Here is a 453,633-nt window from a genome sequence, read left to right as displayed (position 1 = left end):
TGACATCTGACCAGGCTTGCGGTCGAGCAGATGATCGATCTTGAGCACCGTCGCCATCTCGCGGACATCGCGCGAAATCCCGGCCCGGATCTCCTTCTGGCCCGGCAGGGCCGAGCCGACCAGCGGCAGGCGCTGTGTCCGGCTCAACCGCTTCATGGCCAGCGGAACGGCAATGTTCTGGCCGGCCGTCAGATGCGGATAGAGCGCGTAGGACTGGAACACCATGGCGATGTTGCGATCGGCCGCGGCGACCGCCGACATGTCCTTGCCGCCAACGAAGATCTCGCCGCTGTCGGCATGATCGAGCCCAGCAAGGATGCGCAGCAAGGTGCTCTTGCCGCAGCCCGAGGGGCCGACGAGAGCGATGAACTCGCCCGCTTCGGCATCGAGGCTGACGCCGTTCAGGACGGCGTTGCCGCCAAAGGCCTTGTTCAGGCCGCGAAGCGAGAGCGCGCTCATGACGCGACCTTCCCGCGGACCTTGTGCGCCTCGTGCGGGTAGACCTCCTCGACCACGTCATCGAGGACATGGACGGTCATGCCGGGAATTGCGACGATCTCGCTGGTGACCGTGTCGCCGAACTCAAGCACGACGGCGCCGAGCAACCGCTCGCCCGGCATGTCGCGCTCCATGTCCCCGACGACGAAGGCAGCCGACGGACCCCATATCAGCGAAGTGTTTTGGTATTTGCCTTGCCATGCCCGGTGCAAGTGCCCGCTGGCGAACAGCGCGACATCATGGGCGGCGATCAGATCGTAGAGACGCTGCCGCTGTGCCGGGCGGATGCTCCAGTAACCGGTGTCGCCCTCGCCCGGCTCATCGATGAACAAGGGCTTGTGGGCGAAGAGCGCGGCGCGCCGGCCGCCTCGGCTTTCCAGCGCCGCGCGCAGCCATTCGAACTGGTTCTCTTCGTCGGCATCATCAAAGCCCATCAGCAAGCTGTCGAGGCCGATGAGCCGCCAGTTTCCGGCGTCCTCCACCCAGTAGTCAGGCCCAACCAGCCGGCGCCAGTGCTCGAGACGTTCCGCATTGACCGGCTGCAAGGAGCCGGGCAGATGGCCGACATCGTGATTGCCGGGCACAAGCAGCATCGGGACTGAGATTTCCCGCATCAGGTCCATGCAGAAGCTGATGTCGGCATCCTTGTCTGCGCCATCGACGCTGAGATCGCCGGTATGGATGACGAGGTTCGCAGCGCTCTGCTCGATCCAGGCGGCGAGCGGCTGCCAATTGCCGTTGAAATGCGGCTTGGTCGGGCTGAAATGGGTATCGGTGATCTGGACGATTTTCATGCCGGCTCCATTGCGAGAGCCGGCTGCCGGAAAACCACCGAGCGACCTCGCGTGTGGCTTCCTTAGTGCCGTTACATGTCACTTCCTTAACAGCGTGGGGACAAATGTGCGCGGCGCGCCGATAGGCCGGCTAGCCGCCGGCGCGGTTCAGCGCTCGATAGAACTACCGAACCGCTCTAACTCTTTGTTTTTGCGTAATTTCAGATGGAAGGCCGCTATGCGCGTTTCCCGGAACGGCTCTAGCTTTTCACCTCGAATTGCGGATCGACTGGAATCTGCATCGCCGTAACCAGATGATTGGTCTGGCCGGCGAGCCCGATGATCGACACCAGCTCGCCGTGCTGCGCGTCGGTCATGCCCTTGGCGCGCGCCGCCGCCGTGTGCGAGTGGACGCAGTAGGAGCAGCCATTGGCCGTCGACACCGCGATGTAGATCATTTCCTTGGTCAGCGGATCGATGGCGCTGTCCGCCACCATCACAGCCTTCAACTGTTCCCAGATCCGCTTCAGCGCCGCCGGATCATTGGCCAGCCCACGCCAGAAATTGTTGACGAAATCCGATTTGCGCGTCGCCCTGATGTCGTCGAACACCGCCTTCACCGCCGGGATTTTCTCGACCTCGGCATCGCTGAGGAGCTTTGTGGTGGCCATGATCGGGTCCTTTCGTTTGGATGAATAAGGTCGTTGAAACAAGTTTCGAGCAAATGCGGCGGCTAACCAACTTTTTTGACTCGGTTTTTGGCGCTCAATGGCGTGGCGCCTTGAAGGTTGGCCGAAGCACTTAAACTTCGTCATCCCTGGGCGAAGCAGGCGCGAAGCGCCGTCGCGGAGACCCTGGGATCCATGCCGCGACTTTCACCGTAGAGTGCAGCGGAGCCAAATCCTGCACCATAGCAGCGCTTCTGAGTCTCGGCATGGATCCTCGGGTCTGCGCCGCGTCGCTACGCTCCTTGCTCCGCCCGTGGATGACGAAATGACGGATGCCTCGACTAGCCTCCGGTGTTCGATCCAATGGTGCGATCATCCACCTTGTCTCGCCACCTAATGCACCGCCGCGTACATGATCCTCTCCTCCGTCGCCTCCGCCGGTGAAAACTCCTCGACGATGCGCCCTTGCCGGCAAACCAAAATGCGATCCGACAGGTTCATGATCTCAGGCAGGTAGGACGAGATGACGACCACCGCCAGCCCCTCATCCACCAGCCGGTTGATGATCTGGTGGATCTCGGCGATCGCGCCGACGTCGACGCCGCGCGTCGGTTCGTCGAAGATGACGATGCGCGGCTTCTGCACCAGCCCCTTGCCGATCACCACCTTCTGCTGGTTGCCGCCGGACAGTTCGACGACGCGCGCATTGTCGTTGATCGCCTTGATGTTCAGCGTCTTGGTCCATTCCGCCGAAAGCTGCCGCAACTCCTGCTGGTTGATCACCCAGGCCTGTTCGCGGCCCGCCGCCAGCAGCCCGCCGAACAGGTTCTCGGCGATGCCCATCGTCTCGAAGATGCCTTCGCTCTTGCGGTCCTCGGTGACATAGACAATGCCGTCGGCCACCGCTTGGCTCGGCACGAGATAGCGCACCGGCCTGTCGTCCAGTTCGATCGCACCGCCGCGCAAAAAATCGCGCTTGTAGATGCCCGACACGATCTTGAACGTCTCGGTGCGGCCCGAGCCGATCAGGCCGAACACGCCGGTGATCTGGCCCTCGAAGATCGAGAAGGAATTGTTGCGCACGACGTTGCTCATCGAAATGTCCTGCACCGACAGCACTTTCTTGCCGGCCTTGCGCAGCCTGGCCTCATCGCGCTGGCGGTAGATCTGGCCCGACAGCGTGCGCCCGACCATGGCGGCGACGATCTTGTCGCGGTCGAAGGCCGACGTGTCGTCGGTGATGACCAGCTCGCCGTCGCGCAGGATGGTGATGCGGTCGGCAATCATCAATGCCTCTTCCAGCGCGTGGCTGATGAAGACGATCGAGACACCGTTCGCCTTCAGCCGCCGGATCAGTGCGAAGAAATGCCGCTTCTCCTCCGGCGTCAGCGTCGCTGTCGGTTCGTCGAAGATGATGATCTCGGCATTGTGGTGCACGGCGCGCGCGATCTCGACCATCTGCCGCTTGGCGGCGCCCAGCGTCGCCACCATGGCGTTCGGATCGACCGGAAAATTCAGCGACTGCAGGAACTGCTGTGCTGAAATATACGTGCCGCGCAGCCGGTTGAGGAATTTTTCAGTACCGAGATAGAGGTTCTGCGCCACCGTCATCGACGGCACCAGGCTGGTCTCCTGGAACACCATGGCAATGCCCGCTTCGAGCGCGGCATGCGGTGAGGCGTAGGCGATCTCCTGGCCCTTATGGAACATCTTGCCCGAGGTGGCATCGACCACTCCGGCGATGATCTTGGTCAGCGTCGACTTGCCGGCACCGTTCTCGCCGAGCAGCGCATGGATTTCGCCCTTGCGTAGCTCGAAGGTGACGTTCTTCACCGCGGGCACGCCGCGGTAATTCTTGGTGACGTTCTCGAGGCGAACTATCGGTTGCATCAGAAACCTCCCGAGGCAAGGTCGACGGCCAGCACGCAGTCGCCGCCCTTCGAGGCGATCAACAGCCCGCCGTCCCTTTCCGCCACGCTGCAGATGCCGTGGCGCGTGCCGTTGGCGCGGCTGTGCAGGCTGAACTGCGGCTGCATGTTTTGATCGAGCCTGACCACCAGCCCGTAGGAGCGGCTCGGCGACCACGGCTTGTGGATGCCCATGGTTCGGATGCCGCCGCATTGCAGCGGCTCGAGGAAGCTGCGGTTTGAGGCCAACGCCGGCGCGATCCAGTAGGCCGGCGGCACCTGTCCGATCATGTCCTGGCGATAGTGCGTTTCCTGCAGCACGAATTCGATCAGCCGGTTGCGCGGCGCGAACAGGGCCAGCCACGCGCCACCATCGCCGGCCGGCGACAGCCGCGCGGGATAACCGGGCAGATGCGTCAGCACGGTCGAGCGATCGCCGGTCGTGCCATCGAAACGGACGAGCTGGTGGCGCCAGCTCTCGCTCACCAGCACGTCCCTACCGAGGGGATGGAGCCCGTAAGGGAACGCAATGTCGCCGGCCAGCTTGCTGAACTCACCGCCTGCCGCATCCCGCTTCCAAAGCGAACCGGAGGCGCCCTTCTTCATCAGATCGGCGGCCCATTGCGACGGCGTGTGCTCGGCCGACCCATTAGCCAGCCAAAGCCCGCCGTCCTCGGCATAGGCAAGAGCGGTGATGCAACGGATTCCGGCTGGCAGCGACACCTCCCTGGCCGCGATGAACAGCTTGCCGCTCTCCAGCGCTACCGTGAGTTCGCCTGAAGGCGACAGCGACAGCGCCGTGACAGGAGACGGAAAGGTCTCGACCACGGCGGGTTCCACACCGACAGCAATCCCAAGGACGGCGTTGCCGCTTGAGGCGAGCAGCCGGCCACCGGCAACCAGCAGATTGTCGGGCTCGGTCAGTTCGGCGAAAGCCGACGCATCATCGAGCCGCGTGTTCGGCCGGAAGGCGCCGTCGAGCGGCGGGATGGTCACTGCCTTGCCGCGAAACATATCCAGGATCGGATCGAGGATCATGGTTGCGCCCCCCAATAGGAAGCGGGGCTGGTCCAGTTCGGGTCGGCACCCCTGATCTTGTAGCGGCCGATGCGGTTGTTGAGGATGCCGCCGACGAACAGATATCCCTTGTGCTCGCGCATCGAGGTGACCATCGGGTGCGCGCCGCCCGTCAAGTCGCCCATCGCCTCGACGATGCCGCCCTTCTCGTTGAATTTCACCACGCCGCCGGTGTTGATGTTGGGAAACAGCCATTCGTCCTGCGGCAGCCGGCGCGTCATGCGCTTGCGCATGTCGGGATGGCGCAGCGAGAGGTCGAAGCTCGGCGTGCGCATACCCAGCCACGCCATCCAGTAATTGCCGTCCGAGGCCCGGTTGATGTTGTCAGGATACCCCGGCATGTCGCGGATGACACATTCGGCGGTGCCCGCCTTCGGCCCTTCCAGCCAGTAGCGATGCACGCGGCAGGCCCAGCTTTCGGCGAAGAACAGCGACTTGCCGTCATGCGCCATGCACACACCATTGGTGTAGCGATAGCCGTCGAGCAGCGTCCTGGTCGACCCGTCCCTGGGGTCGTAGACCAGCAGCCGTCCGGTGGCGCGGTTCTCGATCGAGTCCAGCGCCCAGTCATGGGCGTCGTAGCGCTTGGTCGAGTCCGTAAAATAGATGCGCCCGTCCGGAGCGATGTCGCAATCATTGGGATCGCGCAGCCGTGCATCGTCGACGATCGAGGTCCAGGAACGCGACGTCTCGGCCGACAGACGCTTCACCTCGCGCTCAGGCGACACGGAATAGAGTCCCATCGCGCCAACGCAGCTGATGAGATTGCCTGATTTGTCGAAGGCGAGCCCCAGCGGAAAGCCGCCAATATGGGCGAACACTTCCGACCTGACATAATCGGGCGCGAAGAAGCGGACGATCTCGCCATGGCGGGTGCCGCAATAGAGATTGTCGTCGCGGTCGAGGATGACGTCTTCAGGCCCCTCCAGTTCGCCAAGCCCGATATGGTCGGCTGAAGACAACCGGTTGTCGAGCGCGTAAGGCGTGCCGGAGCCCGGCACCGCGGACTGTGTTTCGCCCATCTTGAGATAGACCGGCGCGACATAGACCTCGTTCAGCACCTTGTGGCGGTTCTTCAGCCAGCGGATGTCGATGGTCACAGCCACCGCAAGCATGATGCCCAGAACCATCTGGTTGGTGCCGGTGCCGTAGCCGAGCCGGATCAGCCCGTTGGTCATGGTGAGCACAATGATGGCGCCCATCAGGCCCTTGATCACCGAACCGCGCCCGCCGCCGAGGCTGACGCCGCCGACCACCGCAGCGGTCAGCGCCATGATCTCCAGGTTGAGGCCGGTGCCCGGCCCCGCCCCGCTCAACCGGCAGGCGATGAGAAAGCCGCCGATCGAGGCGCAGAAGCCGGAAAAGACATAGGTCATGAACACGGTGCGGCGCACCCGGATGCCGGCATTGTGCGCCGAGCGGCGGGAACCGCCGACCGCCAGCACATGCCAGCCGGGCCGCGAGCGCGTCAGCGCGATATGGGTGACGATGGCGAGGATGATTGCCAGCCACACCGAGACCGAGAGCCCCCAGAAGGCGCTGTCGCCTATGAAATCGAGCACGTCAGACGTAGCGGTCGAAAGCTGCACATCGGCGGCATAGGTGGTGACCAGAATGTCGAACAGCGCCCGCCCGAAGATGAAGGTCACCAGCGTGGTGAGGAAGGCGCGCAGCCGGAGATAGCCGACGAGGTAGCCGTTTATCGCGCCGAACACGAGGCCGGTGGCGAGCGAGGCGGCCAGCGCCAGCCAGATCGACTGTTCCAGGATGAAGAAGACATAGACGGCGGAGAAACAGGACAGCGCGAAGATCGAACCGACCGAGAGATCGATGCCGCCGCCCAGCATCACCACGGTCATGCCGGTGACGACCATCGAGAACTCGCCGAGCTGGCGGGTCGATTCCTGCAGCGAGGAGAGCTTGAAGAAGCCCGGAATGATCGAGCCGAAGGTCGCCAATGTCACCACCAGCGCCAGGAAAGGAATGGCGTTGTCGGTCCAGCGCTTGGTCAGGATCTCGCCGACCAGATGGTCGGGCACGAGATTGTAGCGCCAGGACTGAAGGCGTTCGCGAAAGGTCATCGGCTGCTGCTATTCCATGAGAAAAAGGGCCGGGTTGTTCCCGAGGCATGGCTTCGGGTAATTCTCGATCTCGCCGCTGCCCTCATCCGCCTGCCGGCACCTTCTCCCCGTATAGAGACGGGGAGAAGGGAAGCGCACCAACGTCGGCGTCCCCCTCTCCCCGTTCTTCACGGGGAGAGGGTAAGGGTGAGGGCAGCGCAAACCGCTAGCGATTAGAGATGGCCCAAGCCACCTCGCTGACATTAACCGCGCGACACTATTTCGCCGCCGCCTCGGCCTGCAGCGCCTTCAGGTCCCAGCAGCTGTCGGGCTTGAGGTCGGCCTTGGTCGTCGCCTTCTCCAGCGTGTAGATGTAGGTGTGCGAGGTGCCGGCCGGCTGGCCGCTCTGCAGCAGGAATTTTATGATGGCGTTCATGTCGCCCGACTGGCGTGCAAGATCGGTCATCACCACGGCGCCATAGGTGCCGTCATTCAGCTTGTCGCAATCGGCCGCCTTTTCGCCGCCGCCGGTGGTGACCAAAAACACCTTGCCGTCGAGCTTGGCGTCGCGGATCGCGGCGGATGCACCGGTCGCGTCACCATCCCAGAAATCGATGATCGAGCAGATGTCGGGGTTCTGCTGCAGCATGGTCGTGGTGACGTTGCGCGAGGTCGTGGCATCCCAGTTGGAGTCGGGCTTTGCCACGACCTTGAAGTCGGGATGCTTGTCCAGCACCTTCATGATGCCGGCATACTGGTAAAGGCTGGAAGAATTGGCCTGGTCGCCCTGCACCAATCCGATTTTCTTGGACGAGTTCTCGCCGCAACCCTTGATCGCCGCTTCAGCCTCGAGCTGGCCGAGCCGGTCCCAGTCGCTGCCGACAAAGGCGTCGGCGGGAAAATTCGCCGGATTGTCGACCAGGATTACATAGGTGCCGGCCGCCTGCGCCTTCTTCATCAGCTTGGAATAGGAGTTGAGGTCCGGTGCATGGATGATCAGCACATCTGGCCTTGTGTCCGAAGAGATCGCATCGGTGATCGCCTGCGCGCCGGCATCGACCACCCAGTTCGGATCGCGCGTCTCGAACGTGCCGCCCCAGGCCTCGACCTCCTTCTTCAGGTAATGCGCCCAGCCCTGCGCCAGGTCGAAGCCCATCGCCAGCGGCACCAGCATGACACGCTTGCCTTTCAGCGCTTGTGCATAGGCAGCAGGGCCTGGATCGTCAGCGGCGAAGGTCGGCGCCACGAAGGCGGTGACGGCAAGGGCCGTGGCAGCCGCCATGAGTGTTCTGATCAGTTTCATGTGTCATCCTCTGGTTCGGTTTTCATTGCCGGCCGATCGTTCCGATCGCACCGGGTACCCCGAGCAAGATGGGCTAGCCCATCTGCCCTAAATATCGCCCTGCTGCGCGGTCTGTTCGTCGCGCGGATTGATGATGCCGTCGACGATGATGGCGCCGAGCAGGATCGCCGCCTTGATCAGGTTCTGGTAGAGCAGCGGAATGTCGATGATGGTCATGGCGTTGAGCAGGATGCCGATCAGTGCTGCGCCGACCAGCACGTTGCGCACGCCGCCTCGCCCGCCCGACAATCCGATGCCGCCGATCACCGCCACCAGCACGATGTCGTAGAGCAGCGTCGAGTTGACGACCCGCGTGTTGATCGAGTGCAGGCTGGCCGCCGTCAAAAGGCCTGCGATCAGCGCCACGAAAGCGGACAGCACATAGCGCAGCACCAGCATCGGCCGCACAGGAATGCCGATGTTGCGCGCCGCCACCGGATTGTCGCCGGCGAAATAGATGTAGCGGCCCCATTTGGTGTAGCGCAGGAACAGGAAGAACAGGAAGGCGAGCCCGGCGAAGACGAACACCTCGATCGGAACGTCGAGAAAGCGCAGGCCGCCGAGCAGTTCCACCCAATGGCCCTGAGGCACCGGCACCGCGTCCTGCGTGATCAATTGCGAACGCACATAGCCGAAGACGAAGGAGCCGGTCGCCAGCGTGACGAAGATCGCCGGCACATCGGCATAGGCGACGAGAAAGCCGTTGAGCAGGCCGATGGCGAGCACGCCGGCCAGCACATAGGCGAAGGCCAGCCCGTCCGGCGTTCCGGTGTTGAGCAATTGCAGGTACCAGGCGACCGACATCGCCATGATCGCCACCGCCGACAGGTCGATGCCGCGGCCGATGATGACGACGGCCATGCCGAGCGCCAGTATGCCCAGCACCGACACCGAGCGGACGATGGCGACGAGATTGTTGGGATCTATGAAACCCGGCAGGCCAATTGCGGCGGCGACGAACAGCACCACCGCTATGGCAAAGACAATGCCTTCCTGATTCAGGCTCCTGAAGTTCAGCCAGCCGGCCATGTTCATTGTCTGCTTTCACCCCGATGGCAGCGCTGCCACCCCTGGGTCGAAAACTAATCGGCTCAGCGTCGCTTCGTCAAATGAATCCGCGTTCAAAACGTGGGCTTGCGATGAGATTCGCAAAGTGGACGCATTGATTGCCGAATCTGGCGCAATGCCCGGAAACTTAAACGCTTTTGGCAATTGTTTGCACCATCTGGGCGCATTGCGAAAGCGTCACACCAAGGCGAAAGGCGAAGACGGAATTTAACCCCGCGATGGTCGGGAAAATTCGATTTCAGTTCCCGGCAACATGGCCCGAGACCTCGGCGCCGGCGGTCCTCGGCAACATCAGGAAACGAAACGACGTCACCAGCCCGATGACGCCGATCACCAGGAAGGCTGCTCGAAAATCCACGAGATCGAGCGCCGGCCGGCCTCTCGCGATCTGCGACAGGTTGAGGATCGCCGCCGCCACGGCAACGCCGAACAGCATCGCCACCTGCTGCAGCATCGAAGACAAGGTCGCTGCGGAACTCCGCTGCCCGGCGGCGATATCGGCGAAGGCCAGCGTGTTGAGCGCGGTGAACTGCATCGAGCGCGACAGGCCGGCAATCAGCATCAGCGCCACCACCAGCGCCTGCGGCGTCTGCGGCGAGATCGCCGCGCAAGCCATGATCGATGCCGACGCGATGATGCCGTTGACGACCATCACCGAGCGAAAGCCGAAGCGACGCAGCATCGGCGTCGTCACCGTCTTCATGCCGAGATTGCCAAGGAAATAGGCCAGGATCATCATGCCGGCGTCGACGGGCGAGAGGCCGAAGCCGACCTGGAACAACAGCGGCAATAGAAACGGCGTGGCGTTGATCGCAACCCGGAAGATGGTGCCGGCGGCAAGCGTCGAGATGGCGAAGGTCTGCACCTTGAACGACGACAGGTCGAGCAGCGGATGCGGCGCGCGATGGAGATGACGCACCGCCAGCCATCCGACGACGATCCCCGCCGCGATCAGCCCCACCGTCGGCAAGGCGCCATCCTCCGGATGCGCGATGCGCTCCAGGCCATAGAGCAGGCAGGCGAGCCCCAGCGACGTCAGGAAGAAACCCGGCCAATCGAGCGGCTTGGGATCGGCTTCACGGTCACCGGGGATGAAGCGGGCGACCAGCGCCAGCCCGATCATCCCGAGCGGAATGTTGATGAAGAAATTCCAGTGCCAGGACAGATAGGTGGTGATGAAGCCACCGAGCACCGGCCCGACGACAGGCGCGAAGAGCGCCGGCCAGGTGATCAGAGCCGTGGCGTTGAGCAATTCGGATTTCGACGCGTTGCGCAGCACCAGGATGCGGCCGACCGGCGTCATCAGCGCGCTGCCCAGGCCCTGCACGGCACGGGCAATGACGAATCCGGTCAGGTTCTGCGAAAAGCCGCAGGCAAGCGAAGCCAGTGTGAACAGCGCGATGGCGACGAGGAAGATGTTACGCGCGCCAAAGCGGTCGGCGAGCCAGCCCGACAGCGGCACGAACACCGCCATGGTCAGCATGTAGACGGTGATGCCGATGCTCATCGCCACCGCCGGCACGCCGAACGATTCCCCCATCTGCGGCAGCGAGGTCGAGATGATTGTCGAATCCAGCAATTGCATGAAAAAGGCGATGGCGACGATCAGCGCCACACGCCGCGAATTCCCGGCTCGGTCGGCTGAAGCTTCGGTCTCGGAAATGGCAGTCATGACGGACCGCTTGAACAGCATTTGGCCGACGGCGTCCAGACAAGAGCCAACAAACTTTCGTGTCGCGTCGCGGCCTGTTATGGATGAGCGGGGTGGCCGAGGAACGCAGACGCATGAAGCCTATCTATATCGACTACCTCAATGCCCTCGACATCGAAGCCCTTGCCATGACCGATGCCGAGATCATCGGCGCGGTCGAGGCCGGGCTCATCGCACAAGGCAAGGGCCAGACGGTGATCGAGCCGCGTGTCCACCTCGAACCCGACCCGTCCTTCCACGGCCATTTCAATGTCCTGCGTGGCTACGTCGCGCCGCTCGACACGGCGGGCGTGAAGATCGTCGGCGACTATGTCGACAACTACCTTCACGGCCTGCCTTCGGAATTCGGCATCCTGAACTTATTCGATCCGCGCACCGGCACGCCGCGCGCCATCCTCGACGCCACCGTCATCACCGACATGCGCACAGGCGCCGTCACCGCCATCGGCGCCAAACATCTGGCGCGCAAGAACTCGAAGGTGCTCGCCCATATCGGCGCGCGCGGCACCGCCTACTGGAACGTGCGCCTGCTCGACCATCTCTTCGATTTCGACGAAATCCGCGTCCATTCGCGCCGGCCGGAAAGCCGCGACGGCTTTGCCGCAAAACTCGCCTCCGACCTTGGCAAGCCGGTCACAGCGGTCGCCGACTGGGAGAGCTGCGTCAAGGGCGCCGACATTGTCGTCGAGGCATCCCGCCTGCCCGAGCCGCAACCACTGCTGAAGACAGAATGGATCAAGCCCGGCGCGCTGGTCGTGCCCTATGGCACGATGAGCGCGGTGGAGCTGTCGCTGACCGACATCATGCAGAAGATGGTCGTCGACGATTGGGGCCAGTGCAAGGGTGGCAAGTTCGGCTCGCTGCGCGCCCATGTCGAGACCGGGCGGCTGAGCGAGACGACGCTGCATGCCGAACTCGGCCAGATCGCCGCCGGCCTGAGGCCGGGACGGCAGAGCGACGACGAAACCATCCTGTTCTGGCATCGTGGCCTGTCGCTGTCCGACATCGCGCTTGGCAAAGCGATGCTGGCGAAGGCGCAGGCGCAAGGCATTGGCCAGAGGCTGCGCTTCGCATGAGCGCGCTCGTCCTCACCGGAGCCGGCGTCAGCGTCGGCGATGTCGCCGCCGTCGCCCGCGAGGCCCGCAAGGTGGAAATCGGAGCCGATGTCATCGGCGGGCTGGAGAAGGCGCGAAAGGTGCTCGACCAGGCCGCGGCCTCGGGCCAGCAGATCTACGGCCTGAACACCGGTCTCGGCGCCAATCTCGGCACCTCGGTCGAGGGTGACGCCAGCGCCTTCCAGCGCCAGTTGCTCGAAGGCCGCAGCGGCGCCGTTGGCGAGGCCCTGCCGGTCGAAACCGTGCGGGCAACCATGCTCGCCCGCCTGACAATGCTGTCGGCGGGCGGCTCCGGCCTGTCGCCCGCCGTGTTCGTTGCCCTGGTCGATGTCCTCAACGCCGGCGTCCATCCGGTGATGCCGTCGCTCGGCTCCATCGGCGCCGGCGACCTCGTGCTGATGACCGCGATCGCCCGCCTGCTGGTCGGCGAAGGCGAAGCCGATTATCAGGGAAGGCGCATGCCGGCGGTCAAGGCGCTGATGATGGCCCGCCTCGGCCCCATCGGCCTGGCGCCCAAGGATGGGCTGTCGCTGATCAACGCTTCCGCTGTCTCCGCTGGCGGTGGCGCGCTTGTGGTCACGGACGCGCTTTCGGCTCTTGCCCAGCAACAGCAGGCCGGCGCGCTGACCATGGAAGGGTTTGGCGCCAACCGCACCATCCTCGACCCGCGCCTGCACATGGCGCGGCCGGCGGCCGGCCAGCAGGAAGCCGCCAAGGCGCTGCATGATCTTCTCGCCCGCGACGAAGCGCCGGCGCCCACCACCCTACAGGACCCGCTGTCGATCCGCTGCATGCCCTCGATCCATGGCGCACTGATCGAGGCGATCGGCCAGGCAGAACGCGCCGTCGAGGTCGAACTCAATGCCGCCGCCGACAACCCGCTGGTTCTGAGCGACGACGGGCTGGTGCTGTCGACCGGCAACTTCCACACCGCTTCGCTGGCGCTGGCCTTCGAGGCGCTCAGCCTGGCAATCGCTCAATGCGCGGCCGCCAGTGCAGCCCGCTTCATCCAACTCACCGGCTCGGGCCGCAACGGGCTGCCGAAATATCTGTCGCCGGTCGGCGGCGCCTCGGCCGGTTTCGTGCCGTTGCAGAAGACGGTGACGTCGATCCTGGCCGCCATCCGCCACAAGGCCAATCCGGTGATGCTCGATTTCCTGCCCGTCTCGGAAGGCGTCGAGGATCACGCCACGCAGACGCCGCTGGCGGTTTCGAAATGCGCTGACATGATCGCGCTGTGGCGCCGGTTGATCGCTTTCGAACTGATGGCGGCCGCCCAGGCCGCCGACCTGCGTGAAGGGTTGACGCTGGCACCACGCACGTCAGCCGTCCACACGGCGATACGCGCGCTGGTCCCTTCCCTGAAGGAGGACCGGCCGCTCAGCGTCGATGCGGAAGCACTCCACGCCGCGCTGGCCGGCAATGCGTGGCGGCCGGCCCTAGCTCCGGCCGACCTTGTCGAGGAACAGGCGTAGCTCGGCCGGGTCCATGTGCACGATGTGCCTGTCCTCGGGATAGGCGCCGCTGTTGACGTCGGCGACATATTCGGAAAATGCCGCCACCCGTTCCGCCTGCAGCCGGTCATACTCGGCTGCGAAGTTGCGATAGACCTTGGAGTGGCGCGGCATGTGGCCTCTGTTCTGGCCAAGGATGTCGTCGGCGAACAAATATTGCGCGTCGCAACCGGTGCCCGCGCCCATCGACAGCATGATCAGCGACGTCCGCTCCGCGATCGCCTTCGCCACTTCGACCGGCACAACTTCTATTTCGGCGCCGATGGCGCCCACTGCCTCCAGCTGCTTCACCGCCTCAAACACCTGCATCGCCGTGTCGGCGGATTTGCCGACAGCCTTGAAGCCGCCTGTCCAGGTCGCGCGCGATGGAATGAGGCCGACATGGCCGATGACCGGAATGGCATCGTCCGCCATCCGCTTGATGGTGGCGTAGCCGGCGCTGCAATAGACCGCGTCGGCGCCGGCCTTGTAGAGCCGGAAGGCCCAGCGCAGAAAATCGTCCGACGTGCCGATCTCGTAGAAATTGTCGCCCGGCATGGTGAACAGGCTGGGCGCCGCATCGCGGTATTGCGGATTGAGCACCAGTTCGGGCGGGACCGAGACGATGTCGACCCCTGCCCGCTCGGCGGCTTCCGCCTCGTCCAGGGTCAGCACGCGCAGCATGGTCAGCTGCCGCTTGCCCTTCATGGCGCGCAGATCGGCGACGGTCGGTCTCTTTCGGCTCATTGAATTCTTGTCCCTGTTTGTGATGGCGGCTCGTCAGCCGATCTCGATCATCACCTTGCCAGCTTCGATCCGGACTGGATAGGTCTTGAGGTTGACGCAGACCGGCGCGCCCTTGGCCTGGCCGGTCTTGTAGTTGAAGCGGCCATTGTGCTTGGGACATTCGATGATGTCGTCCATGACAAGCCCGTCGGCCAGATGCGCCTTTTCATGCGTGCAAAAACCGTCGGTGGCGAAGAATTCGTCGTCCGGCGAGCGGTAGATCGCGAAGGTCCGCCCGCCATGATCGAAGCGGATGACATCCTCTTCCTCGACATCATCCACGGCGCACGCTTCAACCCAATCGGCCATCTCAATCTCCTGCGGACATTGCCGATCGCTATTCGGCCGCCGCCGACATATCGACCTCGTGGAATTCGCCGCGATAGGGCCTGGCCGTCGGCGGCAGTTCGCGCTTGAGGTAATAATCCTCGTATTTCAGCTGCCTCAGCAGCACCGGCCAAACCTCGCGGTAGGCATGCCACATCGACGGGTTCGGCTCAGGCAGATCATGCTTGATCAGTTCGTGCAGCCTGGGCAGTGCGTGATAGGGCACCATCGGGAACATGTGGTGCTCCACATGGTAGTTCATGTTCCAGTAGATGAACCGGCTGATCGGGTTCATGTAGACGGTGCGCGTGTTGAGCCGGTGGTCGACGACATTGTCGGCAAGCCCGATGTGCTGCAGCAGGCCGGTCGTCACCATGTGCCAGGTGCCGTAGAGGCGCGGCAGCCCGATCAGCACCAGCGGGATCCACGACCTCAGCCCGATGGCAAGCGCGATCGTCCCGACATAGATGGCGACGTGCCAGCGGGCGGCGACGACCGCCTTATGCTGCTCCATCTCGGGGATATAGCTCTTCTCTTCATCCGACAGCGTGCCGAAGGCCTGGCGCAACAGCGTCGGCAGCGAATAGCGGAAATCGAGAATGCCGGTGAACGCCAGCCCCGCCTTCAACAGGTCCGGCGGCCGCATGACGGCGATCTCGGCGTCGCGGCCGACGATGATGGTGTCGGTGTGGTGACGGGCATGGCTCCAGCGCCATTGCACGGGATTGCGCATCAGCATGAACGAGGCGATGTGATAGACGACATCGTTCATCCAGCGCGTGCGGAACGCCGTGCCATGGCCGCATTCGTGCCAGCGCGAGTCGCTCGACGAGCCGTAGAGCACGCCATAGACGAACAGGAACGGCACCACCCACCACGAACCCCAGAACCAGACGATGCCGGCGGCCGAGCCCACGATGACAGCGAGCCAGATGATGGTGTCGCGGATCGCCGGGCCGTCGGAACGCTGCATAAGCTCCTTCATCGCCTTGCGCGGCACGTCGGTGTGGTACCACTCGGCCGAGGCGAGCCCGGTCTCGATCGCGGCCCGGGTGCTTTCGCCGACCAGGCTGTAGTCGCGCTTCTTTGCCATCGTCGTCACACTGACCTCCAATCGTCGCGCACCGCTGGCAATCCGGTCCGCCGGCCGGAGGGCTTGCTTTGGATGAATGTCGCGCTCATGTCCTGCCGGCCAGTCTTGGAAAGTTTCCGGAAGGCTCAGGATAATCCTGCTCGGGCTGTCGGGCGATAGCCGCGATCCTGGCTTCGGCCGCCGCGATCTCACCGGCGCCGTCGAGAACCCGGAACACCGCGTCGTAGGCCCGGCTTTCGCCATGCTCCAGCCAGATCATCTCGCCGCGCTCGCGGGCGGCGAGATCGCCCAGCACATGGTGGGTCGAAGGCTCCATCCCCAGCGCGTACTGCCCGGCCTGGAAATTCTGCCACTGGTAGGCACACGGCAACTGGTCCTTGCGCGTCACCAGTTCGAGACCGAGCCCGATGCGGTCGTTGACGACGGCCACCGGCACCTCGCCATTGGCATCGGCAGCCATCTCATGCTGCCAGACCTGTTCGCTGAAGCCCGGTTGCGGCGCAGGCGCCGTGCGATAGCCGACCTTCTGCGCCGCGTAGCGCTCGCCGGCATGGCCGGCCCAGACGACGTCGCGGATCGGCGCCAGATAACGCGAGCCCTCATCCAGCAAGGGATGGCTGATATTGACATGATAGAAATACATATGCGGCGTGCGGTTGAAGCCGTGATTGACGACATGGTCGGAAAGCCGGATCTCGTTGCCGCCGACATCGGCCTCGATGCGGCGGATGAGATGGAGGTCCTCGCCGAATACCGCCGATTGCTGGACGATGCCTTCGGCCCACAGCACGCAACGGTCGCCGTCCCAACGCTCGCCATAGCCGGTCAGCCGCGCCGGGATGGTGCCGACACGGCCATGCAGCGAATGGAGCACCGTCTTCCTGCCGGGGTAGTTGTAGCTGTCGGCGGGTACGGTCTCACGGCCCAGAACATGGTCGAGGCCGCAGGTGACGAGCAGGCCGGAGAACGAGCGCGCCCAGGCCAGCCCCCCTTCCCCTTCATACTCGTGCAGGCCCGGATGGCGAAAGCCGCTCGGTGAATGCCAGCCGATCGCCTGGCCCTTGAAGTCGCAATCGGCGATGTCGAGCGCCCGGTCGACCAGCGCGGTGAAGCGCAGGCCCGAGCCGGTGCGGAATTCGAGCATACGGATGCCGCGCTCCACACCGTCGCCGAGCGTCATCAGCCGCACGCCGGCGAATTGCGACAGCATGCCGGATCGCTCGGCCACTTGCCGGCGTGACAGCGTCTTGCCGTATAGCTCTACCATGCGACGCCCTTCACTTTGCCCTCGCCTCCTTGAGCAAGGCCGACATGTCGGCGCCGGTGATGATGCTTTCCACGGTCAAGAGGTCGGTGTCGGCGACCGTCTGTTCGGCGACGATCTCACCGCGCCGCATCACGACGATGCGGTCGGCGACCTGGAAGACATGGTGGATGTTGTGGGTGATCAGCAGCACCGAATGGCCGGCGTCGCGCACCTCCTTGACGAAACGCAGCACGCCATGGGTCTCCTCGACGCCGAGATTGTTGGTCGGCTCGTCGAGGATGATGACCTTGGCGGCAAACTGCATGGCGCGCGAGATCGCGATCGACTGACGTTCGCCGCCAGAAAGTGTGCTGACCAGCGCGTCGGCGTCGAGCTTTTTCGAGATGCCGACGCGCTTGAGCAGTTCGGAGGCGGCCTTGCGCAGCTTGGCGAGGTCGAGCGGCGCGAACACGCCGAGCCAACCGAAATTGACCGGCTCCCGGCCGAGGAAAAGATTGCGCGCGATGCTGAGGTCCGGCGCCAGCGACGTGTCCTGGTGGATGGTCTCGATGCCGAGGTCCATCGCATCCCTGGTCGAACGGATCGAGACCTTCTCGCCGCGCACATAGATGTCGCCGCGATCGACCGGAAACACACCCGAGATCGCCTTGATCAGCGTCGATTTGCCGGCGCCATTGTCGCCGAGCAGCGCCACCACCTCGCCTTCCCGCAGTGTCAGCGAGGCGTTCTTCAGCGCCCGCACGCTGCCGAAGGACTTTTGCAGGTTCTGCAGCCGAAGTACTTCTTGCGTCATCGTCAGCCCCTTGCGGCGTTCTTCTGCAGCAAAGCGTGCAGGATGAGCATGGCGAGGATGATCAGGCCGACAAAGATGTTGTAGGCGAGCCCCGGCACGCCGATCAGCACGATGCCGTTTCGGATGGCGCGCAGCATCAGCGCGCCGACGATGGTGCCGAGGATCGTACCGCGTCCGCCGGTCAGCGCCGTGCCGCCGACGACCACCATGGCGATCACCTCCAACTCGTAGCCGGTGCCGGCCACCGGCGAGGCGGCGGAGATGCGGAAGGCGCTGATCATGCCGGCAAGGCCGGCAAGCACGGAGGTCGCGACGAACAGCCAGATCTTGACGCTGTCGGCGGGCACACCACGCGCCACCGCCGCGTTGCGGTTGGAACCGATGGCGCTGATCCAGTTGCCGAGCTTGGCGTAGCGCAGGATGTAGATGGCAAACAGCGAAAGGCCGATGAACCACCACAGCGAGGTGTAGAAGCGGAATGAACCGATGTTGAAACTGCCCGCGAGCAGTGTCACGAAGAAGCCGGGCTGGTCCCAGGATTTCAGCGGAAAGCCCTGCGTGATGTAAAGCGCCGCGCCACGCACGACGAGCAGCATCGACAGTGTCACCAGGAAGGACGAGATGCCGATCTTGGTGACGATCAGCCCGTTGATCGCGCCGATCGCGATGCACAGCACAAGTCCTGCCAGCAGCGCGACCCCGATATCGACGCCGCCATTCTGCACCAGCAGCATCACCACCACAGGCGCCAGCCCGAACACGGCGCCGACGGAAAGGTCGAATTCGCCTGCCGTCAAAAGCAGTGTCATGCCGAGCGCGATGATGCCGAGCTCGGGCAGGAACGCCATCATGTTGGAGATGTTGAGCGGCGACAGGAAATTGGCGTCGGCGACAGCGAACACCGCCAGCAGCACGATGAGGATGATGAAGGAGGAGAATTGCGGCGAGCGCAGCAGGCTGGACCTGCCTTTCGCCCTCGGCGCGTCGTCTTCTGCGGCAATTGTCATGACTGCTTGGACCATGCTTGGAAAAACGCCCGCCGCTTTAGGCGGGCGCCGGCTTCTCATTTCTTGTCGTAGAGCTTCAGGATCGGCTCGACGCTGGCGGCGTCGTAGAGACCGAAAGTATGGATGTCGTAGCCGATCGGTTCGCCCGAGGCAGCGAGCCCGAGCAGCGCCACCGGCATGAAGCCCTGCGCGGACGGGTACTGCCAGGCGGCGGCGTTGACGAAGCCATCCTTGACGGCCTGCGCCGTCTCCTTGGAATTGCCCCAGCCGACGACGGGGATTTTGCCCGCCGGCACACCGGCGCCATCGAACACGCGCTTGACGCTGGCCGCCACGGAATCGCCGAGCGCGATGATCGCCGGCGGATTGTTGGCGACCATGTAGTCGGTCATCTTGGCGATGATGCCGGCCGGGTCGGTGCCGCAATCGACCACGTCATATTTGATCCCCAACGGATCGAAAACGCTGGCAATGCCCTCAGTCTCGAGCTGCTGATAGCTGGCGCCGGGAACCTCGACCGGCAGGAACACCTTGTCGCCCTGCTTCACCATCTTGTGGTCGACGAGGTATTTGGCCCAGGTGACGCCCGCTTCCTTGAGATCCGCGCCGACATAGGCCTGCCGTCCGGTGGCCGGATCGTCGGTGTTGAAGAACACGATCGGGATGCCGGCCGCCTTTGCCGCTTTCACCTCTTCGGTCCACAGGCCCGGCTGCGCCGAAGTCGTGGCGATGCCGTCGGGCTTGGCGGCGAGCGCCGAGTTGAAGGCTTCCTTCTGTGCCGCCATGTCGCCGCCGCTGAAGGAGATCTTGCAGGTCACCTTGAGCTGGTCGCAGGCCCTGGTCGCGCCGGCGTTCCAGTCGATCCAGAACGCGTCCGACGGGCCGCCATGCGACAAGAGATAGAAGGTCTTCTGGCCGTCCTGCGCCCGCGCCGTCGTGCCAAGGGCGACGCCGGCGAGCACTGTCGCGGCGGCAGCCAGTTTCCAAGCGAATTTCAACATTCTTTCCTCCCTTGTTTGAAGCCGCGCCGCCATGCACCGGGCGGCGCGGCTAGCCGTTACAGGCCGTTGGCGCGGAACTTCCCGTCGAGGAACGTCTTGGCGCGCGGCACGTCGTCCTCCGACAGATGCTCGATGATCACAGGGATGTTCGGATGCTTTTCAGCCAGCCGCTGGAGATAGAGGTCGTAGTTCAGCGAACCGAGGCCGGGCGCCGGCAGTTCGATTTCACCAACCCCACGGAAGGTGTGGCTTTCCATCGCGTCGGCGTCACCGATGTCGGCATGCTTCTCCGACTTGTCGTCGCCCGAGCGCTTGACGTCCTTGGCATGCGCGATCTTGATCTTGTCGGTCAGCGTGTCGAACACCTGGTTCAGGATCTGGTCCATCCGGTCGATGTTGTGGGTCTCGAAATAATTGGTCGGATCCATCAGCAGGCCGAGACCGGGATGATCGACCTGCGCGAACATCCTGACCGTCTCCTCGACCGAGCCGACGACGTTGTTGACATAGGTTTCGAGCAGGAACACCGCGCCGTGGTCATAGGCCGTCTGGGCGAGGTCGGCGATCACCTTGCGGCATTCCTCGAACCCTTCCTCGGTCTTGTTCTTGGGATGATGCACCCAGTCGGACTCGGTGTTGTAGGTGCCGGTTTCCGAGATCACGTAAGGCGAGCCGAAATGACGGGCGTTACGGATGATCTCCTTGAGATAGCCGACGCGCTTGTCACGCTCGGCTTTGTCAGGATGAATGATGTTGGTGTAGCCCGACACGCAGCAGACCGGCAGATTGTTGTCGCGGAAGACGTCGCGCACCTTCTTGGCCTTGTCCTTGGTGATCTGGCCGGCCGACAGGTCGACATCCCTGAAATGCAGGTCGAGCTGCACCGTATTGAAACCGAGCCCGCGGATCTTCTTCGCCGTCTCTTCAAGGCCGTACGGGAAATAGCCCGTGAAAATACCTGCCTGCATCATGATGTGAATTCCTCCCTGTAAGCGATTCAGTTGCCAGTGATTTCAGCTGCCAGTGATTTCAGCTGCCAGTGATTTTCAGTTGATCGAGTTTGTCGAGATTTCGGAAAGCTTGACGGTGCGGCCCAACGCGATGGAGCGGTAGCCCGCCTCCACCAGCGCCATGGTCTTGACGTTGTCGGCAACAGTGAGCGCCGGCGGCGTGCCGGTCTTCACCGCATGCTGCAACTGCTCCATCACCCCGATGAAGGCATGCGGGAACCACATCGTCTCCCAGCTCGGGCTGACCCACTCGCCCCCGGTCGTCTCCGCCGAGGCGTAAGTCAGTGTCGAGGCGGCACCCGTCGGCCAGCCGATCGTGCCCTTGGCGACGCCCTTGGTGCCGTCGACGCGCCAGTTGATGTGCTGGTCGTCGCGATAGCCCTCCTGGCGCGGACCGGACCAGACGTCCTCCAGCGACACGGCGAGCACGCCTGTGGGGAAACGCAGCGTCGAGACGGTGATGCCGTCGGAATGGTCGAACTGCGTGCGCGGATCCTTACGCGTCAGCGTCGTGATCTCGTCGGGATCGCCGAACAGGAAGCGCAGCACGTCGAGGTGATGCACGCTCATATTGGCGAGCGTCAGCCGGTCGTAACCTTGAAGGAAAGTCTGCCAATGCGGGATGGCATGCATGTCGATCTGCGCGAAGACGATATCGCCCAGCGCGCCGCTGTCGATGATCTGCTTCAACACGCGCATCGACTGGTCGTAACGCATGTTCTGATTGACCGAGAGGATCTTGCCGGCCTTCGCCGCCTCGTCGCGCAGCTTGACGGCTTCCTCGACCGACAGCGCCAGGGGCTTCTGCGCCAGGATCCCCTTGATATGCTTCTGCTTCAGCGCATGGCGGATCAGCGCCGGCTGCTGGTCGGGCGGAAAGGCAAGGTCGATGATCTCGATATTTGCGTCCTCGATCAGTTGTTCAGGCGTGTCGTGGACGGTCGGGATGCTCCAACGGTCAGCGACCTTTTGCGCATTCGCTTTTGTGCGCGAAGCGATCGCCACCACCGGGAACCCCGCCTCCTTGTAAGCGGCCAGGTGGCACTCGGCCATGATCATGCCGGCGCCGACGCAGCCGATCCTGTATTCCTTCGTGCGGACCTTCACATCCGGCTCGAAGCCCTTGCCTGTCATGCCTTCCTCCCGAAATTCTGTCCTTGCGGCCGCATTCATCTTGCCAACGCGCCTCCGCCCTGTCCGAAATAATGCACGCGTGCCGGCTCGCAGGATATCGCCACCATCGCATCGGGCCTGATATCGGGCTGGCCGCGCAGCAGTGCCTTCAGCCGCGCCTGCCCGGCGGCGAGCGTCACCACGGTGTAGCCGCCAAGCGGCTCGACCTCGAACACCCGCGCCGGGCGGCCCTGGCCCGCCTTCCCGTTGTCGCTCCAGGGGCTGACCTTGATGTCTTCCGGCCTCAGTCCGATCTCGACTGCGTCGGCCGGAGCCGCGCGGTCGGCGATGCTGAGCGCGCCTTCGGCCGCTTCGACGCCGCTCTCGCCGCGAACGGATTTGAGGATGTTCATGACAGGCGAACCGAGCAGCCGCGCCACATAGGTGCTGACCGGGCGGTCATAGATCTCGGCCGGCGCGCCGATCTGCCTGATCCTGCCATAGTCCAGTATGGCGATGCGGTCGGCGATCGACATCGCCTCTTCCTGGTCATGGGTGACATAGATCAGCGTCTTGCCGAGGTCGCGCTGGATGCGCTTCAACTCAACGCGCGTTTCCTCGCGCAGCCGCGCATCAAGCGCCGAGATCGGATCGTCCATCAGGTAGGCATTGGGATCGCGCACCAGCGCCCGTGCGATCGCCACGCGCTGCCGCTCGCCGCCCGAAAGCTGCGCCGGCGGCTTGTGCAGGATATGACCGATATGCAGCTTGGCCGCGACATCGGCGACGCGCCGCTTGATATCGACGTCGGCGACCTTCCGCTCAACCAGCGGAAAGCGGACATTGTCGAGCGCGCTCATATGCGGGAACAACGCCAGGTTCTGGAACACCATCGCCACGTTGCGCTCGGCCGGCGACACGGTGTTGACCTGCTTGCCACCGATGAGGATTTCGCCGGCATCCGGCGTCTCCAGCCCGAGCACCAGCCGCAGGATGGTCGACTTGCCCGACAGCGGCGGCCCGAAGAAGCAGAAGAACTCGTTGTCGTTGACGGTGAACGAGGCATCGTCGACGGCAAGTGTGCCGCCATAGCGTTTCGTGACATTGCGGAAGACGATATCGGCCATGGCTCAGCCCGCCCTCATCGCAAGGCCGCTGACGGCGTCGAAGATGCGCACCGATGGCGCCGCGGGTGCGACAACGGCGGTTTGCCCGATCGACAACCCGACATCATTGTCGAACACCGCTTTCACGGCGCCCTCGCCCCGTCCGAGATGAACGATGGTACGTGCACCGATGCGTTCGACGAAGGTGACAGGCATGGCAAGCCCGCGCCCGTCTTGGGCCAAGGCCACCTGTTCCGGCCGGAAGCCGTAAAGCACCTCGCCGCGTGCGCCGCGCACACTGGCCGCCAGCTCATCCGGCAATGGCGGCGTGATGCCCAGCGGGCCGAGATCGACGACCAGACCCGGGTCGCTCTCCGCCGGCCTGCCCTTGAGCAGGTTCATGCCCGGCGCGCCGATGAAGCGGGCGACGAAGACATTGGCCGGATTGTTATAGACCTCCAGCGGCGTGCCGACCTGCTGCAGCACGCCATGGTCCATGACCGCGATGCGGTCGGCCATGGTCATCGCTTCCAACTGGTCGTGGGTGACGTAGACCATGGTCTGCTTGAACTGGCGCTGCAGCTGTTTCAGCTCGGTGCGCATGACCGCGCGGAAGGCCGCGTCGACATTGGACAGCGGCTCATCGAGCAGAAAGATCGCCGGCTCCATGATCGCCGAGCGGCCGATCGCCACGCGCTGCAGGATGTTGACCGAAAGCCTGTCGGCCTTGCGGTCGAGCAGCGGCGTCAGTTGCAACAGCTCTGCGATGGCGCCGACGCGCCGGTCGATCTCGGCTTTCGCGGCACCGCGCATCCTCGGCCCGTAGGCAAGGTTCTGGCGCACCGTCATATGGGTGAAGATGGCATAGTTCTGGAAGACGAAGCCGACGCCGCGCCGGCCCATCGGCACCCCGGCCATGTCGCGCTCGCCGAACAGGATCTTGCCGCTGCTCGGCTCTTCCATGCCGGCGATCATGTTCATCGTCGTCGACTTGCCGCAGCCGGACGGCCCGAGCAGCGCCATGAACTCGCCGTCGGCGATTTCGAGGTCCATGGTCTTCAGCGCCGTGAAGTCGCCGAACGTCTTGGTGAGGTGCTTGAGCTGGATCGCGCTCATGCCGGCACCTGTCTCGCCCGCGCCATGCGCTTCATGGCGAACACGGCGACGATGGAGAGCACGACCAGGATGGCCAGCGCGATCGCCGCGACATAGCCCCAGATCAGGTCCTGCGTGGTGACCTTGTAGATGTAGACGGAGATCGTCTCGGTGGCGACGCCCGGGCCGCCGCCGGTCATGATGTAGAGCGTATCGAAGATCTTGAAGTTCTCGATCACCCGGATCGCCAGCGCGATGATGATGATCGTCTTCATCTTCGGCAGCACGATGGTGGTAAAGCGCTGCCAGGGATTGGCGCCGAGCAGCGTCGCTGCCTTGATCTGGTCCTCCGGCACGCCGACGAGGCCCGCGAGCAGGATCAAGAACATCAGCGGCGTCCACTGCCAGATATCGGCGATCATCACCGCGATCAGCGCCAGCGTCGGGTCCGACAGCCAGGCAATGGTGACTTGCGTGCCGGTGACTGCCGACAGGATGTCGTTCACCGGGCCGCCCGACTGGAACAGCATGAAGAACATGTAGCCGGCCACCGCCGGCACCACCATCATCGGCATCAAGAGGATCGAATAGAAGATGCGCTTGCCGGGAAAATCGTCGGCGAACAGCGTCGCAAGTGCCAGGCCGAGCAGGAACTCGGCTGGCACGCAGACGATCATGACGATGGCAGTGCGCTTCAGCGCGCTCCAGAAGCGCGCGTCGGCGGCGAGGTCGGTGTAGTTGGCGAAGCTGTCCCACATCTCCCAGGCGTTCCACCAGCCGAGGCCCGAGAGCGGCGACCAGTCGGTGACGCTGATGTAGAGCTGCATCAACAGCGGAAAGGCCGAGATAAACAGCACCAGGATCTGCGCCGGCAAGGTCAGGCGAAAGCCCAGCCGCGTGCCTTCGTCGCGCAGGACTGGCTTGCCGCGCACGGCGCCCATCTCGTCCTCCGAAATCGTTGCGGTCACGGCGCTCATTGCTTGAGCGCCCCGAAAGTCAGCCCGCGCACCAGATGGCGCTGGATGGCGATGCCCATGATGACCGGTGGCACGGCGGCGATCAGCCCGAGTGCTGCCTTGGCGCCATAGAGCTGGCCGGTCATCGAGGATGACAGCGAGGCCATGTAGACCGGGATCGTCACCCATTCGCGCGTCGTCAGAAGCAACGCGATCAGATAATCCGACCAGTTGAGGATGAAGACGAAGAGGGCAGCGCTAGCCAGCGGCGCGCGCATCATCGGCAACGTGATGCGGGTGAAGACGCGCAGCCGCGAGCAGCCTTCGACCAAGGCGGCTTCCTCGATCTCGCGCGGCATGTCGTCGAAGAAGGTCTTCATCAGCCAGAAGGCGAACGGCAGCGTGACGATGCCGTAGATCAGCGCCAGCCCCCACCAGCTGTCGGTGAAATTGAGAAACGCCCACATGATCATCACGGGGATCATGACGGCCATCGGCGGAAACAGCCTGAGCTGGATCAGCGCCAGCGGCAGGTTCTGGCCGGAGCCGAAGCGCGACAGGCCGTAGGCGGCGGCCGTGCCGGCCGACATGGCGATCGCGGTGCCGAACACCGCCGACAGCAGTGACGACAGGATCGGCTTCAGCGCGGTGCGGTCGAGCGCGACGATCAGGTTGTTGGTGGATTCGCCGAACACGAACTGGAAATTGCTGAGCGTCGGGTTCTTCGGCCACCATGTGAGATCCGCGCCCGTCGCCGACCATTCGGCGATCGGCTTGAAGGCCATCGACACCATCCACAGGATCGGCACCAGCGTCACGGCCATCGCCGCGAGGATCGCGGCGTAGCGGAATATCTCGAAGGGGACGGAACGATTCATCTGGCTGCTTTTGCTGGTGGCGTCGGTTGCGGAGGGGAAGAGCTTTCGCCCCTCCCCCTCCGGATCTGATCCAGGGAGACGGATCAGCTGATCGGATCGAGAACGGTCGGCCAGGCCTCCTTGTTGGTCCTGATGGCTTCGAGCAATTTGTCCTCGCCGATGCGCCGGGCGATCTTCTTCCACTCGGCTTCGGTGTCGGCCATCGCCTGCTCCGGTGTCTTGGCCTTGGTCAGCGAGGCCATGAGGTTTTCGTCGAGCGCGTTGTGGAAGGCGGTGGCGCCGGGATAGTTGATGGTCGGCACCGTGCGGGCGACCGTCTCGCGCACCACGTCCATGTGGTAGGCATGATAGGTCTGGCGCACCAGCGGATCGGAGAAATCCGAAAGCCGGAACGGGTCGAGATAGCCGCCGGGATTGGCGCTCATCCAGGCGTAGATGCGCGCCGAGCCCAGCCATTGCAGCAGGAGATAGGCGGCCTCCTGGTTCTTCGACTGCGACGAGACCATGCCGGTCAGCGAGAACCAGAGCACCGAGCGGCTGATCAGCTTGCCGTCGATCTCGCGGCCGGGTGGCAGCATGGTGCCGATCTTGCCGGTGACCTTGGAGTCCTTGTTGCCGGCATTGTCGAGGAATTTCGGCAGGTTGGAGAAGGCGCAGGTCATCGCCGCGCCGCCCTTGGCGAAATTGCCGTACTGCTCCGGCCAGCCCCACGAGATCGCATCCGGCGAATGGTGGGCGAGCGATTCGACATACTCGTTCGTGGCCGCGATGCCGTGTTCGGAATTGATCAGCGGCTTGCCGTCATCGCCAAACAGGAACTGGTTGGGCGAGGCCATCGACACATAGCGCTGGTACCAGTTGGTATAGCCCCAACCCTGGTTGCGCAGGTCGGTGGAGCCAAACAGGCCCTTGTCCGGACGCTGGAAGAAGGCCGCGATATCGCCGTGCTGCTTCCAGGTTTTCGGCGGCGCCAGATCGTAGCCGTATTTGTCCTTGAATGCCTTCTTCTCAGCTTCGTCGCCGAACAGGTCGGTGCGGTAGACCCAGGTCTGGAAGTCGCCGTCCAGCGACACGCCGTAGTTCGAGCCGCGATATTTGTTGAGCAGCGATACACCCTTGGCGCCGTCGACATAGCCGGTCTTGGGATCGTCCCATTCGGGCTTGTACTGGGCGACGAAGTCGTCGAGCTTGGCGATGCCGCCGGTCTCCGCCAGATCACCAAGGCGGTTCCACTCGGTCGAGTAGATGTCGTAGGCCCCACCCTTGGTGGAGATGTCCTGCATGGTCTTGGTGAATTCCTGACCGTTCGGCAGACCGACGATCTCGATCGGGATGCCGGTCTCCTTTTCCCAGAGCTCCTTGATCGACGGCGCGCCGGCCGGGAAAGGCTGAGTGAGCTGGCCGATCGAGCCGTCCGAGAGGCCAAGCACGATCTTGGCCGGCGCCTTGCCGGCCCCCTTCAACGCCTTGGCGGCCTCGACGGCGCGGCCTTCCGGCGTGTCGGGGCCGTATTGATAACGCTCGGCGCCGTCGAAGCCGGTCGGCCCGCCGATCATGCCGGGCGCCAATGCGTCGGCTGCAAAAGCGCGGCCGGGACGAATGAATTGTGGCGCGATACCTGTCGCGGCGACGAACACCGCGGCCTTTCCTCCGGACGCCAATAACCGGCGCCGCGAGATGCGGATCAGATCAGACATTGGAATTCCTCCCTCAGGGCCAACGTTTCCTCCACCAGCCCATGAGGGATATTGACGGCAGTATCGGAAGGCTGTCAACATCATAAGTGATCAAAACACCTCACAACATCGCAATGGGACGGGGAAATGCGTCATACCGGGGTTCATACGCCTCTCCAGATGCCTCGATCTGATGGGAAATGTGTTTTCCCTTTCCGGCACGATCGTCCCGGGCGACTTGATTTAGCCTGGCGGCTTGCGCATCGGCCAAGGCCGGATACATCATTTCCCATCAGAATCGCGGATAGCGAGGCGTTGGCGTCATCAGGCCGGCAGCGGGCATTGCGTGATCCTGATGCATTGAGGAGATGAAGACGGTGCGTTCCACCCTGACTGACATAGCCCGGGAAGCCGGCGTCTCCGCCGCCACCGTCGACCGCGTGCTCAACAATCGACCCGGTGTACGGCCGCGCACGCGCGAGGTCGTGCTCGAAATGGCGCAGCGCCTCGGCTACATCGCCGAGAGCCCGAACGGCGCGCCGCCCAGGCCCCTGCCCGGCGAGATCATCCGGCTCGACTTCGCCCTGCCGGCGGGCACGAATTCCTTCATCAAGATGCTGCACCGCCATATCGAGGCGCAGGCCTTGGCCCGCCCCGATCTCGACGTTCACATCGCCACCACAGAGGGCTTCAATCCCGACCGGCTCGCCCGCCTGCTGCAGGATCTGCGCGGCCAGACGCAAGGCGTCGGCGTCATCGCGCTCGACCATCCGACGGTGCGCGAAGCGATCCGCTCGCTGTCGGCCAACGACGTCAAGGTGGTGACCATCGCCTCCGACATCCTGCATGTACCCAGGGTCGCCTATATCGGCATCGACAACCGCGCCGCCGGGCGGCTGGCCGGCTATCTGCTCAACCGTTTCATGGGGTCGGGGCGCCCCGGCAAGGTGGCGCTGTTCGCCGGTTCGCTCTCTTATCGCGGCCATGAGGAACGCGAGATGGGATTCCGGCACATATTGACGGAAGAGTCACCCAACCTGCAGATCGTCGAGATGCGCGAAATGCTCGACGACCGCGAAAAGGCCTATTCGGAGGCGTCGGCGCTTCTGGAACGGCACCCCGACCTTGCCGCGATCTACAATGTCGGCGCCGGCAACACCGGCATCGCGCGGGCGCTCAAGGAGCGCGGTCGCGCGCGATCCATGGTTTTCCTCGGCCATGAGGCGACGGACGGCACCAAGGAATTGCTGCTCGACGGCACGCTCGACGCGGTCATCGACCAGAACCCGCGCGTCGAAGCCCGCGAGGCGCTCAACATCCTGACCCATTCCGTCCGGGGGCTGCCCTATGAATTGCACCAGCCGAGGCTGCAGGTGATCTTCAAGGAGAACATCCCGGAGATTTGACCGATCCAGACGAGCGGGCCTGCTTTTAGGGGTGCCGCCCGGCTTGACGCTCGGCCTACTGAACGGCGGCGACTTCCGCCGCCGCGGCGTCGACAAAGCTTTTGTCGATCCATTTGCCGTAATCGATCGAGCCTTTCAAAAGCCCGGCGCTCGCCATGAATTTTTCCTCGCCCTTCAGGGCCTCGATCGCATCGTCGGTGAGTTTCGGGTCCTGGTGGAACGCGCCGCCGGCATAGGTCTTGCGCACGGATTTTTCCGACGAGTTGGTCGCCTCGACGAAGGTCTTGATCGTCTCGTCGGGATGGGCATCCGCCCAGCGCGAAATCTCGATATCGACCTTCAGCAGGCGCTTGACCAGGTCGGGATATTTCGCCGCGAAGGCGCCGTTGACCGAGATGACATTGGGCACGTTCCATTCCGGATGGGTGCCGGTGTCGAAGAGGATGCGGGCCTCGCCGGTATCGACCAGCTTGGCCGCCGTCGAATCCGTCTCGACGATGGCGTCGATGTCGCCGCGCAGCAGTGCCGGGCCGGATGCCTCGAAAGGCAGGTTCAGACCCTCGACATCATTCGTCGTCAGGCCGACGCTGTTCAACGCCTTGCTGAAATTCGAATGCCGCACCGTTCCGGTGAGATAGGCGACCTTCTTGCCCTTGAGGTCCTGCAGCGTCTTCAGCGGAGAATCCGCCTTGACGACGATGTAGGAGCCGCCCGCCCTGACATAGCTCGACAGGCCGATCAGCTTGACGTCGGCGCCGGAGGCGGCGACACGCAGCGCCGGGTTGTTGCCGGTATAGGTGAATTCGATCGCGCCGGTGGCCAGGGCCGTCGTTGCCTCCGAGCCGCCATTGAAGGTGATCAGTTCGACCTTGATGCCGTCCTTGGCGAATTCCTTTTCCCACCAGCCGTCCTTCTGGGCGAGGATGAATTTGAGATGTCCGGGCGCGGTGCTGCCGATGCGGATGACATCGGGCTTGTCCTGCGCGAAGGCCGGCATGCCGCCAAGGCCGATGACGACGGCGATGGCGCCCTTGAGGAGCAGCCGGCGAAATCCATCGAATGCGATGCTGGTCATGGAAAAATCCTTCCTGATTGGTGTGAATGAACGGCTTAAATGAGCGAAGACTCGGACTGCCCCTTCCAGGCCGTGGCCCAGCGCTCGAACCAGACGAGCAGGTAGTTGACGGTCAGCCCGATGACAGTGAGCGTCAAAATGCCGGCATACATGTCGGCCGTTTCCATCATCAGCTGCGAGTTCTGGATGAGGAAACCGAGACCGGATTTGGCCGCCAGCATCTCGGCGCCGATCACCGCGAACAGCGAGGATTTGACCGCCAGCCGCGCGCCGGCGACGATCGAGGGAATGCTCGCCGGCAGGATGACTTTTCGAAACAGGTCGAAGTCGGACGTACCCATCGAGCGTGCCGCCTTGATAAGCAGCGGATCGACCGACTTGACCCCGCTGATAGTGTTGACGAGGAGAAAGAACACCGAGGAGTAGAAGGTGATCGCCACCTTCGATTCCTCGCCAATGCCGAGCAACAGGATGAACACCGGCAGCAGCGCGAATTGCGAGGTGTTGCGCAGCGTCTGCACCAGAAGATCGCTGACCTTCTCGAACAGCGCATAGCGGCCCATCAAGAGGCCGAGCGGTATGGCCACCACCACACCGAGCGCAAAGCCGATCGCGGCGCGCTGCAAGCTGATGCCGATATGTTCGACCAGCACGCCCGAGGCGAGCAACGCCCACCAGGCGATCAGCACCTCGCTCAATGGCGGGAAGAAGATGCGGTTCAGCCAGCCGAGCCGCGGCGCGATCTCCCAGGAGAGAAAGAACAGGCCAAGCAGCGGCAAGCCATAAAGGAAGGTGCCGGCATGCGCTCCCTTCCCGCGGACCTTGGCACCCGCGGCGACACCGCGCGTCTTGATCGCCGGGACTTTCGTCGAAACCGCGGCCTCGCCGGCAGCGCTGCGAAAGCCGATAGCGGGGCCGAGCTTTTCGGTCAGATAGGCCATGGGTCTAGCTCCTCAATGGCTGAAGGCCGGCGACAGCGTCCAGTCCTTCTGCGCCTTGTTGACCTCGTCGCGCAGCACGTCCCAGACGCGGGCGCGATACAGGTTGAATTCGGTGCTGGCGCGGATGTCGCCGTCGCGCGGCCTTGGCAGGTCGATATCGATGATCTCCTTCACCGCGCCGGGCCGCGCCGTCATCACCACCACGCGGTCGGCCAGGAAGATCGCCTCGTCGATCGAGTGGGTGACGAAAATGACGGTCGTCTTGATCTTGCCCCAGATCCGCAACAGCTCGCCTTGCAGCAGCTCGCGCGTCTGCTGGTCGAGCGCGGCGAAGGGCTCGTCCATCAACAGCACTTCCGGATTGCTGGCCAGCGCACGCGCGATCGCCACGCGCTGCTGCATGCCGCCGGAAAGCTGGTTGGGAAAACGGTCCTCGAAGCCGGCAAGGCCGAACAGCGACAACAAATGCCGGGCCGTCGCCGTCCGCTCGGCTTTGGCGACGCCGCGCACTTCCAGCGCATATTCGATGTTTGCCAGCGCCGTGCGCCAGGGGAACAGCGCATATTGCTGGAAGACATAGCCGGTCTTTGGATCAGGCTTTGTAATCCGCCTGCCGTCGAGCTGGACCTCGCCACCCGTCGCCTGCGTCAGCCCGCCGATGATGTCGAGCAGCACCGACTTGCCCGAACCACTCGGACCGACCAGCGTGATGAACTCGCCCTTGCGGATAGCAAGATCGACGCCGTCGAGGACGGTGACGCGGTCGGTCGCCTGGCCGTCGACAGTGACGAACTGCCCCGGCTTGAGCTGGAAGGTCTTGCTGATGTCGTTGACGACGATGCGGTCCATGGTCCCTCGCCTCCTATTGCGCCACGCGGATGCGGTGCGTCGGGTCGAACTCGGAGCCGCCGGCCTTGCCGCGCGCCCAGCCGAGCGCGCGGGCATAGGAGCCGAACAGAAGGCGCTCCTCGACCTCCGCCTCACTGATGCCAGTTGGCCCTTCGGCGAACTCGGCAACGTAAAGCGCGTCGGTCGGGCAATAGATTTCACAGAGGAAGCAGGTCTGGCAGTCGTCTTGGCGTGCGATGACGGGGGCACCATGCTCGGTCGCGTCGAAGACATTGGTCGGGCATACCTTGACGCAGATGTCGCATTCCACGCAGCGCGTGGCCGAGACGATCTCGATCATGATGCCAACTCCGCCGGCCGCTCGGGCGTCCCTTCGATGCGGAACGCGTCGACACCGGTGATGATAAGGCGGCGCGCCAAGGCTGGGCTCTTACCCGGCAGATCGGTGCGGCGGTGCATGCCGCGGCTCTCGGTGCGGTGCAATGCCGAGGCCACGGACCAGCGCCCGGCAGCGGCGATCGATGCCGCCTCGCGTGCGCGGACCTTGTCCGCGCCCTCGCCCCGCAGATGGTCGCGCACATCGCGCCAGACGCCCTCCAGCCGCTCGCTGCTTTTCTCCAGGCCTGCGCCGCTGCGGAAGAAGTTCTTGTCGAGTGGCGTCACTTCGTTACGCACCGCCTCGATGACCTCGCCCGCCGCGATATCGGCGCGCGGCGTTGCCGCAGGACGCAGCCCGGCCTGACCGAGCGGTTGCACGGTGCCCCGAAACGCTTTGCCGGCGCGGCGCTTGGCATGGGTCGATGCGCCCTTGCCTGCCCACCAGCCGCTGGCTAGCGCCCAGGAGGAATTCACGGCGCCACCACCCGACACCGCCCCGGTCATGATCTCGCGGCTTGCGGCGTCACCGGCGACATAGAGGCCAGGCACGCCTGTGGCGCAGTCGTCGGAGACAATGTCGATGCCGCCGGTGCCACGCACCGTGCCTTCGGCGCGCAGCGTGATGCGAAACAGGTCGATGAACGGATCGATGCCGGCCCGGTCATAGGGCACGAAGCAGTTCGGCTGACCCTGACGCAGCCAGCCCTGCAACGCCGGTTCGGCCTGGTCGAGCCGCGCATAGACTGGACCGTCGATCAGTGCGCGCGCCACCTCGTCCTCGCGGTCGCCGATGCCGTTCCGCAACGGCTCGCCCGTGGGTCCGAGGATCGGCGAGCCATCCTCGCGATGGAACGAGGCCCAGCGGAACGGCAACCCCTTGTTCAGCGAGGAACCGTACGGCGCCAGCGTGTACTTGCCGGTGAATTCCATGCCGGAAAGGCTGGCGCCCGCTTCCGCCGCCATCAGATAGCCGTCCCCGGTCAGCCCGGTGCCACCGAGGATGCGCTCGCGGAACGCACAGCCGCCGGTCGCCAGCACCACGGCCTTGGCGTCGACGCGCCAGTCATGGCCCGCCTGCCGGGCGACACCGCCTGCGCCGACGATGGCATCGCCGTCGGACAAGAGTTCGAGCGCGGGATGATGGTCGAGCACGGTTACGCCGGCCAGCAGCACGCGGCGGCGCATGAAGCGCATGTAGTCCGGCCCGCGCAGATTGGCGATGTAGAGCCGCCCGTCATCCTCGCTTGGGAAGGGATAACCCCACTCCGAAAGCCTGAGCAGATTGCGGTAGGCGGTGTCGACGCAACGCAGCATCCACCGCTGGTCGGCGAGTTCGCCGGTTCGCTGCCAGCGCCGCTCCACCACGGCATGCCTGTTATCGCCCGGCGGCACGCACCAGGTGCCGGTGTTCGACGGCGCCGTGGCGCCGCTGGTACCGAGATAGCCCTTGTCGGCCAGCGCCACCCTGGCGCCGCTTTCGGCCGCCGCCACCGCCGCCCAGGCCGCCGACGGACCGCCGCCCAGCACCAGCACATCGGCCTGGAGATGCAAGCTGTCGGAAGCTGATTTTTGCGATTTGGGCATGGATGCTCGGCGAAGGAGTGCGAGGTGGCCGGGCGCTATGCGGCGCGGGCCGCACCGGAGAACCACACCGGCTCATTGCCGGCGCTCCATTTGATGTTGCAGCCGATCGACGGCACTTGGCTTGCGGCGGGCCTGCAGCCCTCCAGCACCGTGTCGACAGCCGCGCGCAGATCGGCACCCGTCACCGGCTTGCCATTGCCCGGCCGCGCATCGTCGAACTGGCCGTGATAGGCGAGCCGGCGATCGGCGCCAAACAGGAAGAAGTCGGGCGTGCAGGCCGCGCCATAGGCTTTCGCCACCTGCTGCGAGGCGTCCTTCAAATAGGGGAAGGAATAACCGACCTTCTCAGACTCCTCGCCGATCCGCGCCAGTGTCTCCTCGGGATGCTCCAGATGGTCGTTGGCGTTGATCGCCACCACCTGCAGCCCTTTGGCCGCATAGTCTCTTGCGAATGCGGCGAGCTGTTCGCGGATCAGCACGACAAAGGGGCAACGGTTCGAAATGAAGGCAACGAGCAAGGCCGGCCTGACATCGAAATCGGCCAGCCGGTGCAGCACGCCATGCGCGTCGGGCAACAGGAAGTCGGCAGCCCTGGTGCCAAGCTCGATCGGATTGGATTCTGTCTTCGGCATCGATGCTCTCCCTTCAGCCTGGCTTTCACAAGAGCAAGCTGCAAGCGCCTAGGCGCCCGCAGTTAGTCTATGAATTTAATAGAATTATACGCCGCAGAGCACGTCCACGGTCAACCGCGCAGCTTAGAATATCGTGCCAATGTTCGGCGCCGCGCCGGCAGGTTTGTTCGAGAGAAGGCGGCCTTGGAAGAAATGAGACTTGGGAAGCAGCGGCGGCTTCCATCCGCGATGTCAGCGCCGAGCTTGATTAGGAGCTCATGTTCCTAGACCTTGCGAACGACCGCCGCGCCATCCCCACCAACACCGATGAAAATCCGATCACTGGACCCAATGCCGGAAATATCGCACACCACAAGCGGCATTCGAATGTCGTAGAGAAACTCGGCGACGATAGCGCCCACCGCCAGGATCGGGTCCGGCCGCTCCAGAAGAATACCCACTGGCGCCGTGCCCCTGCGGATCGCTTCGGCCAGCACCGAGGACGAGGATGACGATCCCCGGCCGCTCGGCATGACGAGGATCCTGCCGGCGACATTCTGGCCAAGGCCTGGATGCGAATGATCAGTTATGTCGCCGGTCTCGGCGTCGATGCCGCCCCAGAAGCTGAGCGGCTGCGAGAACACCAAGGCCTGCCCTTCGGCGGCCCCGGCCAGTTGGAAAGTGCCCAGCCGTTCTGCCGCGCCGGTTTCAATCCGGCGCGTCACGACACACCCCGCACGACGTGGCCAGCCGCGGCGGAGCGGATGCAGTCCCTCATCTCGGCGAAGGCGACGGTCACGCCGATATTGCCCGGCGCGTAATGCGCCCATTTGCCGGAATTGGTCATCACCACGCCGTCGAGACGTTCGAGGATCGAGGTGACATAGGTGCAGGTATCGGCAACCGGGATCAGGCCGAATGCCTCCATGCCGTCGAGCGCCCCCTCCTCCTGCAATCGTGTCAGCGTCGCGCGTCCGGTGTTGACGTAGATCGGGATCCCCTTGCCTGGTGCTGCCTCGCGCAGCAGCGGCAGCAGGCGCATCCATTCCTCATGCGAGAAATGCGGCGTGCCCAGCGACACGGCGCGGAGCGGCGCACCGTCAGGCACCATCGACAGCTTGGCCAATGCATGGTCGATGTCGGCACTGCTGATACGGACGATCTCCTCGGGCACCATGCCTTGAAACGCCTCCTCGGCGGTTCCGGCCTCCGGCGTGATGCCAACCGCATGGAACAGCGCCACCGCGCCTGTCGTTGCCGCCGCGGCACCAAGCGCTTTCAACTGGTCCTCGTCACGCGGCTTGGGCAGACCCGCGATCACCGGAACGCGATCGCCGCTGGCCTGCCCGATGATCAGCCCGACGCCGACGAACAGGCTGTCAGTCGGTTCCAGGTCCGCCAGGTCCAGCTCGAACAGGATGCGGCCGCGCCGGTTTTCGCTGAGATGCAGGCCCCAGGCCGGTGCGCGCCCGGTCATGGCGCAGCACAGATCGATGAAATCGCCGTAGCGGTTGGTGCGCGCGCCGATCACCGAATTGGCGAAGACAATGGCATTGGATTCCCCCCAGGCGATCTGCTGGCCGAATTTGGGCCGGAACCGCGTTTGGTAGGGTGCGCAGGTGAATGTCGCCTGACAGCCAAGTTCGAGATGCGCCTTCATCAACCGCCGCGCCGGTGCTTCCTCCGCCGCCGGGATCTTCACCATCCCGGGATGGATGAGGTCGAACGAGCCGACATTGAGCGTCGTCGGCACTTGAACACGGCCGCCGCCTTCGACCAGCCGTTCGACGAAATCGAGCCCTGCCTTGCCGTGATAGAGGCAACCGTCGATATGGGCGCCGGTGATGTCGAGCAGGCTGTTTGCTCCGATCGCCTTGGAAAAAGCGGCCAGGATTTTCATGGCTGCCGCAGCGGACGGACCGTGCTCGCCGTCGAGCATGGATTGATCGTGGGCATCCAGTTCAAGCGTCATCGATGTGCTCCTAGGCCTACCCGACCGTATGGCGGGACAGCGCCCCCCTCTGCCCTACCGGGCATCTCGCCCACGAGGGGGGAGATCGGCGGCTTCAGCCTTGGCGCTCGTTTTTTGCGACGTGAGAGATTTGCGAAACCGGCGATGACAGTCAATCTCCCCCCTCGTGGGGGAGATGTCCGGTAGGGCAGAGGGGGGCGCCAAGGAACACCAACCATCCCAATCGTCGACTGCATCCTAACCGCCAATCAACACCGTGCTCTCCGGCGACCATCGCAGCACCACATCCTGCCCCTCCGCCAGCCTGTCGGCACCGGTATTTTGCACGATGACCTTCAGCGTCTGTCCGGCGCGCTCGACGAAATAGGTGCTGTTATTGCCGGCGAAGATGGACTTCGACACCTGCCCCTCGAGCATGTTGACATTGGCGGCATCCACGGGCCCGGCATCGGCGGCAATGCGGATGCGCTCGGGCCGCACGGCCCAGCCTGCCCCTGGCCAGCGCGACATGGCCGAGCAGGATGGCGAACAGGCCGCGCCCGACGCCGAAGAAGAAGATCAGCATCGCCGTGCCGGTGATCAGCCAAGGAATGGCGATCGGCGGAAACAGCAGCGCCTGCAGGAATTTCTTGCCACGAAACTCATGACGAAAGAGCGCCAGCGACGCCGCCGAGCCGAGCACGGTTGAAATGATCGTGGTGATGACCGCGATCTCGATGCTGTTCCAGGTCGCCGCGATCAGCTGGTCGTTCTGCCACAGCGAGGCGTACCACTCGGTCGTCCATTCGAACGGCAGCTGATAGAAGGGCGAGACGTTGAACGACATCAGCGCCATGATGATAGGCAAATAAAGGAAGGCGAGCAGCAGCCCGACATAGAGGCGACCCAGCCATTCGAGGATGCGCGTCGTCGCCATCACGCCACCCTCCGCAGCAGCGGCGAAGCCACCGCCAGGATGACCAGCACGACGGCGAGCAGGAAGAAGGACAGTGCTTCCCCGAGCGGCCAGTGAACACGGCGACGAACTGGTCCTCGATGACCGTGCCAAGCCAATTCTGTCAACCACCAGCGCAGGGACGCTTCATCGCAATTCGCCCGGAGCCGCCCTTCGAGGAACCGCTTTGACGAAAAAAGGCCCGCTCCGGGAAGCCGGAGCGGGCCTTGGGGAGGATGAAGGGGTGGACCCTCTCCTCTTGTTTTACGGGAGGTGTGGACCGCGATCACCATACCTGAACCCCGCGAAATGCCTGATGCATCACAATCCGGTGCTCGGCAACGTAAGCGCGGTCACGCGATCGCGATTGCTCCCGTGATCGAACTGCTAAATGCGGCCCAGGACGACAAGAATGATGATGATGATCAGCACAAGTCCGAGACCACCGCCACCATAATAACCGGTTCCGTAGAACGGACCACCACCGATACCGCTGAAGCCGCCAAGCAGCGCGAGGATTAGAATGATGATAAGTATTGTTCCGAGACCCATGACTTTCCCAGCTCCTAAATGCGCGCTTTCGCGCCGTTTCAACATCGCGCTATTTCAGATGTTGTAAGGTATGAACGTTTTAGGGGAGCTGGCGTTCCCCCGGGCCATCCCGGCTACGGAGCATCCAGCCCGCAAAGCAGAAAGCCCGCCTGGACGGCGGCTTTCCGACCGGTCGGAGGCCAGGAGAGTGCGGTCAAAGCCTCAGGGCTGGTTCCGCAGCCTCCTTCAACCTCAGCGGCGTGCGATCAGCAGGCAGAGCTGGCGCAGGTCGCGGTCATAAGTCCCCTCGCTGCCGAGAACGTCGACGCAGCGCTTCTTCATGCGCCTCAGCTGGGAGCTCGACACCTGGGCCACGGCACGCGGAACGTTGAGCTGGCTAGGGTTGGGCGATATGCCCACGTTCGACGGGTTGCTGGGATTGGTTACGTTGCCGATGCCCACGCCGACGCCGACACCACTAGTACCGCCAACATTGGCGCCAAGCCCCGCGTTGATACCGCCTGTTCCACCAGCATTGGCACCGAGCCCGGCGTTGATGCCGCCCGAATCTCCGATATTGGCGCCGGCCACGGCATTCGCGCCGTTGCTGCCGCCGACCGAAGCGCCGAGCTACAGCGCCCTCGCCTAGGGAGCAGCTCCGACCACTGGACGCTGAGGAGCCTGTTGGCCAACCCTCACAGCCTGGCCTTCAGAATAACCGGTAGAACAGCCGATAGTGTACATGTTCCATGTAAGCGCGATACTCCGGCCCGGCGGCCAGCAAGGCCTCCTCGCGCAGGATTCGATACAGCTGCATGTAGGTGATGACCGCATAGACAGCGAGATTGTGGAAGGAAAAGGCCGACAGGAGGTAGAGCACATGGCCGGCGAGGTAGCCGGCATAGATCGGATGCCGCACCAGCCGATAGGCACCGCCCGTCATCACACCGCGATTGGCCGGCAGGATCGCAAAAGAGCGCCCCAGCGAGATCTTGCCCCAGATAACGAACAACAATGCGATGATCTGTAACGGCGCGGCGACGTAGAGAGGAATCAGCGCAATGCCTGGCTTGAGACTGATCAACGCAACGCCAAAACTGGCTGTCACCGAAACGATGACGGTAAGCAGATTCCAGTCACGCGTGACCGGACGCCGCGACAGAAGCAGCCAGGTGAAGGTGAGTATCTCGGAAATCGCCACCAGCGCGGTGTTGAGCCGGGTCGGATCCTCGAGAAGCTGATAGACGCCGCGATAGACGAACAGCCCCGCGCACAGCAGCGCACAGGCGCGAAAGAAGCCTTCGCGCAAGTCGAGCATGATCTCGTGCTTGCGCGCCGCCGACAAAAGCCTTTTGTCTGGCGCACGCGAAAGCGCTTCACTTTTTGACATGAGCAAGGCAAGCATCCCGATGATCCCTCGGGGGCGACTTTTGCACGTAACCATTGCCGTGCCGTTAACCGAGAAGATCAGATCGGCATCAAACCGGGTCGAAGGTGAAGGCCGTAGCCGCGGTTTTGTCGGGCTGCGACCTAGCGACATCCTCGCCTCCAGCATCGGACGATACGACCTTTTCGCAGTCTCAGCGTCGGCACCTATCTGAGGTACCCATTGCTGAAATATCCCACGAAATCCGGACGTTGCGCGACAACCTTGCCATCGGCATCATGCAGGATACCCGCGGCGAGGAGGTGGGAGCCGATCGCTTCCATCTTGGCGGGATCCATGATGCCGATGGTGCCGTCTTGCCCGCGCAGATAGTGCCCGTCGATCAGTGCCTTCAGCGAAGTCTGGATCAACGCCGGATTGGTGAGGGCATCCTTGTTGGCGGCGATCAGCAGCGTCGCGGCTTCCTCTGGATGATCCACCGCGAACTGATAGCCGCGCCGCGTTGCCTGGATGAAGGACGACGCCAGTTGGGGATTTGACTGGAGAAACGCTTCGCTCGAAGAGATGAGCGTCGTGTGCTCGTCGGGAACGCCATAGTCGGCATAGACGAAGCTGCGTTGCTTGACGCCCTTGAGCTCGGCTTCGACGCCCTCCCAGGTCGACACTTCGAGGGTGAAGTCGACCGAACCGTTGGCGAGCGCCTCATAGGCGGAAGTGCCGAGCGTCACCGTCTCGAAATCGCCCTTGCCGCCATCATGCCGGATGATGGTCGAGATCAGTGCGTTTTCCCAGGCGCTGCCGAAACCGCCATAGGTCAGGCCATCCAGATCCTTCGGGCTCTTGATCTCGCTGCGCGCCGCATTGAACACCAGCCGACCAGTTTCGGACTGCACGACGGCATAGACGGCCTTCAAGTCGGCGCCGGCGGTCTTCTGGGTGAACAGGCTGATGGTGCCGTTGATGCCGAAATCGGCGACGCGGTTGGCGACAAGCGTGCCGGCGCCGGTGTCGCTGTAAGGCACGATATCGACCTCCAGACCGGCCTCGCGATAAAAACCCTTTTCGCGCGCGACGAACAGCCCGATGTGGTTGGTGTTGACCGTCCAGTCCAGCGCGACAGTGACTTTTTGCGTTGCCGCGAAGGAGCGGCTCGATCCGGTGGCCAGCGGTACGCTAGCGGCAAGGGTGAGCAGCAGAGCCTGCCTGCGCGTCAAATCAGTCATGGTCATGTCCTTTGGTTGGCTGGAGGTTGAGCAGAATGTCGAGGATCTCGGCCTCGAGTGCCCCGGCCTGCCGTGTGGCGGCGCTGGTCGGATCGCGCGGGCGCGGCAGTGGCACCTGGATCTCGCGCACGACACGGGCAGGCCGGGCCGACAGCACATAGATGCGGTCTGACAGGAACACGGCTTCGCGCACGTCATGGGTGATCAGCAACGCCGTCCATCGATGGTGCCGCCACATCTGTTCGAGCCAGCGCTGCATGGCCGCGCGCGTCAGTGCATCGAGCGCGCCGAACGGCTCGTCGAGCAGCAACATGTCGCGTTCCTGCACGACAGTACGCAGCAGCGCCGCGCGCTGCCGCATGCCGCCTGAAAGCTGCGCCGGAAAATGCCGCTCGAAGCCGGCAAGCCCAAACTCGGCAAACAGCGGCGCGACACGCGTCCGCGCCGCCTTGCGGCCGAGGCCCTGCACCTCGAGCCCGAGCGTCGTGTTATCGAGGATGCGCCGCCACGGCATCAGCGCGTCCCGCTGCGGCATGAAGGCGAAATGCCTGCCATGATCGTCGAGCGGCGCGCCGTCGAAAAACATCTCACCCTCGCCATGCTCGGCGCCGGTCAGAAGCTGGAACAGCGTCGACTTGCCGGCACCCGAAGGCCCAAGGATCGAGACGAATTCGCCGGCATCCACGCGCAGCGAAATGTCGGCGAGCACTTCGAGCCCGCCAAAGGCCTTGCGCATATGCCGCAATTCGAGCCGGCTCATGCTTGCGGGCCTTTTCGGGCGGCTTGCCTGCCAGCGGCTCTTTCCCAAGGCATGGCAAGTCGTTGCAGCACCACCGTCAGCCCGAACAGGACGAGGGTAAGGGCGGCGCTGACGCCGACGGCGGCGAGCACCAGGTCGGGACGGAAATTGTTTTTGGCGTTGAGCATGTAGATGCCCAGCCCTTTGGCCGCGCCCGCATATTCGGCGAAGATGGCGCCGACGACGGCATAGGTGATGGAGATCCTGAGGCCAGCGAAGAAATAAGGCAGCGCCGAAGGCAACCGTGCCAGGATGAAGACCCGCCAGCGCCCTGCTCCCATGGCGCGCAGCATCTGCCCGATCTCGACCTCGGTAGCCTCGTAGCCCTGCACCAGGGCCACCAGCATCGGGAAGAAGGTGACCAGTGCCACCAGCATGATCTTGGGCGTCAGCCCGAAACCGAACCACAGCACCACCAATGGCGCGATGGCGACCAGCGGCAAGGTCTGGCTGACTATGAAGACAGGAAACAGCGCGCGCCGCAAAGGCTGGAAGAAGTCGACCAGCATCGACAGCGCGAAGGCGGCGCTGAGCGAGCAGGCAAAACCGATCAGCGTGGCGCGGATGGTGGGAATGGCGTTGTCGAGCAGCGCGTCACGATTGAGCATCGCCTGTTCGAAGACGCGCGAGGGTGCCGGCAGAACCGTCGGCTTGATGCCGGAATGGTTTGCGTAGAGTTCCCACGCCACGAGCACCAGGCCGATCGATATCACGGCCGGTGCCGCCTGGGCGAGGAAGCCCGCGAGTTGACGCGGGTTGAACGACGATGAAGCCACGAGAGGATGACCTTGACGGCGCGCGTCGGCGCGAACGGTTCAAACGGCAGTGGGACTGTTGGCCGAAACCGTGACGTCGAGGGTTACGTGGCCGGCGCCTGGTCCGAAGCGGCAGAAGGCTTCGTCGAGCGCCGAGAAGATCGCGCCGGCATCGCCGCGCAGCTTGGTGCAGAAATTCTTGGAGCGATCATAGACGCCAGACTGCTTCAGGAAATCGATGCAGCCATAGATCTCGTCCATATGGTCGTCCGTGCCCATCACATAGAGCGAGAACTGCGCCGCCGCTGGCTGCCCAGTGGCGGGCGCGCCGCGGACGGCGGAAATGGCGGCTTGCTTGCGCGGGCCGAGTGGCCCGGCAGGTCCGCCAAACGTGTCGGAGCGGCAGATCGGATCGTCCGGCTCACCTGGGCAACCACGCGAAATGGTCGCCGACAGCACGCAATGCTTACCGCTGCCAGACGCAGCCACGAAAAGGTCGCGCAGCGCCGGGAATAGCACCTCGGGGGGCCCGACCAGCAAGGTCGAGATGTCGTCGGTCTCGATCCTGAGCTTGTCGCGATACGAATCGAGCGCGCCAAGCGCGCCCAGGATGACGCCGACAAAATCGTCGGCCATGGGATATAGGGAAACCTGTGCGCCTGAAAACATCGCCCGCCTCGCTCCGCTGGTATTACCCAGATCAGCTTCTAGGGTCTGTGGGCTTGCCGCCCCCGTCTCAGCCCCGACCGTACGGAGCACCCCTGTGGATGGCGGCGTTAAAGCACCATTCGATCGGTTGGGGAAGCTGTTTTTTCAGCAAGCTGCGCCAAAGCATTGCGCCAGCGCAGGCACAACCGGGTGCCGGCGCCCGGGAATTTGGCTCGATCCGGGTGCAACCAACAGCCCGACCATCACGCCGGGCGACATGAATTCCAACGCGGACCAGAATTGCCCGACCAGCGCGCAGACGGATGCCAATGGCAGGGCGACCGCGCCGACCGTGGCCGACAAGAACTGCGGTAAGTAGTTTTCGCAGCAGGGAAAGCGCGGACGCAAGTTCCGCGCTTTCCATGCTCGTTGGTCTCACTATACGCCACGACCGGCTGGCGGTACCTCTGGCACCGATTCGCTGGCCACTTTGCCAAACACTCTTATTTCGGGGCACGGTTTTCCGGCTTTTGGCCGTGCGAATGCGGTGTGCATTTTCATCAGCCGTTTGAGCAGGCGGCCATAGGTGAGGTATCGAACTCGGCCATTGGCAAGATCGAACTCCACCCTCCCCCATCGCCTGACCGGACCTTTTCCAGTTGGCGGACCCAGTCGCGCGATCTGAAAGGCCAACCGAACTTCGCGGCCGGCAACGTCCAGATAGATACCGGGATTGCCGCCCAGGACGTGCCACAATCGGGCAACGTGCTCGATCGACATGTCGGATGAAATCGCCATGTGGTTCCGCTCAAGTCGCGCCCAGACGAAATCACCGGTTGGCTGCCGCGTCCCGGACACCAAATCCTTGCAATAGGCTGGCGCCACCTCGCGCACCAACGCGCGCATCGCGGTCGCCACGCTGTCGGCCACATCCCGCCGCGTTGCCCAGTGCTTCGCAGAACGGCACCTGTCCGAGGATGTCGCCGTCATCGAAATTGGCGGACATCTTGTGCAATGTCACGCCGCCATGGACGGCATGCTGGCCGTCCGCGACCAGGCGATGGAGAGGGTGCGGCCCCCGGTAGTTGGGCAGCAGCGCCGGATGAAAATTAAGCCCGCCCTTGGGAAAGAGGCCGAGCAGTTGTTGTGGGATCAAGGTCGGGAAAGCGTAGCAGATCAGTACATCCGCGGCGATGTCAGGCAATTGCCGGCCAAGCTCATCCCAGTCGTAAGGCCGGCCGAATTCGATCAACTTTACCGGCGTGTTGCCGAGATAGCGCCTGAGCAGAAGCTGGCGCCTCAGCCGGCGTCGAAAATTGCCAATGCTGAAGCCTCTGGATGGGCGCTGAAAGCCAGGCACGATGATCGCGCCAATACGGTTTCCCGCCTCGATCCAGCCGGAAAGCAGAGGCCCGGTGTAAGCAGAAACATCCAGGATGAAAACTGCATTGAGCTGCCGGGCGCCGGCCACAGGCTCGAAAGAAATCATCTTTTCAAATCCGGCGGGGCAAGACATCGCCCGGCAATCCGAGCACCGTCACGGACCCGTCCGGTCAGGACCAAAAGGCCGGCCGAGCCGTCAGCCTGGTTTGGGAGAAAGCGGTCCTGCCGCGGCGACACTTGAGAGCCTTTCCCGCTTCACCAACACAGGTTTTTCGTAGAGTTTCCTCATGCTCCCCCTGAAATCAATCAACCCGCGCAGTTGGTCAGCAGTGCCGCGGACTGTCAACCGCCGGGCGGGGCTGACAGCCGCTATTGATATGGCCTCGCGGCAATCGGCGGGCGCTTAAACCCACTGCCGCAAAGACTGATCCGCGAGCCTTATGAAACGGCCTTTTCACGAACCGGCAGTTTCCAACCTGGCCTGACGAAATGGCAGGTGTAGCCGTTCGGATACTTCTCCAGATAATCCTGGTGCTCGGGCTCGGCCTCCCAGAACACTCCGGCTGGAGCGAGCTCGGTGACAACCTTGCCGGGCCACAGGCCAGAGGCATCGACATCGGCGATGGTGTCCTCCGCCACACGCTTCTGCTCCTCACTAGTGTAGTAGATTGCCGAGCGATAGCTCATGCCGACATCGTTGCCCTGGCGGTTGCGCGTCGTCGGATCGTGGATCTGGAAGAAGAATTCCAGAAGCTGGCGGAAGCTGATTTTCGCCGGATCGAAGCTGATCTCGATGGCTTCGGCATGCGTGCCATGATTGCGATAGGTGGCATTCGGCACGTCGCCGCCGCTGTAGCCGACACGCGTGGCGAGGACGCCCGGCATGCGCCGGATCAGATCCTGCATGCCCCAGAAACAGCCGCCGGCAAGCACTGCACGTTCGCTCGAAGTCGCCATGTAACGTCTCCTCAAAAGGCAATTCCGGGAAACCTGTAGCGGCGTTCCCCGGGGAATTGCGCGACAACAAATTTGGATAGTCCCATAAATGGGCATTGTCGCCTGCTTCGTCCAGTCGGACGAGCGGCCATTCGGCTATACCGGTGAAATTCGCCCCCTAAGGAACTGGGGGCACCTCAGTTGCGCGGATGCCGTGTCCGGCTACTGGCGGCGACCGGCAGATATCGGATACCAGGTGGAATGGCCGCAAAACTGATCGCCACAGGCGGTGCCTCGCGCGACCAGTTGAAAAGAACGGTCTTGACCGGAATGTTGTCCAACCATGCCCGCAGCCGCGACGGCACTTGACGACCCGGCCAAACCATCAGCATGCCATGGTCGCGCAACCGCTGCCTCGTGATCCAGGGTGCGAACCGCATATCGAGATCGGTGAAGATCGACGGCTTGTCATAGGCGTTGAGGCCCGCCAGCATGGCAAGATTGGTGTCGCCACCGACGATGTCGAGCCGGCCCGGCACCGCCGCGTGCCAGATTGCCTCGGCCTCGTCCGAGATCGGCCGCGCCGGCCAGCAGACGGCGTCCATCCGCCCGCGCACATTGCAATCCGTCCAGCGGATGGCCGCATAGGCCCCCGACATGGCCACGATGCAGATGAAGGCGCAGATCGCCAACCTTCGCATCTCGGGGGCACCGAGCCGGTGACCGAGAAAGGCGAGCGCGACGACGCCGACGAGATTGTACATCGGCGCGCCCCAGGCCTCGCCGGTGCCGGTGAACAAAGAGGCGACCATGATCAGCGTCGCCGGCCCAAGTCCCATCCAGGTGAGATAGACCAGCTTACCGCGCTCGACGGGGTCCTGCGGAGCCGACGTGCGCCGCAGCAGCCCTGATATCGCCAGCACCAGGAGGAAGCCGGAAAACCCGGCTAGCTGGACACCGATATAGTAGAGGCGCGCACGGTGCTCGGTTACCCAGGCATCGCGGCCGGCGAAATAGGTCAACGGCAGGAAATCGATGCGGTAGAGTGCGATGGCCAACGGCGCGGCGACCGCGAGACAAACGGCCAGGCCAAGCCACGGCCAGGGCGTCGCCAGCCGACTGCGCGCGCGCGCGTCGGACAGCAGCCAGAGAGCGCCGAAGGCAAGCAGCAGGCCGGTGGAAAACTTGGCATAAAGCCCGACGCCCGACACCAGTCCGAGCGCCAGCCACCAGCCTGGCCCGCCACCGCGGCCGGCGCGCCACAGCAGCCAGCAGACCGCGGCCCAGAACGGCATCTGCGCATAGTCGTGATTGAATTGCGGCGTCGGCCAGCCGAAGAAATAGACCGATGGCATCAAAAGCACGGCGGCCAGCGCGCGGCGTTGTCCGAGCATGTCGCGGGCCAGCAGATAGACCAGGACGAACGTGGCCGAGATCGTCAGTTGGGCCAGCAGATATTGCGGCCAGCGGAACGATCCGGTCAGGAGATGGCTGGCCTCGAGCAGCCAGCCGGGGAGCTGCGGGTGCTTGTAGGTCAAAAGCACCCATTCGCGGCCCCACATGAAGCCTTCCACGACATCGCCGGGCGGTGCGGGATCGATGAGTGTTGGCACCACGGTCCAGCACAGCGTCTGCACCAGACACAAAAGTGCCAGCAAACCCCAGGGGTGCCGAAGCAGGGCGGACCAGAACGACGACGAGTCCAGCGCCACGGCAGGCAGCCCTGCCGGCACCCAACGATCGATGGAGTCGTCAATTCCCGCCATGCGCGGCTTAAACCACATTGCCCGGTTTGCCGAACAGCCCCAACGTCAAAGCTTACAAAAAAGTATACTTGCAGGTCATTGCAAGACCAAGATTGAGCGGGAACTTCGGCGTCCCGTTGCCCTTACCGGGCTGAACAGCCCGCACACCTGACCCCACTAGAAAATCCCGGATATTCGATGCGTCACCCGCATGCCGTCATCCACCACCGCGCGCTCGACTTCTGGCTGGCGCGCGCGGCGGTCCTCGTCATCATCTGCCTGCAGCTTCTGGTCATCAACGATCTTTCATTCGGTCCCCGCTGGCTGGCGCCGGCGCTGGAGGCCGCCCTGCTCGCGCCGCTGTCCGTGGCCACCGCCTGGACGCAGGCCGCCACCCAGAAAGCGGTCGAGGAGGAGCACTGGTATCTGGTCGGACGGTTTCGCGTCATGATCCGCCGGACGGCCCTGGTGATGACCGGCGTCGTCAGCGTCATGAATTGCGGTTCGCTGGTGCTCCTGGTGCGTGCCTTGCTGGCTGGCCATGCCGGCTCCAGCGGCCAGACGCTGCTGGTCGACGCGCTCAACATCTGGGTCACCAACGTGATCGTCTTTGCCTTGTGGTTCTGGAGCACCGATCGGGGCGGGCCGCCGACCTGCGGCCTGGTCAAACGCGCCCATGCCGATTTCCTGTTTCCGCAAATGACCCTGAATGACCGCGAGATCCGCGACTGGCTGCCCGGCTTCGTCGACTATTTCTTCCTCGCCTTCACCAATGCGACGGCGTTTTCACCAACCGACACATTGCCGCTTTCCCGGCGCGCCAAGCTTTTGATGATGGCGGAGGCGATGATCTCGCTGCTGACGATCGCGCTGGTCGCGGCCCGCGCCGTCAACATCCTGGCCTAAGGCAGGTCTACCGAAGTAACCCGGCTTTGGAGCACGCCATGCATGAAAAATCCGAAGATGCGCGTTAGGCCCAGAAACACCAATAGCCCGCCCCGGCGAACCGGAGCGGGCTATTGGTTGTGTGCGATGGCTGTCGCTAGTCCAATGGCATTGCAACACATGCGGGCAATCCGCCATCGTCAATCGGCGCCGAGATCCCGTTCAAAGACCACCTGGTCGCACAACGGAATGCCGTTCACGAGCAGGCCTTCGGGATAACCGGTCGATGGCCCGAACGCATCCCGAACGATGCTGTACATCCGAAAGCCCTGCCGCTGGTAAAATCGCAGGTTGCCGATATCGGCGCTCGCCGTCGAAACGATCAGGCGTCGGCCGCCGCACTCGCGGCAGCGGATGATTGCCGCCGCGACAAGGGCACGCCCCAACCCCTCGCTCTGTCTTGCCGGACGCACGGCAAGGCTCTTGAGTTCGAAGACACCGCCGTCGCCTGTCTCGATGATCTGCGCATGGCCGACGATCCTCCCGCCATCCCGCGCGACGAACACCTCGCCCTGACCGATATAGCTGGAGATCTGCATGGATGAATCGTCGGCAAGGGCAAACAGCGGCCGCAACGCGTCGCGGTCCCCGTCATATCGTTCAATGTGCATCCGCAAACCCAAGCTGAATCAACGCCGCCGCGAACGCGGCAGCCTTGCGTCGGGATATAGCAGTGGCCGGTCGGGAGCCACAAATGCAAAAAGCCCGCCTCGGCGCGAACCGAAGCGGGCTTTGGCTCGATAGAACCGACAGGTGCAGATTTTCGACGCCGAGCAAAGTCTCGGGCTATTCCTCCGCCGCGCGCCTGAACCTCCGCAGGGTCACCTCGAACAGAATATCCGAGAGGCGGCGACGATCGCCGCGCGTTCCCCGGGCGAATAGTGCGCGGCATCGTCGATGGTCATGAAGGTGACGTGACGGGACATGAGGGCCGTCCTTGGAAAGCTTGGTTTCCTCGCCCCGCGCGAAGCGGGGGGAGAGGTGGCTCGGCGAAGCCGAGACGGAGAGGGGCATGGCGCCGACCTGGTTAAGCGGGCGCCCTACGAAGCCCCTCTCCGACCGCTGCGCGGCCACCTCTCCCGCGCTTTGCGGGGGCGAGGAACCCAAGTCCTGAGCGGACCCGGCCGGGTCCCCGCTGCTCTGCAGCGTCCCGGCGTTCGCCGGCCTTTCATCGTGCCACCGGCACGATGAATTCGCTTACGCGAACCGGCTGCTCACCCCATCCTCTCCACCTCCCCCGCCGACAGGAACAGCAGCACCACATCGCTCATCCCCAGCAGCGGCGTGAAGGTGACGATGGTGATGCCGCCGGTGGCGTTGGTGCGGGTCAGGCCTTCGGAATAGATGTCGAGCGGCGGTTCCTCGTCGAACCAGACGCCGTGCAGCGTCTCGCCTTGCCATTTTTCACGACCTTTTTCAAAACTCTTGAACGACAGCACGCTCTCGCCGGCCTGTACGTCGCCGCCGCCGCCATGGCGCACCACGACGCTGTCGAGCGCACCGGGCGCGCCGCGTCCCATGATGGTGTCGGCGATCGCATCCGCCGGGATCATGCCGGTGCCCCATGCCGCCTGCTGCTGCGGCGGGCCGACCAGCACGCGCTGCGGGTTGTCGCGCGTGCCCTCGCCGGTGACGCCGGCGGCCCATAGCCGCACCGGCGTGTCGAAAACCTTGCCTTGCCACCACTGGGGATAGCGGCCGGTGAGGTGCATCGCCCATTCGGCGCCGCCTGCTCTGGTCTTGCCGAGCTGGTTGCCGGCCATGAACAGCCGCTCGCGATTGGTCGCGCCGGCCGCGTGAAACTCGGCCTGGCGCTGATACGGTTTGTACGCCGCCAACTGGTTGGCGCGGCGCCGGCGGTCAAGTTCCGCCAGCAGCGCCAGATATTCCGCGCTCGCCGGCATCAGCGGGGCCGGGATCGGCAGGGCCGGGATCGCAGGGTTCGTCGAGGAACGGCCGGAGGACGGCTTCGAGGGCGCGGATGCGGCTGCGGATTTCCTCATCGCTCAGCGTGTCCAGTTGGTTGATGGCGACATCGATGTCCTTGGGCAGCACCGAAAGCACGATCTTCAGATACTGGTCGGGCTTGTCGGCCCGCACCTCGGCCAAGACGCCGGCGCCATGCGCCCGGAAATCGGCCCGCACGGCGGCGAGAAAATCGTCGCCCAGCGTCTTCTTCGTCCGCTTCGGGCGGGGCGCCTTCGCGGCTGCCGGGCTGGCGGCGGCTTTGCGCCTCGCCGGCCTTGCCTTGCGGCGCTTCGGCGCGACGTCGGTTTCGTCAGCCATCGGCCTACCCCAAGGCATCGCCGGTCGCCGCTTTGGGCGGCTCCGATCTGCTTCGCCGGACCGCCTTCTTCGAGCGCACGGTCTTCTTCCCGGCCCGCTTGCCACGCTTCGGCCTTGCGGCGGGTTTTGCCGCCCCGGCCTGGGCCTTGAGCTTCGCCATGGCGAGGCCGACAGCGCGGCTGTCGATGCCGGCCCGCGGAAAACAAAACCCACCGCTGGCGTCTCGCACCATCCCGATCAGCACGCCGGGCGCGACCGCTTCGACACGGCCGAGCCGCGCCTGCGGCGCCACGCCCTCGAATTCGCCGATGGCGCTGACGACCTCAAGGCCGTCATCGCCGGTGATGATGGTGGCATAGCGGGGCATGGGATTTCTCGCATCTCGCGGAGGTAGCGCTCTACGGCGCCCCCCTCTGTCCTGCCGGACATCTCCCCCACGAGGGGGGAGATTAAGCACTCGCCGGCTTTCGCCAATTTCCAACGTCTGATGGAGTGGCGGAGCGCCAAAGCTGCCGATCTCCCTCCATGTGGGGGAGATGTCCGGCACGACAGAGGGGGGCGCTGTCCCGCCAGCATTCAGATTTGCAATCGCAGCGGCGTTCCTGGCATGGCGCCAAAAAACAAAACCCGCCTCGGCGGCGGGTCGTTGGCGCAAATCAGCACCATGGACAAATATGTAGCATGGCTGCCCTCACCCGGTCAACGAGCTTCTAGGAAAAAATTCATATTTAACTGGAAGGGGCATGACCGCGGCCTGACATTCATCAGGCTTTTCAACAGCCGGCTCCTGTGAAATCATCAGCGGCAGCTCATGGAATGATTCCCGTCGCACGGCCTTTTAGGAGAGGACGATGGACAGACCAGCCATGGCATCCGTCTTCAGGATGCGGCACGCTCCGGCCACGGTTTCCGGCGTGCGCAGCACTGGCCAGGGCCAGGCGGATCCGATCATCCGGGTGCATTCGCTTGGCGAAGCGATCCGCTTCGTCGCCCACGCTTACCCCAACTACGACATCAGCACCGTCGCCATAGACTGCGGCGACCCTCGATCCCGCGCCTCGGCAGCCTCGAGGTCAAGGCGGTGTGGCGCGAATATGGCGAGCGCCTGACGCAGGAATAGACGCGTCCGGCCGGCCAGCGTCCTGGGATCGGAAACGCCGCTGACGCGTTTCCACTGCGATCAATGGAGGGAGCAGTCCATGAACGTCGCCAACCTGCAACTCGAAGGCCTGCTGATGGCCGTCGCCTCGATCAACCACGTCCTGGTCAAGAAGGGCGTGCTGACAGCGGAGGAGATCGACATTGCCCTTCGCAAGGCCGAGGCCTCCGAAACCGGCGAGGAGCGATCAGGAGGCATGTCGGCGTCGAGCCGCGACGCCGTCAACTTCCCGATCCGGCTGCTGGAACTCGCCAACCAGTGCCAGCCGGAGGCGGACATGCCGTCCTTCTCGAAGCTGGCCCGCATGGTCGGCCAGATGAAGGAGCCCTACAACGACCAGATGTAAGGTCCTCTTCGCGCCTTGCCGGGCGGGCTCTCACGCCCTGCCCGGCGGGCTACTTAAGCCCTGCCCCGGGCGGGCTTTCAAGCCCTGCCCGGCCATCCCAGGTTCAGCGCCAGAATCCTTCCTGGTCCATGGACCGCCGCGAACAGCAGCCCGGCCAGGAATGAAAAATGGTCGACGAAGAAGCCGAATTCGGCCTGGTTGCCTGACCAGTGGCTGGGTCCGTGGAAGGCAAATGCCAGGAACAGCACATAGGCGGCGGCGACCAGGGCGGCCTGCGTGAAGAAGGCGCCGCTCAGCAGACACAGCACCAGCGCAACCTCCAGAATCGCCGCGCACCAGGCGAGGAAGAGCGGGAACGGGAAACCGGCGGCCGCGATATAGCCCGCCGTGGCCTCCATGCCCATGAACTTGAAGGTCACCGCCATCAGGAAGACGGCGGCGAAGATCAGCCGGGCAACGAGGAGGGCCGCGGTCTGCCACGGCGATTGTGCGATTTGCGACGACATGGTTGTTCTCCAGCTTCATCAGCCCCAAGGACGCGCCGCCACGCGCGGATCCGACATGGGCCAGCGATTTTTCATGAGTCGGCGATTTTTTTCTCCGATTTCGGAGCACGCGCAGGGCGCCGGTCGTCAGCCCCCACAACATGCGCCGGGCATTCATGAACAATTAACGATCCTGAAACTTGTCCGTAACCGGCAACGTGATATTGTTAGCTGGGGCTAATGTACGGCGTGTCCTGTGCAGTGATTTTGGGGTGGGTCGAGTTTTGGGCGCAAGCGTCAGGTTGGGGACGAAGTCCTATCTGGTCGAGTCAGCGGTGTTGGAGTGCGATGGCTGCGGCGGCACCGGGCAGGTTTTCCAGTGCCCGCGCTGGACGAGTTCAAACGGCCTTTGCTGTCCCGCCGGCACGCATTACCGCGGCTGCCCCGGCGCCAGCGCGCCCTGCGCCGAATGCGGCGCGACTGACGGCCATGGCGCCGACCCGGCCTTTCCATCGGCCTGAACCGGGGCCGGCGGCAAGCGCCCGGCGGTCGCCGCCATCCGCCATGGAACCAGCATGACCGATCCGTGTTATGTCTGACCGCGACATCTAGACGTCCGCGCAACCATGCGGCTTACAGAAAGTGAGGCCAGCCATGCCCGACGACAAATCGAAGACCAAGCAGGACCGCAAGCTGGTCTCGAGCGAGGAGACCTATGAGGTCGCCGCCTTCGCGCGCAAATACGGCATTCCGCAGGGCGAGGCGCAGACCATCATCAAGCGCTATGGCCCCTCGCGCAAGAAGCTCGACAACCACATGGCCGCGCGCGGATAGAAGAACGCGGCCCGCAAGGCGGCAACCATTTCGCCTGGATGGCGTTGAAGATTGCTGCGGGCCGCGTCAACCGGGCCCGGCGGTACGGTGAACAGGATGTCTTTTTCCCGGTTTCTCATCCTGGCCAACGAAATGGCAGACGAGCATCTGTCCCGCCCGGCCCGTGGCATGCCAAACTGACGAAGCATCGGCTGCACAGCCGTATGGCTGACAGCCAGGGTGGCGAAAACGGAGGGCCGCAACCATGTCCGAGACAACACGCAGGACCGGTAGCTGCCTGTGCGGCGGCGTGCATTTCGTCGTCACCGGCCAGCCGTCGCGGGTTGGCCTTTGCCACTGCAAGGACTGCCGCAAGGCGAGCGGTTCGGTCTATTCCGCCTTTGCCATCTGGCCGCGCGATGCCTTCGAGACATCGGGCGAAGTGGCAAGCTACGGCACACGCAGCTTTTGCCCGACCTGCGGCAGCCGCGTCGCCTGGGTCGACGACAACGAGGCCGAGGTGATGCTCGGCAGTCTCGACGTCGCGCCGACGGACCTTGAACCGCAATATGAATTGTGGACCGGCCGGCGCGAAACCTGGCTGCATGCCTTGCCCGACGCCGAGCAGTTCGAGCATGACCGGCCGCTGGCAGAGGGCGCGGATCTGCCAGCGCCGAGAGCCTTGTCGGACGCCGTCGCGAGCGATTGAGCGCAAGCTTGAAAATTGATCGTCCGGACCTGGAACCCTGCCCTGTCGGCCACGTTATCCGGCGCTTCCTCTGTGCATGTCGGTTCGCCCCCGGTTTTGACCGCCATGCGATTCATGGAGACGACCGTTGAACGACAAGATGTTTCCCCGACCGATCCGCCTGAAATTCACCCCCGAACGGGAGCGCGTGGTGCGCAGCGCCTGGGAAGGTCTGGAATGCCTTGGTGACTGGCCGGCCGGCCGGGGCCGGCGGTACCGGGCGGCACTGCGCAGCTGCCGCGATGCCCTGGATGGCTGGACGCCGCCGGAAAAGGCGATGCGGGCGATGATCGACGCCGCGCGTGAAGCGCGCATCCTCCAATAGCGGGAAAACCAATGGCCGATTTGATGCTGTCGACACCGCTGCGGGTCAAGCCGCATGGATCGGACACGATCCGTGAGGTGGCCACGCTCCAGGACGCCAGTGAAGTCCTCATCGACTGGCCGCATGCCAAGCGCGGCCCTTTCTACCAGGCCGCGCGCGAGAAGATCGAGGCGGCGCTAACCAACAATGAAGGCGCGGCACAGGCACAGGAGGCCTTTACCGCGCTGTGCGATCACGCCGGCCTTCTGGTCCGATAGGCCAAGGCAATGCCCAAACAAAAAGCAGGCGAACTCGCCTGCTTTTTTGGACCCATTTTCGATCATTGGGTGGGCAGATCGCGGTTGACGATCGGGTGGGAACTCTCGAAGCCGAAGCTCTTCGGCGCCATCAGCATCAGGACGATCACAACAGCAATAGAGGCAAGCAACGTGGCGGTGCCGGCAATATCTCTCACGATCCCATCCTTCCAAGGTCCGTCTTGTCATAGAAACGTTTCCTGGTCAGCGAGGTTCCTCTGCAGGCACTGCAATGTCGTCTAACCAGCTCTACTGCTTCGGCGGCTGGGGCGGCACTTCGCCAGGCTTGATTACCGGTGTGTTGCCTTCATCGGGCGCCGGCGCGGCCATGCCTTGGTCGCCGGTAGCCGGCGGCTTCAACACGCCGCCGCAATCACTGAGCTTTTCGCTCAGGTCGCCGCTGCCGGACTGCTGCTTGCCGCCTTGATCCGTCTGCACCCGGCATTTGTCGCCCTGCTGGTTCGGTATCTGCTGAGCCGTCTGTGCCGCGGCCGGCATCGCCACGGCCAGCATCGTGGCGCATGATGCTATGGCGAGAGCTTTCATCTCGGCCTCCTTCGTTGAACAGCCGCCCGCGGCGGCCTTCCCTTCACTGGGACAACGCCCGTCGGCCCGAAAGGTTGGCCCAATGGGTTGGCGAAGAGGGCCTGCCTCTGGGGCCGGAGCGGCTGTCTGTCGCCCTCACTCCAAGGCCGGCCCTGGGTTCGAGGTGGTGCAGCAGCCCTGCCACGATCAGCACGATCAGCATGGCGAACCCGGCCAGAGGCCAAGGCCGCGGGCGACGCCGATCGCGCCGGCGAGCCACCTTCGCGGCGCAAAGAGCCGGCGCTTGCACAAAAGGCGCTGCAACCAACTCCATTCTCCAGCCGTTGCCTGTGCCGGAGGCCAGCCATGTTCGAGCATTTCCAGCCTATCGACGTCGACATCGGGGACGTCAGCATCTTCGTGCGCCGCTCCGGTGGCGGACCGGCGGTGCTTTTGCTGCACGGCTTTCCGCAGACCCATCTGATGTGGCGCGACGTTGCGCCGGCGCTCGCCGAACGTTTCACCGTCATCTGCGCCGACCTGCGCGGCTATGGCCGCAGCGCCTGCCCGGCATCGAGCGCCGATCACGCGCCCTATGCCAAGCGGGCCATGGCATCCGACATGGTGGCGATGATGGCGGAACTCGGCTTTACCAGCTTCATGGTCGCCGGCCATGATCGCGGCGGGCGTGTCGCCTACCGCCTGGCGCTCGACCATCCCGGCCCTATCAAAAAACTCGCCGTGCTCGACATCGTGCCCACGGCCGATGCCTGGGACCGGGCCGATGCCCGGCTGGCGCTCGGCTACTGGCCGTGGTCCCTGCTGGCGCAGCCCGCGCCCTTGCCGGAAAAGATCCTGGCGGGCGCCCCAGACGCCATCGTCGACAATGCGCTGGGCGGCTGGGGTTCATCGCCCGATGTCTTTCCAGCCGGCATCCGCCGGGCCTATGTCGATGCCTTGCGCGACCCCGCCCACATCCACGCGATCTGCGAGGAATACCGGGCGGCGGCAACGCTCGACCGCGAACACGACCGGGCGGACAAAGCCGCCGGCCGGCGCATCGCCTGCCCGGTGCTGGCACTGTGGAGCGGGCAAGGCGCGCTGGCCCAATGGTATGCCGGCGAAGGCGGACCGCTGGCGCTATGGCGGAACTGGGCTGATGACGTGCGTGGCCGCGCTATGTCAGGCGGGCACTTCTTCCCCGAGGAAATGCCCGGGCAAACGGCTGGCGCGCTGATCGATTTCTTCGGCGAGGTCAAGGCCGGTGCCGGTTAGCCACCGCCCCGGTTAGCCACTGCCAGTCACCTCGGATCAGCCGACTGATTGCTCCGCTGTATCGTCGCCGTCGTGTTCACCAGGCCGGAAAGGATCGGATCTTCGCGGACACTCCTCGAAACGATGGTCGCGGCCGCCGCAGAAGGAACAGCACATCGCCTCACGGCCCTCGTTTCCGGGCCACCATTGCGGTGTCTCGTAGGGTTTCCTGCCGTCCATGCCCAGCAATGCGCGACGCCCGATTTGGTTGCGCGGAACCCAACAGACACGAAAGCGGTTGTGTGCGACAATGCAAGCGGCCATTCCAGCGCCAATCCGGACCGGCCGCATGTGCAATTCAGTCAAACCAAAGAGAACCCTAATGTCCGCTCGCGTTCTGACCTTGTTGATGGCCATCGGCGCCGTGCTCGCGACGACCGGCCTGGCCGATGCCCGTCCCGACAGCCGCTCCATGAGTTGCGGCGAGATTCGCGCCATGATCCAGAGCCATCGCGCCGTGGTGCTGACCACCGGCCGCAACACCTATGACCGCTATGTCAGGCAGTTCGGCAACGAGTGCGACTGGCCTGACGTCCCGATGTCGGCCTATATCCCGTCCCGCGACGGTACCTGCCCGGTCCATCGCTGCCAGGACCCGGGCGTCGATTTCCCGAATTGACGGCCGGTGGTCCGAATTGACGGCAAGCCGCAAGGACGCCATAACGTCCCGCCTTTCCCGCTTCGTCTAATGGTAGGACAGCGCCCTTTGAAGGCGTGAATCGTGGTTCGAGCCCATGAGCGGGAACCAAACAAAACCAATGACTTAGATGCAATTTTTGACGTATCGTCGAATATGCATCGATCCCCCGAAGGCCGCCACAGATGGCCTTTTGGGAACTTCCTCGACACGACGACGTTGCGCCTTTTTCGAACGAAGGAGGTTGTCATGGACTGGAATCGCGTCGAGGGAAACTGGAAGCAAGTGAAGGGCAAGGTCAAAGAACAGTGGGGAAAACTCACCGACGATGATCTCGATCGCATCGCCGGCAAACGCGATCAGCTCGAAGGCAAGATCCAGGAGCGCTACGGCATCGAAAAGGATCGCGCCCGTCGGGATATCGATGACTGGTATAGCAGGCAGGGCTGGTAGGAAAGGCACCGTGAATCCAGCCTTCGTCTTCGGCATGCACAGGACTCGCGCAATTTTCCCCGGCCTCCGAAAGCGATGGCCCGCGCCACCCAACTCTGACGCGGGCCGACCAAAGGTCTTGGAGGGACGTTGGTCAGCAGTCGACCCCGGCTGCCGATGATTCAATCAGCGCGCGCTAAAATAGTTCCAACTTTCGAGGCTCCATACTCATGCAACAAAGCCTGGTAAACCAGGTCGTCACCATCTGGAGACTAAGCCGCGGCCAGCCGGCCGACCAACGCGATTTGCGTCAGCTCTTCTGGCTCGAAAAGCCAAGCCACGAGCCGTTGGCCAGCGTTATTGAATTGCCGTGCCTTAAATGAAAGGCCCGCCGCGTGGCCCCCCGCGACGGGCCCTGGGCGTGGCTACATCCTAAAGAATCGACCACGATATCATTAACGCCCGCCTCCAAAGAACGTTCCAGGCATGAAAAAGCCCGCCGGGCGAAACCGGCGGGAAGAGACAGAAGTGCTAGGGATCTACCCAGCATAGGGTCAACAGGTGGCGGCAGGGTTGGTTGCGGACGGGAAATGACGTGGCCAATGTCGCGCAAGGACACCTCCTTTCGGATGACTTCGTTCTTATTGGAAGGCGGGGCATAGTCGGCGCAGCCCGGCAGGACCCCGTGGCCCCCCACAGGTACCGGCCGGCTAGGCTCGGCGCTCCCCTCCAAACTCCGGCGCCGAGCCGCCGCATTCCCGGCCCCCCGATCATACGAACCGCGAAGCGTAAAACTGTAGCCCGCCAGCGGAGCACTCGGCCAAGACCGCCAGTCAGTCTTTGCTACTGTTCCTCCGCCGATCGATCGCGCCATAATCAGGGATGCAGGTGAAGAACACCGGCCGCTGACCCCTGCCTGCACGCTTGCACAGATCGCACCGGAACACTTTCACCAAGTCGTTATGCATGGCGCCGTGGTCGAGACCCAGGCGGGCGCCCAGCGCTTGCAAGTCGATCTGGAGGGAATGATTGCACATCGGATGCCCGCAGGTGACGTAGAACGTCTCGCGGTTGCGAATGGCATCGGCAATGGTTTTGGACATGGTGCGGCCTCAGATTGCAGAAATCGCCGCGCGAGGAATATATTCCTATCGATTGACTTGGCAAGGGCGGAGCCGGTGGCCATCAACAACGTTCTGACGCATGCTCAAGAAAATCGCTTTGCCTCGGCCTTCATGTCGCCGCCTCCTCGGCTGACGCAAACATTCCTCCGTGGATCAACCGCCACGCAAGCCTCCGGCTCATGGGCCAATCAGGGAACAACTTCCATCCCGCGCGAGTTGTTGAGCCGGGAGGACGCGGATCATGATAAGGTGGCCATTGTCATGCAACACATCGATGACACCAAAAAGCTGGTTGACCGCTTGGATGAAACGGAGCGTCGCATCAAGGAAACTCAGGAAGTCATCGAGGGGAACCGTAGGCTTATAGAGCGATCCCGTGAAATTCTTTCCAATGTAGCGAGCGCTGCAGCGCTTCGCGGCTTAGGCTAGTATCTGGACCTGAGAGAGAGTCCGCGCTGAGGCGGGGATAATCCAGCACACGGCATTTGTGCTGAGCATCGTAAGCCGCCGGGAGGAACTCCAGCTTGGCCCGGCTGCCCGTAGTCCCTAAAACCCCCGTGACGACGTGCGATCGGGGATGTGGTTCGGGTCCATGAACGGGAACCAGGCAGAAAACCGCAAGCGAACTCTCTGAACGGAGTCAGGCCGGATCGCTTCAGATCCGCTACCGATCGGCCAATCGGGATACAGGTAGGATATCGGCCGGTGCCCTGCCTGCTAGGACCGCTCGCACCGGAAAATCCAAGTCATCGTTCCTCCGTAGTCCAGCCCCAGGCGGGCGCCTGGGGCCTTGGATGAACAATTCAGAATGGCAGGAGGACGGCGACTTCCGCCCTGGACCCCGTCGCGATTGACGGCCAGTTAACGTTACGTTAACTTTAATTTAGATTACACTAAAATAGGTGGCTCTAATGAAAATGGCCCTCGTTTGCCTGGCGCTTGTCCTCGCCGGTTCAAGTGTCGCTGCGGCGCACGAAAAGAAGGCAAAAGTCACTGCTGCGAACACATGCGCTGGTCTATCGATCAAGGCGGCAGTGGCGGCAAAATTGGATTGCACCGCAACCGGAACAGCAACGTCGACCCAGACCGACGCAGCGAATACCAAGCCGCGCCTCGGGTACCAGAACGCTTGGACGATATCCTCGTTTGGCCTTTGATGTTCCGGCGTTTGGTCTACCCAAAGGCGCGGACCGGGGCCGGGCCTTTAAGCGCGGTCGCTTCCCTGGCCAAGCAGTTTCGATTGCAGGCGTCGAATACCTGCGGAAGAAGCGCAGCCGAATGCCCACGGGGCGGTGCTCGATCCCCGGCATGAAACCTTGCGTCCCGTTGCACGTTGTCGGCCAACAGGAGAGTTTCATGGATCCGGCAACCGCGGCGGTGATGATCATGCTTTCATGCAACGCATCGCTCTGCCGGCCCATGGAGTCGCAGCCCGTCGCCTATTCCTCGCTGGAGGAATGCCAAGCGGCCCTTGCAGTCAGATTGGCACCGTGGCCGGGCGGCGAAATGGTCGGCCGATGCAAGCAGGTCGACCGGACGGCGACCGGCTCGATTCCCCCGGAAGGCTATGCCACGGTTCAAGTCACGCGTGGGATGGGCCGCGATGCGGTCACCACCAACTACTTCGTTCCGAGAGCCAACTAGAAGCCTGGAAGCCGTCGGACCGCCCGTTGGCCGCCAGGCGGACATCGGGCAGGTCACTCGGTTTGCCCCGGCCCTCCTGAAACCATTTCACGGACCCCGCGTTGACGACCGGGCACCGCCAGCCACAGGAGACATTCCATGACCGTCAATTGCCGCATATCCATCGACAACCGGCCGGACGCCACCAACGCCACCTTCCAGGCCGTGCCGCGCATTGGAGAGAGTGTTTCCCTGTCGGTCGACGGAAGCCCGCAGGATTTGCGGGTCTCGCGTGTCGTGCATGTGCCCAACGGCGGCCTGGAAGGCGCCGCGATCATCGTCGAGGTGACGACCAACATCCTCTAGGCCTTGTTTTGCCGGGAGATGCCGGGCCGAGCCTCACGCGACAGTGATCGGCTGATATGAAACCTCGCGCGGCCACGCGCGTTCCATGCGCAACATGGTCGAGGTTCCAATGCAAACCGCGTGGTTCTCCAAGCCCGTCGTGGTTTCGGTCGGCGTCACCGGAGCCACCCGCAACCTGTCCAACACACAACAGGCCATCGAACTCCTCACGACACATTGGCGCGATGCCGGCAGCCTGAAACATCAGTCGGCGCTACGCGCCTGCCGTCGCGCCACGAGTGGCGACGTTTCCCCGGATATCGCGAGGGAGGCCTTTGTCGAGGCCGCGCGCGAGGCGCACGTCCTGGTCGAATAGGCTCCAGGCCCCGCAACCCGGCCTGATTTCGCGTCCTGCCGCCGCTCACGCTCGTTACCACCGTTCACAATTCCGTGATTGACGGAACCTCCTGAAACCACAGGCGTTTTTCTTCCGGCGTTTGTTCAGGCAACATCAGGAGGCGTTTATGCGCATCATGAACCTCGTCACCCTCGCCCTTATCATCCTTGGTGGTCTCAACTGGCTGGCCATGGGCGTAACGGGCTATGACGTGATCGGCACGGCCCTTGGAGGAGCCACCTTGGCCCGCCTCGCCTATACGGTCATCGGTCTTGCCGCCATATGGCAGCTCATGCCGGGCTTCCAGAGCTTCACGGTTGGCGAAGTCGATGCCGAAAGGCATATCCATCATCATCCGTGACCGGTAAAACGGGCGGCGGGGTCCCCCGCCGCCCCACCATGACGGCTATTTCTACGCGCACCTGCCCGGCGGCAACCAAGCTTCCTCGTTCAGGATCGAACGGACAACCTATTGAAATCTCGAATCTAAATACCCAAACCCGCCGCATCGGCGATGGGCTCGGTACCGGCTTGCGCCACGATGATGGAGGCCAGGGGCGCGCTCAGTCGCCATTTCAAATGGCCGGGCGACCGTTCCAGAACGGCTGAGCCACCCAGCGACTGCGGCGCCACACGCTGCAGCACGACGGTGCCGAACCCCTTGCGCGTGGTCTCGTCGCGCCGGTCGCCGGGACGAGGCTTCGATGTCTCCTCCCAGGTCAACTGGAATTCACGCTCGCCCAAGGCGCTAGAGCCTATCGTCCAGGTGATCTCGACCCGGCCGGCATCACTGGACAGGGCGCCATATTTGGACGAGTTCGTGCCGAGCTCGTGGAAAGCCATGCCGAGGTTCTGCACCGCGTTCGACTGCAGCGTCAGGACCGGCCCGGAAAGCAGGATCTGCTCCTCGCGGCCGAAGGGCTTCAGATGCTCCTGGATCAGGTCGAAGAGGCTCGCTCCCGCCCACTCCGAGGTGACGAGCAGATCATGCGAGCGCGACAGCGCCATGATGCGGGCGCGTATCAGTTCCTCGAACTCTTGCGGGTCGCTCGAGCGCTTGCTCGTCTCCCTGACCATCGACAGGATGACCGCGAACTGGTTCTTGACGCGATGGTTGACCTCGCGCATCAACAGCCTGATGCGGCGCTCGCTCTCCTTGGCGGCGGAGATGTCGCGGGCGATCTGCGAAGCGCCGATGATCTCGCCTACGCCGTTCCTGACTGGCGAAACCGTCAGCGAAACGGCAATGAGCGAGCCATCCTTGCGCCTTCTGGTCGTCTCATAGCTCGCCACGCGATCGCCGCTGCGAACCCGGCTGATGATCTCCGTCTCTTCGCCCTTGAGGTGGTCGGGTATCAGCATGAGGATGGACTGCCCCACCGCTTCCTCGGGGCTGTAGCCGAACATGCGTTCAGCAGCGAGGTTCCAGCTTGTGATGACGCTGGTCAGATCCTTGCTGATGATCGCATCGAAAGAGGAATCGACAATCGCCGCCAGCCGCGCATCGGCGCTCGCGCCCAATCGTCCCTTGTCTTCAACATCACTCATCGCCGCCAGGAATTCCGTCATGGCCACCTAACTAGCCCGCAAACCAATCGAGGCAATCGCCCCCCTGACGGAATTAAGGAATCCGCAGCTCCCGGCTTACTCAGCCGTCCCGCCGTTTGGCCTTCTGCCATCGACCTCGGGCGCCAGCACGCCGAATTCCTGCGATTTGGTCCCTTGCCCGGCGGCGAGGAAGCCATCGGAGGCCAGACCCCGGCGCAACAGCTCCCTCACCGCGGCGGAGCGGCTCGGCATGCGCTTTTCGAAGCGCCAGTTTTCCAGGGCCATCAATTCGTCAACGGTGAGCATGATCTGCAGCCGTTCCGGACGTTCCAGGTCAGCCATCTAAGCTTCCTCGCTGGAGCTGAGAATGTGTCGAGTTAGTATCTACCTCGTTCAGCTAATAAATAGGGTTTGCCTGATAATGCGTCAAGTGCCGCCAGTGGGGGAACGGCGCATCTAACCCATGATGAGAATAAGACGTCGGACCCCCACTTGCATTACTATGCTAACTTATTGATTTTATTCAAATATTTTTGAGAATTCGCTTGTCATCCGCGTCCACCTGGCGCATGCTGCGACATGGATAGAAACAAGCCCTCCAAGGGAGGTTTAAATGCGGTACGAATACTCTTCGCGGTTGCTGGACGACGTCAATTCGGCGGTCCAGAGGGCCTTTGAGATGGCAGGCATCGTCAACATCAGCGCGGTGGCGGAACAGATCAGGGTGCGAAACCTGGCCGAGAATGTCGCCCTCGAGGATGTCGAATACCTTGTCCTGCACGCTGCCCAATTGCTTGGCGCGGCAATCGAATTCGACGCTCTGGGCAACGGCTTGGCTGCGAGTGGGAACGGGCTCGTCGACAATGGCGAGGAGAGTGCGGTCATGCCGTTCGATCTTCCTCGGTCAGCCTCGATGCAATAGTCAAAAAAGCCTGCGGACCGCCACGGCTCCAAGCGCAGTGGAACAAGTCCGGTCTCTGGAGGTTACTGCATCGCCCGACGGAGGAGAATGTTGTGAAGACCCTGCGCAGTCTGCTTGCCGAACTGTCTTCCAACTGGCTCCGGCGCCGCAAGGTTCAGGCACCGGTCGCTGGAAATCCGGTCAAACCTGTTTCCCGCCTTCCCCACCAGACCGCGAAGATGCGGCCAGCCCACAAGCCCAAGCCGCCCTCCTCCCGCGACGTTGCTTCAAATATGTAAACGACCGCGAAACCCCTACACACTTTTCCGGGAATTGCCCTAGCTCGCAGCGGTGGCCGAGGCCTTTCTCGGGGTGGCCCGCTGACGCCGCATGCGGCGTTTGGCAACGAGCTTCAGGGCGACCGGCGGCTCGTTCGACAGTGCGCCCACCACTGCATCCATCATGCCATGCGCCACGAAATCCGCGTTGATGTCCTGGGCCAGTTTGACGGCTGCGTCCTTGTCCTCATTTCCGGTCTCCGACCAGAACACGATTCCCACCCGCAGCGCTGCCTTCGTACGCTTTAGCCGGCGAACCAGAAACCGGGCGTGCTTGATGGAATCCGCGTTCAGGAAGCCAACCACGACCGTGTCGACGGTGTCGAGTTCGAGGCGGCGAATACCTCCCGGTTCCATGTCTGCAAAGCCTGCCTTCGAGACCGTCGTGCCCTGGACTTCCAGGACCTGGGCCAGCATGGCTGCTGCGGCGTCGTCAAGCTCGCCACGCCCGCCAGCGCAAAGCACCGACATATCCGTGCCGTCGGGCAGATCGGCCTCCTCCTCGCCGGCGGTCTCACCGTCGTCGCTCGCCTCCGCGGCCACGAGCGTGCCATCCTCCTCATCCGCTTCCTCCTGCGCACTTTCGTCGAGGTTTGCCACCAGCGCCTGCGCACTGGCCGCCAACTGCCGCCTTTGCTGATCGCCCATGACACCGCGCGCACGGTCCTGCTCGCCCAGCAGAAGTGCGGGAATAGCCACCTTGTCGTAGAAATCGACCAGATATTTCTCTTCCAGCATCTCTTCGGCGTGGTCCGTGGCCTCGTCCGGATCACCGGCGAGCAGACGCTGGTAGAGGCGCGCATGGGGTTCGAGCACGGGCTCGTTGCCGAAGAGCACGTCGAGGAACTCGAACTGCGGCACGTGCCTGCCCAGCACCACCAGGCACACGGTGAGCGGTGTTGACAGGACCAGCCCAAGCGGCCCCCAGAGCCACGTCCAGAAGATGGCCGCTACGATGATGGCGAGGGATGACAGCCCGGTTCGCGAACCATAAAGCCAGGGTTCGACGACATTGCCGGTAACCAGTTCCATCACCACGAACAGGGCGGCTGTCCACAGCACGAGCGACCAGCCTGGCGCCACGGCCAGCGCCAGGAACAGCGGCAGCAGCATGCCTATGGCAGGCCCGATGTAAGGAACAAACCGCAGGGCTAGCGCGAGCAATCCCCATAGCAAGGCATTCGGAATGCCGAGGATCCACAACCCGATCGCTATCGGTATCGCGTACAAAATGTTGACGACCAGTTGCATCAGCAGGTACCGGCCAACACGCTTGCCGGCATCCTGAAGCGCCTCGGTGGTGCGGTGAAGGTCGCCATAACCGACAAGCCGGATGAAGCGGTCGCGCAAGTCCTCTCGCTCGAGCAGCATGAAGATGACGACCACGATGATCAGCCCGGCCGATCCGAGCGGGCTGATCAGCGGCCCGACTATGTTCTGCAGGACCTCCAGCGGCCTTTCGCGCGAGACGATCTCGACCGGCACCGGCTCACGCGGCGGCTTTTCCGGGGTGGCGGCCGGCGGCGACGTCTCCTGCCTGTCGATTTCCTGGCCGACACGTTCGACAACCTTGCCCAACCTGGCAATGATCCCTCCGCCGACTCCGGTCTCCTTGAGCGAGCGGATCTTGGTCAGGATGTTGGTCTGGTAGACCGGGATGTTCTGCGCCAGTTCGCTGACCTGCGTGGCGACAATGAAGCTGAACAGGGCAAGGGCGGCGAACGCCCCCAAAACGCTGACGATGACGGCGGCAATCCGGGGAATACCGGCCCGTTTGAGCGCGGACACAAGAGGGGCGAGCGCGAAAGTCAGCAACAGCGCGATTGCTATCGGCAGGAAAACCTCACGCCCGAAATAGAGCGCCGCCACCGTGGTGACGATGGTGGCCACATTGGGCAATGACGTTCGAGGGTGTGGGGCGGCGGGCGAAAGAATTTCCTCCAATCCATGAGGCGGCGATGCCATCCCGTTTCGACGATTGGCCGCCATTCCATGTCCCTCCTGCCGGCTCCATGATCCGGCATATAGAGCCGGCGTACAACATTAGCCAGAGGTGAAACACACGTCGTTCAAGGCGCAGTTTATCCGGCGTGGCGACCGCGCTGAAAGGGCGCACCGGCCTTCCGACGGGCTGCCTGCCCGGCCCGGATCAGCGTGCGCCGTGCCGCGCCAGCGCGTGCTCGATCAGCGCGTCGATGACCTCCGCGTAGCCGATGCCGATCGCCGCCAGCGCCTTGGCGTACATCGAGATGTCGGTGAAGCCGGGCAGCGTGTTGACCTCGTTGACCAACAGGGAGCCGTCGGCGCGCAGGAAGAAGTCGACGCGCGCCATGGCCTCGCAGCCCAACGCCTTGAAGGCTTGCCCAGCCATTTCCCTCGCTCTGTCGGCGGTCGCGGCGGGGACGTCGGCGGGCACTTTGACCACCGCGCCGTCGGCATCGAGATATTTGGCCTCATAGGTGTAGAAGCCATGCTTGCCGGCCGGGATGATCTCGCCCGGCAGCGAAACCGTGAGCGAGCCGCCTGCCCGTTGCAACACCGAGCACTCGATCTCGCGGCCTTCGACGAACTCCTCGATCAGCACCTTGCCGTCGTAGCGGAAAGCCGTTTCGACGGCCGCTTCAAAGCCATCCCCGTCGTTCACCTTGCTCACCCCGAAGGACGAGCCCTGGCGTGCCGGCTTGGCGAAGAAAGGCAGCCCAAGCGCCCCGGCGATCTCCTGGAACGAACCGACATCGCCTCTGTGCACGGTGACCGAGCGGGCGACGGCAAGGCCGGCCTCGCGCATGAGCCGCTTGGCGACGTCCTTGTCCATGGCGGCGGCGGAAGCCAGAATGCCGCAGCCGACATAGGCGACATCGGCGACTTCCGCATAGCCCTGCACCGAGCCGTCCTCGCCGAAGGGACCGTGCAGCACGGGAAAGACGACATCGACAGGCGTAAGGTCAGCCCGTATTCCCTCGTGCGACGCCGAGATCAACCGGCCCTTGCCGCCGGGCAGCAGAGCGACCTCCACGCCGTCCTCCGACACCGGAGCCCCTGCCCCATCGCCGCCAGCCTCGGACGAGGATTGCAGCAGCCACCTGCCCTCCCGGGAAATGGCGATCGGCACCACCTCGTAGCGCGTCCGGTCGATCGCCTTCAGCACGTTGGCCGCCGACAGCCGCGACACGTCGTGCTCGGCCGAGCGCCCGCCATAAAGGATGGCAACCCTGATCTTTCCGGTCATCGAAATCCCTCAACTGTCGAAAATCAAATGGTGACGGCAATGCCGCGATTGGCGAAGAAACGATCGAAATCGCCTGGCGCCAACACTGCGTTTGCCTGTGTGGCGCTGGTATGGCCGGATGGGTTGTGAAAGCGAAAACCCTCATCCGACGCGGCGGTGACCAGAACCAGGTGTCCGCCCTTCGATGGCGGCTCGCGCTCGGGCCAGCGGATCGAACTGCTGACCGAAGCGATGAAGAAGCGCGACCGGGCGAGGATCGCTGGAATGTCCGCCGTCGCGACATTGGTCATCACCTCGGCCTCGAGGCCGAATTCCTGTTTCACGAAGGCAACGAAAGGCGCGTAGATCAGCCCCTTGATCGAGCCTTCATTGACGACATAGCCGCCATATCCGGTGCACCGTCTTGCCAGTTCGATCGTCGGCACGATCTGGCCACGCGTCGCCAGGATCATCTTGAGACACGCCATGCCGCAGACATTGGCGGCCCAGACCGCGTATTCGTCGCGCGTGGCGGCACCCGATCCCTGCCATAGCGGATCCCGCCGCAACGCGGCCTCGGCGCCATCGGCGAGCACCGCCAGCGTCATGTCGGGCGTCTCCCACTGACTGAAAAACGGCACGGCTTCAGGCAGTGGACTCATGCGGATTCCTCGGGTAGCCAATCAATCTCGTATACGAGAATACGAGATGGATGAAAAGCCGCTCGGACCCCGTCGAATTTGCTCGGGGGCGTCGCGGGGCGCCGTCTAATCAACCTTCGTCCAGCCGAAGACCAGCCAGGCGTATTTCGATTTTTCGTCGGGTTCGGCGGTGTAGGTCATCTGGATGTCGCCGCCCTTGGCGTAGATATCGAGCCTGGGCGCCGTGTCCAGCTCGAGCCATAGCGAACTCTTGCTGAAGGACCAGGTTCCGCACCAGACGCAGGAACCCGATGTCGGGTCGCCGGGCTGATGGAAATTGTAGCGGCCATCCGCCGTGATCTCCAGATAATCGAACGCGCCGTAAAACGCGGTCACCGTCTGCTGGAACTCATTTGCGGCGGCTTCCTGTTCCGGCGTGGGCGCATCCTTCATGTCGCGCGGCGGCCGGGTGGTGGCGCCGCTGAGTTGCCATTTGCCGACAAAGTCCTTCTGGGTCGGAAGATATTCCTCCTGAGCCTGCGCCGAAGATATATGAGTCATTGGTAATATGAATGGTGCGACCATGCCCAAAATCGCAAGCAACGGCGCGGCGACCCGGATCGCCTTGGTTGATTTTTGCATGAAAATTGTTTCTCCACGGTGGGCAAGAGATGTTCTGTTCGGGATGTTGTTGAGAAAGGCGGCGCGCATTGCTTCAACGCCGATTCCCGTCCGCCTTTTTCGGTTAGCACCGCAGCCACCGATCTGGCAACGCAAGGCAGCGATCGGTAGTGGGCCGGTTTGGTTCTACGACTACAAAAGATTCGTAAAGCCGCCGCCGCGGGTGTAGTGTGCCTTGTCGTCCGCACCAACCCAGGCAAACGGACGCTTGAAAGTCAACTCAGGTGCTTTCGCCCGACGAGGGAGGAGAGCGCCATGGCTTTCTCAAAATTCACCAGCATGTTCACGTCCGACGATCTGGACCTTCTCCAGAAGGTGTTCGACCAGCTGTGCCGAGAGCGCCGTCTGGCCCTCAAGGACAAGGATCAGAGAGACCAGCTGGCGCGCGAAATACGCGGCGCCACCGCCGTCTCGGTGGCAAGCGGCTGCAGGATATCCGCCGCGCGAGCCGATGTCGCAACGATCAGCGACGCGAGGCAGATGGAAAAGCGATGCATTTGGAGCCCTCGAATACGAATTTCCGACGCTGCGCCAGCGGCGAAAGATAAGCACTGTTCAGAATTTGTAGGCGATGCCGAGCCGGATATCGTTCGTCTTCAGGTCGATCTCATCGTGCAAGGGGACCCCGCTGGGAACCGCGATGCGTGTCGAGGGGTGGCGGCCGAAATCGGCAAAGCGGTATTCGCCCCGAACCAGCCAATTGTCGGTGACGGCGTATTCGGCACCCGCGCCCAGCGTGTAACCGCTGACGGTGTCCTCGACATCGGCATAAGCGGCTCCGCCTGGAAGGGCGACCGTAGTGTGCTTGTACTTCGCCATCGCCAGGCCGCCGGTGACGAAGGGAAGCCAGCGATCCATCGCATAGCCGGCCCGCAGGCGAACCGATCCGACTGCCTCCAGTTCGAGCACGCCGCCGAAGCCGGGATCGTCTACGCCAGCCGCCCGATAGAGTGTGGTGTCCTTGACGCTGGCAAAGCTGTAGTCGCCCTCGATGCCGAGGACCAGGCCGCCGTCGAACTGCTTGTCATAGCCGGCATAGAGACCGCCGAAACCGCCGGACGGGCCGTAGCCCCAGCCATAATCGTCGAAGGCCCCTGGCGCGAAAGTCTGCCCGACCCTGGCGTTCCCCCAGGCATATCCGGCCTGCGCGCCGACATAGCCGCCGGACCAGCTGTAGCTGGCAGCCACGGGCAAGGTTTGAGTGGCGTCGGCGGCGAACGCCATGCCGGCTGGCACCGTTGCAAGGATCGTTGCCAGAAGGATCGTCTTCACTGTTTGCCGCCCCCAAAAAGATGCCGTGTCCCGCCGGACTTTCCGGCGGCGTAACCGACGTCGGCGCCGGCATAAAGCCCGGACCAGTCGTAACCGGCCGGCGCGGTTTCGCCGATGTCCGCCGCACATGCCGCGCCGACCGGCGCGAGAAGGATGGCGGTTGCAAGAAGAAGAGTATTCATTGTGTTGTCTGCTGCCCTAATTGTCGTTCTCCGCCGCGTTGATGCCCGCGGAGATCCAGCTGTTGTCGAGAACCCGGTTTTGCATTGTCCACCGGCCGCGTCTTGGGCTGGGCCGCACCCGAATTGTCGGGGAAAGCGCGGCTGTGCTTTCCCCGTCCGTGTGGCCATTCGGCCTCACTCGATCGATGTGTCGGGTATCCCACGGGGGATCGCTGTCGGAGACGCTACCTGGCGCTACTTGGCGTCGAGCCGAAGCGGCGGCGGAAACAGCGATTGAAATAGGAGACGTCGGAAAAGCCGCTCAACAGCGCGATCTCGCTGACCCGCATGCGGTCGTTGCGCCGGTCGCGCAGCATGCGATGGGCTCTCTGCAGGCGCAGTTCGAGAATATGCTCGGCGAAACTGGAGCCCGTCTCCTGCAAGAGATCATGCACGTAGCGCGCGGAAAGCCGTAACTGCTGGGCGATGTGCTGGGCCGAGATGCCGGGATCGGCGAAGTTGTCCCGCATCTTCTGCAGGATGGCCTGCAGCCTTGCCGCGCGCAAGCCGCGCACGCCCGCCAGCTCGGCGATCTCGCCCTTGGCGCCTGTCGCCAGCCCGATCAGGTCGACGATCGTCTCGGTGGCGTGGGCGACGAGATCGGGCGAGACCAACGCCGGTCCCGCTTCCAGGAAGCCGCAATAGCGCTTGAGCATGTCGAGCGCTTCATTGTCGGCGCCGATGGTCAGCGCCAGGCGATCCTCGACATGGGCGAAGGCATTTTCCAGGATTTCGCGGGGAACCACGACATTGGTCCAGACATTGTGGTCGCCGCCGGTCATTTCCAGCGCTTCCGAAGCCGAGACCAGCGCGCCTTCGCCCCTGCCGATGCTGTAGTCGCGGCCGGTCTGCACGCCGCTCAGCCTGGTGTCGCCATCGTTGACCAGCAGCAGATAGCCGTCGCGACCGTCATCGGCGATGTTGCGTGTCTTGCGGCTGGCATGCCTGATCGTTCCGGCCATCCGCCCGAGCACCAGCGGCCCGATGGCGGTGGCTTCGATATCCGCCTGGAAAGGCACGTTCGCGGAGATGGCGTATTCGACCGACCATATCTCCGCGACGTGGATGTCCTGCCAGAGCGCGAAGCGCGCGCGGTCGTCGAGATGCGGCGGCAGGTCGACCGACGAGAAGACATTCTTTTTCAACGAGCAACCGGCCTTTCCCGCGCACGCGTCCTCCCTGAAGCCGCACCGTATGGGACCGATTTGCCTCCTGTCCAGAGGCGGCGCTATCCATACCCTGCAGGACAATTTCAGTGCGGCACAGGTCAAGAATCGGAGCGGATTCGCCAGCGCGGGGCTCGAATTTCCAAATACCCGGAAAAATGCGGCGCGGAATCACCCGCATCGCTCGGCGCTGTGGCCGGCCGAGTGCCCTTACCTAGAATGTGATCTTCACGGAAGCCGCACTGCGGTTGGCCGGGCCGTGGTGGACGGCCTCGATGTTGTTGCCGTCGGGGTCGAGCACGAAGGCGGCATAGTAGCCGGGATGATAGGGCCGCTCGCCCGGCGCGCCATTGTCCGTGCCGCCGGCCGCCAGCCCGGCTTTGTGGAAGGCATCGACCATGGCGTGATCCCTGGCCTGGAAGGCCAGGTGATGACGGCCGGTCAGCTTTCCCTGTGCGGCCCGGCTGTCGGCGCTGGAGATGAACAATTCGTCGGCCCAGAAATAATCCTCGCCGGTGCCGCCGATCGGGACACCGAGCACCCGGAAGACCGCTTCGTAGAAGCGCCGGCTGGCGGGGAGATCCCGCACCACGAGCTGGAGGTGGTCGATGAGCCGGCCGCGATGCAATTCCTGGGTTTCCATGAAAGCTCCTCCTCGCAAGGTCTCGAATTTAGGTCCGGGCGGCAGGGCGTCAACGCGCGGCACGTGCATCTGCTGACAACCAGCGACAAATCTTCGGGCGCGATGGAACCATTCGGCTGACGGCGAGTTTGGGGGCGCGGCGGGAGGACTTGCGATTGGATTGTTTTCAGAAGCTTGAAGCGCTGATCGACAGCGCCGATGCCGACGGCATCGAGGAAGCGAACGCATTGCTGCGCCGGTTCAAGGATAGGTCCGAACAGACGACGCGGGCCATCGATGAGTTCATGCTGGACTTCAAGACGTTGGTCTTCGTCGTCGAGACCGGCGTAGAGGGTTTCCAAAAGCCGATCCGCAAGCTCGCCCGCGCCAGGCTCGCGAAGCTCAAATATCTGGTGAACGTGCCGGCGTAGGCGCCGGGCGCGGGCCTAGCTCTTGAGCAGCGCCGCCAGCCGTGGAATGCCCTCGGTCACGGCGCGGCGATTGGCCAGCGTGAACGACAGCCGCAGCGTGTTGCGCCCGGTGCCGTCGGCGTAAAAGGCATTGCCGGGCACGAAGGCGACCCGCGCCTCCTTCACCGACCGCGCAAGGAGTTCGGTGGCGTCGGCGCCTTCCGGCAGCGTCACCCAGACGAACATGCCGCCTTCCGGGCGGCTCCAGGTCACGCCCTCCGGCATGTTGGCTTCCAGCGCGCCGAGCAGCCCGTCGCGGCGCTCGCGATAGGCGCCGATCAGCTTGTCCACCTGGCCGTCGAACACGGATTCGGCGACGCGGTGCATGACCATCTGGTTGACCGACGGGCTGTGCAGGTCGGAGGCCTGCTTCATCAGCACCAGCTTCTCGATCACGTGGCGCGGCGCGCAGACCCAGCCGACGCGCATGCCCGGCGACAGGATCTTCGAGAACGAGCCGCAATAGAGCGTGCGTGCCTTGTCGATGCCGCCGGAGCGCGCGCAGTCCAGTGCCAGGATCGGCGGCACGCCTTCGCCGTCATAACGCAGCGCCCGGTAGGCGGCGTCCTCGATGACGGCGATGTCGAGCTCGCCGGCAAGGTCGAGCACGGCCTCGCGCTGCTTTCGGTCCAGCGTGTTGCCGGTCGGATTGGCGAAGTCGGGCACCAGATAGGCGAACTTCACACGCCCGCCATTGGCGGCGGCAGCGGCGCGATAGGCCGCCGGCGTCATGTTGCCGCCTTCGGGGCGCAGCCGGTCGTAGCGTGGCTCATAGGCGTTGAAGGCCTGCAGCGCACCGAGATAGGTCGGCCATGTCACCAGCGCCGTATCGCCCGGCGACAGGAACAGCTTGCCGAGATAATCCAGCGCCTGCTGCGAGCCGGAGGTGATGAAGATGTTGGCCTCGTCGCAGGCGATGCCGAGCTTGCCCATCTGTCCGGCAAGCCACTTCCGCAGCGGCAGATAGCCTTCCGAGACCTGGTATTGCAGCGCCGCCCCGGCTTCCGCCCCGCCCAGCACATCGGCATAGGCGTCGCGGATGGCATCGGCCGGAAACAGCGAGGGATCGGGAATGCCGCCGGCGAACGAGATGATGTCGGGCTGGTCGAGCAGCTTCAGCAGCTCGCGGATTTCCGACGCCTTCATGCGCGACGAACGCGACGCCAACAGGTTCAAAAGGGTCAAGACACGCCTCCCGGACGTATTTACAATAGGTCAACCTGACTGACCTATATCCGCTTTGTCAGCCGATTTGAATAGTGCCTGAAAGGCTTCCGCTATACGCCAGTCGCCGTCGGCGTCCGTGTCTAAAGGCTCTTCTTGTAACCAATATGGCTGGCGGTGAAGCCGAGCCCTTCATAGAAGCGGTGCGCATCCGCCCGGCCCTTGTCGGTCGTGAGCTGGACAAGGCCGCAGCCGCGCGCCCGGCATTGCCCGATCGCCCATTCGAACATCTTCTTGCCGATGCCGCCGGAGCGCCTGCCGCCGGCAACGCGAACCGCCTCGATCTGCCCGCGCCACGCGCCCTTGCGCGAGAGCCCGGCAAGGAAGGTAATCTGCAAGGTACCGATCACCGCCGCGCCGTCCACGGCCACCGCCAGCAGCTGGTTTGGATCGGCGTCGATGGCGTTGAAGGCATCGACATAGCCTTGCGCCAGCGGCAACGAGGCATCTTCGCGGCTCGCTCCCAGCGGATCATCGGCGAGCATGGCGACGATGGCCGGCAGGTCGGAGGCTTGCGCCTTGCGGAATTGGATGTTGGTCATGGCGGATGAGATACGGCTAGCCGTCACCGGCGGCAAGGTTCGGCTCCCCTTCCCCTTTCGTGGGGGTGTTCCGGCTTGGCAACATGCTTCTCACGACAATGGGCTAGTGGCAGGCTGACATCAGATGTTAGGATGGTGAGGCACCTTCGAAGGTTAGCCTAAGCTATCCCATCTTCGTCATCCTAGGGCGAAGCAGGAGCGCAGCTCCGTCGCGGAGACCCTAGGATCCATGCCGGGACGCCTGCAACGACCAAAGCGGGGCAGGACACAACGCTACCACCCAGTGCCGCGGAACAACTCGAACCATTCCGGATTTGCTTTTTCGATCAGTTCGATCTTCCATTGTCGCGACCAGCGTTTTAGCGATTTCTCGCGCTGAATGGCATCGGTGATGTCGAAATATTCTTCATACCAGACCAGTCGCTGCACACCATATCGACTTGTGAAATACGAGCCTTTGCCGGACTTGTGCTCGGGCATGCGGCGACCGAGATCGTTCGTGACGCCAATATAGATGGTGCCACCCTTCTGGCTCGCGGTCATGTAGACATAGCCGGTCATAAGTTAAGGCTATCGGGTAACGCGTCGGGAGAACATCCTGGTTCCGCTGTGTTCCTCGGCGAACGTCACGGCATGGATCCTAGGGTCTGCGCTGCGTCGCTTCGCTCCTTGCTCCGCCCTAGGATGACGACGGTACGGATGCTCAGCCCAATTGTAGCTGCCACAGCCGCCGCACAGTATCACCAATCAATCCCCATCGGCAGGCTTGGCCTTACCGCACTGCGCCAGCACCTTGCCGATGGCCGCGCTCGACCCCTTCAGGGGAAAGCTGATATCGCCATATTTCTCAGCGCTGACCGACACATCTCCCTTCGAGCGCAGCAGGTCGAGCAGCGGGTCGGCTTTCGCCAGATCGACCACGAAATAATTGTACATGGCCTCCAGCTGCAGCGTCTTGGTCACCGTCTTGCCATCGGCCTTGAAGTCGAACTCGCCGCTGATGCCCGGTTCCAGTTGCTGGCCGCTGTCACCCAGATCGTAGCTCAGCACCGGATTGTCGAAACAGGCCAGCATCAGATGGGCATCGCCCTTCGGCCCGCCGCAGACGGAGGCCGTCAGCACGCTGCCGCCCTCGTCTTCCTCCATCTTGGCGCTCCAGCCGCAGGACGCGGCAAGAACCGGCTGCGCGCCGAGCAATGCCGCCAAGGCGCCGGCGGCAACGAGATATCTTCTCATGACTTCCCCCTCCGGGCATTTGCAGCACCCGCCGGCAGCATATAGGAAAAGCCGTTGAATGGCATTGCCGTCCGGCAAAGGCCGCGCGTCTTGGAGAGAGCGGTGTCGAGAGCCTGTGTTCGCCTGTGTCTTCTGACCGCCGCCCTGGTGGCCTTGCCGCTCGCCGCCCATGCCGAATGGAAGCCGGTCGAGAAGGTCGAGACCTATGCCATTTCAGGCCAGTCCGGACCGGAGCTCTACCGGTCGATCGGCGAGAATGGGCCGAATGTCGGCGTCGGCCGCGCTATCGCCCACACCAATTTCAAGCTGACCTGGACCAGGGACTATCAGCCGCGTGCCGGAGCCTGCGTGCTGGTCTCGGCCAAGCCCAGGCTCATCATCACCTACACCTTGCCCAGCCCCTCCTCGCCGCTGCCGTCCGCCATCCAGAAGAACTGGGAGGTTTTCCTCGCCGGGGTCAGCGCCCACGAAAAGGTGCATGGCGCGACCATTGTCGACATGGTGCGCAAGATCGAGGCGGCGACAGTCGGGCTGACCGTCGCGGATGACCCCAAATGCAGCAAGATCCGGGCCGAGATGACCAGACGCCTGGCCGCGCTCTCGCAGGCGCAGCGCCAGGCAAGCCGCGATTTCGACCGCGTCGAACTCGGCCAGGGCGGCAATCTGCAGAAGCTCATTCTTGCCCTGGTGAATGGCGGCTGAGAACGGCCACCGGCGGCATGACCGCGGTCCGCTCTACCGGCTCAGGTCCAGCGCCGCGCTCAGATCCCCCATCGGCGGTTCGCCATTGGCGGCCAGCGCCTTGTCGCGGGCGACGATGCCGGTCAGCACCGGCAGGTCGTAGCGCGCGGTGATGAAGCGCAGGATCGACGTCGTGTCGTACTGGGTGTGGTCTACCGTGCCCATCCTCGCATAGGGCGAGACGATGAAGGCCGGGATGCGGTTGCCCGGGCCCCAGCGGTCGGCCTTGGGCGGCGCGACGTGATCCCAGAAGCCGCCATTCTCGTCATAGGTGACGACCACCAGCATGTGGCCCCATTGCGGGCTCTTCTCCAGATGCGCGACGACGTCGGCCAGATGCTGGTCGCCGCTCGCCACGTCGGCATAGCCGCCATGTTCATTGAGATTGCCTTGCGGCTTGTAGAAACTCACCGAGGGCAGCTTGCCGTCGTCGATCGCCATGATGAACTCGGCGCCATCCAGGCCACCGTCCCGCAGATGCTCGGCCCGCGCGGCGGTGCCGGGTGCGTAAGCGGCGAAATAGTTGAAGGGCTGGTGGTGGAACTGGAAGTTCGGCACCGGCGTCGCGTTCTTGCCGTCCAGCGTTGCCTGCCAGGCGCCGGCGTACCAGGCCCAGTCGACGCCCTTCAGCGACAGGAGATCGCCGATGGTGATGTCGTGCTGCGGCGGCAGCGTGGTCGGCGCGGCCGGGTCGGCCAGCGCCTTGTCGCCGCCCTCGGCCGGTTTGTTGGCGCTCGGCTGATAAGGCGGCTGCATGGTGTTGACGGCATGGAAATCGGGTGTGATGGCGCCGTCATTGACGAATTTCGGCACGCCGCCGAGCGCCGATGCCGGCGAATTGTCGGCGACCTTCAAGGACGTGCCGTCGGCATCGACCACGGCGATCTGGCCCTTGATCGGACTGGTGTCGGCGTGCGGGTAGACCGGCGTACAGGCGCAGGCGAGCTGGAAATGGTTGAGGAAGGAGCCGCCGAAGGCGCCCTGGAAGAAATTGTCGGCCAGCACGTATTTCTTCGCCACCTGCCACATCGGCAGGCTCGAGCCGTCATAGTGGCCCATGACGAGGCCGCCGGAATCGGCCCAGGCGACGAATTTGTCGTTCTTCCCGCCGTCGATCTGCATCTGCTCCTGGTAGAAGCGGTGCCACAAGTCGTGGGTGATGACGTTGGTTCCCTCATGGAAGCCCTTGGGATCGTCAATGGCGAAGGCGGCGTTGGCGAGATGCGCGGTCTCGGACTCCGTCACCACGGGCGTGACGCCCTTGCCGGTCAGCCCGCCCCAGGCCGGCGGCAATTCGGTCAGCGGCTTGCCGTCGCGGTCGAGCTGGCGCGCCTGGTCGGCCGAGACATTGGCCAGGCCATTGGCGCCGGGGAAGCCGCCATAGAGATTATCGAAGCTGCGGTTTTCGGCATAGATGACGACGACGGTGTCGATCTTGTCGAAGCCGGGAGGGGCGGCATGGGCCGCCGCCGGGGGAAGCAGGGCCGAACCGGCCAGACCGAAGGAAGTGAGGAGCTTGAGCCTCGTCATGGGAAGACCTCGTGGCTTGACTGTGGCTGGAGGGCGCGGGGAACCATAGGGGCAGCTAACGTGGCTGCCTTGTCACCTTTGTGACAGCCGCCGCCACGGCGAACACGGTTTCGTGAGCACTGGAGCCGGTCATCAATCCGTTGCACTGCGTTCCTATTTCCGGACCAAAGCGGACCATGCCCATGACGACCAGACGATGGAAAAGCCTGATGATCGCCATTGCCGCGATCTCGACCTTTGGCCTTGCCGCGCCCGCGAATTCGGCGGGGCCGGATGGCTTCCATCCCGGCCCACTGTCGCGCGCCGAAGCCTTCGCGCGCGCCAAGGCGCTGACCGCCTTGGGGCGAAAAATGTTCTTCGACCCCTCGCTCTCGGCCTCGGGCAAGCAGGCCTGCTCGTCCTGTCATGATCCTAGCCATGCTTTCGGGCCGGCCTCGGCCACGCCGGTCGAAATGGGCGGGCCAAACCTCGACCAGCCCGGCGTGCGCGCCGTGCCATCGCTGCGTTATCTCCAGGCCGCGCCCGCCTTCACCGAGCATTTCCATGATTCCGAGGACGAGGGCGACGAAAGCGTCGACAACGGTCCGACCGGCGGCTTGACCTGGGACGGCCGCGCCGACCACGGCAAGGACCAGGCGAAAATCCCCCTGCTCTCGCCCTTCGAGATGGCCAACAAGGGTGCCGGGGCGGTCACCGCCGCCTTGCGCAAGTCGGCCTATGCCGGCGAGTTCAAGACGGTGTTCGGGCAGGATGTCTTCAACCATCCCAACGATGCCTTCGACGCCGCCGCCGAGGCGCTCGGCACGTTCGAGCAGAGCGCCGCCGTTTTCTATCCCTATTCCAGCCGCTATGATGCCTTCCTCGCCGGCAAGGCGACATTGTCGGCGCAGGAGCTGCATGGCCGCCAACTGTTCGAGGACGAGGCGAAAGGCAATTGCGCCAGTTGCCACCTCAGCGAACCCGCCAATGACGGCGAGCCGCCGCAATTCACCGATTTCGGCCTGATCGCCATCGCCGTACCGCGCAACCCGGCAATCACGGCCAACACCGACCCAGCCTATGCCGATCTCGGCCTGTGCGGCCCGCTGCGCACTGATTTTCGCGGCCGCACCGACTATTGCGGCCTGTTCAAGACGCCGACGCTGCGCAACGTCGCGCTGCGCAAGAGCTTCTTCCACAATGGCGAGTTCCACACGCTGCGCGACGCCGTCGCCTTCTACGCCAGCCGCGACACCGACCCCGGCCACTGGTATCCCCGCAACGCCGACGGCACGGTGAGGAAATATGATGACCTGCCAAAGGCTTACTGGCCGAACTTGAATCAGGACCCGCCCTTCGAAGGCAGGAGACCTGGCGGCAAGCCGGCGCTGACGGATGCCGAGATAGACGACATTGTCGCGTTCCTGCAGACGCTGACGGATGCAGACCAGGTGGCAGCGAAATAACCTGAGACGCGGCGGGACAGCGCCCCCCTCTGTCCTGCCGGACATCTCCCCCACGAGGGGGGAGATCAGCTTTGATTGCGGCTCTCGCCCATTGGTTCAACGTTCCAAAAAGGCGCGGGGCGCCAACACTGCAATCTCCCCCCTTGTGGGGGAGATGTCCGGCAGGACAGAGGGGGGCGCGAAGGAACACGACGCCCCTTAATATGTCACAGCGCCCGGATAACGCCCCCATCCACGCGGATACTCTGCCCCGTAATATAGCCCGCCCCTTCCGACGCCAGGAAAGCGATGGTCGCGGCGACCTCCTCCGATGTGCCATAGCGCTGCATCGGCACGTTGTCGCGGCGCTCTTCCGTGGCCGGCAGGCTGTCGATCCAGCCGGGCAGCACATTGTTCATGCGCACATTGTCGGCCGCATAGGTGTTGGAGAAGATCTTGGTGTAGGCGGCAAGGCCGGCGCGGAACACGGCCGAGGTCGGGAACATCGCGTTCGGCTCGGCCACCCAGGCGGTCGAGATGTTGATGATGGCGCCGCCCTTCTGCTTGACCATGTGCGGCGCCACGATGCGCACCGGCCGGATGACGTTCATCAGATAGACGTCCATGCCGGTGTGCCACTGCTCGTCGCTGATCTCGAGGATCGGCGCGCGCGGCCCGTGGCCGCCGCTGTTAACCAGCACGTCGATGCGCCCAAAGCGCTCCAGCGTCAGGTCGGCGAGCCGCTGCAGGTCGTCATTCGACTGGTTTGAGCCGGTGACGCCGAGCCCTCCCAGGTCCTTGGCCAGCGCCTCGCCCTTGCCCGACGAGGACAGTATGGCGACCTTGAACCCGTCCGCCGCCAGCCGCTTGGCCGCCGCCGCCCCCATGCCGCTGCCGCCGGCAACGATGACGGCTGTCTTTTCTGAGCTCATGGATTTTCCTTTTTGGGTTGGCGGGAGTCGCGGTTTCAGCGGTCCTATAGCCGGTTTCGCCAGGCAGTTCGAACCAGAAAGACTGAATCGATCTGCAAAAAACTTGGGCGGGTGGCGCTGCCCTCATTGCCCTGCCGGGCATTTCTCCCCGTATAGTGACGGGGGGAAAGAAGCCGGTCGCAACGCCGGCGCCCTTACTTGCGACGTTGGGGATTGGCGAAATCATCCGCCACAGCCCCCCTCTCCCCGTCACTTTACGGGGAGAGGATGCCGGCAGGCAGGTGAGGGGCAGCGCCGACATCAGCCGATTGCAACCGACGCGGCCAATCGCCCCCTACCCCTCCACCGTCTCCAGCACGGAAAGCAGCGTCCCTTCCATGTCGGGCTCGTCGCCGGAGCAGACGCACAGCATCTCTGCGTCGCCCTCGCCCACCGACAGGTAGGCGTGGCCCATGGTGGAATCGATGTAGACGCTCTCGCCCACTTTCAGCCGCACCGGCGCGTACTGGTCGGTGTGCAGTTCGATCTCGCCCTTGAGCACGATCAGGAATTCCTCCCCAGCATGCCTGGTCAGCGGGCCGAATTCCTGCGGCGTGCGGGCGCGCGCATAGGCGTGGATGGGCACCATGCGCTTGCGCACCAGATCGGTGGCCAGATACCGGTAGTCGTAGTTGCGGGTCAGCTGGCGCAGCGTGTTGGACTGCGAGGTCACCGAGCGGCGGGTGCGTGCCGCGGGCTGCTTGCGGTCGCCGCTGAGCAGCTCCGTCACATGGATGCCGAGCCCCTCGCAGATCTGCAGCAGCTTGTCGTAGCTCAGCGACATCTGGTCGTTCTCGACCTTGGACAGCGTCGACACCGCGACGCCGGTGAGAGTGCTGACCTCCTGCAAGGTCCACCCATGTCTCTTTCTCAGGGCACGCAGACAATCACCGAGGTTCGGTTGCTCCGACATTGTCAGCTCCATGGCGCGGCAGCCGGGCCGCTTGTCCGCCCTAGGTAGTCGAACTCCCGACCGCCATCAACAACACCAACAATTTTCTTATACGCTAAATATTGACTGGATACGAAATTATTTTTACGACTGGAGGATGCGGTCGAACTCCCCCGGAAAGATCATCGTCATCGGTGGCGGCATTGCCGGCCTCTCGCTTGCCGCCGAGATGGCGGACTGGGCCGAAGTCACCGTCATCGAGCGCGAACCGCATCTCGGCTACCATGCCAGCGGCCGCTCCGCCGCCCTGTTCAGCGAGACCTATGGCAACCGCCTGGTGCGCGCGCTGACGCTGGCCAGCCGGCAGGCAATAGCCGACGGCGGCTTCGCCGCCCATCGGCGCGGCGCATTGCATGTCGGCTGGACGGGTGACGACGCTGCCATCGACCGGCTGGCCGGCGAATTGCAGGCGCTGGTGCCCAGCGTGCGCCGCCTGTCGGCGGCCGAGCTTCACGCGCTGGTCCCGGTCATAGCCAGGGAAGCCACCTGCGGCGGCGTTTACGAGCCGGACGCGGTGGATGTCGACACGGGCAAGATGCTGGCGGCAAGCGCCTCGGCGCTGAAAGCCGGCGGCGGCATCATCCGCACCGGCGAGGAAGTCCGCGCCATCTCGCCCGACGGCCGCGGCCTGCGGGTGGAAACGAGCGCCGGGGTCTACTCGGCAGACATCGTCGTCAACGCCGCCGGCGCCTGGGTCGATGTCGTCGCCGGCCTGGCCGGTCTTTCCGGCCTCGGCTTCCAGCCGAAACGGCGCACCGCCTTCCTGTTCGATGCGCCCGCCGGGGCGGACATATCCAACTGGCCGCTGGTGGTCGACCTGCACGAACAGTTCTATTTCAAGCCGGATGCCGGCAGGCTGATCGGTTCGCTTGCCGACGAAACCGATTCAGAGCCTTGCGACGCCTGGCCGGAAGACATCGACGTCGCCATCGCGGTCGACCGCATCGAGCAGGCAACGTCGATGCGCATCGGCCGTCCGTCGACGCCATGGGCGGGCCTGCGCACCTTCGCGCCCGACCGCACGCCTGTCGCCGGCTTCGACCCGCGCCTGCCCGGCTTCTTCTGGCTCGGCGGCCAGGGCGGCTACGGTTTTCAGGTGTCGCTGACACTGGCCAGGATGAGCGCGGCGCTGATACGCGGCGAGCCCCTGCCCGCGGATGCCGCGGCGGCGCTCGGCGTCACCGCCGCGGCGCTGGCGCCCGACCGCTTCCTTGCCCCGGCAGCGGCGCCATGAAATTCAGGCCCTTCCCTCAACCCGTAAAGTGTCATCAGGAGCGTTTGCGATGAAATCCACCGTTCTGCGCACAGTGCTTGCCCCGTCCCTTCTGGTTTCGTCCCTTCTGGCCTGGTCCGTCCTTCTCGGCGGGCAGGCCTATGCCAAGACCCTGGTCTATTGCTCGGAAGCCAATCCCGAGACCTTCAACCCGGCGATCGGCATCGCCGATTCCACCATGGACGCAGCCGCCAAGACGATCTTCAACCGGCTGGTCGAGTTCAAGGCGGGCACGACGGAGGTGGGACCGGCGTTGGCCGAAAGCTGGGATGTTTCGCCCGATGGCAAGACCTACACCTTCCATCTCAGGCACGGCGTGAAATTCCAGTCGAACGAGCATTTCACGCCCTCGCGCGACTTCAACGCGGACGACGTGCTCTACACCTTCAACCGCCAGCGCGACGCCGACAATCCCTACCACAAGCTCGGCGGCGGCGCTTACGAGTACTTCAACGCACTGGGCATGGGCACGCTGATCGACAAGATAGACAAGGTCGACGACCACACGGTGCGCTTCACGCTGACGGCTCCCAACGTCACCTTCCTGGCCGGGCTGGCGCTCGACTATCTCTCCATCCTGTCGCTGGAGCAGACGCAAAAGATGGTCGCGGCCGGCACACCCGAACTGATCGACAGCATGCCTGTCGGCACCGGCCCGTTCGTGCTTCAGGCCTATGTTCCCGACAGCCAGGTCCGCTACGCCGCCAACAAGGATTACTGGCGCGGCGCGCCGAAGATCGACACGCTGGTCTTCGCCGTCACGCCCGAGCCGACCACCCGCGTCGAGCGCATCAAGGCCAATGAATGCCAGGTCGCCGCGCCGCCGCCGCCAAGCGCGGTCGCCGATCTGCGCGGCGACCCCGACATCACGGTGCTCGATCTCAAGGGCCAGAACATCGGCATCCTCGGCTTCAACGTCGACCACCAGCCGCTGGGCGACGTGCGCGTGCGCATGGCCTTGGCAAAGGCCATCGACCGCAAGGCGATCGTCGAAGCGGTCTATGCCGGCGCCGGCACCGTAGCCGGCAGCGTCGTGCCGCCGGCACAGCTCGGAGCCGTCACCGATGCCGGCATCGACTATGATCCCGATGGCGCCAAGAAGCTGCTGAAGGAGGCCGGCCACGAAAGCGGCCTCAAGATCAGCCTGTGGGCGATGCCGGTGTCGCGCCCCTACAACCCCAACGCCAAGCGCATGGCCGAGATGATCCAGGCCGACTGGGCAAAGGTCGGCGTGCACTCGGAGATCGTCAGCTTCGAATGGGGCGAATATCTCAAGCGCACCGCGGCGGGCGAACAGGACACGTTCCTGCTCGGCGGCAGCAGCGACAATGGCGACCCCGACAACATGCTGAGCTATCTCCTGTCCTGCGACGGCGTGAAGGGCGGCTCCAACCGCTCGCGCTGGTGCGACAAGGATTTCGAAAAACTGCTGGACGAAGGCCGCGTCGCCGCCGACCCGAAAGAACGCGCCGCGATCTACGGCAAGGCGCAGGCGATCCTGAAGGCCGAGGTGCCGGTGGCGCCGATCGCCCATTCGATGGTGGCGATCCCGATCCGCAAGAGCGTGCTGAATTATGTGCTCGACCCCTTCGGCCGGCAGAATTTCGCTGCGGTCGATATGGCGGAATAGAGCGGAGCGCCGCCCTTCCCTTCTCCCCTTGTGGGAGAAGGTGGCCTCGCGAAGCGAGGTCGGATGAGGGGTGTTCCAGGGAACGCCAACGCCTCACTCCGTCACGCACCCCTCATCCGTCTCGGCGCTGCGCGCCGATCCACCTTCTCCCACAAGGGGAGAAGGAAAAAAGGAAAGCGAGACATCCATGACAAAGAACCTGAACGCCCTACTCGACACCTACCTCGCCGACGGCGCTGTCGGTGCTTCGCTCGCCTATGCCAAGGGTGGCTCAACACCAACGGCCCTTACCGCCGGCCTCGCCGACCGCGCGCATGGCACCCCTGTCAATTCAGACCAGCTGTTCAAGATCGGCAGTTGCACCAAGACCTTCGTCGCCGCCGCCCTGGTCAAGCTCACCGAGACCGGCAAGCTCGACCTTGGCGCGCCGATCTCCTCCTGGTTCGCGGACCTGCCCGGCGCCAAAGACATTTCGGTGCGGCAGCTGATCAACCATCGCAGCGGCCTGCCGGAATTCGAATATTACATTCCGATGGACCCGGGCCGGCAATGGACGCCGCGACAGCTGGTCGACATCGCCTTCGCCTCCGACAAGCAGAAGGCGCCGGGCGGACCCGCCGTCTACAACAACACCGGCTATGTCCTGGCCGGCATGGTGATCGAGGCCGTCACCGGCCAGCCGCTGGGCGCCTATGTCAGAAGCGCGATCCTTGACCCGCTTGGCCTGAAGAACACCTGGTCGCCGGCGACCGAACCCTTCCCGGAAACATCGATGGTGCGCGGCTATTACCACCGGCCGCCGCCGGCGCCGAACGCGCCCACCGACATCGCCTCGGGCGGCGAGATGTGGCGCATGGACGGCGTGCTGCCCTATTCCGACGAGCTGCAGGACTCTTCGGATTCCTTCCCGTTCGGCGCCGCCTATGGCTGCGGCGACATGGTGTCGACGCCATCCGACATGGTGGGCTTCATGCGGGGCCTGTTCTGCGGCAAGCTGTTGTATCAGCCCTTCTTCGCCGAGATGTTCGAACACCGCGTGCCGGCGAGTTTTCCAGGCACGCGCATGCGCGAGACGGGTGCCGGCATGTTCCAGAGCACCTATGCCGACCGTGCCTTCTATGGGCATCAGGGCAGCATTCCAGGCTATGTCGCCGTCATGCTGCACGATCCCGAGACGGACCTCACCATCGCCATGACCAGCAATGTCGGCTCCGGCAATCGCCTCTCCTTCCAGGCCAGCGGCCTGCATCCGGTCGTCGATCAGGCGATCCGCATCATTCTCGACTGACCGCGTTCAGCCGCCCTGCCCGGACGATGGATCGGGCAGGCCCGGCAGCATCTGGCTCAGCACCCGGTCGCGAAGGAAGACGTGATGGAAGATGGCGGCGGCCGCGTGCAGGCCGGCGAGCCACATCATGATATCGCCGAGCGTGCCGTGGATCTCGGTCAGCGGAGCGCCCCAGGTGCCGGAAAACGGACCGATCGCTCCCAGCCCATAGACAGTGACCGGATGGCCGCCGAACAAGGCGCCGGCCATGGCTGTCGCCGGCACCGCGAACAGCAGCGCATAGAGCGCCCAATGCGTTGCCTTGGAGGCGACCTCCATCCAGGCCGGCATGACCGGAGCATCGGGAATGCGATCGAAGCGGCGCCAGATCAGGCGAACGGCCAGCAAGCAGAAAACGGCGAAGCCGAGCGACTCGTGCAGCAACAGCGTCGATGCCCTGGCCGCTGAATAGACCCGCTCCGGAGGGCCACCCGCGGAGACCAGGAAGGCAATGAGCACCAGCAGTGCCGTCAGCCAATGAAATGCCTGAGCGAGGCGTCCGTAGCGGGTTGTCGTACCGGATAGCGACATGCGAGAGCTCCAAAGCTGTTTGACATCTCCATCGCCCTCGAATGTGGCCTTATTTCATCTGTCCTCAAATGACATGGGTTGCCGCGCGGCTGGCGGCGCTGTGTTCGCCGGCGGCTGGCAAGGTCCTAGCCTTGCTCCGTCCAGATGAGGCGCAGCAGGCGAAGCAGCGTTGCCCGCTCCTTGGCTGTCAGCCGATGCAGGAAGCGGTCTTCGTGCCGGCGAACCTGTTGCCGCCATCCGGGCATGGCCTTGCGTGCGGCCGGTGTCAGGGTCAGCACCTGTACCCGCTTGTCGTCGGCATGGTCGTCGCGTTCGACCAGCCCCCGCCCCTCGAGTTCGGCGAGCAGCGGCGCCATGTTGGCGCTCTTCATGCCGAGCTGGCGGCAAAGTTCCGCGGCACGGATGCCGGGTTGTTCGTCGATCAGCGCCAGCATGCCGTAGGTCACCGGGCGCAGCGCCGCATCGGCCAGTTCGACCGCGAAATCACTCAAGGCCAAGGTCGAGGCACGCCTGAGATTGTAGCCGATCTGCGCGTCGAGCGCGTCTTCGGCCATCGCCCCCGGCTCACCGGGATCGGGGCGCGCACTGGGACCGGTGTGAATCTCTTCCATGTTGAACCGATCGCCGCGATCAAAGTCCTTGTCAAGCAGAAAAGACTATGCGACATAGCAAATATATAGCTATGCATCATAGCAATTTCCGTGCATGTGAAATCCAAGGGAGGACACTGACCATGACCGAAGAGCCCGTTGCCTTCGATGTCGAGAATGGCATCGCCTGGGTGCGATTCAACCGGCCGGACAAGCGCAATTGCATGAACCCGCCGCTCAACCGGCGCATGATGGAGGTTCTGGACGCGCTCGAATTCCGCGACGATGTCGGCGTGCTGGTGCTATCGGGCGAAGGCAGCGCCTGGTCGGCGGGCATGGATCTCAAGGAGTATTTCCGCGAGACCGAAGCCAAGGGCCTCGGCGCCATCCGCAAGGCGCAGTCCGAAGCCTATGGCTGGTGGCGGCGCCTGCGCTGGTATGGCAAGCCGACCATCGCCATGGTCAATGGCTGGTGTTTCGGCGGCGGCTATGGTCCGCTCTTTGCCTGCGATCTCGCCTTTGCCGCCGACGAGGCGCAATTCGCCTTGTCCGAGATCAATTGGGGCATCCTGCCCGGCGGCGGCGCCACCAAGGTGGTGGTCGATCTCCTGTCGATGCGCGACGCCATGTACCACGCGCTGACCGGCGAGCTCATCGACGGCAGGAAAGCCGCCGCCTGGAAGCTGGTCAATGAAAGCCTGCCGCTGGCCGATCTGAAGACGCGTGTCACCGAGGTCGCGAACGTTCTTTTGAAGAAGAACCCGATTGCCCTGAAGGCGACCAAGGATGCCATCCGCCGTGTCGCCGAGATGACCTACGACAATGCCGAGGACTATCTCGTGCGGGCGCAGGAAGCGGCCAACTTCCATGACAATGACGGCCGCAAGGAAGGCATCCGCCAGTTCATCGACGAGAAGAGCTACAAACCGGGTCTTGGCGCCTACGACAAGGCCAGATGACGCAATAAACCATCGACGCAATCTGGGAGGAGATGCGAATGCCGGCCTGGACGACATCGGATCCCGTGGCCCTGCACGCCGGGACGCAGCCGGATCGTCTTGCCTGCGTCGACCTGGCATCCGGCCGGCGCTGGACTTATGCGGCGCTCGACCGGGCCATCCAGCGCGCCGTCGGCGTCCTCGAAACCGCCTGGGGCCTCGAACAGGGGCAGCGGATCGCCACGCTTGCCCGCAACAGCGCCGACCTGCTTATCCTGCAGCAGGCCGCGATGCGGCTCGGCGCCGTCTTCGTGCCGCTCAACTGGCGCCTCGCCGGCGCCGAACGGCAGGCGATCCTGGCCGATTGCGGCCCGGTGTTGCTGCTGCATGACGCGCCACTCGAAATAGCGTTGCCGGTAGGCTGCCTGTCGGTCGAAGTCGCGGCCTTCGCAAGGGCGGTCGAGGCCCAGGCACCTGCGCCGCGCCGTCCCTTGCCGGACAGCGATGCACCGTCGATCATCCTCTACACGTCGGGCACCTCGGGCCGCCCGAAAGGCGTCGTCGTCACGGAGCGCAACGCCTTGGCCACGGCGGTCAATTTCGGTGTGCTCGGGCGCGTCGGCAATGCCAGCGTCTTCCTCTGCGATGCCCCGATGTTCCACGTCATCGGTCTCGTCACCAGCCTGCGCCCGCCGCTGCTGCAGGGCGGCACGGTGATGATCTCGCCCGGTTTCGATGCCGCTGCCACCAACCGCCGCCTGGCCGACCCCACGCTTGGCGTCACCCATTATTTCTGCGTGCCGCAGATGGCCAGGATGCTGCGGGAACACCCCGACTTCGCGCCGGCGCGCTGGACGTCCCTCACGGCCATCTTCACCGGCGGCGCGCCGAACCCGGCCATCGATATCAACTGGTGGCTGGCGCAAGGCGTCCGCATGGTCGATGGCTTCGGCATGACGGAAGCCGGCACCGTGCTTGGCATGCCGGTCGAGGCCGAACGGATCGCCCGCAAGGCCGGCTCGGCCGGCCTGCCGGCGCCGACGATCGGCCTGCGCATTGTCGACGACGACGGCCAGGACGTCGCCGCCGGTGAACCGGGCGAGATATGGCTGTCCGGCCCCTCGATCACGCCGGGCTACTGGAACCGGCCGGAAGAGACGGCGCGCGCCTTCACCAGCGATGGCTGGTTCCGCACCGGCGACATCGCGCGGCGCGACGACGAAGGCTTCGTCGCCCTCGTGGACCGCCGCAAGGACATGTTCATCTCCGGTGGTGAGAACGTCTATCCCATGGAAATCGAGATGGTGCTGCTCGACCATCCCGATATCGCCGAAGCCGCCGTGATCGGCGTCGCCGACGAGCGCTGGGGCGAAGTCGGCCGCGCCTTCGTCGTGGTCAAATCCGGTCGGGTCCTGGATTCGGCCGCTCTGGCAAGTCACTGCGCCGCCCACATCGCCCGTTACAAGGTGCCGAAGGAGTTCTTGCCCGCCGAGGCGCTGCCGCGCACCGCGTCCGGCAAGATCCAGAAACACGTTTTGCGTGCGTGGACTGCACCAGACGGCCAGCAAGTCTGAGGCGGGCCGCGGTTCAGCTTAACTCGTGGAGCGGAAGATTGCGGCGGCCGCGGCCACGATCTGCGCATTGTCCTTCGCCACCGTTCCGTCGGTCAGCGTCTTGCCGTCCTCCAGCCCGACCCGTGTCGACCAGCGCTTTTGCCGCGCAAGCTCCACGAACGGCCAGGCAGTGCCGTCGACGCCGTGCAGCAGGATCGGCCGCCGCACGCCGGCGCGCTCGAGCACGGCGGCGATGCCGTGCGCCTCATCGAGGGCCGTGGGCAGGTCCGGTATGTCGATCTCGATCAGGATGCGCAGCACGCGGCCATGATCGGCCAACGCCACGAAGCGCTCGGCATCTTCCGTGGTGGCAAGCCCCGCCTCGATGCCGACGCCCTGCCCGCGCAACAACTCCATCACATCGGGTGCGTCGGCCTCCGAGAGATTGACCGAGGCGTAGTCGGGCAGTTCGCGCCAGGCCGCGATCGCCGCGCGGGTCCGCGCCACATCGTTCTCGATCCAGGCGCCGGTCGACACGCCTATCAATGTGCCCGGACAGGCCTGGCGCACGGCAAGGACCGTCATATCCACCGCCGCCAGGCTTTCGCGCCCGTCGGCGCCCCGCGGATGGATGTGCAGTTCGGCCGCACCCGCGGCAACGCAGGCCGCCGCGTCGCCGGCCATCGCTTGCGCCGTCAGCGGCAGGCTGGGATGGAAATCGCGCGGACGCGCGCCGTTGATGCAGGCTTGGACGATCATCGATTTCACCTCGGACAAAAGAGCGCAGTCTAGCCGCGCCGCCACACCGCGCAAAGCCGCGGCGCCGCCACTCCTGACACGGCGGCGCCATCGCCGCGCGGCATTTGCCAGCATTTGAATTAAAAGCGCCTGTGGATATTTACCCCACCTTGCGCCAGGCCGGCCAAAATACATTAGGGCGGGATCATGGAGGGACCATTGACCAGCGATTTTTCAGCCGCCCGGCTCCATCTCGAACGCGCCTACCACTATCTGCGCGGCAATGACGAGACGAGCCGTTCGACATGCGAGGCCCTCGACCTGTTGATCGAGACAGTGGCGGAAGCACAGCACAGGAAGCCGGAACCGGGGGTACTGGAATTTTCGCGAGTGGCGGCGCGCCGGCTCGGCTGAACAGAACGCGTCGCGCTGAACGGATTCAGTCTGCGCATCAAGTCTTCGTCTTCACGCATGTCGCTATCCAGGTCGCTTTTGGAGCGACATGCGTTTTGTCCATCAGGACGCCATGCGTCTCGATGCGCCGCCGGCCATTCGCGCCGCCCGCGCCACGATCCGCTCCAGCGGTTCGGGCCGGTGCAGCAGAAATCCCTGGCCGAACTCGACGCCCATGTCATCCAGCATGGCCACCGTGTCCTGCCGCTCGATCTTCTCGGCGACGACTGCGCAACCGAGGCTGCGGGCAATGCTGGTGATGGCCAGCACGATCTCGCGGTCGAAGCGGCTTTCCGTGACGTGCTCGATGAAGGAGCCGTCGATCTTGATGGCATCGACCGGAAAGCGCCTGAGATATTCGAACGAGCTCATGCCGGCGCCGAAATCGTCGAGGCTGACCCTGCAGTGCCGCTCGCGCGCCTTGCGCACGAAGGTTTCGGCGGCATCGAAATTGGTAACGGCGGCGGTTTCGGTGATTTCGAAGCCGATGCCCGAATGCGGCGCCCCGGTTTCCTCGATGATGCTGTCGACGAAGTCCCATAGTCCCGGATCGCTCAGCGTCTGCGCCGACAGGTTGAAGCCGAGCGTGATCGCGCCGGATTTCATCGCCGCGCCGTGCCGCGACAGCGCGGTGCGGATGATCCAGCGATCGAGCCGCGCGGCAATGCCGAAGCGCTCCGCCGCCGGTATGAACTCGCCGGGCGGGATCAGCCGACCGTCCTTTCCGGCAAGCCGCGCCAGCACCTCGACATGGCGGGTCTCTTCCCAGGGCCTGCCCAGCCGGTGGATCTCCTGGCCGAACAGCTTCAGCCTGCCGTCCTCCATGGCGTCCACCGTGTCGGCGGCGAGCCGTGCCGCGTTGAGGCCGCCCGAGCCGGAGACGGCATCGGTCGAAAACAGCGCGAAGCGATCGCGCCCGGCGGCCTTGGCCGCGTAGCAGGCATCGTCGGCGCAGGCCAGCGCGTCGGCAACCGTGGTGACGCGGTCGCGGACGATGGCAATGCCGATGCTGGCAGCCAGCCGGCGTGAGGTCGCGGCAACGCCGAGATCGGCGTCGCGCACGGCCGCCAGGATGGCGCCCGCCAGCCGCTCGGCCTGCACGGCGTCGCAATCGGGCACCATCAGCGCGAACTCGTCGCCGCCGAGCCGCGCCGCATGCGCCGATGGCGGCAGGCAGCGGCCAATGCCCGCTGCGACGCTCTTCAGCGCCAGATCGCCGGCGGCATGGCCGGCGAAATCGTTGAGCGCCTTGAAGTAGTCGAGGTCGATGTAGAACACCGCGAGCGGCACGCCCGTGGCGATATGGTCGGCGAGCAGCCTGTCGAAGGCGGCGCGGTTCCACAAGCCGGTCAGCGCGTCATGGCGGGCGGCGAAGGCAAGCTCCTGTTCGCGCAGCTTGTCCTCGGTGATGTCGCGCACCGTGCCGAGAACCAGGCCGGCCGCGCCCGCCGCGGCAACGAAGCGCACCAGCGACTCGACATGGCGGATGGCGCCGTCGCGCCTGATGATGCGGTATTGCGAGGCGGTAACCTTGTCCGAGCCGGGCGTCGGCAAATGCGCCTGCTCGGTGGCTTCCTTGTCGTCGGGATGCAGATAGGTATGCCAGAGGCCGCCCGACACTTCGTCGGTGTCGGCAACGAGGCCGAATATGTCCCGCGTGCGGGCGTCCCAATAGCTCTTGTTGGTGGCCATGTCATAGTGCCAGATACCGGTGCCGCTGGCGGCGAGCGCCAGGCGGAAGCGCACATTGACCTGTTCGAGCGCGGCCTCGGCCGCCTTCTGCTTCGAGATGTCGGTCTGCACGCCCATCAGCCTGAGCGGCTTGCCGTCGGCGTCGCGCTCGACGATGCCGCCGCGGTCGAGCACCCATATCCAATGGCCCTGTTTGTGCTTGAGCCTGAGTTCGGTTTCGATGGCGTCGGTCAGCCCGGCAATGTGGCGGTCGCCGCTGGCCAGCGCCCGCTCGCGGTCGTCGGGATGGGTCAGTTGCAGCCACAGGTCGCTGGTGTTGGCGAGTTCATCCTCGCCGTAACCCAGCATTCGCGCCCAGGTCGCCGAATAGAAGCTGTCGCCGGTGCGAAGATTCCAGTCCCAGACGCCAAGATGGGCGCTCTCCAGGGCCTTGGCCCAGAACGCTCCGTTGCGATTTTTCCTGCCCTGCCGCGCCATCGTCCGTTTCGCCTGCCCCATCCCGCGGGGCAATCTGCGGCAAAACCAGAGAAGAAAGCGTTACTGTCGCGCAAGGCGGCGGAGGTGCGCCGCCATGACCGGCCGTTGCTGCTCTGAGCCTTTCGATTGGCCGGCAAGATCCGGAGTTTTGCGCGCGTCCGATTGTCCTAGGGATGGCTGGGGATCATCGACACAGGTGATCTCCAAACCAGACAAGAAGAGGACCTCCCTATGACCAAGCAGGAAGACAACAAGGCCGTCGTCGTCAGATGGTTCACCGACTTCTGGGGTGAAACCTGCGACCTCTCAGTCGTCGACGCCGTCGCCGCGCCCGACATGCTGCTGAAATATTCACTGCACGAGCCGCGCCGCGGTCGCGACGACATCAAGGCCTTCATGACCGATTTCCGTGCCGCCTTCCCGGATCTCAATTTCTGGGCCACCGCCGATCTCATCGCCGAGGGCGATTATGTCGTCGGCCAGTGGGAGGGCGGCGGCACGCATACCGGCCCGGCCTTCAGCGATTTCCTCACCGGTTCGCTGCCCGCCGCCACCGGCCGCACCATGCGGTTCACCGGCACCACGGTGCTGAAGGTGATCGACGGCAGGATCGTCGAGGAAATCGGCCTCGACGACGGCGTCGCCGCCCTCACCCAGCTCGGCCTGATCAAGGCCGCCTGAGAGCCTCATGCAATTCGAGAGTTCGGCCAGGCGGCGTTGGCGCCGCCTGGCCATGCCGGTTACTGGCTCGGTGCCATCACGTGCTCGCATGACACTTTCGGGTTCATGTCGGCGAACGTGCCGGTCGGGTTGCCTTTCCAGGCCCAGACATGCAGTTCGTAGAATTCACCCAGGCCATAGCGGTTGGGCGCGCTGTTGAAGTTGAACAGCTGTCCCTCGAGCGACACCGGCCCCTTCGAGGTGATGTATTCGACCGCCACCAGCTTCAGCGTGCCGTCGGCCATCGGCTCGTACATCACCGCTTCGGGACGGGCGATGTCGACCTTGTCGTCCTTCAGATACCCGCCATTGACATAGTGGATGCCCATGGCGCCGCCGGTGATGCCGCTGGCGCAGGGAATGGGCGCATAGCCTTCCGCCGTCGCGGCGTTGACGTCGAGAAACCGGCTGTTGGCTGCCCGCACCTTTTCGGCCAGCGGATTGGCGTCCGGCGCGCCCGCCGCCTCCTGATGCGCCTGTGCGAAGGTCGTGCAGACAGCCAGCACGGCCCCCGCCATGAGAAGCCCGCTGCGAAAGTTTGACTTCATATCCATTCCATTCCTGTTGAAAAAGCACGGCTGGCCGGCCGCCGGCAATACGGCGGCGCGACAGGCAAGCGCCGTGGCTGTTGTTGCGTGGAGATCCCGAAAACGCGGCGAATGCCGGTCATCCCTTCGGCAGGTACGGGATCGTTCCGGCCAGATCGGTGTCGTCGATCAGCTGGAAACGGCTGTCGCTGCCGTCCTGGCGGGCCGAAACGAAAGGCGCATAGGCCGGATCGCTGGTGAAGGCGCGCGCCGCGGCTTCCGACGGGAACGCCATCAGGGCGATCAGCGTCGTGTCGAGCGGCATGCCTTCGAGCGTCGTCACATTGCCGCTTCGCGACAGATATTTGCCGCCGTGCTTGTGGACGAGGTCGTGCACCGAGGCGGCGTAGGCGGGGACCCATTTCGGGTCCTTCATCTTGATGTCCGCGATAACGTAAGCAGTCATTGTGGTCTCCTGGTTGCGGCGCACAGGGGCATCCCGTGAACCGGCCGAAGGGTTCGCATGGCAGGGCCAGCGCCAGCCAGTCCGCGATCTGTACTGGGCCGGTACAGTTTCTGTACTCGCCGCTTCAATCACGAAGGACTAATGTTGGCCGCAAGTTCGAGGGAGAGGCACAGTCATGACCCAGCACGGATACAAACAGTTCTGCCCGCTATCGATGGCCGCCGAAGTGCTGTGCACCCGCTGGACGATGGTGCTGATGCGCGAGCTCGTGGCGGGATCGACCCGCTTCAACGACCTGCGCCGCGGCGTGCCGAAAATGTCGCCGACCCTTCTGTCGCAACGGCTGAAGGAGCTAGAGTTGGCGGGGATCGTCGAGCGCAAGGAGGTCCAGGGAGAGAAAGGGATCTTCGACTACCGGCTGACCGAGGCCGGCCGCGATCTGCGTCCGGTCGTCGAGGCGATGGGGTTCTGGGGCCAGAAATGGGTCGAGTCCCGGCTGTCGCTGAAGAATCTCGATCCGTCGCTGCTGATGTGGGACATGCGGCGCAATTTGAACCCCTCGCCCCTGCCGGAAGGACGCACGGTGATACAATTTCTGTATCAGGAACTCCCCGCCTCCAAACGCTCCTGGTGGCTGATCGTCGAAAAGCACGGCGAGGTCGACCTGTGCTGGTACGATCCGGGCTTCGACGTCGACCTCTATGTCTCGACGGACCTGCACACGATGACGGCGATCTGGATGGGATTGCTCACCGTCGAGAAGGCCGGTGCGAAGGTCGTCCTGACCGGCGACCAGGCCATCGGCAGGCAGATGCAGACATGGCTCGGCCTCAGCCCCTTCGCGGTGGAGCCCAAGCGCGCGGCGTAGGACAGGCCGGGGGGTCGTCGGACGCGATCTGCGCCGTTCGGCAGGAAACGGGTGGCGAGGCGGCCTTTTGGCGGCTTCTATGCGCTTATGTTCATCACCCTGACCAAACATCTGCAACCCGCGCCGCTGCCGGTGGACGACGATCCGCGCTGGGCGCGCATCGTGGCGCGCGACAAGTCGGCCGATGGCGCATTCTGGTATTCGGTGGCCACGACCGGCGTCTATTGCCGGCCGTCCTGTCCGTCCCGGCGCGCCAACCCCGCCAATGTCCAGTTGCACGACAGTTTACAACAGGCGAAGGCGACAGGCTTTCGCCCATGCCGGCGCTGCAATCCGGATGGCCCTTCGCACGAGACCGCCAACGCCGCGATGGTCGCCGATGCCTGCCGCAGGATCGAGGCGAGCGAGGGCGAACCCTCGCTCGCCGAACTGGCTGATGCCGCCGGCCGCAGCCCCGGCTATTTCCACCGCGTTTTCAAGGCGGTCACCGGGCTGACGCCGAAAGATTATGCAGCGGCCCGGCGTGCCGCCCGGGTCCGCCAGGGGCTGGAAGACGGCGTCAGCGTGACATCGGCGATCTACGATGCCGGCTTCAATTCGAGCGGGCGTTTCTACGAAAAATCGACCGGCATGCTCGGCATGACGCCGACGCGCTATCGCGCCGGCGGCGCAAACGAAGAGATCCGCTTCGCCGTCGGCGAAACTTCGCTCGGCACCATCCTGGTCGCCTCGAGCCGCAAGGGCGTCGCCTCCATCCTGCTCGGCCAGGATCCCGACGCATTGGTGCGCGACCTGCAGGACCGTTTCCCCAAGGCGCGGCTGGTCGGCGGCGACGGCGACTACGAGGCGCTGGTCGCCCGCGTCGTCGGCTTCGTCGAGGCGCCGGCGCTCGGCCTCGACCTGCCGCTCGACGTGCGCGGCACCGCGTTCCAGCAGCGCGTCTGGCAGGCCTTGCGGGACATCCCGGCCGGCCACACCGTTTCCTATGCCGAGATCGCGCGGCGTATCGGCGCGCCGAAGGCGACCCGCGCCATCGCCGCCGCCTGCGCGGCCAACGCCCTTGCGGTCGCTATTCCCTGCCACCGCGTGATCAGGAAGGACGGCGCCCTGTCGGGCTATGCCTGGGGCGCGGAGCGCAAACGCGCGCTGCTCGACCGCGAGGCCGGCGGGACGGCGACGACCTACCGGTCCTCGCGGGCCTGACGAGGATTCGGCAATGCGCGCGATGGCCAGGTCTCCCACCACCGGTGCCAACAGCCAGATCGCCAACGGCGCTGCCGTCAGAGAGGACGCGAAGGCGCTGGTCATGGCCGCCATCGGCGAACTGGTCCACGGAGGCAAGGCTGAGTGGAACCGCACCGCCACCGGCGAGATCGAGCTGCGGCTGTTATCAGGCGAGGTGTTCTTGCTCGGCAAGGCCTGCGTCACGCGTGTCGCCTAGTACACCTCAGCACTCTACGGCGCCCCCCTCTGTCCTGCCGGACATCTCCCCCACAAGGGGGGAGATCGGCAGTTTTGGCGCCCCGCTCATTCTTGCAACGTTGGAAATTGGCGAAGGCGATGATGACATCCAATCTCCCCCCTCGTGGGGGAGATGTCCGGCAGGACAGAGGGGGGCGCCGTAGAGCACCTGCCTCCGCGTCCTCAGGCGCCCGAGATTTGAATTTGAAAGCAAGCATCGGAGTGAGGAACATCCGGCCCGTCGCTAGGGTTCAGGCACACAGAAGGAGTGAAGGCAATGAACCACATGCAAACCCATATGCCGGCGACGGCCGCCGGCGCGGCCCTGGACACCATCGCCTATGCCATCGGTCAGTCCGCGCTTGGACGCATCCTCGTGGCGCGCAGTCCTATCGGCATCTGCGCCATCCTGATCGGTTCCGACGCCAATACGCTGGAACAGGACCTCGCCAACCGCTTCCCCGGCAGGGTGCTGCTCGAAGACGAGGCCGGCTTGCGCGACGATTTCGCGGCCATCGCGCGCTTCATCGAAATGCCCGGCGCCGGCCTCGACCTGCCGCTCGACATACGCCACGGCACGCCCTTCCAGCAGCGCGTGTGGGAGGCGCTGCGCACCATTCCGTGCGGCGCCAAGGTCACCTACACCGCCCTTGCCCGGCGCCTCGGCATGCCGGACGGCGCCCGCGCCGTGGCGACGGCCTGTGCCGCCAACGCCATCGCGCTCGGCATTCCCTGCCACCGCGTGCTGCGCGCCGACGGCTCGCTGTCCGGCTATCGCTGGGGGACCGAACGCAAGCGCGCCTTGCTGGAGCGGGAGGCGGCGATATGAATGCCGACGCCAGGGTTGCCCCATCGCTGATCGAAGCCGCCGAGACACGCATCGCCGCCTACGACTGGCCGGCGCTCACCGCCGAGCTCGACGGCTTCGGCTGCGCGGTGATGGAAAAGCTGCTCTCACCCGAAGAGTGCCGGCAGCTCGCCGGCCTCTACCCCCAGGAGCAGCATTTCCGCAGCCACATCCACATGGCGAGGCACGGCTTCGGCAAGGGCGAATACCGCTATTTCCGCTATCCCCTGCCCGACCTGATCGGCGGCCTGCGCGGCGCGCTCTATCCCAGGCTGGCCGAGGTCGCCAACCGCTGGAACGAACGCATGGGGATCGCCATGCGCTACCCCGACAGGCATGCCGCGTTCCTCGAACAGTGCCATGCCGCCGGCCAGGTCAGGCCGACGCCGCTTTTGCTGCAATATGTGCCCGGCGACTTCAACTGCCTGCACCAGGATCTCTATGGCGACCTCGCCTTCCCGCTGCAGGTGGCGATCCTGCTTTCGGATCCCGGCGAGGATTTCACCGGCGGCGAATTCGCGCTGACCGAACAGCGGCCGCGCATGCAGAGCCGGGTCGAGGTGGTGCCCCTGCGCCAGGGCGATGCGGTGGCCTTCGCCGTCCACAACCGGCCGGTGCAGGGCACGAAAGGCAATTACCGCGTCAATCTGCGCCACGGCGTCAGCCGGCTGCGCTCAGGCATGCGCCACACGGTCGGCATTATCTTCCACGATGCCAGGTGAATGCCGGCCTCATGCTTCCCAGTAGGGCGGGTCGCCAAACACATCGCGCAGCCATGCGGTGAGCGCGCGCAGTTTGGCCGATCCGCGCCGGTCCTCGGGAAAGGCCATGTAGATGCTGGCTCCTTCCGGCTCGGCGCCGACATCGACGCTCACCAGCCGCCCGTCGGCGATTTCCGCCTGGATGAAATAGGCGGGAAGCAGAGCCAGGCCGAGGCCGGCAAGCGCGGCATCGCGCATCAGGATCCCGTTGTTGACGCGCAACGTGGTCTGAGGGCGGACAGTCATCAGCCGCCGTGAAACCTTGAACCGCCAGTCGGCGGCGCCCCGGATCGAATAGATGATGCCCTTGTGGCGTTTCAGGTCCTCGACGGTCCCGGGCCGCCCGAATGTCTCGAGATAGTCCGGCGCGGCCACCAGGAAGCGCCGGCTGGAAGCCAGCTTCCTGACGATGACGGGGCCGTCGTCGACCACTGGCCCGTGACGCAAAATGGCGTCGTAGCCGTCGGCCACTATGCTGACGAAGCGGTCGTCGAGATCGAGCGTCATCTCAATCCCCGGATGCTTGGCCAGGAAGCCATACAGCGCCGGGCCGAGATGCAGGATGCCGAAACTGGTCGGCGCCGCTATTCTGAGCGGCCCGGCGAGTTCACCGCGGCGCTCTGCGATCTCGGCGCTGGCATCGGCCACCTCCTGCATAATGCGCTTGGCGCGTTCATAGAAACTTCGTCCTGTCTCGGTGATGGAAAGCTTGCGCGTCGTGCGGTCCAGCAGCTTCGTGCCGAGGCCGCGTTCGAGTTCCGACAGCCGCTCGCTGATGACGGATTTCGACAGCGCCATGCGCCGGGCCGCTTCGGTGATCGAACCGGATTCCGCCACGGCGACAAAGGCGGCGGCGGCTTCGAGCTTCAGCATTGTTCGGCTTTCCCGAATTCACAATCAGGCGACCGTCGCCTAACGAAATCAAGGGCATGGTGTCATAGTTCACAAAACCGCGATACCGCGGTGATAGAACAAACCTCCAGGAGTGCTTACATGTTTCGTCCTTTGGTCATCGTGCTCGGCTTGTTGGCAATGAGCGTTCCGGCCTCGGCCCGCGTGGTCGCCTTTCCTGCCAGCTTCAAGACGCAGACGATCAAGACCAACGGCACCAGCCTGCACGTCCGCGTCGGCGGAAAAGGCCCGGCGGTCGTGCTGCTGCATGGCTTCGCCGATACCGGCGACATGTGGGCGCCGGCAGCGATTGCGTTGATGAAGGATCACACGGTGATCGTGCCGGACCTGCGCGGCATGGGCCTTTCGGCGCATCCTGACGACGGCTACACCAAGAAGAACCAGGCGGTCGACATCGCCGGCGTGATGGATGCGCTGAAGATCGACAAGGCCGAGCTGGTAACGCACGACATCGGCAACATGGTCGGCTATGCGCTGGCCGCGCAATATCCGAAGCGCATCACCAAATGGGTCGTCATCGACGCGCCGCTGCCGGGCATAGGCGACTGGGACAAGATCAAGCAGAGCCCGCTGCTGTGGCACTTCAACTTCCGAGGCCCCGACATGGAGCGGCTGGTCGCGGGTCGCGAGCGCATCTACCTCGATCGCTTCTACAACGAACTGTCGGCCGACCCGAAGAAGATCGACGAGGCGACGCGCGTCCACTACGCAAAACTCTATGCACGGCCGCATGCCATGCATGACGCCTTCGAGCAGTTCAAGGCATTCGACCAGGACGCCATCGACAACCAGGCAATGCTGGCCGGCAGCGGCAAGCTGTCCATGCCGGTGCTCGCCGCGGGTGCGGAAAAATCGGCCGGCACCAGCCAGGCCGACATCCTGCGCCTCGTCGCCAGTGACGTGACCGGAGCTGTCGTGCCCGCTTCGGGTCATTGGATCATGGAGGAAAACCCGGATGCCACCGTCAAGCTGATCACGGATTTCCTCTCCAGGTAACGGCCTATCGGGTCACTCCGTCGGCGGCGATCATGTCCAGTATCCACGGGCAGGCATAATAGTCTGCGATGCTTTTGATGACGCCGCCATCGGCATGGATGCGCACCAGATAGGCCGGCCGCCAGGCCTCGCCATATTGCCTGTCGACGACCAGCATGATCTCCCCTTCGATCGTGCCTGGCCGCATGCGCCAGGGCAGTTCACTGCGCTCATATTCGACGAAGTAGGGCGAGCGGGAGAGCAGGCCGTTATAGCAGTCCGAGACCCGCAGCCGCGCGTCGGCGCTGGTCAGCGCCCGCACCCCATCCCAGTCCCTGGCATTGAAGAGCGCGACATAGCGGCCAAGCAGCCGCTCCAGTTCAGGATCATGCGGCGGCACCGCGACCGGTTGCGCGGGCAAGGCGGCGAGCTTGGCGCGGCCGCGATTGAGCGCCGACTTGACGCCGCCCGATGTCGAACCGACCAGGTCGGCGATCTCGTCCAGCGAATGGTCGAAGACGTCCTTGAGCAGCACGCAGGCGCGCTCCTTCGGCGGCAGGTGCACCACCAGCCGCTCGATGGCGCGGCCGGCGCCCGGACCGGCCGGCTCGACCGGCAACACGATGTCGTCGCCGGCATAGAAGGCTTCGGCCGCGTGCCGCGTGCGGCGATTGCGGATGAAGTCGATGCACCTGTTATGCGCGATGCGAAACAGCCACGGCCGCAGCGCCTGCGCATCGTCGAGCAGCTCGATCTTGCGATAGGCCTCGAACAGCGCCTCCTGCATGATGTCCTCGCCATCCAGCGCCGAGCCGGTCATGCGCGCGCAATAGCGATGCAACCTGGCGCGCAGATGCGAAACCGTCTCCAGGAACGCGGCATAGCGCAGGTCGAACACGCGGTCGGGCTCAGGCCAGGCCCGCATGGCTTGCGTCGTCTCGGGGGTTTTGCGGATCTGCTGGTTCATCGCGGCACGTAGGTCAGGGTCACCACGCCGTTGGCGAAACGATGCGTGCCGACAAGATCGAGATCGACCGGTCCGACATCGTCGAAGGCGCGCTTGCCGTGCCCGACCCATGTCGGCACGATCGACAGATGATACTCGTCCACCAGCCCCGCGCCAAGCAAGGTGCGGTCGAGCTGCGACACCCCATATTTCAGGATGTCGCCGCCCGGTTGCCGCTTGATCGCGGCGAGCGCTTGCACAACGTCACCATCAAGCAAGGTGGCATTCCACGACACCGTCTTCAGCGTCGTCGAGGCGACCAGCTTCTTCAGGCCGTTGATGCGGTCCATGTAGGGGCTATCCCTGATGTCTGGCCAGCGTGCGAAGAACATCTCGTAGGTGACGCGGCCAAGCAGGAAGAACTCGACGTTCGAAAGCGCCTGCAAGGCATGGTCCACATTCTCCCCGACGAAGAACGGCGAGGCCCATGTCATGGGTCCCTCGATGACGCCATCCAGCGAGACGAAACTCGACACGATCAGGCGCTGCATGCTCACGCCGCCCTTTCGCTGGTCTTCCCACCGGCTGCCGGCAGCCCCAGTCTCGGCCGTACCCAGGTAGCGAAGCGGGCAATGGCATCATCGGCTTCCGGCGCCCGCCCGGCCATCATCTGGAAGGAGTGCAGCATGCCGTCGAAGACGTCGAGCCGGGTCTCGACGCCTGCCTGTCTCGCCCGCTCGGCGAACATGCGGCTTTCGTCGACAAGCGTCTCGTCGGCGCCGGCCTGCAGGAAGACGGGTGGAAAGCCGGAGAGATCGGCGTAGAGCGCGCTGACCTCGGGATCGCGCCGATCGGCATCGCCGATGAAGTTGGCCGCCAGCCAGTCGACGCCAGCCTTGGCGAAGGCCGGATCTTTTTCGCGGTTGGTCTCGTAGCTGGCGGCGGTCATCGCCATGTCGAACCAGCCGGAGATGATCAGCGTGGCGACGGGCAGCGGCCGCCCCTGCGCGCGCAGCCGCTGCAGGACGCCATAGGTCAGCACCGCGCCGCAGGAGTCGCCGGCGATCACGATCCGCCGGGGGTCGAAGCCTTGGTCGACAAGCCAGTTCCAGGCTGCCATCGCCGCCTCGAGCTGGGCCGGATGCTTGGCCTGATGCGCCAGCGGATAATCGTAGACCAGCGCCCGGCAGCCGACGGCCTTGGCGAGATGGCCGACCAGCTTGCGGTGGGTGTAGATCGAGCCGCCGATGAAGCCGCCGCCATGCGCATAAAACAGCACCCGCTGCTCGTCGGCGCCCTTGGGCACAACCCACATCGCCGGCACGCCGCCAGCATCGACCTCGATATAGTCGACGCCGCGCGGCTCGCCGGTCAGCGCCGTCCAATGGACATCGTTGTGGTCGATGATCGCTTGCGGGCTGGTCAGCTTGCCCGCATTGGCCGCGATCGCGGCGTAATGGATCCTGTTTGCCTCGCTCTCGATGCTCGCCATGATATTCTCCTGGGGTTGCGGATCGCGGAAGGCGCGACCTTCGAAGGCAGAGACGTACGGGCAGGCAAAAAGGATACGTGGCGGCCGGCGCTTTTTTTGCGGACGCGCTCAGCCGCCAAACATCGCGGCATGCCGCCGGGCGAATTCGACGAACGGCGTCGGCCGCACGCCGAACATCTCATGCGTGGCCAGATGCACCCGCGATTTCGGCCGCCGCCGCCGCTCCGCCAGTTGCTCGTCGAGCGCATCGGCGAAGTCGGCAGGGACGCCGGCGGCCAGCAGATTGCGCCGGCGCTCCCGCGGGCTAATATCGACATAGCGGACCGGCTTGCCGATCCCTTGCGAAATCCGCGCCGCGATGTCGCTCATGGTCAGCGCCTCGGGTCCGGTCAAGTCGAGGCTCTCGCCTTCGTGGCCGCCATCGCGCAGCAGCCGGACGGCGACCTTGGCGATGTCCTCGACATCGACCGGCGACAGTTCGGTATCGCCGAGCGCGAGATAAAAAGCGCCTTCCCTGGCGATGGTCGGCGCGTCGCGCAGATAGACCTGCATGAACTGGCTGGGGCGCAGGTGGGTCCACGCCATGCCGGCTCCCTCCAGATAGCGCTCGACTTCCTCATGCATGCGCGTGAAGCGGAACTTGGTCGCGTCATAGCCGATGTTGGATTCGGCACCGGAAAACTTCACCACATGCGTGACGCCGGCCTGCTTGCAGGCGTCGATGAAACGACACTGCGTCTCGACCATGTCTTGCGCGGCGGTCGAAATCATCAGCACGCGATCGATGCCGTCCAGTGCCGCGCCAAGCGTCTCCGCCCGGCGCATATCGCCCTCGATCAGGTCGACGCCCGCAAGTCCGCCGAGCCCTGCCGCGGATGCCCGGTCCAAATCGCGAACCAGCGCCCGCACTTGATACTTCCGCCGTGCGAACTCGCGTACGATTGCCTTGCCGTTCAGGCCGGTGGCGCCTGTCACCAGGATCATGGTCTGTCTCTCCATTCAGCATTGATGCGGCCGCCCTTTCGGCGACCGCATCTTGAAGACGAAGAGAAGCGGGCAAAGGATTCCGGCCAAACGTCTTTTTTTCGGCGCGAGGCCGTACGCCGCCGGATCAGCCCGCCGGCGCGTAGCGGCTGACCACCATGCCGCAGGCATAGGCCTTCGAGCCGAGCAGCCGCAGGTTTCGGAACCCGCCCTCGTCGAAGATACGGCGGCCGGCGCCCAGCACGGCAGGATTGACGAACAGCTGGAACTCGTCGACCAGCCCGGCCGCGATCAGCGCCGACGCAAAGCCGACGCCGCCGAAGACGGCCATATCGCCGCCCTCGCCCGCCTTCAGCGCGTTGACCTCGCGCGGCAGGTCGCCGCTCACCACCGTCGTGCGCTCCCACCGCGAGCCCTCGAGCCTGTCGCTCGGCACCACCTTGCGCGCTTCGACGATGCGCCGGGCAAAAGCATAGAACGGATCGGCCGGATATTTCCTCGCCGCATTGCCCCAATGGGTGAGATAGCCCTCCTCGGCCATCTTGCGGCTGAGCACAATCGTGTCGATGCCGGCGAACACGGCGTTGAAATCCTGTTTCAGCTTGGCGTCCCAGCCATTGTCGTCGCCCCACTCCCAGAGTTGCCACGGGTGATCGGCGTCGGCGCCGACGAAACCGTCGACCGACATCTGCATCTGCAGGATGAGCTTTTTCATCGGGTGTCCTCATCAGATTTGCCTAAGGATGGTTTACTTTCGGAACCATTTGACCTGTCGGGAAAAATGATGTCAATAGTAAAGTGATTTAAAATTGGAACCATAGGGATGTCGACGCGCGAACGATCCGCTTGCCCGATCAACCTGTCGCTGGAACTGCTCGGCGATCGCTGGACGCTGCTCATCATCCGCGACCTGGTCTTCGCCGGCAAAAAGCATTTTCGCGAGTTCCTGCAATCCGATGAAGGCATTTCCTCGCGCACATTGGCCGAGCGGCTGCAGACCCTGCAGGACGAAGGCATCCTCACCCGCAGCAACGACCCGAGCCACGGGCTGAAGGCGATCTACCGGCTGACCGAGGCCGGCATCGACTTGCTTCCGGTGCTGGCCACGCTCGGCGCCTGGGGCAGCAAGCATCGCAAGGCCGATGACAAGCTGGCCCGTATCGCCGAGGAACTGGCTGCCGGCGGCGAGCCGGCGCTGGAACGGATGAAGGTGGCACTGCGGGCAGAGCATGTTGTAGGCGCTTCCTTCTCCGTTCGAGGAGCATCCAACGGCCCGCATTGACAACGATCCCTTTTTGTTCTCTATATGTTCCGGTCTATCAGCAATCGCGGATGAGCGGAACAGGATGGAAACGACGGCCACCATCCTGCATGCCGATCTCGACGCCTTCTATGCCTCGGTCGAGCAATTGCTCGACCCGACGCTGCGCGGCAAGCCGATCGCGGTCGGCGGCGGCGTGGTGCTCGCCGCCTCCTATGAGGCGCGTGCCTTCGGCGTGCGCGGCGGCATGCCGGGGCGCAAGGCGCGCGAGCTTTGCCCGCAATTGATCTTCGTCGGCGGCAATTTCAGCCACTACCAACGGCTGGGCGACGCGGCGATCAAGGTGCTCGACGATTTCACGCCGGTGGTCGAGCGCATCTCCATCGACGAGGCCTTTGCCGATGTCGCCGGCTGCACGCATCTGTTCGGCTCGCCGCGAGAGATCGCCATGGCGATCCGCCGCCGTGTGCGGGCAGAACTCGGCCTGCCGATCTCGATCGGCGTGGCGCGCACCAAGCACTTGGCCAAGATCGCCTCGCAGGTCGCCAAGCCCGACGGGCTGGTGGTGGTCGACCCCGGTACCGAGCTTGCCTTCCTGCACGATTTGCCGGTCTCGCTGATGTGGGGCGTCGGGCCGGCAACCAGGGCGCGGCTGGCCGAGATCGGCGTCGAGACCATCGGCGAACTGGCCCGCACCCACAGCGGCGCGCTGACGCGGCTGCTCGGCCCCGCCGCCGGCGACAAGCTCGCGGCCCTGGCGTGGAACCGCGACCCGCGCAAGCTGGAGACGAAGCGCCGGGCGCATTCGGCCGGCGCGCAATCGGCGCTTGGGCAAAAGCCGGCCGTGGCGCGGGTGATCGTGCCGACACTGCTGCATCTGGCCGACCGCGTCGCCAGCCGGCTGCGCGCCAAGAACCGTCCCGGCCGCACGGTGACGGTGCGCGTGCGCTTCGCCGATCTCAGCGCCTTCACCCGCTCGATCACGCTGGACCAGCCGATTTCGGCGACCGTGATGCTGGCCGAGATCGCAACGGACCTGGTGCGCGGCGTGCTCGCTGACCATCCACGGGAGAAGACCATCTCGCTGCTGGCGATCTCGGTCTCGCATCTGGAAGAGAGCGCCGAGCTGCAGCTCGACCTGCCGCTCGGCCTTGCCGACGAGAAGCGCAGCCCCGGCAGCCGAAAGGGCCTCGCCCGTTTCGGCGCCGACCGCGCCGTCGACAAGATCCGCGAGCGCTTCGGCAAACAGGCGGTCGGCTACGGCACGGTGGCGCTGGAGGCGGCGCGATCAGTGCCGGACGAATTCAGGAAGTTGGCGGAAAAGGAACTGTGAGCGGAGAAGCCCTCCCGTCGCTCACGCCTTGCGGATCAACGTGCCGAACCAGGCGGCGCCGCGGTCACGGCCGACAGCAGCTCGCGCTTCACCAGCACCGGCTTTTGATAGGTCTTCCTCACGGCAATTCCCCCACACCCAGGCGTCTGGCGGCAACTAGCATCCGGCAGGCACCGCTTGTCAAGAAGAGGCGAAATTGGCTAGCGGGGCAGTTTGCAGATCGCGAAAATGGTTGCAATGATCGAAGCGAAGGGAGCGGCGGCGCCGTCTGTCGAGATCTAATAAAAGAGGGTTGCCGTGTGACCATCCTTGACAGGGCAAAGCAATGGGCAAGGGCCATCAAGCGCGATGTGATCGCCTTGTGGCTGGCCGCCCGCGATCCCCGCGTTCCCTGGTACGCCAAGGTTGCCGCCGGCGCGGTCGCCGCCTACGCGCTCAGTCCTATCGATCTGATACCCGATTTCATTCCCGTCCTCGGATATTTGGACGATCTGATCATCGTACCGCTCGGCATCCTGCTTGCGGTGAAGTTGATCCCCGCCGCCTTGATGGCTGAGTTTCGCGCGGAGGCCATTCGCCGATCCAGGCCGGCCAGCCGCGGCGGTCTCGCATTCATCGTTGGAATTTGGGTTTTGATGGCCGCCGCGCTCATCTGGTTGTTCTGGCCAGATCGCTCGGCCTAGATTTCAGGCCCGGCGTTTCTCATTGCCCCGGCAGCCCCACATCAAAGCCGCGCGGTGCCGAAAATCCGATCCCAGAAAATCGACGTCACGCCGAAATTGGCGTTCTCGTCGACATGGTGGTGCACCGCGTGGCGGCGCTTCAGCATGTAGAGATAGCTCGGATGGGTCGGATGCCAATGATGGATCATGTGGTGGACGCTGATGTACCAGAGGTAGCCCAGCATCAACCCGCAGCTCACCGCGCTGGCGGTCGCGAAATCCGAGACCATCCAGACAGGCAGGAACGCCACCAGCGCATGCACGCCCAGGCTGAGCCAGGTGGGCGTGCCCACCGGGCTGCGCTCCTCGATATGGTGACGGTCGTGCAGGTCCCGGATCCAGGGAACGTGGTGCAGCACGAACCGGTGCAGGACGTATTCGATCAGCGTCCATAGGCCCAGACAGATAAGCACCGTGCCGATCCAGTCCGGCGCGCCTTCCTCTCCGGCCTCGATCAGCCCGGCCACGCCCAATACGGCGATCACCAGCGGATAGACCACGAAGTCGCTATAGTAGCCGATCAGACCCAGCTGCATTCGGACGAATCACCTGACTTTTCGACGCCGCCCCAAAGCGATGCTATCAGATTGCCGGACTCGCGCATGAGGTGCAATCCGGATGCGCCTGACATAGCGTCGCAATTTCCCGGTGCAAGATCGGCAGACTTCGCACCAGTGCCGCAAACGGACATGCAAACATGGCAAAACGCAGCGCCGGCCTGCTGATCTATCGCCGCAGCGGTGGTGACATCGAGGTGCTGCTGGTGCATCCCGGCGGCCCGTTCTGGGCGAAGAAGGACGATGGCGCCTGGTCGATCCCGAAGGGCCTCGTCGACCAGGGCGAGGACGAGTTGGCGGCGGCGCGACGCGAGACCGGGGAAGAGCTCGGCACGAAGGTCGAAGGCCCCTTCGCGCGTCTTGGCGACTACCGGCAACCGGGCGGCAAGATCGTCTCGGCCTGGTCCGTCGAGGCCGACATCGATGCCGCCGTCATCAGCAGCAACACCTTCACAATGGAATGGCCGCCGCGATCCGGATCGATGAAGGAATTCCCGGAGGTCGACAGAGCCGGCTGGTTCACATTGGCCGAGGCCGAGGTGAAGATTTTGCAGGGCCAGCGCCCGATGCTGTCGGATCTGGCGGGGCAACTGGGCGTGGCATGATCGCCGACGGCAAAGCTGCCAATCTCCCCCAAGAGGGGAAGATGGCCGGCAGGCCAGAGGGGGGCGCTGTCCCGCCAACGTCTCGGTCAATCAGGTATGTCCGTCGGAGGCTTGCGTGAAAGAGGATCATACCGATAGGCAGTGATCCTTGGCGCCCCCCTCTGCCCTGCCGGGCATCTCCCCACGAGGGGGAGATTGGCTGTCATCCCCCAAACCGCGCCGCCGTCCACGCCCCGCTGGCCGCGTTCGACTCCACGGCGGCGGCGACGAACTTCACGCCGCGCGCGCCGTCGACCACGTCGGGCACCTGTGCCGCGCGGGCAGGATCGACCACGCCCCCCGAACGGTGGGCGCGGATGATGTCTGCGGCGTCGCGGTAGAAATTGGCGAAGGCCTCGATATAGCCCTCCGGATGCGCCGCCGGCATGCGCGACACGCGCCGGGCTTCCGCCGTCGAGCCGTGGCCGCCGCGCACCAGCGTGCGGGTTTCCTCGCCATGGACGGAAAAGCGCAGTTCCTCCGGCCGCGTGCCCGACCATTCGAGCCCGGCTCTGTCGCCATAGATGCGCACGGAGAGGTCGTTGTAGTGGCCGGGCGACGTCTGGCTGGCCAGGATCGTGCCGCGCGCGCCGTCGGTCCAGCGCACCAGCACATGCGCATTGTCGTCGAGCCGGCGCCCCGGCACGGCGGTGAACAAATCGGCGGATACAGCCTCGGCCTCGCGGCCGGAGATGAAGCTTGCCAGGTTGAAGGCGTGCACGCCGATATCGGCCAGCACCGCCGACTGCCCTGCCCTCGCCGGATCGGTGCGCCATTCCGCCTGCTTCTGGCCGTCGGCATCGATCGGCTTGGTCAGCCAGTCCTGGATATAGGCGCCATGCACAGACACGATCCGGCCGAGTTCGCCCGCCATCACCATCTCGCGCGCCTGGCGCACCATGGCGTAGCCGGTGTTGTTGAGGGTGACGACGAAGCGGCGCTTTTTCGCGCGCGCCAGCGCCACCAGCGCTCGCGCGTCATCAAGCGTCGTCGACAGCGGCTTGTCGCAGATCACGTCGATGCCGGCTTCGAGAAAGGCGGTGGCGATCGGCGCGTGCAGATGGTTGGGCGTGACGATGACGACCGCCTCGATGCCATCCGGCCGCGCGGCCTCCGCCTTGGCCATGGCGCGATAATCGGCATAGCTGCGATCCGGCGCGATGCCGATTTCGGCGGCCGAGGCGGCGGCATTGTCCGGATCGGACGACAGCGCGCCGGCGACCAGCGCGATCTGGTCGTCAAGCCGCATGGCCAGCCGATGCACCGCGCCGATGAAGGCGTTGCGGCCGCCGCCGACCATGCCCACCCTCAAGCGCGTGCCCGCCGACCCGTCCGATGTTGCGTAGACCATGTTTCCTCCTCCACCTATCACTTCGTCATCCTGGGGCGGAAGCAAGGAGCGCAGCGACGCGGCGCAGACCCCAGGATCCATGCCGTGGCTTCAAGGCGTTGCGACGGTGCAGAATCTTCTGATTCCGCCGCGTTCCTCGGCAACTGTCACGGCATGGATCCCTTGGGCTGCGGAGCAGCTCCAGGGGTCTCCGCGACGGAGCTTCGCTCCTGCTTCGCCCTGGGATGACGACGTTGGAAGGACTTACCGAGCCCCCCTACCACCCTCGAACAGGATTTCCAATTTCCATATTGTAAAACGATCGTATCGCGCTAGCCTGAATTCATGAGCGGGGCGAGAAAACCATCCGGACGATCCAGTGCCGACGAGGCGGCGACGCGCAAGCGCGGGCGTTCGCTGGCGGCCCTTGGCTATATACAGCCGCAGACCTATGAAGAGCTGCGCGCGGTGCTGTCCTCCGGCACGGTGCATTTTCCGAAGCGCCTGCGCCAGGTGGCGATCTTCCTGTGGCAGCATCCGAGCGAGGTCGCGCTCGGCACCATCGCCCAAGTGGCGGCACAGGCCGGCGTGCAGCCCTCGACGCTGGTGCGCTTCGCGCAGATCTTCGGATATTCGGGCTTTTCCGATTTCCAGGGCCTGTTCAAGGACCACGTCAAGGGATCCTGGCCGGAAGGCCGTGGCGAGCAGCGCGCCGAGGCCGAGCCTAACGCCGCCATGCATTTCCTGCGCGGCATGGTCGGCGCCTCGCAGGCCTCGCTCGGCCGCATCGAAAGCGGCTTCGATGTCGAAAGCTTCGAGAAGATGTTGGCGACGCTGGCCGACGCCGACCTGATCTACGTCATCGGCTCCAAGCGCGCCTTCCCCGTCACCACCTATCTGTCGCTGACGCTTTCGCAGCAAGGCGTGCGCAACGTGCTGGTCGACAATGTCGGCTCGACCGCGCTCGACCAGGTCGGCTGCATCGGCAGGCAGGATGCGGTGCTGGCGGTGTCCTTCAGCCCCTACAATTCGATCACGCCCGACCTCGTCGCGGTGGCGCACGAACGCGGCGCCCACATCGTTACCGTCACCGACAGCACCTTCTCGCCGCTGATCCGGCTCTCGGACAGCTGGCTGGAGGTGGTGGAATCCGACTTCGCCGGTTTCCGCTCGCTGGCCGCGTCGCTCGCCGTCGGCATGGCGCTGGTCCAAGGCGTCGCGGCAAAGCGCGGCAAGTGAATATTGGAGGTTTTGATGGAGAGTTTCGACTTGTGGCGGCGACCATAAATTATCGACGCCCGCGCCGCCCCTCATCGCCCTGCCGGGCACTTCTCCCCGTATAGTGACGGGGAGAAGGGGCTGGCCTCAGCGCTGGCACCCCCTTTGCAACATTGGTGATTGGCGAAATCGGTGACGACAGCGCCCCTCTCCCCGTCACTATACGGGGAGAGGATGCCGGCAGGCAGGTGAGGGGCGGCGCAGACTTTAGGATGTCATCTGATGAACCGCCACTGGCACAATTGACTACCGGGAATTATCGTTCCATATTTTGAAAAATAGAAACTTTGTTCCGGGAGGAGGAATGGAGATCAGGCTCGAAGGCAAGGTGATATTGGTCACCGGGTCGACGCAAGGCATCGGCCGTGCCATCGCCGAGACCCTGGCGCGCTCCGGCGCGGCCGGGCTGCTGGTCACCGGCCGCGAGAAGACGCGTGGCGATGCGGTCGCGGCGGAGCTTTCGCGGCTGGGCACGCCGACACTCTTCGTCGCCGCGGACCTCGGAGACCCGGAAACTCCGGCCCTTTTGGCGCAGGCCTGCATCGAGCGCTTCGGCCGCATCGACGGCCTGGTCAACGCCGCCGGCCTCACCGACCGCGCGTCCTTCCTCGACGCCAGCCCCGAAGACTGGGCGGCGCTGTTCGCCGTCAATGCGCGCGCGCCGTTCTTCCTGATGCAGGCGGCGATTGCCGACATGCGGAAACGCGGCCAGGGGGGCGCGATCGTCAACATCCTGTCGATCAACGCCCATTGCGGCTCGCCGGAACTCGCCGTCTATTCCGCCACCAAGGGCGCGCTGGCGACGCTGACCAAGAACGCCGCCAACGCCCATCGCTTCGACCGCATCCGCGTCAACGGCATCAATGTCGGCTGGACCGACACGCCGGCCGAGCGGGTGATGCAGGCGCAGACGCTCGGTCATGGCCCGGGCTGGCTTGACGCCGCCAACGCCGCCCAGCCCTTTGGCCGGCTGCTCAGGCCGGACGATATCGCCAACCTCGCCGTCTTCCTGCTTTCCGACGCGGCCGGGCCGATGACCGGGGCGGTGATCGACCAGGAGCAGTCGGTGATCGGGGCGAACCGGTGAACGCCATCGAAACGCTTGGGCCTGGCCTGCTGGAGCGGCTTCCCGCCGCCGTGCAAAAGCCGACCTACAACCGCGCATCGCTGTCACCCGGCATGGCCCATCTCGGCGTCGGTGCCTTCCACCGCTGCCACCAGGCCGAATACACCGACGACCTGCTCTCGCTGAAGTTCGACCGCTGGGGCATTGTCGGCATCAATATCCGCCCGCCCGCGCTCGCCGACACCCTTGGCCGGCAAGGCGGCCTCTACACAAGGCTGATCCGCGAGAACGACCATGTCGAGGCGCGCATCATCGGCAGCATCGTGAAGGTGGTCGACAGCCGGGACAGCGCCGCACCGGCGCTCGCGGTGCTCGCCTCGCCCGACATCGAACTGGTGACGATGACGGTGACGGAAAAAGGCTATTGCCATATCCCGTCGACCGGCGCGCTCGATCTCGGCCATCCCGACATCGTCCATGATCTCGCCAATCCGGAAGCGCCGCGCAGCCTGCCCGGCATCCTGGCGCTGGCGCTGGAGCAGCGCAGGGCCACGCATGGCCGCAAGCTGACACTGCTCTCCTGCGACAACATTCCGACCAACGGCGTCATCCTGGAAAATGTCGTGCGGAGCTTTGCCGAACGGCGTGGCAATGGGCTTGCCGACTGGATTGCGGCCAATGCCGCCTTCCCCTCCGCCATGGTCGACCGCATCGCGCCGGCTGTGTCGCCGGATGATCTCGACAGCGTCGAACAATGGTTCGGCTATCGCGATGGGGCCGTTGCGGTGGGCGAGCCGTTCCGGCAGTGGGTGATCGAGCAGAAATTCGCCGGCCGCATGCCGCGCTGGGACCTGGCCGGCGCGACCTTCGTCGACGATGTCACGCCGTTCGAGCATCTCAAGATGCGGGTGCTGAACGGGGCGCAAACGACGCTCGCCACGCTCGGCGTGCTGGCGGGGCTCGAACACACATTCGATGCCATCGCCGACCCGCTGCTGTCGGTCTTCGTCAGGAGCATGCTGGTCGAGGAGACGCTTCCGACACTGACGCCGGTGCCCGGCATGGAGCCGTTGGCTTATGTCGAGCAGAGCCTTGGCCGGCTGAAGAACACAGCGATCCGCCATCGCAACCACCAGATCGCCACCGATGGATCGCAAAAGATCGTCCAGCGCCTGCTCAACCCGATCCGCGACCGGCTGAGCCAAGGCGCCGGCATCGGCCTGCTGTCGGTGCCGGTCGCCGGCTGGATGGCCTATCTCATCCTGGCCTCGGCGCGCTTCGGCAAACGCTGGCCGGTGTCGGATCCCTATGCCGGCAGGATCGCAGCGATCGCCGACGAAACCGGACGCGACGCGCCGGCGCTGGCTTCGGCCATCCTGGCCATCGACACGATTTTCGACCCCGGCCTTGCCGCCGACGAGGCGTTTCGCAAGACGGTGACTTCAGCGCTGGGCGAACTGCTTTCGGACGATCCGATGGCGGCCGTTCGACACAGTCTGGAGCAAGACGGGGTCGCGAGGTTGAAACGATCCAAACTATCGGCATTATAAACATCGATCGCGGGTTCGCGGTCAGGGGAGGCATGATGAAACTTGGACTGCTCACCGCACCATTCGCGGAGACTCCGCTCGGCGAGGTCGCCGGCTGGGCAAGCTCCGTCGGCTTCGAGGCCTTGGAAATCGCCTGCTGGCCGAAAACCTCCGGCGCCACCCGCCGCTATGCTGGCACCAGCCATATCGACGCCGCCGGCACCTCGGCCTCGCAGGCGAAAGAGATTGCCGCTTCGCTGGCGGAAAAGAACATGTCCATCTCCGGCCTCGGCTACTACCCCAACCCGCTGCATCCCGATCCCGCCCACCGCGAGGCGGTCATCGGCCATCTGAAGAAGGTGATCGTGCTGGCCGCCAATATGGGCGTGCCGGTCGTCAACACCTTCTGCGGCGGCGATGCCTCCAAAACCGTCGATGTCAACTGGCAGGATGCGCTGAAAGTCTGGCCCGGGATCGTCCCCCATGCACGCGACCACGGGGTGAAGCTTGCCTTCGAGAACTGCCCGATGATCTTCAGCTATGACGAATGGCCGGGCGGGCACAACATCGCCTATTCGCCGCAAGTCTGGCGCCGCATCCTGGAGAGCTGGGGCGGCGATGTCGGCATGAATTTCGACCCCTCGCACCTGGTCTGGCAGATGATCGACCAGGCCCGCTTCATCAGGGAATTCGGCCCCTACATGCTGCATGTCCACGCCAAGGACCTGATGATTGATCATGATGGATTGTACGAGCGCGGAATCCTTTCGGCCGGGATAGGCTGGCAGGTGCCTCGCATGCCGGGGCTGGGCGATGTCGACTGGAGCGGCTTCTTCTCCGGCCTCTACCGCGCCGGCTATGACGGCTCGGTCATCATCGAGCACGAGGACAGGCGATTTGAAGGCAGCGACGATCAGGTGAAACGGGGTTTTCTGCTCGCCCGCGACGTGCTGCGTCCCTTCGTCAAATGACGGCAAGGCGAGCCACTTGACTCTGTTTGTGAGTGGCACGGCTTAACGGGTTGGAAGTGAACTGAAAAACAATGTGGAGGAAGACTGAAATGAAGACATATCTGACCATGGTTCCGCTGCTTGCCAGCGCCGCCCTGCTCGCCTCGGTGGGCATCTCGTCGGCGGCCGGCAAATACACGATCGGCATTTCCAACACAGTGCAGGGCAATGGCTGGCGCGAGGAGATGGTCTGCGCCATGAAGGCGCAGGCGCTCGCCTCCGGCGAAGTGACCAAGCTCAACATCGCCCACCGCAACACCGATGCCGCCGGGCAGCTCGAGGACATCCGCAACCTGATCAGCGCCAAGGTCGACGCCATCGTCGTCAACCCCGCCGATCCGGCCGGCATCAAGGCGGGCCTCGAAGAGGCGACCAAGGCCGGCATCGTCGTCGTCGCCGTCGACCAGGCGGTCACCGAGCCTTCAGCCTACATCATCTCCAACAACCAGGAGCAGTACGCCTATCTCGGCGCCAAATGGCTGTTCGGCCAGATGGGCGGCAAGGGCGAGGTGTTTTACATGCGCGGTGCCGCCGGCGCTTCGGCCGACTCCGATCGCGACAAAGGCTTCAAGAAGGCGCTGGCCGAATTCCCCGACGTCAAGGTCGCGCAGGAAGTCTTCACCGGCTGGCAGCAGGACCAGGCCAAGCAGCAGATGCTGTCGTTCCTGGCCACCGGCACGCCGTTCAATGGCGTGTGGACCTCCGGCATCGACAACGTCATCGTCGACGCGCTGGTCGAATCGCAGGCGCCGCTGGTGCCGGTGGTCGGCGCCGACAATGCCGGCTTCGTCGGCCAGCTGAGCTCGGTCAAGGGCCTTGTGGGTGCCGCCGTCACCAACCCCGGCTCGATCGGCGGCGCGGGCGTTACATTGGCGCTGCAGATCCTCGACGGCAAGAAGCCGGCCCAGCAGACCGTGCTGGTCGACCCGCAGCTCTGGGACAACGCCACCGACGAAGGCAAGGCCAAGCTGAAGGCCGCCGCCGATCCGTCGCTGAGCCCCGAATGGCCGGTCTCGATCTCGATCCCGGACTGGACGACCTACACCAAGGAGCAGATCGTGGCCTGCAAGGGGCCGGGGGAGTAAGGCTGAGGTTTGCCAACGGACCATCCGTCGGCGCTGCCCCTCACTGTCCTGCCGGACATCTCTCCCCGTAAACGGGGAGAGAGAAGCTGGCCGCAATGCCGGCGACAAGCACCCCTCTCCCCGTCTCTATACGGGGAGAGGATGCCGGCAGGCAGGTGAGGGGCGGCGCCGACATTTCTAATTATTCGACCTCATAAATAGAGACCCAAACAGTTTGACCACCAGCCCCCTCCTCGACGCCACGGGCGTCGCCAAGAACTACGGCGCGGTTGCGGCCCTGCGCAATGCGTCGCTGTCCGTCCTGCCGGGCGAGGTGCATGCGTTGATGGGGGCCAACGGCGCCGGCAAGTCGACGCTGGTGAAGATCCTGACCGGCGCGATTTCGGCCAATGCCGGGCGCATCCTGATCCGTGGCGAGGCGCGCGACATACGCTCGCCGGCGGCCGCGCGCCGCGCCGGGCTGTTGCCGGTCTACCAGGAGCCGTCGCTGATCCCCGATCTCGACGTGCTGTCCAATCTGCGGCTCACCGGAACGCCGGTCGAGCCGTTCCGCGCCTGGGTGCGCGAACTCGGCATCGCCGACCTCGACCTGCGCGACAGCGCGCGCGACATTCCATTGGCCGTGCTGCGCGTGCTTGATCTGGCCCGGGCGCTCGCCGTTGAACCCGACGTGCTGCTGCTCGACGAGATGACCGCGGCGCTGCCCGCCAACCTTGCCGAAAAGGTGCTGGAAGTGGTGCGCCGCCAGGGCGACGCCGGCCGCGCGGTGATCTTCATCTCCCATCGCTTCGTCGAAATCGCAGCCCTTTGCGACCGCGCCACCGTGCTGCGCGACGGCGAGACCGTCGGCGTCCTCGACATCGTGCCGGGCGTCGAGGAAAAGATCGTCGAGCTGATGCTGGGCACCCGCATCGAAAAGGCCAAGGTCGCCGCCCGAAGCGTCAGCGAGAAGGCGGCATCCGCCCCTGCCCGACCGCGCATCACCGTGAAAAACCTGCGCGTCGGCATCAAGCTCGGCGATGTCTCCTTCGATCTCGCCGATGGCGAAGTGGCCGGCGTCGTCGCGCTCGAAGGCCAGGGCCAGGACGAGCTGTTCGCCGCCCTTGCCGGCTCGATCGGGCCGTCCGGCGGCACGATCGAGGTCGACGGCCAGGCAGTAAAATTCTCACACCCGATCGACGCCATCCGCGCCGGCATTGCCAATGTGCCCGGCGACCGTTCCGAGGCGCTCGCCATGCAGCGCTCGGTGCGTGAGAACATTGCACTCCCTTTCAGCGCCGCCCTGCGCAACTGGGGGCCTATTCATATGCGTAAGGAGCGCGCCACGGTGCAGAGCGCCATCCAGCGCCTGCAGATCGACACCCGCGCCCAGGGCGAGGTGCAGCGCCTGTCCGGCGGCAACCAGCAGAAGGTGACCATCGCGCGCTGGATCGCGGCGGACGCCCGCACCATCCTGTGCTTCGATCCGACACGCGGCATCGATGTCGGCACCAAGCAGGAGATCTATAAATTGCTGCGCGAACTCGCCGGCCACGGCAAGTCGGTGCTGTTCTACACCTCGGAACTCGAAGAGGTGCAGCGCGTCTGCGACCGCGTCATCGTCATCTTCGGCGGCCGTCTCGTTGACATCTTTCGGGTCGAGGAAGCGGACGAACCGGCGTTGATGCGGGCCGCCTACGGCCTGCCGCGCGGCGCCAAGGCCGATGTCGGCATCCTGGCCGATCCCCAGTCCCCGTCTTCGGGGACGATATCATGAACCATTTCCTGCGCCGCCAGGGCTGGGTGTCAGGCCTGTTCGCCTTGCTGATCATTCTGTTCATCGTCACAAAACTGATCCAGCCCGGTTATGGCAGTGGCGATTTCGGCTCGCTGGCGCGGGCGGTGCTGCCTTACGCCTTTGCCGTCGCGGCGCAGACCGTCGTCGTCATCGCCGGCGGCATCGACCTCTCGGTCGCCGCCATGATGGCGCTGACCAGCGTCACCGCCGCCTCGATGATGGCGGGGGCCTCCGAGGAATACGCGCTGTTCGTGGTGCCTTTCGTGCTCGCCATGGGTTTTGTGCTGGGTGCCCTCAACGGCCTGCTCATCGTCGTCACCCGCGTGCCCGACATCGTCGTTACGCTCGCCATGCTGTTCGTGCTGCAAGGGGCGGCCCTGCTGGTGCTCGGCGCGCCGGGCGGCGCCGCGGCAGAATGGCTGAAGGCGATGATCTCGGGCACCGTGCCGATACCGGGCCTGCCCGACGCCATCGACGCCTGGCTGCCCAAGGCGCTGCTGGTGCTGATCGTCTGCCTCTGCGTCATCTGGGTCCCGCTCCGGCGCTCGCGCCTCGGCCTTTCCATCTACGCCATCGGCTCGAGCGAGCTGGCGGCGTTCCGCAGCGGCGTGCCTGTCGCCCGCACGCGCATCATCGCCTACGCGCTGTCCGGGCTGTTCGCGGCCATGGGCGGGCTGGCGCTGACCATGAGCACCGGCATCGGCGCTCCCATTCCCGGCCCCTATCTGCTCGCTAGCGTCGCCGCCGTGGTGCTGGGCGGCGTCGCGCTCGGCGGCGGCAAGGGCGGCCTGCTCGGCCCCATCGTCGCCGTCTTCGTGCTGCGCCTGGTGCGCACGGACCTGACGCTGCTCGCCATCGACCCCAACGTCACCGCCATCATCGAAGGCGCCATCATGGTGGCGGTTGTGATGTTCGGGGCGTTTATTACCATGCGGGGGCGGCAATGATGGGAGAGAGAAATATAGAGCGTAGCGCTCTACGGCGCCCCCCTCTGGCCTGCCGGCCATCTCCCCCACTTGTGGGGAGATTGGCTGTTGTTGCGGCTTTCGCCAATCTTCAACGTTGCAGAAAAGAGTGGGGCGCCAAAGCGGCCAATCTCCCCCCTTGTGGGGGAGATGTCCGGCAGGACAGAGGGGGGCGCCGTAGAGCGCTACCCTCCCAGAACATCGGACCCACCCCATGAGCACATCAGCGATCACCCCCGTCCCCTTCGGCCGCCGCCTGAAGCGCTTCATGGCCGACCGGCCGCTCATCCCGCTGATCATCCTGCTGGTCATCCTGGTGGTGATCCTGCAGATCCTGCGTCCCGGCATCGTCAACGAGCGCTGGATCGCCAACACCATCAAATTCGCCATTCCGCTGGCGATCCTTGCCGGCTGCCAGACCATGACCATGCTGACCGGCGGCATCGACCTGTCGGTCGGCACGGTGGCGACGATGAGCGCCTTCATCATGGCGACGCAGATCGTCAACCAGGACCCGGCCGTGGCGTTCCTGCTGGCGATGATGCCGGCGGTGCTGATCGGCCTCGTCAACGGCATCGGCGTCGGCGTCTTCCGCGTCCACCCGCTGATCATGACGCTGGGCACCAGCCTGATCGGCACCGGTTGCCTGCAGGTCTACCAGCGCACGGTGATCGCGTCGGGCGCCAAGATCCCCGACTTCCTCGCTTGGCTGGGCACCGGCGTCACCTACGGCTTTCCCAACGCGCTGCTGCTCTTCGTGCCGCTGGCGGCGCTGATCGTCTTCACGCTCGCCCGCACCGGCTTCGGCCGCCTGCTCTACGCCGTCGGCGACAATGAGCGCGCGACGCGTCTGTCGGGCGTGCAATACTGGCAGGTCATAACGGCGCTCTACGTCACCTCAAGCGTGCTCGCCGGCATCACCGGCCTGCTCTATATCGGCCTGATCAAGGCCCCTTCCCTGTCGCTCGCCGAACCGCTGGTGCTGCCTTCGGTGGCCGCCGCCGTCATCGGCGGCACCTCCATCTTCGGCGGCCGCGGCGGCTACACCGGCACCATCATCGGCGCGCTGATCCTCACCGTGCTGACGACGCTCCTGACCATCCTGCAGATGCCGGAGGGGGCTAGAAGGATCTTGTTCGGGTTGATCGTGCTGTTCGTCACGGCGGCCTATTTGCGGATCGTCGAGGAGCGGTGAAAGGATCCCGCGAAGGCCACCGTTTTGGATCATCAAGCAATCCAGTGCCTGCGCACAAGAGATAAGCGGCGAAAGGATCGATTTTGAGAAACTCGCCGCTTCCGTATTTTTGCCAACTATATTAGTCCTTGTTGAAGTGTATTGGCGTGATGCCATTGGATACCACTATTTGTTTTCGGCCAGCGTTCACTTTGAACCATTGATTAACCGCCTATGCTTCATTCTGTGAATCGCATGCACAAGGCATGTGAAACACGAGAGCTTGCTCGATGCGGATCATGCCGGATTTCACCGTTACGATACAGAAGCTGATGTCGGCCAAGAGCGGCTTTGCAGGCGCCAACCAGCCCGCGTTCGCGAAAGCAGGCACGGCGCTGCGGACCGAGCCTCCTGTCATTCGTCCGGGTGCAACAGCTGATGAGGACGACGCCGAATACGATCCGTTCGGCAGCTTTCGCCAGGCCGCTGAGGCGCAGGCGTCTTCACCCATCAGTGCAACGTCCACCACGACGGCACAAGACCGTTATTTGCGCGCGGGCGAAGCCAACTTTGACGAACTCCAAGCGGAGTATACACGCTTCATCGGCTCGATGGTCGAGGCAGACCGCCGACACGAAGATTCCACCGTTGCGCGCAACTTCATCCCCACGGGCGAGACACCGGAAACGGTGATGGCGATGGGAGAACATGACTATATGTGGGCCGTCCAGGACGAAATGGAGGCCGCTGCCGACCGCAGCCCGCAGGCGCAGGCCAACAAGGCGATCAGCAACCAGAGCCTGACCTACGGTGATGCCGGCAGGATGACTTCCGATGCCCTGTTCAGCCTGCAGAAGGCATTGCCAGCTTTGAACAGCGCCTTGGCGAGTGTCACCCCCGAGGCCATTGAAAAGCGCCTGCAAGGCATCGGCGACGACTCGAAACGCCAGCTTCTCGCGCAGCAACTGGCCAGGAACGATATGCTCTTTGCCAAGAGCAATCTGCGCTACGTCGCCAGGATAGTCAAAGGCATCGAGGGTGGCCCCAACAAGGTGACTGGCGACATCCTGCTCAAGAACGACCAAGGCCAGTACCAGCTGGGCGATTTCTCGATTTCGTTCAAGGGGGAGGTGTTGCTGACCTCCAAGGACAAGTTCAAGGCATTCACCGGCTGAGCTTGTCCGAGGCGCCGGCCGTCTTGACGGCAACCAACTGATCGCTGGAACTATGGCCTAACGCCGGAACAATGTCGAAAGAAGTGGAGCTGCCTTCCAACTGCCCGATGGTGGCGCTCGGCGGCCCGATAGCCAAGTTTATCCTCGATATCTAGGACTTGATTGCGACCACGCATGGGGCCTCCTGCAGATCGAGTATCCCGCCGTCCATGACGCGTGCTGCGTCGTGGCGCGCGCCACCCCGAGCGCTTGGAGGGACCGCTTCACTCCGTCCACATCGCCCACCACCGGCTCATCACCCATCGGAATGGCGAGCGGTCGACGGTGTTATCACCGTCCAGTAAGGGCGGCGTCGTTGCGCACGCAGGCCTCACCAGAAGCCGATGAACGACCTCAATATCGCCGCGGGACCGATCGCCTGCCTGCAGGTCATGCGAAATCCGGCCCGGCCCGTTGCCTCAAGCACGTCGTCGTCGATGTCGCGCAGGATTCTGTGCGCATTGCGCCAGCCGATCCTGGCCAACGCGGCTGCCAGATCCGCCCGCGAGGGGTTAAACAGGCTCTCGTTGGCGGCCGGGTCCCCGGACCGGTCGATGTCATTGCTCGAGACAAGCGCGTGGCGTGGAATTGTCACGTCGGTGCTGGCTTCGAACGGCGTGGACAGATCGAGGAAACGGGAAATGGAACTCAGGCAAAGGGCCGGGGTCGCGACGAGTTGCTCATAGCATACGAAATGCACGGGCGTGCCGGTGCGGCGCAGCGCCTCCATAGCAAAGTAGAACTGGTTCCAGTAGTCGGCTGGTGCGCGGAACCTGTATTCCATCTGCGGCCGCGTGAAATCCTGCCTGATTTCGAAAGGCTGGTTCAGGAACGAACCGAAATGTTTGGCCGGCCTCAAAATGCTGTTGTGCCTGGTGAAACGGAACCAGGACAGGAGCTGAGTGATCGGGTCCTTGCTCATGACAATGATGGGCAAGTCGCCATATTGCAGCGCGCGCCCGTTCATCAGGGCCGGAAAGATCCCATGCTTCCAAAAACCCTGGTCAAAGACGACGGGCACGCCGAGATAGGCCTCGACCAGATGTTTTGCGAGATTCGTGCCCGATTTCGGCGTCCCCATGATGCGGATCCGGGCGACAGTGCCGCCGGCCTGCGTCCGCGATCCACCGGGACCTGGGCTAGTCATCGGCCCTCACAGCGCCAGGCTGCCCTGCTCCGCCGCCTCGGCGTTGGGGTCGCCCGGCGCGGTGGCCCAGGCGAGTTCGACCAGCGTCACCGTGCGCTTTCCCGTGCCGTCGAGCTGGCAGACGATGAGGCCCTGCTCCTCGATATAGGTCAGCAGTCGCCGGGCCCGGCGCATGGAGTGCGACCCATAGGCGCGGGCGATCGCGCCATCGCTCGGGCACGGCCAGCCCTCCTTCGCCGCGCGCGCGATCATCATGAACACGCCCTGCATGTCCTCTGGCAGCAGTGAGGCGCGCACCGAAACATCCCGCCACGCGTCATCCTCGGCCATGTCGGACCCCACCCCGGCACGGGCGCGTGTCAGCATGCGGCGAAATTCCTGGAGATCGGGTATGACCGAAGCCAGTCCCTCGATGCGGCAGCGCACGACGAATTCCTGGTAGAGGACGCCGATGACGCGAAATCCCGCATCGGGTTCGGCCAGGATGGCGCGCAGGATGCGGTCCATCCGCTCGCGCCGTTCGGCCAGATCCTCGGCGCTGGGCGCGGGCTCGGCCGGTTCGGGCCGAATGTCGCGCGGCGCCGATTTCGCCGCCATCAGCTGCTCCAGCAGATCCGGCGACGCCACCCGGCGCGGCGCGCGCATCGTCTCGGGCGGCGGGGCGGCCAGGATGATCGCGCGGGCGTCCTCGAGAGCGGATTCCGGCATCGCCATCAGCCTGGGCGTGCCGTTGCGCGGGCTGGTGTCGGTCGGGCCGATGCGCAGGCCGAGCGGGCGGCGCGACAGCGCCGGCCCCAGCGCCATGAACTGTCCGCGCTCCAGGTCGCGAAAGGCCTCCGCTTGCCGCCGCTCCATGCCGAGCAGATCGGCGGCGCGCGCCATGTCGATATCGAGGAAGGTGCGGCCCATGAGGAAGTTGGAGGCTTCCGCCGCGACGTTCTTGGCGAGCTTGGCCAGCCGCTGCGTGGCGATGATGCCGGCAAGCCCGCGCTTGCGGCCACGGCACATCAGATTGGTCATGGCGCCGAGCGAGAGTTTTCGCGCCTCGTCGGAAACCTCGCCGGCCACCGCCGGCGCGAAAAGCTGCGCCTCGTCGACCACCACCAGCATCGGGTACCAATGGTCGCGCGCGACCTCGAACAGCCCGCCGAGGAAAGCGGCGGCGCGCCGCATCTGGTTCTCGGCATCGAGCCCTTCGAGGTTGAGCACGGTCGAGACGCGGTGGATGCGCGCCCGCTCGCCGGCCGCCTGCAGGCCGCGCTCGGTGTGCTCCTCGGCATCGATCACCAGATGGCCGTAACGCTCTCCGAGCGAAACGAAGTCGCCTTCGGGGTCGACGATGGTCTGCTGCACCCAGGGCGCGCTCTGTTCGAGCAGGCGCCGCAACAGATGCGACTTGCCGGAGCCCGAATTGCCTTGCACCAGCAGGCGGGTCGCCAGCAGCTCCTCGAGATCGAGCTTCGCCGGAGCGCCCGCCGTCGTGTGTCCCATCTCGATCGCAACGGTCATGCCAGACTCATCGGCTCCTTCGCAGACGGGCTTATCAACCCGATCGCGGCCCGTCGAGCCGCGCAGGCCAAGCGATTCGCGTTGCGCACAGCCGAGACAACGATGACCTGGCCACGATGGATGGCCGGAAACGGGCGCGCCGCCTGCCGGTTGCTGCCTCGGGCCTGTGGATAGTAACCCTCTGTTCACCATGGGCCGGCGTTCCGATTGCGGGCACCGGGCATCCGCCTAACCTGACCCTGCATCGTGCCCCAACGTGATGCACCCAACGCCCCAAATGGCGGCCGGCGTCTTCAAGTTCCTCTGTGTATGCGCCGGTCGTCAGGTCTGTCCGTCACCTCATCGCTTCCTGCCTCGGCACCGGCGGCAAATGCGGTGCGGCCAGTCCCTTGAAGGGATCACGCCAGGCTTCGACGGCTTCGAGCCGGCGATACCAGCGGGCAAGAGCGGGATAATCACCGAGCGGCAGCCCGGCGACGTCGTTGAACGGCAGGAACGTCGCCATGCGGAAGTCGGCATAGGAGACCGAGTTGCCGACCAGCCATTGCCTGCCGACAAGCGTTGTCTCCAGGATCGCCGCCGTCGCTTGAAAAAGCTTCAGCCCCTCCGCGACCAACTGATGATCGATTGGGCCCAGCCCGTAGCGCTGCTTGGTGCCGCGCTCGAAATGCACCATGTCGCAGGCCCGCGCGAAATTCTCCTTGCCCCAGCTCAGCCAGCGGATCATGTCGGGCTCATCCTCACCGCCGCGCCAGAAATCCGAACCCATGTCGCGCGACAACCGGCAGGCTATGGCGTCGGCCTCCCACAGGCTGCCGCCCGGCCACGCCAGTATTGGAAGGGAAAGATTGGGTTTGAGCGGCCGGAACCGCTCCGCTTGCCCCGGCGCGAACGGCGATGCGAATTCGAAGGTCAGCCTCGCCCCGAGATGACGCGCCACCGCGACCGCCAGGCGCGGATTGGGATTGCGGCTGAAGAACAGTTTTGTTTCCACCCCAGCCGGCATCGCCTCGCCCCTGTCACTCATGAATGCCTCTCCTTGTCCCGGCGACCATCGCCAGATCAAGGACGGATGCGACTGGCGCAATCCGACAAATCATACATCCCACGGGAGCGGGCGGAACGAACAGCCCATCGAAACAGGATGGTCGCGCAAAGTTTGGGTTGACCGTCTCCGATGGCGAGGCGACACTTCATCCCGCAGCAAGGCAGGAGGAAGAACGATGGATGAGCCCGACCGCTGGCGCCACATGTCCAGCGCGCCGAAAGACGGCAGCCGGATCCTCGTTACGGTCCGCCCATCCGAACAGGGGCCAGCGGAAGTCGACCTTGCCTACTGGTCACGCGCTGATCAATTCGGTGAGGAAGGCTGGCGCGCTTCCGATTCCTCGCCTGGCCGCGTCGTCGAATATGCCGAGCCGGAGCTGAAATGCTGGATGCCGATGCCCTCGGCCAATCTCAGCCGGGGCGCCTCGATGCCGGCGCCCTGGGAAGGCGACGACGCCCAGCAGCTGGACGGCTCGGGGATTTAGCGCTCTTCCTCCCCTCTGCGATTGGCGAAATCGCCGAAACCGCCAATCTCCCCCCTCGTGGGGGAGATGTCCGGCAGGACAGAGGGGGGCGCCGTAGAGCGCCAACCTCAATCACAATCGAAACTGCCATGCCTCATACGCCATTGCCGCCGCAGAACCGAGCGAATGCTCGATCGATGCGCAAAGTCATGACCGACGCGGAGTTGAAGCTCTGGAATGAACGTCGCGCGCATCGGCTGATGGGGCTTGGCTTTCGAAGACAATTTCCGATTGCCGGCTATATCGCCGACTTTGCGTGCCCGCAGAAGAAGCTCGTCGTCGAACTCGATGGATCGCAGCATGGTGATGCAGATCTTGCAGTCAACGACACTGTCAGGACGAGGCGTCTGGAGCAGGACGGCTGGTCCGTGCTCCGGTTTTGGAATGACGATGTCATCCGCGACATCGACAATGTCTGCCAGCATATTGTCATCATGGCGGGTTTGGGTGGTATCGAATGAAAGGCTGGCGGGACAGCGCCCCCCTCTGCCTGCCGGGCATCTCCCCCACGAGGGGGGAGATTGGCAGCTTCGACGCCAGCTTTAAAACAAGAACGCCGCCGTCGCCGGGTTCGGACCGCCGCGGCCGTCGGCCGAATCCATGCCCGCGATCGTCTTCAGGTCCTGCGCGTCCAGTTCGAAATCGAAGACGTCGAAATTGGCCGCGATGCGATCCTGGCGGATCGATTTCGGGATGACGATCAGCCCCTGCTGGAGATGCCAGCGGATCATGGTCTGCGCGGCGGATTTCCCATGCTTCTTGGCAATGCCCGCAATGGTCGGGTCGCCGAGCAGCTTGCCGCTGCCCAGCGGGCTCCAGCTTTCCGTATGAATGTCGTGCTTGGCATGGAATTCCCTGAGCGCACGCTGCTGGAAACGCGGATGCAGTTCCACCTGGTTGACGCTTGGCACCACGCCCGTCTCGCCGATGATGCGCTCCAGATGATCAGGATTGAAATTCGAGACGCCGATCGACTTGATGCGGCCGGCCTGCTTCAACTCGACGAGCGTCTTCCAGGCCTCGACATATTTGTCCTGGCTGGCCACCGGCCAATGGATCAGGAACAGGTCGAGCTGCTCGACGCCGAGCTTCTTCATCGTGTCGTCGAAGGCGCGCAGCGCCGTATCGCGCTGGTGGGCGCCGTTGCGCAGCTTCGAGGTGATGAACAGCTCTGCTGCCGGCACGCCGGCGGCGCGGATCGCCTCGCCGACCCCTTCCTCGTTCTTGTAGCCCTCGGCGGTATCGATCAGCCGGTAGCCGGCCTCGATCGCCCAGCCCACCACTTGCGCGGTGATGTCGTGATCGACCTGCCACACGCCAAGGCCAAGCTGGGGAATGGCGGCGCCGTCGTTCAACGTGATCTGTTCGGGCATGGTCTGGTCCTTTTGCGGGGGGATGGTCCAGCCTATCTAGGCTCGACGCCGCGCAACGGCCAGTCGCCGGGGGAAAATTCGCCGGGGGAAAATTCGTGTCCCTTCACCTCGGCCGGCGCACCGCCCTCACCACGCCGGCGTTTCCGCTGCCGCAGAAGAGGCGGTCGCCGCCATCGGATTCCAGTCCCGAGACGCCCATGCCGGCAGGCATGTCGAGCTTCTCCAGAACCTTGCCCGTTTGCGGGTCGACGCGGCGCAGATCGCTCTCGTCGCCCTCCCAGGTGGCGTGCCACAATTCGCCGTCGACCCAGGTCACCCCTGTGACGAAACGGTTGGATTCGATGGTGCGCAGGATTTTTCCGGTCTCGGGATCGATCTGGTGGATCTTGCGCTCCCGGTGCTGCCCCACCCACAGCGTGCCCTCGGCCCAGGTCAGCCCGGAATGGCCGCCATTGCCGGGTGCCGGAATGGTGGAAAGCACCTCGCCGGTATCGGGATCGATCTTCTGGATGCGGTCCTTGGCGAGCTGGAAAAAATGCCGGCCGTCATAGGCGGTGCCGGCATGCGCCGCGACATCGATCGAACGCAACGCCTGTCCGCTCTCCGGATCGAAGGCATTCAGCCTGTCGCCCGAGGCGAACCAGACGTTCTTGCCGTCAAAGCTCACCCCGGCCACCGTCTTGGCGCCGGGAAAAGGTCCGTATTCCCTCAGGATTTCGGCCGCCGAATGCTTCATGTCTTTGTCCTCGATGGTGGTCGTCATCCCGCTGACGTCTGGGATCATGTTCCAAGGTGGGTCGAGAGTCTGAATATCAATGCACCTTAGCCATCTGGCAGCGGCGCGGGGAGTAACAAGGTGGTCGTGAATCCAGCCACCGGCGGCGTCATCCAGCGGCGCGCCCGGCCATGGCCGAAGGACTGCACCTTGCCGGCCTCGGCAAGCGGCTCGAGCGCCCGCTGCACGCTGCGCTGGCCGGTTCCGAGCGCCAGCGCCAGGGCCGAGCTCGACCAGGCCTCGCCGTCGGCGAGCAAGGCAAGCACGGCCGCGTGCCGCTCCTCGATCGGCCGCGCCAGCACCATCACCGCGTGCGCCTGGCGCGGCGCCAGCGTGAAGCCATGTTTGGTGGCGCTGATGCCGGCCAGTGAGCGAAGCTCGGCGCGCAGCCGCCCGATCTCGACGCGCAGGCGCGCGCGATGCGATTCATCGGCATGCCTGCCGCCGAAGGCCCGCGCCACGAGTTCCCCCCGCGACACGTCCCCTGGCCAGGCTTCGGCGAGCGTCCGCGCCAGGGCGAACAGCACAGGCCGGCTCGCCAGCGAGATCGTGACCCCGCCGCCGCGCAGGGCGTAGCGGAAGGCATCGACGATCAGCGCCGGCGATCCCTGCAACGCCTCGACCTCCTCGAGCAGCACCGGCAGCTCCCTGCCCTGCGTGATCAGCCGCGCCGCGGGCGTCTCCAGCGCCTGGCTTGCGCTCTCGACCTCCGCGATGAGGCCGGGAATGCCAGCTATGTGGGCGGCATGGCGCGCCCATTCCAGCGCCGCGCGCGCCGGCCTGGTCCGCAGGCGCCGCATGGCGATGCCGGCGACGGCAAGCTCGTGCGCGGCCCTGGCCGCCGGCGGAAGCGGCGCCGGGTCGAGCCCGGCCAGCACATGCTCGGCCTCGTCGAGGCGGCCGATCAAGAGCAGCCGCCGCACCTTGAGGTGGCCGGCATGCGCCGCGTTCAACCGGTCGCCATGCTTTTCCAGTGCCGCGCGGGCCGCGTCGAGCGCCTTGGCCGGCCAGCCGAGATCACGCGAGACCAGCGCGATCTCGGCCTCGGCGACGACGCAGCGGGCGCGCGCGACGGCCTCTTTCGGGTTGAACGCGCGCGCGGCCCGCCGCAACAACAGCTTAGCGCGATCGAAGTCGCCGAGCTGCGCCATGGCGATGCCGCGCAGCGCCAGCGCCGGCGCATCCTCGCGCAGGGCGACGCGGTCGAGCGCGCCGAGCGCATCGCCCGAAGCCAGCGCCAGCGCCGCCGCGTTGATCAGCGAGTCCATTCAAATCCCGTCACACTTGTAACTCCCACCTCGGCGCGGCGCTGCCCTACCTTAAGTCAGTACCGTCAACCAGCAAGTCGTGCCGGCAATGACGGCACGCAAGGGAGAACCAGAAAATGCCTGCCTCCACCGACCTCGACCTCGCCACGGCGAATGATACGGCCAAGCACGCCGCACGCCACCCCTGCTGCGCCGGGCCGGAACTCGCGGATTTCGCCGCGCCCGCAACGCCCCGACATTCCCAGGCAACACCAAACCGCAACGACGCCACGACTGGCAAAGGAGAAGACCAATGAACATGACGATGAAGATGCCACCGATCGTTTCACGGCAAGACTGGGAAGCCGCTCACAAAGCGATGTTGGTGAAGGAGAAGGCGACGATGCGCGCCAGGGATGCGCTGTCGGCCGAACGCCGCCGCATGCCGTGGACGGAAGTGGACAAGGCCTATGTTTTCGATGGCCCCGACGGCAAGGTCAGCCTGCTCGACCTGTTCGAAGGCCGCCGCCAGTTGATCGTCTACCGCGCCTTCTTCGAGCCCGGCGTCTATGGCTGGCCCGATCACGCTTGCCGCGGCTGCTCGCTCGGCGCCGACCAGGTCGGTCACCTCGCCCATCTCAACGCCCGCAACACCACGCTCGCCTACGCTTCGCGCGCCCCGCAGGCCGACATTGCACGGCTGAAGCAGCGGATGGGCTGGGAGATTCCCTGGTACACCATCACCGACAGCTTCGACAAAGACTTCGGCGTCGACGAATGGCACGGCCACAACGTGTTCATTCATGATGGCGACCGCATCTTCCGCACCTATTTCATCAACAACCGCGGCGACGAGGCGTTGGGTACTGTCTGGAGCTATCTCGACGTCACCCCGCTCGGCCGCCAGGAGACCTGGGAGGACTCGCCCGAAGGCTACCCGCAGACCCCGCTCTACAGCTGGTGGAACTGGCACGACAATTACGAAGCTGGGGCCGACAAGAAATGGGCCGAAGTGTCAGCCGCCGGCGAGGCCGCGTTCCGCGACAAGAGCGAGTAGCAGCGCTTGGCGGGAAAGGGTGGCACGCCCCATCCTGCCTGGTTTCCTCTCCCTCGCGGAGCGGGGGAGAGGAACCCAACTCCTTGCCAACCATCAAGGGAAAAGGCCATGAGCGACATTCATTCCGGCTCCGGAAGCGCGACCCCCGAAAACACCGCCACCCCCGGCATCGCCGACTGGCTGTGCCTCGCCGCGGCGCCGACCTTCGCCCTGATGGCGCTGGTCTCCTGTCTTCAGGGCGGTGGCGCCGCAATGCTGTGCATGGGCGCCTCGCCTCTTACCGGCATGCCGGCAATGTATCTCCTGATGAGCGCCTTCCATCTGACGCCCTGGCTGCGGGTGGTTTCCGGCCGGCGGGCCCGGTAACGGCCGCCGCCCTGTAACCCCACCACAGGCCGGAGAGAGACAGGGCCTCGGACCTGTCAGAGGGTCGGTTCATGCTGGTAAAGCTCATCCATGCTGAGCGACGCCAGGGCCGCGAATGGGGCCTGCTTCTTCACACGGCCGCCGCTCAGGATCACCACGTCATCGCAGAACGAGATGGTGCTGTGGTGATGGCTGATCACGAGGGTCGTGCGGCGGCCGGCTCTCGACTTCAACGTCTCGACGATCGCCGCTTCCGACAGTCCGTCCACGGCATTCGTGGCTTCGTCCAGGATGAGCAGATCAGGATCGCGCACCAGCGCCCTCGCCAAGGCGATCCGCTGCCTTTGTCCCGCTGACAGATTGACACCCCTGTAGCCGACGACGGTGTCGTAGCCCTGGGGCAGATGTTCAATGAACTCATGCGCTTCGGCCAGTCTCGCGGCACGCTCGGCATCGCTGCTCGTGGCGCCATCCTGGCCGTAGGTTATGTTCTCGGAAATGGTGCCGTCCACCAGTTCCAGCTCCTGGCTGGCAAGCGCGACGTGCTTTCGCCACTGGCTGGGGTCGATCCGGTCGAGCGGCGATCCATCGACAAGAATCCCCCCGGAGCTCGGCTCGACAAAGCGGCACAGGAGATTGACGATCGTCGTCTTGCCCGCGCCCGACCGGCCGATGAGCGCCGTCGAGCGGCCGCTTCGGATATCGAAAGTCGCCGAATGCAGCGCCGCCGCGCGTGCGTCCGTGCCGGAATAGGTAAATGCCACGTCGTCGAAGCTGATCCCTTGCCGCAAACCGTGGAATGGCCCGTCGCCTTGCGGAGGCTTGGGCTTGTCCGCCGGATCCAGCATCCAATCGACCTCTTCGAGCGACCCGCTCAAGCCTTGCAGCTGGCTCCACGACATTTGCAAAGCCCGCATATGCGGCTGCAGCCGGTAGAGCAGGATGACGAATGCGACGATCAGCGGGAAGCTCACATTGGCGAACCATGCGCCGATCACCACCGCAAGGAACAGCATCGCATGGAGAACCTCGGTCAGCGGTGGCAACGCCCCCTGCCGGGTAAGCAGGACGAAAGCAGCCCGGCGCACCGCGTCCGATGCCTGGTCGAACACCGCTTGCTCGCGGCTCTCCTGTCCGAAGATACGGATCAGGCGCCCGGCATGGACAAGGTGCAGCATCTGCGATGCGAGATCGCTGTTGCGGGAGGCGACGCTGCGGCTGGGCGCTTTCAGATTGGCCGAGAGAACGGCATGGACGACCTGGATGAGGGCCAGGCCCAATGTGACCAACAGTGTCATCTGCCACGACAGCAGGAGCAGGAACGCCAGCAGGATGATGGCCGCCGATGCGCTGACGATGGCCGACAGCATGATCTGGATCGCATCCGATGCCCGCCAGGATTCGTTCGAGATGATGTTGAGCAGCCGTCCGGGACTTTGCTGCAGGAAGAACGGGTAACCTATCCTGAGGAGCTGCTCCGACAGCGCGCTGCGGATCGAATGGCTTGCCTTGCCGTAAATGAAGGTGGTGAGCAGCGTGTTCGCGAATGCGAACACGTTCTTCAGGATGATCGAGCCGAGGATGGCGACCGAAATGACGATCAGCCGGTCGCGCTCGTCCAGGCCCGATCCGAAATACTGAAAGACGGCGGACAAGCCGGCCATTCCGGCCGCATCCGCGTGTCCCATGATTATGCCCAGCAAGGGGATGATCAAGCCTATGCCGAACCCTTCGAGGGCGGCGCCGACAAGACCAAGAACCACCACGGCCGGAAGCAGTCGCAACTGCTTCGTTCCGAGCGCGCGGCCCAGCATCGGCAAGCTTGGCGGCAAAAATCGCATTATGGCCTGTCACCTCGCCTGGGCATCTGCCTGCCGATCCTGCGGCACTTGCACTTCTTCCGGCCATCTTGCCAGCAAAAGAACCGCAAATCTGGCCGCGCCGGTCAGATTCATGACGACGATCGGCCAATGCGACAGCTGGAGTTCGCGGTCGAACCGCGGACCACCCGCCAACTCCCGCAAAGCCCCTCTCGTGGCCCAATAGAAATGGCGAAGCAGCCAGGGCGCATGGCGGACATGTTTCAGGCAAAGGGCGCCATTGCCGAAGCTGTAGTCGCGGTGGAGCTTTTCGATCGATTTGCGGTCTCGCCGGCCATGATGATGGAAAACTGTCATATCGGGCACATATTCGACCGGGATGCCGAGCAGCATCGCTCGAACAAGGTAATCCGTGTCTTCCGCTGACCGCAGCGGGCCGCCGGCGCCGAACCGTTCGTCGAAATGACCGATACGGGCCGCGACATCGCGGTGCATCACCATGTTGCAGCCAAGCACGAAGCCGCCCGGATGAACATCGGGGGTGAGCCGCTCGCGCACCCGCGAGCGCTTGATCGTGAACGGCAAATCCCTGGGATCGCCGAGTTCGACGCAGCCGCCACGGATGAGCCATTGTTCGCCGGAAGCATAGTGTCGTTCCAGATCGCGGAGGTAATCGCCATCGATCTCGCAATCATCATCGACGAAGACCAGGACGCGGCCGCGCGCGCGCGCCACACCGGCGTTGCGGGCGGCGGCCAATCCGGGGCGCGGCTCGCGCACGGCTGTGAACGGGATATCGGATATTTCGGCGATGCTGGCCAGGCGCTCCGCCGTGCGGTCGACCGAACCATTGTCGACGACCACGAGTTCGGCCGCGAAGCCGGCATGGGCGCGGCACGCGCTTTGGACCGACCTGATGCAAGCCTCGAGCACGGCGACACGGTTGCGCGTGCATATGATGAAGCTGACCGCCGGCGGCGACCGCTCGGGCCGGGGATCGACGGGGACAAGCTCCGTCCGGCGATCGCGCTGCGTGGGTGGGCGGGCTTTGACGGTCATCCCTGCCGCTAGCTCAACTGATGGGACGCCAGGACCGCCGCGGCAGGCGCGGATTTCAGGTACCGCGCCACGGCGTCCGCCTGGCGGCCGGCCGACATCGAGACGAGACTGAACCATGGCGCGTAGGCGGCGGGACGCAACGCGTACTTTTCGCGGCGTCGAATGAAATTCCATTTCGCGGTCCGCGTCAGGAATTCGTGCGTCAGCGGAGGTTGCATTTCGTCGCCTATCAGTTGGTAGAGGAAATAGAACAGGTTCAACGCGCCGGCCGCAAAACTCGGCCGCGTTTCCGTCGGCAGCGCGGAGATCCTTGCCTCGAGTGCAAGAATGAACGCCGCAGCCCGGCGAACCGTGTCGGTCGAAACGGCCTCGCCGATGTCGCGCAGATCGCGCGTATCCTGTGCCAGGCCTTCCCGCTCGAGGTTCTCGGCCACGATCGTCAGATGTGTCCGGCGCATCTCCTTCCTGTGCCTGCTCGTTACGCTCCCGTCATGGATACGGTAGACGATCAGGTTTTCGGGGATCATCGCCGCCGGGTAACGATCGGCGAGCCGCCTGAAGAGGTCGAAATCCTCGGCATGTTTGTATTTCGGGTCGTAGAATAGAACGTCGTCCTTTATGACTTTCCGGTTGTATACAACCGTGGAATGCATGAATATCGTGAAGAACATCGACAATATACGGAGCTGGCCGAACCGGAAGACCGGATCGGGTGTACCCTTGGCGACGCGGTTGCGAAGCAAGGTATCGAAGCCGGCGCCACACAGAGCGAGATCGGGCTGCCGGTCGAACAGCGCCACCTGGCGCGACAGGCGTGACGGATAGGCGATATCGTCCGCGTCCATCCTGGCGATAAGGTCGCCCCGAGCGACAGCCAAACCCTCGTTGAGGGTTGCGATGAGGCCCCGGTTTTCGCGGGAGATGATGGAGATCCGATTGTCGGCCTGCCGGTGCCGCTGCAGGATTTGCAGGGAGTTGTCCGTCGAGCCGTCGTCGATCGCAATGACCTCCAGGCGATCGTGGTCCTGCCGCAGGATGCTGCCGAGCGCGGTGCTGAGATAGGGTCCCGCGTTGTAGACCGGCAGCAGAACGGATACCAGGGGAGCGGCCATGGTCAGCTCCGATCCGTTCGTTGAAGATCGCCTGCCGCCTCGCGGCCATCGGGCAATCCACCGGGATAAGCCCCTGCCGCGCCTCTGGGCCATCCGGCGTCGGTCGTGTCGGCGCGGGCCCGGATGCGCGTGCCAGCTCCTGGCGCGACATAGGGAAAGTAGCGCTTGAAGCTGTTGAGCGGCTTTTCGAAAACCAGCCACGATACCGACGCCAGGATAAGGGTGGCCGTTCCTGCAACCAGGAACCGACCCGCCCCCTGCTCCGAGACGTTGACGGGGATCCACGGCTGGGACTTGACGGCCAACGACAGGAGTATGGGGTGGTACAGATAGACGCCATAGCTGACGCGGCCAAGGGCGGTGAGCGGCGGCAGTTCGAGAAGCCAGCCCCGGTACCCCCGATGACCTCGAGAACAACTCGCGACGATCATCACGAGAGGCCCGAGCGGAAGGATTTGCGACAGCAGCCAGCGGCCCCATTCCTGGACAGTGTCCGGCGGCGCCGGAGCAAACCACTGCAGGGCGAAAAACGCGACCGCGAGCGCCGGCCAGCCAAGCCGTAACCACTGTGGCAAGACGGTGGCCCTGGTTCGGTAGACGGCAAGCCACGCACCCGAGGCGAGCGCGTCCATGGAAGCCGGTGGAAGCAGATCGCGCGCCAGCGCGGGGGTTCCAGTGATCGGCCAGTAAAAGCGATACGACAATGACAGCACGATGACGCCGATGCAGATCGCCTCGAGGCGGCGGCGTGGCGCCAGCAAGACGACCAGCGGCCAGGCGATATAGAACTGCTCCTCGATGCTCAGGCTCCAGAAATGGCAGAGCAGCCAGGGCGACCAGTCGTTGCGCAGCGCGTACCAGAAATTCGACAGGTAAAGCGCATGCCAGATCAGCGATCCCCTGGAATGCTCCAGGTCAACCATCCAGACGACGCCCAGCACGGCGAAATAGGGCGGGAATATTCGCAGTGCCCGCCTGATGTAGAAGGATCTCAGCGCGGGCGCGGCCTCAAATTCAGCCGCCGAACGCGCTTCCAGGAGAAGGCGCGTGATGAGAAAGCCGCTCAGCACGAAGAACAGCCGCACGCCGATGTGGCCCCAGAAAGAAGAGCCTCCCGCCGCGAAGAAATGGGAATACAGCACCAACGTGACGGCGATGGCCCTCAATCCGTCCAGCTGGGTATCGCGAGAGTTTCCCATCAGCCGCTTCCCCCGGCGGAACATCTCTGATGAGGCTGCCGGGGCATCCCCACGAATTCCCGGCTTCGAGAGTCAAAGGGGTTCGCAACGGACGACCCGCATCCTTGCCGGCGCTTATGTTCGCCAAAGCGCCGACAATGCAAAATCCATGCTCCACGAGCCCGCCCGGGACGGGTCCGATATCGGATGTCTGCCAGCGGAAAGCTCAAGTTGGTCAACTTGACGGAATCCTCGCCGCGCGTTTCCATTTGGCCAATGAGTGCTTCCGCGCAATGGTGCGGCGCAACACAAAAGATTTACCGTGCTGAAATAGTTTTGTGAAGCGAGGGCTAAAAACCGACTAAAAACCGCCCTGATTTTGCCGCTAACGCCAAAGAGGCCGTTAATCGTGCGAAGTGCATGAGGTTGTTCGGGTAAAGACGCACATATTCCCGGTTGCATCTCGGGAAAAACATCCAGATTTTTCTACAAATCATCGAAAATTACATTTTCAATATGCGATTATAACAAAATTAGACCCAGAGAATTATACGAAATAATTGGTCTTTTGCGGCGCAGCATAGCCAATCACCGTTCGGAATCGAAGGTCGGGACTTGCGCGCCTAGTGCAGTCCAGGCGCCTCTTCATCCCGCCTTTACAGCCCCGAACCGCAAGCCATCCATCAACAGCTTGACCAGCCGGCGCGAGCGGTCGCGCCATTCAGGGGTGTCGGGTGCCGAGTAGATGCCGCCCAGCGCGTGCAGCACGTCGGAGGCATCGACGTCGCCGCGGATGGTGCCGTCGGCGACCGCCGCATCCACCAGTTCCCGCAGCGCCTGCGACACTCGTCCCGACGTGTCGGAAAACAGCGTCGAATTGGTGGTGAGAAGGATGCGCAGGCTGGTCGCCAGGCCGCGCTTGGTGGCGATATAGTCGACGAAGCGGCGCATCCATTCTTCCAGCGCGACATCCGAGGGATGTTTTGCCGCAAGCTCGCCAGCCGCTGCGCACAACCCCTCCACCTCGCGGCGATAGACCACCTCGACCAGATGCTCGCGCGTAGGGAAATGGCGGTAGAGCGTGCCGATGCCGACGCCGGCGCGCCGGGCGATCTCCTCCAGCGAGGCGTCGATGCCGCGCTCGGCAAAGACCGAAGCCGCCATCTCGACCAGCCGGTCGCGGTTGCGTTGCGCATCCGCGCGCAACGGCTTGTCGGCGGCGGCGGGTTTTTGGTCGACGGTTGTGACGGGCTCAAAAGCCAATTTTTTCTCCACCAGGGATATGGGGGCTTGAACCATGCCTGGCCAGCCCCCACGTAAATAAACGGAGGCGCCTCCGTTTTAGTGGAGCACCTTTATCATATAATCAGGGAGCCCGGTATGTCACGTCTTTCGAAGCCGCAAGCTGTCAGCTTCCTCACCCGCGGTGGATTGGCTGTCGCCTGACCTTGCCCTTCCCTTCCAAAGCGCCAATTCATTCCCTCAGCGTCAAGCAACTGGAGCCAGACGCCCATGACGAAAATCCCCGTCCATCTCGATATCAACGGCCGGCATCACGAGTTGCAGCTCGAACCGCGTGTCACGCTGCTCGATGCCTTGCGTGACAGGCTCGGCCTGACCGGCACCAAGAAGGGCTGCGACCACGGCCAGTGCGGTGCCTGCACCGTCCATGTCGACGGCGAGCGCGTGCTGGCCTGCCTGATGCTGGCAGCCCAGGCCGAGGGCCGCACCATCACCACCATAGAGGGGCTTGCACGGGAGGGCGAACTGCATCCCGTGCAGGCTGCCTTCCTCGAACAGGACGCCTTCCAGTGCGGCTATTGCACATCAGGCCAGATCATGTCGGCGGTGGCCTGCATCCGCGAGGGCCATGCCGGATCGGATGAGGAAATCCGCGAATACATGGCCGGCAATCTCTGCCGCTGCGGCGCTTATCCGCACATCGTCGCCGCCGTGCGCCAGGCAGCGTTGGAGGCCGCGTCATGAGGGATTTTTCCTATCTTCGCGCCACCTCGGCCGACGCCGCGCGCCAGGCGGCCGCGCTCCCCGGCGCCATGCTGCTCGCCGGCGGCACGACGCTGATCGACCTCGCCAAATGCGGCGTCGCCGAACCAGACACGCTGGTCGACATCACCCATCTCGACGGGCTGGACCGGATCGAGATCGACGAGCGCGGCGCCATCATCGGCGCGCTCGCGACGATGAGCCATGTCGCCGACCACGCGGACATCAAGGGCCGCTTCCCCGCCATCTCGGAGGCGCTGTGGCAAGCGGCTTCGGCGCAGATCCGCAACATGGCGACCATTGGCGGCAATCTCATGCAGCGCACGCGCTGCCCCTATTTCCGCGATCCCTCGAATTTTGCCGCCTGCAACAAGCGCGAACCAGGCAGCGGCTGTTCGGCGATCGGCGGTGTCACCAGGGGCCATGCCGTGCTCGGCACCAGCGAGGCCTGCATCGCCATGTATCCCGGCGACCTCGCCACGGCGCTTGTCGCTTTCGATGCAACAGTTCATCTCGGCGATCGGCGCATCCTCGTAGATGACTTTTTCCTGCTGCCCGGCACGACGCCGGACAAGGAACACGCGATCGAGCCGGGCGAGATGATCACCGCCATCGAAATCCCCTCCTCCGCGGCCGTCCGGCGTTCGACCTATCTGAAGGTCCGCGACCGGCAGTCCTACGAGTTCGCCGCCGCAAGTGCCGCCGTCGGCCTCGAACTGGAAGCTGACGGACGCACCATCCGCGACCTGCGCGTCGCGCTCGGTGGCGTCGCCACCAAACCCTGGCGGGCGCGCGCCGTGGAAGACGCCTTGAAAGGCAAGATGCTGGAGCCGGAAGCTGTTCGCGCCGCCAGCCTGCTCGCCGTCGAAGGCGCTGTCGACCATGGCGCCAACCACTACAAGATCGAGCTCGCGCCGCGCGTCGTCGCACGGGCTATCCTCAAGATGGGAGAAACGGCATGACCGTTCACGACATCAGAGTTGGTGAATCGAAACGAGGCGATGCATCCGACGGCGGCGCCGACGCGGTCGGCGGCCGGCTGTCGCGCGTCGACGGCCCGGCCAAGATCACGGGTGCGGCCAAATACGCCGTCGAGCAGCAGCTCGAAGGGCTCGCCTATGCTGTGCTGGTCGAAAGCACCATCGCATCCGGCAAGGTGCGCGCCATCGACAGCAAGGCGGCCGAGGCGGCACCGGGCGTGCTCAAGGTGCTGACGCCAGACACCATCATCAGCCTGAAAACCGCTTCGGACTGGTTCGGCACCCCGCCGCCCGACAGGCCCTATTGTCCGCTGGCGCGCGACATCACCTTCTCGGGCCAGCATGTCGCGGCCGTCGTCGCCGAGACCTTCGAGCAGGCCGTGGCCGCCGCGGCGATGGTCAAGGTCAGCTACGACGAGGCGCCTTCCATCGTCGACCTCAGCGACGGCAAGGCCGGCGACGGCATCCCCGTCGATGCCATGACCAAGGAATGGGGCGACGCCCAGGCCGCCTTCGCCTCGGCCCCGGTGCGGATCTGCGCCGCCTACAACACACCACGTGAATACCAGGCGCCGATGGAGCCGCATGGCCTGATCGCCCGCTGGGAAGGCGACCACCTCACCGTGTGGGAGCCGAGCCAGTGGCTGGACGGCATGGCGCGCACCTATGCCGAATGGTTCGCCGTGCCGTTCGAGAATGTCCGGCTGGTGTCGCCCTATGTCGGCGGCGGCTTCGGTTCCAAGGCGCTGGCGCTCAGCCATGGCGCGATTGCCGCAAGTGCCGCCAAAATGCTTGGCCGGCCGGTGCGGCTGGTGATGACGCGGGCACAGACCTTCACCGGCTATGGTGGCCGCGCCGCGACCCGCCAGACGGTGACGATCGGCGCTGACCATGACGGCCTGATCCAGTCGATCGTGCATCGCGGCGTCAACGAAACGTCGATCGACGGCATGTGGGTCGAGCCGCTGGGCTCGGTCACCTCGATCATGTACGCGACGCCGAACTTCTCCTCCAGGCAGAATGTCGTAAGGGTGAATTCGGTGGTGCCGGGCGCCATGCGCGCGCCGGGCGAAAACCCGTCGGCCTTCGGCATCGAAAGCGCCATCGACGAACTCGCCTACGAGGTCGGCATCGATCCGCTGGAAATCCGGCTGCGCAACTACGCCGAGCAGGATCCGCATGCCAAAAAAGCCTGGTCGACCAGGCAGTTGCGCGAGGCTTTTGCGGCAGGCGCCGAACGCTTCGGCTGGGCCAGGCGCACGCCCGAGCCACGCTCGATGCGCGACGGCAACTATCTGATCGGCTGGGGCGTGGCCGCCGGCACCTATCCGGTGCGGCGCGCCTATGGCGAAGCGGTCGTGCGCATCCTGGCCGACGGCTCGGTCGAGGTCGAAAGCTCCTCGATCGACATGGGCCAGGGCACCTACACCATCCTGGCGCAGACCGCCGCCGAGACGGTCGGCGTGTCCGCCGACGACGTCGTGGTGAAACTGGGGGACTCCCGCTTTGCCCGTGCCGGCGTCTCCGGGGGCTCACGGCTGGCCGGCGTGATGACCGGCGCGGTCTACAAGGCGGCGTCCTCGGCGCTCGACCAGCTGATCGGTCTGGCGATCGGCGATCCGCGCTCGCCCTTCCACGCGCTGCAGGCCAACACTTTGGTCGTCGCCAATGGCCGCATCACCGCGCCACGCGGCGACGGCCCCGATGTCTCGATCGCCGACCTGCTCAAAAGCGTCGGCCGCGACCGCATCGAGGCGACGGGCGACACCATGCCCGCCAATTCGACGGCGGAAGACCGCTACAAGAACTACACCACCATCGCCATGGCGCTGCCGCACACCGAGGGTGACTATTCCCGCCACTCCTGGTGCGCGCATTTCGTCGAGGTGCGCGTCGACGAGGATTTCGGCACGGTGCGCGTGTCGCGCCTGGTTTCGGCGCTGGATTCGGGCCGGCTCTACAATCCGAAGCTGGCCGAAAGCCAATGGAAGGGCGGCATCATCATGGGCATCGGCCAGGCGCTGCTCGAAGAAGGCATCGTCGACCGCCGCCACGGCCGCATCGTCAACAACAACCTCGCCGACTATCTCGTCCCCACCAATGCCGACATCCCCGACATTGAGGTGATCTCGGTCGGCATCCCCGACCTGCATTCCTCGGTACTCGGCGGCAAGGGCGTCGGCGAACTGGCGATCGTCGGCATGGCGCCGGCCATCGCCAATGCGGTGTTCCACGCGACGGGAAAGCGGATCAGGGATCTGCCGATCACGCTGGAGAAGCTGATCTGAGCGCGTAATCTCCCCCCTCGAGGGGGAGATGTCGCCGAAGGCGACAGAGGGGGTCGTCTCGCGTGAAGCGCTAACCTCCGATCGTCGCAAGAAAGTCGCGCCCAGTCGAACCGACCCCCTCTGGCCTGCCGGCCATCTCCCCCTCGAGGGGGGAGATCTGCAGCTTCACCATTCCAATGCGAACGCCAGCTTGCCGAAATGCAGGCCGCCGGCGGCCATGTGGGCGTAGGCTTCGGTCGCTTGATCAGGTGAAAACACCTTGTCGACCACCGGCTCGATCCGGGCCGCGCCGATGGCGCGGGCGGCGTCGAAAAGATCGGACACCGATCCGGTGTTGTTGCCGACCACCTTCAGCGCCTTGATGATGATCGGCAGCAGGTTGATCGTGGCTTCGGCGCCGGTGACGAAGCCGATAGTGAACAGCGTGCCGCCGGGCGCGGTGGCGTTGACGGCGCGGGCGAAGGTGGCGGTGCCGCCGGTCTCGACGACAAGATCGGCGCCGCGGCCATCGGTCAGTTCCAGCACCTTGCCGTCCCAGTCTGATGTCGCGCGGTAGTTGATGAGATGATCGGCGCCGAGTGCCTTTGCCCGCTCCAGCTTTTCGTCCGACGACGAGGTGATGATGACGGTGGCGCCGGCGGCTTTCGCCAGCTGCAGGGTGAAGATCGAGACGCCGCCAGTGCCAAGCAGCACGACGACCGAGCCCGGACCGACGTTGGCGGCGCGGATGGCGTTCCAGCCGGTGGTGCCGGCGATCGGCAGCGTCGAGGCCGCCTCGAAGGACAGATGCGCCGGGACCGGCACCACCGAATTGGCCGGCAGCGCGACATATTCCGCCAGCGATCCGGGCAGCGAAACACCGCGCATCTGCGTCATCTCGTAGGGCCGCGGCGGCCCGCCGATCCAGCGCGGCTTGGCATGCGCGACGACGCGATCGCCGATGGCGAGCCTCGTAACGCCCTCGCCCAGCGCGACGATCTCGCCGGCGGCGTCGGCGACGGGGATGAGCGGGAAGCTCGGCCCGGGATAGTTGCCGCTCGCCACCGCCACATCGACGAAATTGAGGCTCGCCGCACGCTGGCGGATCAGCACCTCACCGCGCTGCGGTTCGGGAGTTGCAACGGTGGCGGCGCGGAAGGCGTCCAACCTGGGCTGGCTGAGTTCGATGGCTTTCATGATTTCACTCCGGTGGAACGATTTGATGGATTGAGTGAACCTATTTGCTGCGCTATCTCTGGATAATCCTTGTTTTCTGCAATTGAGAACTGTGAATAATGCAGCAATCTCACGAACCCGCGGCCCTTGCCGAGATGGCTGCCTTCGCCGCCATCGCCGAGGCGCGTTCCTTCACCAGAGCGGCGGCCCGTGTCGGGCGCGACGCGACCATCCTGTCGCGGCGCCTGCAGTCGCTGGAGGCGCGGCTGGGGGTGAGGCTGCTCTCGCGCACGACGCGCAGCGTGTCGCTGACCGAAGCGGGTGCCGAATTCCTGGTGCGCGTGCGCGCCATCCTCGCATCCGTCGACGAGGCCGAGGCCGTCGCGTCCGCGCATGCCGGGGGCGGCCCGCGCGGCCTGCTCAGGCTGGCGCTGCCCGGCACGTTCGGGCGCATGTGGATCGGGCCGCTGCTGCCTCAATTCCTTGCCGAATTTCCCGATGTCCGCATCGAGGCTGAATTCTCCAACCGCTTCACCGATCTGGTCGCCGAGAATTTCGATGTCGCCGTGCGGCTGGGCAGCCTGGAGGATTCACGCCTGGTGGCGCGCAAGGTGGCGACGCGGCGCCGGCTGCTCTGCGCCGCTCCCTCCTATCTCGCCCGCAGGGGCAGGCCGGAGACGCCGCAAGCGCTGCTCGACCATTCCTGCCTGGGCTTCTCGGGCTTCCAGACCTTTCCGGCCTGGGAGATGACCGACCGTGAGGGCCGGCGCGCGCGCGTCGAGGTTTCGGGGCCGTTGGTCACCGACGATGCCGAGGTGCTGGTCCAGGCCGCCGTGCAAGGCATCGGCCTGATGATGAGCACCGACTGGCTGGTCGGCCGCGAACTCGCCGATGGCCGGCTGGTATCCGTGCTGGAGGAGTGGACGCTGGCGGACGAAGGCGCGGTCTATGTCGTCACGCCCTCGGCCAAGGGAAAAGCCGCCAAGACCCGCGCCTTCGCCGACTGGATCGGCAAGCGCTTCGCGCCGGAGCCGCCCTGGCGGCGGTAAAGCCTCTGACCCGCTGGCGGTAGAGACTACGCGCTCCGCCTTCAGGGTCCGTGAGCCGCCAGCGGCGTGCCGATGTCCGACACGAGTTTGACGAGGTCGGCTTGGCGTCTGGTGCCGGTTTTGGCGAAGATTCGATTGAGGTGGGTCTTCAAGGTGTTCTCACCGATGCCGAGCGACAACGCGCTCTTGGACGCTGACAATCCGCCGCCGATCCGCAGCAGCACCCGCGCCTCCGCGGGTGTGAGGTCGAACAGCGTGGTCAGAACGGCCTCCGGGAGGGGAGAAGCCGATGTCGTCGTCGATATGAACACTGCCGCGCATGCCGGCCGGAAAACCGCGCGCGCCGTTCCTTCAGTCAGCGGCAACACATAGGCAACGGCGGGCGGCTGGCCCTGGGCCGAAACCGGCAGCCCTATGCCGCGCGCGCCAAGCGAAGCATCCGCGCTCGCCGCACTGGCGATCGCGTCCAGCAGGGCGCGGGCCACCACCGGATTCTGTGCCTGGAGCACGCCGTTCCTGGAGAGAATGGGACCCTGCACCGAAAACATCTGTTCGGCGGCCGCATTCGCATGGAGGATTGCTCCGTTGGCGTGGGTAAGCACGACAGGCACAGCCAGATGATCGAGCGCCTGGCGATAAAGATGGGTGGTGACGCGGCCCTGGTCGAGCAGATCTCCGATCAGCGAAGCACGGCGCAGATGCGGCGAGAGCAATGCCAGGAAATGCTGCTCTTCGATCGAAATACCTCCCCTGCTGGCGCGCGTGGTGCAGCCCAAAAGCCCGATTCGGTCCGGCGTATGAACGAATTTGGTGATGCAAGCCTCGCGCAGTCCCTGCGGTTTGGCCCAGTTCTGAAAAAACGGCGTCAGCTGGAGTTCGCTTTCGCTCATGAGCGACAGCGTCGCAACCGGCCGGTCGACATCGCCGACCACCGCTGCCTTCAGTCCGGGAATTCCATCAAAGTCATAGTCCTCCTCTAGCACCCGCATCTGCACGGGATCCCAAGGCGATTGAGCCGCGAAGCGGCCGCTATTATGGGCGGTGCCGGCAAGGGCGATGGTGGTGTAGGCCGCGTCGACGGCTTTCGTGATGCGGGTCATGACTCCGGCCCAGCCTTCCGGGTTCAAGACGCAATCATAGATATCGCCGATAATCGAACTCAGGACTTCGCTGCTCAGCCTTTCCACCACACCTCCAGGCACGCCCCGATCTCGCCTCGGAGGAATTTGTGACGTCATACTTTTGGATGACGCCAGTCGCGGCCGCTCTCGACTATGGGTTCAACTTGATCGCCTGAACGCCGGGCCGCCACTGTTGCCGGTTATTGTCGCAATGGAAAGCATCGCGTTCGATATTTTTTAAGCCGTGGATACTTGTCGAGGTTCCCCATTGTCTCGAAAGACGGTGTTTTCATCGGCGCGGTTGTCACCGCATCTTGACGAACGCGAACGATTTTCCCTGTGGCAAAACATCCATGTCGCGGAAATATTGTCGGTCGAACACGGCAGTCCGGAAAACCTGCCCTTCGAAGCGTCCATCGAGGCCACGGCTGTCGGTTCAGTGGTTCTCGGCCAGATGTCCGGAACCATCGAGCAGGCGACAAGGAAAGCGAGCAACATCGCCAATGACGGTTATCTGTTGCTGATCAACAAGGCCGACACCGTGTTGTCAGGGGTACAGGTCGGCCGCGAATATGCCGTCGGTCAGGGAGAGGCCGTGCTCGTCACTGCATCGGAAGCTCTGAAAATGACCGGTGCCGACAGCAATGTCTGGACGAATGTGGTGATCCCACGCGCGATCCTCCTGCGTGCCTTCCCGCAGATCGATGACAGGCTGGGGTTGAAGATCGGCGCCGACAGCGAAGCCCTCGATCTTCTCAAACGCTATTGCCTGCTTCTTGAAAGCGGCAGCCCGCTTGCCTCGGCGGATCTGATCACGCACGCGACGGACACGATCGTGGATCTGATCGGCCTGGCGACCGGCGCGAAAGGTCGGGCTGCCGAACTGGCCGGGCTTCGAGGCCTGCGCGCTGCCAGGCTGGAGGCCGTCCTGGCAAGGATCGCCGAGGATTTTATCGATCCCGGCATCTCCGCCCAAAGTGTGGCGCAACAACTCGGCCTGTCGGTGCGCTACGTCCACGACCTCCTTCAGGAGACGGGAATGAGCTTCTCCGAACGCGTTCTCGAACTGCGTTTGCAGAGCGCCCACAGGATGCTCTCGCACAAACACAGCGACATGCGGGTCAGTGACATCGCCCTGACAAGCGGATTCAGCGACGTATCGTACTTCAACCGCTGCTTTCGTCGCCGCTTCGGCTATACGCCGACAAGCGCCAGATAAGTTTGCAGCTTTCGGCCCGATATCAGCCCGTGCGAGGCCGAATCCGCAGCGCCTGCGCGACTGATGACGCCGAACTGCCACAGTGCGCGCAAAAGACGCTGCTTTTCGCTCCAGTCCAATTCCAGTGCCGCCCTGCCCAAGACAAGGCCGGGCTCCAATGACATGTCAGCCTTCAGGGTGAAACGACTGTCATGTCAGGGGGTTAAATGCCGCGGAATGCATTTGGAGGCCGCAAGGCTAACGCGTTGAAATGCCTGGCGCTGGCCTCGACTGCGCTGGTCAGCCTTGGCCGACCGATCCCTGCATCGGCAGCCGAGGTCTGGACCGGCGCCACCTCCACGAACTGGTTCGCCGCCGGAAACTGGAACCCCGCCGCTGTCCCGACATCGAGCGACGACGTGATTCTCGATCCGGTGTTTCCGCACCCGGCCGTGGTCGATGCGGCGAGTGCGGCGGCCCACTATCTGTTTGTGGGCACCATTGCGAGTTACTCGGGCTCGCTGACGATTACGAACGGCGGCACCCTCTCCGACACTGCCGGCTATCTCGGCTACGTTTCGAACGCGAGCGGCACCGTGAGCGTCACTGGCCCGGGCTCCGTCTGGAGCAACAGCTCCGATCTTTTCCTTGCCTTGAGCACCGGCAGCACTGGCACCTTGAAGATCTCCAGCGGCGGCGCTGTGAGCGACACCGTGGGTCATGTCGGCTACGGCCTGGGCACCGGCACCGTAACGGTGGACGGCCCGGGCTCGACATGGACCAACAGTGGGGATCTCTACATCGCCGAATTTGGCACCGGCACGCTGGACATCACCAATGGCGGAGCGGTCAGCAATGCCATGGGCACCATCGGTTGGCACGCGGGCTCCAACGGCGCGGTGACGGTCGACGGAGCGGGTTCGATATGGACGAATTCTTCCCACCTGTTCGTCGGCGATCAGGGCACTGGTGCGCTGAACATTTCGAAAGGCGGCAAGGTCAGCAATCTGAGCGGCATTCTGGGCAATTTGGCGGGCTCCATTGGCACGGCAACTGTCGACGGTGTTGGCTCGACCTGGGCGAACGCAGCGCTCGCGGTCGGGAACGCGGGCTTCGGCGCGCTGACGATCACGAATGGCGGCGTGGTCACCAGTTCGGTGGGATATGCCGGCTATGACGTGGGCTCCAAGGGCCTGGTGACGGTCAATGGTGCTGACTCGACCTGGACCAACACTTCCGACCTCTTCATCGGCTTCCAAGGCCAGGGCTCGCTAACGGTCTCGAATGGCGGCGCGGTCAGCAACGCCTTGGGCTATGTCGGCGACTTCGCGGGCTCGACAGGTACCGTCTTCGTCGATGGTCCCGGCTCGACCTGGACCAACAGCGCGGATCTGTATGTCGGCAATCTCGGCGCCGGCAACGTGACGATCACCAATGGCGGCGCCATCAGCAACGACACCGCCTATGTCGGCAACTCGGCAGGCTCGACCGGCATGGTTTTCGTCGACGGTGCCGGTTCGACCTGGACGAACGCAGACCTGTTCGTCGGAAGTGCCGGCACGGGCACACTGGTGATCTCGCATGGCAGCACGGTCAGCAGCGGTACTGGCGTCATTGGCTCGCAGGCGGGCTCGACCGGCACGGTGATTGTCGACAACGCCGGCTCGACCTGGACCAACAGCGCGGATCTGTTTGTCGGCGATTATGGCACCGGCACGCTGGCGATCTCGCATGGCGCGGTCAGCAACGGCTCTGCGATTATTGGCGCGAAGGTGGGCTCGACGGGCATGGCGTTTGTTGATGGCGTCGGCGCGACCTGGACAAACAGTTCTTCCCTCGTTCTCGGCGGTTACGGCGCCGGCACGCTGGCGATTTCAAACGGCGGCATGGTCACCGACGCTGCTGGTTATCTGGGTTTTGATGTCGGATCGACGGGTTCGGCAATGGTCAGCGGCGCGGGCTCAACCTGGACGAGCAGCAGCCTCCTTATTGTCGGTCAGCGCGGGACCGGTTCATTGATCGTCTCGAACGGCGGCACGGTCGCCAATGCCGATGGCTATTTGGGCTTTAATGGCGGATCCATCGGTACCGCCAACGTCAGCGGCTCCGGCTCGACGTGGACCAGTAGCGGTGATCTCAACATTGGAGGTAGTGGCACAGGCTCACTGACGATCGCGAATGGCGGCGTGGTGTCGGCCGGCGGCGTGGTCAACATCGCCCTTCTGGCGGGCTCCGTCGGCACGCTGAATATCGGTGCAGCGAGCGGATCGCCAGCGGCGGCGGCCGGCGCGCTCAATGCGGCGAGCGTTCAGTTCGGACAAGGCGCGGGTGCGATCAACTTCAACCACACCGACACAAGCTACACCTTCGCATCGGCGATCGGCGGCGCGGGCTCGATCGACCAGATTGCCGGCACGACGAACCTGACCGCCAATTCGAGCGGCTTCACCGGTGCAACCAATGTGAACGGCGGACGGCTGGCCGTGAACGGTTCGCTGGCCAGTTCGCTGGTGACGATCACGGGCGGAATGCTAGGTGGCAACGGCACGGTTGGCGGCATCGTCGCACAATCAGGCGGCGTCATCGCACCGGGCAATTCGATCGGCACGCTCAATGTCGCGGGCGACATCGACCAGGCGGCGGGCTCGATCTACCAGGTCGAACTCACCTCGACCGGCCAGTCGGACCTCATCCTGGCGACGGGCACGGCGACGATCGCCGACGGCACGGTCCTCGATGTCGTCAAGACGGACGCCGCGCCTTATGTGCCGGGCACGCATTACACCGTGCTGCAAGCCGATGCGGGCGTCACCGGCACCTACACGCTCAGCGGGGCCGGCCCCTTCATTGGCCTTATCGCCAATTACGACCCCACGCATGTCTATCTCGATGTGGTGCAGGCGAAGTCCTTCGCCTCGGTCGGCCTGACGCCCAACCAGATCGCAACCGGCGGCGGCGCCGAAAGCCTTGGCAGCGGCAATCCGCTCTTTGATGCCATCTTTGCCTTGCCGAGTGAGGCAGCCGCCCAGGACGCCTTCGACCAGCTCTCGGGCGAAATCCACGCCTCGGCCAAGGGAATGTTGCTGGAAGACAGCCGTTTCATCCGCGACGCCGCCACCAAGCGAATCAGCGCAGCCTTCGGCGATGCCGGCGCAGCCGCATTGCCGGTCATGGCCTATGGCGAGGGCGGGCCCGGGATGGTGGCCGCCGACACCGACCGCTTCGCCGTCTGGGGCCAGGCCTTCGGCTCCTGGGGTCAAACCGGCAGCGACGGCAATGCAGCCAACTTCGATCGCTCGACCGGCGGCCTCCTGGTCGGCGCCGACAGCCCGATCGGCGACTGGCGCGTCGGCATCATCGGCGGCTACAGCCATTCGTCCTTCGACGCCGACGACCGCCATTCCAGCGGCGCCAGCGACAACTATCATCTCGGACTCTACGGCGGCACCAATTGGGGCGCCATAGCCTTCCGCACCGGCGCCGCCTACAGCTGGCACAGCATCTCGACAAAACGCTCGGTGGCCTTCAACGGCTTCGCCGACCAATTGTCGGCTGACTATGACGCCGGCACGGCGCAGGTGTTCGGCGAACTCGCTTACAAGGCTGGTGTCGGCCGCTTCAAGTTCGAGCCCTTCGCCAATCTCGCTTATGTCAGTGTGCATGCTGACGGCTTCACCGAGCAAGGTGGCGCCGCCGCGCTGACCAGCGCCAGCTCAACCACCAATGCCACCTTCACCACGCTCGGGCTGCGCGCCTCGACCGACGTCGCGCTCGGCGGCATCAGCGCGACCGCGCGCGGCACGCTCGGATGGCGCCACGCCTTTGGCGACGTCACGCCGACCTCGACCTTCGCCTTCGCCGGCGGCGATGCTTTTGCCATCGCCGGCGTGCCTGTCGCCAGCGACAGCGCGGTGATCGAGGCCGGCTTCGACTTGCAAATGTCGACCAATGCCACGCTCGGCCTGTCCTATGTCGGCCAGTTCGGTGGCCACAATGCCGACAACGGCGCCAAGGCAGATCTCAGCGTCAGGTTCTGACAACGAGGAGGTCAGACAATTTGGCGGCAGCAAGGGCGAAGACGGGGAATCTCCCGCACGAGACCGAGATTGGCAGTTCCGATTCTGGCTCTCCTCTATTTCCCCTGCTTCAGGAACTGGCTGAGCAAATCCACCGGCAGCGGGAACACGACGGTGGACGAGCGCTCACCGGCGATATCGTGCAAGGCCTCGAAATAGCGCAGCTGCATGGCCTGCGGCTCGGCCGCCAGCATGCGGCCCGCCTCGACCAGTTTCGCCGCCGCCTGCTGCTCGCCTTCGGCATTGATCACCTTGGCGCGCCGCAGCCGCTCGGCCTCGGCCTGCTTGGCGATGGCGCGGACCATGTTCTCGTTGAGGTCGACATGCTTGATCTCGACATTGGACACCTTGATGCCCCACGCATCGGTGCGCTGGTCGAGGATCTCCTGGATGTCGCTGTTGAGCCTGTCGCGCTCGGCCAGCATCTCGTCGAGCTCGTGCTTGCCGAGCACCGATCGCAGCGTGGTCTGCGCCAGCTGGTTGGTGGCGGCCATGTAGTCCTCGACCTGGATGACCGCCCGCTCGGCGTCGACGATGCGGAAATAAAGCACGGCGTTGACCTTTACCGAGACATTGTCGCGCGAAATCACGTCCTGCGGCGGCACGTCCTGCACCACCACGCGCAGGTCGACCTTCACCATCTGCTGGACGAAGGGAACGAGGATGATGAGGCCCGGCCCCTTGACCCCGGTGAAGCGGCCGAGCGTGAAGACCACGCCGCGCTGATATTCCCGCAGGATGCGGATCGCCGCGGACAGGAAGATAACCACAAGAACCGCAAGCAGCAGGTAGGCCACATAGCCGATGTTCATTGCCTTGCTCCATTCCTTCCCGCGTCGCGCCGCCGCACGGTCAGCACGAGGTCGCTGATGTCGGTCACCTCGACGCTGTCGCCGGCCGCGACGGGTTCATCGGCCTTCGCCCGCCAGCGCTCGCCCAAGGCCAGCACATGGCCCTCGCCGCCCTGCCAGTCGAGGATCTCGGCCGGCTGGCCGCGCATCGCTTCGCCGCCGACGCGCGGCGGGTTTCGGCGCGCCGCCCAGAGATAGGTGCCGCTCAGCAGCGCCAATCCAAGCGTCAGCGCGGCGGCGGGACCGATGATCGCCCATGACAAGGCAAAGCCCGGCCCCTCGACCCGCAGCAGCATGGCGGCACCGAACAGAAAGGCGGCCACGCCGCCGAGCCCGAGCACGACGGTGGGATTGAAGGCCTCGATGATGAGGAAAACGACGCCGAGCAGCATCAGGGCAAGGCCGGTATAGTTGATCGGCAGGAGATCGAGCGCATAGAGGCCGAGCACGAGGCAGATGGTGCCGACGACGCCGGGCGCCACGGCCCCCGGGCTGGTGAACTCGAAGACGATGCCGTAGACGCCGACCAACATCAGGATGACGGCGGTGTTCGGATCGGTGATGACGGAAAGCAGCTGGATGAACCAGCCCGGCTTCAGCGTCTCGACCGGCAGCCCCTTCGTCGCCAGCACCACTTTCTTGCCGGCCACATCGACGGTGCGCCCATCGGCCAGCAGCAAGAGCTCGGTGGTGTCGCGGGCGACGAAATCGATCACATGTTCCTGCAATGCCGCATTGGCCGACAGGCTCGCCGCCTCGCGCACGGCCTTCTCGCCCCAGTCGCCGTTGCGGCCGCGCAGTTCCGCCAGCGAGCGGATCAGGGCGACCGCGTCATTGGTCACCTTGGCCATCATCGCGTCGCCCGCCGGCCGGCCGTTGGCGTCCTTCTGGTCGCCCTCGCCCTTCTGGTCGCTCTTGTCGCCGCCCGGAAGCGACGGCAGCCCGCCAATCTCCACCGGCGTCGCCGCGCCCAGATTGGTGCCGGGCGCCATGGCAGCGACATGGGTGGCGTAGAGGATATAGGTGCCGGCGCTCGCCGCATGGCCGCCGGCCGGCGCGACATAGCCGATGACAGGCACCGGCGACGCCAGGATATCGGCGATCATCTCGCGCATCGAGGTGACCAGCCCGCCCGGCGTGTCGAGCTGCAGGATGAGGACTGCGGCATCCCGCCTGGCCGCGGCATCGAGCGCTTCCTTGAGCTGCCTGCTGCTTGCCGGCCCGATGGCGCCGTCAATGGCGACGCTTAGGGCCACCCTTTCGCTCCCGGCTGAGGAGAAGGGACAAAGAACAGCCGCGACGACGAAGGCCGCAGCAAGAAGGGCCACCCGCGCGAAGGTCACGCTCAAAGCTCCATGGACTCAATATGGGTTGTATTTTTGCGAAGTCCATGAAGGAGCCGACGTCGCAGATCGGCGACGGCCGAAGAGACGGCCTTCCCTTACTCCGGTGAAGGCACCGGCGGCTTCGAGGTCAGCGCCGTGCCGGCGGCGGCCACGATCACGGCGGCGATGCCGGCAAGTTGCGGCATGGTCAGGCTTTCCCGCAGGAACAGAAACCCGGCGAGCGCGCCGAGCCCCGGCTCCAGGCAGGTCAGCGTGCCGTAGATGCGGGCCGGCATGCGGGTCAGCGCCACCATCTCGAGGAAGAACGGCAGCGCGCTGGAGAACAGGCCGACGAGCACCGCGCTGACCAGGATCGACGGCGCGAGCAGGCCGCTTCCCGCCTCGGCTATGCCGAAGGGCAGCACCAGCACGGCGGCGATGGCCATGCCATAGGCGGTGGTGCGGGTGCCGAGCTCCGCGCCTGCCTTCTGCGCCAGCACGATATAGAGCGCCCAGAAACCGCCGGCGGCCAGCGCCAGCATCACGCCCACCGGGTCAAGCGGCTGCAGCGAGTGGACGAAGGGCGACAAAAGCACGATGCCGGCGACCGCCAGCGCGATCCAGGCAAAGTCGCTGGCACGCCGCGAGGTCAGCGTCGCCACCAGCAGCGGACCGGAAAACTCCAGCGCCACGGCGACGCCGAGCGGGATCCTGGCGAGCGCTGCGTAGAACAGAAGGTTGAGCGCGCAGAGCGTCACGCCATAGGCGACGAGCCACGGCAGCGTGGCGCGCGAGGGCCGCATCTGCCAGGGCCGCAGCACCGCGATCAGCATCAGGGCGCCGATGACGAGCCTGAGCGTCGTCGTGCCTTGCGCGCCGATCACCGGGAACAGCGTCTTGGCGAAGGTGGCGCCGATCTGGATCGACACCATGGCACCCATCAGCGCCGCGACCGGCAAGGGTGCTGCCTCGCGGCTGGCAACCGGCATTGATGTCACTTTGGTTCATCCTCCATGCCGGCAGGCGCGAAGGCCGGCCGCATGGGAGATAGAGCGAACCGGCCCGCCTGTCGTGAGGCAGCGCGGATGCCTCGATGGGGGCACGGCCAGATGGCATGAACCGGCGGGCAACGCGTCGGACGTCACACCCGGTCGCCGCGCGCGTTCGGCAATCTGCTGATCGCCGCCAGTACAATCAGCGCGGCACCGCCCAGAAGCGCCATCGCCCCGAGCGACCAGGCGATGCCGATATTCACCATGGCGACCGACAAGGCAAAAGGCGCGACGGCCGAGACGATCAGCCGGGCCGACATCACCCGGCCCTGCAGGCGGCCGTAGCCATCGCTGCCGAACAATGTGAGCGGCAGCGAGCCGGTGACGATGCTGAAAAGCCCGTTGCCCATGCCGAAGATGACGGCGAACGCCATCGCGCCGGCGATGGAAGGCGCGGTGCCGTCCAGCACGACCACACCGATTGTCATCAGGCTGGCCGAGATGATGGCGAGCATCAATGGCGACAGCTTGCCGCCGAAGACCATGTTGATGAAACGGCTCAAGACTTGCGACGGCCCGAACAGCGTTCCGACGATGGCGGCGGTTGCCCCGAGGCCAAGCCCGGAAAGCAGCGGCACCATGTGCACCAGCACGGCGGCGGCGATCAGGTTCTGCAGCGAGAAGGCGATGACCATCAGCGCAAGGCCGAGCGGCCGCGACGTGGCGGGCAGCGATCCCTTGATATGGCGTGGCTGCGCGCTTGCCGACCGCCTGCCCTTGGCCAGCCCATGCGAGAGCCAGGCGTGCAGCGGCAGGCAGACAAGCAGGTTCAGGCCGGCGAAGACAAGATAGACGCCCTGCCACGGCATATGCGCGTGCAAGGCCGACGTGATCGGCCAGAACACGGTCGATGCGAAGCCGGCAATGAGGGTGAGGTAGGTAATGCTGCGTTGCGCGGCATGCGGCCTGATCTGCACCAGCAGCGCGAAGGCGGCGCCGTACTGCACCAGGTTCGATGCCACTTCGAGGACGATCAGCGCCGCCACGAAGGCCACGGCGGTGGGAGCACTGGCGCAGCCGGCGAGTGCCGCCGCTGCCAGCATCGAGCCGGCGGTCATGATTTTTCCGGCGCCGAAGCGGTCGATCCAGCGCCCCAGCCAGGGCGCGGTCAGGCCACCGATCAGCAAGGCGGCCGAAAGCGCGCCGAAAATCCATTCGGTTGGCCATCCCAAATCCCTGGCCATGTCGGCGGCGAGGATGCTGAAGCTGTAATAGAGCGTGCCGTAGCCGATGATCTGGGTGACCCCAAGGGCGGCAATCGCGGCTATCGGCGCGCGTTCCGAGGCATCGAGCTCGGAAAGGCCCCGATTACTTGATGCCACGGTCACCGGTCACCACCTGGCCATCTTCCTTGGTGAAGTGGGTCACCGGATGGTCAAGCAGGTCGAGCACAAGCTCGGACGGCCGGCACAGCCGCGTCCCCTTTGGCGTCTCGACGATCGGCCGGTTGATCAGGATCGGATGCCTCAGCATGGCATCGAGCAGCTGCTCGTCGCTCCATTTGGGATCAGCCAGGCCAAGCTCGGCATAGGGAGTGCCCTTTTCGCGCAGCAAGGCGCGCAGCGGAATTCCCATGGCGGCGATAAGCTGGCGCAGGCGGTCCCGGCTGGGCGGATGTTCCAGATATTCGATGACCACCGGCTCCTCGCCGCTCGTCCTGATCATGGCAAGCGTGTTGCGCGAGGTGCCGCAGTCGGGATTGTGGTAGACGATGACGGTCATGGCGCGGCCTCGACGGCAAGAGGTTGGATTTCGGATTGCGGCTGCAGCAGCCACGTCATCAGCGCCAGCGCGAAGCCGGCGCCGGCGACCTCGGCGGCGATGAAGCCGGGAAGGCTTGCCGGGCTGATTCCCGAATACGTGTCGGTGAACGCCCTCGCCACCGCGACCGCGGGATTGGCAAAGGACGTCGATGCGGTGAACCAGTAAGCAGCCGTGATATAGAGGCCGACCAGCCAGGGCACGGCCGCGCGTTCGAAGCGCAAGCCGGCCAGGATGACGGCGAGCAGGCCGAAGGTCGCGACGCCCTCCGAAAGCCATTGCGCGGCGCCGGTGCGGCCATGCGTCGACAGCGCCAGCGGCGCCAAGCCGAACATCAGATGCGCGATCACCGTGCCGACAATGCCACCGGTAAGCTGGGCCAGCATATACCAGGGGCAGTCGCCGGCCGACAGCCGGCGCGAAAACGTCAGGGCGAGCGACACGGCCGGATTGAAATGGGCACCGGATATTGGGCCGAGGATTGTGATCAGCACGACGAGGCTCGCACCGGTTGGCAGCGTGTTGCAGAGAAGCGCCAGTGCGCCGTCGGCCGTCAGCGACCGCGCCATGATCCCTGAACCGACAACCGTAGCCACCAGCAGCGCCGTGCCAAGGCTTTCCGCGACCAGACGGCGCGGCAGGTCGAACTGGCGCTCGACTGTCATTGGGCCGCCTCTTGCGCATCGGCCGCACAGCAGCCCGGCGCCAGTGCCGGCGCGCAGATTTCCGGCCTTCCGGAGCAGCAATCCTCCATCAGGAAGCGGATCAGCCCGCTCAGCGCTTCATACTCGGCGCTATAGACCATGGAGCGGGAATCACGGCGCACGCTTACCAGCCCTGCCCGTTCGAGCTCCTTCAGGTGGAAGCTCACATTCGAGGCCGAGACCTCGACCTTCTCGGCGATGGCGCCTGCGGCAATACCATCCGGACCCGCGATCACCAGATGCCGCAGAATGCGCAGTCGTGTTTCTTGCGAAAGGGCTGCGAATGCGGACATAGCTTGACGTTCATCCATATTTCAACAATCCTAGAAATGTTGAAACGAGGATTACCGCACATGCTCACCTCTGACAATCGGGAATTTGAACCCACCCCCGCCATCGCCGGTGATCCCGAGGACATCACCATCGCTGGCCTGCTGGCGTTTCTCGCCAGCCACAAGGACAGGCAGCTGGTGTTTTTCCATGATGGCCGGCCGGTGAAGCCCGGCTACCACGTCACCGAGGTAAAGGCCGGCACATTCGCCGCGCTGGACTGCGGCGCCAATCCCGAATCCTGGGCCGAGATCTTCGTCCAGCTCTGGGACGTCGACGAGGACCGCACGCATATGCCGGCCGGAAAATTCTCGGCGATCATCCGCAAGGTGACGGAGCATGTCGATCTCGACCCTTCCGCCCGGCTGACCTTCGAGGTCAGCGACGGCGTGCGCCCGATCGCCCTGTATCGGGCCGCCCTTCCCCGGCTCGTCGGCGGCGCGGTGCATGTCGACCTTTCGCCCCGGCCGGCAAGCTGCAAGCCGCGCGACCGTTGGCTCGAGGAAGAGAGAAAAGCCAAGGCCTGTTGCGGGCCTTCCGCTTCGGCGCAGCCTTGCTGCCGATAAGTCGCCCACAACCAAGCGAGGAAGGCTTCGTCCCTCAGTTCAGGGACTGGCGGCGTGGCGGCGGTGCCGGGTGTCGCTGCTCGAGTTCGGACGCGGCCGCCGCGCGGCCGGTCCGGCGCAGCCTTTCGAGGTAGCCTGGCAACTCGCCAAGGCAATGGAATGGCCCGCCCTCCCTGATCACCGTCACCAGCGGATCGACATCGCTGTCGCTTCTCCTGGCCATCGTGGTGCGCCAGTCCTCGAGCAGGCGGCTGGCGTGATCGACCACGTCGCCCCGGGTGCTGGAAAGGTCATGCTGCTCGTGCGGATCCTCGCTGAGGTTGAACAGGCTGACGGGCCCAAAGTCCTTGTAGCCGTCATGATAGGTGCGCAGCATCAGCCAGTCGGCGCCGTCGAGCCGGAACCGCACGCCGCGCTGCACGGCCCACGCGCCCTGGCTCAGCACCAGGAAATCGCGGCCACCCTCCTCGCCGGCGGCAAGCGCGGTCGCGAAGGATTGCCCGTCCCACAGCGCCGGCACGCTGCCGCCAAGCCGGTCGATCAGTGTCGCGGCCCAATCGAAATGATAGTGCAGGCCGGCATTGACGCCGCGCATGTCCTTAGCGCCGGGCCAGCGGATGACCAGAGGCACGTTGCAGGTGAACTCGTCCGCCGTCTGGTGGTCGCCCCAGACATTGAGCTCGCCGAGATTCTCGCCATGGTCGGCGCCGATGACGATGATCGTGTCGTCGAACAGGTTCTGCCGCTTCAGCTCCTCGATGATGAGACCTACATGGTGATCGGCATAGAGCACGCCGGTGTCATAGCCGTCGAACCACGCCTTGACCTTGCCCATGTCGTCGATCGGCGACGGCATGCGCGGGTATTTCGATCCGCCCGGTGTTACGTCGAAGCCGGAGGGCTCCTGCGGGCTGTGCGGACCGTAGCCGGCATGGCTCTTCTCGAACACCTCTTTCGTCATCCACTCCGGCAAAGGCTGGTCGGCGAACGGATCGCCGAACGAGTCCGGCGCACGATAGGGCGTGTGCGGATCCCAGACATTGACATGCAGGAACCATTTTTTTGCCGAGCCATTGCGCTTCAGCCAGTCGAGCGCCAGGCCCGACACCTCGTCGGCATTCTCCATGCCGGCCTTGCCCGGATTGATGATCTCGTTGAAGCCGGCATACCAGTGCCAGCAGCCATGCCGCTCGCCAAAACTGCTGATCGTCGTCGTGTGGTAGCCGAGATCGCGCAGCGCCCGCATCCAGCCCTCCTCGTAGAAGGTGCCGGCCCAGGCCCGCCCGGCGCCCTCGCGGAACGGCTCGCAGGCGGTGCCGCCATGGCCGACCACGCCGGTGCGCATGCCGTGGCGGCCGCTCCACAGCGCCGTGCGCGACGGATGACAGGGCACGTCGGAGACATAGACGTTCTCGAAGCGGATGCCGTCGCGGGCGAGGCTGTCGATGACGGGAGAGGTGTTGCGATGATAGCCGTAGCAACCGAGATGGTCGCGCCTCAGGCTGTCGATGTCGATATAGAGAACGTTCATGAAGGACTCGCCGCTTCTATGGATGTCAAAGGCAGGCCCCGGCTGATTACCGGGGCTCGCGGTGTTCAAGAGCCGGCATCAGGCCGAAATATATTGATCGCCGAGATAGTAGTCCTTCGGGTCGAGCGAGGTGTCGAGCTTGCCGAAGGTCTTGAACAGATCGTTCATCGTCGCGAACCAGCCGGTCACGCTGCCGTCCTTGGTGAGCTTGGTGAGCTCGGCCGAGGTCATGAAACGCCCGTAGCCGGCCTCGGTCTTCAATTGTTCGGCCGGAATGCCAAGCAGTTTCGAGGTGATCTCGATCGCCTTGTCCTGGTTGGCGGCGCGGAAATCCTGCGCGTCCTTGATGGCGCGAACCACGTTCCTGACGAGATCGGGATTGCCCTCGACCAGGTCGTTGCGGGCAATGAAGACGCTCGGGAACGTGGTCTGCGGGTAGAAATCGTCGTTCTTGGCCAGTTCCACCAGGTCGGGAACCCGGGTCTTGATGATGCCGACGAACGGATACCAGATGCCGGCCGCGTCGACCTGCTTGGAGGCGAAGGCCGCCACGATGGTGCTCGGGTCCATCTGCACGATGTCGAGGTCGGTCATCGCCATGTTGGCCTTGCGCAGCGCCAGCCGCAGCAGCATGTCGCCTGACGTGCCGGCCGCGATCGCCACCTTCTTGCCCTTGAGCTCGGCGATCGACTTGATGCCGGCCTGGGCGATCACCCGGTCGGAAAAGCCGACATCGTTGACGGCGATGATCTTGGCCTTGCCGGTCGCCGGCAGCCACAGCGCGCCTGGCCCGAGATAGCCGAACTCGAGGCTGTTGGCGCCCAGCGCCTGCACCTGGATCGGCCCGTTGGTGAAGACCTTGATATCGGCGTCGACGCCGTGCTTGGCATAGAAACCTTGATCGGCGGCCACGCCGGAGATGCTCGCGCCCCAGAAGTCGCCATTATAGCCGATGCGCGCCGGCGTCCCCGCTGCCCTGGCCTTGATGCCAGAGGCGGCGAACGCGGCCAGCGCCGCCGAGGATGCCATGAAATTCCGTCTTGTCAGTGTCACGCTACTCTCCTCCTGTTACTGGTGCTAAACGGCTTCGCCGCTACTGGTGGTACACCGCTTGCCAGACGCGGTTGCGGATGGTCATGAATTCGGCCGAAAGCCGGATTTCCTCGGTCCTGGGATAAGGCAGCGGAACGTCGATGATCTCTTTCAGCCGGCCGGGCCGCGCCGCCATGACGATGACGCGGTTGGCAAGGTAGACGGCCTCGTCGACATCATGGGTGATGAACATCACCGTGCGCCGCTCGCGGCTCCAGGTGTCGAGCAACTGGTCCTGAAGCTGCACGCGGGTCAGCGCGTCGAGCGCGCCGAACGGCTCGTCCATCAAAAGAATGGACGGGTCCACCGCATAGGCGCGCGCGATGGCGCAGCGCTGCTTCATGCCGCCGGACAGCGTCTTTGGCAGCGCGTCGGCGAAGTCGCCGAGGCCCACGAGGTCGATGAAACGCTCGGCGATCTGCCTGCGGCGCGAAGCCTCCTCGCCCTTGATGCGCAGCCCGAACTCGACGTTCTGGCGAACGGTCAGCCAGGGAAAGAGCGCGTATTGCTGGAAGATCATGCCGCGCTCCGGCCCCGGCCCTTCGACAGCCTTGCCGTCGACCAGCACGCTGCCCTCGCTCGGCCGCAACAGGCCGGCGGCGATGTTGAGCGCCGTCGACTTGCCGCAGCCGGAGGGGCCGACGACGGTGACGAACTCGCCGTCGGCGATGTCGAGCGACAGCCGGTCGAGCGCGATGAAGCTGTTGTCGCTCAGGTCGAAACGGCGGGTGACCTTGTCGAACACGATCTTTGGAACGATCCTGGAAGCCATCACACGCGCTCCTGCCAGACGGTGAGCCGGCGCTCGATCACCAGGAGGATGCGATCCATGGCAAGGCCGAGCAGGCCGATGGTGATCAGGCTGACGAAGATGGTCGGCAGGTCGTAATAAAGCTGCGCCTGCTGCATACGGAAGCCGAGCCCGGACTGCGCGGCGATCAGTTCGGCGGCGACCAGCGTCGCCCAGGCCGATCCAAGCCCGATGCGTACCCCGACCAGGATGAACGGCGTCGACGCCGGGATGATGACGCGCAGGAAGATCGTCATGTCTTTCGCGCCAAGCACCCGCGCGGCGTTGATCATCGTCTTGTCGACGCTGATGACGCCCTGATAGGTGGCGACGACGCTGGCCAGGAACGATGCCAGGAAGATGACGAAGATTTTTGGCGTCTCGTCGATGCCCATGGTGACGATCGCCAGCGGAATGATGGCGAGCGGCGGGATCATGCGGAAGAACTGCAGATAGGGCTCGATCAGCGAACGGGCGACCTTGTACCAGCCCATGACGAAGCCGACCGGGATCGCGAGGATGACGCCGAGCAGGAAGCCGGTCAGCACCCGCGCCAGGCTGGAGGCGATATCGGTGGCAAGCTGCCCGCTGGCGATGACATCGCCGAACCGCGCCGCCACCTGCGGCGGCGGCGGCAGGCCGACCGCGCCGCCCGCCGTAAGCGCCCACCAGATGGCGACACCGGCGACGACCCCGACGAGATTGAGCGCGAGGGCGGGATAGTCGATGCCTTGCCCTTCCGGCGGCGTACCGCCTGGGCGTGTCGTCTTGGCTGTCTCGCTCATCGCGAAACCCCCGAATAAAAGAAGTGGTCGAGCGCCGCGGCCGACGCGCCGATGGCGCCAGCGCCGGGGCCGAGGCTCGACCGCTCGATGCGCAGCACATCGCGCATCGGCGGCAGCACGCGGGGCGGAACGCCCTCGCGGATATGGTCGATGAAGCTTTCCGGCGCTTCGGCGAGATGGCCGCCAAAAACGATCAGGTCCGGATTGAGCAGGTTGGTCGCGGTCGCGATCGCTGTCGTCAGGTGCCTGAGTGCCGCGTTCCAGGGCTCGGGATATTTCTCCAACTCGGCCAGCAGCCGCTTGGGATGCGGCGCCTCGATATGCGCGTCGCGGGCCAGCGCCCGTTCGGACAGGAACGTCTCCAGGCAGCCTCTGTTGCCGCAGGCGCAGCGCTCGCCATTCTCTACCACCTGGACATGGCCGAGTTCGACGGCCCCATAGCCGCCGGGGCGGAATGGCATGCCGTTGATCACCAGCCCGGCGCCGAGGCCGGTGCGCAGGTAGATGTAGAGCAGCGCGGTGGCGTCGCGGCCGATGCCGTAGCGCGACTCCGCCAGCGCCATGGCGCTGACATTGTGCTCGACCACGGCGGGTATGCCGAGGGCCGTCTCGAGTTCGTCGGCGAAGGGCACGTCCTTCCAGTCGTAATTGACCGACTGCAAATTGCGCCGCCGCTTGGTGTCCACCGGGCCAGGCACGCCGAGCCCGAGGCCGATCAGCCGAGACCGCTCGACGCCTGTCTTGCGGATCAGTTGCTCGACGGTCCGCACCACCATGCCGATCACCGCGGCCGGTTCGCTGGTGGCGGTGTCGAAATACTGCGAGGCCATGGCTTTCGAGGAAGCCTTGAGGTCGGTGATCGTGGCATGGATGGTGCCGGCGCCGATGTGCACGCCAACCACCGACAGGGCATCCGGCACCAGCGCGACGCCGATGGCCGGCCGGCCGACGGGTGCGTCGCCGGCGGCGGCCTGGTTGAGCTCGACGACCGTCCCTTCCCTGAGCAGATGCGCCGTCAGATGGGTCAGTGCGGTCGGCGAGAGCGCGGTCCGCCGCGCCAGTTCGGCACGCGACTGCGGACCGTCGTCGCGCAGGATGCGCAGGATTGCTCCGTGATGGACGCCCATCTTTTCCTCCCTATTATTTTCTAATGTTAATAAATTAATTAAGGCTGTCAAGGACACGGCCACCACCGCGCGAACGGCCGCGCCGCGTCGGCTGATCGTCGTCACGCGATCAAAGCAAATCAGAAGAGCGAGCACCTAGCGCCCTCCCTTGGGAATTGCTTAAAACAAAGGGACAGGGTTCAGCCGGAGAAGGACACGCCCCTGTGGCGCATCCCCGCCTGCACGCCGCGCACGATGAGCCGGGACAGGATTTCCATGTCCAGCGGCATTCCCGGACGCCAGACGTCGAGCAACAGCGCAATGCGCGCCTCGTCGGCGTTGTTCATCACTTCGTGCGGGAAGGTGTCGTCCCACAGCATGCCTTCGCCATCCGTGATCCGCTTCTCCTGATGATTGATCATCATGATGGTCGCGGGGCGGCCATCGGTCTGCCGCGGAATGACCAGGCCGAGATGAAAGCGCATGATGCCGCGAAACGGTCCGCGATGGCTGGGAATGTGCTTGCGCGGCGCCAGGAACGAGATGGCCGCCGATTTGACTTCGGGACACTCGGCGAGTAACTGGCTCAGAACCGGCATCCGCGCCAGGTTTTCGGGAACCCCGATGTCGTAGGCCTTGAGCACGAACATGCGCCAGTCGAGGCCGTCATTGGCCGAGATCTCGGCCTGCTCCGGCATGATGTCGTGGAAGCGCGGCGCCCCGCCCAGCCGCACCGCGAGCGCTTCGTCGCGTATGCCGCGCCAGGCGGCGATGAATTTCGCCGCGTTCGGAAAATCGGTGGCGGCATCGAGGATAGCCGGCGCGTCTATGCGCCTTTCATAGACACGCCGGACCCCATTGGATGCAAGATCGTAGACGCGGGACATCGCATAGCCTCGATGACACCATAAACGGACAGCCGATGGTTCGGGTTGCACATTTTGGTCATCGCGTCGTGAACTACCCGGACAGCCATGGGCCAGGTCCTGTGCCGGCCACCCGGCAATCCGAGGCAATTCGTCAACCGGATCGAACGATCCCAGATGTCCCGCTCATTCCCTGAAGGCGCGGTTGAGCTGATCCTGCAGCGGTTTGACGAGGTAGGAGATCACGGTTCGGTCGGCGGTCTTGATGAAGGATTCGACCGGCATGCCCGGAACCAGCTTGACCTCGCCGAGGCGCGCGATCTCCGAGTTCGTCGTCGCGATGCGGACAGTGTAGTAGCTGATGCCGGTGCGCTGGTCGGTCGTCGTGTCCGGCGAGGTTCGTTCGACCGTCCCGTTGATCTGCGGCGTGGTGCGCTGGTTGAAGGCCGAGAAGCGCAGCGCCGCCGGCTGGCCGACCCACAGCTGGTCGATGTCGCTCGGCGCGATCTTGGCCTCGACCGTCAGGCTGTCGCTGTCGGGCACGATCTGCATGATCGTCTGGCCAGGGGTGATGACGCCGCCGACGGTGTGGGCGATGGATTGCTGCACGATGCCGTCCTGCGGCGCGCGGATGTCGATGCGCCTGAGCTGGTCCTCGGCGGCGATCTTGCGCTCCGTCAGTTCGCCGACCTTGCCGTCGATCTCGCGCAAATCCTTGTTGACGTCGGTGCTGAGTTCGAGGTCGATCTGGAGGATCTGCAAATTGATCTCGGCGATCTTGCCCTGGGCCTGCGCCAGCGCCGCCGTCAACTGGCCGCGCTCGCCATCGAGCCGCGCCGACTCGCGCTCCATGGCGGTCAGGCGGTCGATCGAGATCAGCCGCTTCTTCCACAGCGCGCGTATGCTGGCCAGTTCCTCCTCGACAAGCGCGATTTCTTGCGACTTGGCTTCCGCCTGGGCCGTGTCCCCGCCAATCTCTTTCTGCAGCTGCAGGATGCGCTCCTGCAACTGGCCCTTCCGGCCGGAACGATCCGCACGCCTTGTCTCGAAGACCTGTTCCTCGCCGGCGATGATCTCCGCGATCGCCGCATCACCGCGACGATCGAGAATATCCCTGGGGAAGGCGATGGCATCGGTACCCCGGCGCTCCGCTTCGAGGCGCGCCTCGCGTGCCGACAACTGATCGAGGGCCTTGGTGACGACGGCGAGGTTGGCCGCCGGCACGGTGGGATCGAGGCGCACGAGCAGCGCCCCGCGCTTGACACGGTCGCCGTCACGCGCCGCGATCTCGCCGACGATGCCGCCGGTCGAATGCTGTACGTCCTTGACGTGGGAATCCACGACGAGGACCCCCGACGCGATGACCGCTCCCGAAATGCGGGTCAGCGAGGCCCAGCCGCCGACGCCGCCGACCAGCACCGCGACCGCGACGAGGCCCCAGCGCATGTAGCGTTGAATGGACTGGTGGGAGGAACTCGGCATCATCCCTCCCTTTACTCGCCTGCCACCGCCGCGCCCGGCCGCGGCGCCGGCTCCTCGGTGGCAAGCCTGAGGTGCGGCACGGCGCTCACCGCCGGTTGCGGCCGCGGAAACAGCTTCGCCAAGACATCGTCCTTGAGCCCGAACGCCTGGACGCGGCCCTGGCTCATGGCGAGGATGAAATCGACCGTGCCGAGCGCGCTTGGCCGGTGTGCCACGAGCACGACGATGCCGCCACGTTGCCGCACCGACACAATAGCCTGAAACAGCGCCTGTTCGCCTTCGGCGTCGAGGTTGGAATTCGGTTCGTCGAGCACCACCAGGAACGGATCGCGATAGAGCGCGCGGGCCAGCGCGATGCGCTGGCGCTGACCGGCCGAGACGGCCTCGCCAAGTTCGCCGATCTGCGTCTCGTAGCCATCGCGGAAACCGACGATGAGATCATGCGCGCCGGCGGCCCTGGCGGCGGCGATCACCAATGCGGGATCGGCGTCGGGTTCGAAACGCGCGATGTTCTCGGCGATCGAGCCGGCGAACAACTCGACGTCCTGCGGCAGATAACCGATGAAATGGCCGCGGTCTTCCGGCGACCACTGATCGAGGTCGGCGCCGTCGAGCCGGATCCTGCCGGCGGCCGACGGCCAGGCTCCGACAAGCGCCCTGACCAGCGTCGACTTGCCCGAACCGCTCTGACCGATAATGCCGACGGCGTGTCCCGCTTCCAGTGCGAAGCTGGCGTCCTGCACCAGCAGCCGCTGCACGCCGGGCGCGGCGACGCTGACGTTCTGCATGAAGACGTGGCGGCTCGGCGCGGGCATGACCATCGGCTCGGCATCGGCGGGCAATGCGGCAAGAATCTTGGTCAGCCGCTGCCAGCCCTGCCGCGCGGTCAGGAAACCTTTCCAGTTGGCGATGACCAGATCGACGGGCGCCAGCGCCCGCCCGCTCAGGATCGATGCCGTGATGATGATGCCCGCGGTCGCCTGCTGTTCGATGACCAGCCAGGCGCCGATGCCGAGCATGGCCGATTGCAGGAGCATGCGTAGCACCTTGGACACGGCGCCGAAGCCGCCGGCGATATCGCTGACGCTGCGCTGCTCGGCGAGATAGTCGCGGTTGGCCTCTTCCCATCGCTTCGCCATCCTGCCGCCCATGCCGAGAGCCGCGATGACTTCCGCGTTGCGGTTGCCGGTCGTGGTCAGGCCGTTGCGGATGATGCCGGTCTGGGTGCCTGATGTGACCGGCTTGCGCGTCAGCCGCTCGGCATGGACGGTCAACAGGACGAGCACGATCGCTCCGACCAGGGCGGTTACGCCGAGGAGCACGTGGAACATGAAGATGATGGCTAGATAGAGCGGCAGCCACGGCAGGTCGAACAGCGCGGTCGGGCCGGTGCCCGACAGGAAGGTCCGCACGCTGTCGAGATCGCGCACCGGCTGCATGCTGTCGCCATTGCGCCCGACCTTGAGCGGCAGCTTGAGGACGCTGGAATAGACGCGGGCGCCGAGCGCTTCGTCGAGGGCTCCCCCGATGCGCACCAGGATGCGGCCGCGGATGAAATCGAGCACGCCTTGTCCGGCGTAGAGGATGGCTACGAGCAGGCTGAGGCCGATCAGCGTCGGCACGCTGCGGCTCGGCAGCACGCGATCGTAGACCTCGAGCATATAGATCGAACTGGACAACATCAGGACGTTGAGGACGCCGCTGAACAGTGCGATGGCGATGAAGGCCGAGCGGCAGGATTTGATTGCCGCCGAGAGTTCCGATCCCTGCTGCCGAGGATTGGGCTGCCGGGCACCGGGCCCGGCAGCCTTTCGCGCCGTCGCCGCGACGCCGGGGGCTGCGCCAGGAGCGGTTTCAGCGCGAAAAGGATTGCGTCCCCGAAACAGCAGAAGAGCGCCAAACATCGCGAACGCCAGGCAGAACAGCCAGACGCCTGGCGATGTCGTCAACATGCCACCGAGTGCAGGAAAAAGGGCGCAGGCTATCAAAACCAGACCCAAGGACCTGACCCTGGCCTGCGCCGAATTGAAGATCGCGGAGCCCCTTTCCATGCCAATCCATGTGGGCGGCGCTGCGGCAAGGCACCCGGCCGACGGCCGGAGACCAGCCTCAGGCGATGCCCGTCAGGCCCCCCACTAGATGCAGCGTGAGCCAGAATTGATCGAGCGTGTTGGGATGCTCTTCGACGATGTTGGTCCCGTCGAACCAGGCGACATTGCCGGCCGGTCCCGGTCCGGACGTCACCAGTTGCCCCTGGTTGAACCACATCAGCGCATTCTTGAGGCCCTCGCCATCGGCCTCCTTGCCGCCGTTCCAGTCGGTGATGCCGGAGCTCGGATCGGTGACGTCGACATAGCTTGTCCAGGCAGCCGACGAAGTCTTCACCGCCGCACCCGTAAGCGCCGTGTGAGCCCCATTCTCATCAACGACCCCGTCATTGTTGGTATCGACATTCACGCCGACAGTTGACCACGCTCCTTGCTTGGTCAGCCACATCACCGCCTCGTCGATCAGGTCGTTGGGCTGACCGACATGGTTGTCGATGTTGAGCTGGGTGGCGATCGCCTGTTGCAACATGATGACGCGTGCGTCACCGCCGGTCGAACTCGATTCGATGGACTTGGCCAGAGCGTTCGAAATCAGGAGATCGTGCGCATCGTTGGCAATGCCGTCGCCGTTGCTGTCGCCGAGCAGCAAATAGCCATCCGTACGCGGATTGACGTCGAGGCCGGACAGAACATGGCTGGCGACGGCGCTCTTGGTGGGATTGCCCTCATTGCCGGCAATATTGTCCCATGCATCCGCGTGGCTGCCCCAGAATCCCTGCGTCAGCGCCTTGTTCGAGAAGCCTTCATAGTCGCTGCTGTCGGTGGCGAGCGGCGTACGCGAATGCAAGGCCGTGTCGACGAAGGCATCGGTGGTGGCCGTGGCGGTGTTGACGTAGCTGCCCAGCTGCGCGACGCCGGTCGCCTGGTAGTGCCAGGTCTCGTTTGTATCGAGCAGGCCGTTCTGGTTGATGTCGCCGCTGTTGAAGCCGCCGCTGAGGATAGCGGTTGGATGGAAATCATCGCCGGCGGTGCCGGCGGTGCCGTTGTCGTCGGTCACAACCACATGGGCGAGCGCGACATTGCCGTCGTTTTTGACATCGTAGGTCCAGGTCACCGGCTGGCCCTGGAAGATGTTGAGGCCATGGTCGACGCCGTTGGTCTTCTTGTCGAGCGTGATGTGCGGATCGGCGCCGGTATAGCCGGAGTCGTCGGTGGCCGTGGCGGTGCGTGTGTGATTGGCATCGTCGGTGAAGGAGCCGGAGGCGGTACCGGTGTTGCTGTAAGGGCCAGCCACGGAGGTACCGGTTGCCGAGAACTTCCAGATCTCGCCGGCGTCGAGCATGTTGTTGTCGTTGCTGTCGCCGATATTGGTGACATGGCCGTTGCCAAGCACCGCGACCGGCGTCACGCCGCCGTCGCTGTCGGTGACGGAGATACCCGACAGCGCGACGTTGCCGATATTGGTCACCGTGTATTCCCACGAGATCGGCTCGTTGGTCAGGATCGTCAGAGTGTCGCCCTTGACCCCGTCGTCGACCGTCACCTTGTCGATCTTGATCTCGGGATCGGCGCCGAAATAGCTGGAGCCGTCGCTGTCTGTTACGGTGACCGCCCCGGCCGAGCCGGTCACCGTCCCGATATTGGCATAGTCGCCGATGACGGCCTTGTCGATGCTGGTGCCGATGAAGCTCCAGTGCTCGGTGGTGTCGAGCTTGCCGTCCTGGTTGGTGTCCCCGACGTTGAAACCGCCGCTGAGAACCGCCGTCACGACCACGTCATTGTGGTCGTCGGTGACGACGATGTTCGACAATGCGACATTGCCGGTATTGCTGACCGTGTATTGCCAGGTGATCGTGTCCCCGGAGAGAACCTGCAGATCGTCGCCGATCGCCGAGCCGTCGACCGTTACCTTGTCGATGCCGATTCCAGGCGCATCAGTGCCGGTGCCGGGCGTCGTAAGCGTGCGCCACTCCTCGAAGCCCCCATTGGCCCCTGAGAAGCTCGAAAACAGCGTCACATAGGAGTCGGGAGAGACACCGGCCGCCGTGAAGTCGCTGACCGGCACGAGCACCCGGTAGTCGTCCGTTCCCGAGCCATGATTGGAGTCAATCAAATACTGGGGGTCGTTCAGGTCAAGATGAAAGACGGTGGTGAATCCCGCAAAATCCGCATCGTAGTCGGCAAGCGTTGCTCCGGCGTTTGAAATGTAGATGTCCAGGCCGGTCAGCGTGATGTTGCCGTTTGTCTCATTGTTGCTTTCATTGAGGTCGAGCCGGAATTCGATATAGTCGACGCCGTCGACATTGATCGACTGCATGTTGCCGTATTGCAGGTCGTGGGTGAAGGACGCCTTGTTGTCGACGACGTTGCCGTTCTGGTCGGTGTTGAAGCCCTCCTCGATACCTGTCGCCTGCAGCCTCAGGAAGGAATCGTAACTGCCGGTGCCCGACCCTACCGTCGTTGCCTCGAGAAGGACGCCACTGCCAATATCGATCGCCATGCTACTTCCTCCACATTGTTGTGCGGTCGGCGGTCGGGCCGCCCCCATCTATTCCGGCCTGATCGCAGCGCCGGCGCGCAGCGTCCGAGGGACGCGGCCGGGCAGGCGAGCAATCGTTCGTGACAAAATCGACGACTTTGAAAGGAGAAAGGTTCGGCGCGGAGACTGCCTCCCATTCGCCGGACACAGCTATTGCCGTATGACGGAACTGGCCCGCCGTCGGACTGACCGTTATACCCACACCCAAAGCCCCAACCCCGACAATCCTACGATTGCCTGGACGTTAATATTTCCCAAACCATATTGCGCAGGTTGCAATGCGTCCGTCTATATAACCCCGGTTATATGCAGGAAAGTCGATTTCAGTTCTGAAAAAGTGCTTTTGCAGACAAGAATAATTGCGTTGCTTTGGCTTAGTTATTTCACGAACCGGAGATTCACGGTCGGATCTACAAAAATTTCGTGATAGCGCCGATGAATCATCCAAGATGAAGATCAGCATCGGCACATCGGCGTGGCATCTGCTTTCAGTCCGCCGCCACGCATTTTGCACGGCGCGCCGCTTGAGGATTAACTAAGCAGTTGCTAATGTTTTGCGCAACCACGCTGCTTCTGTCAGCATGGCCTCACGCTTCGCAGGATGAGGGCCGGGTCGCGATGTTCGCTTCCGGCACGATGAAGTCGTTGATGTGTCACAAAGACACGCAAGGGGAGAAGACGCCATGACCGAGCACGGGCGCCGGCGGCCACCGGAAGCCATCGATGGCCGCACCGCGCCATGGAACCCTGGCCGAGAAGTTCGGCAGCCAGCGAACTGAACATGGTCACGGTTTTCGTCGCCGACGACCACCCGCTGCTGTTGCACGGCCTGATCGACATGATTGCCCGCGACCCGAATTTCGCGGTGGTCGGTTCGGCGCGGGACGGCGCGGCCGCCCTGACGGCCATCCAGCGCGACGTGCCTGATGTCGCGGTGCTCGACATCAGCATGCCGGGACTGAACGGCCTCGATGTCGCCGCCGAAATCGGCCGGCAAGGGCTCGCGACGTCTTGCGTGCTTTTGACGGTCGGCGCCTCTCAGGCCCAGCTTTACGACGCTGTCGCGGTTGGCGTTGCCGGCATCGTGTTCAAGGAGGCCGCCGTCGACGCCCTGCTCAAATGCCTGCACCGGGTTGCCGCCGGAGGCCGGTGGCTGCCCGCCGAGATTGTCAGCGAGGCCGTCCAGAACGAGGCGTCGCGCAGGACGAAATGGCGGAGCCTCTCGCAGAGGCTGACGAGCCGCGAAATCGAGATCGCGCGGCAAGTTCTCGCCGAAAAGCCGACCGGGCAGATCGCCTTCGACGTCGGCATCTCGAAAGGTACGCTGAAAATTCATATGAACAACATTTACCGCAAATTGCAGGTCTCCTCGCGGACTGAGCTCTCGCAACTCGCCGCCGGCCAGATCGGACCGAGTGTCGCGCATGCGGCGAATGGCGGCGCCGCGACGGTCGTGAAGGCACTGGCGGCGCCTGATGCCGGCGGAGGCCAGGCGCGCCCTGCGGCCCGGCAAACGCCAGCTCGGCGCCGGGAGTCCAACAAGGGATAGCCGTCAGGCTGGCGATCACATGTCACGCCAAAGTGGCAACCCTGCGGGACGGACGGAACAGCCCGTCTCCATGAAGCCGCTTAGGGCTCCGCCTTCGCCAGCCGCGGCCCGGTCTTGACGTCGACGATCTCGGGCTTGGCGGCATCGACCGCGCCGTCCCAGCCGCCGCCGAGCGCCTTGTTGAGGGCGATGTAGTTGGTCGCCAAAAGGACGCGGCTCTGCAGCAGCGAATCCTCGGCCGAGTAGAGCGAGCGCTGGGCGTCGAGCACGTCGAGAAGGCTGGTCTCGCCCGCCTTGTAGAGCGTGCCTTCCAGCCGCGCCGCATCGCCGTAGGATTTCGCCGACGCGGCAAGCTTGCCGATGCGGATGCGCTCCTGCGCCATCAGCACCAGCGCGTTCTCGACATCCTCGAGCGCGGTCAGCACCGAAGACCGGTAGGCGATGAAATACTGGTCGCGCTGCGCGCGGGCGACGTCGGCGGCCGCCAGCAACTGGCCGGCGTTGAACAGCGGCACGCTGAGCGTCGGCCCGAAGGACCAGCCGATGGACGAATTCTTGCCGAGGTCGCCGAGATTGAGGGCCGCCGTGCTGATGTCTCCCGTCAGGCTGACCGAGGGATAGCGCGCCGCCTCGGCCTGGCCGACCTTGGCGGTGTATTGCGCGTATTGCCGCTCGGCCATCAGCACATCCGGGCGCGACAGCAGGATGTCGGCCGGAATTCCGGTCGGCATCGGCAAGCGTGGCGCCGGGATCGGCTTGCCGCGCTTCAGCCGCTCGTTGAGCGCTGCCGGCGGCCGGCCGGTCAGCACCGACAGGCGATGCACCGCTTCGGCATAGCTTGCTTCCAGCGTCGGCACAGCGGCCTCGGTGCTGGCCGCTTGGCCCATCGCCTTGGCGACATCGGCCGCCGTCGCCGACCCCGCCTGCGCCATGGTGCGGGTGAGTTCGGCGGTCTGCCGCTGCGACACGGCCGAACGCCGGGCGAGCGCGATGCGCGCCTGGTAGCCGCGCGCCTGGGTGTAATAGGACGCGACATCGCCGACCAGGGTCAGAAGGGTCGAGCGCAATTCCTGCTCGGGCGCATCCACCCCAAAGCGCGCGGCCTCGACACCCCTGCGGTTGGCGCCGAACAGGTCGAGTTCCCAGCTGGCGTCGAAGCCGGCCTGGTATTCCGCGTAGATGGAATTGGCGCCCGATGTCGTCTCGGCCGACTTGTTGCGCGTGATCGAGCCGGATCCATCCACCGACGGCAGCAATGTGCCGGCGCTCTGGCGGTAGCTGGCGCGCGCCTCGCGGATCTTGGCCTTCGCGGTCGCGACATCGAGATTGCCGGCGACCGCTTCCGCGACAAGCATGTTGAGCTGCGGGTCGCGCAGGCGCTGCCACCATTGTGAAAGCCGCGCCGGCTGGGCGGACTTGGTCGGCTTCTGGCCGCTCCAGTTTGCCGGCATCGGCAGGATGGGCGTCCGATAGTCCGGACCGACGACGCATCCCGCGAGCAAGGCCGCGCCGAGAATAGGCGCAAGGAGCCGCCTCGCGGCCACCGAGCCACGTTCAAGACCTGTCATGTGAGAACCCCTTATTGCTGGTTGGCCGTCACCGGCGTTTCGCCCGTATCCTGCCCGGGATCTGGTTTAGCCACCCTGCCCTTGAAGATGCGCCGCACCGTGACGAACAGCAGCGGCACCAGGAACACGCCGATCACCGTCGCCGCGATCATGCCGCCCATCACGCCGATGCCGACGGAGTTCTGCGCCCCCGAGCCGGCGCCGCTGGCGATCGCCAGCGGCGTGACGCCGAGGATGAAGGCCAGCGACGTCATCAGGATCGGCCGCAATCGTTGTCGCGCCGCCTCCAGCGTCGCCTCCACCAGCCCCATGCCGGCCGCCTGCCGCTCGATGGCGAACTCGACGATCAGGATGGCGTTCTTGGCGGCCAGCCCGATCGTGGTCAAAAGCCCGACCTTGAAATAGACGTCGTTGGTCTGGCCGAACAGGCTTGCCGCGAGCAGCGCGCCGAAGATGCCGATCGGCACCGACAGCATGACCGCGAACGGGATCGACCAGCTCTCATAGAGCGCGGCCAGGCACAGGAACACGACCAGCGCCGAAATCGCGTAGAGCGACATCGCCTGGTTGCCCGAAAGCCGCTCCTGATGTGAAAGCCCGGTCCATTCATGCGAATAGCCGGCCGGCAATTGCGCGACGAGTTTGTCGATCTCGTCCATCGCCGCGCCCGAGCTGACACCGGCCGCCGCCGCGCCCTGGATTTCGACCGCCGCCGAGCCATTGTAGCGCTCGAGCCTTGGCGAACCGAATGTCCAGTGGCTGGAGGCAAAGGCCGAGAACGGCACCATGGCGCCGCTGGCATTGCGGACCTGCCATTTGTCGAGGTCCTCCGGCTGCATGCGGAAATTCGCGTCCGACTGCATGTAGACCGGCTTCACCCGTCCGCGATCGATGAAGTCGTTGACGTAGTCGCTGCCCCAGGCGCTGGACAGCGTGTTGTTGATGTCGGCGAGGCTGACGCCCAGCGCGCTGGCCTTTTCCTGGTCGATGTCGACCGAGAACTGCGGCTGGTCCTCCTGTCCGTTGGGGCGCGTGTTGGCGAGCAGCTTGCTTTGCGCGGCAAGACCCAGAAGCTGGTTGCGCGTCTGGATCAGCGCGTCATGGCCGGCGCCATTGACGTCCTGCAGGTAGAAGTCGAAGCCGTTGGTGTTGCCGAAACCCTGGATTGCGGGGGGCGCCAGAGCGAAGACCTGCGCATCCCTGATCTTGGAGAACGCGCCCATGGCGCGGCCAGCGATGGCTTGCGCGGCCATTGCGGGCGACTTGCGCTGGCTGAAATCCTTCAGCCGCACGAAGCCGATGCCGACATTCTGCCCGGCGCCGCCGAAGCCGAAGCCCGACGCGGTGAAGACCCCGTCGACAGCGTCCTTTTCGTCGTTGAGATAGTGGTCGGTGACCTGCTTCAGCACGCGCTCGGTGCGGTCCTGCGTGGCACCGACCGGCAATTGCACGCTGGTGATCAGGATGCCCTGGTCCTCTTCCGGCAGGAACGAGCTCGGCAGCCGGGCAAACATCCAGCCCATGGCGACGACAATGGCCAGGAACACGACGAGGAAGCGTTTTCCCCGGTTGATGATGCCATGCGAACCGTCGCGATAGGCCGTCGTGCCGCGATCGAACATCCGGTTGAACCAGCCGAACGGACCCGTCTGCGTGGCATGGTCCTTCGGCCGCCGCAGGATGGTGGCGCACAGCGCCGGCGTCAGCACCAGCGCCACCAGCACGGACAGCACCATGGCCGAGACGATGGTCACCGAGAACTGCCGGTAGATGATGCCGGTCGAGCCGCCGAAGAAGGCCATCGGCACGAACACCGCCGACAGCACGGTGGCGATGCCGATCAGCGCGCCGGTGATCTCGTTCATCGATTTTCGCGTCGCCTCTTTCGGCGGCAGCCCCTCCTCCGCCATGACGCGCTCGACATTCTCGACCACGACGATGGCGTCGTCGACGAGCAGGCCGATGGCGAGCACCATGGCGAACATGGTCAGCGTGTTGACCGAATAGCCGAACAGCGACAGCACGCCGAACGTGCCGAGCAGCACCACCGGCACGGCGATGGTCGGGATGATCGTCGCCCGCAAATTCTGCAGGAAGATGAACATCACCAGGAACACCAGCACGATCGCCTCGGCCAGCGTCTTGACCACCTCCTCGATCGACAGCCGCACGAAGGGCGAGGTGTCGTAGGGGTAGACGACTTCGACCCCTTGCGGGAAGGTCGAGCTCAGCCGGTTGATCGTCGAGCGCACCGCTTCGGCGGTGCTGATGGCGTTGGCGCCGGTCGCCAGGTTGACGGCGACGCCGGCCGCCGGCTTGCCGTTGTAGTTGGCTTGCGTCGTATAGCTCTCGGCGCCGAGTTCGACGGTGGCGACGTCGTTGAGGCGGACCAGCGAACCGTCGGTCTGGCTCTTGAGGATGATGTTGCGGAACTGTTCGGCGGTCTGCAGCCGGCTCTTGGCGGTCACCGTGGCGTTGAGCTGCTGGCCCTTGCGCGCCGGCAGGCCGCCGAGCTGGCCGGCCGAAACCTGCGTGTTCTGCGCCTCGATGGCGCTCGCCACGTCATTCGGCATCAGCGCGTATTTGGCGAGCTTGTCCGGGTCGAGCCAGATGCGCATGGCATAGCCCGACCCGAAGAGCTGCGTCGAACCGACACCCTCGACGCGCTTCAGCGTGTCGTTGACGGTGGCATCGACATAGTCGGCGAGATCGGTGGAGTTCATCTTGCCGTCGCTGGAGACGAAGCCGATGACCATCAGGAAGCCGGTCGAGGACTTTGAAACCGTGATGCCGTTGCTCTGCACCACCTGCGGCAGTTGCGACTGCACCAGTTGCAGCTTGTTCTGCGTCTGCACCTGGGCGGTGTCGGGATCGGCCGTGCTGGTGAAGGTCAGCGTGATCGAGGCCGAACCGGTCGAGGTCGACGTCGCCGTCATGTAGTCGAGATTGTCGATGCCGGTCATGCCTTGCTCGATGACCTTGGTCACCGAATTCTCGACCGTCTGCGCGTCGGCGCCGGGATAGGTGGCGCTGATGTTGACCGTGGTCGGCGCGATCTGCGGATATTGCGAGATCGGCAGCGTGGTGAGCGCGAGCAGGCCGCCCAGCATGATCACGATGGCGATCACCCAGGCGAAGATCGGCCGGTTGATGAAAAATGCTGACATCGTCTCAGTTCCCGGTCGAGGCGGCGGGTTGCTGGCCGGTGCTGGCCATCTTGGATGGGGCCGGCAAGGCCGATGTCTGACCACGGTCCTTGATCTCGCCGGTCGCCTCGTCGATCGTCACTTCGACGCCGGTCGCGTCGCCGCCGGGGCGCACGAGCTGCAGTCCTTCGACGATGACGCGGTCGCCATCGCCGACACCGCTATCGACCAGCCAGTTGTTGCCGACGGTGTTGCGCACGGCGAGCACCCGCGTCTCGACCTTGCCCTGCGCATTGATGACCATGGCCGTCGCCTCGCCCTTTGTGTTGCGGGTGACGCCGCGCTGCGGCACCAGGAAGCTGTTCTGGGCGACCCCCTCCTCGACCAGCGCCCGCACATACATGCCGGGCAGAAGCAGGCGGTCGGGATTGGGAAACTCCGCTCTCAAGGCGAATGTGCCGGTGGTCTGGTCGACATTTGCGCCGGAGAATTCCAGCTTGCCGGTCTGCGCGTAGATGGTGCCGTTCTCGAGCTTCAGCTTGACGCTGACATTGGGGCCGCTGAACTTCAGCCGTCCCTCCGAGATCGCCTGGCGCAGGTTGAGCAGATTGGTGCTCGACTGCGTGACGTCGACATTGATCGGGTCGAGCGAACGGATCGTGGTCAGCACCGTCTCCTGGTTGGCGGTGACCAGCGCGCCCGGCGTCAGCGTCGACTTGTCGATGCGGCCGGCGATCGGCGCGGTGATCGAGGTGCGGTCGAGGCTGATGCGCGCGGTTTCCGCGCTGGCCTTGGCGGAAGCCACATCCGCCTGCGCCTGTGCAAGCGTGGCGGCGGCATCGTCATAATCCTGTTTGGAAACAACGTTCTGCTTCAAGAGGCCGGCATATCTGTCGAACTTGGCTTGCGCGGTGGGCACCGCCGCCGCCGCCTTCTGCTGCGCGGCGATCGCGCTGTCATAGGCCGCCTTGTAGCTCGCCGGGTCGATGAGGTAGAGCGGCTGTCCAGCCGCCACCTCGCTGCCTTCCTTGAACAGGCGCCGCTGGATGATGCCGTCGACCTGCGGTCGCACCTCGGCGATCAGCGACGCCGCCGTGCGCCCCGGCAGTTCGGCCGTTATCGCCACCGATTGCGGATGCAGCGTGACGACGCCGACTTCGGGCTTGCCGACACCGCCCATGCCCGCGGGAGCCTTGCCGCCCTCCTGTGAGCAGGCCGCCAGGAGAAGGGCCGTGGCAAGCGCCGTCCAGGGCGCGAACCGGCGAACCGGCGAAAAGGACTGGCTGGACTGGATAGACATGGGTTGAATGATCTTTCGCTGGAGGAGCGGTTACCGCCTGGGCATCGGATCGCCCAATGGGGGCGAGGCCGAATGCCGGCGGTCGGAGGCGAGGACGGTCGATGTCGTAACGAGGGGCCGCGCGCATCCAAGGGCGGCGTCGAGGGGTGCTTCGAAGCGGCTCATGTCGCGCTCCTGCTTCGCGACTGGCGCGCACTCGAGGATCGAGTGGCTGGCCGCGATGCCCCCGCGTCATTATGCCGATCAGCGCCGACATGCCAAGCGCCTTGCCAGGTCTGACGCGATCTTGCGATCATGATTGCCGTGGCCATTGGCATGCTGCGAGACTGGCAGCGACAGGCGCGAGGCGGCGAAGGCCAGCCGGATGGCGCCCTTCAGCGTGTCGGCCGGCAGCGCCGCATGGCCGGCGCGCCCGGGCAGCGCCGCAAGGCCGGCGCGCCTGGGCAGCGCCACATGGCCGGCGCGCCCGGGCAGCGCCGCATGGCTGGCGCGCCCGGGCAGCGCCGCATGGCTGGCGCGCCCGGGATGGCCGAGCGAAAATTTCGGGCTGGCCGATGCGATCAGCCGCAGCAGCATCAGGGCGTCCCACATTGTCGTGCCTTCAGTCTCATGGGGAGAACCCGGGACGGCGCGATCCGCCGGCCCGGGAAGGAAACCGGCCGGCCCGGGAACGGGTTGGGTACCGGGGCCGGCCGGCGCAGCCGGTCAGGTTATCAGCCATTCCCGGGCTGGGGTGGCGGCATCACCAGGCCATCATTGGGCGGGCCTGCCGGACTGGCTGCATCATCCGGCGGGCCGCCCCAGGGACCGGGGGGTGGTCCGTGCGGGCGTTCCGCCGAAGCGAGGATCTCGAGCTGTTCCGGCGTGAGCTTGGCGCGCAGCTCGGCTATTGCGCCCTTCAGCTTCGCGGCCGAGGCCGCGCGCGCCGTGACGTCGTCGGCCAGCCTTTCCTGGAAGGCGAAGGGATCGGGCTTGCCGACAGACCCCGCATCGGGGCCTTTCGCCTGCGGCCCGCCATCTGGCCCGCCGGTACCGCCCGGACCGCGATCAGGCCGCGGCGGCGACAGCACCGCCTGCAGCGCGCTGGTGTAGTCGCGCCAGGCGTCGAGCTGTTCGCTGCGGATGCCGACGCGGGTTTCGAGCGCGGCCAGCCGGGCGGCCAGCATGAATTCCGGCGGCGGCCCCATGCGGCGGGGGCCAAAACCTTCCGGGCCGAAACCGTGTGGGCCAAAACCCTGTGGACCCCATCCTTGCGGCGGATGCCGAATTGGGCCGTGATCTGGTCCATCCTGCATTGCCATGACCGGCGGCTCGCCGGGCGCCGCGCCCGGACCGGGCTGCGCCGCCAGCGCGGGGTGGATGGCGGCGGCGGAAAACAGGCCGAGCGCAAGAAGTCTGCTTCGCATGACGGTGTTCCTTTCATCCATGCTTTGGACGCCGGGAGGATAGGAAGCGTGTTTGTCTGCTTCGCGTCGGCGTGTTGCCGAAGGTTTCCGCAAAAGGGCAATTTGTTTCCCAATGTTTCCCGCCCCGGGCCAGAAACATTGCGTTGCAATTTTCCATGCCGCTTGCGCGCCGCTCTCCCTATAATCGGCGCCAAGCAAAGGGCACGGCAATGCAGTCACAACCCCACATCCTCGTCGTCGACGACGACCGCGAAATCCGCACGCTGCTCGGGCGCTATCTCGACGGTCAGGGGTTTCGCGTCTCGGTGGCGGCCGACCGGCGCGAATGCGAGCAGAAGCTGGCCTCGGGCCAGTTCGACCTGATCGTGCTCGACGTCATGCTGCCGGATGGTTCCGGGCTCGACATCTGCCGCGCCTTGCGCGACCGCAAGCCGCATATCCCCGTTATCCTGCTGACGGCGCTGAAGGAGGATGTCGACCGCATCATCGGGCTGGAGCTCGGTGCCGACGACTATCTCGGCAAGCCGTTCAACCCGCGCGAGCTCACCGCCCGCATCCGCGCCGTGCTGAGACGCTCGACGCCGGAGGAAGCGGCACCCGCGCCGCCGCCCCGCGCCTACCGCTTCGCCAGCTACAGGCTGGAGCCGGACACGCGCAAGGTGACGGATGCGCAAGGTGCGGCCGTCGACCTCACCGGCGCCGAATTCGACCTGTTGCAGGTGTTCCTCGACCGCCCTGGCCGGCTCTTGTCGCGCGACCAGCTGCTTGATCTCACGCAAGGCCGCGAGCGCGACCCGCTCGAACGCTCGGTCGACGTGCTGATGAGCCGGCTGCGCCGCAAGTTCGCCGACACCGGCGACGGCCCGCTGTTCAAGACCGTGCGCAATGGCGGCTACCAGCTCACCGCGCGCGTCGAGACGGTGGAGGCGCAGGCGTGAACTCGCTGCGCCGCCGCCTCATCCTGTTGCTGGTTGCCTCGATCGTCGGCGTCGTCGGCCTGGCGACCGCCGCCGTCATCAGCGTGCGCGGCGGCGGGCCGCCGCCGGAACTCGTCGTGCCCTGGGTTGCCCAGCAGATGGAGCTCGTGGTGCGGCTGCTGCCGGGACCCATACCCGACGTGCTGCGGGTGCAATTCAGCGACCGGCCGGCCAATGGCAAGGTGGACCGGCAGGAGACGGCAATGCTCAATGATCTGCTGCACCGTCGCGGCTTCGACGCCCTGGCCGTCATCAGCGACAAACCGGATGAACCCGGCCAGCGAGCCTCCATGCGCCTGCCAGACAGCCGTTGGGCGGTCCTGGAAATTGCCCATATCGATCCGCCCAAACGCGAATGGCTGGTGCTAGCCGGCTGGATTTCGCTGATCGTCGCCGGCGCTACCGCCGTCTCCGTCTATTTCACCGCGGTGCTGATCCGGCCGCTCGAAATGCTGGAGGCCACTGTCTCCAAGATCGGTAGCGACGGCGTGCTGGCGCCGGTGCCGGAGGTGGGCTCGGCCGAGGTCAAGGCGACGGCGCACGCGCTGAACCAGCTCTCGTCGCGACTCAAGACCGCCATGGAAAGCCGCATGCGGCTGGTGGCCGCCGCCGGCCATGACCTGCGCACGCCGATGACGCGCATGCGGCTGCGCGCCGAATTCCTCGACGAAGAGCGCGACAAGTGGCTGCACGACCTCGACGAGCTCGACCGCATCGCCGACAGCGCCATCCGCCTGGTGCGCGAGGAGGTCAACCAGGATGCCGTCGAGCCGCTGGATCTGGAAAAGATGGTGCGCGACATATCGGCCGAGATGGCCACGCTCGGCCATTCCGTCTCCATCGGCCATCTCGACAAGGTTTCGGTGCGCGCCGGCGCGCTCGGCCTGCGCCGCGCGCTGCGCAACCTGATCGTCAACGCCGCCACCCACGGCAAGGCCTGCACGGTCGCGCTCGACCTCGCCGACAGGCGCGCCGTGCTCTCCATATCGGATGTCGGCCCGGGCATTCCGCCCGACCTCATCAACAAGGCCTTCGAGCCCTTCTTCCGCGTCGACCCCGGCCGCCAGCAATTCATTCCCGGCGCCGGCCTCGGCCTCGCCATCGCCAAGGAAATCATCGAGCGCTACGGCGGCACCGTGACGCTGGAGAACCGCCAAGGCGGCGGGCTGGCGCAGACGGTGGTGTTCGCGGCGGTGTAATTGCGCGATGCCGCAAGGTGGAAAGCGGCCCAAAGCCTGGATGCAGCCAAGCAATGGGGCCGCGGCCGCGCCTGCGAGGCGCGCTACGACGTGGCGCGCAGAGTCCTGCGGATGGGCCGCCTGCCCGTGGCACGGGCTTTCTTGGCCACCACGGTGGCGATCTCGACCACCTCGCCCTCACGCGATCGGGCGTTGGTGGCCTTGTGGAGCCGCTCGTAGGGCAGCAATTCCTTGATCCGGGCATTGAGCGACGCGATTTCGGCCCGCAGATCCTCGCATTCCTGCCGCTGGACGTCTCGTTGTATGTCCTCCGATGCCTGCTGCAGCGCAAGCTGCGAAAGATTGGCGTTGGCTTTCGAGAGGTTCAGCTTGTCGGTTTCGTTCTCATTGGCGAGCGCGGACAATCTTTCCTCGGCGATCATCTTTTCGGCCACTGCGTCGTCCAGCTCGGTCTTGAGCCTGGCGATCTCGGCGGCAGCCGCGCTGTTCTCGTTCGAGGCCCGCTCCAGCCGCGTTTCCAGGTCTTGTATCTCGGAACGCAATCCGCGCATTTCCGTCTGGCCGCGAGCCCGTTCGGCTTCCCAGTCGCCTTCCATCATGCTGGCCGATTCGGTCTTTTCCGCCAGCTTCGCCTGTGTGGCCTCGAGCGACTTCTGCAGCCGCATCTCCTCTTTCTCGCTCCTTGCGAGCGCGGCCAGCAGTTCGGCGAGCCGCGCCGCTTCGCTGGCGTGGATCGTCGAAAGCTCGTCCAGCCTGTGACGCGCCTGGGTCTCCCGCTTCAACACCTTGTCGAGCTCGGCCGACAGGGTGACGTGTTTTTCCCGCAGCATCTTGCTCTCGCGCAAGCGCCTGTTGGCCTCGACCGTCCTGGCCGTCAGCCGGTTGGCGATGTCGCCGAATTCCGCGTCGCGCTTGGCGCTGGCATTGGCCGCCTCGGCAAGTTCGAGCCTTACAGCTGCAAGCGTTGCGCGAAGCGTCTCCCGGTCCTGGACCAGGCTGGTCTCGCGCTGCTGCAGCAATTCGCACGCGCCGTCACGCTCGCGCAGCTTCGCCGCCGTGTCGTGCAGCTTTTCCGACAGCGCTCTCTGCTCCGCGATCAGGCCGGCATTCGCGAGCTCCAGCTCATTGGCACGAAGAATGTCGGTGTGCAGGATGTTGAGGAATTCGCGCGTCAGATGGTGCGAGGTCGAGATTTCCGACAATTTGCCGTTGATCTCATCCAGATAGTCCCTGGCGTCGTGGAACATCCCTTCGAAGGCATTCAACGCCGCCAGCCGGGTCTGGGCATGGGGCGTCAGTCGCGGCGTGGTTTCGGCGGTGTCGGCGCTGCCCGTCCCATCCGGAACGTCCGCGGCATCCGCAGGCGCCGCGTCGGCCTGGGGTGGCGAGGCATCGGCGGCTGACGCGGCATCGGGGACATCATCGCCCGTTGGCGTCTGGTAGTCGCTGTCGAGGCTGGCATCCAGGGCGTCCGCCAGATCGTCCTGCAACTCCTGGAGTGCGTTATCTACGTCTTCAGCACGCTTGATCAGGTTCTTGAAGTTCATGGCGAACTCCCCTACGCATACTCAATCGCATATTTAACAAATTGCTAATATATATCCTTACTCCCGCTTGTTCCGCAGGGGAAGCCCCTGTTAGCGAACGTGAACTAAGCACATTGGCGATCTGGATGCCGAGCAACCCTGCCCACTTCGGTGGAGGGCTGGTCGGTTGGAGCGGCGCCGACGCCGCCGGACCGGAATTCCTCGCAGCCATGAAATGAGGGGGCCGAAGGACGGGCGAGCCCCGTGGCTCGCCCCGGCAAGGCGGCTCGGGCGGAGCCCGAGACGCAGTGGCATTGAAATGATCAGAGGGAACCCGCCAGCGCCGCGCTCCCCATCTCCGACCGCTTCGCGGCCACCTCTCCCCACTCACGTGGGGGCGAGGAACCAGTCGTGCTAACTCACCCCGCCATGGCCAGCGGCACGGCGCTCTTGTTGGGGATCTGGATGTCGATTTCCAGCGTCGACATGGTCTCGCCGCGGTCCATCGAGACCTGGAGGTAGTCCTGGTCGATCTGCACATGCTTGGCGATCACAGCCATGATCTCCTCGCGCAGGATGGAGACGAGATCGGGCTGGCCACGGCTGCGGCGCTCATAGGCGAGCAGCACCTGCAGCCGCTCGCGCGCCACCGGCGCGCTGGTGCGCCGCTTGAAGAGGTCGAGGATGCTCATGCGGCCCTCCTTCCGAGCAGACGGTCGAGGAAACCCTTGCGTTCGAAGGGCACCACCACCGGCAAATCTTCGCCTTCCAGCCGCCTTGCCGCTTCGAGATAGGCCTTGGCGGCGTTGTTGAGCGGTTCCGACAGCGTCACCGGCGAACCGAGGTTGGAAGCCCTCAGCACGTCCTGGCTTTCCGGGATGATGCCGAGCAGCGGCACCGAGAGGATTTCCAGCACGTCGTCGATCGACAGCATTTCGCCGCGCGCGGCGCGCGCCGCGTCATAGCGGGTGACCAGCACGTGCTTGGCGATCTGCTCGCCCTGTTCGGCGCGCATGGTGCGGGCGTCAAGCAGGCCGATGATGCGGTCGGAATCGCGCACCGACGACACTTCCGGATTGGTGACGATGACCGCCTCGTCGGCAAAGCGCATGGCGAGCTGCGCGCCGCGCTCGATGCCGGCCGGGCTGTCGCAGAAGACATAGTCGAAGACCGAGCGCAGCTTGTCGATCACCTCGCCGACGCCGTCTTCCGTCAGCGCGTCCTTGTCGCGCGTCTGCGAGGCCGGCAGCAGGAACAGCGTGTCGACACGCTTGTCGCGGATCAGCGCCTGCGACAGCTTGGCCGTGCCCTGGATGACGTTGACGAGGTCGAACACGACGCGCCGCTCGGCGCCCATGATCAGGTCGAGATTGCGCAGGCCGACGTCGAAATCGACCAGCGCCACCTTCTTGCCGGTCTTGGCGACCGCGGCACCCAGCGCGGCCGTCGAGGTGGTCTTGCCGACGCCCCCCTTGCCAGATGTGACGACCACTACCTTGCCCATGGAAAAAGCCTCCGTTGCCTGTTGTCGTTTGTTGCGCCGTGCGCCGCACGGCCGTTGTCAGAGCTTGCCATCATGCCATCCGAAACCGGTCCGAAGCTTGCGCGCGGTGCCTCGGCGCCCGTCAGGGCCGGAAGCGTGAAGCCGGGCGTCAGCATCCCTCGGCCCTAGTTCAGCGGCACGACGGCGAGCATGTCGCCTTCGAGGAAGGCCTGCACCGCCTTGCCGCGCGAGACGCCTTCCATCTCTTCGGCCGTCGTGTACCAGCCATCGACCGAGATCAGCTCCGCCTCGTTCCTGCGGCAGAAGATGCGCGCCGACCGATTGCCTTGCGAGCCGGCGATGGCGCGGCCGCGCAGCGTGCCATAGACATGGATCGAGCCCGCCGCGATGATCTCCGAGCCGGACGCCACCGAGCCCAGCACGATGACATCGCCATGCGGATGGAAGATCGACTGCCCCGAGCGGATCGGCGACTTGACCATCAGCGTGCCGGCCTGCACCGCGTCAGTCGCGCCGGCGTCCTGTCCATCCTTCGCCGCCCTGCCCTTGCCAGTCTCGGCCTTGATTTCAGCGGTCTTGCCCTCGTCCGGCTTGCCGGCGTCCTTGCCACGGTCCGAAAACACCGTCTCCAGTCTGCCGGTTTCTTCCACCGTCTCCGCCTTGCCCTTGCGGCCGGAAAGCAGGCCGTCCGAAGTCGCCTCCTTGGCGCCGGAGAGCAGCGGCGGCAGGTCGAGCCCGAGCGAAGCCCCTTCGAGCTCGATCGCATAGACCCGGATGCCGCGCGCGCCGAGCGAAGCGACCAGCAACGCGATGTCGGCGACCTCGGGCTTCAGCACATTGAGATCGAGCACCACCGGCCGCCCGGCAAAATAGCCCGGCGAATTGCCGATCCAATGATCCAGCCCCTCCAGCCAGGCCCCGATCGGCGCCTCCGGGGTGAGCGTGAAGGCCACGAACGAACGGGCGCGGAAGCGAATGGATTTGGTCTCCAGGGGGGCGGCAAAGGTCACGGCTGGCGAATCCTTACTGAGAGGTAAACGCTAGGGGGCTAATGGTTAACGAATGGTTAACGGGAGTGGTTAGAAGGCCATTGGAGGCCCCGCCTTTTTAGCGGATTTTGGCAAGGGCATGCGCTTCAAACCGCTGACCAAACTGCGACGCGACGTTCCGCCACCGCGAAATGGCGCTAAGGGCCAATGAAAAAGGTTCCCCATCGACAGCAATGATTTGGCCGTGAGCGATCCGATTCCTCACCTGATTTAACCTGTTGAGATTCTTCTTGAGCATGGTCGACGTCTGCCCTTGCCAAGACAAGCCATCGAATACGTCGGTAACACCAAGCCGAAGGAATAGCTGAATGATGTTAGTGTCGCTCGGATTTCCCCACCTACTCCAAGTCGCCCGATAAGCTTTCAATTCTGCCTCAGTCATCTTTCTGCCGAACGCTTTCTCAGAACAAGCCTGAAAAACGTCCTCAACAAAAGCCTGAAGGGCAGATGAAAGCATCACGATGCAGGCTGAATTCAAGGCCTTGCCCTCCCGCACTCCGTCTTCAAGCTTGATCGGCGCACCCTTAGTTCCACCGTGCAACGTCTTACGCGCTTGGATGACTTCATCTACTAAGGTCAATGAAAGTTGTACGGGCATATCTCTCTCGAGTCTTAAGATAGCGGATATATGTTCATGGTGGCTCGGCGATCGGCGTGATTCGTCGATCAGTAAATTGCTTCCATTTCGGCCATCGAGATTTCGCATCCCTGGAGCCCTGGGAACAATCTAGCTCCGTCATAGCTTCGACTGCGAAGGAGCCTTAGCAGAGGCTTGGCTTCTGATCTTGGCAAGGTCGCCTTGAAGAATATCGGTGGCAATAACCCATCTGGTTTAGCGCGTCGATTCACCAGACCATCGACCGCGCTGCCCTTTGATTGGCCGAAAAGGGTACTCACAGCATGCACAAGTTCGATCTGTTCGATGGCCGCTCCTAGTTCTTTGATACGTGCGCGTGTTGGCGTCGCGCTCGTGAAAAGGCCCTTCTGTGCTGCTAGGTTTGGATTGCCCGCATAGGGAACTTCCACCACATCAATTTGATACGAGTAGTCAGGCATTTCCATAACCAAAGGCAGGTTATGCGCCTCCAGAATGTCCGGCGATGTGAACCAGACTGCAAGATTGCCTTCTGGCGAAAACTGAAGCGCAGACTTTGCGGCGAAATACGAGGCTACGAGCATGTCTCTCGTCCAATCCAGAAGGCGTGTCGGCACTCCGTAGTGCTGTGCAAGCCCTATCATCGGACGAAGGTCAGGCGGCGGCCATTGCCAATATTGCGCCCCGATAAACGTCAAGAAACTTTTAGGGTTCATGCGAAAAGCAGACTGCATGAGGACGTGATGAAGATGATCTGAAACTGAAGGAAGGGCTATCCCCTGCTGGTTGGCAAACTTATAGAATAGCCTTACCGCCGTGAACTCGGCAGTGATTTGCTTGTGCAGCGATGAAGCAGACCCAAAGTTGGTCGAGACATCCAGGGCGAGTAACCTCTCAAGCCGCTGCATGCCTTCGGGTCTAAAGGAAGAGGGCACTAGGCCCCAATCAGCCAATGCAGAGCCTCGGTAGATCAGCGGTGTCTGCTGTGTTGGAATGGCGTCTTGCAAGTCCAATAGTCCCGACAAAAAGCCACTGGCGTCGGAAAATTGCAACTCTTCGATGATTTTGCGCTCGGGACCGTCCCCACAAGAGCCCTTTCCTTGCAACCTAACTCCCCACAAGTTTCTCGCCGCGCAATTCTCTAGGTTTCGGTATCAGAACTATCAAGACAATTCACCCGTAGCGCTGCCGATTTTGCTCAATCGCTGTCATCAGACCTTGGTTGTTGACCCATAGCCCGAACCTTGACGTGCCTTCATAGAACCGCGATGCAGCTGATTATGCCGAGGTGGCCCGACCGGTGGAAATTTTCTGTTTTATGTCAAGAACTGAGCACAAAGGATCATACCCCTGCTGTCGGCGTCGATAGCTGCTTGCCATCAAGCGCTGGCTGGCTGCATCCAAATACTGCACATCACACTGCCCCTCAATGCCGCTTAAAATACTGCACCTCCCTTTCATGCTTCTCGGCCGCTTCCCGCGAATCGAACGTCCCCAAATTCCGTCGCTTGCCCGTCTTCTCGTCCTTCTTCCTTGAATAAAGCCGGTATTTTCCGTCTTTCAGCTTCCTGGTGCGGGAGCAGTCCAGCGCGGCGCGGCGCCCCAATAGCAGGGGTCAGCGGCGACGCGAAGCCGATCGAATGGCTGCAACCAAATGGGCATCCTCAAAAGGTTTGCTTATCAACGCCACGTCGTGAGGGCGATCCGAGATCTTCTCGGCATCGGCGTAGCCCGTGACGATAAGCGCTGGCCAATCCGCGCGCAGGCTGCGGGCGAAGCGGATGACGTCGATGCCCGAAATGAGCGGCATGGCGAAGTCGGTAACGATGACGTCGAAGCGCTCCGGTTCCCTTTCGATGGCGGCCAGTGCCTGGGCGCCGCCGGAAAACGCCGTCACGTCGAAACCTGATTGCCGCAGCGACATCGCCGTCAACTCACGCAGGGACTGACTGTCGTCGACGAGCAGAACAGTCGGCAACTCTTCCTCGGCCGTCGCCGGGAGACCCGCGCCGGAATTCGTGACGGTACCGGATTCGAAAACAGGCTCATCCCTGGCAGCGACGTCTTGCGTCCCGCGTGAGCGGGGCAACCAAAGCTCCATGGTGGTGCCGTGGCCAACTTCGCTGTCTATCCTGAGCGTGCCACCAGACTGCTTGGCGAAACCATAGACGGTGCTGAGGCCAAGGCCCGTGCCCTTGCCGATCGGTTTTGTCGTGAAGAACGGCTCGATCACTTTGCTGATCAGATCCGCGGCGATACCTGTCCCGGTGTCCTCGACCGCAAGCCTGACATAGTCGCCCGCGCCAAGCCCCTGGCCGGTGTGGCCGATGCTGCGATTGTCGGCCCTGACGGAGATTGTCCCTCCCGAAGGCATCGCGTCGCGGGCATTGAAGACCAGGTTCATCAAGGCAAGCTCGAGCTGTGCCGGATCCGCATGCACCGGCCATATGTCGTCACCGACATGCCAGTCGAAGCGCACCAAACCGCCCAGGATCGGCGCCACCAGGCCGGTCATCGTGTCTCCCAGGCTCGACATGCGCACGGCAACCGGCTTCAATTCCTGGCGCCTCGAAAAGGCGAGCATGCGCTGGATGAGATCCTTGCCCTGGGAAGCGGAGCGGCGCGTCATGTCGAGAACCTGGGCCGCCTTGCCGTCGAGACTCACTTGCCTTTCAAGCAGGCTCAGCCCGGAGAGGATCGCCGCAAGCAGGTTGTTGAAATCGTGGGCAAGTCCGCCGGTCAGCTTGCCGATTGCATCGAGCCGCTGCGATTGCAGCAATTGGCCTTCCAGATGGCGCTGCTCGGTAATGTCCTGCATGGTACCCAGCAGTTCGAGCCCGGCGCCATTCCTGGCGACCACACCCTGGTCGAAGAATATCCGGTATTCCTCATTGGCGCATCGCCAGCGGAACTCGCAAGCATAAGAGCCTGTCTCGTGGGCAGCCGAAAGCGATCTTGTCACCGCGTCCCGATCCGCGGGATGGACCCGGCCGATGCCGAAATCGGAATCCGCGATGAAACGGTCCGGAGAAAATCCCGTTAACCGCTCGACCCCTTTGGAAACATAGCTCGCCGCGTATGGCGCCTGCGCCGCGCGGGCGTGAAAGCAAATCGGCAGCGAAGCGAGGATCGTCTCCTGCCGGGCCTCGGAATGCCGCAGCGCCCGCTCGGCATCGAGTTTGTCGGACGTCGCCTTCAGCGCCCGTTCAAGCAGCAGCTGCTCCCGAGCCGCATTCCGTTCGATTTCTCTCGTCTTTTCATAGAGATCGACGAAAACCATGACCTTGGACCGCAGCATCACCGGGTCGAATGGCTTGAACAGGTAATCCACCGCGCCGGCATCATAGCCGCGCAACATATGCGCTTCTTCCTTGTTGATGGCGGTCAGGAAGATGATCGGTGTGTTGTTCGAACGCTCGCGCCTCCGGATCAGCGAAGCGGTTTCGTAACCGTCGAGACCGGGCATCAGCACATCCAGCAGAATGACGGCGAAGTCTTCCTTGAGCAGAAAGCGCAGTGCTTCTTCGCCCGACTTGGCGCAAATCACTTGCCCCACTCCGTCAAGGACCTCCTCTATGGCAAGGAGATTTCGCTCGTCGTCGTCGACAGCGAGAACGCGAACCGGCAGCGACTTTTCGAATAGTTCGCTGTTATCTGCTTCCATCGCGGCCATGGGCTAAATCTGCCGAGGCGCAATCAGATTGCGCTCACCATCGTCTATCCGGGATGTCCCCGCTCGCGAGCGCGAGCGGCCGACCCAAACCCGCAGCAGGGCCAGGAGCAGGTCGAGATCGACGGGCTTGGCGATGTAGTCGGACGCGCCGGCGTCCAGACATTTCTGGCGATCTCCTTTCATCGCTTTGGCTGTGACGGAAATCAGGGGAATGTGCGCGATCTTCGGCTGTGAGCGAATCCTGCGCATCGTCTCGTACCCATCCATCTCGGGCATCATGATATCGATCAGGGCGACATCGACGTCCGGCGCCTCTTCAAGCATGGCTATGCCGTCCCGCCCCCGCTCGGCATGCTGGACCTCGATACCGTAGGTCTCCAGCACGCTGGTCAGCGAATAGATGTTGCGAATGTCATCGTCGACGATGAGAACCCTGGCCCCACCCAGATCGGCGTTGTCGAGTTGCTCGGACGCAGAGATCTCCTTGTCGGCCCTGTCGCCTGGAAGAGCCGCGGACATCAACAAGCCAAGTTGGGCAAAGTTGTCGGCACGCGGAACGTCGCTAAGGGGCGGATGCAAGGCGACCTGCTGCTGAAAGGCATCTGGATGGGGCGTGAAGAACAGCAGGCGCGGTACAGAATCGCCGAACTGAGACATGATCTCGTCGAGCATCTGGGCGTTGTCCTTGGCCGAACGGCCAAACCCGAACACCACGGCGTCATAGCCGGCGATACCGTTCCCGTCCGCGTTAGCCGCAACCCGGCCGATGGCGGTGACCGACGTGACGCCATCGCGAATGGCTTCGACCAGCGCCAGACGACGCTCGGAATCTGGATCGGCGACCAGCACCTTGCGTTGTATCCTGAGCGTCCTCGACTGAATGTCGTCGAAGACACGCGTAAGCTCGCCAGCGGACACCGGCTTGCTGGAAACGCTTGCGGCGCCACGGCGCGTGAGAAGCTCGATGTCCTCGGCCCCGGAGATAACGTGGATAGGTATGTTCCTGGTCTTCGGATCATGCCGTAAAAGGTCGAAAAGGACCCAGCCATCAATGTCCGAAAGGCCGAGATCGAGGGTGATCGCATCGGGCATGAGCTTGCGTGTAAGAGCCAGCGTTCCCGAGCCCGCCGAGGAAAGCACGCCTTTCAACCCCGCCGATCGCGCAAGACCAAGCAGCAGCCCGCCAAAAGTGGGGTCGTCCTCCACGATCAGCACCACCCTGTCCGACGGGTCGATCGAATCACGATCGTCGGCGAGTTCTGGCGTTCCCGCCGTGCTGGTAGCCGCAATGGACCCGGCAGCCGGCGAAAGCTCGATCTGCGGTGCAAGACTGCTGCTGCGGGGACCATCGAAGGGAATGACAAGCGTGAAGGTCGATCCCGTTCCAGGCTGGCTTTCGACACGCAACTCGCCGCCGAGGAGGCGGGCGATTTCCCGGCTGATCGAGAGGCCGAGGCCGGTGCCGCCATATTTGCGGCTGGTGGTCCCGTCGGCCTGTTGAAACGCCTCGAAGATCAGCTTTTGCTTGTCCTCCGGAATGCCGATGCCCGTGTCGGTGACGGCAATTGCCAGCGCCTTGGGTAGCGCTGTCGAGCCGTTCCCACGGCCGGTCCGCTCGGCATGGATGCTGAGCGTCACGTCGCCTTGGGACGTAAACTTGAACGCGTTGGACAAGAGATTGAGGACGATCTGCTGGAGCCGCTTTTCGTCCGTACGGATCGTTTCGGGCAGAGTCTGATCGATGTTGATCGTAAACCGCAGCCCCTTGTCGGCGGCCAGTTGCCGGAAGGTTCGCTCCATATGCTGACGCAGATGGGCGAGCGGCATGTCGTTGAGCTCGATCGAAACCGTGCCGGACTCGATTTTCGAAAGATCCAGTATGTCATTGATGAGGCTGAGCAAATCCGTGCCCGCCGAGTTGATCGTCCGCGCGAACTCGATCTGCTTGTCGTTCAAATTGCCCTGCTGGTTGGTGGCGAGCAGGTTGGACAGGATCAACAGCGAATTCAGCGGGGTCCTCAGTTCGTGGCTCATATTCGCCAGGAATTCGGACTTGTACTTGGACGTCAGCGCCAGCTGTTCCGCCTTCTCCTCGAGTGCCCGTCTGGCCATTTCGATCTCGAGATTCTTGTTCTCGACCTGTTTTTTCTCATTTTCGAGGAGCTGCGCCTTCTCCTGCAATTCCTCGTTGGTGGCGTGAAGCTCTTCCTGTTTCTTGGTGAGCTCGGTCTGGCGCGACTGCAGTTCGGACGTCAAAAGCTGTGACTGCTTGAGAAGCCCTTCCGTGCGCATGGTCGCGGCGATCGTGTTGAGCACGATACCGACCGACTCCATCAATTGCTCGAGGAACAGGCGATGCGTGTCGCTGAAGCGGCTGAACGAAGCGAGCTCGATAACCGCCTTGACCTCTTCCTCGAACAATGCCGGCAGGACGATAGCGCTGGCCGGCGGTGCTTCGCCAAGGCCCGAGGTGATGCGCAGGAAGCTCGAAGGAACATCGTCGAGCATGATCGCCCGTTTGTCGGCTGCGCTTTGACCGATCAGACCTTCCCGGAAGTCCACACGCTGGCGGATCGCGGCTTTGCCTTCGGCGGCGTATGACGCGGCCAGTTCCAGATAGGATTCTTCCTCGTCGCGATTGGTCACGTAGAAAAGGCCGTACTGCGCGTTCACCAGCGGCGCGAGCTCCGAGATGATCATGCGCGACACCGTGGCCAGATCGCGCTCGCCCTGCAGCATGCGCGAGAACCGCGCGAGGTTGGTTTTCAGCCAATCCTGCTCGGCATTCTTGAGCGTCTGATCCTTCAGGTTGCGGATCATCTCGTTGATGTTGTCCTTGAGCGCCGCGACCTCCCCGGAAGCCTGGACGCTGATGGAACGGGTAAGATCACCCTTGGTGACCGCGGTCGAAACCTCGGCGATGGCCCGCACCTGGGTGGTCAGGTTCGCTGCCAGCTGATTGACGTTGTCGGTCAGGTCGCGCCACAGACCGGCGGCGCCCGGCACCCTGGCCTGGCCGCCGAGCTTGCCCTCGATACCGACCTCGCGTGCGACGTTGGTCACCTGATCGGCGAAGGTCGCAAGCGTTTCGATCATGCCGTTGATGGTGTCCGCCAGGGACGCGATCTCGCCCTTGGCATCCACGGCGAGTTTGCGCTTGAGATTTCCTTGTGCCACTGCGGTCACGACATCAGCGATGCCACGCACCTGGTTGGTCAGGTTGGTCGCCATGAGGTTGACGTTGTCGGTCAGGTCCTTCCATGTGCCGGCCACGCCCTCGACCTGTGCCTGGCCGCCGAGCTTGCCCTCGGTGCCGACCTCGCGCGCCACACGCGTCACCTCGCCGGCAAAGGAGTTGAGCTGGTCGACCATGGTGTTGATGGTGGACTTCAGCTCCAGGATCTCGCCCTTGACGTCGACGGTGATCTTCTTCGACAGATCGCCTCGCGCCACCGCGGTCGTCACATCGGCGATGTTGCGGACCTGGCCGGTAAGATTCTCGGCCATCGAATTGACGTTGTCGGTCAGGTCTTTCCAGGTGCCTGCGACACCGCGCACCTGTGCCTGGCCGCCAAGCTTCCCCTCGGTACCGACTTCGCGCGCGACACGCGTCACTTCCGAGGCGAACGAGTTGAGCTGATCCACCATCGTGTTGATGGTGTCCTTGAGTTCGAGAATTTCGCCGCGAACGTCGACCGTGATCTTCTTCGACAGGTCGCCCAGCGCAACGGCGGTCGTCACTTCCGCGATGTTGCGGACCTGGCCCGTCAGGTTGGCGGCCATGGCGTTGACATTGTCCGTCAGGTCCTTCCACGTGCCGGCGCCACCGCGTACCTGTGCCTGGCCGCCAAGCTTGCCGTCCGACCCCACTTCGCGGGCGACGCGCGTCACCTCGGATGCGAAGGAGTTCAGCTGGTCCACCATCGTGTTGATGACATCCTTGATCTGCAGAATCTCTCCCAATGCATCGACGGTGATTTTCTGGGTGAGATCGCCGGTGGCGATCGCGGTCGCGACCTTGGAGACATCGCGCAACTGCACGGTCAGGTTGCCGGCCATGGCATTGACGTTGTCGGTCAGGTCCTTCCAGGTGCCGCCGACCCCCTCGACATGGGCCTGACCGCCGAGTTTTCCCTCGGAGCCCACTTCGCGGGCGACACGCGTCACTTCGGAGGCGAATGAGTTGAGCTGGTCCACCATCGTGTTGACGGTGTTCTTGAGCTCCAGGATTTCGCCCTTCACGTCGACTGTGATCTTCTTGGAAAGATCCCCGCGCGCAACGGCCGTGGTCACATCGGCAATGTTGCGCACTTGCCCGGTGAGATTGGCCGCCATCAGATTGACGTTGTCGGTCAGGTCCTTCCAGGTGCCTCCGACCCCTCGGACTTCTGCCTGGCCGCCCAGCTTTCCCTCGGTGCCGACTTCGCGCGCGACACGCGTCACCTCCGAGGCGAAGGAATTCAGCTGATCCACCATCGTGTTGATGGTGTTCTTGAGTTCCAGGATCTCGCCCTTCACGTCGACCGTGATCTTCTTCGACAGATCACCCAGAGCCACCGCGGTGGTCACTTCGGCGATGTTGCGCACCTGGCCGGTCAGGTTGGCCGCCATTGAATTGACGTTGTCGGTCAAATCTTTCCAGGTTCCGGCGACACCCCGCACCTGAGCCTGGCCGCCGAGCTTTCCCTCCGTGCCGACCTCGCGCGCAACGCGCGTCACCTCGCCGGCAAACGAGTTGAGCTGGTCGACCATCGTATTGATGGTGGACTTCAGCTCCAAAATCTCGCCCTTCACGTCGACGGTGATCTTCTTCGACAGGTCGCCGAGCGCCACCGCGGTCGTCACATCGGCGATATTGCGGACCTGGCCGGTCAAGTTGGCGGCCATCAGGTTCACGCTGTCCGTCAGGTCCTTCCAGGTGCCACCCACGCCCTCGACGCGGGCTTGGCCGCCGAGTTTCCCCTCGGTGCCGACTTCGCGCGCGACGCGCGTCACCTCGCCGGCAAACGAGTTGAGCTGGTCGACCATGGTATTGATGGTCGACTTCAGCTCCAGGATCTCGCCCTTCACGTCGACGGTGATCTTCTTTGACAAGTCACCCGACGCGACGGCCGTAGTCACCTCCGCGATGTTGCGCACCTGGCTCGTCAGATTGGTCGCCATCGCGTTCACATTGTCGGTCAGATCCTTCCAGGTGCCTGCCACGCCCTTGACCCGCGCCTGTCCACCAAGTTTGCCCTCGGTGCCGACCTCGCGCGCCACTCGTGTCACCTCCGAAGTGAACGAGGCGAGTTGCTCAACCATTGTGTTGACGATTTTGCCGATCCGCAGGAATTCGCCGCGCAGCGGCCTCCCGTCGATCTCCACCATCATGGTCTGGGACAGATCGCCCTTGGCAACGGCGCCGATGACCCGGGCAACCTCGGCGGTCGGCTGCACCATGTCCTCGATCAGGTCGTTGACCGACCGAACACTGGATTCCCAGCTGCCTTTGGCGTTCCTGACATGGCCGCGCTCGCTTATGCGCCCATCTTTGCCGACCACCCGGCTGAGCCGCGCGAATTCACGCGTCACCTGGTCATTGAGTTCGACAATTTGGTTGAACGTATCTGCGATTTCGCCACTCAGCCCGTCATAGACGTTTTCGATGCGGACGGAAAAATCTCCGTTTCGAAATGCCTTGAGAGCGCTGAGTATTTGCCGAGAATCCAGATGTTCCTTTGGTAACCGAGATACGCCCAAAAACCCCTCCCCACGCGGACCCCATGGCCAGACCAAGCCGAAAGCCCAAACGCGCGGAAGCTTGTTTTGTTCCACACGAGTTTCACGCCGCTTGGCGGCGTCGCAACGCTTTGGCCATAGCGCTTCTTGTCCACCGCCAATTGCAGCAACGAGACCGAGGCACGCCTCAGCATCCCTCAATGCCGCTTGAAATACTGCACCTCCTTCTCATGCTTCTCCGCCGCCTCGCGCGTATCAAACGTCCCCAAATTCCGCCGCTTCCCCGTCTTGTCGTCCTTCTTCCTCGAATAAAGCCGGTATTTTCCGTCTTTCAGCTTCCTGATCATCGGTCTCTCCCTTGGAAAAGACGAAGGGCCCGGATGATGCCGAGCCCTTCTCATTGTCAGTCGCGGTGTTCGGGCATTTGTTTCAGCTGGTCCTTGGTCCAACTGGTCACGGCGTGGATGTCGCCGTCCTCGTCGCGCATGAAATCGAGTTCGTTGGCCAGCACGGCCACGGGCTTGGCGCCGATGCCGAGGAAGCCGCCGACATCGATGACGACCTGGCCGGCATGCAGATGGTCGACCGAGCCGATCTTCTCGTCGCCGGGGCCGTAGATGGTGGCGCCTTCGAGCGCATCCGGGGTCAGTTCGGCATTGGTCAGCCTGATGTGGTGGGTGTGGTCCATGGCCTGCATCTCCTGTTGGGGTGGGCAGAAGGAACCTGCGAGACAGCCAAGGGTTCCGACATTGCCGTTGATGACGGGGCAGATGACGAAGGATAGCGCCCTACGGCTTCGCCCGGGTCATGGTTTCGCGCCGCCGGCTCGATGAATCATCTTCTCATCGAACCGCGCCAACGCATTGTTTCGAAAGGCCTTGCGTTCAGCGCCCGCGCTTCGCCTTGAGGCCGCGCGCGGCCTGCTCGATCGCGGCGCGATCGGTGCCGAGCCTGTCGATCAGCGCCTGCGCCTCGTCGCCCGATATGCCGGTACGGGCCGCCAGCGCTTCGACCTGCAGCACGTCCGTGCTGGCGATCTCGCCGGTTTCCGGAAGCGCATCGTCGGCCGTCAGCGGCAGGGCGGCTTCCCTGTCGATCTCCATCTCAGCCTGGTGCCAGTGCCGGTCATGGTCGCCATGGCCGCCGCCTTCGCGCTGCCAGATCTCGTAGGCGCGGTCGCGGATCTTGTCGTCGCGGTCGTCGTTCATGTCAGTTCTCCCTTGTGTGGGGGATGAACGCCGCGCCGGTGCGAACGATCCAAAAAATTTGCGTGATCGTCGGGATCACAAGCCGCGCCGCCATGTTTACCCGGCACCGGCGCTACTCGCACTGGCGCCTGGGTCCGCCGGAATAGGGCTGGTAGCTGTTGTCGTCGGGCCGGTAGGAGCGATAGCGACTGAAGCAGGAATCGACATGGTCGGCGGAAAGCCCCGTCGTGACGGCCGAAGCGACGTCGCCCGCGACATAGCTGACTTCGGCCGTAGGCTGCGCGCTCTGGTCGGCGCCGGCGTCGAGATAGGGTGAGACGCAGGGGCGCAGCCGCCCGCTATAAGACATGTAGGTGTTGTCGTCGGGATGGTAGGAGCGGTAATGGCTGGCGCACCACCTGACATGGGGTCCCGGCAGTTCGGCCGCTTCAGCCGAAGGCGCGATCGAGCCGGTCGCGGTCGGGTCGGGTGCCTGCTCCCTGGCGGCGATGTCGGGTGCCGCGGGCTGGTCGGCCGGCAGGCGTTCGAGGTTCTGCGCCGTCTTGTTCACCGGCCGCGCGTCCCTGGTCCACAGCTCCGCGACGCTGACGGTTCGCCTTGCCTCATGCGGGGATTTGGCGGCGAGCAGCCAGGCGGCAAAGCCCAGCCCGCTGCCGAAGACCGCAAGGGTCAGAACAAAGCCGCCCACCAGTGCCAAAATCGCTTTCACGTCACGCTCCTGGAGCCCCTGCTTATAGAATGCGGAGCATCAAGGGTGGTTCCAGCACAGCGCGTGCGAGCGTGTGTGGGCGCGCGCGGGCTCGGTTCCTGCTCAAACCGGCAGCCGCACCTCCACGGAAAACTGGTTCTCGACCGCCAGCAGCGCCGCCACCATCTCCTTGTCGCGCTGGCGCTGCCTGAGATAGCCGGCCAACAACCAGTCCAGCGAGACCCTGCCGGCGCCGGCGGCGGCCAGCACGAACATGCCGCCTGATATGGCCAGATCCTTTTCGAAATGCAGCAGTTCGTTCTGGCTGGCGAAGTTGGTGTGGAACAGCATGGCCGTGGCTAGGCAGAACAGGCCGAGCCCGATGGCGCCAAGCCGCGTCAGCAGGCCTGTCGCGACGGAAAGCCCCGCCCCCAGTTGCAGCGCCATGGTGGCGATGAACAGCGGCAGGCCGACGCCAAGGGCCGCCATGGCCTTGGCGGCGCCCTCGAAATGGCTGGCGAGCGTGGCGCCCTCATGCAGGAAGATGAGGGACAAAAGCAGGCGGCCGGCGAGCAGTGCCGCGTCCTGCAGATATAGTCTGGCGGCGAGGCCGTGCAGCTTCGCGGCGCGTTCATTCAGGGTCATGGTCGGGCTCCAATTTCTTGACACCGTGCAGGCGCCGTCCGGCGCGTGGGGATCGCGCGCGAAAGTGTGAGGCTCGAAAGGGCCGGAGCCGGCTCGAGGGAGAGGCGCCGGCTCCGGCAATGGGCGCCAGCCACGAGCGCCCGAACTTTGGTGGGTTGGGGGATGGGTTAGCGCCAGGCCCCCTCTCCGTCTCGGCTTCGCCGAGCCACCGCTCCCCCACTTCGCGGGGGCGAGGAAATCCTAGCTGCCGAGGTCGCGGCTTTGGAGAGCTTGGGTTCCTCGCCCCCATGGAATGGGGGAGAGGTGGCCGCGAAGCGGTCGGAGCGGGGGCTGCGCTGGCCTTCGCGAGCAAGGGAACCGCCTTGCCCGCCCTACTTCGTCACCTTGGTGTCGATGGCCTTCTGCAAATCGGCAAGCTCGTCGCAGCCGGCGGGGCACAGCTTCTGCAGCGAGGCCAGTTGCTCCTGAGCCTTGGCCACGTCGCCGGTCTCGACATAGAGCTCGCCCAGATATTCGCGGGCGGCCTTGTGGTCGGGCTTCAGCTCCAGCGCCTTGTTGTAGTAGGTCAGCGCGGTGGTGGTGTCGCCGGTCTTGCGCAGCGTGAAGCCAAGCAGATTGTAGACGTCGGCCTGCTGGTTGTCCTGCGCGAGTTCACGCAAATCCTCCAGCGCGCCCTTGTAGTCCTTGGCGTCGATCTTGGCCTTGACGGCGGTGAGGTCTGGCGCGTCGGCGCCTTCGATGTCGTCGACCGCATAGGCCGGCATGATCGTGGCGACGGGAACGACGGTCAGCACGGCAATGGCGCCGAGCAGGCCGTAGAGGGCGTGCTTGCCCAGATAGGATTGTTTCATTGTCTGTCTCGCTTGTCTGGATTGGGAGCTGACGCTCAAATTTCGACCGGAGTGAAGCCATAGGCATTGCCGTCCTTGACGAAGACGCCGGTGCCCGGGAACGGGAAGTGCGAACCGGAAATGCGGATGTTGTCCGCGATCACCCGGTCGATGATCTTGTGGCGCGTGGTGATTGCGGTGGGCCCATCCTGGTCGTAAGCGCCTTGCCATTCCGGATGCGGCGCCAGCAAAGCCGGCACATACATGGTGTCGGCCGAGATCATCAGCTGCTCCTTGCCGGAGTTGGCGAGATACACCGAGTGGCCGGGCGTGTGGCCGGGTGCGGCGATGATCTGGATGCCGGGCACCACCTCGGCGCCGTCCTCGACCAGCTTCCAGTTCTTCCATTTCGGGAAGTTTTCGGCGATGCGCTTGCCCGCCGGCTTGCGGCCCTCGGGCAGCTTGGCCAGCCGGCTCGGGTCGGTCCACCAGTTGTATTCGGTGGCGTTGACGATCAGCTCGGCATTGGGGAACACCGGCGTGTTGGTACCCTTCTCCATCAGGCCCCAGACATGGTCGGGGTGGAAATGCGAGATCATGATGGTGTCGATCGCCTTGTAGTCGATGCCGGCGGCGGCCATGTTGGCCGGCAGATGCGTGGCGTTGGCCTGCCACTGGCCGACGCCGGAGCCCGCATCCATCATGATCAGCTTGCCGCCCATCTTGAGCACCACGACGGTGAGCGGAATGGGCATGAAGTCGGTGGTCAGACCCGCCTTGGCGAGTGCGGCCTTGGTGTCGTCTACCGAGACATTCTTGATGAAGGCCGGATCGTGCGGCTTCTTCCAGATGCCGTCATAGATGGCGGTGACCTCGATGTCGCCGACCGTGTATTTGTAGAAGCCGATGGTCGGCTCCACCGGCGTCTGCGCGAAAGCGGGGCGGGTGAATTCAAGCTTGCCGGCGAGGCCGAAGGCAGCGGCGGCAGTGGCGGTTCCGAGCAGTGTGCGGCGTGTCATGCTGAACATGGTGGTTCTCCTCTGTTGAGTGGTGGCTAAAGGCACGTCTTGGAATGACGGAGGGCCAAGCCCCTTGGGATGTTCGAGGACCGGAGCGCCCTCAGTTGCCCCAGATGCCCTCGTCATTGTGCCGGTTGATCATGTCCTGCACCGACTCTTGCTTCGGCCCGGTCGTCACCTTGGTGTCGACGCCATGGGTACGTGCCGTGTAAGGGATCGAAGCCGTCGCGTTGGTGTCGACCGGAGCGGCCGGCTGGTTGGAATTGTTGGCGCCATGGTCGCTGCCGGCAAAGGCGGAACTCGAGGCAAGCAACATCGCGGCCACGCTGAGAGCGAGCTTGGTCATTTCGCTAAATCCTTGTTTCGTTTCTTCGCGTCGCGGGCCGATTTGCCCCGCTGATGACAAGACCCGGAAGCGCCGCGCTTTATTCCCGGGCGCCGACAGATTTTTTTCAAAAAGCCGGAAAACAGGCGGTTGCGGGCATGCGCAGGCCCACCCAGACACAATCCAGAAACAAGATTCAACAGTTCAGAAAAACTGGCGAAAAGATCGGATGGCATATCAATCCCTCAACGGCCGGAAATCTGGCCGCCGCACAGGCGCACGGGGTTGGGTACGGGCAATGCAACGAGGTTCGGACGGATCGATGGGTGCCCTTCCCGGCATGTCGCTCGCCGCCGGCAGCGCCCCGGCGACGCCCGGCGTCCATGCTCCCGAACATGTGAAGAGGGAGCGGCCGATTCCGTGATAACCGCGCGGCCAAAGAGGGACCCGGCGGTCAGCGATCGCCGGTCGGAATTCCGGAATCTTCCGTTTTGGAGGCTTCGGTCATTCCACCTCCATCAACAACGATCAAATTGCAGCGGCGGCACAGCCGACAATGCCTGCTCGAGCGGCGGCATGACCGAGATGTGCCCGTGACGGCTTGGCCAGGACGAGAAAGTTTGGAAATGGACCACGGTATCGATATCGCCGAACTGGACAGGGAAGCGGCAAGGTTGGGCGGAGAGCCCGGGACCAGCCGCGACAGCGTCCATGCACCTGCGGAAATTGCCCTCGGAGCGCGCCGCCAGGTCCTGGCAGGCGCCGATTTTGCCCGGGCGGGTCAGTCGGACGAGCGGCTCGACAAGGTCTTCGAGCAACTCGCCGAAACATTTGCCACGCTGCCGGCGGTGATCTCCGAGGGCCGCGCCTGGACCTATCAGGAGCTGGACAGCAGAGCCAACCAGTTCGCCCGCCTGCTGGTCAAGCGCGGCGTGCGGCCGGGCGACCGCGTCGGGCTGATCCTCGACCGGTCCGCGGAAACCTATGTCGCCCTGCTCGCCGTGGTGAAGGCGGGCGCCGCCTTCGTGCCGCTGGCCACCGCCTTTCCGCAGGAGCGCATGGCGCTCATCATCGAGGACGCCAGCGTCAGCCTGGTCGTCACCATCGCCACCTATGCATCGCGGGCCGGCGAGTTGCCGGTTCCGCATCTGTTGATCGACAGCGCCGCCGCCGAAATATCCGCCCAGTCCAGCGCGCCGCTGAAGCCGCACAAGGCATCGGCCGCCACTGCGATCGAAGACACCTGCTACATCCTCTATACGTCGGGCACGACCGGCAGGCCCAAGGGCGTGGCCATCCGCCACCAGAGCTTCGTCAACTTCATCCGCGTCGCCGCAGCGTCCTACGGCTACCGGCCGGGCGATCGCGTCTACCAGGGCATGACCATCGCCTTCGACTTTTCCTCCGAAGAGATCTGGGTGCCGTTCGTCGCCGGCGCGACCGTCGTGCCGGCCCCGGGCCAGATGCCATTGGTGGGCGAAGAGCTCGCCGATTTCCTGCGCCATCACGACATCACCTGCATGGCCTGCAGCCCGACGCTTCTGTCGTCCATGACATCGGATGTGCCCAGCCTGCGCACGCTGCTGGTCGGCGGCGAGGCCTGCCCGCACAATCTGGTGGTGCGCTGGTCGAAGCCCGGCCGGCAGATCCTCAACACCTATGGCCCGACAGAGGCGACCGTCACGGCAACCATGGGTGCGCTGACGCCGGACCGGCCGGTGACCATCGGCGCGCCGCTGCCCACCTATTCGATCGTCATTCTCGACCCTTCGCTGCCGCAACTTGCCGAGCCTGGTGAACTGGGCGAGATCGGCATTGCCGGCATCGGGCTGGCGGTCGGCTATCTCAACAGGCAGGACCTGACCGAACAGAAGTTCATCGCCGATTTCCTCGGCCTGCCGAACAATCCGTCGAAGCGCATCTACCGCACCGGCGACCTTGGCCGGATCAATAACGCCGGCGAGATCGAGTATGCCGGTCGCATCGACACCCAGGTCAAGATCCGCGGCTATCGCATCGAACTCGGCGAGATCGAGGCCGTGCTGCTCGACCAGCCGGAGATCGCGCAGGCCGCCGTCACCACCTGGGAGATCGAGCCCGGCCGCGTCGAGCTCGTTGCCTATTACGCGCCCAAGGCCGGCCAGCCGGCGCTCTCGCGCGCCGACATTGCCCAGACGATGAAGCAGCGGCTGCCGGACTACATGGTGCCCTCCTATCTGGAGGAACTGCCGGCGATCCCGATGACGGTCTCCAACAAGGTCGACCTTCGCCAGCTGCCCAAACCGACCAGCGTCCGGCTTTCGGCCGACCGCGCCATGGTGGCGCCCGGCAATGACGACGAGCGGTTCCTGGCCGACGCGCTATGCACCGTGCTGAAGTTCGAGGAGGTGTCCGTCGAGGACAATTTCTTCGACGATCTCGGCGCCAACTCGCTGCTCATGGCGCATTTCTGCGCTCGCGTGCGCACCCGCAAGGAATGGGCGACGACGTCGATGCGCGACATCTATCTCTATCCGACCGTGGCGCGCCTGGCCAAGCACCTGAGCGCGGCGGAAGAGCTGACGAGCGCCACCAACGAGCCCGTTCTCACCCGCCAGGCGTCCAATCTCGTCTACTGGACCTGCGGCGCCGCGCAGCTGCTGTTTTACGCGCTCTACAGCTACGTGGCGCTGTGGGCGATCAATGACGGCCTGAACTGGGTCTATGACGCGCTCGACGAGCCGCTGCAGCTCTACATCAGGTGCGTGGTGCTCTCGGCCGGTGTGTTCTTCGGTATGTCGGGCTTTGCCGTTGTCGCCAAATGGGTGCTCGTCGGTCGCTGGAAGGCGGAAGCGTTCCCGATCTGGGGCCTGCGCTATTATCGCTTCTGGGTGGTGAAAACCTTGATCCGCACGGCACCCGTCGTGCTGTTCCGCGGCAGCCCGCTCTACAGCCTTTACCTGCAGCTTCTGGGAACCAGGATCGGCAAGAACGTGGTCATCGAATCCCGTGCCGTGCCAGTATGCACGGACCTGATTTCGATCGGCGACCGAACCATCCTGCGCAAGGAATCGCTGATCCTCGGCTATCGCGCCCAGGCCGGCTATATCCACACCGGGCCGCTGGCCATCGGCCGCGATGCCTTCGTCGGCGTCGGCTGCACGCTCGACATCGACACCGCGATCGGCGATGGCGGCCAGCTCGGCCATTCCTCCTCGCTGCAGCGCGGGCAAAGCATCCCGGACGGCGAACACTGGCATGGATCGCCGGCGGTGCCGACCACGGCGGACTATTGCAAGGTGCGCAACGTCAATCCTCCCCGCATCCGTCGCTTCCTCTACGAAGCCGTGCAACTGATAGGGCTGTTTGCCATCATCACCCCGCTGCCGCTTCTGTTCCACAGCTATTGGGAGAATGTCGGCGACGACTATCAGGAGACGATCGGCATTGTGGCGATCGGCACGACGGTCACGCTTTTCGGCTACATCGCCGTCGCCTTCCTCGCCGCCACGCTGGTGCCGCGCCTGTTCAGCCTGATCCTGAAACCCGGCCGCACCTACACGCTTTACGGCTTCCGCTACTGGCTGCAGACGGTTGCCGAGTTCTCGAGCAACTCGCGCGTGCTCGGGCTGCTGTTCGGCGACAGCTCGGCCATCGTCCATTACATGAGCGCCATCGGCTGGAACCTCAACAAGGTGGTGCAGACCGGCTCCAATTTCGGCTCCAACCAGCAGCACGAAAACCCGCTCCTGTGCGAGATCGGCACTCAGACCATGGTGTCGGACGGGCTTTTCATGATCAACATGCACAAGTCCGCTTCCGCGTTCCGGCTCGAGCCGACGCGGATCGGCGAGCGCAACTATCTCGGCAACAACATCTACTATCCGCCGGACGGACGCACGGGCGACAACGTCCTGCTCGGCACCAAGGTGATGGTCCCGATCGACGGGCCTTTGCGCGAGAATGTCGGCCTTCTGGGCTCGCCGCCCTTTGAAATCCCGCGCATGGTGAACCGCGACAAGGAACTCATCGCCGGCATCGACGAGGAAGACCGGCTGAAGCGCATTCCGCTCAAGAACCGTCACAATCTGGTGACGATCCTCCTGTTCATCGCCACGCAGTGGGTCATGCTGTTCGCCACGCTGGCGATCTGGGACCGGGCGCTGAACTACTACACCGAATGGGCGGAGATCGCGCTCTTCGTGGCGGTGCTTTTGACCTCGGCCATCACCATTCCGTTCTACATCTTCGTCGAGCGGGCAAGCCTTGGTTTTCGCAAGCTGAAGCCGCAGATGACGACGATCTACGACGTCACCTTCTGGCGCCATGAGCGCCACTGGAAGCTGGCGGATTCGCCCATCGTGCGCCTGTTCGCCGGCACGCCGTTCCGGCCGATGATCCTGCGCATGCTGGGCGTCAAGGTGGGCAAGCGCGTCTATGACGGCGGCGCCAACCTGACCGAGCGCTCGCTGGTGGAGATCGGCGACGACGTCACGCTCAACGAAGGCTGCGTCATCCAGGCCCATTCGCTGGAGGAAGGCGCGTTCAAGTCCGACTTCATCCGCATCGGCGATGGCTGCACGCTCGGGCCGTCCGCCTTCGTCCACTACGGCGTCGTGATGGGCAAGGGATCGATGGTCGATGCCGATTCCTTCGTGATGAAGGGCGAGGAGCTGGAGCCCAACTCCATCTGGCGCGGCAACCCGGCCAAGCTGCACCGGTTCGTCGAGCCCGTCAGCGAGGGCTCCGGGGCATCTTCTTGACGGACCGCGCGACTGGCACCGTGGACATCCGTATCGTCCCGGTGACCAAGGCCAATCGAGCCATGGTCACGGCCCTGCGACTGGCTCCGGAGCAGGTGGACTTCGTCGCCGGCAATGCGGACTCGCTGCGCGAAGCCCGGTCCGATCGGGACGCGCGGCCGCGCGCAGTGATGGCCAGGGACCAGCTTGTCGGATTCCTGATGTACGAGGCGCCACGCGACGATGACGAGGCCCGCATCTACCGCTTCATGGTCGACCGTGCCTGGCAAGGCCGGGGCTATGGCAAGGCCGCGCTGCGGGCGGTGCTGGAGGAAATCCAAGGGCTCGGCCACGTCAGGCACGTGTCGATCTGCTACGAACCGGAGAACGAGGCGGCGCGGCGGCTCTATCGCAGCGCCGGTTTCGTCGAAGAGGGGATCGACGAGGACGGGGAAATGATCGCCGATCTCGTCCTGGCGCCCGCCGACCGATGACGCCCGAGGAAATCGCCCTGGCTCGCGCCATGGCCGCCATGGCCCCGGCGGGGGTGCGCACCGGTTGCCGGATCATCCGCGAAGGCGACGAGACCCATCTGTTGTCGGCGGAGGCAGGTTCCATCCCCGCCCGCCAGCCCGCCATGCGGCGGGCCAGCGGCGCGGCGCGCTGGATCGCGCACCGGCTGCTGGCGGATGCCGGCTTCGACGGTTTCGCCCTCTTGCGCACGCCCTCCGGTGCGCCCGCCTGGCCGCAGGGGATAACCGGCTCGCTCGCGCATGACGACGACATGGCCGTAGCGGCGGTCGCGCCTGTTGCCGCCATAGGCTCGCTCGGCATCGATGTCGAACCGGCGCTGCCCCTGCCCGACGAGATTTCCGCCCTCGTTGCCATGCCCGCCGATCGGATCGGTGCCGCCGACCGGCAGCTTGCCGGCCGCATTCTCTTCGCCGCCAAGGAAGCGGTCTACAAGGCTGCCTATCCGCTGGATCGCGAGGTGCTGGGCTATGAGGACATCGCCGTGGACCTCGAGACTGGCCACGCGACGACGAGGACCGGCCGCAAGGCGCGGCTCACATACTGCGTTGCCCCGCGCGTGGCCGTGCTGGCGTTTGTCGACGGTGATGGGGTTTAGGGTCAGCCCGACTATTCCTGCTGCGTTACGACATCATGAGTTTCCGGCCGAATGCAGCAATCTTTGGCGTCAGCGCCGCCCCTCACTGTCCTGCCGGACATCTCTCCCCGTATAGTGACGGGGAGAGAGGACCGGCCGCAACGCCGGTGGTTTTCCTGCAACGCTTGAGATTGGCGAAATCGGCGACGGTAGCGCCCCTCTCCCCGTCACTATACGGGGAGAGGATGCCGGCAGGCAGGTGAGGGGCGGCGCAGACGCTGGCCATTATGAACAGTTGCTATGACGCAAGCAGGAGTAACATCCTGGCGTCATGAGCCGGCAGCCGGATTCTTCGAGGGCCGTTCTTCCCGAACGCCCAAAATCTCCCGATAATCCCTCACCTTCCCATCCAGCCCGCGTATGCGCCAGCTTTCCCCGTCCTGTCCCTCGATAGGACAGGGTCCGAGCGGCACCTTCCCTCCCCCTTCCGGCAGGTCGATGACATAGATCGGATTGCAGATGCCCGACAGGCGCGTGCGCAGCGCTTCCACCAGCGCCTGGCCGTGCGCGATCGTGGTGCGCCGGTGCGCCATGCCACGCGCGAGGTCGCCATGGTGCAGGTAATAGGGTTTTATCCCCAGCCGGTACATCAGCTCGCGGCAGAGCTCTTCCAGCGCCTCGACCGTATCGTTGACGCCCTTCAGCAGAACGCTCTGGTTGAGCAGCACGAAACCGGCCTGTCGCAAGGTGCGGCAAGCGGCTTCGGCGGCATCGGTGATCTCGCGCGCGTGGTTGAAGTGGGTGACCACCGTCACCATCAGCCGACCCTGCAGTGCCGCGACCAGCCCTGGCGTGATGCGCGACGGCAGCGCAACCGGCACGCGCGTGTGGATGCGCAACAGCCGCACATGGGCAATAGTCTCGACACGGGCGCGGATTTCGGCAAGTGCCTTATCCGGCAGCGACAGCGGATCGCCGCCGGTCAGGATCACCTCACGGATTTCGGGGTGGTCCGCTATATAGGCCAGCGCCGGTTCCAGCGCCTCGCGCGTATAGCCACGGCCGATCGAGGTCAGCGATTCCTTGCGGAAGCAGAACCGGCAATAGACCGCGCATTGATAGGTCGGGAACAACAGCACCCGGTCGGCATGGCGATGCGTCAATCGCGGCACCGGGCTGAATTCATGATCGGCGATCGGATCGCCGAGCTCGCCCTCGGCCTCCTCCAATTCCCCAGGCGACGGGATCACCTGGGCCCGGATCGGATCGGCCGGATCGTTCCAGTCGATCAGGTCGAGATAGCTTTTTGGCGCGCGCACCTTGTGCAGCGCAGCGGCAGCCTGCGCGGCTTCGCGTTCGGCCGGCGAGAGCGGCAGGGAAGCGAGGTCGCGCACATGGCGCACGCCCTGGCGGACATCATCCTGCCAGGCGGTGTCGGGGGCGCGGGTTGTATCTCTGAGGTTGGGCATTAGCAGGTCTCGGGCTGTTCGCGCGGACCTATCGGCTGGATGGGCTGTTGGGTCAACCGCCGCGCTCTACGGCGCCCCCCTCTGTCCTGCCGGACATCTCCCCCACGAGGGGGGAGATTGGCAGTTCAGACGCCGGGCCTCACTTTATAGCTTTATAGCTTTGGAGATTGGCGAAAGCGGTCGCGACATCCGATCTCCCCCCTCGTGGGGGAGATGTCCGGCAGGACAGAGGGGGGCGCCGGAGAGAGCCGACTTTGCCAAGAACCCTAACCCCTTCACAACCTCCGCCCACCCGCGCCGGCCATCGCCACAAAAGCGCTCTCAATGCTTTCAAACCTCAGCTCCGGGTAAAGCGTCCCCGCTTCCGGAGTGGCCGTCTCGAGCGCGGTCTCGCCACGGATCCAGAATGCGCGCAGTAATCCAAGGCCGGGAACCGCCGCGATCATCGCCTCCAACTCATCGGCGCTCATCTGCTTGACGCGCGGCGAGCGGCCGCTCACCCGGCGCCACAGCTCGATCATCTCGGCTTGCGTGATCTTGTTCTGCGCGATGCGGATCTCGCCGCGAACAGCATCGGGATCCTCCAGTGCGCGCATCGTGACGGCGGCGATATCCTTCTCGCTGACAAATGTCGCCGGCACATTGCCGTCGCCATAGAGCGTCACCTCGTCGGGCGGCAGCGGCGAGGAACCGAAGCGCGTCAGGTCGCCCAGCGTCGCCACCCAGGTCGAGAAGAAGCCGTTGGTGTAGATCACCGTATAGGGCAGATCGGCCTCCCTGACCGCGTCGAAGACGGCCCGCTTGATGTCGAGCGGTTCGATCGAGCCGGGGGCGGCGGCGGCGAAGTCGAGGCCGAAGCCGGCGGACGGCACGTAGCGGGAGACGCCGGCATCCCTGACGGCGCGCACCAGCGTCATCTCGCTGGCCGAGCCGACATGCACCGAACTGATGACGCGATCGACCTTGCCGACGGCGCGCACAAGGCTGTCATAGTCGTCGAGATCGCCGACATGCACCGTGGCGCCGAGCTCCTTCAGCGGGCGCATCCGCTCTCCATTGCCTGATGTTGCCGGCCGGACGAGTACATGCAAGCTGTCGCCATTGCGCGCGCTGGCCTTCGCCATCTCGCTGCCGAGAAGCCCGGTCGCGCCGATGATCAACGTGCTGGTCATATCGCCCTCCCATTGCCGAGAATTGAACCGTCCCAGTCGCGTTCAAGGCCGATGTCATGCAAACGGCGGTCGGAAAGCCGGGAAACCTTGCGCAATGTGCGGCGGCGCTCGAACGCAGCCGCGCTTCGCATGGCAAGGCCGCTCACCGCGGCAGTGATGGGTCCAAGGGTCAGGTTCATGTTCGTCTCCTGTGTTCTAGCGGGCGCGAGAATGCCGATGTCGCCCACCGGGCGAGCATGACGATCGCTCACACTTGTCTGGTCAATTCAGCGCATCGATAAACCGGAAATCCGGTGTGGATGCTTGGTACGCCTGAATATTGGGCGGTTTCGGGCTGGACGACAAACGACTCTTTGTGCAGGATTTGTGAGCAACGCTCACAGGTGGAACCCATGCCGCGCAGATTGCCGCCCCTCACCGCCTTGCCCGCCTTCGACGCGGCCGCCAGGCATTTGAGCTTCTCCAAGGCGGCGCAAGAGCTCAACCTCACCCATGGCGCCGTCAGCCGCGCCATCCGCAACATCGAGGACAGGCTGGGCATCCAGCTCTTCGATCGCGGCACGCGCTCCGTGCGGCTGACCGCTGTCGGCACGGCCTATGCGGCGGAGGTCGGCAAGGCGCTCGACCAGATCGCCGCCGCCACCATCGCGGCCACGCCCGACCGCTCGACGCGCATCCTGAACGTCAGCACGTCGGACGGCTTTGCCGGCCGCTGGCTGGTGCCGAGGCTGCACCGCTTCCATCGCGCCAATCCCGACGTCGACGTGCGGCTGGCGACTTCGGGCGTGCTGGCCGATTTCGTCAGCGACGGCATCGACATATCCATCCGCTACGGCCGCGGCGGCTATACCGGGGTGACGGCGGAATTCCTCGCCGACGAGGAGGTCTTCCCGGTCTGCAGCCCGGAACTGCTGCAAGGCGAGCACCCGCTGCGGCAGCCCGGGGATTTGAGGCATCACAAGCTGATCCACGACGCCTTCCGCATCGACTGGGCGACATGGCTTGAACAGGCCGGCGTCGAAGGCATCGACCCCAAACGCGGCGTGCGCTTCGATTCCGCCACCTTCGCCGTCGAGGCCGCGGTGCATGGCGAAGGCGTGCTGCTCGGCCGCAGCGCGCTGGTCTCGGCCGACCTCGCGGCCGGGCGGCTGGTGCGACCCTTCGACCTCGCGCTGAAATCAGCGGCCAGCTACTACGTCGTCTATCCCGAAGGCGCGCTGCGCCAGAAAAAAGTCAGGGCGTTCCGCGACTGGCTGTTCGCCGAGATCGCGGCCGACTGGGTCGGCGTGCCCAAGAGCCAGGCGCCCGAAGCCAGCTGAGCGCATCCGGTTCCATCGATTGATCAGGCGCCAGCGACGAAAGAAGCGAGACAGGTGGACAACTCGGGGCTGCCCACCTGGCCCCCGCCGCGAATGCATGCCGCCCCAAAGGGGGCATCGGTTTTTCGGGAACCGACATGCATTGAAAGGCCCGCGGACAGAGTGGACGTTGGCGTTCGCGGCGACCAGTCGTCATATGACGGGTATCGCGTTCGAAGGCCTATTCCTCGGCGCGAAAAGCTTCCGGCACGATGAACACCTCGTCGGCGCGGCCATAGCCGCCGTCGGCGACTTCCTCCACCAGCACCATCGTGTAGGGCCGCACGCCCTCGCCGAAGAAGTCGACGAACATGGCTGTCGTGCGATGGATGAGGTCTTCCTTCTGCGCCTTGGAGAGCGCGGCCTGCGGCATCTTGATATTGGCGAATGGCATGGTCTGTTCCTTGTTTCTGGAGGTTGGTTTCAGGGTTCGGGGACGGAGCAGGTCGGCAGACAGCAGCGGCCTGCCTCCTCAGATCACGCCGCCATTGGCGCGGATGATCTGCCCGTTGACCCAGCCACTGTCCGGCCCGGCCAGGAACGACACCACGCCGGCAATGTCGCCGGGCTGGCCGAGCCTGCCGAGCGGGATCATTTTTCCGATGGCCTCGATCTGCGCCGCGCTCTTGCCGTCCGTGAACAGCGCCGTCTCGACCGGTCCGGGCGCCACCGCGTTGACGGTGATGCGGCGCGCGCCAAGCTCCTTGGCCAGGATGTGCGTCATCGCCTCGACCGCCGCCTTGGTGGCGGCATAGACGCCGTAACCCGGCTGGTAGAGGCCGACGACGCTGCTCGAGAAATTGACGATGCGGCCGCCGTCGCGCAGCCGCCGCGCGCCTTCGCGCATGCCGCGGAACACGCCGCCGAGATTGATCGCGATTTGGGTATCGAAGAAGGCGTCATCGGCCTGCGCGATCGGCGAAAGCTTCATGATGCCGGCATTGTTGACCAGGATATCGATGCCGCCGAAGGCCTTCTCGCCGGCGTCGAAAAGGCTGGCGATGCCCGTGGGATCGGCGATGTCGGCTTGCACGGCGATCGCCTTGCCGCCATTGGCTTCGATGGCGCGCACCAGCGCCTCGGCCTCCGCCTGTCCCCGTGCATAGTTGGCGACGACGGCAATGCCGTCGCGGGCAAGCCGCCGCGCGATCGCCGCGCCGATGCCCTTGGAGGCGCCGGTCACGATCGCCGCTTTGGCTTGGCCCGTGCCTGTTTGGTTGCCCGTATTAGTCTGGCCGGATGTCATGGAAGTCTCTCCTTCTCGCTGGTGGGACGGATATAGGCCGCGCCAACTTCCGGATAATCAGCCATCTCTTGACATCACTATTCGGAAACTGCGAACAAAGCCCATGGACCGGCTAGACACGATGCGGCTCTTCGTCCGCGTGCTGGAGCGGCGCAGCTTCACTGCGGCCGCAGCCGATCTCGGCCTGCCGCGCTCGACCGCGACGGAAGCGATCCGGCGGCTGGAAGAGCATCTCGGCGCGCGGCTGCTGGAGCGCACGACGCGCCAGGTGAACGCCACGCAGGACGGCGAGGCCTATTATCGGCGCTGCCTGTCGATCCTGGCCGAGATCGAGGATGCCGAGGCCGCCTTCCGCAATGCCGAGCCGTTCGGCCTGCTGCGCATCGATGCCAGCACGCTGCTCACCCGCACCTTCCTGCTGCCGCGCCTGCCGGAATTCCTCGCCCGCTTTCCCCGCATCGACCTGCAGATCGGCCAGAGCGACCGGCTGGTCGACCTCGTGCGCGAGGGTGTCGACTGCGTCATCCGCGTCGGCGAACCGCCCGACAGCGGCATGATCATGCGCCGCCTTGGCATGATCCGCGAGATGACCTGCGCCAGCCCCGCCTATCTCTCTCGCCACGGCACGCCCGCCTCCCCCGACGCGCTGGACGGCCATCAGGCGATCGGATTCGTCTCCTCGCGCACCGGCGAGGTGCTGCCCTTCGAATTCACCGTCGCCGGCAAGACCCGTGAGGTCAGGTTGCCCGGCCGCGTCGCCGCCAACAATTCCGATACCGCCGCCGACCTGGCGCGGCTCGGCCTCGGCCTCATCCAGGCGCCGCGCTATCGTTTCGAGAAGGATTTGGCCGACGGCAAACTGGTGGAGGTGCTGGCCGAATGCCCGCCATCGCCGACGCCGCTGTCGGCGCTCTATCCGCAGAACCGGCAGCTTTCGCCGCGCATGCGCGTCTTTCTCGACTGGGCGGCGCGCATCTTCGCCGAGGCGAACTTGTAGGGCGAAGGATGCTGGGCTGCATCAATCGTTGCCGATGGGCGCCATCTGATGCCATTGTCGCCGCGACAGCGCGCCATGGGGAGATGGCGCACCGCCAGGGAGGATTTTCATGACCACGACACAAGCCGGCTTGCCGCGCTATGAGGACGCCGTTGCGGGCTTTCGCATCGAGGACGAGATCGCCAGGCTGCAAGGCGATCCGGCGACCGGCATCAACGCCTATGTCGAATGCTGCGGCCGGCACACCGGCCAGAACCGGTTGGCGCTGCGGGCGATCTCCGCCATTGGCGAGCTCAGCGAATTCACCTTCGAGGATCTCGACGACATGTCCGGACGTGTCGGCAATCTGCTGAAGGGACTGGGCGTCGGCCCCGGCGATGTCGTTGCCGGCATGCTGCCGCGCATTCCCGAACTGGTGGCGCTGATCCTCGGCGTCTGGCGCATCGGCGGCGTCTACCAGCCGCTGTTCACCGCCTTCGGCCCGAAGGCCATCGAGCACCGCCTGGAATACAGCGCAGCCAAGGTGGTGGTGACCAATCCCGCCAATCGCGGCAAGCTCGACGAGGTCGCCAACCCTCCGCACATCGCCACCATCCTCGGTGCGGGCGAGGCCCTGCCGCCGGGCGACATCGATTTCCGCGCCGCGCTTTCCGCCGCCTCCCCCGACTGCGAAACGGTGATGCGCCGGGGGGAAGACCTGTTCATGATGATGTCGACTTCCGGAACGACGGGCCTGCCCAAGGGCGTGCCGGTGCCGCTCGGCGCTCTGATGGCCTTCGGCGCCTATATGCGCGATGCGATCGGGCTGCGGCCCGACGATATCTTCTGGAACATCGCCGATCCGGGCTGGGCCTATGGCCTCTATTACGCCATCACGGGTCCCCTGCTGCTCGGCATCGCCACCACCTTCAACGAGGGCGCCTTCACCGCCAAAAGCACCTATGACGTCATCGAGCGGCTTGGCGTCACCAGTCTCGCGGGCTCGCCCACCGCCTTCCGCCTGCTGCTCGCCGAAGGCCCCGACGCCGCCGCGCGTGTGAAAGGCCGGCTGCGCGTGGTGAGCAGCGCCGGCGAGCCGCTCAACCCGGAAGTGATCCGCTGGTTCGACGCCCACCTTGATGCGCCGATCCACGACCATTACGGCCAGACCGAGAACGGCATGATGGTCAACAACCATCATGGCCTCGCGCACCCTGTCCGCGCGGGCTCCGCCGGCTTTGCCATGCCGGGCTACCGCATGGTGGTGCTGGACGAGGCCGGCAACGAGCTCGGCCCCAACCAGCCGGGCATCCTTGCCGTCGACATCGCCAATTCGCCGCTGCGCTGGTTCGGCGGCTACCACCAGGCCGAAACCCCGGCCATTTCGGGCGGCTACTACCGCACCGGCGACACGGTGGAATATGAGCCGGACGGCTCGATCTCCTTCATCGGCCGCGCCGACGACGTCATCACCTCGTCGGGCTACCGCATCGGCCCCTTCGACGTCGAAAGCGCGCTGATCGAACACCCCGCCGTCACCGAGGCCGCGGTCGTCGGCGTGCCCGACCCGCAGCGCACCGAAATCGTCAAGGCCTTCGTCATCCTCGCGCCCGCCTACAAGGGCAGCCCGGAGCTGGCCGAGGAATTGGCGCAGCATGTGAGAAAGCGCCTCTCGGCCCACGCCTATCCCCGCGAGGTGGAGTTCGTGACGGAATTGCCGAAGACGCCGAGCGGCAAGATCCAGCGGTTTCTGCTGAGGAAGGCGGAGGTGGAGAAGAGAAAGGGGTGACGGGGGTTGGATGGGTTGATGGGAAGGAAGAATTGGAGTCCGAATGTTCGCGAATAGCACACGCTTGGTGGGACATGTGAGGTCTTGAAGGTGGCCGATTGCAGACAGGGTCGTCGGATCTTCAGGAGCGGACTTTTAGGTCGGTACAGATCGGCCTGAGGTAACCCAAAGGCGAGTTCGAAATCAGCGTCGATTCAAATAGAGTTGCCGGGGATGAGGTGGGGTGCGAAAATCAGCGCAAGCTTTGGGCCGCGCGGCTCTTGGCAGATACCTTAGGGACCGAATTCGGTGGCCCGCTGAGAGCATGTGAAACGTAAAAATCGATGGCAAACGAAGAAACTGGGAGACCTCAAAGGCGATCAAAAGCGAAAGCCGACGCGGCTGCTGAACCGAGCCCGCCGGTCCGGAGCGCTCAGGCCCGTCCCGACGCTCCTCAGGAAACCAATGTTGAGTCTCCGACCATTTCCGTCGTCGGCATCGGCGCGTCAGCCGGCGGCATCGAGGCGCTTGGCCGCTTTTTCGATGCGATGCCGGCGGACAGCGGTTGCGCCTTCGTGGTCGTCCTGCATCTCGACCCGAAGCACGAAAGCGAGATGGCGCGCGTTCTGGCATCTCACACGACCATGCAGGTGGCGCAAGTCGTGGACGGCATGCGGATCGTTTCCGATCGGGTCTATGTGATCGCTCCCGATACCGACCTCAAGATCAGCGATGGCGGGCTGCACGTGTCCCGACCGGCAGAGGTCCGCGGCAACCGCCATCCCGTCGATGTCCTGTTCCGATCGCTTGCGGCGGACCAGCGGAAACGGGCCATCGCCATCGTTTTGTCGGGAACCGGCAGCAATGGCACCGAGGGCTTGAAGGACATCCGGGCCGAGGGCGGCATGAGCCTCATTCAAGCCCCCGAGACCGCGAAATTCGACGGTATGCCGAGGAGCGCCATAGCGGCAAATTTGGCCGACCATGTCCTTGCACCTGAACAGATGCCGGACGTGATACTTGCTTACACTCGCCATGGTTATGTCGCCGCTCCAATCGAAACCGCACCTGCCGTACTGGGCGGTGGCGAGGCGAAGATCGAGCAGGTTCTCGAAATTCTGCGCGCCCGAAGCGGATATGATTTCAGCAGCTACAAGCGCAGCACCCAGCGGCGGCGCATCCACCGCCGCTTAGGCCTGAAGAACATCGAGACGCTTAACGGGTATCTGGACGAGTTGCGGGCCAATCCCGAGGAAATCACCACGCTTGTCTCGGACCTGATGATCAACGTGACCGGATTCTTCCGCGACGCCGAGGCATGGAAAACGTTATCGGATCTGGTGATCGCTCCACTGGTCGCCGAAAGAGAGTCAGGGGCCACGATACGGATCTGGGTTCCTGCTTGTTCGACGGGCGAGGAAGCCTATTCCATTGCCATGCTGGTAATGGAGCACGCGGCTGCCGCCGGAAAGCGGTTCGATCTCAAGGTGTTTGCCACCGACGCGCAGGAAGACAACCTTCGCAAGGGCCGCGATGGCGTCTATCCGGCGGCGGCAGTGGCCGAGTTCCCGCCGGAGCGCATCCAGCACTTTTTCGAAAGACTCGATGGCAACTATCAGGTCAGCAAGGAACTTCGCGACACGATCGTCTTTGCGCAGCACAATCTGTTGCGCGATCCGCCCTTTTCCCGGCTGGATCTGGTTTCGTGCCGCAATTTCCTGATCTATCTCGAACCCGACGCGCAGCAGCGTGTCATCGCACTTTGTCATTTCGCGCTGCGTCAGGGCGGACATCTGTTCCTTGGTAATGCCGAGACGGTCGGCCACCTCGACGATCTGTTTGAGAGCTGCTCGAAGAAATGGCGGATATACCGCCGCGTCGGACCGACGCGGCATGACCTCATCGACTACCGGGAGCATCGCGGACCCGTGGGACCAGATCAGACTGACAAGCCAGCGTCACCCCCGCCCGACTCGGCAGCATCGGTCGCAGAAGCTGCGCGGCGCGCCTTGCTTGAACGCTATGCTCCGGCATCCGTCCTAATCGACCGCAAGGGCCGCGCGCTCTATTTTCATGGAACGACAAGGGATTATCTGGAGCAGCCGCCCGGCGAACCGACGAGGGATTTGCTGAGCATGGTCCGCGAAGGGCTCGCTCTCAAACTTCGATCCGCAATCCGTGACGCTTCCAGGGAAAACAGAAGCGTCACAGTCAGTGCACGCACCCGGTCCAGCAAGACCGGTGCGGTCACCATGACTGTCATGCCGCTGACTGGTCGGCCTGGAGAGAGCGGCCATCTGCTCGTGAGCTTCACACCGGAGGGGCCTCAGGCCGGCGGTGGCCCGGCAGCTCCGCGGGACGAAACGGCGGAAATTGCCGCTGGTGAACGCGCGCTTCAGGAAGAACTGAAAGCGACGCGCGCCGAGCTGCGGAGCACTGTCGAGCATCTTGAAACCGCCAATGAGGAGCTGAAAGCGTCGAACGAGGAAGCGACCTCGATGAACGAGGAGCTTCAGTCCACGAACGAGGAACTGGAAACCTCCAAGGAAGAACTCCAGTCGTTCAACGAGGAACTGAACACTGTCAATAGCCAGCTTCAGCACAAGATCGGCGAGTTGGAAGCGGCCACCAATGATCTCAACAATCTGTTGGCCGGATCCGAAACCGCGACGCTGTTCCTCGATGAAAAACTGCGCATCAAATGGTTCGCTCCCGCGACCAAGGAACTCTTCGATCTTGTTTCGACCGACATTGGCCGTCCGATCGCCCACTTCGCGCGCAAGTTCGCAGACGATAACCTGATAATTGATGCCGAAACGGTGCTGAAAAAGCTTGCCCCGATCGTTGCAGAGGTGCCAAGCGACGCCGGCCGCTGGTACTCGCGGCGCATGTTGCCCTACCGTACCCGCGACAATCGGATTGCAGGGGTGGTGGTCACTTTCAGCGATATCACCGAGCGCAAGCAGAGCGAAGACGAGACCATGCGAAGCGAAAAGCGCCTTCGCGATCTTATCGAAGCTCTCCCGAACGCGGTCTACACAACCGACGCCTCGGGTCGGCTCACTTTTTACAACCCGGCCGCCGTCGAACTCTGGGGCCGCGAGCCGAAACTTGGTTCGGATCGATGGAACGGCTCCTGGCGACTATATAGGCCGGATGGAGAGTTGCTGCCGCACGATGAATCCCCCTTGGCGATAGCCCTGAAAGAAAAGCGGCAAGTAAAGGGGGGAGCGGAGGCGGTGTGCGAGAGGCCGGATGGTACTCGTGTACCCTACATTTCCTATCCAACCCTGCTTCGCGATGCCACTGGCGAAGTCACCGGCGCGGTAAACATGTTGGTGGACATCACCGAGCGCAAGCGGGCCGAGGCGCTTGCGGAGCGGCTCGCGGCGATCGTTCAATCCTCCGATGACGCCATCATAGGCAAAAACCTCAAGGGTATGATAACGAGCTGGAACAAGGGCGCTGAACGCCTGTTCGGCTACTCGCCTGACGAAATCGTGGGCAAATCCATCATGACCTTGGTCCCCTCCAATCGCCACGGCGAAGAGGCGAATATTCTGGACCGCTTTGGCCGAGGAGAGCACATCGAGCACTTTGAAACCATCCGTCGGCGCAAGGATGACAGCCTGGTCTGGGTATCCTTGACGATTTCACCGCTTGAAGATGATCAAGGCAAGGTCATCGGAGCATCGACGATCGCACGCGACATGACCGAGCGGCGGCGCGCCGACGAACATCGGAAGATCCTGATCGGTGAACTTAATCACCGGGTCAAGAACACGCTGGCGGTCGTCCAGTCCATCGCCTCCCAGACCTTGAGTAATGCCTTAACCATGGAAGAGGCGCGAGAAGCATTCGGGTCCCGGCTGATCAATCTGGCAAAGGCACACGACGTACTCACTCGCGAAAGCTGGACCAGTGCGAAACTGGATGAGATTGTCGCCGATACCGTCAAACCTCATTCCGGGAATGGAACCCGGTTCCGGATTGAAGGTCCGGACATCCAGCTTACACCGAGTGCGGCGCTTGCGATTTCAATGGCGTTGCACGAGTTATCCACCAACGCGGCAAAATACGGCGCGCTTTCTACCCAGGACGGGCATGTCACGATCATCTGGCGCCTTGAAGGAGAAGGTCAGGACCGTCGCTTGACCTTGCGTTGGGAAGAAAGCGGCGGCCCGCCGGCAAGCACGCCGAAGCGAAAGGGCTTCGGCTCGCGCCTGATCGAGAAGGCTCTCGCTGCGGAACTGCACGGTAATGTGAACGTTGCGTATAAGTCCTCCGGCGTTGTTTGCATCATAGATGCGCCCATGCCCGCAGGACGGGAGTTCTTGGGTGGCAATAGTGGCGACGCGTCCAGCAAGCAAGATTCTGATCGTAGAGGATGAGTTCCTTATTGCCTTGCATCTGGCGGATTTGCTGGTGGAAATGGGGTACCGGATTGCAGGTCCGGTCGATAACCTGGACGAGGCGATTGTCTTTGCGCGCGATGAGGAGATCGATTTCGCGATCCTTGATATAAACTTGGCCGGCACGCGATCGTTTCCGGTCGCCGACGTTCTGAAGCAGCGCGGCATTCCGTTCCTGTTTGTGAGTGGATACGGGAGCGATGGTCTAGTGGACGGCTATCGCCACATAACCACTTTGGCCAAGCCTTACGCTCCGCAGGAGTTGGAGCGGGCAATTGCGGCGAGCTTTGCCACGTCTAGCCGCTGATCCGAGACGAGCGCCCCGACATTGCACCGAAGGTTTCCGGCATGAGCCAGTCTTGCTCGACGAGAACGCGAAGCTTGTAGGCCCGATCCAGCGCCTGCTTGCTAGCAGCTTCCCAGAGTCCAGCGGCGTCAGGTTCCTGCAAGCGTGCTTGCTCGGCCATTTCCAGACAAAATTCAGCCCGCTCGTTTAGAATTCTCACTGCGGCCCTCATAACCCGCTCCATCTCGTCGAATTGGGCAGAGGCCAGGACCTCCCCGGTGTAGCTGTGACCGATATGGCAGTCGAACTTGATGATCGTACCATTCTGGGATTTAAGGAGCGCGCCACCGCATTCCGGGCAGGTCAGCGCCAGCGGGCGATCGAATTTTTCGCCGTCGATGGTCGGAGAGTCCCCCTCGGCCTCAGGTTGAGAAGACTTGTTCGGCATAGCCGCTTCCTTTCCTGCCTTTCCGTTGACCAGTTCAACAAGCAATCCGGGCATGCGGGAGAGCGCCACGCGGTAGTCCAGCGCCACGTGAGCGGCAGCACTGCCCGGCATTTCCGGATACGCCGCATCGTCGGGATCCTGGACAATCGCAATGCCGCCGCGGCGCTTTATTTCCCCGAGTCCCAGCGATCCGTCATTCAGATAGCCGGTCAGGACCACGCCGATCGCATTTGGACCATAGGCCTCGGCCACGCTACGAAACAAGGGGTCGATCGCCGGGCGCGCCCAGTTCTCCTTCGGAGTTCTCAACAGACGCAGCTTGCCATGTGAGACTATCATGTGGTGATCGGGCGGCGCGACATAGATTTGGCCGGACGAGATCTGTTCGTAGTTGGTGGCATGTTTTGCCGGCACAGGTCCGGCGGCATTCAATATCGCGGGTAGTTCGCTTCGATGGGCGCCGATATGCAACACGATCAGAACCGAGGCTGGAAACGCTTCCGGCAGCTTGGCAACGAGATCGCGCAACGCATCGACCCCGCCCGCCGAGGCGCCGATCGCGATCACTTTGGAGCGTGCCATGACGATCTTTGAAAATCCGTTCGTCGAACCTAAACGTCCAGGCGAGAGTAAGGTTCTACGCGGCTCAGGATTCAGAGAGAAAATGGCGTTTTCTTTTGCTTAGGGCAAACTCGCCAATTCCCTGAGCATAAGCGATGTCCGCTTCTGGCGTTCGGACGCGAGCGTGGGAACGTCATGCTTGAGGCGCAAAGCAGACGTCTAGCTTGGTCGGCGCAGGCACGGAGAACTCGTTGTGCTCCAGATAGCCCACCCCCTCACCCCACGATCTGCAGCGTCCCCTGGCGCCGCACCTCGGCCTCGATCTCCCGCACCAGCGTCTCCAGTGCCGGATTGCGGGCGTTGCGGGCGCGGCGGATGACGTAGGCTAGATCCGGCGGCTTGGGGAACGTTTTGTCGACAATCTCCATGCCGGGTTGCAGATGCCGCTGGCTGAGCAGCGCGACGCCGAGCCCGGAGGTCACGCCGGCGATGATGCCGGCCGCACTCGAGCATTCGAACACGATCTCGAACAGCGTTCCCTCGTCCTGGCCGAGATCGAGGCCCCAACGGCGATAGAAGCAGTTGTCGTCGAATGACAGGAACGGCACCGGGTCCCCCTTCGCCAGGACCAGCTCCGGCGACTTCACCCAATGCAGGCTCTCGCGGAAGAGCAGGATGTCGGTCGGGCGGACCTCGTGCTGGAACACCTGGATGATGGCCGCGTCGAGCGCCCCCTCGCGCAGCAGCTTCTGCAAGGCCAGGCTCATGCGCACCTGCGTGCGCACGCTCACCTCGGGGTAGAGCCGGCGAAACCGGCCAAGAATGCGCGACAGGTCGGTGCAGGTCGTATCCTCGGTCATCCCCAACGCGATCTTGCCTTGCAGCGTGCTCTTCGACAGGCTGAGGATCGCCTCGTCATGGATGCCCAGGATGCGCCGCGCGTAGCCCAGCAGATCCTGCCCTGAACTGGTGAACATCGGCGCGTTGGCCTTGCGGCTGAGGATTTCGCAGTCGAGGCTCGCTTCCAGCCGCCGGATCTTGTGGCTGACGGCCGACTGCGACAGGCCGAGCATCTCGGCCGCGCGGGTGACGCCGCCATGTTTCTCGATCGCCACCATCGCCCGCAAGGCATCGACATCCAGGCGGCGGCTCATCACTCCAGCCATGACAATCCTCGTTCGAAACGAAAGCAATGCTCCGGTTCCTGAGGCAGAACCGGATCTCAGGCAAAACGATATGCCAGATTTCGTGGCTATTTCATGGATTCATCGAAATTTGTCATGTGCAAAGGCGGATGCGCGCCGCCATAAGTCGGCACCTGGGATTGGCAGTGATCCGCTTGGCGCCCGCCGGCGCCGCCTCGACGAAGAGACCGCATGACGCCTAAACCTCTGTCCCATCGCCTGGCCTGGCCGCTTCTGGCGGCGGCCCTGGTCGTCAGCTGGAGTTCCGGCTTTGTCGGCATCCGCTACGCCAGCGAGAGCGCCGATGTCATGCTGGTCCTGTTCTGGCGGACCTTGATGTCGGGGCTGGTCCTTCTGCCCTTCGCGCTCATGGTCGGGCCGCGCATCGGCGCAGGCGCCCTGATGCGGCAGATGGCGTTTGGCGTGGCGATGATGTTCCTCTATCTCGGCGGCTTCGCGCTTGCCATCGGCCAGCGCGTGCCGACCGGCCTCGTCGCGCTGATCTCGGACCTCGTCCCCCTCGCCATCGCGGCCCTGTCGCAGCCCGTGCTGGGTCATCGGCTGACATCGAGGCAATGGACCGGAACGGCGCTCGGGGTGGCCGGCGTGCTCATCGTCTCGCTGAACAGCCTCAGCCTCGGGACAGCGCCGGCCTGGGCGTACATGGTCACCATCGCTTCCATGATGGTCTTTGCCCTGGCGACCGTGCTGCAGAAGGGGATGGGCACGATCGACATGCCCATCCACCAGAGCCTGTGCATCCAATGCCTGACGGCGGCGATCTTCTTTGCCGCCTGCGCCGAATGGAATGGCGGGCTGATGCCGCCGCTCGATGGCCGTTTCGAGTTCGGCATCGCCTGGCTGGTGCTGTTTTCGACCTTCTTCTGCTACGGCGTCTACTATGCGAGCCTGCGCCTCCATAGCGCCGCGCAGGTCAGCAGCGTCATCTATCTCAGCCCGCCGGTGACGATGCTCTGGGCCTGGCTGCTCTTCGGCGAGCCGCTTTCATTGGCGATGGTCCTCGGCCTTGCGGTGACGTTGTTCGGCGTCTGGCTGACATCCTCGCGCGGCACGGTATCGAAGACAGGTCTGCGCCCGGTCGGGCAGCCCGTCGGGCAATCGGCTGATTGATCGCGATCCGCCCAAACACCAACCATCGACCCCAAGGAGTGAACCCCATGAAGCTGACTGATTTCAAGGCCCTGACCTTCGACTGCTACGGCACCCTCATAGATTGGGAATCCGGCATGATCGAAGCCCTGAAGCCGCTGACCCAGCGGGTTGGCGGCGCCTTGAGCCGCGACGATATCCTGCAGGCGCATGCAAGACACGAATCCAGCCAGCAGAACTGGACACCGCAAAAACGCTACAGCGACCTTCTGGCTGTCGTCTACAAGCGGCTCGCCGAAGAATGGGGCGTCGTGGCCACGCCGGAGGAATGCGTCGCCTATGGCCAGAGCGTGAAGGACTGGCCGGCCTTTGCCGACACCGCCGCCGCCCTGCAATACCTCAAGCAGCACTACAAGCTCGCCATCCTCTCCAACGTCGACAATACGAGCTTCTCCTTCAGCAACAGGAAACTCGGCGTCGATTTCGACGCGGTCTACACGGCGGAGGATATCGGTTCCTACAAGCCGTCGCCCCGGAATTTCGACTATATGCTGGAAAAGCTGGCGACGCTCGGGATCAGCGACAAGGAGATCCTGCACACGGCGGAAAGCCTGTTCCATGACCATGCCGCGACCAATGGCCTGGGCCTTAAATCATGCTGGATCCAGCGCCGGCACGCCGATCAGGGTTTTGGCGCCACCATGCATCCCGGCGACATGCCGAAGGTGGACTTCCGCTTCGACAGCATGGCCGATCTGGTGAAGGCACATAAGGAAGATTTGCGCGCCTGATTGGCCATCCACGGGGAGTAAGAACGCGCCGGGCGTCGTCAGTTCTTTTTATGGGGGATGCCGCCGCGCTCGAGCGACTTCTCGGCCGAGGCGCCGGAACCCCACAAGGCGCGGCCGAGCAAGCCCCTGCGCTTGCGCGGGAGGAGGTCGATATCGCTGACGAGCTTGGCGCCGCCCTTGCGCCGCTCGAGCGTGATCTTGCGGCTGTGAAAAGCCTCCAGCTCGGCGCGGTGCGCCACACTGACGATGGTGACATCGGGCAATTCGCGAATGATGGTTTCCATCATCTTTTCCTGGCTCTTCTCGTCGAGTGCCGCCGTCGCTTCGTCCAGCACGATGATGTCGGGCGCATGCAGGAGGAGCCGTGCGAAGGCCAGCCGCTGCTTCTCGCCGCCCGACAGGGTCTGGTCCCATGGCGCGTCTTCGTCGATCTTGTCGCCGAGATGACCGAGCCCGACCTTGTCGAGGGCGGCCTTGATCTGGGGAACCGTCCAGTCGTCGGCGGCGCCGGGATAGGCCGTCGCCCGGCGCAGCGTGCCCGAGGGAATGTAGGGACGCTGCGGCAGCATGAACATGCGCTTGCCGGGGTGGAAATCGACGCTGCCGCCGCCCCACGGCCACAGGCCCGCTATCGCCCGCACCAGCGTGCTCTTGCCCGAACCGGATTCGCCGGCCACCAGCAGCCGCTCGCCCGGCTGGATCACGACCTCGGTTTCCTTGACCACGGCGGTGCCGTCATCGAGCGACACCGAGAGATTGTTGAGGCTCAGCATCGTGTCATCCTTGGTCTCGCCGCGATTGATGCGTCCGAGCGCGTCGCTCTCTTCCGCGCGTTCGAGCCCGTCGAGCGACATCATCAGCGAGGCGATGCGCCGTGCCGAGGCGTTCCAGTCGGCGAGACGCGGGTAGTTGTCGACCAGCCATCCGAACGCGCCCTGCACGATGGCAAAGGCGGACGCCGCCTGCATGACCTGACCAAGCGACATCGATCCGTCGAGGAATTTTGGCGCACACAAAAGCACCGGCACCACCGGCGCGAACAGGCTCGACCCCTGCGACACCAGCGCCGTGCGCATGTGCTGGCCGGCAAGCATCGCCCACCGCTTCAGCACGCCGGCGAAGGTCCTGTCGATGCCGCTGCGCTCCTCCTCCTCGCCGCCGAGCAAGGCGATGCTCTCGCCGTTTTCACGCACGCGCGTCAGCGTGTAGCGGAATTCCGCTTCCGCCTGGTTCTTCTGCTCGGAGAGCTCGACGAAATGCCGGCCGATGACCACCATCGAGGTGGAGGTGATGGCGGCGTAGATGACCGCGGTGATGACCAGGAAGCCCGGAATGGTGACGGTCGACCCGCCGATCGGCAGCGTCAGCGCGCCGCCGATGGTCCACAGCACGACGATGAAGGTCGAGGCCGCCAGAAAGGCGTTGATGACGCCGGAGATGAAATCCACGGGCGATTCCGTGGCGATCCGCAGATCCTCGGCAATGCGCGCTTCCGGATTCTGGTGATCGCCGCCGACGAGATTGAGCTGGTAGTAGCGGCCGTTGGTGAGCCAGCGGCCGATGACCGATGTGGTGAGCCAGGAGCGCCAGCGGCGCTGGATCGTCATGCGCAGATAAACCTGCGCGACGACGAGGCTGACACTGCCAAGCACCAGCGGCACGAACACGGCGCTCAGGAAATAGACTGTCGGCGCATTGCGCTGCTCGATGGCGTCGAAGATCGAGCGGTTCCAGACATTGATGCCATACTGGAAGCCGACATTGACGCAGATCAGGATCAGGAGCCCGATCGTGCACGGCCAGGCGAGCTTGTCGCCGCGCCGGCTCCAATAGCCGCGCGCGCTGATCCAGAACCGCTTCAGCAGGTATTTCTTGCGCGCCTGCTCGGCCTGTTCGGGGCTCAGTTGCGGATCAGGTTCCACCGCCTCCGGCGGCGGTGCGGCCTCGCCGACGACCTCGGAAGCGGCCTCGACATCGGGTGCCTCCCGCTGGCGGGGCTTCCTGGCACCGTTTGGTTTGGCGCCGCCGACCGGCTTGGGTTTGGATTTGATGTCTGCCACAATCGCCATAACGGCCTGGATATCGGAAGGTTTCATCGTCTTCCTGATATGGCGGTTGCCGGCGGTGCCAAAGCTGTTCCGGGGTCCCCGATATCCGCAGCCACGCCATGACTTCACCGCCGCACAATCGCCACCAAGCCACGCGAAGAGCTTGTAAAAACGGAGGTTCCACGATGCGTCTGGTCTGGACTTTGGTGTTGGCGCTGGCGAGCGGTGCGGCCTATGCGGCGTCGCCGGAGGACGACTACATCGCCGCGCGCGACAAGGCGATATCGGCCATCGCCGCGATGGAAAGCGCCAACGCTCCCGTGGAAACGCTCGATGCGGCCAATGACAAGGCCCGCGCCGATCTCGAACAGCGCCTTTCCACGCTTCTGGGACCTTTCACGGTCAAGGGTTTTCCGGCGGCCGGCACGATCAATATCGAAAGCCTCAGTTCCTCCGATGTCGGCTTCGGCATGCTGGACGGGCTGCGCCACGGCACCGAGGATGGCCCAAGCATCGTGGCCTCGACACGCGGGCTGGTCGAGCGCTGGCTGCAGTCGCGCGCCGCCGAGACCGACGCCGATCTCAAACTGCCCACCGGCTTCGACGCTGCGCTGAAGCTCGATGCCTTCTACACCCAGGCCATCGGCAGCGACGCCGCTTTCACCGGCACGCTCGACTTCAAGCTGAAGACGCCCGACGGCGCCGACATGGCGATCGCCCGCCTCGGCGGCTGGGCACAGGATGTCGGGCCGAACTACGACCAGGAGGTCGTCGTCACGCTCGTCAAGGGCAACAGCGTCATGATCGCCGAGGCGCCGGCGACACCTCCCGTCCCGAAGATCGCGGCCTGCGACGCGGTCTGGACCGCCGCCGATGCCGCCGCCCAGAAGCTGGTCAAGCAGGCCACCGGCGACAGCGACGAAAACACATCCGATGCCGCCGACGCCGCCTGGGCAAAAGGCGACAGCGACTTCCGCGCCTGCATGGGCAAGAGCCTGCCTGACAACCCCGTCTTCCCCGCGCTGCTTGCCCAGGCGCAGGCGCTTGCCGACCATATGGCGGGGAAGTAGGGCGCGGCACCGAAGCTGCCAATCTCCCCCCTTGTGGGGGAGATGGCCGGCAGGCCCGAGGGGGGCGCTGTCCCGCCGACGTCTCAGTGGATCACTTTTGCCTTTGGAGGGGCGCGCACCGCGTAGCCCAGCAAATAAGCAAGGCCGAGTTCCTTCGCGCCCCCCTCTGCCCTGCCGGGCATCTCCCCCACGAGGGGGGAGATTGACTGTTTCGCCGCCGGCGCCGATTCCGCCCCTTGCCGCCGGCGCATCCCATCACAATATTGTCGTCGCGCTGGCCTTGCTGAACTCAGTTGCCAGAGCCGCCAAAAATGGTTGAAAGGAAGTCTCGCTCGCGCTCCGGCGCGGCGGGTGGTTGAACAGTGTGGGAAACTCGCAATGACGACAGGCACGAAAGCGACGGAAACCAAGGCATTCGAGGCGGATGTTTCGCGGCTGCTGCACATGATGGTGCACTCGGTCTATTCCGACAAGGACGTCTTCCTGCGCGAACTGATTTCCAACGCCGCCGACGCCTGCGAGAAGCTGCGCTTCGAGGCGGTCAGTCATCCGGAATTGCTGGCCGATGACCCCAAGCCGCGTATCTCGATCTCAGCCGATCCCGACAGCAAGGAGATCATCGTCGAGGACAACGGCATCGGCATGAGCCGCGACGACATGACGGAGGCGCTGGGTACGATCGCGCGCTCGGGTACACGCGCCTTCATCGAGCGCGTCGGCGCCGGCAATGCCAGCGAAGACACGCAGCTCATCGGCCAGTTCGGCGTCGGCTTCTACTCCGCCTTCATGGTGGCGACCCGCGTCGACGTCATCAGCCGCCTGGCGGGAAGCGACGAGGCCTGGCGCTGGTCGTCCGACGGCAAGGGCTCCTACGAGATCGCGCCCGCCCCGCTCGAAGCCGCTCCCAGGCGCGGCACTCGCGTCGTGCTGCATCTGATGGACGACGCCGTGTCCTACACCGGCTCCTACCGGCTCGAGCAGCTGGCGAAATCGCAGTCGGGCCACGTGCCCGTGCCGATCACGCTCGTCGAGAAACCCGGTGCCGAGGCGCGCGACATTGCCGATGGCACGGCCCTTTGGGTGAGGCCGAAAAGCGAGATCAAGCCCGAGGAATATACCGATTTCTACCGTAGCCTCGCCGGCCAGTATGACGAGCCGGCCGCCACCATCCATTTCCGCGCCGAAGGCAGGCAGGAATACTCAGTGCTCGCCTTCGTGCCCGGCTCGCGTCCCTTCGACCTCTTCGACCAGGACCGCAAGGGCCGCATCAAGCTCTATGTGCGCCGCGTCTTCATCACCGACGATGCCGATTTGTTGCCGCGCTATCTGCGCTTCATGCGCGGGCTGGTCGATTCCGCCGACCTGCCGCTCAATGTCTCGCGCGAGATGATCCAGGAAAGCCCTTTGCTGGCCGCGATCCGCAAGGGCCTGACCAACCGCGTGCTCGGCGATCTTTCGAAGCTGGCCGAGAACGAGCCCGAGGCCTATGCGAAAATCTGGGTGAACTTCGGCGTCGTCCTCAAGGAAGGGCTCTACGAGGACCATGAGCGGCGCGAGCAGCTCTTGAAGCTCGCCCGCTTCCACTCGACGGCCTCGGGCGAAGGCTGGCGCGGCCTTGCCGACTATGTCTCGACAATGAAGGAAGGCCAGAAGGCGATCTTCTTCATGGCCGGCGACGACCGCGCCCGGCTCGAAGCCTCGCCGCAGCTCGAAGGTTTCAAGGCGCGCGGCATCGAGGTGCTGCTGCTCACCGACCCGGTCGACAGTTTTTGGACGTCGATGGCGCCGGAATTCGACGGCAAGCCGTTCAAGTCGGTGACGCAGGGCGTGGCCGAACTTTCCGACATTCCCTTGCTCGACGAGGCAAAGAAGCCGGACACGGCGGCTACGCCCGAAGTCGACGGCTTCCTCGCCTTCGTCAAGGCAGCACTTGGCGACGCCGTGTCGGATGTGAAGCCTTCCGACCGCCTGACCGAAAGCGCGGTCTGCCTGGTAGCGCCCGAACATGGACCGGACCGGCAGTTCGAGCGGCTGCTCAACGCCGCCGGACGCCTCGACAAGACGGCCAAGCCGATCCTCGAGATCAACCCCCGCCACGAGCGCGTCCGGGCGCTCGCCAGCCTCGGCGACGACGAGCAGGCCTTCAAGGACGATGCCGCCCACCTGCTCTACGACGAGGCGCGCGTGCTCGACGGCGACAAGCCGGCCGACGCCAGGGCATTTTCCGAGCGCCTTGCCCGCCTGATCGCGCGCGGTATCTCGAAGGGCTGAGGCGCGCTGGCCACCTGTTCTCGACGTGTTTATCGCTCGAAGGTGCAAGACGGGGTTGCGCAGCGACCCCGTCCGCCGAAAATTGGCGTCTATCCCAGCAGGGAACGGGCTGAAATCCACTGGCTCAATCGCCCACTGTAGACATCGCGCTTGCAATCACCCAATCTTGGCGCCGGGAACAAAATAAGCGCTTCCAAGAAGGCGCGAACGTCCGGGTGCTCATGAAACGACGATGGACATTGTATGATCCACGGCTGGCCTGGATGCTCGTCGCGCCGGTGCTCCTGCTGCTGATCTTTTTCCTGGTCCTGCCGATCGCCGTGATGGCCGGCTATACCTTCTTCACCTTCGTCACCGCCGGCGTGGAAACGAGCGCGTTGACGACCGCGAACTGGCACGAATTCCTCACAGACAGCTATTATTCCGGCTTCCTTGTGAAGACGCTGCGGGTCGGCGCGATCACGGCGCTGCTTTGCGGGGTGCTCGGCTATTTCCCCGCCTATTTCATCTGGGCCACGACCTTCAGGCACAAATGGTTGCTCTTGCTACTGCTGATCGTGCCGTTCTGGATCAGCTTCACCATCCGCACCTTCTCCTGGATCAACATCCTGGGCGAACAGGGCGTCATCAACGTCGCGCTGCTGAAATTGGGCATCATCAACGAGCCGCTGCCGATGCTCTACAATGAAGGCGCGGTCATCCTGGGCATGCTGCACTTCCTGCTGCCCTACATGATCCTCAACGTCTATGTCAGCCTGGAGAGCATTGATCGCACATTGATTTCGGCGGCCCGCTCGATGGGTTGCACGAGCGCGCAGGCGTTCCGCGAGGTCACGCTGCCGCTGTCGCTGCCCGGCCTCGCGGCGGGCCTGCTGCTCTGCTTCGTGCTGGCCGCCGGCAGCTATGTGACGCCGCAGCTTCTCGGCTCGGGCCGCGACGCGCTGTTCGGCAACCTGATCTACGACACCATCATGGGCGAGCTGAACTGGCCGATGGGCGCCACGCTTTCGATCGTGCTGTTCGTCGTGCTCGGCTTCTTCGCCGCCGTCTACACGCGCTACATGGGCATGTCGCAGATCGTCAAAGGACTGGGTGGATGACGGGGCTTGGCGGATGAGCGGGACCCGGCGCAAGCAGGAAGGCAGATGGGCCTGGCGGCTGACCGGCTTCGTCACGGTCTGCGTCTACATCTTCATGTTCGCGCCGATCGTGGCGACAGTGATCCTGTCGTTCAACGCCTCGATGTTCGGCGGCTTCCCGATGACCGGCTTCAGCCTGCAATGGTACGGCAAGCTGATGGCCAACGACGCGGTGCTGGCCGCCTTCCGCACGTCCTTGTGGATCGCCTTGGTCACCGCCATCGTCACCACCGCCATCGGCGTCACCACGGCGTTTGCCCTGGTGCGCTTCGAATTTCGCGGCAAGCAGGCGCTGAGCACGCTGGTGATCCTGCCGGCGCTGGTGCCCGAAACAATCCTCGGCGTCGGCCTGCTGGTGCTGATCAAGGCCGTCGACCAGCCCAGAACCATGCTGCTCCTGGTGCTCGGCCATATCCTGCTTGCCGTGCCCTATGTCGTGCTGATCGCCCAGGCGCGCATGATCGGCATCCGGCGCGTCTATGAGGAGGCGGCACTGTCGCTTGGCGCCTCGCGCTTCTCGTCCTTCCGCGAGATCACGCTGCCGCTGCTCATCCCGGCCGTGGTCGGCGGCGCGCTGCTCGCCTTCACCATCTCGTTCGACAACACTTCGGCCAGCCTGTTCTGGCGGCCGGCAGGCGTCGAAACCATGCCCACCCAGATCCTTTCCATGCTCAAGATCTCGATCAGTCCGGAAATCAACGCGCTCGGCACCGTGATGATCCTGGTGACCGTCGGCATCCCGCTGATCGGCGGCCTGATCCTGCAAAGCCTGACAAAACTGAGACGACGTGGCGAACCAAAGGAGGAAACACAATGAAACTGACCACCACAAAGCGGTTGGAACGACTGCACGACCGATATGCCAATGGCGATTTGAGCCGCCGCACCTTCCTGACGCTGACCGCCGCCGCGGCAGCCTCGGCGGGCCTTTCCATGCCCTGGATGGGCCGGGCGCTCGCCGCGGTCCAGGAGGTCCGCTTCGACGGTTGGGGCGGCACGGTGCAGGACGCGATCGACAAGTTCGCCTTCCAGCCCTACACGACCAAGACCAAGATCAAGGTGGTCCAGGGCACGTTCGGCGACGAGGACGAGATCATCACCAAGATCAAGACCGCCAAGCCCGGCGACTACCAGGTCATCCATTCCTCGGGCGTCAACTATTACATCAAATATGTGAACGCCGGCCTGACCTCGGAGATCAACGAGGCCAACATTCCCAACATGGCCAACGTGCTGCAGCCGATGATCGAGCCGTTCCGCAAGCTGACGCCGAAGCTTTCGGCCGTGCCCTATGACTATGGCACGACGGGTATCGCCTACAACACCAAGGTGATCTCGCCGGAGGAAGCCAAGGAAAAGGGCGCGGCACTGCTGCTCGACAAGAAATACGCCGGCAAGGTCGGCGGCTATTCCGACATGACGACGCGGGTCTGGTACGCGGCGCTCGCCACCGGGCAGGATCCCAACAATCTCAAGGACATGGACGCCATCTGGGCCAAGGTGCGCGAGACGCGCGACCTCGCCAAGAAGTTCTGGAGCTCCGGCGCGGAGCTGATGGATCTGCTTTCCAAGGGCGAGATCGTGGTGACCGATGCCTGGTCGGGCCGCGTCGCCGCGCTGCAGGACCAGGGCCACCCGATCGGCTATCTCGATCCGGCCGGCTCCTATGCCTGGATGGAGGACATGCTGATCCTGAAGGGCTCGCCGATGGCCGAGTGCGAGGAGCTCATCAACTTCATGCTCGACCCGGCGACCTCGATCGCGGTGGCAGAGGGCCAGAGCTATCCGCCGTCGCTCGACCCCAACAAGGTCAAGCTGACCGAGAAGATCGAGAAGCTGCCGGCGTTCGACAAGACGGGCACGATGAAGTCGCTGACCTTCGCCGATCCGACCTACTGGGCGACCAACGAGGACGCCTGGACCAAGCAGTGGAACAGGATCTCCAAAGGTGCATGACAGCCAGGACATGACATTCCATCCCCGGCCTGTCCTGGCCGGGGCAGCCGGCGCGAGCGCGGCCGCCGAGGCAGACAGCCCGGCGGTCGAGTTCCGCGACATCGACATCGCCTACGGCAAGTTCGTCGCGGTGCGCGATTTCTCGCTCTCGATCCGCAAGGGCAGCTTCGTCACCCTGCTCGGGCCCTCGGGCTGCGGCAAGACCACGATCCTGCGCTCCATCGCCGGCCTGGTCGACATTTCGGGCGGCCAGATCATGATCGATGGGCGGCGGGTCGATGATATCCCGATCTACAAGCGCAACATCGGGCTGGTCTTCCAGAGCTACGCGCTGTTCCCGCACAAGAACGTGTTCGACAACGTCGCCTTCGGCCTGAAATACCGCAACGTGCCGAAGCCCGAGATCGCCCGCAAGGTCGGCAAGGCGCTCGAGATGGTGCGGCTGCCGGGCAGCGAGAAGAAGCTGCCCTCGCAGCTGTCGGGCGGGCAGCAGCAGCGCATCGCGCTTGCCCGCGCCATCGTCTTCGAGCCGCAGGTCTTGCTGCTGGACGAGCCGCTGTCGGCGCTGGACGCCAACATGCGCGAGGAGATGCGCGTCGAGATCAAGAAGATCCAGAAGGAAACCGGCATCACCGCCATCTTCGTCACGCACGACCAGGAGGAAGCGCTCTCCATGTCGGATCGCATCGTGGTGATGAACGCGGGCGCGGTGGAGCAGATCGGCACTCCGGAGCAGGTCTATGAGACGCCGGCCACCGCCTTTGTCGCCGACTTCCTCGGCAAGGCCAACATGCTTGCCGGAACCGTGAGCAGGTCCGGCCAGGCGGTGGTGCTTGGCACCGGCCAGACGATCAGCGTGGCTTGTCCAAGGCCGCTTGCCGACGGCAGCAAGGTCACTGTCGTGGTGCGGCCGCAGAAATTTTCGCTCGGCGCTGGGACGAGCGGCAACCGGCTCACTGGCCGCGTCGTCTCGGCCTCGTATCTGGGCGGCAGCGCAATCTACGAGATCGACATCGGCGGCAAGACCAGCCTCCGCGCCAACACGCCGATCACTGGCCGCGTGCTTCGCGAAGGCGAGGCGATCGACCTCGGATTCGACCCGGAGGGCTGCGTCCTGCTCGACGACAGCGGGCGGCGGATTTCCTAGACCCCGCACGTCACGTTGCGGACTTCATTGTATCATGGCTCCGCCCGGCATGCGGTTTGGATGCCTGAGATGCGTTGGCGTGATGCCGGTCTGCTGGCGGAACACGCGGCTGAAATGGCCGGCATTGGTGAAGCCGCAGCGGTAGGCGATGTCGCCGATCTGCAGGTCGCTGCCTTCCAGCAGCGACTTCGCATGATGCACCCTGAGCGCCAGATAGGCGGCCATTGGGCCGATGCCCAGTTCCGATCCGAAGAGCCGTTCGAGCTGGCGCCGCGAGCAGTTCAGGCGGCTTGCGATCTCGGCGACCGACAGCGTCTCCTGGAGGTTGCTCTCCATCAACAGCAAAGCGCGTTTCACCGCCCGGCTCGACGCACCAGGAAACAAGTCGCCCACGGGCTGCACGTCCCTGCTGCTTCTGATCCGGTCGAGGACGAGGATCTTGGCGGCCTTTTCAGCCGCCTTCTGGCCGATGAACTGGGACACGAAGTGGCCGGCAAGGTCGGCGGCGCCGGTGCCACCGGCGCATGTCGAGCGGCCTCGGTCGACGGTAAACAGGCTGTCGGCATGAGCGTTCACCTCCGGGAACCGGCTGCGGAAATCCTTGATGTGGAACCAGCTGACGGCGGCGCTATAGCCATCGAGCAGGCCGTAGCGCGCGAGCACGAAGCTGCCCGTGCAGAGCGCCGTCAGCGGCACCCCCTTGCCGGAGGCGCGCAACAGGAACGCCTCCTTCTCGGAACTCAGGCTGCGGTTGGTGTCGAGCAGCCCGCCGACCACGACGACATTGTCGAAGTCCTCCGGATTGCCGATCCCCCCGGTCGGCAGCAATTCGACGCCGCAACTCGCCCGGATCGGCAGGCCGCGTTCGCCGACGATCTCCCAGTCGAACTCTATCCTGCGGCTGCGATCACCCTCATCGCCCGCCAGCCGCAGCGTGTCGATGAACAGCGACAGCGGCGACAGGGTGAAGTCGCGAACCAAGAGAAACGCAAACCGCCTGGCCATTGTTGTTCGAAACCGCCTTGTCTCAAGCTTATTCAGCCAGCACATTATCCTGGAACAGCGGACGATGTGTTTGCCAAAAGCGGCACCGGATTTCTTGCTTATCGCTGGCCGCGCAGTCCAGGGCGCCCTCCCTCAACACACCGCCTCAAGTTAATAGGATCGCCCGCCGACTCGGACCAAGTGCATTCCAAGGGTCGATCGGGCGTCGATGGGACGAGGAGAAGTGTGATCAGCGCCTCGGGAATGCGCATGGCCAGGGAACTGATTGAGCCTGATTTCGGTTGTCTGTTGTGCGAATGATCGTTCCACGGCAGGCATCTGATGAGCGAAAATGAGACATGAAAACCGCAGCCAAGCAGCGCGGCCCCCTGCGGAACATCCTGAGCGGCATCGCGGCGGCAATCGCGAAGAACGCTGGTCGCGCATCCGAGCAAGGCACGGGTACCGCGTCAATGGTCGCCGAATGGCCGCTCCCGCCGTCGGCGACACTGGGGTCCTCCATGCGCTTGAAGGGGATCGAACGCGAGGTTCGGGCCAGGCTGCCTTGGACGGTGAGGAAATTCGCCAAGGCCGAGACAGGCCGCATCGTGTTGCGCATGGTGCAGACCGACGCGGATGCGTTTCGGGCCGCCTCGGCAACCATTGCCAGGACACTGGAAGGGATCGAAGCGCTGGCCGTGCTGCCGCGCGAGGCCGAGGACATTCTCACCATTTCCTCACGCGAGCGCCACAAATGGCTCAGGGATGGTCGCCTGAAAAGCATCGGCACGCGCACCGTGAAGATGCGCGGGCGATCCAAGGCCGTGACCTTCCACGTCTTCGATCCACGGCACATCGAGGACGTTCTCGACCGTGACCTGGCGACCGCCTGGCGGGAGGAAGATGCGAAGGAAGCGTCCGAGAACAGACGGCGCGCGGCCGGCAAGGCCGCACTGACGCGAGCCGGCAAGCGGTCGGGCAACGCCCGCAAGACCAGAAATTCGGGCTCTGACGATGCGCCAAAGCTCGAAGGCTGGGACACGTTCGAGGCGGAAGGACTGCTGCGCTAGCGCAGGAAAACGTAACGATTTTCCGTCGAGGATCGTATCCGCACTCGTTCCCGGTTATGGATATTTCGCCTTGTCTGGGCCGGCAGGCCCCAGGTCGCCCTGCAATTCCTGCGGCAGCGGCAGGCTCGAACATTGCAGATGCACGTCGCGGGCGAGCCGCTTTCGCTGCTTCTGCTCCTGCTCCTTGGTGGCCGCTATGATTCCCAATCCATAGGGGCCAAGAGCGACGAATTCCCAGCCCGGATGCGTTTTTTCGCGGACCGCGTAGTCCGAAGCCGCCGCCCGGGCTTGCTGGCATTGCGGCGTCGCCCATTTCTGGTCCTGCTGCGAAAGCGAGGCTCCATAGTCGACCGGAGAGGTCGCGCATCCAGCCATCGTCGCGGCCAACGCGGACATTGCAAGCCCCATCGCAATTCTCATCCCGAAGCCTTTCCCAACCTTTGTGGACAGCACACGGAACTCCCACCCCACAAGGACATGGCCCGATGGGCAGGTCGCCGGCCAACACCGCCATTCGCCCTTTACGAAAATCGACCGCTGTGTGTCGATAGCGAAAATGTGTTCGGACACGATGTCTGGTTCGCGCCAGAAACGGTCATCCGTCGTCAGTCATCCAAAAGCCGCGATTGGATCGAAACGAAAAGTTGTGCTTGGAACCAAAGCCGGGGCAAGACTGTTCTGCTAAGACTTTGATATGCGTCGTACCAGGCCGATGGATAAGCGGCGATCTTTGAGGAGCTCTCGTCATGAAAATTTCATCCGGATTTCGTTCAATCGCCGTTGCCGCCATCGCCACCGTGGGCGTCAGCTTGGCCAGCGCCGCGCATGCCGACAGCGGCACGATCCGTTTCTCCGTCTACAAGGCGGCGTTCTTCGTCGGCGGCTCCGGTGGCGAAGGGACGTTCACCTTCCATGGTAAAAGCTATCCCATCTCGATCGGCGGCGTCTCGGGCGGCCTCGCCTTCGGCGTCTCCAAGACCTATTTCCGCGGCACCGTGCGCCACATCAGGCGCGCGCGGGACGTGACCGGCGTCTACGGCGCGGCCGGCGGCGGCGGCACGCTCGGCAAAGGCGCCCAGGTGATCGTTATGACAAACGACAAGGGCGCCCAGCTCCAACTCACGGGCAAACAGGTGGGCCTGCAGGTCAACGCCGACCTGAGCGGGCTGGCCATCTCGCTGAGATAGGAGCGTCCTTTCCCGTCCGGAATTGCGTCGAGCTGTTCACCGTTTTGTGAAACAGCGAACCGGCGGTTCAGGGGAGAGCAAGACGATGATCGCCGAAACCGAGGTCGCGAAATTCTTCGCGGCCTATGCGGAATTCTACAATGACGCGCTGTTGCCCGAAGCCGATTTGAAGGATGTCGCCGACATCTATTCGTCCGCCTTCATCTCCGTCACCCCTGGCGCGGTCATGGCCGGCGAAAACGGCAAGCAACTGATCGAAATCATGAAGAAGGGCTTCGAGGGCTACAGGACAATCGGCGCCAGGAAGATGACGTGCAAGGACGTGTCCGTGACGCCGATCGATCGAGACCACTGCGTGGCAAAGGTGCAATGGGCCGGAGAGTACCAGAACAAGAAGGCGGCGCTCATTACCATTGATTTCGAGGTCAGTTATCTCCTGGAAAGGCGTGACGGCAAGCTCAAGGTGTTCGGCTGGATCAGCGGGGACGAGCAGGCCGAATTCAGGAAACACGGACTGCTTTAGGCCCCGTTTCGGAGAACGGCGCCCGCCCCAACCCGCTCAGCTCCGCAGGCCCGGCGCTTCCTGTCCGGTGCGCTCGACATATTCGGTGTAGCCGCCGCCATAGGTGTGGATGCCTTCGGGCGTCAGCTCCAGCACGCGGTTCGACAGGGCGGCCAAGAAGTGCCGGTCGTGCGAGACGAACAGCATCGTACCTTCATACTGCGACAGCGCCTCGATCAGCATCTGCTTGGTGGTGATGTCGAGGTGGTTGGTCGGCTCGTCCAGCACCAGCAGGTTGGGCGGGTCGAACAGCATCAGCGCCATCACCAGCCGCGCCTTCTCGCCGCCCGACAGCACCCGGCATTTCTTCTCGATCTCGTCGCCGGAAAAGCCGAAACAGCCGGCAAGTGCCCGTAGCGGCGCCTGACCGGCCTGCGGAAAATTGTCTTCCAGCGTCTGGAACACGGTGCGCTCGCCTTCGAGCAACTCCATGGCGTGCTGGGCGAAATAGCCCATTTTCACGCTCGGCCCCCGCGCCACCGTGCCGGTGTCGGGGTCGGAGGCGCCGGCCACCAGCTTCAACAGCGTCGATTTCCCCGCGCCGTTGACCCCCATGATGCACCAGCGTTCGCGGCGGCGGACCTGAAAATCGAGCCCTTCATAGATGGTGCGGCTGCCATAGGCCTTGTGCACGTTCTTCAAGGTCACGACATCCTCGCCGCAGCGCGGCGCCGGCTGGAACTCGAAATTCACCACCTGGCGGCGCTTGGGCGGCTCGACGCGGTCGATCTTGTCGAGCTTCTTCACCCGGCTCTGCACCTGCGCGGCATGGGAAGCGCGCGCCTTGAAGCGCTCGATGAAGGCGATCTCCTTGGCCAGCATGGCCTGCTGTCGCTCGAACTGCGCCTGCTGCTGCTTGTCGGCGATCGCCCGCTGCTGCTGGTAGAATTCGTAATTGCCGGAATAGGCGGTGAGCGAGCCGGCATCGATCTCGACGATCTTGTTGACGATGCGGTTCATGAACTCGCGGTCGTGCGAGGTCATCAGCAGCGCGCCGTCATAGCCCTTCAAAAACTGCTCAAGCCAGATCAGGCTTTCCAGGTCGAGATGGTTCGACGGCTCGTCGAGCAGCATGACGTCGGGCCGCATCAAAAGGATGCGGGCCAGCGCCACGCGCATCTTCCAGCCGCCCGACAGCTTGCCGACATCGCCGTCCATCATCTCCTGGGAAAAGCCGAGACCGTCGAGCACTTCGCGCGCGCGTCCGTCGAGCGCATAGCCGTCGAGCTCCTCGAAGCGGTGCTGCGCCTCGCCATATTTTTCGATGATCTCGTCCATCCGGTCGGCCTGGTCGGGATCGGCCATCGCGGCCTCGAGCTCCGCCATCTCGGCCGCCACCTCGCTCACCGGTCCGGCGCCGTTCATCACCTCGGCCACCGCGCTGTGGCCCGCCATGTCGCCGACATCCTGGCTGAAATAGCCGATGGTGACGCCGCGATCGACCTGCACCTGGCCCTCGTCGGGCTGCTCCTGGCCGGTGATCATGCGAAACAAAGTCGTCTTGCCGGCGCCGTTGGGCCCGACAAGGCCGATCTTCTCGCCCTTCTGCAGCGAGGCCGACGCCTCGATGAAGACAAGCTGACGGCCATTCTGCTTGCCGATGTTTTCAAGTCTGATCATGATAGTTCCGGGAGGCTCAAGCCGAATGGAAGGGATTTGCCCGCGCCCTTACGCGAATGACAGTGCCGGGGGAAGAGGCAGAAGCGCCGCAGCGGGTATGCGCGAACGGGGGCGCGCCGATAGGCCGCCCAAGGTCGGCTTTCCAGCCGCGCAGTCAAAAATCATTCGCTTGTCGAAATCCACCTTCGTCGAACGACTTTGGCGCGGCGGCCCGCACGGCCCGACCAGCAACGCCAACAGGACAGGACCATGGCAATGGCCAAGATGCTCGTGATCTACAAAACCCCGGCCGATCCGGCCGCCTTCGACCGGCACTATTTCGACGTTCATATACCGCTGGCCAAAAAGCTTCCCGGCCTGCGGCGCTACGATGTCAGCAGGCGGCCGATCGTCAAGCTTTCGGCGGGCGAGATGCCGTATCTGGTGGGGACATTGTATTTCGACAGTCTCGACGACATCCGTGCCGCGTTCGCCAGCGAAGTCGGCGTTGCCTGTGCCGCCGACCGGCGGATATTGGCCCCAGGCGACGACGATCTGACGATGCTGCTGTTCGACGCCGACGAAGTGTGAACCCGGCCTCCAGACACACTTCAGAAACAAGATTCAACATCCGGGAAAAACTGGCGAAAAGATCGTCTGCGATAACCATCCCGTGGCGGCCGGGCTGCGGCCGCCAGACAACGCAACGGGATCTCGCCTGCAATGCAACGACGTTCGGCCGGATGGATGGGTGCCCTGACGGGCATGTCGCTTGCCATGCTTGCCGTCGCGCAGTCGGGCGCGGAGGCGGCGGTCACCCGCAGCGAATATTGCAGCCGGCTCGGTCTTCAGCTCGACGGCGCCATCCGGACCAAGGCCGAACCCGGCGCCAGTGCGAGCCAGATCGCGCAGGCGACGGCACTGCAGGACAGGGCGAACCGGTTCTGTGCCGAGAGCAAGCAGGCGCAAGGCATCCGGACTTACGCCAACGCCCTGAAGCTGCTTGGTGTGACACCGGTCGACCTCAACCAGTGACGGCAACCATCATCCCAGAAAACCAGTCTTAAAAAAGGGCGGCTTTTCTTGCGCGCAATGCCGCGAGCGGTCCGCCCTTCTCATGCCGACAGCCTATTTCTCGCCCAGATACTGGAAGACGGCCTGTTTCCACCAGTCGCTTTCCAAGGTTTGCAGCAGGGCGATATCGAGCGGCTTGCGCAGCCGGCTGCCGAGCGGCAGTGCGATGGCATATTGCTGCTGGTCGAACGTCGCGTCGAGGACCTGCAGGCTCGCGCCATAGTTCTGTCCGACCAGCCAGCCAAGCAGCGGCTTGTCGTGGACCAGCGCATCGATCTTGCCGGCGCGCAGCGTGTCCAGGCCCTGCTGGACGGTGGCAAAGTCCTGATGCCGGATATGGGTCGAATCCAGATAGGACGCGGTCGAGGAATTCCGCACGGCGCCGACCCTGACCGTGCCGAGGTCGCTTTCGCCCTGCACCATGCCTTCCATCTGCGTCACGGTCAGCACCGATGTGACGCCCGCGGTGAACACCGCGATGGCGATGATCGATCCCATCATCCAGAGCGCGGCGAGCACGCGTCCCGGCACGGTTCGCGGACCGAAATCGCCTGTGCTGGCCTGGGTCGCGGCGATCGTCGACCACCACATGCTGGAAAACAGGCCCTTGGCAACGCCGCCGCCGAAATCGTCATTGTGGCGGCGTTCGAACATCCAGATCAGCACGCCGACCACGACCGAGATGACGATCAGCGCCAGCACCGCCTGCAGGAAGCCGAACGAGGTCAGCGCGCGCAAAATCGGCCGCCACGACGGCTGGCTGTTGAGCGGTGTGGCGATGCCGAGCCCGGTCGTGAAAAAGGGCTGCGTGAAGTCGACAGTCTTTTCGCGGTCGGCCGTGACCGTGATCGCGGCCATCGCCACATCGAACTTGCCGCCGACAACGCCATCGATCTGGTCCTGCACGCTAGGCACTTCGACATAGTGGAAGCGCAGGTTGAGCCGCCCGGCTATTTTCTGCCAGAGGTCGATGCTCAATCCGGACCAGGTGCCGTCCTGCAGCTTGAAGGCGAAGGGCGGCGCGACCTTCATTCCGACCGATATGTCCTTCGATGCCACGTCCGACGGCAAAGGCAGGTCGGCGGGCGTTTGTGTCTGGGCGACGGCGGCGCCCGCCCCGACACACGCGGCCACGGCCATGATGATCAGCGCCATCAGCCACGAAGCAACACTTCTCAACAGCACAACTCCCGGCGACCAGTTGCGCCGCGCGATCTGATCGCGGGCTCGAAAAGGTAGCCGCCATGCCGCCCTTCGTCCACCCGCCATGTCAGCGGGAGACGATGCGCCATCGGACCCGGCTACCCCGTCCATCCCTACGGCATCGACCCGCATTCCGGCGCCTAGGCCCTGTACTTCCAGCCCCCGGGATAGCGCCGTTGCGCCTATCACGCCAACAAGCCGCGTTGGGACGACAACGGCTGAACCCTCCCACCAGAACCTGTCTGTTTACACCATGGCAGAATAGGGATATTTGATATCCTTAATAGAGTTGGTCGCCATCGACCCGGAACCCGTGGATGATCCTGAAAAGCCAAGTCGAATGGGCACTGCACTGCTGCGCCATTCTCGCCGGTCTGCCCGAGGGACGCTATCTCTCCACAAAGGCGCTTGCCGAATTCCACGGCCTTCCCAAGGAATATCTTTCCAAGGCGTTGCAAAGCCTGTCGCAGGCAGGCCTCGTTCATACCACGCTCGGCCCTTCGGGTGGATACCGGCTGGCACGGACACCGGGCGAACTGACCTTCCTGGACATCGTGGAGGCGGTGGAGGGCAAGGCGCGTACGTTTGTGTGCAGCAACATCCGTGCAAACAACCCGTGCCGCCCTCAGGGCTATTGTGAAAGCGGCCCTTGCGCGGTGTCGCGCATCATGTGGGAAGCTGACGAAGCCTGGCGGGCAAAATTGCGCGGTGTCAGGCTTTCCGACCTCACCGAAGCGCTGGCGCAGGAGATTCCGGCGGAGCTCTGGAAAAACAGCTTCGAATGGGTGCTGGAGCGCGCCGGGTGAGCATTAACGCATGATCCGCGCCAGCGGCTGGCCTGCCGTCGCCGGCAGCATGATGGCGTAGCTTTGGGGCGACATCGCAAGCGACAGGCCGTTCGCCTCGCAATGACGATGGACAAGGTCGATCACCTCGTTCCTCGCAAGCAACCGGTCGCCCGGACCGGCGACGCAAAAAAGCAGGTCCATCCCGATGGCCGCCGCGTCGATCTCCTTGAGCGCGACAAGCGGTGCCGGCTCCTTGACGATCCGTTGGCAGTTCCGCAGAGCCGCATGCATGGCCTCCTCGATGACGTGCGGCGCGTGCGTGGCCGCAAGCCGCACGGCCAGGGTCAATTGCTGCCTCTCGTCGGGACGGCTGAGATTGGTCAGGCTCAGCTTCGCCAACACGCTGTTTGGCAGGACGACGATATTGTTCGCACCCGTAAGCAGATGCGTGGAACGCCAAGTTGTCTCGACGACACGTCCTTCCGTGCCGTCGCTCAGCATGATCCAGTCGCCGAGCGTGAAGGGTCGGCCCAGCGTCAGCGCAATACCGGAGAAGACGTCGCCAAGCGTATTCTGCAGCGCAAGCCCGACAATGATCGCAACCACGCCCGACGTTGCCGCCAGCGTTCCGATGGGAGCGCCAAAGACGAAGCCTGTTATCGACAGCGCCACGCCGAGATAGATGGCGGCGACGACAAGGTCCTGGAGCAGGCGCGCCTCTTGCGGCCGGTGCTCCAGAACGATGTAAAGGCGCACAAAGCCGACAAGCGTCCAGGCAAGATGCGTCCACCAGAGGACGCGCGCCGACTTCGCCAGATATGCGCCGGAGCCTTGTAGATCCGCCTCGCCCATCCAATGCGGCAGGATATCGCTGAAGCCGAGCACCGCCGTCATGCCGGCGAAGAACAGAATCTGGACGATCAGGCGCGCCATGGGCCGCCCACGGCCCTGGAAATACCACACGGCAATGCCGACGAGCCCCAGAAGGTTGATCAGGACCAGAGCCAGATGATCGCCGAACATGGGGCCTCCGACAGGATTGAATTTGCTGGCAGGGCCGGCCGCCAGGAATGGCGTCCGGCCGCTTGCGCCTACTTCTTGACCGGATAGGTCAGTTCCTTCTGCGCGGTATCGACCACGAAGACAGCCAGCAGCTTTGCGGGTTTCGTCTTGCTGCCGTTCTCGCTCACGCTGTGGCGATCGCCCGGCATCTCCGAAAAGCTCTCGCCGGCCTTGTAGACCTTGGCCGGGTCGTCATTGACCTGGCTGCGGATCGAGCCTTCCAGAACCGTCGCATAGATGAAGGCCGAACTCGGATGGGTATGCGCCGGCGAGTAACCGCCGGGACCATATTCGACGAGGATGCCCTTGATGCTCTTGCCCGCAACATTCGGCAGTTCATGCTCATAGACAAGGGCGACCTTGGCCGCCTTCTCGCCAGTGCGAGGGGCTTGCGTGGCGCCGGCCGGGCCGGCCAGGGCTGCCGTCACGACGAGGGCGGCGACGATTGACTTGATCATTTGAAAACTCCTTTTTCCATTGAGCGGTATCCCGGGCCTAGGCCGCCGCGTTTGCCGGCGGTGATTTCCGCGCCGAGGCGGCGAACCACTGCTCGAACGTGATGTGGCCAAGGCGCGGATTGTCGTCGGAGACCAGCGAAGTGTCGTTCAGCCTCGCGCCGAAGTAGAGCGCCTCCGGATCGGCCACGACCTCGCGAGGATCGCCGACAGCCTTGAGGTAGCGGGCGACGAGTTCGCTCATCCGCACACGGTCGGGCCCCGAGATCTCGATCATGCCGTTGATCGGCGCGGCGAGCGCGACCCCGGCCATCACATCGGCGACGTCGTCGGACGCGATGGGCTGTACATAGGCCGGCGACAGGTGCACGGCCTCGCCGACCGTGCCCGACTTGGCGATGCCGGCCAGGAACTCCATGAATTGTGTCGAATGAACGATGGTGTAGGGAATGCCGGACGCCTTGATCAGATTTTCCTGGACGAGCTTGGCGCGGAAATAGCCGCAGTCCTGCAGGCGTTCGGTGCCGACAACCGAGAGCGCGATATGGTGCCTGACGCCCGCAGCCTTGCCGGCGGCGAGCAGGTTGCGGCCTGACGTGGTGAAGAAGTCCATCGATGCCTTGTCCTCGAAGGAAGGGGAGTTGGCGAGGTCGATCACCACTTCGGCGCCTTCGAGTGCCTCCTGCAGGCCTTCGCCGGTGATGGTGTTGACGCCGGTGTTCGGCGCGGCGGCGATCACCTCGCTGCCCTGCTTGCGCAAGCGTTCAGTGGTCTTGGAACCGATGAGGCCGGTGCCTCCGATGATGACGATTTTCATGATGGTCTCCGTTTGCGGCCGCGATCTCGCGCCGCGTCGATTGATGGTCAGCCGAAAGGAAGGGTTTTAGTTCAGGCCAGCCTTGTCGAGGCCGTAGAGCTTGTCCGCGGAGCCTGGCACGGTTTTGAAGGCGACGCTGACACGGTTCCAGGCGTTGATGGCCATGACCGAGAAGGTCAGGTCGGAGATCTCCTTTTCCGAAAGCTGCCCGCGCACGCGCTCATAGAGTTCGTCCGGGATACCGCCTTCGGCGAGGTTGGTGACGGCTTCGGTCCAGGCAAGTGCGGCCCGCTCACGAGGAACGAAAAGGGGCGATTCCCGCCAGACGGCGAGATGATGGAGGCGCAACTCGCTCTCGCCGTGGATCGTGGCTTCCTTCACATGCATGTCGAGGCAGAAGGCGCAGCCATTGATCTGGGATGCCCTGATGTGGACGAGGTCGCGGGTCTTCTCCTCGATGGCGCTGTGTGCCTCGGCCATGCTGAAATCGAGGAGCTTCTTGAACAGTTCAGGCGATTGCTGGGCGGCGTTGAGGCGCTGTGTCATGGTCTCTCCTTTTTTGAGGATATCTTATGTCCTTAAGGATAATAAATATCCGTAATATCTGGACAGTAAAGCGCCATCCGCCTAGGATGCGGACATAAGGCTTATGTCGAAAAGTATGAGGGCGAGGATGGACGTCGTATCGGCGTTGAGAACGTTCCTGCGGGTGGCGCAGACAAAATCCTTCTCGGCGGCTGCGCTCGACCTCGATCTGACGCAGCCGGCAGTGTCGCGGCAGGTCTCGGCGCTGGAAGCGCATCTCAAGACGCGCCTTCTGCACCGCACGACGAGCGCGCTCGCCTTGACGGCGGAGGGTGAACAGATGTTGCCTATGGCGCTGCGCGTCCTCGAAGCGGTCGAGGCACTCGGCCAGGCCAGCGGCGCCGAAACGGCAACAGTCTCCGGAAAAGTGCGGCTGAGCCTGCCCACGCCGCTCGGCCTGTTCATCGGCGACCGCCTCGCGGGGCTGCTGGAGAGCCATCCGGCGCTGGATGTCGAGCTGATCTTTCGGGACGAGCCTTCGGACCTCATCGCCAACGCGATCGATCTCGAGGTGCGCCTCGGGCCGGCCGGCGACAGCAGCCTGGTGTGCCGCCGGATCGGCTGGACGACAGCCTTTCTGGTGGCCTCGCCAAGCTATCTCAAGGGACGTGACTCACCGCGAACGCCGCAAGACATCAAGGATCACGCCTGCATTTGCTACAGCCGTGCCGGCGACGGCCGTTCGTGGTCGTTCTCAGGCGGAGCGGACGACGTTGTCCTGCGCATCGAGCCGCGTCTTGTCGCCAACAATTCGATGGCCGTTCATCGCGCGACACTGGGAGGAGCCGGGCTTGCGGTGCTCTCCCACATTCTGGTCGGGGCGGACATCGAAGCAGGCAGGCTGGTCAAGCTGATGCCGGATTTTTCGCCGACGCGCCTGCCGATCAACGTCGTCTACCCATCCCGCCGGAATATACCGTTGCGTGTGACGACAGTCCTCGACTTTCTTGTCCAGGCCGTCCGCGGCGATATCTTCATGGCATCGTCGGCACCCTTGCCGCCCGAGCCATCGACCCGCATTCCCGCGCCCGAGGACCCCTATTTCTTGCCTTGCGGATAGATCGTCTCGCCGCGCTTCAGCATCGCCACGAAGGTCTCGATCTTCTTCTTGCGGCCAGCCTCGGTCTTCATGTTGTGGGTGCGGAAGGCAAGCGAGAAGCGGTTCTGCGCGGTGAGTTTTTCCAGCATCGCCTTCGCCGCCGGCTCGGCGTCGATCGCCGCTTGCAGATCGTCGGGGATTTTCATCTCCTTGCCGCTGCCATAGGCGCGCGCCCAGCGCCCGTCGGCCTTGGCCGCCTCGACCTCCCTCAGCCCATGCGCGGTCATGCGGCCCTCCTCGACCAGCCGCGCCACATTGTCGACGTTGATCTTGCTCCAGATGCTCTTTTTGCCGCGCGGTGTGTAGCGCTGCAGGAAACTGTTCTCGTCCAATCCCTTGCGCACCGCGTCGATCCAGCCGAAGCACAGCACGACGTCGATCGCTTCCTTCGGCGTGATCGATTTCAGTCCCGACCCCACCTTGTGCACCTTGATCCACACTTCGGTTTCCGTGGCATGGTGCTGGCCGAGCCAGGCGTAAAAACTGTCCGCGTCGGGGAATTCCCTGACCTTGTCGGGATCGACGTTGACCGGCGGCATCAGCGGGTCTGCCCGTTTAGAATTGTTGTCGCCTGCATCAACATCATGTTGCCTCCGTCATCGTACGATTCCCGGCATTATCGCATGGCCCACTGTCAGCTTTCGTCAGCAATGGAGCACGCAGCCAGGAAGCAGCGGAACGTGCCATCCAATGCCGCGTTGCGGCAAGAGTGCACCGTCCGATGGAGGTTTCCTGATGGCAATCGAAACCATTTTCGCCCATGTCAGCTGCTCCGACCTCGAAGCCAGCATCGGCTGGTACGAAAAACTCTTCGGCAAGCCGCCGCTGCGCCGGCCGATGCCGGGGCTGGCCGAATGGCAATTCACCGACAGTGCCGAAGTACAGTTGTTCGAGGACAAGCAGAAAGCCGGCACCTCGACGCTGACGCTCGGCGTGCTGCCTCTGGCGCCGGAGCGACAGAGACTGGTGGATAATGGGCTTGAGCCCGGCCCAATCGAGGAGGCCGACCATTTCTGGATCATGCGCATGCGCGATCCCGACGGGAATCTCGTGGTGCTCGCGAGTGCCGAGCGGGAATAGAGCCGGCGCGGCCCCAGGAGCTACGCTCGTGCTCTACGCCGGTGTCGGTGCCGCCGGCGTCAGCCCGTGGCGACGCATGATCTCCATCATCTTGGCCTTGTCCGGGGGGCCACCAGCGGCGGCATTGAGCAGGCCGAAGGCTTCGCGAAAATAGTCCGGACCAATCGCCGCCGGCGTGATGACGCACAACGCCTTCGCATCCTTGGTGCCGTTGTTGTCGAAGCGGTGGACGGCGCCGCGTGGGATGCACAGCGCCTCCCCCGGCCCAACCTCGATCGGCCTGCCGTCCACGGTCCACGTCAGCACCCCGTCAATGCCATAGATCGTCTCTTCGTAGTGATCATGGCTGTGCGCCGGCGCGGGCAGGCGCTGTGCGCCAGGCACCATCAGCTCGAAGGCGGCGACGCTGCCGTTAGAACTCTCGCCGGACACGAGGAAGCGGACCGACAATCCCTTGGTGCCGATGATTTCGTCGGCTGGGTTGACCTGAAGATTCATGGCTGACATTGCGCAAGCCCCTCCGGTAAATTACATTTACTAGATATGAGTAAACTCAATTTACCGGATCGTCAATGACCACCTCCACCGGAGTCCTGCAGACCAAGACCGAGGACCTTTTGATCGGCGCCCTGCTGCGCGTGCCTGCCCAGGCGATCCAACGCCGGCTGATCAAGGAGCTCAACGCCGCCGGTTTCGAGGAATTGCGCTTGCCGCATATGGCGGTGCTGCAGTTTCCCGGCCCGGACGGCGCGCGGCCCGGCACGATCGCCGAGCGCGCCGGCATGAGCAAGCAGGCCATCAACCAGTTGCTCAGCAGTCTGGAAGGCTATGGCTATCTCCTTCGCTCCGACGGCGAAGGCAGCGCGCGCGTGGTGCGGTCCACCGAGCGCGGCCACGCCGCTTTCTGGAAAATGGTCGACATATTGCGCGACATCGAAGAGGAGTGGCGTACCGAACTTGGGCCGGAGCGCTTTGCCCAACTGAAAGCACTGCTGTTCGTCGTCTGGGACAGCCCGCTGGCGCGTTGAACGAGACGGTGCTCGTGCGCGGCGCGCATCATCGGCGCCTCCGATGGCACCATCGGTTTCTTCCGTTTCCGCTTTCCGCATCGACCTGCCAATCCCCTGCCCTTGTCCCAATCCAGCAAAGGCAGAGCGAAATGCAGCTTTCGAACCAGAAAATCCTGATCGCCGGCGGCGGCTCCGGCATGGGCCTGGCCCTCGCCAGCCGTTGCATCGAGGCTGGCGCTGAAGTCATCATCGCCGGGCGCCGCGAGGACAGGTTGCGGCAGGCCCGCGAGGCGCTGGGCAATCCCGCAGGCCTCCACATTGCCGCTGTCGACATCACGCGAGAAGACCAGGTCGCGGCGTTGTTTGCCGGGATCGGCGGCCTCGACCATATCGTCAGCACCGCCGCCGACATCGAAGGCGCCTATAGGCTACTGCCGGGGCTTGACCTGAACGCTGCGCAACGCGTGGTCGACAGCAAGCTCTTCGGCCCGCTGCTGCTCGCCAAGCATGGTGCGCCGGGGCTTGCGGTGAGCGGCTCGATGAGCTTCGTTTCCGGCATCGCCGCCTACCGGCCGGCCCCGCGCGGCTCGGTCGTCGCCGCCGTCAATGCCGCGCTCGAAGGGCTGGTGCGGGCGCTGGCGATCGAACTCGCGCCGATCCGCGTCAACGCCGTCTCGCCCGGCTGGGTCGACACCGAGATCCTGGGGGCAAGTTGCGGGCGACAGGAAGGCAGAGACGCTTGCGGCGATGGCCGAGCGGCTGCCGGTCGGCAGGATCGGCCATCCCGACGATATCGCCGACGCGATTTTCTTCCTGATGGGCAATGGTTTTACGACGGGAACGACACTGCATGTCGAGGGCGGACATCGCCTTGCCTAGACGGAAGCGCCGCCTCTTCAGGAATTGTTTGGAAACAAGACCTTGGGGCGGTTCTCCGATTCAAGACCTGAATCAGCCCGGGAGCGTTCGGGCACCAGCGTTTCGCGCGCGGCGGCGAGCAATTGCCGGAGTGCCGGCGTCTGGACGCGCCGGCGCCGCCAGATCATCGTCAGCGGCGCTGTCCGCATCTCACCGGGCCATGTCAGTTCGGTGAGATCACCACGCGCCAGCGCGTCGCTGACCGCGAGACGTGGAACGAGGCCCAGCCCCGAGCCGGCAGCCACCAGCCGCGCAATGGCGCCGATGCTGCCGACTTCGGCGGCGAGTTCCGGCGCGCCGATGCCTGCTTCGGCAAAGGCGGTGTCGAACATGTGCCGATAGATGCATCCAGGCTCCGTTGCCACGAAACGCTTGGCTGCAAGAGCAGCCAGGTCGCGCGGAACCGCGCTCTGCCCCGGCGCGGCGACAAGCGCCAGCGGTTCGGCCGCTATCGTGCGCCTGGCGAAGCGTTGATCGGCGCCGCCGTTCGAAAGGTCGCGGCGATCGAAACAGAAGGCGACATCGATGTCGCCCTCCTCCAGCTGGCGCAGCAGCGTGCCGCTGTCGGCCACCTTCATCCGCACGGTGATATCGGGATGACTGGCCTGGAATCCCGGCAGCCAGGGCGCCAGCCGGGCCGAGGCGATCGTCTCGAGCGCGCCGATGGTCAGTGCGCCGCTGGTCTGCCCCGCCGCCGCAAGCACTGCCGCCCGCGCCTCGCCGTCGAGCCGCAGCAGTTCTTCGGCGATGGGCTTCAGCGCCAGCCCCGCCGGCGTCAGTTCCAGGCCTGATTTCGAGCGCGTGAACAAGGCAGTGCCAAGTTCGGCCTCCAGCGACTGGATCTGGTCGCTGACACTCGATTGGGCGAGATGAACCGCCTCGGCGGCGCGTGTGATGTTGCGGCTGCGCGCCACCGCGAGGAAGGTCCTGAGCAGTCTTGGATGCATCGTCTGGTCGAAATCGTCCGATCTACTGCAGCTGCGGCTTCTTCAGGAAACTGCCGCGATCGGCGGACTTGACGCGCAGCCAGGTTTCGCGGCCGTCACGCACCACCCGCATCGGGATTTCGGCGCCCGCCGAGCCGCTGTCCCACAGCTTGCGATAGAAATCGGCGAGCCCGTCGACGGCGCCGTCGCGGACCTCGGAGATGACGTCGCCTTCGCGCAGGCCGGCCTTGGCGGCCGGGCCACCGTCGGTCACGCTCATCACCACCACCTTGCCGTCGCTTTCGGCCGACAGCGCGCCGAGCCACGGGCGCGGCGGCTTGGACACCTGGCCCCGCGTCAGCAGATCGTCGAGGATCGGCGGCAAGAGGTCGATCGGCACCACCATGTTGATATCGGCAACCTCGCCGGCGCGGCTCATCTGCAAGCGCAGCGAGCCTATACCGAGCAGCGCGCCATCGGCGCCGAACAAGGGCGCGCCGCCCCAGGACGGATGCGCCGGCGCGATGAAGATCGCCTCGTCGAGCAGATACTCCCAATAGCCGGCGAATTCCTGCTTGGTAACGATCTTGGCCTCGACCGCCCGGCCGATGCCGTCGGCAAGCACCACAGCGTCGCCGATCCTGGCCTTGCCGGCATCGCCCAGCGCCACGGCCGGCAGACCGGTCGGCGCCAGCGCCTGGACGAGGCCGAAGCCCGATTCCTGGTCGTAGGCCAGCGCGTGCGCGGGGATGACGCGGCCGTCATGCGCGGTCAGCCAGACCTCGTCGGCCTCGGTGATGAGATAGCCGATGGTCAGCACCAGACCGTCATCCCTGATGACGACGCCGCTGCCTTCCCTGAGCGTTCCGAGGGCGCCGGCGGTGAAGGCATCGTCGGGAACGGTCGCCCGCACGGCAACGACGGAGCGCGGATTGGGATTGATGGTCATAGATTTTGTCCTGCGATGCGAATGCCTGACGGCTTCTTCTATAGGTATGCCGCTGAGAGGAAGGCGCAAGGGGTGGCGCTTTCCTTCTCCCCTTGTGGGAGAAGGTGGATCGGCGCGCAGCGCCGAGACGGATGAGGGGTGTTCCAGCGGAGTGAGACGTTGGCTTTCCCTGGAGCACCCCTCATCCGACCTCGCTTCGCGAGGCCACCTTCTCCCACAAGGGGAGAAGGAAGATTCGACGTCCGTGCTGACATTGACAATAGTTCAACACAAGTTGAACTTCCTTCTCCGCAGCCCTAGCTATGGGTGACCTGCCCATCCTTCCCACGATACGAGAGCCGACATGACCGAATACACCCCGCCGAAAGTTTGGACCTGGAACAAAGCCAATGGTGGCACCTTTGCCAGCATCAACCGCCCGATCGCCGGTCCGACGCATGACAAGGATTTGCCTGTCGGCAAGCATCCGCTGCAGCTTTATTCGCTGGCGACGCCGAACGGCGTCAAGGTGACGGTGATGCTGGAAGAGCTCCTTGCGCTTGGCCACAAGGGCGCCGAATACGACGCATGGCTGATCCGCATCAACGATGGCGACCAGTTCGGCAGCGGCTTTGTCGAGGTCAATCCCAATTCCAAGATTCCCGCGCTGATGGACCACAGCGGCAAGACGCCGGTGCGCGTTTTCGAATCCGGCTCGATCCTGGTCTATCTCGCCGAAAAGTTCGGTGCGTTCCTGCCGGCCGAACAGCCGGCCCGCGCCGAAGTCCTGTCCTGGTTGTTCTGGCAGATGGGCTCGGCCCCCTATCTCGGTGGCGGGTTCGGCCATTTCTATGCCTATGCGCCGGAAAAGTTCGAATATGCCATCGACCGTTTCTCGATGGAGGTGAAGCGTCAGATGGACGTTCTCGATCGCCGGCTGGCCGAGACCGAATATCTCGGCGGCAAGGATTACACCATCGCCGACATGGCGGTCTGGCCCTGGTATGGTGGGCTGGCGCTCGGCAGGATGTATAATGATTCCGGGGAGTTCTTGTCGGTGCAGGACTACAAGAACGTGCAGCGCTGGGCGAAAGCGATCGATGAACGCCCCGCGGTAAAGCGCGGCCGCATGGTCAACCGCGCCTTCGGCGAACCGGCCATGCAGTTGCACGAGCGCCATGATGCCAGCGACTTCGACACCAGGACGCAGGACAAGCTGGCCGCCGAGTAGATTTCAGGGTAGCTGTGCCCGACGTAAAAAAGCCCATCACCGACTTAAATCGGTGATGGGCTTTTTGCCTGATGCGTGAGACGGATCAGTGAAGGACTTCAACGATCTGACGGGTGTCGGGGTCCACCAGCACGGTCTGATCGTTGATCACCGCGACGCGGTACTTGACGTTGGGAACTTCACGCAGTTCGACCTTGTCCGGCACGGACGATCCGAGCTTGAGTTCGACGCCCAGAAGGTTCACCGACGCCAGCGGCTCCTTCTTGACGTATTCGCGAACGACGGTCTCCTGTTCCGGCTGGACCACGATGGTGTCCGCCAAAGCCGCGCCGACGCCGCCCAGCAGGACGATGGCAGCCGCGGCACTCGTGAGATAATGTTTCATGATAACCTCCATGATTGGTAATTGCTCCGCCTCAAGCAAAAACTCTCACGAAACTCGGAGGTTCCATCCCTATATGTGAAATGAATGTGGCATTCGACCAACAACATGCCACAATTTGTTGGATATTTAAGCGAAGCTATCAACGCTGATATGCTTCGCAGTCCGAAAAAACTTCTTCGATTTTCTGGAATGGCAAGACGTAAACGCTTTGCAAAGGCAAAGCAATGACACCACTCCACCTTAGTAACAGCTAACGCATGGCGAGGGGTGTCGTTCCCATGCTTACCTCGCCTTCCAAAAAAGGCCCACCCTGCCGGGAGCAGAGCGGGCCTTCAACGGACCGGTGCAGGTGGCGCCTCGCCGGCCACGGCAGGAAAACGCACGCATCGCAGCTTCGTTCCACCTTGGCCGCCGCGATTTGGCAGGGGTGGACAACGCTCGACAAACCGGTCAGCAAAGCCTCCAGATACCCTCCTGGCCAAGGAATGCGCTGCGGGGAGCGTCGTCCTGGGCGGAGCCAGGCCTCTTCGTTAGAACCGAACGCCGTCCCGATGTAGCGGCGGCACCTGGCTGACTCCATCCTGGCTTGTCACGGCGTCCTGTGCGCGCCTGTAGACAAGCCCCAGGACGAGCACGAAGTAGCCGACCTGCAGGACAACCAGAACCATCACTGTCCAGGCAAGCGCCTCCCAGAAGGAGCCGGTAGCCATATAGGTCCAGACCGCGACAAGCGTCGTGGTCGCCGACATGCCGACGAGAAATGGCCCAAAATACATCGCCCTTCAAGATCGCCGAACCGTCCCAGACCCGGCGACTCCCTGCCCAAACTCCGCACCCGCGCACAGGCTTTCATTATTTTAGCAACTACGCAAGTACGGGGTGTCCGGCTGGTCATCCACCTAGAAATTTGTTGCGCGCCGGTGCTGGCAGGAGCAGTTTGATGCTCACGGACCGGGGTAATCGGGAAAAAGAAGTCCGGTGGGGGATGGGGGAATGACACTCAAATTGATCGGGGCCGGTTTCGGCCGCACCGGCACATGGTCGACCTTTGCCGCGCTGAACAAGCTTGGCCTGCCCTGCTACCACATGCAGGAAGTGATCATGAACAAGGCCAACACCGGCCATCTCGATTTCTGGCGCAAGGTGGCCAACAGCCCGCCCGGTTCGCAGCAGGATTGGGACAAGGTGTTCGCCAACTACACCGCCACGGTCGACAATCCCGGCTGCTGCGTGTGGCGCGAACTGATGGTGGCCTACCCCGACGCCAAGGTGCTGCTGACATTGCACCCACGCGGCGCCGAGGCATGGTACGAAAGCACGATCGACACGATCTACTTCACCGAGAACCTGTGGCAGTTCAAGATCCTGGAATGGCTCACCCCGTTCGGCCGCAAGTTCGGCGACATGTCGCGCAAGCTGATCTGGGGCCGCACGCTGGCCGGCGTCATGGGCGACCGCGACAAGGCGGTGGCCCGCTACAACGCCTATGTCGACGAGGTTAAGGCGGCCGTGCCGCCGGAAAAGCTGCTGGTGTTCAAGGTCAGCGAAGGCTGGGGCCCGCTCTGCCATTTCCTCGACGTGGCGCAGCCGAACGAGCCCTTCCCCAACCTGAACGACCGCGAAACGATCAAGAAGATAATTCGCGACATCATCAAGGGCTCCTACATCATGCTGGGACTGACGGTAGCCGCCATCACGGCGGTGATCGCGGCATTGTGGTGGTGGCTGGGGTAACGGCAAGCCCAGGCGCGCCTGCCTGCATCGAGCAGGTCGAGTTTTTCGCTGCCGAAACAAACGACCTCAACGACCGCCGGCTTTCGGTCCGGCACTGATTGCCAACGGCTCTCGCGGCAATTTTGCGCTTGCCTTTCCTGGCGGCGGTCGCCGGTCGATGGCTGTCGGAACAGGCTTTTTGCCCCTTCTCGAGCTGACGTCGAGACAGGATCATTATATATCAATTGGATAAAACAGCGGAACGTCCAATGGACATTGCCGGAACCGAACAAGGCCCCCCGGACCTTTGCGCGTACCACCCAAGACCTTGGTCCTACAAGGAAAACCGCACGGTTCGATTCACGGCGCGGTAACACGCCGTGGCCGTCACTTCAGAGGCGTCAGCACCTTGCTCCGGCGATAAACCGTCCGCCCTCGGCTTGCCGGGCCAATGCTGCAAAGGCGAAGAGGTTGTTCTCTCGTCGACGCCCGTCGGGTGGTTGCCGACCATGCCCGGTCAGGATGCCGGACCTTGCAACCTTTGCCTATTCCGCTTTCGCGGAAGTTTCAGCCGTCATGCAATGTGCGATGATGTTATTGCGGCGGTACGAGCCGCCCTGGCTGGCGCGGGCGCCGAGCACACCCCAACAATGCGCCCCCCCGTCCGTGTCGGCCAGGCGCTCGGCGCGTTCAGCATTCCGATTGCGTGGGCGCAACATCTCCACTCACTCCGGCGCACCCGCAAACAGCACGACGCCGTCGCCCCCGGTGGCCGGCCAATCCCTGATTGTGCGGTCGTAGCCGCCGGTCAGCACCGTGCCGTCGGCGGCGAAGGCCACCGCGTAGATCGGCCCGGTCTGGCTGTCGAACATGGCGATCTGGTTGCCGCTCTCGATGTCCCACAGCCTTGCGGTGCCGTCGAGCGAGGCCGACAGCAGGCGCTTGCCGTCCGCTGACAACGCCAGTGCGTAGACCGTACCCTCGTGGCCCTCGAAGCGCTTCACCTCGCGGCCGCTGTCGAGATCCCAGACCTTGATCGTCAGGTCGCCGCTGCCGGTGATCAGGTGATGCCCGTCGGCTGTGAACACGGCGCCATAAGTGCCTTGCTCATGGCCGTGCCAGCTGCGCAGCTGCTTGCCGCTTTCGATGTCCCAGAGTTTCAGCGTCCCGTCGATGCTGCCCGACAGGGCCTGCCTGCCATCGGGCGAGACTACGACCGCGCTGATCGACCACTCATGGCCGGTCAGCACATGCTGCGCGGAGCCGTTGACGAGGTCCCAGATGATGACGTTGCCGGTGTCGTGCCCGCTGACGGCGTGCTTGCCGTCCGGGCTGATCGCCAGCTTGTTGACGCCGCCGTTCTGGCCGGATTGGAAGACGTGCAGGACCGCGCCGTCGGCGAGTTTTCGCTGCACGATCTCGCCGTCGTCCCCGGCCGTCAGGGCGCTGATGCCGTCGGGCATGTAGAGCGCGGTGCGCGCCATGTCCTTGTGCACGCCGAGATTGCGGATCAGGTGCTTGCCGCCGATATCCCAGAGCTTGATCGTGCGGTCGGTGCTGGCGCTCATGATCGAACGCCCGTCCGGCGCTACGGCCAGCCAGACGACGGCATCACGATGGCCTTCGGGCAGTGTGGGCAGCGGCGGTGGCGCCGGCGGCGGCGGCGCCACCGTGGCCGGCGGAATGAGCGCGACCTCAGGCGGCGCCGGCACGACCGGCGCCGGCGAAACAGGCGGCACGACCACGGGCGGAGCTGGTTGCACCGATACGGTTGGTGGGTTTGCCGCGGCCGGGGGGGCTGGCGGCGGGGCCGGCGCTGGCGGCTCGGGCTTTGGCGCGGGAACCACGGGCGGCGCGCTGGCGACGTCCTGGCCACCCTCATGCGGCCGCCACGAGTTGAACTGGTCACCGAGCATCGCCAGCACGACAACCACCGGCAGCACCAGGAAGGCCCGGCGCAGGCCCGGACGGCCTGCCGGTTCCACCTCGGCATCCCTGCCGAACAGCGGCACTCCGGCCGCATGCACGGGCCGGCCCGGCAACTGGCCCGCCAGAAACAGCAGCGCACCGATGAAACAGGCAAGTGCGGCCACCGAATAGGCCGCCAGACGCGGCGCGGCCGCGTCCAACCCGGCAAAGCCGTGCCCGGCAAGGGTATCGATCAGCGGATAGACCCCGGCCAGACAGGCAACCGCGACCACGGCCAGGACGAGCCCCAGCACCCTGTCAGCCAACCTGTTCATCGCGCTTCCCCTCGCCGGCCCTTGGACCAGACTATCAGCGTCACGGGCACATCGCAAAATGCCGCCCGTGCTCGCGGAAGACGGACGCAGACACTGCGGCATGAAGAATATCCGCGGCGGCCCTGCTCGAGAAATCAGCTTGAGGTCGATCGCGCCGCCGCAGCCACGGTCTCCGGTTCGATCAAACGACGCCGATAAAGGCTAGTGTCCAATTTACCACGGTCGCCGCCGATATGGACTAAGCTATCCCGGGCGAAATATTGACAGCAGGCGGAGTTATGACACACTCCGCCCGGGATATAGTGGAGAGCTTGCATCATGAAGAAGATTTATGAACGGCCCATTCTGATCCGGAAGGGCAATCTGAAATCGATCACAGCCTCGGTCAACGGCCCGATCGTGATCTCGATCACCAAGTAATCAGCCGGCCAGCACGAGGTCGTCAACGACCATTTGCCAGGAGTGTTTTGCCGAAAGGCGGACACGGGTGACTTCCCCGAGCATCGGCGCGTAGTGGAGCGGTGTCAGCGCCGACAGCACCACTTCATCGCTGGCGACCAACTGCTCACCCCGCCAGCTTTCGATCAGCGCCGTTTCCCCTTCCGCCTTCAGCCACGCAACGCTGAGCAACACCGAGTGGAAGGCGAATGGCGTCTCACGGCTGAACTCGGCCGGATAGCCGCTGCTGGTATAGGCCACGTGGTCGCCAGAGACATTTCCGTTGACATAGCCCTCGCTGTCCTTGGTGTGATCCTTCGCCATGGCGTTCAGGTTGCGCCACTCCAGCCCCGCATGGCCGCACGGGATCTTGCGGAAGCCGCGCTGGGTGACGTCATCGAAGCCGATCGTGCGCAACACTGCCCCGTCGGCCAGGGGTCGGGGCGAAAGCAGGCCGAGATCGGCCGGATAAGGCGACAGCGCCAGCCGGCGATCGAGCCCGCCACCGGTGATCACAATGGTGTCGGCTTCTTCGGCAAGCTCGAAGCGGAAGGCCGAGGCCGGGGCCAGCGTCCGGCACTCCAGCAGCCGCCCGTTCGCCATCACCGACAGCGTCGCGCTGCCGCCCGCCGCCATCCTGCCGGCCAGGCTGCGCACCGGCGCCAGCCCGACCGGCCGTGGCAGGTCCCGCGACACCAGCCCGGTGGGCGAGCCGGGCGCCAAATGGAACTCCATCGACTGCGTCTCGTTGGCGCTGGGCGAGCGCCAGCCCGGCGGCAGCGAAACCGAGAACCGGTAGGCGCCGGGCAAACGGAGTGCAGCCTTCACCGCCGACGTCGACATGGTGAAATTGGCATAACCGGCATTGTTGGTCCTCGATGACGCGACGAAGCCGCCTTGTCCGTCGAACAGCCGCACCATGATGCCGGCCATCGGCCGGTCGGCCACGCCGTAGCGGCCGTCGCGGTCGACATCGAAATAGACGAAGGACGAGTAGTTGACCGTCCCGGTGCTGCGGCTCCAGTCGGTGCGAATGGCGTAGTCGTTGGCAGGATCGGCCCGGCGCAGCGCGCGGCGGCGGACACGCGCTTTGCGCAACAGCCAGATGACGGCGACGGCGGCGGCAATGATCGCGAGCGCAGCGACAAGGATTCCGATGAGGCCGAGGTCACTCATGGCGGACGGGCTTCGATGATGGCCGCTCGCCGTTTTCACGAATGCAATGCATCAGCCGGCCCCCTCGCTGCGCTGCCAGCTTAGCGCGAGAAATGACCTGCGGAAAAGGGCTGCATGCGCCGCTGATGATGAGCGGGCGCGAGATCCCTCACCCCAATTCCACCCAGACCGGCGCATGGTCGCTGGCGCCGTCCTGCCCGCGCACGTCGCGGTCTATGCCCGCCCCCTTCAGCCGGCGCACGAGCGTCTTCGACAACAGGATATGATCGAGCCGCAGGCCGGCGTCGCGCGGCCAGCGGTTCCGGCGATAATCCCAGAAGGTGTAGAGCGTCTCCTTCGGGTATTTCTTGCGCAACGCATCGGTCCAGCCTTGGTCGAGCAGCGCGGCGAAGGCGGCGCGGCTTTCCGGTTGCACCAGCGCATTGTCGTCATAGGAGCGAGTGGCGTAGATGTCGCGCGGCTCGGGCACGATGTTGTAGTCGCCGGCCAGCACCACAGGCAGGCCGGTGTCGAGGAGCTGTGCCGCGTGCGCCTCCAGCCGCGCGTGCCAGGCGAGCTTGTACTGAAATTTCGGCCCCGGTTGCGGATTGCCGTTCGGCGCATAGAGGCAACCGATGACGATGCCGTCGACCGCCGCCTCGATGTAGCGGCTCTGGCGGTCGGCATCGTCGCCGGGCAAGGCATCGCGGGTCAGCACCGGTTCGGCACCGCGCGCCAGGATCGCAACGCCGTTCCAGGTCGGCTCACCCTTCCACACCGCGCCATAGCCGGCATTGGCGAGGCTTGTCAGCGGAAACTGCGTGTCGCGCGCCTTCAATTCCTGAAGGCACACGACATCGGGTTTTGCGCTGGCGAGCCACGCCAGGAGGTTGCCCAGCCGGCTGTTGATGTTGTTGATGTTGAAGGTGGCGATCTTCATCGATGGACGCCGCTGGCGCCCCGCACTTCGTCATCCTCGGGCTTGACCCGAGGATCCATGCCGTGACGTCTGGCGTAGAATGCGACGGGCCGGAGTTCTGCTCCGTGGCGGCTCTCGAAAGTCACGGCATGGATCCTAGGGTCTGCACGCGTCGCTTCGCTCCTTGCTTCGCCCTAGGATGACGAAACCGAGGGCTGCGCCACCCACGCCTTCACCCTCTCCGCCAGCGTGGTCAGATGATCCGCCGTCGAGAACCCCGAAATGCTCTTGCGCGGCTTGAGATCATGGTCGCCATCCTCCAGCCACACCACCTTGATGCTGTCGGAGAGCCCGTAACCGGCCACCTCGTCCTTCGTGCCGAATTCGTCGCGCGTGCCCTGAAATATCAGCGTCGGCGTCTTCAGCCCGGTGAGATGTTTGGTGCGCAGCTGCTCAGGCTTGCCGGGCGGGTGGAAGGGATAGCCAAGGCAGACCAGGCCCAAAATCTCACCCTTGGCGAACATCTCGTCGGCGACCATCGAGGCGACGCGCCCACCCATCGACTTGCCGCCGATGATGAGTTTCCCGGTCACGCCCTTGGCCCTGAGATCGGCGATCGCCTTGATGTATTCAGGGTTCACCGTCTCGGCGCGCGGCGGCGGCTTGCGCTGGCCGTAGCGGCGCGCCGCCATGTAGTGGAACTCGAAGCGCGCCACCTGGAAGCCGGCCGTGGCAAAAGCCTTGGCGGTAGCGGTCATCGAGGGAGAATCCATCGACGCGCCGGCGCCATGCGCGAGCAGGACGGTGACGGGAGCGTTGTCGTGGCCATCGAAGAGGAAGGTTGTCATTATGGTCCTCGCTCGGCGCTAACGCCGCCAATCTCCCCCCTTGTGGGGGTTGAGGAATGGCCCGCAAAGCGGATGAAAGCCAATTGCTTGGCTTTCAAATGACGAACGCCCGGCAGGGCAGAGGGGAGCGCCAAGGAATGCCAGCCTACCGTCAAATCTCTCTGGAATGCGACGGTTTGAAATGAGTCGATCCGCCGGCGGGACAGCGCCCCCCTCTGTCCTGCCGGACATCTCCCCCACAAGGGGGGAGATCGGCTGTCATCGCGGCTTTCGCCAACCATCGTCACCCCGCCGACTGCGCCAATTGCATATCCACGAATTGCACGCCCCTGGCCGCCACCCCAGCCCATTCGGACTCGCTGTCCAGCTCCAGATACCGCACCCAGAGCCGCCGCGCCTCAAGCAGATTGCCGGCATCAAACTCCAGCCGCGCCAAATTGAACACCGGGTCGGCATAAGTCCTGTCGAGCGCGATCGCCTTCTGCAAATGGCGTCGCGCCGAGGCGTCGCGGCCCTGTTCGCTCATCAGGCCGGCGAGGTTGAACCAGGCTTCGACGAAGGCCGGGTCGAGTTTTATCGCCCTGGCATAATCGTGCGCGGCTTCAGCCGCGCGCCCGGACCCGCGCAAACAATTGGCGCGGTTGAAGGCGGCGATGGCGTCGGTTGGATCGATGGCAAGGCAGCGCTGGTAAAGTGCGGCGGCGCCATCGTGGTCGCCGCCCTCCTCCGCCGCTTCCGCCTCAGTGAACAGGTCTTCCAGCGTGTCGTCGCCTTGTGTGGCGGCACCCAGATCGAACAGCAACTGCCCGTCGAGCTCGCTCTGGCCGCCTTCGAGATAGATCGCGTCCGCGCGCCCATGCTGCGAGCCGACATTGAGCGACTTGGCGGTGAGCGAGGCGACCGGGCCGGAGCGGTGCACCGAGCGCGTGATCGCGCCCCAGGTCGCGCCGCCGGCGACCAGCCCGGCATATTTGCGCGCCAGGATCAGGTCGCGGAAGGAATAGGGTTCGCTGTCATGCTCGAAGGCATCGAACAGCGACAGCATGTCGAGGTCGGCGCCGGACAGCCGGGATTGCTCGATCAGCGATTGTCGCGACAGTGACGACGCCTCCGGCGCTTTCATCAGGCCAAGCAGGCGCAAAAAGCCGTTCTCGCTGAGCAGCGTGCGTCCGGCGGCGCGCTCGGCGGCAACGCGGCGCTCAATCTCGGCATCGCCGTTTTTCGCTAGCCCAGCCTTGGCCAACAAGGCCCGTCCGAACACGACATGCGTGGTACGCCGGGTGACGCCGCGCCTGAGTTGGCCGTGCTGGCGCTCCACCTCGCGCGCGGCGAGCCGGAGCGGAAACGCCGCCAGCGCGCCGATCGTACCGAAGACAGCGCCCGCAACGGCCGGTGCCGTCATTTCTTGCTCTTGCCGACCGCCTTGAGCAGGTTGGCCTTGAGCGGATTTTCAGGAGCAGCGCCGCCCGCGGCCGCCTTCTTGGCGGCGGGCTTGGCCACCTCGTCGGCCTTGCTCTTCGACTTGGCCGGCGGCTTCGACTGCGACAGGCTGGCCTTCAGCGCATCCATCAGGTTGATGACATTGCCGCGCTCCGGTGCCGCCGCGATGATCGGCTTGTGGCCCTTCAGCTTCTCGCGGATCATCGCCATCAGCGCGACCTCGTAGCGGTCCTCGTAGTTCTTCGGATCGAAGGTGGTTTCCTTCTGCTTGATCAGCGCTTCGGCAAGCTGCAGCATTTCCGGATCAGGCTTGCCGGCCGGAATGTTGCCGAAATATTCAGCCGTGCCACGCACTTCATTCGGGTTCCTCAACGTACACACGAACATGCCGTTCTCGCGCGCGCCGATCGTCACCACGCGCTCGCGGCTGGACAGCACCAGCCTGGCGATGGCGAGCTTGCCGGATTTGCGCATGGCCTCGCGCAGCACCGCGAAGGTCTCTTCCGCCATGGCCCCGTCCGGCGCCATGTAATAGGGCGCGTCCTGGTAGATGACGTCGACCTCGTCCTCGTCGACGAAGGCCTCGATGTTCATCGTATGGTTGGATTCGATGCGCACCGCGTCGAGGTCGGTGTCATCGATGATGATGTACTGCTTGTCCTCGTACTCGTAGCCCTTGACCAGATCCGCGCGCTCGACGAGCCCCAGTTCGGGATCGACCGGCTTCATGTTGATGCGGTTGTGGGTCTTCTTGTGCAGCTGGTTGAACGAGATGCGTTCGCTGGCGCTGGTGGCGGGATATAGCCGCACCGGACAGCTGACGAGACTGAGCTTGAGGTAACCTTTCCAACTTGCCCTGGGCGCCATGATGAACTCCTACGCGGCCATGCGCTGACATTTTAGCTTGAGCATGATCTTATCCGAAAACCGGTTCCCACTTTTCGGGATCATGCTCTCTGCAGCGCTTTTCGTCCGAAGGACGATCGACGCCGAGGAAATCCTACACCGACCCCGCACAATACCGGCAAATCCCTGACGAAACCTTCCGGCGGGTTTTGGGTCAAGGGAAGAGAATAATTCAAATTGTCGGAACCGTCGATGGAGATGGAACTGAGAGGACTTGGTGCTTCGTCATCCTAGGGCGGAGCAGTCGCGAAGCGACGTCGCGAAGACCCTAGGATCCATGCCGCGACGCTTGAGCTTCGCAACGGCGCAGAATACTCACCAACCCGTCCCGCGAAATAGCTCGAACCATTCCGGATTGGCCTTCTCGATCAATTCAACCTTCCATTGGCGTGGCCAGCGCTTCAACGATTTCTCGCGTTGGATGGCATCAGTAATGTCGAAGTGCTCCTCGTACCAGACTAGTCGTTGCACGCCGTATCGGCTTGTGAAACGTGAGCCTTTGCCTTCCTTGTGCTCAGGCATTCGGCGACCCAAGTCGTTGGTAACCCCTATGTAGATGGTGTCGCCTTTCTGGCTCGCGGTCATATAGACGTAGCCGGTCATACTGCGATATCACCTTGCGATATTGCCAATGAACACTCCGAACGGCTGTATCTTATGACTGATGTCACGGCATGGATCCTAGGGTCTGCGCGCGTCGCTTCGCTCCTTGCTTCGCCCTAGGATGACGAAGTGTAGGGATTGCGCCGACGCTTCCGGCTTACACATGGCCAAACACCGGCAAATCCCTCGCAAACTCATCGATATCCGCCCACGGATCGCCCGATGTCTCCAGCAACCCCGGCAGCGAGGCATAATTCAAATCCTGCGGTGCGTCGATCGCCTCCAGGTCGCTCCAGCTCACCGGCGTCGAGGCCGGCAGGTTGGTGCGCGCCCGCAGCGAGTATGGCGCCGCCGAGGTGTGGCCGCGCGCGTTGCGGTGATAGTCGATGAAGATGCGCCGCTTGCGGTTTTCCTTGCCCATGGTGGTGGTGAAGGTGTCGGGCGCGGTCGCCGCCAGATGCGTTGATATGGCGCTGGTTGCCTGGTGCAGCTTCTTCCAGTTCTGCTTGCCCGTCACCGGCACGGTGATGTGGATGCCGCTGCCGCCGGAGGTCTTGGCAAAGGGCACCAGCCCCAGCCCCTCCAGCTCGCTCTTGATGTGGACGGCGGCCTCGACCACCTCGCGCCAGGAAATCCCCTCGCCCGGATCGAGGTCGAAGACGATCTGGTCGGGCTTGTCGAGGCTGGTGCGGTGCGTGCCCCAGGTGTGGAATTCGACGACACCGAACTGCGCCAGCGCCAGATAGCCTTTCGCGCCCTCGACCGAGAGATAGGACTTGGTCTCTCCCTCGGAATTGGTCGCCTGGAACGTCACCACCGAAGGCGGCATGCCGGTGAAGGCGTGGCGCTGGAAGAAGCAGTCCTTGGGCAGGCCGGTCGGGCAGCGCACCAGCGACACCGGGCGGCCAAGGATGTGCGGCAGCATGAAATCGCCGACCAGCGCGTAATAGACGGCGATGTCGAGCTTGGTCGGGCCGGTCTTGCCGAACAGACGCCGCGTCGGATTGGTCACCCAGATGGTCGCCAGATCGGCCTCCGAGATCAGGCGCTTGCGCTTGGTCGACACCGGCGTCGACAGGCCGACATCCCTGAGGCCGCGAAACACGCCATGGCGCAGCGCATTGTCCGCCGTGCGGTTGGCATAGTGGACGCGCGCCGAGAACAACGGTTTCACCCAGTGCATCTCGCGCATGATTTCGCGCGGCACCCCTTCGGGCACCGAGGCGCCTGATGTCAGCGGCTCCAGCCGCGCCAGGAGATCGGCGGCCGTCGCGCGGTCGAAGCCGGTGCCGACCTTGCCGCGATAGTGCAATTCGCCATCCTCCCATTCGGCCATGCCAAGGGCTGCCAGCCCTTCCGCCGCGTCGGAGACGGTGTAGCCGGCAATGACGAAGTCTTCGCTCTTCAGCGCCTTGGTCTTGGTCCAGCTCTTGGTGCGGCCGCTCTGGTAGATGGCGGTCGCTCGTTTTGAGACGACGCCTTCCAGCCCCATATCCGAAGCTTGATCAAAAAGCCCCTGCCCCGAACCCTCGACATGGTCGGAAAACTGGATGGCGGAATTGGCGCCGAGCCCGCCAAGCAGTTCGGCCAGCAGCGCCTTGCGCCGGATGAGCGGCACTTTCATCAGGTCCCAGCCATCCAGATGCAGCAGATCGAAGGCATAGAAATGCAGCTTGCTGCCGGCGCCACTTGCCAGCGCGTCCTGCAGCAGCGCGAAGCGGGAAATGCCCTTGGCGTCGAGCACGACGATCTCGCCGTCGATGATCGCCTCGCGGCACGGCAGCTTGGCGAACGCACCGGCCAGGTCGCCATAGCGCTTCGTCCAGTCGATGCCGCCACGGGTGATCAACCGCACCTCCCCATTGGCGACATGCGCCATGGTGCGGTAGCCGTCGAATTTGATCTCGTGCAGCCACAGCTCGTTCGTATTCTCGGCAGGGCTTTCGCCGCCCGGCGGCTTCGGCACCTGGGTCGCCAGTTGCGGCTCGATACGGCTGAGCGCCGGCGCCTTGGCCGCGCCGGGCAGCTCGCCCGGCTTCAGCGAACCAGGCTTTGGCGCGGACTTCGCGACCGGCTTCGGCGGTGCCACCAACTCCTCGATGCGCAATCCGGATTTGACGCTGTCCGGCCGCGCTTCGAGAATGTCCAACGCCGTGTCGGCGGCGAGGTCGCGCTCCTTGAACAAGAGCCAGTTCTTCTTGTTCTCGTCCTCGCCGGGCTTGGGCTTCAGCCGGGTCAGCATCCAGCCGCCATTGAGCTTTTCGCCGGCCAGCCGGAACTTGAAGGCGCCGGTGCGCAGGCTTTTGTCGACATCGTCCATCGGCGCCCAGCTGCCGGTATCCCAGACGATCATCGGCCCGCCGCCATATTCGCCCTCGGGGATGACGCCCTCGAAATCGATATATTCGAGCGGATGGTCCTCGGTCTCCACCGCCAGTCTTTTGTCGGCCGGGTTGAGCGAAGGCCCACGCGGCACCGCCCAGCTTTTCAGGACATCGCCGACCTGCAGGCGCAGATCGTAATGATCCGCCGTGGCGTGGTGCTTGTGGACGACGAAGCGATTGCCGTCGCCGACGATCAGGCCGCCGGCGGGTTCGGGCGTCTTGGAGAATTCGCGCTTGGCGCGGTAGGTCTTGAGCTTGGGAGGGCTGGCCATCGGTCAGAGATCGAAGCGCGTGGCAACAGCAAACAAGCGTCTCAATCGTCAATCGCCGGCGTCAGCTCAAGCTCGGCCGGCGACAGCCCCTGCTGCAACTGGCTCAAGCGGAATTCGTCGACCCAATAGGCCTCGCCGTCGACCAGCACGCGCGCGCTGTAGGTGCCGCCCGAGAAACTCTGCGCAGTGATGTAGACCTTGTGGCGGTCGAGTGCCTTGCGCACCGCGGCGCGCTTGGAGTTCTGGCTGTTCACGGCAGTGGACATGCGCTTCGCCCTCGGTCGCCTGACACGGAACTCGGCCGCTCTTGGCCGCCCGGCGACTGGCCCCAAGGATGGCGGAGACGCGCGGCCCTGTCAATTTCGCGGGCGCCCTTCAGGTCTTCAACCGCCGCAAACGGCGCATCACGCCCTGCACGGCCTTGTAAAGCGGCGGGTTGGAGCGCACGAAAAGCTCGGTCTTGCCGCGCAGCCTGATATAGACGGTCGAACCCCTGCCCTTCAGCGTCATCGGCTCGCACAATTCGGCCAGCACCGAGCTCGCCGCGCCGATATGCTGCTTGTATCCCTGGCTGCCGACCGAAAGGTCGAAATAGCCGAGCCCTTGCCCCCGCCCCCATATCATCAGCTTGCCGATCGTGGTCAGGCCCGGCGAGACGTTGGGCACCGCCTCCTGGTCGATCCCGAGCAGCAGGGCGTGCAAGGTGCCCTTCATGACCAGCACGTAGATCACGGCGAGATAAGCTTGACCGACGCGCAGCCCGAACAGCCGCACCGAGCCGTCGGAAAGCCCCTGCAGGGCGGCATTGCGGTAGAACTCGACGATCGGCGCCTGCGTCAGGAGGTCGAAGCGGCCGAGCTCGCGAAAGCGGTTGAGCCTGAGGTCCAGCAGTGTGCCGAACTGCTCCTCGATCATGTCAGGCGTCTCGGCTTCGACCAGTGCGAGGCCGCCGAGCTGTTCGAAGCGGCGGCAGTGCTTGTAGAAATGCTTGGTGAAGGACTTTTTGCAGATACGCTTGATCAGCGTTTCCGGCTCGCCATCCATGACCAGGCCCGAGGCGATCTGGATGGAGTCGCGCGCCGCCGAAAGCAGCGCCAGCGGGTTGGCGACGCCGTGGATCTGGCGCGGGATTCCCGCCACGTGGATGCGGTCGGCCGGCGGCAGCACGGCGCGGACCGCGGCCCAGGCAGCGTCGGCGCTTTGCGTGGTCCAATGCCTGGCATCGGCCAGCAGCGGCGCCGAATAATCGCACACGCCGCAGCTCAGCCATTCGATCACATAGTGGCCGAGCGCCCGGCGCCGCATCAGCGGCAGCAGCATGACAGGCGCGCCCGTGGCGGCGTCGTTGACCTCGACGACGAGCAGATCGGCGCTTTTGGGCATCAGCCGGCCGGCGATTCCCTCCACCCAGGCAAGGCCCTGGTGACCGGTGCACAGGCCGGTTTCCTCGAGGCGTTGCCAGAGCTGCCTTATGGTGTCGAAGCTGGTGTGCAGCCGCGCCGTATAGTGCGCGCCGACGTCAATGCCGGCTCTGATCGGAGAAACTGGTTGTACCGGTGCATCCGCCGCCGCGGCCGGCTGCACTGCCAGGCTTGCCACATGCTTCTCCTATCCGTTCTGGCCCGCCCCGGCATCAACCACGCAAGCGCCGCAAACCCCGCATCGTTCCCTGGACCGCTTTGAGCAGCCTTGGGTTGGAGCGCACGAAAGCCTCGGCCCGCCTGCGGAACTCGATGGCGGCATTGGCCACACAGCCCCGCATCGTGAACCCATGCCGGAGTTCGACCAATACCGAACCCTTGGCGCCCATATGTTCCTTGTAGCTCTGGTTGCCGACGGACAGGTCGAAATACCCAAAGCCCTGTTCGCGCGCCCAGCCGATCAACCTGCCCATGATTGCAAGCCCCGGCGAGACGTTGGGCACGACGCCCTGGTCCATTGCTATCAGCAGAGCATGAACAGTCCCTTGATGAACCAGGAGATATTGAACCGCGATCAAAGCCTCGCCGACGAGCAGCCCGAAAAGCCGCACGGAACCGTCCGACAGGCCCTGAATGGCCGCGTTCCGGTAGAAATCGACGATCTTCTCCTGCGTCAGCAAATCGAAGCGGCCAAGCTCGCGAAAGCGGTCGAGCCGCATTCGCAGCAGTTCACCGAAGATGCGCTCGACCCCGGCCGGCGCGCCGGCCTCGACCAGCTCCACGCCGCCAAGCCGTTCGAGGCGACGCCAGTCCTTGCCGAATTCCTTGACGAAGGACGGCCTGCAAAGACGCTTGAGGACTGTTTGCGGGTCGCCGTCGATGGCGAGGCCGAAGGTGGTCTGCATGGAATCGCGCGTAGCCGGGAGCAAGGCCAGGGGATTGGCGACGCCGTGGATCTGTCGCGGAATTCCCACGATGTGGACGCGGTCCGACGGCGGCAGCGCCGAGCGCACCGCCGCCCACGCGGCCTGCGCGGATTGCCTGGTCCACGGGCTGGCATCGGCCAGCAGCGGCGCCGCATAGTCGCAGACGCCACAGCTCAACCATTCCACCACCCAATGGTGGAACGCCCTGCGCCGCATCAGCGGCAGAAGCATTCTGGGTTCTCCCGTCGCGGCGTCGCCCACCTCGACGATGAGGAGTTCCGCGTTCTCCGGCAGCAGCCGCGCGACGATCCCTTCCGCCCAGGCGAAATTCTGGTGGCCGGTGCAAACGCCCTGCGCCTGCAGGCGCAGCCAGAGCGGCCTGGCCGTCTCGAGGCTGGTGTGCAGTTTCGCCGTATAGGCGTCGTTCGCCGCGATGGCGGCCGGATGCGGGACCTGCCCGCCGGGCAGGTCGGTCACCGCGGCAATTTGCGCTGCCTGGCCTGACACGTCCCTCTCCTACCGTCTTACCGCGGCGAGCGAAACCGCCCGCCGCCACGAACCCAGCCGGCTGTCGCGCTGCTGGTCCGGATGTTCGATGTTCCACATGCGGTGGTGCACGAAATACCACGATGCCACGAGCACGAAGATCTCGGAGAGCGCGGAACCAGCCAGCGACCAGGGCGGAGACGCGACCGCCAGCAGGATCGCGATCAACGCCAGCCCGACGATGGCCCCGCCCAGGGTGATGAACGCGACGATGCGGAAGTCGCCCATGATCTCCAGCACGATGCGGGGCATGATGTAGAGCATGATGGGGATGAAATTCGCGATCACGAAAAGCCCGATGAACTCCACCGACGCATTCTGGAGAGCCTGCGATTTTATCATCGGCAGGACGAACAGGATGGCGCATCCATAGGCCACCGCGCCGAGCCCCATGACGAGGGCCCACAGCTTTGCCTGCGCCCAGACACGGCGCGTCTCGTTGTTGCGCATCAGCTTGGCGAGTTCCGGCTGCGTCATGTTCACGAAGGCAAGGCTGCTGATGCGCAGCGGCGCGAACAGCACGATCACCGCCGCCAGCGGCGCGTAGGCGGCCGGCCCGGCAATGCCGGCGACCAGCAGCGCCAGGCATTGGCCCTGGATGTTGGTGGTGGTGGCGCTGAATGCCGACCAGCAGAGCTGGGCCCAGAGCCTTGCATAGCGCCGCCGCGTCGGCATGCCGAAGCTGATGCGCATCGTGCGGCGCGCCAGCCGGACCAGGACGAAGATGCCGAACAGATTGGCCGCCGCGAGCGCGTAGAACACGGTCTGCAGCATGTCCCCGGCCATCCAGATCGCCAGGCCGGCCATGACGGTGCCGGCGATGGTGAAGGCGGCGTCGCTGATGGAGACGATCACCTGTTGGCGGCGCGCGAAGAAGGCCGTGCGCATGTGGCTGCGCAGCGACCATGCACCGACGAAGCAGCCGGCGGCAATTCCGCTGGGATCGCCCAAAAGACGCATCACCACCGCCGTGCCGACGGCCATCAGCAGCGCGACGACCAGCGCCGCCGTCCCGAAGGCCACGTCATAGGCGTTGACGCCGGCGCTGTTGGTGCTCTTGCCCATCCAGATCGAGGCAGGAACGGCGGTGAGCGACCTGATGTAGGACAGGCCGACGCCGCCCATCACCATGCCGATGGCGAACAGGCCATAGCCTTGCGCCGACAGCATGTGCAGCAGCGCGATGTTGAGGGCAAAGTGGAAGCCGCTCTGCATCGCCTCGCCGCCGATCATCAGCACCAGGCGCCGCACCAGATGGCCAGGCAGTTTCACGGCCGTGTCTCCACCTGGCGCGCGGTTGCCGATGGTTGCCTTCAGCTTGTCCGTGGCTATGGCCGTGATCGCCGCCGCGGCGACCGGCTCACTGAAGACCGCCTCGTAGCGCGCCCGCCCGGCGGCGACAAAGGAGCGCCAGGCCTCGGGCCGCAGGATGATTTCCTCGAGTTTGCCGGCGAGCGCGGCGGCATCGCCGGGCGAAACATGCCAGCCGGTTTCGCCGTCGGCGACCACCTCGACCAGCCCGCCGATCGCCGACACCAGCGGCGGCCGGCCATAGGCCATCGCTTCGATGGCGACGCGGCCGAGCGATTCGGGACGCCGCGACGGCACGGTGACGATATCGGCCCAGCGATAATGCTCGGACGGGTCGGGAATGAAGGGCAGCACGCTGACGCGTCCGCTGAGCCCCATGCCGTCGACCAGTTCGGCCAGCGCGCGCTCGCGCTCGACGCTTTCGAAGGCGCCGCCGACCAGCCGCACCTCGACCCTCGACCTGAGGTCCGCCGGCAGCGAGGCGATCGCCTCCAGAAGCACTTCCTGGCCCTTGATCCTGTTGATGCGGCCAAGCAGCAGCACCTTGAGCGGACGCTTGCCGTCATAGGTCATCGCTTCGGCCGCCGGCGGGCCGGCAACGCCGTTATAGACCACATGGGAGCGCGCGGATCGGGGCTCGCCGAACGCGGCGCGGGTGGCGCGCGAGTTGAAGATGAGATCGGCACGGCTCCAATGCATCAGGCCGACAAGGATCCTGCGCATGGCGCCTTCGGGAATTTCATGGATGTGCAGCACGGCCTTATCAGGCAGAAGGCGGGCGGCCAGCGCGTAGTCGGCCACGATCGAGGTGTTGACATAGGTGAGATCGCAATCCCTGAGCCGCCGCCAGGCCCTCAGCACCGCGACCGGCAGCCGCGCCATCTCGATGGTGGCAAGGCGCGCAATGGCCTGGCGCCTCAGCACCCAGAGCGGCTCGAAGACGATCCGGGTCGCATGCGGTTCGAGGATCTGCACGATCGGTCCGCCGCGCGGCAGGACCACTTCGATGTCGGCTGACGGAAACGCGGCGCGCAACGCGGCCACGCTCTCCGCGAAGCTGCGGTCGGAGCCATAGAGTTCATAGCCCTGATGGATGCAGGCAATCCGCATCTTCACATGCATCTTTCTGTCAGGGGTGGTGTACGATTCCGCCGCCTGACGGCATCAGCGACCGGAAACTTCAAGTCCAACCCCCTTTGGACTCCACTGGTTGCCATGAAACGGATGACATCCGGATCACCACACCAATGCTGCACGCCCTCCGCCGATTCTGGCGCGCAGAAGTCCACGAGCAAGGATCGTGCCGGGCCTGGTTTGACCGTCTTGCGGCCGCCAGGTCCCGGCAATGCCTCGTTTCGATACATACGCATGGAAGGTTGACCGATAGTGAAACAACCCCGGCGGCCTGAAGAAATATTTTACAACCCCGGTGCGATAATGAGCGAACCCCGACTCTGGTATGGATATCGCCAGGCAGCGGTTTCGGGATTGGAACAGCCTCGCATTGCGGAATCGAGCGGATTGAAAGCGCCAGTAGCCATGAGACCGGAAACGCCCACCATCCTGATCCTTGGGACGCGCGGCATTCCCGCGGCCCATGGCGGCTTTGAGACCTTCGCCGAGAAGCTGGCGCTGTTTCTTGTCGGGCGCGGCTGGAAGGTCGGCGTCTACTGCCAGGAGGAGGTCGAGCGGGTCGACCGGAGAGTGCGCGTCGACACCTGGAAAGGCATCGATCTGATCCATGTCCAGGTCGCCTCGAAGGGCCCGCGCGCGACGCTGGAATTCGACTGGCAATGCGTGCTCGACGCCGCCCGTCGGCCCGGCGTCTGCCTGGTGCTCGGCTATAATGGCGCTGTCTTCCTGACCTGGCTGAGGCTGATGCGGCGCAAGATCATCACCAACATGGACGGCATCGAGTGGCGCCGGCCCAAATGGGGTGTGGCGGCGCGCACATGGTTCTGGCTCAACGAGTGGATCGGCGCCTGGGCCTCGCACCGTCTGGTCGCCGACCATCCGGTGATCGCGGATCACCTGGCGACACGCCGGCCGCGCAGCGCCATAGCCACCATCACCTATGGCGCCGACCCGGTGACATCGGCGCCGGAGGCGCCGGTGCGCGCGCTCGGCCTCGAGCCGGGCAAATACCTGATCTCGATCGCGCGCATCGAGCCCGACAACAACATCCTGCCCATCGTCGAGGCCTTCTGCAGCCAGAAGCGCGACATGAAGCTGGTGGTTCTGGGCACGCTCTCCCCTGAAATTCCCTATCATGTCGCCGTCCGCGACGCAGCCAATGCCTCGGTGGTGCTGCCCGGCGCCATTTACGACCAGGCGGCGGTGAAGGCGCTGCGTTTTCACGCGCGCGCCTATCTGCATGGCCACACGGTCGGTGGCACCAACCCGTCGCTGGTCGAGGCGCTGGCGGCCGGCAACATGGTGATCGCGCACGACAACCCCTACAACAGATGGACCGCGGGCGCGGCCGCCATCTATTTCACCGATGCGCGCAGTTGCGCCGAGCGGATGCGGCAGGCGATGGAGGATGACGCCCTGGTCAGGGCCTGCGGCGCGGCCGCCAGGGCCCGCGCCAACGAAGTCTTCCGCTGGGACGATGTCCTGCTTGCCTATGAAACCGAAGCCTACCGGCTTCTGGGCGTGACCGCCGCCGGCGCCATGCCGGTCGATCGCCCCTCGCCCGGCGCCGTATGACGGGTTGGTCGCGACGGCGGCTGCTGAGGACCGCGCTGTCGACGGCGCTGGCGCCCGCCACGGCGGCGCTTTCTTTCGCGCCACCCGCTTTGGCCGCCACTGGCGAATGGCGCTTTCGCCGCGGCGTCAATGCCTGGCCCTGGTTCGCACTGACGCGCGAGTTTCCCGCGCCGCGCACCGACTATGCCTGGCCGCCCTTCCAGTCGCAGCGGCCGGTGCCGACACCGGACGACCTTCGCCGGCTGCGCCGGACCGGGCTCGATTTCATCCGCCTGCCGGTCGATCCCGGCCCCTTCCTCGCCGCCGACGCCGCCACGCGCGCGAAATTGATGGCGATGCTGGACGATGCCGTCGCGGCCGCCCTCGATGCCGACCTCGGCATCATCGTCAACGTGCAGGCCAACGGCGCCACCCATTACTGGAATCCCGACCGCATGGTCTCCAGCACCGCCGCCCCCGAATTCGCAGCCTATCGCGCGCTGGTCGGCACGCTTGCCGGCAGGCTGCAGCGCTTCGCACAGGGCATGGTGGCGCTGGAACCGGTCAACGAGCCGCCGCAATCCTGCTCTTCCAATGTCTGGTCGAACGTCCAGGCGGCCCTTTTGACGGCTGCCAGGGCATCGTCGTCGGCCTTGCCGCTGGTCGTCACCGGCGGCTGCGGCTCGATGGTGAGCGGGCTCGCCGCGCTCGACCCGGAACCGCTGGCGGCCTTCGAGCCGATCCTGTTCACCTTCCACTTCTACGAACCCTATCTGTTCAGCCACCAGGGCGCGCCCTGGATGCGCGAGCCCGTCTACCGCGCGCTGAACAACGTGCCATGGCCGGCTTCCGCCGGTTCGCTCGAACAGACGCTGGCCTCCGTCAGGGCGCGCATGGCTGATGACATCGACACCTCCGAAGCGGACAAGCAGGCCGCCTATGTCGAAACCGAACGCGTGCTGAAGGTCTATTTCGACGCCAGGCCCGACCGCTGGTTCATCGACAAATATATCGGCCAGGCGCGCGACTGGGCCGACAGCCACGGCATCGCGCCTGGCCGAGTCATCATGGGCGAATTCGGCGCGCTGCGCACCGACGCCCGATACGTCGCCGCCCCCAACCCCGACCGTGCCCGCTACATCGCCGATGTCAGGCAGAGCGCCGAGGCATCAGGCTTCCCCTGGGCCTTCTGGGACCTCTTCGACGGCATGGGCATGATGGACGACACGACGCGCGCGCTCGACCCGGCGATGGTGGATGCGCTGGGGTTGAGGATGGCGGGGTAGGTTGCCGTCCCACACGGGCAATCGTCGAGTTCCTTCACGCCCCCCTCTGTCCTTCCGGACATCTCCCCCACGAGGGGGGAGATCGGAGGCACGTCCGCCTTCGCCAATCGCCTATGCTGCAAGAGAGAGCCAGCGTAGAAGCCGCCAATCTCCCCCCTCGTGGGGGAGATGCCCGGCAGGGCAGAGGGGGGCGCCGTAGAGCGCTACCCTTGCAACCGTTGTACTCCTCGCCCCATCGCCCTTGCCGGCCGGTACAGCACCAGCGCGATTACCACGAACTTGGTCATCAGCGTCGTCTTGGACGCCAGGCTTTCGGAGGTGTTGAGCAGGATCAGCCAGCCCAGCATCGTCAGCCAGATGCCGGGATGGCAGCGGCGCGCCACTTCGTGCATGAACAGTACGAAGCCGAGAAACAACAGCAAGGTGAAGAAGGCGCCCTGATAGAGCACCAGGCGGATGATCGGGTTCTCGATGCCCTGTTCGAGGCCGTTGATACGGCGCAGGCTTTCGATGAGATCGATATCGGGCCCCACGATCAGGTCGCGCAGTTCGAAATGCTTGAACAGCTCGAACATTTCGACGCGGGCATTGGCGCTGCCGCTGTCCGACACGAAGCGTTCCAGCAGCGCGTCGAAGAAACCGTAGGAGAACAGCATGGCGAGCACGACCGGCAGCAGCGAGCAGAGCACGACCGCGAGGGCGGCACCCGGCAGGCTGATGCGTCCTCGCCGCAGATAGACGACGCCGCTGAAAAGCAGGTAGATGCCGCCGAGCGCGATCGTCGTCACCATCGCCGAGCGCCCGCCGAACACGACCAGCGCCGAGCATTGCAGGCCGACCAGCCCGAGCCGCATCGGCATGGACAGCGATCGCGAGCCCGAAAGCAGCGCCAGCACGTAGATCGCGGTGATCGTGGCGTTGGACAGCGGATGGCCCTGAAGCGCCGTCGAGCGCAGGTCGTTCATGAACACCTCGCCGTCGAGCCGGTAGGGAAAGACCAGCGTCTTGGTGGCGAACTCGAACAGCGCCAGCAGCGCGTTCGCGGTCATGACCGCGTGAACGACGGTCCGCATCCGGGCGAACGTCCTTTCGTCGTCCTCGGCCAGCATCATCACCAGCAGCGCCGGCGCCACGAAAGTGTCGATCATGCCGGCCATGCCGGGGCGCTGCCTGACGATGACAACGACCAGCAGCATGATCGACATGACGGCCAGCAGCGCGCTCGCCGGCCGCCTGTCGGCTATGGCCAGCGTGTAGCCGACCGGGTTGCCGAAGGTGCAGGCGCGCCAGGCAAACATCAGCACGAGCAGATAGGTCGAGGGATGGATCTTGGTCGCCGGATTGCCGGTCAGGCCGTCGTAATTGTAGCCCACCAGCCACAGCATGCCGCCCGAGATGCTGAATAGCAACGCGACAACCGCGACCAGGCCGTAGCCGGTCACCCAGTCGAGCGAGTTGCCGGCGGGGCGAGTGGCCGCGACTTGACCCTGGCCGGCCCAGCCGGCTGGGGTGGCGGACCGGGCGGCACCCCGCATGGCAGCCATGTCAGGCCGCCTCGTCGACCAGCAAGGCGCCGGTCGGCAACCGCCCCATGACGGAAATGGCCTGCGAAGCCGCCGTGACATCGCGCATCGGCGTCGCGTTGAGCGTGGCGACAAGCACGATCTCGTCGACCATGGCAACCAGCGGCGAGGCGTTGAGATTGTCGGCCAGCGCGCCGCCGTCGACGATGACGAGTTCGAAATTGCGGCTCGCCTGGGCCAGCATGTGCTGCGTGAAATAGACGCCCTGCGCCTCGGAGAAGGCAGCCTTTGGCCGGCCCTTGCCCAGCACCGCCACGTTGCTGCCGGGCGCGTACTGGCTCAGCGCCTCGAAGGCATATTCGCCGCGCAGCACGTCGAGCAGGCCGGGCTGCGGCTCCTTCTGGCCGCCGCCGGCACTGTTGGTGTCGATGAACAGGACACGGCTGCCCCTGGCGGCCGCCGCGTTGGCCAGCAGGCGCGCCACCCGGCCCCGCTGCGCGGCGTCCTCTGGCGCTGACGTCAGCAGGACGGATGGCACCAGCGGCCAGTCCGGCGGACGCCGGCTGGAAGAGAACAGGCGTCTCAGCGCCAGCCCGGCGACGGCGTCCATCTTCTGTCCGGCCGGCGTGGTGGTGCCGCCGAAAGGCCACCAGCCGCGGCGCGCCGATCTTGCCGGCAGCACGCCCACCACGGGCGCGTCGATGGCCGATTGCATCTGCGCGCTGGAAAGCACCGTCGGCGATGAATATTCCGCGATCAGAGCGAGGCCGGTACCCAGCCCCAGACCGCCGAAGAACGCGCCGAATACCAGCAGCAACAGCGGCGGCCAGCTCTTCTTCAGCGCCGGCATGGCGTCGGAGATGATGCGCGCATTGGTGCTGTCGACATTGACCTGCTCGCGCGTTTCCTGCGCCCGTTGCAGATAGGTTGCGTAAACGGAGCGCACCGCCTCGAGATCGCGCTGCAATTCGCGCAGCTTGACCGAGGCCTGGTCGGTGTCGAGCGACTTGCTCTTCATGCCCGCGACCTTGGCCTCCAGCGCCTGCTGGTTGGCCAGTGCCCGCTCATAGTCGGTTTCGGCGGCGGCGACGATGCGGCCGAGTTCGCGCGCGATGAGCTGGCGCGTGTCGCGTAGCTGCTGCTGGGCCGCCATCATCGAGGGATGGCGCGGCCCGAGTTCCGTGCCGAGTTGCGAGACCTGGTCGACAAGCGTCGCCTCCTGCGCCCGCAGGCTCGAAATCACCGCCGAGCGCATCGCCTCCGAGGTCGCGTCCGGTGCGCCGCCGGACCGGCGCAACTGGTCGACCTGCGCCTTCAGCGTCGCGGTGCGGCTTTGCGCGGCCGCGAGCTGCGTGTTGATCTCGGTCAGTTCCTGGTCGCTGACCAGATTGCCCGCGGCCATCACCATGTTGTTGGCGGACTTGTAGGCCTCGACCGCATTCTCGGCCCGCTGGACGCGCTTGCGCTGCTCTTCCAGCCGCGCGGTGATGGAGTCGGAAGCATCCGTGGCCATCTTGGCGCGCGCGCTCGCCTGGTCGGCGAGGTAGGCCTGCGCGATGGCATTGGCGAGCTTCGCCGCCTTGTCGGCGCTCTTGGCGGTGACGATCACGTCGAGGACCAGCACCTTGTCGGCCCGCTTGACCGCCAGCCGCCGGCGCAGCGCATCGAGTGTCTTGCCCGTCTTGTCGGTCTCGGCCGACCCCGAACCCAGCACGCCGCCGAGCAAATGGCTCAGCAATCCGCCCTGCCCGTTGAATTCGGGATCCTCGGTCAGGTTGGTTGCCGCAATAGCCCTGAGCAGCACGCCGCTCGACTGGACGACGGCAACCTGGCTTTCCACCATGGTGATGCCGCCATCGGGCGGAACCCGGCTCGGATTGACGTCGTTGGTGACCACCTGCAGGTCTTGCGGATCGACGATGATTTCCGCCACGGAGCTGTAGAGCGCCGGCGTGAACAGTCCGTAGAGCAGCGCCCCAAGGGTCAGCAGCGCGGCGGTGGCGAGGATCAGGAAGCGGCGGCGCACCAATATGCGCTTCAGGTCACCCAGCTCGACGCTCGAGGATGGATAGGACGCGGCCGGTGGTGGCTCCGGCGCATATTGCATCACCTCCGGAGCGTGTTGTTGCGGCAACGAGAGCAGGGATGATTGCAAAGGTCGCTCCGACAACACTCCGTGTGCCCCAAAAGATTAAATTGCGGCTTCAGCCTAGCTATTACTCCAACTGTTAAAACACTGTTAATTATGTTGGGAGCTCTTCTGATTTCTGGCACGGAGTTTGCGTAGCAAAGACACGGGCCGTGTTGACAGGGCGCAAGCGAGCGGGAAACGAATGGAAATGGAGCGCCACCTGTCTCCAGTCCGACCGTTGCCCATCTCTCGTGCCCGAAAATCGAACACCGGCCAGTTTACCGACCATCAGAACTCTAGGGGTGCGACATGCAGGTGAGCCTGCGCCTGGACAGCGACTGCCTCCGTGCATTTCACCTGCTGCTGCTGCGGCGCCTGGCGGCGCTCGCCAATGTCGAGGTCAGCGTCGACGCACGCCCGCGCGGAAGCGGCGTCCCAGGCAGCATAGCCGCGCTGTTCCAGCTCGAAACGGTCATCCATGGCTTGCCCGCCGACGGGTTGGCCAAGCGCCTGCCGCTGTCGGCGCTGGCACCATACCGCACGCAGCCGCCCGCCGCGCCGGACCTTGTGCTCGACCTGTGCGGCGACGCGCGGCAGGAGGCAACGCGCGTCTGGCGTGTGACCTATGACGGCGCCGCCGGCGAAGCCGCCCTTTTGGCGTCGATCCTCGATGGCCGGACGCCGCTGGCCCGCGTCGAGGAGAACGGCGCCGTCGTCGCCGAAGGGCGGCTCGGAACCGAATATGGCGGCATCGCGCTTGCCGCCTTCCAGGACATGCTGGCGCGCACCGCGAGCCTGATCCTGGCGGCGGTGACGGGGGCTGCACGCGGCGCCCTGCCCGTCCTGCCCGAGCCGGCGGACGACAGGCCCGCGCCGTCGCTGCCCTCGGCCGGCAAGCTCGGCGTCAGGGCGGGCAAGGCGCTGGCGCGGCGCATCGTCCAGAAGATCTACCATCTCTGCTACAACGCCCCGCACTGGAAGGTCGGCTGGCGCGAGACGGACGGACGGGACCTGTTCGATCTGCGCGCCCATCCGGCATCGGGCTGGCAAGAGCTGCCCGACGACGGCAGCCGCTTCTACGCCGATCCGTTCCCGATCCTTTACCAGGGACAGGTAACCCTGTTCGTCGAGGATTATATCCACCGTCTAGGCCGCGCCATCATCTCGGCGGTGCCGTTCGGCCCGTCGGGGCCGATCGGCCGCCCGGAGCCGGTGCTCGACCTGCCCTACCACCTGTCCTACCCCTTCGTCTTCGAGCGTGACGGCGAGGTCTGGATGGTGCCCGAAAGCTGCGCCAACCGCACGGTCGATCTCTACCGCGCCACCGCCTTCCCCGGTGGATGGGTGAAGGAGGCGACCCTGCTGTCCGATATCGTCGCCAGCGACGCCACCCTGGTCGAGCATGGCGGCATGTGGTGGCTGTTCGCCACCGTCCGGGACGGTGAAGGCACCGCGAGGGACGGTGGCGGCGCGTTCTCCGATGAACTGCATCTGTGGTCGGCGCCGGACTTTCGTGGCCCCTGGACCCCGCATCCCAAAAATCCGGTGCTGATCGACATCGCCTCGGCGCGGCCGGCCGGACGCATGGTGGAACGCGATGGCCAGTTGCTGCGCCCGGTGCAGGACTGCCGCAGGAGCTACGGCGGCGCCCTTGGCATCGCACGCGTCACTCACCTTGATTTGAACGGCATGGACCAGCTTGTCGAGACCATCTTAACTCCTGGCGCGCTATGGAGTGGACGCAAGCTGCACACGCTCAACGAGGCGGGCGGCCTGGAATTCATCGATGGCTCGGCGATCGCGCCGCGCTGGAAACAGAAGAGGCGGCCGTAGTTAACCTAAACGTTTGTTGCTACCAGCCACCCGCGCTGGTTGCTTGAGGTTGATCAGGGTCCGGAAGATATATTCCACCACAGATTGTGGAGACAGAAGATGACGAGCATGAAGGGCAGCGAGATGACCACCGTCGAGGCTGTCCCGGCCGAAGTCGACGTGGCGATCGTTGGCGCCGGAATGGCGGGCACGACCCTGGCAATGGTTCTGGGAAAGTCCGGGCGCAAGGTAGCGCTGATCGACCCGCACCGCGTCCATCACGACGAGTTCAGGGCCGAGAAGATCGGCATGGATCAGATGCGGCTCTTCGCGAGGCTCGATCTCGAAGAGACGGTCATGCGCCACGTCACCTCGGTGACCGACGTCCACGTCTTTCGCCTGGGCCAGCTGTTCGCCCGCGAGCAGAAGTGGGAATACACATTTTCCTACGGCTCGATGATCAACGGCCTGCGCGACGCGCTGCCGCGCGAAGTGCCGATCACGGTCGGCAAGGTCGCCGAGGTCTCGACCGGGCCGGACCGGCAGCGCCTGGTGCTGGCCGACGGCAGGGTCATCAATTCCCGCCTGCTGGTGGTGGCCACCGGTTACAGCGAAGCGGTGCGGCGCGCCATCGGCGTCGAGCGCGTCGAGCTGTCGAAGGCGCATTCGCTCTCGATGGGCTTCGACCTCGCCATTCCGCGGGACGAATGCGCCTTCCCGGCCGTCACCTGCTACGGCAAGCGGGCGGCGGACCGCGTTGCCTATCTCACCGTTTTTCCGCTCGGCGACAAGATGCGGGCCAACATGTTCGTCTATCACACCGTGGCCGACCAATGGACGAGGGATTTCCGGTCCGATCCGCAGAAGATGCTTTGTGAGTTGATGCCCGAAATATCGGCGCAATGCGGCAACTTCGCTGTCGCGAGTCCCGTCGAGGTCCGGCAGGTCAATCTGACCACGACGCAGGGCCATCGCCGCGATGGGGTCGTCTTCATTGGCGACGCGTTCTGTACGACATGCCCGACACCCGGCGTCGGCATCGGGCGGGTCATGGTCGACGTCGAGCGCCTCTCCTCGGTCCACATCCCCGCCTGGCTCGAAACACCAGGCATGGCGGCCGACAAGATCGCCACCTTCTATGATGACCCGGTCAAGGTGGCCTCCGACGAGGCCGGCATGCGTGTGAGCGTCTACGCCAAGCAGATCACCACCGAAACCGGACTGGAATGGCGCGCGCGGCGCCTGCGCAACAACACGGCACGCCGGCTGATGATCATTGGCCGCAAGGTGCGCCATTTGGGATTGCGGCGCGAGCCGGGGCTGGCCTGAGGGGCTTCCCACCCTTCATCGCCATCGAAGGCACTTCCCTGGTGCTATCCGGGGGACAGCGCCTCTTCCGTCTTCCCTCCCCGCGAGAGGAGGAAGCGGAAGGGGAGCGCTTCTCCAGCACAACGATATAGCGCTGAAAAAAGCAGATCCAACGCCGTTCAGTCGGAACCAGCGGCGCGCCGACAGGTTATGCCCGCAGGAGATCCTGTCATGGTCAAGAGTATCGACCGCGCGTTGCAGGATGCTATTCTGGCGATGCGCATTCTTCGCAAATCCATCATTGATCATGGGCACATGGAAGCCATGGCCGAATTCGACGGCTTGATGAGCGTGACCATATCCGAGGCCGAGCGCGAACTGACCCGCTGGCAGGCCGGTCATCGCGCCGAGCGGTCAGGCCAGGCAAAATCCTGACGCGATCGCTCGCGGCCGGCATCCGGCGGAACCTTGCCGCACACGGTTGGTTTCAGGGAATGTGACATGCCGGCGGAGAACGAAGTGGCCCGATTGGTCGACAAGCAAAAGCTTGAGAGAGCGGATCGCGAGTCGCGGATTATCCTCGACGCCGAGCGGCAGGCCCGCGACGCAAAGACCGCCCGCCTTCGCAAGCAGCGGCTGTCCGCCGAGCCAAGCGAGGAGCAACAGAAGCCCGCACCGCCAAAGCGGCGCAGGTGACGGCGTGTTCTTGCCGCAAAAGCAAAAGGCGCGATCGACCGATCGCGCCTTTGTTTCGGCAGGCGAATGCCTTCAGGCTCGCCCGGCGGTTTCAGTCATTGCGGCGGCGGCAAATTTGAAGATCCAGCGAGCGCGGTGACGGCCGAAAGCCGTTCGCGCTTTTGCCAGGTTGGCTTCTCATATTTCTTCATTTGCTATTGCCCCTTTGTTGAATAGCGCAGAGAAGACCGGCTTCGCCGCGAATGTCAATTGCGTCAGGACGGCTGTCGCGATTTTGAGCGAAACGTTCCTGCACCGAGTAAATCGGTCTGCCGTGCTTTTAAATCCGCTGGTCCGGGATAGATTTAGGACCGAGAAAGCGCCACAAGCCGCTTCGGGAGGATCTTGCCATGTCAGACACCGCCTTGCCGCTGGTCATCAGCGCGCCCGAGCCGCGCACGCTCGAGCTGATCTTCACGCCGCCGCAGCTGGCGCGGCTCAGGGCGCATTACCGCATCGTCGAGACGACGCCGGACGGCGTGGCGCGACTGCCGGCGGGGGTGCTGGCCGAGGCCCGCTACATCGTCGGCCAGCCGCCGATCTCGCCGGACACGCTTGAAGCGATGCGGGCGCTACGCTGTGTCTTCAACGTCGAGAGCAATCTCCTCGACAACATGCCCTATGAAACGCTGTTTTCGCGCGGCATCCATGTCGTCACGACGGGCCTGGTTTTCGCCGAGCCGGTGGCGGAGCTGGGCCTGGCCATGGCGCTCAACCTTGCCCGCGGCATCGTCGACGCCGACCTCGCTTTCCGCCAGGGGCAGGAGCTGTGGGGCGGCGACGGCAACCGGACCGCGCGGCTGCTTTCGGGCGCCGATGTCGGCATCATCGGCTTCGGCGACCTCGGCCGCGCGCTCAACCGCCTGCTGTCGGGCTTCCGCACCCGCACCAAGGTGTTCGACCCCTGGCTGCCGCCATCGATCCTGAGGGAAAATGGCGTCGAGCCGGCTGCGCTGGACGAGGTGCTGTCGCAAAGCGACTTCGTCTTCGTCGTTGCCTCGGTGACCTCCGAAAACCAGGGATTTCTCGGCGCCGATGCTTTCGCCAGGATGCGCAAGGGCGCCGCCTTCATCCTGCTCAGCCGTGCCGGCGTCGTCGATTTCCCCGCCTTGATGGCTGCGGTGAAGAGCGGCCACATCCTTGCCGCCAGCGACGTCTTTCCCGAAGAGCCGCTGGCGGGCGACCATCCCGTGCGCACGCTCCCTGGCTTCCTGCGCTCCGCCCACCGCGCCGGCGCCCTCGACATCGCCTTCAAGCGCATGGGCGACATGGTGCTGGAAGACATGGACCTGATCGACCGCGGCCTGCCGCCGCTGCGCTCCAAACGCGCCGAGCGCGAGACGGTGTCGAGGATGCGCTCGAAGCCGTCCGACAGGAACTAGGCCCGGCCTATCCCCATGCCGGGACCGGCAGCCAGGCACGAGACAATCGCCGGGATTGTCGGCTTTCGCGTCTGTTATGCGTGATTTTGGCATCAGCAAGAGCTAAAACATCGACGATGCATGCTCCCTGCAGGTGAAACGTTTTGACTTCGCCCTTCCTTTTGCGTCAGATTCGACGGGCAAGCCTAGGCAAAGGGAACGAAAATGAAGAAAAGCTATGCCAAGCCGACACTTCTGAAGCGCCAGAAACTGTCCACGGTCACGGCGGTTTCCTGTCTTTCACCGTGCAAGGCCGCTTGAATCGAGGGGATAGGGCCATGAAGAAAACCTACGCCAAGCCGACGCTCTTGAAGCGCGAGAAACTGTCGGCGGTTACCGCGGGTATCTGCACCTCGATTTGTATCTGAATCGAAGGCCTGAAACCTGAGGGATATGCGAGGTCTCGCGTCCTGGCGCGAGACGACTTCGACGATCCGCAAGGCCCGAGAGCCGTTTCCCCTGAGTTGCCAGGCTGAGTTGCCAGGCTGAGTTGCCGGGCTGAGTTGCCGGGCCTCCTGTTGTGATGGAACGATCGCGCCGCCGGCAGGTTTTGCAAATGGCCGGGCGGTAAGAAGCCCGGCGTACTCCAGAAGGCCCGTCACGAGTCGCGTCGGTGGCGGGCCTTTCCATGTCGGCCCGCAAGCAGCGATTTTTGCAGCGACATTGGCCGAAGGTCCCCTTTCGCGCCCGAGCGATGTTGTGCGAGATTGGCGCAATATCAGCAATTGCTTGAATAATGGTCCGGACGTCTTCGGGGGGACGGTGTCGTGCCAATTCGCAGGAATCTTGCCACGAATCTCAAACGGCTGGTCAGCGGCCACGCGTCGGTGAGCGCCGTTTGCCGCGGATTGAACATGAACCGCTCGCAGTTCGAGCGCTACCTGCAAGGCAAGAGCTTGCCCAACAGGGCCACGGCGAGGCTGATCTGCGATTATTTCCGCGTCGACGAGGATGAATTGTACCGCGCGCCGGAAGCCGAGGCGCAGCGACATGTCCTTCTGGCGCCGATACATGAAACGCTTTACGCCAACATGGTGCGCGGCCCCTGCCCCGCCATCGCCGGCGGCACCTATTTCACCTACTTCGCGGTTCCCGAGCGCCCGGATCTGTTGATGCGGTCGGTCACCTTCGTGCGGCGCGAGGCGGAGTTGGTGACGTTCCGGCGCGTGACCCGGTGGGCCGAGGGCAATCGCCAAGGCGGCGCGCGCGCGCTCGGCTGGCACTATGGCGTGGCGATCTCACGCCTGAACTGGATCTATTTCACCGCCATCAACCGCCGCCAGACCGGCGAGCCGTCGATCATGGCCGTGCAATGGGCGCCCTTCTCCGAACCGGTCCTGGTCGGCCGGGCCTTCGTCCTGACGGGAGCGGGGCCGGCCTGTCTGCCCGTCATCATGCGCCAGGAAGTTGGCAAGATCAGCCTGCGGCAGGCGATGCGGATGTCCGGCGTCGTCAGCCTCGACGACCCGCGCCTCGACCCGCTTGTGGCCAGCCTCGCGCGCGAAGGCTAGAGTGGTCACGGCCAATGATGATTTGGCCGGGCCAACGAGAGAGTCGCGATGCTCAACACGGTCGACTATGGCGGCAAGGAAGCCGATATCGTCCACGCGCTGGAGGAAGACATCATCTTCGGCCGGCTGGCGCCCGGCACGCGCCTGGTCGAGGACGTGCTGCTCGCCCGTTTCCCGGTCTCGCGCCACACCATCCGCCAGGCCCTCTACCAGCTGGAAAGGCTCGGCGTCGCCACGCGCGAGCGCAACAAGGGCGCCATGGTGCGCCGGCTCGCGCCCGAGGAAGTGCGCCAGATCTACGAGGTACGCGAGATGCTGCAGCGCCAGGCCGCGCTGATGATCCGCCTGCCGGCGAGCGACGCGCTGATCGCGGAATTGACCGAGATCCACCACGTCTACAGCGGCCATGTCGACGCGGGCTACCTCAGGGGCATCCACGAGGCCAATGACCGTTTCCATCTCACCATGTTCTCGGCCTGCGGCAATGCCTATCTGGTGTCGTCGATCGAGCACTATATGCGCCTCAGCCTGCCGGTGCGGGCGAATTCCCTGGCCGACCGGGACAAGCTCGACATCTCGCGCCAGCACCATCTGATGATGATCGAGGCGCTGAAACGCAGCGACAATTGGGTCTTGGCGCAGCTCTGCGTTGACCACCTGCAGCCGAGCAAGGCGTTCTATCTCCAGGAGATCGAGACAGGGCCGGCGCTCTAGCCAACCGGGCATCGCCGCGAATTGGGTCGTGCGGCTCCCGACCGTCCTACCGGACCTTCACGACCACCTTGCCCTTGGCACGTCCCGTTTCGACATAGGCCAAGGCCTCGTTGGTCTGTTCGAACGCAAAGGTCCGGTCCATGACCGGGTGTATGATGCCGGCTTCGATGAGCGACGTGATCCGGCTCAGCTGGTCGCCCTGCGCCCACATGAACAGGAAGGAATAGTCGACACCGGCGCGTTTGGCCCCGCGGCGTATGCCGAGGCTGAGCAACCACAGCACCAGCTTCAGCGCGATATTCAGGCCTTGCTTGCTGGCGAACCCGGGATCCGGCGGACCGGAGATGGAAATCAGCTTCCCGCCCGGCTTCAACACGCGCAGCGATTTCTCGAGCGTCTTGGCATCCTGGCTGTTCACGACCACGTCATAGCCCTCCAGGACCTTCTCGAAATCGTCCCTGCGGTAGTCGACGACGACATCGGCGCCGAGACTTTTCACCAGGTCCATGCTCGCCGCGCTCGCCGTTGTCGCAACCGTCGCGCCGAGATGCTTCGCCAGTTGGATGGCAAACGTGCCAACCCCGCCGGAGCCAGCCTGGATGAAGACCTTCTGGTCTTTCCTCAGCCCTGCCCTTTCGACCAGCACTTGCCAGGCGGTCAGGCCGACCAGCGGAATGGAGGCCGCCTGCTCCATGCTGAGGTTTTTCGGCTTCAGGGCCACGTCGGCCTCATCCATGGCGATGAATTCGGCGAATGCCCCGATCCGGCCGTCGCGCGGCCGTGCATAGACTTCGTCGCCGGCTTTGAACTTGCGGACCTTCGATCCGGCCCGCACGACGATGCCGGCCACGTCGTGGCCCAGGATGAAGGGCGGCCGATAAGGCACTATAAGTTTGAACTCCCCGTCCCGGAGCTTGGAATCCAGAAGGTTCACGCCGGCGGCGTGGACCTCGACCAGCACATCATTGTCCCGCAGTTCGGGTTCCGGCATGTCGGCGAGCCGCAGCGCGCCCTTCTTCTGATATTTGTCGACGACAAAGGCTTTCATCGTATTGGCTCTCTCGCGATTGCGGTCTTGCCGCTATGCGTTTTCATTTTGATGCTCCAGAACCCGTCGGGGCTAGCTTTCTTCCGTCGATTGAATTATGTTCGTAATATCAGATTATGGTCATAATGCAATAGAGCATGGAAAGGAAGGACATGCGTTACGAAAAGGGCCGCAAGGACGCATCGCGCGGCCGGATCATGGAGGTCGCCACGCAACGGTTCCGGAGCGACGGCATCGCCGCCTCCGGACTGGCAAGCATCATGAGCGACGCCGGACTGACCAACGGCGCCTTCTATCCCCACTTTCCCTCCAAGGCGGCACTTGTTCGCGAATGCGTGGCGGCGGCGCTGGAGGGCCAGTCAGGCCAGATCGCCGGGGTGTTGGCCTCCGGCGGCCTGGAGACGGCCATAGATGCCTATCTGTCGGCGCAGCACCGCGACAATCCGGGCATGGGCTGCGCTTCCGCCGCCCTGTTGCCGGAAATCGCGCGGGAGCAGCCGGAAACGCGACAGCTCTACACCGAACGCCTGATGACTTTGGTGCGGCAGGTGTCGGCCGCTCTCCCGCCGCATGCAAGCGATCCGGAGGCTGTGGCATTCGGCATCTTGGCGACGCTCATCGGCGCGCTTCAACTGGCCCGCGCGGTGGAGGGCGCGGAGTTGTCGGATCGCATCCTGGCGGCCGGGGCGGATGCGGCCCGGTCACTGGCGCAGCCGCGCGGAGGCGACGCCGCGCAGTAGAGGATTGGACGGCCAACCTCCCGCTGGGCCAGGGCTGCCGGGCCGGAGCCGGCCGAGGCCAATGCAACCATGGCTGCAAAAACAGGCATGGAACGCTGAAACTTTCCGGCGGCCGTCCTCGTTGCTGCGCGATCGCCTCGCGGGCGATCAAGACCCTCCACTCAATGCCCCGCCGGCTCGCCGGCGGGGTTTTTTTCCGCCGCCGAACGGCCATGTCCGGGGCCTCCGGAACCATCCACCAATCGCGAAGTTGTCCAAGCGGCCGCAGGCCTGGCCGACTCCAGTGGCACGCCGCGATTGGCGGCGGAAGAAAGTTGGCTGATTCAAGCAATTTCCGGGGTTACGCTGGATTACCTTGGAATTTCGCAAAGCGTTCAAATTTTTCTGGAATATATTTTGACCTGTTTGGAGAATTTTCGCCTGAAAATCCGGAACTTCCGGGCAAAGTTTTTCGTTGAAAGCTTGATCGTTGCTTCGACGATCACAAAGCAACAGGGAAGGACCCAATCATGAACATCAAGATGATCTGTCTTGGCGTAATGGCGCTTTCAATGGCCACCGGTTCGGCTCTCGCAGGATCCAACAAGGGAACGTCCGCTCTTGATGATCCTGCCAAGATGAAGCCGTTCTACACGGATTCCGGCATGAAGACGATGGTTGGCAAGGACGCCTTCGTCACAGCCTGGAAGGCGCTGACGCCCGAAGACCAGATGGCTATGAAGACCGCCTGCGCAGACGAGGTCAAGAACGCCAGCCCGACCAACACGCATCCGGAATTCTGCAGCAGCGTGAAATTGAACGGCGGCAGCTGACAACGTGCCGCGGCCCTGGAGACAGCCCCGCTCGCGGGGCTGTTTTTTGTGAATGCCGCCGCTTTGCCTTGCCGCCCCTGCGCGCCCTCGCCGGGCTCGCCCCACCGAATGATGCTAACGTCGTCGAAGGCGAGCCGTTGCGATCGGTTCCGCCTGCGTTCAGCCTGACGCCGCGAGTTTGTTCCCGTCGATCGACACGGTCGCCCTGCTTCCATGAAGCGGCAAAATCGCCTCTCCTTGTTCTGGCCATGTTGCACTGCGAAAGATTTGTTGCATTGCGATAGCGGCCCGTCCGGCCGAGATTGGCAAGAGCTGGACCTTGGGGGGCTGGGCTGCACCAAGGAGGCCTCGTGGCGGCATCGTTTCGGCCTGATATACAGGGCTTGCGCGCGCTGGCGGTCGGCGGCGTCGTCGCCTATCATTTCGGCCTCACGGCGCTGCCCGGCGGCTTTGCCGGCGTCGATATCTTCTTCGTCATTTCCGGCTGGCTGATATCAACGCATTTGATGCAGGAGATCACGGAGACCGGCCGGCTCGACCTGTGGCGCTTTTATGCCAGGCGCGCCCGGCGCCTGCTGCCGGCCGCCATCTTCGTCATCCTGGCCACGCTCGCCGCCGGCGCCTTCATCCTGGCGCCGCAGGAACAGGCGCTCTATTCGCGCGGCGCGATGTATGCGGCGGCCTACACCATCAATTTGTGGCTGCTGCGCTGGTCGTTCGACTATTTCGCCGCCGATGCCTTGAGCAACCCCTTCATTCACTTCTGGTCGCTGTCGGTGGAGGAGCAGTTCTACCTCGTCTGGCCGGCACTGCTAGTCTTCGCCGCCTGGCTGCATCCGGGCCGGCGCATGGTGGTGGCCGTGATCGGCATCGTCGGCGTCGCCTCCTTCGCCGCCTGCCAGTGGCTCACCAGCCTCTCGCCGGCCTGGGCCTTCTACTTCTCGCCGCTGCGCGCCTGGGAATTCGCCGCCGGCGGCCTGGCGACGTTCGCCTCACCCGCTTTGTGGCGGCATCAGTCCTGGCTGCGGGCGGCACAGGGGTGGCTCGGCCTGGCGCTGATCGCCGTCGCCTATCTCGCCTTGAGCGAAGACCTGCCCTTCCCCGGCTGGTACGCGCTGTTGCCGGTGGCCGGCACCGTGCTGGTGCTCCTGAGCGGTGCCGGCGAGCAGGGCGACGCTCCAGGCGGCACCCGTTGGCAGGCCCTGGCGCCCGCCGCCATGCTCTCGCTGGCACCCCTGCAGTGGGTCGGCACACTCTCCTATTCGCTCTATCTCTGGCACTGGCCCATCATCGTCTATGCCGGCATGCTGGAGCCGGACCTCGGCGTGGCGCAGCGCCTCGGCTGCGCCGTGCTGGCGCTGGCGCTGTCGGCGGCTACCTACCGGCTGATCGAGAACCCGGCGCGGCGCGGCGACTGGCTGGCGGCCGCCGCACGCGCCTTTCGGTTCAACGCCGGCGCGGGTGCAAAACCGCTTCGGCTTTTTCCAGGGCTTGCCCTCGCCCCGGCCCTTGTGCTGACCGCCGCCGGCGTGGCGGCGGCCTACGCCAACGCGCATCTGGCGACGCGCAACATCGACCCCACCCAGCGCGGCATCGAGGAGGCGGCCGAACAGCCTTCCATCGCGCGCGCCGTCGACAAGAACTGCCTGCTCGACTTCCACACGGTGAAACCGAAACCTTGCACCTTCGGCTCGGCCGACGCCGCCCACACCATCGTGCTGTTCGGCGATTCGCATGCCGACCACTGGTCGACGCCGCTGGTCGCGGCGGCAAAACGCAACGACACCAAAGTGGTCACCTACCTCAAATCCTCGTGCCGCGCTTCGCGGCTGCCGACCTTCAACGCCGTGCTCAAGCGCGACTACACCGAATGCGACGCATGGCGCGAACAGGCGATCTCAGACATCATCCGCCGCAAGCCGCGGCTGGTGGTGATCTCGGAATTCTCGATCGGCAATCTGACGCGCGACATGTCCGCCGCCAGCCGCAAGGCCGAGACCGCGCGCTGGCAGGCCGGCCTGCGCTCCACGCTGCAGGCCTTCAGCAAGGCCGGTGTCGAAACCGCCGTCATCCGCGACACGCCGATCGGCGGCAGCTTCGCGGACGCCTGCGTTGCCCGCGCGCTGTGGTGGCGCGAGGCGCCGTCGCTGTGCGACACGCCGAGGGCGCAGGCCGCCAATGACGACGTCGCGGCCGCCGAGCGGGCCGTGGTGAAAAGCGTGCCAGACACGCTCTATGTCGACCTGACCGACCGCTTCTGCGGCCCGACCGAATGCCACGTGTTCATCGGCGGCAAGCTCGCCTTCCGCGACCGCCATCATCTGGCGACGGCGTTTGCCGAGACGCTGGAAGGACCGCTGGAAAAGGCCCTGTTTTGATGGACTTGGCTCCCTTCTCCCCGTTCACGGGGAGGAGGTGCCGGCAGGCGCGGCGTTTGTCCTTTGCTCATTCAACCGGCCCGTGCCAAATCAGCCAGCCCCCACCAAATCAGCCACATATCGCTCCAGCGTCACCTTCCCGCGCTCCGGCCTGGTCGGCGGATCATAGGTGTCGTCGACCGTTACCTCCGTCATGCGCGCATAGGATTGCGCGGCTTCAGGCGAAAACCCCATGTCCTCGAACGCGTCCACCCAACGCTCGCGTGGCGCCGAGACCACGCTGACCTGCCTGCCGAGCGCCTCGCCAAAGGCCGCGGCGACATCCCTGGCCGTGTAACGCGACGGTCCTTCGACATGATGCAGGCCGTTCTTATCCGGCGGCTCCATCAACAAGCGCGCCGCCGCTTCGCCGAGGTCGCGTGGCGCCACCATCGGCAGTTCGAAATCCGCCGGGAGAAGCGTGTTGACCACGCCGTCACGCCTGGCGGTCTCCAGCGAGGCATCCCAGTTGCTCATGTAATAGGCGGCGCGGATAATGCTGGCCGCGATGGGCTGACGATGCAGCTTTTCTTCCAGCCCATGCAGGATGGTCAGGTCGCCGGTGCGTTCGCCGGCCCGTGCGCCATAGGTCGATTCCGCCACGACCTTCTCCAGCCCCGAACCGTCCAGCGCCGCGGCGATCGCAGCCACCGTCCTGCGCTCCTGGGCATCCGTGTCGGTCGAAGGATCGGCAGGCGGATTGAGCAGGAATGCCCTTGTGCCGCGCCTGAACACGCCACGCAGCGCCTCGACATCAAGCACGTCGGCCACTGCCACCTCGGCGCCGTGCGCGGCCAAAGCCGCCGCCTTGGCCTCGTCGCGCGTCACCACCGTGACCGGTTCGCCCAGCCGCAGGAGCGTCGCTGCCGTCGCCGAGCCGACACGCCCGGTACCGCCAAGAATGATATTCATGGTCCAATCTCCCTTCCTGGTTGCATATAGGGGAAATGGATAGTGGCGGCCGAGGTTCAAAATGTGCCTCACCATGCTGACAGGTGCGGCCAAGCTCCGCGAGAGGTGCTTCCGCCGCCACGACATAGGGTGCGAACCCATCGATCCACCGATTTATGGGAACAGGGTCGCGTCCCCGGCGTTTATTAGACACACCTTACAGAGGAGGTTGTCATGAAAAAACTCTTGCTTGCATCGGTGATAGCAGTCGCTTCGGCGGTGGCGGTAATCGCTCCCGCCAATGCCTCCAGCATCACGCTCGGCATCGGGAACGGCTATGATGACGATTACTACGTTCCCAGACATCGCTACTATCGCGACTACTCCGACTATGGCCCGTATTACGGCCGCAACCACTACCGTTACAGCATGTATAACGACGGCTATCGGCCGCGTTACTACGGCATGTACCATCATCGTTGCCAAACCGAGTTGGTGAAGCATTGGCGGCATCACCACCGCGTGATTGAGCGAGTGCGCGTCTGCCGCTATTGACCGTTCAAACTGATCCGGCCGGCATCTGACCGGCCGGATAAACATTGCGAATTTGCCGGTACGCATCGCTGGCCGGGCGGTGCTAGCGCCCCATCATCATTCCATAGTGCACGGCCAGCAGATCCAGCCCCACCTTCAAGAGCTTCGTCACCACATCGCGTCCGTCGCCATCCTGCTCGGCCACGGTCTTCACTGGCTGCTCCAGGCACACGACCTTTTGCACGATTGCCGCGACGTCCCAATGCCCGAGCGCCCGTGTCGCGGCGGCGTGCGCACGGCCGGCGTTGAGCACGCTGTCGGCGATGCCGCCGCCAGCGCGGCCGCCGTCAACCCGCTCCGTCCAGCGCATCGGCTTGATATCGGCCTGCTGGCTGCACCGGAAATGCTCGCGGTAGCGCAGGCCGGCCTCGCGCTGCTGGCGCGACAGCGAGGTGATGCCGAGAAGCGGATCGACATTGCGCACCCGCACGATGCCGCCGGTGGACGTGTGGCCGTCATTCGACACCTCGTAGACGCGACGCGCCTCCGCCGTGCCTGACGTCAGCCGCTTGCGACCGAAGGCATCGTCCCTCAGCGCGAAATCATGACCGACCTCGCGGCGGATGCGCACCTGCTCGGCCTCGCCCTTCGGCAGCTTCGGCGCCTGCGGTTTGGCGGCTTTGGTTTTCTTGGGCATGCGGTGGCTCCTTTTTGGGGGTCGGGGTGTGTTTTCCAAGAGAGGTCGCGATCCTTCGCGCCCCCCTCTGCCCTGCCGGGCATCTCCCTCTTGGGGGGAGATTGGCTGCGTCGTCGGTACCGCTTTTCCTGCTACGCCGGAGATCGGCGAAAGCAGTAGCGACATCCGATCTCCCCCCAAGAGGGGGAGATGGCCGGCAGGCCAGAGGGGGGCGCTGTCCCTCGGACCTGTCGGATATGATCATCCCGTCAACTGTTTTGCCGGCGCTTGCCCACCCCGCCGCGCCAGCAGCTCCCGCATCACCTTGCGCTCGCGCACTTCGATGCAGAGCTGCGCGCTCGAAGGACAGAACTGCGCGTTTCCGCTCCTCACCTCGCCGCGCACGAAGCGCTGGATGGCGGCCTGCAGATCGGCCAGCTCGGCATCCCTGACGGCGCCGAGATAGCCGCGCAGCTGCATCTCGACATCAGTCAGGGCGGATTGCGGGAAGCAGGAGAACAGTGCCGCCAGCGCCTTCGTCGCCTGCTGCAGTTCGGCCGTGGTCATATCCGCGGATCTCCTCGATGATGGCGTTGGCGGCGTCGCTGTGGGTTTTCGGCCTGATCCAGCCCCGCGGTTTTTTGCGCTGGCCCGGGCCGCGCGATCCCGAAGCCGCCTCACGGCCCCCGATCGAAATCCCCGGTCCTTCGCGCGCCCCGCGCGCTGAAAAAGCGGAAGCTTTTTCCATCTGGTTTCTGGACTCTGGAGAATGCCGCGCCAAAACATCGGCATTTGCCCTGGCATGCGCCTTTGCTTTCAAGGCGGTGGCGGCTCCGCCGCGCGCGCCGGCGGCCGCCCTCGCCTCGCTCTTCAGCCGCGCCTTGCGCAGCTCCTTCGTCAGCCTCCCGTGGCCGATCTCCCCACCCTCGCGCTCGAAGAAGGCCAGCAGCTCGGCGCTGATCGCCCGCCATCGTTTCAAAGGCAGGCGCGCCACGCGCGCCAGCCTGGCGTCATCGTCGGGCAAGCTCCCGCCGGCATTCCACATTGCCATGAGAAGCAGCATGTAGGCGCCGATCTGCTCGGTCGAGAGCTGCAACGTGTCGCCGACGAAATCGGAGACGTAGAGCTGCATGAAAGGCCGTTCGCTCATGCCGCGCTCCATGCCGTGCTTCCAGCCGCGCCAATGGAACCAGCCCCCGGTCCGGACGTTGTGACGCGTCCAAACCAAGGAGAGGACTGCCGATGACGGCCTTCATGCCGGTGACCCTGCGTTTCTGCGACAACAAGACCATGCTGGTCGGCTCGGTGGCCGACGCGGCGACCGCGCTTCGTCACCAATGGCCCGACAAGACCGCGCCGGCCTATCTCGAGGCGGCACGGCTTGTCAGGCTCGCTGTCGAGGGCACTTGCTGTCCGCGCCCCGCCTTCGAAGCCTTCCGCGAGGCGGCCAGGCAACAGGGCATATTGGTGGCCAAGCCAAGAAGCCGCGCGCATGAATGGCTCGACGCCGCTGCGAGCCCCTGAGACGGCGATGCAACCGCCTGCCAGCCTTGTGCGTTTATGAGCGTCGGCTTGAAAGCCGCGCCTGGACCGAAGGTGAACGCCGTGGGTACGATGAAAACCGGAGTGCCGCTCAAAGTGTCCCTGGACGGACATGTCGAGGAGATCGAGACCGTCAGCGACGCCGCCGATTTCCTGCAGCGCTGGCCGATCGAGCGGCGGGGCCATGTCTACCGCAGCGCGCTCAACGCCTGCAGCGCGGCCATCGCGGCGCAGATCTCGCAATCCGACGCGATCAAAGTGTTCACCGGCTTTGCCCGCGTTACCGGCATACTGGTTGCCGGAGGCGGCCCAGGGATGGTGCTGGAGCCGCGCACCGTACAGAGCCGCCAGCCCAAACAGGGCCGCCAAGTGCCGAAATAGCGGTGCCGCGCGATAGTTGTTCAAGGCAATTCTCCCAATATTTCGCGGAGCGTCCTTCTCCCCATGAACGGGGAGCATGCCCTGTAGGGCAATGACGGGCAGAGCCAGCGTTTCCACAGTTTGGCGTCCGCTGAAGCTCCAAATTACATTATGTCGGCGCCGCCCTCATCCGCCTGCCGGCACCTCCTCCCCGTGACCGGGAGAAGGGATCAACCCTTCAGCCGGCCTCGCAAACACGACGCTGGAAGCGTGCCTGATGGTAGGTGCAGTAGCTTTTCATCGCCCTGGTGCGCATGCCGCAGCACAGCATCTCCTGGCCAGGCCGTCCGCCGGGCGCATCATTTCGAGGATCGTCCTCCAGCGTCAGGTCGAGCGGCGCGCGGCAGCGGTTGAACAGGCAGTCGATGAAGCGCATGGCCACGCCATGCGGCTGCCGGCCGATGGCACCGCGTGGCGGCGCGGGTACCTTGAAACGGTAGGTTTGCCCATCGGCGATCAGCACGCCCGCCTCGCGCTGGAAAAGCCTCGGCCGGACGGGCGAAGGAGCCCGCTTCGGCCGCATGGCGGGTTTGGCCGGCTGCGGGGTGGCACCGGCACGGCTGGTTTCCGCCTTGGCGGCGCGGCTCGCCGCCTTGGCCATCGCCGTGCGCGCCGCCAGGCCCTTGCCATTAGCAAAGCCGATCGCGCCAAGCATGGCGTTGCGGTGGACGATGCCGATAATGGCGTTGCGCGATACGCGCGCGCCGCGCTGTGCGCTGAACGCCGCGGCAATCCTCGAGGCCGAAAGCCCGTCCTTCAGCCAGGCGGCGATCGCCTGCAATTCGCCGTCGCTATAGCTTGCCATGTCCGTCTCCATTGCGCGGCCAGCGGCCGCCGCGCACGGCGCCGTCAGGCAAGCGTCGGGGTTTGCCCACAGCCGCCATGGGACTGCCGGCCGTGGTCCGGCCTGTCGGCCGCTGGGATTGCTTGTGGAAGGGCTGCTTTCAGCCCGGCCGGCCGACGGGCGCGGCAAGGCGCGCGAGCCGCGCCCGCGCAGTGTCCCTGTCGGGGGCGGAAACCGCCCTGCCCGCCATCGGCTCGTCAGGGATGACGGTGTCGTCCTGCGTGCGGATCGGGAAACGAGCCGCGGCCGGGTCGAATGGGGGGCCGGAGCCGCGGGGAGCGGCGGCTCCGGCCGTTCCGGCCGCCGCTGACGGGCGGACCGGACGCGAGGCCGATGCGTCAAGGCAATCGGCTTCGCGCTTCGCCCCGGCCGGGGAGGCGGCGGCCGGGGCGGAAGGGAAAGGGCAGCCCGGCAAGGCCGGGCTGGAGGCGCTGTCGACTCTGAGGGGGTTGAGCTTTTGCATGAGGTGATATAAGCATAACTCAAAAATTGATGCAAGCCATTCTTTCATGGACGAAAGCAGGACTTGTCGGTCACATGAGGCCATGGTGAAAACGCAACTGTCGATCAGGGTCGGAGCCGCGATCCGCCAGGCACGCAAGCAGCGCGGCCTGGTCATGCGCCACATCGCCGAGCACAACGACACCGATGTCGCCGCCGTCGGCAACTGGGAAACCGGGCGCAACCTACCCAAGACCGAGAACCTGTTGAAGACCGCCGCCTTCCTGCGTGTCGACCCCGTGGCGCTGGGCCAAGGGCAGGTCGTCTTCCTCGACGATGCCGGCCCTGTGGCGGACGCGGAGGTCGTCACCGATGCCGGCCCCTTGCCGGCCGGAGCGATGGATATTCCGGTGCTGGGCGCCGCCGTCGGCGGCGATGACGGCGACTTCACCTTCAACGGCGAGCCTGCAGGATACGTCCAGCGTCCGCCGGGAGTCCGCAACCTGCCGAAAGTGTTCGCGCTGCACGTGCTCTCGGATTCCATGGTGCCGCGCTATGAACCCGGCGACATGATCTATTGCGGTGGCCGCGACGCGGTGCCGGGCGACCATGTCGTGATCGAGACTTTTCCCGAAGAGAACGAGAAGAACGGCAAGGCCTTCATCAAGAAACTGGTCCGGCGCACGGCGGGCGAGCTGGTGGTCGAGCAGTACAATCCGCCCAAGACGCTGACCTTCAACCGCTACGCCATCAAACAGGTCTGGCGTGTCATCCCGCTGAAAGAACTGCTGGGGTATTAGCGCGCCTGCCTTTCCGGATCCAGGCCGCCCTCACCGGCCCGCCGGCGTTCTTAACCGTTGATATTTGGCGAAACCATCCGCAACAGCTTACTTTCTCCCCGTCTCTATACGGGGAGAAATGTCCGGCAGGACAATGAGGGGCAGCACCAAGATTTCGGCAAGTGGCGTCTCGAATGCCACCTCAAAGAAAACGACCAAGCTTGCAAACTCCCTCGCACCATCAGAATAGAAGTTCAATTCCGCCAAATCAGCGCCGCCCCTCATCCGCCTGCCGGCACCTTCTCCCCGTATAGTGACGGGGAGAAGGGGCTGGGTCGCCGCATCGCGTCACAATGTTGGCGAAATCGTCCATGACGGCACGTCCTTTGCTCAAGCCCGCCTCGCCTCCACCAGCACCTCACGATCGCCCAGCATCCGTGCCTCGCTGCGCACGCGCTGGCGCTCGTCGATGAACGCTGCCTGGATCGAGACCGCCGTGCCCGGCAGCCCGTCGGCACGGCAGGCCGAGCAGACGATGCGCCCCGACAACGCGGCCAGCGGCGTGTTGCCGTTGACCCCGAAGCGCTTCAACTGATCGGGTCGCCACCACCTGTTGCGGCCGCAATCGGCGCACTCGACCGACAGCGAGGCGACCTGCGCGATCACTGCTTCCCTCCCCGGCAACGCCATCATCCCCTGTCCTTTTGTTTCTGATTTGTTCCTATCTTCCCGTGTTTTGAAGCGGGAGTCGAGTCGCAGTTTCCAAACTCCTCCAAAAGTCTTTCTTCTATATCTGTGTGAGTTATGCTTATATATGACTTGCATATGTGAGTCGGCGTGGAATGACCCGCGCCTGGATGCGGGAGCAAGAATGGATGCCGCCGATTTCGCCCGCGCCTGCGGTTACACCGGCGACAGTCCCGCCTTGCTCGAAGCCTTCGAGGCGATCCGCCGCAACGGCATCGCGCAGGCCCGTCTCGACCATTTCAGTCGCAAGGCCGTCATCGACGAATTGAAGCAGTCGGAGCCTCTGTTCCTGGCCGCGATCGGCCCGGCGCTGTCGGCGCATGAAGCCATCGAGGATGCAGCCCGTTTCATCGCCGGCTGGCGCAACATGCCGCGCTGGCGCCAGGAACGGCGCCTGCCCGACCTTGCCAGGGCCAGGCGGCAGCTTCTCGTGGCGCGCTTCTTCCGCCGCTACTCCCATCGTCTGTGGGCGCTCGAGGCAGCCTGAGGCTCGGGCCAGGCTGAAGCTGCCATTTGCGGGTTCCAATCCCTGCTTTTTCTTCCTAGATTGCGCGTGGGTGGCTGTTCGTTCGACGTGCAATAGTTTGGAATGTTCAAGACTGCCCGCTCAAAAGTTCAGACCTTGGTAACGGCCGGCGCGGGAACCATCGCCGCCTTGTTCGTCGCCGGCCTGATGGGGGCGTTCGGCGCCCTGCCCGCCCATGGTCCACCGCAATTGCCGCCAGGCGCCGTCATCGAGGCCGGACGCTGGCGCCTGCAGCTGGTGCGTGCCTATGTCAGCCATGCCAGGGTCCATGGCGTGCCGCTGAAGCCAGGTCAGAAGGCGCTGGTGCTGGAAGTCGACATGACCAACCGCACCGCGCAATCCGACAAGGGCTATTTCAACGTCTTCACGCCGGACGGCATTATCCTGCCCGACCCCTCGCCGATGATCGTGCTGACGCGCGACTCCACGCTGACGCCGGAACTGCATCCGGGGATGACCGAGCGCATGGCCTATGTCTGGCCGCTTGCCGGCGACGCCACCGTGCCGGCAAGTCTCGCCTTCGGCGTCACCGCCGAAATCTTCAAGCCGCGCGACAATCTCCATGGCACGCCCGGCTGGTACAACCCCTACCGGCTCGGCACCCTCACCTTGCCGGTCGCCGACTTGCCAGCGACTGGGCAATCGGCGATCGGGCAGCCGGAGAGCGGCTCATGAGGATACGCCTGCTTGGCAATCTGGCGGTCCTTTGCGCGACCGTGGCGCTGAGCTACGGCATGCAGGTGACGAAGCCGCATTATGCCGACCTCACCGCACCAATTCCCATCGATGGCGCGATGAACGACACGGTGCGCGCGCGCAGCTTCGCTGTCCGGCTCGACAAGGTGATCTTCGCGCGCCAGCTCAAGGCCAGCCAGTTCGGCCAGGAAAAGCTTTTGACGACCAGCGGCCTGTGGGTGGTGGCGACGACAAACCTCACCGCGACCGGCGCTTCCACGGCGGTGGCCGACGGCACCTGGCAAGGCCCGACCGGGTTGCGCTATCACCAGACGGAGCGGCTGGGCTACCGCCAGGACATGCCGCCGCACGGCGTCGATCCGGGCCTGGACAAACGCGGCCTGTTCGTCTTCGAGGTGCCATCGGACCAGATCCGCGGCGCCAGGCTGCTGATCGCCGCGCGCCAGTTCGGCCCGCTCGACGCGCAGGCCCGCATCAGCCTCGATGCGCTGCCGACCGGCGCTGACGGCCAGCCGTCCGACATCCTGCCGGAATTCGACCTCGATGCCGCGGCGGCCCAGACACCGCAGGGCCAGACACCGCAGGGCAAGACATGAGCGCCGTTTCGACAGACACGGAACCGGCGACGAATCCACAGGCCGAGCGAAAATGGCGCCGGCGCGGCCTTGTCGCGCTCGCCATCCTGCTGCCGCTGACGCTGGGCGAGACCATTTATGACAGCGTGCGCGAATGGCTGCTTGGCGAGGACCTCATCGCCCGGGATGTCGAGTTCGGCCAGTCCGTGCCGTTCGGCGGCAGCGGCTGGAAGCTGGCCGATTTGCGCGGCGGAAAGGCCGGCCGCCTGCCCGACCACGCCTTCGCCGTCATCGCCACCTTCACCGTGACCATCGGCGACCCGGACCTGCGGAAACAATGGCTGGGCTGCAAGCTGATGCTGACCGACGCCGCCGGGCGCCGCTGGCTGCCCGATTTCATCAGCGGCGTCAGCCTGCCCGACGGCGTGACGACCTGCACCCAGGCGATCTTCTCCGGCGCCAGGAAAGGCGACATCATCACCATCGGCGACACTTTCATCGTTCCCGAGGACGCGGTGAAAACCATCCGCCCGGCCGTCGGCCTGGGCAGCGAACGGCCGTGGTATCTTCGTTTTCAAAGGCCGCCGAAATAGCTACTTTCTCCCCGTCACTATACGGGGAGAGGAACGCACGCCTACGCCGCGGCTTCACTAACTCCATTCCCCGCCCCCTTCGACAGCGAGAACGCCGTCTCCAGCACGGCGGCGAGAAAACAGATCCTGATCGGCTCGATCAGGATGCCGGTGGAGGAATCCTGGAAGGGACTGCCGAACAGCAGCGTCACCCCATGCGAAAGGATCTGCCAGACGTCGAGCTCGTGCGGGCCGATCAGCCTTGTCGCGCCAAGCCACAGCCAGGCGGCGCCCCAGTCGAGCAGGCGGTAGCCGACGATCAGCGTGCACAGCAGCAACAGGCTGGAACTCACCGTCAGCCGCACGCCATTGGCGATTGGCAGGTAGCGCGAACGGTAGCCGGCGATGAAATGCTCGACGAAGTCGCGCAGGAATTTCGGCAGTCCGGCATAGCGCTGGCCGAACCGTTCGACGCGGCCGTTGACCCGCATCAGCGCCGCGTCGTCGCGCACCTCATAGCCGTAGATCAGCGCCGCCATGACCAGCCAGATCAGTGGCAAAAGCATGTAGAAGAACAGATTGACCGCCACCGTCGAGGCCGCGATCGAGGTGATCTCGACCGGCACCACTGGTGCGGCGCTCACCGCCGTCACCACTGGTGCGGCGCTGGCCGCCGTCATCACTGGTGCGGCGCTGGCCGCCGTCATCACTGGTGCGGCGCTCGCCGCCGTCATCACTGGTGCGGCGCTCGCCGCCGGCACCACTGATGCGGCCGTCGCGACCGGTACCGGGCTCGCCAGCCCATCGATGGACGCCTGCAGCACGGACCAGAAATTGCGGCTCATCAGCCATTGCAGCGCCGAGTCCTTCCAGCGGCTGATGACGTAGAGGCCGACGAAGATCCAGTTGGTCTCGCAGATCACCACGACGATCTGCCAGAACGAAAGGGCCTTGGTCCTGCTCTGCATGAACTTGGCCAGCCGGCGGATCAGCCAGGAAACGGCGACCGAAATCAGCAGCCAGCGCGAATCGAGCACGTCGAGCACATTGCCGCTCTGGCCGAAACCGGCCTGGTCGAGCGAGGCGCGCGAATATTGCCGCACGATATCGCCAAGAAATCCCCAGGCGGCGTAGTAGGCGAAGAACGGCAGCAGCGCGATGGTGATCATGCGCACCAGCCGCGAGCCGCGCCGGTCTGCATCGCTCGTCTCCTTGCCGGCGACTTTGCTCTCGGCGGCCTTGTCCGCGCCGCGCTGCGCGGCCAGCACATTGGGCAGGCCCGGCCGCAGCACATGGAACATCGCCACCGTCACCACCAGCTGCGCCAGCGCCACCAAAGTGAGCATGGCAAGCCCGGCGAAATGGTTGGCGAGCGCCACCTTGGCCGCCAGTTGCAGGAGGAGATCGCCGGTCAGCACCCCGGCCAGCACCAGCGCCACGAGCTGCGGCCAGAAGCGCCGCAGCAGCGAAAAACTCAAGCTGATCGGTCTGATGATGTCGGCAACCATGAGCACCCCTCATGACGCCACCCGCCCCGGCCTTTCTAGCAAGGCGCCGATGTTTTGCAACCGGGCCGGGAACTGGCCGCGCATCCGCTGCACGCGGCCATGGTGCCGCGCACCCTTACCGCCTCACCCGCGACTTCAGCCAGCGATCGAACGCCACCGCCAGGATCAGGATCAGGCCGATGACGATGCTTTGCGTGTAGGACGACACGTTGTTGAACTGCAGCCCGTTCTGCAGCACGCCGATCAGGGCAGCCCCCACCACCGTGCCGCCGACCGAGCCGATGCCGCCGAACAGCGAGGTGCCGCCGATGACGACGGCCGAGATCACCGTCAGCTCGTAGCCGATGCCGGCGACCGCTTCGGAAGAATTCAGCCTGGCCGACAGCACGAAGGCGGCGAGCCCGGCGAAGAAGCCGACGATGACATAGACCGAAACCAGGATGCGGTCGACGCGCAGGCCCGACAGCCGTGCCGCTTCGGCATTGCCGCCGACGGCGTAGACGGCACGGCCATAGCGGGTGTAGCGCAGCACGATGTGGCACAATATGGCGGCGATGGCGAAGATCAGCGCCGGCACCGGAACCGGGCCGATCAGCCCCGTGCCGTACCAGCGCATGGAGGCGTCGAAGCCGGAGATCGGACCGCCATTGGAGATGGTCAGCGTCAGCCCGCGAAACACCGTCAGCCCACCCAGCGTGACGACGAAGGGCGGCACTTTCAGCCTTGTGATGGCGAACCCCTGCACGCCGCCGGCGAGAGCACCGACCACGACGGCGGCCAGCAGCGCCGCGAACCAGCCATAGCCCTGCGTGCCTGACGTCGACAGCGACAGCGTGTTGGCGGTGCCGCCCTTGGCGACCACGGCCGCCACCATGCCGCAGAAGGCGAGCAGCGAGCCGACCGAAAGATCGATGCCGGCGGTGAGGATGACGAAAGTCATGCCGAGCGCGATCAGCCCGGTGATCGAGATCTGGCGCGTGATGTTGAACAGGTTGATCGGGTCGATGAAGCTCGGCTTCAGCACGGTGAAGACGACGACGAGGGCGGCCAGGAACAGCAGCGGCCCGAAGCTCATCAAAAGCCGTGCGATCGTCACGCCGCCGCGCTGGTTCTGTTCCTCGGCGATGCTCATCGTGCCTGTTCCCCCGCGTCCTGTGACGGCGTATCCTGCCTGTCGAGCGCCATCAATTCCATCAGTCTTTCCTCGTTTGCCTCGACGCCCGGCATCTGCCCGGTGATGCGTCCCTTGCGCATGGTGACGATGCGGTCCGACACCGCCAGCACCTCGGGCAGTTCGGACGAGATCATCATCACCGCGATGCCCCGCGCCGCCAGTTGCACCAGGATCTGGTGCACCTCCGCCTTGGCGCCGACATCGACGCCGCGCGTCGGCTCGTCGACGATCAGCACCTTTGGGTCGCGCGCCAGCCAGCGCGCCAGGATCACCTTCTGCTGGTTGCCGCCCGACAGGCCCTCGATCGCCTGCTCGGCCGAAGCCATGCGGATCGACAGCATTTTGCGGAAACCCGACAGCGCGTCGCGCTCGCGCCGCTCGGCCATGAAGCCGAAGCCGTTGCTGAAGCGCCCAAGTGAGGCGACGGAGAAATTCGGCAATATACCAAGGGCTGCGAAGATCGCCTGATGCTTGCGGTCCTCCGGCACCAGGCCGATGCCGAGCTTGATGGCGTCGGCCGGCGATGCGGGTGCTATTTCCCTGCCGTCGAGCGTGATCGTGCCCGCCGCGATGCGGTCGGCGCCGAAAATGGCGCGGGCGAGTTCCGTGCGGCCCGAGCCGACGAGGCCGGCAACGCCGAGGATCTCGCCGGCCTTGAGGTCGATGTCGACGCCGTCGAGCACGATGGCATGCGGCGCTTCGGGGTCGCGCACGGTGCGCAAGCCCCGAACCGACAGCACCACATCGCCGGCCACCGCGCGCTGCGCCGGCCGCGCGTAAAGTTCGGAAGCGGCGCGGCCGACCATCTTCTCGATGATGGCGGGCAGCTTGATCGGCCCGCCCTGACGCTCGAGATGCCCCGCCAGCCTGCCGTCGCGCAGCACCGTCATGCGGTCGCAGATGGCGGATGCCTCCTCCAGCCGGTGGGTGACGAACATGATCGCGACCTTGTCCTTGCGCAGCCGGTCCATGATCGACAGCAGCCGCTGCACCTCGGTCTCGGTCAGCGCCGAGGTCGGTTCGTCCATGATGATCAGCCGGCTTTTCAGCGACAGTGCGCGGGCGATCTCGACCAGCTGCTGTTCGGCCACAGACAGCGCCGACACCGGCGTCATCGGGTCGATGGAGAGACCGACGCGGGCAATGATGGCGCGGGAATCCTGCTCCATCTTGCGCCAGCTCACCAGCCCGAGCGGCCCGGTCGGCGCGCGGCCGATGAAGATATTCTCCGCCACGGTCAGCGTCGGGATCAGGCTGAGCTCCTGATAGATGGTGACGATGCCCAGCCGCTTGGCGTCCTGCGGGCTCGCCGGCTGATAGTCGGCGCCGTCGAAGGTGATGCGGCCGGCCGACGGTGGCATGACGCCGGACAGTATTTTCAAGAGCGTCGATTTTCCCGCGCCGTTTTCGCCAAGCAGGCCGAGGATTTCGCCGGGATGGATGTCGAGCGAAACCTCGTTCAATGCCGTGACACCGGCGAAATGCTTGGTGACGCCTTCGACGGCAAGCAGGACGGGGGATGCGGCTTCAACTGGCAAGGATGGCTCCCGGATTGCGGCAGGCAGCGGGGCACGCCCCCCTCTGTCCTACCGGACATCTCCCCCACGAGGGGGGAGATTGGATGTCGTGAAGGCTTTCGCCAATTTCAAACGTTGCAAGAGAGGCGCGGTCGAAAGAAGCTGCTGATCTCCCCCCTCGTGGGGGAGATGGCCGGCAGGCCAGAGGGGGGCGTGCCCCACCGGCCTGACCAATCCAGCCTACTTCGTCTCGCTCAACCGCTCCGCCTTATCCAAATTGTCCTTGCCGATGACGATGGGCGTCAGCAGCACCAGCTTTTCCTTCGGCTCGGTCTTGTCCTTGGCGTAGGCGACCGCGATCTGCACGGCGGTGCGCGACTGCTTGCCGGGGAACTGTTCGACCGTGCCGGCGAGCTTGCCGTCGCGCACGGCGACCAGCGCTTCGGGCAGCGCATCGAAGCCGTAGATCTTGACGTCGCTGAAGTTGCGCGCGGCGCACGCTTCGAGAGCGCCCAGCGCCATGTCGTCATTGGCGCAGATGATGGCGTCCGGCTTGCCGTTGGCGGCTAGGCCGGCTTCCGTCACCGTCAGCGCCTCGGCGCGGGCGAAGTTGGCGGTCTGCTCATAGATGATCTGGTACTTGTCCTTCAGCGGATCGAGCACATTGTGCACGCCCTTGTTGCGGTCGATCGCGGGACCCGCGCCCGGCTGGCCCTGCAGGTGGAACAGCTTGGCGCCATTGGGGAATGCCGCCACCACGGCGCTCGCTTCCGCCTCGCCGCCCTTCACATTGTCGGCGCCGACATGGGCAAGGATGCCCTGGACACCGTCGACGCGGCGGTCGATCGTCACCACGGGAACGCCGGCCTTGACCGCTTCCTCGATGGCTGGCGCCAGCGCGTTGACGTCGAGCGGCGAGATGACGATGGCATTGACCTTCTGCACCAGGGCTGCCTCGATGTCGGCGGTCTGCTTGGTGGCCGAGTTCTGGCCGTCGCTCTCGGTCAGGTTGACGCCTTGCGCCTGCGCTTCGGCCTTGATCTCGTTCAGCATGTGCACGAAGAACGGAAAGCCGAGACTGGGCACCGAGCCGAGAATGGTGAGTTTGTCCTCGGCGAAAGCCGAGCGTGCGGCCAGCATCATGGCGCCCGCGGCCACGGACGTCATCAGGAATTCGCGTCTGTTCATGGGGTTCCTCCTCCACAGAAGCGCACTGTCCCTAAAAACCGGGACCGGTTTCAGGAAGGATCATGCGCCGGTTAAAGTGTTGGAGCATCCTCCTTGCGCCAAGAACGCATGCCGCTCCAGCTGACCGCCGCCTAAATTCCTCCGATCGGCGTCAACAAGAGGATGCTAACCCAGGGTCAACCGTTTGTGCAACATCGATATAACAGAGCCGGACAGCGACTTGTCGGAATTGTCTGAATTTTGGATTCTTGGGGCCTGAAGGCTCTTCTATGTCAGGAACGTCAAAGTGCGGCTCCAAAGTTGCGCGGCGGCCGTTCCATTATAGTCGGGCAGTGCCGGGTCGGAAAAATAATGTCCCGAGTTTGGATAGCGGAAGACCTGCACATCCGCTCTCGCTGCCTCCGCGCTTTCCTGCCAGGCGCGGACATCCGGCTCGGGGAAAAGTGGATCGGTGTCCGCGACATGTAGTTGAACCGGCAGGCCCGGGCGCGTGTTCGCAGGCACGGTCGCCAAACCATGCAACAGCAGGACACCCGCGGCCAGCGGACGCGACGCCCAGAATTCCGCCACCACGCCGGCGCCCATCGACATGCCGGCCAGCACCGCATCGCCCGGCGTCGAGGCCAAAGCCTCCCGTGCCTTTAGGCAGATGGCATCCCAACCGATCCGTGCCTTGATCGCGAAACCTTCATCGAGATCGTCCGTCGCCGCACCCTGATAAAGGTCTGGCAGCGTGACGGCATGGCCGCTGGCGCGGAAGCGCTCCGCAAGATCACGTTCGTTCCGGCGCAGGCCAAGAACCGAGTGAAACAGGATCATGTTCGCCATGCTCTGGTCCGGGTCGCTGAAATCCCGTCATGCTACCTGCCGGGGCTTGGAGCCTCAAGGCACGCCACGTCGACTTCCATTTTTCCGACCCGGCATTACCTTTGGACTGGCCAACGCCGACAAACGGAGACACCCATATGAAGCCGCACATCATCTGCCATATGCTTGCCTCGATCGACGGCAGCCTTCATCCGAGCCGCTATACCGAAAGCCCCGACGGCGGCCGGGCCGAATGGTCTGGCCTCTATGAACAGATCCACAACGACCTCGAAGGCGACGCCTGGATCGTCGGCCGCGTCACCATGGCCGAGATGAGCAAGGCCGGCGCGCACTCGCCGGCGCATGTGGGCAAGGTCGAGCGGCCGCATCATTTCGCGCGGCGCGACGCGGGCAGCTATGCCGTGGCGCTCGATGCCTCCGGCAAGCTGCATTTTGCCAAGCCCGACATCGGCGGCGATCATGTCGTGGTGCTGCTCGGGCGTGATGTCGAGGACAGCCACCTGGCCGAACTCGCCGCCGACGGCGTGTCCTATATCGTTTCGGAAACGGCCGACATCGATCTCGCCGCAATGCTCGACGTGCTCGGGCGCGAACTCGGCATCCGCAGGCTGCTGCTCGAGGGCGGCGCCGGCATCAACGGCTCCTTCCTGGCGGCGGGGCTGGTCGATGAACTCAGCCTTCTCGTTGCCCCCGCGCTCGATGCGCGGGCAGCGAACCAGGGCTTTGTCGAGTTCGGCGAGGCGGGCCTGGCGGGCAAGATGCAACTGTCTCTCAAAAGTTGCCAAACCCTGGCGCATGGTCTCGTCCACCTGCGCTACGCGGTCAGCCCTGGCTGATCTCGTGCTTGCGTTTTTGGACTGCATGCCTCCATCGTTTCGTCATCCACGGGCGGAGCAAGGAGCGTAGCGACGCAGCGCAGACCCGAGGATCCATGCCGGGACTCCTGAGCCCCGCCACAGTGAAGAATTCTGCTCCGCTGCGCTCTTCGGCCCAGGTCACGGAATGGATCCCAGGGTCTCCGCGACGGAGCTTCGCTCCTGCTGCGCCCTGGGATGACGAAGTTTAGAAGCCTCGGCCAATTCCGAACGTTGCTACCACCCATCAGTATCGCATGGCGTCGAGATCGGCGATCAGCGTCGGGCCGGTCGGATGCCAGCCGAGCCGTGCCTGGGTCAGCGCGCTGGAGGCCGGCAGGTCCATGGGAGCGAACATCGCCATCCAGCCGAAATGCTCCGCCGCCTTTTCCGGCGCGATCGAAACGACCGGCAGGTTCAGGCCCCGGCCGAGCGCCTCGGCGATCGCGCGCACCTCGACGCCTTCCTCGCCGACGGCGTGATAGCGCGCGCCGGGTTGCCGCTTTTCCACCGCCAGCCGGTAGAGGCGCGCCGCGTCGAGCACATGGCCCGCCGAAAAGCGATTGCGGCCTTCGCCGACATAGGCCGAAACGCCCTTCTGCCGCGCGATCTCGATGAGCGGCGAGATGAGGCCTTGCTTCCTCGTGTCGTGCACCTGCGGCAGGCGCAGCACCGAAAGATTGATGCCGGCCTCCAACAAGGCATTGCCGGCGAGTTCCGAGGCGATGCGGGGATTCGCGTGACCGGCGTTGAAGACATCCTCGACCGCCAGTTGGCCATGGCCGGGGCTGCCCATGCCGACGCCCGACGTGATCACCAGCGGCCGGTCGGAGCCGGCGAGCGCCTCGCCAAGCGCGGCGATGACACGGCTGTCCTTTTCGCAATTCTCGACAAACCGCGAGAAATCATGGTCGAACGCGGTGTGGATCACGGCCTCAGCCTTGGCCGCGCCGTCGCGCAGGCTTTTCGGATCCTCGAGGGTTCCGCGATACACCTCGGCGCCGGCGGCTGCCAACGCCTGCGCGCCCGCCTCGGAACGGGTGACGCCGACCACCTGATGGCCGGCCTGAAGAAGTTCGGGAACGAGCGCCGAACCGATGAAGCCGGTCGCGCCGGTGAGAAAGATACGCATGCAAAATCTCCTGGGTTGCCTGCGTAATATCACTGGTCTATTATTCCATTAAAGTAGTGATCTTATCATGGTATAATGGCTAACAGGATGCCCAACGCCTCCAACGGCTCGCTCGCTGCGTTCCTGAAAGACCGGCGCACCCGGCTCGATCCCTCGTCGTTCGGCTTCTCCGGGCGCAGGCGCACCCCTGGGCTGCGCCGCGAAGAGGTCGCCCAGCGCGCCAACATCAGCCCGACCTGGTACACATGGCTGGAACAGGGCCGCGGCGGCGCGCCCTCGGCCGACGTGCTGAACCGCATCGCCAAGGGCCTGCTGCTGACCGAGGCCGAGCGCGAACATCTTTTCATGCTGGGGCTGGGGCGCCCGCCCGAGGTCCGCTACCTCCGCGCCGACGGCGTCAGCCCCAGGCTGCAGCGCCTGATCGACACGCTCGAGGCAAGCCCTGCCCTGATCAAGACGGCGACCTGGGATGTCGTCGCCTGGAACAGCGCCGCGCAAGTCGTAATGACCGACTACAGCACCTTGCCCGCCGGCCAGCGCAACATACTGCGCTTCATGTTCCTGAGCCCCACCATCCGCGCCAAGCAGCACGATTGGGAGAACCTTGCCCGTTTCGTGGTCGGCGCGTTCCGGGCCGACGCGGCGCGCGCCGGCGCGGTGTCGGAGGTCGCCCAGTTGGTGGACGAACTGTGCGGCGCCAGCCCCGAGTTCGCCACCCTGTGGCGGGAGAACGACGTGCTCGCCCATGGCGACGGGACCAAGCGCCTGAAGCACCCCGAGCTCGGCGACATCGAGCTCGAATATTCGGCCTTCGCGGTCGATGGCCGGCCGGACCTCAGCCTGACCGTCTACAACCCGGTGGACAGCAAGGTCGCCGACCGCATCCGTGACCTCGCCCGGCGCCGCAAGGAGCGGGACGCGACGGACCCGTCGATGAAGCCCAGCGCGCCTTAGGGGCGTTCGCACATCGCCTTCAGGATCCGCAAGGTCGGCCCCCAGTAAAGATTGGCATGCGGACGGATCGACGGTTCGGCGAAGCCGCTCAGCGTCAAGGTCAGCAGCGTTCCCTGATCCGCCGGCGCGAGCGCGAAGCCGACCACCGTGTGGTTCTCGGGTACGTCAGCCAGGCGCGAGGCCGACAGCGTGCTCCAATAGCTGTAGGCGAAGCTCTTGTCCGGCTCGAACACCCGGACGGTGCCGTGGCTCTCGAACGGCAGGCCATGCAGCACGCCGCGTATCACGATCGCGCCGCCGGCATGAGCCTCGAGGCCGACATCAAGCTCTTCGTCGGACATCCATTGCGCAATCAGTGCCGGCGTCGTCAACACCCGCCAGACCTTGGCCGGGTCGGCATCGATGGCGATGGCCTTGACGATCGGCGCGGTGTCGAGGGAACCGGTCACGAACGCCGCGACATTGCGGCAGCGACGCGACCGGAACCACGCCGGGCAACATTATGGACCGGTCTTTCCGAACTTGCACCGGCAGAATTGCACGCAAGGTCTGTTCGACGAACGATCTCCATCACAGGAAACTTGTCGCCAGCCGGTCGAGCCGCGAATCCTCGCGGTAGAGGGCGCGGACGAGCATCGCCGCGGCAATGCCGGTCAAGGCACCGCCAAGCACATCCGTGACGTAATGGGTGCCCACAAACAGCCTCGACCAGCAGATAAGCACCGCCATGGCCCCGAAAATCAGCGCGCGTCCGGGAAGCGCCTGCACGGCGAATGCGGCAACGATGGCGAAAGCCGCCGTCGCGTGATCCGAGGGGAACGACCAGTCGGCGCTGGCGGGAATGATGAGATGGGTCACACCGGCGTCGTAGGGACGCACGCGATGCACGAAAAGCAGGATGATCTGGTTGGCGCCAAGTCCGATCAGGAAAGACAACCCCGCCGCGATCGCGGCATGGCGGACGTGGGTCCGGTCCGTCCTGCTCCACCATTGCAGGACCACGCAGGCGATCAGGAGCGGGACACCGAATTTCGTCACCGAGATCATGATCAGATCCAGCGCCGGGCTTATTCCCGCCGCCGAATTGATCCAATGTGTAGTCGTCACGTCCATCAATTCACCTTACCGTTGAGCCGCCATGCCAAATGGCAGGAGAGCCATGAACGAGCAGCGTGTCCACCAGATTTTCGAGGTCAGCCTGCTGCTAAAGGGCGCACATGCGCTCATCGAATGCGTCGGCGGCCTGCTGCTCGCCTTTGTCAGCACCAGCACCATCGTGTCGCTGGTGAACAGGCTGACGCAGGAAGAGCTGGTCGAGGACCCGCATGATTTCATCGCCGGCCATCTGATGAACGCGGCGAACCATTTCTCCGTCGGCACGCAGCATTTCTACGCATTTTACCTTCTCAGCCATGGCCTCATCAAGATTGCCCTGGTGGTGGGGCTGCTGAGGGGGAAGCTGTGGGCCTATCCGGCCTCGCTGGTCGCCTTGCTGCTGTTCATCGTCTACCAGCTCTACCGCTTCAGCTATACCCGCTCCGCGGGGCTGATCGTGCTCACCATATTCGACCTGATCGTCATCTGGCTGATCTGGCACGAATACCGCCTCGTTCGGCGCCACAAGGTGGCAAGCCGTTAGGGTCTGCCGCGGCCCCTATTCCGGCGTGCCATGCGCCGAATGCCGGCAGGTGATCTCAGGGTTCTGCTGCCCGAGGTCAGGATCATCGGCTCGACGCTCGACGGCGGGATCGAACTGATGACCATCGGCGAGATTTATCCAAGCCCTTATGGGCTGGGCACCAAGGGTATCGACCCGCGCAAATTCTGATTGCGCGGGCACCCAGTTGCAGCCGGCCCGCCACCAGTCCGGCAGCGGGCCGGGCGTTGTTACTGGATGATCTTGATGATCTTGTGGGTGCCCGGATCCACGATCACGGTCTGGTTGTCGATCACGGTGTAGCGATATTTGACATTGGGGACTTCGTGAAGCTCGACCGTGTCGGGCAGAGCCGTGCCGATGTTGAGTTCGACGCCGGGAACCTTCACCGAAGCCAGCGGCTGCTTCTTCACATATTCCTTGATCACCGTCTCCTGCTCGGGCTGGATGATGACGTCTTCGGCGGCGGCTGCGCCGACACCTGCGAGCAACAGAACCGCGGCTACGGCGGCAAGATTCTTGTTCATGAATTCCTCCATTTTGAAATCGGCACAGCACAGGATTGTCGCCGCGCTGAGGATCGAACTTCAGGCACGGATGAACGTTCCCCGGTCGGGCTTCGGTCGGGCCAACCTCGGACTTAGGTCCCATTCAAGAACGCAATGGTCCTGCCGCCGCCCCCGCCGGGAACGGTCGCCTTTCGCACTCGTTGTCGCTCCGTGATGGCAGGCAGCTGACTGATATCAGTAAGCAGCCCCATGTTTTTAGCGAATTGGCGCAGCTACGTCCCTTCCTGCGCCAATAGGGTTCGCTCACTGCGTCCAGTTGGTGAGCGAACCCTGAATTCCCCGGCATCGGGCCGAGACGGGAGGAGGTTGTGATGTTCGGCGACAAGGAAACCCGTCTTATCGAGATGGTGCTGCTGATGGCGGTCCCGTTATCGGCGTTGATCCCCGCATTGCTCGTCACCTTCACGTCGAGCTGGTAGCAGCCCGCTTCGAGAGGGACAGCCCCGCCTGCTTTGGCGGAGAGCTCGGCATCCGCTGGTGCCCGTTGCCGATTGTCGATGCGTGATTTGGAGGAGAGGGAATTGCAACTTGGTGACATCATCGCCAACACCTTGGCCATCCTCTTGCTGGTTTGTTTTCTCGCCAGCACCTTCTTCCTTTTCGGAAAGCCATTATGGCCGGAGCAGCACGCTCGCATGGTCATCATTGTGCCGGTTGACACGATGACGACAGCGTCGACCGGCCGCGGTGGCGCCCCTGTCCTCCCAGGCACTTTCGACACCAGCATTGCCCGTCCGAGGCCGTCCTGACGGGCATCATGGGCATGCGCGCCAGCGAATGCAGCCGCGCCCGAACAGCCCGGAACCAAACCAATCGGCAAGGGTTTCCCAGTGGAAGGGACCGCAACCACGGAAGCGGAGTAATGGAACTTCTGACCTTGGAACTGGCCCGGGCGAGGCAGCGCCTCAACCGAGCGGAACTTGCCCTGGAACGTGCAAACGCGATGCTGGACGAGGACTGTGGCGTCGGTATCAATCTGAGGCTTTGCGACAGGATACGATCCGCGCAACAACGCGTCGGCGAGGCGAAAGCTCGGCTTGTGAAGCTCGATCCCGCAAGCATGGATTCAGGCCACAGCGGTTGAAGCAGCTGAGAGAGAGACGCCCGCCGAATCCTCATTCAGGCAATCGCCAGTTCACCCTCGGATTCTACCCGGCAGCCCGGCCCTAGGCCCAGGAAGACTCAAGTCTTGCGCCGCGAACCGGTCGCGCGTTGGTCGCTGAGGTGAGGACGCCATCCATGCACTCGGTCCCGCCCCGCGGCCTTGGCGCCGTAGAGCGCCTCGTCCGCACGATTCAAAAGATCGGCGATCTCCATGGCGCCGCCGCCGGCATCGAAGGTGCCGACACCGATGCTGACGGTAACGATGCCTTTTTCGCTGCCGGCATGCCCAAGAGCGAGGTCGCGCACCTTGCTCCTGAGGTTTTCGGCGATGACGAAGGCGCCCCGCGCATCGGTCTCGGGCAGGATGAGCGCGAACTCCTCGCCGCCATAGCGGGCGGCGGCGTCCGCCGGCCGGCGGGCTGCCGCCTCGATGCAGCGGCTGACGACGCGCAGGCATTCATCGCCCGCCGGATGGCCGTAATAGTCGTTGAACCGCTTGAACCAATCGACGTCGATGATGAGCAGGCTGAGCGGCATTGCGTTGCGGCTGGCGCGGGCGAATTCGCGCGCCAGCGCTTCGTCGAAGGCGCGCCGCGTCAACAGTTCGGTCAGGCCGTCACGGTGCGCCAGAAGGTTCAGCTTCTCATTGGCGGCCATCAGTTCGGCCTCGACCTGCTTGGCCTCGGTGATGTCGGAAAACACGCTGAGGCTGCCGCCATCGCCGGTCGGCCGGGTGCGCACATCGAGCCAGCGCCCGTCGGCAAGCTGGACCTGGCGGTGACTGACGAGCTTCTGCGCGGCCATGATGCCGGCGATCCAGTCTTCGACCGCGTCCGGCGGCGTGGTCCCTTCGCCGCGCTCCGCCGAGGCGCGCAGGATGTCGCGGTAATCGGCACCCGGCACCCTCATGTCCGCCGTCTTCGGAAACATGGCGCGGTACCGGGCGTTGCACAGCACCAGCCTGCCGTCCGGATCGAACATCACCAGGCCGTCGGCCATGTGCGTCAGGGCGTCTCCGAGCCTTGCCTGGCTTTCCGCCAGCTCGTTCTCAAGCTGCTTGCGAACGGTGATATCGCGATTGTGCGTGATCAGGCCGATGATGGCTCCGCTCCGATCCCGAAAGGGCGCCTTCAAGGTCGCCAGCCAGCCATCGGTGCCGTCCTCGTGGTGAAGGCGCTGTTCGATGGTCGACGAAGCGCCCGAGGCCAGCACGGCAAGCTCGTCCTCGCGGAAGCCCTGCGCCGTCCCACGCGGAAAGAAGTCGAAATCCGTTTTGCCGATCAGTGCCTTGGCGTCGGTCGCATGCATCAGTTCCGCCGTCGCCGGATTGGCCGCGATGAACCGCCCGTCGAGATCCTTGACGTTGAGGCAATCGGGCAGCGTCTCCACCACGGCCTTGTAGATGCGCCGGGACTGCAGCGCTTCGAGGCGACGCCGCTCCTGGTAGAGCGTCAGCCCCGACAGCACCACCGAGACGAAGATGAGCAGGGAGGACGGCAGCGCCACCTTCGGCAGCACCATCTGCAGGACATCCCGCGGCAGCACGCTGAGGCCAAGCAGTGACGCCGCCGCGGCGGCCGCGCCAAGGATCATGATGTCGATCATGGTGGCGCGGCGGCCCTTCAGGGCAAGGTTGCCGGCAACGCCAACCAGCATGGCGGCCGCGATGCCCACGGCGCCGGCGAAGGCGCCGATGCCGCCCTCGAAAGTCCGGAAGGCACCGGCCATGACCCCGGCGACGATGCCGGCGACAGGGCCGCCGAAGAAGCCGGCAACGGCAATCATCGTCGCCCTGAGATCGGCGAACACGCCCGGCTGCAACTGCATGGGTGTCAGCATCAGGACGATGGCGCCGGCGCCCATCAGCAGGCCGAAGGCCGCTGCCTTCGCGGCGGCCGGCCAGCGATCCAGCCACACATGGGTGTGGATCCAGACTGAAACGAACATCGCGACGACCGCGAGATTGGCCAGCAATTCGGACCAGGGCGAACCCATTGCGCGCCTTTCCTTTCACCGGGCTTTCGCCGTATCGCCTCCTCGATAGGCCCTCAATGACAACAAAGTGTTACATCGGGGATTTGCCCTTTGGTCGAAAGCAAGCGCGGCGACACGCCGAAAAGGCCGGCGCAAACCTGCAGCGATTTCGGTACGGGATCAGTCCCACCGCATCCCAGCGACAAAGTCGATGAACGCGCGCAGCGGCGCCGGCGTCAGGCGGCGGCCGGGATAGTAGAGGTACGGGCCTGAAAATTCCTGCCACCAGGGCTCCAGCACCGGCTCCAGCCTGCCATCGTCGAAATAGGGATGCAGCCAGTCCTCGAACAGACTGACAATGCCGCCGCCGGCGACGGCCACCTCGAGCGCGAGCGCCATTGCGGTGCCGGTGCTGACCAGCAGCGGGCCGGTCGGCTCGACGCTCACCTCCTCGCCGTCGCGTTCGAACTCCCAGGGCGGCGTGAAGCCGCTGGCGAAGCGTCCGCGCAGGCAGGCGTGGTCGAGCAGGTCGCGCGGGTGCTCGGGCCGGCCGCGCCGGTCGAGATAGGCCGTCGCGGCGGCGGTGGCGAAGCGCTGGCGGCGCGGGCCGATCGGCACGGCGATCATGTCCTGCTCCAGCCGCTCGTCATAGCGGATGCCGGCATCGCAGCCGCTCGCCAGTATGTCGACGAAACTGTCCTCGGCGGTCACTTCCAGGCGAATGTCGGGATAGGCCGCGAGGAAGGGCGGCAACAGGCGCGGCAGCACCAGTTTCGCCGCGACGACAGGCACGTTGAGCCGCAACGTGCCGGCCGGCCGGCCGCGAAAACCGTTGACCACGTCGAGCGCTGCCTCTACCTCGCCGAGCGCCGGACCGAGCCGTTCGAGCAGGCGCGCGCCGGCCTCGGTCGGCGCCACGCTGCGCGTGGTGCGGTTGAGAAGCCGCACGCCGAGTTCGCTCTCCAGCCGCCGCACCGTCTCCGAGAGGCTGGAAGCGCTGACGCCGCCCACCCGGGCCGCCTCGCGAAAGCCGCCGGCGCGCGCCACCGCCATGAATGCCTGGAGGTCGCCGAGATTCGCCGCCATTGTTCGCCTTTCCGCACAGGCCGTGCCGATTGCACCATATTTATCGTGCAGGCGCGCCTTGTCTATATCTGGCTGATCCAATGGAGACGACACCATGACCGACATCAGCAAGGCCGGAAGCTTCAAGCTCGGCGACCGCACCGTGAAGCGCCTCGGCTACGGCGCCATGCAACTGGCTGGACCGGGCGTCTTCGGCCCGCCGAAGGACCGCGAGGCAGCCCTTGCCGTGCTGCGCGAGGCGATTGCCAGCAGCGTCGACCACATCGACACATCGGATTTCTACGGTCCGCACGTCACCAACCAGATCATCCGCGAGGCGCTGCACCCCTACCCCGCCAACCTCACCATCGTCACCAAGATCAGTGCCCGGCGCGGCGCGGATGCATCGTGGATCCCCGCAATGTCGCCTCAGGAGTTGACGCAGGCCGTGCACGACAATCTGCGTAATCTCGGACTGGATGTGATCGAGGTCGTGAACCTGCGCTCCATGCATGGCATCCACGGACCCGCCGAAGGGTCGCTCGAGCCGCAGCTCGACACGCTCGCCGACCTGCAGCGCCAGGGGCTTGTGCGCCATATCGGCCTGAGCAACGTCACCCGCAAACAGATCGCGCAGGGGCGCCGCATGGTCGACATCGTCTGCGTGCAGAACCAATACAACATCGCGCACCGCCAGGATGATGCGCTGATCGACGAGCTTGCCGCCGACGGCATCGCTTATGTGCCGTTCTTCCCGCTCGGCGGTTTCACGCCGCTGCAGTCGAGCACGCTTGCCGACGTCGCGCAAAAGCTCGGCGCGACTCCCATGCAGGTGGCGCTCGCCTGGCTGTTGCAGCGCGCGCCCAACATCCTGCTCATCCCCGGCACCTCGTCGGTCGGGCATCTCAGGGAGAACCTGGCAGCGGCCGAACTTAGGCTGCCGGCGGATGCGATCCAGATCCTGAACGGCATCGCGGCCGAAAAGGCAGCCGCCTGAGCTTCCAAAGCCACGCTTGCCGGGGTGGAAACGTTCTCCCCGGCGAGCGCGCCATCTCTCGCGGTTTCCGAAAGCTCGTTGACGAGGTAAGGCAAGCCGTTTATAGAACCAATTAGTTCTAGAACTGATTGGTTCCAAAAATGGCTGCTGAATTTTCCCTCGACCAAACATTCGCCGCGCTCGCCGATCCGACGCGGCGCGCGATCCTTGCCCGGCTGCTCGATGGCGAGGCCTCGGTCGCCGAGCTCGCGCAACCCTTCGCGCTCACCGTGCGGGCCGTCTCCAAACATGTCGGCGTGCTGGAGCAGGCCGGCCTCGTCACCCGCAGCCGGGCGGCGCAGAAACATCTGAGCCGCATCGAGCTCAAGCCGCTGCGCGACATCGACCGCTGGCTCGACGACTACCGAAAACTCTGGGAAGGCCGCTTCGACCGCATGGAGGATCTGCTGCGGCGCGACGCGGACAAGGCGCCATGAGCGAGAGCGTCCAAGATACCGCCGAGCGCAGCTTCGCCATCGAACGGGTGTTCCAGGCTCCGGTGGCACGCGTCTTTCGGCTGTGGACCGACCCCAGGCTGGTGGCGCAATGGTGGGGCATCAAGGATTGCACCATTCCTCACTGCGTGCTCGACGTGCGCGTCGGTGGCCGCTGGCGCATCGATATGCTGACCGCCAGCGGCACGCTCTACCGCAACCAGGGCAGCTATCTCGAAGTCGTCGAGAACGTCAGGCTGAGCTATTGCGACGAACCGGATCCGGAAATCCGCGAATGGGCCGGCAATCCGCCGGGCCGGAGCCGCCATACCGTGAGCTTTATGCCCGACGGCATGCGGACCCATGTCCATTTCGAGGTGACGCTGGCGAGCGCCGCCGACCGCGAGCGCCTGCTGGCGCTGGGCATGCGCGGCGGCTGGATGCAGAGCTTCGACCGGCTGGAGCAGCTGATAGACCGGGAAGCCAACCATGCCGGCTGAGAACGCGAAACCGTCCATTGAAGCCGTACTGTCGCGGGATGGGACGCCGATCGCCTGCGAGCGCCGCGGCCACGGCCACCCGCTCATTCTCGTTGACGGCGCGCTGTGCTCGCGCGCGATGGGACCGAGCGGTCCGCTGGCCAAGGCGCTCGCGGACAACTTCACCGTGTTCCGCTACGACCGTCGTGGCCGTGGCGGCAGCGGCGACACCGCGCCCTACGCGGTCGAGCGCGAGGTCGACGACATCGAGGCCGTGCTGCGGGCCGCCGGCGGCGAGGCCTATGTCTGGGGCATGTCGTCCGGCGCCATGCTGGCGCTGATGGCGGCAACCCGCCTGCCCGGCATCAAGAAGCTCGCGCTCTACGAAGCGCCGCTGATCGTCGACGACAGCCGCACCACCACGCAGGCCGATTGGGCGACGATCGAGACTGCCGTCGCCGAAGGCCGGCGCGGCGACGCCATAACCGCCTTCCTCAAATCGGTGGGCATGCCCCGCCTGCTCATCGTCTTCATGAAGCTCATGCCGATCTGGCGACGGCTCAAGGCGGTGGCGCATACCTTGCCGCATGATGGCGCCATCGTCGGCGGCGATCAGCTTGGCAGGCCGCTCGATCCCAGCCGCTGGGCTTCGCTGCGCGTGCCGGTATTGGTGAGCGACGGCGGCAAGAGCCCGCCATGGATGCGGCATGGCAACAAGGCCCTGGCCAAGGCATTGCCCAATGCAAGCTATCAGACGCTGCCCGGCCAGAACCACATGCTGAAGCCGGCCGCGCACGCCCCGGTGCTGACGGCGTTCTTCAACAGCCTGGATTAGGTACGGACGTCAACCCATGCGAATAAAAGGAAATCGACCATGCGGCTTCGCCATATCCTCATCAAGGTCGACGACCAGGACAAGGCGCTGGCCTTCTACACCTCGGTCATGGGTTTTGTGAAAAAGCATGATCACGACAGCGGTCCAATCCGCTGGCTGACGGTGGTGGCACCCGACGATGGCGGCACGGAACTGGTGCTCGAACCCAACAGCGCCCCGCCGGCGCGCGCCGCGCAGCAAGCGCTTTACGACGCCCGTTTCCCGGCGGCGCTCATCACCGTCGGCGACATCCACGCCGAGTTCGATCGGCTCACCGGGCGCGGCGTGAAATTTCTCGGGCCTCCGGAACGCACAGGCCCGGTGACATCGGCCTTCTTCGACGACACCTGCGGCAATTTCATCGTGATGGCCGAGCCATCCGCCTGAAGCGCTTGTTGCTGGGACAGCAACAGACCGGCCGCGCCCGGCTTGCGGTGCCCGCCTCCCCCGTGGCATCTGTCCGCCGGAACGGAACGCCGGCAACAGAATGGCAGCACGACCACCACCGCCCGGCCGGCCGCCAGCCGGCAAGCCACGCAGCGCCGGACCTCCCGGCGTCAGCCTGAACCGTGCGCTGTCAAAACTCGGCCTGTGCTCGCGCACGCAGGCCGAAGTGCTGATCGCGGCGGGCCGCGTGCGCGTCGGCGGCAAGGTGGTGCGTGACGCGGCGCTGCGCGTCGACATGAACCGCGACCGCATCGTCGTCGATGGCGATGCGGTCGTCGCCGAGCGCAAGGTCTATCTGATGCTGAACAAGCCGCGCGGGCTGGTCACCACCCGCGACGACCCGCAACAGCGCGACACCATCTACGCCTGTCTCGAAGGGCTCGATTTGCCCTATGTCTCGCCGGTCGGCCGTCTCGACAAGGCCAGCGAAGGCCTGCTGCTGATGACCAACGACACCCGCTTCGCCAACCGGCTGATGGATCCAGCCTCGCATCTGCCCAAGACCTATCACGTGCAGGTCGCCACGGTGCCGGATGAAACGCTGCTGGACAGGTTGCGCGCCGGCGTCACCGTCGACGGCGAGACCCTGGCGGCAAACGCGATCGAACTCCTGCGCAGCGGCGGCCGCACCGCCTGGCTGGAGATCGTGCTCGACGAAGGCAAGAACCGCCACATCCGCCGCCTGCTTGCCGCCCACGGCATCGAGGTCAAGCGCCTCATCCGCATCGCCATCGGCAGCCTGCCGCTCGGCAACCTCGCCAAGGGCACGGCGCGGCATCTGACGGCGCAGGAGCTGGCGTTGCTGGCTGAGTAAGCGGCGCGGCGCCACCAGCCAAAAAACGAATCTGCTATTCGACGTTGATCCTGATGACCGTCTTGGACGCATATCCATAGTAGGTATGAAGGGACAAAGTCACCTCGTCTCGCCCTTTGAAACCAGGGGCCGATCGATACATGACCTTGATCCCGTCGACCTTGCGCGAATCGCATTTCGCACGCGCATCTTTCTTGGCGTAGTGCGCATAGGTCTTCCCGTTCATAATCATGAGCTTTCCATGACTTGGTCCGGAAATTGCTCTCAAATCATCCTTGCCGGCCTTCGAACAGTCGGGGTTGAGGGTCGATCCTCCGTAGAGAAAAATCTCCTGTCCGGAGAGTGCCGTTTTTTCATAGCTGAACGAGTGGGTATACGCGGCGGCTGGACAGACCGAAAACCCCAGAAGCGCAAGCACCGTCATGATACCCGTTGTGCGGCGGATCATATCAACTCCCCTCAGCCTTATGAATTAATTCACCCGCCGACAGTTTTAGGATGGCTTTCGAGCCAATCGCCAATCACGGGCGCAGTACTTCCAATCAATTCTTGGTTATCAGAATAGAATCTGGATACCGCCGATGCGTTTTGCTTCTGGCAATGGATCGGCTCTGGCGTTGCTGCGCGCTTGAGCAAACGTCGCGCCCTCGAGGGCCATGCGGCGAACGAATGAAAGCCGCCTGACAGGCGCCCCGCGAAAGATTTTTACCGACGTACCGATGAATTCCACCCGCCTCGGCTGTCCTGATCATCAGGCGCCGGAATTCCTCCGGGCCGGAACAGCGAGGTGAACCATGGGATCGTTGCAAGGTCAAAATGTTGTCGTCGTCGGAGGCAGCCGGGGCGTCGGCCGCTCCATCGTGAAGGCTGCGCTGAGCGAGGGAGCAACCGTGCTCGCCGTCGCCCGGGGCGCGGACGCTTTGAAGGAACTCTCCTGGGAGGCGTCAGGCGTAAGGACGCTCGTGGCGGACGCCACGCAGGAGGTGGCACCCGATGCGGTCTTCGCCGCTCTCGAACCGGACGTGCTGGTGATCTGCGCCGGTGCCTTCGCCCCGTCGGCACCGATTCAGGACCAGGGCTGGGACGAATTCTCCGCCAATTGGGAAATGGACGTCAAGGCGTCCTTCCTGTTCTGCCAGGCGGCGCTGCGCGGCCGGCTGAAGCCCGGCAGCCGCGTGGTGCTGATCTCCAGCGGCGCTGCATTCAGCGGCGGCCCGCCCAATTCCGGCGGCTACTCCGGCGCCAAGCGCATGCAGTTGTTCCTCGCCGCCCACAGCCAGAAGGAAGCCGACCGGCTTGGCCTCGGCCTGCGTTTCATGGCGCTGGCGCCGATGCGCATCATGGCCGGCACCGGCGTCGGCCAGCGCGGCATATCGGGCGTTTCGGCCTATCTCGGCATCAGCCCGGCGGATTTCCTGGCCAGCATGACCGATATGCAGACGCCCGCCGATGTCGCCAGCGCCGTGGTGACGCTTGCCGGCGGCAAGATGCAGGGCACCGCCTTCACGGTGAGCGGCAGCGGCCTTGCGGCGGCGGCGTGAGGCGCGCAGGATGGCCCGAAATCGTTACAATGGACTTGAAATGACGGATGCTCCTGGCGCTTTCGGGCCATCGGGCCGGCCGGTCCTCGACCGGCCGGCCTTCGAGCGCCTGACCACCACCCACCGCCGCGAACTCAAGCTGCACTGCTACCGGATGATGGGCTCGCTGCACGAGGCCGACGACCTCGTCCAGGACACGTTCCTGAAGGCATGGCGCGGCCGCGCGCAATTCGGCGGCCACGGCTCGCCGCGTGGCTGGCTCTACGCCATTGCCACCAACAATTGCCTCAACGCGATCAAGGCGAGGTCGTCGGCGCGCCGCATTCTCGAAGAGCCCGCACGGCCGTCGACCGAAGGCCGCGCCGCTGCCGGGCCGGCCGCCGAACTCGCCTGGCTGGAACCTTACCCGGACGCCGAGCTGCCCGATCTCGCCGATGGCGCACCCGGGCCGGACGCACGCTACGAAACCCGTGAGGCCGTCCGGCTGGCCTTCGTCGCGGCGATCCAGCTTCTGCCGCCCAGGCAGCGCGCCGTGCTTTTGCTGTGCGACGTGCTCGGCTGGTCGGCGCTGGAGGCGGCTCAATTGCTGGGCGGCTCGACGGCGTCGGTCAACAGTGCCTTGCAGCGGGCGCGCGCCACACTTGGCGAACGCTTTCCAAAGGGGCGGCCACTGCAGCGCGCGCGGCCAAGCCCCGACGAGGACCTGCTGCTCGAACGCTATATCAGGACCTGGGAGGCCGCCAATCTCGATGGCTTCGTCGAACTGCTGCGCGAAGACGCCACCTACCACATGCCGCCATGGCATGACTGGTATCAGGGGCGCCAGGCGATCCACGACTTCTTCAAGACCGTGTGGAACAATTACGCCGGCTATCGCGCGGTGGCGACAAGGGCCAACAGCCAACCAGCGGTCGCGATCTACGCGCAACGGTTTCACGACCCGGAATGGCGCGCGCAATCGCTGCACGTCATCGAGCCGGCCGAAGGCCGGATCACCGCGCTGACGGTCTATGTCGGCCCGCTCGGCCCCGCTTTGTTCGCGGCTTTCGGCCTGCCGCCGGTCTGGACCGAACCCGAAGCGTAACCGTCGCAACTCCTCTCCTGACAGAAAGCTGTCAGGAGGCCTGGTCTATGCATCGGCTGGGAAGCCCGCTCGCGGCTTCGAGATCAAGGAGCCAATGCGATGAATTTCGTCTCTGTCCGCATCATCACGTCAGATGTCCAGCGCCTCGTGCGCTTCTACGGTGAGATCACCGGCATGCCGGTGACGGTGTACACCGAAGACTTCGCCGAACTGGCGACGCCGGCCTGCACGCTGGCGATCGGCAGCACGCGCACCCTGATGCTGTTCGGCGGCGACATCGCCCGCCCCGCCGACAACCACACCGCCATCCTCGAGTTCCGCGTCGGCGACGTCGATGCCGAATTCGCCCGGCTGTCGGACCTCATCAAGAAGACAACCGTGCAGGAGCCGACCACCATGCCCTGGGGCAACCGCTCGCTGCTGTTCCGCGACCCCGACGGCAATCTGGTGAATTTCTTCCAGCCCTTCACCGCCGAGGCGATCAGGAAGTTCGAGAGGTAGGAGGCGGGCGCGCGGTTTGAGTTGATTAGCGTCCAGCATCGGAATTAGCCAAAGCCACCCAACACGTCGTCATCCTAGGGCGAAGCAGGAGCGCAGCTCCGTCGCGGAGACCCTAGGATCCATGCCGGGACCTTTGCCGTGAAGCGCAGCGGAGCAGAATTCCGCACCGTGGCTGCGCCCCGAAGTCGCGGCATGGATCCTCGGGTCTGCGCCGCGTCGCTTCGCTCCTTGCTTCGCCCGTGGATGACGAAGGCGATAGGCGTCACCACATCTGGTTGATGTGGCCTGCCTACTTCAGGTTCCACTTGCGCACGACCGGCTCGGTCAGATCATGCTCATAACCCAGCACGCTGATGCTGGCCGTGTCGAGCACGAACAGCGCGCCGCCTTCCGGCGGCAGGCCGAGCCAGCGGGCGGCGAGCACGCGCAGGAAATGCGCGCTTGAAAAAATCAGTATGTCGGCATTGGCCTTGCGCAGGCGATCGATAATCCTGTCGGCGCGGGCGCCGACATCGGCCGCCGTCTCGCCTTGCGGGCAACCGTCGCGAAACACGTTCCAGCCCGGCCGCTCGGCCAGGATTTCCTTGGTCGTGCGCCCTTCATAGGCGCCGTAATCCCACTCCTGCAGATCGTCCAGCTTGAGGCTCGCGGCCCCAAAGCCGGCAAGCACGCTGGTGTTGTAGGCGCGCTGCGAGGGGCTCGACCAAACCTGGGAAAACGACAGGCCTTTCAAGCGGTCCGCCACACCGCGCGCCGCCGCTTCGCCGGCCGGCGTCAGCGGCATGTCGGTGCGGCCTGTATGCTGCCCCGAAAGGCTCCATGCCGTCTCGCCATGCCGGACGAGATGGATCTGCGGATACGCGTTGCTCATGGAATGCCTTTCAAAGTTGTCGGCACCTTAGAGGACGATTTCGCGAAGGGGAATCCGGCCGGCGAAATTCATGCCTCTTCTCGATGCGCTGGCGCCGCCCCTCATCTGGCTGCCGCCATCTTCTCCCCGTAAACGGGGAGAAGGACGCTGTCGCCGCTGATTTCGCCAATCGGCAGCGTTGCAAGTGAGGCGGCGGCGTTGCGGCAGCTTCTTTCTCCCCGTTTACGGGGAGAAATGCCCGGCAGGGCAATGACGGGCGGCGCCGGCGCCAACGATTGACCGCCCGAGACACCAAGCTCTGGATATCGAATCCCTCGCTGGCCCTGATCCCCGCCGCTTTGGCTCAATGAATGAGCGCGGAGGCATAACTATCTATGTTGGAGAGTAATCAGGCATCACAGGTCGGATCATCATGTACAAACATCTGCTCATCGCCACCGACGGCTCGGAACTGGCCGGCAAGGGCGTCGCCCAGGGCCTCATTTTGGCCAAGGACCTCGGCGCCGCCGTCACCTTCGTCACCGTTTCGGAACAATTCCCGATCTTCGCCTGGGGCGGCGCCATGGCCGGCTACGCCGCCGGCGATGAACTGGCCGTCTTCCAGGAAGAATCGCGCCGCTATGGCAGGGAAGTGCTCGACAAATGCAAGGCATCCGCAGATGCCGCCGGCGTCTCCGCCAAACTGGTCCATGTCGAGGACAAACGGCCCGCCGAAGCGATCCTGGACCTGTCCAAGACGCAAGGCTGCGACCTGATCGTCATGGCCTCGCATGGCCGCCGCGGGCTGGGCAGGCTGCTTCTGGGCAGCCAGACGGCGGAAGTGCTGTCCTACACCGAGATTCCGGTGCTGGTGGTGCGGTAGGTCCCGCAGCTCACTTTTTACAAAATGGCGCCTCCGGTCAGGGCTGCTTGGCGGGTTCATTGGTCAGCGCATATTCAACCCGTGGCGGGTGCCCGAAGAGCTGTTTGTAGGCCCGGCTGAAGGCGGCTTCGGACTCGTAGCCGATGCGCAAGCCGATCTCGCCCACGCGCGCGTCCCGCCTGGCCAGCAGATCGCGGGCCAGGCCCAGGCGCCATTCATTCTGGTAGCGCAGCGGTGAACGCCCGACGAGCGCGGCGAAGCGCTCGCAGAAGCTCGAACGTGACATGCCGGCCTTGTCGGCCAGTTCATTGATGCTCCACCGCTGCAGCGGCCTTTCGTGGATGGCCTTCAGGGAACGGGCGATGCGGGCATCGGAAAGCCCGCCGAGCCAGCCCGTGGCGTGCCCTTCATGGACCCAGTTGCGCAAGGTGCGGATGACCATGAGATCGATGATGCGGGAAATCATCAAGGCAGCACCCGGCTGGGCGCCGCTGGTTTCGACCATCAGGAAAGGCAGCATTCCATCGACCCACCCTGCCCCCTGGGCACGCTGGATGTGAATGCATTGCGGCAAGGCGAAGATCATCCCCCGCAGGCTGTCCGGATCGAACCAGAAGCGGCAGACGACGATCGTGACGCGTGGATGCGATGCCACCAGCCGCGACGCGCCGGGGCCGCGAGGCAGCAGCACGAGGTCGCCGGCCTCGATGACGGCGGCAGCCTGGTCCTCGCTCTCCATGCGCAGTGCGCCGGCCGTCACCACGACGATATGAGCCTGCCCCTCGTCGAGATCGAGTTGCTCCGCCTCCGCCAGCGTGCGTGAAAAAACCTCGTCGCCGGTAAGCCTGATCTGCGCCAGCACATGCGAGAGAAGGTCGCCGGAGACACCCGCACGCGGCCCTCCATCCGGAAGAATGGTCAAGTTTTCAGGCGATTCAATCATGGATATGGCCGACCGGTTCTCATACATTCCTTGGCAAGGATAGCGCATTCCCATTGATTATGCGCTGTTTTCGCCTTGGCGCAAAGCCATTCCCGCGCCGAGGGCGCGAGAATGGGCTGTTCCAATCATCCAACCCCGAGGGCGTGATCAAGCGGGTCAACCCGCCGCCTCTCAGCCTCGGGCCATCCAACAAGACAGGACGTTCCAATGAGCACTCAAACCATCCAGGCGCCCAGCGGCGTTGCCGCATCGCAGTGGCTGAAGTCATATTATTTCCTCCGCGCCGGCTTTTCGGTCGCGTGGGTGGCGGCGGCCTTCACCCTTGGCAAAAGCGCGCCGCCGGTCGCGGCGATACTGCTGGTCGCCTACCCGGCCTGGGACGCGATCGCCAATGTTCTGGACGCGCAGCGCAGCGGCGGCCTGAAGGCCAATCCCAGCCAGGCGCTCAACGCGGCGGTCAGCACGATCACGGCGATCGCGGTCTTCATCGCCCTTGGACAGGGCCCGCACGCGGTCCTGGCGGTGTTCGGGGCATGGGCCATTCTCTCCGGCCTGTTCCAGCTTGCCACCGGCGTGCGCCGTTGGCGGGCGGGCGCGCAATGGGCGATGGTGCTCAGCGGTGCGCAGTCGGCGCTTGCCGGCGGCTTCTTCATCAAACAGGCGATCGGCGCCGCGACGCCCGGCATCACCGATATCGCGCCCTATGCCGCGTTCGGCGCCTTCTATTTTCTCGTCTCGGCCATATGGCTGAGCGTCATGCAGGCACGCAAGCGCACCGCTTGATCCTCCAAAATGCCGGGCCCCGCCGAAACACTCGAAAGAGGTTTTGGGGCCTGGCTTTTTTAGACTAGCCCTGCAGCGCAGCCTCCAACGCGAGATAGGCCCCGAGCGCCAGCAAGCCGGCGAAGAACACCGTGCGAAAAGTCTCGACGCTCATCCTTTGGCGCAGCGCCTGGCCGACGACCATGCCGGCCAGCGCCGGCGCCAGGGCCAGCACCGACCCCGTCAATTGCGCCGTCGGCGAGGCAAGCGCGCCGGCCCTGAACAGTCCGAAGCCGAGGGCCAAGGTCGATACGGTGAAGGACAGGCCAAGCGCCTGGATCAGGTCTTCCCGGCCCAGCCGCAACGATTGCAGATAGGGCACCGCCGGAATGACGAAAACGCCGGTGGCGCCGGTGACCAGCCCGGTCGCCACGCCGACCAGCGGCGATATCCAGGCCTCGTGGCGCGCCGGCGTGGTGAAGCCGGCCTTGGCCAGGCCGACAAGCGCATAGAGCATCAGCGCGGCGCCAAGCCCGGCCGAGGCGATCATCGTGTGCGCGCCGGTCAGCAGGCCGGCGCCAGTCACGGTGCCGACGACGACACCGGCCATCATCGTCCACAGCCGTTTCCAGAGCCCGCCGAAGGATGGACCGGTGAACAACTGCCACAGATTGGTGACCAGCGACGGGATCAACAGCAAGGCGGCCGCCTGCGCCGGCGGCATGGTCACAGCCAGCAGGCCCATCGCCACGGTCGGCAGCCCCATGCCGACGACGCCCTTGACGAGGCCGGCGGCGAGAAACACGAAACCGATGAGGGCGACGGCGCCGATGCTTAGCATGGATGGCCGCTCACCATGGATGGACGTTCATTAGGATAGAGCCCGGGCACGCCGGTTCCTTCAGTCATGCAACAACATGTCCGTCGCCTCGGCATCCAGGTTTGCCGGCACGGCATCACGGCTGACGGAAGCCGCCGCCGCGGCGCATCCATGCGAACCAGGCTGCGCTTGCGCCATGGCAAGCGAGGCCACCGCGATCGCCAGCACGATCGCCGCGCTTTCAAGAATGCCTAGCCCTTGCCGGCCTGATGTTTTTTCACGCATCGCTTATCTCCATCGCAAATGATTTGACGGACATGCGGGCCGCCCACAATGTGGAAGTTGCGCTGCCAGCCTTCGGCCTGAACGAAGGCTGATGCTGGCGCGGCACGATTTGCGGGAGCGAAAAATGCGTTTCGACCTCACCGATCTCCGACTGTTCCTGCTGGTGGCCGAACGCGGCAGCATCACCCATGGCGCCGAACTCGCCGGCCTGGCGCTGGCCTCGGCCAGCGCGCGCATCAAGGGCATGGAGGAAAGCCTCGGCGCGCCGCTTCTGGAGCGGCGCCGGCGCGGCGTGGTGCCGACGGCGGCCGGACAGGCGCTGCTCCACCATGCGCGCGCGGTGCAGAACCAGATCGAGGCGATGGCCGGCGACCTCGGCGCCTACGCCACGGGCCTGCGCGCCCGCATACGGCTGATGGCCAACACGGCGGCGACCAGCGAACTCCTGCGCGACACGCTGCCGGCCTTCCTGGTCGCGCATCCCGGGATCGACATCGAGCTCGACGAACGCCCCAGCCATGAGATCGCCGAGGCGGTGGCGAACGGTGCCGCCGATCTTGGGATCGCCGCGACCTGGGCCGGCCTTTCGCATCTCGAGCAAAAACCGTTCTTCGTCGACCGCCTGGTGGTGATTACGGCGCGGAACAGGCCCGGCCTCGAAGGCCAGACCGCCAGCCTTGCCGACCTTCTCGGCGAAGCCTTCGTCGGCTTGAGCGCCGGCCATCCCTTGCAGGAGCACATCACCCGCCAGGCCGCCAGGCTCGGTGGCCACCTGCACTTCCGCATCCGCGTGCCCGGCCTCGACAATGTCTGCCGGCTGGTCTCGCAAGGCGCCGGCATCGCCATCGTGCCCGAAAGTGCGGCGCGCCGTTCGGCCCGCACGCTGCGCAGCCTGCGGCTCGGCGATGACTGGGCCACGCGCCAGCTCAATCTGTGCGCCCGCCGCTTCGAGGCGCTGACGCCGCAGGCGAAACTGCTGGCGGCGGCGTTGGCGTGAGGACAAGCCGCCCCGCCCTGCTCACACCACTTCGAGCACCTTGCCGGTGTCGTGCTGGCGCACGAAGTCGACGCGGCCGCCGTCCCAGTGGTAACTGTAGTGGCGGCCCTGGACCGGGACACCGATGACGTCGGGCCAAAAGATGCCGATACACTCCCCGTCCGGCATGCGCACGCTGTTCCACACCAGCCCGTCGCTTCCCGAGGCCCGCAGCGCCCGCCCTTCCGCCTGCGACGCCGTGTAGTCGTCGGGGTCGAGCACGCCGGGTACCGCGTTGACGTCGTCGAGGTCGCGGTCGACGCTGCCGATCAGCACGCGGAAGTCGGCCGTCCAGCCCGGCGCCTCGTTGGTGGCGCGCATGAATTTCTGGTGATGGTGGATGGTTTCGGCCAGCGCCACGTCCTCGCTGTCGCCGGCATAATAGATGCCGTAGCTGCCGTCCGAGAAACGGCCGGGGCGCAAGGTCGAGCAATGCACGAAAGGCGCCATGACGAAACTGGCGCCGGGGCCTGAAACCCGCCTTGCGGCCGGCACCTTGCCGAGATCGCCGAGTTCGAGCCGGATGCGCGGGTTGGTCTTCTCCTCGACGGCGGCCAGCGCCTCCCAGTCGCGCGGGTCGGCAATGTCCTCGAACAGGTCGATTGGCGGATGGATGGAGCGGATGATGCGATAGGTCTGGGGCCAGTGGACGCGGCGCCGGACCGCGAGCCCACTCACCATGCACCACGCTCCGCGTCGAGCCATTCGCGCATCGCCGCGAGATCGGAGATGTCGCCGCGCAGCATCAGGTCGAGCGCCGACTGCCCGCCGAAAGTGGCATTGGGCTTGCGGATCCAGGCATAGCCGCGCGCCGGCTCGGTGAAGAGGTAGCGCAGCCCCTTGTGGATGCCCATCAGATGCGCCATGCGGGTGCGCAGGTCGCGGTCGATCCGGCCGATGCCGCCTTCCTTCCACCGTGCCCAGGTGCGGGCCGAAATGCCGCCAAGCAGCACGCAGGCCTCGAAGTCGGTGAGGTTCCAGGCCTTGAACAGATTGACCGTGGTGCGCGCCAGCGCACCGGCCTCTTCATCCGATATGGCTGAGCCGACCGCGGCCGGCGTCGTGGTGATGGCTTGAAGCTGCATGTTTAGACCTCGCTAATGGCAGATATATAGCATGTATCTGCCAATTGGCAAGGATGGGGGTATGGCTGAGCATATCAGTGTGGGCCTTGTGACCGAGACCGCTAATCGCCGAGGTCGGCGCCGCCCCTCATTGTCCTGCCGGACATTTCTCCCCGTATAGTGAGGGGGAGAAAGATGCAGGCCGCAATGCCGGCGCCGCCTTCGCAATGCTGGAGATTGGCGAAATCATCTGCGAAAGCGTCCTTCTCCCCGTCACTATACGGGGAGAAGATGCCGGCAGGCAGATGAGGGGCGGCGCCGGCCCCTCTCCAGCTACGCTGCGGCCAAAGAACTACTCCGCCGCCTCGTACCCCGCGATGCCCTTGATCTCGAGGAAATCCTCGAGCCCGTATTCGGCATATTCGCGGCCGTTACCGGACTGCTTGTAGCCGCCGAAGGGCAGGCCGGCGTCCCATTGGGGATAGTTGATGTAGACATTGCCCGAGCGCATGCGCGCCGCCACGTCGCGGGCCTTCTGCAGGTCCTTGGCCTGGATGTAGGAGGCAAGGCCGTAGACGGTATCGTTGGCCTGCTCGACCGCCTGCTCGACCGTGTCGTAGGGCAGGATCGCCAGCACCGGGCCAAAAACCTCTTCGCGCGCGATGCGCATGTCGTGGGTGACGTCGGCGAACACGGTCGGCCTGACATAGTAGCCGCGGTTGAGTTCGGCAGGACGGCCGGGGCCGCCGGCGACCAGCGTCGCACCCTCGTCGATGCCGCTCTGGATCAGGTCCTGGATCTTGTCAAACTGGACCTGGCTGACGACAGGGCCGAGCTTGGTGTTGGCGCCGTCGGCCGGGCCGACGGTGAATTTTTCAGCCGCGACCTTGGCATATCCGGCGGCCTCGTCATGGCGCTCGCGCGGCACGAACATGCGCGTCGGCGCGTTGCAGGACTGGCCGCTGTTGCCGAAGCAGCCGGCGACGCCCTTGGAAACGGCGGTAGCGAGGTCGACATCCGGAAACAGGATGTTGGCCGACTTGCCGCCCAGTTCCTGATGCACGCGCTTGACGGTGTCGGCTGCGGCCTTGGCCACCAATATGCCGGCCCGGGTCGAACCGGTGAACGACATCATGTCGATGTCGGGGTGGCTGGACAGCGCCTGGCCGACGCCTGGGCCGTCGCCGTTGACGAGGTTGAACACGCCTTTCGGCACCCCGGCCTCGTCGATGATCTCGGCGAAGATGATGGCGTCGAGCGGCGCGATTTCGGACGGCTTCAGCACCATGGTGCAGCCGGCGGCGAGTGCCGGCCCCACCTTGCAGGTGATCTGGTTCAGCGGCCAGTTCCACGGCGTGATCAGGCCGACGACGCCGATCGGCTCCTTGACCACGAGATGGTTGCCCTTGACATGGCGGAACTGGAAATTCTTCAGCGTCTCGGCCATCTTCTGCAAATGCGCGAGACCGACGCCCACCTGGCTGTCGAGCGCCATCTGGCGCGGCGCGCCCATCTCGCGCGACACGGCAAGCGCCAGGTCCTTGCTGCGCTTCTTGTAGATCTCGATGACGCGGTTGAGGATATCGAGGCGCTCCTCGACCGAGGTGAAACCATATGTGTTGAAGGCGCGCTTGGCGGCGGCCACCGCCTTGTCGACATCGGCCTTGGAGCCGAGCGAGATCTGCGCGAAGGCGTCTTCATTCGACGGATCGATGACGTCGAGCGTGTTGGGCACCACAGGATCGACCCACGCGCCATCGATATAGAACTGCAGATCGTGTGACATGGTTTTCTCCCTGGGGGTGCCGCATGGCCGGTCCGGCCGTGATATCGGGCTAGAAATAACGATGCGCGAACGGCGCTGTCAAACGCAACCCCAGAAATGGTTGAGCCAGCGCGCCAGGGATTGAGCCAGAGCGCCAATCGTTGATCAGCGGCCGGCGATGAGCTGCCTAGAGCAGCGTATGCCCGGCTTCGCCCAGAAATCCTCTAGCCGCGGGCTCGTCTGTCGCTTTCACCAGCAGGTGGTCGCCATCGAAGGTCGATACCAGGAAGATGCCCAAACCGTTTTCCGACAGCGGCCTGATGACGGAAAGCACAATGCCGGTTTCGTCGAACGCAAACGGCCCCTGCAACTTGAAGGCGACCCAGTCGCGATCGTGCTTGACGGCATCCGGCACGCGATCCTGAAGGCAGGTGATCGAGAGCTCGTCGTCGGTTCTGGTGACGCTGACGAAGCCCGGTCCGTCAGCCCAGGCAGGAATGCCGTCACCGGCTTGAAGCCGCGAAATCGCATACAGGCCGGGGAGTTGCTTGAGCTTGATCCTGGCAGCCATCCTCACGCTCCGGTTGGTGGGCATCCAACAAGCCGCTTGCTCATATAGACCGTCGTTCCGTTCAGGAACGGCTCCTCCCGATCGATCGTATAGCCAAGCTTGCGATAGAGCGACACATTGGCTTCGAAGGCGCCGTTGGTCAACAGTCGCAGCTCCGCGCGTCCCGCCGCGCGCGCCTTGGTTTCCACGCGCTCCAGCAGCAGCCGGCCGATGCCCCTGCCCTGCGCCTGCGGCGCAACGCAGACATTCTCGACCCACAGGTGATCGTCGGCGAGCAAAGTCTCGATCATGCCGACGATGCGGCCGTCCTCGACGGCGAGATCGAACGGATGCTCGGCGACAGCCTTGTCGTAATCGGCACGCATCGGCAGCGGCTCGCGGCCGATCACCGGCACCCATCTGGCATAGGCGGCACGCACGATATCCCTGATCGCGGCGGCGTCGGCAGGCTCGGCCGGCCGAAACCGGATGGAAGGATTGGCAATCATCAAAAGGCTCCAGACATGAAAACCCCGCCGGCTGATGGTGCGGGCGGGGCGGGAAACGAACAAACCGGATCTATCGTGCCGGATTTATCGTCGCGCAATCAGCCTGCCGCTCCGCGCTATGCAGGAGCGGCGTCGCTTGGTGTTGGCGGGCGCGCGAGCGAACATGGCGGCAAGCTGGCGCAGGAAGAGCGGTGCGTCAAGATCTGGGGATTGGCCCAAGCCCCCGACTTCGTCATCCACGGGCGAAGCAAGGAGCGTAGCGACGCGGCGCAGACCCGAGGATCCATGCCGCGACTTCCAGGCGCCGCAGCGGTGCAGAATCGGGCTCCGCTGCACCTGCCACCAAGGTCGCGGCATGGATCCTCGGGTCTTCGCGACGCCGCCCTCATCGCCCTGCCGGGCACTTCTCCCCGTATAGTGACGGGGAGAAGGGGCTGGCGGCAGCCTCGGCGTCCTCCTTGCAACGCAGGTGATTGGCTAAACCGGCGATTGCAGCGTCCCTCTCCCCGTCACTATACGGGGAGAGGATGCCGGCAGGCAGGTGAGGGGCAGTGCCAGCGCTCGAAAAATGAGCGAATTCGAAATCCGAAACGATTGCCCTGTTCAACACTCCTGCGCCGTCGGCCTAGACAGGATCTTGTTGATGTCGACCTCATCCGGCTGGGTCGTAGAGCGCGCACGCCTACTGCGACATCAGCCTGCTCGCTGCTGGTCGATGCATTCCGGTACCGGGGGCTGGAACGTCTGGACTGTGCCCACGGTCGTTCTATCTTCCGGTCGAGCATGATCTCGTCCAAGCGTCAGCAACGGAGCCATCACCGTGACCGAAACCGATCTCTATCGAGGCTATATCGACTGCCTCAACAATCAGGATTGGCAAAGGCTGCATCGCTTTGTCCATGACGAGGTGCATTACAACGGCGACCGCGTCGGATTGTCAGGCTACCGCGACATGCTGGAGCGGGATTTTCGGGAAATTCCCGACCTCTATTTCGATGTGCAACTGCTGATCTCCGATCCGCCTTTCATCGCCAGCCGCCTCCAGTTCAACTGCACGCCCAAGGGAACGTTCCTCGGCCTGCCCATCAATGGCAAAAAGGTCTCCTTCAGCGAGAACGTCTTCTATGAATATCTGAACGACAGGATCAGGAACGTCTGGTCGGTGATCGACAAGGCGGCGATCGAGGCACAGCTTTGATGTCATGCGCCACCTGGCCTCCTTGCAGCCGGTAGTAAACTTGCCTACTTTGCCCAGGTAGGAGAACCCGCCGATGGCGAATGTCGAGAAAGTGAGCGTTGCCCTCACGCCCGAAATGGCAACCATGATGCGCGAGGCCGTTGCGGCGGGCGAATACGCTTCGGCGAGCGAAGTCATGCGCGAGGCCTTGCGCGAGTGGAAGTTTCGTCGGATGCAACGCGACCAAGCCATCGACGAGCTAGGCCGGCTTTGGGACGAAGGCATGGCAAGCGGCGATCCGGTCGACGGCCGCGATGCCTTCGCCCGGATCAAAGGCAAGCTTGATGCGAGGATTGCCGAGCGCACATCGCGATGACGCTACGCCTTCGACCGGAGGCCGAAGCTGATATCGAAGCCATCGCGCTTTATATAGCCGAGGACAGTCCTGCGGCGGCGTTGCGTTGGTATGACGAAATCCATGCCCATTGCGAACGCATCGCCGACATGCCGGGCATGGGCATTGCCCGGCCGGAAGTGCGACCGGGCTTGCGCACGTTCCCTGCGGGAAACTACTTGATCCTCTATCGCCAAACGGACGACGGTGCGGAGATCGTGCGTGTCATTCATGGCGCACGGCGGTGGCAGGACTTGTTGTAGCCCGACGGATTGCGTTCTCGCAGCTCGGTGCGATGCATCGCCAAGCCATAAGCAATGCGCACACGCGTCCTTGAGACCGTTTGGACGGCCAATCGTTCGTAAAAATAGATCATTCCAACCAAAATAATTCGTTGGAAAGATCGATTATGAAATGGCATTTCCCCGGGATACCCGCCTGGAGAATTGCATTGTCTTCCCTGACCCGCATCGCGAACGATATTCCGAAAAGCAGGATTTCCGCCGATCTGGCGCGGGGCCGCAAGCGCCTCGATTCCCTGTGGAACGGCATCATCCCCGGGATCGTGCTGGTGTCGATGATCACGGCCGTCGCCTTCTCCGCCCGCAATGTCTCCGGCTTCGCCTTGTTCAGCCCGATGATCCTGGCCGTCGTGGCCGGCATGGCCTATTCCAATGTGCTCGGCACGCCGGCGCACGCCAGGGCCGGCATCGCCTTCTCGCAAAAGCGCCTGCTGCGCTTTGCCATCGTGCTGCTCGGCTTCCAGTTGACGCTCGGCCAGGTGGTTTCGATCGGCGCCAGCGGCGTCGGCATCGTGGCGGCGACCCTTGGCGCCACCTTCCTCTTCACCATCACGCTCGGCCGGCTGATCGGCGTCGATGCCAAGCTGGCGCAGCTGATCGCCGCCGGCACTTCGATCTGCGGCGCCTCGGCGATCGTGGCCACCAACATCGTCACCGACGCGCGCGATGAGGACGTCACCTATGCCGTCGCCTCGATCACCTTGTTCGGCACCGTCGCCATGCTCGGCTTCCCGCTGCTGGCGCCGCTGCTTGGCCTAGACCAGCACGCTTTTGGCCTGTGGGCGGGCGCCTCGATCCATGAGGTGGCGCAGGTCATCGGCGCCGGTTTCCAGAACGGCACCCAATCCGGCGAGATCGCCACCGTGGCCAAGCTGACGCGCGTCGCCATGCTGGCGCCGATGGTCATCGCGCTCGGCCTGATGGCACGCCGCAAGAGCGGCGACCCCTCGGCGGCGCGCCCGCCCATGCCGTGGTTCGTCGCCGCCTTCGTCGCCGTCGTGGCGCTGAACAGCCTTGTGGCGGTACCGGCCGAAGTGAAGCAGGCGATAGTGCTTGCCACCACCATCATGCTGACCATGGGGCTCGCCGCCATGGGCCTGCAGGCCGACATTTCGCAGCTTCGCTCGCGCGGCCTGCGCCCGCTGGCGCTCGCCTTCTGCGCCTTCCTGTTCATCGGCGGCTTCAGCCTGATGCTGGTGAAGCTGGCCTGATCCGCCTGTCCCTGCGCGTGAAGGCATAGGGGCACACGGCATCTGTCAAAACAAGGGCTTAGAGCAATTCCAGGAAAAGTGCGTAGCGGTTTTCCCGGGAGAAGCGCCTAGCGCTTCCCCTTGGGAGTTGAGTAAAAACAAGAAGTTAGAGCGGGTCAGAGATTCTATCAAACTCTGAACCGCTCCAGGAGGCCTTGTCTGAATCTGATTGTGAGCCGGATTCAATCCTCGAACGAACTCGCCGCGACATAGATTGCCGCCAGCGCCTCGATGCCGGCCTGGTCGGCACTGTCGAAACGGCCGGGCGTCGGGCTGTCGAGATCGAGCACGCCGAAGACACCCTCCTCGTCTTCCAGCAGCACCACCAGTTCGGAGCGCGAGTCGGCGTCGCAGGCGATGTGGCCGGGGAAATCATGCACGTCCTTGATCAGCATCGAAGTGCCGAGCTCGACCGCCGTTCCGCACACGCCCTTGCCGACAGTGAGGCGCACGCAGGCCGGCTTGCCCTGGAAGGGGCCGAGCACCAGTTCCTCGTCCGATGCCAGGAAGTAGAAGCCGGCCCAGTTGAGGTCGGGCACCATCTGGAAGATCAGCGCCGAGGTGTTGGCGGCGTTGGCGATGGAATCGCCCTCGCCCTCCAGCAATGCCTTCAATTGCTTGGCGAGGTCGCGGTAGAATTCGGCCTTGTTGGAGGCGTCGATGGCCTTGGCGGCAAACATGGCTTGTCTCCGTATACAGAATCGCGGTTCCGTTTTCCGCAAACGCCCCCAATCGACCACCGGACCATCCTAGGCAATTTCAGGAAGGTGCGAAACGGATTTCCGTTCGAAATAGCGTCCGTTGGCACCTCGGCCCGACCTACATTTCCCGGAGGCAAGGATAATCTTGGCCGCGGGAAAATATTCAAAAGTATTATTTCAGCGCTCGCTTTCTCGGTGCCCGCAAAGCGCCAAATAATTCGAAAGATTGAATTTTTCCTGCCGAGCGCCTATTTATCGGACAAGTTCGTTTTCACGATTTCAGCATGAAGGAGATTTGTTCGATGGCCGATGGCAATCAGACTCTGATGGAAAAAGCCCAAGCCCGCTTTGTCGACAAGCAGAAGAAGACGGCGGAGCACAACAAGGCGACCGCTGAATACATGTCCGAGGCGCGTGCCAGGGAGATCAAGACGAAACGGCTGAGGGAGTTGCGGCTGGCCAAGGAAGAAGCCGACCGCGTGGCCGAAGCTCTGAACCCGACGCCGAAGGCGAAACGGGTGGCCAAGAAGGCCGCCGCAACGGGGGTCAAGACATGAGCCTGACCTTCCCCAACCGCAGCCGCAGCTATGACGTGGCCGGTCAACGCATCCGCTTCGTCGGCCATGACGGCATGCTGCAGATTTCCTTCTCCGTGGCCGCCGATGCCATGACCAGGATGCAGCCCGACACCACCGCCGACGAGGCCGGCTATCTTGCCGCCTTCGACAGGTCGAGTTCCACGATCCACGACGTCGCCGCCAAGGCCTACAGCCGCACCCACAAGAGCTTGTATGTGCTGACATCGGATGATTTCCGCTGAGAAGCTGCCGAAGCGGTCTTGAGTCCATGAATGCGCACGGCGACCTGTGAACCCGGCACCGATTGGCCGCGCCCCCCGCGAAATCCGATCGCGCCAGCGACTGCAATTTTTCTCTTGAACAGGTCTTTGATGTGCCCTAGCTTGAGTTGAGAAAAGGTTTTTCCAAACAGTCCCGATCAGGCTCGGCCATTGGCCGGGCCTTATTCCGGCCGATAAGGGAAAACCTTTTCCCAGCTAAGGATTCTTGCCGCGATGGCATCGGACGATCAGCCAGCTCCGGTCTTTCCCAAGCCCGTCACCTTGCGCGACGTGGCCGCCCGGGCCGGCGTCAGCGTCGCCACCGCCTCGAAGGCGCTCAACGGCCAGGGGCGCATGACGGCCGAGACCCGCGAGCGCATCCGCGAGACGGCGCGCAGCCTGGGATTTCGTCCCAACAGCCTGGCGCAGAGCCTGCTGAGGCGGCGCTCCTTCACCGTCGGCCTGCTTACCAACGATACCTATGGCCGTTTCTCGCTGCCGCTGATGTCGGGCATATCGGACGCCCTGGTCGATGCCGGCGTTTCGGTGTTCCTGTGCAATGTCGAGGAGGATCCGCGCCTCGGCCAGCTCCATGTCGAGGCCATGCTCGACAAGCGCGTCGACGGCATCATCGCCACCGGCAAGCGCATCGACCGCCATTTGCCGGTCGACCTGTCCAACCTGCGCGTCCCGGTGATCTATGCCTTCACCCAGCCCGATCCCGACGCTGTCGCCTTCGTCTCCGACGATGGCGGCGGGGCGCGGCTGGCGATCGAGCATTTCCGCCGGCTCGGCCGCAAGCGCATCGCCCATGTCACCGGTCCGGCGAGCTTTGCCGTGGTGCACGAACGGGCTCAGGCTTACCGCGCCGTCTTGACGGAAAACGGCCTGCCGGTGATCGAGCCGCTGCTCGGCTCCTGGTCGGAAGCCTGGGGACATGACGCCGTGGCGAAACTGTTCGATGGCAACGGCGAAAAACCGGACGCCGTCTTCTGCGGCAACGACCAGATCGCGCGCGGCGTCATCGATGCTCTGCGCGAACGCGGCCTCGGCGTGCCCAATGATGTCGGCGTCATCGGCTTCGACAATTGGGAGATCGTGGCCGAGGCGACCCGCCCGCCGCTGACCTCGGTCGACATGAACCTGGCAGCACTAGGCCGCGAGGCCGGGCTGACCCTGCTTTCCCTGGTCGGCGGCCAATCCGCCGCGCCAGGCCTCAGAAAACTGCCGTGCCGGCTGGTGGTGCGTCAGTCCTGCGGCCGTCCGCCGGACGGCTGAGAAAGACGGAACGAAACGCTGCGATCGGCGGCGAGCCGCGCATCGCGGCCAATGTGGAGGAGGAGAACATGAGGACTTTGATTGCCAAACTGGCCTTGACGGCCGCCGCTCTGGGCTGCGGCCTGCAACTTGCCGCCGCCGAGACCGCCAACATCTGGGTGCGTGCCGACGGCTCGAACTTCATGCCGAGGATCGTCGACGCCTTCAACAAGGCGAACAAGGACCAGGTCAAGCTCGACATCATCCCCAATGCCGAGATCATCCCGAAATATGGCGCGGCCGCCGCCGGCGGCACGGCGCCCGACGCACTGTCGCTCGACCTGATCTACACCCCGTCCTTCGCCGCTGCCGGCCAGCTCGAGGACATCACCGACTGGGCGAAGTCCCTGCCCTATTTCGCCAGCCTGTCGCCGGCGCATGTGAAGACCGGCACCTACAAGGACCATATTTACGGCCTGCCCTTCTCGGCCGACGCCTCGGTGCTGATCTGGAACAAGAAGCTGTTCAAGCAGGCCGGCCTCGACCCCGAGAAAGGTCCGACCAACTGGGCCGAGATCGAAGCCGATGCCGAGAAGGTCAACGCGCTTGGCGGCAACATCAAGGGCTTCTATTTCTCCGGCAATTGCGGCGGCTGCAACATCTTCACCTTCACGCCGCTGATCTGGGCCTCTGGCGGCGACATCCTGTCGGAGGACGGCTCCAAGGCGACGCTGGACAGCCCGCAGCTGCGTGGCGCCATCGATCTCTACCGCTCCATGGTCAAGAAGGACCTGGTGCCGGCGGGCGCGCAGACCGACACCGGCGCCAATTTCTTCGCCGCCTTCGCCGCCGGCAATATCGGCATCTCGCCCTCTGGCGCCTTTGCCATCGGCGCGCTCAACACGCAGTATCCCAATGTCGACTACGGCATCACCTTCCTGCCGGGCAAGGATGGCAACTGGTCGTCCTTTGCCGGCGGCGACAATTTCGTCGTCACCAAGGGCACCAAGAAGCTCGCCGTGGTGAAGGAGTTCCTGGACTTCGCCTATTCGCTCGAGGGCCAGACCATCCTCGCCAAATACGGCAGCCTGCCGGTGCGCGGCGACATCGCCAAGGACGCGCTCAAGGATCTCGATCCGCGCTACCAGATCGCCGCCGAGGCGATGGCGAAGGGCAAGACGCCCTACTCGGTGGTGTTCAACGACCTGATCAACTCCGCCAACGGCCCGTGGACGCAGATGATCAACGAGGTGTTCTTCGGCGACGACGTCGATGGCGCGATCGCCAACGCCCAGGAAACCATGCAGTCGATCATCGACCAGGCGCCGCAGAAATAGGCGCCTGTCCGGCCGCCCGCCTGTCTCCCTGGGCGGGCGGCCGGAAATTGTTTTGGTTCAAATGGCAAGGCTATCGCGTTGAGAAGACTCGGTTGCATCTCCGCTTCGGAGCGTCGGAGGGTTGGTTCTCCCTTCTCCCCTTGTGGGAGAAGGTGGCCTCGCGAAGCGAGGTCGGATGAGGGGTGCTCCAGCTTGGCAACAAGTTCGAAATCGCACCTGCCTCATTGCTTGGCGCACCCCTCAACCGTCTCGGCGCTGCGCGCCGATCCACCTTCTCCCACAAGGGGAGAAGGAAGAACGAGCGCGCAGCCATGACCACCATCACAACCACCGCCCCGCCCCGCGCCCGCAAACTCGTCGGCGCCTGGCGTCGGCAATGGATCGGCCTGCTCTATGTCGCGCCGGCGGTCGCGCTGGTCATACTGTTCTTCGTCATCCCGCTCGGCATGACGGCGTGGATGTCGCTGCACAATTGGCCGCTGATGGGCGAGCATTCCTTCATAGGCCTCGGTAATTACTGGGCAATCCTGCGCGACACCAGGTTCTGGAACGCGCTGAAATTCACCGGTTTTTACACGCTGGTCGTCACCATCGCGATCTTCGCCGTCGCCTTTCCGCTGGCGATCTTCATCGAGCGGCCGCGCCCGTTCACCAATCTCTACCGCACCATGTTCTTCATGCCGGCGGTGGTCGGCTTCGCCTCGGCGAGCCTGCTCTGGTCGTGGCTGCTCAACGTCGATTCCGGCCTGTTCAGCCCCGCCGCCTACGACCTCGGCCTGATCGACAGGAAGTTCAACCTGCTCGCCACCTTCCAGCCGGCCTTCTGGTCGATCATCGCCATGGTGGTGTGGAAGGTCGCCGGCTTCACCATGATCATCCTGATGACCGGCCTGCAATCGATCCCGCAGGACCTGCAGGAGGCGGCCGTCATCGACGGCGCCGGGCCGTTCGCAAGGTTCCGGGCGATCACCTTGCCGCTGATGCGGCGCACGCTGGCGCTGGCGCTGATCCTGTCGGTGGCCGGCTCGATCCTCGCCTTCGACCAGTTCTACATCATCCTGCGCGGCGGCCCGCGTAACCAGACGCTGACGGCGGTCTACTGGATCTTCAACCAGTCGTTCGTGTCGTTCAAGCTCGGCTATGGCGCGGCGCTGTCGATGGTGCTGCTGGTCATCCTGGTGGCGCTCAGCCTCGTCCAGCTCTGGCTGCTGCGCAAGCCCGAGGGGCTCGACTGATGGCGCAGGCGATATCAGCCAGAGGCAAGCTCGCCGCCCGCCTCGCCAGGCACTCCACCGGCATCATCGCCTCGGTGCTGTTCGTGGCGCCGATCGTGTGGACGGTGCTGTCGGCCTTCAAGCCGGCGCAGGAGGCGCGCCTGCCGCCGCTGCCGCCCTGGCCGACCACGGGCTTCTCGCTCGAAAACTATGCCACGCTCAATTCCTTTGGCGACGGCCTGTGGGTCTCGGCGCAGAACAGCATCTATGTCTCGGTGATGACCGTCATATTGTCGGTCATCGTCAGCGTGCTCGCCGGTTACGGCTTCTCGCGGTTTCGGTTTCCGTTCAAGGACCTGTTCTTCGTCCTCATCCTGTCGACGATCATGATCCCGTTCCAGTCGATCCTGACGCCGATCTTCCTGGTGCTGACCAAGCTTGGCCTGCACAACACGCTGACCGGGCTGGTCGGCGTCTATGTCACGCTTCAATTGCCGTTCTCGATCTTCATGATGCGCAACGCCTTCGACGCGGTGCCGCGCGAGATCGAGGAGGCCGCTCGCATGGACGGCGCCGGCAACGCCACCATGCTCATAAAGGTGATGCTGCCGCTGGTCTGGCCTGGCGTCGTCACCATCGCGCTGTTTGCCTTCCTTGGCGCCTGGAACGAGTTCCTCGCTGCCCTGGTGCTGATGACCGACCAGTCCAAATTCACGCTGCCGGTGATGATGACCGCGCTTCAGTCGGGCCGCTTCGGCGCCATCGACTGGGGCGCCGTGCAGGCGGGCGTCACCGTGATGATGGTGCCCTGCCTGATCCTGTTCCTGGCTTTGCAGCGCTTCTACATCCGCGGCCTGATGGCCGGGGCCGTCAAGTAATCGATCGAATGGAGTGAGTTCATGATAGCATCGCCATCCCCCCGGCCCGCCACCACAGCCAGGCCCAGGCTCGCCTTCCGCCCGCTGCCGGTGCCGCAGGTCGACGTGCGCGGCTTCTGGGGCGACCGTGCCGAGGCGGTGGCGACGCGCACCGCCGACATCCTTTACGACCGCTGCGTGGAGGCGCGCATGCTGGAGCAGATCGACCCCGACCGCCCCTCGCCCGGCATCGTCATTCCCTTCCATTCGCCGTCGCCCGACGAGGCCGCCTCCCCCGGCTTCACCGGCTCGACGGTGACCACGCAGATGTTCTGGGATTCCGATCTCGGCAAGACGATCGAGACATCAGCCTATTCGCTCTACCGGCGCAAGAATCCCGAACTGGAGAAGAAGATCGACGCCGTCATCGACATGTATGGCAGACTGCAGCAGGAGGACGGCTATCTCTCCAGCTGGTACCAGCGCATCCAGCCCGGCAAGCGCTGGACCAATCTGCGCGACTGCCACGAGCTTTACTGCGCCGGCCACCTGATCGAGGGCGCGGTCGCCTACTACCAGGCGACCGGCAAGCGCAAGCTGCTCGACATCATGTGCCGCTATGCCGACCACATCGCCTCGGTACTCGGCCCCGAGCCCGGCAAGAAAAAGGGCTATTGCGGCCATGAGGAGATCGAGCTGGCGCTGGTCAAGCTGGCGCGGGTGACCGGCGAGCGGAAGTACATGGAATTGGCCAAATACTTCATCGACCAGCGCGGCCTTGAGCCGCATTATTTCGACGAAGAGGCCCGCGCTCGCGGCGCCGATCCGAAGGCCTATCATTTCAAGACCTATGAATACAGCCAGTCGCACATCCCGGTGCGCGAGCAGGACAAGGTCGTCGGCCATGCGGTCAGGGCCATGTACCTCTACTCTGGCATGGCCGACATCGCCACCGAGTATGGCGACGACACGCTGCGTGTGGCGCTCGACCGGCTGTGGGACGACCTCACCACGAAAAACCTCTACATCACCGGCGGGCTCGGTCCCTCGGCGCACAATGAGGGTTTCACCAGCGACTACGACCTGCCCAACGAAACCGCCTATGCCGAGACCTGCGCCTCGGTCGGGCTGGTGTTCTGGGCCAGCCGCATGCTCGGCATGGGACCGAACGCCCGCTACGCCGACATGATGGAGCGCGCGCTCTACAACGGCTCGATCTCGGGCCTGTCGCTCGACGGCTCGCTGTTCTTCTACGAGAACCCGCTGGAAAGCCGGGGCAAGCACAACAGATGGAAATGGCACCGCTGCCCCTGCTGCCCGCCCAATATCGGCCGCATGGTCGCTTCCATCGGCAGTTATTTCTACAGCCTGGCCGACGATGCGCTGGCCGTGCACCTCTATGGCGACTCCACCGCCCGCTTCAACATAGCGGGCGTGCCGGTGACGCTGACGCAGGCGAGCCGCTATCCCTGGGACGGCGCCGTCGAGATCACGGTCGAGCCGCAGGCCGCAGTGGAGTTCACGCTGCATCTGCGGGTGCCGGGTTGGAGTTCCGCCGCCAGGCTCGAAATCAACGGCGAGACGATCGACCTCGAGGACGTGACCAGCGACGGCTACGCCGCCATCCGCCGCAACTGGAAAAAAGGCGACCGTGTCCGGCTCGACCTCGAAATGCCGATCGAGCGGCTCTATGCCAATCCCGAGGTCAGGCAGGATGCCGGCCGCGTCGCGCTGTCGCGCGGGCCGCTGATCTACTGCGTCGAGGCGACCGACAATGACACCAGCCTGCATCGGCTGACCCTGCCGCGCACAGCCGGCATCGAGGTGCATGACGAACCGGACCTGCTCGGCGGCGTGGTGACGCTTGCAGCCACGGCGCAAGCCGATGCCGGCGACGGCTGGCAGGACGGGCTCTATCGCTCCGAACCGCCGGCCAAGGTCGAGACGCGCCTGACCGCCATCCCCTATTTCGCCTGGGACAACCGCGAGCCCGGCGAGATGCTGGTGTGGCTGCGGGACGGCTGAGGCAGGCTGCAGGGCCTCTTGCGGCTTTGTTATGTCCGGCTTGACTGGGTGGCGGCGGCAGGCAGCGGTGTTTTCGACGCAGCTTGCGCGGCGCTGCCGTCGTCGACATGCGCCCAGGCTGGCCGCTCGAACAGGAACATGCCGAAACCGATGCGCTGTATGATGAAGTAGAGGATCACCGGGCTGATGATCGAGACCAGCAGCACCGCCAGGCTGAGCATGCCGGTGTCGGTCAGGAGGCCGCTTGCGAGTGCCGCGCCGCGAAACAGCGACATCGGGATGGTGAAGGCGACATAGACGACCAGCGAGTGCTCGCCCAGCCAGCGCAGCCATTCCATGGCCGGGAATTTCGACAGGAAACCGCCAAGCACGCAGAGTGCCACCGCGCCGGCGACCGCCAAAGTGAGATGCAGCGGCGGCCATGCCGCGAGGCCCATCCGCATGCCGACCGGCTGCATGGCATAACCCGGCGAATAGACCAGCAGGCCGTTGATAACAGCCCACAGGAGCAGCCCGGCGGCGGCCAGCGCCGGGCGGGCCTGCGTCCATTCGACGAGCCTGAACACCAGCGGCGCCATGACGAAGCCGACGTAGAAAAAGACGAAATAGGCCGCGAATTGTTCGACCGCGTAGCTATCGGGATGCGGCGCCCACATCTGCAGGCAGGCGGCGATCGGGATGACGATCCAGGCAGGGACCGCAAACTGCCGCAGCAGTTTCGCGGCAAGGCCGAACACCGCCAGCATGTAGATGAACCACAGCACGCCATAGGGCTGCACGACGGCCATTGCGAGGTCGTGCAGCATGCCGGCGGGGTCCCGGCTGAAGATGCCGATCTTCAGCCCGATCGAGATGATCGCCCACAGCACGTAGAAATACAGGTAATGGACGACGCGCCGGTCGACATAGCGCCGCCATGGCCGGTCGATCACCAGCGACAGGAAAAGTCCGGAGATCAGGAAGAATTCGGGCATGCGAAACGGCGTCGCGAAGCCGATGACATAGTGGAGAAAGCCCACCCCGCCCGTGTACTCGCCGGTGTTGTAGGCCGAGTACATCATGACCACGAGGATGATCGAGAGGCCTTTGGCCGTGTCCACCCACGGCATGCGCATCGGGCTGCTGTTCATGGCGGCGAATCCAAACCCGGCCGGCCCGGCAGGCCAGCCTTCATCCGGCGCTATCTAGCACCATCAAGCTTCCCAGATCGTAAACGGGGCCGATCGCTCGCGGCGACCAAACCATTACAGCTTTGACCGTCGGCGCTGCCCCTCACCTGCCTGCCGGCATCCTCTCCCCGTATAGTGACGGGGAGAGGGAAGCTGTATCAGCGTTGCAAAAAAATGCGCGGCGTTGCGGCAGCCACTCTCGCCCCGTTTACGGGGAGTTGAGGAGCGATCCGCGCAGCGGACGAAAAGCCAATTGCTTGGCTTTTCGAGTGACGAACGTCCGGCAGGACAGTGAGGGGCAGCGCCGACGGTGACCGTCACGCGCTATGACTATCACGCGGCAGAATTACCTTCGCGCCTTCGACTTGTTCAAAGCCACGGCGGCGCGCACCAGCGCCTTGAAGGCCTCCTCGTCGATCTCCTCGCCTTGCTGGAAGTCGATGGCGCGGCGCGTATTGCCTTCGAGACTGGAGTTGAACAGCCGCGCCGGATCGGGCAGCGCCGCACCCTTGGCGAAGGTCAGCTTGACGACGGTCTTGTAGGTCTCGCCCGTGCAGATCATGCCGGCATCCTCCCATACCGGCACGCCGCGCCATTTCCACGTCTCGGCCACATCGGGATCGGCTTGATGGATCAGCGCGCGCAGCCGCCCAAGCATCTCGCCGCGCCAGTCGCCCAGTTCCCTGATCCTGCCGTCGATCAGTTCGGAGGGAGATTTGCTCTCCTGCGCTTCCGTGGTCGTCATTATCTTTCTCCTTCGAACCGACAAATAGAGCGTTTACATGCGCTCGCCAGGCAATTGGCTGGCCTGCTTCACCCAGGCGCAGAACCGCGCCTCGTCCAACGCATCGTCCTCGCGGATGTCGAGATAGCGCGTATCCCCGCTCTTGGACGCGCCAGGCGGCACCGGGTCCAGCGCTAGGCCGCGAAAGAAAGCCACCTTGATGTATTGCGTGAAGCAATGGATGCCGAGGAACCAGCCCTCGCCTTCGACGCCATAGAGCGGCGAGTTCCATTTGACGGCCTTCCGCACGCCGGGCACGGCGCGCTCGATGAGCGCGTCGAGGCGTCGGCCGACCTCGCGCTTCCAGCCCGGCATGGCCGCGATATAGGCCTGCACCGGCGGATCGCCATGGCCCTTGGCGATCCGCGGGTTGCCGCCGGAAAGCAGCTTCGGTTCAGCCTTGGCGGCTGGTTTGGTCGATTTCGCCATCCGTTCCTATCCGTTGGCGCGCTGCGCGACGCGCGCTTTCGCGACATGGGGCAGCACGAACATATAGAGGCCGCTGAACAGCAAAAGGAAGAGCGGCGGGAGCGGCGAATAGATCACCCAGGCGGGCGGCTGCCCGAACGCCATGGTGGCGAAATTCGCGGCGACGGTGATCGTGAAAATCATCGACAGCCAGCGATGCGCCTGCCGTATCCATTTGCTCCAGTCCAATTCTGCCTCCTCTTGCACTATTCGTTGAAACCCGGCGCCTTACCAGCGCGCCAGTTCCGTGATCTGGATGAGATTGCCGCAGCCGTCGTTGACCTGCGCGATGGTTGAGCCGGTCACCGCGGTCGGCGCCATGGCGAAGGCACCGCCATTGGCCTTGATGCGCTCATGATCGCCCTTGATGTCGTCGGTGAACAGCATCAGCGCCGGCTGGCCCTGCTTGAAGATCGCCTGCTGGTAGGTTTTGGCCGCCGGATTGTCGTTCAGCGCCAGCTGCAATTCGGTCCCGTCCGGCTCTTCGGCCGAGACGACCGTCAGCCAGCGGAACGGCCCATTGCCGAAATCGGCCTTCTTGGTGAAGCCGAGCACACCGGTATAGAAGGCGAGCGCCTTTTCCTGATCGTCGACATAGATGCTGGTCAGTTTGATCTTCATCGCATTTCTCCATGGGTTTTGCTGGCGCAGAACCGCCCTTTGACAGTGCTGTGTGGTTTTCAGCCTGGCCGGGAACTCTCAGTCCGTGCGGGCCAGAAGCTCTTCCAGCTTCTCCAGGAATTGCGGCCAACCGGTTTTGGCGCCGCCATAGGCCCGTCTCTGGTCGGGCCGGAAACCGGCCTGCTCCATGCGCAGATGGGTTCCCGTTGGCGTCGGGGTGAGAGTGAAAGTCACCACGCTCCTGAGATCGAAGGCCGGATCCTGGTGCGCCAGGTTCCAGGTGTAGGACAGCGTCCTGTGCGGCTCGACGGCAAGCACTTCGCAGTCCAGCACGCCGCCCCAATCGGCGCTGATGTTGAAGCGATGGCCGACGACCGGATTGAAATCGTTCTTCATCAGCCATTCCTCCATCAGATGCGGCTGCGTCAGCGCGCGCCAGAGTTTTTCAGGCGGATGGGAAATCTGCCGCTCGACGACGACAGTGCGGGTCTCCTGGGCCCTATCGTTCACTGGTCCATCCTTTTGAGTAAATCCTCGAGGTCGTCGAACCGGCTTTCCCAGAACCCGGCCATCTCACGCGTCCAGTCCATCAGCGGCGCCAGCGCGGCAAGCTGCGCGCTGTAATGCGTCTGGCGGCCTTCATGGCGGTCGCGCACCAGCCCCGCCTGCTTGAGCACGCCCAGATGCTTCGACACCGCCGGCTGCGAGACGCCGGCCTGTATCGTCAGCGCCCCGACCGTCTGCTCTCCCTGTTGGCACAGCCGTTCGAAGATCGCCCGCCTTGTCGGGTCGGCGAGCGTCCTGAATATCATGTCATGAGCGTCCGGCATCCGAGATCGATAACCCGTTGGCTATTGGTTGACGTATAACCGTAGGGATATATGTTCGTCAAGCGGGAAGATGGTGATGGCTAGATGACGTGTCCACGCCCGATCTCCTGCGCCACCAGCTCCTGCAGCTGCCACAGATTGCGGTCGCGTATGCCGCAGGCGTCGAGGTGGCGGATCGTCTCGAACAGATATTGCGCGCCCGAGCCCCAATGGCCAACAGCACTCGCCAGCGTTGCGGCGACCGCTGGCTTGTCGAGCTTGCCGGCATAGCGCGAATTGGCGGGATCGACGACGAAGCCGAGCGCCCGGCTCATCCCGCCTTCGGTCCTCACCCGCAGCCAGCGCGGCACGTTGACGGCGGGCAGGATGGTCATTTCGCGGCGCAGCAGCGCCTCCAGATTTTCGGCTACCGGCTCGGCGATCTCGAACACCATGCCCTGGCATTGGCCGCCACGGTCGAGCGCCATCATCAGGCCGGGCCGCTCGAGCGTGCCGCGAAAGCGCTGTACGGTGAAGCAGAACGATCGATGCCAGCCCCGCGCCACCGCCCGTTCGCCGCCCCTCACCTCGCCGGCCGGCTTCCAAAGCAGCGAGCCATAGGCGAACAGTTTCAGCGGCCCGGCCGGTGCCGAGGCCAGGATCTCGTCGCGAAACCGCGCATAATCCTGGTCAGTCATATAGACCATGCCCGGCGTCGGCCCGGCATCCTCGACAACGCGCATGGTGCGCGCCACCAGCGCCTCGGTCAGCGCCATCGGTGACTTCCGCGCGGGTTTGCGCGGTGCGGCGGAAATCGGCTTGTTCATTTTCGTGCCTCGGCCACGGCAGCCATGTTGCCGAAGGCAAAGGGATTCTCAAGAGCCATAACCGTTTGAACCTGGAATCGGCACTTGAGCAATTCCGCGCAGCAGCCTGATCGGATTCGAGAAATTCTGGCGAAATTCAACGTCCCGCGCACCTACGACACCAGCGGCATCGGCACCTTCAGCCCGTCGATCAGTGCGTCGCGGAACAGCGCGATCGGACGCGCCAGCCGCCCGGCCGGCGGACGGTGCAGCAGCCAGGCGCGCACTTGCGGCTTGAAGTCGGGGCAGTCGATCACCTCCACCGCGTCGCGCCAGCGGCTGTCGGCGAAGGCGCCCGGGGTGACGATGCCGATGCCGTGGCCGCGCGCCACCAGCGACATTCTGAGGTCGACGCTGAGCGCCTCCACCCCGACCTGGAACGGCAGCCTGGCGGCCTCGAGACTCTGCCTTATGAAGGCGCGAAAACCGCAGCCGTTTTCGTTCATCACCCAGGCGAAGCGCGACAGGTCGGCGAGCTTCGCCGGTTTCGGCACGCCAAGGCTGGGGGACGCGACCAGCAGCACCGATTGCGCGCCGAGATCGTCGCAGACCAGTTCGTCCGGCGGCGCCAGGCCTTCGGCAAGGCACACCGCCACCGCGTCGAGCTCGCTGCGCGCCACCTGCTCCACCAGCCTTGGCGACCAGCCCGAACTGACGCGCAACGTCAATTGCGGAAAGGCGGCGCGCAGGCTGTCGAGCGGCAGCGCAAGTGCTGCATCCGAGAGATAGGGCATGATGCCCAGCCGGAACTCGCCCTTGACCTCGCCTTGCGGCGAGACACCGGCCTTCAAATCCTCCAGCGAACGTAGCACGCGGCGGCCATGCTCATAGGCCTCGCGTCCGGAGGCGGTCGGCTTCAGCGGCTTCGACTGGCGGTCGAGAAGTGCTGTCCCCAGCCCGTCCTCGAGGTTCTGGATGCGGCGCGTGACACCCGGCTGGGTGAGGTTGAGCCTGGCCGAGGCGCCGACGATCGAGCCGGTTTCCACAACGGCGACGAAGGCTTCGAGATCATGGATGTTCATGCGCACCTCGCATAATCATTATCAAATTGATTGAATTGTAGCATGATGAAGCTTTGGCATAAAGTCCTTGCACGATATGCAGCTTCATTGAGGACTTCATGCTCGATACCAATGACGGCCAAACAGCCGGCCGGCTTCCGGTTCAAACCATCACCGGCCCGCAGACGCTGCTGTTTGCCGCCGCCACCGGCATCATCGTCACCAATCTGTTCGCGCCGCAGACACTTGTCGGGCTGATCGGCCCGTCGCTCGGCGCTGGCGCCGCGAGCGTTGGCCTTGTCGCCATGGTGACGCTGCTCGGCTATGCCGCCGGCCTGTTCTTCCTGGTGCCGATGGCCGACCTCGCCGAGAACCGCACCCTGATCCTGCGCATGCTGGTCGCGGCGGCATTGGCGGCCGGCGTGGCGGCGCTGGCGCCAACCATCGCCTCGCTGCTGATCGTCCTGTTCGGGCTCGGCGCCGCCTGTTCGGCGATCCAGATTCTGGTGCCGATCGCCGCCTCGATGGCCCCGCCCGGCGAGGCAGGCCGCGTCATCGGCGACGTGATGAGCGGGCTGATGATCGGCATCCTACTGGCGCGGCCGTTGGCCAGCCTCGTCGCCGACGCCTGGGGCTGGCGCGCCTTCTACGGCCTCAGCGCCGCCGCCCTGACGCTGCTCGCCATCGTGCTCGCCTTCACGCTGCCGCGCCGGCGGCCGGTGGCGAAATCGTCTTATGGCAAGCTGATCGCTTCACTGTTCCATCTGCTGCGCGAGGAGCCGGTGCTGCGGCGCCGCGCGCTGACGGCGGCGCTGGTGATGGCGGCGTTCAGCCTGTTCTGGACGGCGGTCGCCTTGCGCCTCGCGCAGCCACCCTTCGGCCTTGGCCAGCGCGGTATCGCGCTGTTCGCTTTGGTCGGCGCCGGCGGTGCGGTGGTCACGCCTTTGTTCGGCCGCGCCGGCGATCAGGGCTGGACGCGATCCGCCACCATCTTCTGTCATCTCGTGCTGATCGGCGCGCTGGCGCTGGCGGCCTGGGCCGGCTCCTTCTTGTCCGCAACGTCCTGGACGCCGCTCGTGCTGATGGGCATCAGCGCCGTGCTGCTCGATATCGGCGTTACCGGCGATCAGACGCTCGGCCGCCGCGCCATCAACCTGCTGCGGCCCGAGGCGCGCGGCCGCCTCAACGGCCTGTTCGTCGGCATTTTCTTCATCGGCGGCGCCATCGGCTCATTGCTGGCCGGTGTTGCCTGGGCCCGGGCCGGGTGGCCGGCGGTCTGCGCCATCGGCGGCGCCTTTGGGCTCGTCGCACTGCTAGTCGACTGGATCGGCGGCCCGGAATGACCGCCTGCCGGAACGACATTGCCTCATAAGCGTTGTCGGCTGGGAGGAAGTCATGAACGATGCGCCGGCAACGCCCGTCGGCAGACCGCTTTCGCCAGGCGAACTGGTCACCGTTATGTCCCATTTCCATCGCGCCGAGATCGCCCGCATGGCCGGCTGGCGCGACCGCCTCGACCGCACCAGCAATTGGGCGATCACCGTTGTCGCGGCGATGCTGTCCGTGTCGCTGTCGACGGCCAGCGCCCATCACGGCGTGCTGCTGTTCGCCATGCTGCTGGTGCTGCTTTTGTTGTGGATCGAGGCGCGCCGCTACCGCTTCTTCGACGTCTACCGCGCCCGCGTGCGCCAGTTCGAGCGCCATTATTTCGCGCAGATCTTCTCGCCGCAGCCCGATTTCGCCTCCGACTGGCTGCTGGTCGTCGGCGAGAGCCTGCGCACCCCAAAATTCCTGGTTTCGCAGCGCGTGGCGCTGGCGCGCCGTCTGCGCCGCAACTACGTGCACATGATGCTGATCCTGCTGCTCGCCTGGATCCTCAAACTGTCGACCCCGAGCCTCATCGATCAAGGCGTGCCGGTCGGCTTTGTCGGCACAATGCGCGAGGCCGTCGGCGCGGCGGCGCTCGGTCCCATACCGGGCGCGGCCATCGTCGCCGTGGTTGCCCTCCTCTATGCCGGCCTGCTGGCGGCCGCCTTCCTGACGCCAGGCGACGACGGCGAACTCTCCTTCGGTAACGTCCACGTCTGACCTCGATGCCGGACGCCAACAACTCGCGACGGATGGCTGCAACGCAAACGTCGGCCGCGCGTTGTGATGGTCAGTCCGCGGCGGCGTCTTGAAGGGACCCATGATCCATCCATCGGCAACGAGGCCGCACGGTACAGCGGCCGCCCTTTCGCTGGCCATTTTCGTTCTGGCGCCGGCAAACCACGCGCTGGCCGCGCAGCCGGCCGGCCACGCCTCGGGCATCGGCGGCTCGGCGGAGGGATTATTCGTCGCCGAGATCGTACTCCTGCTTCTGGTCGGCCGTGGCCTCGGCGAAATCTTCCAGCGCTATGGCCAGCCGGCGATCATGGGCCAGCTGATCGGCGGCATCCTGCTCGGGCCGTCGCTGTTCGGCTGGATATGGCCGGACGCCCAGCATCTGATCTTCTCCACCGATCCCGCGCAGAAAAGCATGATCGATGCCGTCTCGCAGCTCGGCATCCTGCTGCTTCTCCTGCTTACCGGGATGGAGACGGATCTGCGCCTCGTGCGGCGGGTGGGCGCGGCCTGTTTTTCGATCTCGATCACCGGCGTCGTCGTGCCCTTTGTCTGCGGCTTCGCGCTGGCGCAGGTGCTGCCGGATTCCCTCCTGCCCGAGCCGGGTGAGCGCATCGTCGCCGGACTGTTCCTCGGCACGGCGCTGTCGATCTCCTCGGTCAAGATCGTCGCCATGGTGGTGCGCGAGATGAACTTCATGCGCCGCAATCTCGGCCAGGTCATTGTCTCCTCCGCCATCATCGAGGACACGATCGGCTGGCTGATCATCGCCGTCACCTTCGGCATCGCCACCAATGGCAGCCTGCAGGTGCTGCCGCTCATCATCACGGTGGTCGAAGTGGCGCTGTTCATGGTGTTTTCCTTCACCATCGGCCGCCGCCTGGTCTTCACCCTGATCCGCTGGAGCAACGACTCCTTCCGCAGCGAGTATGCCGTCGTCACCGTCATCATCATCATTATGGGCGTGATGGCGCTGATCACCAATCTGATCGGCGTCCACACCGTGCTCGGCGCCTTCGTCGCCGGCATACTGGTCGGGGAATCGCCGATCCTGTCCGACCACATCGAGGGCCAGCTGCGCGGCGTCATCACGGCGCTGTTCATGCCGGTGTTCTTCGGCATGGCCGGCTTGTCCGCAAACCTCACCGTGCTTGCCGACCCGACGCTGGCGCTGCTGACGCTGGCGCTGGTGCTGATCGCCAGCATCGGCAAATTCTCGGGCGCCTTCCTCGGCGGCCGGCTGGCCGGCATGTCGCTGAGGGAGGCCATCGCCGTCGGCAGCGCCATGAACGCGCGCGGCTCGACCGAGGTCATCGTCGCCTCGATCGGCCTGTCGATGAACATCCTGTCCCACAATCTGTTCACCATGATCGTCACCATGGCCGTCATCACGACGCTCGCCATGCCGCCAATGCTGCGCTGGGCGCTCGGCCGGCTGCCGGTCGGCGATGCCGAAAAGCAGCGCGTCGACCGAGAACTGCTCGACGAACGCGGCTTCGTCTCCAAACTGGAGCGATTGCTGCTGCTCGTCGACGACAGCCCGGTCGGCAAGTTCACCGCCTATCTCGCCGGGCTCGTCGGCGGCGGCACCGGCATGCCGACCACGCTGCTCCACCTCGAGGACGGCAAATTGCCCGGCCCTGCCCGCGACAAAGGCCCCGAGCGGGCCTCGAAACAGGTCAAGAGGGGAGCGGCCAGAAGCGCCAGGGCTGTCAGCAAGGCCGAGGACACGCCCGTCGACAAGATCCATCTCACGGCCCGCGCCGAGCTTGAAGCCACCACCGAAACGATCGCCGCCGAGGCGCGCAAGGGCTACGGCCTTCTGCTGGTTGGGCTCGACAACGCGCTGACCGGCAAAGGCACCTTCAGCGGCACGCTGAACGATATCACCAGCGGCTTCGACGGCCCGCTCTGCCTGGTGCTGAATGGCGCCAAATCCAGCGGCAGGATGCCGATGCTGCGCGCCGGCGCGACCATTCTGGTTCCCGTCAACGGCACCGAGGTCGCGCGGCGCGCGGCTGATTTCGCGCTGGCCCTGGCGCGGCCGCACCGGGCGCGCGTCAAAGTCCTTTATGTCTCGCAGGCCCGCAAGGGCAGCCGGCCAGGCTCGGTTTCGCACCGCCGCGAGGAGGCCGTGCTCAAGGATGTCGCCGATCTCGCCGACCGCTATGGCGTCGCCGTCGAGACCGCCATCAGAACGCGCGCCACGCCCGACCAGGCGATCGCCAGGGAAGCGGCCAAGGGCGCGGCGATGGTGGTGATGGGCGTCACCCAGCGGCCGGGCGAAGAGCTGTTCTTCGGCGACACGGCGACCGCCGTGCTGGCCGCCGTCGCCTGCCCTGTCGTGCTTCTGGCGAGCGATCGCGTCAGGCGAGCCGACGCCGGCGCTGAGGAGGCGACAGCCGAGACCGGCGCCTGATGTCTATGGTCCTATAGGCCGAGGAACTGCCGCCCGATCAAGTAGCCCAACGCCGCCGCGACGAGCGGGAACAGCGCCGGCGCGACCCTGCTGAACAAGGAAATGCTCGTGTCCTTGGGCGGCACATAGCGTGCATTGCCGAGATTTTTGGTCATTGCGTACCCCACGCGCACCGATAATTAGCAGATGCTTATTGATGCATGGCCGAATTAACGGGTTGTAAAGAAATTCGATCGAATAGCCGACCATTGCATGGCGCCCACAGCCTATTTGTCGCCTTGTTCGAAAGCGCCGATGCCTTGCGCGATGAGGTTGGTGGCCATGACCAGCGAAATGATCGCCGCCGAATTGAACACCACCACCCACCATTTGCCGCCGGTGAGGAAGCCGTAACCGTCGGCGATCGCCAGCCCCCAGTCGGCCGATGGCGGCTGGATGCCGAGGCCGAGGAAGCTCAGCGTCGCGATCGAGAAGAAGGCGTAGCCGAGCCGGGTGATCAGCTCGATCAGGATGGTTTCCCGGACGTTGGGCAGGATTTCCAGGAACATGATCGCCAGCCGCCGTTCGCCGGCAAGCCGGGCGGCGCTGACATAGTCGCGCTCGCGCTGTTCGCGCGCGGCGGTGCGCACGGTGCGCGCCACCAGCGGCGCATAGGCAAGGCCGATCACCGCGATGACGGTGAGGTTGGACGGGCCGATCGCCACCAGCGCCATCGTCACCAGCACGATGAAGGGCAGCGACATGACCGCGTCGAGCAGCCGCGCGCCGACGGCATCGACCAGGCCGCCAAAGGTGCCGAGCACCAGGCCGATGACGCTGCCTGAAGCAACACCCGCCAGCGTCGCCAGCGGCGCCACCAAAAGGATGTCGCGCGAGCCGACGATGATGCGCGAGAGCACGTCGCGGCCGAGCTGGTCGGTGCCGAACCAGTGCACCGCGTCGGGCGGCGTCATCATCGACAGGAAATCCTCGGCATAGGGATCGAACGGCACGAACAGCGCGCCGAACAGCGCGCAGGCGACCCAGAACAGCAGCACCACCGAACCGATCGCGGTCGACGGCGCCACATCGGGCATCACGCCGCGCAACCGGCCGATCCAGGAGAGCCTGATGTCGCCGCGCGCCGGGGATTGCGCCAGATCGGTCATGGCGCGCTCCGGCGGCGCTGGCGCGGATCGAGCAGCGCCTGCAGGAGATCGCCGATCGCGGCCGTCGACACGAAGATCGCCGCCATCACCAGCACGCCGGCCTCGAGCATCGGGAAGTCACGCGCCTTGGCGGCGCTCAACACAAGATTGCCGAGCCCCTGTATGCCGAACAGCGCCTCGATCACCACCAGGCCGCCGAGCAGGAAGCCGCTCTGCGTGGCGATGACGGCGACTGTCGGCACCAGCGCATTGCGCAGCACGTGCTTGAACAGCACTTGCGAGGGGCTCAAGCCTTTGAGGATGGCGGTGCGGGTGTAGTCGGCGCCACGCGCCTCGATCACCCCTGCCCTGGTCATGCGCGCGACATAGCCGATCAGATTCAGCACCAGCGGCAGCGCCGGCAGGATGAGGTAGTAGCTGGTCCTCCAGAAGCCGGAGGCTTGCGGCGCCGCGCCCGTGATCGGAAACCAGGCCAGCCACAGGCCGAAGACCATCAGCAGCAAAAGGCCGGAGACGAAGTCCGGCACGATCGAGAGCGAGACGCCGGTGAGCACGATCAGCCGGTCGACAAGGCTCCCCGGGCGCAGGCCGGCGGCGACGCCGGCGCCGATGCCGATCGGCACGAGAAACAACAGCACGACGCCGGCGAGTGCGGCGGAGTTCCTGATGCTCTCCAGCACGAACGGCGCCACCGGCGCGCGCATCGACAGCGACTGGCCGAAATCCCCCGATATCGCCCGGCTGAACCAGTGCCAGTATTGCGCAAGGATCGGCTGGTCGGTGCCGAGCTTGCGGTTCAGTTCGGCGACCGCCTGCGCATCGGCGAACGGGCCGAGCATGACGCGGCCGACATCGCCGGGCAGCACCTGCCCGGCGAGGAAGACCAGCGCGCTGACCAGCCACAGCGTCAGAAGCAGCGAACCCGCGCGCGCCGCCAGGGGCCTGACGACCGCCATCGAGGCGATCACACGAACGACACCTTGTCGAGCAGCAGATGCGAGATGGCGGTGAAGCGCACGCCCTCGACCTTGGAGGAAACGATGCGGCTGTATTGCGAGAAATAGCTGATGATCAGCGGCGTCTCGTCGAGTAGCAGCGTCTGGATCTTGCCGGCGGCGAGCCGCTGCGCCTGCAGGTCGCGCGCCTTGCCGTAGTCGATGAGCAGCGCATCATAGTCCGCATTGTTGAAATGCGCCGCGTTCCAGGCGCCCGAACTCTTCAGCGTCGCGTTGAGGAAGATGTCGGGCGTGCCGCGATGGCCGAAATCGGTGATGCCGAGATTGGAGTCCAGCCACGGCGAAGAACCGAATGTCGCCGAGCCGTAATAGGCATCCTGCGGCAGCACGTTAAGCTTGATGTCGATACCGGCCTTTTTCGCGAAATTCTGGATGATCACCGCATAATCGGGAATGTCATAGGCGCGCTCGGTGGTCAGCGTCACTTCGAACCCATTGGGCACGCCGGCCTCGCCAAGCAGGCGCTTGGCCTCGGCGATGTCCTGCTTGCGCTGCGGCACAGACGGATCGGCCGAGGGGAAGATCGGCGCGAAGGGCGTGTCGTTGCCGACGATGGCGCGGCCCTTGAGCAGGCCCTTGACCACGGCCTCGCGGTCGATGGTCAGCGCCAGCGCGCGGCGGATGCGCTTGTCGGTGAACGGCGCCTGGTCGGTTCTGAGATGCGCCGGATCATGCGAACTTGCCTGCACGCTGAGCAGCTTGAAGTTGGGGTTGCCCTCGATCGCCAGCTCCAGCCGCGTGGTGCTCGGGATGACGTCGAGCTGGCCGGCCTGCAGCGCCAGAACCTGCGCCTGTTCGTCGTCGAAGAACTTGATCTCGACGCGGTCGGGCAGCGCCTTGTCGCCCCAATAGTCGGGGTTGCGCACGAAGCTGGCGCCCTGCTTGGGGCGGAAGGACTCCAGCTTGAACGGGCCGGTGCCGTTGAAGGTCTTCTCGAAATCGCCGGCATAGTCGGCCGGCACGATGACGGCGTTGTAGACGTCGGAGGAGACATAGAACGGGAAGTTGCTGTTGGACTGGTCGAGATCGAAGGCGACCGTTTCATCGTCGACGACCTTGGCGCCGCCCTTGGAGAGGATGCCCTTATAGGCCGACAAGGCCGAGGAGCCGCTGGCCGGGTCGACAAGCCGTTCGAAGCTTGCAACCACATCCTTGGCGGTCACGGTGCGGCCGTCGTGGAATTTGACGCCTGGCCTCAGCTTGAAGGTCCAGCGCTTGGCGGTCTCGTCGGCTTCCCACGACAAGGCAAGCTTCGGCTGCAGCCCGTCCTTGGGATCGTCGAGGATCAGATACTCGCCGACCTGGCTGATCACGCCGATGCTGGCCGGATCGGTGATGGTGACGGGATCGATCGCCTTGGTCGGCTGGCCGAGGCCGACGCGCACCGTGCCGCCGGCAGTCGCCGCGCGCGCCGCGCCTGGCGTGAACAGCCCCTGCGAGGCGGCAAAGCCGGTGAGGCCGAGGAGTGCCGCGTATTTCAGCAGGTCGCGGCGCTTGAGAAAGCCTTGCGCGTATTCGTCCACCGCGACATTCCAGATGTCGCCGGATTGATCGCGCAGAAGATCGATGTCGGAACGTTTCGTCATTGTTTTCCTCTCTTGATTTGAATGGCTTTGAAAGGGAGCGTCAGGCGGGCTGGCCGTCGAGATGGATGCGGTCGACCCCCTGCGGATAGAAGGCGATCAGGCCCTTGATTTTCGCGACCTCGTCGATCGGCTCGCGATAGCTCCAGGCGATGTCGGGACGAACCGAACCATCCCCGAGCAGGCCCGACCAGTAGGAGGCGATGCCCTTGTAGGGACATCGCGTCGTCGAACTGGACGCCGTCAGCCGCTCCAGCCGGATATCCTCCGGAGGAAGGTAGAAACGCGTCGGCAAATGGGTCTCGAACAGCAGCACCGGACGATGGCTGTCGGCGATGATCTCGCCGTCGAACCAGACCTCGACATGGCTGGAACTCTGCAGCACGTCGATGCGGGCATAGGGATCGCGGGCGTGGACGAAGACTTCTTCCTCTTCCTCGAACCACTGGTCGACCGATTTCCAGGTGAAGGCAATGCGGCCGGCGAGCGGCGCCAGGTTTTCGTCCGGCGGCGCCGTGAATGACCAGGCCGCGTTGGCGGCGCGCTTGTCGCCGCTGTCGATGTCCCAATAGGCGGTCTCGCCGCCGACCGCGTGCGGCTCGCGATGCAGCGACGGTTTCAGCACCGAAGGATCGACCGCGGACGGCGGGAAGAAATAGATCGGCAGGAAATGGTTGGAGCGCAGCACCAGCACGTTGCGGCTGTCGGCGATGGTGCGGCCGCCGAATTTCACACGCACACGCTTGGGGCTGTGCAGCACATTGACGAGACGCGGAGCAGTGGCTTCGCGGGGCTGGAGGTTCGGCGCGGCGGTCATGGCTTTTCCTCTCAGGACACGGCGCGCTGATCGGCGCGCTGCTCGGCGAAACGGTTGGCGGGGCGGGCAAGGCCGAAACGGTCGCGCAGCGTGCCGGGCGCGTATTCGGTCGGCACCAGGCCGCGCCGCTGCAGTTCCGGCACCACCTGTTCGGCGAAATTCACCCAATCCTCGGGCAGCAGGGGGAACATCAGGTTGAAGCCGTCGCAGGCGCCGGCGACGTACCAGTCTTCGAGCTGGTCGGCGATCTGCCTGGGCGTGCCGGCCACCGTCGGCACCGAGCCGCTGTTGGCGAGCTTGCGGGCGATGTCGCGCAGGCTGAGGTTCTGCTTCGACCATTGCTTGACGCGGTTGAGCGAGGTGCGCCCGCCATTGAAGGTGCTCTCGTCCGGCAAGGGCGGCAGCGGGCCATCAGGCGGGTAGACGGAGAGGTCAATGCCGCTCCAGCTCGACAAAAGGTCGATGCCGACCTGGTCGGGCAGCAGCGTCTGCAGGTATTCCTGCTTGTCGCGGCCCTCTGCCTCGGAGGCGGCAACGATCGGCAGGATGCCGGGCAGTATCTTGAAGCTTTCCGGCCGCCTGCCGTGGCGGGCCAGCCGCTCGTTGATGTCCTGCCGGTATTTGATGCCGTCTTCGCGCGTGGAGAAGATGGCGAAATGCACGTCGGCCTGGGCGGTGGCGAAATTCTTGCCGTCCTCGGACGAGCCGGCCTGCACGATCAGCGGATGGCCCTGCGGCGGCCGCGACACGTTGAGCGGCCCGCGCACCTTGAAATGTTTGCCCTTGTGGTCGATCGGGTGGACCTTGTCGGGGTCGGCGAAATAGCCCGTCTCCTTGTCGATGAGGAGCGCCTCGTCCTCCCAGCTGTCCCACAGCGCCTTGACGATATCGAGGAATTCGCCGGCGCGCTCATAGCGGAAGGCGTGCTCGATATTGCCGTCGCGGCCGAAATTGCGCGCCTCCTCGTCCATCGCCGAGGTGACGACGTTCCACGACGCCCTGCCCTTGGAGATGTGGTCGAGCGAAGCGAACAGCCGCGCCACATTGTAGGGCTCGCTGTAGGAGCTCGATGCCGTGGTGATCAGGCCGATATGCTTGGTGACGCCGGCCAGCGCCGACAGCAGCGTCAGCGGTTCCAGCCGCGCATTGGCGTAGTGCGCGACGCCGCTCTTGACCGAGTCCCAGATCGACACGTGGTCGGCGACGAAGATGGTGTCGATCGTGGCCCGTTCCGCCGCCTGCACCAGCTCGCGGTAATAGTCGAAGTCGAGCACCTCGCGCCCCGGCGCGCGGGGGTGGCGCCAGGCCATGCGGTGGTCGCCCTGCGGGTTGAAGAAGAACGCGCTGAGGATCATGTGCGACATGCCGGTAGCCTTCCCTGTCCATGCGGAAATCGTCAGGCGCGGCGGCGTGCGGCCGTGCCCTGAAAACCTTCCAGTCGATAAAAGTTAGATTGCGCCCGGGCTTAATTCGAGTAATTTTATAGAGATTGTTCTATGTGAAAGCGGAAGCGATTGCCCCCGATCGCCGCGCGGACAGAAAGTGGTTTCGGGCATGTCCTCTTCATCGTCGTCTTCGGTTCTGAGCGTCGAGCGCCTCTCGGTTTCCTACCGGGGCGCCCGGCGCATCCATCGTGCGGTCGACGACATATCGCTCGAGATCGGCCCGGGCGAAGCGCTCGGGCTGGTCGGCGAATCCGGTTCGGGCAAGAGCTCGGTGGCGCTGGCCGTGCTGCGCTATCTGCCCAAACACGCCCGCGTCGAGGCCGCGCAACTCGCCTTCGAGAACCGCGAGATCCGCGACCTCTCGGCCGTCGAGCTCCGCCGGCTGCGCGGCGACCGCATCGCCGCCGTCTACCAGCATCCGGGTTCGGCGCTGAACCCGAGCATGACCATTGGCGGCCAGATCACCGAGACGATCCTGCGCCACCGCCCGATGCATCATGACGACGCGCAGGCGCGCGCGGCGCAGCTGCTCGGCCGCGTCCGCGTCGCCAACCCGGAGCGCGTGCTAAAACTTTATCCGCACGAACTGTCGGGCGGCATGCAGCAGCGCGCCAACATCGCCATCGCGATTGCGCTCGATCCGGCGCTGCTGGTGATGGACGAGCCGACCACGGCGCTCGACGCCAGCGTCCAGTCCGAGATCATCGCCATCCTCGACGATCTGCGCCGCGATCACCGCACCTCGATCCTGCTGATCAGCCACGACATCAACCTCATCAGGCGCTCCTGCGACCGCGTCTCGGTGATGCAGTCCGGCGCGATCGTCGAGACGGGTGTCGCCGAAGAGGTGTTCGACAATCCGCGCCACGCCTATACCAGGGCGCTGGTCGCGGCGATCCCGACGCTGACCCGCACCAAGCGCGACGGCAGGCTGGCCGAGGATGCGAGCCCCATCGACCTCGCCTCGCCCCCGCGGGCCACCGATAGCCTCCCCGCCCGGCCGCGCGAGATCGCCGTCTCCTGCCGCGGCATAAGACAGTCCTTCGGCGGCCAGCCCGTGCTGCACGGCATCGACCTCGACATCGCCGCCGGCGAGACGTTCGGGCTGATCGGCGAATCCGGTTCCGGCAAGTCGACGCTGGCTCGCATCGTCACCGGCTTGCAGCCGCCGACGGCGGGCACGGTCGAACTGTTCGGCCGCACCGTGGCGCCGCTGGTCGAGCGGCGCCAGCCGGCCGAGCGGCGCGACGTGCAGATGGTGTTCCAGTCGCCCGACCGCACGCTCAATCCGCGCCAGCGCATCGGCCGCATCCTCGGCCGGCCGCTGCGCCGCCTGGCCGGCCTGCCGCGCCGCGCCGTACCGCAGCGCGTCGGCGACCTGCTGGCCTCCGTGCGCCTTGCCCGCGCCACGGCGGAGCAGAAGCCCGGCACGCTGTCGGGCGGCCAGCGCCAGCGCACGGCGATCGCCCGCGCCTTCGCCGGCCTGCCGAGGCTGGTGGTGCTCGACGAGCCGACCTCGGCGCTCGACGTCTCGGTGCAGGCGACCGTGCTCAACCTGCTCAACGATCTGCAGAAGACGAAAGACACCGCCTATCTCTTCATCAGCCATGACCTCCGGGTCGTGCGCTATATGGCCGACCGCATCGGCGTGCTCTATCGCGGCCGCCTGGTCGAGACCGGTTCCTCCGACCAGATTTTCGCCGGCCCCAACCACCCCTACACGCAGATGCTGCTGGCGGCGTCTTCCAATGAGGGGCGGACCATGGCGGAAGCCGCCATCGAAGCCGGCCCCGATGCTGCCCTCGATGCCAGCTTTGCCGGCTGTGCCTTCGCCGGCCGCTGCCCGCTGGCGGAAGACGCCTGCCGCAAGGCCGAACCTGTCGCGCGGGAAGTTGAAGCAGGCCATGTCATCGCCTGCTGGAAACGCGCCGGCTGAGGTTCGCCGAGATAAAGCCGGTGCATCGGCGGCTTGAGCAGCCGAGCGCTAAATCCGGCAGACCGCCATGACGAAGAACTCGCGGTAGCAGAAATCGGGATCGTCGAGCAGGCGATCCGGCCGCTGCTTCAGCTCCCGCCAATAGAGCTGGTCCGCATCAGGCAGGGCGTAGCCCGGCGCGACGCTGGCAAAATAGGCCAGCAGGTCGCGAACATAGTCGCGCGTGAAGCGAGGCGCGGGAGCCCAGCGCTCGACCAGCCAGCCCTTGCGGCTGACGACCTCCAGGCCCGCCTGCCGCAGACGCGCCGGAAGCGTCGAACCGCAATCGGTGCCGAGCACGCCCCGGTCGCGAAACCCCTGCAGCCTGGCGGCCATGAAGCGCGCCAGCAGGGTCCGGTCCATGGGCAGGATCTGCAGGATGGTCGAATCGAAATCCTTGACGGCGAAGATGCCGCCCGGCTTAAGCACGCGCCTGGCCTCGCCGACGGCAAGCTCGAACTCGGCCGGCGTCAGATACTGCATGACATTGCCGGACCAGACGCAATCGAACGATGCGTCGGCGAATGGCAGCGACAGGATGCTGCCGACTTCAGTGGCGATTTCCGGCGGCTCGGGCAGCGTGCCCGCCAGCGCCTCGACCCGGCCGATGTTTTCAGGCGCGAGGTCGAGCGCGGCGATGAAGCCGGATGGGCCGACGGCCCTGGCGATGAGCGGCAGGAAACCGCCGCTGCCGCATCCGGCGTCGAGCACGCGCCAGCCCGGGCGGATACCGGCGTCGAGCAAGGCCGCCTCGTATTCGGGCCGCGACGATTCGAAATGAAGATCGAGCCAGCCGGCCTCGCTTGCTTCGTGACCGGTGGACGTTTGATTCCCAGCAGACAAATGATCACCCCCCAATGGCGCGGCAGGGATAGAAGCGCACCCGACGGCATCACGCAATGCCTTGGCGAGGCAGCGTGGAACCGACGCCGGTCTACGCCGGCAGGGACGGCTCGGTGTTGGGTTCCAGCGCTTCTTCCGCCTCATCCGGAAGCGAGGTCGAGTCCGGCCATGTCGTCGCCTGCTGGAAAGCCGCCGGCTGATCACGGCTGAAGACAAGCCGCCCGTGCTTCGGCTAGAGTTGTGCCGGGGCACGACACGGGCGAAGGGAGCATCGAGATGAGCAAAGCCAGTTCAACGCCGGCCGGGCAACCGCCCAGCCCGAGACAACTCGCCGAGATCGCCAGCTACCACGCCCATATCTATTACGGCGACGCCGCCCAGCGCCAATACGCCGAATGGCTGCGCCAGCGCATCGCCGAACGTTTTCGCGTGCGCCTGGGCAGCTGGCGCGACGAGCCGGTCGGCCCGCACGAACAGGCCATGTACCAGGTCTCCTTCGCCACCGAAATCTTCGCCACGCTGGTGCCCTGGCTCATGCTGAACCATGGCGGCCTCAGCATCCTCATCCACCCCAACACCACCAACCCCAAGCGCGACCATCTGATCGACCCGATCTGGATCGGAAAGGCATTGGGCGTGCATGGCGAGGTGCTGGGGGAAGAGGATGAGGCGGAAGAGGCGCTGGAGGTGAATACGGAGCCGACGCTGGAAGCGTGAGAGGGCGTCCAGACCCGCGATGAGGGCGCTCTCGCGCGGCGGCGGTTTGAGGATCCCATGGGGAATGACAGGATGAACAAACAACCTTTGGCCGCCGAAACCTTGCCCTATCTGTCATCGGCGCTGCTCGACCGCCTGTCGATCTCGACAGTCGACATGGTCGACGAGATCGAACGCCAGATATCAGGCCAGAGGCGGGGCGAAGTCTGGTGCGCGCCGAAGGCGGTCGTGCTGCCGGGCGACGACCGCTACATCATGGCGACGCTCGGCGTTGCATCCACGCCGCCGGTGCTGGCCACCAAGTCGCTGGTCGTCAATCCGCGCAACGCCGGGCGCGGACTGCCCACGCTCAACTCGCTGATCACGCTGCTCGACGCCGAAACCGGCCTGCCGCTTGCCCTGGTCGACGGCAATTGGGTGACCGAGAAACGCACGGCCGCCTTGAGCGCCGTCGCCGCCAGGCGCATGGCGAGAAGCGACGCGTCATCCCTGGCCTTCATCGGCTGCGGCGTGCAGGCGCGTGGACATTTAGAGGCCTTCGCCGACCTCTTCCCCCTGCGCGAAATCCGCGCCTTCGGCCGCGGCACCGCCAACCGCGACGCACTATGCCAGATGGCGCGCTCGCGCGGGCTGCAAGCAATCCCCTGCGACACGGCAAAGGCCGCGATCGAAGGCGCCGACATGGTGGTGACGACGGTGACCCTGGTGCCCAAACCGGAACCGTTCCTCGACGCGAACTGGCTGAAGCCGGGCAGCTTCACCGTGATGACCGACCAGGCCCTGCCCTGGCTACCCGAGACGATGCGCCGCTTTGATCGCATTGTCGTGGATGATCTGGAGCAGGAGAAGCAGATGCCCAAGCCGATGGTTGATCCCGGACTGGTTGTGGGTGACCTGACGGGTTTGGTGTGCGGCGATTTTCCGGGGCGGGAGGACGCGGGCGAGACCACGGCGTTTGTTTTTCGGGGGTTGGCGGTGGGGGATCTGGCGGTGGCGGGGTTGGTATATATGCGGGCGCAGGCGGCGGGGGTGGTCTGCTAGGAAATGGACAGGATCTCGAGTTCGCGCGGGCCCAGCTGGACAACATCGCCAACGGCCTTGCCGATCAGCGCGATCGCGACCGGCGAACCATGCGATATGGAAGCTTGCGCCGGGTTGGCCTCATCCTCACCGACGATGCGGAAGGTCTGGGTGCGGCCATCATCACGCGCGAAAGTAACGGTGTGCCCGAACGCGATCACGTCATGGGACGTCGGCACCGGCATGAGCTGGGCGGTGCGGACGCGTTCGGCATAATAGGTGACATCGCGAACCGGAACCGCCGACTGCCGCCGCCTCTCGTTGACATCCTCCAGCACGCTGGCCGCCTCCAGCGCCTGCCGGGCGCGCGCCAATTCATCATGCAACATCCTGAAACCCGCCCCGGTGACGAGGTTGATCCGATCGGAGATGGGTCGAGCCGGCAGGATGGTCTCCGACGCCGCCTCCGCACTTTCCTCCTTGGCAAAGGCTACGCTCAATTGGTCGCAACTCCGTGTCGAATGGTCCGGTATGGGATAACCCATAGGCGACGACAAAGCTTCAACAATTCGACGGCCGGCTCCTCCCTTGCCTTCTATGCCAGAATCGGAGGGCCGTCTTCCGGCGAAAGCTGCCGGACGGCAATGCGCCTCATCTCGGTCGTTGCGGCTGATACCGTGAGCGCCCGAAAGCTGCCAATCATCGAGACTATTTGCCTATGGCTACTTCCCGCTATAATTGCGGGCGGCGGGACTCTGCTGATCGATTCACAAATGCGGAGTTCTTGATGATGAAAAGTAGGTGTTTTCCGGCTCCTCAGTGATATTTGTCGCTTGGATCAGTGATATTTAGGTTATTATGGGCGAACTAATTCCAACATTAACAAATTGGCTGGGTGGCTGGTTCACTATTTTCGGTGCCTTCTTAGAAGGTATTGGTCGACCCGCCGTCACAAAAGCAAAATTTGTAAACCTTGCACCGACCGACCAAGCTGACAAGGACGGTGTATATTCCGAAGCTTTGCTCTTCGCGACGACAGACCCGAAGGTGAACAATATAGCGCTGACGGGGCCTTATGGTTCAGGAAAAAGCAGCATCATCCAATCGTTCCTGAAAAGATACCGAAGACCTGCACTTCACATATCTCTCGCAGCGTTCGTGAAAGAGGCCAGCCCAGGCGACAAAGAAGCTAGCACTCCAAGTCTCAAAGTGAGCCGGCAGGAGATTGAAAGAAGCATACTGCAGCAAATGCTGTATGGTGCAGATGCCAACAAACTTCCACTGTCGCGCTTTAAGCGAATTCAATCCCCTGGCGTCCTGTCGATCTTCAAATCGCTATACATCATGTTCGGCTTACTTTCGAGTTGGTACGTATTCACAAAGCGGGAAGCGATAATCAGCGGCACCTTTTTCGATCCACTCGAATTCAGCAATTGGTCTAATTTCACAATATTCGGATTTTCGTTGCTTTTTTTGTGGGTTGCCCTGCACAACTTTTATGTCGCCAGCTTTGGGCTGTCGCTCAAAAGCATCTCTCTAAAAGACATAGAAATAAGGCCAGCATCAGACAATCTCGACTCGATACTTAACCGTCATTTGGATGAAATTATCTACTTCTTTCAGTCAACCGAATATGATCTCGTAATAATTGAGGATCTGGACCGATTCGAAGATGCAGAAATATTCGTTACGTTGCGTGAAATCAACGGCTTGGTGAATGCGAACGCAGGAGTCAGGCGAACTATTCGATTTCTTTACGCCCTGCGCGATGACGTATTTGTTAATACAGACCGGACCAAGTTCTTCGAATTCGTCATTCCTGTTATTCCCATCATAAACGCTTCGAACTCGATTGATATGGTGCTGGAGCAGGGAAAGAGGCTTGAGATCGACGGTCGTCTTCAGCGACAGTTCCTTCGAGAGGTCTCACGGTATCTAGACGACCTGAGACTTATTCAGAATATCTTCAATGAATACGCCATCTACGTCGCCAATTTGGAGACCGACGACGAAAATACTCTCGACGCGAACAAGCTTCTTGCGATCCTGATATATAAGAACGTCTACCCCAGGGATTTCGAACAACTGCACCGGGGCGAAGGCAATCTCGCTGACATTCTGGGCCGCCACGATGAACTCGTTGCCCACGAGGAGGTGGCCTGTAAGGCAGAGATCGCGGAAATCGAACGAAAGATTGACGTTGCCGAAAGGCAGACACCTTCTGACCTGAAAGAATTGCGCCAAATCTACGCAATGACGCTCGTTCAGATGCTTCCCGCGAACGTCAATAGCATCAGTCTCGACGGGCAGTCCTGGATCGCACTTAACTCGCTTGTTGGGCACGACGCGTTTGAACAGTTAATCGCAGTTCCACATATTAGCTGCCGCGATGCCTATAACCGGCAGCGGATCGATATCTCCGCCTTGCAGAACGAAGTGGATAGCGAGAAAACCTACTTTCAGCGCAAGGCGGAAATTGAAAGCAAATCTGAGGCCAACAAGAGCGAGAGCGTGCAACGGATTCGCGAGCTTAGAGCGAGGGTCGCGACACTTCGAACATCCAAGTTCAAAGAACTCGTGCGTTCAAGCGCCGACCGTGTGACTGATCTTTTCGACGGCTTCGGCGAGAAGGGCGAGCTGGCTCGCTTCTTGATTCTAGAGGGCCATCTCGACGATACGTATTATCAATATACGTCACTGTTCCATTCTGGTCGGCTGTCGCCCAATGACAATAAGTTTCTGATCCAGATACGGGCGTTCTTTACTCCCGACCCCGACTTTCAGATTGACAACCCGAATGAGGTCATCGCAGCAATGCGCGAAGCGGACTTCGGGCAAAGCTATATTCTTAACGTCAAATTGGTTGACTGCCTTCTAAACGAGGCGACCCGCTACAGCGATCAGACTCGTAAGGCTTTCGAGTACATCGCGTCCCAGTTCGAAGGCTGCGAAGATTTCTTAGAGGCCTACTACGCCACGGGACGCGCCGTCCCCAAGTTGCTTTCCCGCCTGGCTGACGAATGGAGGCAGTTCGTCCCGACGGCAATTGCCAGCAAGCGCAATCTTTCCCATATCACTCAGTTGGTAACCAACCTGCCGGAACGGGCGCTAGAAACACTAGCACGCGATGGCGACCAGTTCCCTGATTTTGTCGCGGCGAAACTCCCTGAAATTCTGGCACTTGCACCTGACTTGGCACCCGAACGCCTCGAGCGCATTGGCTTCGAAATTCGAGACCTTCCGGCAATAGGGAAGTTCACCGGCATCGTGCGCTTCATGGTAAAACGGGGCCTTTTTGAACTCTCGATTGCCAATGTGGAACACATCTATCGCGAGGTTATGGGCCAGGACAATCTCATGGCGTTGCGCGAGCGCAATTACACTACGCTGCGTTCGCTTACAGATCCTGTCTTGATCACCAGGGTCGAACGCGATCTTGATATCTATCTTCGCGACGTGCTCCTTGAGCTCCCCGACAATTCTGAAGAAGATGCGGCAGCCATAACCGATCTCCTGGGTCGTGAGGGACTTGACGACGATAATCTTCGCGAATTTCTCGGTCGGCAGACGGCTCTCCTGCCAGCGCTGGAAGGTGTTCCGGAGAAATTGCACGCCACGGTATTTGAGCTGCGACGTATCGCGCCGACATGGGACAATTGTATCTCGTTCATGGGAGGCAGTGGCTTCGCGGCGGAAATCATGGTGGCCTATCTTGATCGGAAAGATGTGCGCGCCGTAATTCTGAAGCACAATCTGCGTAACGGTCCCGAGACACTGCCGCTGCGCCAATTCCTTGTTAACGCGAATGCACTGAGCGATGAAAGTTACCGAGAATATGTCCGAGCGTTGCCAAATAAGTTCAAGAATTTTCCCAAAATCGTCGATTCTTCGAAGCTTACTGTCCTCATAGAGGAGCGCAAGATCACCTTTTCAAAGGAGGCGCTTGAAAGCTTAGACATCAATACAGACTTGCCGGTCCTTTTCGTGGCAGAAAACATCGAGGCTTATCTAACCGATCCTGGAATATTCGGTCTCGACGACGTCTTCCGAGAGGGGCTCCTTCAAGCCAACATAACAGATGGGGATAAGCGCGCGATAATCGACTTGATCGATTTGAATACGCTAACGCAACTGCCCAGACGAGCGGCACTCATAGGCCCGATTCTTGACCGCACCAACGTTCGTATATCTGGCATTGATGCGGCTAAAGCGCAGTCACTTATCCTGAATTCAAGACCGGTTGAGACGCAGATTTCCCTGTTCAACAAGTTTCACTCGACTATGACGGTCGACGAAGCGCGCGAAGTGCTTGCGGCGCTTCCAGATCCGTTCTCTGACATCACGACAGGATATCACACTCCAAGATTGCCAAGATCAGATGAAAATCGTGCGTTGGCCCGATGGCTTGAGACTCGCAGAATTATCTCTTCATGGAGCGAGGGAGGTGGTTGGTTTCTGGGTGACGAGATACGCTTAAATCTCAAGAGGCGATGAAAACTGGTAGTTATACAGTTTACTAATAGACGGCAGTTTTCAATGAGATGCCATTAGATTGGTGGTTTTGGAATTCTTACCAGCGGCTAACCAGGTTGGTGGTTCTCCCAAAAGTCAGTTCACCAGACCCCAACCCGCCAAACCTGACCATGTGATTGCGGCCGCTACCAAGACATTCGAGACCCTGATACCAAGCGTTGACAGCAAGACGCCTGCCCCCTCACCCCCCAGCCAACCTCGGCAGCAGAAAAATCTCCGCCCCCGGCGGCAGCTTCTTCCCCCAAGTATCCCGATAAATCACCCCGTCGATCGCCACGGCGATCCCCCGATCGATCCACGGCTCGAACCCGGGATACTGTTCAGCCAGTTTCCTGAACAGCTCCCTGATGTCCTTGGCCTCGACCTCGACCTTGCTCTGCCCCCCGGCAAGCTGGCTCAGCGCGCCCCAGAGCGTCACTTCGACCATCAGCGAATGCCTCGCCTTACCCTTCCCGCTCCGCCTCGATCGCCGCGAGAATCCTTGGCGGCGACATCGGGATATGGGTCATGCGCACGCCGGCGGCGTTCGACACCGCGTTGGCGATCGCCGCCAGCGGCGGCACGATCGAGGTTTCGCCGACGCCGCGCACGCCATAGGGGTGGTTGGGGTTGGGGATTTCTAGGATCTGCGTGTCGATCATCGGCAGGTCGGAGCAGACCGGGATGCGGTAGTCGAGGAAGCCGGCGTTCTGCAGCCGCCCGTCCTTACCGTAAATATACTCCTCGTTGAGCGCCCAGCCGATGCCTTGCGCGGCGCCGCCCTGGTACTGGCCCTCGACATAGGTCGGGTGCACCGCCTTGCCGGCATCCTGCACCACCGTGTAGCGGATCACCCTGGTCGCGCCCGTCTCGGGGTCGACCTCGACGTCGCATATATGGGTGGCGAAGGAGACGCCGGCGCCGTCGGCGACGAGCTCGCTGTGGCCGGCGATCGGCCCGCCGGTGGTGCCCGACTTGGCCGCGATCTCCTTCAGCGACAGCTTGCCGAGATTGCCGTGCTTCTCGCCCTTGGCGACCGCGTGGCCCTGTTCCCAGGCGACGTCGTCGACGGAAATATCCCACATCTGCGCGGCGCGCTCGCGCAGGATCTTGATCGCGTTGCGGGCGGCCGAGATCGTCGCCATCGAGGACGAGAAGGTGCCGCGGCTGCCGTCGGTCATGTCGTTGTAGCCGAGGCTCGACGTGTCGGCGACCACCGCCTTGAGCTGGGCATAGTCGATGCCCAGTTCCTCCGCCGCCACCAGCGACAGCGATGCGCGGGAACCACCCACGTCCACCGTACCCACGGCGAGCGACACCGAGCCGTCCATGCCGATGTTCAAATCCACGCAGGTCTGGCCGCCGAAATTGAACCAGAAGCCGCAAGCCATGCCGCGCCCCTGGTTCTTCTTCAGCGGCGCCTTCATGTGCGCATGGGCCTTCACCGCTTCCAGCGTCGGGCCGATGCCGATCGGGCCGTAGACCGGCCCGTAGGACGAGCGCGTGCCTTCCTGGGCGGCGTTCTTGATGCGGAACTCGACCGGATCCATGCCGAGCTCCTTGGCGAGCTCGTCGACCGCGCTTTCCACCGCGAAGGCCGCCATCGGCGCCGAGGGCGCGCGGTAGGCTGCGGTCTTCGGCCGGTTGACCAGCACTTCGTAGCCGACGGTCTTGACGTTATCCAGACGATAGCAGGCGAACGCCGTCATGGCGCCGATCTCGGCCCATGAACCGGCATAGGGGCCGGCGGAATAGCGCAGCGTGGCTTCGGCGGCCGTGATGGTGCCGTCCTTGCGGGCGCCGATCTTGACGTCGATCGAGGTGGCGCTGGTCGGCCCCGACGCGCGGAACACCTCGTCGCGCGTCATCACCAGCTTCACCGGGCGGCCTGCCTTGCGCGACAGGGCAAGCGCCACCGGCTCGGCCCAGACATGGGTCTTGCCGCCGAAGCCGCCGCCGATCTCCGAGGAGGTGACGCGCAGCTTCGAGGCTTCCATGCCGAGCAGTTGCGCGCAGTGCTGGCGGTAGACGAAATGGCCCTGCGTGCAGACCCACAGGTCCGCCGTGCCGTCGGAGCTGACATTGGCCACGCAGGCATGGGGCTCGATATAGCCCTGGTGCGTCTGCTCGGTCTTGAACGAGCGCTCGACGATGAAATCGGCGTGGCCGAAACCCTGATGGACGTCGCCATGGCCGAACTGCGAGCGCTTGGTGACGTTTGACGGCTTGACCGGCTTTTCCTCCAGCCCCTCGGTGAAGACCGTGTCGTTGATCAGCGGGGCGTGGTGCTGCATCGCCTCGTCGACGTCGGTGACATGCGGCAGCACCTCATAGTCGACCTCGATCAGCTTCAGCGCCTGCCTGGCCGTGTGGGCATCGATGGCGGCGACAGCCGCCACCGCGTGGCCGTCATAGAGCGCCTTGGTGCGCGCCATGCAATTGTCGAGGATGTCGTACATGGCGGCATCGCCATCGGTGAGATCAGGCAGGTCTTTCGCCGTAATCACCGCTTTCACGCCCGCAAGCGCTTCCGCTTTCGAGGTGTCTATCTTCCTGATCTTGGCATGCGCGTGCGGGCTGCGCAGCACGCGGCCGACCAGCTGGCCGGCCATGTTGAAGTCGGCGCCGTAGCGGGCGCGGCCGGTCACCTTGTCGACACCGTCGGGACGGATCGGGCGCGTGCCGACGGAAGCGAATTTACGCCCCGAAAAACGCGGATCGAAATTCATCTCAGGCTCCCTTCATCACGATTGCCGCGTCCTGGACGGCGCGCACGATCTTGTCATAGCCGGTGCAGCGGCAGAGATTGCCGGCCAGGCCGAAGCGGATTTCCTCCTCGGTCGGGTCGGGGTTCTTGGCCAGGAGGTCCTTGGCCGCGATCAGGAAGCCGGGCGTGCAGATGCCGCATTGCAGTGCGGCATGCTCCAAAAACTTCTGCTGCAGCGGGTGCAGCTTGTCGCCATGCGCCATGCCCTCCACGGTCTCGATGCGGCGGCCTTCCGCTTCCGCGCCCAGAACCAGGCACGAACACACCAGCCGGTCGTCGAGGATGACGCTGCAGGCGCCGCAGTCGCCCGTGCCGCAGCCTTCCTTGGCGCCGGTCAGCCCGAGCCGGTCGCGCAGCACGTCGAGCAGCGTCTCGTCGGGCTGGCAGAGATATTCAATCGTGTCGCCGTTGATCGTGGTTGAAACCGCTACGCCAGCCATCATTTGCCTCCTGCACGTGCATAGGCGGTCTGTGCGGCTCTGCTGGCCAGCACGCCCGCAACCTTGCGCCTGAATTCTATTGTGCCGCGCTTGTCGTCGATGGGGCGGCAGGCCCCGGCGCAGACCTTGGCCAGCCGCTCCAGCGCTGCTTCGTCGAGCTTGCGGCCGATCAGGGCCTCGGCCCCTTCTTCCACCAGAAGCACGGTCGGCGCGGCGGCGCCGATCGCCACGCGGGCCGCAGTCACGACGCCCGCCTCGTCCAGCGTCAGGTTGACGCCGGCGCTGACCACGGCGATGTCCATCTCGGTGCGCGGAATGAACCGCAGATAAGCGTCGGCCGAGCGCGGCGCTTGGCTGCCGAGCAGGATCGCCTCGATGATCTCGCCCTTGGCGAGCGATGTCCGGCCCGGCGCGGTCGGCACGGTCTCGACGGCAATGGTGCGCTTGCCCGACGGGCCGACGACCACCGCCCTGGCGCCCGCCGCCACCAGCGCCGGCACGCTGTCGGCCGCCGGCGAGGCGTTGCACAGATTGCCAACGATCGTGCAGCGTCCCTGCACCTGCTTGGAGCCGATCAGCTTGGCCGCCTCGACGACGCCTGGCCATGCTTTCTTCAGCGCGGCGTTCTCGCCCAGCACGGCGCAAGGCACGGCGGCACCGATGCTGAAGCCCTCGGCGGTTTCCCTGATGTCGCGCAAGCCGGCGATCGACTTGATGTCGATGATCAGTTCGGGTTCGACAAAGCCGCCCTTCATCCTCACCAGGAGGTCACTGCCTCCGGCAAGGATGGCGGCCGGGCCGGCCGATCCGGCCAGTTGGCCGACGGCGTCTTCGATTGAAAGCGGACGTATGTAGCGCATCGTCTCCCCTTGGTGTGGCGATTTCAGCGACCGTTATAAACAATCGTCTCATAATGACCATCCGGTTCGTAGGCCAAGGCGATTGGGCCAGATCGCAAGATGCGCCGGTGCAACGGGTCTTGACCGCGCCTTGTCGGGCGCCGATCCTCCCGGCCAAAGGGAGGAGCTTCCGGTTAAGACTACACGCTGGACCCGTTCAAGGCGCTCTGCCCCAACCGCGTGAAATAACGGGTGCGAAGGTTTCTGGCCCGCCAAAGCCCGGAAGTTGGACCGTGGCCGGCACGGCCGTTTATCGCTAGCACGGGAATGCTGCGGAGGCGCGAAAACCATGACCCTGACCAATCGCGATATTGTCGAACTGACCGAGTGGCGGCGCAAGCTGCACCGGCAGCCGGAAATCTCGAACGAGGAGGAGAAGACGGCTGAAGCGGTCGTCGCCTTCCTCGCCGACACCGGGCCGGACAAGGTGCTGACCGAGCTGGGCGGGCACGGCGTCGCGGCCGTCTACGACAGCGGCAAAAACGGACCGACCGTCCTGTTTCGTTCCGAACTCGACGCGCTGCCGATCGAGGAACTGTCGGGCGTGCCGCATGCCTCGCAAGTGCCTGGAAAATCTCATATGTGCGGCCATGATGGACACACCGCGATCCTGGCAGCGCTTGGCCGCCAGTTCGGCCGCGAGCGGCCGGCCAGCGGCCGTGTCGTGCTGATGTTCCAGCCGGCGGAGGAAACCGGCAATGGCGCGGCCGGCGTCGTCGCCGATCCCCGCTTCGGCGAGATCGCGCCGGATTTCGCCTTCTCGCTGCACAATCTGCCCGGCGTGCCGTTCGGCGAGGTCAGGCTCAAGCCCGGCGTGGTCAACTGCGCCTCGCGCGGCATGCGCATCGTGCTGGAAGGCAAGACCGCGCACTCCTCCATGCCCGAGACCGGAACCTCGCCCATGCCGGCGATCTCGGAACTGATGCCGGCTCTGCCCGCGCTCGGCCGCGCGACCTTTGCCGACGACGACTTCTCCATGGTCACCGTCACCCATGCGCGGATGGGCGAAGCCGTGTTCGGCATCGCGCCTGCCCATGCCGAGGTCTGGGCGACGCTGCGCACCCGCCGCGACGAGCGCATGGCGGACCTCTGCGCCGCCGCCGAAACGCTGGTCAAGGAGATTGCCGGCCGGCACCGCCTCTCCGCCAGTTGGGACTATCACGAGATCTTCGTCGCCAGCGTCAACGCGCCCGACGCGGTCGAGCATCTGCGGCGCGCCCTCGACGAAGAGAGCGTCACGCATGGCGAGGAAGCCCTGCCGATGCGCGCCTCGGAAGATTTCGGCCTGTTCGGCCACAGCGCCTCCTCGGCGATGTTCTTTCTCGGCGCCGGCGAACGCCACCCCGCCCTGCACAATCCCGACTATGACTTTCCCGACGACCTGATTCCGATCGGCTCGAAGATCTTCATGCGCACGGCGCGCAACCTTCTCGGCTGATTTCAGCGGAACCCGGCCAGCACCGCCGCCAGCACCGCCACGCCCTGCCGCAAGGCATCCACGTGGAGCCCGGCATAGCCGAGGATGAACCCCGCCGTGGCCGGCTGTGGCCCAGCCGGGTCGTAGAGCGGCGTCACCGGATGGAGGCCGATCCCGGCGGCCTGCGCGGCCGTGACGATCGAGGCAACGCGATCGGCGCCCACACCGTTCACCCAGATGACCAGGTGCAGCCCGGTGTCGGCGCCCTCGATGGTGACCGATTGGCCGAGCTTGTCCGCCAGCGCCCGCAGCAGCAGCGCCCTTCGCTCGGCGTTCTTCCTGCGGATGGCGCGCACGTGGCGCTCATAGGCGCCGCTGGCCAGCATGTCAGCCAGCGCGTCCTGCTCCAGCAGCGGCGAGTGCCGGTCCGTCAGGCGCTTGGCCGCGCTGAACGCCTGGCGCAGACCGGCGGGAACGACGAGATAGCCGAGCCGCAGCGTCGGCGACAGGGTTTTGGACAGCGTGCCGGCATAGATGACCATATCCGCGTCCAGCGTCCGCAGCGGCGGGATGGGGGCGACGTCGTAGCGGTATTCGCCGTCGTAATCGTCCTCGACGACATAGGCGGCTTCCCGCGCCGCCCAGGCCAGCAGCGCGCGCCGGCGCGTCGCCGACAGGACGCCGCCGAGCGGAAACTGGTGCGAGGGCGTCACATAGGCGAGCCGCGCCGGCGGCAGCGCGTCCGTCCTCAGCCCGTCGCCGTCGACGGCAATGGGCGTGGCGACGCCGCCCGCCGCCGCGAAGGCCTGGCGGGCAAGCAGGTAGCCGGGGTTTTCGATGACGAAGCGGTCGCCCGTATCGAGCAGCAGCCGGGCGCAGAGATCGAGCCCTTGCTGGGAGCCGTTGACGATCACGATCCGGTCCGGCGTGCAGGAGATGCCGCGCGCCCGCCAGAGATAGCCTTGCAGCGCGGCGCGCAGATCGGCCGATCCCTGCGGATCGCCATAGGCCAGCCGCGCGCCGCGCCGCACGCTGGCCCTGTTCATCGCGCGCCGCCAGGCCAGCACCGGAAAGTCGGCGCCCGACAGGTCGCCATAGCGGAAATCCGCGACCCGCGCCGGCTGCGCCAGGGCTGGCACCGGCAGGCCGAGCAGGCGTTGCGCGAAGGCCGAGAGGTGACGGGGCGCGGCCGCCATGGCGGGTTTTGGCGCCACCGTGGCCCCCAGCCCGTGCGCCACTTCAGCGCGCGCCCCGGCACGCGAGATCAGGTACCCCTCGGCGATGAGCTGGCTGTAGGCCGCCGTCACCGTCGTGCGCGACGCCCCCCATTCGGCGGCGAAGACCCGGGTCGACGGCAGACGGTCGCCGGGCTGATAGGCGCCGCCGTGGATCTGCTCCTTGATGGCCGCGACGATGCGGCGCGCGGCTCCGTCCGCATTCAACTGGACCACCTCAACTCTTCGAAACTGGATATTCCAACAGGCCAGATTGTCTGGCATCTGTGGCTGCAACGCAAGGAGTTCGACCATGTATACCCCGCCCGCCTTCCGCGATGACGACAGGGACAGCCTGATGGCGACGATCCGCGCCGCACGGCTGGCAAATCTGGTCACCGCCACGGCGGACGGACCACTGGCCACCCCCCTGCCGCTTTTTCTCGACGATACGGAGGGCGAGCACGGCGTGATCCATGGCCATCTGGCCAGGGCCAACCCACAGTGGCGCGTTCCTGCGATTGGCGACGGGCTTGCCATCTTCATGGGTCCGGACGCCTATGTGACGCCGTCCTGGTACGCGACCAAGCAGGAAACCGGCAAGGTCGTTCCGACCTGGAACTACGCGGCCGTTCATGCCTACGGGCCGGTCGAGTTCTTCGACGATGCGGACAGGCTGCTGGAGGTCGTCACCCGGCTGACGAACCTGCATGAGGGTGCGCGCGATGCGCCGCGCTGGGCGGTGTCGGACGCGCCGCCCGACTTCATCCAGTCGCAGCTTCGCGGCATTGTCGGCCTGCGCATGCCGGTCGTGAGGCTCGAAGGCAAGCGCAAGATGAGCCAGAACCGCAACGCCGCCGACCGCGTCGGCGTCGCCGCCGGGCTGGCCGCCAGCGAGCGGCCGTCCGACCGCGAGGTCTCCACCCTCATCCCGTCGTGAAGGCACGGCGCCTCGCCTCGATGCGGCGGCCCGCGCCCGCCGCCGTCAGGCGTCGATCCGGCCCGCGACCTGCTGTCGCCTATCAGTGCCCGCCGCCACCACGGGAAGCTCCGGCTTCCCTTGCCAGCACCAGGTCCGCGTCGTCGAGAACGTAGCGGACGTAGCGGTAGTCGCGAATGAAGCTGATCCGGCCTTCGCGCCATTCCAGCCACATGAAGTGATTCGGCTTCGCGTCGGTCCGGTCTTCGAACACCGCGATCACCTCGCGGCCCTCGACCCATGCCGGCTTGAGCCACAAGCCGTCGCTCTTGGCGTAGATCGTGAAGAACATGCCGACGTCGGCGGCGCCCGCGCGCGGCGGGTGCATCGACTGGTGGAGCCTCGCATCGTCGGCAAGCAGCGCGCGCAAGCCGTCCCAGTCGCGCTGGTTGAACATGTTGACGTAGCGCACGATAGCGGCGGAGGCGATGCGCGCATCGGGCCGCGGATCGGCCTGCGCGTTGATCCGCCGAAGCCGGGCGCGGCCGCGCGCCAGATGCCCCTTCACCGCATCGACCGTGATGCCAAGCAGGGCGGCGATGTCGGCCAGCGGCTCGTCGAGCACATCCCTGAGGATGACGACGCTGCGTTGCGGCACAGGAAGCTCCGCGAAGCGCGACACGGCGGTTTGCACGGCTTGCCTGCGCATCAGCATCTCCACCGGGTCGGCCTCGTCGGCAATTTCGAGCGCCGCCTCGATCGGCTCGGCCACGCGGATCGCGCGGCTGCGCAACAGGTCGAGCGCGCGGTTGTGGGCGATCCGGAACAGCCAGGGCCTCAGCTGCGGCACCTCGCACAACTCGTCGAGCGCCACGAAGGCCCGTGCGAACGTGTCCTGCACGACATCCTCGCCGTCGATGACCGATCCCATCAGGCGGGCGCAATAGCGGTGCAGTTCCGGCCGCAGGGCGGCGGCAAGGGCAAGCAGCCCCTCCCGCCGGTCGCGCTCCACGGCTGGCTTTCCGTCGCTCAAGGACCAGCGCCCTCCATGATCGTCACGCCCGCGTCGCCGCTGAGGCCGAAGACGACGCCCTCGGCATAGGCCGGGTCCTCCAGCAGCGAGACGACCCTGTCGCCGAACGCCCGGGGCGGCATCGGCGCGCCGAAGCGGGCGACGAATTGTTCCGGCGTGATGCCGATCGAGCCGGCATAGGCGCCGGCGGCCGCATCGCCGATCCCGGTGCCGAGGATCATCTGGCGGGGCAGGATCGCCTGGAAGCGTATGCCGAGGCCTTTCTCTTGCGCCACGCCATTGGCGTATTTGGCCATGAACCACAGCATCCGCTTGGACCCACCATAACCGCCCGACATCTGCGATCCGGTGACGGCGGCGCCGCTCGACCCGACCAGCACCCGGCTGCCCGGCTTGAGCGGCAGGTTCAGCGCCGCCTGCAGCCAGTAGAGCCCGGCCTTGACGTCGGTCTCCCAGGCGACGGAGAAATCCTCCCACTTCAACTGGTCCAGCCGCCCCATGCGCGGCGTCGCACCGGCGTTGAGCACCACTATGTCTGGGCGCACCTCGCCCAGAATGCGATAGGCCGCGTCCTCGTCCGTGACATCGGCCGCAATGGTGGCGACCCCAAGCCGCGCACCAACCGCTTCCAGCGCCTCGGCGCCCCGCGCGACAACAGTCACCTCGGCGCCTTGCCCGACCAGCGCTTCGACCAGGCCGAGGCCAAGCCCCCGGCTGCCGCCGGTGACCACGATTTTCCTGTCCTTGAGGCTCATTGGATCCTGCTCCAGTGTTTCACTGTAGCTAAGACGTTTGAGGATCGGGAAAGGAGTCAGCGGTGGGCGAGATTTGGTGATGACGTCCAGATATGGGGCCGCCAATATGGGGCCGACAGCGGACTGTCTGGTTCTGGGGATCGCCCAGCGGTTAGCTGCCATTCTGCATCCGACCCCATCCCGGTCATTTGCGAGCTTCTAACCAATGGCAGCTTCGGCGCAAAGCTGACGCGGTGGCTGAAGTGCCGTGTACGGTGTGGGCGGACTTCAAGCGGCCGGAAGCTGGATCGTTAGGCGCAACCCACTCCCCGGGCAACTTGCCGTCGAATGGTGTCGTGGTTGACGTTGAGAATGTCGTTTGCGATGGCAACCCATCCGGCCTCTCGCTCACTGTGGAAATCTGGCGCTTCGGCCAGGCCGGACCATCGTCGCTCAGCCCGAAGTCCGCTACACCGACATGCATCAGCTCGTGACAGTGCTGCGCGAATCTAAGAACCCTTAGGGTGACCGTCCTCATGCCCGTTTCTGATGATTTTGAGCACGTACCCTTGGGCCGGAGCTTTCGGGAGCTCTCCAGCTACGCCAGCGAGAGCGATGAGTCCGATCTGTCCAACGCTTTCTACGTCTCGAACGGCATTCAATGGGCGGAACTGCTGCAGGATTATCGAGTGGTTATCCTGTCGGAAGCGGGCTCGGGGAAAACGGAAGAGTTTCGCACGATTGCCAAGCAGTTGCGGTCGGAGGGTAGGGCCGCGTTCTTCTTGCGGCTGGAGAACATTCCGGACCATTTCTCGATCGCGTTTGACGTTGGCTCCAAAGACGAGTTCGACCAGTGGCTGGCATCAGGCGCGGAAGGTTGGCTGTTCCTAGATTCCGTTGACGAAGCACGCCTGCGCCATCCGAAGGATTTCGAATTGGCGCTCCGGCTGCTCGGAGAAAAACTGAAGCTCGCTCTTGATCGGACTCACGTGTTCCTCAGCGGACGGATGTCGGCATGGCGGCCGAAAACTGACCTTGATCGTGCCAAGGCCTACCTGCCGTTCACCCCCGTCACCAAAGTAGCGAACGACGTTTCGCCAGAGGGCGTGTCATCCGCAGACGAGCTGATAGACAGCCTGATGGAAGACGACGGCGATGGTGATGGGCCTAGTACCGATACGTCCGTATCGAGCGCCAGGAAAGACAAGGCAAACTCCTCTGCGCCATTTAGAATTGTCACGCTGGAAAGCCTGTCGCGCGAGCAGGTAGAGACATTCGCCGCAGCGCGAGGGGTGAATGACACCAAGGCTTTCGGCGATGCCATTGAGCGAGCGGACGCTTGGTCCTTTGCAGCTTTGCCGCAGGACCTCGAAGATCTTATCGCCTCGTGGTTGAAGCGCGGTGCGATCGGCACACGCCGCACAATCATGGAAGATGGCGTAGAGCGGCGGCTAAAGGAGCGCGATCAGGAACGTGCCGACGCTGCTCCTCTAACGGAAGCAAAAGCCTTGCTGGGCGCGAAGCTACTCGCGGCTGCGGCCACCCTTGGGCGCAATGCCTCCATTCAAGTTCCCGATGGACAAGACGGGCTGGATGGCATCGCGGTCGATAAGGTTCTCTCCGATTGGTCGCCAACGGAGCGAAAAGCGCTGCTTGAGCGTCCGATTTTCGACGCCGCCATTTATGGGGCGGTGAGATTCCATCACCGGACGGTCCGGGAGTATCTGACAGCCGAATGGCTTCGGGAGATGCTCCAGCATCCTGCATCGCGCCGTGCCATTGAGGACATGTTCTTCAAGACGAGCTACGGGATCGATGTGATCGTGCCCCTGATGAGGCCGATACTCCCGTGGGTCGCACTGTACGACGATCGCATTCGCGAGCGGGTGCGCCTGCTTGCGCCCGAAGTGCTTTTCGAAGGTGGCGATCCTCCGTCTCTTCCACTTCCGACGCGCCAGCAGATTCTGAGCGAAGTGGTCGGGGACTTGGTGCCGGGACACTCGCCGAGAGCGCCCACCGACTACGCCGCAGTTCAGCGTTTTGCCCATGCTGATCTGAGCGACGACATTCGCCGGCTGTTGCAGCAGCACGCAGGAGATCAGGAAGCTGCTAGTTTCCTGCTTCGGATGATCTGGCTCGGCGAGATCAAAGACGCCCTGCCTCAGGCCAAAGCGCAGGCGCTTCTTGCAACTGCAGGACCGTATCAACGGATGGCCGCCATTCGGGCGGTGAACGCTGTCGGCTCAAAGGCCGATATGCGTGACGTACGTGGCGCGATGGCACGTGAACCCGCCCCTCCGAATAGAGAGTGGCTCAACGAGCTATGCAACACGCTTGAGGGAAGCGAGGAAGAGATTGACTGGCTTCTCCGCGAGCTCGAAAGGACGGGCGCGGTCGCAAAGTACACGGTCGATCATCTTCAGGACGGCGTTGCCAAGGTCGCCGAGAAGATGCCGATCGAGAATCTGCCCATGCTCCTTAATGGGCTACACCGGCTTTTGTCTGTCGCGCCTTTTGTCGATGCGCGGTTCTGCAAGATTTCGATGCGGTTCGGATGGCTGTTGCACCCTGCCTCTGCAGCTGTGGAGCGGCTCGTCAGTGAACGAGACTCTGCCGCGATGTCTGAAATCGCGATAAGCGTTCTGGGTATGCTGCAGGTGTCGAAGAGATTTGACAGCGACATACGCGATCTGAAAGCGGACTTCTCTAAATTGGTTCCCGACTGGCAGGAGCTGAACCGCACGCTCTTCTGGGCCGAGGTAGCAAGAGCCCGCAAAGATTACGAAGGCACGAACTTCGGCCCCGTGACCTACATATGGCAGGCAAATTCCTTTGAAGCCTTCTGGCGATTTTCCGCTGGCGACTTCGACTATTTCATGGGTGAGATTGCTGCACGCGACCTGATGGACGACAAGCTGGTTGCCTTGTCGGGTGCGCTCGACGCGTACGTTCAGGGAGGGCGCGGTGCGGCCAAGCTGAAACAGCTCAAGAGCGCAGTCTCAGGCATCCCGGAACTGACCGCGCGCCTCGAGCTATTCTTGCATCCGCCCAAACGTGATGACGATCTCTCGCGGCAAAACCAGAAGTGGAAGAAGCAGTCCAGGGCTCGCGCGCGTCGTGAGAAGGACAACCTGCGAAAGTCGCGCGACAATATCGGCAAGCATCTGGATACTCTGCGCGATCCGGGATTTCCGGACCCCAACGACATTTCGAGGACGCAGTGGTACTTGCACCATCAGACCCGCAACAAGGCGGAACAGAAGGGCAAATGGACCTCTGGCGACTGGCGCTCGCTCATTCCCGAATTCGGTGAGGACATCGCAAGAGCTTATCGCGACGGTGTCATCCTGCATGCGCATAGGGCTTCTCCGAAACTTCGCTCGGAGGGAACAGAGGCCAATACGACGACGGCCTCGACCATCATCGGACTGACGGGTCTCGCTATTGAGGCTAATGAAACTCCTGGCTGGGCAAAGAATGTCTCTGAGCAAGATGCAAAGCGAGCCTGGCTGTTTGCAGCGCACGAACTGAACGGCTTTCCAGACTGGTTCCCCGATCTGTTCGCGCAGCACAAGGGGGCGCTTGCCGAACTCATAATGCGTGAGGTGGAGTTCGAGATCGCCTCTGAGCCGGAAGGGGGCATGCACTACATAATTTCCGATCTTGCATGGTCGGGCAAATGGGCCTGGACGGAGCTCGGTCCGGCAACCTTCGACCTACTCCGCCGCCGTGAGCCGACGAATAGTGAGACGCTCTCCAAACTTCTGCATATTGTGCTCGCGTCCGGCGTGCCCGATGAAGACGTGCTCGCGTTGGCGAAGGCACGGGTAACCGATCCGGACACGAAGCATGCCGTCCAGTGGTACGCGGTTTGGACGGGTATAGAGCCCGCCACAGCCATTCCGGCGTTCTCGACATATCTGGACGGGCTATCCGAAAACCGGGAGTCCGTGGATGTCGCCATGAGCTATGCGACGCATCTATTTGGCGACCGGCGTAGCGACTTCCCCATGGGAAGAACGGCGTTCAAGGAGCCGCAATTCTTAGAACAGCTTTACAGGCTACTACACAAGCACATCCACCGCTCCGAAGACATCGACCGCGCAAACGGCGAAGCCTACTCGCCGACGCTGCGCGACCGCGCTCAAAACTCGAGAGATGCCATTTTCAACCTACTGAACTCGATCAGCGGGAAGGAGGCCTACATCGCGATGAAGAACATCGCCGCCGGGGAGAGCGATCCCGATACCGGCCGATGGATCGCGCACCGGGCGTTGCAACGCGCCACGCAAGACGCCGACATGGATGCGTGGACGCCCGAGCAGGTGCGGGAATTCCACGACGAGCAAGAGCGCACCCCTCGCAACCATCGGGAGCTATTCGATCTCGCCGTAAACCACTTGCTCGACGTCAAGGACGATATGGAGAATGGCGACACCAGCGTCGCGGGAGTTCTTCTGGACATCGACCAGGAAGAAGTGATGCGCAACTATTTCGCTCATGAGCTGGAGCGTATGTCGGCCGGCCGATATCAGATACCGCAAGAGGAAGAGCTCGCAGACGAGAAGCGTACCGACCTTCGTTTCCACGGTGTCGGTATCGCCTCGCCTGTGCCAGCGGAGCTGAAGATCGCCGACAAATGGACCGGTCCAAAGCTGTTCGAGCGTTTCGAAAATCAGCTGTCCGGTGACTACCTGCGGGATCGCCGATCATCACGGGGCATCTACCTGCTCGTCAATCGCGGCAAAGAACGCCAGCGGTGGCAGCTGCCCGACGGCACGATGGTGGACTTCGAAGGCGTCGTTCGCGCGCTGCAGGACTATTGGCTCGAACTGTCACCCAATTACCCCGGCGTCGACGAGCTGCGCGTTGTTGGAATAGATCTTAGTAAACGGACACAGTGAAGCGGCTTCGCCGTCGGCAAATCTCACGCGCGCTGGGTATGGTGGCTCGCTGCAAGTGTCCGCTTCTAGGCAGGGCCCCTTACCGCGGCAACGACCGAATTTGGGCGCATGGCAGCCACATGGCCTGAGGCCGGCGGCGAACCGGCAGCTTCAAGGGCATGCCCTGTGGACGGTCCGCCGCACATATGCTCCATGGGCAAGTGACGAAGCGGCGGGGAAGAAGTGAAGCGCGTTTTTCGATTGTTTGCCGCGGTGGTCATGGCGTCCGCAGTCAGCGGCTGCACCAGCATTTCCTATTACGCGCAATCGCTGGAGGGTCATGTGCGGATCATGGCCGCGCGCGAAGACGTCGGAAAACTGATCGAGGCCCCTTCGACCCCACAGGCCTTGCGCACCAGGTTGACGTCGGCGAGCGCGATCAGGCGGTTCGCCACGGACGAACTGGCACTGCCCGAAAACAGCAGCTATCGCAGCTATGTCGATATCCACCGGGACGCCGTGACCTGGGCCGTTTTTGCCGCCCCGCAATTTTCGCTCACGCCAACAACATGGTGCTTTCCGGTTTTCGGCTGCGTTCCCTATCGGGGTTACTTCGACCGGAAATCCGCGACGGAAAGCGCTGCCGCACTTCATGAACGGGGGCTGGACGTCTATGTCTCCGGCGTCACCGCCTATTCCACGCTGGGCTGGTCCAGTGACCCGCTGCTCAGCACCATGCTGCGTCAGGACGACACCTATCTCGCCAGCCTCATCTTTCATGAATTGGCGCATCAGCGCCTCTATGTGAATGGCGATTCCGCATTCAACGAGGCTTTCGCGGTTGCCGTCGAAACCACCGGCACAAGAAAATGGCTCCGCGCGGCCGGCGACCGCGCCGGCTTGCGTCGCTACGAAGCCGATCGCAGGCGCAGCGCCGACTTTCTCGCACTGGTGTCAAAAACCCGCGACGATTTGAGGCAGGTCTATCAAAGCTCCCGTAGCCCCGAGGAGATGGCGGCTGAAAAGGCAGCCACGCTCGACAGGCTGCGGATGCGCTACCGGCAAACGCGGGACAAACGCTGGGCCGGATACAAGGGCTACGACGCCTGGTTCGATGCCCCGATCAACAACGCAAAGCTCGCCGCGACTGCCGTCTACGGCGAACAGGTTCCGGCGTTCATTCGCCTGTTCGACTTGTGCTCCGGCGATTATCCGAGGTTTTACGCATCCGTTCGACGGATCGCGGATTTGCGCCAACCTGCCCGCGCCGAAGCGCTTGAGGCCGCCGCCACCTGTGATTGATTTTAATAAGCGAACGCAATTGTTGAAGGGTCCCGCCTCGTTCGTGCTTTAGCGGTCGAGACCCCAAACGTCTGGATGTCGTGCGAAATACTCGATCAGCATTTCGATGAGGCCCCGGACTTTCCGTGTGGGGTGCCTACCCGGCGGCCGGACGACATACACGCCTGCCGAAGGCGGGGGATAGCGCGTCATCACCGCAACGAGTGCGCCGGAGGCCATATATTCGTGCGTGATGCAGTCGGGGAGCCAGGCGATGCCGAGTCCAGCCGCCGCGGCAGCGGCAAGCGCCGTAGCGTTGTCGGCCTTGAACCTGCCCTGCGGCTGAGCCGTGACAATCTTGTCGCCATCCACGAACTGCCAGGCTTCCGTTCCTTGCATGAGGGCCTGATGGTCGACGAGTTGCTCTACCTTCTCAGGTGAACCGTGCGCCTTGATGTAATCCGGGCTTGCGACAAGCTTTCCATAGATCGGCCCGACGCGCTTCGCGATCAGGTTGGAGTCCTGAAGGTAGCCAACCCGGATCGCGCAATCGAAACCTTCGGCGATCAGATCGACGAAGCGGTCGCTGTAGGAGCTATGGATATGGAGTTGCGGGTGGTGTTGCGCCATTTCCGCAAGCACCGGAGCGAAGTGGGTCGGGCCGAAAGAAAGCGGCATGGCAACCCTCAGGCGGCCGCGCAGTTCTCCGGTTGGGAGGATCGTTTCCCTGGCCGTGTCGATCTCGGCGCTGGCGCGTGCCGCATGATCCCTGAACGTGATCCCCGCTTCCGTAAGCGCCGCACCCCGGGTCGTTCGTGCAAGAAGCTGAACGCCAAGTTCCGCTTCAACCCGAAAGAGCCGCCGACTGACGATTGACTTGGAAACGCCGAGCCGACGCGCGGCGGCCGATACGCCGCCTGCATCGGCCACTACGACGAATGTCTGTAGATCTTCAATGTCCATTCCGGCGTTCCTCATTTCGCAACACAGTATGCCTGACCATGGCACTACCGCATCACCAAGAGGAACAGCAAATTGCGTCCAGGCAACGCCGCCCGCTGGCGCATGTCTCCCGTGAACCCAGTGCCGTCCATGGCGGCAGAGAAAGGAAGTCTTGATGACCCCTCGCAACGGCCTTGATTCGCTTCTTCGTCCTGAAGACTCGGTCCTCGTTCTGATCGATCACCAACCTTATCAGCTCGCAAACCTGAACAGCCACGATCCGCACATGGTGGTCAACAACACGACCGCGCTGGCGAAGCTGGCAAAAGCCTTCAATGTTCCGACCATTCTCACCAGCGTGATCGCGGCGCGCGGTGGACTTCTCTTTAAGCAGATCACCGACGTATTTCCGGACCAGGAAGTCGTCGATCGCACCTGGGTGAACACCTGGCAGGACGAGAATGTGGTGAACGTCGTCAAGGCGACCGGCCGCAAGCAGCTGATCATCGCCGGCCTGTGGACCGAGGTCTGCGTCGCAATGCCCGTGATCCAGGCCGCCGGTGAAGGCTGGGACGTGACCGTGATCACCGACGCGTCGGGCGGCATTTCGAAGGAGTCTCACGAAGTTGCCATCCAGCGGATGATCGCGGCCGGCGCGAACGTGATGACCGTGATGGCGCTCGCTGGCGAATGGCAACGCGATTGGGCGCGCACCGAGCATGTCGAGGATCTGACCGAGATACTCATCCAGCACTTCGGCGGCAGCGGCATCGCGTATCTTTGGGAGCAGCAGCTCCTCAATACGCCTGTGCCGAGCGCCAAGGGCTAAGCTGAATAGGGATGACGAGCATCCGGGGCGATGCGTCGCAAGGGAGTTGAATACGTATCGGGTCTCGTCATCCCACGCCGCCTCGCCAGCCTCACCGCACTGGCTTTCGGCGGCGGCGCCGGGCACTGATCGCCTTGACTGGTGATCTTGTCGCGGCGGATATGCGCTCGACGCCGGCACCTCGTCCAGCTGGTCCATGGGCCAGTGCTTGCGAGGCGCGGACGGATGCTGGCCGGCATCATTTTCGTGGCCTTTGAGGCGCCGATGATCTGATCTGCCCTGAACCGCGGAAAGCCCACGCGATCCAGGGATCATCCCTCGGCGGATGCCTCAAAGCCTAGCAGCCTGGCATCGCATCGCCCGCCAACAGTGACGTTCCGACGTCTGCGTCGAGCACGAAGCGCTCGCAGTGCTCACCGTCGGACTCATCGATGAAGCTCTCGATATGGTCGAAGCCGAGCTTCGCCAGGATCCGCAGCGACGCGACGTTGCGCGTCGCCGCCTCGGCCGTCACCCGTTCGAGCGCGAGGGTTTCGAAGGCGTAGCGAAGCACTTCGCGCGCGGCCTCGCTGCCCAGCCCCTGCCCCCAATGCGCGCGCGCCAGCACAAATCCCAATGCGGCCGCCTTGGCGTCGGTTGCGAAGGACAGGGTGATCGTCCCGATCGCATCCGACACACCTGGCTGGTCCACGGACCATTTGATCGCCTTGCCGTCGGCGAACCGCTGACGCGAAAGCGCCAGCCACCGCGCGCCCGCGCTCATGTCGTCGGGAACGGGATCGCCGGCAAGGGAGGCGGATTCGACATCGGTGGCACGCGCGAACCATGCCGGGATATCCCGTTCGCCCGGCGCCCGAAGCACGAGCTTTGGTGTCGTGAGCCTGGGAACTGCTTTCATGGAGGCATTTTCGGCCCGCGGCGGCGCCAATGCAATGGCGCTGGCAGGGCTCGGCTATAGCCAGGCAACGCCGGCCCAATCGCCTCTTCATCAATGCTTCACCATAGCGGCAACGGTGACGGAACCTTCCTGATCGCGGCGGACTTCTGGAGGCATTCTGAGCTCGATTGAAGAGGTCCCCGCATGAGAGTCACCGCAGCAGGCATCGACCGCATCAAGATCGGCAATGCGGACGCGAGCGGCCAGGGCGCGCATTTCGTAGTCTGGCTTTATCTTCAGGTCGACGAAGGGGGGACACAAACCGGTCAGGAACTGGTGGTGTCGGTGCCGTACGACGCGCGGATGACGTTCGACGATCTCGCGACTCAGGCTTTCGAGAAGGCACACGCCATGCTTCGAGCCTGCTGCGAGATAGATGAGGCGATGTGGTGGAAGCAGTTCAACCGCAGCCTGGCGCCGCTGCCCGAATGGACGCCCGGCGCCCAGTAGTTGGCGAACCCGAACCAGGAATGGATGCTGCCTGGCGTGCGGGCGGCAGTCTCGCACCAGATCCGTCTCAGGTCGAACACCGACATTGTTCGCGGCCGCACGCCACCCGAGCCAGACCCGCGCCGATTTCATCCTTGACGCGTAACCCAGCCCCTCACCCCTCGCCGTTCTCAGCCTGCGCCAGCACGCTGAGCAGCTGGCTCGTATTGTCGATCGAGAACTGCATGCGTTCGCTCGCCCAGACCGTTTCGGAATAGGAGATCGGCGTGCCTTTCATGTCCACATCGACTTTTTTCGTCAGCATCACCGGCTCGGTCTCCGGTTGCGCGAGCCGTCGCGCCTCCTCCTTGGTCGGCAGCCGCTCGATGATGTCGGTGCGCAGCCTTATGTAGTCGGTGACGCCATATTCGGCGAGGATGACGCTGACGCTGTGGCCCTTGCTTCTCAAGGCCGCGGCAACGTCCGTCTCGTACCGTCACATCTTGCGGATATCTCCGGTGGCAGCACGACGGGCCGGCCTGTTTGTCCTACACAACCCTGTCACCAAGCCAAGTTATCCGGTCATCAGAAATGAAACATTCAAATGCACGCCTTGAAACCGCCTGGCCGGAGGGCGATCCGGAAATGCGGAATGTTTGTTTTCGGAGACGACCATGCTTGAACGGGCAGACAAGGCCGCACCCCACCGCGGGGACGAACCGATGGAGCGGCGGAACATGTGGCTGAGTGAATTCCAGATTGTCCTGCGCGACCGTGTCATTGCCAATGGCGCCGTCAGGGTCGAAGACGGCCGGATCGCCGAGATCCGCGACCAGCCTGTCGAGAACGCCGACTTCACCGGCGGCGGCCGCCTGCTGCTGCCTGGTTTCATCGACATGCATGGCGACATGGTTGAGCGCGAAGTGGAGCCGCGCAGCGGTGTCCACGTGCCGATGGAAATCGGCATCGCCGAACTCGACAAGCGGCTGGCCTCCTGCGGCGTGACCACAGCCTATGCCGCGCTTTCCTTCATCGGCAACAGCGCCACCGCGGCTTTGCTGCGCTCGGAAGAACACACGTCTTCCATCATCCAGACCATCACCGGGCTGAAGGACGACCTTCTGGTCGACCACCGCATCCACGCCCGTTTCGAGGTGACGTTCACCGCGGCCGTCGGCGTGCTGGAACGACTGATGGATGCCGGCAAGCTGCATCTGGTCTCACTGATGGATCACACGCCCGGACAGGGACAGTACCGCGACGTCGAACTGTATATCGCCCGCCTGGCCAAGGAGCGCGGCATGTCCATTGCCGACGTCTCCGAGGTCGTCGGCAAGCGCATGGCCGATCGCAATGGGCATGGCGGTGTGCTCGGCACGCTGCAAAGCCTGTCGGCGTTTGCCCGCGCCCGCGGCATCGTGCTCGCCTCGCACGATGACGACACATTGGAAAAGGTTGAGTTCGTCCACGGCCTGGGAACCGTGCTCAGCGAATTTCCGGTGACCCTGGAGGCGGCGCGGGAAGCCCGCCGGCTGGGCATGTATACGGCCATGGGCGCGCCCAACGCGTTGCGCGGAGAATCCTATTCGGGCAATCTTTCCGCCCGCCAGGCCTATCAGGCCGGGCTGCTCGACATGCTGGCCAGCGACTATCACCCGGCCTCGATCCTGCCCGCCGTGCTCGGCCTGGCGCAGTTGCGCGAGGATGGCCTGGCAGCGGCTGCGGCGCTGACCAGCGCCAACCCGGCCAAGGCATTGGGCCTGGCCGACCGTGGCGCCATCGAGCCTGGACTCCTGGCCGATCTCGTCGTCGCCGATGTCAGCCCCGTGGCCCGCGTGCGCGCCACCTTCCGTGCCGGCCGCATGATTTATGGCGACGGCACGCTGGCGCCGGCGCGCAAGGCGGAACGTTTTCAGGAGGTGGCGACCCACCCGTATCTGCAGGCCTAGAGCAATCGCCAAGAAAGGTGCGGGCTGCTTATCGTTCCCTGGGACGGTGAACCATCCTAAAGATCGAGCGCCACCATCATCCCGCGCACCTCCGCCATTTCCAGCAACAGATCCTGCAGCCTATCGATGGTCAGCGCCGCGCCGGCTGCCGCCGGCAGTTCCGCGATACTCTCCTTCATCGAAATGACGGCGACCCCGGTTCTCTCGGAAAGCAGCCGTGCGATGGCTGTGCGGACAAGCGCGTTCTGGTCAGGCATGATTCCCCTTTCATGCTGTGATGACGGCACCATCTTCTTTCATGTTATATGCCAGTCGCAACTTATGCGAGCGTTCATTCACGCTTGCAAGTCGTGTTGTCGATCATCCCGGCAGGATCGGCAGCCGCTCAGCAGCGAGAGCGACGGCATCCCGCTGTCATCGGGCTCCATGGCGGCGAGCAGAGCCAGAGGCACTTCGTGCCGGTAAAGACCGATGAAAGCCCTGCCTCCCACGGTTACCGGCAATTCGGTCGATCTGTCGAAAATGGAATACGTGCCTGTCGGCTCGTTCAGTATCTCGAAACGGCACAATGCAAACCTCATCCTCCCCCCGGGAGCCCTGTAACGCGCGCGCCCATCAGAGGTTGCATAAAAAAATCGATTTTTTCGAGGACCGCGTGCCGCTGACCTGAAAGGCAGGAACAACAGGCTCGGCAAAGACCTCTGATTGGCTCTTGCCGAAGCCGGCGGCCTCGCTCATCCATGGCGTACGGACAACAGCCTGGGACCCGCGATGACCGACGCCAGCCTTCACCTCGTCGAAGCGACGATCGACGAACTGCGCCAGGCGCTCGACGAGGGCACGGTCACCAGCGTCGAACTCGTCGCGGCCTATGTCAGGCGCATCGCCCATTTCGACCGGCACGGCATCAGCCTCAACGCCGTGCCTGTGCTCAACCCTGATATGTTCGAGGAAGCCGCCGCTTCCGACCAGCGGCGCCGGCAAGGCAAGACGCTCGGCACCCTCGACGGCATCCCCTACACCGCCAAGGACAGCTACAAGGTCAAGGGGCTGACGGTGGCGGCCGGCTCGCCCGCCTTCGAGCATCTCGTCGCCAATGAAGACGCCTTCACCATCGCCCGGCTGCGTGCCGGCGGCGCTGTGCTGATCGGCCTCACCAACATGCCGCCCATGGCCAATGGCGGCATGCAGCGCGGCGTCTATGGCCGCGCCGAAAGCCCGTACAATGCCGACTACCTGACCGCCGCCTTCGCGTCGGGCTCCTCCAATGGCTCGGGCACCGCGACGGCGGCGAGTTTCTGCGCCTTCGGGCTTGGCGAGGAGACCTGGTCGTCCGGCCGCGCGCCGGCCACCAACAACGCGCTGGTCGCCTACACGCCCTCGCGCGGGGTGATTTCGGTGCGCGGCAACTGGCCCTTGGTGCCGACCATGGATGTCGTGGTGCCGCACACGCGCAGCGTGCCCGACATGCTGGAACTGCTCGATGTCATCGTCGCCGATGATCCGGAAACCAGAGGCGATTTCTGGCGCGCCCAGCCCTGGATCAAACTGCCGAAAAGTTCCGAGCTGCGCCCACCGCGTTACACCGATCTGGCGCTGGAGGGGTCGCTCAAGGGCAAACGGCTCGGCGTGCCCAGAATGTATATCGGCCGCGACAGCGAGGCCGACCGGCCGATCGAAACCCGCGCCTCGGTGCTTGATCTATGGGAGCAGGCGGCGACGGATCTGCGTCGGCTCGGCGCTGAGATGGTCGAGGTCGATTTTCCCGTCGTCTCCAACTACGAGCGCGACCGTCCCGGCGCGCGAACCATGGTCGAGCGCGGACTGGTGCCGGCGGACTTCGCCGACCGCGAAATCTGGGACCTCTGCATCTGGGCCTGGGACGATTTCCTGCGCGCCAATGCCGACCCTGCCTTGCCCGATCTCGCCTCTGTCGACGGCCCGAAAATCTTTCCGCAGCCGCCAGGCACCTTGCCGGACCGCTATGAAGGCGGCTTCGACCTGGCGGACTATGTCGAGCGGGCGAAGTCCGGCGTCACGCCCTTCAAGGACATCCCGACCATGGCAGACGGGTTGACGGGACTTGAGGCGACGCGGCGCATCGATTTCGAGGACTGGCTGGACGCCAACCGCCTCGATGCCGTGGTGTTGCCGGCCGCCGCCGATGTCGGCCCGGCCGACGCCGACATCAACGAGGCGTCCGCCGCGCTCGCCTGGCGCAACGGCACCTGGGTCGCCAACGGCAATCTGGTCTGGCGCCATTTCGGCATCCCGACCGTCACCATACCGATGGGCACCATGGCCGACATCGGCATGCCGGTCGGCCTGACCTTCGCCGGCAAGGCTTACGACGACGAAAGGCTGCTGCGCATGGCCGGCGATTACGAACGCTCCACGCAGCGCCGCACGAGCCCGCCGCGCACGCCTGAACTGGCCGATGATGTGTTTTCGAGCCGGCCCAACCGGGCTGGCGACGCCAAAGCACCTCCGCTTGCCATCGCGTTTGCTGCCGAGATGCGTTCTTCCCGCGATCAGGACGAAATCACCATCACGCTTGATCTGCCCGGCGACGCAGAGGCGCAGAACGCCAGGGTCAAGCTGCATGTCAACGGAGACGCCGTCGCGATGCAACGAAGCGGGACGCGCTTCATCGGGCGTGCGCTCGTTCCGGCCGCCGAGCACCAGCGCCTCCATAGCCCCTGGCGCGGCGCGTATGGCTCGATCGTGACGGCGGTGGTGCGGCTGGAGGATGGACGCACCGCAGGCGCCTATGCGGTTACGGGTGGGATTGGGTAGCGAAGTAGTGAAAAGCGCAACGTCCACCGTCGAGTTCTGTCACGCTCCCCTTTGTCCTGCCGGACAGAGGGGGGCGCCGTAGAGCGCCACCGTTGCCGCTACCCCCGCGCGGCCCACAGCAAGCCGCGCTCGACCATCAGCGCCATTTCCGGCACCGCGAACTCATCCGCGGTGTGACCAAGCGAACTGTAAAAGACCTTGCCCGCGCCATACCGGCGCTTCCAGACGACCGGCATGACGACGCCGCCAATGCCCGGGAAATGCGCGTCGGTGAATGTGGTTGTCGCCAGCACTTCGTTGCCCGGGTCGACATGCATGTAATATTGCTCCGACCTATAGGCGAAATCACTGACGCCTTTCGTGATCGGATCGTCCGGCCGGGTGATGACGACGCGATAGTCGATGATGTCGCCGGGATGCGCGACCCATTGGCCGCCGGTCATGAACTGATAGTCGGGCTCATTGCGAAAGCTGTCGCCCATCGTGCCGTGGAAGCCGCCGAGCCCACTCCCTTGGCGAACGGCCTGCGTCAAGTTCTTCAGCTCGGCCTTTTCGATCGTCGACATGGTGATGACAGGCACGATGAGATCGAATGAGGCAAGGTCCGGGTCGGCGAACATCGCCGTGCCGTGGCCGATCGTCACCGTGAAACCGTTGCGCTCCAGCATGTCGCGCACGACATTGGCGCTGCGCTCAGGTGTGTGGCCTTCCCAGCCGCCCCAGGCAATCAACGCCTTCTTCGCCATACCGTGAACCTCCGTGAACCGCCCGCCATGGCGGATGGTTACACGGCGCGGCGCTCAGCGCCACCCCAGTCCAGGCGCGACGTGCTTCAGGATCGCCTCGAGGACATGGGCGTTGTAGTCGACGCCGAGTTGGTTGGGCACGGTGAGCAGCAGCGTGTCGGCCTCGGCGATCGCCTCGTCCTGCGCCAATTCCTTGATCAGCACATCCGGCTCGGCGGCATAGCTGCGGCCGAAGATCGCCCGCGTATTCTCCTCGATGAAGCCGATCTGGTCGCGGCTCTCATTGCCGCGGCCGAAATAGGCGCGGTCGCGGTCGTCGACCAGCGCGAAGATGCTGCGGCTGACCGAGACGCGCGGTTCGCGCTTGTGCCCGGCCGTCTTCCAGGCCTCGCGATAGACGCGGATCTGCTCGGCCTGCTGGACATGGAACGGCTTGCCGCTCTCGTCGAATTTCAGCGTCGAGCTCTGCAAATTCATGCCGAGCTTGGCCGCCCATTCCGAGGTGGCGTTGGTGGCCGCGCCCCACCAGATGCGCTCGCGCAGGCCTTCCGAATGCGGCTCGAGCCGGAGCAGGCCGGGCGGGTTGGGGAACATCGGCCGTGGATTGGGCTGGCCAAAGCCTTCGCCGCGCAGCGTGTCGAGGAAGACCTCGGCGTGATGCCGCGCCATGTCGGCGTCGGTCTGGCCTTCCTGCGGCTGGTAGCCGAAATAGCGCCAGCCATCGATGACCTGTTCGGGCGAGCCGCGGCTGATGCCGAGCTGCAGACGTCCGCCGGCGATGATGTCGGCCGCACCCGCGTCCTCGGCCATGTAGAGCGGGTTCTCGTAGCGCATGTCGATCACCGCCGTGCCGATCTCGATACGGCTGGTCTTGGCGCCGACGGCGGCCAGCAGCGGGAATGGCGAGGCGAGCTGGCGGGCGAAGTGATGCACGCGGAAATAGGCGCCGTCCGCGCCAAGCTGCTCGGCGGCGACGGCGAGATCGATGGATTGCAGCAGCGCGTCCGATGCCGAACGCACCTGCGATTGCGACGAGGGCGTCCAATGCCCGAATGACAGGAAACCGATTTTTTTCATGGCCCTGAAGTATATGCCGACGGCACATGCTTCAATGGCGAAAGAGCGGGGTTACACACCGTCGCCCTCTCGATACCAAACGTTCGCGATAACCAAGGTGCCAAAGGGTCGACCGCTGTGGAGGATGGGATGCTCAGGGGAATCCGCATCGTCGAGATCGAAGCGCTGGGACCGGCGCCCTTCGCCGGCATGCTGCTCGCCGATCTCGGCGCCGATGTCATCGTCGCCCACCGCAAGCACGCGTCCATGCCGGGTGCGCCGGAGCGCTCGCTGCTCGATCGCGGCAAGCGCTCTATCGCGCTCGACCTCAAGGACGCCGGGGACGTGGCCGTGCTGATGCGCCTCATCGCCACCGCCGACGGGCTGATCGAGGGGTTCCGGCCCGGCGTGATGGAGCGTCTTGGGCTCGGCCCGGATGCCTGCCTCACGGTCAACCCGCGCCTGGTCTACGGCCGCATGACCGGCTGGGGCCAGGACGGACCGCTGGCCGCCACCGCCGGGCACGACATGAACTATACCGGCCTGTCGGGCGCGCTCTGGTACGCCTCCTTGCCCGGCGAGCCGCCCATGGCGCCGCCGACGCTTGTCGGCGACATAGGCGGCGGCGCGCTCTATCTGGTGGTCGGCATGCTGGCTGGCATCATCAACGCGCGCACCAGAGGTAAAGGCACCGTGGTCGACGCCGCGATCGTCGACGGCTCGGCCCATATGATGAACCTGTTGATGTCGCTCGGCCAGTCCGGCGCGCTCGCAACGGAGCGCGGTCAAAGCCTGCTGGATGGGCCGCATTGGTGCCGCGTCTACCGCACGTCGGAGGGTAGCTTCATCAGTGTCCAGTGCATCGAGCCGAAATTCTACGCGCTCTTCCTCGACAGGCTTGGCCTCGCCGCCGATCCAAACTTCGCCCGGCAGTTCGATCGCGAGCTCTGGCCGGAGCTCGGCGACCGGCTGGCGGCGATCTTTGCCGCGAAACCCCGTGACGAATGGATCAGCCTGTTCGAAGGGTCCGACGCCTGCGTCGGGCCGGTGCTGGGCCCGCATGAATCCGCCCTGCATCCGCATATGGCCGCGCGCGGTACATGGCAGGCGGTGGACGGCGCGCTTCAAGCGGTTGCGGCACCGCGCTTTTCCAGCGCGCGGTGGACGCCGCCCAAAAGCCCGGCGCGCGGCGAACACGATGCCGAAATCCGTGCGGGCCTGGCGGAACCGTGATGGCGTCCGTGCTATGCCTGTGTTTGCCGGCCGCCACGGCCCCACCCGACGAAGATGATTGGCGGATAGGACGAGGTCCATGGCGGTTCGGTCGATCATAAAATTCCCCAATCCCCTCCTCCGTGCCGTGGCCGAACCCGTAGAGCTGTTCGACGGCGACCTGCACGCTTTGGCCGGCGATCTCATCGACACCATGCACGCGGCGCCAGGGATAGGCATTACCGGCCCGCATGTCGGCATCTTGAAACGGCTGGTCGTGATCCAGCTTCCTTCCGCGGCAAAGCCGGGAATCTATGCAAATCCATCCGTCATCCAGGCCTCGATCGAGATGGTCCGTCACACGGAAGGCAGCGTTTCCATGCCCGGCGTCACCGAGGACATCGAGCGGCACGCCCGCATACGCGTCCGCTATCAGGATCTGGATGGCAATGAGCGGTTCGAGGATGCCGAGGGTCTGCTGGCGGTTTGCCATCAGCACGAGATCGACCAGCTCGACGGGCTGTTCTGGACGCACAGGCTGACGCGCCTCAAGCGCGACCGGCTGATCAAGCGCTACGGCAAGTTGATGCGAGCGTCGTAGGCGCCAGGCCGTCTACTTCCCGCAGTGGTGATCGTTGATCTTGTTTATCGCAAACCCGTCCGGCCCTGTCCGCTGGTAGGAGCAGGCCCCCGCGGCCGTCGTGATCAACTGCTGGTCATAATAGCGCGGGCCGCCGAACAGGAAATCGATGAGATCGTCCTCGGCCGGAACATAGCGTTCCTGTTCGCCCTGTTGATTGTGGCGGTGCTTGGCCCCGGCGAATGCCGTGGAAGACATGCAGCAGCCTATTGCGAGGGCAAGAACACAGATCGCCAGCCGTTTGGTCGTCATCGCAAAACACCCTTCTGTTCGGTGTCCATCCTATATCCAAATCTCAGATGACGAAAAGTTCCTGAACGCGGGCCTTGCCGGCACCTGAATATCAGCACAGCTAGTCGGTCTGGATCCAGACCGACTTGGTCTCCAGATACTCATGCAGATGCTCGATGCCGCCCTCGCGGCCATAGCCGGACATCTTCATGCCGCCGAACGGCACGGCGGGGTCGATGGCATGGTACATGTTGACCCACACCGAGCCGGACTTCACCCGGCGCGCCAGCTTGTGCGCGGTGCCGAGATTGGTGGTGAAGATGCCGGCGGCCAGCCCGTAGGGCGTCGCATTGGCGCGCGCGACGGCCTCGTCCAGCGTGTCGAACGGCATCGCCGAAATGACGGGCCCGAAGATCTCTTCGCGCGCGATGGTCATGGTGTCCGACACCGCGCCGAAGACGGTCGGCGCGATGAAGTTGCCGCCGTCATAGAGCGCGCCCGTCAGCCGCGAGCCGCCGGCGACCAGTTCGGCGCCTTCGTCGCTGCCGGCCTTGATGTAACCCTCCACCTTGCCGGCCTGCCGGGCGTTGATCAGCGGCCCGATTTCGGTTTCCGCCTCGATGCCGTGGCCGACGCGCAGGCTGCCGGCGAACTCGGCGAGCCGCCGCACGAACTCGTCATGGATCTCGCGCGCCACGAACAGGCGCGAGCCGGCAATGCAGATCTGGCCCGAATGCACGAACACCGCCATGGCCGCGATGGGAACAGCCTTGTCGATATCGGCGTCGCGGCAGACGATGATCGGTGACTTGCCGCCAAGCTCGAGCGAGACGCGCTTGAGATTGGTGACGCCCGCCCGCGCGATCGCCTGGCCGGTAAGCGTCGAGCCGGTGAAGACGATCTTGTTGACGTCGGGATGCTCGGCAAGCCGCGCGCCCGCTTCGGCGCCGGTTCCGGTGACGATGTTGACGACGCCGTCGGGCACGCCCGCTTCCTGCATCAGCCGCGCGATCAGCAGCGGCGTCAGCGATGCTTCCTCCGAGGGTTTCAGCACGATGGTGCAGCCCGTTGCGAGTGCCGGCGCGATCTTCCAGATCGAGGCGGCGGTCGGCGCATTCCAGGGAATGATCGCACCGACGACGCCCACGGGCTCGCGCCGGGTGAAGGTGACGATCTCGCCCGGAATGGAATTGTCTATGGATTCGCCGTGCAGAGCGGTCGCCATGCCGGCATAGAAGCGCAGCATGCCGATGACGCGGCGCCGGTTGGCCAGCGTGCGCGTGATCGGCAGTCCCATGTCGAGCGTGTCGGAGACGCTGAGCTCTTCCCAATGAGTCTCGAACAGATCGGCGATCCTGAGCAACACGCATTGCCGCTCATAGGGCGAGAATGTCGACCATGGCCCTTCGAAGGCCGCGCGCGCTGCCGCCACCGCCGCGTCGACATCGGCGGCTGCGCCGAGCGGCACGGTCGCCAGCACTTCGCCGGTCGCCGGGTTGAGCGCCCGCATCACCTCGCCGGACTGCGCCGCAACCCACTGGCCGCCGATGAACATCGGCCGGAATTCGCCGTGGTAGAGCGTCGCGGCCTTCGCCCTCGGGTCGAAATTCACCGTCATCTCGTCCTCCTCACGAATTCCATGGCGACTATTACTCCCGGTGGGAGCGACCTCAAGCAAGGAAAGCTGAAAGGGCGTTCTCGACCGGGGGCACGCAGCGCATCGCCCGGGCCCGGCGGTCCTGACGAGGCCACGCGCATGTCCGGCAACATGGGCGCCTCAACAGTCATTCACCTCGGTCGTGGCCCATGAAAGCGGGCCGGCGACAACAGGCTGGGATCGGCGCCTTCGCCAAGAAATGGCTTGGGCAGGTCGCTTCCGGTCACCAGGGCCGCGGTCAGTTGACCGAGCGCGGGTCCGGTCTGGATGCCGTAGCCGCCTTGTCCTGCCAGCCAGAAGAAGCCCTCGACATGGGGGTCCCAACCGACCGCCGGCGTCTTGTCCGCAAAGAACGACCGCAGCCCCGCCCAACTGCGCGACACATGCGTTACCGGCAGCGCGGCGGCCTGTTGAACGCGATCGACTGCGATGGCGATATCGATCTCCTCGGGCTGTGCATCACACGGTTCGCTCGGCGTCTCGTCGGCTGGTGAGAGCAACAGCATTCCCGAGGATGGTTTGAAATAGAACATCTCGTCGGCATCGATCACGCCCGGCCAGTCCTTGGCGTTGATGCCGGGTGGCGTTTCGACAAGCATTGCGGTCCGTCGTTTCGGGACCAGGCCAAGCGGCGTGGCTCCTGCCATGGCGGCCACCTGGTCCGCCCATGCACCCGCCGCGTCGACCAGGACGGGCGCCTCGAAGACGCCGGCCGTGGTCGTCACGATCCATGTGCCACCAATCCGCTCGATCGCCTCGACCCGAGCATTGGTGACGACCCGCGCGCCCTGACGGCGTGAGCCTCGCAGAAAGCCCTGGTGAAGAGTATCGACATCGATGTCCATCGCCGAACGGTCCAGAAACGCGCTCGCCTCGTATTCAGGTCGCAGGATTGGAATGACCGATCGGGAAGCGTCGGGGTCGAGCCATTCGATGGCTGTTGCCGATTCCGCGACCCTCTCGGCAAACAGCGCCTCCAGCCTTGGCCTCTGCGCGGCCGTGCCGATCGACATCGTGCCACGAGGTGTCAGCAAGGGTACGTCGCAGAAGCCGGACGGCGGCTCGAGGAAGAACCGCCGACTGGCGCGCGTAAACGCGCGGATAGCGACGTTGCCGTAACCCTCGATGAAGAGAGCGGCGGACCGTCCCGTTGTGTGCATGCCGCAATGGGCTTCGGCTTCAAGCACGGTCACCTGTCGACCAGCCGCAAGAAAGAAAGCCGCCGAGGCGCCAGCCATGCCGCCGCCGATGATAAGAACGTCCTGCATGGCTTCCCTCTTGCAAGCGCCGGCAACCAAGCAGAATATTTCCGATCGGTCAAACCTCTTTCCTATGATAAAGGCGGCGCCGCTTGCGAGTCGACTTTGTCCAGTCCCAACCCTAGACTGCCGCCAATGTCGAAAAGGGTCCGCCATGAGCGATTCGAAGCCAAGCCTGGGAGAATGCCTCAAACTGCTGCGCCGGGAGCGGGGCTGGACGCTGACGCAGGTCGCCCAGATGTCGGGGCTCGCCGTCTCCACCCTGTCGAAGGTCGAGAACAACCAGATGTCGCTGACCTATGACAAGCTGCTGCAGCTTGCCCAAGGGCTCAAGGTCGACATAACCGAGCTCTTCGGCGTGAGAAAGGCCAGCGCCTCCCCCATCGCGCACGGCGCGCGTGCCGTCAGCCGGCTTGAGGACGGGCGGATCGTCGAGACCCCCAACTATGTCTACCGCTTTCTATGCACGGAACTGTCGCGCAAGGAAATGATCCCCATGCTGGGGTCAATCACCCAGCAAAGCATCGAAACGTTCGGCGAGCTCATCCGTCATCCCGGCCAGGAATTCACTTATGTCCTCGAAGGCGAAGTCGAGCTGCACACCGACGTCTACGAGACGCTGAGGCTGAAAACAGGAGAGTCGGTCTACTTCGAAAGCACGATGGGACACGCCTATGTCAGCGTCGGCGACACGCCGGCCCGGATCCTGTGCGTGTGCACGTCGGCATCCGGCCAGTCGGAGCAGACCATCATCAACGGCGCCAAAAGCGTGCGTCCTCATGACGAGCGCGAGACTGCCGACACGGAAATGACACTTGGCTAATTAGAAAAATATCTTTCCTATCAGAAAAATCGGCTTGCCATCCGAAATGCGGGTGTTAGCGTGGGCGAAAGGCATCCCTCGGTCATCCCGTGAGAGATGCAAAACACAAGCTCGAGGGGAGCGCATCATGTTGTTACGTCGCCTGCCGACTTTTGCGGCATTTGCCGCTTTGACAGCCTTGACCTTTGCGGCGCCGAGCTGGGCCACCGACAAGGATGTCCTGGTCATCGCCAAGGCCGAGGATCCGCCCACGGCCGACCCCGGCGTCGAGGTCAGCAACAACGGCTATACGCTGATCTTTCCGGCCTACGAGCGTCTGGTGAAATATGACGGCGCCAAGACCGAGGTGATTCCGGAGCTTGCCGAGAGCTGGACCACTGCGCCCGACAACCTCAGCTGGACTTTCAAGCTGGCGTCGGGACACATGTTCGACGATGGTTCGCCGGTCGATGCCGCCGCGGTCAAATATTCATTCGACCGCGTAAAAAAGCTGGCGGCTGGCCCGGGCGACATGTTCCCGACCATCAAGGATGTCGTCATTGTCGACCCGCAGACCGTGAAGTTCGAATTGTCGGCGCCGTTTGCGCCGTTCCTGTCGGCGCTCGCCACTTCGGCCGGATCGATCGTCAATCCCAAGGCGCAAGAGCACGCGGTCAACGGCGACGACGCGAAGGCCTGGCTCGCCGAGCACAGCGCCGGCAGCGGCGCTTTCAAAATTTCGGGCTGGGAGCGCAACCAGCAGATCACGCTCGATCCCAATCCCCACTATGCCGGCAAGGCGCCGGCTTTCAAGCAGGTCATCTTCAAGATCGTACGCGAGATGTCATCGCGTCGCCTGCAGCTGGAGAACGGAGACGCCGACCTGATCGACCAGGTTCCGGTCGACCAGGCCGAGGCCATGAAATCAAGCGCCGGGGTGGTCATCGAGAGCAATCCCAGCCTCTATGTCGTCTATCTCTATTTGAACAACAAGAAAGCGCCCTTCGACAATCCGAAGGTCCGTCAGGCCATATCCTATGCGGCCGACTACAAGGGGCTGGTCGATGGCGTCATGCAGGGCCAGGCCGAACAGATGCGCGGGGCTGTCCCGGACGGCATGTGGGGCCATGACCCGCAGGGCATGCAGTACAGCTACGATCTGGAGAAGGCCAAGCAACTGCTTGCCGACGCCGGTGTTTCCAATCTGCACATCAGCTTCACCTATTCGCAGGCCGACTCCGCCTGGGAGCCGGTGGGGCTTGCGCTGCAGGCCTCGCTCGCCGAAATCGGCGTCACGATGGATATGAAGAATGTCGCCGACACGACCAAGCGCGAACTGGTCGCCAAGGGCGACTACGACATCGCGACGGGCGCGTGGACGCCCGATTTCGCCGATCCGTTCATGTTCATGAACATCTGGTTCGACCCCACCAAGATGGGAGCCCCCGGCAACCGGGCCTTCTATGAAAACCCGAAAGTGACCGATTTGATCACCCAGGCGCTCGCGACCGTCGACCAGAAGAAGCGTGAGCAGCTCTATATCGACGCGCAGAAAATCACCAACGAGGATGCACCTTACGTCCTTCTGTTCCAGAAGAACGACATCTTCGCCATGCGATCCTCGGTGAAGGGGTACGTCTACAATCCGATGCTGATCCAGGTCTACAACATCGCCGATATGTCTAAGTCCGAATAGAAATCGGCGCCGAAGGCATGTCGCTTATTTCAACAATCCTTCGGCGCCTCGTCTTGCTGGTCTTCGTGGTGGCTGGCGTCGCGGTCATCACCTTCACGATTTCGCATTTGATCCCCGGCGATCCGGCGCAGCTGATCGCCGGTGACAAGGCTTCAGCCGAGACGTTGGCGCATGTGCGCCAGGAGCTTGGTCTGGACAAGCCCGTCACCCAGCAGTTCGTAATATACGTCAAGCAACTCCTGTCGGGCGATCTCGGCCAGTCCTTGCGGACACGGCGCCCGGTGGCCGGCGATATTGCCCTGTTCCTGCCCGCCACGCTCGAGCTCGGCATCGCCGCGCTGGTGACGGCGATCATGATTGGCGTGCCGCTCGGTGTGCTTTCGGCAATCTACAAGGACGGACCGGTCGACCAGGCGGCGCGTGTCGTGTCGGTTGCCGGCATTTCAATGCCGGTATTCTGGTTCGGGCTGGCGCTCATCCTCCTGTTCTACGTCAAGATACCGATCCTGCCGGGCAGCGGCCGCATCACGCTTGGCATCGCCGCGCCGCCGCGCATCACCGGCTTCTTCCTGGTCGACTCGCTGGTCGCCGGCGACCTGAAAGCCTTCTGGTCGTCGCTCTATCACCTCATCCTGCCGGCCTTTGTCCTCGCCTTCGCCAATCTCGGCATCATCACGCGCCAGATTCGGGCCTCGATGCTGGATGTCCTGCAGGAGGATTATGTGCGCACCGCGCGTGCGAATGGTTTGTCGCGATCGGCGGTCATCCTGCGGCACGCCTTGCCCAATGCCCTGATCCCGTCGGTGACGCTGCTTGGCCTCGCCTTCGGTGATCTGCTCTACGGCGCGGTGCTGACCGAAACGATCTTCGCCTGGCCAGGCATGGGGAGTTATGTGGTGTCATCGATCCAGACGCTCGATTTTCCCGCGATCATGGGCTTCACCATCGTCGCCTCGCTGGGGTACGTGCTGATCAATCTCGCGGTCGATCTGACCTATATGGTGCTCGACCCACAGATCAGGGAACTCGGCTGATGGCGGCGGATGGCATCGTCACATCGCCCCGGCCGGCTGCGCGGCTTCGCGCGGGACGGTTGTGGTATCGCGTGAAGGAAAGTCCTCTCACTCTGGTCGGCGCCGCGATCGCGCTGGCGGTGCTGTTTGTGATCATGGCCGCGCCCCTGCTGGCGCCCTACCCGCCCGACAAGATCTCACTTGCAGCACGGCTTGCCGCGCCCAGCCCGCAGCACCTCTTCGGCACCGATGAGGTCGGGCGCGACCTGTTTTCGCGGGTGCTCTTCGGCGCGCGCGCGTCCTGCGGCATCGCCTTTGCCATCGTCATCATCTCGACCTTTATCGGCTCGATCATCGGCTGCCTGTCCGGCGTTGTCGGCGGCATCGTCGACACCGCGATCATGCGGCTGATGGATGTCTTCCTGGCGCTGCCGGCACTCATCCTCGCCATGGCGCTGGCCGCGGCGTTGGGACCGAGCCTGTTCAACGCCATGCTGGCCGTCGCCGTGGTGCGGGTGCCCGCCTATGTGCGGCTGGCGCGTGGGCAGACGCTGTCGCTGCGCAACCGCACCTATGTGAAGGCATCGCGCAGCTTCGGGGCTTCGCCCGCCTATATGCTGCGCTGGCACATACTGCCTAACGCCCTGTCGCCCATCATCGTTCAGGCGACCCTGGATCTTGGTGGCACCATCCTGACGGCGGCGGCTTTGAGCTTCATCGGCCTCGGCGCCCAGCCGCCGACGTCTGAATGGGGCTCCATGGTGTCGAGCGGGCGCAACTATTTCCTCGACCAGTGGTGGTATGTCACCTTTCCCGGCCTGGCCATTCTGATCAGCGCCATGGGTTTCAACCTGCTGGGTGACGGATTGCGCGACATGCTCGATCCCAGGCTGGGTGGCCGATGACCGAACCGTCCGGCGATGTCCTGCTCGAAATCTCCGACCTTTCGCTCGAGTTCCGCACCTATCGCGGGCCGATCAAGGCGCTGAACGGGGTCAGCCTCAATGTCCGTGCCGGCGAGATCGTCGGCATCGTGGGAGAATCCGGGTGCGGCAAATCGGTGACCATGATGGCGGCGACGCGGCTTTTGCCCAAGGGCAGCGCGCACATTACCGGCGGCGGCATCCGTCTGTTCGGCAACGATCCGATGACGCTCAGCGAGCGTGAACTCCAGCACGTGCGCGGGCGGCTGGTGTCGACCATCTTCCAGGAACCGATGAACGCCCTCAACCCGACCCGACGGATCGGCGAGCAGATCGTCGAAGTCATCCGCCGTCACCAGCGTCTCGACAAAGCGGCCGCGACGAGCAAAGCCTCAGGGCTGCTGCGTGACATGCTGATCAGCGAGCCGGAGCGGATCATGCAGGCCTATCCGTTCGAGCTTTCCGGAGGCATGCGACAGCGCGTGCTGATCGCCATGGCCTTCTCCTGCGAACCCAAGCTCATTATCGCCGACGAGCCGACGACGGCACTCGACGTGACGGTGCAGGCGCTGATCCTGGGCCTCATCAAACACAAGGCGATGAGCACGGGAACGGCCGTTGTTTTCATATCGCATGACATGGCCGTGGTGTCGCAGCTTTGCGACCGGCTCTACGTGCTTTACGCGGGACGGGTCGCGGAAGCCGGAACGACCGAGTCGGTGCTGGCAGCGCCAGCCCATCCCTACACCCGCGCCTTGATACGCTGTCTGCCGGGGCTGGCGCCACCCAAGCAGCCGCTGGAGCAGATCCCCGGTACCTTGCCCGACCTGCTTGACCCGCCTGCCGGCTGCCTCTTTCGAGCGCGCTGCCGCGAGGCGAATGATCGTTGCGTCTCGGTACCGCCGCTGGCTGCCATGGAGCCGGCCCGCCGCGCCGCCTGCTGGCGCCGTATCGAGGAGACGCAAGCCGCGTGACCCAGCCTCCGCTCCTCTCCGTCGAAGACCTGGAAGTCCGCTACCGTGTCACCTCGGGCTGGTTCGGCGGCGCCGACGTCCATGCCGTCAATGGCGTCTCGTTCAGCGTGGCCGAAGGCGAGACGGTCGGCATTGTCGGGGAATCCGGCTGCGGAAAAACCACGCTTGGGCAGGCGATCCTCGGCCTGACCGACATTTCCGCCGGTGCCATCAAACTCAGGGGAACCGAACGGGACCGCGCACGGCGCAGCCAATTGCAGATCATTTTTCAGGATCCCCAATCGTCGCTCGATCCGCGTCTTCCGGTCTGGCGCCTGATCACCGAACCTCTGCACATTCGCGGCGGCTACACCCGCAAACAACTGATCGGGCGCGCAACCGAACTGGCCGTCTCGGTCGGCTTGCGGCCGGAGCATGTCGATCGCTATCCGCACGAGTTCTCGGGCGGCCAGCGCCAGCGCATCGCGATTGCCAGGGCACTCGCCGTTGAACCGGCGCTGCTGGTCCTCGATGAGCCGACCTCGGCGTTGGACGTGTCGGTACAGGCGCAGATCGTCAATCTGCTGCTGTCGCTGCAGGCGGAGCGCAAGCTATCCTACGTGCTCATCTCGCATGACGTGTCGCTGGTGCGCCACGTGACCGATCGTGTCGCCGTCATGTATCTCGGCCAGATCGTCGAGGAAGGCCCGACGCTTGACGTGCTTGACGCTCCCAGACATCCCTATACCAAGACGCTCCTCGATGCCGTTCCGAGTTTCGACCGTCCACTGACCTCGATCGCACCACGCGCCGGCGAATTGCCGAGCAACCGAACACTGCCGACCGGCTGCTTCTTCCGCGAGCGCTGCCCTTCCGCGACGACCGGCTGCGAACTGCCGCAGGTTTTGGCACCCGCCGACGGGTTGCGAGCAGTCCGCTGTCATCTGGTCACGCGCGCAACCGATACGGCGGTGCCGCGCACGGCGCCGCGACCGGTATTTTCCTCCCCGAATGATGCGATTGCTTAGAGCAATTCCAGGAAAAGTGCGTAGCGGTTTTCCCGGGAGAAGCGCGTAGCGCTTCCCCTTGGGAATTGCGTAAAAACAAGAAGCTAGAGCGGGTCGGGCGATTCTTTCAAACGCTGAACCGCTCTAAGCCGCGTCGGCCGCGAATGGATCTTCCACTTTCGGCCAATAGGGCGTCTTGAGCTTTGTGTAGGGGATCGCGGCGAAGTTGGGCTGGGTCGCACCGGGCGGCGCGCAGAACAGGATGCGCTTGGCGATCGGTGCGAAACCAGCCTGGAAATGGTAATTGGATTTGACGATGACGATGCGCCGCTCGCTTGGATCGAGACCGAGCGCGGTCATGCAGTCGGGATGGAAGACCTGCGTGCGTACCGTGTTGATGATCAGGTCGATGCCGCCGTCGGTGGTAACCCATGCCGCATCCCCGAGCGGCCACGGCATGGTGCCGAACAGCTGCGTCAGCTCGCGACCGAGGCCTTTTACCGTAACGCGCAGATCGACAGGCATGCCCGAGAACACGCCGCACTTGCCGCCGACCCGCAGGTTTATGGTACCGCCGACCCCGGCCTCGACGCAGAAGCGATAGGCGATCGGGTCCCAGTACATTGCGCTGGCCACGTTCCCGATGCCGCGCTCTATCAGCCGGCGCAGGATGTAGGTGGAGTCCCCCGGCGCGCCGCCGCCGGCATTGTCCGAAACATCCGCGATGACGACCGGCCCTTGCGGCTCGGCGAGCGCGATATCGAGCGCCTCGTCGATGCCGAGGAATTTCGGGATCAGGTCGTTGCGCAATGCGAAAAGCTGCTTGCCGAACCTTTCGGCTGTGCGCTCGGCAAGCGACTTGTCATCGTTGGTGACGACCAGCATGCGGGCTCCGACATCCTCGACGTCGCCATGCGGAAAACCATGTCCGAGCGACACTGATAGTATGCCAGGCTCGGCCTCGGCGGCGATCATGCCATCGACGAAGCCGCGCATCGGCTGCTCCTGCACCCGGAAGGTGCTGATCATGCGGCAGTCGTAGAGCGCCATCACCGGCCTGACCTTGCCCTCCACCGCGTCGACGACAATGCGGTAGAGCTCGCCGGCACGGTCCATGATGTCGGTGTGCGGATATTCCTTGTAAGCGACGATGGCGGTGGCGTTGTCGACCATCTTCTGGGTTGTGTGGCAGTGCAGATCGAGCTCTGCCCCGACCGGGATGTCGGGGCCGACGACAGCCCTGACATGCGCGAGAAGATCACCCTCGGTATCGTCATAGCCTTCCGCGACGAAAGCGCCATGCAGCGCCAGAAGCACGCAGTCGACCGGCATGGCGGCCTTGAGCTCGTCGAGGATCTCGTCGCGGAACTGCTCGTAGACATTGCGGATGGTTATGCCTCCGGGCTCGGCGCAGACGCACAGGCTTTCCACGATCTCGTGCCCGTCGGCTTCGCCGCGCTGACGCCACACGAACAGCTGGCAGGACGGCTCGTTCAATGCCTTCGAGGTGGCGTCGCCCCGCGCAATGCCCATTTCCTCGAAACTGTGGTAGCCGGTCGGGATGGGCGCGAACGTGTTGGTCTCCGTGTCCATCCCCGCTATGAAAATGCGCATTCTTTTGTCCTCAACCCATCTTTCGTTTAAGAAAAATCTTTTCTCATCATCAAACTATTATATGATTTCCGCAAGCACCTGGACCATGTAAGAGCTGCGCCAGACCGCGTTCACGCGGCATCCGGCGGGTGGCACAGAATCGGAAATTCACATGCATCTTCACCCGCTCGACGATCTGGTGCTGGACGAAACCACCAAGGCCATTCCGCCAGGCGTTGCGGTCCGTCTTCATGATGTCGGTTCGCTGGGCTGGAACGTCCTGCGCGGAGATGTGCCGCTGCCAGCAGCGGTCATCAGGGAGTCCGCGCTCGACCACAATTCGCGATGGATGCAGCGTTTCCTCGCCAAGCGCAACGCGGTCATCGCGCCGCATGTCAAGACGACGATGTGCCCTCAGATCATGCAGAGGCAATTGCGCGACGGCGCCTGGGGCGTGACCGTCGCCACGCTGCACCAGATGAAGGTTTGCCGTCGGTTCGGCATCGATCGCATCGTGCTCGCCAACCAGCTTGTCGGACGGCTGGAACTGGACGCCCTGGTCGCCGAGCTGAACGCTTCGCCCGGCCTCGACTTCTACATGCTGATCGATAGCCTCGACGCCGTGCGCCTGGCGAGCGAGGCGGTCGGCCGCTCCGGACCGGAGTCGCGGCCGATCCAGGTGCTGGTCGAGCGCGGCTATCCGGGCGGCCGGACCGGTTGCCGCGACAACGACGCGGCGCTTGAGGTCGCGCGTGCCGCGCATGCGGCGCCGCAACTGCGGCTCTGCGGCGTCGAGGCTTTCGAGGGATTGATCAAGCCGAAGGACGGTGGCCCGGCAAAGGCGGTCGCGGATTTCGTCGACGAGATCGGCGCGCTCTACGAAGCATGCGCCGGCGAGAACCTGTTCGAGCGCGCGCCACCGATCGTGACGGCCGGCGGTTCGTCGTTCTACGACATCGTGCTCGATCGCCTCTCCGGCAGCGGCGCGCAGGTGATGACGCGCAGCGGCTGCTATGTCAGCCATGACAGCGGTGTCTATCAGGCAGAGCAGAAGCGCATCCTTGCCGCGACGGGCGAGAACGAAGGGCTGATCAACGCGCTGGAGGTCTGGACCCATGTGCAATCCTGCCCGGAACCCGGGCTGGCGATCCTGACCGCCGGCAAGCGAGACTTTGGAACCGACTCCGGACTGCCGGTACCGCTGCTTGTCTCGCGCGACGACGGTTTGCCCGAAACGCTGACGGGCTGTGCGATTTTCGCCAGCAACGACCAGCACGCCTACATGCGCGTCCCGGAGACGGTTTCGGTCAAGGTCGGGGATCGTATCGGGCTCGGCGTATCGCATCCCTGCACAACCTTCGACAAATGGCAGATTCTGTTTCTGGTCAACGACGATTATGACATCGTCGGCGCGCTGAAGACCTATTTCTGACTAACCCACCGACGCAGAACGGTCGCAGCGCGGTTGCGACGGCTCTATCGGGGCAAGTACTTGCCGGGGACGGCCCGCACGGATCGGACGGGCCGCGCCTATTCCGCTCAATGGTCAGACGACAAACCGTATCGCGCGCTGAATGTCGAAGAAATTGTCCGCCTCGAAACGAAGCGTGCGCGGGGCGGGATGCTCCATGCCCGGATACCAGCTTCCCCTATAGGCTTCGATCGGGGTGGTATATTCCACGATGAGTTCGAACCTGTCGGCCAGCTTCGGCAGGCATTTCGACAAATCGCGCGAAAGCGAGGCCTCCACGGTCTCGCGTATGGCCTTGACCGAGCCTTGCGGCGAGAGCGACGACGTCGCCGGCCCGAACCCCTCGCTGGTTGCAACGGTTGCGATCTCGGGCACCAGTGCCTTCGCCTCTCCGCACATGCCGGCATCGCCAGACAGAAAGACCGATGGCACGCCGTAACGGGCAGCGCAGTGCGCGTTCAGCGTATATTCGGATGCCACCTCCCCATTGATCAGCATCCTGGACACGGTGCCGGTCAGCGTGTGTGCCAGCGGATTCGTGTCGGTGCCGGCCTTGTTGTGGTAGCCGGTATAGAGAGCGGCATCGAAGGTGTCATCGATGCCGAACATCATCGCATCCGGATGGCCGCTCCAGCCGCGCACGATGCGGACATAAGCCGGAAGCTTGGAAAGGATCAGGTTGCGCGCCGTCGAATGGGCATCCTTGACGACGATTTCGGTCGCGCCCGCCGCCTTGGCGCCTTCGCAGGCCGCGACCAGTTCGTCGGTCATGTATTCCCGGAACTCGGCATAGTCGGGATTGCCCTTGCGCGCCTCGTCCCAATTGGTGATGCCGGCCGTGCCTTCGATGTCGGCGCTGATAAAGACTTTCATGTGCTTGCCTTTCGATTTCAGAGAAAGTCGCCGCGCACGCGGCTTGAATGGCGTCCGGGCCCGTGCGGTTGACGCGGCCCGCGCGGCGATGGCTGCCCGGGCGTCTTAGGCCGCCATTTCGGCCTGCCGGCGCTCCAGAAACATGGGGCCGACGCGGATGCCGCGGCGTCCATTGTCGTCGATGGCACCCAGCTCGAGAATCTCCTCCTCGTAGAGCAGCCCGTGCATGCGGAACCGGCCGGCATCCACCGGCTCGCAGCTATGGGTGCAGAAATACTCGATCAGGCATTTCAGCTGGCCATGGCTGTAGGTCAGATAGGTGATGTTGAAGTCCGGCCCGTATTCGCCCAGGTGCGGCGCGATCTCCGGCGGCACCTTCTCGACCGGCAGACTATCGACACGTGACCAGGTCGCCCCTTTCCAGTCTAGCTGGTTGGCCTTCGAGAAGGAGAGATTCATGTGCGCATAGTCGGCGCCGCGACCGTAGATGCGTCCGTCGATGACGAAGTCATTGCCCGAGACCGGGCGGATCTGCAGCGGCACGCCCTCCCCCATCAGGTAGAGCTTGCCGTCCTTGTTCTTCACCTCGACGACCTCGCCGCCCGCCTCGTGACGATAGAGGCCGGGCAGGCTTGCGAACTGGTCTTCGGTGATGGGCGGCGGGGCCTGGCCGCGAAGCGGCATGCGTCCCATGCCGCAATCTGCGAGGGCGATGCGCAAGCCGTCGCCCGCCAGCCGGGAGGCTATCTGATTGGCGAAATCAAGCGTGGCGAAGATCAGGACGCCGAAGCCGGCCCTCGGCAGGAGCATCATCTGCGACGCATAGCCATAAACCGCGCCGCCATGGCCGACGGAGGTCCACCCGTCCATGTCGCCGACGCCGAAGCACAGCCCATACCCGTTGAGGTCCTTGTTGTGGCCTTCGGGGCGCTTGCCGATCGGGGTCCACATCTTGCGCAGCGATGCGGGGCTGACGATGGCATCGCCGTTGGGCGCGAAGCCGCCCCGCAGCAGGCACCGCGTATAGTTGGCCATATCGGAAGTGGTGGAGAATATGTTGCCGGCGGGCGATCCGCCCAGGTTGAACACCGGCGCGGGGCTATCCCCGTCCAACGTCCACATGTCGGCCGGCGCCAGCCTTTCGCGGATGCCGGGGGCCATGCCTGACGACGTGTCGTTCATGCCCAGCGGCCTCAGAATGTTCTCGGTGATGTAGTCGGCGTAGCTCTTTCGCGTCACCCGCTCGATCACCATGCCGACCACGGCGATGCCGGCATTGGAATAATGCATGATGCCGGCGCTGGGATCCTGCTTCAGCGTGGATGTGGCAAGCTCGGCGACGGTGTCGGCCAGCGGCGGCTTGTGTGAATCCAGATAGTGTCCGCTCTTGGGTTCGCGCACGATCCCGGCGGTGTGGCTCATGAGCTTGGCCAGGCTGATCTGCGAGCCGTGGGGTCCGCTTTCACGCCCGGCGAACGGATTGACCGGGTGAAAACCGGGCAGATACTCCGAGACATCGACATCAAGGTCGACCAGCCCCTTCTCCACGAGTTGCATGATGGCAACCGACGTGAAGGTCTTTGTGATCGAGCCGATGCGGAAACAGGTGTCGTCCTTCATGTCGAAATGGCGATCGTGCCGCTGTATGTGGCCGTGCGCCATGAGGCCGTCCCGGTCGATCAGGGCATAGGAGATCGACGGGATCGCCTTGTCCTCCACCTCGTGGCGGATAAGGTCTTCAAGAAGCTCGATGGCGTGGGGGGAAAGCGAAGACACGAGGATACTCCCTGATTTCAATTTGTATGGCGGGGATCGAGAATGTCGCGCAAAGCGTCGCCGACGAGGTTCCACGCCAGCACGAACAGGAAGATCGCGGCTCCCGGGAAGGCAAGCGTGTACCAGTACTGGAACGGGTTGCCGGGCTGGCCGACGATCCAGTTGCGCGCATAGGCGATGAACTGCCCCCAGTCGGCGTAGCCTTCCTCCGTGCCCACTCCGAGGAAGCTCAGGGCGGACGCGGTGAGCACCATCGAACCCGTGGCCATGGTAGCCAGAACCAGCACGGGGAAGAACGCGTTGGGCAGGATGTGGAACACGATCAGCCGGAAATCGCCGGCGCCGTAGCTTCTCGCCGCATTGACGAAATCCATCTCGCGGATCCGCAGGATTTCACTGCGCACCACACGCGCATAACCCATCCATCCGAACGTCGTCAGCGCGACGGTTATCGGCCCGAGCCCCTTGCCGAGCAGGGCAGTCAGCACCATGGCGGCGATGAGGAAGGGAACCGCCATGAAGACGTCGACGATACGCATCAGCACTTCATCCACGATGCCGCCGTAAAAGGCCGCGAGAGATCCGATGATCGTGCCGATCAGCACGGAGATGGCGACGACGCCGAGGCCGATCTTGAAGGCCGTGCGGGTGCCCCAGATCACGGCGTAGTAGATGTCGTACTGGCCTTCGGTGGTTCCGAAGATCGCCTCGGGCGACGGCGGTTGCGGCGTTGCCAGGAAGCCCGCTCTCGGCGTGTCGTAGACCGACATCTGGAATTCCTGCGGCGGTGCGAGCACAGGCGCGAAAATCGCGATCAGCACGAATGCCAGCAACAGCAGCACGCCAACCAGCGAGATCGGGTTACGCTTCAGATAGCCAAGGGCTCTCATCGCCTCTTCACCCTCGGATCGAGCAGCGGATAGATCAGGTCGACGGCCAGGTTCAGCACCACGAGAACGACCGCGAAGTAGAGGCCGAAGCCCAGCACCGCCGGAAAATCCAGATTGGCGGCAGTCTTGGCCGCGAACTGGCCGAGGCCGGCATAGTCGAAGATGGTTTCGGTGATGACGACGCCACCCATCATGGCGGCCAGCTCCATTCCGGCGATCGTCGTGACCGGAAGCAACGCGTTGCGCCTGGCATGATGCAGTTCCACCACGCGCCGGGACATGCCCTTCGCGCGTGCCGTGCGGACATAGTCCTGGCGCAGCGTTTCCAGCATCGACGTGCGCATGACACGCGTCATGTTGGCAAGATTGACGTAGGTCAGGGTGATGACGGGGGCAGCGAGATGCCTGAGCGTATCCCAGAAAATGGCCAGATTGCCGTTGAGCAGCGCGTCGATCGTGTTCGCGCCGGTGTAGCGGGTGAAGCCGGGCGAGGTGACGGCGGCCTGGGCCCACTGGCTGAGGCGCCCGGGCGGGAACCAGTCGAGCGCGGAGTAGAAGATCAGCAGCATCAGCAGTCCGAAGACATAGACCGGGAATGACCAGCCCAGGATGGTGAAGATGCGGATCACATGGTCCGGCCAACGGTTGAGATGGATGCCGGCCCGCGAGCCCAGGTAGATGGCGAGCAGAAAGCCGGGAATGAACGCCAGCAGGACCAGTTCCAACGTCGCGGGCAGCAGGGAGGCCAGCGCGTGGGCAACAGGCTGGCGCGCGGTCTCGGACCAGCCCAGATTGCCCGTCAGGATGTTGCCGATCCAGCGTCCGTATTGAATGTAGAAGGGATCGTTCAGCCCATACTGCTCGATCATCCTGCGAATGCTGTCCTGGCCGCCCTTGAGGAAGTCCGGGGACGGCGCGTACGCCGCCAGGCGCTGTGTCGGCGACAGCGACATCTGCAGCGCGAAAAGCATCAGCGACAGGGCGAAGAGAACGACGGGCAACATCAGGAGCCGCCGCAAAGCGTAGTTCAGCACATCAGCATCCGCACCATGAGGAATAGCCGTTTCACCGGGCGACGATGGCGCCCGGTGAAACCCGAAGCTCTTTAATCGGCCTTCTTGGTGACGGGATAGAAATCCCAGGCGCCGTAGAGGATCATGTTGTGCACGTAGCCGTCGATGTTGCCGCGGGTGACGATGTACCCGAAGTCCTCCCAGAGGAACTGCGTGGTGGCATAGTCGTAGGACATGTCCTGCAGCTTGGCATAGATCGGCTCGCGCACGGCGGGATCGCTCGAGGCCCAGGCCTGGTCGAGAAGCGGCTTGAACTTCTCCGCCATCAGGTCGCGGTAGCCCTGGCCGAGCATGCCGCCGACAAGACCGGTCGGGGACAGATAGTAGGTCGCGGCACCCAGCGGACCACCCGGGTCGGAATAGTCCGGTCCCCAGCCCATGTAGGTGAGCGGCGAGGCAGGCTTTTCACGGTTGTTGAGCTTGTCCGAGATCGAGGCCCAGGGCAGCGACTGGATCTTCATCTTGAACTTCGGATTGATCCGCTGCAGTCCCTGCTGGAGCGCGGAAAGTGCCGCCGTGCCTTGCGGCGTTCCTTCCTGCACATAGGCCGTGAAGGTGAAGCCGGTATCCCACAGTTTGCCGCCGAAGGCCTTCTTGAAGTGCTCCGCGGCCTTTTTCGGATCGTAACTGTAGATCGGCGAGTCGGCGCGGTAGCCCATGATGCCGCGCACGGTCGGGCCGCGCGCCTGCACGGTCTTGCCGAGCAGGGCTTGCTTTATCAGCGCATCGTAATTTTGGGCGTAGTTGAAGCCCTGGCGGACATCGATGTCGGAGAAGAAGTCCGGCGGGATGCCGTTGCCGTCCAGCTTGCCGCTGCCGATGGCGGGGTTGTCGGCATCATCCAGCGGCCACGCGAAATAGAGGCCACGGCTGAACACCTTGGGCAGGCCGTCGATGACCTTGACACCATCCGTCTTGGCGAGCTCGTCCAGGAACTCGACGGGCGTCGTCACGAAGTCGGCATCGCCGGACAGCAACTGCAGGCGACGCGTGGTCCATTCCGGAACCGTGCGCATGACCACGCGCTCGAGCGAGGCCTTGCCCATGAAGTAATTGTCGAAACGCTTCAGCGTGATGCGGCGATCGGTGCGATCCCATTCGTCGAGCATGAACGGACCGGTCCCGTTCTCCTGGGCGAACAGCGGATCGTCGCCGAGTTCGGGACGGTAGTACTTCTTCCAGTTGTCCCCGTTGCCATCCCACCCGCCGACCGAGGCGACCCATTCCTTGTCGACGATCGAAGCACCGAACGGCAGCGCCAGAACGCCAAGCGTGGCGGGGAAGGATTTTGGCAGCTTCAGCGTGACATTGTCGCCCTCGACGGTGATCTGCGACGCGAGTTCGTCATAGACCTTGCGTAGCGCTTCGGGGCTGGCATCCTTGATGTCCGATACCTTGCCTTCGGCTTCGACCCATTTGGCGACGTCGGTGTATTTGCTCGCCGTCACCACCTCGGTGATGGCGTTGGACATCCATGACTGGCCCATCAGGATGGCGCGCAGCAGCGAGTAACGCACGTCTTCGGCCGTGATCTCGCCATAGCCGGGCTCGATCTTGGCCTTCTGCTCGTCAGTCAGCCCGTCATAGTACTGCCAGGTGATCTTGCCGTCGTCGCCCTTGACGCCGACCTTGTGGGCGTGGACGCCCTTCCGGATCGGGAAGGTGTAGCTGACCGAACCGTCCGCGTTCTGCTTGATCAGGCCGTTTTCGAGGCTCGGCACTTGCGAGGACAATGAAGGCACGAATTCGGAAATCTGGGAGCCGTTGTAGTTCAACAGGCGGCTGTAGACGTTGAGCACGCCGTAGGAGCTCGGCGTGTTTGCAATGTAGGCCGGATCGAACGACTGAACATCGTCAGTCCAAAGAAACACAAACGTTCCGGGATTCTTGGTTTCTGCAACGGCGGGCGACGCAAAAGCGCCTATGCCCATGCAGAAGGCTAATGCCAAGGCACGTTTCATTTTCATGAATATGTTCCCACAATTGACTCGAGGTCTTTTTATCGTTGCGTGCGAAAGCTAGGAGCAGGCTTGCGCCACTGTCCAATGCGTAGATAGGATCGGTTATGCGAATAATGCATGAGGTCGACTGTGGAGCTGGCGTGGTTTGAAGACTTCCTCGAGATCGCAGCGACGCGGAATTTCTCGACCGCCGCGGCGTCCCGAAATATCTCGCAGCCGGCCTTCAGCCGGCGCATCAAGGCGCTGGAGGCTTGGGTCGGCGCCGAACTTATCGACCGCAGCACATATCCGGTGCACCTCACCAGCGCGGGCGCCATTTTCGTTCCGCGCTGCCAGGAAATGCTTCGCGACATGTACCGCCTGCGCACGGACTGCCGCAACGCCGCTGGCGCCAGCTCACGGCTTCTCACTTTCGCCGCGCTTCATACGCTGGCCATCTATTTTTTTCCCAAGTGGATCAGCCATCCCGAAATGCCAAATGCGCCGGTCCGCAGCAGCATGCACACGGGCGACTTCCTGGAATGCGTTGAGCACCTCTCGTCCGGCAAATGCGACTTCGCCATCACCTACGATCACCCTGACGGTCCGCCGGTCCTCGAGGGCGGACCCTTCGAATCGCTTCAAATCGGCAGGGATCGCCTCGTTCTGGTGTCTGGTGTCGACCAGACGGGAGCGCCGCTCTTCGATGTCGATGTGCCGGAAGGCACCAGGATTCCCTACCTCGCCTATTCCTGGAGCGACGGCTATCTCGGCAAGCTGATCTCGCTCATCCAGTCGCGCTGGCGGCGTCCTCTCAATCTCAGCATCGTCTACCAGTCCTCGCTTGCCGAAGGCCTGAAGCAGATGGCGATCGCCGGGCAAGGCGTGGTCTGGCTGCCGCAGATCTGCGTTCACAAATCGATCGCCCAGGGCGAACTCATCCAGATTGGCGGACAACAGCTGTCCCTGGAGATCGAGATCAGGATTTTCCGCCGTGTGGGCTCGCGCAGCCGGGACGGCGAAGCGCTGTGGAAATATCTCTCGCGAACCGCCGAGCAGGCGCGCGGACGCACCCTGGTTGATCCGACACTGACCATGCGCTGAGCGGATCGAGGGTCCATTGGCGAGTTAATGCGAAATCCGACAGAGCGATGCAGAGATTGCATAACTTCGGGTGGAGCGCCGGGAAGCCTGACAATCGCAGGGCCGATGCCGTCTGGCGAGGCATTCCGGGCCATTCCAAGGCATGGCTTCCAGGCGACCGGGTGATGGGCCCTATTGACAGCCCACATGCTCGCTGCGTTCGATACCGAGTGTCGCGACCATTGCGCCTGGAGTGCCTTTTTGACCGTCAAGTCCGCCGCCACAGCGAGCCTTCCCGACGATGTGATCCTCTCGGTCGAGGACCTTGAAGTCTGCTTCGGGGCAAGGGGGACAAAGGTGGTGCCGGCTGTTCAGGGCGTATCGTTCCAGATCAAGCGTGGCGAGACGGTGGCATTGGTGGGCGAGTCAGGTTCGGGCAAATCGGTCACCGCCATGACCGTAATGCGCCTGACCGAATACGATGGCGCCAGGATCACGGGCGGCCGCATCCTGATGAGGCTCAAGGACGGCGGCGTAGCCGACCTGACAAGGCTTTCCGAAAAGCGCATGGAGGGGCTCCGCGGCTTTGAGTTCTCGATCGTATTCCAGGACCCGATGTCGAGCCTCAATCCGGTGTTCACCGTCGGCGACCAGATTGCGGAGGTGATCACGAGACACCAGGGCAAGTCGCCGCGCAAGGCGCGCGACATCGCGCTGAACGTGCTCAAGCTCGTGCGCGTGCCCGACGCCGCCCTCAGGCTCGACCAATATCCGCACCAGTTGTCCGGCGGCATGCGCCAGCGCGTCATGATCGCCATTGCACTGGCGTGCCGCCCCTCCTTGATGATCCTCGATGAGCCGACCACCGCGCTCGATGTCACCATCCAGGCGCAGATTCTGGATCTTGTCCGCGCACTGCAGCGCGAGATCGGCATGTCTGTTCTTTTCATCACCCATGACATGGGTGTGGTCGCGGAAATCGCCGATCGCGTCTGTGTCATGCTGAAGGGCGAGATCGTCGAATCGGGCTCGGTGAACCAGATTCTCGTGGATCCCCGACACCGCTATACGCGCGCGCTGATCTCGGCGGTGCCGAGGCTGGGCAGCATGGCCGACAAGGATGGGCCCGAGAAATTCCCGCTCGTCATATACAATGCCGAAGTCTCGCAGCCGGAGGTTTCGGCATGAGCGTCGCACCGCTCGCAACGGACAGAAAGCCGCTGGTCGAGGTCCGCGAGCTTGTTACGCGTTTCGACCTGCGGGGCGGTATCTTCGGCGGCATAGCCGGCCGGGTCCATGCGGTGGAGGGCGTTTCCTTCGATATCTTCCCCGGTGAGACCCTGGCGTTGGTGGGCGAATCGGGCTGCGGCAAGTCGACCGTGGCGCGCAGCATCATGCAGTTGGACAAGCCCTTGTCCGGCACCATTCGCTACGACGGCATGCAGATGATCGGCGCTGGGCGGGCAACCCTTGCGGGCTTCCGGCGCGAGGTGCAGATGGTCTTCCAGGACCCGTTCTCCTCGCTCAATCCGCGAATGACGATCGGGCAGGCCCTGACCGACCCGATGCGCGTCCACCGCATAGCGCGCGGCGGTGAGCTGCGGAATCGGGCGGCGGCCCTGCTGGCAAAAGTGCATCTGCCGCCGGAACATCTCGAACGCTACCCTCATGCCTTCTCGGGCGGTCAACGGCAGCGCATCTGCATCGCCAGGGCTTTGGCGCTCGATCCCCGCCTCCTCATCGCCGATGAGGCGGTCGCCTCGCTCGACGTCACGATCCAGGCTCAGGTCATCAACCTGTTGATGGACCTGCAGCGCGAGATGGGCATCGCCATCCTGTTCATCAGCCATGACATGGCCGTGGTCGAGCGCATCGCGCATCGCGTTGCCGTCATGTACCTGGGCGAGATCGTCGAGATCGGCGACCGCCGATCGGTCTTCGGCAATCCTCAACACCCTTATACGCGCAAACTGCTTTCGGCGGTTCCCGTCGCCGATCCGGCGCGACGACCGGTTGGACGCGAACCGATGTCGGATGAGATTCCCAGCGCGGTACGCGGCGTTGATTTTGTTCCGGTCCGTCTACCCATGAATGCCGTTTCGCCGACCCATTTCGTGCGCGAGACGGCCTGATCGGACCGCTGTTGACGGTGCTTGGCGCAAAAAGCCGGCAGCCTTGGGGCCGGTATATGTATCCGGAATGTTGATTTTACTGAGGTTTTCGTGAGCCAAAATCGGAAATCTTTCCGTGCCGCTCCGTATGGTTCCGCGACAGCCTAAAAGTGGCAGGCATAGGCGGACCGCGAAACTCGAATGATGCCCAGCCGATTGTTTCCAGAACATCCAAGCCTTTGATCCAGCTGCATTTTTTGTTTATGGCGCAACGCCAGCCGCCCACCTCGCGCCCAAGTTCGCATAGACGCGCGGATCACGGACCCAGTCCTCGAAGGCAGCCGGCGCCGGGTCATCGAACTGCCAGCCCAAGAGAGAATTGGAGGCCATGGCGATCCACAAGCACCTGGTCTTGCACACGCCCTCCCGCGGGCGCTGCGTTGTGAGCGACGGCATCCACTCGATTCTTGCTGAAATTCCAGCTAGCCTAGGCGACAAATGGCTCAGTTCTGGTCGATGAATGACAATCAGACCGCCCGTCAAGAGATTGATGGGCAGCACCTTTGGTCCCCAAGACCGAGAGCAATGGCGCGCGAAATGAGTTCTACAACAAAATGGGCCGTGCGACTTCCGGCGACCGATCAATTGGCTATATGGGCAGGATAATTCGCCTTCACCGCTCCGAAATCAATGGAGTTCGGAGACACCGGAACTTTTTGGAATCAAGAGGGATGATTTCTGCCGATCTTTTGGATACCACGTTCCCCTTCGATCCAGACACCAACAGGGCGTCTCGGCCCGCTCCCGCCGAGGCGATATTCGTCAATCCATCAAGTTTCGGACTCAGGCAATCGGAAAGCCTGCCTGACAGGCACACCACGGAAGCAATACAGATCGAAAATGGCGGCCTCATTTTTCAGAACCAGGATGCTTTCGAAGCCGGCGCGCCGCTCACGGTCCTCAAGGCGAGAATTCTAAGAGACGTTCAACAATGACCCAGCACGCAGAAAACGCTCGAATTCTCATGTACAGCCACGACACGTTCGGGCTCGGCCACTTGCAGCGCTGCCGGACTATCGCGCATTCGCTGGTCGAGGATTTCCGCGGACTTCAGGTGCTTATCATTTCGGGTGCGACCATCGCTGGCGCCTTCGACTACCGGGCCCGTGTCGACTTCGTGAAGATCCCCAGCGTCATCAAGTTGCGCAACGGCGAATACACCTCGCTGGAAAAGGATATCGATCTGCATGAGACGCTCAGGATGCGCCAGTCGATCATCCGCCATACGGCCGAGACCTTCCGGCCGGATATCTTCATCGTCGACAAGGAACCGCTCGGCCTGCGCGGTGAGATTGAGGATACGCTGTCCTACCTCAAGACGCGGGGCACCACGCTGGTGCTTGGCCTGCGCGAGGTGATGGATGCGCCGCACCTGCTCGAGGCAGAGTGGGCGCGCAGGGATGTGATGCGCAAGATAGGCCTGTTCTACGACAAGGTCTGGGCCTATGGCCCGCCGGATTTCTACGATCCGTTGACCGGCTTGGATGTGCCGCCGGCTGTCAGGGCAAAGATGAGGTTCGTCGGCTTCCTGCAACGGAGCCTGCAGCGGAACGAGTTGCCTGGCCACAGGCCCGAGGGCGACTATATCCTCGTTACCACCGGTGGCGGCGGCGACGGTGCCGAATTGATCCACGACGTCATCGATGCCTATCATCAGGATCCGCAGTTGCAGCACAGGGCGCTGATCGTGCTCGGGCCTTACATGCCGGCGCGCAAGCGCAACAAGCTGCTCAGGAAGGGGTCCAAGATCCCCTACATCAAGATCATCGAGTTCGACAATCGCATGGAAGACCTGATTGCCGGCGCCAAGGCGGTAGTGGCGATGGGTGGTTACAACACCTATTGCGAGATACTGTCTTTCGATAAGCCGGCGCTCATCGTGCCGCGCATAGAGCCCCGCCAGGAACAGCTGATCCGCGCTCGGCGCGCATCCGAACTCGGCCTCATCGAGATGCTTTTGCCGGAGGAAGCCAAGGACTCCCAGCGGTTTGCCGATGCACTGGTGGCGCTGCCGGACCGGTCCCGCCCCTCACAGAGTAATCCGCATCTGACGCTGGAAGGGCTGCCGCATATTTCCGAGATTGTCGCGGAACTGCTGGACCGGCGGGCCGGCCATCACCTTTCGGTTATTGAAGGAACCATCTGACTTGCAACATCGCAAGATCGTCGTGGTTCTGAAGGGCTATCCACGGCTGTCGGAAACTTTTATCGCGCAGGAACTGCTCGGCCTCGAACGCGCGGGGTTCGACTTGATACTCGTCGCACTCAGGCGGCCCACCGACGCAAAACGCCACCCCGTGCATGACGAGATCAAAGCGCCCGTCCACTACCTGCCGGAATATCTGCACGACGAGCCGCTGCGCGTGCTTCGCTCGCTGTTTGCTTGTTTGCCGCGGCCGGGTTTCTGGCGCGCGCTCCGATCGCTGGCCGCCGATATCCCCCGCGACTTTACGCGCAATCGCGCACGCCGCTTCGGGCAAGCGCTCGTGCTGGCGGCCGAATGGCCGCAAGACGCGGGGTGGTTGCATGCCCATTTCGTGCACACGCCGGCATCGGTGACACGCTATGCCAGCCAGCTTCGTGGCCAGCCGTGGAGCTGCTCGGCCCATGCCAAGGATATCTGGACTTCGGCGGACTGGGATCTGGCCGGCAAGCTTTCCTCGGCGCGTTGGACAGTCACTTGCACGAAAACCGGCTTCGACCACCTGAAAAAACTCGCCAATGGCAACTCGTCCGTGCATTTGAGCTATCATGGGCTCGACCTTGACCGCTTCGGCAGTTTCAGTGCGGCGCGAAAGCAACATGACGGCTCGGCCCAGAGCGGACCGGTCATCATTCTGAGTGTCGGGCGCGCCGTCGCAAAGAAAGGTTACGACACCTTGCTGGGAGCCCTTGCCCTGTTGCCTGGCGATCTGGACTGGCGTTTCGAGCATATCGGCGGCGGCGAGGAACTGGAACGGCTCAAGGCGCTGGCGAAAAGGCTCGGACTGGATGGTCGCATCTCCTGGAAAGGTGCGCTGGCGCAGAAGGAGGTGCTTGAGCACTACCGCCGCGCCGACATCTTTGCCCTGGCCTGCAGGATCACCGCGGATGGCGACCGGGACGGTCTGCCTAATGTTCTGGTGGAGGCGGCCAGCCAGCGGCTTGCCTGCGTGTCCACCGATATTTCCGGCGTTCCGGAGCTCTTGTCGTCGGATGAAACCGGGCTGCTGGTTCCGACAGAAAACCCGATTGCCCTGGCACAGGCGCTGGAGCGCCTGATCCGTGATCCCGTGCTGCGCGCTCGCCTCGGTGACGCCGCGGAGGCGCGCGTGCGCGGCAATTTCGATCATATGGCGAGCATTGGACAGCTCAAGGAACTGTTCGAGCGCGAGTGGCGGGCCGCCGGTTGAAGCAGCTGCGTGCGTTCCTCTATGTCCAGCACCTGCTCGGTATCGGCCATCTCGCACGCACCAGCCGCGTCGCGGCGGCTCTGGTCGATGACGGGTTTGAGGTAACCGTCGTGACCGGCGGAGCGCCGGTCTCCGGGTTTCCGGGACCGGGGGTAAAGTCCGTAACCCTGCCACCTGTCACCTCCGGTGATGAGGGATTTTCCGGGCTTGTCGACTTGCAGGGCATCCCCATCGACGATGCTTTCAAGAAACGGCGTTCAGAGATGCTGCTGCGGGCATTCCGGGATTGCAGGCCTGATATCGTCATTGTCGAGGCGTTTCCGTTTGGACGCCGGCAGATGCGTTTCGAATTGTTACCGTTGATCGAGGCCATCGCCGCGACGTCGCCCAGACCGCTGCTGGCGACGTCCGTCCGTGATATCCTCCAGGAGCGCGTCAAGCCGGGCCGAAACGAGGAAACAGTCGATCTCATCAACAGGCATTTCGACCTGGTCATGGTCCACGGCGACCCGGCTTTCGCGACCATCGACAAGACATTTCCACTGGCCGGCGCGATCAGGGCTGAGGTCACCTACACAGGGCTCGTCGCGGCGCCGCCATCGCCCGCGGCCTCCGAGCGCTTCGACATTCTGGTGTCGGTTGGCGGCGGGGCTGCCGGAAAGAGCCTTGTTCACTCCACCATCGCAGCGGCGCGGAACGCCAAAAACGGTTGGAAATGGTGTTTGATCACCGGCCCAAACCTGCCGAAAGCCGAGTTTGACACGATCGCACGCGATGCCACGCCTGGTCTGTCCATCTTCCGGTTCCGAGAGGATTTCGCCAGCCTGCTGACCGGCGCCCGCCTGTCGGTCTCGCAGGCGGGTTACAACACGGTCTGCGATGTGCTGCGCGCGGGTTGTCGCTCGCTGCTTGTTCCATTTGCGGCCGGCGGGGAAACCGAACAGACGGTTCGCGCCCTGATGCTCGAAGAACTCGGTCTGGCAACGGTGTTGACCGAAAAGGACCTGACGCCTGAAGGTCTGGCGCAAGCGATCGAACAGGCGTTTGGGGCGCCGACGCCAGCCGCGCACCGTCTCGATCTGGAAGGCGCGCATCGCTCGGCGCAGATTCTGCGTCAGCGGTATCGAACCTGGTCGCCGAAATCCTGACGCGGGCCGCGCCTGGGTTGGATTCGCGCAAAGCGCGTCAAACAGTTCCAATCAGCATGAAGCGCGTATACTTTTTCGTCGGCAGTTCACCGGAGAACCGCACCTCCCGTAGCGCCGCCATTGCTTCGAAGGCTGCCAGTGAAGCCACGCAGTTGATATGCGTCGGCTCGCTGAAATAATCGTTGGATTGCAGCAGTACGTTCGTGCCTCGCGGAAGCAGGGCAAGCCAAGCACCCAGATCAGCTATGTGTTCGCAGCTCGTGTTGACCACCAGGTCGGGCCGCCCGGCCGCATAGTCGAGTGCGTACATATCCTCCGTCAGCGCCCGGAAGCGGTCGCCGGCTTCCCGGTTGAGGGTCCGGGCGACCGGCCCGACTTCAGGATCGATGTCGATGCTGTCGATCGCCGCAATGTCGAAACGGGCGTCGTTGAAAAGCATCGCCGGCAACACGCCGTACCATCCACCCAGAACCCATATGCGCCCGAACCGGCCGCCGCAGCTTTCGAACAGCCCGTCGAGCGCCCACATCTTGCAGGCGACCTGCTTGTGGTTGAAGGCGTTGGCGATATCGGCCTTCGGGTGCTTGGCGATGACGCGCGCCAGCCCTGCCACGAGAGGGCGATCGACATAGGCCGCAATTCCTCGGGTGAGGTCGAAGGCTTGCTCGTGCCAGTCCATGCCGGCATTGCGCGGTTGCGTGACATCCATCATATTCGCCTTGTATGTTGGGATTTCGGGCGACACAACGCAATCTTGCTGAGCGCAGCACTGCCTCCGTGCACTGCAGCTTGGAGCTTGTCATTGGCGACGAAGAAATTGCCGATACGCCATTCGCCAGCAGGTGCTTTTACATCCAGCACCCTTCCAACTGAAGGCTCCACGATCGCATATGGAACCCAGCCTAGCCCGCTACATCTGGAAGCACACCAGGAAGCAGCAGATCTGGATATTGTTGATCGTCTTGCTTTCGATGATCCCGTATTTCATGTCCTTCGACCTGCCGAAGCTGATCGTCAACGGCCCGATCCAGGGCAAGGGGTTCGAGCAACCGGGCGCGACCCTGCCCTTCATGAGGCTGCACTATAACCTGCCGTTCATTGGCGAGGTCCTGTTGTTCTCCGGCTTTCAGCTCGGCCGCAAGGCGACGCTGCTTGCCCTGAGCATTGTGTTCCTCTTGCTGGTCGTCATCAACGGCCTGTTCAAACTCTACATCAACACCTACAAGGGCCGCCTCGGCGAACGCATGTTGCGCCGTATCCGCTTCGATCTGGTCGATCGTGTGCTGCGTTTTCCGCCGATTTACTTCAAGCGGGTGAAATCCGCCGAAGTGGCGACCATGGTGAAGGACGAGGTGGAGCCGCTGGGCGGCTTCATCGGCGATGCCTTCCTGCAGCCGGTGCTGCTCGGCGGCCAGGCGCTGACGGCCATGCTGTTCATCATGGTCCAGAACGTCTGGCTCGGAGCGATAGCCATCGTGATCGTGGTGATCCAGATCGTGCTCATCCCGCGCATGCGACGGCGGCTGCTCGTGCTCGGGCGCCAACGGCAGTTGACGGCACGCGCGCTTTCGGGCCGGGTTGGCGAAATCGTCGACGGCATCGGCGCTGTTCACGTCCACGATACGTCGAACTACGAGCGCGCCGACATAGCTGCCCGGCTCGGGCTCATCTTCAAGATCCGCTTCGATCTTTACCAATGGAAATTCATGGTAAAGTTCCTCAACAATTTTCTGGCGCAGCTCACGCCCTTCCTGTTCTACATGATCGGCGGCTATCTGGTCATCGCGGGCCGGCTGGACGTCGGCCAACTCGTGGCCGTGATCGGCGCCTACAAGGACCTGCCTGGACCGATGAAGGAACTGATCGACTGGGATCAGGATCGGCAGGATGTCCAGGTCAAATACCAGCAGGTCGTCGAACAGTTCACCGTCGAGGATATCATTGCGCCGACGATCGGAGCACTGACGATCGACAATCCCGGTCCGATGACAAACCCGTTGTCGGCGGTCGGTCTGTCAATGGCGGACGATGGCGGTGCAATGCTCCTCAACCGGATCTCCATGCAGGTCAAGCCGGCCGAGACGGTGGCGCTGGTCAGCACCCCGACAGGTGGAGCGGAGGCGCTGGCAGAAGCCTTCGCGCGGCTGAACTGGCCGGAAAGCGGAAAGGTCGCTTCGGGCGCCGATGACCTGCTTGAGCTCCCCGAAGCAGTGACCGGCCGGCGCATGTCCTACGCCTCGTCGGATGTTTTCCTGTTCCAGGCAAGTCTGCGCGATAACCTGCTCTACGGGTTGAAGCATGCACCGCTGACATCGGTGACTTATGACGGCGCCGCGGCGGACCAGCAGCGCTGGAACATCGACGAGGCGCGCCGGTCGGGCAATCCGGATCTCGATATCCACAGCGACTGGATCGACTATGCTTCCGCCGGTGCTACCGGCCCGCACGACCTCTTCGAAGCGGTGCGCCGGGTGCTCGACGCGGTTCTTCTGTCGCGCGACATTCTGGATCTTGGCTTGCGCTCTTCGGCCGACCTAACGCGTCACACGAAGCTTGCCGGGCGTATCGTCGAACTGCGTGCAGCGCTGCGAACCCGGCTCGAACAGGAAGGGCTGCGCGAACTGGTGGTTCCTTTCGAGCCGGGCGCTTACAACACGGAAGCGACGATCGGCCAGAACCTGCTGTTCGGCGCTGCCGCCGGCCCCGAACTGGCCGACAAGGCTCTGGCGGCCAATCCCTATTTCGCTTCCGTGCTGAAGCAAGCCGGCCTCGACCGCACGCTCTACGAAATGGGCATGGAGATCGCCGAACAGGCGATCGAGCTGTTTGCCGACCTGCCGCCCGATCACCAGTTCTTTCAGCAGCTCGCCTTCATGAGCGCCGAGGAGATCCCCGCCTACGAGACCTTGCTGCAGCGGCTCAAGAACCGTTCCTACGAGGCGGTTTCGGAGGCCGACCGCGCCATGATCATTACTTTGAGCTTTGCCTATATCGAGCCCCGGCACCGCTTCGGCCTGCTGACCGACGAGCTGATGCGCAAGATCGTCGCCGCACGCAACCAGTTCTATGAAAACCTGCCGCCCGAGCTGCAAAACGCGATCGAACGGTATGACCCCGCCAAATATATCGCCGCGGCCACCGTCATGGACAATGTCCTGTTCGGGCGTCTGGGCAACAACCATCCCGACGCGCCGGACCGCATACGCTCCATCGTCTACGAAATTCTTGACGAGCTGGGGCTTTATGCCGAGCTTCTGAATGTCGGCTTGGATTTCAACGTCGGTGCCGGCGGCAGGCGGCTGACCGGTGGACAGCGACAGAAGCTCGATGTTGCCCGCGCCCTGCTCAAGCGCCCCGATTTTCTCATTCTCAACCGGCCGCTGTCGGCGCTCGACCAGCGCATTCAGGAAAAGGTGCTGCGAAACGTGCTCGAGGAAGCCAGACGCGACGGCCATTCGCCGGCAATTGTTTGGGTCGTGACGAGTCCGGCAATGGCCACAGGGTTCGATCGCGTTATCGTCTTTGACTCGGGTCAATTGGTGGAAGACGGTACACACGAGACACTTTTGGCAGGAAACGGTATCTTCAAGGAACTTCTGTCATAGTCTGGCAGACGCGAATTTAGGAAGGTTTGCGACAATGCTGCTCAAGGATGAAGTCGGAATGCTGCAACGCGTTCCCTTGTTCTCTGGCATTGAGCCGGCAAAGCTCAAGCTGCTCGCGTTCACATCCGATCGCGTGAAATACAGCGCCGGCCAGATTCTTTTCCGGCAGGGCGACGAGGCGGACGCCGCCTATGTCATCCTTTCAGGCAGCGCGGACATTCTGGTCGATTCCGATAGCGGGCCGATAAAAGTTGCCGAACTGCTGCCAAATTCGATCGTCGGCGAGATCGCCATATTGTGCAACAGCTCCCGCACTGCCGCCGTCAGAGCGGCAACTGATCTGGAGGCCTTGAGAATCCGCAAGGATCATTTCCTGAGGCTTATGAGGGAGTTCCCGGAAATGACGATCGAGATATTGCGGGTTCTTGCCGATCGGCTAAGCCATACGACCGCGGATCTGATCGACGCACGAACCGCCTAGAGCTACGATGGGCGAAAGTAGTATGGACGACGATTTTTTCCTGGTCAGATTTTGGGGCGTGCGCGGCAGCATTGCGGTATCCGGGCCAGAATTCGCTCGCTATGGCGGCAACACAGTCTGCATTGAGATGCGATGCGGCAAGCATACGCTTCTGTTCGACGCGGGCTCTGGCCTGCGGCCTGCCGGCAGGGCGTTTCAGGCGGCGGATATGACCGATTTCGACCTGCTTTTCACCCATTGCCACTACGATCACATCATCGGGCTGCCGGCTTTTGCGCCGATCTTTGACCCGAGCGTCAAGCTTACCATTTGGTCCGGGCATCTTGCCGGGCGCATGACGACCCGGCAGATGATCGATGAGTTCATACGGCCGCCGTGGTTTCCGGTGAAAATGGACGTCTGCAAGGCAAAGCTCGACTGCCGCGATTTCGTGTCCGGAGACGTGCTTCGGCCGCGCGAAGGGGTCGTGGTTCGGACCGGCAGCCTTGCCCATCCGGGCGGCTGCATAGGCTACCGGGTCGAGTGGGGCGGCCGCATCGTGGCGGTGATCACGGACACCGAGCACGAGCCGGGCAAACTCGATCAGTCGGTGCTCGGCCTCATCGACGATGCCGACCTCGTCATTTACGATTGCACCTACACCGAGAAGGAAATGGAACGCCGCCGCGGTAACGGCCACTCGACATGGCAACAGGGCGTCAAGCTCTGTGAGGCGGCCGGCGCGCGGGGGCTCGCGCTATTTCACCACGATCCGGCACGCACCGACGAGCAACTGGACGAGATGGAGAAACTGGCCAAGGACCGGTTTGCCGGCGCGTTTGCCGCGCGGGACGGCCAAACGCTCGAATTTCCAGTGCAGAAAAAGCGCTGAGCTATTTTCCTCCAGAGCCCTGTCCTGATGGATCGCTGCGTTCGATCAATGTGCTGATCGGAAGCCAGGCGCAGGATTCAGCCCGTGCGGTGACCGCGAATAGCCGTTCGAGGAAAAGCCATGCCGATTCATCATGGACGAGATGGTGCGTGAGCAGGCCGACCGGCTCGCCGCCGTCGAATGCCTGCTGCAATTGCGCGATAATGGCCTGAACCAACAGGCCATGGTCGCGGCAGCCGCGAGTGCCATGCCAGTCCATGATGTCGACATTGCTGTTGATGACCGCCAGGGGAGCGGGCTTCGGCGGGCCGAAGACCGACAATGCCGCAAATCCTATAGATCCAAGGTCGGATACCACGCCGGCGTCGATCCTGTTCCAGGGCGGGACCAGCATCGGAACGGCACGTGCGCCGTGCAGGCCGGTTACGCGCGACAGCCCGCGGGCCAGATCATCGAGCACCGCCTCGGGTGGGCGATGTGCGCCGAGCTCCTGCTTTTTCTGGTCCTCGGGCGCATGATTTCGGTGCGCCCAGCCATGGATGGCGACCGTGGCATGCGGCGCCTCGTCAAGCCGGACGACAAGTTTCCCATCAGTCAGGGCCGGGATGACGGCCAGCGTGACCGGAACCGCGAATTCACCGGTCAGGTCGAGCAGCCGATCAAGCGCCGGCGTCGGATCCACGGCGTCGTCGTCGCGCAGCCAGAACTCCGCCCTGCGGCCCGTCCGTCGCAGGCGCGCCAGCTCTTTCACCAAGGGCTGCCAGATCGGATCAGATGTCATGAGACCGGGATCTTCTCGAGAAGTTCGGCCAGCCGCGCCGCTGCAGTACCGAGGGAACGTTCTTCGAGGATGAAACGTCTGGCTTCCGCGGCCATGAGGGTTCTTTCGTCGTTACGGGCCAGAAGCCTTTCAATGGCGGAAGCGAACGCCGCCACATCGCCCGGCGGGGTGAGAAACCCGGTCTGGCCATCCCGCACGACCTCCGGCACGCCGGCGATGTTCTGGGCCACCACCGGAAGGCCGGCGGCCTGTGCTTCAAGATAGGCCACACCATAGGCCTCGCCGAACCCGGGCCAGACGTAAATTCCCCCTCTGTAAAGGACATCCGGCACGGCTGCCGGCTCGATCGCGCCGAGCCATTCGATACGCTCTGCGGGCAAGCCGGCGAATTGCGCCTTGACCTCGTCACGGGCAGGCCCCTCCCCGACGACCGACATGGTCCAGGGCAGATGGCCGATCGAACCGAGCGCTTGCGCCAGCATGCGATAACTTTCGACTTTGTCGCCCGGGCGCATCATGGCGACTGTAACCAGGCGCGTCGGGCAACCCCGTGCCGGCTTTTCCCGGAATGCCGATGTGTCGATGAAGGGCGACAGTATGCCTAGAGAGGCATCGGGAATGGCATCTGCCAGTCCCTGGCGATCCCTTTGCGTGAAGCAGATGTTCAGCGCTGCCTGTTCGATGGCTCGCACCACCAACGCTTGGCTATCGGCCCACAAACCAGCGTTGCGCCGCCTGGAATAGGAGGCTTCCGCTGTCACATAGGGGACAGCAAAGGCCGACGCCAGCTCGGGTCCGATCAGGTCGGGCGCCTTGTAGTAGGGATGATAGGAGAACCAGAGGTCGGGCTTGCCGTCACGGTGCCAAAGCTTTGTCAGCCGAGTGGCTTCCTCTCGGGCCTCGATCTTGAGCGCATCGAAACTTTTCGACTCCGGTTGGCGTAGATAGAAACGCAATTCGGATGCCAGTTGGACGCTATGCCCTCCATGCTCCAGCGCCTTGACCAGCATCCGCGCCATCTGGCGGTCGCCGGAGACAACGGGATGATTGGGTGACTTCAGCGGCGCATAGAAGGCAATTCGCATCGCGCGACCCTATCATCGCAAAGCCAGGGCAAGTCAATTTCGAAGCACGATCGACTTCACCTTCAAGCAGTGAAATGTGCTATCTGATGCTCATGGAAATAGCTGCCGCTTCCGACCCGTTTGTGGCTTCTTTGCCGGTCTTCGCAAAGTTCGAAAGCGTTGCCGATATCGATAACTATCGACCTCTCCCCGATGGCTGGGCGATCGCCACCGCCGACATCGTCGGCTCGACCAAGGCGATCGAGGCCGGGCGCTATAAAACCGTCAATATGGCCGGCGCCAGCGTCATTTCGGCGCTGCTCAATGCGCTGGGTCGGCAAGACCTTCCCTATGTCTTCGGCGGTGACGGCGCGCTCGTGGCGTTCCCCGGCTCGGCGCTGGAACTCGCCCGCAACGCGCTGGCTGCTGTCCAGAGATGGGTGGCGGACGAACTGGACCTGACCTTGCGTGCGGCAATCGTGCCGATAAAGGATATAAGGGCGCAAGGCCTCGACGTCCGCGTGGCGAGGTTTCAGGCCTCCGAAGCGGCCTTCTATGCCATGTTCGCCGGCGGCGGCGGCAGTTGGGCGGAAGCCGAGATGAAAGCGGGGCGCTACCGCATCGATCCTGCGCCGGCCGGCGCGCGGCCGGATCTGACCGGCCTCTCCTGTCGCTGGAACCCGATCGAAGCCCGGCATGGCGAAATCGTCTCGATCATAGCCGTACCAGGGCCGGCGCGCGACTTGCGCGGTTTTCAGTTTCTGGCTTCCGACATCATCGCCCTCGCCGGCAGGCAGGAACGCGATGGTCACCCGGTGCCGGTGGACGGGCCGGACTACAGTTTGCTGCCCGCCGGCCTCGATGTCGAGGCGCGCGCCGCGGCGCCGCCGGGGCGGCGGTGGTTGGCGAAGCTGTGGGTAATCTTCCTGATGACGCTTACGGCTGTCGCCGACAGGTTTGGCTGGACGATCGGCAAGTTCGATCCGAAGGTCTACAAACGCGACGTGGCCAGTAATTCGGATTTCCGCAAGTTCGACGACGGCTTGAAGATGACCATCGATGTTGACGCGGATGTGTTGCAACGGATCGAGAACCGGCTGAAACAGGCAGAAGAGGCGGGCATCTGCCGCTATGGCCTGCACCGCCAGCAGTCGGCCTTGATGACATGCCTCGTAATCTCGCCGCTACAGCCCGATCACGTTCATTTCATCGATGGCGCCTCCGGTGGCTATGCGATGGCTGCCGCAAGCCTGAAGGCGAAGGTGCCTGTCTGATGGCGGCTTGCCGAAATCGGTTCTCCGCAATATGCCTTTCTGATCGTCGACACACGCAATGTATTTGGCCGCCTCGGGCTGGGTCGAGATACGGTGGTAAAGGCCTGACGGCGTCTGAGCCGGGCAATTTTTGCCCGATGTCAGGATCGTGATTGCACTCCGCCGGCAGCCTCGCCACATATGTGCGCCAGCAGATAGATGCAGTTATGCCTGCTCCTTCCCTGCTTCGAGGTGTGGCGGATCAAAGGAGAAGGCTCGTCTTCGACGGGTTTCGAGGTAGCATGAGCACAGCGCAAACAGAAATTTCGACCATTCTCATGGACAAGGTTGCCGATTGGCTGACCCAATCGGCTTTGGCCGGCAACGACTTGGAAACATTGGTAAAGGGGTTTTGCGAGCGGCTGGCTGCTGCCGGCCTGCCGCTGAAGCGGGTGCATTTGAGCTTTTCGATGCTTCATCCGCTTTATGACGCGCTTGGTTTCACCTGGATTCGCGGCCAAGGCATGGAGGTGGAAGGCTTCCGCAAACAGGACGGCGTTCATTCTGACAGGTTCCTAACCAGCCCATACTACCATCTGCTCAGCAACAAGCTCGACCATCTGCGGCGTCGGCTCGACCCGGCGGTCCCGTCGGAATTTCCTGTTTTCGATGAACTCAGGCTCATGGGCGTGACCGATTACATGGCTTTCGTCCATCCCTTCAACGGCAATACCAGTCAGGGCATGATCGGGTCCTGGTCCACCGACAGTGCTTCAGGTTTCAGCGACAGCATGATTTCGGCGCTGCTGCGTATCCAAAACCATCTCGCCATCGCAACCAAAATGGCGGTGCTCACCAAGTTGGCCGACAACATGATGACCACTTATCTCGGCGGCGACGCCGGGAGACGCGTGCTGGACGGCCAGATCAAACGCGGCGAGGGCGACACGATCCGGGCCGCACTGGTCATGGCCGATATGCGCGGGTCGACAAAGCTTGCCGAAACTTCCGGCCGCGAAATCTACATCGATACGCTGAACCAGTTTTTCGATGCCATTGCAGCACCTTTCAATCGCAAAGGCGGGCAGATCATGAGTTTCATCGGTGATGGCTTCATTGCCGTCTACCCTTGCGAAAGGCATCGCTCGCAGTCCGAGATCGCCTGCCAGTCTGCTCTGGCGGCAGCGCACAAGGCCACTGCGCGCATGATGGATCTCAATCTGCGAAGGAAGGAAAAAGGCTTGTCCGACATAAAATTTGGCATAGGCCTGCATGTCGGCAACGTGATGTTCGGCAATGTCGGGCTTACCGACCGGCTCACATTCTCTGTCTTCGGCTCGGCTGTAAACGAGGTCCAGCGCCTCCAGACCCTGACCAAGAAATATCCGCACCGCGTTCTCGCCAGCAAGGACTTCGCCAGCTATTGCGGCGCCAACAGCTGGCTGACGCTCGGCAGCGAGGAACTGGCCGGGATCAAGCAGAAGCTGACGGTGCTTTCACCCGATCTGTCGGGCGCTCTCGCACTCGATGAAGACGGTGCGCTGGAGCCGATTTACGACCGGAGATCGGAGGCCGAGCAGGTCATGCTGCTTCATCGCGATGCCGCACGGCTGTCGGCGGGCGACCGCAGGAAGCTCCAGTAGCCAGCCCCAATCTGATCCGAACGCCTTGGTAAGCAGTCCGGTCGCTGGTTCCGCCGCTGGCGATCGTTCGAATCCAAGTTGCTCTAGGCTGGCAATGCGGTAGTCTTGCTTCCAGGGCCTGCCGCCTGGCAGGCCCCAGGGTGGGGCTGGTGTGAGAATGAATGCAGGCGTTGATCTGCTGCGGATCGAGGATGTTGGCATCTCTTTTGCCATTATCGGGGGACCGTTGCATGCCGTCAGACGTGCAAATCTCCGCGTCCTGCCCGGCAAGGTTACCGCGCTTGTGGGCGAGTCCGGTTCCGGAAAATCGGTTCTCAGCCAGGCAGTAATGGGCATTTTGCCGAACACAGCACATGTTCGCGGCCGTATCCTGTTTTCCGATCCTGAAAAGCCCGGCACGACGCAGGATATCCTGCAGATGCCGCGTGACGGGCCCGAAATCCGGGCGTTGAGAGGCAGCCGCATCGGCAAGATCTTTCAGGAGCCTATGACATCGCTGTCGCCGCTGCACACGATCGGCAACCAGGTCAGCGAATCCCTGCAGATTCATACGCCCATGGCGCGGGCGGAGCGAAAGGCGCGGACTGAGGAAATGCTCAGCCTTGTCGGCTTTCCCAATCCCAAGCGCGCCTATGACATGTATCCGTTTGAACTTTCGGGAGGATTGCGTCAGCGCGCCATGATCGCCATGGCGCTGATCTGCCGGCCCGCTTTGTTGATCGCCGACGAGCCGACGACGGCGTTGGACGTCACCATCCAGGCACAAATCCTGCAATTGCTACGCGAGCTTCAGACCAAGCTGAACATGGCGATGCTGCTGATCACGCACGACCTCGGCGTGGTCGCCAATGTTGCCGACGAGGTGGTGGTCATTTACCATGGCGAGATCATGGAAGCGGGACCTGTCGAGGCAATATTCCGCCGGCCAAGTCACCCTTACCTGAAGGGCCTGATGGCAGCCGTTCCGCATTTCGACCTGAAGCCTGGCGAAAGGCTGAAGGCGCTGCGCGAGGTGCCGGTGAATGTCGAGAACCTGCTTGGCAAGCAGACGGCGCCGGCATCGAAGGGGCCGAGCGACATCCTGCTGTCGGTCAGGGACCTGACAAAGACCTTCACCATCCGCAAGTCTGGTTGGTTCGGCGGGGATCATCAAACCTCTGTTCGCGCCGTGGACGGCGTGAGCTTCGACATCAGGCGGGGTGAGTGCCTGGGTCTGGTCGGCGAAAGCGGCTCCGGCAAAACCACCGTCAGCAAGATCCTCATGCGGGCTGTCACGCCTAACGGCGGCTCGGTGATCTTCAATGGCCGCGATGGACCGATCGACGTCTTGGGAGGCGACAGAGACGCCCTGCGCCTGCTGCGCGCGAAAATCCAGATGATCTTTCAAGATCCGGTTTCGTCGCTTTCACCTCGCATGACGGTGGAAAACATCTTGAGCGAGCCGTTGGAAATCCATCAACGGGGCAATGCCGCGTCCCGACTAGCCACGGTCAAGAGCCTTATGCAGGCGATCGGGCTCGATCCGCGCTTCATCAAGCGTTATCCGCACAGTTTCTCCGGCGGGCAGCGTCAGCGTATCGGCATCGCGCGCGCGCTGGCGCTGGGGCCCGAACTCCTGATCTGCGACGAGCCGGTTTCGGCGCTCGATGTCTCTGTCCAGGCGCAGATCCTGAACCTCCTGAAGGACCTGCAGAAGGAACTGGGCCTGACTTACCTATTCATATCCCATAACCTGGCGGTGGTGGACTACATGGCAGATCGCATCGCGGTGATGTGCGGCGGGCGTATCGTCGAGCTTGCCCCGCGCGAAATTCTGCTTAGGAAACCGGTCCACCCCTACACGCGCTCACTGGTCGCCGCTGTACCTTTTCCCGATCTCGATAGGCCGATGGATTTCAAGACGCTGAAGCTCAGCGGCGCTTCCGACAGCAGCGCATGGGGACCGCAATTCCGCGACGAGGGCGACGAGGATGTGCTGTCGCCGCTCGATCTTGGCGGCGGCCACCTCGTGCTGGCCCGACGTTCGGCCGATGTCAGCGAGCTACGCCCTTGATCAGCCGGCGCACCGTCCTTGGACTCATGGCTTCGGCGTTTCTGCCGGGCAGGGTACGCGCAGGCGATCTGGAGCCTGAATTTCTTCAGCCGCAGCTGAAGGCCAGGGCGCTGCCGGCACTCACTGAGCGCCTGCCCAAGAGCCCGCGCGTATTGAATCTCGCCGCCATGGGCCGGCAGCCCGGCCAATATGGCGGCACGCTGCGCACGATCATCGGCAGCCAGAAAGATATCCGGATGATGACCATCTATGGGTATGCTCGCCTGGTCGGCTATGACGAAAAGCTTAACATGCAACCCGACATCCTCGAAAGTTTCGACGTAGCACATGATCGTGTCTTCACTTTCAAGATCCGGGAAGGACATAAATGGTCTGACGGCAGCCTGTTGACGCCGGAGGATTTTCGCTATTGCTGGGAAGATGTCTGGCTGAACGATGAGCTTTCGCAAGGCGGGCTTGCTCCGAGCCTGCTGGCAGATGGCAAGCCGCCACGCTTCGAGATCGTCGACCCGTTGACGGTCCGCTACAGTTGGGAGGCGCCAAATCCCGACTTCCTGCCCAAGCTCGCTGCCGCCTCGCCGCTGTCACTTGTTCTGCCGGCCGCCTATCTCAAGCAGTTTCACAAGAAATACCAAGATCCATTCCGGCTCGCCGGCCTAATGACGGAGAACCGGGCAAAGAAATGGACGCTCCTGCATATCCGCATGTCGCGGCAGTATCGCCCGGAGAACCCGGAGCTGCCGACGCTCGATCCCTGGCAGAACCGGACCAAGCCGCCGGCTGAACAGTTCATCTTCGAGCGAAACCCGTTCTTTCATAGAATAGACGAGAATGGCCGGCAGCTGCCCTATGTTGACCAGATTGTCATGAATGTCAGCTCGTCGGCGATCATTTCCGCCAAGACCGGTGCGGGTGAGAGCGACCTGCAAAGCATGGGAATTGACTTCTCCGACTACTCTTTTCTGAAGGATGCGGAGAAGCGTTACCCCGTGAAGATGCATCTCTGGAAACGCACACAGGGTTCGCGGCTGGCGCTCCTGCCCAACCTGAATTGTGCCGACCAGGTTTGGCGTAACCTTTTTCGTGACGTGCGCGTACGCCGCGCGCTTTCCCTCGCTGTGGACAGGCGCGAGATCAATTTGGCTGTATTCTACGGATTGGCGCAGGAAAGTGCCGATACGGTCCTGCCGGAGAGCCCGCTCTACCGGCCGGAATTCGCGAAGGCCTGGGTCGCCCATGATCCCGACCAGGCCAACGCCCTGCTCGACGAGGTCGGCCTTCAAACGCGCGACGATGACGGCCTGCGGGTACTTCCCGATGGGCGCCCGGCGCAGGTCATAGTGGAAACGGCCGGCGAAAGCACGCTGGAAACCGACGCGCTTGAGCTCATCACCGATCACTGGCGCCAGATCGGCATCGCCCTGTTCGTCCGAACTTCGCAGCGCGACATCTTCCGCAGCCGCGCGCTTGGCGGCGAGATCATGATGTCGATGTGGTCGGGCATAGACAATGGCGTGCCGACCCCCGACATGAATCCGTACCAGTTGGCCCCCACCATCGACGACCAGCTGCAATGGCCACTCTGGGGCGCTCACTACCTGTCCCATGGCAAGATGGGTGAGGCGCCCGATCTTCCTGAAGTGGTCGAGTTGGTGGCTTTGCTCAAGCGCTGGAACGCTTCGTCTGAGGCCGCGGAGCGCGCCGAGATCTGGAATTCGATGCTGTCGATCTACACCGATCAGGTGTTTTCGATCGGCACTGTGAACGGAACGCATCAGCCGGTTCTGGTGTCCTCACGGCTGCGCAATCTGCCTGACAAGGCGCTCTACGGCTACGACCCGACCGCCTATTTCGGTGTCTACATGCCCGATACCTTCTGGCTTGGAGAGTCCTGAGCGTGTTTCGATATATTGTCTGGCGCATCGCTGTGATGGTTCCAACGCTGCTGATCATATCGGCGCTGGTGTTCACGATCATCGAACTTCCCCCAGGCGACTATTTCGACAGCTATGTCTCCGAGCTTCGGGCTCAGGGCGAAGCGGTAGATTCCGATCGCATCAAAATGATGCGGAAGGAATATGGGTTCGACCAGCCGCCGGTCATTCGCTACTTCTACTGGGTCGGCGGGATGCTGCACGGCGATTTCGGCTATTCCTTCGAGTATGAGCTGCCGGTTCGCGACGTCGTCGGGGACCGAATGTGGCTGACCGTCCTGGTTTCCTTCGTCACGATCATCTTCACCTGGCTCATTGCCTTTCCCATCGGCATGTACTCCGCCACGCATCAATACAGTTGGGGCGACTACGGCCTTACTCTCTTCGGCCTTCTCGGCCTTGCCATTCCCAATTTCATGCTGGCGCTGATCCTGATGTATTTCGCCAATATCTGGTTCGGCACCTCCATCGGCCATCTCATGGACCCGCAATATCTCAGTGAGCCGATGAGCTGGGCCAAGGCGAAGTCGATCCTCGCCCATCTCTGGATCCCGGTCTTGATCATCGGCACCGGCGGCACGGCAAGCATGATCCGGCGGCTGCGCGCCAATCTGCTCGATGAGCTTCACAAGCAATATGTCGTGACCGCGCGCGCCAAAGGCCTTCATCCCTTCAAGGCGCTCGTCAAATATCCGCTGCGCATGGCGCTCAATTTCTTCATTTCCGACATCGGCTCCATCCTGCCGGCCATCATCTCCGGTGCCGAAATCACCGCGATCGTGCTGTCCTTGGAGACGACGGGGCCGATGCTGATCAGAGCGCTGCAAAGCCAGGACATGTATCTGGCAGGGTCTTTCCTGATGTTCCTCGCCTTCCTGACGGTGATCGGTGTCCTGATTTCCGACCTGGCGCTGGCGCTGCTTGATCCACGAATTCGTTTGCAGGGCGGCAGCACCAAATGAACAAGCAATCCCCCCTGCCCGCTCCGGGTGCCCCACTGCAGCACTACGTTTCCATCGCGCCCTTCGACCTGCAATCAGTCGAGGCGATGACGGCGGAGCAGTCGAAGGTCTTCCAGGCATCACAGTTGCGCCTGATGTGGTGGAAATTCCGACGGCACCGGCTTGCCCTTGTATCCGGCATATTTCTGGCAGCGCTCTATTTCGGGATCCTGATCTGCGAGTTCCTGGCGCCCTACAATCTGCACACGCGCAACATGGACTACATCTATTCGCCGCCGCAGCGGGTACACCTGTTCCATGACGGCCAGCTTGTCGGGCCCTTCGTCTATGGTCGCCAGATGACGCTGGATATGGACACACTCAAGCGGAACTACATCGACAACCAGGATGATGTTCAACGGATTCGTTTCTTCTGCAAGGGCGACCGTTACCGGTTCTGGGGCCTGGTCGAAGGTGACAGGCATTTTGTCTGTCCTGCCGAAAACGGCCAGCTCTTTCTGGCCGGCACCGACAGGCTGGGACGCGATGTGCTCTCGCGTATCATCTATGGCGCACGCATTTCACTCACGATCGGCCTTGTCGGCATCAGTTTCAGCTTCCTGCTCGGCATTGTCATAGGTGGACTGGCTGGCTATCACGGCGGCATCTTCGACCTGATCGTCCAACGGATAATCGAAGTTCTGCAATCGATCCCCAGCATTCCGCTATGGCTGGCTCTGGCGGCGATCATGCCGATAACCTGGAGTCCAATCCTGATCTATTTCGGCATCACCGTCATCCTCGGGCTGATCCACTGGACCGGACTGGCGCGGGCCGTGCGTTCAAAGCTTCTGGCCTTGCGCGAGGAGGATTACGTTCTGGCCGCGCAATTGATGGGCGCCAGCAGCAGCCGCATTATCCGGCGGCACCTCATCCCCGGTTTCATGTCGCATCTGATCGCAACGGCGACGATCTCCATACCCGGCATGATCCTGGGCGAGACGGCGCTGAGCTTCCTTGGGCTGGGCCTGAGGCCACCGACAACCAGCTGGGGCATCCTGCTAACCGAGGCGCGCAGCGTCAGCGTCATCGCGTTCTATCCATGGCTGCTTTTGCCGATGCTCCCCGTCATTCTCGTCATCCTGGCGTTCAACTTCCTCGGCGACGGCTTGCGGGACGCCGCAGACCCCTACAAGTGAGATCGCTATTCCGCCGCGCGCCGGGCCGCCGGCAGCCTGTTCGGTTGTTGCAGTGTCCATTGTTGACCTCTATATGCGACGAGACTCGATCGGGTTGATCGCGGGCATTATCGATCGCTTGAACTGGTTCAGGACGCACAAACGCATATGAGTCGCCTCGAGAGTTTCATCCGCAGGATGACCGCACAGCGCGACATTCTCGATCAGATCTGCGCCGAGGTAGCGAAGATTGAGGGTCCCGTGCTCGAGCTCGGCCTCGGCAATGGCCGGACATTCCACCATCTGCGCGAGCGCCTGCCCGGACGCCGGATCGTGGCGTTCGACCGCGCGCTGGCCGCCCACTCCAGCTCGATTCCCGAAGCTGAAAACCTCGTGCTCGGCGAAATACGCGAGACGGCGAGCAGGTTCATCGGCATCGACGCCGCTCTCGTTCATGCCGATATCGGCACGGGCTATGAAGATTTCGATGCAGTGACCTCTACCTGGCTTCCCGATCTGACCGCGCGCCTGCTCCGTGTCGGCGGCCTGGCGGTCAGCGGCACGCCGCTCGATCACCCGCAATTGCAGCGCCTCGCGCCGCCGCCTTCAGTGCCCGCCGATCGCTATTTTATCTGCAGGCGCGTGTGAGGGTCCGGAACAACCAAATCTTCGGGCCCGGGTCTTCAGGGGCCAGGTCTTCAGGGGCCAGGTCTTCAGGGGTCAGGTCTTCAGGGGTCAGGTAGTCAGGGGATCGTATACACCGCTACCTCTCGCTCAATGCCGCGCAGCGAGACTTCGTGGGGCACGGGCTTCAGCGCGCTCCTGCGCAACAGATCGGCGGTGAGATTGTCGTCGACCACCGAACGGGTGGCGAAGATCGCCTGTGCGTTGGCCAGATTCTGGACCCGTGAAGCAATGTTGACCGTCTGGCCAAAATAGTCCTGCCGCTCGTTCATGGACACGGCGATGCAAGGGCCGGCATGGACGCCGATCTTGAGCAGCAGGTCCTCGCGCCCGCTCTTGTCGTTGAGCGCACGCATGGCTTCGCGCATCCTGAGGGCCGCGGCAATCGCACGATCAGGCGTTGCGAAGGTCGCCATCACCGCATCACCGATCGTCTTGACCACCGCGCCGGCCTCCGCCGCGACGATCTCGTGCAGAACCTGGAAATGCGCGCGCACGAGATCGAAGGCCGCAAGGTCGCCCACCCGTTCGTAAAGGGCGGTCGAACCGCGCAGGTCGGTGAACAGGAAGGTCAGGCTGGTGATTTTCAGCCGCTGGTTGATGTCGAGCGTATCGGTGCGATAGAGATCGCGGAACGTCTGGTTGGTGAGCAGGCGCTTGGCGGTGAGGAAGGGCCGGCGTTTACCCAGGAAATCGTGCAAGGCCTGGCCGGCGATGAAAACCGTCGGCAGCACGCGCGTGTCGGTCCTGTTTTCCAGGGAAATGCGCAACGGGCCGGGTTGCATCTCCAGCGTCTGGTTCTGGACATGGTCGCGGTCGAAGACCAAAGAGAGGCTTCGGCGCTCCTTTGTTGGTTCGCCCTTCACGTCGATGAACTGCGCTGAATGGGTGACCGGCTCGAAGACGATGACGAATTCGGACGGAAGCTGTATGGGCAGAAGCGCCTTTTCACCGGGCGCAAGCTCGATATCTTCCAGCGAAAACGCTTCCAACTTTTTCGCGAAATCCTCATCCGGCACATCAACACCCGAAGCCCAGTAGATCTGGCGGAAATATTCCACCAGCGGCAGTTCGTGTGGATTGTGGGCGGCAATCCTGCGTATGCGCGGACTGACGGTGAATGTCACCTCGACCATCTCGTCGAGGGTTGGCGAATAGCCCTCGGAGCACAGCGCGCAGGTGTATTCATCTTTCTGCAGGGTTTTCAGCGTGGCGTTGGTGTCGAGCACGCCGCCGCAGCCTGGGCATAGAACATTCCAGGAAACATCGAAAATGCCCACCCGCGCCGCATGGAGAAATGCGCTTATGGTGCGCTCCTCGTCGAGGCCGTGCTTGCTGGCGAAGGCTGGCGCATTGATGCGGCAAAGTTCGCGGTCGTTGCCGTCCGCGACGGTTCGCTTGATCGCGTCGATTACCAGTGGATCGACATCGGTCGATTGCCGCAGAAGCGAAAACAGATCGTGAGCTTCATTCATCCTGCCGGCTCCAGAAAATGCGCCTCCCAGACGTGTTGATCGGACTGCCCTTGGTGCGAGTGCTGCATTTTACTTCGAAACGGACCATTCGGATAGACAAGCCTGATGATGGTTCAATTTCCATTCGGCGGATTTTCTCCGGCCGCAAGCGGCACTATGATGGTCGATAGGCGTTCATCTTTGGGGTTTTCTCCTGTGCCGACACCCGACAACCCGCCATTTCCCGCCGCCCTGCGCCTTTTCTCGGCGGGGGTCATTATCGTCCTGATCGTCGGCGCCGGCCTGTTTTTCGCGCCTGAGCTGGTCAAGCCGCGGTGGCCTTGGCCTGTCACGCCGTTCAGTGCCCGCTTCCTCGGCGGCTTCTACACCGCCGAAATGGCGGTGATGGCAGCGCTGCTGGTCTGGAATCGCTGGTCGCCCGGCAGGCTCGTTCTCGTCATGGCCTTCATCTTCACCGTCATCGTGTCGGCGGTTTCGTTGATCAATCTCGGCTATTTCAACTTCGAGCGAAAAGCGGCCTGGCTCTGGTTCCTGGTCTATCTTGCCTCGGCGGCGGTATCCGGGCTGTTCCTTTGGCGGACCAGGGCCTATCCCCCAGCAAAAGGCGTGACCCCTAACCCCGCATGGCGCGGCTACATGTTGGCGGAAGCCGCGATCCTTGGCCTCTATGGCATCGGCTTGTTGCTGTTCCCTGTCAGCAGCACCTGGCCATGGCCGGTCGATCCCTTCCACGCCCAGGTCTACAGCGCCATCTTCCTCGCCGGCGCTGGCGGCGCCTATCTCGTCTGGAAAAACGCGCCGCGCGAGGAACTGCTGGTGCTCGGCCTGGCGCAGTTTCTGGTCGGCCTGCTTGCCATCCTTGGCCTCGTCATCACCGACGCTGCGGTGCACCGGATCGACTGGAGTGCGACCAGGACATTGTGCTGGCTCGCGCTTTTCGGCTGGATCGGCATCAGCGGCGCCTTCAAACTCTACGCCGCCTCCCGGTATTTTGGCTCGCAATCGGCGTCATAGGCTGCAGAGATAGCTGGATTTTCAGGTGCCGCCCGGCGCATCGTGCCGGGCCGATTGGGTTCGAGCACTTCACCGTTTCAAGGAAACGGCGAATTGCTCTATCCTTTGTTCTGACGCAATTCCGGGCGGAAAACCGCTCACACTTTTCCTGGAATTGCTGTAGCCGGGAACGCCATGACCAGCACGACCTCGCCATCCGAGAAAATCCGGCCGCAGCTTCGAGCCGTGCGGCCAAGCGATGCGGAGGCGCTTTGCGCTATCTTCAACATGCCGGGTTTCCGCTGGGGCACGCTCAGGATGCCTTTCGAGATGGTGGAGCAGGTGGAGCGGCGCATCGCCAAGTGCGGCCAGGAAACCACCTGGATCGTTGCCGAGTTGGACGGCAGGATCGTCGGCCATGGCAACCTGGTTGTCCAGGGTTCGCCGCGCCGTTCGCATATAGGCGAGATCAATATCGGCCTTGACGATGCCTTTGTCGGCAAGGGCATCGGCTCTGCCATACTTGGCGCGCTGCTTGACGTTGCCGACAATTGGCGCGCGCTGAAGCGGGTCGAATTGACCGTCTATGCCGACAACGAGCCGGCCATCCGCCTCTACACCAGCCACGGCTTCGAGGTCGAAGGCCGGCATGTGAAGGCCGGCTTTACCGACGGGCAGTATCACGACCTTCTGAGCATGGCCCGGCTGCGGTTCTGATGACCGCCGTCTTCGCCCCAGCCCCTACGCCTCCGGTGGAAATTCTGGCTGTGCTGTCGCTGCTCTGCCCGGAAGTCGTGCGTGACATCGAGCAGAACTGGAATGCATCGGTTTCCGATTACGCCCGCCATCTGTGGCGGCCGGTAGCAAGGCCTGCATCCGGCCCGGCGATCGCTGCCCGCTCGATCCTGCGCGAAGTCCTGCATCAGCGCCTCGGTGCGATCATGCAGCCTGAGGAGATCGGCAAGATCCTCGAAGAGTTCGAGCACAGACCGGTGATTCAGTCCGGCCTGCACTGCCTGCTTCTGATGGACCGGATCACCTTCGATGCCCTCCTGCTTGCTTGGCTCGGCGCGGTCGAAAACGGGCTGTCGGCCTTCTTCGGCTTCATGGGAACGACGATGACCATGGAGACAATTGGCCGGGAGGGGCCGGGCTGGCTCGATGTCGGCGACGACAAGGTCAACCTGTTTGGCATGGGGCGCCACAAACTGTGCCGCAAAAGCGTTTGCGCGGCCGGTCCCGTCACCCTCAACAGGCGCGCCCTCGAAGCGGTGTGCGACGAAACGGATGCCAGCCGCTGGCTGGGCACATTGCTCGCCAGCCACGACAAGGTGTTTGCAACCGCCGCCGATGCGCTAACAGAACTCAACGAGGATCTGGTCGCCGGTTGGGATCGTTCCGGCATGGCCCTGCCGGTTTTGATCGATGACCGGCTCGCCGCTGCTGCCATGGCGTGGCATCTAGACCATGACGGCGGCCTTCTTTCCAGGCTGCTCTTCGAGCCCGCAAGGCGCCGGCGTCTCGAGCATGCCTTGCAAGAGGCCGCATCGAGCCCATTTGGCAGATTCCTGCCCAATGCCACCGCCTATTTCTGGGGCATCCGCGAGGAGCGCGTGCGCAAGCTCGTCCTCGAGAACGGGCAGCTGATCGAGCCTGACAGGCCGCATGGTCTTTCCATCCCGTTCGAGCGGCCGCATCTCAAGCAGGCGCTGCTGGACGGTGTGCTGCTGCCGGACTTGTTCCTGACGTTCCTCGTCCTTGCCATATTGCCGCGCGTGCGGGTCGTGGGCGGCTTGAGACAGATTGGCTATGTAGCGCTTTTCCACTCGATCCTGCTGGCTGCGCTGGATGAAAACGCGCCGGAAGAGCGCGATCTGGCCGCGGAGCTGCAGGTTCGGGAAAATGCCTGGGGCACCCGGGTCATCGATGAAAAGATCTCGGTCCGCGAGCAGCTTGCCGGCCTGCCGGAAGGGGCGCCCTTCGCGGACTTGCTCCGGCAATACCGTTCGCGGACATTTGCCGAGACCACCGACGACCTGAAACTGGTGCGCGAAAACGCCCGATGGTGCAAGATCGGCCGGGCCTCCGGCCTCTGATCGGGCCGCTACCCGGTCATTGCACCAAACCGGCCTTGCGGAGCCCGTCGACCATGAGTTCGAAATCGGCAGGGTTCTTGTAAGGCAAGACTTTGCGACGGTATTCCAGCGAAAAGTCGGGATTGACGCGAAGCATGTCCTGCCATGCCGCGCGGGCCTCCTCCAAACGGCCCAGATGGCCGTAGCTGGCGGCCAGGAGCGCGCGAGAGACGTCGGTCACAGCGTTGCGAGCCAGCCGTTGCAGCAGGAGGTCAACGGCCTCGTTGTATCGTCCCAGTTGAAACAACGCCAAAGCCTGGAAGTGCAGAAGCACATCCGCAAAGTACGGGTTCAAGGACTTTCCCCGGGCGAAACTCTCGAGGGCCTCCTCGGATTTGCCTGAATAGTACAGCGTTTCGCCGCGGCAGACGTGCGCTTCGGCGAAGTTCGGATTGAGGACCAGTGCGCGCTCGACCTCGTCGATGGCCTCATCGTGCCGTCGTGTGTACAGCTTGGCTATCGCCAGCGCCCAGTGCGCCCAGGGATCGTTGTCATCCAGCGTTACCGCCCGCGTTGCGGCCTCTTCGGCTTGCGCCATCGATTCCGGCGGCGACGCTCCCCACCTGTTCAGGTAATCGACGCCGTGCGTGAGGGCGAGGAAAGCGTGGGCAGAGGCAAAGTTCGGGTCCAGTTCGATGGCACGTTGCAAGAGATCGCGGGCTGCGACGTTCGTCTCCTTCGTCAGCCGGTGCCACAGCTCCCGGCCGCGCAGGAAACAGTCATACGCCTCGGTGTTGCGCGGGTGCTCCGGCGCCAGCCGTTGCCGGGCATCGTCGGTCAGGTTGAGCGCCAGCGCACCGACGATCTGCTGCGTCACGTCGTCCTGCACGGCGAATATGTCGGTCAGGTCGCGATCGAACCGCTCCGCCCAAAGATGGCCGCCTGAAATTGCATCGATGAGCTGCGCGGTGATCCGCACCCTGTTGCCCGACTTGCGTACGCTGCCTTCGAGCACATGCCGCACGCCGAGTTTCGCGCCCACCTCCTGCACATGGACGTTCTGGCCCTTGAAGGTGAACGACGAATTGCGTGCGATGACGAAGAGTTGCGACAGTTTTGACAGCGCCGTGATGATGTCTTCGGAGATGCCGTCGGCGAAGTAGTCCTGTTCGGCGTCACCGCTCATGTTGGCGAACGGCAGCACGGCGATCGACAGCTTCGGCGGCACGGCCGCAGCCGGTCGGCTCGTCGCGGTTTCCGGGGTCGCGGCCGCCTTGGCCCCCGCGCCGACTTGCAGCGAATAGACCCGGACCGGCTCGGCGATGTTCTTGAGCTGTGTGCTGCCGAGGTCGCTGACCGAAAGGTCGAGCCTCGCCTTGACCTGGCGATAGGCATCCTCGGACAGGCAGATAGCGCCGGGCGCCGCGACACCCTCCAGACGCGAGGCGATGTTGACGCCGTCGCCCATCAGGTCGCCGTCGCTTTCTTCGACCACATCCCCCAGATGGATGCCGATCCTGAACTCGATGCGGCGGTCCTGCGGCACGCCGGCATTGCGCTCAACCATGCCGTTCTGGATCTCAACGGCGCAGCGCACGGCATCCACCACACTGCGGAACTCAACCAGCGCCCCATCGCCGGTGCGCTTGATCACCCGCCCGTTGTGGACTGCGATGGTGGGATCGATCAGGTCGCTGCGCAGCGTCCGCAACCTCGCCAAGGTACGCTCTTCGTCCGCGCTCGCGAGCCGGCTGTATCCGACCACATCTGCAGCCAGGATTGCGGCCAGCTTGCGGTTCTCGCTCATGCGTCGGTCTCCTTATCTCCAAGATAGCAGGAAGACAGCGGGTAGAGGGAACTTTCGCAAACGACGGCCGCGCAACCGCCCGGCTCGGCAGCGCTCTGCCGCAGGAACCATCCGATCTCTCGATGGCTATTTGCGCTGCCGCTTGCCGGTTGAGAGCTATCGGTTCATCCTTGTGATTGCCCTGGCCGTGAAATGCGTGGCGAGATCATGCCGTTACGGCCCCTAGTGAGGTCTTGTTCCATGGACTGCTCAGGCTGCGGTTTCGAGATTGAGGGCGGTTACGCCTTCTGTCCGAAGTGTGGCCGGCGCCAGCCCGTGTCATGTGCCAGTTGCGGCTATGTCTGCGCACCTGATTTCGAGTTCTGTCCGAAATGCGGGGCAAGCGTCGGTGCGTCCGCAAAATCCGTCGAACGGCCTGCTCCGACACCAAGCCGGACCTTTGTGCCACCTTCTCGAACTGCGGCGCCGAACATCGAAAGCGAAGAAGGGCCGCATTCTGTCTCTGACGCCGATCGCCGGACGGTCACGGTCCTGTTCGCCGACCTCTGCGGCTTCACGACACTCAGCGAGCAGCTCGACCCCGAGGTCATGCAAACGCTGCAGAACGAACTGTTCAAGGAATTGACGGCGGCCGTGCGAAACTTTGGTGGTTTCGTCGACAAATTCATCGGCGATGCACTGCTCGCCTTGTTCGGTGCGCCGGTCGCGCATGAGGACGATCCGGAACGTGCGCTTCGCGCCGCTCTCGACATGATCGCCCGGACGGCGCGGCTCGGCGAAAGCACCCCCTACTCCGGCTCGCCTCTCCTACTCCACATCGGCATAAACACTGGTCCGGTCGTTACTGGAGGATTGGGCATCGGCGCCGCCAAATCCTATTCGGTGACCGGCGACACGGTGAATACGGCGCAACGCCTGCAATCGCTGGCCGCACCCGGTGAGGTGCTGGTGGGCGAGCTCACGCACAGGCTGACCCGACATGCCTTCTCTTACGAGTCGATGGGTGATGTCGTGCTTCGCGGCAAGGCTGGCAGTGTTCTCGTCCATCGACTCGATGCACCGCTTGCGGCGCCGCGTGCGGCGCGTGGGCTCGAGGCGCTCGGCCTCAGTGCGCCGATAATAAGCCGTGATGCGGAACTCAACAGAATGCTGGCGAGCCTCGACCAGGCGTGCGGCGGCTCGGCCCAACTTGTCCGCCTCGTCGGAGAAGCCGGTATCGGGAAATCGCGGCTGGTGAGGGAGTTCGTCACCCGGGTCGGCGACGACGATCGTTTTCGCAACGTCGCCGTGCGACAGGCCACGTGCTCACCGCTGGGCGAACAATCATTTGGCGCCCTGGGCGCAGTGGTGCGCAGCGCTGCCGGGATGATGCAAAACGACAATGGGGACGAAATGCGGGGGAAGCTCGCAGCCTTGCTGACCGATCTCGGCCTGCGGGGCGACGAGGCGAAGCGGCTGATGCCTTTGCTCTATCATGTGCTCGGCCTTGGCGACCCCGATGCCACCTTGCAGCATGTCGAGCCCGAGCAGTTGCGGCGGCAAATTCTCTACGCGGTCCGCACAATCATCGAACGGCGGCTTGCGTTGTCGCCGCTGCTGATCGTCGTCGAAGACCTGCACTGGGCCGACGCCGTATCGCTCGAGGCACTGCGTTTCGTGATGGACAGGCTGGAGCGCACGCGGTTGATGCTGCTGGTCACGCATCGTCCGGCGCCGGACAATGATCAGCTCGACTCAAGCCGGGTCAGTCACACAGCGCTCAGGCTTTCGCCGCTCAGCAGCCATGACGGACGTAGCATGGTGGCAGCACTTTTCGGCGATAGCTGGGTAAACTCCGCGGGCGGGCTTCTCGACCAGATCCTTGAGCGCGCCGGCGGCAACCCGCTTTTTATCGAGGAGATCGTTCGCGGCCTTATCGATCGCGGTGTATTGATGCGCGAAGGCCAGCGATGGCGGACGGTGGCGGGCGAAGTCGCAACCGGCATTCCCGCCACCATCCAGGCAATGTTGCTTGCTCGTGTCGACCGGCTGCCCCAGGAGGTGCGCCGGTTGGCCCAGGAAGCCGCGGTAATCGGCCCGCGCTTCGATGCCACGCTTCTGAAAACCGTGACGGCCGATCCCGGCCGGCTGGAGGCCGGCTGCGAACTGCTTTGCGATGCGGAGATCATCGAAGAAGTTGCCGGATCAGGCTCGGTCTCGTCGCAAAGCTACCGCTTTACGCAAACATTGCTGCAGGACGTGATCTACCAGAACCTGCTCCTGCAACGCCGGACCGACATCCACGGCCGTGTCGGTGTCGCCCTGGAGCAACTGTGCGGCGACAAGCCCGAACGGCTCGAGGATTTGGCCGTGCTCGGTCATCATTTCGCACAGAGCGCCGAGCGGGAGAAGGGCGCGCATTACCTTCAGGCGGCGGGAGATCGCGCTCGCATGATATACGCCAATGACGACGCCCTTCGTTTCTACGACCGAGCCCTGACCGCGTTGGGCGCGACCGGGCAAACACCGCTCAAACTGGCAATTGCAGAGCGCATTGCCGATTTGAGCGGCCCGGCAGGCCGCCGCGAGATCGCGCACCGCCACTACGAGGCGGTGTTGCAGGCGTACCGCGGGTCAGCAGACCGCGTCGCGTCGGCGCGCGTTTTGCGCAAGATCGGTCGGCTGCTCTGGGACGTCGGCAAGCGGGACAAAGCGGAATCCCGCTATGCTGAAGCGGCGGCGCTCCTTGATGGAGCGGATGCGCCGATCGAGCAGGCGCATCTCTGGCAGGAACGCGGCCGGCAGGCATTCCGGAGCGGAGATCACGCTCTCGCGGCAAGATGGGCGGACGCGGCGCTCGATTGCGTACGCAGTCTGACAACGGAACAGGTCTCCGATGACGCCACCCTCGTGACCGCCGAGGCACTTAACACCAAGGCCGTTGCGCTGGCCCGCCTCGGCCGAAACCGTGAAGCCGTGGGTCAGGTTAAGCGCAGCATTGAATTGGCCGAGGCCGCCGGTCTGCTCGGCGCGGCGTGTCGCGGCTACACCAATCTCGGCGTGCTTTACACGACCATCGATCCGGCAAAGGCGATGGAGGTCTGCCGGCGCGGTCTGGAGGTGGCGCGCCGTATTGGCGATCAGGGTTTTCAGGCGCGCCTCCTCGCCAATCTGGCTGTCGCTTGTTGTACTTTCACGGATCGCTGTCCAACGGAGGGCGTGCCTGCTGCCGAGAAGGCCATCGAGATCGACCGGGCGCTCGACCAGCGCGAGCACCTGCCGGTGCCGTTGATCGTGCTTGGGCAGATCCACCAGTGCAACGGCCATCCGGAACTGGCGGTCGGCTTGTTCCACGAAGCACTGGACGTCGCCCGCGAAACGGGCGAACCCCAATTGCTGTTTCCGTGCTATGATGGTCTCGCAACGCTTAATCTCGACCTCGACAATCTGGCCGAGGCCGAACGCTACTTTTCCCTGGCGCAGGGTATATGCGCCCAGCACGGGCTCGACCCGGAAGCGCTTGTGGTGCTGCCTTTTCTCGACTAGCCGGGGTTGGAGGTTGGAAATGTCCGCGCCTAGCGACTTGGTGCCGCTTCAACCGGGCGACCGCGCGCCGAACGTGGTACTCGATGCCATTACCCAGGAAGGCAAGATCGCGCTCGACGACTTCCGCGGACAAAGACCGGTTCTGGTCGGCCTGTTTCGAGGTCTGCATTGTGCGTTTTGCCGGCGCCATATCGCCGCCCAGGCGCGGCTTGATCCGGAACTGCGCGAAAAGGGCGTGGAGAGCCTGACGGTGGTCAACACGCCGATCGAACGGGCGCGTCTCTATTTCCGCTACCATCCGATGCCGAATCTGCTGGCGGCCTCCGACCCGAAACGCGCTTCACATCGTGCTTTTGGACTGCCCAATCTCGAATTCACCCAAGACGAGACGAACTGGCCGTACAGGGTCTCGATGGCAGCGGCAAAGGATATGCGGGTCGACGTGCCAGGCGAGTTGCCCGGTCCTATGGATCCTTTTTCCGCCAGCGAAATCCTCAACAACAAGGACCATTACGAAGTCACCGAAGCCGACGAGCAGATGATGGCAACCGGACACGGACAACTGATCGGTCAGTTCCTGCTGGACAGGCAGGGGATCGTCCGCTGGAGCTTCACGGAGGTTCCAGAGGGTGGGCGTTACATGTTTGGGGCGCCAAACCCGCAGGAGCTGATGTCAGCCGTGTCCCAAGTCGCCCAATAGACTGTCGGAATATGGGCTTGAGATGCGTGGGCTCCAGGGGTCGGCATTGCTAAGCGGCAATCAGGCCGGGAGCCGCCACATTCGCACGCGGCCTGCACCACGCAATTCCGTTTCCTCGAGTGGGTCGCAAGCAAAATTTGGCCCAAGCATTTGGCGCGTTGCATCCGAAATGCGGATTTCATCGGGCTCCGCGGACGTTTGAATACGCGAGGCGAGATTAACGGTCTCGCCCCACAGGTCATAGGCGAACCGCCTCTTGCCTATGACGCCCGCGACGATTGGGCCTGAGTGAATTCCGATTCTGAGTCTCAGCGGTTCTCCTGCGAAGCGTTCGCGCCTAACCGCCTTGCGCAGCTCGAGTGCATAGCGTGTGAGGGCCTTTGCATGGTCGGATCGCGCGGTGGGCAGGCCGGCGACCACCATCACACAATCGCCGATTGTCTTGATCTTTTCGCAGCCATATCGTTCCGAGAGCCGATCCGCGGCCTTGAAGAAGTAATTTAAAATAGCGAGCGTCGTCACGGCTCCGACGCTCCGCGCTCGTTCCGTAAAACCGACTATGTCGGCAAAAAGCACACTCACTTCCGCGTGGTTGTCAGCAATTTTTTTGTGCGCTTTCAACCGCTCCGCGATCGACGCCGGAAGAATGTTGAGGAGCAGGGCTTCGGCGCGCTGGTATTCACGCGCCAATCCCTCCTGGCTCTTCCTCAATGCCTCGTTCGTCGATTGTAATTTCTCGTTGAGTTGACGCTCCCTCTCTTGCAGGAGTGTCATTTCATAAGCCTTTTGTTGAAGCCGCTGCCTATTGTCGCGTTCGGCAGTGGCGTCAAGAAAGAGCAGCCACACGCAGGCATCGTCAGCAAAAAAATGGAGGTCGGCGACACACCCGCTGGGCAGTTCGACCATGGCAATGTGAAACGGAAGCTCCGGGCAAGGCAGCAATCCTTCCATGAATTCAAGCTGCTCGGCAACAGGCTCGCCGATGCGAAGCGATGAGAGCCCGTAATGCTCAACATTGCCGCCCTTCGCAGCGACGCAAAGCTGAGTGTCGATTTTCAGATATGCGACAGAATGCCCGTTGTAGAAGAAATTGAAAATCCAGTTTCCAACCTCTTTCGGCAATCCATGCATGATCTATTTGGTGACCATTAAAGCAAGTTGACGAAATGCATCATCAACATGTTCACCAGAAAGCGCACTTGTTAGATAGATTTGCCATCCACGTTGCCTTAGTTCGTCAATCTCACTATCCGATATTGCCCACCGATCGGCCAGATCGGATTTGTTGAACAGCAATACAAACGGCATGGCGCCGAATTCGGCCTCGACCCGTTCGCGCAGCGTGAGCGCCACGGCAAGAGTGGCGGCGCGCGTTCCATCGACGACAAGCACAAGCCCGGTTGCACCTCGCACATAGCTGACGCGGAATGAGCCGATATCGTCTTCACCGGCTAAATCCCACAAAATCAGATCCACGGTTTTGTCCGGGAGCACGACATTCTTCTTGTCGATCTTCACGCCCACCGTGGTCAGGTAGGTTTCTGAAAAGATGCTCTGCACATACCTGCGCACCAGACTCGTCTTCCCGACAGAGAACCCGCCCAGCATGCAGATTTTCTTTTGCAACATCTTGGGCTCCACTAGTCCAGATTCACAGTAATCGAAACCCGGCGATTGGTGGAGCTCCCGGCCTGACTATTTTCAGGCACCAGCGGCTCAAAAGTGCCCGCGCCCCGAACCTGCAGCAGTTCCGGAGCGACGCCGCGCTTGTTGAGAAGCGCACGAACTGTCTCGGCGCGGGCGGCGCTGATCGACGCGTTGGCCGTCTCACGGCCCGTGGTGTCCGAATGGCCGGTCAACATGAACCGCGCTGTTACGCCTGACTTGCGGGCATTTTGGGCGAATTCCTTTATCTGATCCGCCAACCTGTCGAGAACCGGCAGCTGCTCCGGTCCCGGCACGACTTTGCCGGAAGAGAAGAAAATATCGGTCGTCTGGATGGCGTCTCTCAAAGAATTAAGTTCTGCAAGGTTCAGCTCACGCAGCTGCGAGACATCCAGAACCACTCCGTCCGCCGAAAGCTGTTCGGAGGCGGCTTGCGCCCGGCTGATCCAGCCGGCAGGAGCCTCACCCACGGCGACGATGCGACCCTGGATGATCGAAAGCTGAACCGATTTCGGCGGGGACAGCGACGCCGTCAGCCGCTTCACCACGAACTTCGGATCAAGGCTCTGATAGAATTGCCACTGTGAATGAACGCGGGCAGGATCAACCTGCGTTCCGGACAGCAGAGCTTGCGGGTCGGCGGCAAGCGGGTCTCTCAGGCCGGAAATGTAGAATTGTCCGCCGCTCGTCCGTTGTTGGGCGACGATGATTCCCGATTGGGCCTCAAGTCGCGCCACATAATACTGCCAATGCTCCGCCTCGCGCGCTTCGGGACTCACATCACGAACCTTGGAGATGTCGAATTCCGGTCCGCCTACCGAAAGCTGTCGGGCCGCTGCGCGCGCTCGATCTATCCAGGTATCGGGAGCCTCACCCTCGGCAACGATGCGATTCTCGACGATCGAAAACCGAACCGATTTCGGCGGATAGAGCGACGCCGTCAGCCGCTTCAACACGAACTCCGGTTCAAGGCTCTGATAGAATTGCCACTGCGAATGAACCAGTGCGGGATCGACCTCGGTTCCCGACAACAGCGACTGCGGGTCGGCGCCAAGCGGGTCTCTCAGGCCGGAAATGTAGAATTCGCCGTCGCGTATCCTTTGTTCGGCAACGATGATGCCCGGCTGGGTGCCCAGTCGCGACACGTAGGCCTGCCAGTGCTCCGCCGCGCGTTCTTCGGGGTCACGGACCCTGGAAATATCGAATACCGGCCCGCCTGCTGAAAGCTGCCGGGCGGCGGCCTGCGCCCGGTCGATCCAGGCGCCGGGAGCCTCGCCCTCGGCAACGATGCGATTCTCGACGATCGAAAGCTGAACCGATTTCGGCGGATAGAGCGACGCCGTCAGCCGCTTCAACACGAACTCCGGCTCAAGGCTCTGATAGGATTGCCACTGCGAATGAACGCGGGCGGGATCGACCTGCGTTCCGGACAGCAGCGACTGTGGGTCGGCGGCAAGCGGGTCTCTCAGGCCGGAAACGTAGAATTGGCCGTCGCGTATATTTTGCTCGGCAACGATGATGCCCGGCTCGGCCGCCAAGCGCGACACATAGGCTTGCCAGCGCTCCGCCGCGCGTGCTTCGGGGCTCACATCACGAACCTTGGAGATGTCGAATTCCGGTCCGCCTGCCGAAAGCCGTCGAGCCGCTGCGCGCGCCTGGTCGATCCAGGTGCCAGTGGCCTCGCCCTCGGCAACGATGCGATCATTGACCACCGAAAGCCGCACCGACTCTGGCGGCACCAGCGACGCCGTCAGCCGCTTCAACACGAACTGAGGCTCGAGACTCTCATAGAACTGCCACTGCGCATGCACGCGCGCGGGATCGACCTCGGTTCCCGACAACAGCGCTTGCGGGTCGGCGGCAAGCGGATCGCGGAGGCCGGCAATATAGAATTGGCCACCGCTTATATTTTGCTCGGCAACGATGATGCCTGGCTCGGCCACCAAGCGCGACACATAGGCCTGCCAGCGCTGCCCGGTTTGCCAGGAAAGAAAGAACCAGGCACCCCCCAGAATCAAAATCAGCGCAACCAGAGCCACCACCAGCCACGGAAATCCCTGGTTTGTATCCTCCTGCTTCAGCTCAACGCAGGTCTGCAGCTGCGCCTCTACGCCGAACAGCTGCGAGGTGTCCCCGTCAAACTGCTCTAAAGCCTCCGAGCTTTGGTCATGGATGCGAAGCAATACGTCGCGAAATATTTCATGCAGTCCCTCCGGCGGATTTCCCCGGATCACCGCAACCAGCGTCGCAAGCGGTCCGACTTCCGACCAGAGACGAAGCTCGCCAAAGCGGATCGTGTCCAGGCCGCTCTGTTCTTTCTCGTTGAATGAATCCTTCACAAAATCTTGAATTGCGCTGAGCATCGAGGAAATGAGCTGAGGATCCTCGCTGGTTGCGTTATCGGCCGTAACATGCGCTATCAAGAGCCCGGAATTGCGGTTGATGAGAAAAACATGCTCTACGCGATAGACGAGAGAATGCTTCAGAACGACTTCCGAGAAGCTGGCACCGGTTCTCCAAGCTTCCACTCTCCACTTGAGACCATGCCAAGTGAATATATGTCGTAGAGTTTCATTTAGCGACTGAAAGGTCTGGTCGATCTTTTCTCCGATCGACTTGCGAATTGCCGGCAGAAACACCGGATACAATATATCCGTCAGAGTACGCGGGCTCTTCTGGATCGAGCGTTGCACGGCCCGCTCGACGGCCGGTGCGAGGGCCTCGCCGAGTTGCGCATGCGGCGCTTGGGCGGCCGCACTGGGGAGAACGCCGCCCACCGCCGTCGCAAGCTGCGCCGGTTCGTCCAGCAGATCCGTGACGCGTGAGAGCTCCGAAATCTCGCGGCCGACCAGCAACTGGCGCAGCGCTTCCATGCGAGGGTCGGCGGTTGGAACCGACTCGAATTGCGCCCGATAGTCCGGATCGACGTTCCGGGCTATTTCGACCAAAAGCTTAGCGAGAGCCTCGCGATCAATCCCTGTATCGTTCGAAGCTGCTTTTTTTGGAAGGCTGATTGGGTCGACGGTTGACGTCAAGTTCCGATCAACTCACTTTCCAGCCACGCTCCGAGTTGGTCTTGCTGCCGACGGGATCCTGATTGAGACATTTTGCGACCTCGACAAACAGGCCGGCCAAAAGATTGCGGTCGGTCTTGACGTTGCTGAGATCGGAAAACACCTTCTCTATCAGCATCTGAACGCTTTCGATCCTTTGCTTGATTTCCTCACGCAGCAAATGATCGTTTCGATTGATCCGGTCTGCAACATCGCGCTCGAGCTCGCTGACTTGATCCGACAATGCGCGCACCTGCTTTTCAAGTGCCTGATTTTGCTCGCGAAGATTCCGGTCGATCTCCTTGTCGCCCTCGGCTCGCGCATCTTTTTCGTTCCGCAATTGCGTCGCGAGCGAATCGACCTGCTTCTTCGCATTTGATTCGTACATTTCAAGATTGCGCTTGGCCTCGGATTCAACATCCTTGAAGCGCTGCAAGACCCGTTCTTCAAGCTTGGAAAAGCGGCGATCGTAGTCCTGCATCTGGTTGCCGAACAGCAGATCCCGTATCTTGTCGACACCTACAGCGTCGCCCGGGGCTCCGCTCTCGCGAGCTTGGCCCGCCATGAAGCTCAGTCCATTTCCCTCTGCATTACCGATCAGATTTGCGTCCGCTTTATTTGCTGAAGACGCGGTACTCGAAGATTCCTTAGCCATCACTATGCCCCAATTGCCAGTGGAAAACCCGGAAACGGGGATTATGTCAGACAAATACCCGGCCCACAAGCCGAAATCCTCTTTGGCTCGAGCCGATTCGCGCGCCTCTTGTTCGATCTCTGAACTAGCAACAGCTGCGCAATCTTCGATGATTTCGCTCTTGTATTTCTTTGATAGCTGAAGCAGTCGGCAAATCCAATTGATCATTCACTGAAACGTACTATCGAAAGCACGTCTAAAATCTATATATACTTTGAATGGAATAAATTATGATTTTTCATTAGATTAATTGCAATCCGCTGATCTAGATGTGCAGATACTTTCTGGCATCGGCCCGCATACTGTAACCGTCACCTTCCAACGCGGACCCAACGCTAGAAGGAAGGTCTTCTCTAGGACAGAGAATGGCTGTTCGAGAATCCAGGTTGAACGGCTGTTATTGCCGCAAGGCGGCCTGCGGCCATTACATTAGCGATGTCTACTTTTAATGAATCGACAGGACCTTGGAAAGGACTGCCATGCGGCGCCCGTCTCAGGACAACCCGTCTGCAAGCCAGGTCAGGCTTGATTTTCAGCGGAATGCCGCGGGGCTAGATGACCCTCCCGGAGCGGTGAACGAATGTGCGAGCGGAAATGCGCCGGCGCACCGACCTCAGATCTAAGCCGTCGGGCATGAGCGCTTGCCATTCAAGCATGTCTTCAAGTCTTCCTGCTGCCTCTAATGCCCCCCGATCTTGACAGAGCAGTGCTGCCGTCCGATGCCGTATCTCCCGGCGAAAGAAAGCGAAACTCGATGATCCAGGACAAAGCTACCGTAAGCGTTGTGGTACCGACGTCCAGGCGCGGGTAAGATCGCGTGGCGCATAATCCATTGGTTTCAGTCGTAATTCCTGCGCACAACACGGAGGCAACGCTGGCGCGCGCGCTCGATTGCCTTCTCGAGCAGGAGGTCTTGGACTGGGAGGCGATCATCGTCGACGACGCCTCCACGGACAGCACCCCCGCGATCATCGCCGGTTATGTGGAACGAGATGCCCGATTTCGGACGTTGAGTTCTTGCGCGCATAGCCCCGCCGGCGCGCGTAATGACGGGATTTCGACAGCGCGCGGCCAGTGGCTGATGTTCCTGGATGCCGACGACTGGGTGGATGCCAGCTTCCTTGCGAAAATCCTGGCCGCACTGAAAACCGCTCCCGATGCAGTGGTCGCCTATTGCGGTTCACGGCGCGTGATGCCCGATGGAGCATTCACCCCCTCGAGCATCGCCCCCGAAGTCGCGATCCAGCCCTTCGAAACGTTCTCCCGCCGATGTGCCATCGCCACTCACGCGGTGCTGGTCGACCGGGAAACAATCGTCGAGTTGGGCGGTTTCGATGCGTCGCTGCGTACCTGCGAAGACTGGGATCTATGGCAGCGCGTCGCACGCCTCGGCAAAAATTGGGTGATGGTCGACGAGCCGCTCGCTTTCCATCGGGCCAGCCCCAACGCGCTCAGCCGCAATTCGACGCAGATGCTGGCGGATGCGGGAATCGTGATCGCCCGCGGCTTTTCTCCTGATCCCAGGGTCAAACGCCCAGGATTAGCTCACGCCAATGGAGCGACCGAGGCGACCGGGCGAACCGCTTCGGAAGCACTCGCGTGGTTCGCGTTGTGGAACGCTGCATCGGATTGCGGCAGCGGCGGCAGTTCGATCAATCCGCAATCCCTGCGCGCGCTCCCGGCAGGACGTAAATGGGCGCGTGAGATCGCCAAGGTAGCCTTCGATGGCCTGATGGTGGGAAGCCTGTCGGTGCCAGCGCATTTGGCTGCCCGGTGGGACAGGTTTGGCGGCGCCCTGACCGCGTTGATCATCGAACTCGGCAAGGTCTGGGGCGATCCGGTCGCGGCTCGTCGCGTCCAGTATCATCTCGAGCAAATGCTTCTCGATGCCGACGATCTTGCCGCACCTCGCAGGCTGGCGCGGACACTCGGAATTCGCGTCGACGCTCGAAATCCAACCTCAACCGAGCTTCCGGAAGGAATCGATCAAATCTATGCCTACCTGATGATGGATGGCCGGATCGAAGCTGTCGTTCAGTTCGGCGTGCTCGGGAACGTGACAAGGCGTCATTGGATTGAACTCATCCTGAATTTGGCACCGCAAAAGGACGACGGTGCCGACACGTCAGAGACGCTTGCAGCCGAGGCACTGTCGACCACGGCGGAACGCCGGCCTGATCCGGACAGTCACTTCGGCAAACTCGCGCGATTGGCCTCGGAAGCGCGGGAACTGGTTCTGTCGAGCGCCGAAGCCACGCAGCCCCTTCCGGCGCCGCGCCGTTCACCGGCCTCGGATGGACACGACAAGGATCGTACGGCGTTCTGGAACAGCTATTTTGCGACAGAGGATCCCTGGAACTACACCTCGACCTACGAGCAGGAAAAATATGAGCGGCAGCTCGAAATTCTGCCTGCCGGCCCCATTGGACAGGCGCTTGAGCTGGCCTGCGCAGAGGGCCATTTCACGCGGCAGCTGGCGCCGCGAGTGGGTCATTTGACTGCAACTGATATCTCCGCGATAGCGGTTGAGCGGGCGCGCGCGCGATGCAGCGATCAACCGAATGTTGAATTCGGCGTACTGGATTTCATGGCGGACACGCTCCCGGGCGAGATGGATCTGATCTTCTGTTCGGAAGTGCTCTACTATCTCGATGATCTGGCCGAGTTGCAGCGCTTCACCAAAAAAGTCGCCGAGGCGTTGGCGCCTGGCGGCAGTTTCATCAGCGCACACGCATTCGTGCTTCGGGACAATCCCGAAAGGACGGGCTTCGACTGGAACACATTCGGTGGCCAAACGATCTCGGAGACGTTGACGGCGACAGAAGGCCTCGTCCTCGAGCAATCGATCCAGACCGAACTCTATCGCATAGATCGCTTCCGCCGCCTGTCACCGGGCCACATGGCGACGGAGCCGGTGATTGATCATGTGCCGGTCCGCGCATCCATCGGAATCGGGGTCGCGCGAAATATCGTCTGGGGCGGAGCGCGGGCCTTGCGCCGCGACGTCGCGCGTAGCGAGCGGCGGCAGCGTATCCCTGTCCTCATGTATCACGGCGTCGCCGATGAAGGTCCAGCCGCGCTCGCCCGTTTCCGGCTCACGCCCGCCGCATTCGCTGGCCAGATGGCATGGTTGCGGGCCAACGGCTTTCACGCGGTCATGTCCGAGCAACTGGAATGGTCCATCGCCAACCGTCAGCCTTTCGCTGGCCGCCCGGTGCTCATCACCTTCGATGACGGCTTTCAGAACTTTGCCGACCATGCCTGGCCGATCTTGCGCGCGCACGACCTGACCGCGGAAGTGTTCCTGGTGACGGACCTGGTGGGTGAAAGTGCAAAGTGGGACGCCGTCAGCGGTCCGCCGACGCGGCTTATGGACGCCGGAACGGTGCGACGTCTCGCTGCCGAAGGTGCATTCTTCGGAAGCCATCTGGCGACGCATCGCGCCATCGATGGTCTGTCGAGCTCTGACCTTGCGGCCGAGCTCCTGCGCTCTCGGATGTTCGTCGAACGGTGGACCAGTCGGCCAACCTCGGCGTTCGCGGCCCCCTTCTCCGTCACCGACCGGCGGCTTGGCAGGCTGGCCAGGGAGTGCGGCTATCGGATTGGCTTCGGCGGCAGACACGGGCCGGCGGACCTTGACAGCGATCCCATCGACCTTCCGCGCATCGAGATTCGTGGGGATCGCTCGCTCGACGACTTTGTTGCCACCGTCGAGGCCGTGCTCAATTGAACGGCGAACTTTGTCGGTGTCATTATTTCCGCTCACAGTGCGCAAGAGCGACGAGACGCTTCGCACCAGTATCGCACATGCCGCCCTAAGGCCCGAGACAGACGAAGGATTTCCATCCATTCGCATCGGGGCAGGATTTTGGTAAGCTGTCGCATCGCAACCGGGTGGAGCTGTCGTTCCTGTGGTCGACGATCGTCTTCTCGAACGCAAGATGACCGAGATCGAGCAAGCGCGAGCTTGGAGCCCGCGCGTTATGTCAAAATTCGAAATGCTTATCAGGAGCGGCGACGACCGCGCGCTGTATCGGGTCAATCCTCTGGCCTTCGCCCGCGAAGCAGTGTTTCTCTGGGGGACT

At 64.1% G+C, this 453,633-nt stretch carries 439 protein-coding genes, 1 tRNA gene, 3 pseudogenes and 1 riboswitch (2 of these 444 only partly in view); of the genes and pseudogenes, 192 read left to right on the top strand and 251 right to left on the bottom strand.

Annotation, left to right across the window (positions count from 1 at the left end; all coding sequences use genetic code 11):
• The 9 genes from EN824_RS02840 to EN824_RS02800 form a co-directional block, all read right to left on the bottom strand.
• Positions 1-459, bottom strand: the beginning of a protein-coding gene (locus EN824_RS02840; RefSeq protein ID WP_135931870.1) for an ABC transporter ATP-binding protein. The gene continues 699 nt to the left of window position 1, outside the view; 459 of the gene's 1,158 nt are visible here — the first part of the coding sequence; it begins with the start codon at positions 457-459; its stop codon lies beyond the left edge, outside the window.
• Positions 456-1,292 (bottom strand): metallophosphoesterase, encoded by an 837-nt coding sequence (locus EN824_RS02835; RefSeq protein WP_135931869.1) that lies wholly within the window; start codon positions 1,290-1,292, stop codon positions 456-458. The genes EN824_RS02840 and EN824_RS02835 overlap by 4 nt, the downstream gene beginning before the upstream one ends.
• Before the next feature lie 239 nt (positions 1,293-1,531).
• The gene (locus EN824_RS02830) at positions 1,532-1,942 is read right to left on the bottom strand and encodes a carboxymuconolactone decarboxylase family protein (RefSeq protein WP_127278345.1); all 411 of its coding nucleotides are present in this window, start codon (positions 1,940-1,942) and stop codon (positions 1,532-1,534) included.
• A 390-nt stretch (positions 1,943-2,332) separates the two neighbouring features.
• Positions 2,333-3,829 (bottom strand): sugar ABC transporter ATP-binding protein, encoded by a 1,497-nt coding sequence (locus EN824_RS02825; RefSeq protein WP_127278344.1) that lies wholly within the window; start codon positions 3,827-3,829, stop codon positions 2,333-2,335.
• Positions 3,829-4,884: a hypothetical protein gene (locus EN824_RS02820; RefSeq protein WP_127278343.1), complete on the bottom strand. Its 1,056-nt coding sequence runs from the start codon at positions 4,882-4,884 to the stop codon at positions 3,829-3,831. Before EN824_RS02820 ends, EN824_RS02825 begins: the two co-directional genes overlap by 1 nt.
• Positions 4,881-7,004, bottom strand: coding sequence for an SMP-30/gluconolactonase/LRE family protein (locus tag EN824_RS02815; RefSeq protein WP_127278342.1), 2,124 nt, complete (start codon positions 7,002-7,004; stop codon positions 4,881-4,883). The genes EN824_RS02820 and EN824_RS02815 overlap by 4 nt, the downstream gene beginning before the upstream one ends.
• Positions 7,005-7,260: 256 nt before the next feature.
• A complete protein-coding gene (locus EN824_RS02810) occupies positions 7,261-8,286 on the bottom strand; it encodes a sugar ABC transporter substrate-binding protein (RefSeq protein ID WP_015317085.1) in 1,026 nt (341 codons plus the stop codon).
• Positions 8,287-8,373: 87 nt separating this feature from the next.
• On the bottom strand, positions 8,374-9,360 hold the full coding sequence (locus tag EN824_RS02805) for an ABC transporter permease (protein ID WP_127278341.1): 987 nt from the start codon (positions 9,358-9,360) through the stop codon (positions 8,374-8,376).
• A gap of 271 nt (positions 9,361-9,631) precedes the next feature.
• Positions 9,632-11,065 carry a DHA2 family efflux MFS transporter permease subunit gene (locus tag EN824_RS02800; RefSeq protein WP_135866236.1) on the bottom strand — a complete coding sequence of 478 codons (1,434 nt, stop codon included), beginning with the start codon at positions 11,063-11,065 and terminating at the stop codon, positions 9,632-9,634.
• 113 nt (positions 11,066-11,178) lie between these two features.
• Between EN824_RS02800 and EN824_RS02795 the strand changes: the two genes are divergently transcribed.
• A complete protein-coding gene (locus EN824_RS02795; protein WP_135866234.1) occupies positions 11,179-12,180 on the top strand; it encodes an ornithine cyclodeaminase family protein in 1,002 nt (333 codons plus the stop codon).
• Entirely contained in the window at positions 12,177-13,694 is a 1,518-nt protein-coding gene (gene hutH, locus EN824_RS02790) for a histidine ammonia-lyase (RefSeq protein WP_135931868.1), read from the top strand. Before EN824_RS02795 ends, hutH begins: the two co-directional genes overlap by 4 nt.
• Here hutH and EN824_RS02785 read toward each other — a convergent pair.
• The 14 genes from EN824_RS02785 to EN824_RS02720 form a co-directional block, all read right to left on the bottom strand.
• Positions 13,659-14,459, bottom strand: a complete 801-nt coding sequence (locus tag EN824_RS02785; RefSeq protein ID WP_135931867.1) for a 3-methyl-2-oxobutanoate hydroxymethyltransferase — start codon at positions 14,457-14,459, stop codon at positions 13,659-13,661. The two genes, hutH and EN824_RS02785, sit on opposite strands and share 36 nt — an antisense overlap.
• A gap of 33 nt (positions 14,460-14,492) precedes the next feature.
• Positions 14,493-14,807, bottom strand: a complete 315-nt coding sequence (locus EN824_RS02780) for a MocE family 2Fe-2S type ferredoxin (protein WP_135931866.1) — start codon at positions 14,805-14,807, stop codon at positions 14,493-14,495.
• Positions 14,808-14,835: 28 nt separating this feature from the next.
• Positions 14,836-15,918, bottom strand: coding sequence for a fatty acid desaturase family protein (locus tag EN824_RS02775; RefSeq protein WP_135932122.1), 1,083 nt, complete (start codon positions 15,916-15,918; stop codon positions 14,836-14,838).
• Positions 15,919-16,003: 85 nt separating this feature from the next.
• The gene (locus EN824_RS02770) at positions 16,004-17,185 is read right to left on the bottom strand and encodes an aldose 1-epimerase family protein (protein WP_127873207.1); all 1,182 of its coding nucleotides are present in this window, start codon (positions 17,183-17,185) and stop codon (positions 16,004-16,006) included.
• A 10-nt stretch (positions 17,186-17,195) separates the two neighbouring features.
• The gene (locus EN824_RS02765) at positions 17,196-17,978 is read right to left on the bottom strand and encodes an ATP-binding cassette domain-containing protein (protein WP_127280339.1); all 783 of its coding nucleotides are present in this window, start codon (positions 17,976-17,978) and stop codon (positions 17,196-17,198) included.
• 2 nt (positions 17,979-17,980) lie between these two features.
• Complete coding sequence (locus EN824_RS02760; RefSeq protein ID WP_245520668.1) at positions 17,981-18,985, bottom strand: ABC transporter permease; 1,005 nt, start codon at positions 18,983-18,985, stop codon at positions 17,981-17,983.
• Between the two features lie 56 nt (positions 18,986-19,041).
• The gene (locus tag EN824_RS02755) at positions 19,042-19,986 is read right to left on the bottom strand and encodes a substrate-binding domain-containing protein (RefSeq protein WP_135931865.1); all 945 of its coding nucleotides are present in this window, start codon (positions 19,984-19,986) and stop codon (positions 19,042-19,044) included.
• Positions 19,987-20,042: 56 nt separating this feature from the next.
• The gene (locus EN824_RS02750; protein WP_127279317.1) at positions 20,043-20,957 is read right to left on the bottom strand and encodes a sugar phosphate isomerase/epimerase; all 915 of its coding nucleotides are present in this window, start codon (positions 20,955-20,957) and stop codon (positions 20,043-20,045) included.
• Between the two features lie 75 nt (positions 20,958-21,032).
• The gene (locus EN824_RS02745) at positions 21,033-22,130 is read right to left on the bottom strand and encodes a Gfo/Idh/MocA family oxidoreductase (RefSeq protein ID WP_127279316.1); all 1,098 of its coding nucleotides are present in this window, start codon (positions 22,128-22,130) and stop codon (positions 21,033-21,035) included.
• A gap of 35 nt (positions 22,131-22,165) precedes the next feature.
• A complete protein-coding gene (locus tag EN824_RS02740; RefSeq protein ID WP_127279315.1) occupies positions 22,166-23,236 on the bottom strand; it encodes an ABC transporter ATP-binding protein in 1,071 nt (356 codons plus the stop codon).
• 3 nt (positions 23,237-23,239) lie between these two features.
• Entirely contained in the window at positions 23,240-24,331 is a 1,092-nt protein-coding gene (locus EN824_RS02735; protein ID WP_127279314.1) for an ABC transporter ATP-binding protein, read from the bottom strand.
• Positions 24,328-25,287 carry a sugar ABC transporter permease gene (locus EN824_RS02730; RefSeq protein WP_135931864.1) on the bottom strand — a complete coding sequence of 320 codons (960 nt, stop codon included), beginning with the start codon at positions 25,285-25,287 and terminating at the stop codon, positions 24,328-24,330. Before EN824_RS02730 ends, EN824_RS02735 begins: the two co-directional genes overlap by 4 nt.
• Positions 25,284-26,144: a carbohydrate ABC transporter permease gene (locus tag EN824_RS02725; RefSeq protein ID WP_135931863.1), complete on the bottom strand. Its 861-nt coding sequence runs from the start codon at positions 26,142-26,144 to the stop codon at positions 25,284-25,286. Before EN824_RS02725 ends, EN824_RS02730 begins: the two co-directional genes overlap by 4 nt.
• A gap of 83 nt (positions 26,145-26,227) precedes the next feature.
• Positions 26,228-27,841, bottom strand: coding sequence for an extracellular solute-binding protein (locus EN824_RS02720; RefSeq protein ID WP_135931862.1), 1,614 nt, complete (start codon positions 27,839-27,841; stop codon positions 26,228-26,230).
• A gap of 356 nt (positions 27,842-28,197) precedes the next feature.
• Here EN824_RS02720 and EN824_RS02715 point away from each other — a divergent pair, with 356 nt between their 5' ends.
• On the top strand, positions 28,198-29,226 hold the full coding sequence (locus EN824_RS02715; RefSeq protein WP_135931861.1) for a LacI family DNA-binding transcriptional regulator: 1,029 nt from the start codon (positions 28,198-28,200) through the stop codon (positions 29,224-29,226).
• 55 nt (positions 29,227-29,281) lie between these two features.
• On the opposite strand, the gene EN824_RS02710 is transcribed toward EN824_RS02715, so the two are convergent.
• The 18 genes and pseudogenes from EN824_RS02710 to EN824_RS02620 all read right to left on the bottom strand — a co-directional run bounded on the left by EN824_RS02710 (position 29,282) and on the right by EN824_RS02620 (position 42,934).
• Positions 29,282-30,301: an aliphatic sulfonate ABC transporter substrate-binding protein gene (locus EN824_RS02710; RefSeq protein ID WP_135931860.1), complete on the bottom strand. Its 1,020-nt coding sequence runs from the start codon at positions 30,299-30,301 to the stop codon at positions 29,282-29,284.
• 35 nt (positions 30,302-30,336) lie between these two features.
• A complete protein-coding gene (locus tag EN824_RS02705; protein ID WP_135931859.1) occupies positions 30,337-31,242 on the bottom strand; it encodes an ABC transporter permease in 906 nt (301 codons plus the stop codon).
• A 12-nt stretch (positions 31,243-31,254) separates the two neighbouring features.
• Positions 31,255-32,091 carry an ABC transporter ATP-binding protein gene (locus tag EN824_RS02700; protein WP_135931858.1) on the bottom strand — a complete coding sequence of 279 codons (837 nt, stop codon included), beginning with the start codon at positions 32,089-32,091 and terminating at the stop codon, positions 31,255-31,257.
• Positions 32,092-32,104: 13 nt separating this feature from the next.
• Positions 32,105-32,431, bottom strand: coding sequence for a ferredoxin family protein (locus tag EN824_RS02695; RefSeq protein WP_135931857.1), 327 nt, complete (start codon positions 32,429-32,431; stop codon positions 32,105-32,107).
• Positions 32,428-34,053: an FAD-binding protein gene (locus EN824_RS02690; protein WP_135931856.1), complete on the bottom strand. Its 1,626-nt coding sequence runs from the start codon at positions 34,051-34,053 to the stop codon at positions 32,428-32,430. The genes EN824_RS02695 and EN824_RS02690 overlap by 4 nt, the downstream gene beginning before the upstream one ends.
• Before the next feature lie 35 nt (positions 34,054-34,088).
• Positions 34,089-34,685 carry a thioredoxin family protein gene (locus tag EN824_RS02685; protein WP_135931855.1) on the bottom strand — a complete coding sequence of 199 codons (597 nt, stop codon included), beginning with the start codon at positions 34,683-34,685 and terminating at the stop codon, positions 34,089-34,091.
• A gap of 263 nt (positions 34,686-34,948) precedes the next feature.
• A complete protein-coding gene (locus EN824_RS02680; protein ID WP_189522119.1) occupies positions 34,949-35,389 on the bottom strand; it encodes a DUF126 domain-containing protein in 441 nt (146 codons plus the stop codon).
• On the bottom strand, positions 35,386-36,636 hold the full coding sequence (locus EN824_RS02675) for an aconitase X (protein WP_135931854.1): 1,251 nt from the start codon (positions 36,634-36,636) through the stop codon (positions 35,386-35,388). Before EN824_RS02675 ends, EN824_RS02680 begins: the two co-directional genes overlap by 4 nt.
• A gap of 237 nt (positions 36,637-36,873) precedes the next feature.
• Positions 36,874-37,119 (bottom strand): annotated as a pseudogene (locus tag EN824_RS02665) (TOBE domain-containing protein); the annotation flags it as partial.
• Positions 37,010-37,552 (bottom strand): hypothetical protein, encoded by a 543-nt coding sequence (locus EN824_RS02660; protein WP_245464536.1) that lies wholly within the window; start codon positions 37,550-37,552, stop codon positions 37,010-37,012. The pseudogene EN824_RS02665 and the gene EN824_RS02660, both read right to left, overlap by 110 nt.
• A pseudogene (locus tag EN824_RS35820) lies at positions 37,552-37,688 on the bottom strand (ABC transporter permease); the annotation flags it as partial. The gene EN824_RS02660 and the pseudogene EN824_RS35820, both read right to left, overlap by 1 nt.
• Before the next feature lie 269 nt (positions 37,689-37,957).
• A complete protein-coding gene (locus tag EN824_RS02650) occupies positions 37,958-38,122 on the bottom strand; it encodes a DUF3309 family protein (protein ID WP_127280942.1) in 165 nt (54 codons plus the stop codon).
• Between the two features lie 231 nt (positions 38,123-38,353).
• Complete coding sequence (locus tag EN824_RS02645) at positions 38,354-38,692, bottom strand: hypothetical protein (protein WP_245464537.1); 339 nt, start codon at positions 38,690-38,692, stop codon at positions 38,354-38,356.
• A 118-nt stretch (positions 38,693-38,810) separates the two neighbouring features.
• Complete coding sequence (locus EN824_RS02640) at positions 38,811-39,656, bottom strand: isoprenylcysteine carboxylmethyltransferase family protein (RefSeq protein ID WP_245520937.1); 846 nt, start codon at positions 39,654-39,656, stop codon at positions 38,811-38,813.
• Positions 39,657-39,694: 38 nt separating this feature from the next.
• Positions 39,695-40,711 carry an ABC transporter substrate-binding protein gene (locus EN824_RS02635; RefSeq protein WP_135931853.1) on the bottom strand — a complete coding sequence of 339 codons (1,017 nt, stop codon included), beginning with the start codon at positions 40,709-40,711 and terminating at the stop codon, positions 39,695-39,697.
• On the bottom strand, positions 40,704-41,471 hold the full coding sequence (locus EN824_RS02630) for an ABC transporter ATP-binding protein (protein WP_127279091.1): 768 nt from the start codon (positions 41,469-41,471) through the stop codon (positions 40,704-40,706). Before EN824_RS02630 ends, EN824_RS02635 begins: the two co-directional genes overlap by 8 nt.
• On the bottom strand, positions 41,468-42,286 hold the full coding sequence (locus tag EN824_RS02625) for an ABC transporter permease (RefSeq protein WP_167531515.1): 819 nt from the start codon (positions 42,284-42,286) through the stop codon (positions 41,468-41,470). The genes EN824_RS02630 and EN824_RS02625 overlap by 4 nt, the downstream gene beginning before the upstream one ends.
• A gap of 39 nt (positions 42,287-42,325) precedes the next feature.
• Positions 42,326-42,934, bottom strand: a complete 609-nt coding sequence (locus tag EN824_RS02620) for a YkoF family thiamine/hydroxymethylpyrimidine-binding protein (protein WP_127279090.1) — start codon at positions 42,932-42,934, stop codon at positions 42,326-42,328.
• Positions 42,925-43,038: riboswitch (TPP riboswitch) on the bottom strand. It overlaps the preceding gene by 10 nt.
• On the opposite strand from EN824_RS02620, the gene EN824_RS02615 reads away from it, so the two are divergent.
• A complete protein-coding gene (locus EN824_RS02615; protein WP_127279089.1) occupies positions 43,029-43,292 on the top strand; it encodes a hypothetical protein in 264 nt (87 codons plus the stop codon). (Overlaps the previous riboswitch by 10 nt.)
• A gap of 59 nt (positions 43,293-43,351) precedes the next feature.
• On the opposite strand, the gene EN824_RS02610 is transcribed toward EN824_RS02615, so the two are convergent.
• From EN824_RS02610 to EN824_RS02590, 4 genes are all read right to left on the bottom strand, one after another.
• Entirely contained in the window at positions 43,352-43,711 is a 360-nt protein-coding gene (locus EN824_RS02610) for a hypothetical protein (RefSeq protein WP_135931852.1), read from the bottom strand.
• Positions 43,712-43,742: 31 nt separating this feature from the next.
• Positions 43,743-44,402 carry a formyltransferase family protein gene (locus EN824_RS02605; RefSeq protein WP_189522118.1) on the bottom strand — a complete coding sequence of 220 codons (660 nt, stop codon included), beginning with the start codon at positions 44,400-44,402 and terminating at the stop codon, positions 43,743-43,745.
• Positions 44,403-44,734: 332 nt separating this feature from the next.
• Entirely contained in the window at positions 44,735-45,253 is a 519-nt protein-coding gene (gene msrA / locus EN824_RS02595) for a peptide-methionine (S)-S-oxide reductase MsrA (protein WP_127279086.1), read from the bottom strand.
• 176 nt (positions 45,254-45,429) lie between these two features.
• A complete protein-coding gene (locus EN824_RS02590) occupies positions 45,430-46,998 on the bottom strand; it encodes a glycosyltransferase family 39 protein (RefSeq protein ID WP_245464413.1) in 1,569 nt (522 codons plus the stop codon).
• A gap of 177 nt (positions 46,999-47,175) precedes the next feature.
• Between EN824_RS02590 and EN824_RS02585 the strand changes: the two genes are divergently transcribed.
• A complete protein-coding gene (locus tag EN824_RS02585; RefSeq protein WP_127873230.1) occupies positions 47,176-47,883 on the top strand; it encodes a hypothetical protein in 708 nt (235 codons plus the stop codon).
• A 179-nt stretch (positions 47,884-48,062) separates the two neighbouring features.
• Here the strand turns inward: EN824_RS02585 and EN824_RS02580 are convergent, their stop codons facing one another.
• From EN824_RS02580 to EN824_RS02560, 4 genes are all read right to left on the bottom strand, one after another.
• The gene (locus EN824_RS02580; protein WP_135931850.1) at positions 48,063-48,533 is read right to left on the bottom strand and encodes a GNAT family N-acetyltransferase; all 471 of its coding nucleotides are present in this window, start codon (positions 48,531-48,533) and stop codon (positions 48,063-48,065) included.
• A gap of 603 nt (positions 48,534-49,136) precedes the next feature.
• Entirely contained in the window at positions 49,137-49,826 is a 690-nt protein-coding gene (locus tag EN824_RS02570; protein WP_245520936.1) for a terminase family protein, read from the bottom strand.
• Positions 49,783-50,208 (bottom strand): hypothetical protein, encoded by a 426-nt coding sequence (locus EN824_RS02565; protein WP_245512105.1) that lies wholly within the window; start codon positions 50,206-50,208, stop codon positions 49,783-49,785. The genes EN824_RS02570 and EN824_RS02565 overlap by 44 nt, the downstream gene beginning before the upstream one ends.
• Positions 50,209-50,212: 4 nt before the next feature.
• On the bottom strand, positions 50,213-50,575 hold the full coding sequence (locus tag EN824_RS02560; protein ID WP_135931848.1) for a hypothetical protein: 363 nt from the start codon (positions 50,573-50,575) through the stop codon (positions 50,213-50,215).
• A gap of 484 nt (positions 50,576-51,059) precedes the next feature.
• Between EN824_RS02560 and EN824_RS02550 the strand changes: the two genes are divergently transcribed.
• Positions 51,060-51,317 carry a hypothetical protein gene (locus EN824_RS02550; RefSeq protein ID WP_245520935.1) on the top strand — a complete coding sequence of 86 codons (258 nt, stop codon included), beginning with the start codon at positions 51,060-51,062 and terminating at the stop codon, positions 51,315-51,317.
• A gap of 90 nt (positions 51,318-51,407) precedes the next feature.
• Positions 51,408-51,713 (top strand): hypothetical protein, encoded by a 306-nt coding sequence (locus tag EN824_RS02545; RefSeq protein WP_127279404.1) that lies wholly within the window; start codon positions 51,408-51,410, stop codon positions 51,711-51,713.
• 77 nt (positions 51,714-51,790) lie between these two features.
• Here the strand turns inward: EN824_RS02545 and EN824_RS02540 are convergent, their stop codons facing one another.
• The gene (locus EN824_RS02540; protein ID WP_127279403.1) at positions 51,791-52,219 is read right to left on the bottom strand and encodes a DoxX family protein; all 429 of its coding nucleotides are present in this window, start codon (positions 52,217-52,219) and stop codon (positions 51,791-51,793) included.
• A gap of 633 nt (positions 52,220-52,852) precedes the next feature.
• Between EN824_RS02540 and EN824_RS02535 the strand changes: the two genes are divergently transcribed.
• From EN824_RS02535 to EN824_RS02520, 4 genes are all read left to right on the top strand, one after another.
• Entirely contained in the window at positions 52,853-53,032 is a 180-nt protein-coding gene (locus EN824_RS02535; protein WP_135931847.1) for a DUF3606 domain-containing protein, read from the top strand.
• A gap of 244 nt (positions 53,033-53,276) precedes the next feature.
• Positions 53,277-53,720: a GFA family protein gene (locus tag EN824_RS02530; protein ID WP_127870391.1), complete on the top strand. Its 444-nt coding sequence runs from the start codon at positions 53,277-53,279 to the stop codon at positions 53,718-53,720.
• Between the two features lie 127 nt (positions 53,721-53,847).
• On the top strand, positions 53,848-54,084 hold the full coding sequence (locus EN824_RS02525; protein WP_135931846.1) for a DUF982 domain-containing protein: 237 nt from the start codon (positions 53,848-53,850) through the stop codon (positions 54,082-54,084).
• An 11-nt stretch (positions 54,085-54,095) separates the two neighbouring features.
• On the top strand, positions 54,096-54,341 hold the full coding sequence (locus EN824_RS02520) for a DUF982 domain-containing protein (protein WP_135866170.1): 246 nt from the start codon (positions 54,096-54,098) through the stop codon (positions 54,339-54,341).
• Positions 54,342-54,403: 62 nt separating this feature from the next.
• Here the strand turns inward: EN824_RS02520 and EN824_RS36500 are convergent, their stop codons facing one another.
• Positions 54,404-54,538 (bottom strand): hypothetical protein, encoded by a 135-nt coding sequence (locus tag EN824_RS36500; RefSeq protein ID WP_272483009.1) that lies wholly within the window; start codon positions 54,536-54,538, stop codon positions 54,404-54,406.
• Positions 54,539-54,629: 91 nt separating this feature from the next.
• Positions 54,630-54,926, bottom strand: a complete 297-nt coding sequence (locus EN824_RS02515; RefSeq protein ID WP_127279767.1) for a hypothetical protein — start codon at positions 54,924-54,926, stop codon at positions 54,630-54,632.
• 345 nt (positions 54,927-55,271) lie between these two features.
• On the opposite strand from EN824_RS02515, the gene EN824_RS02510 reads away from it, so the two are divergent.
• The 4 genes from EN824_RS02510 to EN824_RS02495 all read left to right on the top strand — a co-directional run bounded on the left by EN824_RS02510 (position 55,272) and on the right by EN824_RS02495 (position 57,309).
• Entirely contained in the window at positions 55,272-56,180 is a 909-nt protein-coding gene (locus EN824_RS02510; protein ID WP_127870390.1) for an alpha/beta hydrolase, read from the top strand.
• Between the two features lie 361 nt (positions 56,181-56,541).
• A complete protein-coding gene (locus EN824_RS02505) occupies positions 56,542-56,838 on the top strand; it encodes a hypothetical protein (protein ID WP_127279765.1) in 297 nt (98 codons plus the stop codon).
• Positions 56,839-56,893: 55 nt separating this feature from the next.
• Positions 56,894-56,967 (top strand) — tRNA-Gln (locus EN824_RS02500).
• A 138-nt stretch (positions 56,968-57,105) separates the two neighbouring features.
• The gene (locus EN824_RS02495) at positions 57,106-57,309 is read left to right on the top strand and encodes a CsbD family protein (protein ID WP_127279764.1); all 204 of its coding nucleotides are present in this window, start codon (positions 57,106-57,108) and stop codon (positions 57,307-57,309) included.
• A gap of 812 nt (positions 57,310-58,121) precedes the next feature.
• On the opposite strand, the gene EN824_RS02490 is transcribed toward EN824_RS02495, so the two are convergent.
• Complete coding sequence (locus EN824_RS02490) at positions 58,122-58,391, bottom strand: hypothetical protein (RefSeq protein WP_127279763.1); 270 nt, start codon at positions 58,389-58,391, stop codon at positions 58,122-58,124.
• Between the two features lie 75 nt (positions 58,392-58,466).
• Here EN824_RS02490 and EN824_RS02485 point away from each other — a divergent pair, with 75 nt between their 5' ends.
• The 6 genes from EN824_RS02485 (at position 58,467) to EN824_RS02465 (ending at position 61,138) form a co-directional block, all read left to right on the top strand.
• Positions 58,467-58,841: a hypothetical protein gene (locus tag EN824_RS02485; RefSeq protein WP_135916728.1), complete on the top strand. Its 375-nt coding sequence runs from the start codon at positions 58,467-58,469 to the stop codon at positions 58,839-58,841.
• Between the two features lie 482 nt (positions 58,842-59,323).
• Positions 59,324-59,569, top strand: coding sequence for a hypothetical protein (locus EN824_RS35070; protein ID WP_145972958.1), 246 nt, complete (start codon positions 59,324-59,326; stop codon positions 59,567-59,569).
• Positions 59,570-59,768: 199 nt separating this feature from the next.
• The gene (locus EN824_RS02480; RefSeq protein ID WP_127870387.1) at positions 59,769-60,056 is read left to right on the top strand and encodes a hypothetical protein; all 288 of its coding nucleotides are present in this window, start codon (positions 59,769-59,771) and stop codon (positions 60,054-60,056) included.
• Between the two features lie 138 nt (positions 60,057-60,194).
• The gene (locus EN824_RS02475) at positions 60,195-60,401 is read left to right on the top strand and encodes a hypothetical protein (protein ID WP_127870386.1); all 207 of its coding nucleotides are present in this window, start codon (positions 60,195-60,197) and stop codon (positions 60,399-60,401) included.
• An 85-nt stretch (positions 60,402-60,486) separates the two neighbouring features.
• Positions 60,487-60,756 carry a DUF982 domain-containing protein gene (locus EN824_RS02470; RefSeq protein ID WP_245511705.1) on the top strand — a complete coding sequence of 90 codons (270 nt, stop codon included), beginning with the start codon at positions 60,487-60,489 and terminating at the stop codon, positions 60,754-60,756.
• 148 nt (positions 60,757-60,904) lie between these two features.
• Positions 60,905-61,138: a DUF378 domain-containing protein gene (locus EN824_RS02465; protein ID WP_127870385.1), complete on the top strand. Its 234-nt coding sequence runs from the start codon at positions 60,905-60,907 to the stop codon at positions 61,136-61,138.
• 125 nt (positions 61,139-61,263) lie between these two features.
• Here the strand turns inward: EN824_RS02465 and EN824_RS02460 are convergent, their stop codons facing one another.
• On the bottom strand, positions 61,264-62,325 hold the full coding sequence (locus EN824_RS02460) for a PAS domain S-box protein (protein WP_245464335.1): 1,062 nt from the start codon (positions 62,323-62,325) through the stop codon (positions 61,264-61,266).
• A 96-nt stretch (positions 62,326-62,421) separates the two neighbouring features.
• Complete coding sequence (locus EN824_RS02455; protein WP_127277998.1) at positions 62,422-62,667, bottom strand: hypothetical protein; 246 nt, start codon at positions 62,665-62,667, stop codon at positions 62,422-62,424.
• Positions 62,668-62,938: 271 nt separating this feature from the next.
• Between EN824_RS02455 and EN824_RS02450 the strand changes: the two genes are divergently transcribed.
• Positions 62,939-63,247 carry a hypothetical protein gene (locus tag EN824_RS02450; RefSeq protein WP_135931845.1) on the top strand — a complete coding sequence of 103 codons (309 nt, stop codon included), beginning with the start codon at positions 62,939-62,941 and terminating at the stop codon, positions 63,245-63,247.
• A 92-nt stretch (positions 63,248-63,339) separates the two neighbouring features.
• A complete protein-coding gene (locus EN824_RS02445; RefSeq protein WP_127278000.1) occupies positions 63,340-63,525 on the top strand; it encodes a hypothetical protein in 186 nt (61 codons plus the stop codon).
• A 39-nt stretch (positions 63,526-63,564) separates the two neighbouring features.
• Here the strand turns inward: EN824_RS02445 and EN824_RS02440 are convergent, their stop codons facing one another.
• The 9 genes from EN824_RS02440 to EN824_RS02400 form a co-directional block, all read right to left on the bottom strand.
• The gene (locus tag EN824_RS02440; protein WP_135931844.1) at positions 63,565-65,553 is read right to left on the bottom strand and encodes an AI-2E family transporter; all 1,989 of its coding nucleotides are present in this window, start codon (positions 65,551-65,553) and stop codon (positions 63,565-63,567) included.
• Between the two features lie 160 nt (positions 65,554-65,713).
• Positions 65,714-66,793, bottom strand: a complete 1,080-nt coding sequence (locus tag EN824_RS02435; protein ID WP_135931843.1) for a D-alanine--D-alanine ligase family protein — start codon at positions 66,791-66,793, stop codon at positions 65,714-65,716.
• A 23-nt stretch (positions 66,794-66,816) separates the two neighbouring features.
• Positions 66,817-67,434: a C39 family peptidase gene (locus EN824_RS02430; RefSeq protein ID WP_135931842.1), complete on the bottom strand. Its 618-nt coding sequence runs from the start codon at positions 67,432-67,434 to the stop codon at positions 66,817-66,819.
• Between the two features lie 105 nt (positions 67,435-67,539).
• Positions 67,540-68,055 carry a hypothetical protein gene (locus EN824_RS02425; RefSeq protein WP_135916804.1) on the bottom strand — a complete coding sequence of 172 codons (516 nt, stop codon included), beginning with the start codon at positions 68,053-68,055 and terminating at the stop codon, positions 67,540-67,542.
• Positions 68,056-68,459: 404 nt separating this feature from the next.
• Positions 68,460-68,591: a hypothetical protein gene (locus EN824_RS36495; RefSeq protein WP_272483010.1), complete on the bottom strand. Its 132-nt coding sequence runs from the start codon at positions 68,589-68,591 to the stop codon at positions 68,460-68,462.
• A gap of 58 nt (positions 68,592-68,649) precedes the next feature.
• Positions 68,650-69,366 (bottom strand): outer membrane protein, encoded by a 717-nt coding sequence (locus EN824_RS02415; protein ID WP_127278005.1) that lies wholly within the window; start codon positions 69,364-69,366, stop codon positions 68,650-68,652.
• Positions 69,363-69,548: a hypothetical protein gene (locus EN824_RS02410; RefSeq protein WP_245520835.1), complete on the bottom strand. Its 186-nt coding sequence runs from the start codon at positions 69,546-69,548 to the stop codon at positions 69,363-69,365. Before EN824_RS02410 ends, EN824_RS02415 begins: the two co-directional genes overlap by 4 nt.
• Before the next feature lie 224 nt (positions 69,549-69,772).
• Positions 69,773-70,732: an AraC family transcriptional regulator gene (locus EN824_RS02405; protein WP_127870378.1), complete on the bottom strand. Its 960-nt coding sequence runs from the start codon at positions 70,730-70,732 to the stop codon at positions 69,773-69,775.
• A 235-nt stretch (positions 70,733-70,967) separates the two neighbouring features.
• Complete coding sequence (locus EN824_RS02400) at positions 70,968-71,396, bottom strand: VOC family protein (RefSeq protein WP_135931841.1); 429 nt, start codon at positions 71,394-71,396, stop codon at positions 70,968-70,970.
• A gap of 155 nt (positions 71,397-71,551) precedes the next feature.
• On the opposite strand from EN824_RS02400, the gene EN824_RS02395 reads away from it, so the two are divergent.
• Positions 71,552-71,806, top strand: coding sequence for a hypothetical protein (locus EN824_RS02395; protein ID WP_245464337.1), 255 nt, complete (start codon positions 71,552-71,554; stop codon positions 71,804-71,806).
• Positions 71,807-71,821: 15 nt separating this feature from the next.
• Here EN824_RS02395 and EN824_RS02390 read toward each other — a convergent pair whose 3' ends face one another.
• The 4 genes from EN824_RS02390 to EN824_RS02375 form a co-directional block, all read right to left on the bottom strand.
• Positions 71,822-72,991 (bottom strand): PLP-dependent aminotransferase family protein, encoded by a 1,170-nt coding sequence (locus EN824_RS02390; RefSeq protein ID WP_189343734.1) that lies wholly within the window; start codon positions 72,989-72,991, stop codon positions 71,822-71,824.
• 161 nt (positions 72,992-73,152) lie between these two features.
• Positions 73,153-73,611 (bottom strand): GNAT family N-acetyltransferase, encoded by a 459-nt coding sequence (locus EN824_RS02385; protein WP_135919358.1) that lies wholly within the window; start codon positions 73,609-73,611, stop codon positions 73,153-73,155.
• 273 nt (positions 73,612-73,884) lie between these two features.
• Entirely contained in the window at positions 73,885-74,172 is a 288-nt protein-coding gene (locus EN824_RS02380) for a GIY-YIG nuclease family protein (RefSeq protein ID WP_127280753.1), read from the bottom strand.
• Positions 74,173-74,358: 186 nt separating this feature from the next.
• Complete coding sequence (locus EN824_RS02375; protein WP_245520934.1) at positions 74,359-74,847, bottom strand: hypothetical protein; 489 nt, start codon at positions 74,845-74,847, stop codon at positions 74,359-74,361.
• Positions 74,848-74,949: 102 nt separating this feature from the next.
• Between EN824_RS02375 and EN824_RS02370 the strand changes: the two genes are divergently transcribed.
• Entirely contained in the window at positions 74,950-75,549 is a 600-nt protein-coding gene (locus tag EN824_RS02370) for a DUF922 domain-containing protein (protein ID WP_135931840.1), read from the top strand.
• 33 nt (positions 75,550-75,582) lie between these two features.
• On the opposite strand, the gene EN824_RS02365 is transcribed toward EN824_RS02370, so the two are convergent.
• Positions 75,583-77,118, bottom strand: coding sequence for an acid phosphatase (locus EN824_RS02365; RefSeq protein WP_135931839.1), 1,536 nt, complete (start codon positions 77,116-77,118; stop codon positions 75,583-75,585).
• Between the two features lie 209 nt (positions 77,119-77,327).
• Between EN824_RS02365 and EN824_RS02360 the strand changes: the two genes are divergently transcribed.
• Positions 77,328-78,563 (top strand): cytochrome-c peroxidase, encoded by a 1,236-nt coding sequence (locus EN824_RS02360; protein ID WP_245520961.1) that lies wholly within the window; start codon positions 77,328-77,330, stop codon positions 78,561-78,563.
• A gap of 206 nt (positions 78,564-78,769) precedes the next feature.
• Here the strand turns inward: EN824_RS02360 and EN824_RS02350 are convergent, their stop codons facing one another.
• Together EN824_RS02350 and EN824_RS02345 are read right to left on the bottom strand one after the other, a co-directional pair.
• Complete coding sequence (locus EN824_RS02350) at positions 78,770-79,474, bottom strand: SDR family oxidoreductase (protein WP_135931836.1); 705 nt, start codon at positions 79,472-79,474, stop codon at positions 78,770-78,772.
• Between the two features lie 334 nt (positions 79,475-79,808).
• Complete coding sequence (locus EN824_RS02345; protein ID WP_135866151.1) at positions 79,809-80,426, bottom strand: XRE family transcriptional regulator; 618 nt, start codon at positions 80,424-80,426, stop codon at positions 79,809-79,811.
• Positions 80,427-80,562: 136 nt separating this feature from the next.
• Here EN824_RS02345 and EN824_RS02340 point away from each other — a divergent pair, with 136 nt between their 5' ends.
• The 3 genes from EN824_RS02340 (at position 80,563) to EN824_RS02330 (ending at position 84,656) form a co-directional block, all read left to right on the top strand.
• Entirely contained in the window at positions 80,563-81,699 is a 1,137-nt protein-coding gene (locus EN824_RS02340) for an FAD-binding oxidoreductase (protein WP_127870370.1), read from the top strand.
• 49 nt (positions 81,700-81,748) lie between these two features.
• Positions 81,749-83,368 (top strand): ABC transporter substrate-binding protein, encoded by a 1,620-nt coding sequence (locus tag EN824_RS02335; RefSeq protein ID WP_127870369.1) that lies wholly within the window; start codon positions 81,749-81,751, stop codon positions 83,366-83,368.
• 187 nt (positions 83,369-83,555) lie between these two features.
• Complete coding sequence (locus EN824_RS02330; protein WP_127279306.1) at positions 83,556-84,656, top strand: serine hydrolase domain-containing protein; 1,101 nt, start codon at positions 83,556-83,558, stop codon at positions 84,654-84,656.
• A gap of 6 nt (positions 84,657-84,662) precedes the next feature.
• Here EN824_RS02330 and EN824_RS02325 read toward each other — a convergent pair whose 3' ends face one another.
• Both EN824_RS02325 and EN824_RS02320 read right to left on the bottom strand, forming a co-directional pair.
• On the bottom strand, positions 84,663-85,226 hold the full coding sequence (locus EN824_RS02325; protein WP_135931835.1) for a cytochrome b: 564 nt from the start codon (positions 85,224-85,226) through the stop codon (positions 84,663-84,665).
• A 125-nt stretch (positions 85,227-85,351) separates the two neighbouring features.
• Positions 85,352-85,837 (bottom strand): MarR family transcriptional regulator, encoded by a 486-nt coding sequence (locus tag EN824_RS02320; protein WP_245464426.1) that lies wholly within the window; start codon positions 85,835-85,837, stop codon positions 85,352-85,354.
• Between the two features lie 122 nt (positions 85,838-85,959).
• Here EN824_RS02320 and EN824_RS02315 point away from each other — a divergent pair, with 122 nt between their 5' ends.
• The gene (locus EN824_RS02315) at positions 85,960-86,775 is read left to right on the top strand and encodes a p-hydroxycinnamoyl CoA hydratase/lyase (RefSeq protein ID WP_127279308.1); all 816 of its coding nucleotides are present in this window, start codon (positions 85,960-85,962) and stop codon (positions 86,773-86,775) included.
• Between the two features lie 38 nt (positions 86,776-86,813).
• Positions 86,814-88,328 carry an AMP-binding protein gene (locus EN824_RS02310; RefSeq protein ID WP_245520933.1) on the top strand — a complete coding sequence of 505 codons (1,515 nt, stop codon included), beginning with the start codon at positions 86,814-86,816 and terminating at the stop codon, positions 88,326-88,328.
• An 18-nt stretch (positions 88,329-88,346) separates the two neighbouring features.
• Here EN824_RS02310 and EN824_RS02305 read toward each other — a convergent pair whose 3' ends face one another.
• The gene (locus EN824_RS02305) at positions 88,347-89,066 is read right to left on the bottom strand and encodes a 3-keto-5-aminohexanoate cleavage protein (protein ID WP_127279310.1); all 720 of its coding nucleotides are present in this window, start codon (positions 89,064-89,066) and stop codon (positions 88,347-88,349) included.
• 198 nt (positions 89,067-89,264) lie between these two features.
• On the opposite strand from EN824_RS02305, the gene EN824_RS02300 reads away from it, so the two are divergent.
• A complete protein-coding gene (locus EN824_RS02300) occupies positions 89,265-89,459 on the top strand; it encodes a hypothetical protein (protein ID WP_189343722.1) in 195 nt (64 codons plus the stop codon).
• A 102-nt stretch (positions 89,460-89,561) separates the two neighbouring features.
• Here EN824_RS02300 and EN824_RS02295 read toward each other — a convergent pair whose 3' ends face one another.
• Positions 89,562-91,667: an EAL domain-containing protein gene (locus tag EN824_RS02295; protein ID WP_135916746.1), complete on the bottom strand. Its 2,106-nt coding sequence runs from the start codon at positions 91,665-91,667 to the stop codon at positions 89,562-89,564.
• Positions 91,668-91,898: 231 nt separating this feature from the next.
• Here EN824_RS02295 and EN824_RS02290 point away from each other — a divergent pair, with 231 nt between their 5' ends.
• The gene (locus EN824_RS02290) at positions 91,899-92,348 is read left to right on the top strand and encodes an ester cyclase (RefSeq protein WP_127870364.1); all 450 of its coding nucleotides are present in this window, start codon (positions 91,899-91,901) and stop codon (positions 92,346-92,348) included.
• Between the two features lie 59 nt (positions 92,349-92,407).
• Here EN824_RS02290 and EN824_RS02285 read toward each other — a convergent pair whose 3' ends face one another.
• Positions 92,408-92,941, bottom strand: coding sequence for a hypothetical protein (locus tag EN824_RS02285; protein WP_189522116.1), 534 nt, complete (start codon positions 92,939-92,941; stop codon positions 92,408-92,410).
• Positions 92,942-93,053: 112 nt separating this feature from the next.
• On the bottom strand, positions 93,054-93,380 hold the full coding sequence (locus EN824_RS02280; protein ID WP_127279716.1) for a DUF1330 domain-containing protein: 327 nt from the start codon (positions 93,378-93,380) through the stop codon (positions 93,054-93,056).
• A gap of 175 nt (positions 93,381-93,555) precedes the next feature.
• Between EN824_RS02280 and EN824_RS02275 the strand changes: the two genes are divergently transcribed.
• The 5 genes from EN824_RS02275 to EN824_RS02250 all read left to right on the top strand — a co-directional run bounded on the left by EN824_RS02275 (position 93,556) and on the right by EN824_RS02250 (position 97,278).
• On the top strand, positions 93,556-94,248 hold the full coding sequence (locus EN824_RS02275; RefSeq protein WP_127279717.1) for a helix-turn-helix domain-containing protein: 693 nt from the start codon (positions 93,556-93,558) through the stop codon (positions 94,246-94,248).
• Between the two features lie 87 nt (positions 94,249-94,335).
• Positions 94,336-95,451 carry a bifunctional DNA-binding transcriptional regulator/O6-methylguanine-DNA methyltransferase Ada gene (ada, locus tag EN824_RS02270; RefSeq protein ID WP_135932118.1) on the top strand — a complete coding sequence of 372 codons (1,116 nt, stop codon included), beginning with the start codon at positions 94,336-94,338 and terminating at the stop codon, positions 95,449-95,451.
• 13 nt (positions 95,452-95,464) lie between these two features.
• Positions 95,465-95,689, top strand: a complete 225-nt coding sequence (locus tag EN824_RS02265) for a hypothetical protein (protein ID WP_135931833.1) — start codon at positions 95,465-95,467, stop codon at positions 95,687-95,689.
• Positions 95,690-95,986: 297 nt separating this feature from the next.
• Positions 95,987-96,538 carry a methylated-DNA--[protein]-cysteine S-methyltransferase gene (locus EN824_RS02255; RefSeq protein WP_135931832.1) on the top strand — a complete coding sequence of 184 codons (552 nt, stop codon included), beginning with the start codon at positions 95,987-95,989 and terminating at the stop codon, positions 96,536-96,538.
• Entirely contained in the window at positions 96,535-97,278 is a 744-nt protein-coding gene (locus EN824_RS02250) for a 2OG-Fe(II) oxygenase (protein ID WP_135931831.1), read from the top strand. The genes EN824_RS02255 and EN824_RS02250 overlap by 4 nt, the downstream gene beginning before the upstream one ends.
• Positions 97,279-97,287: 9 nt before the next feature.
• On the opposite strand, the gene EN824_RS02245 is transcribed toward EN824_RS02250, so the two are convergent.
• Positions 97,288-98,190 carry a LysR family transcriptional regulator gene (locus EN824_RS02245; RefSeq protein ID WP_135931830.1) on the bottom strand — a complete coding sequence of 301 codons (903 nt, stop codon included), beginning with the start codon at positions 98,188-98,190 and terminating at the stop codon, positions 97,288-97,290.
• 159 nt (positions 98,191-98,349) lie between these two features.
• Between EN824_RS02245 and EN824_RS02240 the strand changes: the two genes are divergently transcribed.
• Positions 98,350-99,225, top strand: coding sequence for an alpha/beta hydrolase (locus EN824_RS02240; RefSeq protein WP_245520960.1), 876 nt, complete (start codon positions 98,350-98,352; stop codon positions 99,223-99,225).
• A 4-nt stretch (positions 99,226-99,229) separates the two neighbouring features.
• Here the strand turns inward: EN824_RS02240 and EN824_RS02235 are convergent, their stop codons facing one another.
• The 5 genes from EN824_RS02235 to EN824_RS02215 all read right to left on the bottom strand — a co-directional run bounded on the left by EN824_RS02235 (position 99,230) and on the right by EN824_RS02215 (position 103,341).
• Positions 99,230-100,171, bottom strand: a complete 942-nt coding sequence (locus tag EN824_RS02235; protein ID WP_135931828.1) for a sigma-70 family RNA polymerase sigma factor — start codon at positions 100,169-100,171, stop codon at positions 99,230-99,232.
• Positions 100,168-100,701, bottom strand: coding sequence for a dihydrofolate reductase family protein (locus EN824_RS02230; protein ID WP_135932117.1), 534 nt, complete (start codon positions 100,699-100,701; stop codon positions 100,168-100,170). The genes EN824_RS02235 and EN824_RS02230 overlap by 4 nt, the downstream gene beginning before the upstream one ends.
• 2 nt (positions 100,702-100,703) lie before the next feature.
• Positions 100,704-101,642, bottom strand: coding sequence for an alpha/beta hydrolase (locus EN824_RS02225; RefSeq protein WP_135931827.1), 939 nt, complete (start codon positions 101,640-101,642; stop codon positions 100,704-100,706).
• 108 nt (positions 101,643-101,750) lie between these two features.
• Positions 101,751-102,626, bottom strand: coding sequence for an SDR family oxidoreductase (locus tag EN824_RS02220; RefSeq protein WP_135931826.1), 876 nt, complete (start codon positions 102,624-102,626; stop codon positions 101,751-101,753).
• A 127-nt stretch (positions 102,627-102,753) separates the two neighbouring features.
• Positions 102,754-103,341, bottom strand: a complete 588-nt coding sequence (locus EN824_RS02215) for a dihydrofolate reductase family protein (RefSeq protein WP_135931825.1) — start codon at positions 103,339-103,341, stop codon at positions 102,754-102,756.
• A 108-nt stretch (positions 103,342-103,449) separates the two neighbouring features.
• Between EN824_RS02215 and EN824_RS02210 the strand changes: the two genes are divergently transcribed.
• From EN824_RS02210 to EN824_RS02200, 3 genes are all read left to right on the top strand, one after another.
• Positions 103,450-103,908, top strand: coding sequence for a helix-turn-helix domain-containing protein (locus EN824_RS02210; protein ID WP_135931824.1), 459 nt, complete (start codon positions 103,450-103,452; stop codon positions 103,906-103,908).
• A gap of 64 nt (positions 103,909-103,972) precedes the next feature.
• Positions 103,973-105,220, top strand: a complete 1,248-nt coding sequence (dinB, locus tag EN824_RS02205) for a DNA polymerase IV (protein ID WP_135931823.1) — start codon at positions 103,973-103,975, stop codon at positions 105,218-105,220.
• A gap of 299 nt (positions 105,221-105,519) precedes the next feature.
• Entirely contained in the window at positions 105,520-105,903 is a 384-nt protein-coding gene (locus EN824_RS02200) for a YkvA family protein (RefSeq protein ID WP_135931822.1), read from the top strand.
• 41 nt (positions 105,904-105,944) lie between these two features.
• Here the strand turns inward: EN824_RS02200 and EN824_RS02195 are convergent, their stop codons facing one another.
• Positions 105,945-106,478: a sterol desaturase family protein gene (locus EN824_RS02195; protein WP_135931821.1), complete on the bottom strand. Its 534-nt coding sequence runs from the start codon at positions 106,476-106,478 to the stop codon at positions 105,945-105,947.
• A gap of 161 nt (positions 106,479-106,639) precedes the next feature.
• Between EN824_RS02195 and EN824_RS02190 the strand changes: the two genes are divergently transcribed.
• Positions 106,640-107,104, top strand: a complete 465-nt coding sequence (locus EN824_RS02190; RefSeq protein WP_135931820.1) for an NUDIX domain-containing protein — start codon at positions 106,640-106,642, stop codon at positions 107,102-107,104.
• 202 nt (positions 107,105-107,306) lie between these two features.
• On the opposite strand, the gene EN824_RS02185 is transcribed toward EN824_RS02190, so the two are convergent.
• Positions 107,307-108,494, bottom strand: coding sequence for a Gfo/Idh/MocA family oxidoreductase (locus EN824_RS02185; protein ID WP_135931819.1), 1,188 nt, complete (start codon positions 108,492-108,494; stop codon positions 107,307-107,309).
• A gap of 324 nt (positions 108,495-108,818) precedes the next feature.
• On the opposite strand from EN824_RS02185, the gene EN824_RS02180 reads away from it, so the two are divergent.
• From EN824_RS02180 to EN824_RS02135, 9 genes are all read left to right on the top strand, one after another.
• Positions 108,819-109,712 (top strand): MurR/RpiR family transcriptional regulator, encoded by an 894-nt coding sequence (locus EN824_RS02180; RefSeq protein WP_127278495.1) that lies wholly within the window; start codon positions 108,819-108,821, stop codon positions 109,710-109,712.
• Positions 109,713-110,055: 343 nt separating this feature from the next.
• Positions 110,056-110,838 carry an SDR family oxidoreductase gene (locus EN824_RS02175; protein WP_127870347.1) on the top strand — a complete coding sequence of 261 codons (783 nt, stop codon included), beginning with the start codon at positions 110,056-110,058 and terminating at the stop codon, positions 110,836-110,838.
• Complete coding sequence (locus EN824_RS02170) at positions 110,835-112,367, top strand: mannitol dehydrogenase family protein (RefSeq protein WP_135931818.1); 1,533 nt, start codon at positions 110,835-110,837, stop codon at positions 112,365-112,367. Before EN824_RS02175 ends, EN824_RS02170 begins: the two co-directional genes overlap by 4 nt.
• A 35-nt stretch (positions 112,368-112,402) precedes the next feature.
• Positions 112,403-113,317 (top strand): sugar phosphate isomerase/epimerase, encoded by a 915-nt coding sequence (locus tag EN824_RS02165; RefSeq protein ID WP_127280810.1) that lies wholly within the window; start codon positions 112,403-112,405, stop codon positions 113,315-113,317.
• Between the two features lie 89 nt (positions 113,318-113,406).
• Positions 113,407-114,441, top strand: coding sequence for an ABC transporter substrate-binding protein (locus tag EN824_RS02160; protein ID WP_135931817.1), 1,035 nt, complete (start codon positions 113,407-113,409; stop codon positions 114,439-114,441).
• Between the two features lie 214 nt (positions 114,442-114,655).
• Complete coding sequence (locus EN824_RS02155) at positions 114,656-116,197, top strand: sugar ABC transporter ATP-binding protein (RefSeq protein ID WP_135931816.1); 1,542 nt, start codon at positions 114,656-114,658, stop codon at positions 116,195-116,197.
• Positions 116,194-117,165, top strand: coding sequence for an ABC transporter permease (locus EN824_RS02150; RefSeq protein WP_135931815.1), 972 nt, complete (start codon positions 116,194-116,196; stop codon positions 117,163-117,165). Before EN824_RS02155 ends, EN824_RS02150 begins: the two co-directional genes overlap by 4 nt.
• 232 nt (positions 117,166-117,397) lie before the next feature.
• On the top strand, positions 117,398-118,378 hold the full coding sequence (locus EN824_RS02140; RefSeq protein WP_135930666.1) for an ABC transporter permease: 981 nt from the start codon (positions 117,398-117,400) through the stop codon (positions 118,376-118,378).
• A 278-nt stretch (positions 118,379-118,656) separates the two neighbouring features.
• A complete protein-coding gene (locus tag EN824_RS02135; RefSeq protein WP_135931814.1) occupies positions 118,657-119,532 on the top strand; it encodes a hypothetical protein in 876 nt (291 codons plus the stop codon).
• A 370-nt stretch (positions 119,533-119,902) separates the two neighbouring features.
• Here EN824_RS02135 and EN824_RS02130 read toward each other — a convergent pair whose 3' ends face one another.
• From EN824_RS02130 to EN824_RS02120, 3 genes are all read right to left on the bottom strand, one after another.
• Positions 119,903-120,718 carry a hypothetical protein gene (locus tag EN824_RS02130; RefSeq protein WP_127870339.1) on the bottom strand — a complete coding sequence of 272 codons (816 nt, stop codon included), beginning with the start codon at positions 120,716-120,718 and terminating at the stop codon, positions 119,903-119,905.
• 6 nt (positions 120,719-120,724) lie between these two features.
• Positions 120,725-122,227 carry an ATP-binding protein gene (locus tag EN824_RS02125; RefSeq protein WP_127870338.1) on the bottom strand — a complete coding sequence of 501 codons (1,503 nt, stop codon included), beginning with the start codon at positions 122,225-122,227 and terminating at the stop codon, positions 120,725-120,727.
• 334 nt (positions 122,228-122,561) lie between these two features.
• Positions 122,562-123,254, bottom strand: coding sequence for a glutathione S-transferase family protein (locus tag EN824_RS02120; protein WP_189522115.1), 693 nt, complete (start codon positions 123,252-123,254; stop codon positions 122,562-122,564).
• Between the two features lie 196 nt (positions 123,255-123,450).
• On the opposite strand from EN824_RS02120, the gene EN824_RS02115 reads away from it, so the two are divergent.
• On the top strand, positions 123,451-123,759 hold the full coding sequence (locus EN824_RS02115; protein WP_027146346.1) for a hypothetical protein: 309 nt from the start codon (positions 123,451-123,453) through the stop codon (positions 123,757-123,759).
• 176 nt (positions 123,760-123,935) lie between these two features.
• The gene (locus EN824_RS02110) at positions 123,936-124,259 is read left to right on the top strand and encodes an endonuclease domain-containing protein (RefSeq protein ID WP_245518334.1); all 324 of its coding nucleotides are present in this window, start codon (positions 123,936-123,938) and stop codon (positions 124,257-124,259) included.
• A gap of 81 nt (positions 124,260-124,340) precedes the next feature.
• Here the strand turns inward: EN824_RS02110 and EN824_RS02105 are convergent, their stop codons facing one another.
• The 3 genes from EN824_RS02105 to EN824_RS02095 all read right to left on the bottom strand — a co-directional run bounded on the left by EN824_RS02105 (position 124,341) and on the right by EN824_RS02095 (position 127,214).
• A complete protein-coding gene (locus EN824_RS02105) occupies positions 124,341-125,171 on the bottom strand; it encodes an aldo/keto reductase (RefSeq protein ID WP_135931813.1) in 831 nt (276 codons plus the stop codon).
• A gap of 103 nt (positions 125,172-125,274) precedes the next feature.
• Positions 125,275-125,907, bottom strand: coding sequence for a PQQ-binding-like beta-propeller repeat protein (locus EN824_RS02100; protein ID WP_135931812.1), 633 nt, complete (start codon positions 125,905-125,907; stop codon positions 125,275-125,277).
• An 86-nt stretch (positions 125,908-125,993) separates the two neighbouring features.
• Positions 125,994-127,214: a helix-turn-helix domain-containing protein gene (locus tag EN824_RS02095; protein WP_127870334.1), complete on the bottom strand. Its 1,221-nt coding sequence runs from the start codon at positions 127,212-127,214 to the stop codon at positions 125,994-125,996.
• A gap of 292 nt (positions 127,215-127,506) precedes the next feature.
• Here EN824_RS02095 and EN824_RS02090 point away from each other — a divergent pair, with 292 nt between their 5' ends.
• Both EN824_RS02090 and EN824_RS02085 read left to right on the top strand, forming a co-directional pair.
• Complete coding sequence (locus tag EN824_RS02090; RefSeq protein ID WP_127280553.1) at positions 127,507-128,250, top strand: thioredoxin family protein; 744 nt, start codon at positions 127,507-127,509, stop codon at positions 128,248-128,250.
• Between the two features lie 108 nt (positions 128,251-128,358).
• Positions 128,359-128,616 carry a hypothetical protein gene (locus EN824_RS02085; RefSeq protein ID WP_127280552.1) on the top strand — a complete coding sequence of 86 codons (258 nt, stop codon included), beginning with the start codon at positions 128,359-128,361 and terminating at the stop codon, positions 128,614-128,616.
• Positions 128,617-128,672: 56 nt separating this feature from the next.
• On the opposite strand, the gene EN824_RS02080 is transcribed toward EN824_RS02085, so the two are convergent.
• From EN824_RS02080 to EN824_RS02060, 5 genes are all read right to left on the bottom strand, one after another.
• The gene (locus EN824_RS02080) at positions 128,673-130,460 is read right to left on the bottom strand and encodes an ABC transporter ATP-binding protein (protein WP_189521969.1); all 1,788 of its coding nucleotides are present in this window, start codon (positions 130,458-130,460) and stop codon (positions 128,673-128,675) included.
• A 6-nt stretch (positions 130,461-130,466) separates the two neighbouring features.
• On the bottom strand, positions 130,467-131,495 hold the full coding sequence (locus EN824_RS02075) for a glycosyltransferase (RefSeq protein WP_135931811.1): 1,029 nt from the start codon (positions 131,493-131,495) through the stop codon (positions 130,467-130,469).
• Between the two features lie 8 nt (positions 131,496-131,503).
• Entirely contained in the window at positions 131,504-132,607 is a 1,104-nt protein-coding gene (locus EN824_RS02070; RefSeq protein ID WP_127870329.1) for a glycosyltransferase family 2 protein, read from the bottom strand.
• Positions 132,608-132,609: 2 nt separating this feature from the next.
• Positions 132,610-133,806 carry an acyltransferase gene (locus tag EN824_RS02065; RefSeq protein WP_135932115.1) on the bottom strand — a complete coding sequence of 399 codons (1,197 nt, stop codon included), beginning with the start codon at positions 133,804-133,806 and terminating at the stop codon, positions 132,610-132,612.
• A gap of 624 nt (positions 133,807-134,430) precedes the next feature.
• Entirely contained in the window at positions 134,431-135,048 is a 618-nt protein-coding gene (locus tag EN824_RS02060) for a TetR/AcrR family transcriptional regulator (protein ID WP_127870327.1), read from the bottom strand.
• Between the two features lie 249 nt (positions 135,049-135,297).
• Between EN824_RS02060 and EN824_RS02055 the strand changes: the two genes are divergently transcribed.
• From EN824_RS02055 to EN824_RS02045, 3 genes are read left to right on the top strand one after another with little or no spacing between them, the layout of a single operon-like run.
• Positions 135,298-135,771, top strand: coding sequence for a (2Fe-2S)-binding protein (locus tag EN824_RS02055; protein WP_127280642.1), 474 nt, complete (start codon positions 135,298-135,300; stop codon positions 135,769-135,771).
• A complete protein-coding gene (locus tag EN824_RS02050; RefSeq protein ID WP_127870326.1) occupies positions 135,768-136,751 on the top strand; it encodes a xanthine dehydrogenase family protein subunit M in 984 nt (327 codons plus the stop codon). Before EN824_RS02055 ends, EN824_RS02050 begins: the two co-directional genes overlap by 4 nt.
• Positions 136,748-139,057, top strand: a complete 2,310-nt coding sequence (locus EN824_RS02045) for a xanthine dehydrogenase family protein molybdopterin-binding subunit (RefSeq protein ID WP_135931810.1) — start codon at positions 136,748-136,750, stop codon at positions 139,055-139,057. Before EN824_RS02050 ends, EN824_RS02045 begins: the two co-directional genes overlap by 4 nt.
• Positions 139,058-139,222: 165 nt before the next feature.
• Here EN824_RS02045 and EN824_RS02040 read toward each other — a convergent pair whose 3' ends face one another.
• Positions 139,223-140,233, bottom strand: coding sequence for an NAD(P)-dependent alcohol dehydrogenase (locus tag EN824_RS02040; RefSeq protein WP_135931809.1), 1,011 nt, complete (start codon positions 140,231-140,233; stop codon positions 139,223-139,225).
• Between the two features lie 98 nt (positions 140,234-140,331).
• Between EN824_RS02040 and EN824_RS02035 the strand changes: the two genes are divergently transcribed.
• Positions 140,332-141,261: a LysR family transcriptional regulator gene (locus EN824_RS02035; RefSeq protein WP_127870323.1), complete on the top strand. Its 930-nt coding sequence runs from the start codon at positions 140,332-140,334 to the stop codon at positions 141,259-141,261.
• Between the two features lie 41 nt (positions 141,262-141,302).
• Here EN824_RS02035 and EN824_RS02030 read toward each other — a convergent pair whose 3' ends face one another.
• Positions 141,303-142,448, bottom strand: a complete 1,146-nt coding sequence (locus tag EN824_RS02030; protein WP_135882065.1) for a helix-turn-helix transcriptional regulator — start codon at positions 142,446-142,448, stop codon at positions 141,303-141,305.
• Positions 142,449-142,836: 388 nt separating this feature from the next.
• On the opposite strand from EN824_RS02030, the gene EN824_RS02025 reads away from it, so the two are divergent.
• Positions 142,837-143,601, top strand: a complete 765-nt coding sequence (locus EN824_RS02025) for a helix-turn-helix transcriptional regulator (protein ID WP_335930816.1) — start codon at positions 142,837-142,839, stop codon at positions 143,599-143,601.
• Between the two features lie 206 nt (positions 143,602-143,807).
• A complete protein-coding gene (locus EN824_RS02020) occupies positions 143,808-147,617 on the top strand; it encodes an autotransporter domain-containing protein (RefSeq protein ID WP_135931808.1) in 3,810 nt (1,269 codons plus the stop codon).
• A gap of 95 nt (positions 147,618-147,712) precedes the next feature.
• On the opposite strand, the gene EN824_RS02015 is transcribed toward EN824_RS02020, so the two are convergent.
• From EN824_RS02015 to EN824_RS01985, 7 genes are all read right to left on the bottom strand, one after another.
• Positions 147,713-148,468, bottom strand: a complete 756-nt coding sequence (locus tag EN824_RS02015; RefSeq protein ID WP_127278988.1) for a slipin family protein — start codon at positions 148,466-148,468, stop codon at positions 147,713-147,715.
• A complete protein-coding gene (locus tag EN824_RS02010; RefSeq protein ID WP_135931807.1) occupies positions 148,465-149,850 on the bottom strand; it encodes a nodulation protein NfeD in 1,386 nt (461 codons plus the stop codon). Before EN824_RS02010 ends, EN824_RS02015 begins: the two co-directional genes overlap by 4 nt.
• A 98-nt stretch (positions 149,851-149,948) precedes the next feature.
• Positions 149,949-150,830, bottom strand: a complete 882-nt coding sequence (locus EN824_RS02005) for a DMT family transporter (RefSeq protein ID WP_135931806.1) — start codon at positions 150,828-150,830, stop codon at positions 149,949-149,951.
• A gap of 143 nt (positions 150,831-150,973) precedes the next feature.
• On the bottom strand, positions 150,974-152,206 hold the full coding sequence (gene arsK, locus EN824_RS02000; RefSeq protein ID WP_135931805.1) for an arsenite efflux MFS transporter ArsK: 1,233 nt from the start codon (positions 152,204-152,206) through the stop codon (positions 150,974-150,976).
• Complete coding sequence (gene arsC, locus EN824_RS01995) at positions 152,193-152,606, bottom strand: arsenate reductase (glutaredoxin) (RefSeq protein WP_135931804.1); 414 nt, start codon at positions 152,604-152,606, stop codon at positions 152,193-152,195. The genes arsK and arsC overlap by 14 nt, the downstream gene beginning before the upstream one ends.
• Entirely contained in the window at positions 152,603-153,310 is a 708-nt protein-coding gene (locus tag EN824_RS01990; RefSeq protein ID WP_135931803.1) for an MIP/aquaporin family protein, read from the bottom strand. Before EN824_RS01990 ends, arsC begins: the two co-directional genes overlap by 4 nt.
• Positions 153,307-153,660 (bottom strand): metalloregulator ArsR/SmtB family transcription factor, encoded by a 354-nt coding sequence (locus EN824_RS01985; protein WP_135931802.1) that lies wholly within the window; start codon positions 153,658-153,660, stop codon positions 153,307-153,309. The genes EN824_RS01990 and EN824_RS01985 overlap by 4 nt, the downstream gene beginning before the upstream one ends.
• 42 nt (positions 153,661-153,702) lie before the next feature.
• Between EN824_RS01985 and EN824_RS01980 the strand changes: the two genes are divergently transcribed.
• Positions 153,703-154,245 carry a DUF6428 family protein gene (locus EN824_RS01980; RefSeq protein WP_135931801.1) on the top strand — a complete coding sequence of 181 codons (543 nt, stop codon included), beginning with the start codon at positions 153,703-153,705 and terminating at the stop codon, positions 154,243-154,245.
• Between the two features lie 34 nt (positions 154,246-154,279).
• Here the strand turns inward: EN824_RS01980 and EN824_RS01975 are convergent, their stop codons facing one another.
• The 9 genes from EN824_RS01975 to EN824_RS01935 all read right to left on the bottom strand — a co-directional run bounded on the left by EN824_RS01975 (position 154,280) and on the right by EN824_RS01935 (position 166,445).
• Positions 154,280-155,776, bottom strand: coding sequence for a sulfatase (locus EN824_RS01975; RefSeq protein ID WP_135931800.1), 1,497 nt, complete (start codon positions 155,774-155,776; stop codon positions 154,280-154,282).
• A gap of 78 nt (positions 155,777-155,854) precedes the next feature.
• Positions 155,855-156,829: an aliphatic sulfonate ABC transporter substrate-binding protein gene (locus EN824_RS01970; RefSeq protein ID WP_245520931.1), complete on the bottom strand. Its 975-nt coding sequence runs from the start codon at positions 156,827-156,829 to the stop codon at positions 155,855-155,857.
• Between the two features lie 40 nt (positions 156,830-156,869).
• Complete coding sequence (locus EN824_RS01965; protein ID WP_189343732.1) at positions 156,870-157,628, bottom strand: ABC transporter ATP-binding protein; 759 nt, start codon at positions 157,626-157,628, stop codon at positions 156,870-156,872.
• A gap of 11 nt (positions 157,629-157,639) precedes the next feature.
• Positions 157,640-158,443, bottom strand: a complete 804-nt coding sequence (locus EN824_RS01960) for an ABC transporter permease (protein WP_135931799.1) — start codon at positions 158,441-158,443, stop codon at positions 157,640-157,642.
• The gene (locus tag EN824_RS01955; RefSeq protein WP_127279632.1) at positions 158,440-159,570 is read right to left on the bottom strand and encodes an ROK family transcriptional regulator; all 1,131 of its coding nucleotides are present in this window, start codon (positions 159,568-159,570) and stop codon (positions 158,440-158,442) included. Before EN824_RS01955 ends, EN824_RS01960 begins: the two co-directional genes overlap by 4 nt.
• A 179-nt stretch (positions 159,571-159,749) precedes the next feature.
• Positions 159,750-160,436 carry an aspartyl/asparaginyl beta-hydroxylase domain-containing protein gene (locus tag EN824_RS01950; RefSeq protein ID WP_127279631.1) on the bottom strand — a complete coding sequence of 229 codons (687 nt, stop codon included), beginning with the start codon at positions 160,434-160,436 and terminating at the stop codon, positions 159,750-159,752.
• A 165-nt stretch (positions 160,437-160,601) separates the two neighbouring features.
• Positions 160,602-161,897, bottom strand: a complete 1,296-nt coding sequence (locus tag EN824_RS01945; RefSeq protein ID WP_245520842.1) for an HlyD family type I secretion periplasmic adaptor subunit — start codon at positions 161,895-161,897, stop codon at positions 160,602-160,604.
• An 11-nt stretch (positions 161,898-161,908) separates the two neighbouring features.
• Positions 161,909-163,801 (bottom strand): type I secretion system permease/ATPase, encoded by a 1,893-nt coding sequence (locus tag EN824_RS01940; protein WP_135931798.1) that lies wholly within the window; start codon positions 163,799-163,801, stop codon positions 161,909-161,911.
• A gap of 205 nt (positions 163,802-164,006) precedes the next feature.
• Positions 164,007-166,445 carry a hypothetical protein gene (locus tag EN824_RS01935; RefSeq protein WP_189522114.1) on the bottom strand — a complete coding sequence of 813 codons (2,439 nt, stop codon included), beginning with the start codon at positions 166,443-166,445 and terminating at the stop codon, positions 164,007-164,009.
• A gap of 820 nt (positions 166,446-167,265) precedes the next feature.
• Between EN824_RS01935 and EN824_RS01925 the strand changes: the two genes are divergently transcribed.
• Positions 167,266-168,033, top strand: a complete 768-nt coding sequence (locus EN824_RS01925; protein ID WP_189521965.1) for a response regulator transcription factor — start codon at positions 167,266-167,268, stop codon at positions 168,031-168,033.
• Positions 168,034-168,113: 80 nt separating this feature from the next.
• Here EN824_RS01925 and EN824_RS01920 read toward each other — a convergent pair whose 3' ends face one another.
• From EN824_RS01920 to EN824_RS01900, 5 genes are all read right to left on the bottom strand, one after another.
• Positions 168,114-169,601, bottom strand: coding sequence for an efflux transporter outer membrane subunit (locus EN824_RS01920; protein WP_135931797.1), 1,488 nt, complete (start codon positions 169,599-169,601; stop codon positions 168,114-168,116).
• Positions 169,602-169,612: 11 nt separating this feature from the next.
• Positions 169,613-172,768: an efflux RND transporter permease subunit gene (locus EN824_RS01915; protein ID WP_135882081.1), complete on the bottom strand. Its 3,156-nt coding sequence runs from the start codon at positions 172,766-172,768 to the stop codon at positions 169,613-169,615.
• Between the two features lie 4 nt (positions 172,769-172,772).
• Positions 172,773-174,047, bottom strand: a complete 1,275-nt coding sequence (locus EN824_RS01910) for an efflux RND transporter periplasmic adaptor subunit (RefSeq protein ID WP_127280376.1) — start codon at positions 174,045-174,047, stop codon at positions 172,773-172,775.
• Between the two features lie 243 nt (positions 174,048-174,290).
• The gene (locus EN824_RS01905; RefSeq protein WP_135931796.1) at positions 174,291-174,638 is read right to left on the bottom strand and encodes a hypothetical protein; all 348 of its coding nucleotides are present in this window, start codon (positions 174,636-174,638) and stop codon (positions 174,291-174,293) included.
• Between the two features lie 122 nt (positions 174,639-174,760).
• Positions 174,761-175,453, bottom strand: coding sequence for a hypothetical protein (locus tag EN824_RS01900; protein ID WP_127279935.1), 693 nt, complete (start codon positions 175,451-175,453; stop codon positions 174,761-174,763).
• 209 nt (positions 175,454-175,662) lie between these two features.
• On the opposite strand from EN824_RS01900, the gene EN824_RS01895 reads away from it, so the two are divergent.
• Complete coding sequence (locus EN824_RS01895; RefSeq protein WP_127279936.1) at positions 175,663-176,391, top strand: response regulator transcription factor; 729 nt, start codon at positions 175,663-175,665, stop codon at positions 176,389-176,391.
• Complete coding sequence (locus tag EN824_RS01890; RefSeq protein WP_127279937.1) at positions 176,388-177,629, top strand: ATP-binding protein; 1,242 nt, start codon at positions 176,388-176,390, stop codon at positions 177,627-177,629. Before EN824_RS01895 ends, EN824_RS01890 begins: the two co-directional genes overlap by 4 nt.
• Before the next feature lie 83 nt (positions 177,630-177,712).
• On the opposite strand, the gene EN824_RS01885 is transcribed toward EN824_RS01890, so the two are convergent.
• From EN824_RS01885 to EN824_RS01800, 17 genes are all read right to left on the bottom strand, one after another.
• On the bottom strand, positions 177,713-179,176 hold the full coding sequence (locus EN824_RS01885) for a hypothetical protein (RefSeq protein WP_135919423.1): 1,464 nt from the start codon (positions 179,174-179,176) through the stop codon (positions 177,713-177,715).
• Positions 179,177-179,574: 398 nt separating this feature from the next.
• Positions 179,575-179,847: a cell division topological specificity factor MinE gene (gene minE / locus EN824_RS01880; RefSeq protein WP_023774842.1), complete on the bottom strand. Its 273-nt coding sequence runs from the start codon at positions 179,845-179,847 to the stop codon at positions 179,575-179,577.
• On the bottom strand, positions 179,844-180,659 hold the full coding sequence (gene minD / locus EN824_RS01875; protein ID WP_127870298.1) for a septum site-determining protein MinD: 816 nt from the start codon (positions 180,657-180,659) through the stop codon (positions 179,844-179,846). The genes minE and minD overlap by 4 nt, the downstream gene beginning before the upstream one ends.
• A 164-nt stretch (positions 180,660-180,823) precedes the next feature.
• Complete coding sequence (gene minC / locus EN824_RS01870; protein ID WP_135931795.1) at positions 180,824-181,669, bottom strand: septum site-determining protein MinC; 846 nt, start codon at positions 181,667-181,669, stop codon at positions 180,824-180,826.
• 97 nt (positions 181,670-181,766) lie between these two features.
• Positions 181,767-182,306 carry a hypothetical protein gene (locus EN824_RS01865; RefSeq protein WP_135931794.1) on the bottom strand — a complete coding sequence of 180 codons (540 nt, stop codon included), beginning with the start codon at positions 182,304-182,306 and terminating at the stop codon, positions 181,767-181,769.
• 68 nt (positions 182,307-182,374) lie between these two features.
• Positions 182,375-183,409, bottom strand: coding sequence for an FRG domain-containing protein (locus EN824_RS01860; protein ID WP_189522113.1), 1,035 nt, complete (start codon positions 183,407-183,409; stop codon positions 182,375-182,377).
• Between the two features lie 509 nt (positions 183,410-183,918).
• Complete coding sequence (locus EN824_RS01850) at positions 183,919-185,976, bottom strand: response regulator (protein WP_135931792.1); 2,058 nt, start codon at positions 185,974-185,976, stop codon at positions 183,919-183,921.
• Between the two features lie 3 nt (positions 185,977-185,979).
• Positions 185,980-191,718 carry a HAMP domain-containing protein gene (locus EN824_RS01845; RefSeq protein WP_189522112.1) on the bottom strand — a complete coding sequence of 1,913 codons (5,739 nt, stop codon included), beginning with the start codon at positions 191,716-191,718 and terminating at the stop codon, positions 185,980-185,982.
• A gap of 176 nt (positions 191,719-191,894) precedes the next feature.
• A complete protein-coding gene (locus tag EN824_RS01840) occupies positions 191,895-192,044 on the bottom strand; it encodes a hypothetical protein (RefSeq protein ID WP_086081318.1) in 150 nt (49 codons plus the stop codon).
• Between the two features lie 56 nt (positions 192,045-192,100).
• Positions 192,101-192,385 (bottom strand): PRC-barrel domain containing protein, encoded by a 285-nt coding sequence (locus tag EN824_RS01835; protein ID WP_135916529.1) that lies wholly within the window; start codon positions 192,383-192,385, stop codon positions 192,101-192,103.
• Positions 192,386-192,581: 196 nt separating this feature from the next.
• Positions 192,582-192,905: a DUF2934 domain-containing protein gene (locus EN824_RS01830; protein ID WP_135930688.1), complete on the bottom strand. Its 324-nt coding sequence runs from the start codon at positions 192,903-192,905 to the stop codon at positions 192,582-192,584.
• Between the two features lie 112 nt (positions 192,906-193,017).
• Entirely contained in the window at positions 193,018-193,614 is a 597-nt protein-coding gene (locus EN824_RS01825) for a BA14K family protein (RefSeq protein ID WP_135931791.1), read from the bottom strand.
• A gap of 102 nt (positions 193,615-193,716) precedes the next feature.
• Positions 193,717-194,238, bottom strand: a complete 522-nt coding sequence (locus EN824_RS01820; protein ID WP_135931790.1) for a DoxX family protein — start codon at positions 194,236-194,238, stop codon at positions 193,717-193,719.
• Between the two features lie 371 nt (positions 194,239-194,609).
• A complete protein-coding gene (locus EN824_RS01815) occupies positions 194,610-195,089 on the bottom strand; it encodes a tetratricopeptide repeat protein (protein ID WP_135931789.1) in 480 nt (159 codons plus the stop codon).
• A 35-nt stretch (positions 195,090-195,124) separates the two neighbouring features.
• Complete coding sequence (locus EN824_RS01810; RefSeq protein ID WP_135916527.1) at positions 195,125-196,096, bottom strand: MBL fold metallo-hydrolase; 972 nt, start codon at positions 196,094-196,096, stop codon at positions 195,125-195,127.
• Positions 196,097-196,187: 91 nt separating this feature from the next.
• Entirely contained in the window at positions 196,188-196,433 is a 246-nt protein-coding gene (locus EN824_RS01805) for a DUF680 domain-containing protein (protein ID WP_135916526.1), read from the bottom strand.
• A complete protein-coding gene (locus EN824_RS01800; RefSeq protein WP_135884019.1) occupies positions 196,430-196,648 on the bottom strand; it encodes a hypothetical protein in 219 nt (72 codons plus the stop codon). Before EN824_RS01800 ends, EN824_RS01805 begins: the two co-directional genes overlap by 4 nt.
• Positions 196,649-197,038: 390 nt before the next feature.
• On the opposite strand from EN824_RS01800, the gene EN824_RS01795 reads away from it, so the two are divergent.
• From EN824_RS01795 to EN824_RS01785, 3 genes are read left to right on the top strand one after another with little or no spacing between them, the layout of a single operon-like run.
• The gene (locus EN824_RS01795) at positions 197,039-201,154 is read left to right on the top strand and encodes a Pls/PosA family non-ribosomal peptide synthetase (RefSeq protein WP_189522111.1); all 4,116 of its coding nucleotides are present in this window, start codon (positions 197,039-197,041) and stop codon (positions 201,152-201,154) included.
• Complete coding sequence (locus EN824_RS01790) at positions 201,151-201,627, top strand: GNAT family N-acetyltransferase (protein WP_245520930.1); 477 nt, start codon at positions 201,151-201,153, stop codon at positions 201,625-201,627. The genes EN824_RS01795 and EN824_RS01790 overlap by 4 nt, the downstream gene beginning before the upstream one ends.
• Positions 201,624-202,262, top strand: a complete 639-nt coding sequence (locus EN824_RS01785) for a 4'-phosphopantetheinyl transferase superfamily protein (protein WP_135931787.1) — start codon at positions 201,624-201,626, stop codon at positions 202,260-202,262. The genes EN824_RS01790 and EN824_RS01785 overlap by 4 nt, the downstream gene beginning before the upstream one ends.
• Positions 202,263-202,570: 308 nt before the next feature.
• On the opposite strand, the gene EN824_RS01775 is transcribed toward EN824_RS01785, so the two are convergent.
• From EN824_RS01775 to EN824_RS01760, 3 genes are all read right to left on the bottom strand, one after another.
• On the bottom strand, positions 202,571-203,710 hold the full coding sequence (locus tag EN824_RS01775) for a KamA family radical SAM protein (RefSeq protein WP_135931786.1): 1,140 nt from the start codon (positions 203,708-203,710) through the stop codon (positions 202,571-202,573).
• A 275-nt stretch (positions 203,711-203,985) separates the two neighbouring features.
• Positions 203,986-204,882: an NmrA family NAD(P)-binding protein gene (locus tag EN824_RS01765; RefSeq protein ID WP_135931785.1), complete on the bottom strand. Its 897-nt coding sequence runs from the start codon at positions 204,880-204,882 to the stop codon at positions 203,986-203,988.
• Positions 204,879-205,061 (bottom strand): DUF1127 domain-containing protein, encoded by a 183-nt coding sequence (locus EN824_RS01760; protein WP_127278399.1) that lies wholly within the window; start codon positions 205,059-205,061, stop codon positions 204,879-204,881. The genes EN824_RS01765 and EN824_RS01760 overlap by 4 nt, the downstream gene beginning before the upstream one ends.
• A gap of 213 nt (positions 205,062-205,274) precedes the next feature.
• Here EN824_RS01760 and gcvA point away from each other — a divergent pair, with 213 nt between their 5' ends.
• Positions 205,275-206,201: a transcriptional regulator GcvA gene (gene gcvA, locus EN824_RS01755; RefSeq protein ID WP_135931784.1), complete on the top strand. Its 927-nt coding sequence runs from the start codon at positions 205,275-205,277 to the stop codon at positions 206,199-206,201.
• A 220-nt stretch (positions 206,202-206,421) separates the two neighbouring features.
• On the opposite strand, the gene EN824_RS01750 is transcribed toward gcvA, so the two are convergent.
• Complete coding sequence (locus EN824_RS01750; RefSeq protein WP_127277455.1) at positions 206,422-206,634, bottom strand: 4-oxalocrotonate tautomerase family protein; 213 nt, start codon at positions 206,632-206,634, stop codon at positions 206,422-206,424.
• Between the two features lie 78 nt (positions 206,635-206,712).
• Positions 206,713-207,486, bottom strand: coding sequence for an SDR family oxidoreductase (locus tag EN824_RS01745; protein ID WP_135931783.1), 774 nt, complete (start codon positions 207,484-207,486; stop codon positions 206,713-206,715).
• A 103-nt stretch (positions 207,487-207,589) separates the two neighbouring features.
• Here EN824_RS01745 and EN824_RS01740 point away from each other — a divergent pair, with 103 nt between their 5' ends.
• From EN824_RS01740 to EN824_RS01725, 4 genes are all read left to right on the top strand, one after another.
• A complete protein-coding gene (locus tag EN824_RS01740) occupies positions 207,590-208,483 on the top strand; it encodes a LysR family transcriptional regulator (protein WP_135931782.1) in 894 nt (297 codons plus the stop codon).
• A gap of 109 nt (positions 208,484-208,592) precedes the next feature.
• Positions 208,593-210,251, top strand: coding sequence for an acyl-CoA synthetase (locus EN824_RS01735; protein ID WP_135931781.1), 1,659 nt, complete (start codon positions 208,593-208,595; stop codon positions 210,249-210,251).
• A gap of 323 nt (positions 210,252-210,574) precedes the next feature.
• Positions 210,575-214,621 (top strand): chemotaxis protein CheB, encoded by a 4,047-nt coding sequence (locus tag EN824_RS01730; protein WP_135931780.1) that lies wholly within the window; start codon positions 210,575-210,577, stop codon positions 214,619-214,621.
• On the top strand, positions 214,569-214,949 hold the full coding sequence (locus tag EN824_RS01725; protein ID WP_245511715.1) for a response regulator: 381 nt from the start codon (positions 214,569-214,571) through the stop codon (positions 214,947-214,949). Before EN824_RS01730 ends, EN824_RS01725 begins: the two co-directional genes overlap by 53 nt.
• Here EN824_RS01725 and EN824_RS01720 read toward each other — a convergent pair.
• Together EN824_RS01720 and EN824_RS01715 are read right to left on the bottom strand one after the other, a co-directional pair.
• The gene (locus EN824_RS01720; RefSeq protein WP_135931779.1) at positions 214,939-215,958 is read right to left on the bottom strand and encodes a chemotaxis protein CheB; all 1,020 of its coding nucleotides are present in this window, start codon (positions 215,956-215,958) and stop codon (positions 214,939-214,941) included. The genes EN824_RS01725 and EN824_RS01720 overlap by 11 nt on opposite strands.
• A 254-nt stretch (positions 215,959-216,212) precedes the next feature.
• Complete coding sequence (locus tag EN824_RS01715; protein WP_135931778.1) at positions 216,213-217,103, bottom strand: LysR family transcriptional regulator; 891 nt, start codon at positions 217,101-217,103, stop codon at positions 216,213-216,215.
• 210 nt (positions 217,104-217,313) lie between these two features.
• On the opposite strand from EN824_RS01715, the gene EN824_RS01710 reads away from it, so the two are divergent.
• On the top strand, positions 217,314-218,252 hold the full coding sequence (locus EN824_RS01710; protein WP_135931777.1) for a DMT family transporter: 939 nt from the start codon (positions 217,314-217,316) through the stop codon (positions 218,250-218,252).
• Positions 218,253-218,299: 47 nt separating this feature from the next.
• Entirely contained in the window at positions 218,300-219,022 is a 723-nt protein-coding gene (locus tag EN824_RS01705) for a haloacid dehalogenase type II (protein WP_135931776.1), read from the top strand.
• 38 nt (positions 219,023-219,060) lie between these two features.
• Here EN824_RS01705 and EN824_RS01700 read toward each other — a convergent pair whose 3' ends face one another.
• Positions 219,061-221,082 carry an ABC transporter ATP-binding protein/permease gene (locus EN824_RS01700; protein ID WP_135932110.1) on the bottom strand — a complete coding sequence of 674 codons (2,022 nt, stop codon included), beginning with the start codon at positions 221,080-221,082 and terminating at the stop codon, positions 219,061-219,063.
• A 173-nt stretch (positions 221,083-221,255) separates the two neighbouring features.
• On the opposite strand from EN824_RS01700, the gene EN824_RS01695 reads away from it, so the two are divergent.
• The 6 genes from EN824_RS01695 (at position 221,256) to EN824_RS01665 (ending at position 228,653) form a co-directional block, all read left to right on the top strand.
• Positions 221,256-222,140, top strand: coding sequence for a hypothetical protein (locus EN824_RS01695; protein ID WP_135931775.1), 885 nt, complete (start codon positions 221,256-221,258; stop codon positions 222,138-222,140).
• A 378-nt stretch (positions 222,141-222,518) separates the two neighbouring features.
• Positions 222,519-224,411, top strand: coding sequence for a molecular chaperone HtpG (gene htpG / locus EN824_RS01685; protein ID WP_135931774.1), 1,893 nt, complete (start codon positions 222,519-222,521; stop codon positions 224,409-224,411).
• A 221-nt stretch (positions 224,412-224,632) separates the two neighbouring features.
• On the top strand, positions 224,633-225,511 hold the full coding sequence (locus tag EN824_RS01680) for an ABC transporter permease (RefSeq protein WP_135884028.1): 879 nt from the start codon (positions 224,633-224,635) through the stop codon (positions 225,509-225,511).
• A 13-nt stretch (positions 225,512-225,524) separates the two neighbouring features.
• A complete protein-coding gene (locus tag EN824_RS01675; protein WP_127870264.1) occupies positions 225,525-226,367 on the top strand; it encodes an ABC transporter permease in 843 nt (280 codons plus the stop codon).
• Positions 226,364-227,506 carry an ABC transporter substrate-binding protein gene (locus EN824_RS01670; RefSeq protein WP_127280705.1) on the top strand — a complete coding sequence of 381 codons (1,143 nt, stop codon included), beginning with the start codon at positions 226,364-226,366 and terminating at the stop codon, positions 227,504-227,506. Before EN824_RS01675 ends, EN824_RS01670 begins: the two co-directional genes overlap by 4 nt.
• Positions 227,499-228,653 (top strand): ABC transporter ATP-binding protein, encoded by a 1,155-nt coding sequence (locus EN824_RS01665; protein ID WP_135931773.1) that lies wholly within the window; start codon positions 227,499-227,501, stop codon positions 228,651-228,653. Before EN824_RS01670 ends, EN824_RS01665 begins: the two co-directional genes overlap by 8 nt.
• Positions 228,654-228,677: 24 nt before the next feature.
• On the opposite strand, the gene EN824_RS01660 is transcribed toward EN824_RS01665, so the two are convergent.
• Complete coding sequence (locus EN824_RS01660; RefSeq protein WP_135931772.1) at positions 228,678-229,658, bottom strand: GlxA family transcriptional regulator; 981 nt, start codon at positions 229,656-229,658, stop codon at positions 228,678-228,680.
• Between the two features lie 338 nt (positions 229,659-229,996).
• On the opposite strand from EN824_RS01660, the gene EN824_RS01655 reads away from it, so the two are divergent.
• Positions 229,997-230,707, top strand: coding sequence for a hypothetical protein (locus EN824_RS01655; protein WP_127277663.1), 711 nt, complete (start codon positions 229,997-229,999; stop codon positions 230,705-230,707).
• 54 nt (positions 230,708-230,761) lie between these two features.
• Here EN824_RS01655 and EN824_RS01650 read toward each other — a convergent pair whose 3' ends face one another.
• A complete protein-coding gene (locus EN824_RS01650) occupies positions 230,762-231,127 on the bottom strand; it encodes a hypothetical protein (RefSeq protein ID WP_127277664.1) in 366 nt (121 codons plus the stop codon).
• 326 nt (positions 231,128-231,453) lie between these two features.
• Between EN824_RS01650 and EN824_RS01645 the strand changes: the two genes are divergently transcribed.
• Positions 231,454-231,894 (top strand): hypothetical protein, encoded by a 441-nt coding sequence (locus EN824_RS01645; protein WP_127277665.1) that lies wholly within the window; start codon positions 231,454-231,456, stop codon positions 231,892-231,894.
• A gap of 85 nt (positions 231,895-231,979) precedes the next feature.
• Positions 231,980-232,417, top strand: a complete 438-nt coding sequence (locus EN824_RS01640; RefSeq protein ID WP_135865979.1) for a nuclear transport factor 2 family protein — start codon at positions 231,980-231,982, stop codon at positions 232,415-232,417.
• Between the two features lie 36 nt (positions 232,418-232,453).
• Here the strand turns inward: EN824_RS01640 and EN824_RS01635 are convergent, their stop codons facing one another.
• Positions 232,454-234,076 (bottom strand): ABC-F family ATP-binding cassette domain-containing protein, encoded by a 1,623-nt coding sequence (locus EN824_RS01635; protein ID WP_127870257.1) that lies wholly within the window; start codon positions 234,074-234,076, stop codon positions 232,454-232,456.
• A 255-nt stretch (positions 234,077-234,331) separates the two neighbouring features.
• Between EN824_RS01635 and EN824_RS01630 the strand changes: the two genes are divergently transcribed.
• A complete protein-coding gene (locus EN824_RS01630; RefSeq protein WP_015316871.1) occupies positions 234,332-234,646 on the top strand; it encodes an EthD family reductase in 315 nt (104 codons plus the stop codon).
• Between the two features lie 132 nt (positions 234,647-234,778).
• Positions 234,779-235,090 carry a hypothetical protein gene (locus EN824_RS01625; protein ID WP_167531328.1) on the top strand — a complete coding sequence of 104 codons (312 nt, stop codon included), beginning with the start codon at positions 234,779-234,781 and terminating at the stop codon, positions 235,088-235,090.
• A gap of 93 nt (positions 235,091-235,183) precedes the next feature.
• Here the strand turns inward: EN824_RS01625 and EN824_RS01620 are convergent, their stop codons facing one another.
• Positions 235,184-236,308 (bottom strand): transporter substrate-binding domain-containing protein, encoded by a 1,125-nt coding sequence (locus EN824_RS01620; protein WP_245512094.1) that lies wholly within the window; start codon positions 236,306-236,308, stop codon positions 235,184-235,186.
• A gap of 341 nt (positions 236,309-236,649) precedes the next feature.
• Between EN824_RS01620 and EN824_RS01615 the strand changes: the two genes are divergently transcribed.
• The gene (locus tag EN824_RS01615) at positions 236,650-237,138 is read left to right on the top strand and encodes an Rrf2 family transcriptional regulator (RefSeq protein WP_135931771.1); all 489 of its coding nucleotides are present in this window, start codon (positions 236,650-236,652) and stop codon (positions 237,136-237,138) included.
• A gap of 3 nt (positions 237,139-237,141) precedes the next feature.
• Here EN824_RS01615 and EN824_RS01610 read toward each other — a convergent pair whose 3' ends face one another.
• From EN824_RS01610 to EN824_RS01595, 4 genes are all read right to left on the bottom strand, one after another.
• On the bottom strand, positions 237,142-238,143 hold the full coding sequence (locus tag EN824_RS01610) for a mechanosensitive ion channel family protein (protein ID WP_127870254.1): 1,002 nt from the start codon (positions 238,141-238,143) through the stop codon (positions 237,142-237,144).
• Between the two features lie 68 nt (positions 238,144-238,211).
• Positions 238,212-238,640 (bottom strand): cupin domain-containing protein, encoded by a 429-nt coding sequence (locus EN824_RS01605; protein WP_135931770.1) that lies wholly within the window; start codon positions 238,638-238,640, stop codon positions 238,212-238,214.
• 37 nt (positions 238,641-238,677) lie between these two features.
• Positions 238,678-239,454 carry an SDR family oxidoreductase gene (locus EN824_RS01600; protein ID WP_135930709.1) on the bottom strand — a complete coding sequence of 259 codons (777 nt, stop codon included), beginning with the start codon at positions 239,452-239,454 and terminating at the stop codon, positions 238,678-238,680.
• 66 nt (positions 239,455-239,520) lie between these two features.
• On the bottom strand, positions 239,521-240,000 hold the full coding sequence (locus EN824_RS01595) for a carboxymuconolactone decarboxylase family protein (RefSeq protein WP_135931769.1): 480 nt from the start codon (positions 239,998-240,000) through the stop codon (positions 239,521-239,523).
• A 127-nt stretch (positions 240,001-240,127) separates the two neighbouring features.
• Between EN824_RS01595 and EN824_RS01590 the strand changes: the two genes are divergently transcribed.
• Positions 240,128-241,099, top strand: coding sequence for a LysR family transcriptional regulator (locus EN824_RS01590; RefSeq protein WP_135884037.1), 972 nt, complete (start codon positions 240,128-240,130; stop codon positions 241,097-241,099).
• Here EN824_RS01590 and EN824_RS01585 read toward each other — a convergent pair.
• Positions 241,078-241,677: a YdeI family protein gene (locus EN824_RS01585; protein ID WP_135931768.1), complete on the bottom strand. Its 600-nt coding sequence runs from the start codon at positions 241,675-241,677 to the stop codon at positions 241,078-241,080. The two genes, EN824_RS01590 and EN824_RS01585, sit on opposite strands and share 22 nt — an antisense overlap.
• 196 nt (positions 241,678-241,873) lie before the next feature.
• On the opposite strand from EN824_RS01585, the gene EN824_RS01580 reads away from it, so the two are divergent.
• The gene (locus tag EN824_RS01580; protein WP_135931767.1) at positions 241,874-242,218 is read left to right on the top strand and encodes a VOC family protein; all 345 of its coding nucleotides are present in this window, start codon (positions 241,874-241,876) and stop codon (positions 242,216-242,218) included.
• 33 nt (positions 242,219-242,251) lie between these two features.
• On the opposite strand, the gene EN824_RS01575 is transcribed toward EN824_RS01580, so the two are convergent.
• Positions 242,252-242,725, bottom strand: a complete 474-nt coding sequence (locus EN824_RS01575; RefSeq protein ID WP_127870250.1) for a cupin domain-containing protein — start codon at positions 242,723-242,725, stop codon at positions 242,252-242,254.
• 65 nt (positions 242,726-242,790) lie between these two features.
• Between EN824_RS01575 and EN824_RS01570 the strand changes: the two genes are divergently transcribed.
• On the top strand, positions 242,791-243,246 hold the full coding sequence (locus EN824_RS01570; RefSeq protein WP_135931766.1) for a MarR family winged helix-turn-helix transcriptional regulator: 456 nt from the start codon (positions 242,791-242,793) through the stop codon (positions 243,244-243,246).
• A gap of 131 nt (positions 243,247-243,377) precedes the next feature.
• A pseudogene (locus EN824_RS01565) lies at positions 243,378-244,107 on the top strand (SDR family oxidoreductase).
• A 17-nt stretch (positions 244,108-244,124) separates the two neighbouring features.
• Here EN824_RS01565 and EN824_RS01560 read toward each other — a convergent pair.
• Both EN824_RS01560 and EN824_RS01555 read right to left on the bottom strand, forming a co-directional pair.
• Complete coding sequence (locus EN824_RS01560; protein WP_135931765.1) at positions 244,125-245,093, bottom strand: LysR family transcriptional regulator; 969 nt, start codon at positions 245,091-245,093, stop codon at positions 244,125-244,127.
• Positions 245,094-245,115: 22 nt separating this feature from the next.
• Complete coding sequence (locus tag EN824_RS01555) at positions 245,116-246,021, bottom strand: S1C family serine protease (protein WP_135931764.1); 906 nt, start codon at positions 246,019-246,021, stop codon at positions 245,116-245,118.
• 343 nt (positions 246,022-246,364) lie between these two features.
• On the opposite strand from EN824_RS01555, the gene yghU reads away from it, so the two are divergent.
• Positions 246,365-247,231, top strand: a complete 867-nt coding sequence (gene yghU, locus EN824_RS01550) for a glutathione-dependent disulfide-bond oxidoreductase (RefSeq protein ID WP_127870246.1) — start codon at positions 246,365-246,367, stop codon at positions 247,229-247,231.
• A gap of 85 nt (positions 247,232-247,316) precedes the next feature.
• Here the strand turns inward: yghU and EN824_RS01545 are convergent, their stop codons facing one another.
• Positions 247,317-247,616, bottom strand: coding sequence for a DUF1236 domain-containing protein (locus EN824_RS01545; RefSeq protein WP_127870245.1), 300 nt, complete (start codon positions 247,614-247,616; stop codon positions 247,317-247,319).
• Positions 247,617-248,146: 530 nt separating this feature from the next.
• Positions 248,147-248,392: an exopolysaccharide production repressor protein gene (locus EN824_RS01540; RefSeq protein ID WP_127279487.1), complete on the bottom strand. Its 246-nt coding sequence runs from the start codon at positions 248,390-248,392 to the stop codon at positions 248,147-248,149.
• Between the two features lie 217 nt (positions 248,393-248,609).
• Here EN824_RS01540 and EN824_RS01535 point away from each other — a divergent pair, with 217 nt between their 5' ends.
• Positions 248,610-249,350, top strand: coding sequence for a sulfotransferase family protein (locus EN824_RS01535; protein ID WP_127279486.1), 741 nt, complete (start codon positions 248,610-248,612; stop codon positions 249,348-249,350).
• A gap of 704 nt (positions 249,351-250,054) precedes the next feature.
• Here EN824_RS01535 and EN824_RS01530 read toward each other — a convergent pair.
• Entirely contained in the window at positions 250,055-251,572 is a 1,518-nt protein-coding gene (locus tag EN824_RS01530) for a WD40 repeat domain-containing protein (protein WP_135930862.1), read from the bottom strand.
• A gap of 318 nt (positions 251,573-251,890) precedes the next feature.
• On the opposite strand from EN824_RS01530, the gene EN824_RS35065 reads away from it, so the two are divergent.
• Positions 251,891-251,992 (top strand): putative RiPP precursor, encoded by a 102-nt coding sequence (locus EN824_RS35065; RefSeq protein WP_189521988.1) that lies wholly within the window; start codon positions 251,891-251,893, stop codon positions 251,990-251,992.
• Here the strand turns inward: EN824_RS35065 and EN824_RS01525 are convergent, their stop codons facing one another.
• The 11 genes from EN824_RS01525 to EN824_RS35815 all read right to left on the bottom strand — a co-directional run bounded on the left by EN824_RS01525 (position 251,993) and on the right by EN824_RS35815 (position 265,851).
• Positions 251,993-253,186, bottom strand: a complete 1,194-nt coding sequence (locus tag EN824_RS01525; RefSeq protein WP_135931763.1) for a hypothetical protein — start codon at positions 253,184-253,186, stop codon at positions 251,993-251,995.
• Between the two features lie 148 nt (positions 253,187-253,334).
• Entirely contained in the window at positions 253,335-254,105 is a 771-nt protein-coding gene (locus EN824_RS01520; RefSeq protein WP_135931762.1) for an exodeoxyribonuclease III, read from the bottom strand.
• 173 nt (positions 254,106-254,278) lie between these two features.
• A complete protein-coding gene (locus tag EN824_RS01515; RefSeq protein ID WP_135865954.1) occupies positions 254,279-254,932 on the bottom strand; it encodes an alpha/beta family hydrolase in 654 nt (217 codons plus the stop codon).
• A 283-nt stretch (positions 254,933-255,215) separates the two neighbouring features.
• The gene (locus tag EN824_RS01510) at positions 255,216-256,334 is read right to left on the bottom strand and encodes a tetratricopeptide repeat protein (RefSeq protein WP_135931761.1); all 1,119 of its coding nucleotides are present in this window, start codon (positions 256,332-256,334) and stop codon (positions 255,216-255,218) included.
• On the bottom strand, positions 256,331-257,239 hold the full coding sequence (locus EN824_RS01505) for a Ku protein (RefSeq protein ID WP_135916490.1): 909 nt from the start codon (positions 257,237-257,239) through the stop codon (positions 256,331-256,333). Before EN824_RS01505 ends, EN824_RS01510 begins: the two co-directional genes overlap by 4 nt.
• A gap of 354 nt (positions 257,240-257,593) precedes the next feature.
• Positions 257,594-257,881: a GIY-YIG nuclease family protein gene (locus EN824_RS01500; protein WP_135865948.1), complete on the bottom strand. Its 288-nt coding sequence runs from the start codon at positions 257,879-257,881 to the stop codon at positions 257,594-257,596.
• Between the two features lie 157 nt (positions 257,882-258,038).
• Positions 258,039-260,537 (bottom strand): DNA ligase D, encoded by a 2,499-nt coding sequence (gene ligD / locus EN824_RS01495; RefSeq protein ID WP_135865946.1) that lies wholly within the window; start codon positions 260,535-260,537, stop codon positions 258,039-258,041.
• A gap of 41 nt (positions 260,538-260,578) precedes the next feature.
• Positions 260,579-260,803 (bottom strand): hypothetical protein, encoded by a 225-nt coding sequence (locus EN824_RS01490; protein ID WP_127278490.1) that lies wholly within the window; start codon positions 260,801-260,803, stop codon positions 260,579-260,581.
• A gap of 109 nt (positions 260,804-260,912) precedes the next feature.
• Complete coding sequence (locus EN824_RS01485) at positions 260,913-262,136, bottom strand: GNAT family N-acetyltransferase (protein WP_135931760.1); 1,224 nt, start codon at positions 262,134-262,136, stop codon at positions 260,913-260,915.
• A gap of 34 nt (positions 262,137-262,170) precedes the next feature.
• Positions 262,171-263,391 carry a GNAT family N-acetyltransferase gene (locus EN824_RS01480; protein WP_135931759.1) on the bottom strand — a complete coding sequence of 407 codons (1,221 nt, stop codon included), beginning with the start codon at positions 263,389-263,391 and terminating at the stop codon, positions 262,171-262,173.
• Between the two features lie 9 nt (positions 263,392-263,400).
• A complete protein-coding gene (locus EN824_RS35815) occupies positions 263,401-265,851 on the bottom strand; it encodes a glycosyltransferase (protein ID WP_245520959.1) in 2,451 nt (816 codons plus the stop codon).
• A gap of 429 nt (positions 265,852-266,280) precedes the next feature.
• On the opposite strand from EN824_RS35815, the gene EN824_RS01465 reads away from it, so the two are divergent.
• Positions 266,281-267,450, top strand: coding sequence for a DUF1972 domain-containing protein (locus EN824_RS01465; protein ID WP_135931758.1), 1,170 nt, complete (start codon positions 266,281-266,283; stop codon positions 267,448-267,450).
• On the top strand, positions 267,447-268,715 hold the full coding sequence (locus EN824_RS01460) for a cellulase family glycosylhydrolase (RefSeq protein ID WP_135865937.1): 1,269 nt from the start codon (positions 267,447-267,449) through the stop codon (positions 268,713-268,715). The genes EN824_RS01465 and EN824_RS01460 overlap by 4 nt, the downstream gene beginning before the upstream one ends.
• Positions 268,716-268,918: 203 nt before the next feature.
• Here EN824_RS01460 and EN824_RS01455 read toward each other — a convergent pair whose 3' ends face one another.
• Complete coding sequence (locus EN824_RS01455; RefSeq protein WP_135865935.1) at positions 268,919-270,259, bottom strand: VpsF family polysaccharide biosynthesis protein; 1,341 nt, start codon at positions 270,257-270,259, stop codon at positions 268,919-268,921.
• A gap of 1 nt (position 270,260) precedes the next feature.
• Complete coding sequence (locus EN824_RS01450; RefSeq protein WP_189343713.1) at positions 270,261-272,345, bottom strand: Wzz/FepE/Etk N-terminal domain-containing protein; 2,085 nt, start codon at positions 272,343-272,345, stop codon at positions 270,261-270,263.
• 333 nt (positions 272,346-272,678) lie between these two features.
• Here EN824_RS01450 and EN824_RS01445 point away from each other — a divergent pair, with 333 nt between their 5' ends.
• From EN824_RS01445 to EN824_RS01415, 8 genes are all read left to right on the top strand, one after another.
• The gene (locus tag EN824_RS01445) at positions 272,679-274,202 is read left to right on the top strand and encodes a formyl transferase (RefSeq protein WP_135931757.1); all 1,524 of its coding nucleotides are present in this window, start codon (positions 272,679-272,681) and stop codon (positions 274,200-274,202) included.
• 99 nt (positions 274,203-274,301) lie between these two features.
• On the top strand, positions 274,302-275,510 hold the full coding sequence (locus EN824_RS01440) for an NAD(P)/FAD-dependent oxidoreductase (protein ID WP_189522109.1): 1,209 nt from the start codon (positions 274,302-274,304) through the stop codon (positions 275,508-275,510).
• A gap of 210 nt (positions 275,511-275,720) precedes the next feature.
• Positions 275,721-275,924 (top strand): hypothetical protein, encoded by a 204-nt coding sequence (locus tag EN824_RS01435; RefSeq protein ID WP_135931756.1) that lies wholly within the window; start codon positions 275,721-275,723, stop codon positions 275,922-275,924.
• Between the two features lie 66 nt (positions 275,925-275,990).
• The gene (locus EN824_RS01430; protein WP_127870228.1) at positions 275,991-276,185 is read left to right on the top strand and encodes a hypothetical protein; all 195 of its coding nucleotides are present in this window, start codon (positions 275,991-275,993) and stop codon (positions 276,183-276,185) included.
• Between the two features lie 389 nt (positions 276,186-276,574).
• Positions 276,575-277,606 carry a hydroxyacid dehydrogenase gene (locus EN824_RS01425; protein ID WP_135931755.1) on the top strand — a complete coding sequence of 344 codons (1,032 nt, stop codon included), beginning with the start codon at positions 276,575-276,577 and terminating at the stop codon, positions 277,604-277,606.
• 317 nt (positions 277,607-277,923) lie between these two features.
• Complete coding sequence (locus EN824_RS35060) at positions 277,924-278,013, top strand: putative RiPP precursor (protein WP_189343711.1); 90 nt, start codon at positions 277,924-277,926, stop codon at positions 278,011-278,013.
• Positions 278,014-278,412: 399 nt separating this feature from the next.
• Positions 278,413-279,156 (top strand): helix-turn-helix transcriptional regulator, encoded by a 744-nt coding sequence (locus EN824_RS01420; RefSeq protein WP_135931754.1) that lies wholly within the window; start codon positions 278,413-278,415, stop codon positions 279,154-279,156.
• 48 nt (positions 279,157-279,204) lie between these two features.
• Positions 279,205-279,870 (top strand): GntR family transcriptional regulator, encoded by a 666-nt coding sequence (locus EN824_RS01415; RefSeq protein WP_135865923.1) that lies wholly within the window; start codon positions 279,205-279,207, stop codon positions 279,868-279,870.
• Between the two features lie 46 nt (positions 279,871-279,916).
• On the opposite strand, the gene EN824_RS01410 is transcribed toward EN824_RS01415, so the two are convergent.
• Positions 279,917-280,918, bottom strand: coding sequence for an NADP-dependent oxidoreductase (locus EN824_RS01410; RefSeq protein ID WP_135865920.1), 1,002 nt, complete (start codon positions 280,916-280,918; stop codon positions 279,917-279,919).
• Between the two features lie 152 nt (positions 280,919-281,070).
• Between EN824_RS01410 and EN824_RS01405 the strand changes: the two genes are divergently transcribed.
• The 3 genes from EN824_RS01405 (at position 281,071) to EN824_RS01395 (ending at position 284,848) form a co-directional block, all read left to right on the top strand.
• The gene (locus EN824_RS01405; protein WP_135865918.1) at positions 281,071-281,658 is read left to right on the top strand and encodes a TetR/AcrR family transcriptional regulator; all 588 of its coding nucleotides are present in this window, start codon (positions 281,071-281,073) and stop codon (positions 281,656-281,658) included.
• A 509-nt stretch (positions 281,659-282,167) separates the two neighbouring features.
• Positions 282,168-282,470 (top strand): hypothetical protein, encoded by a 303-nt coding sequence (locus EN824_RS01400; protein ID WP_127281324.1) that lies wholly within the window; start codon positions 282,168-282,170, stop codon positions 282,468-282,470.
• Positions 282,471-282,820: 350 nt separating this feature from the next.
• Entirely contained in the window at positions 282,821-284,848 is a 2,028-nt protein-coding gene (locus EN824_RS01395) for an acyltransferase family protein (RefSeq protein ID WP_135865914.1), read from the top strand.
• A gap of 90 nt (positions 284,849-284,938) precedes the next feature.
• On the opposite strand, the gene EN824_RS01390 is transcribed toward EN824_RS01395, so the two are convergent.
• Positions 284,939-285,799 (bottom strand): NmrA family NAD(P)-binding protein, encoded by an 861-nt coding sequence (locus tag EN824_RS01390; protein WP_127870220.1) that lies wholly within the window; start codon positions 285,797-285,799, stop codon positions 284,939-284,941.
• A 213-nt stretch (positions 285,800-286,012) separates the two neighbouring features.
• On the opposite strand from EN824_RS01390, the gene EN824_RS01385 reads away from it, so the two are divergent.
• Positions 286,013-286,333: a hypothetical protein gene (locus EN824_RS01385; RefSeq protein WP_127280328.1), complete on the top strand. Its 321-nt coding sequence runs from the start codon at positions 286,013-286,015 to the stop codon at positions 286,331-286,333.
• A gap of 82 nt (positions 286,334-286,415) precedes the next feature.
• Here EN824_RS01385 and EN824_RS01380 read toward each other — a convergent pair whose 3' ends face one another.
• The 3 genes from EN824_RS01380 to EN824_RS01370 all read right to left on the bottom strand — a co-directional run bounded on the left by EN824_RS01380 (position 286,416) and on the right by EN824_RS01370 (position 288,138).
• Positions 286,416-287,009: a DUF6456 domain-containing protein gene (locus EN824_RS01380; RefSeq protein ID WP_135865909.1), complete on the bottom strand. Its 594-nt coding sequence runs from the start codon at positions 287,007-287,009 to the stop codon at positions 286,416-286,418.
• A gap of 240 nt (positions 287,010-287,249) precedes the next feature.
• Positions 287,250-287,555, bottom strand: a complete 306-nt coding sequence (locus EN824_RS01375; RefSeq protein ID WP_127280331.1) for a hypothetical protein — start codon at positions 287,553-287,555, stop codon at positions 287,250-287,252.
• Entirely contained in the window at positions 287,476-288,138 is a 663-nt protein-coding gene (locus tag EN824_RS01370; RefSeq protein ID WP_135865907.1) for a DUF1376 domain-containing protein, read from the bottom strand. The genes EN824_RS01375 and EN824_RS01370 overlap by 80 nt, the downstream gene beginning before the upstream one ends.
• A 92-nt stretch (positions 288,139-288,230) precedes the next feature.
• Between EN824_RS01370 and EN824_RS01365 the strand changes: the two genes are divergently transcribed.
• Positions 288,231-288,512: a DUF982 domain-containing protein gene (locus tag EN824_RS01365; protein ID WP_135865905.1), complete on the top strand. Its 282-nt coding sequence runs from the start codon at positions 288,231-288,233 to the stop codon at positions 288,510-288,512.
• Positions 288,513-288,548: 36 nt separating this feature from the next.
• Positions 288,549-288,911: a DUF982 domain-containing protein gene (locus tag EN824_RS01360; protein WP_127280334.1), complete on the top strand. Its 363-nt coding sequence runs from the start codon at positions 288,549-288,551 to the stop codon at positions 288,909-288,911.
• Between the two features lie 217 nt (positions 288,912-289,128).
• Here the strand turns inward: EN824_RS01360 and EN824_RS01355 are convergent, their stop codons facing one another.
• Positions 289,129-289,755 (bottom strand): GcrA family cell cycle regulator, encoded by a 627-nt coding sequence (locus EN824_RS01355; RefSeq protein ID WP_135931753.1) that lies wholly within the window; start codon positions 289,753-289,755, stop codon positions 289,129-289,131.
• 584 nt (positions 289,756-290,339) lie between these two features.
• On the opposite strand from EN824_RS01355, the gene EN824_RS01345 reads away from it, so the two are divergent.
• Complete coding sequence (locus EN824_RS01345) at positions 290,340-291,035, top strand: helix-turn-helix transcriptional regulator (protein ID WP_189522108.1); 696 nt, start codon at positions 290,340-290,342, stop codon at positions 291,033-291,035.
• Between the two features lie 369 nt (positions 291,036-291,404).
• On the opposite strand, the gene EN824_RS01340 is transcribed toward EN824_RS01345, so the two are convergent.
• Positions 291,405-291,704: a hypothetical protein gene (locus EN824_RS01340; RefSeq protein WP_135867423.1), complete on the bottom strand. Its 300-nt coding sequence runs from the start codon at positions 291,702-291,704 to the stop codon at positions 291,405-291,407.
• Positions 291,705-291,885: 181 nt separating this feature from the next.
• On the opposite strand from EN824_RS01340, the gene EN824_RS01335 reads away from it, so the two are divergent.
• The 4 genes from EN824_RS01335 to EN824_RS01320 all read left to right on the top strand — a co-directional run bounded on the left by EN824_RS01335 (position 291,886) and on the right by EN824_RS01320 (position 294,151).
• Positions 291,886-292,248, top strand: a complete 363-nt coding sequence (locus tag EN824_RS01335) for a hypothetical protein (RefSeq protein ID WP_135931750.1) — start codon at positions 291,886-291,888, stop codon at positions 292,246-292,248.
• A gap of 102 nt (positions 292,249-292,350) precedes the next feature.
• Positions 292,351-292,962 carry a hypothetical protein gene (locus tag EN824_RS01330; RefSeq protein ID WP_135931749.1) on the top strand — a complete coding sequence of 204 codons (612 nt, stop codon included), beginning with the start codon at positions 292,351-292,353 and terminating at the stop codon, positions 292,960-292,962.
• Positions 292,959-293,579, top strand: a complete 621-nt coding sequence (locus EN824_RS01325) for a hypothetical protein (RefSeq protein WP_135931748.1) — start codon at positions 292,959-292,961, stop codon at positions 293,577-293,579. Before EN824_RS01330 ends, EN824_RS01325 begins: the two co-directional genes overlap by 4 nt.
• Positions 293,576-294,151 carry a hypothetical protein gene (locus tag EN824_RS01320; protein WP_135931747.1) on the top strand — a complete coding sequence of 192 codons (576 nt, stop codon included), beginning with the start codon at positions 293,576-293,578 and terminating at the stop codon, positions 294,149-294,151. The genes EN824_RS01325 and EN824_RS01320 overlap by 4 nt, the downstream gene beginning before the upstream one ends.
• Before the next feature lie 41 nt (positions 294,152-294,192).
• Here the strand turns inward: EN824_RS01320 and EN824_RS01315 are convergent, their stop codons facing one another.
• The 5 genes from EN824_RS01315 to EN824_RS01290 all read right to left on the bottom strand — a co-directional run bounded on the left by EN824_RS01315 (position 294,193) and on the right by EN824_RS01290 (position 300,345).
• Positions 294,193-295,638 (bottom strand): hypothetical protein, encoded by a 1,446-nt coding sequence (locus tag EN824_RS01315; RefSeq protein ID WP_135931746.1) that lies wholly within the window; start codon positions 295,636-295,638, stop codon positions 294,193-294,195.
• A 115-nt stretch (positions 295,639-295,753) separates the two neighbouring features.
• Entirely contained in the window at positions 295,754-296,770 is a 1,017-nt protein-coding gene (locus EN824_RS01310; RefSeq protein WP_135931745.1) for an ABC transporter permease, read from the bottom strand.
• Positions 296,767-298,350: a sugar ABC transporter ATP-binding protein gene (locus EN824_RS01305; protein ID WP_135931744.1), complete on the bottom strand. Its 1,584-nt coding sequence runs from the start codon at positions 298,348-298,350 to the stop codon at positions 296,767-296,769. Before EN824_RS01305 ends, EN824_RS01310 begins: the two co-directional genes overlap by 4 nt.
• Positions 298,351-298,569: 219 nt before the next feature.
• Entirely contained in the window at positions 298,570-299,517 is a 948-nt protein-coding gene (locus EN824_RS01295) for a substrate-binding domain-containing protein (protein ID WP_135931743.1), read from the bottom strand.
• 267 nt (positions 299,518-299,784) lie between these two features.
• A complete protein-coding gene (locus EN824_RS01290) occupies positions 299,785-300,345 on the bottom strand; it encodes a dienelactone hydrolase family protein (RefSeq protein WP_135931742.1) in 561 nt (186 codons plus the stop codon).
• A gap of 137 nt (positions 300,346-300,482) precedes the next feature.
• Between EN824_RS01290 and EN824_RS01285 the strand changes: the two genes are divergently transcribed.
• Positions 300,483-301,181: a RibD family protein gene (locus EN824_RS01285; RefSeq protein WP_135931741.1), complete on the top strand. Its 699-nt coding sequence runs from the start codon at positions 300,483-300,485 to the stop codon at positions 301,179-301,181.
• Positions 301,182-301,446: 265 nt separating this feature from the next.
• Here EN824_RS01285 and EN824_RS01280 read toward each other — a convergent pair whose 3' ends face one another.
• Complete coding sequence (locus EN824_RS01280) at positions 301,447-302,331, bottom strand: SDR family oxidoreductase (protein WP_135931740.1); 885 nt, start codon at positions 302,329-302,331, stop codon at positions 301,447-301,449.
• A gap of 87 nt (positions 302,332-302,418) precedes the next feature.
• On the opposite strand from EN824_RS01280, the gene EN824_RS01275 reads away from it, so the two are divergent.
• Positions 302,419-303,285: a helix-turn-helix transcriptional regulator gene (locus tag EN824_RS01275; protein WP_245520929.1), complete on the top strand. Its 867-nt coding sequence runs from the start codon at positions 302,419-302,421 to the stop codon at positions 303,283-303,285.
• On the opposite strand, the gene EN824_RS01270 is transcribed toward EN824_RS01275, so the two are convergent.
• Both EN824_RS01270 and EN824_RS01265 read right to left on the bottom strand, forming a co-directional pair.
• Positions 303,282-303,734: an SRPBCC domain-containing protein gene (locus EN824_RS01270; RefSeq protein WP_135931738.1), complete on the bottom strand. Its 453-nt coding sequence runs from the start codon at positions 303,732-303,734 to the stop codon at positions 303,282-303,284. The two genes, EN824_RS01275 and EN824_RS01270, sit on opposite strands and share 4 nt — an antisense overlap.
• A gap of 121 nt (positions 303,735-303,855) precedes the next feature.
• The gene (locus EN824_RS01265; protein WP_135931737.1) at positions 303,856-304,398 is read right to left on the bottom strand and encodes a phosphatase PAP2 family protein; all 543 of its coding nucleotides are present in this window, start codon (positions 304,396-304,398) and stop codon (positions 303,856-303,858) included.
• 46 nt (positions 304,399-304,444) lie between these two features.
• Here EN824_RS01265 and EN824_RS01260 point away from each other — a divergent pair, with 46 nt between their 5' ends.
• Together EN824_RS01260 and EN824_RS35055 are read left to right on the top strand one after the other, a co-directional pair.
• Complete coding sequence (locus tag EN824_RS01260) at positions 304,445-304,924, top strand: DUF2127 domain-containing protein (protein ID WP_135931736.1); 480 nt, start codon at positions 304,445-304,447, stop codon at positions 304,922-304,924.
• 39 nt (positions 304,925-304,963) lie between these two features.
• Entirely contained in the window at positions 304,964-305,113 is a 150-nt protein-coding gene (locus EN824_RS35055; RefSeq protein ID WP_189522107.1) for a hypothetical protein, read from the top strand.
• A 59-nt stretch (positions 305,114-305,172) separates the two neighbouring features.
• On the opposite strand, the gene EN824_RS01255 is transcribed toward EN824_RS35055, so the two are convergent.
• Entirely contained in the window at positions 305,173-305,469 is a 297-nt protein-coding gene (locus EN824_RS01255; RefSeq protein WP_135931735.1) for a DUF1236 domain-containing protein, read from the bottom strand.
• Between the two features lie 539 nt (positions 305,470-306,008).
• On the opposite strand from EN824_RS01255, the gene EN824_RS01250 reads away from it, so the two are divergent.
• Together EN824_RS01250 and EN824_RS01245 are read left to right on the top strand one after the other, a co-directional pair.
• A complete protein-coding gene (locus EN824_RS01250; RefSeq protein WP_245520928.1) occupies positions 306,009-306,260 on the top strand; it encodes a polymerase in 252 nt (83 codons plus the stop codon).
• Between the two features lie 113 nt (positions 306,261-306,373).
• Positions 306,374-306,595, top strand: coding sequence for a hypothetical protein (locus EN824_RS01245; protein ID WP_127870198.1), 222 nt, complete (start codon positions 306,374-306,376; stop codon positions 306,593-306,595).
• A 98-nt stretch (positions 306,596-306,693) separates the two neighbouring features.
• Here EN824_RS01245 and EN824_RS01240 read toward each other — a convergent pair whose 3' ends face one another.
• Both EN824_RS01240 and EN824_RS01235 read right to left on the bottom strand, forming a co-directional pair.
• A complete protein-coding gene (locus EN824_RS01240) occupies positions 306,694-308,610 on the bottom strand; it encodes a diguanylate cyclase (protein ID WP_127870197.1) in 1,917 nt (638 codons plus the stop codon).
• 159 nt (positions 308,611-308,769) lie between these two features.
• On the bottom strand, positions 308,770-309,675 hold the full coding sequence (locus tag EN824_RS01235; protein ID WP_127278836.1) for a LysR family transcriptional regulator: 906 nt from the start codon (positions 309,673-309,675) through the stop codon (positions 308,770-308,772).
• A 94-nt stretch (positions 309,676-309,769) separates the two neighbouring features.
• Between EN824_RS01235 and EN824_RS01230 the strand changes: the two genes are divergently transcribed.
• The 6 genes from EN824_RS01230 to EN824_RS01205 all read left to right on the top strand — a co-directional run bounded on the left by EN824_RS01230 (position 309,770) and on the right by EN824_RS01205 (position 313,738).
• Complete coding sequence (locus EN824_RS01230) at positions 309,770-310,651, top strand: aldo/keto reductase family oxidoreductase (RefSeq protein ID WP_127870196.1); 882 nt, start codon at positions 309,770-309,772, stop codon at positions 310,649-310,651.
• Between the two features lie 140 nt (positions 310,652-310,791).
• On the top strand, positions 310,792-311,127 hold the full coding sequence (locus EN824_RS01225) for a metalloregulator ArsR/SmtB family transcription factor (RefSeq protein WP_127278838.1): 336 nt from the start codon (positions 310,792-310,794) through the stop codon (positions 311,125-311,127).
• Positions 311,124-311,624, top strand: a complete 501-nt coding sequence (locus EN824_RS01220) for an SRPBCC domain-containing protein (RefSeq protein ID WP_127870195.1) — start codon at positions 311,124-311,126, stop codon at positions 311,622-311,624. The genes EN824_RS01225 and EN824_RS01220 overlap by 4 nt, the downstream gene beginning before the upstream one ends.
• A complete protein-coding gene (locus EN824_RS01215; RefSeq protein WP_127870194.1) occupies positions 311,614-312,438 on the top strand; it encodes an alpha/beta hydrolase in 825 nt (274 codons plus the stop codon). Before EN824_RS01220 ends, EN824_RS01215 begins: the two co-directional genes overlap by 11 nt.
• Before the next feature lie 39 nt (positions 312,439-312,477).
• On the top strand, positions 312,478-312,864 hold the full coding sequence (locus EN824_RS01210; RefSeq protein ID WP_135867390.1) for a VOC family protein: 387 nt from the start codon (positions 312,478-312,480) through the stop codon (positions 312,862-312,864).
• Positions 312,865-312,964: 100 nt separating this feature from the next.
• Positions 312,965-313,738: a pseudouridine synthase gene (locus tag EN824_RS01205; protein ID WP_189522106.1), complete on the top strand. Its 774-nt coding sequence runs from the start codon at positions 312,965-312,967 to the stop codon at positions 313,736-313,738.
• 34 nt (positions 313,739-313,772) lie between these two features.
• Here the strand turns inward: EN824_RS01205 and EN824_RS01200 are convergent, their stop codons facing one another.
• Positions 313,773-314,186 (bottom strand): hypothetical protein, encoded by a 414-nt coding sequence (locus EN824_RS01200; protein ID WP_135931734.1) that lies wholly within the window; start codon positions 314,184-314,186, stop codon positions 313,773-313,775.
• Positions 314,187-314,294: 108 nt separating this feature from the next.
• The gene (locus EN824_RS35050) at positions 314,295-314,468 is read right to left on the bottom strand and encodes a hypothetical protein (protein WP_189522105.1); all 174 of its coding nucleotides are present in this window, start codon (positions 314,466-314,468) and stop codon (positions 314,295-314,297) included.
• 64 nt (positions 314,469-314,532) lie between these two features.
• Between EN824_RS35050 and EN824_RS01195 the strand changes: the two genes are divergently transcribed.
• The 3 genes from EN824_RS01195 (at position 314,533) to EN824_RS01185 (ending at position 316,864) form a co-directional block, all read left to right on the top strand.
• Complete coding sequence (locus EN824_RS01195) at positions 314,533-315,279, top strand: SDR family NAD(P)-dependent oxidoreductase (protein ID WP_127280130.1); 747 nt, start codon at positions 314,533-314,535, stop codon at positions 315,277-315,279.
• Between the two features lie 40 nt (positions 315,280-315,319).
• Positions 315,320-316,363, top strand: coding sequence for an RNA polymerase subunit sigma-70 (locus EN824_RS01190; RefSeq protein WP_135931733.1), 1,044 nt, complete (start codon positions 315,320-315,322; stop codon positions 316,361-316,363).
• 99 nt (positions 316,364-316,462) lie between these two features.
• A complete protein-coding gene (locus EN824_RS01185; protein ID WP_135931732.1) occupies positions 316,463-316,864 on the top strand; it encodes a VOC family protein in 402 nt (133 codons plus the stop codon).
• Between the two features lie 289 nt (positions 316,865-317,153).
• On the opposite strand, the gene EN824_RS01180 is transcribed toward EN824_RS01185, so the two are convergent.
• Complete coding sequence (locus EN824_RS01180; RefSeq protein ID WP_135931731.1) at positions 317,154-317,735, bottom strand: histidine phosphatase family protein; 582 nt, start codon at positions 317,733-317,735, stop codon at positions 317,154-317,156.
• A 412-nt stretch (positions 317,736-318,147) separates the two neighbouring features.
• Between EN824_RS01180 and EN824_RS01175 the strand changes: the two genes are divergently transcribed.
• Positions 318,148-318,597 (top strand): universal stress protein, encoded by a 450-nt coding sequence (locus EN824_RS01175; protein WP_135916456.1) that lies wholly within the window; start codon positions 318,148-318,150, stop codon positions 318,595-318,597.
• A 37-nt stretch (positions 318,598-318,634) separates the two neighbouring features.
• On the opposite strand, the gene EN824_RS01170 is transcribed toward EN824_RS01175, so the two are convergent.
• Positions 318,635-319,540: an AraC family transcriptional regulator gene (locus tag EN824_RS01170; protein WP_135931730.1), complete on the bottom strand. Its 906-nt coding sequence runs from the start codon at positions 319,538-319,540 to the stop codon at positions 318,635-318,637.
• Positions 319,541-319,747: 207 nt separating this feature from the next.
• On the opposite strand from EN824_RS01170, the gene EN824_RS01165 reads away from it, so the two are divergent.
• Complete coding sequence (locus EN824_RS01165; protein WP_135916454.1) at positions 319,748-320,323, top strand: DUF308 domain-containing protein; 576 nt, start codon at positions 319,748-319,750, stop codon at positions 320,321-320,323.
• Between the two features lie 64 nt (positions 320,324-320,387).
• Here the strand turns inward: EN824_RS01165 and EN824_RS01160 are convergent, their stop codons facing one another.
• Positions 320,388-321,143 (bottom strand): sulfite exporter TauE/SafE family protein, encoded by a 756-nt coding sequence (locus tag EN824_RS01160; protein ID WP_135931729.1) that lies wholly within the window; start codon positions 321,141-321,143, stop codon positions 320,388-320,390.
• Positions 321,144-321,203: 60 nt separating this feature from the next.
• On the bottom strand, positions 321,204-321,407 hold the full coding sequence (locus tag EN824_RS01155; RefSeq protein ID WP_135931728.1) for a hypothetical protein: 204 nt from the start codon (positions 321,405-321,407) through the stop codon (positions 321,204-321,206).
• Between the two features lie 124 nt (positions 321,408-321,531).
• Between EN824_RS01155 and EN824_RS01150 the strand changes: the two genes are divergently transcribed.
• Positions 321,532-322,404 carry a LysR substrate-binding domain-containing protein gene (locus EN824_RS01150; protein ID WP_127278905.1) on the top strand — a complete coding sequence of 291 codons (873 nt, stop codon included), beginning with the start codon at positions 321,532-321,534 and terminating at the stop codon, positions 322,402-322,404.
• A gap of 21 nt (positions 322,405-322,425) precedes the next feature.
• On the opposite strand, the gene EN824_RS01145 is transcribed toward EN824_RS01150, so the two are convergent.
• The 5 genes from EN824_RS01145 to EN824_RS01120 form a co-directional block, all read right to left on the bottom strand.
• Positions 322,426-323,124 (bottom strand): RES family NAD+ phosphorylase, encoded by a 699-nt coding sequence (locus tag EN824_RS01145; protein WP_135920689.1) that lies wholly within the window; start codon positions 323,122-323,124, stop codon positions 322,426-322,428.
• Positions 323,118-323,528, bottom strand: a complete 411-nt coding sequence (locus EN824_RS01140) for an MbcA/ParS/Xre antitoxin family protein (protein WP_135931727.1) — start codon at positions 323,526-323,528, stop codon at positions 323,118-323,120. Before EN824_RS01140 ends, EN824_RS01145 begins: the two co-directional genes overlap by 7 nt.
• A gap of 331 nt (positions 323,529-323,859) precedes the next feature.
• Positions 323,860-325,293 (bottom strand): aldehyde dehydrogenase family protein, encoded by a 1,434-nt coding sequence (locus EN824_RS01130; RefSeq protein WP_135931726.1) that lies wholly within the window; start codon positions 325,291-325,293, stop codon positions 323,860-323,862.
• Positions 325,294-325,459: 166 nt separating this feature from the next.
• Positions 325,460-325,843 (bottom strand): ACT domain-containing protein, encoded by a 384-nt coding sequence (locus EN824_RS01125; RefSeq protein ID WP_135867378.1) that lies wholly within the window; start codon positions 325,841-325,843, stop codon positions 325,460-325,462.
• Positions 325,844-325,845: 2 nt separating this feature from the next.
• Entirely contained in the window at positions 325,846-326,331 is a 486-nt protein-coding gene (locus EN824_RS01120) for a GNAT family N-acetyltransferase (RefSeq protein WP_127278910.1), read from the bottom strand.
• 820 nt (positions 326,332-327,151) lie between these two features.
• Here EN824_RS01120 and EN824_RS01110 point away from each other — a divergent pair.
• From EN824_RS01110 to EN824_RS01095, 4 genes are all read left to right on the top strand, one after another.
• Complete coding sequence (locus EN824_RS01110) at positions 327,152-327,529, top strand: ester cyclase (RefSeq protein WP_127870188.1); 378 nt, start codon at positions 327,152-327,154, stop codon at positions 327,527-327,529.
• A 73-nt stretch (positions 327,530-327,602) separates the two neighbouring features.
• Positions 327,603-327,884, top strand: coding sequence for a type II toxin-antitoxin system ParD family antitoxin (locus EN824_RS01105; RefSeq protein ID WP_135867376.1), 282 nt, complete (start codon positions 327,603-327,605; stop codon positions 327,882-327,884).
• The gene (locus EN824_RS01100; RefSeq protein ID WP_127280279.1) at positions 327,881-328,165 is read left to right on the top strand and encodes a type II toxin-antitoxin system RelE/ParE family toxin; all 285 of its coding nucleotides are present in this window, start codon (positions 327,881-327,883) and stop codon (positions 328,163-328,165) included. The genes EN824_RS01105 and EN824_RS01100 overlap by 4 nt, the downstream gene beginning before the upstream one ends.
• Before the next feature lie 188 nt (positions 328,166-328,353).
• A complete protein-coding gene (locus EN824_RS01095; RefSeq protein WP_135931725.1) occupies positions 328,354-329,415 on the top strand; it encodes a YeiH family protein in 1,062 nt (353 codons plus the stop codon).
• A 221-nt stretch (positions 329,416-329,636) separates the two neighbouring features.
• Here the strand turns inward: EN824_RS01095 and EN824_RS01085 are convergent, their stop codons facing one another.
• Positions 329,637-330,134 (bottom strand): GAF domain-containing protein, encoded by a 498-nt coding sequence (locus EN824_RS01085; RefSeq protein ID WP_127280277.1) that lies wholly within the window; start codon positions 330,132-330,134, stop codon positions 329,637-329,639.
• Positions 330,135-330,457: 323 nt separating this feature from the next.
• Between EN824_RS01085 and EN824_RS01080 the strand changes: the two genes are divergently transcribed.
• From EN824_RS01080 to EN824_RS01050, 7 genes are all read left to right on the top strand, one after another.
• Positions 330,458-330,712, top strand: a complete 255-nt coding sequence (locus EN824_RS01080) for a hypothetical protein (protein ID WP_127280276.1) — start codon at positions 330,458-330,460, stop codon at positions 330,710-330,712.
• Positions 330,709-330,975, top strand: a complete 267-nt coding sequence (locus tag EN824_RS01075; protein WP_127280275.1) for a DUF1488 domain-containing protein — start codon at positions 330,709-330,711, stop codon at positions 330,973-330,975. The genes EN824_RS01080 and EN824_RS01075 overlap by 4 nt, the downstream gene beginning before the upstream one ends.
• 252 nt (positions 330,976-331,227) lie before the next feature.
• Positions 331,228-332,271, top strand: coding sequence for a LacI family DNA-binding transcriptional regulator (locus tag EN824_RS01070; protein ID WP_135931724.1), 1,044 nt, complete (start codon positions 331,228-331,230; stop codon positions 332,269-332,271).
• A 68-nt stretch (positions 332,272-332,339) separates the two neighbouring features.
• A complete protein-coding gene (locus EN824_RS01065; RefSeq protein ID WP_135931723.1) occupies positions 332,340-333,587 on the top strand; it encodes a sugar ABC transporter substrate-binding protein in 1,248 nt (415 codons plus the stop codon).
• 311 nt (positions 333,588-333,898) lie between these two features.
• Positions 333,899-334,822, top strand: a complete 924-nt coding sequence (locus tag EN824_RS01060; protein WP_135932105.1) for a sugar ABC transporter permease — start codon at positions 333,899-333,901, stop codon at positions 334,820-334,822.
• Positions 334,822-335,679: a carbohydrate ABC transporter permease gene (locus EN824_RS01055; protein ID WP_135931722.1), complete on the top strand. Its 858-nt coding sequence runs from the start codon at positions 334,822-334,824 to the stop codon at positions 335,677-335,679. The genes EN824_RS01060 and EN824_RS01055 overlap by 1 nt, the downstream gene beginning before the upstream one ends.
• Before the next feature lie 21 nt (positions 335,680-335,700).
• Entirely contained in the window at positions 335,701-337,683 is a 1,983-nt protein-coding gene (locus EN824_RS01050; protein WP_135931721.1) for a glycoside hydrolase family 127 protein, read from the top strand.
• A 29-nt stretch (positions 337,684-337,712) separates the two neighbouring features.
• Here EN824_RS01050 and EN824_RS01045 read toward each other — a convergent pair whose 3' ends face one another.
• The 9 genes from EN824_RS01045 to EN824_RS01005 all read right to left on the bottom strand — a co-directional run bounded on the left by EN824_RS01045 (position 337,713) and on the right by EN824_RS01005 (position 343,422).
• Positions 337,713-338,813 (bottom strand): acyltransferase family protein, encoded by a 1,101-nt coding sequence (locus EN824_RS01045; RefSeq protein ID WP_135931720.1) that lies wholly within the window; start codon positions 338,811-338,813, stop codon positions 337,713-337,715.
• 385 nt (positions 338,814-339,198) lie between these two features.
• Entirely contained in the window at positions 339,199-339,597 is a 399-nt protein-coding gene (locus EN824_RS01040; RefSeq protein WP_135931719.1) for a DUF1801 domain-containing protein, read from the bottom strand.
• Positions 339,598-339,630: 33 nt separating this feature from the next.
• Positions 339,631-340,065, bottom strand: a complete 435-nt coding sequence (locus EN824_RS01035; RefSeq protein WP_135931718.1) for a DUF1801 domain-containing protein — start codon at positions 340,063-340,065, stop codon at positions 339,631-339,633.
• A 6-nt stretch (positions 340,066-340,071) separates the two neighbouring features.
• Entirely contained in the window at positions 340,072-340,293 is a 222-nt protein-coding gene (locus EN824_RS01030; protein WP_135931717.1) for a hypothetical protein, read from the bottom strand.
• A 39-nt stretch (positions 340,294-340,332) separates the two neighbouring features.
• The gene (locus EN824_RS01025; protein ID WP_135931716.1) at positions 340,333-340,725 is read right to left on the bottom strand and encodes a VOC family protein; all 393 of its coding nucleotides are present in this window, start codon (positions 340,723-340,725) and stop codon (positions 340,333-340,335) included.
• A gap of 78 nt (positions 340,726-340,803) precedes the next feature.
• Positions 340,804-341,235: an SRPBCC domain-containing protein gene (locus tag EN824_RS01020; protein ID WP_135931715.1), complete on the bottom strand. Its 432-nt coding sequence runs from the start codon at positions 341,233-341,235 to the stop codon at positions 340,804-340,806.
• Entirely contained in the window at positions 341,232-341,555 is a 324-nt protein-coding gene (locus EN824_RS01015) for a metalloregulator ArsR/SmtB family transcription factor (RefSeq protein ID WP_127870177.1), read from the bottom strand. The genes EN824_RS01020 and EN824_RS01015 overlap by 4 nt, the downstream gene beginning before the upstream one ends.
• Before the next feature lie 80 nt (positions 341,556-341,635).
• A complete protein-coding gene (locus tag EN824_RS01010; protein ID WP_135931714.1) occupies positions 341,636-342,361 on the bottom strand; it encodes a gamma-glutamylcyclotransferase in 726 nt (241 codons plus the stop codon).
• Positions 342,362-342,513: 152 nt separating this feature from the next.
• On the bottom strand, positions 342,514-343,422 hold the full coding sequence (locus tag EN824_RS01005; RefSeq protein ID WP_135931713.1) for a LysR family transcriptional regulator: 909 nt from the start codon (positions 343,420-343,422) through the stop codon (positions 342,514-342,516).
• A gap of 98 nt (positions 343,423-343,520) precedes the next feature.
• Between EN824_RS01005 and EN824_RS01000 the strand changes: the two genes are divergently transcribed.
• From EN824_RS01000 to EN824_RS00990, 3 genes are all read left to right on the top strand, one after another.
• Positions 343,521-344,744 (top strand): MFS transporter, encoded by a 1,224-nt coding sequence (locus EN824_RS01000; protein WP_135931712.1) that lies wholly within the window; start codon positions 343,521-343,523, stop codon positions 344,742-344,744.
• Between the two features lie 52 nt (positions 344,745-344,796).
• On the top strand, positions 344,797-345,489 hold the full coding sequence (locus EN824_RS00995) for a DUF2270 domain-containing protein (protein WP_135867364.1): 693 nt from the start codon (positions 344,797-344,799) through the stop codon (positions 345,487-345,489).
• A gap of 100 nt (positions 345,490-345,589) precedes the next feature.
• Positions 345,590-347,923 carry a cation:proton antiporter gene (locus EN824_RS00990; RefSeq protein ID WP_245520927.1) on the top strand — a complete coding sequence of 778 codons (2,334 nt, stop codon included), beginning with the start codon at positions 345,590-345,592 and terminating at the stop codon, positions 347,921-347,923.
• An 11-nt stretch (positions 347,924-347,934) separates the two neighbouring features.
• Here EN824_RS00990 and EN824_RS35045 read toward each other — a convergent pair whose 3' ends face one another.
• From EN824_RS35045 to EN824_RS00965, 6 genes are all read right to left on the bottom strand, one after another.
• Entirely contained in the window at positions 347,935-348,078 is a 144-nt protein-coding gene (locus EN824_RS35045) for a hypothetical protein (protein ID WP_167531334.1), read from the bottom strand.
• Between the two features lie 111 nt (positions 348,079-348,189).
• Positions 348,190-349,071, bottom strand: coding sequence for an ABC transporter permease (locus tag EN824_RS00985; RefSeq protein WP_135931711.1), 882 nt, complete (start codon positions 349,069-349,071; stop codon positions 348,190-348,192).
• A complete protein-coding gene (locus EN824_RS00980; RefSeq protein WP_135931710.1) occupies positions 349,068-350,027 on the bottom strand; it encodes an ABC transporter permease in 960 nt (319 codons plus the stop codon). Before EN824_RS00980 ends, EN824_RS00985 begins: the two co-directional genes overlap by 4 nt.
• Before the next feature lie 8 nt (positions 350,028-350,035).
• A complete protein-coding gene (locus EN824_RS00975; protein ID WP_135931709.1) occupies positions 350,036-351,673 on the bottom strand; it encodes an ABC transporter substrate-binding protein in 1,638 nt (545 codons plus the stop codon).
• Positions 351,674-351,713: 40 nt separating this feature from the next.
• On the bottom strand, positions 351,714-352,487 hold the full coding sequence (locus EN824_RS00970) for a DUF427 domain-containing protein (protein ID WP_135931708.1): 774 nt from the start codon (positions 352,485-352,487) through the stop codon (positions 351,714-351,716).
• Between the two features lie 11 nt (positions 352,488-352,498).
• The gene (locus EN824_RS00965; protein WP_135931707.1) at positions 352,499-353,851 is read right to left on the bottom strand and encodes an LLM class flavin-dependent oxidoreductase; all 1,353 of its coding nucleotides are present in this window, start codon (positions 353,849-353,851) and stop codon (positions 352,499-352,501) included.
• A 190-nt stretch (positions 353,852-354,041) separates the two neighbouring features.
• Here EN824_RS00965 and EN824_RS00960 point away from each other — a divergent pair, with 190 nt between their 5' ends.
• Positions 354,042-355,868, top strand: a complete 1,827-nt coding sequence (locus EN824_RS00960; RefSeq protein WP_135931706.1) for an ABC transporter ATP-binding protein — start codon at positions 354,042-354,044, stop codon at positions 355,866-355,868.
• A 48-nt stretch (positions 355,869-355,916) separates the two neighbouring features.
• On the opposite strand, the gene EN824_RS00955 is transcribed toward EN824_RS00960, so the two are convergent.
• A complete protein-coding gene (locus EN824_RS00955; RefSeq protein WP_245520926.1) occupies positions 355,917-356,750 on the bottom strand; it encodes a methyltransferase domain-containing protein in 834 nt (277 codons plus the stop codon).
• 276 nt (positions 356,751-357,026) lie between these two features.
• Between EN824_RS00955 and EN824_RS00950 the strand changes: the two genes are divergently transcribed.
• Positions 357,027-357,467, top strand: a complete 441-nt coding sequence (locus EN824_RS00950) for a DOPA 4,5-dioxygenase family protein (protein ID WP_135931705.1) — start codon at positions 357,027-357,029, stop codon at positions 357,465-357,467.
• Between the two features lie 72 nt (positions 357,468-357,539).
• Positions 357,540-358,508: an ornithine cyclodeaminase family protein gene (locus tag EN824_RS00945; RefSeq protein ID WP_135931704.1), complete on the top strand. Its 969-nt coding sequence runs from the start codon at positions 357,540-357,542 to the stop codon at positions 358,506-358,508.
• Here EN824_RS00945 and greA read toward each other — a convergent pair.
• Positions 358,505-358,987: a transcription elongation factor GreA gene (gene greA, locus EN824_RS00940; protein ID WP_135931703.1), complete on the bottom strand. Its 483-nt coding sequence runs from the start codon at positions 358,985-358,987 to the stop codon at positions 358,505-358,507. The genes EN824_RS00945 and greA overlap by 4 nt on opposite strands.
• 358 nt (positions 358,988-359,345) lie before the next feature.
• Between greA and EN824_RS00935 the strand changes: the two genes are divergently transcribed.
• Entirely contained in the window at positions 359,346-362,981 is a 3,636-nt protein-coding gene (locus EN824_RS00935) for an ATP-binding protein (RefSeq protein WP_135931702.1), read from the top strand.
• Between the two features lie 220 nt (positions 362,982-363,201).
• On the opposite strand, the gene EN824_RS00930 is transcribed toward EN824_RS00935, so the two are convergent.
• Genes EN824_RS00930 through EN824_RS00915 form a run of 4 tightly spaced genes read right to left on the bottom strand, consistent with a single transcriptional unit; the run spans position 363,202 to position 367,066 of the window.
• Positions 363,202-363,447 carry a MoaD/ThiS family protein gene (locus tag EN824_RS00930; protein ID WP_135931701.1) on the bottom strand — a complete coding sequence of 82 codons (246 nt, stop codon included), beginning with the start codon at positions 363,445-363,447 and terminating at the stop codon, positions 363,202-363,204.
• A 16-nt stretch (positions 363,448-363,463) separates the two neighbouring features.
• Positions 363,464-365,728 (bottom strand): xanthine dehydrogenase family protein molybdopterin-binding subunit, encoded by a 2,265-nt coding sequence (locus tag EN824_RS00925; RefSeq protein WP_135931700.1) that lies wholly within the window; start codon positions 365,726-365,728, stop codon positions 363,464-363,466.
• A gap of 1 nt (position 365,729) precedes the next feature.
• Positions 365,730-366,206 (bottom strand): (2Fe-2S)-binding protein, encoded by a 477-nt coding sequence (locus tag EN824_RS00920; protein ID WP_127277000.1) that lies wholly within the window; start codon positions 366,204-366,206, stop codon positions 365,730-365,732.
• Complete coding sequence (locus EN824_RS00915) at positions 366,206-367,066, bottom strand: xanthine dehydrogenase family protein subunit M (protein ID WP_135931699.1); 861 nt, start codon at positions 367,064-367,066, stop codon at positions 366,206-366,208. The genes EN824_RS00920 and EN824_RS00915 overlap by 1 nt, the downstream gene beginning before the upstream one ends.
• A 328-nt stretch (positions 367,067-367,394) precedes the next feature.
• Here EN824_RS00915 and EN824_RS00910 point away from each other — a divergent pair, with 328 nt between their 5' ends.
• Positions 367,395-368,543, top strand: coding sequence for an amidohydrolase (locus tag EN824_RS00910; RefSeq protein ID WP_135931698.1), 1,149 nt, complete (start codon positions 367,395-367,397; stop codon positions 368,541-368,543).
• A 2-nt stretch (positions 368,544-368,545) separates the two neighbouring features.
• Here EN824_RS00910 and EN824_RS00905 read toward each other — a convergent pair whose 3' ends face one another.
• Positions 368,546-369,964: a PLP-dependent aminotransferase family protein gene (locus tag EN824_RS00905; RefSeq protein WP_245520925.1), complete on the bottom strand. Its 1,419-nt coding sequence runs from the start codon at positions 369,962-369,964 to the stop codon at positions 368,546-368,548.
• 85 nt (positions 369,965-370,049) lie between these two features.
• Between EN824_RS00905 and EN824_RS00900 the strand changes: the two genes are divergently transcribed.
• Complete coding sequence (locus EN824_RS00900) at positions 370,050-370,676, top strand: FMN-binding negative transcriptional regulator (protein ID WP_135931697.1); 627 nt, start codon at positions 370,050-370,052, stop codon at positions 370,674-370,676.
• Between the two features lie 82 nt (positions 370,677-370,758).
• Here EN824_RS00900 and EN824_RS00895 read toward each other — a convergent pair whose 3' ends face one another.
• A complete protein-coding gene (locus EN824_RS00895; protein ID WP_135931696.1) occupies positions 370,759-371,688 on the bottom strand; it encodes a sigma-70 family RNA polymerase sigma factor in 930 nt (309 codons plus the stop codon).
• A complete protein-coding gene (locus EN824_RS00890) occupies positions 371,685-372,443 on the bottom strand; it encodes an SDR family oxidoreductase (RefSeq protein ID WP_135916416.1) in 759 nt (252 codons plus the stop codon). The genes EN824_RS00895 and EN824_RS00890 overlap by 4 nt, the downstream gene beginning before the upstream one ends.
• Positions 372,444-372,946: 503 nt before the next feature.
• Between EN824_RS00890 and EN824_RS00885 the strand changes: the two genes are divergently transcribed.
• Together EN824_RS00885 and EN824_RS00880 are read left to right on the top strand one after the other, a co-directional pair.
• A complete protein-coding gene (locus EN824_RS00885; protein WP_135931695.1) occupies positions 372,947-377,326 on the top strand; it encodes a hypothetical protein in 4,380 nt (1,459 codons plus the stop codon).
• A 222-nt stretch (positions 377,327-377,548) separates the two neighbouring features.
• Positions 377,549-378,607 carry an aminopeptidase gene (locus tag EN824_RS00880; protein WP_245520924.1) on the top strand — a complete coding sequence of 353 codons (1,059 nt, stop codon included), beginning with the start codon at positions 377,549-377,551 and terminating at the stop codon, positions 378,605-378,607.
• Between the two features lie 48 nt (positions 378,608-378,655).
• On the opposite strand, the gene EN824_RS00875 is transcribed toward EN824_RS00880, so the two are convergent.
• Entirely contained in the window at positions 378,656-379,549 is an 894-nt protein-coding gene (locus EN824_RS00875) for a LysR family transcriptional regulator (RefSeq protein ID WP_135931694.1), read from the bottom strand.
• Between the two features lie 154 nt (positions 379,550-379,703).
• Between EN824_RS00875 and EN824_RS00870 the strand changes: the two genes are divergently transcribed.
• Positions 379,704-380,357: a hydrolase gene (locus EN824_RS00870; protein WP_135867344.1), complete on the top strand. Its 654-nt coding sequence runs from the start codon at positions 379,704-379,706 to the stop codon at positions 380,355-380,357.
• 337 nt (positions 380,358-380,694) lie between these two features.
• Here the strand turns inward: EN824_RS00870 and EN824_RS00865 are convergent, their stop codons facing one another.
• Entirely contained in the window at positions 380,695-381,219 is a 525-nt protein-coding gene (locus tag EN824_RS00865) for a GNAT family N-acetyltransferase (RefSeq protein ID WP_245520923.1), read from the bottom strand.
• 219 nt (positions 381,220-381,438) lie between these two features.
• Between EN824_RS00865 and EN824_RS00860 the strand changes: the two genes are divergently transcribed.
• Positions 381,439-381,744, top strand: coding sequence for a hypothetical protein (locus tag EN824_RS00860; RefSeq protein WP_127870150.1), 306 nt, complete (start codon positions 381,439-381,441; stop codon positions 381,742-381,744).
• A gap of 154 nt (positions 381,745-381,898) precedes the next feature.
• On the opposite strand, the gene EN824_RS00855 is transcribed toward EN824_RS00860, so the two are convergent.
• On the bottom strand, positions 381,899-382,192 hold the full coding sequence (locus tag EN824_RS00855) for a UTRA domain-containing protein (protein ID WP_135931693.1): 294 nt from the start codon (positions 382,190-382,192) through the stop codon (positions 381,899-381,901).
• Positions 382,193-382,460: 268 nt separating this feature from the next.
• Between EN824_RS00855 and EN824_RS00850 the strand changes: the two genes are divergently transcribed.
• Positions 382,461-383,672 (top strand): alpha-D-ribose 1-methylphosphonate 5-triphosphate diphosphatase, encoded by a 1,212-nt coding sequence (locus EN824_RS00850; RefSeq protein ID WP_135916533.1) that lies wholly within the window; start codon positions 382,461-382,463, stop codon positions 383,670-383,672.
• Between the two features lie 56 nt (positions 383,673-383,728).
• Here the strand turns inward: EN824_RS00850 and EN824_RS00845 are convergent, their stop codons facing one another.
• Positions 383,729-383,929: a hypothetical protein gene (locus EN824_RS00845; RefSeq protein ID WP_127280059.1), complete on the bottom strand. Its 201-nt coding sequence runs from the start codon at positions 383,927-383,929 to the stop codon at positions 383,729-383,731.
• Between the two features lie 514 nt (positions 383,930-384,443).
• Between EN824_RS00845 and EN824_RS00835 the strand changes: the two genes are divergently transcribed.
• The gene (locus EN824_RS00835) at positions 384,444-386,468 is read left to right on the top strand and encodes an amidase (protein ID WP_135931691.1); all 2,025 of its coding nucleotides are present in this window, start codon (positions 384,444-384,446) and stop codon (positions 386,466-386,468) included.
• Between the two features lie 98 nt (positions 386,469-386,566).
• Here EN824_RS00835 and EN824_RS00830 read toward each other — a convergent pair whose 3' ends face one another.
• Positions 386,567-387,214 (bottom strand): ThuA domain-containing protein, encoded by a 648-nt coding sequence (locus EN824_RS00830; protein ID WP_135920767.1) that lies wholly within the window; start codon positions 387,212-387,214, stop codon positions 386,567-386,569.
• 54 nt (positions 387,215-387,268) lie between these two features.
• The gene (locus tag EN824_RS00825; RefSeq protein ID WP_135931690.1) at positions 387,269-388,291 is read right to left on the bottom strand and encodes an LLM class flavin-dependent oxidoreductase; all 1,023 of its coding nucleotides are present in this window, start codon (positions 388,289-388,291) and stop codon (positions 387,269-387,271) included.
• Positions 388,292-388,420: 129 nt separating this feature from the next.
• On the opposite strand from EN824_RS00825, the gene EN824_RS00820 reads away from it, so the two are divergent.
• Together EN824_RS00820 and EN824_RS00815 are read left to right on the top strand one after the other, a co-directional pair.
• Positions 388,421-389,503: a CaiB/BaiF CoA-transferase family protein gene (locus EN824_RS00820; protein WP_135931689.1), complete on the top strand. Its 1,083-nt coding sequence runs from the start codon at positions 388,421-388,423 to the stop codon at positions 389,501-389,503.
• A gap of 79 nt (positions 389,504-389,582) precedes the next feature.
• Positions 389,583-390,083, top strand: coding sequence for a peptide deformylase (locus tag EN824_RS00815; protein WP_135931688.1), 501 nt, complete (start codon positions 389,583-389,585; stop codon positions 390,081-390,083).
• A 12-nt stretch (positions 390,084-390,095) separates the two neighbouring features.
• Here EN824_RS00815 and EN824_RS00810 read toward each other — a convergent pair whose 3' ends face one another.
• The 3 genes from EN824_RS00810 to EN824_RS00800 all read right to left on the bottom strand — a co-directional run bounded on the left by EN824_RS00810 (position 390,096) and on the right by EN824_RS00800 (position 393,278).
• The gene (locus EN824_RS00810) at positions 390,096-390,374 is read right to left on the bottom strand and encodes a hypothetical protein (RefSeq protein ID WP_135882460.1); all 279 of its coding nucleotides are present in this window, start codon (positions 390,372-390,374) and stop codon (positions 390,096-390,098) included.
• Positions 390,375-390,474: 100 nt separating this feature from the next.
• Positions 390,475-391,971, bottom strand: a complete 1,497-nt coding sequence (locus tag EN824_RS00805; protein WP_127277249.1) for an aldehyde dehydrogenase family protein — start codon at positions 391,969-391,971, stop codon at positions 390,475-390,477.
• Between the two features lie 170 nt (positions 391,972-392,141).
• Complete coding sequence (locus EN824_RS00800; RefSeq protein ID WP_127277251.1) at positions 392,142-393,278, bottom strand: FAD-binding oxidoreductase; 1,137 nt, start codon at positions 393,276-393,278, stop codon at positions 392,142-392,144.
• Positions 393,279-393,423: 145 nt separating this feature from the next.
• Between EN824_RS00800 and EN824_RS00795 the strand changes: the two genes are divergently transcribed.
• The 6 genes from EN824_RS00795 (at position 393,424) to EN824_RS00770 (ending at position 399,684) form a co-directional block, all read left to right on the top strand.
• Positions 393,424-394,092 (top strand): XRE family transcriptional regulator, encoded by a 669-nt coding sequence (locus EN824_RS00795; protein ID WP_127277253.1) that lies wholly within the window; start codon positions 393,424-393,426, stop codon positions 394,090-394,092.
• Between the two features lie 127 nt (positions 394,093-394,219).
• Positions 394,220-395,767, top strand: coding sequence for an ABC transporter substrate-binding protein (locus tag EN824_RS00790; RefSeq protein ID WP_127277255.1), 1,548 nt, complete (start codon positions 394,220-394,222; stop codon positions 395,765-395,767).
• A gap of 17 nt (positions 395,768-395,784) precedes the next feature.
• Positions 395,785-396,801, top strand: a complete 1,017-nt coding sequence (locus EN824_RS00785) for an ABC transporter permease (RefSeq protein ID WP_127277257.1) — start codon at positions 395,785-395,787, stop codon at positions 396,799-396,801.
• Positions 396,801-397,685: a D,D-dipeptide ABC transporter permease gene (gene ddpC / locus EN824_RS00780; RefSeq protein WP_127277259.1), complete on the top strand. Its 885-nt coding sequence runs from the start codon at positions 396,801-396,803 to the stop codon at positions 397,683-397,685. Before EN824_RS00785 ends, ddpC begins: the two co-directional genes overlap by 1 nt.
• Entirely contained in the window at positions 397,682-398,677 is a 996-nt protein-coding gene (locus tag EN824_RS00775; protein WP_127277261.1) for an ABC transporter ATP-binding protein, read from the top strand. The genes ddpC and EN824_RS00775 overlap by 4 nt, the downstream gene beginning before the upstream one ends.
• The gene (locus EN824_RS00770) at positions 398,674-399,684 is read left to right on the top strand and encodes an ABC transporter ATP-binding protein (RefSeq protein WP_135931687.1); all 1,011 of its coding nucleotides are present in this window, start codon (positions 398,674-398,676) and stop codon (positions 399,682-399,684) included. Before EN824_RS00775 ends, EN824_RS00770 begins: the two co-directional genes overlap by 4 nt.
• Before the next feature lie 123 nt (positions 399,685-399,807).
• On the opposite strand, the gene EN824_RS00765 is transcribed toward EN824_RS00770, so the two are convergent.
• Positions 399,808-401,277: a M81 family metallopeptidase gene (locus EN824_RS00765; protein ID WP_127277265.1), complete on the bottom strand. Its 1,470-nt coding sequence runs from the start codon at positions 401,275-401,277 to the stop codon at positions 399,808-399,810.
• A 151-nt stretch (positions 401,278-401,428) separates the two neighbouring features.
• Between EN824_RS00765 and EN824_RS00760 the strand changes: the two genes are divergently transcribed.
• On the top strand, positions 401,429-402,688 hold the full coding sequence (locus EN824_RS00760; RefSeq protein ID WP_135931686.1) for an amino acid deaminase: 1,260 nt from the start codon (positions 401,429-401,431) through the stop codon (positions 402,686-402,688).
• 114 nt (positions 402,689-402,802) lie between these two features.
• On the opposite strand, the gene EN824_RS00755 is transcribed toward EN824_RS00760, so the two are convergent.
• The 5 genes from EN824_RS00755 to EN824_RS00735 all read right to left on the bottom strand — a co-directional run bounded on the left by EN824_RS00755 (position 402,803) and on the right by EN824_RS00735 (position 409,210).
• Entirely contained in the window at positions 402,803-403,600 is a 798-nt protein-coding gene (locus tag EN824_RS00755; RefSeq protein ID WP_135916400.1) for a M55 family metallopeptidase, read from the bottom strand.
• Positions 403,601-403,705: 105 nt separating this feature from the next.
• On the bottom strand, positions 403,706-405,376 hold the full coding sequence (locus EN824_RS00750) for a serine hydrolase domain-containing protein (protein ID WP_127278483.1): 1,671 nt from the start codon (positions 405,374-405,376) through the stop codon (positions 403,706-403,708).
• A gap of 17 nt (positions 405,377-405,393) precedes the next feature.
• Positions 405,394-406,266 carry an ABC transporter permease gene (locus tag EN824_RS00745; RefSeq protein WP_056570727.1) on the bottom strand — a complete coding sequence of 291 codons (873 nt, stop codon included), beginning with the start codon at positions 406,264-406,266 and terminating at the stop codon, positions 405,394-405,396.
• Positions 406,263-407,270, bottom strand: a complete 1,008-nt coding sequence (locus EN824_RS00740) for an ABC transporter permease (RefSeq protein ID WP_245511725.1) — start codon at positions 407,268-407,270, stop codon at positions 406,263-406,265. Before EN824_RS00740 ends, EN824_RS00745 begins: the two co-directional genes overlap by 4 nt.
• 101 nt (positions 407,271-407,371) lie before the next feature.
• On the bottom strand, positions 407,372-409,210 hold the full coding sequence (locus EN824_RS00735) for an ABC transporter substrate-binding protein (protein ID WP_245520922.1): 1,839 nt from the start codon (positions 409,208-409,210) through the stop codon (positions 407,372-407,374).
• 207 nt (positions 409,211-409,417) lie between these two features.
• On the opposite strand from EN824_RS00735, the gene EN824_RS00730 reads away from it, so the two are divergent.
• The 7 genes from EN824_RS00730 (at position 409,418) to EN824_RS00700 (ending at position 417,073) form a co-directional block, all read left to right on the top strand.
• Positions 409,418-410,383 carry a LysR substrate-binding domain-containing protein gene (locus tag EN824_RS00730; RefSeq protein ID WP_245464375.1) on the top strand — a complete coding sequence of 322 codons (966 nt, stop codon included), beginning with the start codon at positions 409,418-409,420 and terminating at the stop codon, positions 410,381-410,383.
• Between the two features lie 240 nt (positions 410,384-410,623).
• Positions 410,624-411,550, top strand: coding sequence for an ABC transporter ATP-binding protein (locus EN824_RS00725; protein ID WP_245520921.1), 927 nt, complete (start codon positions 410,624-410,626; stop codon positions 411,548-411,550).
• The gene (locus EN824_RS00720) at positions 411,547-412,494 is read left to right on the top strand and encodes an ATP-binding cassette domain-containing protein (RefSeq protein ID WP_135931684.1); all 948 of its coding nucleotides are present in this window, start codon (positions 411,547-411,549) and stop codon (positions 412,492-412,494) included. Before EN824_RS00725 ends, EN824_RS00720 begins: the two co-directional genes overlap by 4 nt.
• A gap of 542 nt (positions 412,495-413,036) precedes the next feature.
• The gene (locus tag EN824_RS00715; protein ID WP_127870133.1) at positions 413,037-413,468 is read left to right on the top strand and encodes a hypothetical protein; all 432 of its coding nucleotides are present in this window, start codon (positions 413,037-413,039) and stop codon (positions 413,466-413,468) included.
• On the top strand, positions 413,465-414,679 hold the full coding sequence (locus tag EN824_RS00710; RefSeq protein WP_135931683.1) for a glycosyltransferase family protein: 1,215 nt from the start codon (positions 413,465-413,467) through the stop codon (positions 414,677-414,679). The genes EN824_RS00715 and EN824_RS00710 overlap by 4 nt, the downstream gene beginning before the upstream one ends.
• A 1-nt stretch (position 414,680) precedes the next feature.
• Complete coding sequence (locus EN824_RS00705) at positions 414,681-415,925, top strand: glycosyltransferase family 4 protein (RefSeq protein WP_135867327.1); 1,245 nt, start codon at positions 414,681-414,683, stop codon at positions 415,923-415,925.
• Positions 415,922-417,073, top strand: a complete 1,152-nt coding sequence (locus tag EN824_RS00700; protein WP_135867414.1) for a glycosyltransferase family protein — start codon at positions 415,922-415,924, stop codon at positions 417,071-417,073. The genes EN824_RS00705 and EN824_RS00700 overlap by 4 nt, the downstream gene beginning before the upstream one ends.
• Positions 417,074-417,110: 37 nt before the next feature.
• Here EN824_RS00700 and EN824_RS00695 read toward each other — a convergent pair whose 3' ends face one another.
• Positions 417,111-417,782 carry a class I SAM-dependent methyltransferase gene (locus tag EN824_RS00695; protein WP_135867326.1) on the bottom strand — a complete coding sequence of 224 codons (672 nt, stop codon included), beginning with the start codon at positions 417,780-417,782 and terminating at the stop codon, positions 417,111-417,113.
• 181 nt (positions 417,783-417,963) lie between these two features.
• Here EN824_RS00695 and EN824_RS00690 point away from each other — a divergent pair, with 181 nt between their 5' ends.
• From EN824_RS00690 to EN824_RS00680, 3 genes are read left to right on the top strand one after another with little or no spacing between them, the layout of a single operon-like run.
• Positions 417,964-420,678 (top strand): ABC transporter ATP-binding protein, encoded by a 2,715-nt coding sequence (locus tag EN824_RS00690; RefSeq protein ID WP_127870128.1) that lies wholly within the window; start codon positions 417,964-417,966, stop codon positions 420,676-420,678.
• 34 nt (positions 420,679-420,712) lie between these two features.
• Entirely contained in the window at positions 420,713-421,159 is a 447-nt protein-coding gene (locus tag EN824_RS00685) for a cyclic nucleotide-binding domain-containing protein (protein ID WP_127870127.1), read from the top strand.
• Between the two features lie 22 nt (positions 421,160-421,181).
• Positions 421,182-422,030: an MBL fold metallo-hydrolase gene (locus EN824_RS00680; protein WP_127870126.1), complete on the top strand. Its 849-nt coding sequence runs from the start codon at positions 421,182-421,184 to the stop codon at positions 422,028-422,030.
• A 1-nt stretch (position 422,031) separates the two neighbouring features.
• Here the strand turns inward: EN824_RS00680 and EN824_RS00675 are convergent, their stop codons facing one another.
• Both EN824_RS00675 and EN824_RS00670 read right to left on the bottom strand, forming a co-directional pair.
• Positions 422,032-422,811 (bottom strand): polysaccharide deacetylase family protein, encoded by a 780-nt coding sequence (locus EN824_RS00675; protein WP_135867325.1) that lies wholly within the window; start codon positions 422,809-422,811, stop codon positions 422,032-422,034.
• Positions 422,808-423,896: a glycosyltransferase family 4 protein gene (locus EN824_RS00670; protein ID WP_127870124.1), complete on the bottom strand. Its 1,089-nt coding sequence runs from the start codon at positions 423,894-423,896 to the stop codon at positions 422,808-422,810. The genes EN824_RS00675 and EN824_RS00670 overlap by 4 nt, the downstream gene beginning before the upstream one ends.
• Before the next feature lie 74 nt (positions 423,897-423,970).
• Here EN824_RS00670 and EN824_RS00665 point away from each other — a divergent pair, with 74 nt between their 5' ends.
• The 7 genes from EN824_RS00665 (at position 423,971) to EN824_RS00635 (ending at position 433,525) form a co-directional block, all read left to right on the top strand.
• Positions 423,971-425,149 carry a DUF3095 domain-containing protein gene (locus EN824_RS00665; protein ID WP_127275924.1) on the top strand — a complete coding sequence of 393 codons (1,179 nt, stop codon included), beginning with the start codon at positions 423,971-423,973 and terminating at the stop codon, positions 425,147-425,149.
• A gap of 281 nt (positions 425,150-425,430) precedes the next feature.
• Positions 425,431-426,771: an adenylate/guanylate cyclase domain-containing protein gene (locus EN824_RS00660; protein WP_127275931.1), complete on the top strand. Its 1,341-nt coding sequence runs from the start codon at positions 425,431-425,433 to the stop codon at positions 426,769-426,771.
• Positions 426,772-426,928: 157 nt separating this feature from the next.
• On the top strand, positions 426,929-428,824 hold the full coding sequence (locus tag EN824_RS00655; protein WP_127870122.1) for an ABC transporter ATP-binding protein: 1,896 nt from the start codon (positions 426,929-426,931) through the stop codon (positions 428,822-428,824).
• Positions 428,821-430,719 carry an ABC transporter substrate-binding protein gene (locus tag EN824_RS00650; RefSeq protein WP_135931682.1) on the top strand — a complete coding sequence of 633 codons (1,899 nt, stop codon included), beginning with the start codon at positions 428,821-428,823 and terminating at the stop codon, positions 430,717-430,719. Before EN824_RS00655 ends, EN824_RS00650 begins: the two co-directional genes overlap by 4 nt.
• A gap of 2 nt (positions 430,720-430,721) precedes the next feature.
• The gene (locus EN824_RS00645; protein ID WP_127870121.1) at positions 430,722-431,720 is read left to right on the top strand and encodes an ABC transporter permease; all 999 of its coding nucleotides are present in this window, start codon (positions 430,722-430,724) and stop codon (positions 431,718-431,720) included.
• Positions 431,717-432,898: an ABC transporter permease gene (locus EN824_RS00640; RefSeq protein WP_127870120.1), complete on the top strand. Its 1,182-nt coding sequence runs from the start codon at positions 431,717-431,719 to the stop codon at positions 432,896-432,898. Before EN824_RS00645 ends, EN824_RS00640 begins: the two co-directional genes overlap by 4 nt.
• A 147-nt stretch (positions 432,899-433,045) precedes the next feature.
• On the top strand, positions 433,046-433,525 hold the full coding sequence (locus EN824_RS00635; RefSeq protein ID WP_135931681.1) for a class I SAM-dependent methyltransferase: 480 nt from the start codon (positions 433,046-433,048) through the stop codon (positions 433,523-433,525).
• 95 nt (positions 433,526-433,620) lie between these two features.
• On the opposite strand, the gene EN824_RS00625 is transcribed toward EN824_RS00635, so the two are convergent.
• Positions 433,621-435,036, bottom strand: a complete 1,416-nt coding sequence (locus EN824_RS00625; protein ID WP_135931680.1) for an adenylate/guanylate cyclase domain-containing protein — start codon at positions 435,034-435,036, stop codon at positions 433,621-433,623.
• A 195-nt stretch (positions 435,037-435,231) separates the two neighbouring features.
• Between EN824_RS00625 and EN824_RS00620 the strand changes: the two genes are divergently transcribed.
• The 3 genes from EN824_RS00620 (at position 435,232) to EN824_RS00610 (ending at position 438,125) form a co-directional block, all read left to right on the top strand.
• Positions 435,232-436,050 carry a hypothetical protein gene (locus EN824_RS00620; protein WP_135931679.1) on the top strand — a complete coding sequence of 273 codons (819 nt, stop codon included), beginning with the start codon at positions 435,232-435,234 and terminating at the stop codon, positions 436,048-436,050.
• Positions 436,051-436,224: 174 nt separating this feature from the next.
• The gene (locus EN824_RS00615; RefSeq protein ID WP_127280037.1) at positions 436,225-436,746 is read left to right on the top strand and encodes a GNAT family N-acetyltransferase; all 522 of its coding nucleotides are present in this window, start codon (positions 436,225-436,227) and stop codon (positions 436,744-436,746) included.
• The gene (locus tag EN824_RS00610; protein ID WP_135931678.1) at positions 436,746-438,125 is read left to right on the top strand and encodes a hypothetical protein; all 1,380 of its coding nucleotides are present in this window, start codon (positions 436,746-436,748) and stop codon (positions 438,123-438,125) included. The genes EN824_RS00615 and EN824_RS00610 overlap by 1 nt, the downstream gene beginning before the upstream one ends.
• Before the next feature lie 16 nt (positions 438,126-438,141).
• Here the strand turns inward: EN824_RS00610 and EN824_RS00605 are convergent, their stop codons facing one another.
• On the bottom strand, positions 438,142-439,911 hold the full coding sequence (locus EN824_RS00605; protein ID WP_127280039.1) for an adenylate/guanylate cyclase domain-containing protein: 1,770 nt from the start codon (positions 439,909-439,911) through the stop codon (positions 438,142-438,144).
• A 240-nt stretch (positions 439,912-440,151) separates the two neighbouring features.
• Between EN824_RS00605 and EN824_RS00600 the strand changes: the two genes are divergently transcribed.
• Complete coding sequence (locus EN824_RS00600; protein WP_135931677.1) at positions 440,152-443,436, top strand: adenylate/guanylate cyclase domain-containing protein; 3,285 nt, start codon at positions 440,152-440,154, stop codon at positions 443,434-443,436.
• Positions 443,437-443,455: 19 nt separating this feature from the next.
• Complete coding sequence (locus tag EN824_RS00595; RefSeq protein ID WP_127280547.1) at positions 443,456-444,136, top strand: peroxiredoxin-like family protein; 681 nt, start codon at positions 443,456-443,458, stop codon at positions 444,134-444,136.
• Between the two features lie 60 nt (positions 444,137-444,196).
• Here EN824_RS00595 and EN824_RS00590 read toward each other — a convergent pair whose 3' ends face one another.
• From EN824_RS00590 to EN824_RS00575, 4 genes are read right to left on the bottom strand one after another with little or no spacing between them, the layout of a single operon-like run.
• Entirely contained in the window at positions 444,197-445,267 is a 1,071-nt protein-coding gene (locus tag EN824_RS00590; RefSeq protein ID WP_135882413.1) for an adenylate/guanylate cyclase domain-containing protein, read from the bottom strand.
• Between the two features lie 3 nt (positions 445,268-445,270).
• Positions 445,271-445,765 carry a Rab family GTPase gene (locus EN824_RS00585; protein ID WP_127279821.1) on the bottom strand — a complete coding sequence of 165 codons (495 nt, stop codon included), beginning with the start codon at positions 445,763-445,765 and terminating at the stop codon, positions 445,271-445,273.
• Positions 445,766-445,776: 11 nt separating this feature from the next.
• The gene (locus EN824_RS00580) at positions 445,777-448,836 is read right to left on the bottom strand and encodes an OmpA family protein (RefSeq protein ID WP_135867315.1); all 3,060 of its coding nucleotides are present in this window, start codon (positions 448,834-448,836) and stop codon (positions 445,777-445,779) included.
• A gap of 7 nt (positions 448,837-448,843) precedes the next feature.
• Positions 448,844-449,716, bottom strand: coding sequence for a hypothetical protein (locus EN824_RS00575; protein WP_245464459.1), 873 nt, complete (start codon positions 449,714-449,716; stop codon positions 448,844-448,846).
• A gap of 649 nt (positions 449,717-450,365) precedes the next feature.
• Here EN824_RS00575 and EN824_RS00570 point away from each other — a divergent pair.
• Positions 450,366-453,278: a trifunctional glycosyltransferase/class I SAM-dependent methyltransferase/polysaccharide deacetylase gene (locus EN824_RS00570; protein ID WP_135931676.1), complete on the top strand. Its 2,913-nt coding sequence runs from the start codon at positions 450,366-450,368 to the stop codon at positions 453,276-453,278.
• Between the two features lie 308 nt (positions 453,279-453,586).
• Here EN824_RS00570 and EN824_RS35810 read toward each other — a convergent pair whose 3' ends face one another.
• Positions 453,587-453,633, bottom strand: partial view of a helix-turn-helix domain-containing protein gene (locus EN824_RS35810; RefSeq protein ID WP_245464380.1) — the 3' end only. Its footprint extends 355 nt past the window's final position; only the last 47 of its 402 coding nucleotides appear in the window; its start codon lies off the right edge, out of view; it ends in the stop codon at positions 453,587-453,589.

The sequence above is a fragment of the Mesorhizobium sp. M8A.F.Ca.ET.181.01.1.1 genome, from assembly GCF_004792025.1.
Taxonomy (GTDB): Bacteria; Pseudomonadota; Alphaproteobacteria; order Rhizobiales; family Rhizobiaceae; genus Mesorhizobium.
Note: the sequence above shows the minus strand (reverse complement) of the source record. Positions and strands in the feature narration are given on the sequence as shown.

Excerpts from the sequence above, each read along its gene's own strand:
- EN824_RS02835 (WP_135931869.1), bottom strand. The coding sequence starts at position 1,292 with ATGAAAATCGTCCAGATCACCGATACCCATTTCAGCCCGACCAAGCCG.
- EN824_RS02830 (WP_127278345.1), bottom strand. The coding sequence starts at position 1,942 with ATGGCCACCACAAAGCTCCTCAGCGATGCCGAGGTCGAGAAAATCCCG.
- EN824_RS02825 (WP_127278344.1), bottom strand. The coding sequence starts at position 3,829 with ATGCAACCGATAGTTCGCCTCGAGAACGTCACCAAGAATTACCGCGGC.
- EN824_RS02820 (WP_127278343.1), bottom strand. The coding sequence starts at position 4,884 with ATGATCCTCGATCCGATCCTGGATATGTTTCGCGGCAAGGCAGTGACC.
- EN824_RS02815 (WP_127278342.1), bottom strand. The coding sequence starts at position 7,004 with ATGACCTTTCGCGAACGCCTTCAGTCCTGGCGCTACAATCTCGTGCCC.
- EN824_RS02810 (WP_015317085.1), bottom strand. The coding sequence starts at position 8,286 with ATGAAACTGATCAGAACACTCATGGCGGCTGCCACGGCCCTTGCCGTC.
- EN824_RS02805 (WP_127278341.1), bottom strand. The coding sequence starts at position 9,360 with ATGAACATGGCCGGCTGGCTGAACTTCAGGAGCCTGAATCAGGAAGGC.
- EN824_RS02800 (WP_135866236.1), bottom strand. The coding sequence starts at position 11,065 with ATGACTGCCATTTCCGAGACCGAAGCTTCAGCCGACCGAGCCGGGAAT.
- EN824_RS02795 (WP_135866234.1), top strand. The coding sequence starts at position 11,179 with ATGAAGCCTATCTATATCGACTACCTCAATGCCCTCGACATCGAAGCC.
- hutH (WP_135931868.1), top strand. The coding sequence starts at position 12,177 with ATGAGCGCGCTCGTCCTCACCGGAGCCGGCGTCAGCGTCGGCGATGTC.
- EN824_RS02785 (WP_135931867.1), bottom strand. The coding sequence starts at position 14,459 with ATGAGCCGAAAGAGACCGACCGTCGCCGATCTGCGCGCCATGAAGGGC.
- EN824_RS02780 (WP_135931866.1), bottom strand. The coding sequence starts at position 14,807 with ATGGCCGATTGGGTTGAAGCGTGCGCCGTGGATGATGTCGAGGAAGAG.
- EN824_RS02775 (WP_135932122.1), bottom strand. The coding sequence starts at position 15,918 with ATGGCAAAGAAGCGCGACTACAGCCTGGTCGGCGAAAGCACCCGGGCC.
- EN824_RS02770 (WP_127873207.1), bottom strand. The coding sequence starts at position 17,185 with ATGGTAGAGCTATACGGCAAGACGCTGTCACGCCGGCAAGTGGCCGAG.
- EN824_RS02765 (WP_127280339.1), bottom strand. The coding sequence starts at position 17,978 with ATGACGCAAGAAGTACTTCGGCTGCAGAACCTGCAAAAGTCCTTCGGC.
- EN824_RS02760 (WP_245520668.1), bottom strand. The coding sequence starts at position 18,985 with ATGACAATTGCCGCAGAAGACGACGCGCCGAGGGCGAAAGGCAGGTCC.
- EN824_RS02755 (WP_135931865.1), bottom strand. The coding sequence starts at position 19,986 with ATGTTGAAATTCGCTTGGAAACTGGCTGCCGCCGCGACAGTGCTCGCC.
- EN824_RS02750 (WP_127279317.1), bottom strand. The coding sequence starts at position 20,957 with ATGATGCAGGCAGGTATTTTCACGGGCTATTTCCCGTACGGCCTTGAA.
- EN824_RS02745 (WP_127279316.1), bottom strand. The coding sequence starts at position 22,130 with ATGACAGGCAAGGGCTTCGAGCCGGATGTGAAGGTCCGCACGAAGGAA.
- EN824_RS02740 (WP_127279315.1), bottom strand. The coding sequence starts at position 23,236 with ATGGCCGATATCGTCTTCCGCAATGTCACGAAACGCTATGGCGGCACA.
- EN824_RS02735 (WP_127279314.1), bottom strand. The coding sequence starts at position 24,331 with ATGAGCGCGATCCAGCTCAAGCACCTCACCAAGACGTTCGGCGACTTC.
- EN824_RS02730 (WP_135931864.1), bottom strand. The coding sequence starts at position 25,287 with ATGAGCGCCGTGACCGCAACGATTTCGGAGGACGAGATGGGCGCCGTG.
- EN824_RS02725 (WP_135931863.1), bottom strand. The coding sequence starts at position 26,144 with ATGAATCGTTCCGTCCCCTTCGAGATATTCCGCTACGCCGCGATCCTC.
- EN824_RS02720 (WP_135931862.1), bottom strand. The coding sequence starts at position 27,841 with ATGTCTGATCTGATCCGCATCTCGCGGCGCCGGTTATTGGCGTCCGGA.
- EN824_RS02710 (WP_135931860.1), bottom strand. The coding sequence starts at position 30,301 with ATGACCAGCATCGCATTCGATGGATTTCGCCGGCTGCTCCTCAAGGGC.
- EN824_RS02705 (WP_135931859.1), bottom strand. The coding sequence starts at position 31,242 with ATGGCCTATCTGACCGAAAAGCTCGGCCCCGCTATCGGCTTTCGCAGC.
- EN824_RS02700 (WP_135931858.1), bottom strand. The coding sequence starts at position 32,091 with ATGGACCGCATCGTCGTCAACGACATCAGCAAGACCTTCCAGCTCAAG.
- EN824_RS02695 (WP_135931857.1), bottom strand. The coding sequence starts at position 32,431 with ATGATCGAGATCGTCTCGGCCACGCGCTGCGTGGAATGCGACATCTGC.
- EN824_RS02690 (WP_135931856.1), bottom strand. The coding sequence starts at position 34,053 with ATGCCCAAATCGCAAAAATCAGCTTCCGACAGCTTGCATCTCCAGGCC.
- EN824_RS02685 (WP_135931855.1), bottom strand. The coding sequence starts at position 34,685 with ATGCCGAAGACAGAATCCAATCCGATCGAGCTTGGCACCAGGGCTGCC.
- EN824_RS02675 (WP_135931854.1), bottom strand. The coding sequence starts at position 36,636 with ATGACGCTTGAACTGGATGCCCACGATCAATCCATGCTCGACGGCGAG.
- EN824_RS02660 (WP_245464536.1), bottom strand. The coding sequence starts at position 37,552 with ATGGCGACGACGCGCATCCTCGAATGGCTGGGTCGCCTCTATGTCGGG.
- EN824_RS02650 (WP_127280942.1), bottom strand. The coding sequence starts at position 38,122 with ATGGGTCTCGGAACAATACTTATCATCATTCTAATCCTCGCGCTGCTT.
- EN824_RS02640 (WP_245520937.1), bottom strand. The coding sequence starts at position 39,656 with ATGCTGGAGGCGAGGATGTCGCTAGGTCGCAGCCCGACAAAACCGCGG.
- EN824_RS02635 (WP_135931853.1), bottom strand. The coding sequence starts at position 40,711 with ATGACTGATTTGACGCGCAGGCAGGCTCTGCTGCTCACCCTTGCCGCT.
- EN824_RS02630 (WP_127279091.1), bottom strand. The coding sequence starts at position 41,471 with ATGAGCCGGCTCGAATTGCGGCATATGCGCAAGGCCTTTGGCGGGCTC.
- EN824_RS02620 (WP_127279090.1), bottom strand. The coding sequence starts at position 42,934 with ATGTTTTCAGGCGCACAGGTTTCCCTATATCCCATGGCCGACGATTTT.
- EN824_RS02610 (WP_135931852.1), bottom strand. The coding sequence starts at position 43,711 with ATGGCGATTTCATCCGACATGTCGATCGAGCACGTTGCCCGATTGTGG.
- EN824_RS02605 (WP_189522118.1), bottom strand. The coding sequence starts at position 44,402 with ATGATTTCTTTCGAGCCTGTGGCCGGCGCCCGGCAGCTCAATGCAGTT.
- msrA (WP_127279086.1), bottom strand. The coding sequence starts at position 45,253 with ATGGCGACTTCGAGCGAACGTGCAGTGCTTGCCGGCGGCTGTTTCTGG.
- EN824_RS02590 (WP_245464413.1), bottom strand. The coding sequence starts at position 46,998 with ATGGCGGGAATTGACGACTCCATCGATCGTTGGGTGCCGGCAGGGCTG.
- EN824_RS02585 (WP_127873230.1), top strand. The coding sequence starts at position 47,176 with ATGCGTCACCCGCATGCCGTCATCCACCACCGCGCGCTCGACTTCTGG.
- EN824_RS02580 (WP_135931850.1), bottom strand. The coding sequence starts at position 48,533 with ATGCACATTGAACGATATGACGGGGACCGCGACGCGTTGCGGCCGCTG.
- EN824_RS02570 (WP_245520936.1), bottom strand. The coding sequence starts at position 49,826 with ATGCCGGCGAGCGCGGAATATCTGGCGCTGCTGGCGGAACTTGACCGC.
- EN824_RS02565 (WP_245512105.1), bottom strand. The coding sequence starts at position 50,208 with ATGGCTGACGAAACCGACGTCGCGCCGAAGCGCCGCAAGGCAAGGCCG.
- EN824_RS02560 (WP_135931848.1), bottom strand. The coding sequence starts at position 50,575 with ATGCCCCGCTATGCCACCATCATCACCGGCGATGACGGCCTTGAGGTC.
- EN824_RS02550 (WP_245520935.1), top strand. The coding sequence starts at position 51,060 with ATGGACAGACCAGCCATGGCATCCGTCTTCAGGATGCGGCACGCTCCG.
- EN824_RS02545 (WP_127279404.1), top strand. The coding sequence starts at position 51,408 with ATGAACGTCGCCAACCTGCAACTCGAAGGCCTGCTGATGGCCGTCGCC.
- EN824_RS02540 (WP_127279403.1), bottom strand. The coding sequence starts at position 52,219 with ATGTCGTCGCAAATCGCACAATCGCCGTGGCAGACCGCGGCCCTCCTC.
- EN824_RS02535 (WP_135931847.1), top strand. The coding sequence starts at position 52,853 with ATGCCCGACGACAAATCGAAGACCAAGCAGGACCGCAAGCTGGTCTCG.
- EN824_RS02530 (WP_127870391.1), top strand. The coding sequence starts at position 53,277 with ATGTCCGAGACAACACGCAGGACCGGTAGCTGCCTGTGCGGCGGCGTG.
- EN824_RS02520 (WP_135866170.1), top strand. The coding sequence starts at position 54,096 with ATGGCCGATTTGATGCTGTCGACACCGCTGCGGGTCAAGCCGCATGGA.
- EN824_RS02515 (WP_127279767.1), bottom strand. The coding sequence starts at position 54,926 with ATGAAAGCTCTCGCCATAGCATCATGCGCCACGATGCTGGCCGTGGCG.
- EN824_RS02510 (WP_127870390.1), top strand. The coding sequence starts at position 55,272 with ATGTTCGAGCATTTCCAGCCTATCGACGTCGACATCGGGGACGTCAGC.
- EN824_RS02505 (WP_127279765.1), top strand. The coding sequence starts at position 56,542 with ATGTCCGCTCGCGTTCTGACCTTGTTGATGGCCATCGGCGCCGTGCTC.
- EN824_RS02495 (WP_127279764.1), top strand. The coding sequence starts at position 57,106 with ATGGACTGGAATCGCGTCGAGGGAAACTGGAAGCAAGTGAAGGGCAAG.
- EN824_RS02490 (WP_127279763.1), bottom strand. The coding sequence starts at position 58,391 with ATGTCCAAAACCATTGCCGATGCCATTCGCAACCGCGAGACGTTCTAC.
- EN824_RS35070 (WP_145972958.1), top strand. The coding sequence starts at position 59,324 with ATGAAAATGGCCCTCGTTTGCCTGGCGCTTGTCCTCGCCGGTTCAAGT.
- EN824_RS02480 (WP_127870387.1), top strand. The coding sequence starts at position 59,769 with ATGGATCCGGCAACCGCGGCGGTGATGATCATGCTTTCATGCAACGCA.
- EN824_RS02475 (WP_127870386.1), top strand. The coding sequence starts at position 60,195 with ATGACCGTCAATTGCCGCATATCCATCGACAACCGGCCGGACGCCACC.
- EN824_RS02470 (WP_245511705.1), top strand. The coding sequence starts at position 60,487 with ATGCGCAACATGGTCGAGGTTCCAATGCAAACCGCGTGGTTCTCCAAG.
- EN824_RS02465 (WP_127870385.1), top strand. The coding sequence starts at position 60,905 with ATGCGCATCATGAACCTCGTCACCCTCGCCCTTATCATCCTTGGTGGT.
- EN824_RS02460 (WP_245464335.1), bottom strand. The coding sequence starts at position 62,325 with ATGAGTGATGTTGAAGACAAGGGACGATTGGGCGCGAGCGCCGATGCG.
- EN824_RS02455 (WP_127277998.1), bottom strand. The coding sequence starts at position 62,667 with ATGGCTGACCTGGAACGTCCGGAACGGCTGCAGATCATGCTCACCGTT.
- EN824_RS02450 (WP_135931845.1), top strand. The coding sequence starts at position 62,939 with ATGCGGTACGAATACTCTTCGCGGTTGCTGGACGACGTCAATTCGGCG.
- EN824_RS02440 (WP_135931844.1), bottom strand. The coding sequence starts at position 65,553 with ATGGCGGCCAATCGTCGAAACGGGATGGCATCGCCGCCTCATGGATTG.
- EN824_RS02435 (WP_135931843.1), bottom strand. The coding sequence starts at position 66,793 with ATGACCGGAAAGATCAGGGTTGCCATCCTTTATGGCGGGCGCTCGGCC.
- EN824_RS02430 (WP_135931842.1), bottom strand. The coding sequence starts at position 67,434 with ATGAGTCCACTGCCTGAAGCCGTGCCGTTTTTCAGTCAGTGGGAGACG.
- EN824_RS02425 (WP_135916804.1), bottom strand. The coding sequence starts at position 68,055 with ATGCAAAAATCAACCAAGGCGATCCGGGTCGCCGCGCCGTTGCTTGCG.
- EN824_RS36495 (WP_272483010.1), bottom strand. The coding sequence starts at position 68,591 with ATGCATCGCTTTTCCATCTGCCTCGCGTCGCTGATCGTTGCGACATCG.
- EN824_RS02410 (WP_245520835.1), bottom strand. The coding sequence starts at position 69,548 with ATGAATACTCTTCTTCTTGCAACCGCCATCCTTCTCGCGCCGGTCGGC.
- EN824_RS02400 (WP_135931841.1), bottom strand. The coding sequence starts at position 71,396 with ATGGAAACCCAGGAATTGCATCGCGGCCGGCTCATCGACCACCTCCAG.
- EN824_RS02390 (WP_189343734.1), bottom strand. The coding sequence starts at position 72,991 with ATGAAGGCGTCGGAAATCCGCGAGCTGCTGAAGCTGCTCGACCAGCCC.
- EN824_RS02385 (WP_135919358.1), bottom strand. The coding sequence starts at position 73,611 with ATGACCAACATCCAATTCCGCAAGGCGCAAGCCTCCGACCTGCCGGCC.
- EN824_RS02380 (WP_127280753.1), bottom strand. The coding sequence starts at position 74,172 with ATGACCGGCTATGTCTACATGACCGCGAGCCAGAAGGGTGGCACCATC.
- EN824_RS02375 (WP_245520934.1), bottom strand. The coding sequence starts at position 74,847 with ATGAGAAGATATCTCGTTGCCGCCGGCGCCTTGGCGGCATTGCTCGGC.
- EN824_RS02365 (WP_135931839.1), bottom strand. The coding sequence starts at position 77,118 with ATGACGAGGCTCAAGCTCCTCACTTCCTTCGGTCTGGCCGGTTCGGCC.
- EN824_RS02360 (WP_245520961.1), top strand. The coding sequence starts at position 77,328 with ATGATCGCCATTGCCGCGATCTCGACCTTTGGCCTTGCCGCGCCCGCG.
- EN824_RS02350 (WP_135931836.1), bottom strand. The coding sequence starts at position 79,474 with ATGAGCTCAGAAAAGACAGCCGTCATCGTTGCCGGCGGCAGCGGCATG.
- EN824_RS02345 (WP_135866151.1), bottom strand. The coding sequence starts at position 80,426 with ATGTCGGAGCAACCGAACCTCGGTGATTGTCTGCGTGCCCTGAGAAAG.
- EN824_RS02340 (WP_127870370.1), top strand. The coding sequence starts at position 80,563 with ATGCGGTCGAACTCCCCCGGAAAGATCATCGTCATCGGTGGCGGCATT.
- EN824_RS02335 (WP_127870369.1), top strand. The coding sequence starts at position 81,749 with ATGAAATCCACCGTTCTGCGCACAGTGCTTGCCCCGTCCCTTCTGGTT.
- EN824_RS02330 (WP_127279306.1), top strand. The coding sequence starts at position 83,556 with ATGACAAAGAACCTGAACGCCCTACTCGACACCTACCTCGCCGACGGC.
- EN824_RS02325 (WP_135931835.1), bottom strand. The coding sequence starts at position 85,226 with ATGTCGCTATCCGGTACGACAACCCGCTACGGACGCCTCGCTCAGGCA.
- EN824_RS02320 (WP_245464426.1), bottom strand. The coding sequence starts at position 85,837 with ATGGAAGAGATTCACACCGGTCCCAGTGCGCGCCCCGATCCCGGTGAG.
- EN824_RS02315 (WP_127279308.1), top strand. The coding sequence starts at position 85,960 with ATGACCGAAGAGCCCGTTGCCTTCGATGTCGAGAATGGCATCGCCTGG.
- EN824_RS02310 (WP_245520933.1), top strand. The coding sequence starts at position 86,814 with ATGCCGGCCTGGACGACATCGGATCCCGTGGCCCTGCACGCCGGGACG.
- EN824_RS02305 (WP_127279310.1), bottom strand. The coding sequence starts at position 89,066 with ATGATCGTCCAAGCCTGCATCAACGGCGCGCGTCCGCGCGATTTCCAT.
- EN824_RS02295 (WP_135916746.1), bottom strand. The coding sequence starts at position 91,667 with ATGGCGCGGCAGGGCAGGAAAAATCGCAACGGAGCGTTCTGGGCCAAG.
- EN824_RS02290 (WP_127870364.1), top strand. The coding sequence starts at position 91,899 with ATGACCAAGCAGGAAGACAACAAGGCCGTCGTCGTCAGATGGTTCACC.
- EN824_RS02285 (WP_189522116.1), bottom strand. The coding sequence starts at position 92,941 with ATGGATATGAAGTCAAACTTTCGCAGCGGGCTTCTCATGGCGGGGGCC.
- EN824_RS02280 (WP_127279716.1), bottom strand. The coding sequence starts at position 93,380 with ATGACTGCTTACGTTATCGCGGACATCAAGATGAAGGACCCGAAATGG.
- EN824_RS02275 (WP_127279717.1), top strand. The coding sequence starts at position 93,556 with ATGACCCAGCACGGATACAAACAGTTCTGCCCGCTATCGATGGCCGCC.
- ada (WP_135932118.1), top strand. The coding sequence starts at position 94,336 with ATGTTCATCACCCTGACCAAACATCTGCAACCCGCGCCGCTGCCGGTG.
- EN824_RS02265 (WP_135931833.1), top strand. The coding sequence starts at position 95,465 with ATGCGCGCGATGGCCAGGTCTCCCACCACCGGTGCCAACAGCCAGATC.
- EN824_RS02255 (WP_135931832.1), top strand. The coding sequence starts at position 95,987 with ATGAACCACATGCAAACCCATATGCCGGCGACGGCCGCCGGCGCGGCC.
- EN824_RS02250 (WP_135931831.1), top strand. The coding sequence starts at position 96,535 with ATGAATGCCGACGCCAGGGTTGCCCCATCGCTGATCGAAGCCGCCGAG.
- EN824_RS02245 (WP_135931830.1), bottom strand. The coding sequence starts at position 98,190 with ATGCTGAAGCTCGAAGCCGCCGCCGCCTTTGTCGCCGTGGCGGAATCC.
- EN824_RS02240 (WP_245520960.1), top strand. The coding sequence starts at position 98,350 with ATGAGCGTTCCGGCCTCGGCCCGCGTGGTCGCCTTTCCTGCCAGCTTC.
- EN824_RS02235 (WP_135931828.1), bottom strand. The coding sequence starts at position 100,171 with ATGAACCAGCAGATCCGCAAAACCCCCGAGACGACGCAAGCCATGCGG.
- EN824_RS02230 (WP_135932117.1), bottom strand. The coding sequence starts at position 100,701 with ATGCAGCGCCTGATCGTGTCGAGTTTCGTCTCGCTGGATGGCGTCATC.
- EN824_RS02225 (WP_135931827.1), bottom strand. The coding sequence starts at position 101,642 with ATGGCGAGCATCGAGAGCGAGGCAAACAGGATCCATTACGCCGCGATC.
- EN824_RS02220 (WP_135931826.1), bottom strand. The coding sequence starts at position 102,626 with ATGATCCTGGTGACAGGCGCCACCGGCCTGAACGGCAAGGCAATCGTA.
- EN824_RS02215 (WP_135931825.1), bottom strand. The coding sequence starts at position 103,341 with ATGAAAAAGCTCATCCTGCAGATGCAGATGTCGGTCGACGGTTTCGTC.
- EN824_RS02210 (WP_135931824.1), top strand. The coding sequence starts at position 103,450 with ATGTCGACGCGCGAACGATCCGCTTGCCCGATCAACCTGTCGCTGGAA.
- dinB (WP_135931823.1), top strand. The coding sequence starts at position 103,973 with ATGGAAACGACGGCCACCATCCTGCATGCCGATCTCGACGCCTTCTAT.
- EN824_RS02195 (WP_135931821.1), bottom strand. The coding sequence starts at position 106,478 with ATGCAGCTGGGTCTGATCGGCTACTATAGCGACTTCGTGGTCTATCCG.
- EN824_RS02190 (WP_135931820.1), top strand. The coding sequence starts at position 106,640 with ATGGCAAAACGCAGCGCCGGCCTGCTGATCTATCGCCGCAGCGGTGGT.
- EN824_RS02185 (WP_135931819.1), bottom strand. The coding sequence starts at position 108,494 with ATGGTCTACGCAACATCGGACGGGTCGGCGGGCACGCGCTTGAGGGTG.
- EN824_RS02180 (WP_127278495.1), top strand. The coding sequence starts at position 108,819 with ATGAGCGGGGCGAGAAAACCATCCGGACGATCCAGTGCCGACGAGGCG.
- EN824_RS02175 (WP_127870347.1), top strand. The coding sequence starts at position 110,056 with ATGGAGATCAGGCTCGAAGGCAAGGTGATATTGGTCACCGGGTCGACG.
- EN824_RS02165 (WP_127280810.1), top strand. The coding sequence starts at position 112,403 with ATGAAACTTGGACTGCTCACCGCACCATTCGCGGAGACTCCGCTCGGC.
- EN824_RS02160 (WP_135931817.1), top strand. The coding sequence starts at position 113,407 with ATGAAGACATATCTGACCATGGTTCCGCTGCTTGCCAGCGCCGCCCTG.
- EN824_RS02150 (WP_135931815.1), top strand. The coding sequence starts at position 116,194 with ATGAACCATTTCCTGCGCCGCCAGGGCTGGGTGTCAGGCCTGTTCGCC.
- EN824_RS02140 (WP_135930666.1), top strand. The coding sequence starts at position 117,398 with ATGAGCACATCAGCGATCACCCCCGTCCCCTTCGGCCGCCGCCTGAAG.
- EN824_RS02135 (WP_135931814.1), top strand. The coding sequence starts at position 118,657 with ATGCCGGATTTCACCGTTACGATACAGAAGCTGATGTCGGCCAAGAGC.
- EN824_RS02130 (WP_127870339.1), bottom strand. The coding sequence starts at position 120,718 with ATGACTAGCCCAGGTCCCGGTGGATCGCGGACGCAGGCCGGCGGCACT.
- EN824_RS02125 (WP_127870338.1), bottom strand. The coding sequence starts at position 122,227 with ATGACCGTTGCGATCGAGATGGGACACACGACGGCGGGCGCTCCGGCG.
- EN824_RS02120 (WP_189522115.1), bottom strand. The coding sequence starts at position 123,254 with ATGAGTGACAGGGGCGAGGCGATGCCGGCTGGGGTGGAAACAAAACTG.
- EN824_RS02115 (WP_027146346.1), top strand. The coding sequence starts at position 123,451 with ATGGATGAGCCCGACCGCTGGCGCCACATGTCCAGCGCGCCGAAAGAC.
- EN824_RS02110 (WP_245518334.1), top strand. The coding sequence starts at position 123,936 with ATGCGCAAAGTCATGACCGACGCGGAGTTGAAGCTCTGGAATGAACGT.
- EN824_RS02105 (WP_135931813.1), bottom strand. The coding sequence starts at position 125,171 with ATGCCCGAACAGATCACGTTGAACGACGGCGCCGCCATTCCCCAGCTT.
- EN824_RS02100 (WP_135931812.1), bottom strand. The coding sequence starts at position 125,907 with ATGAAGCATTCGGCGGCCGAAATCCTGAGGGAATACGGACCTTTTCCC.
- EN824_RS02095 (WP_127870334.1), bottom strand. The coding sequence starts at position 127,214 with ATGGACTCGCTGATCAACGCGGCGGCGCTGGCGCTGGCTTCGGGCGAT.
- EN824_RS02090 (WP_127280553.1), top strand. The coding sequence starts at position 127,507 with ATGAACATGACGATGAAGATGCCACCGATCGTTTCACGGCAAGACTGG.
- EN824_RS02085 (WP_127280552.1), top strand. The coding sequence starts at position 128,359 with ATGAGCGACATTCATTCCGGCTCCGGAAGCGCGACCCCCGAAAACACC.
- EN824_RS02075 (WP_135931811.1), bottom strand. The coding sequence starts at position 131,495 with ATGACCGTCAAAGCCCGCCCACCCACGCAGCGCGATCGCCGGACGGAG.
- EN824_RS02070 (WP_127870329.1), bottom strand. The coding sequence starts at position 132,607 with ATGGCCGCTCCCCTGGTATCCGTTCTGCTGCCGGTCTACAACGCGGGA.
- EN824_RS02065 (WP_135932115.1), bottom strand. The coding sequence starts at position 133,806 with ATGGGAAACTCTCGCGATACCCAGCTGGACGGATTGAGGGCCATCGCC.
- EN824_RS02055 (WP_127280642.1), top strand. The coding sequence starts at position 135,298 with ATGACGAAAATCCCCGTCCATCTCGATATCAACGGCCGGCATCACGAG.
- EN824_RS02050 (WP_127870326.1), top strand. The coding sequence starts at position 135,768 with ATGAGGGATTTTTCCTATCTTCGCGCCACCTCGGCCGACGCCGCGCGC.
- EN824_RS02045 (WP_135931810.1), top strand. The coding sequence starts at position 136,748 with ATGACCGTTCACGACATCAGAGTTGGTGAATCGAAACGAGGCGATGCA.
- EN824_RS02040 (WP_135931809.1), bottom strand. The coding sequence starts at position 140,233 with ATGAAAGCCATCGAACTCAGCCAGCCCAGGTTGGACGCCTTCCGCGCC.
- EN824_RS02035 (WP_127870323.1), top strand. The coding sequence starts at position 140,332 with ATGCAGCAATCTCACGAACCCGCGGCCCTTGCCGAGATGGCTGCCTTC.
- EN824_RS02025 (WP_335930816.1), top strand. The coding sequence starts at position 142,837 with ATGTCCGGAACCATCGAGCAGGCGACAAGGAAAGCGAGCAACATCGCC.
- EN824_RS02020 (WP_135931808.1), top strand. The coding sequence starts at position 143,808 with ATGCCGCGGAATGCATTTGGAGGCCGCAAGGCTAACGCGTTGAAATGC.
- EN824_RS02015 (WP_127278988.1), bottom strand. The coding sequence starts at position 148,468 with ATGAACATCGGCTATGTGGCCTACCTGCTGCTTGCGGTTCTTGTGGTT.
- arsC (WP_135931804.1), bottom strand. The coding sequence starts at position 152,606 with ATGACCGTCATCGTCTACCACAATCCCGACTGCGGCACCTCGCGCAAC.
- EN824_RS01990 (WP_135931803.1), bottom strand. The coding sequence starts at position 153,310 with ATGACAGTCGAGCGCCAGTTCGACCTGCCGCGCCGTCTGGTCGCGGAA.
- EN824_RS01985 (WP_135931802.1), bottom strand. The coding sequence starts at position 153,660 with ATGGATGAACGTCAAGCTATGTCCGCATTCGCAGCCCTTTCGCAAGAA.
- EN824_RS01980 (WP_135931801.1), top strand. The coding sequence starts at position 153,703 with ATGCTCACCTCTGACAATCGGGAATTTGAACCCACCCCCGCCATCGCC.
- EN824_RS01975 (WP_135931800.1), bottom strand. The coding sequence starts at position 155,776 with ATGAACGTTCTCTATATCGACATCGACAGCCTGAGGCGCGACCATCTC.
- EN824_RS01960 (WP_135931799.1), bottom strand. The coding sequence starts at position 158,443 with ATGAGCGAGACAGCCAAGACGACACGCCCAGGCGGTACGCCGCCGGAA.
- EN824_RS01955 (WP_127279632.1), bottom strand. The coding sequence starts at position 159,570 with ATGGGCGTCCATCACGGAGCAATCCTGCGCATCCTGCGCGACGACGGT.
- EN824_RS01950 (WP_127279631.1), bottom strand. The coding sequence starts at position 160,436 with ATGTCCCGCGTCTACGATCTTGCATCCAATGGGGTCCGGCGTGTCTAT.
- EN824_RS01945 (WP_245520842.1), bottom strand. The coding sequence starts at position 161,897 with ATGCCGAGTTCCTCCCACCAGTCCATTCAACGCTACATGCGCTGGGGC.
- EN824_RS01940 (WP_135931798.1), bottom strand. The coding sequence starts at position 163,801 with ATGTTTGGCGCTCTTCTGCTGTTTCGGGGACGCAATCCTTTTCGCGCT.
- EN824_RS01935 (WP_189522114.1), bottom strand. The coding sequence starts at position 166,445 with ATGGCGATCGATATTGGCAGTGGCGTCCTTCTCGAGGCAACGACGGTA.
- EN824_RS01925 (WP_189521965.1), top strand. The coding sequence starts at position 167,266 with ATGGTCACGGTTTTCGTCGCCGACGACCACCCGCTGCTGTTGCACGGC.
- EN824_RS01920 (WP_135931797.1), bottom strand. The coding sequence starts at position 169,601 with ATGACAGGTCTTGAACGTGGCTCGGTGGCCGCGAGGCGGCTCCTTGCG.
- EN824_RS01915 (WP_135882081.1), bottom strand. The coding sequence starts at position 172,768 with ATGTCAGCATTTTTCATCAACCGGCCGATCTTCGCCTGGGTGATCGCC.
- EN824_RS01910 (WP_127280376.1), bottom strand. The coding sequence starts at position 174,047 with ATGTCTATCCAGTCCAGCCAGTCCTTTTCGCCGGTTCGCCGGTTCGCG.
- EN824_RS01905 (WP_135931796.1), bottom strand. The coding sequence starts at position 174,638 with ATGTGGGACGCCCTGATGCTGCTGCGGCTGATCGCATCGGCCAGCCCG.
- EN824_RS01900 (WP_127279935.1), bottom strand. The coding sequence starts at position 175,453 with ATGCGAAGCAGACTTCTTGCGCTCGGCCTGTTTTCCGCCGCCGCCATC.
- EN824_RS01895 (WP_127279936.1), top strand. The coding sequence starts at position 175,663 with ATGCAGTCACAACCCCACATCCTCGTCGTCGACGACGACCGCGAAATC.
- EN824_RS01885 (WP_135919423.1), bottom strand. The coding sequence starts at position 179,176 with ATGAACTTCAAGAACCTGATCAAGCGTGCTGAAGACGTAGATAACGCA.
- minE (WP_023774842.1), bottom strand. The coding sequence starts at position 179,847 with ATGAGCATCCTCGACCTCTTCAAGCGGCGCACCAGCGCGCCGGTGGCG.
- minD (WP_127870298.1), bottom strand. The coding sequence starts at position 180,659 with ATGGGCAAGGTAGTGGTCGTCACATCTGGCAAGGGGGGCGTCGGCAAG.
- EN824_RS01865 (WP_135931794.1), bottom strand. The coding sequence starts at position 182,306 with ATGCCCGTACAACTTTCATTGACCTTAGTAGATGAAGTCATCCAAGCG.
- EN824_RS01850 (WP_135931792.1), bottom strand. The coding sequence starts at position 185,976 with ATGGCCGCGATGGAAGCAGATAACAGCGAACTATTCGAAAAGTCGCTG.
- EN824_RS01840 (WP_086081318.1), bottom strand. The coding sequence starts at position 192,044 with ATGATCAGGAAGCTGAAAGACGGAAAATACCGGCTTTATTCGAGGAAG.
- EN824_RS01835 (WP_135916529.1), bottom strand. The coding sequence starts at position 192,385 with ATGGACCACACCCACCACATCAGGCTGACCAATGCCGAACTGACCCCG.
- EN824_RS01830 (WP_135930688.1), bottom strand. The coding sequence starts at position 192,905 with ATGAACGACGACCGCGACGACAAGATCCGCGACCGCGCCTACGAGATC.
- EN824_RS01820 (WP_135931790.1), bottom strand. The coding sequence starts at position 194,238 with ATGACCCTGAATGAACGCGCCGCGAAGCTGCACGGCCTCGCCGCCAGA.
- EN824_RS01815 (WP_135931789.1), bottom strand. The coding sequence starts at position 195,089 with ATGAAACAATCCTATCTGGGCAAGCACGCCCTCTACGGCCTGCTCGGC.
- EN824_RS01810 (WP_135916527.1), bottom strand. The coding sequence starts at position 196,096 with ATGTTCAGCATGACACGCCGCACACTGCTCGGAACCGCCACTGCCGCC.
- EN824_RS01805 (WP_135916526.1), bottom strand. The coding sequence starts at position 196,433 with ATGACCAAGCTCGCTCTCAGCGTGGCCGCGATGTTGCTTGCCTCGAGT.
- EN824_RS01800 (WP_135884019.1), bottom strand. The coding sequence starts at position 196,648 with ATGCCATCCGATCTTTTCGCCAGTTTTTCTGAACTGTTGAATCTTGTT.
- EN824_RS01795 (WP_189522111.1), top strand. The coding sequence starts at position 197,039 with ATGGACCACGGTATCGATATCGCCGAACTGGACAGGGAAGCGGCAAGG.
- EN824_RS01785 (WP_135931787.1), top strand. The coding sequence starts at position 201,624 with ATGACGCCCGAGGAAATCGCCCTGGCTCGCGCCATGGCCGCCATGGCC.
- EN824_RS01775 (WP_135931786.1), bottom strand. The coding sequence starts at position 203,710 with ATGCCCAACCTCAGAGATACAACCCGCGCCCCCGACACCGCCTGGCAG.
- EN824_RS01765 (WP_135931785.1), bottom strand. The coding sequence starts at position 204,882 with ATGACCAGCACGTTGATCATCGGCGCGACCGGGCTTCTCGGCAGCGAG.
- EN824_RS01760 (WP_127278399.1), bottom strand. The coding sequence starts at position 205,061 with ATGAACCTGACCCTTGGACCCATCACTGCCGCGGTGAGCGGCCTTGCC.
- gcvA (WP_135931784.1), top strand. The coding sequence starts at position 205,275 with ATGCCGCGCAGATTGCCGCCCCTCACCGCCTTGCCCGCCTTCGACGCG.
- EN824_RS01750 (WP_127277455.1), bottom strand. The coding sequence starts at position 206,634 with ATGCCATTCGCCAATATCAAGATGCCGCAGGCCGCGCTCTCCAAGGCG.
- EN824_RS01745 (WP_135931783.1), bottom strand. The coding sequence starts at position 207,486 with ATGACATCCGGCCAGACTAATACGGGCAACCAAACAGGCACGGGCCAA.
- EN824_RS01740 (WP_135931782.1), top strand. The coding sequence starts at position 207,590 with ATGGACCGGCTAGACACGATGCGGCTCTTCGTCCGCGTGCTGGAGCGG.
- EN824_RS01735 (WP_135931781.1), top strand. The coding sequence starts at position 208,593 with ATGACCACGACACAAGCCGGCTTGCCGCGCTATGAGGACGCCGTTGCG.
- EN824_RS01730 (WP_135931780.1), top strand. The coding sequence starts at position 210,575 with ATGGCAAACGAAGAAACTGGGAGACCTCAAAGGCGATCAAAAGCGAAA.
- EN824_RS01720 (WP_135931779.1), bottom strand. The coding sequence starts at position 215,958 with ATGGCACGCTCCAAAGTGATCGCGATCGGCGCCTCGGCGGGCGGGGTC.
- EN824_RS01715 (WP_135931778.1), bottom strand. The coding sequence starts at position 217,103 with ATGGCTGGAGTGATGAGCCGCCGCCTGGATGTCGATGCCTTGCGGGCG.
- EN824_RS01710 (WP_135931777.1), top strand. The coding sequence starts at position 217,314 with ATGACGCCTAAACCTCTGTCCCATCGCCTGGCCTGGCCGCTTCTGGCG.
- EN824_RS01705 (WP_135931776.1), top strand. The coding sequence starts at position 218,300 with ATGAAGCTGACTGATTTCAAGGCCCTGACCTTCGACTGCTACGGCACC.
- EN824_RS01695 (WP_135931775.1), top strand. The coding sequence starts at position 221,256 with ATGCGTCTGGTCTGGACTTTGGTGTTGGCGCTGGCGAGCGGTGCGGCC.
- htpG (WP_135931774.1), top strand. The coding sequence starts at position 222,519 with ATGACGACAGGCACGAAAGCGACGGAAACCAAGGCATTCGAGGCGGAT.
- EN824_RS01680 (WP_135884028.1), top strand. The coding sequence starts at position 224,633 with ATGAAACGACGATGGACATTGTATGATCCACGGCTGGCCTGGATGCTC.
- EN824_RS01675 (WP_127870264.1), top strand. The coding sequence starts at position 225,525 with ATGAGCGGGACCCGGCGCAAGCAGGAAGGCAGATGGGCCTGGCGGCTG.
- EN824_RS01670 (WP_127280705.1), top strand. The coding sequence starts at position 226,364 with ATGAAACTGACCACCACAAAGCGGTTGGAACGACTGCACGACCGATAT.
- EN824_RS01660 (WP_135931772.1), bottom strand. The coding sequence starts at position 229,658 with ATGGCCAGGCGGTTTGCGTTTCTCTTGGTTCGCGACTTCACCCTGTCG.
- EN824_RS01655 (WP_127277663.1), top strand. The coding sequence starts at position 229,997 with ATGAAAACCGCAGCCAAGCAGCGCGGCCCCCTGCGGAACATCCTGAGC.
- EN824_RS01650 (WP_127277664.1), bottom strand. The coding sequence starts at position 231,127 with ATGAGAATTGCGATGGGGCTTGCAATGTCCGCGTTGGCCGCGACGATG.
- EN824_RS01645 (WP_127277665.1), top strand. The coding sequence starts at position 231,454 with ATGAAAATTTCATCCGGATTTCGTTCAATCGCCGTTGCCGCCATCGCC.
- EN824_RS01640 (WP_135865979.1), top strand. The coding sequence starts at position 231,980 with ATGATCGCCGAAACCGAGGTCGCGAAATTCTTCGCGGCCTATGCGGAA.
- EN824_RS01635 (WP_127870257.1), bottom strand. The coding sequence starts at position 234,076 with ATGATCAGACTTGAAAACATCGGCAAGCAGAATGGCCGTCAGCTTGTC.
- EN824_RS01630 (WP_015316871.1), top strand. The coding sequence starts at position 234,332 with ATGGCCAAGATGCTCGTGATCTACAAAACCCCGGCCGATCCGGCCGCC.
- EN824_RS01625 (WP_167531328.1), top strand. The coding sequence starts at position 234,779 with ATGCAACGACGTTCGGCCGGATGGATGGGTGCCCTGACGGGCATGTCG.
- EN824_RS01615 (WP_135931771.1), top strand. The coding sequence starts at position 236,650 with ATGATCCTGAAAAGCCAAGTCGAATGGGCACTGCACTGCTGCGCCATT.
- EN824_RS01610 (WP_127870254.1), bottom strand. The coding sequence starts at position 238,143 with ATGTTCGGCGATCATCTGGCTCTGGTCCTGATCAACCTTCTGGGGCTC.
- EN824_RS01605 (WP_135931770.1), bottom strand. The coding sequence starts at position 238,640 with ATGATCAAGTCAATCGTCGCCGCCCTCGTCGTGACGGCAGCCCTGGCC.
- EN824_RS01600 (WP_135930709.1), bottom strand. The coding sequence starts at position 239,454 with ATGAAAATCGTCATCATCGGAGGCACCGGCCTCATCGGTTCCAAGACC.
- EN824_RS01595 (WP_135931769.1), bottom strand. The coding sequence starts at position 240,000 with ATGACACAGCGCCTCAACGCCGCCCAGCAATCGCCTGAACTGTTCAAG.
- EN824_RS01590 (WP_135884037.1), top strand. The coding sequence starts at position 240,128 with ATGGACGTCGTATCGGCGTTGAGAACGTTCCTGCGGGTGGCGCAGACA.
- EN824_RS01585 (WP_135931768.1), bottom strand. The coding sequence starts at position 241,677 with ATGCCGCCGGTCAACGTCGATCCCGACAAGGTCAGGGAATTCCCCGAC.
- EN824_RS01580 (WP_135931767.1), top strand. The coding sequence starts at position 241,874 with ATGGCAATCGAAACCATTTTCGCCCATGTCAGCTGCTCCGACCTCGAA.
- EN824_RS01575 (WP_127870250.1), bottom strand. The coding sequence starts at position 242,725 with ATGTCAGCCATGAATCTTCAGGTCAACCCAGCCGACGAAATCATCGGC.
- EN824_RS01570 (WP_135931766.1), top strand. The coding sequence starts at position 242,791 with ATGACCACCTCCACCGGAGTCCTGCAGACCAAGACCGAGGACCTTTTG.
- EN824_RS01560 (WP_135931765.1), bottom strand. The coding sequence starts at position 245,093 with ATGCATCCAAGACTGCTCAGGACCTTCCTCGCGGTGGCGCGCAGCCGC.
- EN824_RS01555 (WP_135931764.1), bottom strand. The coding sequence starts at position 246,021 with ATGACCATCAATCCCAATCCGCGCTCCGTCGTTGCCGTGCGGGCGACC.
- yghU (WP_127870246.1), top strand. The coding sequence starts at position 246,365 with ATGACCGAATACACCCCGCCGAAAGTTTGGACCTGGAACAAAGCCAAT.
- EN824_RS01545 (WP_127870245.1), bottom strand. The coding sequence starts at position 247,616 with ATGAAACATTATCTCACGAGTGCCGCGGCTGCCATCGTCCTGCTGGGC.
- EN824_RS01540 (WP_127279487.1), bottom strand. The coding sequence starts at position 248,392 with ATGTATTTTGGGCCATTTCTCGTCGGCATGTCGGCGACCACGACGCTT.
- EN824_RS01535 (WP_127279486.1), top strand. The coding sequence starts at position 248,610 with ATGACACTCAAATTGATCGGGGCCGGTTTCGGCCGCACCGGCACATGG.
- EN824_RS01530 (WP_135930862.1), bottom strand. The coding sequence starts at position 251,572 with ATGAACAGGTTGGCTGACAGGGTGCTGGGGCTCGTCCTGGCCGTGGTC.
- EN824_RS35065 (WP_189521988.1), top strand. The coding sequence starts at position 251,891 with ATGAAGAAGATTTATGAACGGCCCATTCTGATCCGGAAGGGCAATCTG.
- EN824_RS01525 (WP_135931763.1), bottom strand. The coding sequence starts at position 253,186 with ATGAGTGACCTCGGCCTCATCGGAATCCTTGTCGCTGCGCTCGCGATC.
- EN824_RS01520 (WP_135931762.1), bottom strand. The coding sequence starts at position 254,105 with ATGAAGATCGCCACCTTCAACATCAACAACATCAACAGCCGGCTGGGC.
- EN824_RS01515 (WP_135865954.1), bottom strand. The coding sequence starts at position 254,932 with ATGACAACCTTCCTCTTCGATGGCCACGACAACGCTCCCGTCACCGTC.
- EN824_RS01510 (WP_135931761.1), bottom strand. The coding sequence starts at position 256,334 with ATGACGGCACCGGCCGTTGCGGGCGCTGTCTTCGGTACGATCGGCGCG.
- EN824_RS01505 (WP_135916490.1), bottom strand. The coding sequence starts at position 257,239 with ATGGCGCCCAGGGCAAGTTGGAAAGGTTACCTCAAGCTCAGTCTCGTC.
- EN824_RS01500 (WP_135865948.1), bottom strand. The coding sequence starts at position 257,881 with ATGACCGGCTACGTCTATATGACCGCGAGCCAGAAAGGCGACACCATC.
- ligD (WP_135865946.1), bottom strand. The coding sequence starts at position 260,537 with ATGGCCAGCCCTCCCAAGCTCAAGACCTACCGCGCCAAGCGCGAATTC.
- EN824_RS01490 (WP_127278490.1), bottom strand. The coding sequence starts at position 260,803 with ATGTCCACTGCCGTGAACAGCCAGAACTCCAAGCGCGCCGCGGTGCGC.
- EN824_RS35815 (WP_245520959.1), bottom strand. The coding sequence starts at position 265,851 with ATGCGGATTGCCTGCATCCATCAGGGCTATGAACTCTATGGCTCCGAC.
- EN824_RS01465 (WP_135931758.1), top strand. The coding sequence starts at position 266,281 with ATGAGACCGGAAACGCCCACCATCCTGATCCTTGGGACGCGCGGCATT.
- EN824_RS01460 (WP_135865937.1), top strand. The coding sequence starts at position 267,447 with ATGACGGGTTGGTCGCGACGGCGGCTGCTGAGGACCGCGCTGTCGACG.
- EN824_RS01455 (WP_135865935.1), bottom strand. The coding sequence starts at position 270,259 with ATGGCTGCCATGCGGGGTGCCGCCCGGTCCGCCACCCCAGCCGGCTGG.
- EN824_RS01450 (WP_189343713.1), bottom strand. The coding sequence starts at position 272,345 with ATGCAATATGCGCCGGAGCCACCACCGGCCGCGTCCTATCCATCCTCG.
- EN824_RS01445 (WP_135931757.1), top strand. The coding sequence starts at position 272,679 with ATGCAGGTGAGCCTGCGCCTGGACAGCGACTGCCTCCGTGCATTTCAC.
- EN824_RS01440 (WP_189522109.1), top strand. The coding sequence starts at position 274,302 with ATGACGAGCATGAAGGGCAGCGAGATGACCACCGTCGAGGCTGTCCCG.
- EN824_RS01435 (WP_135931756.1), top strand. The coding sequence starts at position 275,721 with ATGGTCAAGAGTATCGACCGCGCGTTGCAGGATGCTATTCTGGCGATG.
- EN824_RS01430 (WP_127870228.1), top strand. The coding sequence starts at position 275,991 with ATGCCGGCGGAGAACGAAGTGGCCCGATTGGTCGACAAGCAAAAGCTT.
- EN824_RS01425 (WP_135931755.1), top strand. The coding sequence starts at position 276,575 with ATGTCAGACACCGCCTTGCCGCTGGTCATCAGCGCGCCCGAGCCGCGC.
- EN824_RS35060 (WP_189343711.1), top strand. The coding sequence starts at position 277,924 with ATGAAGAAAACCTACGCCAAGCCGACGCTCTTGAAGCGCGAGAAACTG.
- EN824_RS01415 (WP_135865923.1), top strand. The coding sequence starts at position 279,205 with ATGCTCAACACGGTCGACTATGGCGGCAAGGAAGCCGATATCGTCCAC.
- EN824_RS01410 (WP_135865920.1), bottom strand. The coding sequence starts at position 280,918 with ATGAAAGCCTTTGTCGTCGACAAATATCAGAAGAAGGGCGCGCTGCGG.
- EN824_RS01405 (WP_135865918.1), top strand. The coding sequence starts at position 281,071 with ATGCGTTACGAAAAGGGCCGCAAGGACGCATCGCGCGGCCGGATCATG.
- EN824_RS01400 (WP_127281324.1), top strand. The coding sequence starts at position 282,168 with ATGAACATCAAGATGATCTGTCTTGGCGTAATGGCGCTTTCAATGGCC.
- EN824_RS01390 (WP_127870220.1), bottom strand. The coding sequence starts at position 285,799 with ATGAATATCATTCTTGGCGGTACCGGGCGTGTCGGCTCGGCGACGGCA.
- EN824_RS01385 (WP_127280328.1), top strand. The coding sequence starts at position 286,013 with ATGAAAAAACTCTTGCTTGCATCGGTGATAGCAGTCGCTTCGGCGGTG.
- EN824_RS01380 (WP_135865909.1), bottom strand. The coding sequence starts at position 287,009 with ATGCCCAAGAAAACCAAAGCCGCCAAACCGCAGGCGCCGAAGCTGCCG.
- EN824_RS01375 (WP_127280331.1), bottom strand. The coding sequence starts at position 287,555 with ATGACCACGGCCGAACTGCAGCAGGCGACGAAGGCGCTGGCGGCACTG.
- EN824_RS01370 (WP_135865907.1), bottom strand. The coding sequence starts at position 288,138 with ATGAGCGAACGGCCTTTCATGCAGCTCTACGTCTCCGATTTCGTCGGC.
- EN824_RS01365 (WP_135865905.1), top strand. The coding sequence starts at position 288,231 with ATGACGGCCTTCATGCCGGTGACCCTGCGTTTCTGCGACAACAAGACC.
- EN824_RS01360 (WP_127280334.1), top strand. The coding sequence starts at position 288,549 with ATGAGCGTCGGCTTGAAAGCCGCGCCTGGACCGAAGGTGAACGCCGTG.
- EN824_RS01355 (WP_135931753.1), bottom strand. The coding sequence starts at position 289,755 with ATGGCAAGCTATAGCGACGGCGAATTGCAGGCGATCGCCGCCTGGCTG.
- EN824_RS01345 (WP_189522108.1), top strand. The coding sequence starts at position 290,340 with ATGGTGAAAACGCAACTGTCGATCAGGGTCGGAGCCGCGATCCGCCAG.
- EN824_RS01340 (WP_135867423.1), bottom strand. The coding sequence starts at position 291,704 with ATGGCGTTGCCGGGGAGGGAAGCAGTGATCGCGCAGGTCGCCTCGCTG.
- EN824_RS01335 (WP_135931750.1), top strand. The coding sequence starts at position 291,886 with ATGGATGCCGCCGATTTCGCCCGCGCCTGCGGTTACACCGGCGACAGT.
- EN824_RS01330 (WP_135931749.1), top strand. The coding sequence starts at position 292,351 with ATGTTCAAGACTGCCCGCTCAAAAGTTCAGACCTTGGTAACGGCCGGC.
- EN824_RS01325 (WP_135931748.1), top strand. The coding sequence starts at position 292,959 with ATGAGGATACGCCTGCTTGGCAATCTGGCGGTCCTTTGCGCGACCGTG.
- EN824_RS01320 (WP_135931747.1), top strand. The coding sequence starts at position 293,576 with ATGAGCGCCGTTTCGACAGACACGGAACCGGCGACGAATCCACAGGCC.
- EN824_RS01315 (WP_135931746.1), bottom strand. The coding sequence starts at position 295,638 with ATGGTTGCCGACATCATCAGACCGATCAGCTTGAGTTTTTCGCTGCTG.
- EN824_RS01310 (WP_135931745.1), bottom strand. The coding sequence starts at position 296,770 with ATGAGCATCGCCGAGGAACAGAACCAGCGCGGCGGCGTGACGATCGCA.
- EN824_RS01295 (WP_135931743.1), bottom strand. The coding sequence starts at position 299,517 with ATGAACAGACGCGAATTCCTGATGACGTCCGTGGCCGCGGGCGCCATG.
- EN824_RS01290 (WP_135931742.1), bottom strand. The coding sequence starts at position 300,345 with ATGGCGAACATGATCCTGTTTCACTCGGTTCTTGGCCTGCGCCGGAAC.
- EN824_RS01285 (WP_135931741.1), top strand. The coding sequence starts at position 300,483 with ATGAAGCCGCACATCATCTGCCATATGCTTGCCTCGATCGACGGCAGC.
- EN824_RS01280 (WP_135931740.1), bottom strand. The coding sequence starts at position 302,331 with ATGCGTATCTTTCTCACCGGCGCGACCGGCTTCATCGGTTCGGCGCTC.
- EN824_RS01275 (WP_245520929.1), top strand. The coding sequence starts at position 302,419 with ATGCCCAACGCCTCCAACGGCTCGCTCGCTGCGTTCCTGAAAGACCGG.
- EN824_RS01265 (WP_135931737.1), bottom strand. The coding sequence starts at position 304,398 with ATGGACGTGACGACTACACATTGGATCAATTCGGCGGCGGGAATAAGC.
- EN824_RS01260 (WP_135931736.1), top strand. The coding sequence starts at position 304,445 with ATGAACGAGCAGCGTGTCCACCAGATTTTCGAGGTCAGCCTGCTGCTA.
- EN824_RS35055 (WP_189522107.1), top strand. The coding sequence starts at position 304,964 with ATGCCGGCAGGTGATCTCAGGGTTCTGCTGCCCGAGGTCAGGATCATC.
- EN824_RS01255 (WP_135931735.1), bottom strand. The coding sequence starts at position 305,469 with ATGAACAAGAATCTTGCCGCCGTAGCCGCGGTTCTGTTGCTCGCAGGT.
- EN824_RS01250 (WP_245520928.1), top strand. The coding sequence starts at position 306,009 with ATGCGTGATTTGGAGGAGAGGGAATTGCAACTTGGTGACATCATCGCC.
- EN824_RS01245 (WP_127870198.1), top strand. The coding sequence starts at position 306,374 with ATGGAACTTCTGACCTTGGAACTGGCCCGGGCGAGGCAGCGCCTCAAC.
- EN824_RS01240 (WP_127870197.1), bottom strand. The coding sequence starts at position 308,610 with ATGGGTTCGCCCTGGTCCGAATTGCTGGCCAATCTCGCGGTCGTCGCG.
- EN824_RS01235 (WP_127278836.1), bottom strand. The coding sequence starts at position 309,675 with ATGGCGGCGAATCTCGGCGACCTCCAGGCATTCATGGCGGTGGCGCGC.
- EN824_RS01230 (WP_127870196.1), top strand. The coding sequence starts at position 309,770 with ATGACCGACATCAGCAAGGCCGGAAGCTTCAAGCTCGGCGACCGCACC.
- EN824_RS01225 (WP_127278838.1), top strand. The coding sequence starts at position 310,792 with ATGGCTGCTGAATTTTCCCTCGACCAAACATTCGCCGCGCTCGCCGAT.
- EN824_RS01220 (WP_127870195.1), top strand. The coding sequence starts at position 311,124 with ATGAGCGAGAGCGTCCAAGATACCGCCGAGCGCAGCTTCGCCATCGAA.
- EN824_RS01215 (WP_127870194.1), top strand. The coding sequence starts at position 311,614 with ATGCCGGCTGAGAACGCGAAACCGTCCATTGAAGCCGTACTGTCGCGG.
- EN824_RS01210 (WP_135867390.1), top strand. The coding sequence starts at position 312,478 with ATGCGGCTTCGCCATATCCTCATCAAGGTCGACGACCAGGACAAGGCG.
- EN824_RS01205 (WP_189522106.1), top strand. The coding sequence starts at position 312,965 with ATGGCAGCACGACCACCACCGCCCGGCCGGCCGCCAGCCGGCAAGCCA.
- EN824_RS01200 (WP_135931734.1), bottom strand. The coding sequence starts at position 314,186 with ATGATCCGCCGCACAACGGGTATCATGACGGTGCTTGCGCTTCTGGGG.
- EN824_RS01195 (WP_127280130.1), top strand. The coding sequence starts at position 314,533 with ATGGGATCGTTGCAAGGTCAAAATGTTGTCGTCGTCGGAGGCAGCCGG.
- EN824_RS01190 (WP_135931733.1), top strand. The coding sequence starts at position 315,320 with ATGACGGATGCTCCTGGCGCTTTCGGGCCATCGGGCCGGCCGGTCCTC.
- EN824_RS01185 (WP_135931732.1), top strand. The coding sequence starts at position 316,463 with ATGAATTTCGTCTCTGTCCGCATCATCACGTCAGATGTCCAGCGCCTC.
- EN824_RS01180 (WP_135931731.1), bottom strand. The coding sequence starts at position 317,735 with ATGAGCAACGCGTATCCGCAGATCCATCTCGTCCGGCATGGCGAGACG.
- EN824_RS01175 (WP_135916456.1), top strand. The coding sequence starts at position 318,148 with ATGTACAAACATCTGCTCATCGCCACCGACGGCTCGGAACTGGCCGGC.
- EN824_RS01170 (WP_135931730.1), bottom strand. The coding sequence starts at position 319,540 with ATGATTGAATCGCCTGAAAACTTGACCATTCTTCCGGATGGAGGGCCG.
- EN824_RS01165 (WP_135916454.1), top strand. The coding sequence starts at position 319,748 with ATGAGCACTCAAACCATCCAGGCGCCCAGCGGCGTTGCCGCATCGCAG.
- EN824_RS01160 (WP_135931729.1), bottom strand. The coding sequence starts at position 321,143 with ATGCTAAGCATCGGCGCCGTCGCCCTCATCGGTTTCGTGTTTCTCGCC.
- EN824_RS01155 (WP_135931728.1), bottom strand. The coding sequence starts at position 321,407 with ATGCGTGAAAAAACATCAGGCCGGCAAGGGCTAGGCATTCTTGAAAGC.
- EN824_RS01150 (WP_127278905.1), top strand. The coding sequence starts at position 321,532 with ATGCGTTTCGACCTCACCGATCTCCGACTGTTCCTGCTGGTGGCCGAA.
- EN824_RS01145 (WP_135920689.1), bottom strand. The coding sequence starts at position 323,124 with ATGGTGAGTGGGCTCGCGGTCCGGCGCCGCGTCCACTGGCCCCAGACC.
- EN824_RS01140 (WP_135931727.1), bottom strand. The coding sequence starts at position 323,528 with ATGCAGCTTCAAGCCATCACCACGACGCCGGCCGCGGTCGGCTCAGCC.
- EN824_RS01130 (WP_135931726.1), bottom strand. The coding sequence starts at position 325,293 with ATGTCACACGATCTGCAGTTCTATATCGATGGCGCGTGGGTCGATCCT.
- EN824_RS01125 (WP_135867378.1), bottom strand. The coding sequence starts at position 325,843 with ATGGCTGCCAGGATCAAGCTCAAGCAACTCCCCGGCCTGTATGCGATT.
- EN824_RS01120 (WP_127278910.1), bottom strand. The coding sequence starts at position 326,331 with ATGATTGCCAATCCTTCCATCCGGTTTCGGCCGGCCGAGCCTGCCGAC.
- EN824_RS01105 (WP_135867376.1), top strand. The coding sequence starts at position 327,603 with ATGGCGAATGTCGAGAAAGTGAGCGTTGCCCTCACGCCCGAAATGGCA.
- EN824_RS01100 (WP_127280279.1), top strand. The coding sequence starts at position 327,881 with ATGACGCTACGCCTTCGACCGGAGGCCGAAGCTGATATCGAAGCCATC.
- EN824_RS01085 (WP_127280277.1), bottom strand. The coding sequence starts at position 330,134 with ATGTTTGCCGCCAAGGCCATCGACGCCTCCAACAAGGCCGAATTCTAC.
- EN824_RS01080 (WP_127280276.1), top strand. The coding sequence starts at position 330,458 with ATGGCCGATGGCAATCAGACTCTGATGGAAAAAGCCCAAGCCCGCTTT.
- EN824_RS01075 (WP_127280275.1), top strand. The coding sequence starts at position 330,709 with ATGAGCCTGACCTTCCCCAACCGCAGCCGCAGCTATGACGTGGCCGGT.
- EN824_RS01070 (WP_135931724.1), top strand. The coding sequence starts at position 331,228 with ATGGCATCGGACGATCAGCCAGCTCCGGTCTTTCCCAAGCCCGTCACC.
- EN824_RS01065 (WP_135931723.1), top strand. The coding sequence starts at position 332,340 with ATGAGGACTTTGATTGCCAAACTGGCCTTGACGGCCGCCGCTCTGGGC.
- EN824_RS01060 (WP_135932105.1), top strand. The coding sequence starts at position 333,899 with ATGACCACCATCACAACCACCGCCCCGCCCCGCGCCCGCAAACTCGTC.
- EN824_RS01055 (WP_135931722.1), top strand. The coding sequence starts at position 334,822 with ATGGCGCAGGCGATATCAGCCAGAGGCAAGCTCGCCGCCCGCCTCGCC.
- EN824_RS01050 (WP_135931721.1), top strand. The coding sequence starts at position 335,701 with ATGATAGCATCGCCATCCCCCCGGCCCGCCACCACAGCCAGGCCCAGG.
- EN824_RS01045 (WP_135931720.1), bottom strand. The coding sequence starts at position 338,813 with ATGAACAGCAGCCCGATGCGCATGCCGTGGGTGGACACGGCCAAAGGC.
- EN824_RS01040 (WP_135931719.1), bottom strand. The coding sequence starts at position 339,597 with ATGACGACCACGGAAGCGCAGGAGAGCAAATCTCCCTCCGAACTGATC.
- EN824_RS01035 (WP_135931718.1), bottom strand. The coding sequence starts at position 340,065 with ATGGCGAAATCGACCAAACCAGCCGCCAAGGCTGAACCGAAGCTGCTT.
- EN824_RS01025 (WP_135931716.1), bottom strand. The coding sequence starts at position 340,725 with ATGAAGATCAAACTGACCAGCATCTATGTCGACGATCAGGAAAAGGCG.
- EN824_RS01015 (WP_127870177.1), bottom strand. The coding sequence starts at position 341,555 with ATGCCGGACGCTCATGACATGATATTCAGGACGCTCGCCGACCCGACA.
- EN824_RS01010 (WP_135931714.1), bottom strand. The coding sequence starts at position 342,361 with ATGAACAAGCCGATTTCCGCCGCACCGCGCAAACCCGCGCGGAAGTCA.
- EN824_RS01005 (WP_135931713.1), bottom strand. The coding sequence starts at position 343,422 with ATGAACATCCATGATCTCGAAGCCTTCGTCGCCGTTGTGGAAACCGGC.
- EN824_RS01000 (WP_135931712.1), top strand. The coding sequence starts at position 343,521 with ATGCTCGATACCAATGACGGCCAAACAGCCGGCCGGCTTCCGGTTCAA.
- EN824_RS00995 (WP_135867364.1), top strand. The coding sequence starts at position 344,797 with ATGAACGATGCGCCGGCAACGCCCGTCGGCAGACCGCTTTCGCCAGGC.
- EN824_RS00990 (WP_245520927.1), top strand. The coding sequence starts at position 345,590 with ATGATCCATCCATCGGCAACGAGGCCGCACGGTACAGCGGCCGCCCTT.
- EN824_RS35045 (WP_167531334.1), bottom strand. The coding sequence starts at position 348,078 with ATGACCAAAAATCTCGGCAATGCACGCTATGTGCCGCCCAAGGACACG.
- EN824_RS00985 (WP_135931711.1), bottom strand. The coding sequence starts at position 349,071 with ATGACCGATCTGGCGCAATCCCCGGCGCGCGGCGACATCAGGCTCTCC.
- EN824_RS00980 (WP_135931710.1), bottom strand. The coding sequence starts at position 350,027 with ATGGCGGTCGTCAGGCCCCTGGCGGCGCGCGCGGGTTCGCTGCTTCTG.
- EN824_RS00975 (WP_135931709.1), bottom strand. The coding sequence starts at position 351,673 with ATGACGAAACGTTCCGACATCGATCTTCTGCGCGATCAATCCGGCGAC.
- EN824_RS00970 (WP_135931708.1), bottom strand. The coding sequence starts at position 352,487 with ATGACCGCCGCGCCGAACCTCCAGCCCCGCGAAGCCACTGCTCCGCGT.
- EN824_RS00965 (WP_135931707.1), bottom strand. The coding sequence starts at position 353,851 with ATGTCGCACATGATCCTCAGCGCGTTCTTCTTCAACCCGCAGGGCGAC.
- EN824_RS00960 (WP_135931706.1), top strand. The coding sequence starts at position 354,042 with ATGTCCTCTTCATCGTCGTCTTCGGTTCTGAGCGTCGAGCGCCTCTCG.
- EN824_RS00950 (WP_135931705.1), top strand. The coding sequence starts at position 357,027 with ATGAGCAAAGCCAGTTCAACGCCGGCCGGGCAACCGCCCAGCCCGAGA.
- EN824_RS00945 (WP_135931704.1), top strand. The coding sequence starts at position 357,540 with ATGAACAAACAACCTTTGGCCGCCGAAACCTTGCCCTATCTGTCATCG.
- EN824_RS00935 (WP_135931702.1), top strand. The coding sequence starts at position 359,346 with ATGGGCGAACTAATTCCAACATTAACAAATTGGCTGGGTGGCTGGTTC.
- EN824_RS00930 (WP_135931701.1), bottom strand. The coding sequence starts at position 363,447 with ATGGTCGAAGTGACGCTCTGGGGCGCGCTGAGCCAGCTTGCCGGGGGG.
- EN824_RS00925 (WP_135931700.1), bottom strand. The coding sequence starts at position 365,728 with ATGAATTTCGATCCGCGTTTTTCGGGGCGTAAATTCGCTTCCGTCGGC.
- EN824_RS00920 (WP_127277000.1), bottom strand. The coding sequence starts at position 366,206 with ATGGCTGGCGTAGCGGTTTCAACCACGATCAACGGCGACACGATTGAA.
- EN824_RS00915 (WP_135931699.1), bottom strand. The coding sequence starts at position 367,066 with ATGCGCTACATACGTCCGCTTTCAATCGAAGACGCCGTCGGCCAACTG.
- EN824_RS00910 (WP_135931698.1), top strand. The coding sequence starts at position 367,395 with ATGACCCTGACCAATCGCGATATTGTCGAACTGACCGAGTGGCGGCGC.
- EN824_RS00900 (WP_135931697.1), top strand. The coding sequence starts at position 370,050 with ATGTATACCCCGCCCGCCTTCCGCGATGACGACAGGGACAGCCTGATG.
- EN824_RS00890 (WP_135916416.1), bottom strand. The coding sequence starts at position 372,443 with ATGAGCCTCAAGGACAGGAAAATCGTGGTCACCGGCGGCAGCCGGGGG.
- EN824_RS00875 (WP_135931694.1), bottom strand. The coding sequence starts at position 379,549 with ATGGACATTGAAGATCTACAGACATTCGTCGTAGTGGCCGATGCAGGC.
- EN824_RS00870 (WP_135867344.1), top strand. The coding sequence starts at position 379,704 with ATGACCCCTCGCAACGGCCTTGATTCGCTTCTTCGTCCTGAAGACTCG.
- EN824_RS00860 (WP_127870150.1), top strand. The coding sequence starts at position 381,439 with ATGAGAGTCACCGCAGCAGGCATCGACCGCATCAAGATCGGCAATGCG.
- EN824_RS00850 (WP_135916533.1), top strand. The coding sequence starts at position 382,461 with ATGTGGCTGAGTGAATTCCAGATTGTCCTGCGCGACCGTGTCATTGCC.
- EN824_RS00845 (WP_127280059.1), bottom strand. The coding sequence starts at position 383,929 with ATGCCTGACCAGAACGCGCTTGTCCGCACAGCCATCGCACGGCTGCTT.
- EN824_RS00835 (WP_135931691.1), top strand. The coding sequence starts at position 384,444 with ATGACCGACGCCAGCCTTCACCTCGTCGAAGCGACGATCGACGAACTG.
- EN824_RS00830 (WP_135920767.1), bottom strand. The coding sequence starts at position 387,214 with ATGGCGAAGAAGGCGTTGATTGCCTGGGGCGGCTGGGAAGGCCACACA.
- EN824_RS00825 (WP_135931690.1), bottom strand. The coding sequence starts at position 388,291 with ATGAAAAAAATCGGTTTCCTGTCATTCGGGCATTGGACGCCCTCGTCG.
- EN824_RS00820 (WP_135931689.1), top strand. The coding sequence starts at position 388,421 with ATGCTCAGGGGAATCCGCATCGTCGAGATCGAAGCGCTGGGACCGGCG.
- EN824_RS00815 (WP_135931688.1), top strand. The coding sequence starts at position 389,583 with ATGGCGGTTCGGTCGATCATAAAATTCCCCAATCCCCTCCTCCGTGCC.
- EN824_RS00810 (WP_135882460.1), bottom strand. The coding sequence starts at position 390,374 with ATGACGACCAAACGGCTGGCGATCTGTGTTCTTGCCCTCGCAATAGGC.
- EN824_RS00805 (WP_127277249.1), bottom strand. The coding sequence starts at position 391,971 with ATGACGGTGAATTTCGACCCGAGGGCGAAGGCCGCGACGCTCTACCAC.
- EN824_RS00800 (WP_127277251.1), bottom strand. The coding sequence starts at position 393,278 with ATGCAGGACGTTCTTATCATCGGCGGCGGCATGGCTGGCGCCTCGGCG.
- EN824_RS00795 (WP_127277253.1), top strand. The coding sequence starts at position 393,424 with ATGAGCGATTCGAAGCCAAGCCTGGGAGAATGCCTCAAACTGCTGCGC.
- EN824_RS00790 (WP_127277255.1), top strand. The coding sequence starts at position 394,220 with ATGTTGTTACGTCGCCTGCCGACTTTTGCGGCATTTGCCGCTTTGACA.
- EN824_RS00785 (WP_127277257.1), top strand. The coding sequence starts at position 395,785 with ATGTCGCTTATTTCAACAATCCTTCGGCGCCTCGTCTTGCTGGTCTTC.
- ddpC (WP_127277259.1), top strand. The coding sequence starts at position 396,801 with ATGGCGGCGGATGGCATCGTCACATCGCCCCGGCCGGCTGCGCGGCTT.
- EN824_RS00775 (WP_127277261.1), top strand. The coding sequence starts at position 397,682 with ATGACCGAACCGTCCGGCGATGTCCTGCTCGAAATCTCCGACCTTTCG.
- EN824_RS00765 (WP_127277265.1), bottom strand. The coding sequence starts at position 401,277 with ATGCGCATTTTCATAGCGGGGATGGACACGGAGACCAACACGTTCGCG.
- EN824_RS00760 (WP_135931686.1), top strand. The coding sequence starts at position 401,429 with ATGCATCTTCACCCGCTCGACGATCTGGTGCTGGACGAAACCACCAAG.
- EN824_RS00755 (WP_135916400.1), bottom strand. The coding sequence starts at position 403,600 with ATGAAAGTCTTTATCAGCGCCGACATCGAAGGCACGGCCGGCATCACC.
- EN824_RS00745 (WP_056570727.1), bottom strand. The coding sequence starts at position 406,266 with ATGAGAGCCCTTGGCTATCTGAAGCGTAACCCGATCTCGCTGGTTGGC.
- EN824_RS00740 (WP_245511725.1), bottom strand. The coding sequence starts at position 407,270 with ATGTTGCCCGTCGTTCTCTTCGCCCTGTCGCTGATGCTTTTCGCGCTG.
- EN824_RS00730 (WP_245464375.1), top strand. The coding sequence starts at position 409,418 with ATGAGGTCGACTGTGGAGCTGGCGTGGTTTGAAGACTTCCTCGAGATC.
- EN824_RS00720 (WP_135931684.1), top strand. The coding sequence starts at position 411,547 with ATGAGCGTCGCACCGCTCGCAACGGACAGAAAGCCGCTGGTCGAGGTC.
- EN824_RS00710 (WP_135931683.1), top strand. The coding sequence starts at position 413,465 with ATGACCCAGCACGCAGAAAACGCTCGAATTCTCATGTACAGCCACGAC.
- EN824_RS00695 (WP_135867326.1), bottom strand. The coding sequence starts at position 417,782 with ATGGATGTCACGCAACCGCGCAATGCCGGCATGGACTGGCACGAGCAA.
- EN824_RS00690 (WP_127870128.1), top strand. The coding sequence starts at position 417,964 with ATGGAACCCAGCCTAGCCCGCTACATCTGGAAGCACACCAGGAAGCAG.
- EN824_RS00685 (WP_127870127.1), top strand. The coding sequence starts at position 420,713 with ATGCTGCTCAAGGATGAAGTCGGAATGCTGCAACGCGTTCCCTTGTTC.
- EN824_RS00680 (WP_127870126.1), top strand. The coding sequence starts at position 421,182 with ATGGACGACGATTTTTTCCTGGTCAGATTTTGGGGCGTGCGCGGCAGC.
- EN824_RS00675 (WP_135867325.1), bottom strand. The coding sequence starts at position 422,811 with ATGACATCTGATCCGATCTGGCAGCCCTTGGTGAAAGAGCTGGCGCGC.
- EN824_RS00670 (WP_127870124.1), bottom strand. The coding sequence starts at position 423,896 with ATGCGAATTGCCTTCTATGCGCCGCTGAAGTCACCCAATCATCCCGTT.
- EN824_RS00665 (WP_127275924.1), top strand. The coding sequence starts at position 423,971 with ATGTGCTATCTGATGCTCATGGAAATAGCTGCCGCTTCCGACCCGTTT.
- EN824_RS00660 (WP_127275931.1), top strand. The coding sequence starts at position 425,431 with ATGAGCACAGCGCAAACAGAAATTTCGACCATTCTCATGGACAAGGTT.
- EN824_RS00655 (WP_127870122.1), top strand. The coding sequence starts at position 426,929 with ATGAATGCAGGCGTTGATCTGCTGCGGATCGAGGATGTTGGCATCTCT.
- EN824_RS00640 (WP_127870120.1), top strand. The coding sequence starts at position 431,717 with ATGAACAAGCAATCCCCCCTGCCCGCTCCGGGTGCCCCACTGCAGCAC.
- EN824_RS00635 (WP_135931681.1), top strand. The coding sequence starts at position 433,046 with ATGAGTCGCCTCGAGAGTTTCATCCGCAGGATGACCGCACAGCGCGAC.
- EN824_RS00625 (WP_135931680.1), bottom strand. The coding sequence starts at position 435,036 with ATGAATGAAGCTCACGATCTGTTTTCGCTTCTGCGGCAATCGACCGAT.
- EN824_RS00615 (WP_127280037.1), top strand. The coding sequence starts at position 436,225 with ATGACCAGCACGACCTCGCCATCCGAGAAAATCCGGCCGCAGCTTCGA.
- EN824_RS00610 (WP_135931678.1), top strand. The coding sequence starts at position 436,746 with ATGACCGCCGTCTTCGCCCCAGCCCCTACGCCTCCGGTGGAAATTCTG.
- EN824_RS00605 (WP_127280039.1), bottom strand. The coding sequence starts at position 439,911 with ATGAGCGAGAACCGCAAGCTGGCCGCAATCCTGGCTGCAGATGTGGTC.
- EN824_RS00600 (WP_135931677.1), top strand. The coding sequence starts at position 440,152 with ATGGACTGCTCAGGCTGCGGTTTCGAGATTGAGGGCGGTTACGCCTTC.
- EN824_RS00595 (WP_127280547.1), top strand. The coding sequence starts at position 443,456 with ATGTCCGCGCCTAGCGACTTGGTGCCGCTTCAACCGGGCGACCGCGCG.
- EN824_RS00590 (WP_135882413.1), bottom strand. The coding sequence starts at position 445,267 with ATGCATGGATTGCCGAAAGAGGTTGGAAACTGGATTTTCAATTTCTTC.
- EN824_RS00585 (WP_127279821.1), bottom strand. The coding sequence starts at position 445,765 with ATGTTGCAAAAGAAAATCTGCATGCTGGGCGGGTTCTCTGTCGGGAAG.
- EN824_RS00575 (WP_245464459.1), bottom strand. The coding sequence starts at position 449,716 with ATGATCAATTGGATTTGCCGACTGCTTCAGCTATCAAAGAAATACAAG.